The organism is Vibrio sp. SCSIO 43153 (assembly GCF_023716625.1).
GTDB classification, from domain to species: Bacteria; Pseudomonadota; Gammaproteobacteria; order Enterobacterales; family Vibrionaceae; genus Vibrio; species Vibrio rotiferianus.
Genome location: NZ_CP071855.1, coordinates 2,651,158 through 3,112,530, shown reverse-complemented (window position 1 = coordinate 3,112,530; position 461,373 = coordinate 2,651,158). Strand labels below are relative to the sequence as shown.

Below are 461,373 nucleotides of genomic sequence, written 5' to 3'. Positions count from 1 at the left end.
TGGGTATGACTCTCGATACAGGAATTATCGTCCAATGAACTACGACATTTTTAATGGCGATGCTGACGGCATCATCGCATTACTGCAACTGCGTTTAGCCGATCCAATCGACGCTGAGTTGGTGACGGGCGTTAAGCGCGACATCAAGCTGGTGGAAAAAGTGGAAGTGCAAGCGGGCGATGAGCTGACAGTGTTGGACATTTCAATGGAAAAGAACATGGCTGGTCTAGAGCAAGCTTTGGCTCAAGGCGCACACGTGTTTTATGCAGATCACCACAAAGCGGGAGAGATACCTCAGCATGGTAATTTGGATGCGCACATCGATCTTGATGCCAATATTTGTACTGCTTTGATTGTTGACCAATTATTAGATGGTCGCTTCCATTTATGGGCAATTACTGCCGCTTATGGCGATAACTTGATAGCTAGAGCCGATGCGCTGGCAGATAGAGTTGGACTCAGTGCAGAGCAAAAAGCGCAGTTAAAAGAGCTGGGTACATTGATTAACTACAACGGCTACGGCTCTAAAGTTGATGACCTCCACTTTCATCCTGCCGATTTGTACCAAGCGTTGAAGCAATACGTGTCACCATTCGATGTGATTGCAGATAAAGCCTCACCTTACTACCAATTGCAATCGGCTTATCAGCAAGATATGGACGCGGCATTAGCGATTCCGGCAACTCATGAAAGCGCTAAGCTCAAGCTGTTTGAATTGCCAAACAACGCGGCATCACGCCGAATCAGTGGCGTTTATGGCAACTGGCTTGCAAACCAAAACCCAGACTCTGCGCATGCGGTATTAACTGAAAATACTGATGGCACTTACACGGTTTCTCTTCGCGCACCGTTGAATAACAAGCAAGGTGCCGTGGCTGTGTGTGGGCAGTTCCCAACTGGTGGTGGCCGAGAAGCTGCAGCGGGTATCAATGCGTTAAGTAAATGTGATGTCAGTGCCTTTATCGACGCAGTAGAGACGTATTACGCCTAGCGTTTTTCTAAATGTGAATACAACAAAGGAGCCGATTGGCTCCTTTGTTTTTAATTATTGGTTCATAAACTGCAATGACAAACGGTAGTTATAAACGTTTTAACCAAGATTTTGGATTTTGCGCTTCGCTGTTCCTGCGGATTTCGAAGTAGAGTGAAGCTCTGTCTTGACCACCGGTATCCCCCGCGAGAGCTATCACTTCGCCAGCAGTAACCTTGTCGCCCTCTTTCTTAGTCAGAGCTTGGTTGTAGCCATATAGCGTCATGTCACCCTTGCCGTGGTCGAGAAGTACCACTAGACCGTAACCGCGTAGGTATTCGGCAAATACCACGGTACCTGAATAGACCGCTTTCACTTGCTGGCCGTAGCTGGCAGATAACACCATGCCTTTCCAGTTTACTTGACCTGTTTGCTTGGTACCGAAGCTATGTAAAACACGTCCTTTGAGAGGCCACGGTAGCTTGCCTCTTTGCTTAGCAATACCATCCATCGGGACGGCGTTGCGTTTGGCTGCCTTTGCTATTTCTGCTTTCAATCGGGTTTCGTTGCGTTGCAGTTCAGCCAAGTAACGCTTGTCGTCTTTGATGTTCTTTTGGATGTTCCCCAACGTTTTTTTTCGGTTGGATTGTGTTGAGGCTAATGACGCACGCTTTTGAGATTGTTGTTTCAACAAGTTCTCAATTTGCGTTTTTTCAAGCTCAAGCTGATTTCTATTGTGTGCCAACTCTTCTGTAATTTTGCTTATCGCATCAATGACTTCTGAACGAGCTTTAGCAAGGTGTTGGAAATACTGACTAATGCGGTCTTCTTCAATGCCTTCATTTAAAAGGTGACCATTAGCTTTAGCTCGTTCAGTGACGTAGTAGGTTTGAATCAGCTGTTTGAGTTGTTCTTCTTGGGCTTGGCGTTGCGCTTCTTGTAGAGAAATCTTCTCTTCCAATTTATTGATATTTTGATCTGCTTTTGCGAGTTCCGATTTCGTTTGTTTAATATCTCGCTCAAGCTTTGATATACCAAGCTCTTGATCTTTTAATGACTTTTGTAAGTCATTCAGCTTTTTTTCTTGGGAGGTAAGTGACTGTTGTTGACGATTAATTTCGCTTTTTACGCCCTTTAACTCTTGCTGGCTCGCTGCAAAAGTTGAGCTGGAGAATGTGGCGGATAATGCGCAAGCTAAAATAACCGCAGAGCGGGTGACAACAGAATTACGTTCTTTCACTTGATTACAACCTACCACACTAACATTAAGAAAAAGTCGAGAGGTGTTTAAATACCGTCTCCATGAATAAAGCTCTGCGATTTGCCATTAAAGCCCTGATCCATGTCTAATGAAGGTTTGTCCGTTTTTGGACGACCGACAATTTTTGCGGGAACGCCTGCTACTGTTGTATGCGGTGGTACGGGTTGCAGCACGACAGAGCAGGAGCCGATTTTTGCGCCTTCGCCCACTTCAATGTTGCCAAGAATTTTTGCTCCAGCGCCGATCATTACGCCTTCGCGAATTTTCGGGTGACGGTCACCGCATTCTTTACCGGTACCACCTAGGGTGACATCCTGCAGAATAGATACGTCGTTTTCGACAACGGCCGTTTCACCAATCACAATGCCGGTCGCATGGTCTAGCATGATACCACTACCAATGCGCGCTGCAGGGTGAATATCAACCTGACATGCTACAGAAATCTGGTTTTGTAGATAAGTCGCAAGAGCGTGACGACCTTGCTTCCACAGCCAATTTGCCACTCGGTAACCCTGTAGAGCGTGGTAGCCCTTTAGGTATAGTAATGGCATTGAGTACATTGAAACAGCTGGGTCGCGATTAACCGTGGCACAAATGTCACAAGCGGCACCATCGGTGATGGTAGGGTCTGCAGCAAATGCTTCTTCCACTACTTCCCGAACAGCCATGGCTGGCATAGACGCGGTGTTTAACTTGTTGGCTAAGATATAACTTAACGCCGCACACAAACTATCATGTTTGATGATGGTTGCGTGGTAGAAACTGGCCAGCATTGGCTCTTGTTCTGACATCTCACGGGCTTCAGATACGATCTTATTCCAAACTTTTTGTTTTTCGCAGTGCTTCATTCTCAATATCCTGAGTGGTTCTTCCTTGTCCCGACAGTGTTATTACGACTTTATTATCCTTCCTCTCCTGAGGAAAAAGGGGAGCTAGAGTGCTACTTTCCCTCTGATTTTTTGTCACGCGCAAGTAAATCTTGTGCTGCCAGGTGTGCATCTTTTCCTTGATACAATACTTGATAAATTTGGTCAACAATTGGCATCTCAACGCCCATACGTTGGGAAAGCATCCACACCTCTTTGGTGTTTCGGTAGCCTTCAACTACCTGACCGATTTCTTCCTGAGCGGTGTCGACATCCTTGCCTTGTCCCAATGCTAAACCAAAGCGACGGTTACGTGATTGGTTATCTGTACAAGTTAAGACTAGATCGCCCAGTCCTGCCATCCCCATAAAGGTTTCTGGTTGAGCGCCAAGCGCTGCGCCAAGGCGGCTCATTTCTGCTAAGCCACGGGTGATCAATGCAGTACGAGCGTTGGCACCAAAGCCAATACCGTCGGACATGCCTGCACCAATCGCGATAACGTTTTTCACCGCGCCACCAAGTTGCATGCCGATAAAGTCGTTGTTTGCGTACACGCGGAAAGTTTTACTACAGTGGATTTTCTCTTGTAGGTCGGCAACAAAGCCAGCGTCGGGAGAAGCCACTGAGATAGCGGTTGGCATACCCATTGCGAGTTCTTTTGCAAAGGTAGGTCCCGATAAAACGGCTAGAGAGTAGTTTTCACCAATCACATCAAATGCGACTTCTTTTAGAAGGCGGCCGGTTTCTGGTTCTAGGCCTTTCGTTGCCCAACAAATACGAGAGTCTTCACGTAGGAATGGTTTAAGGCTGTTTAGCACAATTCCAAATACATGGCTTGGAACAACAACGAGTAGATCACGGCTTGCTTGAACCGCTTTCTCTAGATCGGATTCAACAATCAAGCTTTCAGGAAAGTCGATACCTGGTAAGAATTCATGGTTAGCGCGATCTGCCTCAAGACGAGCCATATGCTCTTGCTCATGACCCCAAAGGATCACATTTGCACCGTTACGAGCGAGAGAAATCGCTAGAGATGTTCCGTAAGAGCCAGCGCCAATCACTGTCATCGCAATGTCTTTACCGTAGGCATTGTTCGTATTTGCTTGTGTCATGCTACCGCCTGATCGTTGTTTTTTCTGAATGATAATACCAAATCAAGTAATTACCACCTGTAAATGGCGCCGATTCGCACCTAATTACAAGGCAGAAACAAAAAATGCACAATGCATCTTTCTGATGGACGCTTTGTGCATTTTGATTTCGCTTTTTACATTGTCCCACACCACGTTGCCGTCGTGCGTCAAGAACGGTTTAAATTACGCTTGAGCTTCGCCTTCGCCTTGCTGAGCTTGCTGCTGTAGGTAGTTCATGAATAGCGCATCGAAGTTAACTGGCGCTAGGTTCAGTTGAGGGAACGTACCTTTTACAACTAGGCTTGAGATAGTTTCACGAGCGTATGGGAATAGGATGTTAGGGCAGAATGCGCCTAGGCAATGAGCTAGTTGACCTGCTTCCATCTTGTCCGCAGTGAAGATACCACCTTGTTGAACTTCACATAGGAATGCTGTTTCTTCTTCGTTCTTCACTGTTACTGTTAGACGTAGGATTACTTCGTAAACGCCTTCACCTAGCTCACGGCTTTGAGTGTCTAGATCCAGTTTAACGTCTGGGTTCCACTCTTTTTGGAAGATAACTGGAGAGTTAGGTGCTTCGAAAGATACATCTTTTAGGAAGATACGTTGAATTGCGAAGTTTTGTTGTGCTTCTTGTGGTGCTGCTTCAGCCATTTTTAAATCCTTAAATAATCGTTTGTTGGGCCTAGATACCTCTAAACCCTTAAATATGTCTTGAGACTAACTGAGCAAATCTAATATGACTAGATGAAGCGCGTATTACGTGCAAGGCATCACAACTTAGTGCTTCAACTGCTCTCTATTTACTCAGTTTATACCTGTCAGGGCTTGAAGGTTATTTCTTACCACGTACTAGAGGTAGGTTTGCTTCACTCCACGCAATCAGGCCATTTTTCAGTAGGCTTACATTTTCAAAGCCAGCTTTCGCTAGTAGGTTTGCGCTTTCTTGAGCGGTTTGACCCGTTTTGCATACCACAATGATTGGGTCTGATTTACGGTTTTCAAGGCTACCGAAGTTACCAGCTTTGATGTCTGATGGTAAAATGTGAAGTGCGTCGGTGATATGACCCTGTTTGAACTCATCTTTAGAGCGGATATCCACTACTACACCGTTTTCACGGTTCATTAGGTGAGTCAGTTGGTTTACGTTCACTTCTTTATATGCAGCCGTCGCTGATTTCACGATGTTCATGATAAATGCGACAAGAAGACCTACCCAAACCAAAGATAGAATCATGTTCTGTTGGAAAAAATCAATGTACTCTTGCATGTCTTGAGCTCTTGCACTGTTGGCGGAAAAATAAAGCAGGAGTATAGCGGGGATAGTCGTCTTAGGCGAGAGGGTTAAAATTTTCTAACGAATAATTGAGATCTAATCGCTTCCGGTGAGCTCTTCCAAACTTGTCATTCATGCAATCTTATTATCACTTCCTCCTATCAATTCAATCGGCGTAATTGACTTCACTTCTGGTCGAAAAGGCGCACAATGGGTCACAACAAAAAGTTTTTCACCAAAGTATTTCGGTGGTGGTACAAAGCGTCTTGAAAGTGACTATGCTTGTGGAACACGTTTGCTGACTAGGTTGGATTGCTTGCTAACTTGTAAGATAGCAACAATAAATCGCAAACATTATTTGATCTTAACCTACAGTTTTGGTTAAAAAGTGTAGTAAAATTACGCTAGTTTTGTTTCAAGGTTAGATGGAGCAACGAAGCTCTACACCGAAAGTTACTTAAATTTGATGAGGTCATCACTATGTCTGCTAAGAAGCCATTGGCTCTAGTTATCCTTGACGGTTACGGTTACCGTGAAGACACAGCAAGTAACGCAATTGCAAATGCTAAAACACCAGTAATGGATGCACTAATTGCGAACAACCCTAACACTCTAATCTCTGCTTCAGGCATGGACGTTGGTCTACCTGACGGTCAAATGGGTAACTCAGAAGTTGGTCACACCAACATCGGTGCAGGTCGCGTTGTATACCAAGATCTAACTCGTATCACTAAGTCTATCGCTGACGGTGAATTCGCTGAAACAGCAGCACTAGTTGAAGCTATCGACTCTGCAGTAAAAGCTGAGAAAGCAGTACACATCATGGGTCTTATGTCTCCTGGCGGTGTTCACTCTCATGAAGATCACATCTACGCAGCCGTTGAAATGGCAGCAGCTCGTGGCGCTGAGAAAATCTACTTACACTGCTTCCTAGACGGCCGTGATACGCCACCACGTAGTGCTGAAAACTCACTACAACGTTTCCAAGACCTATTTGCGAAACTAGGTAAAGGTCGCGTTGCTTCTCTAGTGGGTCGTTACTACGCAATGGACCGTGACAACAACTGGGATCGCGTTCAAGTTGCTTACGATCTTCTAACTCAAGCGAAAGCTGAGTTCACAGCAGAAACGGCAGTTGCAGGTCTAGAAGCGGCTTACGCTCGTGAAGAAAACGACGAATTCGTTAAAGCAACAGCTATCAAAGCGGAAGGTCAAGAAGACGCAATCATGCAAGATGGCGATGCAGTTATCTTCATGAACTACCGTGCTGACCGTGCACGTCAAATCACTCGTGCATTCGTTCCTGCATTTGACGGCTTCGAGCGCGCTGTATTCCCAGCAATCAACTTCGTGATGCTGACTCAATACGCAGCTGATATCCCTCTAGCTATCGCATTCCCACCTGCGTCTCTAGAAAACACTTATGGTGAGTGGCTATCTAAGCAAGGTCAAACTCAGCTACGTATCTCTGAAACAGAGAAATACGCACACGTAACCTTCTTCTTCAACGGTGGTATTGAGAACGAATTCGAAGGCGAAGAGCGTCAACTTGTTGCTTCTCCAAAAGTAGCAACTTACGACATGCAGCCAGAAATGAGCTCTCCAGAGCTAACAGAGAAGATGGTTGCGGCTATCAAGTCTGGTAAGTACGACACTATCATCTGTAACTACCCGAACGCAGATATGGTTGGTCACACTGGTGTTTACGAAGCGGCTGAGCAAGCTATCGAAGCACTAGACGAAAGCGTTGGTAAAGTGGTTGAAGCAATCAAAGAAGTGGGTGGTCAGCTACTGATCACTGCGGACCACGGTAACGCAGAGATGATGATCGACCCAGAAACTGGCGGCGTTCACACTGCTCACACTAACCTACCAGTACCTCTAATCTACGTAGGTGACAAAGCGGTTGAGTTCAAAGAAGGCGGTAAACTGTCTGATCTTGCACCAACAATGCTTTCTCTTGCAGGTCTAGAAATCCCTGCAGAAATGTCTGGTGAAGTGCTAGTTAAGTAATTAACTGACGATTCAGAATGATAAAAGCCCGAGTTCGACTCGGGCTTTTTTATGTCTGTAATTCTGTGCTCGATCAGTTTTGAGCTATTGAGCTCGACTACTGCACAAGGATTCCAGTACCTATAACCGCTAAGGCAGCCCCTAGCCAAGCAAAGCGATTGGGGCGTTTCTTGGTGTAAACCCACAGTAGTGGCAGCAACATGATCGGCGTTGTTGAAGAAAGCAGAGCCACCATACCCACATTACCTTCACGCAGCGCGTACAGAATCAACGTCATACCAATTGCCATCGCTAAAAAGCCGTTTAATGCGGTGATGCCAAATACTTTCCAGGTGATGGTTTGCGTTGCACGTGCAACTTTAACGCCAATCACCAAGAGTATGCAGTGTGCGACGAAAGCACTGATCATACGAATTGCAGAAGCGGCAATCGGGTCGACACTGGTTTGCATTACTGGTTTGGCAATAATGCCGCCAAGTGCCTGACAGATTGCAGCAGTTAAACCCAGTCCAACACCAATCCAAACGTTGCCCTTGATTGTTTCCAGTGCATTGCTGGCTTGCCCGCGTCGGCCATAGAAAATTGCCATCACTACGCCGCTGAACACTAAGGCAGCACCAATAAGCTCTATCCCCGTCATGCTTTCGCTAAATAGGAAGTACCCTAGGAGGGCGGAGAATACGGCGTGACAAGAAAACAGTAAACCTGCTTGGCGTGGTCCCATGCGGTTCAAGCAAGCGAACAGCGCTGTATCGCCAATAAAAATACCAATCAGACCGGATGCCATCATCGGTGTTACGTGTTCTGTTGAGACACTGAGCCAGCCACCCGTTATCCACGCCATCGTTGAGAGAATCACTGCGGTACAACCCATACGCCAACGGCTATAAGCAAACGCACCGAGATGCTGAGCGGGAACAACAGAAATTAGGCTAGAAACAGCCCATAGGAAAGCGGCGCATAACGCCAGCCATTCATAACCCATGATTGCGAGACATCCTTGTTGAGCAGGGGAGAGGCTTTAATATGCACGAATCTATAAAGATCTAAAAGCGTATCTTTGTGGCATAAAAAAAGCAGCTCATTGAGCTGCTTTTGAGGGGGGTTACACTTTGAAGCGACTGATGTTCTCACGCATGGTATTGGCGGTGTCGAACATCTGGCGTGCGCCTTCGCTGCTCTTAAGTGATTGCTCGGCAATCATATCTGCATCGTCTTTAATGCCTTGCGTGTTGCGACTGATGTCTTCACTCACCGCGCGCTGCTCTTCAGCGGCGCTTGCGATTTGCATTGCCATGTCGTTGATCTCAGTAATTGAGTTAGTAATGCTAGTCAAGCTGTCGTGTGCTTGTTGAGCATAGTCCACACTGGTGTCTGCCAAACTTGTGCTGGTTTGCATACTGTTTACTGCTAGCTTGGTATTACCTTGCAACGTCTCGATCATGGTGCGGATTTCTTCCGTTGAACCATGGGTGCGCTGGCTAAGTACGCGTACCTCATCAGCAACTACGGCAAAGCCACGCCCCTGTTCACCTGCTCGCGCAGCTTCAATGGCAGCGTTAAGTGCCAGTAAGTTTGTTTGTTCCGCAATACCTTGAATAGTAGATAGAATTTGGTTGATGCTTTGTGTGTTTGCCTCGAGTTCTGAAATCACGCTGGCGGCATCACTTACTTGTTCTGCTAGTTCTACAATGGCTTCACGGTTTTTCTGGATCACGTTCTGCCCATCTTGGCATGCAGATGCCGAGTTCTGAGAAGCACTTGCAGTGAGTTCTGCATGGCTTGCCACCTCTGCTGCGGTTGCTGACATCTCATGAATGGCGGTTGCAATCTGGTTGACGTCATTTTGCTGGTGTTCAACTCGACCAGCAGCCATTGCAGAGAGTTCATTTGCTTGGTTTGCTTGAGCTGAAAGCTGCTCACTATTTTCCACAATGCCTTTGAGCATGGTTTGCATCTGAGCAAGAAATTGGTTTACGTGTGTCGCCAGTTCTCCAATCTCATCCATACGTTCAATCTTGATGCGCTGAGTCAGGTCACCTTCCCCTTGAGAAAGTTCCTCTAAAGCCGTAGAGAGAGTTTGAAGTGGCTTGAGTAAGCGAGTGATGACGTAGGTGCTGATGGCTGCGATGATCAAGTAAAGAACGATAGAAGCGATAGCCGTAAACGTCACTTGCTCAGAAACAGAGGCATACGCCATTTGCTTATCTTCAACAATACCTAATGACCAATCCGTGTTAGGCACTTTGGCGACGTAAATGAGCTTTTCCCCTTGGTTTGGCCAAGAGATGGTCGCTAACTGAGCGTCTTGACTCAGTTTATTCATGCTAGCGGCACTCAGTTCAGGGTTGAGCGTCGTTAAAGGTTTCTGGCTTAGCTTGGCGTCTTGGTAAGCAACGATGTTATTTTTTCCATCGACTAAAAAGGCAAATCCATCATTATCTAATTGAATATTTAGGACTTCATCGATGATATCTGTCACCGCGAGATCGGCAGCTAACACACCTTGCTTGCCTTGGTTGAAGGCTTTGGCAAAGCTGACAACGATGCTGCCGTCAAAATCTTGATAAGGTTCTGTGATGATTAAGCCAGACTTTGCCATCGCATCTTTATACCAAGGGCGAGTTCGTGGGTCGTAATCAGCTGGCCACGATTCAGTTTTATCACCGTAAGCAATTGAACCATCAGAAAAACCGGCATAAACCGAGAGAAATTGCCCAGCTCGCTTTGTTAACAGCATCTCTCTATCTGCGTCTGTCGAATCGAGAATGACATCTTCATTTGCTAGCATCATTTCACTACGAATCGCCAACCAATCGCTGATGTATCGATTGGTTGATGCTGAGATGTTTTCCATCTCTCTGCTCAGTGTCGAGGTGGTTTCATCACGCAACTGATTTACGGAGACCCAAGCTTGAACGCCACTAACAATGGCAATAATGACTGCGATTGCAATCTGAATTTTAAGTTTTATGGAACTTCTCATTGTCTTACCTTCTCAATAGACAAAAAGATCGACATCACCGGTGGTGACAATAGGTTGCTTAAGACGATTCAGGTACAGATTAGTACTGAAAGGCTACGACTACTTTATCGACGCGATCTGGATAAACTTAAGATAAATAGGGGAATATTTATTCAACAGGTTGATTGTAAATGTATTTGATATTGACGGTTACTTCATTAATGATTGCTGTGATGTTGTATCCAAATTTAGTCATCCGCAATACTGACGGGCAACGCTACATCTCTAGTGTTGCCCCATTGATATTAAGTAAGAACAAGTACGGCGCCATAAACAAGAAGCAAACCGATCAAGCCAATGATGAGTCCAACTTTCGCCATGTCTTTGCTTTCGATTAAACCTGTCGAATAAGCCAATGAGTTAGGTGGTGTTGATACAGGAAGAATCATACCCAGAGATGCGGAGAAGGCGACGACAACCAGCAGTCCTTGTAACCCTCCAATAGAAGCTAAGCTTGGCATCGATACCCCAATTGCAGCCGCAATTGGCATGAGCAAGTTTGCTGTGGCTGTATTGGACATAAAGTTCGCCATTAACCAGCACACGATAGAAAGAGATACGACTACCGCAAATGGTGAAAGTGCTTCATAGTCAATGGCATGGGCAAGCGCTTCTGCCAAGCCTGTTTTGTCTAAAGCAATACCAATGGCGATACCACCGGCAACCAACCACAAGACATCCCAGTTAATAAGCTTAAGTTCTTCTTTGCCCATGATGCCCGTTAAGGTGAACACCGCGAGTGGGATAATGGCGACCACATATGTATTCATGCCGTGCACTTTGGTTGTCATCCATAACAGGATGGTCATTGCGAACGTGATATACACGACAATAGCGCGCCAACTCTTTTTAAACGTACCGTCCAGACGTAACTTCATTTCTGGTTCACTGGAAGGAAACAGCTTTTGCAGTAGCAGCCAAGCGATGGTGAGTTGCACCAATACAAAAGGTAACCCCATTGTCATCCAAGAAAGGAAATCAATGGCGTTTTCTCCAGTTAAATATTGCAAGGCTATTGCATTGGGTGGCGTACCAATCGGTGTTGCGATGCCGCCTGTATTGGCGGCGATAGGAATGCATAGGACCAGCGCTTTTATCCCCAAATCACCTTTTGGTGCAGAAGCTACAATAGGGCCAAGTAACGCCAGCATCATAACGGTAGTTGCAGTGTTCGACATAAACATAGAAAACACAGCAGTGATCAGCATTAACCCCAACATGATGAACTTGGGTTGAGAGCCAAATGGTTTAAGCAAAACACGAGCAAGGTTGTTATCAAGTTCGTATTTGGAAGCCGCTATGGCGAGTGCGAATCCGCCCATGAAAAGGATGATGATGGGAGAAGAAAAGGCAGAGAAGATGTCTGTATACGCGATCAGTTCACCTAAATCGTGTCCCGGAGGTGGGTTGCGAAATAGATGTAAGCCTTTGTCCGATATCATGATCAATTCAAGAGCGATGATAAGAATCGAAGTGGCAAATACGGGAACAGGCTCTAAAACCCAAAGCAGTGCCGCAAGAAGGAAAATTGCCAGTAGACGATGCTGAATTAAAGTGAGGTCATCAATAGGTATCGCATCTATAGGCATCATCAAAATGCCGAGTGGTACTAAAAAACACACCAGTAGCTTTACTAGTGTATTCATATTCATCTTTGGCATTAGTCGCCCCTTTCAACAATCATCCCTATCAGTAGGGTAATGGATTGTTCTTTAAGGGTCTTAGAGGCAGGTATGAGTTTGAAAAACAGAGATTAAGTTTTGAACAGAATTTTGCTTTTGGTCAATAAAAAGCCCCCGCGAGCGGAGGCTTTAAAATCAGTTTTCGCAATAAGCTTACTGCTGGTGAGCGTAAGGTGTGCCCATTACGGTTGGCTTGCCATTTTCCATGTTTTCATCGAATGCAATTGCATCTTTAGCAAACAGGTTGATAACGGTTGAGCCAAGCTTGAAGCGCCCCATTTCTTCGCCTTTCTTCAAGATAACCGCTTTGTCACCTTCTGCAGGGTAATCCCACTTGTAGACTGAACTACCACGTGGTGGTGTGACGGTACCAGCCCACACTTGCTCGATACTACCAACGATGGTTGCGCCAACCAGCACTTGTGCCATTGGGCCGAACTCTGTATCGAAGATGCACACTACGCGCTCGTTACGTGCGAATAGGTTAGGAACGTTCTCTGCCGTTAGCGGGTTCACCGAGAATAGATCACCAGGTACGTAAATCATCTGACGTAGCGTACCGTTACATGGCATGTGTACACGGTGGTAGTCACGAGGCGATAGGTACAAGGTAGCGAAAGAGCCGTCTTGGAACTCTTCTGCCAGTTTTGCATCGCCGCCTAGTAGCTCTTGTGCTGAGAAGTTGTGGCCTTTCGCTTGGATAAGCTGACCATCTTCAATCGGGCCAAATTGGCTTACGCATGCGTCCGCAGGGTGAGTGATTACTGCTTCGCCTTCTGCAATTGGACGAGCGCCTTCTTTTAGCTCTCGCACAAAGAATTCGTTGAAGGTTTTGAAGTGCTTAGGATCGGAGTGCTTCGCCTCATCCATGTTCACATTGTACTGTTTGATAAACCAGCGAATGATTGCTGTTGTTAGACCGCCAGCCTTAGCTGAAGCCAGTTTACCCACTAGGCGTGTTAACCCATGTTGTGGGATCCAGTACTGCAGTCCAACTTTAATCTTGTCCATCTTTAATTCCGATACTTCTGTTTGATTCTCGCTTTAGGGCGCGTGATGTTACTGAAATTTAATCTGCTTGTCAGTATTAGGTGATGATTTCTTACACAGTTGCAGTCTTAACTCAGCTACAGATCCGCTTTCTTGCTGCGTGAGTACTGACGGTTTGCTTTGTTTTCACTCATGCTTTCTAGGATGCGATGGTAGTTTTCAAAACGGACTTCACTCACTTCGCCTTTTTCCACGGCTTCTCGCAAGATACAGCCAGGATCGTCGTTGTGCTTACAGTCGCGGAACTTACACCCACCAAGATAAGGACGGAATTCAACGAACGCTTTGGTCACTTCTTCTGCTTCTAAGTGCCACAGGCCAAACTCACGTACCCCTGGAGAATCGATAAGATCGCCGCCAGTAGGGATGTGGTACAAGCGAGCAGCTGTAGTGGTGTGTTGACCTAAGCCTGAGTTCTCAGAGATCTCGCCTTCTTCAACTTCTTGCTCAAGTTCTGGCATTAACGCGTTCACTAGACTTGATTTACCTACACCAGATTGCCCAACGAAGATATTGATACGGTCGCGTAGCTGCTCTTCAAGTTCTGCAATGCCCTCGCCTGACTGCTTACTTACAAACAATACTTTGTAGCCAATACGTTTGTATTCTTCTAGCCACTCTTCGTACATTGCTCGATCTTCTTCAGCAAGCAAGTCGATTTTGTTGAGTACCAACAGCGGGGCAATGTTCAGTGTTTCGGACGCCACTAGGTAGCGGTCGATGATGTTGAGTGAAAGCTCTGGCAAAACCGAAGAAACGATCACCATTTGATCGATGTTCGCGGCGACGGGTTTCAAACCATCATAGTAATCAGGGCGAGTCAGCATGGATGTTCTAGGTTCAACGGCTTCAACAACACCAGAAATACCAGCCATTGATTCAAGACCTTCGCGCCATAGCACGCGATCGCCTGATACCAGTGATTCGATACCACGACGAAGGTTACAGCGCTGCACTTCACCAGTTTCTAAATCTTCGATGTCAGCGTGCTGACCGAAACGAGTGATAACGAGACCCTGTTTACTTGCGCCTAGCATGTTCTCATCCCACTGGATGGACTCTTCTTGCTTCTTTAGGCGTTTTTGTTGGTTGCTGCGTACGCGGCGCACCTGACCTTTGGTTAACTTTTTCTTTTTTGCCACAATCTTGTACTTAATGTGAGTTAACTCAGTTGATTAAACGGAATCTTCGTCAATCGAGTGAGTATCGTGTTTCAAGTATTTTCAGGTATAGTACCTCTTTTATCGATAAACAAATAGGCGGCGTAATCATGTCCTTTAGCGATCAAAACCTGATTTGGGTGGATTTAGAGATGACAGGGCTCGATCCTGAAACGCATAAAATCATCGAAATTGCTTCTATCGTCACGGATAGTGAATTGAATATTTTGGCTGAAGGTCCTGTTCTTGCTGTCCATCAGCCAGAAGAAGAATTGGCGAAGATGGACGACTGGTGTACTAATACACATACGGCAAGTGGTTTGGTTGAGCGTGTTCAAAACAGCCAGATTTCAGAGCAAGATGCTGTTGCGCAGACCATTGAGTTTCTCGAAAAATGGGTGCCAAAGGGTGTTTCTCCAATTTGTGGTAATAGCATTGGTCAGGATCGTCGTTTCTTGTACAAGCATATGCCAGAGCTGGAAGAATACTTCCATTACCGCTATTTGGACGTGAGTACACTAAAAGAACTGACTCGCCGCTGGAAACCAGAAGTGTTAGACGGTTTTTCGAAGCAGGGCACGCATCTGGCATTGGATGATATCCGTGAGTCGATTGCCGAGCTAAAGTACTACCGCGAAACGATCTTTAAGATCTAACTGTTAAGGCTGCGATCCAAATTGTTGTAATTAATGAGCGTTTTGCTGGCTTTTTCATCTGTTAGTAAAAAAATAAAGTTTTTTTGAACGAAGGACTTGCATCACAAAAAAATGCTCTTATAATTCGCAGCCCTGAACGACGGAAACGTTGTTGATGCGACACTAGCTCAGTTGGTAGAGCGCAACCTTGCCAAGGTTGAGGTCACGAGTTCGAACCTCGTGTGTCGCTCCACTTTTCTAAAGTGGAAAGAAAGGTTCTCATCATGCCTTAAATGGTGAACTACGGACGCGGGGTGGAGCAGCTTGGTAGCTCGTCGGGCTCATAACCCGAAGGTCGTCGGTTCAAATCCGGCCCCCGCAACCAATGCGACACTAGCTCAGTTGGTAGAGCGCAACCTTGCCAAGGTTGAGGTCACGAGTTCGAACCTCGTGTGTCGCTCCAAATTAAAAGGTTTTCATCATACCTTAAATGATGAACTATGGACGCGGGATGGAGCAGCTTGGTAGCTCGTCGGGCTCATAACCCGAAGGTCGTCGGTTCAAATCCGGCTCCCGCAACCAATGCGACACTAGCTCAGTTGGTAGAGCGCAACCTTGCCAAGGTTGAGGTCACGAGTTCGAACCTCGTGTGTCGCTCCAAATTAAAAGGTTCTCATCATACCTTAAATGGTGAACTACGGACGCGGGGTGGAGCAGCTTGGTAGCTCGTCGGGCTCATAACCCGAAGGTCGTCGGTTCAAATCCGGCCCCCGCAACCAATGCGACACTAGCTCAGTTGGTAGAGCGCAACCTTGCCAAGGTTGAGGTCACGAGTTCGAACCTCGTGTGTCGCTCCAAATTAAAAGGTTTTCATCATACCTTAAATGATGAACTATGGACGCGGGATGGAGCAGCTTGGTAGCTCGTCGGGCTCATAACCCGAAGGTCGTCGGTTCAAATCCGGCTCCCGCAACCAATGCGACACTAGCTCAGTTGGTAGAGCGCAACCTTGCCAAGGTTGAGGTCACGAGTTCGAACCTCGTGTGTCGCTCCACTTTCTTTTAGAAAAGTGGGGATAGCCTTCATTGTGCTTAACAATGACATTGCGACACTAGCTCAGTTGGTAGAGCGCAACCTTGCCAAGGTTGAGGTCACGAGTTCGAACCTCGTGTGTCGCTCCAGTTTGATAGCCCTCATTGTGCTTAACAGTGACATGCGACACTAGCTCAGTTGGTAGAGCGCAACCTTGCCAAGGTTGAGGTCACGAGTTCGAACCTCGTGTGTCGCTCCAATTTGATAGCCCTCATTGTGCTTAACAGTGACATTGCGACACTAGCTCAGTTGGTAGAGCGCAACCTTGCCAAGGTTGAGGTCACGAGTTCGAACCTCGTGTGTCGCTCCAGTTTCTATTATCGTATTAATCGATAATACATGGACGCGGGGTGGAGCAGCTTGGTAGCTCGTCGGGCTCATAACCCGAAGGTCGTCGGTTCAAATCCGGCCCCCGCAACCAATTTCCAAGCGATAGTTTTAGTAGTTTTTAAACCATCGATGGATGTAACTTTCATTATTTGAAGTGTTACAACCAGTCTCATCGCTCTTTTCATAATGCTGAGAAGCATCAATCCCTAAAAAACAAAACCTTAATCCGCATCAAATGATGTCGGACGATTTTGTTTGTGTTTTAAACATGATAAAAGTCGGCCGTCCAATGAATATCCTGATGCTCAGGCACTTTTATATCTTTAATTAACAGAGTTATCCACATATCTTGTTCTGTGGATAAGTTGGTTGATAAAGTGTTTTCTGTTTGGGGTTTAAAGGTTGTAAAGAAAGATCTTTTCTAAATTCGACGGTGATAAAACTTTCCCTAAAATATCTAAGTTACTGTTATTTATAGATAAAAGTGGTTTTATTGCGGATCGGATGCGTTAATTCTGGATCATTACTTTGTGTTTTTTTGATCCTAGTCATTTCTTTAAGCTGTGTTTAACTTTTTTTAATAGCTCAATTTCACAAGACTTAAATCTTTTTTTCCACATTTCAGAATTTGAGAACAAAATCATGATTTGCTGATGCAAAAAATGTTTTCAATCTCTTGCATATGAGCTACGCGTTAAGCGTCTCGTGGAAGACCTTTCTCTACAACTCTGATTAAACGCTTCTTCTTTGTATCGATAGAATCTGATTGATTGGCAGGAATTTGGTTAAATTGCTGCTCTAGAGCCCATTCGATATGCTCATCCAGTAATTTGTTTTCACCTTGGCGAGCTTCTAAAGCCTCTATTATTAGTTGGCTGTATTCTGCATTACCAAGTGCGACAGAAATATTACGCAACCATTGCAGATGCCCAATGCGACGAATCGCAGAACCCTCCATCTGTTTGAGGAATGTTGATTCATCCCAATTAAACATGGTCACAAGATCTGGCTCTTCAAAGCTCTCTCGGCGGTGGAAGTCTTCTTGTTCGGTAATTTCGGCATATCGGTTCCAAGGACAAACTAACTGGCAGTCATCACACCCATAGATACGATTTCCCATTGGCTTGCGGAACTCTTCAGGGATCACGCCATCAAACTCAATGGTGAGATAAGAGATGCAACGCCGAGCATCCACAATCTTCTCATCAACGATTGCCTGTGTTGGGCATGAGGTGATGCATGCCTTACATTTGTCGCATTGGTCAACGCTCGGTTCATCAACTGGCAATGGCAAGTCGATAAGTAGTTCACCAAGGAAAAACCATGACCCACAGTCTTTATCCAAAATGAGTGAGTGTTTACCAGTCCAGCCTAATCCTGCTTTCTGTGCCAATGGACGCTCAAGGATTGGGGCGGAATCGACGAAAGGTCGATAGCCAAATTGCCCAACTTCTTGTTCAATAAGTTTGCCAAGTTTATTAAGCTGCTTTCTCACCAATTTATGGTAATCACGCCCTAATGCGTAGCGGCTGATGTAAGCATGGTTTGTGTTTGCCAAATTAGAGGCAAACTTCGCCTCTGGTGGAAGGTAGTCCATACGGACACTGATGGCACGGACAGTCCCTGGCAACAGCTCATCTGGTCTAGCGCGCATCATGCCATGACGAGCCATCCAGTCCATTGAGCCGTGATAGCCAGCATCGAGCCATTTTTGCAGGGCAGCTTCATGTTCACTAAGATCAACATCGCAGATACCGACTTTCTGAAAGCCAAGCTCTTTACCCCAAATTTTTATTTGTTGTGCGAGTTGTTCGTAGTTCATGTTCACCACCAAGATAAAGGGGGGCGGATCTTACCGGATCTTATTCAATGGTGCTACCAGAAAGTCGAGTAGCCAGGAGTGAGAATGAATTTTGAAACAAAGTTATCAAAAGTTGATTTAGGCATGAGAAATTTTGCTTATGCATTCAATAGAATCAGTTAATTAGGTTTCGTCTTTTTGGCTGTTTTTTCGCATATATGACATTTGAGAGCTTGTCTCTCAAAACCAACACAGTTTACTATTCTTGTTCTTTTGATTTTTATATAGTCAACGATCATTAGTTAGAGAAGCATCAATGAGCACGAAACAATTTAATCTTAAAGATGAGCATGAAACGGTAGCACTTGGAACCGCATTGGCTCAGCTTTGTTCTCAACAAACCACCATTTATTTGCACGGTGATTTAGGTGCGGGTAAAACAACATTTAGCCGTGGTTTTGTCCGTGCTCTTGGCCACCAAGGTAATGTAAAAAGCCCGACATACACGTTGGTCGAGCCTTATCAGTTGGATAAGTGGCAAGTTTACCATTTTGATCTTTATCGTCTTGCTGATCCTGAAGAACTGGAATTCATGGGGATTCGAGACTATTTCACTGATGATGCAATTTGTTTAGTTGAATGGCCTGAAAAAGGACACGGGTTGCTACCTAAGCCAGATCTTGATATGAACATTCGTTATCAGGGTGAGCAACGTATCGCGGAGCTAACCGCAAACAATGAATATGGTGAGCAACTACTCAGTCAATTGGAGCTATGTTGAGTCTTTCAAAATTTAGAGCAGTGGCGATGTTAGTCGCCACTTTTCTCCTTATCATCCCTAATTTAGCCTTTGCTAACGTCGTTAAAAGTTTCCGAGTTTGGCCTTCTCCTGATGAGACTCGAGTCGTCATCGATTTAAGCGCGGAAGCTACCTATTCTTATTTTTCTCTCTCTGGGCCAGATCGTTTAGTGGTGGATCTCAAAAACACCTCAATGCAAGCTAAGTTGCCGGTTACTGTCACGGACAGTCCAGTATTAAAACGTGTCCGTAAAAGTAGCCCGCCAAATAAAGACACTTACCGTCTAGTTTTTGAGTTAAAGAAAAGTGTCAAAGCTGAGTTATTCAAACTCAAGCCTACACCTGGGGGGCAATACGGCCATCGCTTAGTTATTGATTTGTCACATGGCTCGAACAAGTCGACGACCACGAGTGCTTCAAAACCAAGTAAGCCAGCGTCACCGAGCAAAGATATGAGTACTGTGCATCGTGCACAAGAAATCCTTATTGCAATAGACCCAGGTCACGGTGGTGAAGATCCTGGCTCGATAGGTCCATCGCGTCGTAAGTATGAAAAAGACGCGGTATTGAGCATTGCTCGTAAGATTTCAGACCAATTGAATGCCGTTCCTGGTATCAAAACACGTATGACTCGTACCGGCGACTACTTCGTCAACTTAAACCGTCGTGTTGCAATTGCTCGTGAGAATGATGCTCATCTGTTGATCTCCATTCACGCTGACGCATTTACCTCACCTAAACCACGCGGTGGCTCGGTATTTGTGTTGAACACTCGCCGCGCGAACACAGAGATTTCTCGCTGGGTGGAAAATCATGAGAAACAATCAGAGTTGCTTGGTGGTTCAGGTACGGCTTTTGTTAGTAACTCCAGTGATCGCAATGTGAACCAAACCTTATTGGATCTTCAGTTCAGTCACTCTCAAAAGGAGGGCTATAAGTTAGCGACTGAGATTTTGGGCGAGATGGGCAAAGTTGCTCGTCTACATAACTCAAAACCAATTAATACCAGCCTTGCGGTATTACGTTCACCACAGATCCCATCAGTATTGGTTGAGACTGGTTTTATCTCTAACCCGACTGAAGAGAAGTTGCTATTCCAACGTTCTCATCAAGATAAGCTGGCGCGAGCGATTACTAAAGCCGTAGTGAAGTACTTGAAAGACAACCCACCAGAAGGGACGGTTTTCTCATCTTCAGCTAAGCCGACCGTTCATACTGTGAAACGTGGTGAGTCACTTTCTGTAATTGCGCAGAAATACGGCACGTCGACGAAAGCGATCATGAGTGAGAATAAGCTCAAGTCTAGTAGCTTGGCTGTTGGACAAAAACTAAAAATCCCGGGTATGGGAGCGGCTTCGATTGCTATTCCGAATAAGCCAAATACCGTTGAAACAAAGACGATCACCCACACTGTTAAATCAGGGGAGTTCCTCGGTAAGATCGCAAGTCACTACAAAGTGAAGATTGCAGATATTCGTAGGCAGAACAATCTCAAGTCAGATACCTTGTGGGTTGGTCAGAAACTGAAGATCACCGTTGCGGTAAAAGACAAACCAATCCGTAAGCACAAAGTTGCTCGTGGTGAATACCTAGGTAAGATTGCGTCGAAATACGGCGTGAGTGTATCCAGCATCCGCAAAGCGAATAACCTGCGTTCTGATGAACTTGCCGTGGGACAGGTGCTGATCATTCCAAACAAATAAGTGAGCTTATAACTCATCATGACCATTAAGATCTTGCCCGCTCGTCTGGCAAACCAAATCGCGGCAGGGGAAGTGGTGGAAAGACCCGCCTCTGTCGTGAAAGAACTGGTAGAAAACAGTCTCGACTCTGGCGCTACTCGAATTGATATTGATATTGAGAAAGGAGGCGCCAAGCTGATTCGCGTGCGCGATAACGGCAAGGGGATTGTGAAAGATGAGTTAGGTCTCGCGTTGAGTCGTCATGCCACCTCTAAGATCCACACATTGGACGATCTTGAAGCCATCATGAGTTTGGGTTTCCGTGGGGAGGCGCTAGCGAGTATCAGTTCGGTATCGCGCCTGACCATGACATCTCGTCCAGCGGCACAAGAACAAGCGTGGAGCGCCTACTCGGAAGGGCGAGACATGAAGGTTAAGCTGCAACCGACTGCACACCCAATTGGTACCTCGGTTGAAGTCTTAGATCTGTTCTTTAATACGCCTGCGCGCCGCAAATTCCTCCGCACCGAGAAAACCGAATTTGCTCACATTGATGAATTGCTTAAGCGTATCGCTTTAAGCCGCTTTGATGTCACTATCAATGTTCGCCATAACGGCAAAATGATCCGCCAATATCGTGCGGCAAAGAATCAGCTTCAAACAGAAAAACGCATTGCAGCGGTATGTGGCAATGCTTTTGTGCGTAATATGCTTCGCATCGAGCTTGAGCATCAAGGACTTAAGCTTCATGGCTGGATCACCACTCCGGAAGGGGCGAGGCAGCAGAGTGACTTACAATACTGCTACGTGAATGGTCGCATGATGCGTGACAAGTTGATCAATCACGCTATCCGTCAAAGCTATGAAACGAGTTTAAAGCCAGATCAATTCGCTGCGTATGTATTGTTTATTGAGCTTGATCCGCACCAAGTGGATGTCAACGTGCACCCTGCGAAGCATGAAGTGCGCTTCCATCAAGCACGTTTAGTGCACGATTTTATTTATCAGGCACTGGCGGATGCTCTTGCGCAAAGCTCAGTGATTGATAAACCGCACGTCAACGAGTCCGCGTTCCACCATGCAGATCTTGCCGAGCCGATAGAACCGTTTGAGACGATGACCTCTGCGCCTGAAGCAGCAAGTTCGCCGGAGCCAGTAAGTAAACCAGAGCAAACGGGTTCACTTGTACCTGAGCGAGTGTATCAAGCAATTGATAACACACCTGCCTATCCAGGGCGTTCAGACTATGAAGCGAAATCTCGCGATAGGGAATCAAGTAACGCTTCTATACGAGAAGCGCGAGCGGCGGATTCTTTCAAGCGAACAGATTGGATTGAGTCAAAACCAGCGCCTAAACCAACTTCAAGTAAAGAACAACGTCATGCCGAGCCTGCACCAAGTAAACAAGAAGTACGTGCTTATCATGAGTTGCTTCAGACGCCTGATTTTGAGCCTCAAACAGAGTCCCCAAAAGCGCCAGTCAGCACATCGGCAGAAGTTGCTTTACCGCCTGTTACGGCACTAAGTAAAGCGCTGGCTGTGGTGGACGAACAGTTTGTCTTGATGAGCAGCGACAGCGGTGTGGCTTTGGTTGCGCTGCCAAGAGCTGAATTTTATCGAACCAAAGGTCAGCTCACACCAAGCGATGGAGCGTTAAAAGCTCAGCCACTGTTAGTTCCATTATCCGTTAAGTTGGAGCCGGAATTAGTTGAGCTTGCGCGCGATTATCAGCAAGACTTTGCGCAGTTGGGCATTCAATTGAAAGCTCGAAATGACAAAGCTTTGATGGTCATGGGTGTGCCATCACCACTGCGTCAACAAAACTTACAAAATTTGATACCAGATCTGTTATCTTACGCGCAAACTCGCGTGAGAGGAGAGGTGGCAACGGTTCAGCTGCTATCAGAGCTGATAGATTGGCTTGCTTTGCAGGTCACGACTGTTAAGAGCCACTATACTCTATCCGAAGCCATTCAAATTATTGCGGAACTTGAACAGCTAAGACATGGTCAATTGCCATTAGAAGACACGAAATTTGTGTCTGCTGTTGATTTCTCTGCCACGATTGCCAAATTAAGACCATGACAGACAAACTACCTTTGGCCCTCTTTTTGATGGGGCCAACAGCATCAGGTAAAACAGAGCTAGCGATTCGCCTGCGCCAGAAATATCCGGTTGAGATCATCAGCGTGGACTCAGCGTTGATCTACAAAGACATGAACATCGGTACTGCAAAGCCAGATGATCGTGAGCTAAGCCTAGCGCCGCATCGTCTTATCGATATTCTTGATCCCAGTGAAGCATACTCTGCGGCAGACTTTCGTCGTGATGCATTGCAGGCAATGGATGACATTGTTGCAGAAGGAAAAATTCCGCTGTTAGTCGGCGGCACCATGCTGTATTACAAAGCCTTACTTGAAGGCTTATCACCTCTTCCTGCTGCAAATCCTGAAATTCGTCAGCAAATTGAGCAAGAGGCATTGACTAAAGGTTGGTCGGTGTTGCACGATGAGCTGAAAGAGATTGATCCTGTATCAGCTGCGAGAATTCATCCAAACGATCCTCAACGCTTATCGAGGGCGTTGGAAGTATTCCGCATTTCAGGTAAAACTCTTACTGAGTTGACTCAAACAAAAGGTGATAGCTTGCCTTACCGAGTCAAACAGTTTGCAATAGCTCCCAAGGACAGGGCAGAACTTCACCGTCGAATTGAACTACGCTTCGAGAAGATGATGGAGGCAGGTTTTGAAGATGAGATGAAAGCGCTGTATGCGCGTGACGATCTTCATCCTGATCTTCCATCAATACGTTGTGTTGGTTACAGACAGATGTGGGAGTATTTAGACGGGGAGTGCTCTCGTGACGAAGCGATATTTCGTGGCGTCTGTGCAACTCGTCAATTGGCCAAGCGTCAAATCACCTGGTTACGCAGCTGGAATGATTTAACTTGGTTGGATAGCGACAACATTGAACAAGCACTCGAAACCATGTCAGAAGCAATAGCATCTGATTGAGATAGCTGTGTATAATGTGATCGTTTTTGCGTGATCGCACTCTCAAAGGATCTGTTATTGGCAGTTTTTATACTATGCTGCTAATTACTTAGGGTGCATTTTGATTCGTTTAGCTCAGATGCAAAAAGCAGTACCTTTTGCATTGCACCGCTAGCTAAATAATTACAACTACAAATTAAATAAGGAAAATAAAATGGCTAAGGGGCAATCTCTACAAGACCCATTCCTAAATGCGCTACGTCGTGAGCGTATCCCGGTATCTATCTACCTTGTGAACGGTATCAAACTACAAGGTCAGATCGAATCATTCGATCAGTTCGTGATTCTATTGAAAAACACTGTAAATCAAATGGTGTACAAGCACGCAATCTCTACAGTTGTTCCGGCTCGTCCAGTGAGCCACCACAGTGGTGATCGTCCTCAGGGTGACCGTCCACAAGAGAAATCTGAAGATTAATTCTTCATTTAGTATTGTTAAAATAAGGAGTTGATTGCTTGTTTGACCGTTATGAATCCGGTGAGCGAGCCGTACTTGTTCATATCAACTTCACGCAAGAAGGTGAATGGGAAGATCTGGCTGAATTCGAAATGCTGGTTTCTTCCGCTGGGGTTGAGGCGCTACAAGTTGTAACTGGTAGTCGTCAATCCCCACACCCGAAATACTATGTCGGAGAGGGCAAGGCACAAGAAATTGCTACTACGGTGCAATTAACGGGTGCTGAAATTGTGATTTTTAATCACTCCCTCTCTCCTGCCCAAGAACGTAACCTCGAAGCACTGTGCAAATGTCGAGTCCTCGACCGCACTGGTCTCATCCTCGATATTTTTGCCCAACGAGCACGAACACACGAAGGTAAGCTGCAAGTAGAGCTAGCCCAGCTTCGTCATATTTCTACTCGTTTGATTCGTGGTTGGACGCACCTTGAAAGGCAGAAAGGCGGTATCGGTCTACGTGGGCCGGGTGAAACTCAGTTAGAAACTGACCGTCGATTATTGCGTGACAGAATCAAAGCCATCCTTCGCCGACTTGAAAAAGTAGCGAAGCAGCGTGAGCAAGGGCGCCGTGCCCGAAACCGAGCAGAAATCCCAACGATTTCTCTTGTGGGTTACACCAACGCGGGTAAGTCGACACTCTTCAACCGTATAACAGAAGCTGGCGTTTATGCCGCAGATCAACTGTTTGCTACTCTTGATCCTACCTTACGTAAGATAGAGTTAGCAGATGTAGGGCCTGCAATACTTGCAGATACCGTTGGTTTTATCCGACATCTACCTCACGATTTGGTTGCTGCCTTCAAAGCAACCTTGCAAGAAACGCAAGAAGCTGACATTTTGTTACATGTTGTTGATGCCAGTGATGAGCGTTTTCGTGAGAATATTCAAGCTGTTCATGAAGTTTTAGAAGAGATCGACGCACATGAAGTGCCGACGCTCGTAGTAATGAACAAGATTGATAATCTAGAAGAGCAGAAACCACGTATAGAACGTGATGAGGAAGGTATACCTCGTGCGGTCTGGGTCTCTGCGATGGACGGATTGGGCATTGATCTCCTGTTTGATGCGCTGACAGAACGTTTGGCGTCGCAAATGGTTGAGCATCAGTTGCGAATTCCTCCACAGTATCAAGGACGATTCCGTAGTACATTCTTCCAAATGAAGTGTATTCAACGTGAGGAATATGACCAGGAAGGTAACTTGTTGATCGATATTCGAATGCAACAGGTAGATTGGTCTAGACTTGAAAAAAGAGAAGGGGCAGTTTTAGTCGACTTTATAGTCACTTAAAGGACTGCTACAGTATAACGTCATATCAAATGATGGAGCTTTCTAATGGCGTGGAATGAGCCTGGAAATAACAACGGCAACAATGGCCGCGATAATGACCCTTGGGGTAATAATAATCGTGGTGGCCAGCGTCCTGGTGGCCGAGACCAAGGTCCGCCAGATTTAGATGAAGTGTTCAGCAAACTGAGTCAAAAGCTGGGTGGTAAGTTTGGTAAAAAAGGCGGCGGTGGTTCTTCTATCGGCGGTGGCGGTGGCGCAATTGGCTTCGGCGTGATTGCAGTTATTGCGATTGCGGTGTGGTTCTTCGCTGGTTTTTACACCATCGGTGAAGCAGAGCGTGGTGTTGTGCTGCGTTTAGGTAAATACGACCGTATCGTAGACCCAGGTCTGAACTGGCGTCCTCGTTTTATTGATGAATACGAAGCGGTTAACGTGCAAGCGATTCGTTCGTTACGTGCATCTGGTCTAATGCTGACTAAAGATGAAAACGTAGTAACGGTAGCGATGGACGTTCAATACCGTGTTGCTGACCCATACAAATACCTGTACCGCGTAACTAATGCAGACGATAGCTTGCGTCAAGCAACAGATTCTGCACTACGTGCAGTAATTGGTGACTCACTAATGGATAGCATCCTAACAAGTGGTCGTCAGCAAATTCGTCAAAGCACTCAAGAGACACTAAACCAAATTATCGATAGCTACGATATGGGTATCGTGATTGTTGATGTGAACTTCCAGTCTGCGCGTCCGCCAGAGCAAGTTAAAGATGCGTTTGATGATGCAATCGCAGCGCGTGAGGATGAAGAGCGTTTCATCCGTGAAGCAGAAGCGTACAAGAACGAAATCTTGCCGAAGGCAACAGGTCGTGCTGAGCGTTTGAAGAAAGAAGCACAAGGTTACAACGAACGTGTAACCAACGAAGCTCTTGGTCAAGTGGCTCAGTTTGAAAAACTACTGCCTGAATACCAAGCTGCACCAGGTGTAACTCGTGATCGTCTGTACCTAGATGCGATGGAAGAAGTGTACTCCAGCACATCGAAAGTGCTGATTGACTCTGAATCAAGCGGTAATCTTCTATACCTTCCAATTGATAAATTGGCTGGTCAAGAAGGTCAAACAGACACCAAACGTAAATCGAAGTCGACTTCAACGTACGATCACATTCAATTAGAGTCTGAACGTGCTCAGCAAGACACTTCGAACACACAGTCTCGTTCAACTGGTTCACGTCAAGGGAGATACTAGAAATGCGTAAGTTAATGATCCCTGTATTGGTAATCGCACTGGCATTAATGCTGATGTCACTGTTTGTGATTCCTGAAGGTGAGCGTGGTATTGTGGTACGATTCGGTCGTGTCTTGAAAGATAACAACGACATCACTCGTATTTACGAGCCGGGTCTGCATTTCAAAATGCCACTGTTTGATCGAGTTAAGCAGTTAGATGCGCGTATCCAAACAATGGATGGCCGTGCTGACCGTTTCGTAACGTCTGAGAAAAAAGACGTAATCATCGATACCTACGTGAAGTGGCGTATTGAAGATTTCGGTCGTTACTACCTAGCAACTGGCGGTGGTAACACACTGACAGCTGAAGCGCTTCTTGAGCGTAAGGTAACAGACGTGCTACGTGCAGAAATCGGTTCTCGTGAAATCAAGCAAATCGTATCTGGTCCACGCAATAATGACGTACTTCCAGAAGATGCAAACAGTGATGAAGTGAGTACTGAAGCTGCTCGTGAAGCATTGGAAATCGATGGTGAACGTGACCTAATCATGTCTGAAGTGTTGAAAGACACGCGCGATAGTGCAATGAAAGACTTGGGTGTTCGCATCGTTGATTTCCGTATGAAGAAGATCAACCTACCAGATGAGATCAGTGAATCTATCTACCGTCGTATGCGCGCAGAGCGTGAGTCGGTAGCGCGTAAGCACCGTTCTCAAGGTCGTGAAAAAGCAGAAGTAATCCGCGCGCAAGCTGAGCTTGAAGTGGCAACAATTCTTGCAGAAGCAGACAAAACAGCTCGTGTAACACGAGGTGAAGCGGATGCAGAAGCAGCGAAGATCTACGCGAATGCGTACAACAAAGATCCTGAGTTCTTCAGCTTCCTACGTTCTCTAAAAGCTTACGAAAAATCGTTCAGCTCTAAGAGTGACATCCTTGTTCTGGATCCGAAGAGTGAGTTCTTCCAATACATGAACAATGCGAAAGGCGCAGAAGCGAAATAAGCTAAGCGTTACAGCAAATTAAAAAGGCTCCGTGATGGAGCCTTTTTGGTATCTGTTGGATAAATATCGGATAGGCACCGCGAGTATGTTAACTCATCATGATGGCGATTACGGCGCCCGCTACTACTAAACAACCGCCAATGCGACGCAACTGGTTATCCGGTTGCTCACTTAACTGAGCGACCATGTTGCGCCAACCATTTGGGGCGATCAACGGTCCAATACCTTCAACGATCAATACTAGCCCTATCGCTAGCCAAATAGACTCTGACATCATGATCCCTAGTCGAATTCTGAAAAGTAAATATTATCAGTGATGTAGTGATTTCGAAATGAGTAAGATTGGCGAGTTTGCATTCTGGTATCCACTCTGTGAACAAAAAATGACTGCAAGAAGTGTGATTCGGTGCTAGAATCCATTTTTAACTAGCAATCAGACTTGGAAAGATGGGAAATAACGTAGTCGTTCTAGGCACCCAATGGGGTGACGAAGGTAAAGGTAAAATTGTAGACCTTTTAACTGAAGATGCAAAATACGTGGTACGCTACCAAGGCGGTCACAATGCAGGTCACACACTTGTAATTGACGGTGAAAAAACCGTTCTTCACTTAATTCCATCAGGTATCCTTCGCGATAACGTAAAATGCGTTATCGGTAACGGTGTTGTACTATCGCCTGAAGCTCTAATTAAAGAAATGAAACCTCTTGAAGAGCGCGGCATTCCAGTACGCGAACGTCTTTTCATTTCTGAAGCATGTCCTCTAATTCTTCCTTACCACGTTGCAATGGACCAAGCTCGCGAAATCGCTCGCGGTAAAAAAGCTATCGGTACTACTGGTCGTGGTATTGGTCCAGCATACGAAGATAAAGTTGCTCGTCGCGGTCTGCGCGTTGGCGATCTATTCGATATGGAATCTTTCGCTGAGAAACTAAAAGAAGTAATGGAATTCCATAACTTCCAACTAGTTAACTTCTACAAAGCTGAAGCAGTAAGCTACGAAGAAGTACTTGAGCAAGCGAAAGGTTACGCTGAACTACTAACTTCTATGGTTATCGACGTAACTGACGAACTAGACGCAGCACGTAAGCGCGGCGACAAGATCATGTTCGAAGGTGCACAAGGTACGCTACTTGATATCGACCACGGTACTTACCCATACGTAACTTCTTCTAACACAACTGCTGGTGGTGTTGCTGCAGGTTCTGGTTTCGGTCCTCGTCATATCGGTTACATCCTTGGTATCGCGAAAGCTTACTGTACTCGTGTTGGTGCAGGTCCATTCCCGACTGAGCTATACGACGGTCTAGACAAGCAAGATCCAGTAGGTAAACACCTAGGTGAAGTGGGTCACGAGTTCGGTGCGACAACAGGTCGTCTACGCCGTACTGGTTGGTTCGATGCTGTTGCTATGCGTCGTGCAATCCAAATCAACTCTGTATCTGGTTTCTGTCTAACTAAACTAGACGTACTAGATGGTCTAGAAGAGCTAAAAATCTGTACTGGTTACAAGATGGAAGATGGCTCTACGCTAGAAGTTTCTCCGATGGCTGCTGAAGCATTTGAAAAAGCGACGCCTATCTACGAAACAATGCCAGGTTGGTCTGAGAACACATTCGGTGCAAAATCAATCGATGAGCTACCACAAGCTGCTCTAGATTACATCAAGCGTATCGAAGAGCTAACTGGCGTGCCAGTAGACATCATCTCAACTGGTCCTGACCGTAACGAAACCATCATTAAGGTTCACCCATTCGAAGCTTAATCGATACTCGTTAGAGATTTTTAAAAACCGGCTATGATGGCCGGTTTTTTTATATTTGTGAATTAGAACCATTGGTGAAAAATCGTACTCGATATGGCAAGTTGTTGCCGTTAAGATTAGACAGGAGGCAAAATTTGCCTAAAGCTTAACTAACCTTTGCCGATAAGGTAATCAAGCAGAGGAGATCCTTGGCTGATCTTTGGTTTCTTAGATACCTTAAAGAGTACATATATGAAGTTACGAACAGTGGCTGCTTCACTGTTATTGATGCTGAGTGCAACATCGGCTAAGGCAAATGTTGCCGATGTAGGGGCGCCAGTTCCTATCTACACCGAAGCAGAATTGATTAAGCTTATTGAGCAGAATAAGCACCTAGAGCGCGTGCGCGCTGATAACTGCCAGCTAGTGGAAGATATCGTGGCACGTGCGACGCGCATTAACTTGCCGTCTTATGAATTCCTTTATGGCGATATGCTTGCGTGGGGCGTGTGTGTAGAGCAAGACGTAGAGCTTGGTCTTTACTACATGGAAAACGCAGCCCACCAAGGTTTACCTGCAGCGTTAGAGCAACTTGGCCGCTATTACTCTCGCGGTACTTTAGTCCAACAAGATAAAGAACGTGCAATCCCATACCTGCGAGAAGCGGCGGCAATGGGCAACTTAAATGCGCGTATTCATCTTGCTGAGCTATTGCTGCGTGATTACGGTAGCCCTTTGGATTACGAAGATGCCTACCGTTGGCTTTATAATTCGGTGACTGCCGATCAAAGAAAGCACAAACGTATTGCGATGCTGAGAAACGGTCTTGAGCAACGCATGCCACAAAACATTATTGCGCGCGCTAAGCGCCGCGACACCTTCTGGTAGGTGTACTTTTAAAACACCAGTAACTTCATAAAGCTCTGCGAATAGATACAACAAAGCCCACATCATGTGGGCTTTGTTGTTTTTCCCGACGGTAATCGTGAGCGATTAAACGACTTTGTGTGGACCGAAGCACTCGTAATGGAACTGCTCTTGCGCTACGCCAAGCTCAAGCAGTTGTTTCGCGACGTGCTGCATAAAGCCAACCGGGCCACAGAAGTAGACTTGTACGTTGTCTTGCTTAAGGGCTGCTTCAATTTCATTTAAGTTGACGAAACCCGTGAATTGGAAGTCTTCACCAATCTTATCTTCTGCTGTTGGTTGGTTGTACCAAACTAACGAGTTCATGTTTTCTTTTGCATTCACGATTTGGTTTACGTGCTGTTTGAATGCGTGCTGTTGGCCGTTTTCTGCTGCGTGCACCCATGTTACTGGCGCTTGGTGCTCAGAAAGGCTCTCAAGCATCGATAGAGTCGGAGTTAGACCAACGCCCGCTGACACCAAAACAACTGGTGTAGCCGCGTCCACATCCATAAAGAAATCACCCGCAGGTGCAGCAAGTTGTACCTTATCGCCGATGTTCAACTCATCGTGAAGGAAGTTCGATACTTTACCGCCTTGTTCGCGTTTTACCGAGATACGGTAAGTATTTTCTTGAACCGCAGAGGATAGGCTGTATTGGCGAATCTCTTGGTTTTCGAACTTATCGCTGTTGATGTAGATACCTAGGTATTGACCCGGTTTGTACTCAGAAACCACTTCACCATCGGTTGGTTTGAAAACAAAGCTACAGATGTTTTCACTTTCAAGCTGCTTGCCCACCAACTCAAATTCACGCAGCCCACGCCAACCACCTTGAAGTGCAGCATTCTCTTGGTAGATTTGCTCTTCACGTTGAATGAACACGTTTGCAAGTACGCCGTAAGCTTCTGCCCATGCATCAATCACTTCCTGACCCGGAGAGAACAACTCATCGATAGTCGCCAGTAGGTGTGTACCAACGATTTGGTACTGATCTTTAGTGATCATAAAGCTGGTGTGCTTGTGGGCGATCTTCTCTACTGCACCAAGCAGTGCTGGTAGGTTATCGATGTTGGCTGCGTAAGCACAGATAGCATTAAATAGAGCTTCACGTTGGTCACCGTTACGCTGATTGCTCATGTTGAAAATGTCTTTCAACTCAGGGTTATGGGTGAACATACGATCATAAAAGTGCGCGGTTAACTTTGGACCAGTTTCGGCAAGCAGTGGTGCGGTTGCTTTTACGATATCAATGGTTTGATTGCTGAGCATAATGACTTCCTATTTAAAGTTGTATTTATAATGCATGTTTAAAGTTGTATCTCAAATGTATCTTTCGATCAAGAAAAGATTTACACTTTTGCTACTAGAGAGGATAGCAATATGCAGTTAACCAGCTTTACCGATTACGCGCTAAGAACCCTGATTTACTTGGCTTCACTGCCTAAAGATGAGCTGACAAATATTACTGAAGTGACTGATTTATTTGGTGTATCACGGAACCATATGGTGAAGGTGATCAATCGCCTTGGGCAGCTTGGTTATGTGCACACCGTTCGCGGGAAAAATGGCGGTATTCGTTTATTGAAGGCTCCAGAAGAGATTACCGTGGGGGGAGTAGTGCGCGATTTAGAGCCGTTAGATTTGGTGAATTGTTCCGTGGAATTTTGTCACATCACGCCAGCATGCCGCCTAAAAGAAAAGCTCGCCAAAGCGAAAATGGCTTTTCTTGCGGAATTGGATGGCTGCACGATTGAAGAACTATTGAGTGATAATTCGGAACTGCTAATCTTACTCGCTCGTCCATAGTGTTGTTTACGCCTTTAAAATCCTCTTACTAAGACTCTTTTTTAAAGCAATTTCTGTAGCTTATCGAGAGACTCGGATATACTAGCTCTATACCTTCCTTGCTAGATAGGCGTGCCTATGTCAGACAACATTCCAAACGATCCTTTCGCAGATCGTGAATCCAAAAATTACGAAAATCCAATCCCAAGCCGAGAGTTTATTCTTGAGTTTCTAGAAGAAGCGGGCGTGCCGATGAATCGCAATGATTTGTTCGAAGCGCTGAAACTTGAAGGTGAAGAGCAGTACGAAGGTTTGCGCCGTCGATTGCGTGCAATGGAGCGTGATGGTCAGCTCGTGTTTACGCGCCGTCAGTGCTACGCGTTGCCAGAAAAACTCGAGATGGTGAAAGGTTACGTAATTGGCCACAAAGATGGCCATGGTTGGGTTCGTCCAGAAGGCAGTGTTGGCAAGGATAATGACATTGTGCTGCCACATCACCAGATGAAACACATCATCCATGGTGACTACGTATTGGTGCAACCAACTGACAACAGTAAACGTGGTCGTCGTGAAGGGCGTCTTGTGCGCGTTTTAGAAGAGCGCAACACGCAGATCGTGGGTCGTTTCTTCCTTGAATACGGTTACTCATACGTTGTCCCTGATGACTCGCGCATCAGCCAAGACATCCTGATCCCAAATGAGCACAAAGCGGGTGCCCGTATGGGTAATGTGGTTGTGATTGAGATCACCGACCGTGGCTCTCGCTCACGTGGCATGATGGGTAAAGTGGTTGAAGTCCTTGGCGAAAACATGGCGCCAGGTATGGAAACGCAAATTGCAATCCGCACCCACCAGATTCCACACGACTGGCCAGAAGCGGTGGATAAGCAAATCGAAAATCTGGGCGAAGAAGTTCCAGAAGAAGCGAAAGTGGGTCGGGTCGACCTGCGTGACTTACCGTTGGTAACCATTGATGGTGAAGACGCTCGTGACTTCGATGACGCTGTGTACTGTGAGAAGAAAAAGAGCGGCGGTTGGCGCTTATGGGTAGCGATTGCTGACGTAAGTTACTATGTACGTACAGACTCTGCGCTGGATAAAGAAGCCATCAACCGTGGTAACTCGGTGTACTTCCCATCGCAAGTGGTGCCAATGCTACCTGAAGTGCTATCAAACGGTTTGTGTTCACTTAACCCACAGGTAGATCGCTTGTGTATGGTGTGTGAGATGACCATCTCTGACACTGGTAAACTATCGGGCTACAAGCACTACGAAGCCGTGATGAACTCGCACGCTCGTCTGACTTACAACAAAGTGGGCGCGATTCTAGAAGGGGATGAAGAACTACGTATGCGTTATCACGCTGTCGTTCCTCATCTTGAAGAGTTGCACGCGATGTACAAAGTACTTAAAGAAGCGCGTGATAACCGTGGTGCGATCGAATTTGAAACCGTTGAAGCTAAGTTCATCTTCAACGCAGATCGTAAGATTGAAAGCATTGAGCCAGTGATTCGTAACGACGCACATAAGATCATCGAAGAATGTATGATCCTAGCCAACATCGCTTCAGCGTCTTACGTTGAGAAAGCGAAAGAGCCAGCGTTGTACCGTGTTCACGAATCTCCGGGTGAACTGCGCCTGCAAGGTTTCCGCGATTTCCTCGGTGAGCTAGGTCTGGATCTGAAAGGTGGTCTAGAGCCATCACCAACCGACTACGCAGACTTAGTAAAACAAATCGCAGAACGTCAGGACAAAGAACTGATTCAAACCATGCTGCTGCGCTCAATGAAGCAAGCGGTCTACAACGCAGACAATGCCGGTCACTTTGGTCTAGCGCTGAAACGTTACGCGCACTTCACGTCGCCAATTCGCCGCTACCCTGACTTGCTGCTTCACCGCGCAATCAAATATCTGATTGCTAAAGAAGAAGGTCGTAACCAAGATCGTTGGACGCCAACTGGTGGTTACCACTACTCGTTTGACGACATGGATTTCTATGGTGAGCAGTGTTCGATGACAGAGCGCCGTGCAGACGACGCAACTCGTGAAGTGGCTGATTGGTTGAAGTGTGAATACATGCAAGACCACGTTGGCGACGAGTTGGATGGTGTTATTGCCAACGTGACCAGCTTTGGTTTCTTTGTTCGTCTGACTGAGCTGCATATTGATGGTTTGGTGCACATTTCAACACTAGCGAACGACTACTACCAATTTGATCCGATTGGTCAAAGACTTATCGGTGAAAGCTTCGGTAACATCTATCGCCTAGGCGATGCGGTGAAAGTGAAAGTGCTTGCGGTTAACTTAAATGACAAGCAAATTGACTTTGAATTAATCGAAACAAGCCGTAAGCTACGCGGCAAAGGTAAGACTGCGAAGAAACGCGCAGCAGATGCCAAACGCAAAGCGAAAGAGAAAAAACGTGCAGCAACGAAAGGCGGCACGCGTGCGATACCTGCGATTGAGCCCACTAAGCGACCAGAACCTGCAGAAGCAGATAAGCCTCGTAAAGGTGGAGCGAAACGAGGCGACACTGAAGGCGTGAAAAAGCCAAAGAAAGCACGTAAGAAAAAGCCACACAGTAAGTCGAAGAAGAGCAAGCGTACCAACAGCGACGCTCAGTAGGCTGAATCGCCAATCTATTCTGGATACAGAGAGGTAGGTTGGCGTAGGCAATACGACCAGAACAACAGGTTAAATAATGAGTAACGAATTTATCTACGGCATTCACGCAGTGAAAGCGGTATTGGAACGTGAACCAGAACGTTTTATCGAAGCATACGTCCTAAAAGGCCGTCAAGACGATCGCCTAATGCCAATCTTGAATGATCTTCAGGTCTGTGGTGTTTCGATTCAACAAATGACACGTAAAACTTTAGATGACAAAGCGCATGGTGCTAATCACCAAGGCATCATTGCCCGTGTTAAAGCTGCGAAACAGCTTAATGAAAATGACATTGATGGCATCCTAGCGCAGCACGAATCACCGCTACTATTGGTGTTGGATGGCGTGACGGATCCGCATAACTTAGGTGCTTGTCTACGTAATGCCGACGCAGCTGGCGTAGCGGCGATCATCGTACCGAAAGATCGTTCTGCACCGATGAACGCAACCGTAAGCAAAGTGGCTTGTGGTGCAGCTGAAGTCGTGCCATTGATCCGAGTGACTAACTTGGCTCGTACTATGCGTACACTGCAAGAGCAAGGTATCTGGTTTGTTGGTACGGCGGGCGAAGCAACGCACGACATCTACCAAGCAAAACTGACTGGTCCTCTTGCTATCGTTATGGGGGCAGAAGGTGACGGCATGCGTCGTCTGACTCGCGAAACCTGTGATGATTTGATTAAGATCCCAATGGCAGGTAGCGTTTCAAGCTTGAACGTATCTGTGGCATCTGGCATCTGTTTGTTTGAAGCGGTTCGTCAGCGTATTGCTGCAAAGTAATTGCTAGACAAATTTCTAATAAACAAATAGTTACTGCAAAGTCAGACATAATGATAAAAACAAAGGATGGGGTGCCATCCTTTGTCGTTTTCACCGATTTATAAATAAAAATCTTCAGGGAAGTTATGACTCAACAAGACATTAAATTCATCGCCTTTGACCTTGATGGTACGTTGCTTGATAGCGTGCCAGATCTCGCAGTAGCCGCTGACCAAGCGGTACAAGCGCTTGGCTTTCCGCCTGTTTCAGAAGAGCAGGTTCGTGACTACGTCGGTAACGGTGCAGACGTGTTGATCGGTCGTTCATTAAGCCAAAGCCTGACCATCAATCCAGAGCTGAGCGAAGAGCTTCGTGCTAAAGCGCGTGTACTGTTTGATGATTACTATGAGCAAAGCGGTCATAAGCTAAGCCACCTTTACCCAACGGTAAAAGAGACACTAGCAGAACTACATAAAGCGGGCTTTGTTATGGCGTTGGTGACTAACAAACCTTCAAAGTTTGTGCCTGACGTTTTGGAAAAGCACGACATCGCAAAATACTTTGTTGATGTTCTTGGCGGTGATGCATTTCCAGAGAAAAAACCAAACCCAGTCGCACTGAACTGGTTGATGGAAAAACACCAAATTCAGCCAAGTGAAATGCTGATGGTCGGCGATTCGAAAAACGATATCTTGGCGGCGAAGAATGCAGGTTGTGCCTCATTTGGCTTAACTTACGGCTATAACCACGGCGAGCCAATTTCGGCGTCAAACCCAGATTTCGTCGCTGACAGTTTGGCAGAATTATTGGATGTCGTAGCGGTTTCTGCATAACGGCTACAAAAGAGCTTCCAAAATACTCGTTAATGAGTACACTGAGTAAACCGTGCACCTATTACTGCACGGTTTTTTTCATTTAATTAGATTAAGAAGTCAAAGGAATCATTCTAATGAGCAAACCCATTGTATTGAGTGGTGTTCAACCTTCAGGTGAACTAAGTATCGGTAACTACTTGGGTGCTCTACGTCAATGGCAGCAGATGCAAGACGATTATGATTGCCAATACTGTGTGGTAGACCTTCACGCGATTACGGTTCGTCAGGACCCTAAAGCGCTGCATGAAGCGACTCTAGATGCACTGGCGATCTGTCTGGCAGTTGGTGTTGACCCGAAGAAGAGCACGCTATTTGTTCAGTCACACGTACCAGAGCATGCTCAACTTGGTTGGCTTCTTAACTGTTACACCCAAATGGGTGAACTGGGTCGTATGACGCAGTTTAAAGACAAATCTGCACGTTACTCAAACGACAGCTCAAGCCAGTTTGGTGATGTAAACGTGGGTCTGTTTGACTACCCAGTACTGATGGCGGCAGACATCCTGCTTTACGGCGCGCACCAAGTGCCTGTAGGTAGCGACCAGAAGCAACACCTAGAACTAGCGCGTGATATTGCTAACCGCTTTAACAACATCTACTCACCAGAGCAGCCAATCTTCCAAGTGCCAGAGCCTTACATTCCGACGGTAAATGCGCGTGTAATGAGCCTTCAAGACGCAACCAAGAAGATGTCAAAATCTGATGACAACCGTAAGAACGTTATCACGCTGTTGGAAGAGCCTAAGTCGATCATTAAGAAGATCAACAAAGCGCAAACCGACACAGAAACGCCACCGCGTATCGCTCACGATTGGGACAACAAGGCAGGTATCTCTAACCTAATGGGTCTGTACTCTGCAGCAACAGGTATGAGCTTTGAAGAGATTGAAGCGAAATACCAAGGCGTTGAAATGTACGGTCCATTCAAGAAAGACGTTGGTGAAGCTCTAGTTACTATGCTTGAGCCTATTCAAGCTGAATACCACCGTATCCGTGCTGACCGCGCTTACATGAACGAAGTGATGAAGCAAGGCGCTGAGAAAGCATCGGCACGCGCGGCTGAAACGTTGAAGAAAGCGTACGAAGCAGTAGGTTTTGTTGCTCGCCCATAGGCAAAACTCGAATATAAGAAAGCTCCACCTTTGGTGGAGCTTTTTTTATGTCTGTTTACTAATGAGCAGAAATAAACCTGTCTTTAGTTTTAAAGTAATGAGCTTTTAATCTTAATTATCCATATAACATGCTAGAGAAACCAAAACTGAGCAATAACTCTAACTTTTGTTTTTAACCTCTTTAGTTATTGTATTTGTTACAAAAACTGTTTAAAGGATCTGCCCTGGCATAATTTCGACTATCCGCTTGTGACATATTTCACGGCTTTTGCTGGTATTTCTTATTTATTTCATAAATAAACCTGATAGTAGGCACAAATGGTGGGCTCTGCTCAGGGCTTAGTTTGCATTTAAATTAATATCAGGTACGACAATGGATACGTTAATCAAACCCTCTTTACTTGCACTGACGATTGCCAGCGCACTTAGTGCCAACGCTAATGCTGAAATTATTCTTTCCCAGTATGTTGAAGGCGGTTCATACAATAAAGCCGTTGAAATCGCGAACACGGGCGATGCGGCGGTAACGCTAACAGGCTATGAACTGGCAAAATCATCAAACGGTGGTGGTACTTGGGGCAGCACAATCGACCTAAGCCAAGTGACGCTACAAGCTAACCAAGTGTATGTACTGGCTCATGGTGATGCGAGCGATGCAATCAAAGCGGTAGCGGATATCACTGATAAAAGCGTGGCGAACTTTAACGGTGACGACCCGATCGCGCTGCTTAAAAATGGTGAAGTGCACGACATCATCGGTGTGATGGGTGACGTAGATTTTGGTAAAGACACCACATTGGTTCGTAACAGTGATGCGCTAACCCCTTCTGCTACTTATGATGCATCACAATGGACGGCGTTCGAGAAAGACAATATTGATGGCCTTGGTGAGCTAAACGCGACTGAGCCACCGGCACCATTCGCTTGTGAAGTAGACGGTCAACAACCGAGCTTTACTGCTATCCAAGATATTCAAGGTGAAGGTTCGACGTCTCCATTTATTGATGGCTACCCGTACATCACAGAAGAAGACCACTTTGTTACTGGTGTCGTCACGGCAGTAACATCAGGCTTGACCAAAGGCTTCTACCTACAAGCGTTAGAGAACGACAACAACGATAAGACCTCGGAAGGCTTATTTATCCATACTGATGCTGCTGATACCAACCTAAAAGCAGGCGATGTTGTTTGTGTGAAGGGTAAGGTTCAAGAGTACTACAGCAATACTCAGCTTGCTTCTGATGCCAATAGCTATGTGAAGACGGGTACTTCGGATATCGATCTTGTTACCGATCTCATCATCAAAGAAGGCGAGACTCTACGTGACGCACTAGAGCGTCATGAAGGCATGCAAGTTGAGTTGAAATCAGCGAGCGACTTGTTCGTGACTCGTAACTTCTCTTACGACTATGATTCACGTCGTAACAACATGATGCTTTCGCATGAAGCGCCTCTATTTAAACCGACTCAACTGCATGCTGCAGAAAGTGATGCAGCGGTTGAACTTGCAAAAGACAACGCTGCAAACCGCGTATACCTAGAATCTGATGGTAAAGCGCCAAGCGGTCAAATCCCTTACTACCCAGATTTTGCTAAAGATGCAGACCAAGATGGCTCTTCTGAGCAGCATATTCGCCTTGGTTCGCGAGTAGAAGGTCTACAGGGCGTGGTAGCTTATAGCTACAATGAATACCGCCTGATTGCGACTAATGAAGTCGATAACACTAACTTCGTCACTTCAGGTGAAGGTTTCGACGTGGCTCGTAAAGATGCCCCTGTGATTGCGGATTCAGACTTGCGTATTGCAAGCTTCAACGTACTGAACTACTTCACGTCGGTAGCTGATAGTGGTCATGAAAACCCAACTGGACAAAACCGTGGTGCGACTAACCTAGACGAGTTCCTGATCCAACAAGCGAAAATCGTTGCGGCGATGAACAAGATGGACGCTGACATCATTGGTTTGATGGAAGTCGAGAACAACGGCTTTGGTGATAGCAGTGCTGTGAAGAACTTGGTGGATGCATTGAATGCTGAAATCGAAGATACAGAAGATCATTACACTTACGTTGAAATCGCGGATCAAGATAAATACCAAGACGAGTACTTTGGTAGTGATGCGATCATGGTGGCGATCCTATACCGTGCTAACGCGGTGACGCCAAAAGAAGCGGCGAAAGTGATTGTGACACCAGAGCAACACATCGAAGAAAACACTATTACGCGTAATGACGGTGCAGAAGGTAACCCTGCTTACGATAAATACCAGCGTCATAGCTTGCTACAGACTTTCACGGTGAAAGAGACAGGTAAAGATCTATCTGTTGTTGTTAACCACTTCAAATCGAAAGGTTCTGAATGTATTGAAGAGTGGATCGCAGGCGTAGAAGACTCTGAGCCAGCGGATCTGCAAGGTAACTGTAACAACTTCCGTGTTTCAGCTGCTAACGTTGTGGGTGACGCTCTGAAAGGCATTGAAGGTGACGTGCTAGTGATGGGTGATCTGAACGCGTACGGCATGGAAGATCCTCTGCTTACACTGACTGATTACTCGAAAGAGAAATACGGCCGTGATATCTACACTGCAGCTTACACAACCATTGGTGGTGGTGAACTTCAAGTCGAGAAGACCAAAATTGAAAAAGGCTACGGTTACCACAACCTGAATACCGTGCTGCATGGTGCTGATACTTTCTCATACACTTACTCTGGTGAGCTAGGTAACTTAGACCACGCATTAGCAAGCAACAGCTTGGCGCAAAAAGTGGTGGCGATTGAAGACTGGCACATCAACTCACTAGAAAGTAACTTGTTTGAATACAGCAGCAAGTACACAGGTGATATGCCGAAGTACAAAGATGCATTCTCAGCGTCTGACCATGATCCAGTGATCATCGCGATTGATTTCCCAGATACGGACATCACACTACCAAGTTCAGGTGACAACCTGGCTGTAGAAGTACGTCTGCCGCCAAACGCAGTGGTGGGTGATATCGTGACGGTAAGTCTAACGAAAGCAGCTCAAGCAGCATCATCAACGTCAGATGAAGATGGCTACACAGCAAGTGCAACGTTGACGCAAACAGACATTGATGCTCGCAGTGCAAATGTGGAATTCGATCAAGCACCAGCAGAAGGTCAGTACGTTCTAGAAGAGAAAGTGACAGACTCTACCGGTAACACGGTCAAGTTCAGCGATTCTCGCGATGTTACGCTAGAGCCATCGAGCACGACCCCATCAGAAGATGATGATGGCGGTTCATTTGGCTTCGGTGCGCTACTTGCGCTGCTAGGTCTAGGTTTATTCCGTCGTCGCTAAGCGGATTTATTTCCTGACAAACAGTTCCTAAATAGCTGTAAAGACCAAAGGCCAGCCTATGCTGGCCTTTTTATTCAGCAAAAACTTGCCTTTCTTGCTTGGTATAGCAAAATACCGCCCTTGATTGTCATTAACGTGGCGATTCACTACGTAAGCATTGCCAAAATGGATTGGAGCAACCGACCTTTTATGTTGTTGATCATCGATAACTACGACTCTTTTACCTACAACCTTTACCAATACTTCTGCGAACTTGGTGCAGACGTAAAGGTGGTGCGTAACGATGAAATCGACATCCAAGGCATTGAAGCACTCAACCCAACCCATTTGGTGATCTCTCCAGGGCCATGTACCCCCAACGAAGCGGGTATCTCTCTACAAGCCATTGAACACTTTGCTGGTAAGTTGCCTATTTTAGGTGTTTGTCTTGGCCATCAGGCGATTGCTCAGGTGTTTGGTGGGGAAGTGGTACGTGCTCGACAAGTGATGCACGGCAAGACATCACCGATTCGTCACAATGGTCGTAGTGTGTTTAAAAACCTCAACAATCCATTGACGGTAACCCGCTACCACTCTCTTGTGGTGAAAAATGGCACTTTGCCAGATGTGTTTGAATTGACCGCGTGGACTGAACTACCTGATGGAACCATGGATGAAATCATGGGTTATCAGCATAAAACGCTGCCAATTGATGCGGTACAGTTTCACCCTGAGTCGATTAAGACAGAACAAGGTCATGAGCTACTTGCGAACTTTCTAGCGCGCTAAATGATCTGATCGCGATCACTTTTCTTAACAAATTCTTCATATTTTTCGCCTTGGAATGGGAATGCAAAACTATGCGTTCTGCTAATTAGGCGAGTCCTATTCATTTTTCTCATTTCTTTCTGAACCTTGCCATGCATGGTTTTTATAAAAAATTGCTTCTCTATTTGCGTTTCTTGGTGCATAAATAATCATAGATAGTGAGTATGAGGTGCTGCGCTGGTATGCGAAAAGAATAAATCACTATTGAAATGGTTAATCAAATGTAAATACAATGCCGTAATAGCTTAAATGCAAAACATTATTTGCTGGCAAAGAGTGCCGGTTAAATTCGCTTATCTGCTAGGCATGCGGTATCAAGAAGGAATGTGCAATGACAACGGAAAACAAAGTAGATCGCGGTTTATTCGATGAGGTAATGGTACCTTGCTATAACCCGATGGAAATGATCCCTGTAAAAGGTGAAGGTTCACGCATTTGGGATCAGGACGGAAATGAATACATCGACTTTGCTGGTGGTATTGCGGTGAGCTGTCTTGGTCATTGTCACCCAGTTATGGTGAACGCATTGACTGAGCAAGGTAACAAGCTTTGGCACCTAAGTAATGTTATGACTAACGAGCCTGCACTGCGACTGGCGAAGAAGCTAACAGAAGTCAGCTTTGCTGAGCGTGTGTTCTTTGCTAATTCTGGTGCAGAAGCGAATGAAGCAGCGCTGAAGCTGGCACGTCGTTACGCAGCAGACGTTCATGGCACTGAGAAGTCGGAAATCATTGCATTCAAACAAGGTTTCCATGGTCGTACTTTCTTCACTGTAACGGTGGGCGGTCAAGCGGCTTACTCAGATGGTTTCGGTCCTAAGCCAGGCGATGTAACACATCTTCCTTACAATGATATCGAAGCGTTACAAGCACACATGTCTGATCGCACTTGTGCGGTAATGATGGAGCCTCTGCAAGGTGAGGGCGGCATCATTCCCCCAACACCTGAGTTCGCTCAAGCGGTTCGTGAACTGTGTGACAAACACAACGCACTACTGATTTTCGATGAAGTGCAAACTGGTAACGGTCGTACTGGTCACTTCTACGCATACCAAGGTCTAGGCATCACGCCAGACATCCTAAGCACAGCGAAATCACTGGGTGGTGGTTTCCCTATCGGTGCCATGCTAACGACGGCAAAACTGGCTGAGCACATGAAAGTGGGCACGCACGGTTCAACTTACGGTGGTAACCCACTAGCGTGTGCGGTTGCAGAAGCTGTTGTTGAAGAAGTGACAAAACCAGAAGTATTGGCTGGCGTACTAGAGCGTGAAGCAATGTTCCGTGAAGGTCTAGATAAGATCAACGCGAAATACAACATCTTCTCTGAAGTGCGCGGTAAAGGTCTGCTGCTTGGTGCAGCACTTAATGAAGAGTGGCAAGGCCGTGCGCGTGACGTACTGGTTGCTGCAGGTAAACAAGGTCTCATGGTATTGGTTGCGGGTGCCAATGTCGTACGTTTCACACCATCACTCGTTATCACACAACAAGAAATCGAAGAAGGTTTGGCTAAGCTGGATAAAGCGATCGCAACGCTGGTTTAAGCGCGATCTCCGTTTATTGTCAACCTAGAACCCCCGTCAAGGATCTCTGATGGGGGTATTGTTCCTACAATATAGTTAGGATCTTCTTGCATCTGGAGGGAGTATTGATGCTAGTAGTTCGCCCTATCGCAATGTCGGATTATGACGCGCTGCACACGTGTGCGGTTGAGTCAGGTCATGGATTTACATCTCTACCGGTTAACGAAGAACTGTTAACCAATCGAATCAAACACTCAGAATACAGTTTTGGCAAACCTGACGTGAAGGAAGCCGGTGATGAAGGCTACCTAATGGTGGGCTTTGAATCTGAAACTGGAGAAGTCGCAGGCACCACAGGTATCGAAGCTTCAATCGGCTGGGATGTGCCTTTTTATTCTTACCACATCAGTAAAGTGGTGCACTCATCACCAAAGCTTGGCGTAAACAACGTGGTGAAGCTGCTGACATTTGGTAATAACTACACGGGTAACAGTGAAATCTGTACCTTGTTCCTACGTGAGAAATTCCGTGGTGGCTTGAACGGACGCCTGATGTCTAAGTGCCGTTTCTTAATGATGGCAGAGCACCCCGAACGTTTCTCGGAAACCATCTTTGCTGAAATGCGTGGTGTATCAGACGAGAACGGTAACTCGCCATTCTGGCAGTGGCTTCAAGAGCATTTCTTCTCAATCGATTTCACGCTTGCGGATTATCTAACGGGTATCGGCAAGAAAGGCTTTATCGCTGACTTGATGCCGAAGTTGCCAATCTACATCAACCTGCTAAGCCCAGAAGCGCAAGCCGTGATTGGTCAAGTGCATGACAACACGCGCCCTGCTTTGAAGCTACTAGAGAACGAAGGCTTCACCAACCGTGGTTACGTCGACATTTTCGATGGTGGTCCAACGGTGGAGTGTGACCTACGCAATATTGAATCGGTACGCCATTCATTCCGCGCGCAAGTCAAAATCTCTGAGCATATCAGCACACAAGACTTCTTGATGTGTAACTCGTCATTCGAGAACTTCCGCGCTGCGGCAGCGAAAGCGGCGTATGACGCAGAAACGCAAAGCGTAGTGCTAGCCCCAGAACTGGCGGATGCACTCTTGGTTGAGGAAGGGGACTTTGTTCGCCTTCTTCCGCAGTAACTGACGACAGAATTTAAGGATAGAAACAATGACACATTGGATTGCAGGTGAATGGGTACAAGGTCAGGGTGAAGCATTTACGTCTCTGTCACCGTACAACCAAGAAGTGATCTGGCAAGGCAACGGCGCAACAGCAGAGCAGGTTAACCAAGCGGTGTCTGCAGCGCGTGAAGCGTTTGTTGATTGGAAGAAGCGCCCATTTGCAGAGCGTGAGGCGATCGTGTTGGCTTTTGCTGAGAAAGTAAAAGAGAACAGCGAAAAAATCGCCGAAGTGATTGCCAAAGAAACGGGCAAACCAATCTGGGAAACACGCACCGAAGCGGCAGCGATGGCAGGTAAAATTGCGATTTCTATTCGTGCTTACCACGACCGTACTGGCGAAGCGACACGTGAAGCCGCAGGCAACCAAATTGTATTACGTCATCGCCCACTAGGTGTGATGGCGGTGTTTGGTCCTTATAACTTCCCAGGTCACCTGCCAAATGGTCACATCGTGCCAGCACTACTGGCTGGTAACACCGTAGTCTTCAAACCGTCTGAGCAAACGCCATGGACGGGTGAACTCGCTATGAAGCTGTGGGAAGAGGTCGGTCTACCAAAAGGTGTGATTAACCTAGTCCAAGGCGCGAAAGAAACTGGTATTGCGCTGGCGGATGCGAAAGGCATTGATGGCGTGCTGTTCACTGGTAGTGCAAACACAGGTCATGTTCTCCATCGTCAGTTTGCTGGTCAGCCGGGCAAAATGCTGGCGCTTGAAATGGGTGGCAACAACCCGATGGTTATCTCGGATAACTACGGCGACCTAGACGCAACGGTTTACACCATTATTCAATCTGCCTTCATCAGTGCAGGACAACGCTGTACTTGTGCTCGTCGTCTATACATTCCATTTGGCGACAAGGGTGATGCAGTCATTACTAAGCTGGTGGAAGCGACACTCAATATTCGCGTAGACCAACCATTTGCAGAGCCTGCGCCTTTCATGGGACCGCAAATTTCGCTAGCGGCGGCCAAGTTCATTCTCGATGCACAAGCGAACTTGCAATCACTGGGTGGTGAAAGCTTGATTGAAGCGAAAGCAGGCGAAGCGGCGTTTGTTTCTCCAGGCATCATCGATGTGACGAACATCTCCGACTTGCCAGATGAAGAGTACTTCGGTCCACTTCTGCAAGTGGTGCGCTACGAAGGGCTAGAGAAAGCTGTAGAGCTGGCAAACGATACGCGCTTTGGTCTATCTGCGGGCCTGGTTTCGACCGACGACCAAGAGTGGGAATACTTCGTGGACCACATTCGCGCAGGCATCGTGAACCGTAACCGCCAGCTAACAGGCGCAAGTGGTGATGCACCATTTGGTGGTCCGGGGGCGTCGGGTAACCTACGTCCAAGTGCTTACTACGCAGCAGACTACTGTGCGTACCCAATGGCATCAATGGAAGGACAAGAGACGGTCTTACCTGCCACATTGAGCCCGGGTGTAAGCCTGTAATAGAGAAACACGAAGTGGTGACAAAGTATCGCCGCTTCTCTCTGCCGGAGCTATTTACCAAGTTAGGATTCTGGTAAGCGCGCTGGCAAACGCCAAAGGCGAGCTTAAGACTCTCCAGAGCGTGTTGACTGACTGGCACTTATGCCATACATACCGTCACAGGTTGATGGCCGCTCGTTCGTGATTCTGGACAGCTTTAGGGCTGTGAACGAGCGGTCAACTTCCTCTTACCCCTAACTCTACATTTCATAACAAGGAGTCGTTATGACGCCCGATGTGTTATTTGAATCGCTATGGCAAGACTACATTCAACGTCTTTGCCCTTCCGCTGCTAAAGTCCATCAACTTCTTCAAGAAGATGAGCCTCTGATTAATGACCATATTGCGCTACGTACGTTTAATGTCGCTCCCCTAGGCATTGAAACGTTAGCAAAGCCATTCCTAGCGGTGGGTTATAAAGCCTGTGGTGACTACGTATTTGAAAGCAAAAAGCTGGTGGCAAAACATTTTGAGCACCCAGATCCGAAACAGCCAAAAGTCTTCATCAGTGAATTGAAAGTGGATGAGTGCTCACCAGAGCTACAAGCCATTGTTCATAAACTGGTAGAGCAGGTTGATGCTTCTAAACTGACAGGCAGTGACTTCTTGTACGGCGGACGTTTGTGGGACCTTAGTTATGCTGACTTCCAAACTTTGGCGAAAGAGAGTGAATACGCTTCTTGGCTTGCTGCGCACGGTTACGGAGCAAACCACTTCACAGTGAGTGTGAATCAACTCAATCAGCATGAAGAAGTAAAGCAAGTGAACGACCACCTGCGCACCGTAGGCTTTACCATCAACGAGAATGGCGGTGAAGTAAAAGGCACGCCAGAGGTACTACTAGAGCAATCGTCGACCATGGCAGACAAAGTGCCAGTGACCTTTACTGAAGGCGTTGAGGTGATTCCTGGAGGCTTCTACGAGTTTGCTAAGCGCTACCCAATGGATAACGGTGAGTTGTACCCAGGATTTGTGGCAGCATCGGCAGATAAGATCTTCGAGAGTACCAACGGTTAATAGATATGAGGCGAGAGGGCTTCATCTCAAAGGATGAAGTCCGTTGTGAAGTGCAATGCTCTCGACTCTCAATGTCTAACTCCCAAAAAAGAAAAAGCCACCAAACTTGCATTTGGTGGCTTTTAAATTTTTTAAACGTTAATCGAGATTAACGAGTCCCGTAAACAACGATAGTCTTACCGTGCGCAGAAATTAGGTTCTGCTCTTCTAGCATCTTCAAGATACGACCTACTGTCTCACGAGAACAGCCAACGATTTGACCGATTTCTTGACGAGTGATCTTGATTTGCATGCCGTCTGGGTGCGTCATCGCATCTGGCTGTTTAGCAAGGTTCAGAAGAGTCTGAGCGATACGACCAGTTACGTCTAGGAACGCTAGGTCACCCACTTTTTGGCTAGTAACTTGTAGACGACGAGCCATTTGCGCAGAAAGGCGCATTAGGATGTCTGGGTTAACTTGGATAAGTTGACGGAATTTCTTGAAAGAAATCTCTGCCACTTCACAAGGAGATTTAGCGCGAACCCAAGCTGTACGCTCTTGGTCTTCTTCGAATAGACCAAGCTCACCAATGAAGTCGCCTTGGTTTAGGTAAGAAAGGATCATTTCCTTACCTTCTTCGTCTTTGATAAGAACCGCAACAGAACCTTTAACGATGTAGTACAAAGTCTCTGCTTTTTCGCCCGCGTGAATTAGCGTGCTCTTTGATGGGTACTTATGAATATGACAGTGTGAAAGAAACCACTCTAATGTTGGGTCGGTTTGAGGTTTACCTAGAACCATAATATCTCACTTCCTCTGCAGGGTACGCTTGCGCTATCCATATTTTAGCTAAGCCTGAATTGGCTTACTAGAATAAGAGCACTTTTTATATGCTGCAAGCTCTCTTGTGTTTCGGTTAGAAATAGTATCCTTTTTCGGAAACGATTTCTTGATTTTAATCGTGCCATGATTGAGATTTTGTAAGCAAAACTGTGCACATGATCACGGTATGAAAAGTAAACACTCCAGTAGGGAGGTTTTTAGCCAATTTTCCCTGTTTCGATGAGTTGCTGCAGAATTGGCCTTACTATGAGCTCCATTGCAAAGCTCATCTTGCCGCCAGGAACCACAATGGTGTTATGGCGAGACATGAATGATCCATCAATCATCGCCAACAAATACGGGAAGTCGACATTCTTGATACCGCGTAGGCGGATCACCACAAAACTCTCATCCAAACTTGGGATGCCTTTGGCGTTAAGTGGGTTAGAAGTATCGACGGTCGGTACGCGCTGGAAGTTGATATGTGTACGAGAAAATTGTGGGGTAATGTAGTTTAGGTAATCGTCCATCGAGCGCACGATCGAATCCATCACCGCTTCTCTTGAATGACCACGATCGCGCGTGTCACGAACAAACTTTTGGATCCATTCCAAGTTCACAATCGGCACCATGCCAATCAGAAAATCAACGTGACGCGCCACATTGACATCACCATCTACCACGCCACCGTGTAAACCTTCATAGAACAGTACATCGCTGTTTTCTGGCAGATCTTGCCAAGGCGTAAAGGTGCCCGGCATTTGGTTGTATGGAACGGCTTCATCAAAAGTGTGCAGATAGCGGCGCACGCTGCCAGTGCCATCTTCACCAAACTTACGGAAGAACTCTTCTAGCCCCGGAAAGTCATTGGCTTGTGGACCAAAGTAGCTGATGTGTCGACCTTGTTCACGAGCCTTACGGATCTCGACATCCATCTCCGGACGAGTAAAACGGTGGAAGCTGTCTCCTTCAACCCATGCAGGTTTAACGTTCATCATATTGAACATCTTACGGAAGGCTTCTGAGGTCGTGGTTGTGCCAGCTCCAGAGGAGCCAGTAACCGCGATGATTGGGTGTTTAGCTGACATGACAAACCTTGTCGAAAATTACTTACCTGTAAAGTGCAACACGCGGATGTTGCACGGTCGATAACCCACTATAGCACGTAACAAGCCCGTGTCATCGAGTGGGATACGGTAAAATGTGAGGGCGTTATTATTTTGCTCTAAGTTGAATATCAACCGTTTCATGGAGCTCGGAGAAGACAATCGTTGCCTCCCCCTTCTCGAGCTGATTTTTAACTTGGTCAATTTTATCTTGTAATGATACTTCTACCGCACCGTAATCCGTCCCTTCACGCAGTACAAATTCGCGGATCAAGTTTTCTAATGTCTCTGGCGCAATGTCTTGCCATGGAATGATCATAAATACCTCAAACGTTTATGATGATGGTGTACTACCTGCCTCGGTTGATACTCGTGAATAGTTTACTGTGTTTGTTGTTTGGATACAGTAGAAAGGTATTCAGCAGCGATACTTTCATAATAAGCTGGCAGGGCTTCCTCTAACCAAAATTTTGGCTTAAGCGCTGTACCAGTAAGAAAGCCGACGTGGCCGCCATTTTCGTAAAGTCGGTAATCAATGTTGTCTGGCAGAACGAATTTTGGGATTACTGCTTCAGTCATAAAAGGGTCATCTTTAGCATGGATGATCAGTGTTGGTAGGGTGATCTGCTGCAGTTTGCTCAAGCCTGAACATTGGTCATAGTAGTCTTGTGCATCTTTGAATCCGTGCAGAGGTGCGGTGACGAGATCATCGAATTCATACAGACGAGTAACACGTTTGATCGAACTGTAAGACAGCGCAAGTTCCCCTTGTATCAAGTCGTGCTTTTGTAGCGCATTACGTTTAAGTGAAGAGAGCAAATAGCGTTTGTAGACCTTGGAAAAACCTTGCTCTATGCGGTTGGCGCATGCTGATAAATCCAGCGGGGCAGAAACGATTGTTGCTGCACTTAAAATCGGGTCGTCTCTGTATTGGGCTAAGTAGTTCGCCAACATGTTACCGCCAAGGGAAATGCCGACTGCAACTTTAGGGGTGTTGGGAAACTGCTGATTGAGCTGCTCGAGAAAGAAACGAGCGTCAGTCACTTCACCAGAGTGATAGGCGCGGGCTTTTTTGTTTGGCTTACCGCTGCAACCGCGGAAGTGCATCATCACCGATAACCAGCCCGATTTGGAAAAAGCATTCATTAAGCCGTTAGCGTAAGGGCTATAAAAGCATCCTTCCAGGCCATGGAACAGAACAAAAATGGGCTTGTTACGGGCAATTTCAGTGTCTTGTTGTTCTGACCATGCTAAGTCTAGAAAATCGTCATCAGGGGTATCAAGAGTTTGCCACACAGGGGTAAACAACGCTTTTTTACGAATAAAGCGCGGCAAAAGCGTTTGAAGGTGTGGGTTTTTAATTCCAGCTGCTGCGAAAAATTGGGTCATACTTAGTACCAATCAATTTAAGTATTATTGTTATTCACGTCACTTTGGTCTCTGTGCTTACGCGAATACGGTTTGATGGAGCTTTGCCATGAACTAAGCAGAGATTTTGTGCAATCCTTACCGCTAGTCTGAGAGATTGGTTCTGCTTAGAGCTTCAATGCCAACAAACGTATACTCTTATTTATATAAGTCTAAGTATAGATTTATTATAGATTTATGGATGATGAATATTCGGAACTGGAAGCGAAAATGCTTGTTGAAGGTGTTCTGCGCCCAGCTTTCGACAGTATCTTAATGTTAGTGGTTCACCGTCATTTGTCACTAGTATGAGTGAATTAATGCAGTCAACCAGATCAGACTGTTGTTGCTTTTCAAGCTGTAACTCAAACTGTAATGCCTCACGATAAAGTGCATCATTTACTTGAAGTTTGAGGTGTCGTCGTAGTTCGCGATAGGAGTGGAGTAATGTTTCGCTGCGGATTAGGCAGTCTTGAACAAGAGGCCAATCTTGCTCTTGAAAGATGAACTGCTGCTCATCGAGCCATCTGAGCAGCAGCAGTAGGTTCACATTGCCGTGATAGTTATTTTGCAACGACAAGCACGCTTCTTTCACTTCACGTACACCATAAAATTGCAGACTGAACTGCCAAAGGTGTTCAAGGGTTAAGGTGTATTCAGCGTGCTCTGTTGTCATTGATTAAACTCTAATTCCATCTGCTCGAGGGTTTCTTGAGCAGACATCCATTCCATCTCTACATCTTCAAGCTCTGCTTTGCTAGAAGCTTGAAGGGCCAATACTTCATTAAGTTTAGCTTTGTTTTCGGCTTCATACAGAGAGTTATCCGATAACTGTTCTTCTGTTTTCGCCAGTGCTTCGCCTAACTTATCCATTTTGTTTTCTAACTGTGTCAGCGTTTTGCGAATTGGAGCGGTCTGTTTACGAAACTCTGCTTCACGTCGCTTTTGCTCTTTTTTCGCTGCAGCACTATTCGCTGTGTCTTTCTCAGGCTGCGCCGCTTGTGCTTCTTTACGTTCAGCTCTTTGTTGTTCAGTCAGCCACTTATAGTAATCGTTGAGGTCACCATCGAATGGTGCCACTTGACGGTCGTGTACTAGGTACAAGTCATCCGTTGTTGCTCGCAGTAGGTAACGGTCGTGCGAAACAATCACCATTGCACCTTCAAAGGTCTGTAGTGCCATGGTTAATGCTTGGCGCATGTCCAAGTCTAGGTGGTTGGTTGGTTCGTCGAGTAGCAATAGGTTAGGTTTTTGCCAGACCACTAATGCCAATACCAAACGTGCTTTTTCACCACCAGAAAACGGAGCGACTTTCTCAAGTGCTTTATCACCTTGAAAACCAAAGCTACCTAAGTAATCACGTAGTTGTTGCTCCGTCTGGTCTGGAGCGATTTGCATCATGTGCTGTAGTGGTGTTTCTTCTGGATGCAGCGTTTCTAATTGGTGCTGAGCGAAGTAACCGATCTTCACACCTTGCGAGTAAGTCAGATCGCCACCTTGTGCTTTTAGCTCACCAGACAACAGTTTGATCAAGGTTGATTTACCTGCACCGTTACGGCCAAGTAGACCAATGCGACTGCCCGGGACAAGGTTAAGGCGGATCTTCTCTAGGATCAGGTTGTCACCGTAGCCTGCCGATACTTCATCCATCATCATGATTGGGTTTGGCAGTGCTGCTGGTTCGCGGAACTGGAAGCTAAATGGGTTATCGAACTGCGCTGGCAGCACTTTTTCCATACGCTCCAGAGCTTTAATTCGGCTTTGTGCTTGGCGAGCTTTCGATGCTTTGTAACGGAAGCGGTCGATGTAGCTTTGCATGTGCGACATCTGTTTCTGTTGCTTCTCGAACATCGCTTGTTGCAGCACCATTTTTTGTGCGCGTTGGTTTTCGAATGACGAGTAGTTACCCGTGTATTCATTCAGCTGTTGATTTTCGATGTGAATGATACGACCAACGATTGGGTCTAAGAAGTCACGGTCGTGCGAGATAAGAATCAGTGTGCCTGGGTAGTTTTGTAACCAGCGCTCTAGCCACATGACCGCGTCCAAATCCAAGTGGTTGGTTGGTTCGTCGAGTAGCAGTAGATCAGAACGACACAACAGCGCTTGAGCCAAGTTAAGGCGCATACGCCAACCACCCGAGAACTGAGTCAGGTTCCAGCTCATTTGCTCTTGGCTAAAGCCCAGGCCATCAAGCAGCTCGGCAGCACGTGCGCGAATGCTGTAACCGCCAATGGTTTCAATCTTGCCGTGGATCTCTGCAACCAGCGTACCGTTGTCTTTTTCTTCAGCAATGGCTAACTGCTGTTCCAAACCACGAAACTCGCGATCACCATCAATGACGTATTCAATGGCACTGCGGTCAAGAGCAGGGGTTTCTTGTGCTACCCACGCTAGTTCCCAGTGCTGAGGTTGACTGAATGAGCCCGCATCAATCGCCAGTTCGTCTTTCAGTAGCGCGAATAGGGTCGATTTACCACAGCCGTTTTTACCAACCAGACCCACTTTGTCGCCTGGGTGAATGGTTGCGGATGCTTGGTCTAAAAGAGGTTTACCGCCACGCAGTAACTGAATATCAGAGAAGGTAATCATAGAGTTTTAATTCACTTTGCGCCGCGCGCGTTTCTTGGTCGTTTATCTCGCGGTGAATAGTAGGGCTATTGGCAGGAAAAGTCGATCTCTGCGCTTTAATTGCATTATGCTATACAAAAAAGTATAACAAACTGATAACGATAATTTTCCCTGAGAAATCAATACAAGGATGACCATTTGGCTGTTGCTACGCCCATTCCTCCGAGGGTTCTGGTGATTTATGCTCATCCAGAGCCACAAAATTCCATTGCCAATCAAGTGATGATTAAAAAAATCGAATCACTGGGTCATGTCACCGTGCACGACCTTTATGGCGCGTACCCTGATTTCTTTATCGATGTGAACTACGAACACGATCTGCTGATGACGCATGATGTGATCGTTTTTCATCATCCTCTCTACATGTATTCCTGTCCCGCACTGTTGAAAGAGTGGATGGATCGTGTGTTGGGTAAAGGCTTTGCGTTCGGTGATGGTAGCGCATTAGCGGGTAAGTACTGGCGCAGCGTGATCACTACTGGCGGTAAAGAGGATGCGTTTAGCCCGATGGGGTACAACAAATACCCGTTGGAACAAATCCTCCAGCCGTTTGAACTGACCGCCGCTTTGTGTCAGATGCATTGGATTGAGCCTTTAGTGCTGTACTGGTCGCGCAATGTTTCGGACATCGAACGTTATCAGCATGCTGAACAATATCGTCAATGGCTGAACAATCCCCTGAGAGAGTGGGATGAGCAAGGAGGTCTACATGGCGATAACCAGTGAGTTTCTTCAAAGTAGTGTGGTATTTCTTTCTGCTGCTGTTATTGCGGTGCCGATTGCCCAGCGACTTGGTCTGGGCTCTGTGCTTGGTTACCTGATTGCCGGCGTTCTAATTGGTCCTTGGGGGCTGGGGTTGATCAGTGATGTGGACGCGATTCTCCACTTCGCCGAACTCGGGGTGGTGTTGCTGCTGTTCTTAATTGGTTTGGAACTGAACCCTAAAAAGTTATGGCAGATGCGCGGACCTATCCTCGGTCTGGGTGGCGCTCAAGTTATTGTCACCACGGCGGTGATCGGCAGCATCGTCAGCCTATTTGGTTTGAGTATGCAAGTGAGCTTAGTGATCGGCATGGGCTTGGCACTCTCGTCCACCGCGATTGCACTAAAAGTGATAGAAGAGCAGGGGCAAGCTGGCACGGAAACCGGACAATCTGGTTTTGCAGTGCTGCTGTTCCAAGATATTGCCGTCATCCCGATGCTTGCCATGTTGCCCTTACTCGCTGGTGGTCAAAGCGGTGGTGATTGGTTAGATGCTATTTGGGTGCTGGCGAGCGTTGCAGCACTGCTGGTTGGTGGTCACTTTTTGCTGCGTCCTCTGTTCCGTTTTGTGGTGATGAGTGGTGTGCGTGAACTCTTCACCGTTGCCGCCCTCCTAGTCGTACTTGGCATTTCTGTTGCGATGCAAAAGCTGGGGCTTTCGATGGCGCTCGGTACTTTCTTAGCGGGTGTGCTGCTGGCAGAAAGTGAATACCGTCATGAACTAGAAATTGCGATTGAACCGTTTAAAGGTCTGCTGCTTGGCTTGTTCTTTATTGCTGTGGGTATGGCAGTGAATCTTGGTTTATTAGCCTTGCAACCGTTCGCGATTCTTGGTGCCGTGATTGCTCTCGTGGTGGTCAAAGGTTTGGTGCTGTATGTCTTAGCTCGCACCGCTCGAGTCCGTGCTAAGTCGCGCAGTCGTATGGCGGCGATTTTGAGCCAAGGTGGTGAGTTTGCGTTTGTGATTTTCACCGCGGCAAGCCAAGAAGGTATCTTAACCAAAGAGCAAGTTGCCTTTTTGTTGGTGGTGGTGAGTTTGTCGATGGTGACTACGCCGCTGTTGCTCATGGGGCAGAAGAAGTGGTTTGCTCACACGCTTAACCAAGAAGAGGAGAGCGTGACGACCAATGTGGTGGATCGTCGACCACGAGTGATCATCGCTGGCTTTGGTCGTTTTGGTCAGATTGTCGGACGCTTGATGTACGCCAATAAGATCAAGGTAACGGTATTAGAAAGTGACGCGAGCCAAATTCACTTGCTGCGTAAATACGGCTATAAGGTGTTTTATGGTGATGCGACTCAGATTGATTTGTTACGTGCCGCGGGGGCTGATAAAGCGGAAGCATTGGTGATCTGTACGGATTCACCTGATGAGGTGATGGCGATTGTCGACATTTGCCGTGCACATTTCCCGAAATTGAAGATCCTTGCCCGTGCCCGCAGCCGTGTGGAAGCGTATCAGTTGATGAACCATGGCGTGCAAAATTACTCGCGAGAAACCTTTTTGGGCGCATTAGATCTAGGTCGCCAAGCGCTCGTAGAATTGGGTATGCACCCGTATCAAGCAAAGCGGGCAGAAGCACATTTTCGCAAGCTAGATAATGCTATGCTCAAAGACTTATTGCCTCAGCATAATGAGGATAAAGAGCTCGCTCAACGCTCGAAAGAAGCCCGTAAAGAACTAGAAGAAATCTTTGGTCGTGAAATGGAAAGTGACCAACAGTCGCCAAATCATTGGAAGTAGTACCCGTATAGCATCTAGCGGGAAAAGGAACAAAAGTGAAAGCCAAGAAACGTTTTATCGCGGGAGCTAGCTGCCCGCAATGCAGTCAGCAAGATACCCTACGCTGGTGGATTGAGAACAACATCGAGCTGGTCGAGTGTGTCGACTGCGATTATACCGAGCAGCGTAAACCGCAATCTGTAGAAAAAAATAAACACTCGGAACAAGAAATGATCGGGATTTTTAAGCCTGAATAATTGAACTTCGTTAATTGATCCCCATAATACTACCATCTCGGTACTTAACCCCATTCTGGTTAGGTCAATTAATCTCCCTGGAGTTAGTATGAAAATTGAAAAGAACGTTGTTGCAAGCCTTGCATACAAAGTAATGTTGGAAGACGGTGTTGTTGTTGATCAATCAACTTCTGAAGCACCTCTTGATTACCTACATGGTCACAACAACCTAATCACTGGTCTTGAGAAAGAACTAGAAGGTAAAGTGGCTGGCGACAAGTTCTCTGTAACTGTAGCTCCTGAAGATGCATACGGCGACCACAACGACGCACTAGTGCAACGTGTTCCTGCAGATGTGTTCCAAGGCGTTGACCAAATCGAAGTTGGCATGCGTTTCCTAGCAGATACTGACCAAGGTCCAATCCCTGTAGAAGTAACTGAAGTAGACGGCGACGAAGTTGTCGTAGACGGCAACCACATGCTAGCTGGTCAAACACTAACTTTCGAAGTAGAAGTTATGGCTACTCGTGAAGCGACAGCTGAAGAGATCGAACACGGTCACATCCACCAAGGTGGCGGCTGCTGTGGCGGTCACGACCACGATCACGAAGGCGGCTGCTGTGGTGGCGAAGAAAAAGCTGACGACCACGAATGTTGTGGCGGCGGCGGTTGCGGTTCTCACTAATCGCACGCTCTTCACTAGATAACGCTATCTAGTAAAGCTTTAAAAAGCGCAAGTTGAGGTTTCAACTTGCGCTTTTTGTTTATCTGGGGTGTAGTGCCAATCATACAAGGAATAACAGTTGGACAAAGCGATGACGAAACCTTTCTCGATTGCCATTCATGGCGGTGCAGGCACTATCTTGCGTGAACAGATGAGTGACGAACTGCAACAATCCATCTTGGCGGATTTAGAAGCTGCGGTAAAAGCGGGGCATCAAATCCTAGCAACAGGTGGTGAAGCCATAGATGCGGTCGTGGCGGCAGTGAAAGTGCTGGAAGACTCTCCTAATTTTAATGCGGGTAAAGGCTCAGTACTGACCCATAACGAGATGGTCGAAATGGATGCCTCTGTGATGGATGGTCGACACCAAGCCGCAGGGGCAGTCGCTGGGGTGCGTCATATCAGAAACCCCATTGAACTCGCTCGTGACGTGATGCGAAACAGCAACCATGTATTGTTGGTGGGCGAGGGCGCAGAGAAGTTTGCTTTTGAACAAGGTCATGAGTACACCGAGCAGGATTACTTCTTTACCGATCGCCGCTATGAGCAGTTGCTGTCTATGCGTGAAAAAGGATTATTTGCGCTTTCAGAATCTCGCTACCCAGATGATCGCAAGCACGGAACGGTTGGTGCAGTGGCATTGGATCAACAAGGTAACTTAGCCGCAGCGACCAGCACAGGTGGCGTGACCAACAAGAAATATGGTCGAGTGGGAGATTCTGCTCTGATTGGTTGCGGCACGGTGGCAGAGAATGGCGTTGTGGCGGTTTCAACCACTGGTGTCGGTGAGTTCTTTATTCGTAAACGTGTTGCGGAAGACGTTGCAGCACGCATGCGTTATTTGCAAGAAGACGTACATACGGCGTGCGAACACATTATTCAGGGTGATTTAAAAGCAATGGGCGGCGAAGGTGGTTTGATTGCGATTGATGCTAAAGGTGAGCTGCATTTTGCGATGAACAGTTCTGGTATGTACCGAGCTGGCATCAATACGCAAGGTGAGCTGAACGTTAAAATCTACGCAGACGAATAGTTTCTTCCCGATCATTCCTGAGCAATATTTTTAAGTAGCCAATACAACAAAGCCCAGAACACGTTCTGGGCTTTATGCAATTTGTACTTGCACTTTAATAATGCGGTGGTGGTGTTTCTTCTGATGGATCGGCTAAATTCGACGAGTCCATATTTTTCACTTTACCTACCACATATTTCATCTGATCGAGCATCTTGGTAATTTGCAGTTGCTGTTGCGACAAGGCGCCGTTCAGATCTTCAATAGTCTGTTCTTGGAACGCAAGCTGACATTCTAAGTCATTAATGCGTGCTTCCAATTGCTGAATGATTTTCTCTGTCATGATCCGTTCTCTAGCTGCCAAGCTTGGGCAATGCCCGCAGAAGTGGCAGTAATTACACGTTGCTTGGAATCAAAGGCTGCATCATACACGACCGCACGAGGAGGGCGAGTATCTTTTTTCGGCTCAACTTCAAATCCATCGACGCGTTTACCGGTTTTAGTGTTCCACACCATCACTCGACCGGAAGGGGTGCCTGTAACGAGCAGGTTACCGTCATCAGAGAAACGCGCCGTTGAGAAGATCAACTGGCGAGACCAACTGCTGAGTTGTGTCACTTCTTCACCTGTCTCTAAATCCCAGATGATGGCTTGATTGCCACCGTCTGAGGTCATGGCCAGTTTACCATCTCTCTGCAAGGCGACTCGAACAACGCGCTGGTCGTGTTCAAAGGTGCGTAGTACCAATCCGGTTTCGGTGTCCCAAAGGTAAGCTTTGTAGTCGTTGCCACCTGTGAGGGCGAAACGACCATTAGGGGAAATGGCGACAGAATTGACTTTTTCTTGATGCGCAAGGAACTCTAACCGACGACCACTGACTAAGTTGACGTGAATTGCTTTACCGTTGGACAGTCCAAGTAACACCTGTTCACCGTTACTGGTGATATCAACGTCTCGAATCAGCGCGTCATCGATAGACCATAATCCTTCGGCTTGGGTCCATCCGAGATCCCACACAGCGAAGTTCATTTGGCTTGCTGTGACGGCATAGCGGCCATTGTCCGAAATGCGAATATGAGAGACCACATTGGCGGCTTGATCGAGTTCACCCAGCTTTGCGAGTTGTTTATTTTGCGCTAAATCCCACAGTACCAGTTGGTGTTCTTTGGAGTACAGCAGCGCAAATCGACCATCTCGACTGAGCGCAAAGCTGGTGGAACCTTGTGGTTCGAGTGACCAACGTTGAACATCGCGATCGGAAAAAAAGCATCCACTTAACGTGGTGATGACAATTAAATATAGGAATAAATGAGAAATTCTTTGCATCACATCTAATAATCCAGTTTGTGTCTTGAGACATATAGCTAGTATATTGGTATAACGATTGTCTTCACTAGTCTCATAGAAGATTTGTGCACAACAACCAATGGCGCAGCCATTATTTGGAGAATTTAATGAAATCAGTTTTAAAAGTGTCGCTACTTGCTGCAACAGTAATGCTAGCGGTAGGTTGTCAAAAAGAAGAAACAAAACCAGAAGCAGCACCTCAAGCAGAACAAGTTCAGGCAGAAACTGGTAAAGCTGTTCACTTTAAAACAGACGACGATAAAGCGGCATACGCAATTGGTGTTTCATTTGCTAACTACCTAAGCGCTAGTATCGAAAAACCAAGCGAAATTGGTATCGACCTAAACAAGGACCTAGTTCTTAAAGGTATCGAAGACGTATTTAAAGGTAACGCAGCACTAAACGAAGAAGAAACTCGTGCAGCTCTAGAATCTCTAGACAAGCGTGTTGCTGAAACTATGCAAAAGCAAGCGGCTGAGAAAGCGGCTGAAGCGAAAAAAGCTGGCGATGACTTCCGCGCTGAGTTTGAGAAGCAAGAAGGCGTAGTGAAGACAGACTCAGGTCTTCTGTACCAAGTAATTACTCCGGCTGAAGGCGAGCAACCAAAAGATACTGATACGGTTCAAGTACATTACAAAGGTACTCTGATTGACGGTACACAGTTTGACAGCTCTTACGATCGTGGCGAACCTGCAACATTCCCACTAAACCGCGTAATCCCGGGCTGGACTGAAGGTGTTCAACTAATGCCTGTAGGTTCTAAGTTCAAGTTCGTTATCCCGCCAGAGCTAGCATACGGTGACCAAGACACACCAAGCATCCCTGCTAACTCAACGCTAGTATTCGAAGTTGAACTGCTAAAAATTGAGAACGACAACGCTGCTCAATAATTGGCATCAGTGATAACTCGATGAAAAAAGGCCCGTTTTACGGGTCTTTTTTGTTCTAGGTCACTAGTTGATGAGTTTGCTAGGTTGCCTTTCAAATTTTCTGATAAACTTACACCAATTTGTTGATTTTTCGCTCGAAGGCTTATGACAACTACAGAAACAATAAATGCGGAAATGTTGCTCGAAATGGAATCTGTCAACGTGATGCCATTTACCGAGCACGATAAAATCATCTTGAGATCTTACGAAGCGGTCGTAGACGGCATTGCCAGTCTGATCGGTCCATTTTGTGAGATCGTTCTTCACTCACTAGAAGACCTCAATACCTCTGCAATCAAAATCGCTAACGGTGAAAACACTGGTCGTCAGGTAGGTTCTCCTATCACTGACTTAGCACTTAAGATGCTGAAAGACATCGAAGGTTCTGAGCGTAACTTCTCACGTTCATACTTCACCCGCGCAAAAGGCGGCGTACTAATGAAGTCGATCACCGTTGCTATTCGTAACGGTGAAAACCGCGTGATTGGTCTGCTTTGTATCAACGTCAACCTCGATGCGCCTTTCTCTCAAGTGCTGCAATCTTTCATGCCAACACAAGAAGCGAAAGAAGCGGCGTCATCCGTTAACTTCGCAAGTGATGTTGAAGAGCTAGTAGACCAAACGGTTGAGCGCACGATTGAAGAGATCAACGCTGATAAATCGGTATCGAATAACACCAAAAACCGTCAGATCGTTATGGAGCTGTACGATAAGGGTATCTTCGATATCAAAGACGCGATCAACCGCGTCGCAGATCGCCTGAACATCTCTAAACACACCGTTTACCTATACATTCGTCAGCGTAAGACTGAGGACGAATAAGCGTGAGTGGATTAACTTACACGCTGGTAGTGAACGGTCCAGTTTACGGCAGTCAATCGGCGCGCAGCGCATATCAATTCGCACAAGCGGTAATTGAACAAGGACATACTCTGGTGAGTGTGTTCTTTTACCAAGATGGCGTCACCAATGGTACGGCTTTGAGCGTGCCTGCCAACGATGAGTTTGACCTAACCAAAGCATGGCAATCACTCGCACAGCAACACGATGTTCGTTTGGAAACCTGCGTAGCAGCCGCTTTGCGTCGCGGCATCATCAGCGAAGATGAGGCGAATCAGCATGGTCTTGAACAAAACAACCTTGCTGAAGGGTTCGAACAAGCTGGTTTGGGTAGCTTAGCCGAAGCCATGTTAACGCAAGATAGAGTGGTGCAGTTTTGAGTCAGCTAACTTACCTATTTCGTAGCGCACCTCATGGTAGCAATGCAGGTCGTGAGGGTGTAGATGCGCTGCTAGCGGCGTCAGCGTACTGTGAAGACATTACGGTACTGTTTTTTGGCGATGGTGTTTACCAACTGCTACTTGGTCAAGATCCTACTGGTATTTTGAGCAAGGACTACGCACCAATGTTGAAGTTGTTCGACTTGTACGATATTGAACAAGTGTTTGTCTGTGCCGACTCTCTAGCAGAACGTGGCTTGGCACAAGCCGATTTAGTCATTGATGCAGAAGTTCTGAGGACCGAGCAATTCAAAGACAAACTGCAGCAAGCAGGTAAACTGCTGTCATTCTGAGGACGTCATGTTACATATCATCAAATCCGTAGCTGCATTAGACGATGCAATGGCACTGTACAGTGAGCAAGATGATGTCTTGTTGATTGAAGATGCCGTGTACGCGGCTAACCCCCAGCATAAGGCGTTCAGTAAGGTAAAAGGTCCATCAGTGTTTGCACTACAAAGCGATATTGATGCCCGTGGCATGAGCAATCGTATCAGCCCATCTATTGAAGTGATTGGCTATGCTGGCTTTGTTAAACTCTCCGCAAAGCAGGCCAAATCTCTTACCTGGGATTAACCCCTTTCTACTGTGGATTGAACTTTACGGACGAATTACCTTAATTGAACAAAAAAGATCCGTATATTTCTTGACACACCTCTCACTGCTGCATAGAATTTTGCGTCCCTAACTGCCAAGCGCTGTTAGGGATAGATTTTTCACAAAGCTTACTTTCAAGTAAATCAGGAGCTAGTTAATGGCAACTATTAACCAGTTGGTACGTAAGCCACGTGCAAAGCAAGTTGTTAAAAGCAACGTGCCTGCACTAGAAGCGTGCCCACAAAAACGTGGTGTATGTACTCGTGTTTACACTACTACACCTAAAAAACCTAACTCAGCACTTCGTAAAGTTTGTCGTGTACGTCTGACAAACGGCTTCGAAGTTACATCGTACATCGGCGGTGAAGGCCACAACCTTCAAGAGCACAGTGTTGTACTAATCCGTGGCGGTCGTGTAAAAGACCTTCCGGGTGTACGTTACCACACTGTTCGCGGTGCACTTGACTGTGCTGGCGTTAACGACCGTAAACAAGGTCGTTCTAAGTACGGTGTGAAGCGTCCTAAGTCTTAATGGATTCCGTTAAGTAAGGCCAAACACTAAATTATTTTTAATTTTTTGAAAAAACTGAAAAGTTTTGGATAAAACCTGAAGAAGACAACGGAGAAAATCCATGCCACGTCGTCGCGTCATTGGTCAGCGTAAGATCCTTCCAGATCCAAAGTTCAAATCTGAACTGCTGGCAAAATTCGTTAACATCCTAATGGTTGACGGTAAAAAATCTACTGCAGAGAAAATCGTTTACACTGCACTAGATGCTATGGCTGAAAAGTCTGGTAAAGACCACTTAGCTATTTTTGAAGAAGCTCTTGAAAATGTTCGCCCAGCGGTAGAAGTTAAATCTCGCCGTGTAGGTGGTTCAACTTACCAAGTACCTGTAGAAGTACGTCCGGTTCGCCGTAACGCACTTGCTATGCGTTGGTTGGTTGAAGCTGCGCGTAAGCGTGGTGAAAAATCTATGGCTCAACGCCTAGCTGCTGAAATGCTAGACGCGTCTGAGAACAAAGGTACTGCGGTTAAGAAACGTGAAGACGTTCACCGCATGGCTGACGCAAACAAAGCGTTCGCTCATTACCGTTGGTAATACCTTTTCAGTGCTGCAAGGTTCCTTGCAGCACTTCTTTAGTTCCTATGCCTATGCTAGGAACTATTGCTATATCTAGGGGATAGCTTTTTTTAGACATAGCAATAGTCCCTAACTCTCTAAGTATAAGAGGATTCAATCGTGGCTCGCAAAACTCCTATTGAGCGCTACCGTAATATCGGTATCTGTGCTCACGTAGATGCAGGTAAAACAACCACTACTGAACGTATTTTGTTCTACACTGGTCTGTCTCATAAAATCGGTGAAGTTCACGATGGCGCAGCAACCATGGACTGGATGGAGCAGGAGCAGGAGCGTGGTATTACTATCACTTCAGCTGCAACTACTACTTTCTGGCGTGGTATGGAAGCACAATTCCAAGAGCACCGCGTAAACATCATTGATACTCCTGGACACGTTGACTTTACTATCGAAGTAGAACGTTCTTTACGTGTACTTGATGGTGCAGTAGTTGTGTTCTGTGGCTCATCTGGTGTTGAACCTCAATCTGAAACTGTATGGCGTCAAGCTGACAAGTACCACGTTCCACGTATGGTATTTGTAAACAAGATGGACCGTGCAGGCGCAGATTTCCTACGTGTTGTGGACCAAATTAAAAACCGTCTTGGTGCGAATCCTGTTCCAATCCAGCTAAACGTTGGCGCGGAAGATGATTTCCAAGGTGTTATTGACCTTATCAAGATGAAAATGATCAACTGGAATGAAGCCGATCAAGGCATGTCGTTTACATACGACGAAATTCCAGCAGACATGCAAGAGCTAGCTGAAGAGTGGCGCAACAACCTAGTTGAAGCGGCAGCTGAAGCAACTGAAGAGCTAATGGACAAGTACCTTGAAGAAGGTGAGCTGACTGAAGCTGAGATCAAGCAAGCTCTACGTACTCGTACACTAAACAATGAAATCGTACTAGCTACTTGTGGTAGTGCGTTCAAGAATAAAGGTGTTCAAGCAGTACTAGACGCAGTGATCGAATTCTTGCCATCGCCAATCGACGTACCTGCAATTAAAGGTATCGACGAAAAAGAGAATGAAGTTGAACGTCATGCAGACGACAACGAACCGTTCTCGGCTCTAGCATTCAAGATCGCGACTGACCCATTTGTGGGTACGCTAACTTTCATGCGCGTTTACTCTGGTGTTGTGAATTCAGGTGATGCTGTTTACAACTCAGTAAAAGACAAGAAAGAGCGTTTTGGTCGTATCGTTCAGATGCATGCGAACAAGCGCGAAGAAGTAAAAGAAGTTCGCGCTGGTGATATCGCAGCTGCTATCGGTCTGAAAGACGTAACAACAGGTGACACGCTATGTGACCAGAACCACAAAGTGATTCTAGAGCGCATGGAATTCCCTGAACCTGTAATTCAGATCGCTGTAGAACCTCGTTCTAAAGCAGACCAAGAGAAAATGGGTATCGCGCTAGGTAAACTGGCTGCGGAAGACCCATCATTCCGCGTGGAAACGGATGACGAAACAGGTCAGACTCTGATCTCTGGTATGGGTGAGCTTCACCTAGATATCATCGTTGACCGTATGAAGCGTGAATTCAGCGTTGACTGTAACGTTGGTAAACCTCAGGTTGCTTACCGTGAGACCATTCGTGGTTCTGCGGAAGTGGAAGGCAAGTTCGTTCGTCAATCTGGCGGTCGTGGTCAATACGGTCACGTATGGATCAAACTTGAGCCTTCAGAACCTGGTGCAGGTTTCGTATTCGTAGACGAGATCGTGGGTGGTGTGGTTCCTAAGGAATACATCAGTTCGGTAGCGAAAGGTATCGAAGAGCAAATGAATAGTGGTGTTCTAGCGGGTTACCCTGTTCTAGATATTAAAGCTACACTATTTGATGGCTCTTACCACGATGTTGACTCAAGCGAGATGGCGTTCAAGATCGCTGGCTCGATGGCATTCAAGAAAGGTTCATTAGAAGCACAACCTGTGATTCTAGAACCAATGATGAATGTCGAAGTAACTACTCCGGAAGACTGGATGGGTGACGTTGTTGGTGACCTAAACCGTCGTCGCGGTATGATCGAAGGTATGGATGAAGGTGTGGCTGGTCTTAAGATCATTCGTGCTCAAGTTCCACTATCTGAGATGTTTGGTTACGCAACCGACCTACGTTCTGCAACTCAAGGCCGTGCTTCTTACTCTATGGAGTTTAATGAGTACGCTGAAGTGCCGAAGACCTTTGCAGAAGCCATCATGGCTGAGCGTGGTTACTAATTGACGATTGAACCACAAAAAGTTTACGACTTTTTGCTAGATCAAGCCGTCGAAATATTGCGCTAACGGACGTTGGCGCATAAAATAACAATTTCTGGCGCGTCGAGATCAATAATGATCGCGGCGAATCATAACTAGGAAGGAACACGATTGTGTCTAAAGAAAAATTTGAACGTGTAAAACCGCACGTAAACGTTGGTACTATCGGCCACGTTGACCACGGTAAAACAACTCTAACTGCAGCTATCTGTACAACACTTGCTAAAGTATACGGCGGTGCTGCTCGTGACTTCGCATCTATCGATAACGCTCCAGAAGAGCGTGAGCGCGGTATCACAATCGCTACTTCTCACGTAGAGTACGATACTCCAACTCGCCACTACGCGCACGTTGACTGTCCAGGACACGCGGACTACGTTAAGAACATGATCACTGGTGCTGCACAGATGGACGGTGGTATTCTTGTAGTTGCTGCTACTGATGGTCCAATGCCACAAACTCGTGAGCACATCCTACTAGGCCGTCAGGTTGGTATCCCTTACATCATCGTATTCATGAACAAATGTGACATGGTTGACGATGAAGAGCTACTAGAACTAGTAGAAATGGAAGTTCGTGAACTTCTATCTGAGTACGACTTCCCAGGTGATGACCTACCAGTTATCCAAGGTTCTGCACTAGGCGCACTAAACGGCGAAGAGCAGTGGGAAGCTAAGATTGTTGAACTAGCAGAAGCGCTAGATTCATACATCCCAGAGCCAGAGCGTGCAATCGATCAGCCATTCCTAATGCCTATCGAAGACGTATTCTCAATCCAAGGTCGTGGTACAGTAGTTACTGTCGTATCGAGCGCGGTATCCTAAACTGTAGGTGACGAAGTAGAAATCGTAGGTATCAAAGAAACTACAACTACTACTTGTACTGGTGTTGAGATGTTCCGTAAGCTTCTAGACGAAGGTCGTGCGGGTGAGAACGTTGGTGCACTTCTACGTGGTACTAAACGTGACGAAGTAGAGCGTGGTCAAGTACTAGCAGCTCCTAAGTCAATCAACCCACACACTAAGTTCGAGTCAGAAGTATACGTACTTTCTAAAGATGAAGGTGGTCGTCACACTCCATTCTTCAAAGGCTACCGTCCACAGTTCTACTTCCGTACAACTGACGTAACTGGTGACATCTCTCTACCAGAAGGCGTAGAAATGGTAATGCCAGGCGACAACATCCAAATGCAAGTTGAGCTAATCGCTCCTATCGCTATGGACGAAGGTCTACGTTTCGCTATCCGTGAAGGTGGCCGTACAGTAGGTGCTGGTGTTGTTGCTAAGATCTTCGACTAATTCTTAACGAATTAATCGTAATCTTGCACTCTTCTTCTTTTTGAAGAAAGCGCTAGAAAAAGGGAAGCTAAGGCTTCCCTTTTTTATATCTGCTATTTCTCTTTCCAATATGGTTATAAGCCAATCCTTCTTTGTCATATTTTTTGTTTTTGAAAAACATACCTTTATCTCTACTCAATTTTCCCCTAGTTTCTATCTGTCTGCTAAGTCATTGAAAGCCTCTAAAACGGCTGAAATCGTTATAACAAAACGTTCTGTAATTTGCGTTATTACAACTAGTAACAAGAACGATTCTTGTTTATATTTCGTTCCAGAGTGAAATTTAAAGGTTGTGAGTATGTACGTTTGTCTTTGTCATGGTGTCTCTGACAAGAAAATTAGGAAGTTGGCGATAGATGAAGGCGTAACTGACATCAGAGGAATCAAGCGATGCACAGCTTTGGGTAGTCAATGTGGCAAGTGCATCAAACAAGCTAAAGAAATTTTAGCGGAAACGGAATACTTAACATTAAAGCAAGCTAGCTAATTATTCGCTAAGCCTTTTTGACACCTTCTCATTTGCTTCTACATTTAAATGAAGCCAAAGAGGAGGGCTTTGTCATGAAAGGCGATCCAATCATAATTCAACATCTCAATAAAGTGCTCGGTAATGAGCTCGTCGCTATTAATCAATATTTCCTACACGCTCGTATGTACAAAGACTGGGGGTTAAAGCACTTAGCCGATAAGGAGTACCACGAGTCAATCGATGAAATGAAGCACGCCGATCACTTGATCGAACGAATTCTGTTTTTAGAAGGTTTACCTAACTTACAAGATCTCGGTAAGTTGATGATTGGTGAAGATACCAAAGAGATGCTTGAGTGTGACCTTAAACTCGAGATGGCGGCCATTCCTGATCTTAAAGATGCCATCGCTTACGCCGAAGATATTCGTGATTATGTTTCACGCGATCTATTCCAAGATATCCTTGAAGACGAAGAAGAGCATGTCGATTGGCTTGAGACGCAACTGGGCTTGATTGAGATGTCCGGCATTGAGAATTACCTACAAGCGCAGTACGTGGATGAAGAGTGAGATTATATTTCGCTGTTTTCTTTTCCGAACTAAGTGATTAAGAGAGCACCTGACCTGTAAAAAGGGTGCTCATCACTAATATCTGGTCTAATCTCTTTTATTATCGGCCTTTTTAAGGATATAGCTCGCAATCTAGCCTATGAAGTTTGACTTCTATCCTTTAGAATTTATTCCCCCGTACCGAAAAATAACAAAAGAGAAACGATCCATGTCTGAAGACAATCGCCAAGAAGTCACCCCAGAAGAAGAACGCCGCCAGCAAGCATTAGACTACCATGCGTACCCAACTCCGGGAAAAATCGCCGTAGAGCTGACTAAGCCTGCTGAAACTGCCAACGATCTTGCATTGGCATACAGCCCAGGTGTTGCGGAACCTGTTCGTGAAATCGCACAGAATGCTGATAACGTGTACAAGTATACGGCGAAGGGCAACATGGTTGCGGTTATTTCTAACGGTACGGCGATTCTTGGTTTGGGTAACCTTGGCCCGCTAGCTTCTAAGCCAGTAATGGAAGGTAAAGCACTGCTATTCAAACGCTTTGCTGGGCTAGATTCTATTGATATCGAAGTAAAACATCGTACGATCGACGAATTTGTCGACACAGTAGCAAACATTGCTGACACTTTCGGTGGTATCAACTTAGAAGATATCAAAGCCCCAGATTGTTTTGAGATTGAAAAGCGTCTTATCGAACGTTGTGACGTGCCAGTATTTCATGATGACCAACACGGTACAGCAATCGTAACGGCAGCGGGTATGCTGAATGCAATCGAGCTGCAAGGTAAGAAGTTAGAAGAATCAACCATCGTTTGTCTTGGTGCTGGTGCTGCAGCTGTGGCATGTATGGAACTGTTGATCAAATGTGGCGCAATGCGCGAGAAGATCTACATGCTGGATCGTAAAGGGGTGATCCATACACGTCGTGACGACCTAAACGAATACAAACAGTTGTTCGCAAACAACACTGACAAGCGCACGCTTGAAGATGTTATTGAAGGTGCGGATCTGTTCTTGGGTGTATCGGGTCCAAACCTACTACCAGCAGAAGCGTTGAAGCTAATGGCAGACAAGCCAGTTGTGTTCGCATGTTCAAACCCAGATCCAGAAATCAAACCTGAACTGGCTCACGAAGTGCGTGATGACTTGATCATGGGTACTGGTCGTAGTGACTACCCGAACCAAGTAAACAACGTACTGTGTTTCCCATTCATCTTCCGTGGGGCGTTGGACGTTCGTGCAAGCGAAATCAACGATGAGATGAAGTTAGCGGCTGTTGATGCGATTCGTGAGTTGGCTAAAGAGCCTGTGCCTGAAGCGGTACTGAAGGCGGCGGGCGTAGATAAGCTAGAGTTTGGTTCTGATTACATCATTCCAAAACCAATGGATTCGCGTCTGTTACCACGTGTTGCGAAAGCCGTTGCTCAAGCAGCAGTTGATTCGGGTGTTGCTCGCATTGAAATGCCAGAAAATTACATGGCTGAGTAAGTGATAGAATAGAATTCTTCAGATAAAGGAAAGGGACGCAGTAGCGTCCCTTTTTAGTTTGCTCTGAAGCTACCCCCGGCGTAGCGTCATCATGCTAACGAATTTGTAAGCAATTATTCTTCGTCAAACGCTTCGAATTCGATGCCCATAGCCGTCATCAGCGCTTTCGCTTCTGTAGGAATATCATCTGGACGGTCTTTACGAAGGTCTTCGTCAGTTGGCAGTGGTTGACCTGTGTACGCATGTAGGAACGCTTCACATAGTAGTTCACTGTTAGTTGCATGGCGTAAGTTGTTGATCTGACGGCGAGTTCGCTCATCAGTCAGCACCTTTAAAACTTTTAGCGGGATAGAGACGGTAATCTTTTTTACTTGTTCGCTTTTTTTACCGTGCTCAGCATACGGGCTAATGTATTCGCCATTCCAGTCAGCCATTGCGCACCTTCATTAATGTAATAAGTTAGAAAAATAAATATAGGTGCTGATTTTAGCTGCATTTACCGCCATAAGCAAAGACATATAGACGTCTAGAAGTGTTGACGTCTCATTTTTAGACAAGTAAAGTGAGGTTAATAGTCAGGGAAGAGTATTAATCAAGTGAGCAGCATAAGCTAGATATAGCGCATTCCCATTTAGATGTCACCACCCGTGAAAGGATACACCCATGAGCACCCGTAAGCCTGCGACCATTGCTGTACGCACTGGTATCGAGTCAGACAGTCAATACCACGCTGTTGTACCACCAATCTACCTTTCTACTAACTATGGATTCCCTGCATTTGGTGAAGTTCCACAGTACGATTACACCCGTTCCGGTAACCCAAACCGAGGTCTGCTGGAGAAAGCGCTATACGAACTTGAATCAGGTAAAGGTGCGGTTGTCACTAACTGCGGTACGTCGGCATTAAACCTTTGGGTATCGGCATTTCTTGGTCCTGATGACTTAATTGTGGCGCCACACGATTGCTACGGGGGGACCTATCGTCTGTTCAATACTCGAGCAAGCAAAGGTGATTTTAAAGTTCTGTTTGTCGACCAATCGGATCAGCAAGCTCTTGATGCGGCGATTGCGAAAAAGCCAAAGCTTGTCTTGCTAGAAACACCGTCTAACCCGCTCGTACGCGTGGTCGATATTGCGGCAGTATGCGAGAAAGCGAAGCAGGTAGGCGCATTAGTCGCAGTGGATAATACCTTTTTGACACCTGTGTACCAAAAGCCTTTAGATCTCGGTGCAGACTTTGTTATCCACTCAACGACGAAGTACATTAATGGTCACTCTGACGTGATTGGTGGCGTGGTGATCACTAAAAGCGAAGAGCATGCTGAAGAGTTGGCATGGTGGGGTAACTGCATTGGTGCAACGGGTACACCATTTGATAGCTACATGACGCTTAGAGGAATTCGTACGTTGGGTGCACGAATGCGAGTTCACGAAGAAAGCTCTCAGCAAGTGTTGGCGTATTTGCAAACGCAATCTTTGGTGGCGAAGATTTACCACCCTAGTTTGCCAGAACATCCGGGTCACGACATCGCGAAAAAACAACAATCAGGTTTTGGTTCAATGCTGAGCTTTGAGTTTGCTGGCTCATTTGAGCAGCTAAAAGTGTTTGTTAAAGAACTTGAACTCTTCTCTCTTGCCGAGTCGCTGGGCGGGGTAGAAAGCTTGATCTGCCACCCAGCTTCAATGACGCATCGTGCGATGGGTGAAGAAGCACTGGCTGAAGCAGGTGTCTCTGAGCAGTTGCTACGGTTGTCTGTTGGCTTAGAAGATGCGCAGGATCTGATTGCCGATCTTGAGCAAGCATTCGCGAAAGCAGCACAGTAGTTGGGAGAGGAAATATCATGAGTGTACAACGTCAGCTGCATAAATTTGGCGGCAGCAGCTTAGCGAACCCAGAATGCTACCAGCGCGTGGTGACTATTCTTAAAGAGTATTCGGCAGAAAATGACTTGGTGGTGGTCTCTGCGGCAGGGAAAACCACCAATCGCTTGATCGAGTTTTTAGAAGGCTTAGATAAAGACGGTCGCATTGCCCATGAAGCGTTGCAGAGCTTGCGACAGTTCCAAACTGAATTGGTAGAAGCTTTACTAGAAGGTGAAGTACAAGCGCAACTGCTTGCATCTCTTCAAGATGAATTCAGTACCCTAGCAGAGTTAACTGCGCCACTTACAGAAGCGCAAAAAGCAGCAGTGCTTGGGCATGGTGAAGTATGGTCGTCACGCTTACTGGCTGCACTGTTATCACAACAGGATCTTCCTGCGGTAGCGCAAGATTCTCGCACCTTTTTACGCGCAGAAGCTGGAACACAGCCAGAAGTCGACCGAGCTCGCTCTTATGCATTGATCAAAGAAGCATTGACTCAACACAACCATAAACGCGTAATCATCACCGGATTTATGGCACAAAACGAAGCGGGTGAGACGGTACTGCTGGGGCGTAATGGCTCTGACTATTCAGCAACGGTGATTGGTGCATTGGCTGAGGTAAACACAGTGACCATCTGGAGCGATGTTGCTGGCGTTTACAGTGCTGACCCACGTTTAGTGTCGGATGCTTGCTTGTTGCCACTGTTGCGTTTAGATGAGGCGAGTGAACTTGCACGTTTGGCTGCGCCGGTGCTGCATAGCCGCACGCTTCAGCCTGTTGCTCAAAGTACGATGGATTTGAACCTCAAATGCAGCTATCAACCGGAATCAGGCTCAACGCGTATTGAGCGCGTATTGGCTTCAGGTCGCGGTGCTAAAATCATTACGTCTCTTGATGAAGTGTTGTTGGTTCAACTGTCTTTTATCCACGGTCACGACTTTGAGCGTGCGCAGAAAGAAGTATTGCAAGCCTTAAAGCGTGCCCAACTGGAGCCATTAGCGTTTGAAGCACAAGAGGATCAGCAAACCTTGCGCTTGGCTTACACCGCTGAGATTGCAGGCGGGGCATTAGCTTATCTGCAAGAGTTAGCCGTTGAAGCAGAGATCAAACTCAAAGAAGGCTACTCACTGCTGGCTGCCGTCGGTGCTGGCGTGACAAAAAACGCAAATCACTGCTTTGGTTTTTACCAACAGCTAAAGCATTCACCGGTGGAGTTTATTTCTGAGGCGGAATCTGGCTTGAGCTTGGTCGCGGTGTTACGCCGCGCAGAAGTGGAAGGGTTAGTGCAAAGTATTCATAGCCAACTGTTTCAAGCACAGAAGCGTGTTGCTGTCGCCTTGTGCGGTAAAGGCAACATTGGCTCAAGTTGGTTAGCGCTGTTTTCTGAGCAAAAAGAAGAGCTCGAAAAACGTCACGGTATGAGCTTTGAGCTAGTGGCAGTGGTCGATAGCCAGACTTATTGGTTCGATGAAAATGGTATCGATGCAGCAACAGTTGCTCAGCGCTTTGATGATGAAAGCATCGAGAATGATGGCAACTGGTTGACGAAGCTCGGCGCGATACAAAACTTCGATGAAGCAGTCGTACTTGATGTCACGGCGAGTAAAGAGTTGGCGACACGTTATGTGGAAATTGCGCAGCAAGGTATTCACTTGATTTCAGCGAACAAAGTGGCAGGCTCGGCGGACAGTCAATATTACCACCAAGTACAAGACGCTTTTGCTAAGATTGGTCGCCACTGGCTGTACAATGCCACCGTTGGTGCAGGGCTGCCGATAAACCATACCGTTCGAGATTTGCGTGAAAGTGGTGATGATATCGTCGCACTATCAGGCATCTTCTCTGGCACGCTATCGTGGTTATTCCAGCAGTTTGATGGCTCAGTGCCGTTCGCTGAACTGGTCGATTTAGCATGGCAACAAGGTTTGACTGAACCCGACCCTCGCTCTGATTTAGATGGATCTGACGTGATGCGTAAACTGGTTATCCTCGCTCGCGAATCAGGTTTAGATATTGAGCCGGAGAACGTGAGAGTGGAATCACTTGTACCGGAGGAATTGCGAGAATTGAGCTTGGATGCGTTCTTTGATCATGGCGATATACTAAGTGAGATTCTGCAAGAGCGTCTGACCAAAGCGCAGAAAAATGACCAAGTGTTGCGTTATGTCGCGCGTTTAGAGCGTAATGGCAAAGCAACGGTGGGTGTTGAAGCATTATCACGTGAACATGCACTGGCAAACTTACTACCGTGTGACAATATCTTTGCTATTGAGAGTAAGTGGTACAAAGACAATCCATTAGTGATTCGTGGTCCAGGTGCAGGGCGTGAAGTGACCGCTGGGGCGATTCAATCAGACCTGAATCGCTTGGCAGGTTTGTTCTAATCTGACCAAACCAATTTTTGCGAACGACAACAAAACCTCGGACTATCTCCGGGGTTTTTTATTATTTTGACAATGCCATACTGAATAGGAAATTTCGGCTAAGGATTAGCCGTACAGCAACTTGAACTATCCTCATTATGAACTTGAAAAAAATTCATAATTACAAGGTTGACATTAAATCGTATTCAATACATTCTGTAGACATATGGACGTCTAAACGTCGATTTGAGGAATTTTGATTTCGTGGTGGAGTTGCCACAGGGAGAGTAAGATGGGATATACGCATGCAGGGCACATTGATGCCTTAAACCAGAACATCGCTGAACTATCAGATAATATCAACGTCTCATTTGAGTTTTTTCCACCAAGCAGTGAGAAGATGGAAGAAACACTGTGGAACTCAGTACATCGTCTTAAAACTCTTCAACCAAAATTCGTTTCTGTAACGTACGGCGCAAACTCAGGCGAGCGTGACAGAACTCACTCAATCATTAAAGAAATCAAAGCGGCGACCGGCCTTGTGGCTGCACCCCACCTAACGTGTATCGATGCAACTCGTGATGAGTTGATCGATATTGCTGATGATTACTGGAATAACGGTATCAAAAACATCGTAGCTTTACGTGGTGACATTCCACCAGGTGGTGGTGCGCCAGATATGTACGCATCGGACTTGGTAGAGTTGCTTAAAGCGCGTCATGATTTTGATATCTCAGTGGCGGCATTTCCAGAAGTACATCCAGAAGCGAAAAGCGCCCAATCGGATCTTCTTAACCTAAAGCGTAAAGTGGATGCAGGTGCTAACCGCGCGATTACTCAGTTCTTCTTTGATGTGGAGTCTTACCTACGTTTCCGTGACCGCTGTGTTGCGGCAGGTATCGATGTAGAAATTGTTCCGGGCATCTTGCCAGTTTCAAACTTCAAGCAAGCCTCTCGCTTTGCGGCGCAGAACAATGTGAAAGTACCAGGTTGGATGAGCAAGCAGTTTGAAGGCTTGGATGATGACCCTGTGACACGCCAGCTCGTTGGTGCTAGCCAAGCGATTGATATGGTGCGTGTACTAAGCCGTGAAGGGGTGAAAGATTTCCACTTCTATACGCTTAACCGTGCAGAGATGACTTATGCGTTATGCCATACTCTAGGCGTACGCCCACAAGTGGCTGTTGGCGCTTAATACGCTTTCCCAGATAGACAAAAGGCTTGCCCATCGGCAAGCCTTTTTCGTTTCAATTTAAGTGACAGAATTAGCCGATCACTTCAAGTTCAGTCAGTACTTCTTCCGCCCAGTTAATCCACGCTTCACGTAGCATTAGATTACGACGAAGTGTTAGACGTTCTAGACGCGCTTGTTTGTCTAGCGTTGATGGTGTTGCGTAGTACGCTGCTTCGATTTCTTTGTAGTGAGAAACCAGCTTACGAGATTCTTCTACAAGCTCAGAAAGTTGATCACGGAACGGTGCCGCAGGTTGTACTGCACAAGCGATCAGTTTCGCAGAGAATTCGTCACGTACCGTTGGGTGTGCTGTTGGTTGATCAAACCACTCTCCCAGCGCGCTGCGGCCAGCGTCAGTGATTGAGTAAACCTTGCGGTCTGGTTTGCCTTCTTGAGGTTCTAATACGCAAGTAACCAGTTCTTTCTCAGCCATTTTGTTTAGTTCACGGTAAACTTGTTGGTGACTTGCTTTCCAGAAGTAACCGATGCTAGCTGAGAATTCTTTAGTGATGTCGTAACCGGTAGCGTCGCGAGTGCTAAGTACAGTTAAGATTACGTGTGGTAATGACATGTCTTCAATCCAAATGGTCAATAAACTTGTAAACAAGCTATCTACACTTTCAGTTGCGTTCTTAATGACGCTTGAGTTTTTTAATGTGTAAATAGCACCAACAATGTTGGTCCTGTCACCTTAAAGCCGTTTATCACCTAGAGTGATGGGGTGCCCATCGAGCTGGAGCTTATTTGATTGGACTTGTGAGCTTCCAGCAGGCAAGTAGTATATAAATAATAAGCATGAAGTGGAATACTAGGACAAAATTACCCCAAAAAACTAATAAAATACTCAATAGTGTTTTTTGGTAGTGTTTTGTTTTATGTTGTTGGGACTTTTTGTTTTTTCTTTGGAGTTATTTACTGGTTATTTCTTGTTCTGAGAGTGAAAGTGATTGGTGGGTAATAATAAAGGCTGAGCTTTCGCTCAGCCTTTTGGTTTTTCTGCGTAGTTTAACCAGTGTTACGCATACCTGCTGCGATACCAGCGATCGTCACCATTAGGGCTTCTTCCAAGTTTGCAGAAGGCTCCTCAGTTTGGCGAGTTCGGTACAGCAGCTCAGCTTGAAGCATGTTCAATGGCTCAACGTAGATGTTACGTAGACGGATGGATTCAAGACCCCAAGGGTCACTCTGCATTAAGTTCTCGTTGTTTTCTACATTCAGAACGGACTTGATGTCTTGCTGAAGTTGATCACGCAGGCGGTCACCTAATGGCAACAGCTGACTTTCAACTAAGCGTTGATCATAGTAGCGGGAGATATCCATGTTGCACTTGGTGTAAACCATCTCGAGCATACCTAAGCGAGTAGAGAAAAATGGCCATTCACGACACATCTCTTCCAGTAACGCCTGGTGGCCTTTGTCTACAGAGTACTGAATGGCTTCACCTGCACCTAACCACGCAGGCAGAACCAAACGGTTTTGACTCCAAGAGAAGATCCACGGAATCGCACGTAAGCTTTCTACACCTCCGTTTGGATTACGTTTCGCTGGACGAGAGCCCAGAGGTAGTTTGCCCAACTCTAGTTCAGGTGTTGTTTGACGGAAGTAAGGGACGAAATCAGGCTCACCGCGAACGACGTTACGGTACGCTTCACAGCTGACTTCAGACAGGACATCCATTAGGTCACGCCACTCTTGCTTAGGCTCTGGTGGTGGCAGTAGGTTCGCTTCTAGAATAGCACTTGCATACAGATTGAAGCTGTTTACCGCAACATCTGGTAGGCCAAGCTTAAAGCGAATCATCTCGCCTTGTTCTGTTACACGCAGACCACCTTTTAGACTCTTAGGTGGCTGAGATAGTAGTGCAGCATGTGCTGGCGCACCACCGCGACCAATCGTACCGCCACGGCCATGGAATAGCGTCAGTTCAACGCCTTCTTCTTCTGCAACCTTAACCAGTGAATCCATCGCGTGGTATTGAGCCCAGCCCGCCGACATTACACCTGCATCTTTTGCAGAGTCAGAGTAGCCGATCATCACCATTTGGTGATTCTGGATAAAGCCACGGTACAGGTCGATGCCCATCAGCTGTTTGATGACGGCTTCCGCGTTGTTCAAGTCGTCTAGCGTTTCGAACAATGGACACACGTCCATGCGGTAAGGACAGCCCGCTTCTTGCAGCAGTAGGTGTACGGCAAGTACATCAGAAGCGGTACGCGCCATTGAGATAACATAAGCACCAAATGCTTCACGAGGCTGCGCAGCAACAATCTTACAGGTATCTAAAACCTCTTTAACTGGTTCTGATGGTTCCCAGTCTCGAGGCAGAAGAGGGCGTTTAGAGGCCAGTTCGTTTGTTAGGAAAGCGACCTTGTCTTGCTCGCTCCACTGCTCGTAGTCACCAATGCCTAGGTAACGAGTCAGTTCAGATAGTACATCTGCGTGGCGAGTACTTTCTTGGCGAATATCGAGGCGAACCAGGTGAATACCAAATGCTTTAACGCGGCGCAGTGTATCCAGTAGTGAGCCATTAGCAATCACTCCCATGCCACATTCGTTTAGTGATTGATAACACGCGTAAAGTGGTTCCCAAAGCTGTTCTACTTTCTGTAGTGGAGCTTTGACTGCCAGTTTTTGGCCGTTGACTTTCGCGTCGAGAATGTCTTTGGTTTCGTTTAGTAGTGAACGTAGCTGTTTTAAAATCGCACGGTATGGTTCGTGCTGATCGTCACCCGCAAGCTCACGAACCTTGTCGTTGCAAACGGTCATCGACAGTTCGCTGATCAGCTCGTTGATGTCGTTGAGGTAAAGGTCAGCTGCCTTCCAACGAGACAGCAGTAATACTTCGCGAGTTATGCTGTGGGTTACAAATGGGTTACCGTCGCGGTCCCCACCCATCCAAGATGAGAAGTGCACTGGGCGAGCATCAATTGGTAGACCTTCGCCTAGGTAAGACTTCAAGCGGTCATTCATTTCACGTAGGAAGTCAGGTACCGCTTCCCATAGTGAGTTTTCTACTACCGCAAAGCCCCATTTTGCTTCATCAAGCGGTGTTGGGCGTTGTTGACGAATGACGTCAGAGTGCCAGCTTTGCACGATAAGTTGTTCAAGGCGACGCTCGGTTTTCTTACGTTCTTTGAAAGAGAGATCGCTTAGCTCTAGCTTAGATAAGCACTCGTTGATCTTAACCAGTTTATTGATCATGGTACGACGAGTGATCTCGGTAGGGTGCGCCGTTAGAACCAGTTCAATGTTCAGGTCGCGAACCGCTTGTGCCGTGTCTAACTTGCTTACATCATTTTGCACCAGCTTTGAGAACAGCGAGTTAATTGCGTCAGGTTCGCAGATATGCTCTTCACAGTGGCGTGAGATGGTATGGTATTGCTCAGCAATATTAGTCAGGTTTAGAAATTGGTTGAACGCGCGGGTAACAGGCGTCAATTGCTCATCGGGTAAGCTTTTAATTTCTTCAATTAAGCTTTCTCTGTCAGCATTATTTCCAGCTTGGGCTGATTTGGATAATTTACGAATGGTTTCCACTTTCTCGAAGATTTCTTCGCCATGGGCATCGCGAATTGTGTTGCCCAGAAGGTGGCCCAACATGCGCACATTGCTTTTAAGTGCGGCGTATTTCTCGTTCATTGTCATCCTGCCTCGTAAAAAAACTACATCCATTGTCCTTGTTAAGACTCCAATCTAGCGAAAATCACCAGTTCTAGTCAAATAAAGCAGAGTAAGTTTGCAATTATTCCGCTGCTGACCTGATTTAGAGCAAAATTAGGCCAGCTTATCTCAGTAGAAGTGAAAATTAATTACAAAATGGCCGTTAAAAGAAGGGTATAGCGTGCTAGAAGAATAGTGGTAAAGAGAACAAAATGCAGCTCAATCGAGCTGCATTGTGAAGCGAGTACAGAATGCGACTAGCAACAATATTTTACCATTGCGCGTGATAGCACATCGATGGTTGGGTCGATAAAGTCGAAAGATAGGAATTCATCTGGCTGGTGGGCTTGGTCAATAGAACCAGGGCCGAGAACTAAGGTTGGGCACAATTGCTGTAGGAATGGTGCTTCAGTACAGTAGTTAACGGTTTCTGAACTGGTTTGGCAGATCTCTTCAACACCACCAATAAATGGGTGGTCATGTTGGCATTCGTAACCCGGAATTGGCTCGTGCAGGGGAATAATCTCTAATCGGCCTGGCCATTTCGCTTCGACTTCTTTTAATGCGCCACGCAGCATGTTCTCCAAACCATCAAGACTGATCCCAGGAAGAGGGCGCACGTCGTAATGCAGTTCACAACAACCACAAATGCGGTTTGCGCTGTCACCACCATGAATATGACCAAGGTTTAGGGTAGGGCTTGGAATGGCAAAACCCGGATGGTGATATTCTTTTACTAGCTTGTCACGCAGTTGCATCATAGCAAACATGACTTCATGCATGATTTCAATGGCGTTGACGCCGAGCGCTGGATCGGATGAGTGACCGGATTTGCCGGTTACGCGAATGGCATTTGCCACATGCCCTTTGTGACCACGAATGGGCACTAGGCTGGTGGGCTCACCAATGATGCAGTAGTCCGGTTTAAAAGGCGCATTCTCAGTAAAATGACGCGCACCCAGCATGGTGGTTTCTTCATCACAGGTCGCTAATACATAAAGTGGCTTGTCCTGCTTACTCCAATCGACTTTCTTTACCGCTTCATAAATAAAGGCAAAGAAGCCTTTCATATCGGCCGTACCCAAACCGTAAAAGCGGTTGTCTTTCTCGGTCAGCTTATGTGGATCAAAACTCCAGCGTCCTTCATCAAATGGCACGGTATCGCTGTGACCAGCTAGAAGTAGACCACCTTCACCTTCGCCCATACGTGCGATCATATTGTGTTTGCCTGGTTCCACTTCGATCACTTCAACGCTGAAGCCAAGATCTTTAAACCAAGAAGCTAGCTTCTCGATCACTTTGGCATTGCCTTGATCCCAGCTTGGATCGGTTGAGCTGATCGAAGAGGTACTGATCAGTCCTTCATAGACCTCTAGAAAACTTGGTAATTGCATGGATTCTTCAATTCTCCTATTGACAGACAGAGCACAAAAATGTAAAACACATATTAAATCATATTTAATGAATAAAAAATCAAAATAAAGCAAAAATTAAATATGAATAGTCATTTTGAGCTTTAAGTATATGGATGTCATGTAATGCTAAAAACCACGATTATCGGAGCCAGCGGCTACACCGGCGCAGAGTTGGCTTTAATGGTCAACAAACACCCTGAACTCACGCTATCAGGTTTATACGTTTCCGCCAATAGCGTAGATGCAGGAAAGAATATTGCTCAATTGCACGGCAAGTTAGCGGGTGTGATTGATATGCCAGTTTCACCACTGACTGACCCTGAGCAAGTCGCTCAAGTGTCTGATGTGGTCTTTCTGGCCACAGCACATGAAGTAAGCCACGACTTGGCTCCTATCTTTTTAGAGGCGGGATGTCAGGTATTCGATTTATCGGGTGCATTCCGTGTGAAAAGCGAAGGCTTCTACAACACCTTTTATGGCTTCGAGCATCAACATAATAACTGGCTAGATAAAGCGGCGTATGGCTTAGCAGAGTGGAACCAAGAACCGATAAAAACCACTCCTTTGATTGCGGTAGCAGGTTGCTACCCAACCGCTTCTCAGCTTGCAATCAAACCTTTATTAGAACATGCGTTACTGGATACCAACCAATGGCCCGTGATCAACGCAACCAGCGGTGTATCAGGTGCTGGGCGCAAAGCCTCTATGGTTAACAGTTTCTGCGAAGTGAGCCTGCAACCTTATGGTGTCTTTAACCATCGTCACCAACCAGAGATTGCTCAGCACTTAGGTTGCGATGTGATTTTCACGCCACACCTAGGCAACTTTAAGCGCGGCATTCTTGCAACGATCACTATGAAGTTGACGCAAGGTGTGACGGAAGCACAAGTAGCACAAGCATTCGAACAAGCTTACCAAGGAAAGCCAGCGGTTCGCCTTAAAGGTGATGGTATTCCACGTATTCAGGATGTTGAAAATACGCCTTTCTGCGATATCGGCTGGAAGGTACAAGGCGAACACATCATTGTGATTTCGGCAATCGACAACCTACTTAAAGGTGCATCGAGTCAAGCGATGCAATGTCTCAATATTCATTACGGTTACCCAGAACTGACAGCGTTGCTGTAGTCGTTGAAAGAGGGAAATGCGATGACGCAAACCAATCAAGCTCCTTTAGTCATTAAGCTCGGTGGTGCAGCTCTATCTTGCACTAAAACCTTAAGCCAACTGTTTGCTGCCATTGCGGCTTACCAAAAGTCGGCGCAGCGACAAATCGCCATCGTTCATGGCGGTGGCTATCTAGTTGATGAGTTGATGGCAAAGCTTCAGCTTGAAACCGTAAAGAAAAACGGTCTACGCGTAACACCTTACGATCAAATTCCTGTGATTGTGGGCGCGCTTGCTGGTACCGCGAACAAGATACTGCAAGGCCAAGCAATTTCTGATGGCCTGAATGCGGTGGGCCTTAGCCTTGCTGATGGTGGTTTATGTCATGTTGAAGAGCTTGACCCAGAACTAGGAGCTGTCGGCAAAGCATCACCGGGTGATTCAACCCTATTACAAGCGGTGCTAAACGCAGGTGCACTGCCGATCATCAGCTCAATTGGTCTGACTGAAAAAGGTCAGATGATGAATGTGAATGCGGACCAAGCTGCGGTTGCCGTGGCCGGAGCGTTAGATGCGGAGTTAGTACTTCTGTCTGATGTGAGTGGTGTACTCGATGGCAAAGGGCATTTGATCAAAACGCTATCTGAGCAAGAAGCCGATGCGTTGATCAAAGGGCAAGTGATCACCGACGGCATGATCGTCAAAGTTAAAGCCGCTTTGGAGGCCGCCAATGATCTTGGTCGTCCTATCGAAGTCGCGACATGGCGTTACCCAGAGAAACTGACCCAGCTATTCGCGGGTGAAAGTATTGGAACGCAGTTTCTGCCTCAATAAAGCAGAAGCAAAACAGTTAAAGAATTCAACATTAGGAAGTGGTTGGCACTGACCGCCGAGAGCAGCGCCAGTTAAGTTTGGAGAAAAAACATGAGCAAAGTGAACGTAAATAAAGTGGTAGTCGCATACTCAGGCGGTCTAGATACTTCAGTAATCATCCCGTGGCTAAAAGAGAATTACGACTGTGAAGTGGTGGCTTTCGTTGCCGATGTTGGTCAAGGTGCAGAAGAGCTAGAAGGCATTGAAGCAAAAGCAAAAGCTTCTGGTGCCTCTGAGTGCTACATCGCTGACCTGAAAGAAGAAATGGTAGCGGATTACATTTACCCGACGCTAAAAACGGGTGCTTACTACGAAGGTAAATACCTACTAGGTACATCAATGGCGCGTCCAATTATTGCCAAAGCGCAGGTTGAAGTCGCACGTAAAGTGGGTGCTGACGCTCTGTGTCATGGCTGTACCGGTAAAGGTAACGACCAAGTACGTTTTGAAGGTGCATTTGCAGCGCTAGCACCAGATCTGCATGTTATTGCGCCTTGGCGTGAGTGGGATCTAGTGAGCCGTGAAGAATGTCTGGATTACCTAGCAGAGCGCAATATCCCTTGTACGGCTTCTCTTACTAAGATTTACTCGCGTGATGCGAACGCATGGCACATTTCTACAGAAGGTGGCGTTCTAGAAGATACATGGAATGCGCCAAATGAAGATTGCTGGGCTTGGACTGTAGACCCAGAGCAAGCACCGAATGAAGCTGAAACCGTGACGTTGAAAGTTGTCAAAGGTGAAGTTGTTGAGGTGGACGGCGAAGCGATGACACCATACAACGCGTTGGTTTACCTAAACGAGAAAGGTGCGAAGCACGGTGTTGGCCGTATCGATATCGTAGAAAACCGTTTAGTGGGTATGAAGTCTCGTGGTTGCTACGAAACTCCGGGTGGGACCATCATGATGGAAGCGCTACGTGCAGTAGAGCAACTTGTGCTAGACAAAGCGTCGTTTGAATTCCGCGAGGAGCTTGGTCTGAAAGCATCGCACCTTGTTTATGATGGTCGTTGGTTCACGCCGCTATGTAAGTCTATTCTTGCGGCTTCTGAAGAGCTCGCGCAAGACGTGAATGGCGAAGTGGTTGTGAAGCTTTACAAAGGTCACGCAACAGTAACGCAAAAACGTTCGGATAACAGTTTGTACTCTGAAGAGTTTGCTACTTTTGGTGAAGATGAAGTTTATGACCAAAGCCATGCTGAAGGCTTTATCCGTCTGTACTCGCTATCTAGCCGTATTCGTGCGTTGAACAGTCAGAAAAAATAGGCCAATTTAACGCCTTATGAAGTAAAAGACCTGCCCATTTTCGGCAGGTCTTTTTTGTTGTTGCTAACCTCAGAGGCATAAAGATAAAATAATCATGAATAAATATGTAAAAATATTGAATTTCTACTTTATTTTTATCTGCGATTATCGTAACGTTGGGGCATAAGAAAAAGTGAGCAAATGACCACCGATTTGGTCAACACTTAATGAGTAACACGTTAGCGTAAGCAATAGTCATCAGGAGAGACGCAATGGCATTATGGGGCGGAAGATTTACCCAAGCGGCAGACACCAGATTTAAAGACTTCAACGATTCGTTGCGTTTCGATTACCGATTGGCTGAGCAAGACATCGTAGGCTCAATTGCGTGGTCTAAAGCATTGCTGTCGGTTGACGTGTTATCTGCAGATGAACAACAAAAGCTTGAATTGGCACTGAATGAACTCAAGCTTGAAGTGATGGAAGACCCACATCAAATCCTGCGCTCAGATGCGGAAGATATCCACTCTTGGGTCGAGCAGCAGTTGATCAACAAAGTCGGAGACCTAGGTAAAAAACTCCATACTGGACGTTCTCGTAACGACCAAGTGGCAACCGATCTCAAGCTTTGGTGTCGTCAGCAAGGTCAACAACTGTTGATTGCACTTGATCGCCTACAAACTCAGATGGTCGATGTTGCCAAGCAGCATCAAGGCACTGTTCTTCCGGGGTACACTCACTTACAACGCGCTCAGCCTGTGACATTTGCTCACTGGTGTTTGGCTTATGTTGAAATGTTTGAACGCGATTACTCACGTTTGAGTGATGCCCTTAAGCGTTTGGATACGTGTCCGCTCGGCTCTGGCGCACTTGCGGGTACCGCTTATCCAATCGACCGTGAAGAGCTGGCTCACAACCTTGGTTTCCACCGTGCGACACGTAACTCTCTAGACTCGGTTTCTGACCGTGACCATGTGATGGAGCTGATGTCGGTCGCGTCTATCTCGATGTTACACCTATCTCGTTTGGCAGAAGACATGATCTTCTATAATTCGGGTGAATCTAACTTTATTGAATTAGCCGATACGGTAACGTCAGGTTCTTCGCTGATGCCACAGAAGAAAAACCCAGATGCACTCGAGCTTATTCGTGGCAAGACTGGCCGTGTATACGGCGCGCTTGCTGGCATGATGATGACAGTGAAAGCGCTGCCATTGGCTTACAACAAAGACATGCAGGAAGACAAAGAAGGTCTGTTCGATGCGCTCGATACATGGAATGACTGCATGGAAATGGCGGCTCTGTGTTTCGATGGTATCAAGGTTAATGGTGAGCGCACGTTAGAAGCTGCGAAGCAAGGTTACGCAAACTCAACTGAGCTGGCGGATTACCTAGTGGCGAAAGGTATCCCATTCCGTGAAGCGCACCATATCGTCGGTGTTGCTGTGGTTGGTGCAATTGCCAAAGGCTGTGCGCTAGAAGAGTTGTCGATTGAAGAATTGAAATCCTTCTCTGAAGTGATTGAGGCGGATGTATATGACATCTTGACCATCGATTCATGCCTTGAGAAACGTTGTGCGCTTGGTGGCGTGTCGCCGCAGCAAGTGGCTTATGCGGTCGACCAAGCAGACAAGCGCCTATCTCAACGTGATACTTCAGCAGTCAAAGTACGCCCTGCACGTCTGACAGATATCGAAACGCTGGAAGGCATGGTGGCGTATTGGGCAAATATGGGCGAGAACCTACCACGCTCACGCAATGAGTTGGTACGTGATATTGGCTCCTTTGCAGTGGCTGAACACCATGGTGAGGTAACGGGTTGTGCTTCTCTGTACGTGTACGATTCTGGTCTCGCTGAGGTTCGCTCATTAGGTATTGAAGCAGGGTGGCAAGGTCAGGGACAGGGCAGTGCGATAGTGAACTACCTAGTTGATAAGGCGCGTCAGATGGCGATTAAGAAAGTGTTTGTGCTGACACGTACGCCTGAGTTCTTTATGAAGCAAAGCTTCTTACCAACCTCGAAGTCGTTGCTTCCGGAGAAAGTACTGAAAGATTGCGATCAGTGTCCACGTCAGCATGCGTGTGACGAGGTGGCATTAGAGATCAACTTGTTTGAGCAATTGATCCAAAAAAGCAATGTGGCCTAGGTTAATGATTCTATGAGTATTTAAGAAAATACTAAAAAAACAGGAAAAAATTTGGAACCTTTAGGAGGAAGCCCGGTCTATTAAAGTACCACTGCTTTTTCTTAGAAGAATCTAAGAGAGCCCCAAAACCGGTATTGGTTTTGGGGCTTTTTTCTATCTGTCATCTGAGCGATGCTCATCCTTACTTTGTTTTCTACGACGGCGCTGCCACGGAAATATAACGAAGCGCATCCAAAGGTGTAAAAACAGCAAGCCATTAAACGCAAAGCCCGCAAAGATCAGCGCGATCGACTCAATACTCTGTGGATCATCTTTAAACGCAAACCACCATACGATCCAGCATAGGACCGATAATACCGTCAGTTGATCCATACATCGTTGGCAACGACCGATCTTTTTCCAAAACCAATGCTCTTGGCAACCGCGACAAGCCATTGTTCTATCCATACTACCTATTTGTCCCTGATTATAACCCTAACTCACGTTTTAGGTTTTCTTTGTCTGGTTTTAGTATCACGTCTATCAAACCAAAAATGGAAAATTAGCTTGGTGAAACGTGTGTAGCACGTAATTTGTGTATGGTGCGCCGTCAGCCAGACAATAGGAAAATAATAATGTCGACAGAACTTAAAGTAGCACTAGGCCTTGCTGGTGGTTTCTTCACAATTGGTTTTACCGCAATTGTGCTTGTTAGCCGTTACGCAATGATGACTGCATAACCACCACTCTATTGATTCTTGAATTGATAAGTTTGGATTAAGAAAGCCTCGTGTATAACGAGGCTTTTTGTTTACAGGGGGATGGCCTCCCGAGCGAGGGATGCACCGAGAGGCCGAGGGCTGAGTTATGGACAGCTAGATTGCCAACCCAAGCCCGTTAGGCAAATTATTAACCTAGGTAAGCTTCTAGTTCTTCGCTACCGCCGATGTGTTTACCACCGATGAAGACTTGAGGAACCGTTGTACGGCCAGAGATTGCACGTAGGCTTACGGTTGTTGCGTCTTTACCCAAAATCACTTCTTCATATTGAAGATCGTGGTCAATCAGATTTTGCTTCGCTTTCATGCAGAAAGGACAGCCTGGTTTAGTGAACACAGTGATCGATTCTTGAGTTTTGTACTCAGGTGCAACGTAGTTCATCATCGTGTCTGCATCAGATACTTTGAACGGGTCGCCTGGCTCGTTTGGTTCGATGAACATTTTCTCAACCACACCGTTTTTCACTAGCATGCTGTAACGCCATGAACGCTTGCCGAAGCCGATGTCGTTTTTGTCTACTAGCATACCCATGCCATCTGTGAACTCACCGTTACCATCTGGAATAAAGGTGATGTTTTCTGCTTCTTGGTCAGCTTTCCATGCGTTCATTACAAACGTATCGTTGACTGATACACATAGAATTTCATCCACGCCGTGTTCTTTGAATACTGAGAACAACTCGTTGTAACGAGGTAGGTGGCTCGACGAACACGTCGGAGTAAACGCACCTGGCAAGCTGAATACGATAACCGTTCTGTCTTTAAACAGTTCATCCGTGGTTACGTTCACCCATGCGTCACCTTTACGAGTCGGAAAAGTAACTTGTGGTACAGCTTGACCTTCTTTTGATGCAAACATGATGATTTCCTTTTTAAATCTATGAAATAATTCGTTTTCGAGCTTAGCGTTATTTGTCGCTCAGTTTCGTTTTGTTGAGCTCATTATTGAAAAAAAACTTTGATAGCTCTAATCGTTTAATGCTATGGTTTTGATAGATTATTTCTATCGCCAAACAAGAAGCGAATCGTACGTATGAATATCCGAGATTTTGAGTACTTGGTGGCGCTTGCGGAGCACAAGCATTTCCGAAAAGCTGCGGAAGCCTGCTTCGTTAGTCAGCCAACCTTAAGTGGCCAGATTCGTAAGTTGGAAGACGAATTAGGTACAGCGTTGCTAGAAAGAAGCAGCCGTCGCGTGCTGTTTACTGATTCTGGTTTGCAACTGGTGGAGCAAGCAAAACGCATCTTAAGTGAAGTGAAAACCTTTAAAGATATGGCGAGTGGTCAAAGTGGTGCCATGACTGGCCCAATGCACATTGGCTTTATCCCAACTGTCGGCCCTTATCTCTTACCTAAAATCGTTCCTCATCTTAAAGAAGAGTTTCCAGACTTAGAGCTGTTCTTACATGAAGCTCAAACTCATCAGTTGGTTCGCCAATTGGAAGAAGGTAAGCTTGATTGTCTTGTTTTAGCTTCAGTCGATGAAACAGCACCGTTCAAAGAGATTGAGGTCTATAACGAGCCGCTAAGTGTTGCAGTGCCTTGTGATCACGAATGGGCTGGTCTTGATCATATCGAAATGCTCGATCTGAACGGTAAAACGGTATTGGCGTTGGGCGATGGTCATTGCCTACGCGACCAAGCTCTTGGCTTCTGTTTTGCTGCAGGTGCAAAAGATGATGAACGCTTTAAAGCAACTAGCTTAGAAACGTTGCGTAACATGGTGGCTGCAGGTGCAGGCATTACGTTACTGCCACAGCTATCTGTGCCGCATGAGAAGAAGAAAGATGGCGTATGTTACGTTCCTGCTGTCAATCCAACACCTTCGCGCAGTATCGTATTGGTTTATCGTCCTGGTTCGCCGTTGCGAGCGCGTTTCGAAGCATTAGCTGCGACAATTAAGAATATTCTTGAAGCAAAGCAAAGCTCTATTGCAGCCTAAGTTTTTGCTTTAATCAGATAATCCAGATAAACAAAAGGGAGCTCAATGGCTCCCTTTTTTCATATCACTAATTCGGTATTAGAACAGCTCTTCTGAACTTCCACCACCAGAGTAGATGCTATCTTCTAGGCTGTTACCGACGTATTCAGTAGGCTCAGTGCCTTTCTCGAAGTACTCGAACATGGATGAACCGTCGACTTTATGCGTCAATAGGCCGCTATCGCGGTCGATACGCACACGAACGATATCATCTGGAATAGACTTACCTTGCTGTGGTACACCATCGAGCGCTACGTGCATGAAGTCAATCCAAGCTGGTTCTGCGGTTTTCGCTCCGGATTCAGCGCCAGATATTTGTCCTTTTCCAAGGTTGCTGTTTACTGTCGTTCGACCTAGTGTACGAGAGTGGTCATCGAAACCAACCCACGCAATTGCCACAATCCCAGGGCCGTAGCCGTTGTACCAAGTGTCTTTCGAATCGTTGGTGGTTCCTGTCTTACCCCCAATATCGCGACGATCCAGTTTCTGTGCACGCCAACCAGTACCATTCCAGCCTGTGCCGTCACGCCAGCTACCTCCACCCCATATATTGCTGTACATCATCTCACGCATTAGAAATGCGTTTTGCGCTGAGATCACTTGCTTCGCGTATTGTGGAGTGTCGTTTTCTAGTGCGTTGTCTGGTGCAATGCTATCTGCTGTGACATCTTGCTCGCCAAATTCAGCGACAAACTTATCTTCTGCAGGAGCCTGCTCATCCATTTGAGGACAGTTGTGCTGGCAGATCACTTTCGGATTTGCTTTAAATACCACTTCACCGAATGAATCTTCTACGTGATCAACATAAAACGGTTCTACGTAGTAACCACCGTTGGCAAACACGGAGTAGCCTTGTGCAACTTTCATTGGTGTTAAGCTACCAGCACCCAGAGCGATGGTCTCAGAGCGTGGTACTTCATCAATATCAAAACCAAAGCGCGTTAGGTATTCACGAGTTTCGTCTAAGCCAACTTCACGCAGAGTACGTACTGCCATGACGTTCTTTGATTGAGCTAGGCCGATACGTAGGCGAGTAGGGCCGATGTAAGTCGGTGGTGAGTTCTTTGGACGCCATGCTGAACCAGAACCTGCATCCCATTTATTGATCGGTGCGTCGTTGACCAAAGAGGCAAGGGTTAGACCTTTGTTGATTGCGGCTGAGTAGATGAAAGGTTTGATACTTGAACCAACCTGACGTACAGACATAGTCGCACGGTTAAATTTACTATGGACAAAGTTGAAACCACCCACCAAAGACAAGACGGCACCGTTTTCTGGGTTCATGGCCACAAATGCTGTGTTTGCACTAGGCACTTGGCTTAGTTTCCAGCTATGGGTAGTGTTACCTTCTTTATCTGTAGTACTGATTTCACGAACCCAGACTTGTTGGCCTGATTCTAAAATCTGTTTCGCTGATTTTGGTACAGCGCCTTGGCGTTCATCGGTCAGATATTTACGTGCCCAGTTCATACCTGTCCAAGCGATGGTTTGCTCATCGTTGTTCTTCACCCAAACCTGTGCAGTTTTGTCGTCAACTTCGGTGACAACCGCTGGGTACAGTTGGCCGTATGTTGGCTGTTTCTTTAGATGTTTTTCAATCTGCTCAGTATCCCAAGAGCTTTCGCCTTCTTTCCATAGCACCTTCTCAGCACCGCGGTAGCCGTGACGTTCATCGTAAGCAAGGATGTTGTTGATTGAGGCTTTGTTGGCAGCGTCTTGCAGTTTTGAATCTACCGTCATGTAGATGTTTAGTCCTGAAGTATAAGCCTTTTCTTCACCGTACTCTTTTACCGCCCATGAGCGTGCTAGCTCTGCAACATATGGGGCAGAAAGCTCAATCTCGGCACTGTGGTAACGGGCCACAATTGGCTCTGAGCGCGCTTCGTCATATTGCTCTTGAGTAATGTATTTTTCATCCAGCATACGCATCAAAACGACATTTCGACGCTTAGTAGCACGGTCTAGAGAATATAGAGGGTTCATTGTCGAAGGTGCTTTAGGCATGCCTGCTAGCGTGGCGATTTCACTTAGGCTTAACTCATTTAAGCTCTTACCAAAGTAAACCTGTGCCGCAGCGCCAAAGCCATAAGAGCGATAACCTAGGAAGATCTTGTTGACATATAGCTCCATGATTTCTTGTTTAGAAAGAAGTTGCTCAATGTGAATTGCTATAAAGATCTCTTTGATTTTACGCATGATTTTCTTCTCATTAGATAAGAAGAAGTTACGTGCTAGCTGCTGGGTAATGGTACTTGCACCTTGCTTAGCTGAGCCTGATAGAGCAACAACAACAGCGGCACGAGTAATACCGATCGGATCAATACCAGGGTGCTCATAGAAACGGCTATCTTCAGTTGCAATCAGCGCATGAATCAGATCCTGAGGAATCTCATCGTAAGTTACAGGAATGCGACGCTTTTCGCCAAACTGTGCGATCAGCTTCCCGTCCTGACTATAAACTTGCATAGGTGTTTGTAATTCAACATTTTTTAATGTCGCAACATCTGGCAATTCAGGCTTCACATATTGATAGAAGCCAAAAATTGTGGTCACTCCAAGAATTATGCAAATCAATGTTAAAAATAATAAACGCTTTATGAACTTCACCGGAGAATCCCTGATTGGTTGAGGCTGTATAACGGTAAACCCTAGTACTCTAGGTAAAAAAATTAGCAATCAAGATATTAACTCTTATTTAGATGCTAATAACAACCTTTGCACGAAGAAATTTCGGAGCGAGAGTCTATATGGATAAGTTAACAGTTGCGGGCATTGATATTAGTCACAATAGCCTAAAAGCCGTAATACTAAAGCCAGCAAAGGAGGGGTACTCCTTGCTAGGTTATAAAGAAATAGTGCTAAACGACGCTATTGTCGCTGAAAACCATACAATAAATCATCAAGAAATTGTAAAGACCCTAAAAGAGATAAAAAAAGAACTACCACTATTACACCGAAAAGCGGCTACATCTATTCCAGATAGCGCTGTAATTAGCAAAAGCTTACAGCTTGACTCTCAATTGGAAGAAAGTGAGGTTGAGTTTGCAATCATGCAGGCATTTTCTCTTCAGTCTCCGTTTCCAATTGAGGAATTAAGTTTAGATTTTGTGCCGAACTGTGACAGCAAAGGAAATGAGGTTGCTGGTTTTCGAGTCTTTGCTACTAGAAAAGAGGTGGTAGAAAGTCGAAAACAGGCAATTGAAAAGGCTGGCCTGACACCTATTTTGCTTGACGTTCACTCTCACTCTCAGGGAGCAATATGGCAATTGGCGACAGAGCGGCATCCTGAAAAAGCGCAATACTGTTTGCTTTATGTGGGAGAAAGAAACTGTTCTATTTCCATGTTTACCGCTCAAGGTGAGTTCTTTTATAAGGAGTTTTCATCAGGCTTAGAGCAAGTTATCAATAACCTTCAAACATCTCTTGAGGAGAATGCGAGCGAACAAGAGAAAGTGGAAAGGTTTAACCATGAAACGGCAGATAGGGTAAAGAGACAGCTTCAACTTTACAGCTCAATGAATGGTGAACGAGATATTCGTGGTATTTGGCTTGTCGGTGAAGGCGCATCCACTTTAATGCTCGCAGAAACGTTGGAGCGTCAGTTACAACTGGATTGTGAATTGTTGAATCCATTTAGTCTTTTTGAAATGAAGGTTCCGAAGCGTAAAAGAAGAAATGTTGACTGGCAGCGTTTTGTAACTGCGGCTGGTATAGCAATAAGAGCTATTGACTGGCAAAGGGGGAGCCATGTTGCATCCCGTTAACTTATTACCGTGGAGAGAGGCGAAGAGAGAAGAGCATCGTCGAAGGTTTTTTGGACTACTCATCCTTGGAGTTTTTGTCGCTGTTGGCTTGCAATGGGCCATCTCATTTTATTTTGAGCACCAACAACGCATGCAACAAGAACGCCTAGATTACCTCACACTTTATATTCATGAACTCGATCAGCGTATTGCCGATATGAAAATTGCAGAGCAAGAGCATAGCAAAATCTTAACAAGGTTAAAGGTTGTGGAGGGTTTGCAAAAAGGACGTAATAAAACGACTGAGTTTATGAATCTTATGCCTTCTGCTATTCCGTCAGGTGTCTATGTCGACAAAATCAAAATGGATGATAGAGAAGTGGAGATTAGTGGGATAAGTGATAGCACCTCTCGACTTGCAACCATGTTAGATAATCTTGAACGGTCTTCTGCTCTCATGGATGTTGAGATGCACTCTATTGTTCATGGAAAAGCACGTTTTGGTAAGGAGTTTCAAACTTTCAAGGTTTCATTCTTGTTCCAGAAACCTGCGAGTCTAGTTGTGGCTAGGCAGGAGGAGCCACAATGAGCAACTGGCAAGAACTAGAATTAGATGAAATAACAGATTGGCCTCTATTACCCCAGTCTTTGGTCGTTTTTTTATTGGTAATAGTTCTACTAGCAGGGGGCTATTGGGCTTTTGTTAAGCCGGATAAACAGCGTTTGAACTCGTTAATCGCCGAAGAGCAGAAACTCAAAGTAATGTTGAAAATCAAAGCCAATAAGGTCGCAGCATTACCCAAACTGCAAGCTCAATTGGATGAACTGACTCATCGATATGAATATCTATTGCAGCAATTACCAGCACAGAAAGAGCTGGCCACAATGCTTGCTTCTGTCAACGAACTTGGCATCGATAATAATCTGACTTTCACACGGATCGATTGGGGGAAGAAACAATCTGAACAATTTTTGTATAGGCTCCCATTGAATATCGAACTTACTGGCGCATTTCATGATATTGGGAGCTTCGCACAAGCGATAGCAACGCTTCCTCGCATCATTACATTTAAGGATGTGACTTGGCAGAGAGTCAGTCAAGAGAGTGAAACCTTACATTTTCGAGTTAGAGCCAATACTTATCAGTTTAAGCCAGAGGAAAAACAAGATGAAAGCTAATGTCTTGTTGTTGGCAGTGATCAGTGCTGCCCTCCTTGGATGTCAAGCCAACGACGACTCTCTTGATGATTATATTCGTCAAGTCGAAACTGATGCTAGGCGAGATGTCGCCCAACTTGAGCCTATTGAAGAGTTCGCGGTTGCTGCATACCAAGCAAAAGCTCAACGAGCACCTTTTGAGCTACCTAAGGAAGCGACAATTGCATCTCAGCCAGTTGCTCGAAAAGATTGTTGGCAACCTTCAAACCGCAAACGAAGTGGCAAGCTGGAGCATTTTCCTCTAAGCCAGTTGAGACTAAAAGGTGTTATGGGGATGGGAAATAGTGTCTCTGGGTTAGTACAGGCTCCCAATGGAACCGTATACAAGGTTCATGCTGGTCAGTACATCGGAAAAAATAATGGCAAAGTAACTCACGTTACGCATTCGTATTTACTAATTAACGAGACTTTACCCGATGGCTTAGGGTGTTGGCAAAAACGCAAAGTAAAGCTAGCTCTGAGATAAGTAATTCCGTTTTGATTTTTAGAATTGAGTAAGAGAAATGAGACAAGGATATACATTGAGATACAGGAAGTTATTTGAACTCTTGTGGTTATGGAGTTTGTTGTTAATGGCTCCTTTTGTTTGGGCGGAAGAGTCGTCATCCAATGCATTGAAAAGTATTGATTTCAGGACTAACAAAGATAAAGAAGCGGTCATTATTGTTGAACTCGCTTCACCTGCAGCGATTGTAGATGTCAAAAGAGTTCAAGAAGGGCTTAGTATTGATTTGTTGAATACTTCTGTTGAAGACAACCAGCTTTACTTGCTCGATGTTAAGGATTTCTCTACCGCAGTGGATAGCGTAGAAGTTTTTAGAGATGCAGCAACAACTAGATTGTTGGCGCACATTGAAGGTGACTATACACATGATTACAGGCTTACGGGGAGATATCTCGAAGTAAAAGTTGCACGCTTAAAACCTAATGAAAAGGTGCCAGATAAAAGTATCCTTGAGAAGGAAGGCAAGCTCATCTCTATTAACTTTCAAGATATACCGGTAAGAAATGTCTTGCAGTTGATCGCTGACTACAACGATTTCAACTTGGTGGTCTCGGATTCTGTTGAGGGGAACTTAACGTTACGCTTGGATGGTGTGCCATGGCAGCAGGTACTAGATATTATTCTGCAGGTTAAGGGGCTAGATAAACGCGTTGATGGCAACGTTATTTTAGTCGCACCAAAAGAAGAACTGGACTTACGTGAAAAGCAGCAATTGGAGAAGTTGAAATTAGAAGAAGAAATAGGAGAGCTTTCTTCAGAAATAATCAAAGTTAATTTTGCTAAAGCTTCAGATATTGCTCAAATGATCAATGGTGAAGGGAATATTAGCATGCTGTCTGTCCGTGGCAGTATGACCATTGATGAACGTACAAACTCTCTACTTATCCGTGAACTACCAGAAAATATCGCAGTAATACGTGAGATTGTTGAGTCTCTTGATATTCCTGTTAAGCAAGTTCAGATAGAGGCCAGAATTGTGACCGTGAAAGAGGGGAACCTAGATGAATTAGGTGTTCGCTGGGGCTTTACTTCTATTAATGGTAATAACATGGTTGGTGGTTCAATTGAGAATAACTTGGCTGCGATTGGCTTATACGACGAAGGTGGTAATGCTGAGGATGGAAGCACAGTTGGAATTGATGACTTTCTGAATGTCAATTTGGCAGCTGCATCGACAAATGCAAGCAGCATCGCTTTTCAAGTCGCTAAATTGGGCTCTGACACTCTATTGGATTTGGAGCTTTCAGCTCTACAGCAAGAATCTAAGGCTGAAATCATCTCAAGTCCGCGTTTGGTAACGACAAACAAAAAGCCTGCCTATATCGAGCAAGGTACAGAAATTCCTTACTTAGAGGCTTCCTCCAGTGGTGCAACGACCATTACTTTTAAAAAAGCAGTATTGAGTCTAAAAGTCACCCCCCAGATAACGCCCGATAACCGCTTAGTTCTTGATCTCAGCGTGACCCAGGATAGACCTGGTAAAGTTGTTAAAACTGGGACTGGAGAAGCGGTCGCGATTGATACACAGCGAATCGGCACGCAAGTGTTAGTAAATAATGGTGAAACCGTTGTTTTAGGCGGCATTTTCCAACATAGTGTCAGTAATACAATTGACAAAGTTCCGCTGCTTGGAGATTTACCTTTGTTGGGCGCTCTATTTCGCCGTACTTATGAAGATGTAGGTAAGAGTGAGCTGTTGATCTTTGTTACGCCTAAGGTAGTAATTCAGTGATAGATTCACAGATAAAAAGGCGATCAGATCAAAAATAAAGTTGCATTAGAGGCACCATGCTTGGATAATTTCGGGTCTTATCACGAATTATCTGTGAGGAATTGGTGCCACAAGCCTTGTATAACAGCGGTTTAGCTGTGTTTTCTTGTGGCGATCTTATTGAATTAACGTTGTAAATTACCGCTAAATATGGCTGAGAAACGTAATATTTTCCTTGTTGGCCCAATGGGCGCCGGCAAAAGTACAATTGGTAGACACCTAGCACAGCAACTGCATATGGAGTTTGTGGACTCTGATACAGTGATCGAAGAACGCACGGGTGCAGATATCGCTTGGGTTTTTGATGTTGAAGGTGAAGAAGGCTTCCGCAAACGCGAAGAAGCTGTACTTGAAGACCTAACTCAAGAGCAAGGCATCGTGCTAGCAACGGGCGGTGGCTCTGTAAAGAGCAAAGAAAACCGCAACCGTCTTTCAGCACGTGGTGTTGTTGTTTACCTAGAAACAACTATTGAAAAGCAACTTGCTCGCACAAACCGCGACAAGAAGCGTCCTCTACTTCAAACTGACAACCCTCGTGAAGTATTGGAAAGTTTGGCAGGCGAACGTAACCCTCTATACGAAGAAGTAGCGGATTACACAGTTCGTACTGACGATCAGAGTGCAAAAGTGGTAGCCAACCAGATCGTAAAAATGCTAGAAGAGAGATAAGCATTTATCTTTTTCAAATTGGAGCACACCGATGGAACGGATTACGGTCAATCTAGCAGAGCGTAGCTACCCAATCTCAATTGGCGCCGGGTTATTTGAAGACCCGGCGTACCTTTCTCAAATTCTTTCAAACAAAAATGCCAATCAGAAAGTCGTCGTGATCAGTAATGTCACGGTTGCTCCTCTGTACGCGGACAAAATTCTTCGCCAGCTAAAACAGCTTGGTTGTGATGCCTCATTGCTTGAATTACCTGATGGTGAGCAATACAAAAGCTTAGACACATTTAATCAAGTCATGAACTTCCTGCTAGAAGGAAGCTATGCTCGTGACGTAGTGATTATTGCGTTAGGTGGTGGTGTGATTGGCGACCTTGTTGGCTTTGCCTCGGCATGCTACCAACGCGGTGTTGATTTCATCCAGATTCCAACCACACTATTGTCTCAAGTGGACTCGTCGGTTGGCGGTAAAACGGCAGTGAACCATCCGCTTGGTAAAAACATGATTGGTGCTTTTTACCAACCTAAAGCGGTTATCATCGATACCAACTGCCTATCGACGCTCCCAGAGCGCGAGTTTGCTGCGGGTATTGCTGAGGTGATCAAGTACGGCATTATTTATGATGGTGCTTTCTTCGACTGGTTAGAAGAGAACCTTGACCGTCTATATGCATTGGATGAAGAAGCACTGACTTATGCCATCGCACGTTGTTGTGAAATCAAAGCAGAAGTTGTAGCTCAAGATGAGAAAGAATCGGGCATCCGAGCGTTGTTGAACTTAGGCCATACCTTTGGTCATGCGATTGAAGCTGAATTGGGTTACGGTAACTGGTTGCATGGTGAAGCGGTATCTTCTGGTACGGTTATGGCAGCGAAGGCGTCGCATCTACGTGGCTTAATTACGCAGCAACAGCTGGATCGCATTATTACCATTATGCGTCGAGCAAAACTACCAGTGCATACGCCAGATACCATGAGCTTTGATGACTTCATGACACACATGATGCGAGATAAGAAAGTCTTATCCGGTCAGCTACGTTTAGTTCTGCCAACTGGCATTGGCAGTGCAGAAGTCATTGCGGACACATCGCAAGACATAATCAAACAAGCTATCGACTTCGGTCGCGATATTTAACCTAAACAGTGACGCCTTCAGGCGTCATTGATGCATTATTAGGGTTAACGAATGAGTGCAGCTCATATTTTAGAATTAGACTCTCAAACAGATTTATTGCATCGCCTCGCTATGTTGAGCAACTTTAGCTCTAACCTTATTGTGGTTAATGGCGATATTGGATTCGGAAAGTCATGGCTAGCCCAACGATATCTTGAAGTTGGTGCCACGAATAAGAATCAGTGCTTATTGCTGTGTCATCCCAACCAGGATGATACCCAGCGTCGTATGCAGATTTTAAGTCAAATTGTGAGTGATGCGCTTTTCAATCAGCAAGATAGTTTGCTAGACAGTATGGAGCGAATTCTAGATAGCGAGTCGTGTGACATTGCGATAGTGGTCGATGACGCCCACCTGTTAAGTGAAGCACTTATTTCTGAGCTGTGGATGCTTGTATTAGCGGCTCAGGCAAATTCAAATTGGAAAATCAATGTCATACTATTTTCTCAGCTTGGTCGTTTAGAAAACGTTTTGCAACGGGTGAGTTACGGGCAAGAACTTAAACCCGTTGAGCTCGAAGTTGATATGCTGTCTGAAATGGAAGCAAGGCAGTTTTTTGAGTCATTAGTAATGCGCTATGTTGATGATGACAATGAAAAGCGCACGCGGGCTGCTTTTAAAACAGTCAGTCCAATCCCTGGTGACATTATGGCGTTAGGAGATTTAAAAGTGGAAAAAAGGATCATTATCCGCTCTATAGTTGGCTCGCCAATTAAAATTGCTGTTGTCGTATTAGCGTTATTGCTTCTTGCTGCTGGTGGATACTGGTGGATGCTCAATCAGCCGACTCCCGATGATAAAGCTCAGCAAATTGCAGGCTCTTTGGAACAGACGGCAATACCGACGTTATCGGAGCCAAGTGATAAAGAGGCTAAAAAAACGGAAAACTTAACACCGTTAGATCACAGTGTAGATCCCTCTTTGGATATTTCAGGTGCTCAAGATGATTCGGATGCGCTGCCGCCAGCCATTGTCGAAGAGGTGGCTAGCGTTGGTAATGAAGATACTCAGCAGCGAGTTGTTATTGAGTCAGATGTCGTTGATGCATTGCTTGAAGGTAAGGCTGATACGGTAGATACAACAGAAATAAAACAAGTTGTAGAGCCGACCTCGATTCAAAGCGAAACGCCTAGTGTTGCAAGCTCAGCATTGATTGAGGTGATTCGACCTGAAGCTACAGAGGAAGTGGCGAACCCTGAATCAGATGCTTCTTCACCGCCGATTGTTCAGTTCTCTTTTGCTAAAGAGGAGTTGAAGACTCTCTCTCCGAGAGCGTATACCTTGCAGTTAGCAGCGATGACATCTTTAGAAGATGTGCAATCTTTTTTAGATGATTACCAACTTAACGGCAAAGTAAGAATCTACCCAACAGTGAGAAATAATACTGATTGGTACATCATTACTTATCAAGATTACCCAACCATTCAGCAGGCTAGAGATGCGGTAGATAGTTTACCATCTTCACTCAAAGCGCTGAGTCCTTGGGCAAAATCGTTAAGACAAGTTCAGCGTGAGATAGAGCGTGTGAAATAATCCTGAGCTTCGCTGAAAAATATGTTACATTCCGCAGCCTTAATTTTTGGTCGATAGATAGAGCAGTAGATGAAAAAGCAACGAGCCTTTCTGAAATGGGCAGGAGGAAAATACGGTCTGGTTGAAGACATCCAACGCCATTTGCCACCGGCTCGAAAGCTAGTTGAACCTTTTGTTGGGGCTGGTTCGGTGTTTCTTAATACCGATTACGACCAATATCTACTGGCGGACATCAATCCAGATTTGATTAATCTCTACAACTTGCTGAAAGAGCGTCCTGAAGAGTACATCTCAGAAGCGAAGCGTTGGTTTGTTGCAGAGAACAACCGCAAAGAAGCCTACCTGAGCATTCGCGCTGAGTTTAATAAAACGGACGACGTCATGTACCGCTCTCTGGCGTTCCTATACATGAACCGTTTTGGTTTTAATGGGCTGTGCCGTTACAACAAGAAAGGTGGCTTCAACGTGCCATTTGGTTCTTACAAGAAGCCGTACTTCCCAGAAGTAGAGATGGAATTCTTTGCTGAAAAAGCGAAGAAAGCGACTTTTGTTTGTGAAGGTTACCCAGAAACATTCAGCCGAGCACGTAAGGGCAGTGTGGTTTACTGCGACCCGCCTTACGCACCGCTATCTAACACTGCAAACTTTACCTCTTATGCAGGAAATGGCTTTACGCTTGATGATCAAGCAGCGTTGGCAGACATTGCGGAGAAAGCGGCAACTGAACGAGGCATTCCAGTTCTGATCTCTAACCACGACACGAAGTTAACGCGTCGCCTATACCATGGTGCAGAACTGAACGTGGTAAAAGTGAAGCGTACTATCAGCCGTAACGGCAGCGGTCGCAATAAAGTTGACGAGCTGCTTGCTCTATTCCGTGCGTCAGACGCAGATAAATCTGACTCTTAATTCTCACACTATTGCATCTAAATAGTGGATCTCCCCACTGGCTTCGGTAGAATTGCGCGCAAATTATTTGCTGTTTGCTCGCCACTACTGAGGTCAGGTATGAAAGATTTTCTAATTGCTCCATCCATTTTATCGGCTGATTTTGCTCGTCTAGGTGAAGACGTAGAGAAAGTACTCGCAGCTGGTGCGGATGTGGTGCACTTCGACGTTATGGATAACCACTATGTACCAAACCTGACTTTTGGTGCGCCAGTGTGTAAAGCATTACGTGATTACGGTATTACTGCCCCAATCGATGTTCACCTAATGGTGAAGCCTGTTGATCGTATCATCCCTGATTTCGCAAAAGCTGGCGCGTCGATGATCACTTTCCACATTGAAGCATCTGAGCATGTAGATCGTACTCTCCAGCTTATCAAAGAGCATGGCTGTAAAGCGGGTGTAGTACTTAATCCAGCAACACCGCTTGCACATCTTGAGTTCATCATGGACAAAGTTGACTTGATTCTACTGATGTCAGTAAACCCTGGTTTTGGTGGGCAATCATTTATCCCTCACACGCTAGATAAACTACGAGCAGTGCGCAAGATGATTGACGAGTCTGGTCGTGATATTCGTCTAGAAATCGATGGTGGTGTGAAAGTTGATAACATTCGTGAAATTGCAGAAGCGGGCGCAGATATGTTTGTTGCTGGTTCGGCTATTTTCAGCGAGCCGGATTACAAACAGGTGATCGACAAAATGCGCGCAGAGCTTGCAGAAGTCAAATAAGCGCTGACAGATTAGCTTTAAAGAAAGCGTTGTAACGTGATGATTTAAAAGGCTGCCACTTGGTTGGTAGCCTTTATTATTTCTGGCGTGAGCTAAGCAAAAATATCCAGCGTGGTGTGCAAATAATCACTTGCCTATTTTGCTTCCTTTCTGTACTATTCGTGCTCCTTAAAACTCGGTCAATTTTCTTTAGTTCCTTGCTTCCTCTGGACGACCGAGCCAATCGTGGAAGCTAATAATCCGTAAGGAGCAACCAATGCGTCATTACGAAATCGTATTCATGGTGCACCCTGATCAAAGCGAGCAAGTTGCTGGCATGATCGAGCGTTACACTGGTTCAATCACTGAAGCTGGCGGTAAAATCCACCGTCTAGAAGACTGGGGCCGTCGTCAACTGGCTTACCCAATCAACAAGCTTCACAAAGCTCACTACGTTCTAATGAACGTTGAAGCTGACCAAGCTGTAATCGATGAGCTAGAAACTGCTTTCCGTTTCAACGATGCAGTTCTACGTAACATGATCATGCGTACTAAAGCGGCTATCACTGAGCAATCTATCATGCTTAAGCAGAAAGAAGAGCGTGCAGAGCGTGCTCCTCGTCGCGAAGAGCGTGCTGAAGCTAAGCCAGAAGCAGCTGCTGAGTAATATTTCTTATGACCAATCGAATGGAGCTGAGTGGCACCATTGCCAAGCCGCCCATTCGTAGTAAAAGCCCTAGTGGCATTGAACACTGTCGGTTTTGGGTAGAGCATCGTTCTACTATCATCGAAGCTGACCTACCACGACAAGTTTATTGTCGAATGCCGGTAGTTGTCAGTGGGCTTAGGTCGCAAGCATTAACTCAGAATTTAGTACAAGGCAGTAACATTAAGGTAAGTGGTTTTGTTGCTTACCAAACCGGCCGAAATGGCGTTGGGAAATTAGTGTTACACGCCGACAACATTACTCAAATTTAAGATCAGGAGATAGCCCATGGCTCGTTTCTTCCGTCGTCGTAAATTCTGCCGTTTCACTGCAGAAGGCGTACAAGAGATTGATTACAAAGACGTAGCAACTCTTAAAAACTACATCACTGAAGCTGGTAAAATCGTTCCTAGCCGTATCACTGGTACAAGCGCTAAATACCAACGTCAACTAGCTCGCGCTATCAAGCGTTCGCGCTACCTAGCTCTACTACCGTACACTGACAAGCATCAGTAATCGGTCGTTTTATTAAGAAAGAGGATTAAGCAATGCAAGTTATTCTACTTGATAAAATCGGTAACCTAGGTGGTCTTGGCGATACTGTAAACGTTAAATCTGGCTACGCTCGTAACTTCCTTATCCCTCAAGGTAAAGCAGTTATGGCTACTAAAGGTAACGTTGAAATGTTCGAAGCTCGTCGCGCTGAACTAGAAGCTAAAGTTGCTGAGCAACTAGCTGCTGCAGAAGCACGTGCTGAGAAAGTTAACGCTCTAGAAGCTGTTGTTATCGCATCTAAAGCTGGTGACGAAGGCAAACTATTCGGTTCTATCGGTACTCGTGACATCGCTGACGCTATCACAGCTGCAGGCGTTGAAGTTGCTAAGAGCGAAGTTCGCCTTCCTGAAGGTGCTCTACGTAACACTGGTGAGTTCGAGATCAGCGTTCAACTTCACTCAGAAGTTTTCGCTACTGCGAACGTACAAGTTGTTGCTGCTGAGTAATTCAGTACCAAGACGAAATGCTAAAAAGCACCTCTTATGAGGTGCTTTTTTTATGTCTGAAATTTGCGAAGAAGGAAGTCCGTTTCTAGAACAGAAACAGCAGATTTACTGAAAAGACACTGTCAGCCTTTTCCAATCCATCTGGCACTTTATCGTGATATTGACGGGAGTGAGTAAGCTTTAATGCAATATCTTCAGTGATGTCATTGGTGATACTTAAGTCACTATCAACTCGGGTGTTGCTTTTACCTGCTACTAACGTGACATCAGCTGAAAAACTCAGGTTGTCGAGTACTTGCCATGAGGTGTTAATGTTGCCTCGGAAGATGCCTTCTTGAACTATGTCAGGAAAGATAATGTCATCGTCATCAATTTCATCTAAGTTAGGTTCTTGATAACGGAAGCCTGGCCCCACCTCAACCTCTAATACAAATTGTTCAGTATAAGAGAACTGATAACCTAAACCGCCAGAAAGTGTGTAATCTTTGAAATAAGCACTGTAGCGAGAATCAACGCCTTTAAAGCTGCCGTAGAAATATGTCTTAGGGCCTAACTTATAGTCGGTTTGAGCGCTGTAAGTCGAGGAGCGCTTATCTTCTTCGCCATCTTTATACAGATTATAGAACTTCCATTCTCCATTCGAACGGTGCCGTCCGGCGGTGTACTCTGCGCTCAGGCGAGCATTCAAGGAGCGTGAATCCGTGTTACCTGTGTGAGCTTGATAGCCGAACTCGACCTCCGTTTTCAGTGGAGCAGGAGCTTTGACGGTTTGCTCTGTTTGTACTGATTCTTCGGCATACGCTGTACCTGCACAAAGCAAGCCAAAGCTAAGTAACCAGTATCGTGACACAAATACCTCGGATGTTGAGAAAAGGAGGGGCATGATACTGATACATATAGTGTGCTTGGTCAATGGTCGGTTAATTTTTATTAGACCCAAACGAAATTCAATACCTATTGGTGAGTTGAATTCCTGACAACTAATTGTCTCATCAGGGAAGCATCTTGGTTAGGTTTAAGGTTATAATCTCGGGTCATTAGTAGTTATCGAGCAAAGTCATGGCGGAAAATAGAAATCGCAAACCTTCGGATAGTCAGGTAGATGCAATCAAAGTCCCACCTCACTCACTAGAAGCCGAGCAATCAGTAATTGGTGGTCTGTTACTAGACAACGAACGCTGGGACACCGTTGCTGAACGTGTTGTTAGTAGTGATTTCTACAGTCGCCCTCATCGTCTGATCTTTGAAGGTGTTAAGACCATTCTCGAAGCAGGGAAACCACTTGATCTGATTACTTTATCAGAGCATCTGGAACGTCATGAGCAGCTCGATGATGTTGGTGGTTTTGCATACCTAGCAGACCTGGCCAAAAACACGCCAAGTGCCGCAAACATTAATGCCTATGCGGATATTGTCGCTGAACGTGCCATTGTTCGTGGTTTAATTGGTGTGGCAAATGAAATCGCAGACGCTGGTTATGATCCACAAGGCAGAAGCTCTGAAGATTTGATCGATATGGCGGAGAGTAAAGTTTTCGCTATCGCAGAGTCTCGAACCAGTGAAAATGAAGGTCCGCAAAACGTTGATAACATTCTTGAAAAAACGCTTGAGCGTATCGAGTTGCTTTATAAAACACCTCAAGATGGCGTGACCGGTGTGAACACTGGTTTTAATGATCTCAATAAGAAAACCGCAGGTCTGCAAGGTTCTGACTTGGTCATTGTAGCGGCACGTCCATCGATGGGTAAAACCACTTTTGCGATGAACCTGTGTGAAAACGCGGCGATGGACCAAGACAAACCGGTACTTATCTTCTCGCTAGAGATGCCTGCCGAACAGTTGATGATGCGTATGCTTGCGTCCCTATCTCGCGTTGACCAAACCAAGATCCGTACTGGTCAGCTTGATGATGAAGATTGGGCTCGTATTTCTTCTACCATGGGTATCCTGATGCAGAAGAAAAACATGTACATCGATGACAGCTCTGGTCTAACACCAACAGAAGTACGTTCCCGTGCTCGTCGTGTAGCTCGTGAGCATGGTGGCCTATCGATGATCATGGTCGACTACCTTCAGCTAATGCGTGTTCCTGCTCTCTCTGATAACCGTACTTTGGAGATCGCGGAAATTTCGCGCTCTTTGAAAGCATTGGCGAAAGAATTGAACGTACCAGTTGTTGCACTATCGCAGCTAAACCGTTCCCTAGAGCAGCGTGCCGATAAACGCCCAGTTAACTCAGATTTGCGTGAATCGGGCTCTATCGAGCAGGATGCCGACTTGATCATGTTCATTTACCGTGACGAGGTTTATAACCCAGATAGCCCGTACAAAGGTACGGCAGAAATTATTCTTGGTAAGCAACGTAACGGCCCCATCGGCTCGGTTCGCTTAACCTTCCAAGGTCAACACTCGCGCTTCGATAACTACGCGGGCCCAGCATTTGATATTGATGATGAGTAATACCATGAGCTATATGAAAGCCGCGATGGCATGTATTGACTTGTCAGCACTGCAACACAACTTACAACGCGTAAAAGAACAAGCGCCAGAAAGCAAAGTGATGGCGGTGGTGAAGGCGAATGGCTATGGTCATGGGCTTCGTCATGTAGCTAAGCATGCCACCCACGCTGATGCATTTGGTGTAGCTCGAATCGAGGAAGCGCTTCAACTTCGCGCATGCGGAGTAGTGAAACCCATTCTTCTTCTCGAAGGTTTCTACTCCTCGGGTGATCTGCCCGTTTTGGTGACCAACAACATTCAAACGGTTGTTCATTGTGAGGAACAACTTGCGGCTCTTGAGCAAGCTGAGCTTGAGACACCTGTCGTCGTGTGGTTAAAAATCGACAGTGGTATGCACCGACTGGGTGTACGCCCAGAGCAATATGATGAGTTTCTTAGTCGACTAAATGCTTGTCCCAATGTAGCAAAGCCGCTGCGTTACATGAGTCACTTTGGTTGTGCAGATGAACTAGAGAGTAACATCACCACAGAACAAATTGAGTTATTTATGTCGCTGACCGCTGGCTGTCAGGGCGAGCGCTCTTTAGCGGCATCGGCAGGTTTGCTTGCATGGCCACAGAGCCAACTTGATTGGGTTCGTCCTGGGATCATTATGTATGGTGTTTCACCATTTAATCACCGAACAGCGCAAGACATGGGCTACCGACCAGTCATGACGCTCAAGTCGCACCTGATCGCAGTACGCGAAGTGAAGAAAGGTGAAAGCGTCGGTTATGGTGGTATGTGGACTAGTGAACGAGACACCAAAGTAGGTGTTATTGCGGTTGGTTACGGCGATGGTTATCCGCGAACGGCACCAAATGGTACGCCAGTTCTAGTTAACGGACGTAAAGTGCCAATCGCTGGGCGTGTATCTATGGATATGTTGACGGTCGATTTAGGGGCCGATGCGACGGATAAAGTGAGCGATGAAGCGATTCTATGGGGTAAGGACTTACCGGTGGAAGAGGTAGCAAGCCACATAGGCACCATTGCTTATGAGCTTGTGACTAAGCTGACTTCTCGCGTTGAAATGGAATACACGAAGTAGCCCATGAAGAACCAAATATGTTTAGTGCTGGCATTTTCTGCCAGCCTTTTTTTATCCCACCAAAGTGTCGCGAAAGAAAAAGACTCTGCATTCGTTCCTTTTTATTTCAGTACCGAAACCTTAGGTAGCACCATCGGTCTTGCTGGTGTAGCAAAAGGCGTTGGTCAGCCACAAGCCGCGCTGTTTGGTATGGGGCTGTATTCTGAGAAAGACAGCTACGTCGGTTTTCTTTCGGCTTTCAATTACGCTTTGTCATCAAACCTTTTGTTTAGCACGCAGATGTATCAAGCGCGCTTTAACGACAATCCATATTACTTAGGCGATCAAGGCTCAAACGGCTCCTCAACGGAAGACAAAACCATAACCAATGGGGATGAAGAGAACTACAAGCTGGAGTTCAAGTTCCTGCTTCCTTGGGGCAACGTTCGTGAACACGGGTTACTTGGTGCATTCCAACCGATTCGCGATGTAAGTTTTGCTTCTCCAGTTGAGTCCGGTGTCAGTTCAATTATCTTCACGCCGTTTTATTCTTCTCGTGAGTTAGACATCTACAACGATAAGAAAGAAGAAGCGACAGGTTTTAGCCTGACATTTGACTGGGATAACCGCGACAGTGTGCGTAATACCACGCGAGGCTCCCATACCTCGTTTGACTTAACTACGGGAGCGGAGAGCTTACAGTCAGAAGATCTATGGTTGAAGTGGGAGTTTCAAAACAGTCAGTATTACTCGTTGGGTCCGTTGGGCGATTGGTTTGATCAGCAAGTTCTGGCATTCGATTTCTATACAGCAGATACACCGACATGGAATCAGTGTGATGGTACAGTATGTAGTCGACCACCTGAGCAAGAACAAGTGCGCTTAGGTGGTTTGTATCGTCTGCGTGGTTATACGGCAGGTCGTTATCATGGGCGCAGTGCGATTCATTATTCTGCGGAATACCGCGTATTGCCAGACTGGCAGCCACTCGATGATATTCCTCTTATCAACTACTACGACTTACCTTGGTGGCAATGGGTGGCATTTGTTGAAGTAGGGCGAGTCGCGGACAATTATGACCTCAAGACATTGCATGAAGACATGAAGTGGAACGTCGGTGGCGCTGTGCGCTTCCAAGTTGAAGGGATTGTAGTTCGTGCCGAGATGGCAAAAGGTGCTGACGAGGGCACCTTCCGAGTCATGATAAATCAACCGTTCTAAATCGATATAAAACAAAGGCTAACCCTGTGGTTAGTCTTTGTTTTATCAGAGTTATTCGCCGTTGATGGTGGCAATAATGCGTCGGCTGCCACCGTAATCACGGTGCTCGCCTAAGTAAATTCCCTGCCATGTTCCCAGCGCTAATTGCCCATTTTGAATAGGAATTGTCACACTGCTGCCAAGTAAAGACGCTTTAATATGAGCTGGCATATCGTCATCACCTTCATAGGTGTGTTGATAATAAGGCGCACGCTCAGGCACAAACTTATTGAAGTGAGCTTCCATATCCATACGCACAGTCGGGTCGGCATTTTCATTTAAGGTCAAACTGGCTGACGTATGCTGAATGAATAAATGTAACAAACCTACTGAAAGCGATTGGATTTGTGGTAATTGTTGTTCAATTTCATCAGTGATCAGATGAAAGCCTCGACTACGTGCTTTTAATTGCAGAGTTTTTTGTGCCCACATATGCGTTCCTTTGGAAAAATTTGGGTTGGCGTCTATCCTAATCCAATTAGAGCCTGTCATTAGTAAATGATATGATTCCCAACGTCATAAATGAATTGTTTAAATTCGAAACAGGGAACGTGACCTAACTCAATGTGAGTGTAAGGGCACTCAGTCATAATTGGCGACTGAAAAAAAATTACAAAGACTTGTTTTGTGGCAATTTGCCCAAACATCTCATTTATATTCTATTTGCTAAATCGGGGATTCCGCAGTTTTCGCTAGACTGTAAGGAATGGAACCTACTGTAACATCGGGATAAAGACCATGTTGAAAAATATCAATCCAACGCAAACACAAGCTTGGAAAGCGCTAACTGCGCATTTCGAATCTGCACAAGATATGGATCTGAAAGAGCTATTTGCTCAAGACGCTGCGCGTTTCGACAAATACTCTGCACGCTTCGGCTCAGACATCCTAGTCGATTACTCAAAGAACCTAATCAACGAGGAAACTCTGAAGCACCTTTTCGCTCTTGCTAACGAGACTGAGCTTAAGTCAGCAATTGAAGCGATGTTCAGTGGTGAAGCGATCAACAAAACAGAAGATCGCGCTGTTCTTCATACTGCACTGCGTAACCGTTCGAACAAACCTGTAATGGTTGGCGGCGAAGACGTAATGCCAGCGGTAAACGCGGTTCTAGAAAAAATCAAATCATTCACTGAGCGTGTAATCGGCGGTGAGTGGAAAGGTTACACAGGTAAAGCAATCACAGATATCGTAAACATCGGTATCGGCGGCTCAGACCTTGGTCCTTACATGGTGACTGAAGCACTAGCACCATACAAAAACCACCTAAACCTGCACTTCGTTTCTAACGTTGATGGTACTCACATCGTTGAGACGCTGAAGAAAGTAGATCCAGAGACAACGCTATTCTTGATCGCGTCTAAGACGTTCACGACTCAAGAAACCATGACTAACGCGCACTCTGCTCGTGATTGGTTCCTTGAGACAGCTGGTGATCAAGCACACGTTGCTAAGCACTTCGCAGCGCTTTCTACTAACGCTCCTGCAGTATCTGAGTTTGGTATCGACACTGACAACATGTTTGAGTTCTGGGACTGGGTTGGTGGTCGTTACTCACTATGGTCAGCAATCGGTCTTTCAATTGCATTGTCCGTAGGTTACGACAACTTTATCGAGCTTCTAGACGGTGCTCATGAGATGGATAACCACTTCGTGTCGACAGATCTAGAAAGCAACATCCCAGTGATTCTTGCTCTGATCGGTATTTGGTACAACAATTTCCACGGCGCTGAGTCTGAAGCAATCCTACCTTACGACCAGTACATGCACCGTTTCGCGGCGTACTTCCAGCAAGGTAACATGGAATCTAACGGTAAGTACGTTGACCGTGAAGGTAACGCAGTGACTTACCAAACTGGTCCTATCATCTGGGGTGAACCGGGCACTAACGGTCAGCACGCGTTCTACCAGCTGATTCACCAAGGCACTAAGCTGATCCCATGTGACTTCATTGCACCTGCAATCAGCCACAACCCAGCAAGCGACCACCACCAAAAACTGATGTCTAACTTCTTTGCACAAACAGAAGCATTGGCATTTGGTAAGTCAGCAGAAACTGTGAAGGCAGAATTTGCGAAAGCAGGTAAGAGCGAAGAAGAAATGGCGTCTCTAGTACCGTTCAAAGTATTTGAAGGTAACCGCCCAACGAACTCTATCCTAGTTAAGCAAATCACACCTCGCACGCTAGGTAACCTGATCGCAATGTACGAGCACAAAATCTTCGTTCAAGGCGTTATCTGGAACATCTTCAGCTTCGACCAATGGGGTGTGGAGCTAGGCAAACAACTAGCAAACCAAATCCTACCTGAGCTAGCTGACGGTTCTGAGATTAGTTCACACGACAGCTCGACAAACGGTCTAATCAATGCATTTAAAGCGTTCAAGGCTTAATGTTTGAATAGAAAAACAAAAGGTCAGCAAATGCTGACCTTTTTTATTGCCTGAGGCAGAAACAAAATAGGTTGGCACGGACCAACCTATTTCTTCTCAATTATTCAAAGCAAATCTCAATGAAGGCATTTCCCCACTGTGAAGAGAAAGGCATGATAATGATTGAGCCTTCACACTTGTGACGAATAGTGTGACCCTTACCTGATACTACAACTGGAGTTGCCATATCAAAATCAAAACCACTTTCAGCCAGAATACGTTTTGCGCCGCCAGTCACCATATTAGTGATTTCACCGACCATATCCGTAACTTCTTCGTTCAATCCATTTGGGCGTTCGCCCAACATGTTTTGCATGATTTCTAGCGCTAGAGCTTCGTCAAAAGTAATCGACATTGAACCTCTAGTTTGAGCTCCAACCATACCGATCAAGCCAGAAACATCGCCACGTGCAATTTCATCCTTCTTGATACGGGGTTTTTGAGGCTTCAGCTCCAAGGAAGCCATCGTTTTTAGTACATTCATTAATGAAGCTAAAAACGGGTTTACAAATTCAGCGCGCATAACGTTCTTCTATATACTTATTCTTTCATTTCGGAGGAACATGTCTGGCATGTACCATGCGTTTCGATTACCTGATTAGTAACTCGAAAGCCATGCTTCTCTGCGTTATTGGCTAACAAGGATATCAGTGTCTCATCTTCAAGTTCAACGACGTCGCCACATTTATCGCAAATTAGCAATTGGAAATAGTGCTGATCGGTGTTGCAAGAGCAACAAGTGATGAAACTATTGGTAGACTCGACTCTATGAATGAAACCTTGTTCCAACAGAAAATCTAAAGCCCGATATACTGTAGGAGGCTTTGCTTGAGGTTCGCTCTCCTTTAGTTGCTCCAATAGCTCATACGCACTAGAGGCGCGGCGATTAGAACAAATAAGCTCAAAAACGCGTCGACGCTGTGGAGTTAATCTCACTCCTCTGGCCGCACATATTCCTTCAATTTGTTCAATGATTGTTGGGTCCAAATCCTTCACCATAACTATTGGACTAGCCTAATGATAAACCATTTCTATTGGAACTTGGTTTAGAAATTCTTAATTTTACCTGCTATCAAAACGAAAATCATGACATAAAGCAAATTGCGTAGGGCTCAAATGATGAATTAGTGCAGGAACACACACTTTATGCGTGTTTCCTATTGACTGAAATTGTCAACGAGACTCGCATCCCAAAGCCCAATAGGTATACAATAGCCGACTTGAATTTTGAGCGCTAATCACGCTCCCTTAATTAATACGTATATGGGTGTCTTTATCATGACTCATTCTTGCAGGCTTTCGGTAGCACCAATGCTTGATTGGACGGATCGTCATTGCCGTTATTTCCATCGCTTGATGACCAAAGAAACCTTGTTGTATACCGAAATGGTAACGACAGGTGCAATCATTCATGGAAAAGGGGATTTCCTAGCTTATAACGAAGAAGAGCATCCGTTAGCCCTTCAGCTTGGTGGTTCTAACCCGGCAGATTTGGCGACGTGTGCCAAGTTAGCCCAAGAGCGTGGTTATGATGAAATCAACCTTAACGTAGGTTGTCCATCTGATCGTGTGCAAAACGGTCGCTTTGGTGCATGCCTAATGGCTGAGCCTCAGTTGGTAGCAGACTGCGTAGCAGCGATGAAATCTGTTGTGGATATTCCCGTAACAGTAAAAACACGTATCGGCATCGACGATCAAGACTCTTATGAGTTCCTAACAGACTTCGTTTCAATTGTGTCTGAAAAAGGCGGCTGTGAGCAATTTACTATTCATGCGCGTAAAGCGTGGCTGAGTGGTTTGAGCCCGAAAGAAAACCGTGAAATCCCACCATTGGATTACCCACGGGCATATCAATTGAAGCAAGACTTTTCGCATCTGACTATTGCTATCAATGGTGGCGTGAAGTCACTAGAAGAAGCAAAAGAGCATCTACAACACCTAGATGGTGTAATGATCGGTCGTGAAGCCTACCAAAGCCCTTACTTGCTAGCGTCTGTTGATCAAGAGCTATTTGGTTCAACGGCTCCAGTTAAAAAGCGTAGTGAAATTGTCGAAGAGATGTACCCGTACATCGAAGCACAATTGGCAAAAGGTGCTTACCTAGGTCATATCTCGCGTCATATGTTGGGTCTATTCCAAAACATGCCAGGTGCTCGTCAATGGCGTCGCCACATCAGTGAAAATGCGCATAAACCTGGTTCAGGTCTAGAGGTGCTACAAGACGCACTTGCTAAGATTCCTAAAGAGTTGAACGTGTAAATTTCACCAGTGGTTGGTGAAAATTACCAACTAACAAATAGTAAAGCCAGAGTGTAGAAATGCCTCTGGCTTTATTTTTGTCTATAGATCATTGGCTTAGTTCGTTTTTCATAAGTTGGTACAGAACCTGCTCTAGTTAAACTAAAACAAAGGAGAAGTGATTATGTTGGAACTCATCTTTATTTTAGTTTTCACGGCAACTTTGCTGGTAACAGGGATTACCATGGTCACAGTATTTGCCGCGACGGGAATTGCTCTAGTGGTGATGTTCTTGCTGGGTATGGTCGGCGTAGTACTGAAGTTATTGCCGTGGTTAATTGTTATTGCGCTAGGTATTTGGTTTTTTAAAAATTGCGTTGCCCAACCTCGTTATAAGTAAGTTGTTATGGATATTTAGTTGATGGGGGGCTGCGAGAATATGATATTATCCCGGCACGCCCCTTAATGTTGAAATCAGCTATCTCGGAGTAAAAATCACATGACATATAAAGCGACCATCGCTTTAGCGACAGTATCCCTATCGCTGGCAGCGTCTTACCCTTGTTTTGCAGAAGAGTCTTCTTTTACTGCTAAGGTAGGAGCAGAAGTCTGGGCGGCAGATACTAAAGTTAATGAGGTTAGAAGAGATAGCAGTACAACCGGTACTTTTTATGCAGCGATTGAGCATGATGTAAAATATGTACCAAACGCGCGCCTTCGTTACTCAAGCGTTGATGCGGATTATATGGGCTTCGATAAGCTAGACCTTACGCTTTACTACCAAGTTCTTGAACATGATTTGCTTCATTTTGATGCAGGTCTTACCTTTAGTAATTTGAGTGACACGAAATACGTGGATGCCGGCACTAATGCTCGTACTGAAGATTTTGATGAGCTGATTTGGGCTTGGTATGGTTATGCGGAAATAACGGTACCAAATACTAATTTTGATGTAATTGGTGAAATGAACTTTGGTGATAACAAAGGCATTAAAAGCACTGATCTGATGGCTGGTATGCAATACCGAATTCCTTTCCAAGAGTCTCAACTGGCTTTTCGTGGGGGGTACCGTGTGATTGATTTAGAGTCGGAACAGTTCTTATCGAGCTTAGGCAAAGAGTTCATCTTTGCAAACGGGTTCTTTATATCTGCAGAATACTCCTTCTAACTCGATACTACTCAATTCTTTAAAACGTCGTTTTATAAGCGGCGTTTTTTTATATCACTTCATTATATTAAATCGAATTTCTCGCCCAAGTTTCAGACTTCGACCATGCTTATCTAAGAGCAATGTATAAAAGTTGGAGCAGGGATTGCGATGACAATAAATGAATTACGACATCTATTTCGTGACAACCAGCTGGTAGAAGCTATTATCGAACCTTCAATTCAAGAAGGCGGATGGGTTGTTGAGTTTCGCCATGCGCGTGGAGGTTTCGTTTGTCTCACGGACAGTCATGGAGAAGAATGCCTATACGATGATCTCGATACGGCTTCAAAGTCAGCCATGGCTGTCGGCTTTCAGCAAGTTCGAATTGAAGATCGTTGAATCTTGGTTTCGCTTTTATACTTCCAAAAAGTTATAAAACATTCACTTCTATTCTTTCTTGTTATTAGGGAGGTTGGTTAATCTATCGTCACGCAATGAATAGGGATGTCGTGACAATGTCTTTTCAAAAGAATGTATCGGAAGAAAATAAAGGGCAGAGTGGTAACCCACCAATCGCAAGCCCGATCAATGACCAGCAATTTAACGCACTCCAGCAAACTGTCTCTGAGTTGTCTTCACAACAACTCGCATGGGTCAGTGGGTACTTCTGGGGGCTAGCTCAAAACCAACCAAGCGCAGCGGCTGCAAACCCAATTGCGCAAGCGGCAGCAGCGGTGGCGGCAAAACCAGCAGGAAAGCTAAGCATCATTTTTGCTTCTCAAACCGGCAATGCAAAAGGCGTTGCTGAGGCTCTAGAGCAAGAAGCTAAAGCTGAAGGCATTGCTGTTGAGCTATTTGACGCCAGCGATTACAAAGGCAAGAACCTTGCGAAAGAAACCCATGTGATCATCGTAGCGTCGACCAATGGTGAGGGTGAAGCGCCGGACAATGCCATTGAACTGCATGAGTTCCTTCAATCTAAGAAAGCCCCGAAGTTACCAAATCTGCAATACGCCGTAATTGCTCTGGGTGATTCTAGTTACGAGTTCTTCTGCCAAACGGGTAAAGACTTTGATACTTACTTATCTAAGCTCGGCGCAACTGCCTTCATCGACCGTATTGATTGTGATGTGGATTATGAAGCACCGGCTGCAGAATGGCGTAAGCAAGCGCTTGAACAAGTAAAAGAAGCCCTTTCTTCAGGTAATGAAGCAGAAGTGGTTCAACTACCTGTCGGTCAAGCCGCTCCAGGGCATTCTGCTTACAACAAGCAAAATCCATATACAGCCACACTACTGACCAGCCAGAAAATCACGGGGCGTGATTCAGGTAAAGACGTTCGTCACGTAGAGATTGATTTAGAAGAGTCGGGCCTGACTTACCAACCGGGTGATGCCCTAGGCGTGTGGTTCGATAATAGCTCTGAACTTGCTAATGCCATTTTAGGGAAAGTCGGTCTTTCTGGTGTCGAGAGTATTGAAGTGGATGGTGAAAGCCTTTCTATTCATAGTGCATTGGTTAGCAAGTACGAAATCACCGCATCAAACCCTCAACTTGTCACTAAATTCGCAGAGCTATCTGGTAGCAAGAAACTACAAAAGCTAGTGGAAGATAAAGACAAGCTTCGTGAGTACGCTGCAAATACCCAAGTTGTGGATGTGCTTGCAGAGAAGAAGACCAAGCTAAGTGCCGAAGAATTGGTTGGTTTGCTTCGTCGGTTGACACCTCGTCTATATTCTATCGCTTCGAGTCAAACGGAAGTCGATGAAGAAGTTCATCTAACCGTAGGTTTGGTTGAATACGACAAAGGTGAGGAAAAACGCTATGGTGGAGCATCGAGTTTCCTCGCTCAACGTCTAGAAGAAGGCGGTGAAGTGAAAGTGTTTGTTGAGCACAACAATAACTTCAAACTGCCACAAGATGACAACACACCAATCATCATGGTTGGTCCTGGTACTGGTATTGCGCCTTTCCGTAGCTTTATTCAAGAGCGTGATAACCGTGACGCGGAAGGTAAGAACTGGTTGTTCTTTGGTGACCGTACCTTTACTCAAGATTTCCTTTACCAAGTTGAATGGCAGAAGTACCTCAAGTCAGGTTTGCTGACTCGCCTTGATGTTGCGTTTAGTCGTGACCAAGCAGAGAAGGTTTATGTTCAACATCGCATCCTAGAAAACGCTGAACAAGTGTGGCAATGGATTCAAGATGGTGCCTACATCTATGTATGTGGTGATGCCACTCGTATGGCAAAAGATGTTCACGATGCGCTGGTATTTGTAGCCGAGCAACAAGGCAAGCTATCTCGTGAAGAAGCCGAAGCATTTATCAACGATCTACGTAAAGCGAAACGTTACCAAAGGGATGTGTACTAATGAGCGCGAATCAACAATCAAACAGCCAAGAAGTATTAGGTGAGGTGCTTGGTCCACTCTCGGATAACGAGCGCCTTAAAAGAGAAAGTAATTTACTGCGTGGAACGATTGAACAAGATCTGCAAGACCGCATTACTGGTGGCTTTACTGCGGACAACTTCCAATTGATTCGTTTTCACGGAATGTACCAGCAAGATGACCGCGATATCCGTAACGAGCGTGCTAAACAAAAGTTGGAGCCGCTACATAACGTCATGCTTCGTGCACGTATGCCGGGTGGCATCATTACACCAAAGCAATGGCTAGCGATCGACAAGTTTGCAACCGAGCACTCTTTATATGGAAGTATTCGTCTTACTACTCGTCAAACGTTCCAGTTCCATGGCGTGCTAAAACCAAATATCAAGTTGATGCACCAAACGTTAAACAGCATTGGTATTGACTCGATTGCAACTGCGGGTGACGTTAACCGTAACGTGTTGTGTACCACTAATCCAGTGGAGTCAGAGCTACACCAAGAAGCTTACGAATGGGCGAAGAAGATCAGCGAGCATCTACTACCTAAGACACGTGCTTATGCAGAGATTTGGTTGGACGGTGAAAAAGTAGAAAGCACGGAAGAAGACGAACCGATTCTGGGTAAGAACTATCTACCACGTAAGTTTAAAACCACAGTGGTTATTCCACCGCAAAATGACGTAGACGTACACGCTAACGATCTTAACTTCGTAGCGATTGCAGATAACGGCAAGCTGGTTGGTTTTAACGTGCTTGTTGGTGGTGGTCTAGCGATGACGCATGGCGATACGTCAACTTATCCACGTAGAGCGGATGACTTTGGTTTTATCCCACTAGAGAAAACACTTGATGTTGCCGCTGCTGTAGTAACAACTCAACGTGATTGGGGTAACCGTTCTAACCGTAAGAATGCAAAAACCAAATACACATTAGATCGTGTCGGTAGTGATGTGTTTAAAGCGGAAGTAGAAAAACGTGCCGGTGTTAAATTTGAGCAAAGCCGCCCTTACGAATTAACGGAACGTGGTGACCGTATCGGTTGGGTTGAAGGTATCGATGGTAAGCATCACCTAGCACTCTTCATCGAAAACGGTCGTTTGTTGGATTTCCCGGGTAAGCCACTTAAGACAGGGGTCGCTGAAATTGCCAAAATTCACAAAGGCGACTTCCGCATGACGGCAAACCAAAACCTGATTGTTGCTGGTGTACCAAAAAGCCAAAAAGCGAAGATCGAGAAGATTGCTCGTGAGCATGGCTTAATGGATGACGGCGTAAGTGAACAACGTAAGAACTCGATGGCGTGTGTGGCATTCCCAACGTGTCCATTAGCAATGGCAGAAGCCGAGCGCTTCCTTCCTCAGTTTGTTAACGATGTTGAAGACATTTTAGAAAAGCATGGTCTACCTGAAGAAGACAACATCATTCTTCGTGTCACAGGGTGTCCAAATGGTTGTGGACGAGCAATGCTGGCAGAAATCGGCTTAGTCGGTAAAGCGCCGGGTCGTTACAACTTACACCTAGGTGGTAATCGCGGCGGTACAAGAGTACCGAAGATGTATAAAGAGAACATTACGGACAAGCAAATCTTAGAAGAGATTGATCAGCTGGTGGCTCGTTGGGCTGTTGAGCGTGAAGAAGGCGAAGCATTTGGCGATTTCACTATTCGAGCTGGAATTATTCAAGAAGTGTTCGTATCAAAGAGGGACTTCCATGCTTGATTCTGTAGCCTCCAAGCCGGAGCTAGCAGAGTTACTGACATTAACAAAGACGGAGCAAATCCTCCGTCTTGCTCAAATCAATGTCGAGCTCGAACAGCTTTCGGCGCAAGAGAGAGTAAAGTGGGCATTGGAGAATTTGGAAGGGGAGTTCGCAGTCTCATCCAGTTTCGGTATCCAAGCTGCAGTGATGCTTCATCTTGTGACACAACAAAAGCCGGATATTCCGATCATCCTAACGGATACCGGATATCTATTCGCAGAGACCTATCATTTTATTGATCAGTTAAAGGCGCAACTAAACCTCAACCTTAAAGTATACCGAGCGATAGAAAGTGCCCATTGGCAGGAAGCGCGTTATGGGAAACTTTGGGAACAAGGTATCGAGGGGATCGAGAAGTACAACAAGATAAACAAGGTCGAACCGATGCGACGTGCTCTGCGTGAGCAAAACGTTGGTACTTGGTTTTCTGGATTACGCCGAGAGCAAAGTAAATCTCGAGCAGGTCTGCCTATCTTATCGATTCAAAATGGAGTGTTTAAGTTCTTGCCCGTGATCGACTGGACAAATAAAGATGTGCACTATTATCTAGAAGAACACGGTTTAAGTTATCACCCTCTTTGGGAGCAAGGTTACCTCTCGGTAGGTGATACACATACGACTAAAAAGTGGGAGCCGGGCATGTCTGAAGAGGAAACCCGTTTCTTTGGCTTAAAACGTGAGTGTGGATTGCATGAGGATGATGGAACTGAGCAAGACGGCTCCGGTATCTAGTGGTCAATTGGTTAAAGTCGAGTTTGAGTTAATTAAAAGAAGCTGCCGTAAAGCAGCTTTTCTTTATTTATAAGAGTAAATATTAGGTTCAAAAGGATAACTCTGTGGATAAGTTGTTTGCCTTCTTTGGGTAAAGTTGGATAAATAAGGCTTTGAGCGAAAACTCAGCGTTTAACCATTATTTTTGCAATTTTTGCAAAATAACGCTTGCCAATGTGAGCGCGATCTCTATAATGCCTCCTTGTCGACAGGGCAGAGCTCACAAGGGTTCAAAGCAAAGTCGGCAAGGTCAAAAAGAAAAACGAAATAATTTGAGAAAGTGTTTGACACAAAAAATTATCTCGCTAGAATGGCCGCCTCTTCCGAAGTGATGTGAGTCACAAAGAAGAGTAGCTCTTTAAAAATAAGAACCTATCAATCTGTGTGGGCACTCGTTGATGATAATCCAATTAGAAGCTTCGGTTTCAAATTAGGTTTCAATGAAACGAAGTGACCATTGAATCGAAAGATTCAGCACAGTCAATTCAAACATTACTTATGTAATGTTCAGTATTCATTGAGCCGACAAAATCTTAAATTGAAGAGTTTGATCATGGCTCAGATTGAACGCTGGCGGCAGGCCTAACACATGCAAGTCGAGCGGAAACGAGTTATCTGAACCTTCGGGGAACGATAACGGCGTCGAGCGGCGGACGGGTGAGTAATGCCTAGGAAATTGCCCTGATGTGGGGGATAACCATTGGAAACGATGGCTAATACCGCATAATGCCTACGGGCCAAAGAGGGGGACCTTCGGGCCTCTCGCGTCAGGATATGCCTAGGTGGGATTAGCTAGTTGGTGAGGTAATGGCTCACCAAGGCGACGATCCCTAGCTGGTCTGAGAGGATGATCAGCCACACTGGAACTGAGACACGGTCCAGACTCCTACGGGAGGCAGCAGTGGGGAATATTGCACAATGGGCGCAAGCCTGATGCAGCCATGCCGCGTGTGTGAAGAAGGCCTTCGGGTTGTAAAGCACTTTCAGTCGTGAGGAAGGTAGTGTAGTTAATAGCTGCATTATTTGACGTTAGCGACAGAAGAAGCACCGGCTAACTCCGTGCCAGCAGCCGCGGTAATACGGAGGGTGCGAGCGTTAATCGGAATTACTGGGCGTAAAGCGCATGCAGGTGGTTTGTTAAGTCAGATGTGAAAGCCCGGGGCTCAACCTCGGAATTGCATTTGAAACTGGCAGACTAGAGTACTGTAGAGGGGGGTAGAATTTCAGGTGTAGCGGTGAAATGCGTAGAGATCTGAAGGAATACCGGTGGCGAAGGCGGCCCCCTGGACAGATACTGACACTCAGATGCGAAAGCGTGGGGAGCAAACAGGATTAGATACCCTGGTAGTCCACGCCGTAAACGATGTCTACTTGGAGGTTGTGGCCTTGAGCCGTGGCTTTCGGAGCTAACGCGTTAAGTAGACCGCCTGGGGAGTACGGTCGCAAGATTAAAACTCAAATGAATTGACGGGGGCCCGCACAAGCGGTGGAGCATGTGGTTTAATTCGATGCAACGCGAAGAACCTTACCTACTCTTGACATCCAGAGAACTTTCCAGAGATGGATTGGTGCCTTCGGGAACTCTGAGACAGGTGCTGCATGGCTGTCGTCAGCTCGTGTTGTGAAATGTTGGGTTAAGTCCCGCAACGAGCGCAACCCTTATCCTTGTTTGCCAGCGAGTAATGTCGGGAACTCCAGGGAGACTGCCGGTGATAAACCGGAGGAAGGTGGGGACGACGTCAAGTCATCATGGCCCTTACGAGTAGGGCTACACACGTGCTACAATGGCGCATACAGAGGGCAGCCAACTTGCGAGAGTGAGCGAATCCCAAAAAGTGCGTCGTAGTCCGGATCGGAGTCTGCAACTCGACTCCGTGAAGTCGGAATCGCTAGTAATCGTGGATCAGAATGCCACGGTGAATACGTTCCCGGGCCTTGTACACACCGCCCGTCACACCATGGGAGTGGGCTGCAAAAGAAGTAGGTAGTTTAACCTTCGGGAGGACGCTTACCACTTTGTGGTTCATGACTGGGGTGAAGTCGTAACAAGGTAGCGCTAGGGGAACCTGGCGCTGGATCACCTCCTTATACGATGATTATTCACGATGAGTGTCCACACAGATTGATAGTTCACAAGCGAAAGCTTGTAGCTAACATAGCTCTTTAACAATTTGGAAAGCTGACAAATCAACAATTTATTGTTGATTGTAAAGTTCTCAATGTTTGTCTTTAAGACAAACACCAATACAACACATTCAAGTGTTCTTGGAATTTGAGTCCGGCAAAATCGAGTCTGCATCATGTATAAAAATTGCAGACAACTTTGGTGACTTGTTCATCAACTCGAAACTCCTTCGGGTTGTATGGTTAAGTGACTAAGCGTACACGGTGGATGCCTTGGCAGTCAGAGGCGATGAAGGACGTATTAACTTGCGATAAGCCCAGATTAGGTAGTAAAAACCATTTGAGTCTGGGATTTCCGAATGGGGAAACCCACTTGCATAAGCAAGTATCCTGTTGTGAATACATAGCAACAGGAGGCGAACCGGGGGAACTGAAACATCTAAGTACCCCGAGGAAAAGAAATCAACCGAGATTCCGAAAGTAGCGGCGAGCGAAATTGGACTAGCCCTTAAGCTTTATATGCGTTAGACGAACGGTCTGGAAAGTCCGGCGATACAGGGTGATAGCCCCGTAGTTGACAACGCACATTCAGTGAAATCGAGTAGGGCGGGACACGTGATATCCTGTCTGAATATGGGGGGACCATCCTCCAAGGCTAAATACTACTGACTGACCGATAGTGAACCAGTACCGTGAGGGAAAGGCGAAAAGAACCCCTGTGAGGGGAGTGAAATAGAACCTGAAACCGTGTACGTACAAGCAGTAGGAGCACCTTCGTGGTGTGACTGCGTACCTTTTGTATAATGGGTCAGCGACTTATATTCAGTGGCAAGGTTAACCATCTAGGGGAGCCGTAGGGAAACCGAGTCTTAACTGGGCGTTCAGTCTCTGGATATAGACCCGAAACCAGGTGATCTAGCCATGGGCAGGTTGAAGGTTGAGTAACATCAACTGGAGGACCGAACCGACTAATGTTGAAAAATTAGCGGATGACTTGTGGCTAGGGGTGAAAGGCCAATCAAACCTGGAGATAGCTGGTTCTCCCCGAAAGCTATTTAGGTAGCGCCTCGGACGAATACTACTGGGGGTAGAGCACTGTTAAGGCTAGGGGGTCATCCCGACTTACCAACCCTTTGCAAACTCCGAATACCAGTAAGTACTATCCGGGAGACACACGGCGGGTGCTAACGTCCGTCGTGGAGAGGGAAACAACCCAGACCGCCAGCTAAGGTCCCAAATTATAGCTAAGTGGGAAACGATGTGGGAAGGCTTAGACAGCTAGGATGTTGGCTTAGAAGCAGCCATCATTTAAAGAAAGCGTAATAGCTCACTAGTCGAGTCGGCCTGCGCGGAAGATGTAACGGGGCTAAGCTATAAACCGAAGCTGCGGCAATGAAGTTTACTTCATTGGGTAGGGGAGCGTTCTGTAAGCCGTTGAAGGTGTGTTGTAAAGCATGCTGGAGGTATCAGAAGTGCGAATGCTGACATGAGTAACGATAAAGGGGGTGAAAAACCTCCTCGCCGGAAGACCAAGGGTTCCTGTCCAACGTTAATCGGGGCAGGGTAAGTCGACCCCTAAGGCGAGGCCGAAAGGCGTAGTCGATGGGAAACGGGTTAATATTCCCGTACTTCTTACAATTGCGATGGGGGGACGGAGAAGGCTAGGTGGGCCTGGCGACGGTTGTCCAGGTTCAAGTGCGTAGGCTGAAGAGTTAGGTAAATCCGGCTCTTCTTAAGGCTGAGACACGACGTCGAGCTACTACGGTAGTGAAGTCATTGATGCCATGCTTCCAGGAAAAGCCTCTAAGCTTCAGATTGTAAGGAATCGTACCCCAAACCGACACAGGTGGTCGGGTAGAGAATACCAAGGCGCTTGAGAGAACTCGGGTGAAGGAACTAGGCAAAATGGTACCGTAACTTCGGGAGAAGGTACGCTCTCGACGGTGAAGTCCCTTGCGGATGGAGCTATTGAGAGTCGCAGATACCAGGTGGCTGCAACTGTTTATTAAAAACACAGCACTGTGCAAAATCGTAAGATGACGTATACGGTGTGACGCCTGCCCGGTGCCGGAAGGTTAATTGATGGGGTTAGACTTCGGTCGAAGCTCTTGATCGAAGCCCCGGTAAACGGCGGCCGTAACTATAACGGTCCTAAGGTAGCGAAATTCCTTGTCGGGTAAGTTCCGACCTGCACGAATGGCGTAATGATGGCCACGCTGTCTCCACCCGAGACTCAGTGAAATTGAAATCGCTGTGAAGATGCAGTGTACCCGCGGCTAGACGGAAAGACCCCGTGAACCTTTACTACAGCTTGGCACTGAACATTGACCCTACATGTGTAGGATAGGTGGGAGGCTTTGAAACCAGCACGCCAGTGTTGGTGGAGCCGTCCTTGAAATACCACCCTTGTAGTGTTGATGTTCTAACGTCGACCCCTTATCGGGGTTACGGACAGTGCCTGGTGGGTAGTTTGACTGGGGCGGTCTCCTCCCAAAGCGTAACGGAGGAGCACGAAGGTGGGCTAATCACGGTTGGACATCGTGAGGTTAGTGCAATGGCATAAGCCCGCTTGACTGCGAGAATGACAATTCGAGCAGGTGCGAAAGCAGGTCATAGTGATCCGGTGGTTCTGAATGGAAGGGCCATCGCTCAACGGATAAAAGGTACTCCGGGGATAACAGGCTGATACCGCCCAAGAGTTCATATCGACGGCGGTGTTTGGCACCTCGATGTCGGCTCATCACATCCTGGGGCTGAAGTCGGTCCCAAGGGTATGGCTGTTCGCCATTTAAAGTGGTACGCGAGCTGGGTTTAGAACGTCGTGAGACAGTTCGGTCCCTATCTGCCGTGGGCGTTGGAAGATTGAAGGGGGCTGCTCCTAGTACGAGAGGACCGGAGTGGACGAACCTCTGGTGTTCGGGTTGTGTCGCCAGACGCATTGCCCGGTAGCTAAGTTCGGAATCGATAACCGCTGAAAGCATCTAAGCGGGAAGCGAGCCCTGAGATGAGTCTTCCCTGATACTTTAAGTATCCTAAAGGGTTGTTCGAGACTAGAACGTTGATAGGCAGGGTGTGTAAGCGTTGTGAGGCGTTGAGCTAACCTGTACTAATTGCCCGTGAGGCTTAACCATACAACACCCAAGGGGTTTTGATGGACTCAATGTAAGAACATTGAATGTGTTAAGAACTGAAAACAGCTTTCCGAATTAAAGAATTTGCTTGGCGACCATAGCGATTTGGACCCACCTGATTTCCATTCCGAACTCAGAAGTGAAACGAATTAGCGCCGATGGTAGTGTGGGGCTTCCCCATGTGAGAGTAGGACATCGCCAGGCTTTATTTCGCACTTGCTTATTTAATAAGCAAGTCACCATAAAGTTCTAAATTATTTTAGAGTTTTATGTTGACTTTCAAAGTGGGAAGCGTATTATACGCACCTCGCTGAGACACTAACGTGTTGAAAGCCAAGCTCTTTAACAATATAGACCTATCAATCTGTGTGGGCACTCGTTGATGATAATCCAATTAGAAACTTCGGTTTCAAATTAGGTTTCAATGATACGAAGTGACCATTGAATCGAAAGATTCAGCACAGTCAATTCAAACATTACTTATGTAATGTTCAGTATTCATTGAGCCGACAAAATCTTAAATTGAAGAGTTTGATCATGGCTCAGATTGAACGCTGGCGGCAGGCCTAACACATGCAAGTCGAGCGGAAACGAGTTATCTGAACCTTCGGGGGACGATAACGGCGTCGAGCGGCGGACGGGTGAGTAATGCCTAGGAAATTGCCCTGATGTGGGGGATAACCATTGGAAACGATGGCTAATACCGCATAATGCCTACGGGCCAAAGAGGGGGACCTTCGGGCCTCTCGCGTCAGGATATGCCTAGGTGGGATTAGCTAGTTGGTGAGGTAATGGCTCACCAAGGCGACGATCCCTAGCTGGTCTGAGAGGATGATCAGCCACACTGGAACTGAGACACGGTCCAGACTCCTACGGGAGGCAGCAGTGGGGAATATTGCACAATGGGCGCAAGCCTGATGCAGCCATGCCGCGTGTGTGAAGAAGGCCTTCGGGTTGTAAAGCACTTTCAGTCGTGAGGAAGGTAGTGTAGTTAATAGCTGCATTATTTGACGTTAGCGACAGAAGAAGCACCGGCTAACTCCGTGCCAGCAGCCGCGGTAATACGGAGGGTGCGAGCGTTAATCGGAATTACTGGGCGTAAAGCGCATGCAGGTGGTTTGTTAAGTCAGATGTGAAAGCCCGGGGCTCAACCTCGGAATTGCATTTGAAACTGGCAGACTAGAGTACTGTAGAGGGGGGTAGAATTTCAGGTGTAGCGGTGAAATGCGTAGAGATCTGAAGGATACCGGTGGCGAAGGCGGCCCCCTGGACAGATACTGACACTCAGATGCGAAAGCGTGGGGAGCAAACAGGATTAGATACCCTGGTAGTCCACGCCGTAAACGATGTCTACTTGGAGGTTGTGGCCTTGAGCCGTGGCTTTCGGAGCTAACGCGTTAAGTAGACCGCCTGGGGAGTACGGTCGCAAGATTAAAACTCAAATGAATTGACGGGGGCCCGCACAAGCGGTGGAGCATGTGGTTTAATTCGATGCAACGCGAAGAACCTTACCTACTCTTGACATCCAGAGAACTTTCCAGAGATGGATTGGTGCCTTCGGGAACTCTGAGACAGGTGCTGCATGGCTGTCGTCAGCTCGTGTTGTGAAATGTTGGGTTAAGTCCCGCAACGAGCGCAACCCTTATCCTTGTTTGCCAGCGAGTAATGTCGGGAACTCCAGGGAGACTGCCGGTGATAAACCGGAGGAAGGTGGGGACGACGTCAAGTCATCATGGCCCTTACGAGTAGGGCTACACACGTGCTACAATGGCGCATACAGAGGGCAGCCAACTTGCGAGAGTGAGCGAATCCCAAAAAGTGCGTCGTAGTCCGGATCGGAGTCTGCAACTCGACTCCGTGAAGTCGGAATCGCTAGTAATCGTGGATCAGAATGCCACGGTGAATACGTTCCCGGGCCTTGTACACACCGCCCGTCACACCATGGGAGTGGGCTGCAAAAGAAGTAGGTAGTTTAACCTTCGGGAGGACGCTTACCACTTTGTGGTTCATGACTGGGGTGAAGTCGTAACAAGGTAGCGCTAGGGGAACCTGGCGCTGGATCACCTCCTTATACGATGATTACTCACGATGAGTGTCCACACAGATTGATACGGTTTATAAGTAAAAGAGACGAAGATATCCCAATATCTTCAATCCAGTGTCCCGTTCGTCTAGAGGCCTAGGACACCGCCCTTTCACGGCGGTAACAGGGGTTCGACTCCCCTACGGGATACCATTTTTAAACATTCTCTCTTGAGAGTTTTTAAAAATGGTTACTTCATTAGAAGTGATTAGCTCTTTAACAATTTGGAAAGCTGACAAATCAACAATTTATTGTTGATTGTAAAGTTCTCAATGTTTGTCTTTAAGACAAACACCAATACAACACATTCAAGTGTTCTTGGAATTTGAGTCCGGCAAAATCGAGTCTGCATCATGTATAAAAATTGCAGACAACTTTGGTGACTTGTTCATCAACTCGAAACTCCTTCGGGTTGTATGGTTAAGTGACTAAGCGTACACGGTGGATGCCTTGGCAGTCAGAGGCGATGAAGGACGTATTAACTTGCGATAAGCCCAGATTAGGTAGTAAAAACCATTTGAGTCTGGGATTTCCGAATGGGGAAACCCACTTGCATAAGCAAGTATCCTGTTGTGAATACATAGCAACAGGAGGCGAACCGGGGGAACTGAAACATCTAAGTACCCCGAGGAAAAGAAATCAACCGAGATTCCGAAAGTAGCGGCGAGCGAAATTGGACTAGCCCTTAAGCTTTATATGCGTTAGACGAACGGTCTGGAAAGTCCGGCGATACAGGGTGATAGCCCCGTAGTTGACAACGCACATTCAGTGAAATCGAGTAGGGCGGGACACGTGATATCCTGTCTGAATATGGGGGGACCATCCTCCAAGGCTAAATACTACTGACTGACCGATAGTGAACCAGTACCGTGAGGGAAAGGCGAAAAGAACCCCTGTGAGGGGAGTGAAATAGAACCTGAAACCGTGTACGTACAAGCAGTAGGAGCACCTTCGTGGTGTGACTGCGTACCTTTTGTATAATGGGTCAGCGACTTATATTCAGTGGCAAGGTTAACCATCTAGGGGAGCCGTAGGGAAACCGAGTCTTAACTGGGCGTTCAGTCTCTGGATATAGACCCGAAACCAGGTGATCTAGCCATGGGCAGGTTGAAGGTTGAGTAACATCAACTGGAGGACCGAACCGACTAATGTTGAAAAATTAGCGGATGACTTGTGGCTAGGGGTGAAAGGCCAATCAAACCTGGAGATAGCTGGTTCTCCCCGAAAGCTATTTAGGTAGCGCCTCGGACGAATACTACTGGGGGTAGAGCACTGTTAAGGCTAGGGGGTCATCCCGACTTACCAACCCTTTGCAAACTCCGAATACCAGTAAGTACTATCCGGGAGACACACGGCGGGTGCTAACGTCCGTCGTGGAGAGGGAAACAACCCAGACCGCCAGCTAAGGTCCCAAATTATAGCTAAGTGGGAAACGATGTGGGAAGGCTTAGACAGCTAGGATGTTGGCTTAGAAGCAGCCATCATTTAAAGAAAGCGTAATAGCTCACTAGTCGAGTCGGCCTGCGCGGAAGATGTAACGGGGCTAAGCTATAAACCGAAGCTGCGGCAATGAAGTTTACTTCATTGGGTAGGGGAGCGTTCTGTAAGCCGTTGAAGGTGAGTTGTAAAGCTTGCTGGAGGTATCAGAAGTGCGAATGCTGACATGAGTAACGATAAAGGGGGTGAAAAACCTCCTCGCCGGAAGACCAAGGGTTCCTGTCCAACGTTAATCGGGGCAGGGTAAGTCGACCCCTAAGGCGAGGCCGAAAGGCGTAGTCGATGGGAAACGGGTTAATATTCCCGTACTTCTTACAATTGCGATGGGGGGACGGAGAAGGCTAGGTGGGCCTGGCGACGGTTGTCCAGGTTCAAGTGCGTAGGCTGAGAGTTAGGTAAATCCGGCTCTTCTTAAGGCTGAGACACGACGTCGAGCTACTACGGTAGTGAAGTCATTGATGCCATGCTTCCAGGAAAAGCCTCTAAGCTTCAGATTGTAAGGAATCGTACCCCAAACCGACACAGGTGGTCGGGTAGAGAATACCAAGGCGCTTGAGAGAACTCGGGTGAAGGAACTAGGCAAAATGGTACCGTAACTTCGGGAGAAGGTACGCTCTCGACGGTGAAGTCCCTTGCGGATGGAGCTATTGAGAGTCGCAGATACCAGGTGGCTGCAACTGTTTATTAAAAACACAGCACTGTGCAAAATCGTAAGATGACGTATACGGTGTGACGCCTGCCCGGTGCCGGAAGGTTAATTGATGGGGTTAGACTTCGGTCGAAGCTCTTGATCGAAGCCCCGGTAAACGGCGGCCGTAACTATAACGGTCCTAAGGTAGCGAAATTCCTTGTCGGGTAAGTTCCGACCTGCACGAATGGCGTAATGATGGCCACGCTGTCTCCACCCGAGACTCAGTGAAATTGAAATCGCTGTGAAGATGCAGTGTACCCGCGGCTAGACGGAAAGACCCCGTGAACCTTTACTACAGCTTGGCACTGAACATTGACCCTACATGTGTAGGATAGGTGGGAGGCTTTGAAACCAGCACGCCAGTGTTGGTGGAGCCGTCCTTGAAATACCACCCTTGTAGTGTTGATGTTCTAACGTCGACCCCTTATCGGGGTTACGGACAGTGCCTGGTGGGTAGTTTGACTGGGGCGGTCTCCTCCCAAAGCGTAACGGAGGAGCACGAAGGTGGGCTAATCACGGTTGGACATCGTGAGGTTAGTGCAATGGCATAAGCCCGCTTGACTGCGAGAATGACAATTCGAGCAGGTGCGAAAGCAGGTCATAGTGATCCGGTGGTTCTGAATGGAAGGGCCATCGCTCAACGGATAAAAGGTACTCCGGGGATAACAGGCTGATACCGCCCAAGAGTTCATATCGACGGCGGTGTTTGGCACCTCGATGTCGGCTCATCACATCCTGGGGCTGAAGTCGGTCCCAAGGGTATGGCTGTTCGCCATTTAAAGTGGTACGCGAGCTGGGTTTAGAACGTCGTGAGACAGTTCGGTCCCTATCTGCCGTGGGCGTTGGAAGATTGAAGGGGGCTGCTCCTAGTACGAGAGGACCGGAGTGGACGAACCTCTGGTGTTCGGGTTGTGTCGCCAGACGCATTGCCCGGTAGCTAAGTTCGGAATCGATAACCGCTGAAAGCATCTAAGCGGGAAGCGAGCCCTGAGATGAGTCTTCCCTGATACTTTAAGTATCCTAAAGGGTTGTTCGAGACTAGAACGTTGATAGGCAGGGTGTGTAAGCGTTGTGAGGCGTTGAGCTAACCTGTACTAATTGCCCGTGAGGCTTAACCATACAACACCCAAGGGGTTTTGATGGACTCAATGTAAGAACATTGAATGTGTTAAGAACTGAAAACAGCTTTCCGAATTAAAGAATTTGCTTGGCGACCATAGCGATTTGGACCCACCTGATTTCCATTCCGAACTCAGAAGTGAAACGAATTAGCGCCGATGGTAGTGTGGGGCTTCCCCATGTGAGAGTAGGACATCGCCAGGCTTTAAATTTAGTTTTTACCTTTTTAAAGGTGAAGACACTAGTTAAGAGAGCCCGTTTGTAAAAACGGGCTTTTTTAGTCCTAAAGGGACATCTTGATGCTGATATAGCTCAGGTGGTAGAGCGCATCCTTGGTAAGGATGAGGTCCCCAGTTCGAGTCTGGGTATCAGCACCATTTATAATCAGAATTTTGCTTGGCGACCATAGCGCTTTGGACCCACCTGATTTCCATTCCGAACTCAGAAGTGAAACGAAGTAGCGTCGATGGTAGTGTGGGGCTTCCCCATGTGAGAGTAGAACATCGCCAGGTTCTTATTTAGACTTCAAAGTCTGACCAATGCGGAGCGGTAGTTCAGTTGGTTAGAATACCGGCCTGTCACGCCGGGGGTCGCGGGTTCGAGTCCCGTCCGCTCCGCCATTTATTCAGATGAAGCCCTAGCAGAAATGCTGGGGCTTTTTCGTATATGCACAAACTTGGTCTTCGACCAACGAGCCCCTTTTGTGTGCGGTCTAATTGAGTGGAAGCCAAGTTCTCCACCATTTATCTAAAAAGTCAGTCTTCGAACTGGCTTTCTTCGTTTTAAAGCAAAGCGAGGAGATGAGTCCTGCAAAAGTTTTGCCCGTTAACCGCAATCTCGGTCGTCTGCCACTTATTTAGGCAAAGCCTTAAGTTGTCTCTCGAAGTTATCCCTGTACACGTAAAGCTTCTCATCAACTGGGCAGACTTAGTTAGTGAGGCTATTTGTGTAAATCTAGCCGCTTCCTTCACTTCATCAGCTTAGCTTTGAATCGCTACCTTCGATAGGTAATGTACGATGTCTTTGATAACTTGTAATAAAAGTAGATACTCTTGTATTAATCTTATTGATTCTAATTAACCGCTACTGCACGTTTTTGGCTCAACTTGATATTTTCAAGTGGTGTTTAAAGCTCATATGTAATAAATCGAATTAAGCATAGGTTTTTCTTATGTAGACATAAAAAAGGCAGCCTATTGGCTGCCATAAAATCTGATGGGACAAGTGGTCACTCTTTAGATATTTCAGAATCTTTTGTTTTATTCGATTCTTCTTCAAGTAGTCGCTCTGCCGCCTTTGCTTTCTCTATCATAGGCGTGATTGTCGAACCTTGGACGAGAATAGAGAATACAACAACCGAGTAGGTCATAACTAATATGATCTCTTTTACATCAATTAGCTTGTCCGGAATCACCCAAAAACCAGATGGTATAGACAATGCCATTGCGAGTGCCAATCCACCCCTTAAGCCTCCCCAAGTAAGAATCTTGATAGACCAAGGATTATATTTTCGGTATCGCTTAAATCCGATATAGGAGATAAATACACTTAGGTATCGAGCTGCAAGTACTAATGGTACGGATATCGCCATCATGATCCAGTCTTCTTTATGGAACTCAAATAGCAGCATTGACATACCTATTAGTAGGAATAACACTCCATTTAAGAATTCATCGACAAGTTCCCAGAAGTGGTCTAGGTGATCTTCACTCTCTTTAGAAAAACCAATAAAGCGAGTCCAGTTACCAATCATGATGCCCGATACAACCATCGCAAGTGGACCTGATACATGTAGGTACTCTGCAAAAGCGTATCCAGCAGTTGGGATGCCAATGGTCAACAATAGCTCCATTGAATGATCATCAGTTGCACTGATCAAGTAGTGGAATAGTAGTCCTAGCGCAAAGCCGTAGACGATTCCTCCAATGGCTTCTTGGATAAATAGAAGAGTTACACTTCCTACGGTAGGAGCTTCCGTTCCAAAAGCAATAGTAAATAGAGTTACAAATATGACGAGGCCAAAGCCATCGTTGAATAGTGATTCCCCTTCAATTTGAGTTGAAATTCGTCTTGGAGCATCAAGTTTCTTAACAATCGCGAGCACGGCGATTGGGTCAGTAGGTGAAATAAGTGCGCCAAACAATAAACAATAAATCAGATCAAATTGGATACCGATCAGGCTGCAAAAGCCATAGAGAACAAAACCTATGAAAAAGGTCGAGAAGAGCGTTGCACCCAAGGCAAGAACCGTAATCTCCCATTTTTGATCTTTGAGATTTGGTAGCTTAATCCCCAAGCCTCCTGCAAAGAGGAGGAACCCCAATATCCCCTTGAGTAAAAAGTCTTCGAAGTTGATTTTCGTAACAGTCTCAGTAGCTATCTCTGTGAGATGAAACCAGTCATTTTGACCTGCTATCAAAATAAGGAGAGAAAGTACCATTGAACCGGCGGTAATAGCGATGGTAGTTTGCATTTTTCCTATCTTGCTGTTTACAAAGGCAATAATCATTGCTGCAGCAGATAAGAAGCATAAGGTATGGTAAACCGACATAGAGCTCTCTATTTGTAACAATTTATGAATGGAATTTTCGGACGATGTTGAGCAAATAGCAAACATTTTTTCGTGATATTACGGTAAGCAAGAATGGAGACAAAATAATCAGCAATTCGTATTTTAGACGTCTAGACTCCTTTAATTTGTGTGATAGGATGGAGAGATAACTAAAGGAATGAGGCTGTACTGTGGGAAGTAATGTAAGACAACAGATTGAAGCTCAATTAAAGCAACGTATCTTGCTGATCGATGGTGGTATGGGCACCATGATTCAGGGATATAAACTTGAAGAGCAAGACTATCGAGGAGAGCGCTTTGCGGATTGGCATTGTGATCTAAAAGGCAACAACGATGTGTTGGTGCTCACTCAGCCTCAATTGATTAAGGAAATTCACAGCGCTTACTTAGAAGCTGGCGCTGACATTCTTGAGACCAACACCTTTAACGCGACGACGATTGCGATGGCTGACTATGAGATGGAAAGCCTGAGTGAGGAAATCAACTTTGCCGCTGCAAAGCTTGCGCGTGAAGCCGCTGATGAGTGGACGGCAAAAACGCCAGAGCGCCCACGTTATGTTGCGGGTGTGCTTGGTCCAACAAACCGTACTTGTTCTATCTCCCCTGATGTAAACGATCCGGGCTATCGTAACGTCAGCTTCGATGAGCTTGTTGAAGCTTATTCAGAATCAACTCGAGCGCTGATAAAAGGTGGCTCTGATCTTGTTCTGATCGAGACTATCTTCGATACACTTAATGCTAAAGCTTGTGCCTTCGCGGTTGATAGCGTCTTCGAAGAACTAGGTATCGAGTTGCCAGTTATGATCTCTGGTACCATTACCGATGCTTCTGGACGCACCCTCTCAGGTCAAACTACGGAAGCCTTCTATAACTCTCTTCGTCATGTTAACCCGATTTCATTTGGTTTGAACTGTGCGCTTGGTCCTGACGAACTGCGCCCGTACGTAGAAGAGCTTTCTCGTATTTCTGAATCTTTTGTTTCTACTCACCCAAACGCGGGTCTACCGAACGCTTTTGGCGAGTATGACCTTTCGCCAGAAGATATGGCGGAACACGTTAAAGAGTGGGCAGAGAGCGGTTTCCTCAACCTAATTGGTGGTTGTTGTGGTACCACGCCAGAGCATATTCGCCATATGGCAATGGCAGTTGAAGGTGTGAAACCTCGTGATTTGCCTGAGCTTACGGTTGCATGTCGTTTATCCGGTCTTGAGCCTCTTACGATTGAAAAAGAGACGTTGTTTATCAACGTGGGTGAGCGTACTAACGTAACTGGTTCTGCTCGATTTAAACGTCTGATCAAAGAAGAACTCTATGATGAAGCGTTAGAGGTCGCCCGACAACAAGTTGAGAACGGCGCTCAGATCATCGACATCAACATGGATGAAGGCATGTTGGATGCAGAAGCCTGTATGGTTCGCTTCCTAAACCTATGCGCATCTGAGCCTGAGATCTCCAAAGTGCCTATCATGGTCGACTCTTCTAAATGGGAGGTTATCGAGGCGGGTCTGAAGTGTATTCAGGGCAAGGGCATCGTAAACTCCATCTCTTTGAAAGAAGGTAAAGAGAAGTTTGTTGAGCAAGCAAAACTGATTCGTCGATACGGTGCCGCAGTTATCGTTATGGCGTTTGACGAAGTTGGTCAGGCAGAAACACGTGAACGTAAGCTAGAAATCTGTACTAACGCTTACCGTATCTTGGTTGATGAAGTCGGCTTCCCACCAGAAGACATCATCTTTGACCCGAACATCTTTGCAGTTGCGACGGGTATCGAAGAGCACAACAACTACGCCGTGGATTTCATCGAAGCGGTTGCAGACATCAAGCGCGACTTACCTCACGCGATGATCTCTGGTGGTGTGTCTAACGTTTCCTTCTCATTCCGCGGTAATAACTACGTTCGTGAAGCGATTCATGCGGTGTTCCTATACCACTGTTTTAAAAACGGTATGGACATGGGCATCGTGAACGCGGGTCAGTTAGAAATTTACGATAACGTTCCTGATAAGTTACGTGAAGCAGTAGAAGATGTGGTTCTTAACCGCCGTGATGATTCGACCGAGCGACTACTTGATATCGCGGCAGAATACGCCGGCAAGGGGGTCGGCAAAGAAGAAGATGCTTCTGCACTAGAGTGGCGTACTTGGGCGGTAGAAAAACGTCTAGAGCATGCGCTGGTTAAAGGCATTACTGAGTTCATCGTTGAAGATACCGAAGAAGCTCGCCTTAATGCCTCTAAGCCACTTGAAGTCATTGAAGGCCCATTGATGGACGGCATGAACGTGGTTGGTGACTTATTTGGTGAAGGTAAGATGTTCCTTCCGCAGGTAGTGAAATCAGCGCGTGTTATGAAGCAGGCGGTAGCGCACTTAGAGCCTTTCATTAATAAAGAGAAGGAAGCCGGTTCTTCCAACGGTAAGATTTTGTTGGCTACGGTAAAAGGTGACGTTCACGATATCGGTAAAAACATTGTTGGCGTGGTTCTACAATGTAACAACTATGAGATCATCGACCTTGGCGTAATGGTGCCATGTGAGAAGATCCTCAAGGTAGCCAAAGAAGAAAACGTCGACATCATTGGTCTTTCTGGTTTGATTACTCCGTCCCTCGATGAAATGGTTCATGTCGCCAAAGAAATGGAGCGTCTTGACTTCGATCTTCCACTTCTGATTGGTGGTGCAACAACATCCAAAGCGCATACGGCGGTCAAGATTGAGCAGAACTACAAACATCCTGTGGTTTATGTCAATAACGCTTCTCGTGCGGTTGGTGTATGTACTTCATTACTTTCAGACGAACTTCATCCTGGCTTTGTTGAGAAACTGGACGTGGACTATGAACGCGTACGTGATCAGCATAACCGCAAGAAGCCGCGCACCAAGCCTGTTACTCTAGAAGAAGCACGAGCGAACAAAGTCGCGATTGATTGGGATAAGTACACGCCTCCTGCTCCTGTGAAGCCGGGCATTCATATCTTTGATGACTTTGAAGTGTCTACTTTGCGTAAGTACATCGACTGGACACCTTTCTTTATGACTTGGTCATTAGTCGGTAAATACCCAACAATCTTTGACCATGAAGAAGTGGGCGAAGAGGCGCAGCGCCTGTACAAAGACGCTAATGAGTTATTGGATCGTGTTGAGCGTGAAGGCTTACTCAAAGCGCGAGGTATGTGTGGTCTGTTCCCTGCTGCAAGCGTGGGTGATGATATCGAAGTCTACACCGACGAGTCGCGTACCGAAGTGGCGAAAGTGCTGCATAACTTGCGTCAGCAAACGGAGAAACCAAAAGGCTTCAACTACTGTCTGTCTGATTATGTTGCACCGAAAGAGTCTGGTAAGCGCGATTGGGTTGGTGCTTTTGCAGTAACTGGTGGTATCGGTGAGCGTGAACTTGCCGACGAATACAAAGCGCAAGGTGATGATTACAATGCCATCATGATTCAAGCGGTAGCGGACCGTCTGGCGGAAGCATTTGCTGAGTATCTACATGAGCGTGTGCGTAAAGAGATTTGGGGTTACGCTGCGGATGAAGCTCTGTCGAATGAAGACCTGATTCGTGAGAAATACCAAGGTATTCGTCCTGCTCCTGGCTACCCAGCATGTCCAGAGCATACTGAGAAAGGACCGCTTTGGGAGCTGATGAATGTTGAAGAAAACATTGGTATGTCATTGACATCGAGCTATGCGATGTACCCAGGTGCATCTGTATCGGGTTGGTACTTCTCGCATCCTGACTCTCGTTACTTTGCGATCGCTCAGATCCAAGAGGATCAGTTGCAAAGCTATGCTGATCGCAAAGGCTGGGATAGGATCGAAGCGGAAAAATGGTTAGGTCCCAACATTAACGGTTAACCAAACCAGATCGAAACGAAAAGGGCTGCCATGTGCAGCCCTTGCTTATTAGTGGATGAAAGAGTTTTTATTGCTCGAACAATTCAGTATGCAGTTTTTGAATCGCTTGGCGAGATACCGACTCGTGAACAAGGAAGCACAGGTTATGTGGACTTGCTCCGTAACAGATCATACGTAGGTTGAAGTCTTCTAGCGTGCCAAATACTTGCTTCGCGTAGCCTTTGCTTTCACTCATGTTGTTACCAATCAGAGCGACGAGACATAGGTCGTGTTCTACTTCTACTTTACATAGCACTTCAAGCTCTTCACGCGCGGCTTGTGGTAACTGAGGAGCACCGCCAGACGTGTCTGTTTGGTCAAGAGTGAGTGACACACTGATTTCAGATGTGGTGATCAGATCTACAGAGATTTTGTGCTTCGCTAGGATCTCAAATACTTTGGCTAAGAAGCCGTATGCGTGGAACATGTTAGCACTGCGTAATGTCACCATGGTTTGGTTGCAGCGCAGAGCAAGTGCTCGGAATAAAGGTGAGCTCTCTACTTGGTGGCGGATCCATGTACCACCTTTTTCCGGTTCTTTAGACGAGCCTACGAATACAGGGATGTCGTGACGAAGTGCCGGAACTAGCGTTGAAGGGTGTAGAATTTTTGCGCCGAAGTTTGCCATCTCTGATGCTTCGCTAAAGCTGATCTCTGGGATTGGCGCTGCTTTTGAGGCGATACGTGGGTCTGTGGTATAGATGCCCGGAACGTCAGTCCAAATCTCTAGACCTGCTGCTTTCACACCTTCTGCAATGAGTGCTGCACTGTAGTCACTGCCGCCACGACCAAGCGTGGTGGTATTACCTTCTTCATCTGAGCCAATAAAACCTTGGGTGATAACCACGTATTCTTGGCAAAGTGGGACTAACTTTTCTTGTGCTAGCTGCGAAATTGTCTCGACATTAGGTTCAGCTCGACCAAAATTACCATCGGTTTTTAGCACGTCGCGAATATCAAAACGAACTGCATTCACACCGCGCTCACGCATTAGTTGCGTAAGAATATGAGTCGACATTAATTCGCCACAAGCAACCAAATGGTCTGTCAGTTTAGTGCTTGCTTGGATTGAAGCAGCCTCAGCTAAGCTAGTGACAGTATCAAGAATTGAATAAACCTCAGCTGCTGCTTCGGTTGCGTTTTCTAGCTGCGACAGAATCGACTCGTGAATACCTGCTAGTTTCTGTAATACTTCTGCACGATGTTCTTGGTCTTGAACACCATTTGCCAGTTCGACCAATAAGTTAGTGACTCCTGAGCAAGCGCTGCTGACGACAAGACGAGTATTTGGGTTGTTTTCTATGATAGTGGAGCAACGGCTCATTGCCTCAAAGTTGGCAACACTGGTTCCACCGAATTTTGCTACGTTAAATGCGCTCACTGCGTTCTCCCACGACTTCCTGAAAAAATAACAACAATTAATTGGTTGCCCAATACATCCAATGTTTGGTGAGGAAAGGAACAGAGCAAATAGAGAGGTAGTTAGAATGTAATTTGAAAATTTACCCTCAGAAGCTCTTCATCATACGGCGCTGATGACAGTTGATGGGACTCAACCCAAGTCAACCGACAAGTCAAATCCTGCAACTTTGACTTACCTCGGCACTACTCCCCCTGAGTGATTGGTATTGGAATTGCGGCTCCACAAATCACCTGCCTGGGCAGTGCTCCTCTTCTGCATAAAGCTTAAACATTGAACGGTTTTGCTGTCACATTGTCAACCAATATCTCAACCATTATGAAAGTTTTTATTAACGAATTTGTGACAGTGGTTTGACCTCTATACTTAGGGCTAATTGCCGATAGAGGAAAAATCTATTAGGGTGAAAACTCCGATGCCTGAGCCAGCATTTTACATAGAACTTTTATAACGCTCAGGATGAATGACTGCAATCAAGGAGCTGACATGCCGATCCAAAGCTTTATTCCCCCACATCGTATTTTAATGGGACCTGGTCCATCTGATATTTCACCTCAAGTTTTACAAGCGCTTAGCCGTCCAACGGTTGGTCACCTAGACCCACTTTTCATTGCCATGATGGACGAGCTAAAACAACTGCTTAAATACGCTTTCCAAACGGAAAATGAATTTACCATTGCAGTCTCTGCGCCGGGCAGTGCAGGCATGGAAACGTGCTTTGTCAACTTGATTGAAAAGGGCGACAAAGTCATCGTCTGCCGCAATGGTGTTTTCGGTGAGCGTATGCGTGAAAACGTGGTTCGTGCTGGTGGGGAAGCGGTTGTCGTCGATGATGAGTGGGGAACGCCCGTATCGGTCGATAAAGTTGAAGAAGCGTTAAAGCAGCACCCTGATGCTAAGATTCTTGCTTTTGTTCATGCAGAAACATCGACGGGCGCGGTAAGTGACGCCCAAGCTCTGGGTCTACTCGCGAAGCAATACGGTTTGCTATCGATTGTCGATGCTGTAACCTCACTTGGTGGTGTGCCCCTTAAAGTTGATGAGTGGCAGTTAGATGCTGTGTATTCGGGCAGCCAAAAATGTTTGTCGTGTGTTCCAGGCTTATCACCAGTCACCCTTTCTCCAGCTGCTATTGAGAAGATTCAATCCAGGACGACACCGGTTCAAAGCTGGTTCTTGGATCAAAGCTTAGTGCTGGGTTACTGGAGCGGAGAAGGCAAGCGCAGTTATCACCACACAGCGCCGGTGAACAGTTTGTATGCTCTGCATGAAGCTCTACTTATCCTTAAAAATGAAGGCTTAGAAAATGCATGGGCGCGTCACCAGTTAATGCATGAGAAGCTTAAAGCGGGTCTGCAAAAACTAGGTTTTGAATTCGTGGTAGAAGAAGAACATCGTCTACCACAGCTTAATGCGATTTATGTCCCGGAAGGAATTGATGAAGCAAAAGTGCGGAATCACTTACTTGAAACCTACAACCTAGAGATTGGTGCAGGTCTTGGTGCATTGGCGGGTAAAGCATGGCGAATTGGACTTATGGGCTATGGTGCTCGACCTGAAAATATTGCTTTGTGTTTGCGAGCGTTAGAAGAGTCTCTGACTGAATAAACCGCCTCAGTCATGAGCTAAAGAAAAGCGAAGGTCATTCCTTCGCTTTTTTTGCATTTATTGCTCAGCACCGGAAGCCGGTGTTGGTGAAGCAGAGATGGCTTGAGAAGGTGGCTGATAGTTGACGCCACTGAAATCAATTTTAGGGAACAGGAACTGTGCCTCTGCACGAATTTGTTCTGCCTTGCTTGTGTCATCCAACCCTTGATATGCCAGTATCAAGTTGTTGTAAAACGCTGGGCGTGGCTTGTCTTTAATGATTTCCAAAGACCAATCAATGTAAGGCTGAATCAAGGTTGGATCTTGCTTGTATAAACCGATGTTTAAGAAAGTGCTGTATACATCCCAATCGAAACGATCTTTCCAAACCACGGGGTTCGTCACCTGATTTAAGATATCCGGATTGGTCGGGCGAGTGGTTTCAAACTTGGTTAATACATAGTTGGTATGCAGCGCACTTAACATATAAAAGCTGATAGCAGCGGGTATAACTATACTACAGACTCTCAGCAGGCTTTTTGTAACTTTACTAAAATGAACTTTTCTATATCGAGAGACTCTCTGATCAACCCAATAAAGTAAAATAACAAAGATTATCCAATGGATGAAGGAATGATAAAACGGATACTCTAGCTGTGAGTGCATCAAAATAGGGATAAACAAAGCAAGAATAGCCAGGCGAGTTCCCCTTTTTGCATGGTAAATACGAAAAAGCACCAAGCCAGCAGCCAGTGTAATGCCAATAATTGGCAGCAATCCCCCTTCTACCCCCCAATATAGCAACTCATTATGTGGGTGATCCAAAGCTGGTAAACCGCTAGGGTAGTTTTCATTTAATGCATGCTGTCTAGCTGTATACAGAATGTATGAGGATTCAAAGTTACCGTAACCATAGCCAGTAAACGGCTTCTCGATCAGCATATCCAGCCCTTGTTTATAGAGCGTACTTCTTATGTCATCGGAAGCTGTTGCTTTTTGACTGAGGCTGTTACTACTCTCATTTTTAACGATGGCTAATGTGGTGCCAATCATAAGGCCAATCAGGATTGAAAATAGCCAGCAAACTAGTCGTTTTTTAGTGGTAAAACGGAATAGATATGGAATTAGCAAGAGCAAAACAAAAATGCAACTCAGCCACCCTGTTCTAGATGCGAGTACGATAACTAACGGTATAGTCAAAATAGGGACTAAGTACAAAATAATAATATCACTGAGCTTACGTTCATACTTATAAGGTTGTCTTGCTAAAAGGTAACCTGCAATCGCTAACCCTGTTACTAGGAAGCTAGCCATTACATTTGGTTGTTGGAAAATACCATATGGTCTATTGGCAACTGTGTCATATCCAAAGATATTACCGGGTTGCAATACTACAAACTGGATGAAACCAAACAGTGACTCAATGATCACCGCGAGTACGACGAACCACAAGAGTCTCTGCTTGTGCTTGTTGCTGAATTTAAATTGTTGTAGCAAAACGAACAATATCAACCCAGTCCATAGACCGATAAGCTGATTGGCAGAGTGTTCAATATTCGCATTGGGGAAAAGCACAGGTATGGAAATGATCACACCGCTAAATAGCAGGCCAATGGTTAATTTTGAGTATCTTACTTCTCTATTTGTTGCTAAATGATATAAGCCTATTCCAAGGCTGATACTCAAACCAATCCAAGTTGTGGCGTTAAAAGAGAGGGCAAGCCCTGATCCGCCAGGGTTTGGCATAAATATATGCATCGCAAGTAGAAAAACAACAGTGAGAGAAATAAGAAACTTGCGATTTAGAGGCGCTTTCACTCTATTTGGAGAAAGTTTTGTGCCACTTACATGTATTGTTGCCATGAAATTACGCCATTACTATTAAAAAAGACCAGCGAAGGCTGGTCTTTTACTTTACCTGTTTTTTTTACTTCAACATAGGCTTAAGGAAGCGAGCGGTGTGTGAACCTTCGATCTGAGACACATCTTCAGGCGTTCCTTGTGCGATGATCTCACCACCACCCTGTCCGCCTTCGGGACCTAAGTCGATAATCCAGTCTGCCGTCTTAATAACATCGAGGTTATGTTCGATGACGACAACAGTATTTCCGTGGTCTCGCAGACGGTGCAGTACAGTTAGTAGCTGCTGGATATCGTGGAAGTGCAGACCGGTTGTCGGTTCATCCAAAATGTATAAGGTTTTGCCTGTGTCACGCTTAGACAGCTCTCGAGCCAGTTTCACACGCTGAGCTTCACCGCCTGACAGCGTAGTTGCTGCTTGACCTAAGCGAATGTAAGACAGTCCAACATCCATCAGAGTTTGCAGCTTACGAGCAATCGCTGGTACTGGGTCGAAGAAAGTACGCGCATCTTCTACCGTCATTTCCAGTACTTCATCAATGGTCTTGCCTTTGTAACGTACTTCAAGTGTTTCGCGGTTGTAGCGTTTACCTTTACATACATCACAAGAAACGTAGACGTCAGGTAGGAAGTGCATTTCTACTTTGATTACGCCATCACCCTGACAGGCTTCACAGCGACCACCGCGTACGTTAAAGCTAAAGCGCCCCGGTTTGTAACCACGAGATCGCGACTCTTGCGTGCCCGCAAACAGTTCACGGATCGGAGTAAAGATTCCAGTGTAAGTGGCTGGGTTTGAACGTGGTGTACGACCGATAGGGCTTTGGTCAATGTCGATAACTTTATCGAAGTGCTCTAACCCTTTGATTGCTTTATATGGTGAAGGGTGCGCTGTTGTTGCACCATTCAACTGGGTATGAGCAATCTTAAAGAAGGTATCGTTAATCAGCGTTGATTTACCTGAGCCGGATACACCGGTAATACAACTGAACAAGCCAACAGGAACGGAAAGGTCAACATTCTTTAAGTTGTTACCTGTCGCGCCAAGTAGTTCAACGGTTTTCTTCGGATCGCGTGGCGTACGTTCTTTTGGTACTGCAATCTCTTTCGCGCCACTGAGGTACTGACCAGTCAGTGAGTTTGGATTGGCGATGATCTCGTCCATCGTACCTTCAGCGACCACGTTACCACCGTGTACACCTGCACCTGGACCGATATCGATCACGTGATCAGCACAACGAATCGCATCTTCATCGTGCTCAACCACTAACACTGTGTTACCCAAATCTCTTAGGTGGGTCAGGGTTTTCAATAGGCGTTCGTTATCACGCTGGTGGAGACCAATCGATGGTTCATCTAGAACGTACATGACACCCACTAAACCAGCACCAATTTGGCTCGCTAAACGAATACGTTGAGCTTCACCACCCGATAGGGTTTCTGCGCTGCGTGATAAGTTGAGGTAGTTTAATCCTACGTTAACCAAGAATTGCAGGCGATCGTTGATCTCTTTCATCACTTTTTCAGCGATTTGGGCACGTTGACCTTCTAGCTTCAAAGAATGGAAGAATTCCAATGCGTCGGCGATGCTGAGTTCTACAATCTCCGGTAGTGTCGTATCGGCAATAAAGACGTTACGAGCTTCTAGGCGCAGACGAGTACCGCCACAGCTAGAGCAAGACTTCGTAGAGATGTATTTCGCAAGCTCTTCACGTACCGAATTAGATTCGGTATCGCGGTAACGGCGTTCAAGTGTATTCAGGATCCCTTCAAAAGGATGGCGCTTAACGCGAATGTCACCACGATCGTTAATGTACTTGAACTCAACTTCAGTACGCCCCGATCCTTTAAGAATGATGTCTTGGGTTTTCTTTGGTAGAGAATTAAACGGTGCGTGAAGATCGAAGCCGTAATGATCCGCCAGCGCTGTCAGCATTTGAAAGTAGTAATAGTTCTTTTGATCCCAGCCACGAATTGCCCCTTGCGCCAAGCTAAGCGTTTCATCTTGAATGACTCGGCTTGGATCAAAATACTGCTGCACACCCAAACCATCACAAGTACCACACGCGCCAGCAGGGTTGTTGAACGAGAACAAACGAGGTTCAAGTTCTTGCATGCTGTAGCCACAAATAGGGCAAGCAAAGTTAGCTGAGAAGATCACCTCTTCGCCGTCGCCGTCCATTGGAGCAACAACTGCAATACCACCAGACAGCTCTAGTGTGGTTTCGAATGATTCAGCCAAACGTTGCTGCAAATCTGGGCGAACTTTAAAGCGGTCCACAACGACTTCAATAGTGTGTTTCTTATGCAGTTCTAGCGGTGGTGGATCAGAAAGATCACAAGTTTCACCATCGATACGTGCGCGGATGAAACCTTGAGCTGCTAGGTTCTCTAGCGTTTTAACATGCTCACCTTTACGCTCTTTCACGATAGGAGCAAGTAGCATCATTTTGCTGCCTTCTGGCAACTCTAAAACTTTATCGACCATTTGGCTGACGGTTTGTGCTGCTAGAGGTGTGTGGTGTGTTGGACAACGAGGTTCACCAACGCGTGCGTAAAGCAGACGTAGGTAGTCGTACACCTCAGTAATGGTACCAACGGTAGAGCGTGGGTTGTGTGATGTTGATTTCTGCTCAATCGAGATCGCAGGAGACAAACCCTCGATGTGGTCAACATCCGGTTTTTCCATGAGAGACAAAAATTGGCGTGCGTAAGCTGATAGCGACTCTACGTAACGTCTCTGACCTTCAGCGTATAAAGTATCGAATGCGAGAGAGGATTTACCAGAACCGCTCAAACCAGTAATGACAATCAGTTTATCACGGGGGATAGTGAGGTTGATGTCTTTGAGGTTATGGGTGCGGGCACCACGAACTTCTATTTTATCCATCGTTTTTGCTCTATGTATAACCAAGTGACGCAAGTATTACATAGTGTGAGAAATGTGCAAAGAAAATACTGGACAAAAAAACAGTAAAAGAAACCCCAGCATTTTTGCTGGGCTTTAGAATCAGTAAGTTTGAGCTGTTTATACTTCTTTCTTCGTTGCGTGTTTACCTAGCTCAGACTTCTTTTCGTCTTTTAGGTACAGGTTTTCGAAGCAGTAGTTTGTGGCTTCGATGTAACCTTCTACGCTACCACAGTCGAAACGTTGACCTTTAAATTTGTACGCCAATACACAACCTGCTTTCGCTTGCTTAAGCAATGCATCAGTGATTTGGATCTCGCCACCTTTACCAGGTTCAGTATTTTCAATCAGTTCGAAAATATCTGGAGTCAGGATATAGCGACCGATGATTGCTAGGTTGCTTGGCGCTGTACCTTGCTCTGGCTTTTCTACCATGTCGTTTACGCGATAGATATCGTCTTTAATCATCTCACCAGAGATAACACCGTATTTGTGAGTTTCTTCTTCGGGAACCTCTTGAACAGCAACGATTGAGCAACGGAATTGCTTAAACAGTGCGACCATTTGAGCTAAAACGCCTTCTTTTTCGTTTACACAAAGATCATCAGCTAGAACTACTGCAAATGGGTTGTCTCCAACTAGTTCGCGGCCTGTTAGGATTGCATGGCCTAAACCTTTCATTTCACGTTGGCGGATGTAGGTAAAGTTAGCTGAATCAATGATTTCACGGATATCAACCAATAGCTCTTCTTTGTTGGTTCCACTGATCTGATGTTCCAGTTCGTAGTTTTTATCAAAGTGGTCCATGATAGAGTGCTTGCCACGACCTGTTACAATACACATGCCGTTCATACCCGCTTGGATCGCCTCTTCTACACCGTATTCAATCAGTGGCTTGTTCACGACAGGCATCATTTCTTTTGGCATAGACTTAGTTGCGGGAAGAAAGCGGGTCCCATAACCCGCTGCTGGGAACAAGCATTTTTTTATCATATATGATCCTTTGTTATTCGATTATCTAGCCTGTAGATATTGGAGTACTTTACCATGCTCGATGTGTAATTATTATGAATAAAGTACGAAAACAGGGATTTATGACAGCAAATTCTGATCTGCCCATGCTATCGCTTGAACCCGATTTTTGACGGATAACTTTTTAAAAATTTGGTATAGGTGCGACTTTATTGTGAATTCACTGACAAATAACTCTTCTGCCATCTGGCAATTGGAGGCTCCTGCTTGCAAACAGCGTAAAACTTGTAACTCGCGAATGGTGAGGTCAACGGTTGCTGGAGTGGTATGGGAGCTGACGACATTGCGATAGTAGTGCAAAAGTTGGCTCGTGACATTCCTAGGCAACCAGTTTTGGCCGTTTATGATTTCTTTGAATCCCTCTGCGATATTTTCAGCACTATCTTCTTTATAGAACAGTCCTTTTAGCTGGCCGAACGAGAGTAACTCGTCCGTTGTTAGGCGTTTTGGGACGTTAAATATGATTGTTTCAAAGTTCTTCCATACTAATGGAAGATTCTTAATCGAAAGAATCAAGTCTTTGTGTTCTTCAAAATCAATGAGTAAGATCTTATTGCGGTGCTTAGGGTTGGCTTCCATAAGGTCATCAATACCAATGAGAGGAATATCCATATCAGCATATTTCTTCAGCTGTGTTAGCTGAGAACTTTCATCTTGTTTTAAGCTGATAAGAAAGAGTTTTCTCGCATAAGCAGATTTTCTCATGAGCAGGTTACTCCAGTTAATGTGATTGGAATAACGGTGACATCAAATCTGCAAATGAACTAGTGGCTTTGAAGAGAATTGCGTTTAGTTTCAAAGCCTAAAGAAACGAATGATGTAATGTGATTCACATTTGCTACTCCTTAATCAAGAAAAGAGATTTTAGTTCCAGATATTTGGTGAATGACTGACAATCTAATTGGGCTTTAATCAAGTCAGCAAAGCGTGTTATTCTAATGCGCTTAATTTTTAATACATCCAGAGTGAAACGGAGCACATCATGGCCAGCCGTGGAATTAACAAAGTTATTTTGGTGGGGAATCTTGGTAACGACCCTGAAATTCGTTACATGCCTAACGGTGGTGCGGTAGCAAACATCACGATTGCAACTTCAGAGTCATGGCGTGACAAAGCGACTGGTGAACAGCGTGAAAAAACAGAGTGGCATCGTGTGGCTTTGTTTGGGAAATTGGCTGAAGTAGCTGGTGAGTACCTGCGCAAAGGCTCTCAGGTTTACGTTGAAGGTCAACTTCAAACACGTAAATGGCAAGACCAAAATGGTCAAGACCGCTACACGACAGAAGTTGTTGTTCAAGGATTCAACGGCGTTATGCAAATGCTTGGCGGCCGTGCTCAAGGTGGCGCACCGATGGGTGGTGGTCAGCAACAGCAGCAACAACAAGGTGGTTGGGGTCAACCTCAGCAACCTGCTCAGCAGCAGTACAATGCTCCACAGCAGCAACCTCAACAACAGGCTCCGCAGCAACCACAGCAGCAGTACAATGAGCCGCCTATGGATTTTGATGACGATATTCCGTTCTAAGCAATACGTCTAGTAAAGAGCCGCGAATATCGCGGCTTTTTTATTGCTTGGAAGAGCGTCTGCATCAGATCGCATTTTTAGCTCTTCAATGCGTAGTAAAATGGTGATTTTGCTATAGCGTCTCACAATCAGATTAATCCGATTGTTTAGTGTTTTGTTATCAAGTATAAGTAATTCAATAAGGTATATGGTGAATAGAAAAGGAATTTGGTATTCATGAGGTATACCCCTACTCTAAAGCTAAGCACACGACTGGTGGCTTTTGTCACTATGATCGTAATATGCGCAATGTTTATCTTGTTTGTTGGAGGCACCCTCTCTTTCAAACGACTCGGACAAGAGTATCTCAATCACTATTTAGAAGGGATTGTCGAGGTCGTTGACAAAGAGATGGAAGATCCTGATGCGGCTTATTCTATGCAGCGCTGGATGCCGAAGATGCTGCAGGCAAGTAACATCGTTGAAATGACTCTATTCGCGAATGATGCAGTCGTGTATCGTTTCAAAGACACATCACATCATGTCGACCCTTCGATCTTGTTTGAACAAGATTATCGATTAGCTCATAACCAAAACTACGTCATTCATTTTAAAGTGGTTCCTCCTTATTTAGGTTATGGCTACTCCATGCAAGCGCTATGGTCTATCACTTTAGCTGTCGTATTGATCATCTTTTGCTTGCTGCGTGGTGTAGCATGGCTGAAAGAGCAGCTAGCTGGTTCAGAGATGCTGGAAGAGCGTGGTCGTATGATCCTAGCAGGACGAGTGGAGCAATATGCTAAAGGTGATGAACGAGAGTGGCCGTATACTGCTAGCGAAGCCTTAGATGTCTTGATTGAGGAACTACAAGATGCTCGCCAAGAAAGAAGTCGATTCGATACCTTCATTCGTACGCAGACGTTTCTTGATAAGTTAACAGGTACTGCAAACCGTGTCCTTTTTGACAGCAAACTTGAATCGGCATTGCTTGAAAGTGGTTCAAGAGGGGCCGTCCTATTGCTGCGTATTCAAGATTGGAAATCGGTTCAAGAAGAGCTAGATAAGCAGTCTAGCGATGACTTCATTGTTGAAGTAGGGAGTTTAATCTCTAATCTGGTTCAGCGTTTTCCTGATGTGGTTTTTTCTCGTTATTATGAGGCTGACTTTGCTTTGTTTTTGCCGCATCAGTCTGCCAAAGATGTCGCCAATCTTGCATCTCAATGTATTCGTCAACTCGAAAAGTTAGTACCTCCAGCGCCTTTAGACATTGATAACTGGTGCCATATTGGCATCACGATGTACAAGGAAGGTGAGCGTCATAGCCAAATTATCGATGAAGCGGAGACAGCTTTACGTAGCGCTCAATTACAAAATAACAATAACTGGAGTCGGTTCAAGAAATTGAGTCATTATGAGGACGTTCGAGGTAGTGTCAGGTGGCGTACTCTTTTTGATGCAGCATTAACGCCTGAAAATGTGATACTCTACGCACAATCTGCTTTTTCAATAAGTGATTCGTCGCATAAAAAAGTGCTTCACGAAGAGGTAACATGCCGTATTCAGGATCCAGAGAATGGGATTGTGAAGGCCTCTCGATTTATCTCTGCTGTCCGGCAGGTTGGTTACGAGGCACAAATGGACCGTGCTGTCGTGACTCAGTTTTTGCAGCATTATAAGCAACAAAGCCACGGTGATACCCATTTTACCATCAATTTAAATGTTCCCCCTTTTGGGCAGCGAGAACACTTTAAGTGGTTACGGGATGAACTACTACAGTTGTCAACAGAGAGCCGAAAGTGTCTCATTTTTGAGTTTGTTGAGGCGCAATTTGTAAGACACTTAGATTTTATGCGGCCAGTCGCTAAAATGCTGTCTGGTTTGGGGTGTCGCCTAATCGTTGGGCAAGCGGGGCGTACGATTGTGAGCACGCATTACCTAAAAGAGGTGGACATCCATTATCTCAAGCTGCACCGCAGTTTGGTGACAAAAATAGACCAAAGACATGAAAACCAACTGTTTATTCGTAGCATGCTAGGAGCCGCTGAAAATAGTCGTACGAGGATTATTGCAGTTGGAGTTGAAAGCAAACAAGAGCTAGATGCTCTAGTTGAACTAGGTATATATGGAGTTCAAGGACGTTATTTCGCATCTGAAGTTCGTTTATTTCCAATAATTGATGCCAAGAAAGAAGTTCAATCTGATGCTCAGATTAAGCCTGGGCGCAGAAATCGCTGGCGAAAAAATAATAGATAAGAATGAAAAGACTACACGGATTACTCAATAGAATTACTGGTTCTTCTGCTGGTGGAAGAGCCTGCTTTATGGTGATACAGCCTGATGCTGTTTATTTATCCGCGTCAGCAAAAAGTGCTAGCCCAGCCAGATTTGATATCTCTGATGGAAATTGGGAGAAATCGTGCGAACAGGCTTTAAGTGTTGCTGCTAGCTCTTATGACTCACTGACAGTTGTCTTGTCACACAATTTCTATCAGATCTATCAGATTGATAAGCCATCTATGCCTCGCCAAGAGTGGCCGTCAGCCTTGCCATTCTTATTAAAGGAGTTGATATCAGAACGAGCGATTGACATCGTTGCCGACGCTGTGGAGTTACCCAACTCGACGAAAGTTCAAACTTATGTGTTGCCAAGAAAGATATTAGATAAATTGATGTTGCTTTCTGAACGTTATCAGTTGTCACTTAACACCATCGTTCCTGAAGATGAAGTGTGGGGAAGAGCGTCAGGGGAATTGGGTAATTTTCTACTGCTGCAACGTTCATGTAAGGGGCACTTTAGAATCAGCGCCTTTGTTGAACATACAATGATGTTTAACCGTACCATAAGAAGTGTAACATCACCGTTGACAGGGGTGCCATCGACTGATTTACAGATGGATAGTTTGTCACTAGAGCTTCAACGCTCCATTGACTATTTATCTTCACAGGTTCGCAATGTGCAGCTACATCAGCTCAAAGTATGTTGTGATGAAGAGGATGAAAACGAACTATCGCAGTCTCTAAATTACCGAATTAGCACCAAAGTATCAGCCTTAATTGGAGAAGCGCATGAGCTATCAGGCCATGTATTAGCGGATACGGCATCACTTGTCTCTGAGTGGCGAGTTAACTTATTTCCTAGCTACCTGAAGCCTAAAAAGAGGCTGCTTACTCTTAAAAATGTTGCGATATCTTGGGCAGCAGCGGCGTTAGTTATTGTGCTGTCATATGGCTATGTCAGTTGGCAATATCAAGGAGTTGATGACCAAATAAATATCGCCAAAAGTAAGGGTGACATTCTTAAATCAGAACTAGACCGTTATAACGCTCAATTGAGAAAGCTTAAGCCTGATGCTAACAAGTTAGCTGCGCAAGCTCGTCTCGAAAAAGAGGTTCAAGCTAAGCGAGATTCACTAACTGCTGTAGGCAAGTATGATGATTCACAGCGCATTGGCTATTCAGGTGTTATGACTTCTCTTGCGAAGTTAAGTAATAACAACATCTCTATTTCAGGTATTCATATTGCCCAAGAGCAACTTGATATAAAAGGTCTCGCAAGGACACCTCGAGCTGTACCTGATTGGGTGGGGCAATTCAAGAATGAGATTAGCTTGGTAGGGCGTACCTTTGATGATGTTGCGATTGGTCGTACCGAGAAAGGGGTAGTGACATTTGAGTTGAGTACTCGCAAGGAGACACAAGAATGAATGATGTTTGGTCTTCATTAGAAGAGCGCTTTGACGAATTAAGCGCACGAGAGAAAGGGCTAATTGCTGCTTGTGGATTCGTGACGATAGTTATGTTGCTGTTTACTATGGTATTAGAGCCGAAGTTAGATAGTGTAAATAGCAGCAATAGGCAACTAAATACCCAAAAGCAGAGTAATCAACAGATTGAAATTGAAACGTTACGTGTTCAAGCTCAATTGAAGAAAGATCCCAATGCTGAAGTTGATCAAGCTATTGCACAATTACTATCAGAGAGTCAGCACTTATCAATGCAACTGTCGCAAATCATTGAGCACTTGATTACACCTTCTCAAATGGCAGAGCTGCTACAAAGTGTTTTAGAGCAGCAATCAGGGGTGCATTTGATCAGCTTGAGTACATTGAAAGCAGAGCCAATTACGCCTGATAAAGAGGCGTCGCAGTACTCGGGGTATTACGTGCACCCTGTACGCCTAGAGTTGAGCGGTGACTACTTTTCTATTGCCAGTTATCTAAAGAAACTTGAACAACTTCCGGTGAGTTATTATTGGCGCAACTTCACTTACCAAGTGGAGGATTACCCAAAGGCTAATTTGGTGTTGGAAGTATACACTTTGGGCTCTCAAGAGGAGTTTATCGGTGGATAAAAAAATAGTTCTAGCGATGATTATCGGTTCTATTAGTGCGCCGAGCATTTGTGCCGTTGAACAAGATCCTACGGCTCCTCTAGGTTGGGAGAAGCCAACTCAAGCTAATTCAACAGTAAAACGGAAGTATCGATTACCAACACTAAACAGTATTGTGTGTAAGCCAGATATGCCATGTATTGCCATTATTAATAATAAGATAGTAGAGCAAGGGCATTCTTTAAATGGTTATCGTGTTGCCAGTATTAATAGTGAATATGTGACTTTAAAGCGTGGTGACCGAGATTGGAAACTCGAGCTTTTTCGTTTAAATGTAAAACAATAAAAATCAGAGCCTAAACAGATATGCGTAAATTAGTGATAGCAGTTGTGGTTGCTTCGTTGGCAGGATGCTCTATGGGCCATAGAGACCCGGTAGAAGTAAAGCAAGCTCTTAACGAGTCAATCAACGAGTCAAATAGCAGACAGCTTGATGAAATCCCTTCTTCCGTTGAAGCTGATTTGATGCCAGATCTTGAATCGAGTGCTTCTGGTTCTGAAGGCATGGTAAAACGCTTTCGAATTCAAGCTAATGCAGTGGAAGCCAGAAGCTTCTTTGCTTCTCTCGTAAAGGGGACGGAGTATAGCGTAGCTATTCACCCGGCAGTAAGAGGAAAAATTACTGTAAACTTAACGGATGTGACGCTTGATGAAGTGCTGAATGTCGTGCAAAACATGTATGGCTATGATGTGGTCAAATCTGGCAAGGTTTTACAGGTGTATCCCGCGGGTATGCGAACGGTGACGATTCCTGTCGACTATTTGCAGTTTAAGCGCTCAGGCCGCTCATTGACGAGTATAGTTACTGGTTCTGTAGCATCTGCAGGGACATCTAGCTCTGGTAGCAATTCCGACGAATCTAGTTCCAATTCTGATTCAAGCAGTGATAGCTCGACTGTTGCGAATGGCGGTACGCGCATTGAAACGTTGACGGAAAGTGATTTCTGGCCGGCATTACAGCAAGCTGTTGCAAGTCTCATAGGTTCCGGAAATGGTCAAAGTGTCGTTGTTACGCCTCAAGCGAGTGTCATTACAGTACGAGCTTTTCCTGATGATATCCGAGAAGTGAGAGAGTTCCTCGGTGTTTCTCAACAACGCATGCAGCGCCAAGTTATTCTAGAAGCAAAGATTCTAGAAGTGACTTTGAGTGACGGTTATCAACAAGGTATCAACTGGTCAAATATATCAGCTTCGATTGGAGGATCTGGCAGCATTTCTGTTGGACGCCCATATCCTGATGGAACCCTTCCTGGAACTGGTGTTCCAATCCCAACTTTACCTGGGTTAGATGCTATTGGCACGCTTCTCGGTGGTCAAACAAATATCACCATCTCAGATGGTAACTTCGATGCAGTTCTGAGCTTTATGTCTACACAAGGGGATTTGAATGTACTTTCTAGTCCGAGAATTACAGCCGCTAACAACCAGAAGTCGGTGATAAAAGTAGGTTCAGATGAGTACTTTGTGACTCAATTATCAAGCAATGCAGGAAACGGTGAGAACTCTAATGCGGTTCCTGAAGTGGAGTTAACGCCTTTTTTCTCTGGTATTTCTTTAGACGTAACGCCTCAAATTGATGATAAAGGAAGTGTATTCCTGCATGTTCACCCAGCGGTTATCGAAGTTCAGGAAGAATTGAAAACGCTCAATTTAGGTGGTGAGTTCCAAAATGTGCAACTGCCGTTGGCGAAAAGTTCAGTCCGTGAGTCTGATTCCGTCATCAGAGCGAAAAGTGGTGATGTCGTGGTAATTGGCGGTTTGATGAAGCAACAAAACGTGAATCAAACATCAAAGGTCCCATTCTTGGGTGATATACCAGCACTGGGACACTTATTTAGAAATACGTCAGACGTTACCCAAAAAACGGAGCTCGTTATTCTGCTAAAACCAACGGTTGTTGGCGTTAACTCATGGCAGAAAGAACTAGAGCGCTCGCGTGACTTGCTGCAAGAGTGGTTCCCTGATTCGCAGTAATGCAGTCAACACTTAAACTAGTGGGTTGATAAGTGTATGTATCTATCGCATTTTGGTTTTCGCTTACAACCATTTTCACTAACCCCTAATACAGAACTGTTTTTGGGGTTAGCTCCTCATTATGAATCCATTCAAACCATCATCGCAGCGATTGATATGGGAGAAGGGGTCATAAAAGTGGTTGGGGAAGTGGGAACAGGCAAAACCATGGTTTGTCGAAAGCTGATTGAGCAAATTGAAGATGATGCCGAGCTGATTTACTTGCCAAACCCTGCGCTTACAGGGGCTCAATTGCAACTAGCGGTGGCTAGAGAGCTTGGAATTAAAAATGCTGATCCGCTAAATGTTGTGGAGCTTATTCAAGAACGATTGATCTGTATTCGCTCAGTAGGAAAAAGAACCGTTTTAATTGTTGATGAAGCTCAAGCACTGTCTTTTGAAGCATTAGAAACTCTGCGCCTATTTGGGAATCTAGAGACCGAGAAAGACAAACTACTCCAGTTGGTTTTGTTTGGTCAGCCTGAGCTTGAGGAGCGCCTGTTAAGTCACAATTTGCGGCAGTTCCGACAACGCATCACATTCAATTGTGAATTACGTACTCTCAACTTAGATGAAGGCGTGGCCTATATGGACAACCGACTTAATAAAGCGGGAAATGGGGCGCACATTTTTAGTATTGAGCAGAAAAAAGCAATATGGCGTTCTGCTTCTGGGGTTCCTAGGCTAATTAATCAGATTTGCCATAAATCATTACTCACGGCGTTTAATGACCGCTGTACATTAATTAAGAATCAACACGTTTACGCGGCAATGCATGACACCCTTGATGCCTGTAAACCAAAGTTTAAGACCCCGATATTCTGGGGATGGAGCCGATCTTGAGTGCAATTAACAAAGCTTTATCTGAACTCGCAGAGAAGGAGCATAAACCTGAGCTATCAAGAGCGGAAGTTCCGGTCGTTGCTAAAAGAAAGCCCTGGCTATGGTTAATCGCGGGCTTTTCTATGAGTTTGGCTATCGGAGGGTGGGCCGTCTCTCAAGCGCCTACGCCGGACAACGTTAATGAAGTGGCATTAGCAGGGGCTGATAATGTAGCTAAAAAGGTGGCAAATGTAGATGCCAGCTCTCCAACAGCCAAAATAACGCCTCAATTAGAGCAAGTTGTTGCAACAAAAAACATTGAAGTGGCTCATGTTCGTGCTAATCAATCAGAGCGGGTAGCGACCCAAGAAATTTATTCTCCTCAATCTCTTGCTTCTACGCCTAAAAAAGTGGTGGCAGAAGATAGTCAATCAATAGCAGAACCAGCGACGCTGCACAGTGAGCCGCTAGAAGTCGTTGATGAAGCGAGCTCTATGCATATTGAGCAGGTGGAGCTAAGCCATCAACAACTTGCTGATAAAGCTATGAACCGAGCCGGTAAAGCAATGGACTCAAATGATATGCAGGAAGCAATGGCCGCATATGCAGAGGCGCTGCGTTATGAGCCATCGAATATTGAAGCGAGACAGAAACTAGCGGCATTATATTTTGGTAAAAGTGATACCAGAAAAGCGTACGAGATACTTCAGGCTGGTATTAAGTTGGACAATGATAACCAGCCACTAAGACTTGCATTGTCCAAGTTGTTAGTGAAAGCAAACCAGCCTGAAGCGGCATTGAGCCCATTAGTTTTTATGCCAGATAACCCAACTCGAGATTATTTAGCAATGCGAGCTGCTTTGGCTCAAAAGCAGAAACAGACGGAATTCGCGTTAGAAAGTTATCAGCTTTTAACGCAAAGAGAGCCAGAGAATGCACGTTGGTGGCTTGGGTTAGCCATTCAGCAAGAGCGTAATGTTCAAATCAAAGCAGCGGTCTACTCCTACCAGCAAGCATTAGGAAAAGTGGGTGTGTCTAATCAATCACAAGCATTTATTAGAGATAGACTGAATATCTTGAAGCAGCTGGAGGGCGCAGAATGAAAATCCAATTAAGGAAGCGTCTTGGTGACCTGCTTGTTGAAGAGGGCATTGTCACAGAAGAACAAGTGCAGCAAGCCCTTGCTAGCCAACATGAGACAGGGCAAAAGTTAGGTGATGCCCTGATTGCTTTGGGGTTTATTTCTGAAAAGCAAATGCTGAACTTCCTTTCCCAGCAGCTGGGTTTACCGCTCATTGATTTAAGTCGTGCACCTATTGATGCCGATGCGGTGCAACTTTTACCGGAGGTTCATGCTCGTCGTCTACGTGCCATGGTGGTTGCACAAAACGGTGATACGTTAAGAGTTGCTATGAGCGATCCTGCGGACTTGTTCACCCAAGAATCGCTAATGAACTTATTAGGTGAGTACGCTTTAGAGTTTATTATTGCTTCTGAGCGACAATTGGTGGAAAGCTTTGACCGCTATTATCGCCGAACTAAGGAGATCGCCTCTTTCGCCGAACAGCTTCAAGCCGAGCATCAGGATGTTGATGTATTTGATTATGGTATTGAAGAGACGGAAAGTGAAGAAGTTACGGTTGTTAAGTTGGTTAACTCAATGTTTGAAGATGCCGTGCAGGTGGGTGCATCTGATATTCATATTGAGCCAGATGATAAAGTGCTTCGTCTCCGTCAACGTGTTGATGGTGTTTTGCATGAAACCATCCTAAATGAAGTCAATGTCGCATCAGCCTTAGTTTTACGCCTTAAATTGATGGCACACCTAGATATTTCTGAAAAGCGTTTGCCGCAAGATGGTCGCTTTAACATTAAGGTTCGAGGTCAATCCATCGATATTCGTATGTCGACGCTGCCAACGCAATATGGCGAATCTGTGGTAATGCGTTTGCTTAACCAGTCTTCAGGTCTACGAAAACTAGAAGATTCGGGCTTACCTGCTGATTTACTTGCTCGTTTGCGCCGTCAGTTGTCTCGCCCGCATGGCATGATCTTAGTGACTGGCCCAACGGGTTCGGGTAAAACGACAACGCTATACGGTGCATTAAGTGAGTTAAACGAACCGGGTAAGAAGATCATTACTGCAGAAGACCCTGTGGAATACCGCTTACCACGTATTACACAAGTACAGATCAATAGTAAAATTGATCTTACTTTCTCACGAGTACTACGTACTTTCCTTCGTCAAGATCCAGACATCATCTTAGTTGGTGAGATGCGAGACCAAGAAACGGTAGAGATTGGTTTGCGTGCAGCGTTAACAGGCCACTTAGTTTTGAGTACGCTGCATACCAATGATGCAATAGACAGTGCTTTACGAATGATAGATATGGGGGCACCTGGCTATCTTGTTGCAAGTGCAGTTCGTGCGGTTGTTGCTCAACGATTGGTTCGCCGAGTCTGCCCTGATTGTAAGACTGAAGATGTTGTCGACGAGTCTCGGCAACAGTGGTTGTCAGGACGTTTCCCTAATCAGTTAAATGCTGTTTTTCATAAAGGAAAAGGCTGTCAGAACTGTAACTTAACCGGCTATCGAGGTCGAATCGGCGTGTTTGAAATGTTGGAATTAGAACACGAGATGATGGATAAGTTACGTGCGAATGATGCGGTAGGTTTTGCGCAAGCGGCGCGTCAATCCGCATCCTATAAGCCCCTATTAGCTTCCGCTATGGAGCTGGCTTTGAAAGGTATTGTTAGCCTTGATGAAGTGATGGCGCTTGGTGAAGGCGATTCATCTGGTAAAGCAGATGCAATCTTAATGTAGGTGATTAGATGCCAACATTCAGTTATCAAGGTCGAACACTGACCGGATCCGCGACCAAAGGTAAGATTGATGCCGTTAATGAAGAGGCAGCTGCGGAAGCATTAATGAATAAAGGGGTTATTCCTCTAAATATTCAGTTAAGAAAGGCATCTAATGCTAGTAGCTTTAGTTTATCTAAATTGCTTGTACCTGCGATCCCTCTTGAAGTCATTATTCTGTTCTGTCGCCAGTTATTCAGTTTAACTAAAGCTGGGGTTCCACTGCTTCGCTCTATGCGTGGTCTATTACAAAACTGTGAAAATCAACAATTAAAAGATGCGCTTGAAGATGTTGTCTCTGAGCTTAGTAATGGTCGCGGATTATCAGCCGCAATGCAGCCGCACAGCAAAGTGTTCAGCCCTTTGTTTGTCTCCATGATTAATGTGGGTGAAAACACCGGTCGTTTAGATCAAGCTTTATTGCAGTTGGCTAGTTACTATGAGCAAGAGTTAGAAACTCGTAAACGTATCAAAGCCGCAATGCGGTACCCGACGTTTGTCATCGTGTTTATCACGATCGCAATGTTCATTTTGAATATTTTCGTGATTCCGCAATTTGCTACCATGTTTACTCGTTTTGGAGTCGAACTTCCCGTACCAACACGTGTGCTAATTGCAACATCAAGCTTTTTCGTTAATTACTGGGGCTTGCTCATTGCTCTGATTATTGGAGCATTCCTCGTTTTTCGAGCTTGGATAGCTACTGCAAATGGAAGAGAAAGGTTTGATAAGTTTCGACTAAGAGTTCCTATTGTCGGTGATATCGTCAATCGTGCTCAGCTTTCTCGTTTTTCTCGAACTTTTTCACTGATGCTTAAGTCAGGTGTGCCGCTGAACCAATCATTGGCTTTGGCCGGTGAGGCGCTGGGCAATAAGTTCCTAGAGAATCGAATCGTTGAGATGAAATCCTCCATCGAAGCGGGGAGCACCATTTCTGTGACGGCAGTGAATAGTAAAATCTTTACACCGCTGGTTATTCAGATGATTGCTGTCGGTGAAGAAACGGGTCGAATTGATGAATTATTGCTCGAGGTCGCAGACTTTTATGATCGAGAAGTAGATTATGATCTCAAGACCTTAACTGCACGAATAGAACCGCTACTTTTGGTGATTGTGGCGGGTATGGTTATGGTTTTAGCCTTGGGTATCTTCCTGCCTATGTGGGGTATGCTCGATATAATCAAAGGCTAAAGTGTGATTGAAAACCGAGCAAGTGCAAGGCTTATATTGTGGGGGACATTTGTCGCTGCGGTGCTAGTCGCACTGCTAGAGAGTTTGGCTCCTCTGCAAAAAGAGTTAGATGATACAGGAGCAAGTCTAGCCAAAAATTGGATGCTAGATAGTGTTAATCGTTATCGAAGTATTTGGTTGATGAAGGGCGAACCAGATTCGATCGAGGTCGATGGCTCGATATTGTTAATGACTGACGCTGGGCTAGTATTACCGCTTGATGACAGTGAACAATTTGATTGCGATAGTTGGTTAACGATTCATTACCCTCAGCGTAAGATTATGAGGGCTAATTTGTCAGAAATAAAACTGATTACCAAAGGTGATGAGTACCTTTGCATGTACAGGTATTCAAGTCAACAGCTGGTATTAGTGACATTTAATGCTAACCACTTGCAAATTGATGTCGAAAACTCGGCAAGGTAAGTTTTTTGACACTTTAGTGCTATAAATGAGACGCTAGTTCGGTATAATAGCTTCGTATTAAAAATTTGAAATTTGTAAACTAATTATCCAGTTACACAGTGCAAATTTATCAATCCAGATTTCGCTTAACTAGTGAGTGATTCGTAACCATCGACACTAACTTAAGCAATAACACAAATGGTCGCGTGACCTTAACGTTGCAGTCACTCTGCATGTTTACAAAAGAGAGAGAAACAATGAAAAGACAAGGTGGTTTTACCCTTATCGAACTTGTGGTGGTAATTGTGATCCTAGGTATCCTAGCGGTAACGGCTGCACCACGCTTCCTTAACTTACAAAATGATGCACGAAAAGCTTCTATCCAAGGCTTAAAAGGCGCTATCGATGGTGCGGCAGGCATTACTTATGGTAAAGCTGCGGTCGAAGGTGTAGAAACAGCAACAACATCAAATGTTGATGGAAGTATTTCTGCTGCATTTGGTTACCCAACAGCGACAGCGACTGGTATTGGTAATGCGGTAGTTGGTCTAAATGAAGACTGGTCTTCATTTGTGGATACAAGTGCTACACCAAATGAGATCGTAATTGGTTTCAAGCAAGAGGGTACAATCACCAAAGCTAAGATTACTGATACTGAATGCTATGTTAAGTACACTCAAGCTTCGAGCAAAGATTCTGCTGGTGCAGCAAAAACTGTAGTTGTTGATGATAAGTGTTAAGCTTTTTATTCGAGGCCAGCTAGTCTGGCCTTTATCTCTATACTTTGGTTAATCTTGGAATGGTACATATGCGTCAATCATCAGGTCTTAGTGCGCTGGAGTTTGTGGCTGTACTAATCATCTTAGGTGTGATTGGTTATGTGGTATTACCAAGGTTTATCAGCTTTGAGCCAGAAACATATGAAGCTAAGTGGGAGCAGACCAAGCAAACAGCAGAACATGTATCTGAAACGCTGAGTAATAAACAGACTTATGATCGTATTGAAGAAGAAATGGGCAGAAGTAAAAACTAATTCTCACAATTAACAATGTGCTCACAAATTAATATAAAAGTGTGATCTTTACCCAATATCCCTCCCTTTTTTTGCTTATAATTTAATCGCTTGTCGTGAAGTAAGGTTGCCCCTATGAAAGCTCGCCATATTTCATCGGGATTCACTCTTATTGAGTTGGTCATGGTGATCGTTATTCTATCTGTAGTATCGTTGTATGCGGCCAGTCGCTATCTAAGCGCGGGTATTCCTGCTGCAGCGGTACAGGATCAGGCAATTGCGGTTATTCGTCAGGTACAAGTCAATCGCATGCAATCCAACCTTAGCGATACTACTATCGTTGACAAAAATGACTTTATCTTAAACGTAACGAATAACTGCATTGGTTCAAAAGCATCATGTTCGTCTCAAACTGCATCAAGAAGTGACTGGTTTATGCCAGATGGGGTTTCATTCTCTCCTAATCTAGAGCTTGAATTTAATTTATTGGGAAATCCAAGTGGTGCGACACCTACGATTCAAATTACAGAGAATGGTAGTGGTAAAACATGTTCGATACATATTAATTCGCAAGGTTATGTAGAAAAGAGAACTTGCTCATGAAAAGATTTCCAAAAGAGCAATTGGGTATGACTCTGATTGAGATGATCATCGCGATTGTTTTGTTGGGGATCGCTATGACCATTTTTTCTTCTGCCCTCATCCCTCCAATAAAAGAGGCTTCTAGTTCACATTATCAATCTCGCGCGGTCGCTCTGGGGCAAAGTATGATGTCTCAAATACTATCGCGTAATTTTGACCACAATAGTGATATCAATGGCGGTTGGCTACGCTGTGGTGAAGAAGGTGCGCCGGATTGCTCAGAACTCAAAGCTGACACAGATGATGGTGAATCAACCCCTGCCACATTTAATGATGTCGATGATTATATCGGTTGTTGGTTTACTAGCGAAACAAAAGTAGATTGCCCAGCCGGCATGCCTCAATACGCTTTGCAAGATGTAATCGGTTTGAGTGCCAATGACACATACAAAAACTTTCGTGTACAGGTTTCTGTGACTGAAAAAACAAAGGATGTGAACGGCGAAGCTATCCCGAAAATGAGGCGTGTTGAATTACAAATCTTTGCGAGTAACGCACAAGTTATGTCTCTATTTGGGTACAGAGGTAATTACTAATGCGAGCTGGGAGTAAAGGTTTTACACTTATTGAAATGGTGGTCACTATCGTTATCGGTAGTATTATCATGCTTGGGATTGCAGGGTATGTGCAAGTCGGTGTCAAAGGTTTTGTCGATGCAAACTCACGGCAACGCATTCAAACCCAAGCTCAATTTGTATTGGAAAAACTCTCGCGTGAAATTCGACATGCAGTTCCAAATAGTTTCCGTATCACTAATTCTGGTGGTTCAGAGTGTTTGGAGTTTGTTCCGACTTATAACTCGGGGTATTACTTTGAGAAGCCTGGAACTTCCAATTTGCTATTTGTTACTGGCGAGCAAGTTCCGGGTGGAACGATAAAAAGCGCTGAAAATTTAAGGCTCGTTATTAATCCAACGCGCTATGAAGACTTGTTTAATCCCCCCATTGGTACAGTATCATGGAATAGTTTTTCTATTGATAGTGATCTATCAATACACAGCGACGATGGTGACGGTAACGCGCAGTTTTATAGTTTCGCTCTGCCTTTGCCATTAGCGAGTCAATCCATTGCTGCTCGTATTTATTTGTATAAACCAGGTTCTGCGATTCGGTACTGTATTGTACAGCCTGTCTTACCTAATGACAGTGGCCTGCTAACAAGAAATGGAGTGCCAGTTGAAGATATTGATGCTTCGAAGAGTGCCTTTAATTATACCAACACTAGCCTACAGATTGGCGGCATTGTTTATCTAAAATTTGCCTTTGAACAAAATGGAGAGGAGAGTGTTTATCAACAAGATGTGCAGGTACTCAATGTCCCATAAAAATAAACACCAAAAGGGCAACGTCTTTATTGTGAGCTTATTCGTTATTGTTGTTATGGGTTATATGGCGACGTCGATCACCAAGATAAATTGGTCAAATCAAACCCTCGTTACGAAAGAGTTCCTTGGTACACAGGCATGGTTTCTTGCTCAATCGGCAACAGAGTGGGCTTTAACAGAAATATATCCTTTGGGGGAAGCAGATCCCTCAGTAGGGAGTCACTGTCACGATGACGTTGATGGCCAGTTCACTGAAATAGCGAAAGAAGTCAATTTTGGAAAATGTACTTTGGTTCGTCTTGAATGCAACGGGGGCGATAAAAAACTTGATAATCAAGTGTTCTATCGAGTTGAGGCGGCAGTGCGATGTGGTAATGGAATTAACTTAGTTGAACGCAGACAAGAGATATGGATTAAGGATTAACGCAATGAAAAAAAGAATAATACTTGGTGCTGTAGCCTACTCTTTGTTATGTGCTCAAGGGCTTGCTGCTGTAACGTATGATCTAACCCCTACCGTTGATTGGGTCAGGGAAAAAGGGAGGTGGCAACGTCAATGGGTACCTGTTTATAGTCCATGCCCAACAAATGGTTATTATTCCAATGGCCTCTCTGTTTACGTGTGTCCTAGCAATGTAAATCTCTATTACGGTGATAATATTGTTACTGGGGGAAGCACTTCGCAATTAGTGTTAAGTCGATACGCTTCTTTAGGTGGTAGAAACACTATCGGTAGCCCTAGCCACAGCTTATCGTTAAATCTGAATCGTAATTCTTTTAGTGCTCACAACCTGTATGTGTATGGCCATGTTGATAATGGTGGTTATATCCAACTAACAGATTCAACAATATTTGGTTCACTGAGAAGTGTTAACAATGGTCTCCAGTTAAGCAATGTTGATATTCGACAAAATGCTTTAGCTTACAGCCAGCTTACAATTAATCACGGTAACGTTGATGGTTACGTCGATAGTGATAATGGTGGAATCTCGCTTTACAACGTAAATGTGGGCGCACATATCGAAGCCAAGAACCAAATTCAAATAACGAACACTTCCGTTGGAGGTCACATATCTTCGTCTCACGGTGGGGCGGAACTTTCAGCATCAGGTTCAATTAAACTTGTCGATGGCTACATCAACGCTAAGAATGCAGTGAAAGTCACAAACTATAAGGTTAACCAGTCTGTTTCCGCAGATGGCTACATTGAGCTCAATAGAACTGATGTGACAGGAAATGTGACTTCCCAAAGTAATGGAAATCCAGCCATTGCTATTTCCAATAGTTCATCGATTTCAGGTGATGTGTTTACTAAAGGCTACGTCAGCGTTTCTCATTCTAGTGTAGATGGAAATATTGATAATACGCAGGGTAGCAACCAAAGTATGGCCATTGTCAGCAGTCAAGTTGGAGGCAACGTTACCGCGAAAGGCTATGTAGATATTCAGTATTCTCAAGTTTCTGGCGTTGTATCGAGCTCCAACGAAGGTGGTCAGGTCAAGAACTCAAAAATCAAAGGTAATGTTGATGTTAAGAAATATCTTCATGTGATTGAAAGTTCTTATGTGTGTGGTGTCGCTTCCAGTAGGAACGAAGGTGCAAACATTAGTAATTCATATGTTGGCGATGACGTCTCTACTAAGAAATACTTACACGTGACTAACTCTTCTGTCTTTGGTACCGCGAGTGTAAAGAATGAGGGAATGGCGTTATCGTCGGCTAAAATTCTTGCGGACGCCAAAGCGATTGGTTTCCCTACTAACAAATACGTAAGTATTGCTAGTAACTCAACGCTTTGCGGAACCGCAAACTCTTCATACTCTTATAACGGTAAATTGGTTGGTTATTGCGGTCTAAATGATACGAGTTGTGATGCATCTCAAACTCGAGGTACATGTCCGGTTGACGTAGGTGAGAGCTCTCAATACAAAGATTTCTACGACTATTGTGGAATTACGCCTCCAGGCCCTGACCCAGAGCCTGTTCAATGTGAATTGTTGCCACCTGAAAACTTTGACTCAGGCTCTCTTACAAACTGGTCTGTGATGGGCTTTAAGAATAGTACTAAACCGAGCATTACTGGTGGTAAGTTTAGATTATCAAGTAACCAATACAATCAAGCAACAGCATCAGCCTACAACTACATTTTTCCATCTGATGACAACATCATGCAGGTGGAGTTTAATCATTATGCTCACTCAAATACCACACGACCTGGTGCAGATGGGGTTGGTATCGTTTTTTCTGACGCAAATGTCCCTCCAGCGACAGGTGCATTTGGTGGACCTTTAGGTTTTGGTGTTAAACCCGGTATAGAAGGTTTTGCCGGCGGTTGGTTAGCATTTGGTATCGATGAGTACGGTAACTTCTCGAATGAAGGCAGTTATTATGAAAATGACTATGGCCGTCCAGGTCGTCGCCAACAATCTATTGCTATTCGCGGTGCTGGTTATAAGAAGACAATTCAGTACAACAGTCAGTCCCTAGAAGGCTGGTTTGGTGGCTATAAATTTATTAAAAACAATACAGATGTCGGTGCACTTGATGTCTTCGGAACAAATTACAATGGTCGAGATAGAGATGAGATCCACCGTTATAGAATGACTGTAGACTCTCGCAACACCGTTAAAAACCGAGCGAGCGGAGTTTGGGTTTCTATTGAGCGTCAAATTGATGGTGGTCGCTGGGAAACGTTAATCAAATCATTCAATGTTATGAATGGTTATGGGCAGTCTATTGCTCCAGAAAACTTCCGTATTTCTGTGACTGCATCGACGGGATCATATACCAATATCCATGAAATTGATGACTTCCAGGTTTGTGCAGATAAATACAAGAAGTTAACGGATGGTATCCATCACTTTGAATTTGACTATTCAGGATCCGGTAGTACGTGCCAGCCTTCGAAAGTCACGCTAAAAGCATGTATGAATGAAAGGTGTACTCAAACCTATCCAGAAGATGCTGCCGCAAGTGAAGGCGAGTTAGAGCCATTGACAGTTACTTTACTGCCATCATCCACCAATAGCGTCGCTAATTGGGTAAATGGAGAGCAAGAAAAGCTCACGAACATCACTTTCAACAATTCAGTTGATCTTCTATTACAGGGATATAAAGCCGGTACGGTTACGATGGGAGTTGCGAATAGTTCGGTACCTCAGTTTGGTTTTGAAGGAGCGCGCTGTCGTATCAATAACGGTGATGAACTGTCCGTCGAGAACTGTAATGTGTTGTTTTCTCAAAACGTACTCGGAGTAAACATAGGGGATGTGGTTTCAGCTAGACAATCTGCCGGTACGGATCATCTTTCATTCTGCTCATCACATGTAAAAACTGGGGGTGAAAGCCGAGATGTTACTATGAAAGTGACTCACGAGATTGCACCAGTCGATAAAACGAAATCTGTTGAGGTATGGTACAAAAAGGCGGGTGACAGCAATGCTAAATGGAGTGGTCATGTCACATTGCAACCTCAAGTTCCTAAGCCTTTGTCCGATGTCTACTTTGATTCAAATGGTAAAGCTTACCTCAAAGTTAACTATAAAGAGGTTGGTAAAGTCCGTATCGATGCGAAAGTTAACGATGTGAAGGATTCTGCAGGGTTTGCATCATTTGTAAGTTTCCCTGCTAAGTTAGGTTTGAGCGTAAGCGATAATGGCGCATGTTCCCCAAATTGCACAAGCTACATTCCAGCAGGTCAAGAGTTCACAATGCAGGTAACAGCATATCAATCAAACGGAGACGTTGCCCGAAATTACCAAGAGTCGAATATTAGTATTGACCACGTAGTGACTTATCCAGACCCGACAACGAGTGTGAACAAGGGGAATGTTGTGAATGGTACGCTGCTAACAGAAAAGCTACCCGAAGACGCTAAATGGGTTAGTGGCTCAGTGTCTTTCAAGCAGGCTGTTGATGAAGTAGGTTCATTTGACTTTACCGCTACCGCGCCTGTTGGCGGGGAAGGCGAAGCATTCTCTACCTATCTGGGAAGTAGCACGTATAAGATTGCTGATGCAACGCTCAATGTTGGACGTTTCTATCCTGGTAAATTCAATGTTTACAGTAATGATCAAACGCCTTCGTACAATAACGTATGGGATTATCCAAATGGCCAAGCATTTGCTTATATGGGACAGCCTTTTGGGTTAAAACAGTTCTACGTTGAGGCATTGTCGAAAGGAGGCGGCGCTTTACGTAACTATGCGTATTTTGGTGAAGGTTACCACGCGAAATTCAACTTGTACGAAAATAACTCGGCAAATGTTAGTAGGTTTAGTGCGCCGGCCGCGTACACTGGTAGCTGGTTGAATGGCAGTAAAGGTCCCTATATTTCAGGGCAAAGTGTCGGGAAATATAGCGCGAGTGGGCTTGTGTGGAGCAAGGTGGTATCTAAACCGGATGGCCCTTTTAACTACTTAGAGAACTCGTCAGATACCTCTACCTCTACCTCTATTTCTATTGACCTTTCCTCATCATCAGTAGACAAGGCTGGTGTGACTATTGGTACTAAGGAGCTATTTGTCCAGCCGGATTTACGCTTTGGCCGAGTTAATTTGGCTGATGTTGGCGGTAAGCAGGGTGACAACAGCAAACCAGATTCACTTAAATTGCAGGTACCTCTAACCGTAGAATATTGGAAAGGTGGTCGATTTGTGACGAACAGTTCTGATAGTCAAACCACTATTTATGGTGCGAGAGAGAAATTCGAGCATAAATGGAAGGGTAATGAGCCTGACTCTAAGTATGTAGATGTGAACTTGGCCGATGGCGGTGTAGTTACCAATGGTACTTCTAGAAGTATTACTGCAGTTGAAAGTGAGTCGAATCGTCAACAGACGGAACTGTGGTTAGATCTTACTGCTGGTTCGAATAATTTCCCTTGGCTCAAATATGACTGGGATAATGATGGTTCTGAAGAAAATCCATCTACCATTGTTACTTTTGGTATCAACCGAGGTAACGACAGGGTGATTTATCGAGGAGAACCGGGTCTGACCGGAGGGAATTAAGGCTCGTTTATTTGCTCTAGGTAAGGAATCTGCAAGAAATTGAGGGTTTCAGCCCATGTTTGTACTCCAATGCCTTGCTGTGTCAGCGAGGCATTGGTACATTTAGGACAATTTTTGTCTTCTAAATTTTTGCAGGATGAGCGAAGAGTATGTTTAAAAAACTTCGTGGCATGTTTTCTAACGACCTATCTATCGATTTAGGTACTGCCAACACTCTAATTTACGTAAAAGGACAGGGTATTGTCCTAGATGAACCTTCTGTAGTTGCTATTCGTCAAGATCGTGTAGGTTCTGCAAAAAGCGTTGCTGCTGTCGGTCATGCAGCAAAACAAATGCTTGGTCGTACGCCGGGTAATATCTCAGCTATCCGTCCAATGAAAGACGGCGTAATCGCTGATTTCTACGTAACAGAAAAAATGCTTCAGCACTTCATCAAGCAAGTGCATGATAACAGCATCCTTAAACCAAGCCCACGCGTACTGGTTTGTGTTCCTTGTGGTTCTACGCAAGTTGAGCGTCGTGCTATCCGTGAGTCAGCGCTAGGTGCAGGCGCGCGTGAAGTTTACCTAATTGACGAGCCAATGGCAGCGGCAATTGGTGCTGGCCTGCGCGTATCTGAGCCAACAGGCTCAATGGTGGTCGATATCGGTGGTGGTACAACTGAAGTTGCAGTTATTTCGTTAAACGGTGTGGTTTACTCTTCTTCTGTGCGTATCGGTGGTGACCGCTTTGATGAGGCTGTGATCAACTACGTGCGTCGTAACTACGGTAGCTTGATCGGTGAAGCAACGGCCGAAAAGATCAAACACGAAATCGGTTCTGCATACCCTGGTGATGAAGTTCAAGAGATTGAAGTGCGCGGTCGTAACCTTGCAGAAGGTGTGCCACGCAGCTTTAGCCTGAACTCAAACGAAATCCTAGAAGCGCTACAAGAACCACTATCTGGCATCGTATCAGCAGTGATGGTTGCACTAGAACAGTGTCCACCAGAACTAGCATCGGACATCTCAGAGAACGGTATGGTTCTTACGGGTGGTGGTGCATTACTGAAAGATCTTGATCGTCTCCTAATGGAAGAAACGGGTATCCCAGTGGTTATCGCCGAAGATCCACTAACGTGTGTTGCTCGTGGTGGCGGTAAAGCACTAGAAATGATCGACATGCACGGTGGCGATCTTTTCTCTGAAGAATAAGTAAGAGTGTGAAGCCCTTCTATACAGGGCTTCATTTTCTTGTTCACGGCTCTTATTAATCCACTCATACTACAAGCTTATTTTCTGACTGGAATCAAACGATTATTCACCTACTCTGCTCAGCAATAAGGTTGCCAAACAAAGGCCAATGATGATAGTAGCGATCAGGTCAAAGACAAGATGAAACCGATTTTTGGCAGAGGCCCCTCTCTGCAGTCCCGTCTTTTTTTTGCTGTCATAGTTTCTGCTAGTTTAATGCTTGCTGACAGTCGTCTAGACACATTCTCAAATGTCCGTTACTTACTTAATAGTATGGTGGCGCCTATTCAATATGCTGCTAACTTGCCTCGTACCATGTTTGATGGGGCGTTTGAGCGCATGAATACCCGCCAAACGTTGCTTGAAAACAGCCGCAGTCTTAAGCGCGAGGTGCTACGTCTTAAGAGTGAGCTTATCTTGCTTGACCAATACAAAGAAGAAAACCAACGTTTGCGTAAGTTGCTAGGGTCTTCATTTGTCCGTGACGAGAAGAAAATGGTTACCGAAGTTATGGCGGTAGATACTTCACCATATCGTCATCAAGTGGTGATTGATAAAGGCAAGATCGACGGCGTATATGTTGGCCAACCAGTGATCAATGAAAAAGGTATTGTCGGTCAAGTGACGTTTGTTGCTGCGCACAATGCTCGCGTGCTATTACTCACTGATGCAAAGAACGCCATCCCAGTACAGGTGATTCGTAACGATATACGAGTCATTGCGTCAGGAAATGGTGAGATTGATGAAATTCAACTAGAGCATATTCCTACTAGTACCGATATCCAAGTGGGCGACTTATTGGTTACTTCTGGCCTAGGCGGTATTTACCCTGAAGGTTACCCCGTTGCGAATGTGACAGTCGTCGATCACGATACTCGACAAGAGTTCGCTTCTATTAAAGCGGAGCCTGTGGTTGAGTTTGACCGCTTAAGATACTTGCTGCTGATTTGGCCGAATGAAGACAGACAACACAAAGTTTTGCAGTCTAATGCAGAAGAAGACACAGAACATGAGGTAAGCAATGGCCAATAGTGCATTTCGAAGCCGTCTCGTCATTGGTGTTAGCTTTTTTGTCGCTTTAACATTGCAGACGATCCCTTGGCCGGGGGTATTAGACTTACTAAGACCTTCTTGGCTGTTTCTCGTGACCTGTTATTGGGTACTGGCACTACCTAACCGTGTCAATGTCGGCTCAGCTTTGGTGTTGGGTTTATTGTGGGATATTTTGATAGGCTCTACGCTTGGTATTCGCGGCATGATGATGTCGATAGTGATATACCTAGTTGCGCTGAACTTTCTCGTTATTCGCAATATGGCACTGTGGCAGCAGTCAATATTAATTGCTGCTTTGACTGTGCTTTTAGAAGTATTGATATTCTGCGGGGAATATTTGAATCAAGACGTAGTATTTAATCCATTATCTCTGTGGACGGCTGCAATTAACTGTATACTCTGGCCATGGATGTTTTTATTGATGCGACGGATTCGTCGTTTATGGCACGTAAGGTAGCGTTTTGATTAAAGGCTTGTCTCTGGTTCTCGCTTCGGGATCCCCGAGGAGAAAAGAACTGCTTGCTCAGTTAGGTTATGAATTTGATATTGTACTTCCTGATATAGAGGAAGCAAAACAAGACCATGAGCAGGCAAAAGACTACGTGTTGCGTCTCTCTACGGAAAAGGCCCAAGCAGGCTTAGCATTAGCTAAGCCTGATTCGATTGTATTGGGTTCAGATACTGTGGTGGTGTGCGATAACCAAGTGTTAGAGAAGCCCAAGAGTTATGCTGATTCTAAGCGAATGCTAGATCTCCTATCTGGACGCCAACATCAAGTCATGACAGCAGTCAGTGTCGTGTCTTCCGAACAACAACGTTCAGTGGTTGTCATCACTGATGTATGGTTTAAGAACCTGACCGAAGAAGAAATACAACAATATTGGCAGTCAGGGGAACCATGCGATAAAGCTGGCAGTTACGGTATTCAAGGCCTCGGGGGACGATTTGTCACTCGTATAGAAGGAAGTTATCACGCCGTAGTGGGCTTACCTCTTTTTGAAACTGACCAGCTACTCCAAGAATTTTTATAATTGTTTTTGAGGTGTGCACATGAGTGCAGAGTTGCTGCTTAACGTGACCCCGAGTGAAACTCGCGTGGCCATGATTGAAGGTGGAGTGCTACAAGAAGTTCATATAGAACGAGAATCCCGTCGTGGTATCGTTGGCAATATCTATAAAGGCAAAGTAAGCCGAGTATTACCTGGTATGCAAGCGGCGTTTGTTGATATTGGCTTAGATAAGGCGGCATTCCTACACGCGTCAGATATCGTTCCTCATACTGAATGTGTGGCTGAGAACGAAAAACAACAATTTCAGGTTCGAGATATTTCTGAATTGGTTCGCCAGGGACAGGATATTGTTGTTCAGGTAGTGAAAGATCCACTTGGTACCAAAGGTGCCCGCCTGACAACGGATATTACCCTTCCTTCTCGTTACTTAGTCTTTATGCCTGGTGCCAGCCATGTTGGCGTTTCTCAACGCATTGAAAGCGAAAGTGAGCGTGAGCGTTTAAAGAAAGTCGTGAATCATTACTGTGATGAGCACGGCGGCTTTATCATTCGTACTGCAGCAGAAGGTGCTGATGAGAAGGAGCTGTCGCAAGACGCTGCATTCTTGAAGCGCTTGTGGCAAAAAGTGATGGAGCGTCGTTCAAAATACAAAACTCGTTCTACCTTGTACGGTGAGCTAGGTTTAGCGCAACGTATCCTGCGTGATTTTGTCGGCACTGAGCTTGATAAAGTCATGGTCGATTCTCGCCTTGAGTACGAGAATCTAAAAGAGTTTACCTCGGAGTATGTGCCGGAGTTAACGGATAAGCTTGAGCTTTACGAAGGTGATAAGCCTATCTTCGATATGTATGATACCGAGAACGAAATCCAACGTTCTTTGGAGCGCAAAGTTGAACTCAAGTCTGGTGGTTACCTGATTATTGACCAAACGGAAGCCATGACCACGGTCGACATCAATACCGGTGCATTTGTTGGCCGTCGTAACCTTGAAGAAACAATCTTTAATACTAACGTTGAAGCGACTCAAGCTATCGCCCGTCAACTGCGTCTGCGTAACCTAGGCGGTATTATCATTATCGATTTTATCGATATGGCATCAGAAGAGCACCGTAAGCGAGTACTAACCTCGCTTGAAACTGCGTTATCGAAAGACCGAGTGAAAACCAACATTAATGGCTTTACTCAGCTTGGTTTGGTTGAGATGACGCGTAAGCGCACGCGTGAAAGTATTGAACATATCCTTTGTTCAGGTTGTCCTACTTGTGAAGGGCGTGGCAGCGTTAAAACTGTCGAAACAGTTTGCTACGAGATCCTACGTGAAATCACACGAGTTAATCGTGCTTACGACGCCGATAACTTTGTTGTGTATGCTTCACCATCAGTTGCAGAAACGCTACTTGGTGATGAGTCTCATGCCTTAGCTGAGTTAGAAGTCTTTATTGGTAAGCAAGTGCGCATTCAAGCTGAGCCTCTTTATATTCAAGAGCAGTTTGATGTTGTGATGATGTAATTGGAATATTTGTGAATTCTGGTTTTAACCGTTTCGGACGCGTTATTGCGTGGGGTGTAGTGACAATTTTGGTATCGTTGGCCATTCTTGTCACCACGTTACGTATAGCGCTGCCACAACTTAATCACTTTCAAGATGAAATCAAAACCTGGGTCAAGCAAGGCACAGGTTTTGACTTTTCTATCGCTAGCGTGAGTGGCGCATGGCGAAACAGCCACCCTTCAATCGCCCTGCAAGGTCTTCAGGCGAATCTACCAAACAACCAAGATGCAAGCTTCGCTGTTGATGAGATTCAAATTGAGTTTGACCTTATCCAGTCACTCTTGTCACTTAAGCCAGTTGTCGCTGACTTAACTATTCGAGATTTAGCGTTAGATATCCGAAATATTGACTTTCTATCAATAGAAGAGCGTCCAACGGCACCCGCAAAACCTGAGTTAAGAAGTAATGAGTCGACTCTTATTGATAAGTTAGATTCGTTACTATTACGCCAATTTGAAGATTTTACTATTACCAAATCTCAAGTTTGGTATAAGTCCATTTCAGGTGAAACCCGTCGTTTAGATATCGAACAACTCCGCTGGAGTAACCAAGGTAAGCATCACCTAGCCGAAGGTACAGTGAGCATTGCCGATGCGAGTCTCAATTCATTGTTAGTGCGCGCTAACTTCACAGATCACGGGTCGTTGCGTGATGTCTCCGGCGAGTTTTATGTGAGTGCTCAAGAGGTTTCTGTGACACCTTGGCTAACGACCTACATGCAAAATGAATCTGGCGTGGAGTCGGGTAAAGTCAGCCTCAACACTTGGCTCACACTAAGACATAGCCAACCGAGTTACGCTTATGTCGATCTGCAGCCGTCTGAGCTGGTGTGGAATGAGAAAGGTCGCCACGAATTGCTCCTAGAGTCGGGTATTTTCAAGCTTTCACCAGATAAAAAAGGTTGGAAAGTAAATGGTCACTCACTAAAAGTCCGCACGGATGACAGGCCATGGCCTGAATTGGATGTGGCTTTTGATTGGCAGCCAGATGGTTGGTTACTCAACCTTTCTCAATTGGATATTGAAGCGCTAACACCTTTGGTGAAATTGGCGCCAAAGTCTGAATCTACTACCGATTTTCTCGATAAGCTCGCGCCAAAGGGGCGAGTGGAAGACATTCGTCTAGCAATGAATGGTGGTTTAGATACGCTGCGTTACTCTGCTGAAGTGGATGAGCTAGGTTTAACCCAATGGGAACTGCTTCCGGGTTTCAATCATGTGCAAGGTAAGGTGGCGGGTAACCTAGATCAAGCAAAAGCAAAAGTCACGGTGATAGATGATGTTTTCCCGTACGGTGATGTGTTTCAAGCGCCGTTGAATATTAAGCAAGGTGAAGTGGACATCATTTGGCAGCAAGATGAAGAGGGCTGGCGTCTTTGGTCGGACAAAGTTACCGCAGCGACACCGGATCTACAAGTGCTGGGCGCATTCCGTCTCGACTTCCCGAAAGAGCAAAGTCCATTCCTATCGTTTTATGCCGAAGCTGACCTCTACAACGCAGGTGAAACTTGGCGTTACCTGCCGACGTTAGCGCTTGGACAAGATCTGACAGACTATCTCTCTACTGCGATTCAAGGTGGTAAGGTCAATACCGCAAAACTACTTTGGTATGGCGAACTGGGTGATTTTCCATACAAAGAGCACAATGGCATGTTCCAAGCTTGGGTTGGGCTAAAGGATGCAAATTTCAGTTTTGATACTGCGTGGCCAACCATTACCAACTTACAACTGGATCTGCTATTTGAAAATGATGCGATGTATTTGGATTCCAAATCGGCGACATTGAATGGTGTTAAAGCCAAACGTATCACAGGGCGCATTCCCGAATTGGCCGAAGGTGGTCACATCGAAATTGAAGCCAAAGCAAGCGCGTCAGGGAATGAAGTTCGCGATTACATGATGGCAACCCCATTGGTTGACTCTGTTGGGGCTGCATTGACGGCATTGCAAGTGAGTGGTCCGGTTTATTCAGAGTTTCAGTTAAATATTCCATTTGATATGGAAAAAGATGCGCGAGCTTGGGGGTACGCGGATCTTAAAAATAATCGTGTTGATATTGATGCGCCACCAATGCGACTAGAAAGTGCGACAGGGCGAATCAAGTTTGATAACGATGTTGTGACGACATCGGGCTTATCTGCCAAGTTGTTAAACCAACCCATCTCTCTCGATTTTCGTGGGAAGAATGCTGAGCAAGGCTATAACGTGACCATTAACACCTTGGGGGATTGGGAAGTCGACCCGCTAAAACCCTACTTAGGTGAACGTTGGCTAAATTTAGTTTCTGGTCATGCGCCTTGGCAGATGGATGTTGAGCTTCAACTCAATGATGTTGGTTTTACTTACCAAGTGGATGTCATTGCGAAACTGAACCAATTAGCAAGCGAATACCCATATCCATTAGCTAAGGCGACTGGAGAAGCAGGCACAGCAAAGTTACAAGCTTCAGGTAATCAAGAAGTGATTTCTGCTCGCTTGCAATTACCAAGTGCGAAATATCAAACTGAAATCGATATTACTGGTAACGTTCCTGAGCTTACTGCGACCAATCTTGTGATCGGGAATGGCGGTTTTAGAATGAATCCAATTGTTGGTCACCATGCTTCAATTCGCTTGGATGAGCTGAGTATCGATCGCTGGGCTGAACTGATGCATGTTCCTGTAAGCGACCAGCCATCTGTGCTCTCTGAGATGGCGACGCCAGCTATTCCTAAACCAACTAATATTGATTTAGACGTGCAAACCCTTCAACTGGCCGGCATAGAGTTTCACGATGTCGATCTAACTGCACGTAAGAAGAACTTAAGCTGGCTATTAGATGTTAATAGCCAAGAGGTAAAAGGCAAAGCTAACTACCTCAAGCCTTACGATTTATCGGTTTCACTGGAACACTTGCACCTTTATATTCCTGGTTTTGATGAGATGACAAAAGAGCGCAATTCATTGTTTGCCAGTGAAGACCAAGCGGCTCCGCTTATCTCAAACTTTGATCGTAAGTTTCATGCGGAGATGCCAAACTTAACGCTGAATATCGACGATTTTTGGTTGCAAGGTTACAAAGTGGGTAAGGTCAACGTAGAACTTGAGCGTCGTGATAACCGCCTTGAATGGAAAAATGTCACCTTCAGCAGTGGCCAGAATAGAGTCGATATGAATGGTTGGTGGGAGCTAAGCAAAGAGCGCAGCCATTCGAATCTCACCATGAAGGTTCAAGGTGAAAACAACAGTGACTTAATGGAGCGTTTTGGTATTACTTCTGGCATACAACAGGCTCCATTCGGAATTGATGCACAATTAGATTGGGATGGTGCTCCGTGGGCAATGAAAACGCAGAGCTTGCAAGGAGAGGTTTCTAGTGAGTTTGGCAAAGGCGTGATCACTGAAGTCAGCGGTGCTGCGCGATTGTTAGGTCTGTTTAGTCTCGATTCTATCATTCGTAAGATGCAGCTCGACTTTACCGATGTATTCGACAAAGGCATGGCTTTTAACTCAATTACGGGCACCGGTAAAATCCAAGACGGTGTGTTTATCACCAACGATATTGTGATGGATGCCTTGGCTGGTGAAATGCAGATCCGCGGTATTGCTGATATGAACACTCGTTTGGTTGATGCGGAAGTGAAGTTCACTCCAGACATTACATCAGGTATTCCAATGCTGACAGCATTTGCAGTCGCCCCTCAAACAGCGCTGTATGTACTGGCAATTTCGACGGTGATTTCTCCTGTAGTAGAGGTCTTCACGCAAGTAAACTATGAAGTGAAAGGTCCACTGGATTCACCTACTGTAAAAGAGATTTCACGAAGCAAAGGCGAATACAAGTTGCCAGAAAAGCTGCGCGAACAAGCGAAATAATCGCGCAGTTACTCTTCTTACGTACAAGGAATAGAGAACATGGAACGTGTTGGCATCATTCAAATGACATCCGGCCCAGATATCGAGGAGAATCTGGACTTCATTGCCAAGCAGTGTGCATTGGCTGCCGAGCAAGGTGTTAAGCTGGTTGTGACGCCAGAGAACGCCACACAGTTTGCCAACCGAGAGGCGTATCACCAGAATGCAGAAGCCTTGGGTGACGGTCCGATTCAACAGTGTTTATCTGATATCGCACAGCACAACCAACTGACTTTAATCGTGGGTAGCATGCCGATTCGTACTGAGCAAGGTGTTACCACTACAACGTTGGTTTTCTCACCGCAAAGCGGGTGCATTGCTCACTACGATAAGCTGCATATGTTTGATGTGGATGTCGCCGATGGACATGGCAGCTATCGTGAGTCGGATACCTTTAGTGCTGGTAATCGTATCGTGACGGTAGAGACCAATATTGGTACGGTAGGCTTAAGTATTTGCTACGACGTACGCTTTCCTGAATTGTTTAAAGCGTTACGCTTCGCAGGGGCTCAAATTATAGCTGTGCCCGCTGCCTTTACCGCTGTTACGGGAGAAGCGCATTGGGAAATACTGCTAAGAGCACGAGCGATAGAAACCCAATGCTGGATTCTTGCCTGTGGGCAAACAGGAACGCACCCTTGTGGTCGCCAAACTTGGGGGCACTCCATGGTGATAGACCCTTGGGGAAGCGTTCACCAACAATTGAATGACCAAGTAGGATTGCTGGTGGCGGAGATAGATTTGTCACACAACCAGCAAGTAAGGCAGAATATGCCGCTGACTCAACACAGTCGCTTTCAAAATGAATTGAAACGGAAATAAAAGAGCTAACTATGAGCATAAACCAAATAGAACAGGCACTCCTTGCCCCAAACGGTCTGACAGAGCAAGACATCGCTGACACACTAGCGAGCATTGCGACGCGCCAGATCGATTATGCGGACATTTACTTTCAGTCCAGCTGGCACGAGTCTCTGGTTCTAGAAGACAGCATCATTAAAGATGGCTCTTTCAATATTGACTGTGGTGTCGGTGTACGAGCAGTCACAGGCGAGAAAACCGGTTTCGCCTATTCAGACCAAATTCAACTAGAAGGTTTGAAGCAAAGTGCGATTGCCGCGCGTGGTATTGCGCAGCAAGGTCAAAACGGCAAAGTACACGCGTTCAAGCGTTCTGATAACCAAGCTTACTACGATGCGGTAAACCCACTAGCAAGCTGGGAAAAGCAACAAAAAACCGAACTGTTGTTGTCTCTGGACGCGTACATCCGTACCAAAGAGCCAATGATCAAAGAAGTATCTATCAGCATCAGTGGTGTGCATGAGCAAATGCTAGTGGCAGCAACCGACGGTACTTATGCTGGCGATATTCGTCCGCTTGTCCGTCTATCAATCAGCGTTCTTGCTGAAAAAGGTGATCGCCGTGAACGCGGCAGTGCTGGTGGCGGTGGTCGTTTCGGTTACGACTTCTTCTTGTCTGAAACAGACGGCGTGAAACAGGCCTTCCAATTTGCTGATGAAGCGATTCGTATGGCGCTGGTGAACCTAGAAGCGGAAGCCGCTCCTGCAGGCATGATGCCTGTAGTACTTGGCTCTGGCTGGCCGGGCGTATTGCTGCACGAAGCGGTAGGCCACGGTTTAGAAGGTGACTTCAACCGTAAAGAGTCGTCAGTGTTCTCTGGCAAAATGGGTGAGCAAGTGACGTCTCCACTCTGTACGATCGTGGATGATGGCACACTGAAAGATCTGCGTGGTTCATTGAATGTGGATGATGAGGGCGTGAACGGTCAATACAACACGCTTATCGAAAATGGTGTGCTAAAAGGCTACATGCAAGATAAGTTGAACGCACGCCTAATGGGTGTAAATCCAACAGGTAACGGTCGCCGCGAATCATATGCGCACCTACCAATGCCACGTATGACTAATACTTACATGCTACCGGGTGAGCACACGCCAGAAGAGATCATCTCTACGGTGAAGAGAGGTCTATACGCACCAAACTTTGGTGGCGGTCAGGTGGACATCACTTCTGGTAAGTTCGTGTTCTCTGCATCGGAAGCGTACTTGATTGAAGATGGTAAAATCACTCGCCCAGTGAAAGGCGCAACGCTGATTGGCTCTGGTATTGAAGCGATGCAGCAAGTCTCTATGGTGGGTAACGACCTGAGCATCGACAGAGGTGTTGGCGTGTGTGGTAAGGCGGGTCAAAGCGTGCCGGTTGGCGTTGGTCAGCCAACATTGAAGCTAGATTCCATTACCGTTGGTGGTACTGAGTAAGCATTAGCTACCAATTAGCTATGACGTTAAAGATCGTCATTCCCTACCGCGACGAAGGAGCGATGATAGGGAATCTCGACTTTTAGCCCAGAGCATCAAACGTTAAGCTATTAAAGAATAAAAGAGCGCTCACTGAGCGCTCTTTTTGTTTTTAAGGGAAGGAAAATAGTTATTATAAGTTTTCTTCGGCAAACTCTGCCAAGCGACTGCGCACCACACCGTTGAGGTGAATGTTGGCGCTGCCTTCAAAGTTCTTGAAGCGTTCAACCATATACGTCAAACCAGATGTGACTGGTGTGAGGTAATGGGAGTCAATTTGTGCCAAGTTACCCGAACACACAATCTTCGTCCCTTCACCACAACGGGTGATGATGGTTTTGATTTGTGAAGCGGTTAAGTTCTGACACTCATCGAGCAGGACAAATGCATTCTGGATCGAGCGACCACGCATAAAGTTAATCGACTTAAACTGAATGTTGGCTTTATCACAGATGTACTTCATCGAACCTTCGGTGCAGTGGTCGTTCTTATGCAGAGCTTCCAAAGTATCGGTCACCGCTGCCAACCACGGCATCATTTTCTCTTCTTCCGAGCCTGGCAAGAAACCAATCGACTCACCAATGTCTGGCGTGTTGCGCGTTACGATGATCTTATCGAACATGCCTTTTTCAATGGTTTGTTCCAGTGCAGCTGCCATGGCAAGGAGCGTTTTACCACTACCAGCGGCACCAGTCAGAATCACCAAATCAATGTCTGGATCGAGTAGGGCATCCATTGCCATGCCTTGATAGATATTTTTCGGTGTAATGTCCCAAGCACGTCGATGCATCATGCGCTCACGACTGAGATCGAGTAGCGTGACTTTATCTTCATTGATGGTTTCTACTCGTCCTACAAAATCACTCTCCTCATCAATCACGTATTGATTAATAAAGGTCGGCTCGAACGGCTCGCGACTGAGTTTGTGGAATGTTTTTCCGCCCAGCGCATAGCTATCAACTTCATCAACACCACTCCAAAAATCGCCTTCACGTTGTTGGAAGCCTTTGGTGAGGTATTGGATATCATCAATCAGTTGATCCGTGCGATAGTCTTCAACGAAACGTACGCCAGCACCTTTGGCTCGCAAACGCATGTTGATGTCTTTGGTTACGAGCACAACTTCTCGTGGTGCACGTTTATTTTGCAGATAAAGCACCGCATTGAGGATGCGGTTGTCACCGGCTTTGTCGGCGAAGGCTTTGACGGTTTCCTGCAATTCGAAGTCCGCCAAAATAGAGATGGTGCCTTGGGAAGAGGTGTCTTTAGCAACCGGAATACCTTCAGAGATTTCATCCGGTGTTGCGTCTTTAAACAGATCTTCCAAGGCGCGAATAGCAACGCGTGCATCCCTTGCTACATCGCGTTTACTGTCTTTGATTCGGTCGAGTTCTTCCAACACGGTCATTGGAATGACGACATCGTGTTCTTGGAAAGAGAAGATGGCGAAGGGTTCATGAAGAAGAATGTTAGTATCGAGTACAAACAGTTTCCGATCGGTATCGCCCATAGCGTCTCCTTGCCGCAGTGCGGCTTTGCTGGCTAAAAGTTAAGAAGGAAAGTTCTTCCTAACTCTAATTGCTTGCAATAGAGGTTGTCGGGCAATGTCGGTTAGTGCGCAACCGAGTAGCAAGACAACTTACTAGCAAACCCGTGTTGATCCTAATCGTGTACTTAATGCGCTCAAATCATGTTCAATGATTCTTAGCGCCCCTTAATAGAAGTATACGTAATATTTACTTCTTACAACTCAATAATTGTCATGAGTTTTTTACAATTTGATTGCATTCCTAATTCAGGAAAAAAAGTTTGCCCTTACAGCCGTTTCGACGTGACCTAAATCACAGCTTCAAGTAAGATTAGCGACCTTTTTCTGGGCATAGGCTATGAGAGAATTATTATGCTTAGCTGGCTTAAAAATGTTCAGCAATAGTGGCATGACAAGCTCGATTGGCATAGCAGAAGCCAGAATCAGATCTAAACTATTACCCATGCCTTCGGGTGTGAGTAGACCAACAAGAAATACGAATCAAGAACTAATAACGAGGTAGTCAATTCATGACATTTGCTTTGGGGCAGCGCTGGATTAGCGATACGGAAAGCGATTTAGGTTTAGGTACCGTAGTAGCAATGGATGCTCGTACTGTGACATTGATGTTTGCAGCATCAGAGGAAAACCGAGTTTACGCACGTAACGATGCACCAGTTACCCGAGTAACGTTCAACGTCGGTGATGTCATCGATTGCCAAGAAGGTTGGTCATTAAAAGTTGAAGAAGTACTGGAAGATGAAGGTCTATACACCTATTTCGGTACTCGTGAAGACACGCAAGAGACGGCGATCGTGTTGCGTGAAATCTTCCTAAGCAACCACATTCGTTTTAACAAGCCGCAAGACAAGTTGTACGCAGGTCAAATCGACCGCATGGACAACTTTGTACTTCGCTACCGTGCGCTACAAAACCAATTTGAACAACACAAGAGCCCAATGCGTGGTCTGTGTGGCATGCGCGCAGGTTTGATCCCTCATCAGCTTTACATCGCGCACGAAGTCGGTCGTCGTCATGCGCCTCGCGTATTGCTAGCGGATGAAGTGGGCCTTGGTAAAACCATCGAAGCAGGCATGATCATCCACCAGCAAGTGCTGGCTGGTCGTGCCGAGCGTATTCTTATCGTGGTACCAGAGACACTGCAACACCAGTGGCTCGTTGAGATGATGCGTCGTTTCAACCTGCACTTCTCTATCTTTGATGAAGAGCGTTGTATTGAAGCGTTCGCAGAAGCAGAAAACCCATTCGATACGCAGCAATACGTATTGTGTTCTCTGGATTTCCTACGTAAGAGCCGCAAGCGTTTTGAGCAAGCGCTAGAAGGCGAGTGGGATCTATTGGTTGTCGATGAAGCGCACCACCTAGAGTGGAGCCAAGACAAACCAAGCCGCGAATACCAAGTGGTAGAAGGCTTGGCAGAACGTACTGCGGGTGTACTACTACTGACAGCGACACCAGAACAACTTGGTCGTGAAAGCCACTTCGCTCGTCTACGTCTGCTAGATCCAGATCGTTTCTACGATTACGACGCATTTGTTGAAGAAGAAGAGCAATACGCACCTGTTGCGGATGCTATCACGTCGTTATTCTCTGGTGAGAAGCTGCCTGACGAAGCGAAAAACCAAATTACTGAACTGCTTTCTGAGCAAGACGTTGAGCCACTATTCCGCATTATTGAAAGCGACAGTGATGAAGAAGCGAAAGCGTCAGCGCGCCAAGAGCTGATCGACAACCTAATGGATCGTCACGGTACTGGTCGCGTTCTGTTCCGTAACACGCGTGCAGCGATCAAAGGCTTCCCGAAGCGTAACGTACATCTAATGCCAATGGACATTCCGCAGCAGTACACCACGTCAATGCGTGTATCAGGCATGATCGGTGGCAAGATGACACCAGAAGCACGCGCGGTGAAGAACCTTTACCCAGAAGAAATCTTCCAAGAGTTTGAAGGTGAAGATTCAAGCTGGTGGCAGTTTGACTCACGTGTGAACTGGCTACTTGAGAAAGTAAAAGAGAAGCGCAGCGACAAAGTGCTGGTTATTGCTTCTCGTGCAAGTACGGCACTACAACTTGAGCAAGCATTGCGTGAGCGTGAAGGTATTCGTGCAACTGTATTCCACGAAGGTATGTCGATCCTTGAGCGTGACAAAGCAGCGGCTTACTTCGCGCAAGAAGAGGGTGGCGCGCAGGTTCTTATCTGTAGTGAAATCGGCTCAGAAGGTCGTAACTTCCAGTTTGCTAACCAACTTGTGATGTTCGATTTGCCGTTCAACCCAGACTTGCTAGAGCAACGTATTGGTCGTTTGGACCGTATCGGTCAGAAGCGTGATATCGACATTCATGTACCTTACCTGAAAGGCACATCGCAAGCGATTCTGGCGCGTTGGTTCGATGAAGGTCTGAACGCGTTTGCTGAAACCTGTCCAACAGGTCGTGCGGTTTACGATAAGTACTCTGATGCGCTGATTGAAATGCTGGCATCTGGTGATGTTTCAAACCTTGATGAAGTGATTGAAGAATCAGCGAAGATGAACAAAGAGCTGAAATCACAACTTGAGCAAGGTCGTGACCGCCTACTAGAGATGCACTCAAATGGCGGTGATAAAGCACAGCAAATCGTTGAGAAAATCGCATCGACAGATGGCGATACAAACCTAGTGACATTCGCGTTGTCTCTGTTCGACACCATTGGCTTGAACCAAGACGACAAAGGCGAGAACGCACTTGTGGTAACGCCATCTGAACACATGATGGTGCCAAGTTACCCAGGCTTGCCATATGAAGGCGCGACAATCACGTTTGACCGTGATACTGCGCTGTCTCGTGAAGACATGCACTTCATCAGTTGGGAACACCCAATGATTCAAGGTGGTATCGATTTGCTGATGAGCGAAGGCGTGGGTACCTCTGCGGTTTCTCTACTGAAGAATAAAGCGCTACCAGTGGGCACTATCCTACTTGAACTGGTATACGCGGTGGATGCACAAGCACCAAAACGCAGCGGCATTGCTCGTTTCCTACCGAAGACGCCAATTCGCATGATGATGGATGCTCGTGGTAACGATCTGTCTTCTCAGGTTGAGTTTGAAGGTTTCAACCGTCAGCTTAGCCCGGTAAACCGTCACCTAGGCAGCAAGCTAGTGACATCAGTACAGAAAGACATTCACAGCCTAATCGAAGCGGGTGACGCATTGGTTGAGCAAAAAGTGGAAGAAGTTCGTAAGCAAGCGCATCAAGATATGCAGCAAAGCTTGAATGCCGAGCTTGAGCGTCTACAAGCACTGAAAGCGGTAAACCCGAACATCCGTGATGAAGAAATTGAAGCGATTGAAGAGCAAATCAAAGAGCTAACAGGTTACATCAACCAAGCTCAGGTTCAGCTAGATTCGCTACGTCTGATTGTGGTCAGCCACAACTAATCAGCGTTCATACAAACGAAAAAAGGTCTTCAATTGAAGACCTTTTTCTTTATCTGAGCTTTGTTTATCCCACGAGCTAAGTTAGTCGCTCGCAGCTAATTACATCAACCACTTCCACCAAATAAACAGTGCTAAGAAGCCGAATAAGTAAATCAAACCAGCAATCGACAACCACTTCAATTTACGACCCAATGCCAATGGCTTAGGTAAGTCCGTTTTACTCACTAGAATGTAGTTCAATAGCGCGAAAAACGGTGTCGTCATAAATGCCAGCACCATGGCAAAGTCCAACATTGGCAGCAGTGCCGAAGCCCAGAACACAACAATACCTAAAGCTAGTAGCGATACGATCAGCATGATCGCAGACGTCGCTTTTGGATCGGTTTCTGGCTGTGAACGCAGTAGGCGCTGAGAGTCTGAAATGACACGTGAATAACCATCAATCACCGTAATCGTACTACCGAAGATACAGAAGAACGCAATCACTGCAATTAAGTAACGTGACCACTCACCAATGGTCGAAGCGTACAATCCAACAAGCTGGTGGGAGAAGCCTACGCCGGAGCTCTTAAGCTCGATGCCTGAGCCGTGCAACATCAACGCGCCTAGCGATACAAACACCAAAGCCAGTACCGCTGTGCCAATGTAGCCGACATTGAAATCAAACAGGGCAGATTTTGCCGTAACTTCTTGTTGGCTAGTTTGGCGTTTTAACCACGCAGACGTCAAACAAGAGATCTCGATTGGAGCAGGCATCCAGCCCATGGTCACAACGATAAAGCCGATTGCTGCAATTGACCACGGAGAAGGGGATTCAAAGTTCGCAACAGGCTCTACAGGGTTACCAAATGCAATCGCCACCGCCAGCAAAGTCGCAATGGTCAATACGGTCATGATGGCTTTAGAGAGTGTATCTAGCGCTTTGTAATGACCAGCAAATAGGATCACCAAGCACGTGACCAATACGATGATGCTGAGCGATGCCATCGACAATGAAAATGGAATGAAGTAGCCCAACAAGCTAGCACTGAACATCAACAGGGCTGCTGTATTGATTACCGCTGAAACAGCACTAAGAAACAAGAACAACCACAAGTATGGGCGACCAAGCTTTGCATAGCCTTCAACCAGAGTTTTACCTGTGCCCATGGTGTATTGCACGCCTGCTCGGAAGAATGGGTATTTAAAAAGGTTTACCAGCAGGATGAGCGCCGCGAGTTGCCAGCCGTAGATCGCCCCAGCTTTGGTGGATGCAACAAGGTGAGAGCCACCGACGGCGGCAGAGGCCATAAGAATACCAGGGCCAAGGGAGCGGAAGAATTGCGAGACTTTGGATTGGGGTTGATCGGATACTGCGGATTCCATTTATTATTGTCCTTTTTGTGTCAACTATGCTTATAAATAACATTACCGCTCAGCTTGTCAATTTATATTTACGAAGTGATTTTTTTAATTTTTCTCTTCGTTATTGACTTGGCTATTTTTGTTATTTCTAAAAGTTATATCGATGGTAAAAAGAGGCAGGATTTAAGCGATTTTTCTGCATGCATCTTTGCATCTCTTGGGTATAATCAGCGCGTTTTTTTTTGTAGAGATCCTGCCCATGGCAATGCTTGAGTACAATCCACCAACCGACCCTTGGATTGATGTCGTTTTTGAAGATGAGCAAATTTTGGCGGTAAACAAGCCATCTGGTTTGCTTTCTGTGCCGGGGCGTCTTGCTGAGCATCATGACAGCATGTGGGGTCGCTTAACCGAGCAATACCCTGACATTCAAGTTGTGCATCGTTTAGATATGTGCACTTCTGGCTTGATGGTGCTCGCTAAAAACAAACGTGCAGAAAGTGCGTTAAAAAAGCAGTTTCAATACCGATTGACGCATAAGATTTACTACGCGCGCGTTTGGGGTCATATAGAGCAAGAAGAGGGTGAGATTGACCTGCCGCTGATTTGTGATTGGCCTAATCGTCCGTTGCAGAAAGTGTGTTTTGAAGATGGCAAACCTTCTAAGACGCTGTTCCAAGTAGCGAAGCGAGAAGAACATCCTGATGGTTCAAAGACGACGATTGTACGTTTGTTGCCGATCACTGGTCGATCACACCAATTGCGAGTTCATATGCAGGCATTAGGTCACCCGATTGTGGGCGATGAGTTTTACGCAACCGAAGAAGCGAAAGCCTTCTCTGAACGCCTAGAACTGCATGCCGCTGAGTTGAGCTTTTACCATCCGAAATGCCATTGGCTGCGCAGCATTTTTGTTCCTTGTGATTTCTACCCGGAAGCGGAAGCGATGATCTTTGACTATTTCGACCCAGCGCGTAAATTACCAGATTACAAAACACTGCCTCGCCCATAAATTCATCTTTAGGCAGTGAACAAGGAGTTGTTATGTCACTGCCTAAAGTGGTCTTCCTCGACCGCGCGACCATCCCCACTCAAATTCAAATACCTCGTCCAAGCTTTGCCCATGATTGGGTGGAATACGATCTGACTTCTCCAGAGCAAGTGATTGAGCGTCTCACTGATGCGGATATCGTTATCAGTAACAAAGTGGTGCTCGACCAAACCGTTCTATCTCAGCTTCCTAATCTCAAGATGATTGCTGTGGCGGCCACGGGGTTCAACAACGTCGATATCAACTATTGCGCTGAGCGCAATGTTGCGGTCGCGAACGTGCGTGGCTATGCGACTCGGTCTGTACCAGAGCACGTTATCGCAATGCTGTTTGCCTTGCGTCGTAACTTGTTTGGTTATCATCAAGATATTGCGGCAGGCGAGTGGCAACGCAACAAGCAGTTCTGTTTCTTTACGCATCCGATTGGAGACGTTGCAGGTAGCACCTTAGGTGTGGTTGGCAGCGGCGCATTAGGTCAGGCAACGGCACGATTGGCAAAAGCATTGGGTATGAATGTGTTGTTTGCCGAGCGTAAAGGCGCAACAGAGTGCCGAGAAGGCTATGTTTCTTTTGCTGATGTTCTTGAGCAAGCGGACGCCATCACATTGCATTGCCCTTTGAATGATGAGACGCAAAACTTGATTGGCGCGGCGGAGCTTAAGCAGATGAAGCCTACGTCAATTTTGATTAATACTGGACGTGGTGGCTTGGTGGATGAGCAAGCTTTGGTGGACGGCTTAAAGCAAGGTGAGATTGCTGGTGCTGGGGTTGATGTCTTTACCCAAGAGCCCGCCAATGAGAATAATCCGCTGATTGCCAATATGCACTTGCCGAACCTATTGCTGACGCCACACATTGCCTGGGGTAGTGACTCATCGATTCAGCGTTTGGCTGAGATTCTGATTGAAAATATTAACGCCTTTGAGCGCGGTGAAAGTCTCAATCGCTTGGCGTAATAGCAGAAAATCGGCATGAAAAAAGCAGACACAAAGGTCTGCTTTTTACGTTCTTAAGCGTTGAATTACATTTCTTCTTCAAACGCTTTAAGAATTTGGAAGATTTCACGGTAAGATTTTGCTGGTTTACCGGCTTTCTTCTCTTTCGCTGCTTGGCGAGCAAGTTGACGTAGACGTTGACGATCCGCTTCTGGGTACAGTTCCATTACGTCATCAATCGCTTTATCGCCTTCTTCCACAACGCGATCACGCAGTGCTTCTAGCTTGTGCAGAGCGGCTGTCGCTTGTGAGTGCTTGTTGCGGATTTTATCCAGCGCCGCTTGGATTGGTTCTGGATCTTCGTAACGCATTAGCTTACCAATACGTTGTAGCTGACGACGACGCGCTTCGTTTTTAAAGCGTTGTGCATCAGCGACCGCTTCTCGTAGGTCTTCGCTCAATGGAAACTTATCTAGAACAGCTGGCTTTAGGCCTACAAGCTCTTCACCTAGCTTTTGCAGCTCTTCCATGTCTCGCTTCATCTCGGATTTACTTACCCAGATGATCTCTTCTTCTGGTTCCCATGGCGCTTTTTGATTCTTACGTGCCATTTCAGTTGCCTGTGTTTTGATTAATATTATGACTATTTTAACAAGAATCGTGGGGAGAAAGCGAAATTCTTGTTATTCTATTGTACATCGAATACATGATGTGAAAGACAATGGATATTAAACAGCAGGTTGCTGAGCAACGTACCGAGCTAGAACAAGCCGTTTCACGTGCACTAGAAATCGCTGCGGCGAAGTCTGATGCCGCTGAAGTCGCAATCACCAAGAGCACAGGTTTGAGTGTTTCCACTCGCATGGGTGACGTGGAAAACGTTGAATTCAATAGCGATGGCGCACTGGGTATCACCGTCTACCGTGGTCAACGCAAAGGCAGTGCTTCCACATCTGACTTGAGTGAAGCTGCTATCGAACAAACGGTCTTAGCAGCACTAGACATTGCTCAATACACATCAGAAGACCCATTCGCAGGTCCTGCTCCAAAAGAATACATGGTGAAAGAGGTACCAGACTTAGACCTTTTCCACCCAGATGCGCCCGATCCAGACTACGCAGCGCAAGTCGCGATTGCCGCTGAAAAAGAAGCGTTGAACTACAGCGATGCGATTAAGCAAAGCGATGGTGCAAGCTACGATAGCCACTATGGCGTAAAAGTGTATGGTAATAGCCACGGCTTGTTAGCCAGCTATGCATCCAGCCGTCATAGCACCAGCTGTTGTGTAATTGGTGTGGGTCAAAACGGTGAGATGGAACGTGATTACAGCTACACCGTTGCGCGTCATCGTGATGATCTTTGGACACCAGAAACTGTTGGTCGCAACGCTGCAGAGAAAACCATCAGCCGCCTTGATGCGCAAAAGCTTAAGACAGGCAAATACCCGGTGATGTTTGCTGCAGATGTAGCGACAGGCTTGATTGGTCACCTAGTGATGGCAATCAGTGGTGGTAACCTATACCGTAAGTCTTCTTTCCTATTGGATCATCTTGGTAAGCAAGTATTACCTGAGTGGTTCAACATTTCTGAGCGTCCACACGTACTACGTGGATTGGCTTCCAGCCCATTTGATAGTGAAGGTGTATACACGCAAGATCGTGAAATCATCACCGATGGTGTTTTAGCAACTTACTTGCTAACCAGCTATGCCGCTCGCAAGATGAAGATGGACCCAACGGGTCACGCTGGCGGAATCCACAACTGGTACGTGAAGTCGACAGGTCAAAACTTCGAGCAAATGTTGAAAGAGTTGGGCACCGGTCTACTGGTAACAGAGACCATGGGTCAAGGCGTGAACGTTGTGACTGGCGATTACTCTCGTGGTGCTGCAGGTTTCTGGGTAGAAAACGGTGAAATCCAATACCCAGTGTCTGAAATTACTATCGCGGGTAACTTGAAAGACATGTTCAATCAGATTGTGGCTGTGGGTAGTGATGTAGAAACACGCTCACAAATCCAAACAGGTTCTATCTTGTTGGATACCATGAAGGTTGCCGGTGAGTAAGCTCACTAACCGCTAGATACGAAAAAGCCTGATGTGTTCATCAGGCTTTTTTATTGTTTGTTACCTACTGGTCATTACTGAGGCTAAATCATCAAGGTCGCGAGACCGAGGAAAACTGAAAGACCAATCACGTCGGTCACTGTCGTCAGCGCCATACCACCAGCCAGTGCTGGGTCGATATTCATCTTCTTCAGTAGTATTGGGATAGTTACACCCGCAACACCTGCCACAAGCAGGTTGGTCAGCATGGCTGCCGAGATAATCCCGCCAAGCATCCAGTTACCTTTCCAAGCTACTACAATACCACCGATGATCAGCGCCCACATGATGCCGTTCAGCAAGCCGATAGCCGCTTCTTTCATCAACAGTTCGCGTTTGTTCGAGTCACCGATATGACCGAGTGCTAAGCCACGGATCACAAGCGCAACGGTTTGGTTGCCTGCTACACCACCCATTGAAGGTACGATCGTCATCAGGACGGCAATCGCAGCCATTTGGTCTAGAGTCGCTTCAAACATGTTGGAGACAGAAGCAGCGGCCAGTGCAGCAAGTACGTTGGCACCAAGCCAAATACTACGTTTACGAGCAGACTTTACCACAGGCGCGAAGGTATCTTCGTCGTCATCCATACCCGCCATACTCATCATTGAGTGTTCGGCATCTTCACGGATAACGTCAACCACGTCATCGATGGTGATACGACCAACGAGGTGCTGATTTTCATCCACAACCGGAGCAGATACCCAGTTACGACGCTCAAACAGGCTTGCTACGTCAGAGTCACTAGTATCAACAGTAATCGCATCATCCGCATCTTCCATCACCTCACTGACTTTGACATCAGGTTGTGTGGTGATCAGCGTCGTGATCGGTAGTTCACCAATCAGTTTGCTCTCATCATCAATAACGTACAGCGCGTCAGTTGCTTCAGGCAGTTCGCCTTTCATACGCAGATAACGCAGGACAACATCCACATCAACGTCACCACGAATGGTGATTACGTCGGTGTTCATCAGTCCACCCGCGGTATCCTCAGGGTAGGATAGGGCGGTTTCCACGCGCAGACGATCGGCAGAGTCCATTTGAGAGAGAACTTCACGTGAGACGTCGTCAGGCAAGCTACGCAGTACGTAAGCCACGTCATCGGTGTCCATGCCTTCTGTCGCTTCTGCAAGCGCTTCAGGAGCCATTTTGGACACAAGACTGTCTTTAACATCTTCGTTCAGCTCGTCAAGAATCTCACCGTAATCTTCTGGATCGGTGAGCTGCCAAAGAACCTCACGACTCTTACGCGGCGAGGCTTCTAAAAGGTGTGCGATATCCTCAGGTTCCATGTCCTGCAGTTGGCGACGAACATGGACAAAGCGACCGTTTTCCAGTGCTTCTGTGACTTCTTGGAGGGCTTGGTGAGCTTGGTCGAATTCTATTTGCTCTGCCATTCATTCCTCCCAATTCCTGATATTTACAATGCTTTGAATAATAACTTAATTCTAGGCACCTTTTAATAACAACTTATGAAAGTCGACAAAATTATTTATCGGAATTTAAGCAGGAGGTGAAAGTTATGTGGGATATCTGGCTAGAGATAATAAAAAAGCGAGTGAATCACTCGCCTTCGTCAAACTTATCTTCAATCAAATGGCAAACCGCATCAAGAGCTTGCTCGGATTGATCGCCAGTGGCGTGGATGGTCACGTATTGTCCTTGGGCGGATTCCAACATCAGCAAGCCCATGACGCTGTCTGCAGTTGCAGTTTTGTCTTCTTCGTTATCGATGGTGATCACCGCATCGAAGCTCTGTGCCAGTTCGACCAATTTTACTGCCGCACGAGCGTGCAAGCCTAAGCGGTTTTGGATCAATACTTTACGACTTAGTTCCACCGTTATTCCTTAACATTCTTTTCCAGTGAAGTGTGGCGAATTTGTACTTGGTGTCCTTTATCCGCAAAGTACTCACCGATTTTTTGAGTGAGATAAACCGAGCGATGTTTGCCACCAGTACAACCAATCGCAACGGTCAGGTAGCTGCGGTTGTTTTTCTCTAATAGAGGCAGCCAAGTCTCAATGAAGCTTTCAATCTGGTATTTTAGGTCAAGTACCGACTGATGCTGCTCTAGGAACGCACCGATCGGAGCATCCAAACCAGTAAGAGGGCGCAACGCAGGCTCCCAATGTGGGTTTGGTAAGAAGCGCACATCAAACACGTAATCTGCATCTGATGGTAAACCGTATTTGAAACCAAATGACTCAAACACCATCACCAAGTCTTTACGCTCGCGCCCTTCAACACGCATACGTACCGTTTCGCTGAGATCATGCAGAGATTGACCGCTACTGTTCAGGACTAAGTCAGCATGCGCTTTTAGTGGCATCAGTATTTCATGCTCAAGCTCAATGGCTTGATCCAGTGATAAAGACTGGCTTCCCAATGATAAGGGATGAATTCGGCGGGTTTCGCTGTAGCGTTTAAGTAGCGTTTCTTTGTTCGCATCTAAGAACAGTACCGTAACGTCCAGCTCAGCCTTTAGCTTTTCTAGCGTGGTGTTTAGTTCTTTGAGTTTCTTAGGGATATTTCGAATATCGATGCTTACTGCAACGTTTTGTTTGCTCTCAGAGACTGATTGAACAAACGCGTCGAGTAAGTTGACTGGTAGGTTGTCTACACAGTAATAACCTAAATCCTCAAGTACGCGTAAGGCAACACTCTTCCCGGCACCAGAGTGCCCGCTAACAACGATTAATCGCATGGTGATTGCCTCGATTACTGATGAATCATAATGTCGTAGAGTTCTTCGTCACTCTGAGCTTTACGCAGCATTTTGAGTACTTGCTTATCACTCAAGCGCTCTGCCATAGAGGAAAGTGTTTTGAGGTGCTCTTTGCACTGTTCTTCGGGAACAAGAAGAGCAAAAAGAAGGTCGACAGGTCGGTTGTCGATAGCGTCAAACTCAATTGCTTCGTCGCATTGTAGTAAAACGGCGATAGCTTTGTCGCTGGATTGCATTCTTGCGTGAGGAATAGCAATACCATTACCGATACCAGTACTCCCCATTTTTTCTCTGCTGAGCATACACTCAAACAGTTGTGTAGAATCTTGGCCCGTGTTTTCAGCGACAATCTGACTGATCATCTCTAGGGCACGTTTCTTACTTGTACAATGGACTGCACTTTTGGTGCAGTCCAGTGACAGTATCTCGCTCAATTGCATGATTAATGACTGTTTAGTTTTTCTTTGTGCTTGTTAAGTTGACGAACTAATTTATCCACCAGCGAATCAATTGCTGCATACATATTTTCGTCATTCGATGACGCATGGATTTCGCCCTGATTTATGTGGAGCGTAGCTTCCGCTATTTGGTTGAGTTTTTCAACTTTTAGTACGACTTGTACTTGATTGATGTGGTCGAAGAACCTTTCGAGCTTCTGAAACTTAGATTGAACATAGTCTTGCATTGAATCGGTAAGATCAACGTGATGGCCTTGAATATTGATTTGCATAGACTTTCCTTTTCAGTTGGTGCCTTAAAGTAGGCGTTTACGCTGACTTGAAGGGGCGATACCCAAGGATTCACGATACTTCGCGATCGTTCGTCTTGCGACTTGAATCCCTTGGTCAGCCAGAAGAGCAGCAATTTTGCTGTCACTCAATGGTTTAGCGGTATTTTCCGCTGCGACCAGTTTTTTTATGAGAGCGCGAATTGCTGTGGACGAACATTCTCCACCATTGTCTGTACTAACATGACTAGAGAAGAAGTACTTCAATTCAAAAATGCCACGTGGGGTATGCATAAACTTCTGTGTAGTCACACGAGAGATCGTTGACTCATGCATGTCCACATCCAATGCTACATCGTTAAGTACCATTGGTTTCATGGCTTCTTCACCATACTCGAAGAAATCTTGTTGATGTTCAACAATACATCTTGCAACTTTGAGAAGCGTCTCGTTTCTGCTTTCTAGGCTCTTGATTAGCCATTTTGCCTCTTGCAAATTGCTGCGAATGTACTGGCTATCCGCACTGTTGCCTTTGCCTAGTTGCGCATATTGTTGATTTACTTTTAGTTTCGGAATGCTGTCAGGGTTTATGGAGACGGTCCATTTACCATGATCTTTAAATACGGACACATCCGGAATGACGTATTCAGTGTCATCGGGTGTGATACGACTACCTGGGCGCGGATCAAGTTGTTGAATCAACTTCAATACTTCACGCAAGTCCGCCTCTTTAAGCTTAGTTTCTTTGATTACCAGCTTGTAGTCGCGATTACCAAGGTGGTCGATATGATCGCTTAACACCATTTTTGCTTCAGCGAGCCACGGCGTGTCTTCAGGGAAGGTCGCCAGTTGCAGTAGCAAGCATTCTTGCAGGTTGCGAGAGGCTACACCAAGTGGGTCAAATTGTTGGATACGCTTACGTACCGCTTCTACTTCATCTAATTCCACTTCTTCGTTATCGAAGCTTTCGTGGATTTCTTCAGGAGAAAGGGTTAGGTAGCCGTAGTCGTCGATGGCATCGATTATCGCGAGGGCGATGGTGCGGTCGGTTTCACTGAAAGGTGTTAAGTCTAACTGCCACATGAGGTAATCGTGCAGCGACTCCGTGGTCTCACCTTGGTAGACTGGCATGTCGTCATCCAGCGCTAGGCCAGTGCTGCCCGTGTTTGCGCTGTATACGTCATCCCAAGTGGTATCAATTTCTAGCTCAGAGCTGATTTCCGATTTTTCAATCACGTCTGAGCTGTCTGGAAGGTCGGGCTCTGAGGCATCGTTGGCTTCGTTCGCACTGTTATCAGCAGATTCAGACGCTGATTTGTCTTCACCGTTTGCTTGAGGTTCTTCGTGGCCTTCTTCAACTTCCAGTAGCGGGTTGGAGTCCAGTGCTTCTTGGATTTCTTGTTGAAGATCGAGCGTCGACAATTGCAACAAACGAATCGCTTGCTGCAGCTGCGGCGTCATGGCTAACTGTTGACCTAGCTTGAGTTGTAATGAAGGTTTCATTCAGTGTTACTTACCTTGTAATGCTCAGAATCTTACCGTTCCTAATGTAATCATAGACGGAATTGTTCGCCGAGATAAACTTGTTTCACTTGTTCGTTGTTGAGAACTTCGTCCGGAGTCCCAGAAGCGATGAGGTGACCTTGGCTTACGATATAGGCTTTTTCACACACGTCCAAGGTTTCACGTACGTTGTGGTCAGTGATTAATACACCAAGACCGCGATCGCGCAAGTGTTCGATGATTTTCTTGATGTCGTTAACCGAAATTGGGTCAACACCCGCGAACGGTTCATCCAACAAAATGAACTGAGGGTTTGCTGCCAATGCACGAGCAATTTCTACACGGCGGCGTTCACCACCTGATAGTGCCATACCTGCACTGTTTCGTATGTGCTGTATGTGGAATTCTTCCAATAAATCTTCCAGTTTATCTTGGCGCTCTTCTCGTGTTAACTCTTGGCGAGTCTCAAGAACGGCCATGATATTGTCTTCAACAGATAGCTTACGGAAGATTGATGCTTCTTGTGGTAAGTAGCCGATCCCCATACGAGAACGGCTATGCATAGGTAGAATACTAATATCTTGGTCGTCGATAGTGATGATACCTTCATCACGAGGCACCAAGCCTACAATCATGTAAAATGATGTGGTTTTACCTGCACCGTTTGGCCCGAGCAGACCAACAATTTGGCCAGATTCGACTTCTAGACTCACATCAGTCACAACCTTGCGCTTTTTGTAACTTTTCGCAAGGTTCTTTGCGCGTAAAATTGACATTTTATTTTACCTGATTAGGTTGTAAGACCGTTGTTACTCGTTCTGTCTTTGAGCTATCGGCAACTAACTTCTGTTGTTGGATGTGATAGCGAATCGTTGAACCTCGAATAGTATTTCCTTCTTGCTCGAGTTCAGCATTTTTACGCATAACAAGCTGATCTGTTTTGATTATGTAATCAAGTTCGTTTGCTTGGCCATTAAGCGTCTTTCCATCATCCATTAGTTGAGAAAAAGTAGCGGGTTTTCCGTATGCCTCAATTTGGGATATTTCTTGAGTATTCGCATCTCTCGTAACAATTACTTTGTCAGCATTTATGTTAATACTCCCTTGCTTCAGGGATACATCCCCCTGAAAAACAACCTTGTTACTTTTCATATCAACTTGTTGTGTATCAGAGTTAATGTAAACAGGTTGCTCGGTATCTGATTTTAGAGCTAGTGCTGTTGGGGCTGCTAAAATCAATGTTAGTAAGCTAAGGTGTAACAGTTTCATATCGACCTTGAACATCATTTGTTAGAGTTGCAATGTGACTATTTAAGTTTCCGTGCATTGCGCCTCCAGTATTTTCAAACTGTGGTCCAACTAGAATAACTTTCTGATTGGCGTAAAAATCTCGATTATTTAGATTGATTGTCATTTTATCTGTCGCCATGGTGTCGAAGCTAGCGCCAGGTAATAGATTGTGCATTAGAACATCATCGTACAGAGTTAATACTTGGTCATCATCCAAGACTGCTGTTCTAGATGTTACTTTCCACTCTACAATTTCACCACCTTTGTATACGAACAAAATAGGCTGCTCAAAAAGAGTGCTTCCACTTTTAGCAAAGTAGTCTAAATGGTTTGCGACAATGACATAACTTCTAATGCCATCATCTCCGTATGTTGTATTTTCTAACTTGTTACCACTAAACATTGGCAACTCGGTGTTAGGTGCTATCTGGACATCTGAATTTCTTTCAGATGAAAAGATATAATAGCTACACCACGTGATGGAGACTATCAGCATCAAATATATGAAACGAGTAAAACTCATATAATAAAGGCCTTTATTTTAGCTCAGTACTTCCCTGACTATTGCCTTATTTAAATTGGGTGCAGTGCGCAGTACAGTGAGTACTGATCACATTACACCTGCTTTTAACAAATCATGCATATTCAGTGCACCAACAATTTTGTTGTCTTCGCATAAAACTAAAGCGTTGATGTTCTTATCTTGCATTAAATTTAAACCTTCCACTGCAAGCATTTCTGGGTGCGCTGTGGTTGGATTTCTAGTCATTACGTCACCAATCGCAGTCGTGTGGATATCAATACGTTTATCTAGCGTGCGACGCAAATCACCATCGGTGAATATTCCAAGCATAGCATCGTGTTCATCGACGATAGCCGTCATCCCCAAGCCTTTTTCTGAAATCTCGAGTAAGGCATCACGAATCAGTGCATCCGGTGAAACTTTTGGTAGTGAGTTTCCAAAGTGCATAATATCAGACAGCTTCAACAACAGTTTTCTTCCCAGCGCACCGCCGGGATGAGATAAAGCGAAGTCTTCTGCGGAAAATCCACGTGCCTGAAGTAAAGCTACCGCCAATGCGTCACCCATAACCAAAGTTGCAGTGGTACTACTGGTTGGCGCGAGACCAAGAGGGCAAGCTTCTTTTGGCACGGTGATTTGCAGATGCAGATCAGACAGCTTCGCCATGTTCGACTCTGGCTTGCCAGTCATGCTGATGATTTTGATGTTCAGGCGTTTCAACACAGGGAATAGAGATAGAATCTCATGAGATTCACCCGAGTTTGAAATCGCGATAACGATGTCACCCGCGCTGATCATACCAAGGTCACCATGCGCTGCCTCACCTGGGTGGACAAAAAATGCAGAGGTTCCAGTACTTGCTAGTGTCGCAGCAATCTTATTGCCAATATGACCTGATTTGCCCATCCCCATCACGACAACTTTACCGCTATTGGAAAGAATCAACTTACAAGCTTGTTCAAACTGCTCATTAAAGTATTGGTCTAGCTGTTGTAGAGCTGAAACTTCAATATCAAGAACTTGTTTAGCAGCTGCGCGAAAATCAAATTGAGTGGGCATATCAGAGCTCCAATTCGTGTTTACTTATTTTGTTATTAAGCGGCCATGTTTGCGAATAGGTATACTTGGTAAGCCAAGAAACACACAAACAGAATGGAACCTTCTAGTCGGTTGATGCTTCGAGATTTACCAAGACACATCGCTACGAGTAGCAGAGACACGCCTAGCATTACCCAGAAATCACGCCCCATTGCATATTCGCTCAGCATCGATGGGTTGATAATGCCTGGTAGGCCCATTACCGCAAGAATATTGAATACGTTTGAACCGATGATGTTACCTACAGCCATGTCGTCTTCGCCTTTAAGAACACCTGCAAGAGAAGCGGCTAGCTCTGGAAGGCTAGTACCAATGGCAATGATAGTTAGACCGATCACAAGGTCGCTCATACCAAAGTATTTAGCGATGATAACAGCATTGTCTACCAGCATGCTCGCTGCTAAGGGAAGTAGTATCAAGCCAATCACGACCCACATAATTGCTTTAGGGTTAGTTACGCCTTCTGGAACTTCAGATTCTTGTTCATCAACAAACGCGTCACCGGCTTTCTGCTCTTTACGGCTGATTTGCAGCATGGCAAATAAGAAACCAGCGAACAGAATGAATAACAAGATGCCTTCATAGAAACCTAAGTGGCTATCCCATAGCAAAATACCGGCAAGCACAGTAACTGCTATCATCAAAGGCAGTTCACGGCGAATCACGGCAGAGCTTATAGAAAGTGGTTTGATAATCGCAGTAATACCTAGGATCAAAGCAATGTTAGCGATGTTTGAACCCAGTACGTTACCAACCGCTGTATCGGTTTTGCCATCCCATGCTGCGGTTGCTGAAACCATCATTTCTGGTGCAGATGAGCCCATTGCTAGAATGGTCATGCCGATCACTAGTGGTGAAATACCGACGTTGCGGGCTAGAGCAGCGGAGCCAAAAACTAACTTATCTGCACTCCAAACAAGTAAAACAAGACCGACGATAAGCAACGCAACGGCTTCGAGCATGATGATTCCTAGGTAATAAATAAGCAAAATGAGTAACCGCTAATTTTGACCTTTTGCGACCAAAAATGGAAGATAAACAATGCATAAATTAAAAGTTAGTAACGAATTTGTGTTTAATTGTTGCTCAATCGCGAATGAAGATAATGCAACCGAGTGTAGGTCAACTCTAAACCGCTCTACACCTTAAAATGTGTGCTCTTTTGAGAATTCTTTGAAATTTTATGGTTTTCTTTAATTGAACAGTGCTTTTAATTCACTTTTAATCCACCGCCGATCTGCTTATGATGACAAGCTTGAGTCGTACTCAAATGATTTTTATTGCCAAGTCAGTTGGCTGAAATGAGTAGCTATTGGAGCAATGGGTATACTTTACTGATTGTCTTTACCTATGAGTAAGAGAAAAATGCTATGCCAAACGATGATTTAGTTACAGTGAACAATCTTACTTTCTCGCGAGGAGAACGTAAGATTTTCGATGGCATTGAGTTACATATCCCGAGAGGGAAAATTACCGCAATTATGGGGCCATCTGGAATAGGTAAAACGACTCTATTGCGCTTAATTGGTGGCCAATTATATCCAGAGCAGGGAGAGATTTGGTTTGACGGTGACAACATCCCTAGATTATCTCGAAAGCACTTATACCATGCTCGTAAAAAGATGAGTATGTTGTTCCAATCAGGCGCTCTGTTTACTGATTTGAACGTTTTCGATAATGTCGCGTTTCCTTTGCGTGAACATACAGATCTCCCCGAAGAATTAATCCGAACCATGGTGCTGCTAAAGCTTGAAGCTGTAGGGTTACGAGGGGCTGCGGAGTTAAAACCAAGCGAGCTCTCTGGTGGTATGGCTCGCCGTGCTGCATTAGCCCGCGCGATAGCGCTCGACCCTGACCTTATCATGTACGACGAACCTTTTGTTGGTCAGGATCCAATAACCATGGGTGTGCTTGTTGAGCTGATCAGTAATTTGAATCGAGCGTTAGGTGTGACCTCCATTATCGTTTCTCATGATGTGCCCGAAGTGATGAGCATTGCCGATTGGGTTTACTTGATGGCCGATGGCAAAGTGATTGCGTTTGGCACACCACAAGAGTTGAGAGACAATCCTGACCCTCGCGTGCAGCAGTTTTTACAAGGCGAAGCGGATGGGCCAGTACCATTCCGCTTCCCAGCTCAAAGTATCGAAAAGGATTTATTTGATGGTCGATAGCTTTATTCAATTTGTCGCTTCTTTAGGAAGACGCACATTAGCCATCTGCGAAGCATTCGGTCGTGCAACCTTGATGCTTGTTGGTGCATTATTGACTCGACCTCAGCCAATTAAAAATTTGCCTTTGCTGGTCAAGCAGCTTTATTCCGTAGGCGTTCAATCGTTGGCTATCATCGTGGTATCTGGTTTGTTCATCGGCATGGTGCTTAGCTTGCAAGGCTACGTGGTGTTGGTGGATTACGGTGCAGAGGGCAGCCTTGGTCAAATGGTGGCCTTGTCATTGCTACGTGAACTTGGGCCCGTAGTAACTGCGCTGTTGTTTGCAGGTCGTGCTGGTTCAGCATTAACGGCAGAAATCGGTCTGATGAAAGCTACTGAGCAGTTGTCTAGCTTGGAAATGATGGCGGTTGACCCGCTGAAACGAGTGATAGCGCCACGCTTTTGGGCGGGGGCGATCTCAATGCCTCTACTTGCTATGATCTTTATGGCTGTGGGGATTTGGGGCGCTCAGCTTGTTGGCGTCGATTGGAAAGGCGTAGATCATGGTAGTTTCTGGGCTGCAATGCAGTCTTCGGTCGAATTAGGTCAAGACATCGGTAACAGCATGATCAAGTGTATCGTGTTTGCTATTACCGTTACTTGGATTGCTTTGTTTAATGGCTATGACGCTATTCCGACGTCTGAAGGGATCAGCCGAGCAACGACGCGCACTGTAGTGCATTCTTCTTTAGCAGTACTGGGCTTAGACTTCGTACTGACCGCATTGATGTTTGGGAATTAATCATGCAACAAACACGTAAAACAGAATTATGGGTTGGCAGCTTTGTATTAGCGGGAATTTGCGCGATTCTTGTGATGATTTTTCAGGTTGCTGACGTAAAAAGCATTGGCTCTGGCAATACTTACACCTTGAAAGCCGAGTTCGATAATATTGGTAGTTTAAAAGTTCGCTCACCTGTGAAGGTTGGTGGTGTGGTTATCGGTCGAGTGAGTGATATTACGCTAAATGCGGATAATCTACTGCCAGTAGTGAGCTTGTCGATTAACAGTCAATACAACCAGTTCCCAGAAACCTCGAGTGTGCAAATATTGACATCGGGATTGATTGGTGAACAGTACATAGGCTTAGTGCCTGGTTTTGTTTTTGACGATGAAGAAATGCTTGTAGATGGCGATACCATCGAAGACACCAAGTCAGCATTGGTCTTGGAAGACCTAATCGGGCAGGTTCTATATAGCATTGGTGGCTCAGGCGATACGAGTAAGGAATAACCCATGTTTTCTAGATTATTACTTTCTTTTTTAGCAACGTTCGCAGCATTTGGTGTTGTTGCTGATGAAGTCGATAAAACACAGCCATACCAAATGATGAAGCAAGTTGCGGAAGTGACGTTTGACCGCCTCAAGGCTGAACAGCCGAAGATCAAACAAGACCCTAATTTGTTAAAAACCATCGTTGAAGAAGAGCTGATGCCTTACGTTAACGATCGCTACGCTGCATTGAAATTGCTTGGACCTAACTTAAAAGGGGCAAAGCGTGAAGATGTAGGGGAGTTTATCAAAGCATTTCGGGCTTACTTAGTGACATCTTATGCGCAAGTATTAACGCAATATTCTGATCAACAAATCGCTTTTGGCCCAGAACCAAAATTGGATTCATCTAAACGTATTACGAGCATTAAGGTAGATATTATTGATGCTCCGCGTCCTAACATTAGGCTTGAATTCAAATTGCGCAAAGACAAGAAAACAGGCGAGTGGTTGGCATTTGATATGGTTGCTGAAGGTATTAGCTTACTGTCGAGCAAACAATCTGAATGGAACACGAAAATCCGTCAAGATGGTATTCTTGCGGTAGCAAAAGATCTAGAAAAGCTGGCGGAACAACCGATTCGCTTTGAGGCGGAAAAGTAATGGAACAGTGGCATTTACAGGCTGGTATTCTTAAACTTACAGGAGCGCTGGATCGTGAAACCGTTCCGGCTCTTTGGGTTGAGGCACAGAAGTGGCAACCATCACAAACCGAATTAGAGTGCTCTTTATTGGATATTGAGCGTGTTGACTCTGCAGGAATGGTGATGTTAATCCACTTATTAGAGCATGCAAAAAAGCAAAACTGTCATATAATGCTGAGTTTCGTGCCAGCGCAACTGCGCACTTTGTTTCAACTTAGTAATGTTGAATCCTTAGTGGCAAAACACATACAGAATTATCAGGGGTAAATTGTGGATAGCGCAAAAGTACAACAGCTATTAGAAGAAGCACTAAACCTTCAAGAAGTGCATGTAAAAGGTGAAGGTAGCCATTATGAGGTGGTTGCTGTTGATGCTTGTTTCGATGGAATGAGCCGCGTTAAGAAGCAGCAGTTAATTTACGGTCCTCTGATGGATTACATCCAGCGTAACGACATTCACGCACTATCGATTAAAGCGTTCACTCCAGATGAGTGGGCTCGTGATAAAAAGCTAATGTCGCTATAAGGTTTATAATGGAAAAGTTTCGAGTTATTGGGTCAGATCAGCCGTTGGTTGGTGAAGTGACCATTTCAGGTGCAAAAAACGCAGCACTGCCGATTTTATTTGCGTCAATTTTGGCTGAAGAGCCAGTAGAAGTAGCAAACGTACCACACCTTCGTGATATCGACACAACCATGGAACTGCTAAAGCGCTTGGGCGCTAAAGTCAGCCGCAATGGTTCTGTTCATGTCGATCCAAGCAGTATTAATGAGTACTGTGCGCCTTACGACTTGGTGAAAACCATGCGAGCATCAATTTGGGCACTTGGCCCATTAGTGGCTCGTTTTGGTAAAGGTCAAGTTTCTCTACCTGGCGGTTGTGCGATTGGTGCTCGTCCTGTTGATCTACATATCACAGGTCTAGAGCAGCTTGGTGCAACCATCACACTAGAAGATGGTTACGTTAAAGCGGAAGTAGATGGTCGCCTAAAAGGTGCACACATCGTGATGGACAAAGTAAGTGTTGGTGCAACCATCACTATCATGTGTGCAGCAGCACTTGCTGAGGGCACAACAACGCTAGACAATGCAGCGCGTGAACCTGAAATCGTTGATACAGCGGACTTCCTAAACACGCTAGGTGCGAAAATCTCTGGTGCAGGTACTGATACCATCACTATCGAGGGTGTTGAGCGTCTAGGTGGTGGTAAGCACAACGTCGTTGCTGACCGTATCGAAACCGGTACTTTCCTAGTAGCGGCAGCGGTTTCTGGCGGCAAAGTGGTATGTCGTAATACCAATGCACACCTTCTAGAAGCGGTACTGGCTAAGCTAGAAGAAGCAGGCGCATTGGTAGAAACTGGCGATGACTGGATTTCTGTTGATATGACTGACCGTGAGCTGAAAGCGGTAAGCATCCGCACGGCTCCGCACCCAGGTTTCCCTACTGACATGCAGGCGCAATTCACACTATTGAACATGATGGCGAAAGGCGGCGGCGTAATCACAGAAACGATCTTTGAAAACCGTTTCATGCACGTACCTGAACTGATGCGTATGGGCGCGAAAGCGGAAATTGAAGGCAACACGGTTATCTGTGGCGATGTAGATTCACTAAGTGGTGCACAAGTAATGGCAACTGACCTACGAGCTTCGGCAAGTTTGGTCATTGCGGGTTGTATTGCGAAAGGTGAAACCATCGTTGATCGTATTTACCACATTGACCGCGGTTACGACAAAATCGAAAATAAACTGGCTGCACTTGGCGCAAATATTGAGCGAGTGAGCGAGGCAAGTTAAACTGCGGTGCAGGTGACTTGGATATGAAGAGAGCCGAAACGTTGGTTTCGGCTTTTTTGTATCGCGCTTTCTTGCATAGTTCATGACTATGTCAAAAGAGACAATAATAGCTGTAGCTGGCGTAAAGCTGGTTCTTGGAGAACAACAATGATTGCACTGTTACGTGTATTTGCTGTCGCAATTTTCGCAATTGTGATGTTTATTGGTGGTTGTGGTTACTGCCTACTAAGCCCTAGAAATCCTAAGCATGTTTTCACCTTCGGCCGTCTATTCGGCAAGATGTCGCGTGTATTTGGTATCAAGCTTGAGCTACGAATTCCAGAAGATGCGTATTCGCGTGGTCAGCATGTTTATATTGCAAACCACCAAAACAACTGGGACCTGTTCACCGTGTCTTCGGCGGTTACACCAAAAGTGGTTACCGTAGGTAAAAAGAGTTTGGCGTGGATGCCTCTATTTGGTCAGCTTTACTGGCTAACTGGCAATATTCTGATCGACCGTGCGAATCGTTCTAAAGCGAAAGGTACCATTGACCAAGTTGTGGATAGCATCAAGAACAGTGATGTTTCAATATGGATGTTCCCAGAAGGTACTCGCTCTCGTGGCCGTGGTTTGCTGCCATTTAAGACTGGTGCGTTTCATGCGGCTATTGGTGCAGAGGTGCCAATCATTCCAATCGTATGCAGTTCGACTGATCATATTAAATTAAATCGTTGGAACAACGGACATGTAATCATTGAGATGCTGCCGCCAGTAAGCTCTGAGGGCTACGGTAAAGAGAGTGTCCGTGAGCTGGCGAACAGCTGTCGTGAGCAAATGAAAGAGAAACTAGAAGCGTTGGATGAAGAAGTGAAACAGCGCAACGCAGCTTAAGCCTGACTGCGATACAGCAGCAAAAAGACAATAGAAAACGGGTAGCCTGAGCTACCCGTTTTTTTATGCTTGTTAGCAAGTGCAATTATTTGCGAACTGCGATTGCTTCAATCTCGATGCCAACATCTTTAGGCAGACGAGCGACTTCTACACAAGAACGTGCAGGGTAGTTTGCTACTTCGTGTTCATCGAAGAATTTACCGTAAACTTCATTTACTGTACCGAAGTCGTTTAGGTCTTTCACGAATACTGTCATTTTAACGATGTCTGTTACTTTAAGGCCTGATGCTTCAACTACAGCTTTTACGTTTTCTAGAGATTGACGAGCTTGCTCTGCGATGTCGGCAGACACTTCACCTGTCGCTGGGTTTACCGGGATTTGGCCAGAAGTAAGAACCATGTTGCCTAGATCTACGCCTTGAACGTAAGGACCGATTGCTGCTGGTGCAGACTCAGTGTGAAGTACTTTCGTCATTTGAATTGTTCCATCTGTTTAGGGGAATAAAGAGTTTACTCAAGCATTTTGAGTGTTCTTAAGAATAAGCAGTGTGCCTTTAAACATGAAGCACGTAAAGAGCAAAATACCCCGCATGAGCGGGGTATTGGTCAATTTATCGTTAGCAAGAATCGAAGCGAGAAATTAACGCTCAGTGACGATCTCACGTGCGAATACTTTCTCACAGTATTTACACTTTAGACGGATTTCTTCCTTCTTCTCGAACACTTGGAAGCTGCTCGCTACAGGCTCGTTGTGTGTAATACAGTTGCTGTTCGGACACTCAAACACGTTGTTAATTCGCTCAGGCAGTTCTAGTGCAAGCTTCTTAACTACTTCGTAGTTTTCGATTTGGTTTACGGTTGCATGTGGTGCGTAAAGTGCAAGCTTGCTTGCCTGCTCTTCATTGATAAACACGTTTTCAATCTTCAGTAGGTCTTTGTGACCCAGAGCCGAAGAAGGCAAGTTCAGACCGATAGTTACGCGCTGAGAAGAATTATGCATGTCGAACAGTTTCAGCACTTTGATACCAATTTGCGCAGGAATATGGTCGATTACCGTGCCGTTTTTGATTGCCTCTACCTGCAATTGAGTTTCTTTAGTCATGTCTTTTCTCCCCCGATTACAGTGTTTCGTTAAGAACCAATGCCAACAACGCTTGACGAGCGTATACACCGTTCTGTGCTTGTTGGAAGTAGTAGGCGTGTGGAGTTGCATCCACATCCGTGGTGATTTCATCCACGCGAGGTAGTGGGTGGAGTACTTTTAGGTTGTCACGCGCACCCTCTAATAGTGCTGCTGTTAGGATATAAGCGGACTTGATATGTGCGTATTCAGACTCGTCAAAACGCTCTTTTTGTACGCGCGTCATGTAAAGGATATCTAGCTCAGGGACGACACTTTCCATATCAGTGTGCAGGCTGTATTGAATGCCTGCTTCGTCAAGCTCCTCACAGATGTAATCTGGCATTGCCAGTGCGTCTGGTGCGACGAAGAAGAAACGAATGTTGTTGAACTTTGCCAGTGCTTGCGTCAAAGAGTGCACAGTGCGACCGTACTTTAGGTCACCAACAAACGCGACGTTAAGGTTATCCAGACGGCCTTGCGTTTCGGCGATTGTGTATAGATCGAGTAGGGTTTGCGTAGGGTGTTGGTTTGCACCGTCACCTGCGTTGATGACTGGTACACCGTTAGAAAACTCAGATGCAAGGCGAGCCGCGCCTTCCTGAGGGTGGCGCATCACGAATGCATCAACGTAAGAGGAGATAACTTGTACCGAGTCAGACAGTGTCTCGCCTTTTTTTGCCAGGGAGGTGTTTCCATCATTGTCAAAACCAATCACATCGCCACCGATACGTTGAATCGCAGTCTCGAATGACAAGCGAGTACGTGTGGATGGTTCAAAGAAACAGCTAGCTACGACCTTGTTTTTAATCAGTTCTGGACGAGGTTCTTTTTTTAGTTGACCTGCAGTTTCAACAATCAGTTCCAGTTCTTCACGTGAAAGCTCTGGAATAGAGATGATGTGCTTCTGGTAAAGCGAATTCGCCATGATCTTCTTCCCTATAACAGTAGTGACTATCTCCAAAATTCACCACGATTGAATTTTGGACATAAAAAAACCTCCCCAAATGGGGAGGTTTTAAAATTCAATAGAATTAACAAAAATAACCGCACGTAAGCGTAGTCGCTTAGCTAGAGCAAATCGCGTTTTTACGTCAGCAATCAGCTTGGTCATTTCGTAATCCTCAGACAAATTGCCGAGGATTATACGCTTAACTTTCGTGAGCGCAAGCGATTACATCATGGTTTTTGTTACCATTTCTAATGCTTTGGTTTAGCTACCTAGTGTCGCTACCATCACGGCTTTAATGGTATGCATTCGGTTCTCAGCTTCATCAAACACGATTGAGTATTCTGATTCAAACACTTCTTCTGTTACCTCTAAACCATTCATGCCGTATTTTTCTGCCACCTCTTTGCCCACTGTGGTTTCGTCGTTGTGGAAAGCAGGCAGGCAGTGCATGAATTTCACGTGAGGATTGCCTGTTTGCTTAATCACGTCCATATTAATTTGGTATGGCGTCATAAGTGCAACACGCTCGTCCCAAGCATTGGCGGACTCGCCCATGGAAACCCAAACATCGGTGTAGAGGAAGTCGCAACCTTTTACGCCTTCTTCGACACTTTCAGTTAAAGTGATTTTCGCACCGGTTTGTTGAGCAATCGCTTGGCAAGTCGCGACTAATTCTTCTTCTGGCCAGAATGCTTTTGGCGCCACGAGACGAATGTCCATGCCGACTTTGGCGGCTCCGACCATGAGAGAGTTGCCCATGTTGTTACGTGCATCACCCAGATAGGCAAAGGTCATCTCATGCAGTTGTTTACCACGTCCGTGTTCTTGCATGGTGAGGAAATCCGCCAGTATTTGTGTAGGATGAAACTCATCAGTCAAGCCATTCCATACTGGAACACCTGCGTAAGCCCCTAGCTCTTCCACAATAGACTGACCAAATCCGCGGTATTCGATGCCATCATACATGCGACCAAGAACTCGAGCCGTGTCTTTCATTGATTCCTTATGACCGATCTGCGAGCCAGAAGGGCCGATGTAAGAGACTTGAGCGCCTTGATCAAAAGCAGCGACTTCAAACGCACATCGGGTACGAGTAGAAGATTTCTCAAAGATTAGTGCAATGTTTTTGCCTTGAAGTTTCTTCTGCTCTGTCCCTGCATATTTAGCTTTTTTTAGCTCAGCAGACAGTTCGAGCAAAAAGAGAATTTCTTTTGTGGAGAAATCCAATAGCTTCAAAAAGTTGCGATGATGTAGATTGAAAGCCATAGCTCGTCCTTTAGGTCGTTTGGTTGATAAGTAATAAAACCATTAAAGCATGAAAATGCTATATATGTGAATAATTATTTTAAAGTAAAGCAAAAAAAGGTTGATGCATTCACATCAACCTTAGTCTTTATTGGTTTTATTTGGTGAGAGAGATTTCTCAAATATCGTCACGTTCGATTGGGCAACTCATACAACGTGCACCACCACGACCGCGACCAAGCTCGTTACCCGGAATGGTCAGGACTTCAATGCCAGCTTTGTCATACTTTTCGTTAGTGTAGACGTTACGTTCGTAACCAATCACAACACCAGGTTTCACTGTTAGTACGTTGTTGGCATCGTTCCATTGCTCACGCTCAGCTTCATAGCTGTCACCACCAGTGGTAATGATCTTCAGTTGGTCTAACCCCAGTGCCGATTCAATTGCGTGCAGATAGTTGTGTGATGCTTCGACATGCATTTCCCCATTGCCTTTTGGTGTTAGGCGCCATGTGTCTAAATCTTTACGCATGATCTCTGGGTATACCGAGAAAGTATCGACATCCATATGCGTCATTACCGTATCAAGGTGCATGCATGAACGGTGTTTCGGTAGGTCGATGGCAATGACTTCTTTCGCCTGACCGGATTTGAATAGGCTCGCCGCTAGGTTTTCTACACCCTGTGGAGTTGTACGCTCAGACATGCCAATCAGAACCGCACCCTTACCGATAACCAGAACATCACCGCCTTCAACGTTGGCATTGTCGTAGTGTTGGTCTTCATCGCCAAAGTAGTTTATGAAGTTTTGCCCAGCAAAGGTTGGGTGCCAACGGTAAATCGCGCGCAGGTGGTTGGTTTCGCGCTGACGTGCAGGCATCATCATTGGGTTGAGTGATACACCACCGTAAACCCAGCATGAAGTATCGCGAGTGAATAGGTGGTTAGGTAAAGGTTCGATAACGAAGTCTAGAGAACGCTTCATTTTCGGTAGCATCGATGAAGATTTGATTGGCAGTTCCGAGTAAGCCAATCCGCCAAGAAGAATACTGGCCAGGTGTTCATCGTCCATCTCTGCTAAGTACTGGCGCAGGTCGCGAGCGAAGGTCGGACCGTAACGGAAGTCAGAAATCTGAGTGTTTAACAACCATTGTTTTGCTTCTGGAACCGCAAGGGTTTCGACTAGTAGATCATGAAGCAGTAACACCTCAACACCTTGCTCACTTAGAGTCCGAGCGAATGCATCGTGTTCTTCACCTGCAGCTTCGACTGCCAATACGTCATCAAATAGTAATTCATGGCAGTTTGATGGTGTTAAGTGGGTGAGGGCACGCTCTGGGCGATTTAATAGAACTCGTCTAAGTTGACCTACTTCTGATCCAACGTACAGCTTGCTCATTTTGTATCCTTACAAATATTCCAGCCGTTAGTTATGACAAGCTTGGTGCTAAGATGCAAGTTCCTTTGGTTGGCTTATATTTTGTAAAAATGTTGTTTTTTAGCTTTATATTTTGTAAATTTTAATTGGGCGCATTTTAATTCTATATTTTGCAGTTCATTCATAGCTTTTAGAAAGTGCGTTTTTATTCTTTTTAGTTTGGGGAAGAGAGGGTACATCAATAGTGCATAAAACGTGCATAACCATTCTGAAATATGCAGTTTTTAGCTTTTCTTTATTCGTTAGGCCAGAGTAACCGAGCTGTCACTGTATTCACTCCAAGATCATAAACACGCAAACAAGTCTAAAATTACTCGTTTAAGGCTCAATTAGGATCTTCTGAATATTAAAGATTACCCGTTTTTGTTAATTTTTTGTTTCTGTGAGCGGAGTTTCGATTTGCGAGTCAAAATTATCATCAAGAATCACCGTAGTTTGGTGTTTGTTTGTGGCTTTTCATCGCAATCCGTGCCATATTTCACCGCATTAACGTACTCAGTTTAGAGTATAGTGTTTCCATCAAGTAACTAATCTGGAGCCAAAACATGTCTCACGAAGATGAATATCTATCAGTAGAAGAATTAATTGAGATTCAAAAGGAAGAGACTCGCGATATCATTGCAGCATTGCTAGAAGATGGCAGCGATCCAGATTCACTATACGAAATCGAGCACCACCTATTTGCTGAAGACTTTGACACACTAGAGAAAGCGGTTGTTGAAGCGTTTAAGATGGGCTTTGAAGTTCTTGAAGCTGAAGAAACAGAAGATGAAGATGGCAACAAACTACTTTGCTGTGATGCAACAATGGAATCTGCACTAAACGCAGAAGCAATTGATGCACAGGTTGAGAAATTGGTTCATCTTGCAGAAAAATACGACATCATCTACGACGGTTGGGGTACTTACTACGAAGGCGAAGATGCGCTTTACCCTGAAGAAGATGATGAAGACGAAGAGTAATCAGCTCATTTATATTAAGAAGCCAGCGTTGATCGCTGGTTTTTTTGTGCCTTGAAAATGATAACCGCTGGTGAGGATAAATAATTCTCATTGAGTTTGTGTGCTTATTATCTCTATAATGCGTGAAAATTGATCTAGCTCAAGGTAACTATGCAACTCTCACTCGCCGGTTTATGGCAAGTCTCTCCACTGACGGACCTTTCTATCCCACAGGATGACATTACTTTCCCTGCTCCTTTGAGTCATGTATTGCCTGCTGAACTGACTGAAGACGTGATTCGTCAGCAAGAGTGGCATCTGATGCACGACATTGAAGTAGATGAATCCATGATGGCATTCCCAGCGGTAGAAATGGTGTTGGGTGGTGTGGATTACCATGCTGAAGTGCGTTTAAACGGGGTAGCATTGTTCGACTGTGACGGTTCACAAAGCATGTACAAAAAAGACATTCGTCCGTTCATGCAGATGGGGCGTAACCGTTTTGAGATCCTGTTCCTTGAGGAAGAAGAAGATCTTCTGCTGGATGAGGATAAACCAGAGTTGTGCTCACTTGCGGATCATGAATACCAAAAGAGTGATGAGCGCTTGGGGGTATGGCAAGAGCCGTATCTGCAGTTTATTCGCAATGTGCGTTTAGACCGTGTAGCAACCGAGCAGATTTGGCACCACGGTGGTGGTTGTGAGTTTAAGGTGGATTTGTACTACCAAACTTTTGCGCCGGGTCTAGTATCGGCATCGGTTAAGTTTAATGGCATGACTTACCATATTCCTATTGATGTCCGAGCGGATCATGCGAGTGCTTTATTCCAGATCGAAGCGCCAAAGTATGCCGATCTTAATGATCCCGATCCAAAAGATCTCTACGAACTCGTGGTGGAGTTGGATGGGCAACGCCAAGCATTTACAGTGGCGCTTAGCCAAGAGCTCTGTGTTACCCATCTTGTACTTTAAGTTTGGGGATAAAATTCTATAACGTTTTAAGCATCACGACTTCACATGCATCATGCCCTGTTTGTCCAAGCGGGGCATCGAGATGCTCAAAGCCTAGCTTTTCATACAAGCCTACCGCTTCTCTTAGACATTCTGTCGTTTCTAAATAGCACTGCTGATACCCAAACTGTTTCGCTAGCTGTAAGCTCAATGCGACGATGCGTTTAGCTAAGCCGTGCCCTCGTGTTTGAGGCAAGAAGTACATCTTTTGTAGCTCACACACATTTGGCTCACCAGCTAAAGGTGCAAAGCCGCCGCCACCCACAATCTCGCCTTGGTATTCGACTACCCAGTAGGCTGCGCCTTGCTGGTCGTAAACCGAGTACATGTCATCAAGCGTTGGATCTGCCACACCATAACCTTTGTCTGCGGTTAAACCATATTCTGCAGAGACTTTACGAATCACGTCTGCAACTCGTGAGTTATCTGCTTTGGTAAGAGGTCGAAGAACGTATTCCTCAGCCTGACACACTTTCGTTAGCCCTTTTAGGTAAGTCTCTAAACCAAGTTTGAGTTGCTCTTGCTCGCTGTCATCGAGTTGGGTAAGCAGTTGTTCAAAGAATCTGTTTTGCTGTTGGTCTAGTTGCGATAACGCCTGCTGACCTTGCTTTGTAAGCGCTACGAGTTGGCTACGTTTGTCTTTTGGGTTTTCGATGCTCTCAACCAAACCTAGTTTAATCAAACCGGTAACGGTGCGGCTTGCATTGGATTTGTCGACATTGAGTTGTTGTGCCAGTTGATTGATGGTCAACGGCTGCAATTGGATTTCACCTAATGCGTGCGCTTGCACAGGAGTGAGAGCGACATCGCCGCATTGTTTATCGAGCATACCAAGCAATCGGACGGCTTGACGGGAGTAGTGTCGGAGTTGACGAGCATTCATTATCACTTACCTCTAAAAATAAAGTTGCGCACCGCAATTAAATTAATTGCGGTACGCAACTTTGTCAATGGTAAATGTCATTTTGTTCGTTAGGAGGCGTATTGAGCCTCCATGTTTAAGCGTGTTGGTGTAGGCAGAACTGTGGGGCTTGGCTATCTGATTTACGCATCCATACTTTCTCGTGGAAGTAGTAAGCCACTGTGTTCAAGCTTGGCTCTAGCATCGCCATGATACCGCCGACAAACGCATCACCTGTTAGCAAGTAAACCACACTAAAGGCAACACTGAAGTGGATGGTGGCAAAGCTTGCGGTTTTTAATTTGGTCATCCACTGACGAGCTTTAAGCGCTGGGACTTTTGCCCATGCCTTTTCATGAAAGTAGAAAGCGACGGTGTTCACTGAAGGCTCAATCATGGCAATTAAACTACCAATTAGAATGTCGCCAGTAAGCACGTAAGCGACACTAAACGCGATAGTAAAATGGAGTGCTGCAAAGGTTAGTGTCTTTTTCATGATAATTACTCAATCGTTGTGTTGTTTCGATAGGTCTATTATTGAGAATTATTATCATTAAATCTAATGGGCAGTTAAGATTAGTTTGATAGGTAAAAACTATTAAATAGGAGGGAAAGTAGGAGAGAAGAGCGAATATCTTTGAAAGCTTTCCGAGCGATAAAATGCAAAAAGGGTTGATGCTTTCACACCAACCCTTTGATTCTTTTACTCTAGTCTTTAGAGATTAAAGTGCAGCGATCGTTGTCTTCTGCTCTTCTAGCTTAGCTAGCGTCTCTTTGTAGCCTTCAAGTTTCTCACGCTCTTTAGCAACAACTGCTTCAGGAGCTTTCGCTACGAAGCCTTCGTTACCTAATTTGCCTTCGATACGCTTGATTTCGCCGTGAGTTTTCTTGATTTCGCCATCCAGACGAGCAAGTTCAGCGTCTTTGTCGATCAGACCCGCCATTGGGATCATCAGCTCAGACTTCGCAACCAATGCTGTCGCACACGCTGGCGTTTCTTCGTCAGCAGCAAGTACGCGTACAGATTCTAGTTTCGCTAGAGACATCAGTACTTGTTTGTTTGCTTCTAGACGCGCAGCGTCTTCTGCGTTTGCAGCTTTCAGCATAACGTCAAGCGGCTTACCTGGGTTGATGTCGTATTCAGCACGTAGGTTACGGATGCTGGTAATGAACGCTTTCACCCATTCAATATCGTCTAGCGCTTCTTGGTTGAAGTTTGCTTCGTCGAATTGAGGCAGTGCTTGAAGCATGATTGTCTCACCTTCTACACCTTCAACTAGTGGCTTGATGCTTTGCCAGATAGTTTCAGTGATGTAAGGAATCACTGGGTGAGCCAGACGTAGAGTCTTCTCAAGAACCGTGATTAGTGTACGGCGAGTACCACGTTGTTGCGCTTCAGTACCTTTCCATAGAACTGGTTTAGTTAGCTCTAGGTACCAGTCACAGAATTGGTTCCAGATGAATTCGTAAAGCGTGTTAGACGCCATATCTAGACGGAAGTTGTCGATATGGTTGTTGAACGCTTTCGCTGCAAGTTCAAACTGAGACTCGATCCACTTATCCGCTAGTGAGTATTCAATTTCACCACCGTTGAAGCCACAATCTTGCTCTTCTGTGTTCATCATTACGTAACGGCTCGCGTTCCATAGCTTGTTACAGAAGTTGCGGTAACCCTCAAGACGCTTCATATCCCAGTTGATATCGCGACCTGTTGATGCCATTGCTGCAAGAGTGAAACGTAGCGCGTCTGTACCGTATGCTTCGATACCATTTTCAAACGTCTTACGAGTGTTCTTCTCGATTTTCTTCGCTAGCTGAGGCTGCATCATGTTGCCACAACGCTTCTCTACTAGAGACTCTAGGTCGATACCATCGATCATGTCGATTGGGTCAAGTACGTTACCTTTCGACTTAGACATCTTGTCGCCGTTTTCGTCACGGATTAGACCAGTAACGTAAACCGTCTTAAATGGTACTTGTGGTTTGCCGTTTTCGTCTTTCACGAAGTGCATGGTCATCATGATCATGCGTGCAACCCAGAAGAAGATGATGTCGAAACCAGTCACTAGTACGTCTGAAGGGTGGAATACTTTCAGATCGTCAGTTTGCTCAGGCCAACCTTGAGTACCGAACGTCCATAGTGCAGAAGAGAACCATGTATCCAGTACGTCTTCGTCTTGGTGAAGCTCAATGACTGACTCTAGGTTGTTGTTCTTACGAACTTCTTCTTCGTCACGACCTACGTAAACATTACCTTGGTTGTCGTACCAAGCTGGGATGCGGTGACCCCACCATAGCTGACGAGAGATACACCAGTCTTGAACGTCACGCATCCAAGAGAAGTACATGTTTTCGTATTGCTTAGGAACGAATTGGATGTCGCCGTTTTCTACTGCTTCAACCGCTGTTTTCGCTAGAGGTGCAGTACGTACGTACCATTGGTCAGTTAGCATTGGTTCGATAACCACGCCACCACGGTCGCCGTAAGGAACTTGTAGATCGTGATCTTTCACTTCTTCAAGTAGACCTAGCTCGTCGAATTCAGCAACGATAGCTTTACGAGCGGCAAAACGCTCCATACCGTGGTACTTAGCTGGTAGCTCAGTGCTGTATGCGTCGCTTGCTTCGCCGTTAGTGTTGAATACTTCAGAAGCGTCACGGATGTTCGCGTCGAAAGTCAGAATGTTGATCATTGGTAGCTGGTGGCGCTTACCAACTTCGTAGTCGTTGAAGTCGTGCGCAGGTGTGATTTTCACACAGCCAGTACCTTTTTCCATATCTGCGTGCTCATCGCCCACGATTGGGATGCGACGATCAACAATAGGAAGGATGATTTCTTTACCGATAAGATCTTTGTAACGTGGATCTTCTGGGTTAACCGCAACACCAGTATCGCCTAGCATAGTCTCTGGACGAGTGGTTGCAACAACGATGTAGTCTTTGCTATCCGCTGTTTTAACGCCATCCGCTAGTGGGTAGCGGAAGTGCCACATGTTGCCTTTGGTGTCTTTGTTCTCTACTTCTAGATCTGAAATCGCTGTGTGTAGCTTTGGATCCCAGTTAACTAGACGCTTACCGCGGTAGATTAGGTCGTCTTCGTATAGACGTACGAACACTTCTTGAACCGCGTTAGATAGACCATCGTCCATCGTAAAGCGCTCACGATCCCAGTCTACAGATGCGCCAAGACGACGAAGCTGCTTAGTGATAGTACCGCCAGATTCGCCTTTCCATTCCCAGATTTTGTCGATGAAAGCTTCACGACCGTAATCGTGTTTTGTTTTGCCTTCTTCTGCAGCGATCTTACGCTCAACAACCATCTGAGTTGCGATACCTGCGTGGTCAGTACCTACTTGCCAAAGAGTGTTCTTGCCCTTCATGCGCTCACAACGGATAAGAGTATCCATGATCGTGTCTTGGAACGCGTGGCCCATATGTAGGCTACCAGTGACGTTCGGTGGCGGGATCATGATGCTGTAAGCTTCTTTAGTAGTGTCACCGTGTGGCTTGAAGTAGCCTTTTTCTTCCCAAGTCTGATACAGAGCTTGTTCGATTGAAGTTGGGTTGTATGTCTTTTCCATAGCGCTCTTTTAATGGATACGTTGATGGTTGAATCTAAGTCAATCTTTATAAGTGAACTCTCTGAGTGGAGAGCTTAACTATAAGGATTGACCGTTAAGGATATTGAATTTCGATCGTTTGCAGTTGATAACCTGCCTGACGGTAAATTTTATACCTTTCTCTTGCGAGCTGTTTAGCTTTTTCTTCGCAAGGCACGAAGTCTACCACTTGAGCAAACTTGTTCGCAAAGGTTGTCTCATTTTCCGCCAAATTAATTACTAACTGACGATTCCAATTCGGCTTTACGCCGTTATGGCCGATCTCAATATTGGTGGCGTATTTCGGTCCTTCGCCTACGAGATTATGTGCCATGAACTTATCTGCATCAATTTGCCAAAAGGTTTCGGCGAGTTGTTCAGCGTGCGGTTTATCTTCGCAATTCAAGTACACTTTTGCGCCTTGGCGAGCAAAGTGCTGAGCCAAAAACACGATGTATTCTTCAAAGCCAGCCGCGGTTGCTTGCGGGCTATCTTCTTTAATGATGTAGAAAGTTGCAGTTTGCATCATTCTCTCGCTTGCCGTTGGTCTCATCCTAAGACCATCATAAGTCCCATTTTCAATTAAGAAAATCGAGGTAATAAAAAAGGGCCTTGCGGCCCTTTTAGATTTTGTTCAGAAATTACTCTTCTGTCTCTTGGCCGCTGCGGTTCAAAAGGAATTGGACAAGCATTGAGACAGGACGGCCCGTTGAGCCTTTCGCTGCGCCTGATTTCCACGCAGTACCTGCGATATCGACGTGTGCCCAGTTGTACTTCTTAGCAAACTTAGACAGGAAGCAACCCGCAGTGATAGTGCCAGCAGGACGACCACCGATATTTGCCATGTCAGCAAATGGGCTCTTCAACTGCTCGTGGTATTCGTCTGCCATTGGTAGACGCCAAGCACGGTCACTCGCTTGCTCAGAAGCGTTTACTAGCTCATGAGAAAGTGGGTTGTGGTTAGAGATTACGCCGCTGATATGGTGGCCTAGTGCGATAACACAAGCACCAGTTAGCGTTGCAACGTCAACTACGCAGTCTGGTTCGAAACGCTCTACGTAAGTCAGTGCGTCACAAAGAACAAGACGACCTTCCGCATCCGTGTTCAGTACTTCTACGGTTTGACCAGACATGGTTGTTAGGATGTCACCAGGACGGTAAGCGTTGCTGCCAGGCATGTTTTCACAGCCTGCTAGGACACCAATAACGTTGATTGGTAGGTTTAGCTTCGCTAGCGCTTTCATTGTACCGAATACAGATGCCGCACCACACATGTCGTACTTCATCTCATCCATACCTTCACCAGGTTTGAGAGAGATACCGCCTGAATCGAACGTCAGACCTTTACCAACTAGTACGATAGGTTTTGCTTCTGACTCTGGGTTACCTTTGTATTCGATAATCGACATCATTGATTCGTTTTTCGAACCACGACCTACTGCTAGGTAAGATGTCATGCCCAGTTTTTCCATCTCTTGTTCACCAATGATCTTGGTGGTTACTGTTTCGTAGTCGTCAGCAAGGCGACGAGCTTGAGATGCAAGGTAAGCTGGGTTTGCAACGTTTGGTGGCATGTTGCCAAGATCTTTTGATGCTTTTACACCAGAAGAAATGGCTAGACCGTGAGTGATTGCTTTTTCACCTAGGTTCAGTTCACGACGTGTCGGTACGTTGAACACTAACTTACGTAGTGGGCGACGGGTTTCCGGCTTAACGCTCTTGAACTGGTTAAATGTGTAAAGACCATCTTTAGTCGCTTCAACAGCTTGACGTACTTTCCAGTACGTATCGCGACCTTTAACGTGCAGTTCAGTTAGGAAACATACTGCTTCCATAGAACCTGTTTCGTTAAGTGTGCTGATCGTCTTTTGAATGATTTCCTTGTACTGGCGCTCGCCTAGCTCACGTTCTTTACCACAACCTACGAGTAGAACGCGCTCTGACAAAACACCTGGTACTTGATGCAGTAGCAGCATCTGACCAGGTTTACCCTCTAGATCACCACGGCGAAGTAGTGAACTGATGTAACCGTCACTGATTTTATCAAGTTGCTCGGCTACTGGAGAAAGGCGACGTGGTTCAAACACACCAACAACGATACATGCGCTACGTTGTTTCTCTGGACTGCCACTTTTAACACTGAACTCCATGCGTACTCCTACATCCTGAAGACAAATTGCTCTAAATGTTAGATAATGATCGCTTACTTGTTGAATTTAAGCTCAGGTCTTACCAATAGAGCTGATTTAAGCGCTAACATCTAGTTTATAATTTTTAAAAAAATAAATGGTTCAACGGGAAACTATAGTGATTCGACCAAAAAAACAAGTTTTGTATAGGTAATTTGAGCGTGATTATTGTTAGATATTTGATCCGCGAAACACTCAAGAGTCAATTTGCGATCTTTTTCGTACTTTTTTTGGTGTTTGTGAGCCAGAAGTTTATCAGTGTTCTTGCCGATGCTTCAGACGGAGACATCCCAGCAGGATTAATTTTTTCTATTGTTGGCTTAAACATGCCAGCGATGGGGTTATTAATGCTGCCTTTGAGTTTGTATATCGGCATATTGATCACTTTTGGCCGCTTATACGCAGAGAGTGAAATTGTGGTAATGAATGCGACGGGGATTGGGAATAAATTTTTGATCCAGGCCGCCTTGTCTTTAGCTGTCATTACGTCAAGCGTTGCTGCTTTTAACTCGTTGTGGTTGTCCCCTTGGTCTCAAGACAAAGTAGAGTCTCTCCTAGAACAAGTTGCTTCTGAAAATAGCGTTGATTTGCTCAAGAAAGGACAATTCCAAGGTACGCCTGATGGGTCTTCAGTTGTTTTTATTGATGATATAAGAGACAACGAGCTTAAGCATGTGTTCGTGGCTCAAATGCGTCCAAGAGACTCGATCTTACCAAGCGTGATTTTTTCGACCTCAGGGGTTGTGAAAGAGCTATCAGATGGCCGTCAGGTTATTACCATGCAAGATGGGACGCGTTATGAAGGCGTGCCAACTCGTGTTGAGTATATGGTAACAAAGTTTGATGAGTACGAAGGCCTAATCGGTCAGAGGGAAGTAAAACACAAAGGTCGAGATTGGGAGGCCTTTGCTACAGTAGATTTGATTGGTCATCCTAGTCGCCATGCCCAAGCCGAATTGCAATGGCGTATTTCGCTATTTGTATGTATTCCACTTTTGACCATGTTAGTCATTCCCTTGTCTGCGGTGAACCCACGTCAAGGGCGATTTGCCAAAATGGGTCCAGCTATATTGATTTACCTAGCTTACTTCTTAGCTATGAGTGCAACAAAGTCGGCAATTGAGGATGGCTCTTTACCTACATATGTTGGTATGTGGCCCATTAATATAATGCTACTTATAGTCGCTGTTATGGCAAACATGATGGACAGTGTGTCTGTCAGAAAAGTTAAAGATAAATTCCGCAAGAAGAGGCTCGTGTAAGCTGTGTTTAAAATTCTAGACCTTTACATAGGTAGAACAATTATTTCTACAACAGCCTTGGTTTTAGCGACCTTCGTTGGCCTCTCAGGGATAATCAAATACGTAGAACAATTGCGAAAAGTAGGAAAGGGTGCTTATGACTTACTTCATGCATTGTATTTTGTCCTACTAAGTGTGCCTAGAGACATTGAAATGTTTTTCCCTATGGCAGCTTTATTGGGGGCATTGATTGGTTTAGGTATGCTGGCATCAAGTTCTGAACTGGTTGTTATGCAAGCATCGGGTTTCTCTAAGTTGGATATCGGTCTATCGGTGCTTAAAACTGCGGTGCCATTGATGCTTATCGTGATGACGCTCGGTCAGTGGGGAGCCCCTGAAGCTCAGAAAATGGCACGAGACTTACGCTCATTTGCGCTGTCTGGAGGGAGTATTGTCTCTGTACGAGCCGGCGTATGGGCAAAAGATGCGAATGACTTCATCTTTATTGGTAAAGTCGAAGATGAAAAGCTGTACGGCTTGAATATGTGGCGTTTTGATGACGATAAGAATCTTGAAAAAGTGATCTTTTCTGAAGAAGTTGATTATCAAAATAACAATAATTGGCTAATGCACAATGTTCAAATTACTGATATGCAGAATGAAAATGTCATTTCTAAGCGTCAAGTGGAACAGATGGAGTGGCATACCTCATTGGCGCCAGACAAACTGGCAGTCGTAACGGTGAAGCCAGAAGAGCTTTCTCTAAGTGGTTTGTATGATTACGTAACGTATTTGAAAGCCTCAGAGCAGGACGCCTCGCGGTATGAGTTGGCATTTTGGCGTAAGTTATCTCAGCCGCTGTCTATTGCAGTTATGATGCTGATGGCGTTGTCGTTTGTCTTTGGGCCGTTACGTAGTGTTACCATGGGCGCAAGGGTACTCTCAGGCGTGGTAGCGGGTTTTACTTTCTATATATCCAGTGAGTTCTTTGGACCACTTACCTTGGTATATGGCATACCGCCTGTATTCGGCGCACTAGCGCCAAGCTTGGTGTTCCTAGCCATTGCAGTATCTTTGCTAAGAAGAAAACTGTAGGTTTTCAAAAGCGATAAATATGAAAAAGGAAGGCACCGTGCCTTCCTTTTTTTATTCTACTTTTGCCACTAAGCTATTTTGCTTTAGGCAAGACCACGACTTCAGTTTTTGCCCAAATATCGTGGAAACCACGTTTTTGAGGGTCAATTGGCACCGTTAGGTTAGCCAGACCAAAACCAGATGTCGCTATACGAATAAGAGCCTGTGTCACTGTAATTGGTGCACCATCTTTGCTATTACGTACTTGTATCTTCCAAGCTCGCATACCTAAGGTTTGCCCCGCACGAGTCCAGAAGAACACAAAAAAGTAGATCCATACCACAGCAAGATACAGCGTGAACAATGGGCTTAATACCGGATGCTTTCCTAGCATATCTGCTGCATCCACATATTCTCCATAGCTCAGCAATCCTGCCGCGTTCAGCGCAAAGACAATCGCCATTACTACACCTGCCGCCATCATCTCAATCGCAAGGATAATCAGTGTGTCGTAAAACAACGCTGCGAGTCGACGGAAAAAACCCGCTGGTGGAAGAGTTGTAGAAGTAGTCATAATTCCATTACTTACCTTTAAAATCGTGCGTCAGAATATAGATTCCGTCCGCCGGTGAAAAGAGAGCTAACGCACAGAGTCTCTAATTGTAAACAAATCACGTGTTCAAAGTGACTTTATCGTGACTCACAAAGTAATCCAGTTCAAAGTTCGTATCATGCAAACTGTGAAACCGTCAAACATGCGTTACCTTGCTTAGTAAAGAAGATTACGAATGACATAGTTAGAGGTACAAGATGATCGTAATTACTGGCGCAAGCAGTGGCTTAGGAGCTCAACTGGCCAAATTGTATGATGCTCAAGGTAAAGAAACCCTGCTAATAGGGCGTAGTGAAAAGAAGTTAGATACGCTGGCTCAACATCTCTCAAACAAAGCTCAGACGAGAAGCTGCGATCTTATCGACGCATATCAAGTTGAGCGTTTGTTTGATGAGTTGCCTCAAACGCCCTCGACTCTGATTCATTGTGCTGGAAGTGGTTATTTTGGTTTGTTAGCAGAGCAAGACCCGCAAGAGATTAAAAAGCTAATTGAAAATAATCTCACTTCGGCGATTCATGTCCTGAGAGAGTTAGTAAAGCGCTATCAAGATCAACCAATCAGCGTCGTGATGGTGATGTCTACAGCTGCACAGTTACCAAAGGCACAAGAATCGACTTATTGTGCAGTAAAGTGGGCAGTAAAAGGTTTGATTGAGTCCGTTCGTATGGAGCTAAAAGGCAAACCGATGAAGATTATCGCTGTTTATCCTGGCGGTATGGCAACGGAGTTTTGGGAGACTAGTGGTAAATCACTAGATACTAGCGGTTTTATGAGTGCAGGTGATGCTGCGAAGATGATTCATGATGCACTCTCTAGCGTTGGCAATGGTTATGTTTCGGATATTACCGTTAACCGCTTATAAGGGCTGAGCAGTTTGTAGGGTTAGCTAAGCTAAGATCTTCTTTGTCACAGTTTGTGGCGAAATTATCAGCAAACGATAGTTATTAAAGGTTTTTCTGCTTGCGTAGGTCAAAAGCTTCCGTATAATGCCAACCATCAAAGGGCGATAGCCTAGAGATGCCGGTGTGGTGAAATTGGTATACACGACGGATTCAAAATCCGTTGCCTTCGGGCGTGGCGGTTCAAGTCCGCCCACCGGTACCATATTCTAAGACAGAGCCTCGACGAAAGTCGGGGCTTTGTTGTATCTGGGTTTTGTGAATTCAAATCCAGCGTGGCGGCAGGAGTGCGTGTCCAATCAAGTCACCCACCGGTACCATATTCCAAGACAGAGACTCAACGAAAGTCGGGGCTTTGTTGTATCTGGGTTTTGTGAATTCAAATCCAGCGTGGCGGCAGGAGTGCCTGTCCAATCAAGTCGCCCACCGGTACCATATTCCAAGACAAAGCCTCGACGAAAGTCGGGGCTTTGTTGTATCTGGAGTTTGTGAATTCAAACCCAGCGTGGCAGCAGGCGCCTTGTCCGGTTGAATGTCCCCTAATTGTTCGTCCATCAGAACCATATTGCAAAGGTGACTTTTGTGTTAGTACTGGTATTTGTTGATTCGAATCATATTACTTTATAAATCATACAATTATCATTAAAGAATAAATAAAAAGTATAGTTAACTAATAAATGTGGTTGTTTTATGAATGGTAAGTATTTAGCAGTGTTTGCGTCTGGCGTTGTTGTATTGGCTGGTTGTGGAGGAGGAGATGGTGGTTCAGCACCAACGACTGTTGGTGGAGATGAGTTTGCTAGCCTGGTTAAAGAAACAAACTTTGTGCAAGGTTTCCCTAGTCTATACAGTGATTATCTAGATGGCCAAAAATTGGTTCAGAATGGAACGGTGAGGTTTGATACGACTAACCAGATACCGCTTTACTATGTTTCTTTAGAAGGAACACAACCACCAACTGCCGTCGTTGAAGCCGTAAACCAAATCGAAAGCCGCTTGGGGAATATTTTTACTGATTTTCACCTTCTGACAGATGATCTCAGTGGCTACAGAGATCTCTCTTTTCCCACTGAGAACCGCGGGAACTATACGTATAGTGAAGCAAGCTTTAAAAACGCTCATGGGATTATTGGGGGCTTAGTTTTTTCCCAAGGAACCGCATACTATAGTACTGAGTGGGCGAACGATCCGCAGGAAATGTGTGGGAATGCATCGATAGGGCCATATACTGGTAATTTGAGTTTGGTGGTTAATCCTGCAGCACATACTTATAGTGCTAGTTCTTTATTGTGGGTGAATATGGGAAATGGGCAGTGCAGCTGGGATTACCAAATGGCCAAGCATGAGATGGCGCATGCAATGGGGATGTTCTCCCACCTTGATGGTTACTTTGGGCTTTGGAGTGAAACCGCAATGGACATTCTAGCAACGCTATACAGCAACTCTGCTGGTACGCCTTTTAATGAATTACAGAAAGCGAACTAAAGTTTACTCATACTAAAACCTGCCAGAACTATCATAGTCAGTAAAGTAGAGCCAAAGGTCATAGAGTTAACTCTGCCACCTTTGGCTTTTTTTAGCACATAACTAAATCATTCTTTAGCTTAATGTTTATTGGTAGTTTAAATAAAAATCTAATGATGATTTATTCCTTTTTATACTCCGATATAAATTTATTTTTAATAGATAATCTTCACCAAAATTCTTATTGAGCTCAGTTTTTCTTACTCGATAAAGATGAGGTTGAATTTCGTTAAATAACGAAATGACACACTTTTTATATTGAAAATGGGATCTTGTTCATACTCAACGCAACCGGTTGCGCTTTTTTGTGTTGGTTATTTTTGCTACAGTTTTTGTAGGTTGAAATTTACACAACGGGAGTAAGGCCATGAAAAAAATTCTTTTATGCTGCAGCGCAGGGATGTCGACCAGTATGCTTGTGAAGAAAATGGAGCAAGCTGCTGAAAAGCAAGGGCTTGAGTGCAAGATTGATGCGTTATCGGTAAACGCATTTGATGAAGCGATCAAAGAGTACGATGTGTGTTTGCTTGGTCCTCAGGTGCGATTCCAACTAGAAGAATTGCGTAAAACCGCACAAGAGCACGGTAAAAATATTGATGCTATTTCTCCACAAGCTTATGGAATGATGAAAGGCGAAGAAGTATTACAACAAGCATTAGAACTGATTAACTAATTCAATAACTTTAAATAGAAAGAAGAATATTCACTAAATATAAATATTTGGTGCGGGATTCTTTTGTCTAAAAATAAGGATAGACTCTATGAAGCTTTATGATGCGATTATAGGAATAGTCGAAAAGCATATAGCCCCTATTGCGGCAAAAGTGGGAAATCAACCCCATGTTAGAGCAATGAGAGACGGATTTATTGTGGCAATGCCGTTTATTATTGTTGGTAGTTTTATCTTAATTTTTGCTTTCCCACCATTTGCTGAAGACACCACATTTACACTCGGGCGAGTTTGGTTAGACTTCGCCACCACACATTTCGACACCATTATGATGCCCTTTAATATGTCGATGGGGATCATGACTATATTTGTCTCGCTTGGGGTCGCCTATAGCTTGGCCAAAGCATACAAAATGGATGGGATCACCAGCGCGGTATTATCACTGATGAGCTTCCTTTTGGTTGCTGCTCCAGCTAAAGATGGAGCACTAGCTATGAAGCACATGGGCGGTACCGGAATCTTTACCGCGGTAATGTGTGCTTTCTTTGCGGTTGAGCTTTACCGCTTTATGAAAAAGCACAACATTACGATCCGCATGCCAGAGCAAGTACCACCTGCAATCGCTCGTTCTTTCGAGGTCCTTTTGCCAGTACTCGCTATATTCCTAACCTTGTATCCGCTAAGTATTTTTGTTCAAACTCAATATGACATGCTGATCCCTGATGCGGTTATGGCGATGTTCAAACCACTGATCAGTGCATCGAATACCTTACCTGCAATCATTGGTGCATTGCTGGTGTGTCAGCTACTTTGGTTTGCTGGTATTCACGGTGCGGCGATTGTAGTTGGTCTTCTATCGCCAATCTTCCTTACCAACATCAGCGCTAACATTGATGCGTTTGTTGCGGGCCAACCAATTCCAAACGTATTCACCCAACCATTCTGGGATTTCTATATCTTTATTGGTGGTTCGGGCGCAACACTTGCACTAGTGATGCTGATGTCATTTAGCCGTTCCGCGCACCTTAAGAGTATCGGCCGAATGAGTGCTGTGCCGGGTTTCTTCCAAATCAATGAACCTGTGATTTTTGGTAGCCCAGTAGTAATGAACCCAATCCTGTTTATTCCCTTTGTATTTGCGCCAATCGTTAACGCAACTATTGCTTACTTTGCAGTACAGCTTGGCTTTGTGGGCATGGGGGTTGCGACTACACCTTGGACAACGCCTGCATTGATTGGTGCTTCATGGGGTAGTGGTTGGACGTTCTCACCAGTGCTGTTGGTGATTGGCCTACTGATTCTTGACCTCTTTATTTATCTGCCGTTCTTCAAGATGTTTGAGAAGCAGGTGATGGAACAAGAGTTACCTACGAGCAAAGAAAGTAAGGATGCTGAACAGCCATCTGGCGAAGGCGTGACTGCTTAATAGTAATTGGGCTGTCACATGGCAGCCCATGTTTCTGGAGAGAAGAGATGGAACAAGAATTAGTCGTAATGGAAATTATCTGTAATGCAGGTGAAGCCAGAAGTTTGAGCTATGAGGCATTGCGTTTATCGAGAGAGAAGGATTTTTCAGCCGCAGAGGAAAAGCTTTCTCAAGCAAGAGAGTGCATCAACAAAGCCCACCTGATTCAAACCCAACTAATTGAAGAAGATCAGGGTGAAGGAAAAGTGCCAATGACCTTGGTGATGGTACACGCTCAAGATCATTTGATGACGACAATCTTAGCGCAAGAAATAGCAGTGGAAATTGTCGCGTTGAATAAGCAGTTAGCAGAAAAATAAGGACGTCGCTATGCCAAGAAATGCAATCAAACTCGCCATTATCGGTGGTGGTAGTAGTTATACCCCAGAGCTTGTTGAAGGCGTAATAAAACGTTTAGAGTTCCTGCCTGTAAAGCAGATGCACTTTGTTGATATTGAATCGGGGGCGGAGAAGTTAGAGATCATTAAAGGCTTGGCGCAACGCATGGTTGACAAGGCGGGAGCAGATATTGAAATCAAAGCGAGCTTCGATCGCCGAGATGCGATTAAAGACGCCGATTTTGTCATGACCCAATTCCGTGTTGGTGGCTTGGCTGCACGAGCGAATGATGAGCGCATTCCGATTAAATATGACGTTATAGGCCAAGAAACAACAGGGCCTGGTGGTTTTGCCAAAGCGCTGCGTACCATTCCGGTTATTCTTGATATTTGTAAAGACATTGAAGAGTTAGCGCCTAATGCGTGGATGCTCAACTTTACTAACCCTGCGGGTTTGGTATCAGAAGCTGTCAGTAAATACACCAACGTAAAGAGCATTGGATTGTGTAACGTTCCGGTGTCTATGGAAATGATGATTGCTGAAATGATGGATTGCGAACCGAAAGAGCTTCAACTTGAGTTTGCAGGTTTGAACCATCTTGTTTGGGTATTGAAGGCGTGGCTTAAAGGCGAAGATATTACTCAAATCGTTCTGGAAAAAGTTGGGGATGGCGCAAACTTCAGTATGAAGAATATCTGGGAAGAACCGTGGGATCCGGCATTTCTTAAAGCGCTTGGAGCCATTCCTTGTCCTTATCATCGCTATTTCTATCAAACCGATGCGATGCTAGCAGAAGAAAAGCAGAGTGCGGGGGAGCAAGGCACGCGAGCAGAGCAAGTAATGGAGACGGAGAGTGCGTTATTTAAGCTGTATCAAGACCCGAACCTAGACCACAAACCAAAAGAGTTGGAAGAGCGAGGCGGTGCCTATTACTCAGATGCGTCATTAAACCTCGTCGACTCAATTTATAACAACCGTAACAGCATTCATGTAGTGAACGTGTTAAACAATGGGGCTATCAATGGTTTACCAGATGACGCTGTGATTGAGTGTAGTGCTGTGATCGGCAGTTGGGGAGCGAAGCCGCTTGCGGTTGGTGAACTATCAAGCAATGTCAAAGGCCTACTTCATCAAGTTAAAGCTTATGAGCAACTCGCTATCGAAGCTGCAGTTGAAGGAAGCTACGACAAAGCATTAATGGCGTTAACCAATAACCCACTTGTTCCAGATATTGGTCGAGCCAAATCCATATTGGATGAGATCTTAGCAGTGAACGCTCCTTATCTGCCTCAATTCAAATTAACAACGTTGTAGAGCGAGGAGACACGCCAATGAAAGTAATTTTTAATGCCGATGATTTTGGTTTAACACCCGGTGTGAATAAAGGCATTGTCGAAGCCCACCAACAAGGAGTGGTTCGTTCAACCACTATGATGGTGGGAATGGATGCTGAAGAACATGCTGTGGAATTGGCAAAGCAAAATCCGAACTTAAAGATTGGCGTGCACCTTCGTTTTACCACAGGCTCTCCGTTAACAGGGCATCCAAACCTGACCAATGGCCAGGCGCGATTTGTTAGTTATGATGAATTGTGGAAGAAACAGGACTTCGAAGAAGAGGTGGTCTACCAAGAGGCAATCGCTCAAGTCGAGGCATTTCTAAAATTGGGATTGTCTCTGAGTCATTTAGATAGCCATCATCATGCGCATACACACCCACAATTGCTTCCGGTGATTCGAAAGGTTGCTCAGAAATACAAAGTCCCTTTGCGTGGTAGCGGTTTGTGCCATATAGAGAACAGAGTGAATTATTACTTTACTGATGAATTCTATGATCAAGGGGTTAGTTTAGAAGGCATCATGAAGCATTTGTTGAGTTTGAAAGCCCAATATGATGTGGTTGAAGTTATGTGCCATCCAGCTGAAGCTGATCAGCCTCTTCTGCTGAAAAGCAGTTACGCCTTGCAGCGTGAGTTGGAACTTCAAGTGCTGACGTCTTCGGTTCTTCAACAAGAGCTCACTAAGCATGGTATGACTGTCACGGATTACTCGGCTCTTATTTCTCCAAGCAAAGTAGCCAGTGTATGATTAAGGCTGTCAGCATCGCCCCCTAAGCACCTTACGATTTGCTGGCAGCCACTTTTCGTATTGTCACCATTATCAAAACAAGCTGTTGGGATATATAAGCATTATGGCAAGGATTAAAGACGTCGCCGAACTCGCAGGAGTAAACCGCTCAACCGTTTCTCGCATTATTAATGGGGAGGGGAAGTTTCGTGAGGAAACAAGGAAGAAAGTTGAAGCTGCTATGGCGGAGCTAAACTATCGTCCTAGTGCAATCGCTCGCTCACTTGCCACCTCTTCTAGCAATATGGTCGGTCTTCTTGTGACCTACTACACCGGGGGATTCTTTGGTGAGATGATGGAACAAGTTCAGACTGAACTGGACACTCACAAGAAGTTCCTCATTACAGCGCAAGGACATCATTTAGCCGAAGGTGAGCGAGAGGCTATTCAACGATTTAGTGACCTTCGCTGCGATGGGTATGTGCTCCATAGCCGTTATCTTTCTGATGATGACTTACGTGAACTGGCTAAATTACCGACCCCCTTTGTGCTTTTAGATCGTCAAGTTGATGGTTTGGAAGATAGGTGTGTTACGTTCGATCATTTGAATGCAAGTCAAGTAGCGACTGAGCATCTGATAAAGCAAGGGCACAAGAATATTGGTTGCATATCTGGTCCTTCAAGTCGTCACAATAGTCTATTGCGTAGATTCGGTTACATAAACGCAATGAAAACGGCGGGTATAAGCGTGGATGACAGCTGGTGGGTCGAGGGTAATTATGGCCGTCAAAGTGGCTTTGCTGCAATGGAACAACTTATCCATCGTCATCCTGATATTACCGCAGTGTTTTCTTGCAGTGAGGAAATGACCTTTGGCGCAATGCAATACTTAAATAAAGAAGGGATAAAAGTACCAGATCAAATTTCATTGGTTAGTTTTGATAGCGTAGATCTTTGTTCAGGTTTGTATCCACCAGTATCAGCAGTTCACTTTCCTATCAGTGAAATGGCCCGCTCGGCAGTGCAGGCTCTTATGACTCAAATCACCCAACAAGCGAAAACGCGTTGTTGCCACTTTTCCGGTGAACTTAAATTAAGACAAGCAGATAGAGCATTCTTATAGATATTTTCTTACACAAAGCGCTCCAATCAGTGGCAGCTATGGATGATTTAATTTACAAAATCCACTACTATTAAAAATCCTAGTTAGGTTAATTCGTTGTTTTAAAAGTGGCTAGTATCAAAATTACAGTGGATCGTATTCAACCTGGGCTTCATATTCGCCTTCCTTTAAAGTGGAATGAGCATCCATTTCTTCTTAATAGCTTTAAGATCAAAGACCAAGAACAAGTCGAAATGATTCGTCATTTGGGCGTAAAGTTTGTATATCTCAATCTCTCACAAAGTGATGCAGAGCCCCTTCCTGTAAACAGTGAAATAAAACAAGAAGTGGTCAATGAGAGCTCTATTGATGAGGAAACAAAAAAGCTATGGCAAGAAAAGCAAAAGCGAATTGAAAAGCTGAGTGCTTACCGTCGTAGAGTTATCCAATGTGAAAAAGAGTTTGAGCGCTCGCTGGCAAGAATGCGATCAGTGATGACGAAAATACGTAACCGACCAATAGACGCTGTCGATGAAGCTGTGTTGTTGGTGGATGATATCGTCGAGAAACTGATGTGCGACGATAACGTAACTTTGCATCTTATGAATGGCAAAAATGAGTTTGAGGATATTTACTTTCATTCTCTTAACGTAGCTGTTATCTCAATGATGATCGGTAAAGCAAAAGGTTTTAATGCTCAACAGCTGAAGGAGTTATCTTTTGCTGCACTGTTTCATGACATGGGGAAAATCAAAATCCCCACTGCTATTTTGAGAAAACAAACACCGTTGACAGAACCAGAGTGTAACTATTTAAAGCTGCATACTAAATATGGAGTTGACTTAGCTAAGAACATTGCAGCATTTCCAGAAAGCGCAAAGCGTGTAATCGCACAGCACCATGAGGTAGCAGATGGTTCAGGTTACCCTGAAGGGCTAAAGGGCAGCGAAATAGATCCTTATACCCAAGTAGTATCAGTCGCAAATGCGTTTGACAATTTGTGTCATAACCCGATTGCGTCAGAGCAAAAGATTCCTTACACCGCACTCTCTCATCTATATAAGAATTGCAAGCACCTTTATGATAACGATAACTTGAATATCTTAATCAAGTTCATGGGTGTTTTCCCTCCAGGAACAGTTGTGCAGCTATCTAACAACATGGTCGGGTTAGTTATCTCGGTTAATAGTTCGAACTTACTTTGCCCAAATGTCCTCATTTATGATCCCGAAGTGCCAAGAACGCAAGCACCCATAATTGACTTGGCGGCTAAAGACTTAAAAATTGTTAATGCAATTCATCCATCGAAGTTACCTGATAAAATCAAAGAGTACCTTAACCCAAGGTCTCGTATTTCATATTTCTTCGATAGTGATGATTAACCAATTATCCACAGAAAATTGTGGATAAGATGTGCAAAATATGAGTCATTCCTTGGGGTAATGTTAGCTCTGGGTGAAAAGCATCCAGTTGGCATGTTTTTTAGAAAAAAATGCACTTTTACTATTGCCAAAAATGTCCGCTTCTCTATAATGCGCATCCATCGACACGGCAGACGCGATAAGGCTTCAGCAGAGTCGAAGAGGTAAATAGCTTCTGAGAAAATAAATTGAAAAAGTGTTTGACACTCTCAATTATCTCTTTAGAATTCACCTCCGCTTTGAGAGAAAAACTTCTCGATAAGCAAGCTCTTTAACAATATAAACCTATCAATCTGTGTGGGCACTCGTTGATGATAATCCAATTAGAAACTTCGGTTTCAAATTAGGTTTCAATGATACGAAGTGACCATTGAGTCGAAAGACTCAGCACAGTCAATTCAAACATTACTTATGTAATGTTCAGTATCCATTGAGCCGAACAAAATCTTAAATTGAAGAGTTTGATCATGGCTCAGATTGAACGCTGGCGGCAGGCCTAACACATGCAAGTCGAGCGGAAACGAGTTATCTGAACCTTCGGGGAACGATAACGGCGTCGAGCGGCGGACGGGTGAGTAATGCCTAGGAAATTGCCCTGATGTGGGGGATAACCATTGGAAACGATGGCTAATACCGCATAATGCCTACGGGCCAAAGAGGGGGACCTTCGGGCCTCTCGCGTCAGGATATGCCTAGGTGGGATTAGCTAGTTGGTGAGGTAATGGCTCACCAAGGCGACGATCCCTAGCTGGTCTGAGAGGATGATCAGCCACACTGGAACTGAGACACGGTCCAGACTCCTACGGGAGGCAGCAGTGGGGAATATTGCACAATGGGCGCAAGCCTGATGCAGCCATGCCGCGTGTGTGAAGAAGGCCTTCGGGTTGTAAAGCACTTTCAGTCGTGAGGAAGGTAGTGTAGTTAATAGCTGCATTATTTGACGTTAGCGACAGAAGAAGCACCGGCTAACTCCGTGCCAGCAGCCGCGGTAATACGGAGGGTGCGAGCGTTAATCGGAATTACTGGGCGTAAAGCGCATGCAGGTGGTTTGTTAAGTCAGATGTGAAAGCCCGGGGCTCAACCTCGGAATTGCATTTGAAACTGGCAGACTAGAGTACTGTAGAGGGGGGTAGAATTTCAGGTGTAGCGGTGAAATGCGTAGAGATCTGAAGGAATACCGGTGGCGAAGGCGGCCCCCTGGACAGATACTGACACTCAGATGCGAAAGCGTGGGGAGCAAACAGGATTAGATACCCTGGTAGTCCACGCCGTAAACGATGTCTACTTGGAGGTTGTGGCCTTGAGCCGTGGCTTTCGGAGCTAACGCGTTAAGTAGACCGCCTGGGGAGTACGGTCGCAAGATTAAAACTCAAATGAATTGACGGGGGCCCGCACAAGCGGTGGAGCATGTGGTTTAATTCGATGCAACGCGAAGAACCTTACCTACTCTTGACATCCAGAGAACTTTCCAGAGATGGATTGGTGCCTTCGGGAACTCTGAGACAGGTGCTGCATGGCTGTCGTCAGCTCGTGTTGTGAAATGTTGGGTTAAGTCCCGCAACGAGCGCAACCCTTATCCTTGTTTGCCAGCGAGTAATGTCGGGAACTCCAGGGAGACTGCCGGTGATAAACCGGAGGAAGGTGGGGACGACGTCAAGTCATCATGGCCCTTACGAGTAGGGCTACACACGTGCTACAATGGCGCATACAGAGGGCAGCCAACTTGCGAGAGTGAGCGAATCCCAAAAAGTGCGTCGTAGTCCGGATCGGAGTCTGCAACTCGACTCCGTGAAGTCGGAATCGCTAGTAATCGTGGATCAGAATGCCACGGTGAATACGTTCCCGGGCCTTGTACACACCGCCCGTCACACCATGGGAGTGGGCTGCAAAAGAAGTAGGTAGTTTAACCTTCGGGAGGACGCTTACCACTTTGTGGTTCATGACTGGGGTGAAGTCGTAACAAGGTAGCGCTAGGGGAACCTGGCGCTGGATCACCTCCTTATACGATGATTACTCACGATGAGTGTCCACACAGATTGATACGGTTTATAAAGTAAAAGAGACGATACTGGGTCTGTAGCTCAGGTGGTTAGAGCGTTCGCCTGATAAGCGAGAGGTCGGTGGTTCGAGTCCACTCAGACCCACCAATTTCCTTTGAAGTTGGTATGCAGTATCGACACCTTGATGGGGCTATAGCTCAGCTGGGAGAGCGCCTGCCTTGCACGCAGGAGGTCTGCGGTTCGATCCCGCATAGCTCCACCATCTTTAAGCGCATTCAATGAGTGCTTTTAAAAATGGTTTCATTAAGAAATCTGCTCTTTAACAATTTGGAAAGCTGACAAATCAACAATTTATTGTTGATTGTAAAGTTCTCAATGTTTGTCTTTATGACAAACACCAATACAACACATTCAAGTGTTCTTGGAATTTGAGTCCGGCAAAATCGAGTCTGCATCATGTATAAAAATTGCAGACAACTTTGGTGACTTGTTCATCAACTCGAAACTCCTTCGGGTTGTATGGTTAAGTGACTAAGCGTACACGGTGGATGCCTTGGCAGTCAGAGGCGATGAAGGACGTATTAACTTGCGATAAGCCCAGATTAGGTAGTAAAAACCATTTGAGTCTGGGATTTCCGAATGGGGAAACCCACTTGCATAAGCAAGTATCCTGTTGTGAATACATAGCAGCAGGAGGCGAACCGGGGGAACTGAAACATCTAAGTACCCCGAGGAAAAGAAATCAACCGAGATTCCGAAAGTAGCGGCGAGCGAAATTGGACTAGCCCTTAAGCTTTATATGCGTTAGACGAACGGTCTGGAAAGTCCGGCGATACAGGGTGATAGCCCCGTAGTTGACAACGCACATTCAGTGAAATCGAGTAGGGCGGGACACGTGATATCCTGTCTGAATATGGGGGGACCATCCTCCAAGGCTAAATACTACTGACTGACCGATAGTGAACCAGTACCGTGAGGGAAAGGCGAAAAGAACCCCTGTGAGGGGAGTGAAATAGAACCTGAAACCGTGTACGTACAAGCAGTAGGAGCACCTTCGTGGTGTGACTGCGTACCTTTTGTATAATGGGTCAGCGACTTATATTCAGTGGCAAGGTTAACCATCTAGGGGAGCCGTAGGGAAACCGAGTCTTAACTGGGCGTTCAGTCTCTGGATATAGACCCGAAACCAGGTGATCTAGCCATGGGCAGGTTGAAGGTTGAGTAACATCAACTGGAGGACCGAACCGACTAATGTTGAAAAATTAGCGGATGACTTGTGGCTAGGGGTGAAAGGCCAATCAAACCTGGAGATAGCTGGTTCTCCCCGAAAGCTATTTAGGTAGCGCCTCGGACGAATACTACTGGGGGTAGAGCACTGTTAAGGCTAGGGGGTCATCCCGACTTACCAACCCTTTGCAAACTCCGAATACCAGTAAGTACTATCCGGGAGACACACGGCGGGTGCTAACGTCCGTCGTGGAGAGGGAAACAACCCAGACCGCCAGCTAAGGTCCCAAATTATAGCTAAGTGGGAAACGATGTGGGAAGGCTTAGACAGCTAGGATGTTGGCTTAGAAGCAGCCATCATTTAAAGAAAGCGTAATAGCTCACTAGTCGAGTCGGCCTGCGCGGAAGATGTAACGGGGCTAAGCTATAAACCGAAGCTGCGGCAATGAAGTTTACTTCATTGGGTAGGGGAGCGTTCTGTAAGCCGTTGAAGGTGGTTGTAAAGCTGCTGGAGGTATCAGAAGTGCGAATGCTGACATGAGTAACGATAAAGGGGGTGAAAAACCTCCTCGCCGGAAGACCAAGGGTTCCTGTCCAACGTTAATCGGGGCAGGGTAAGTCGACCCCTAAGGCGAGGCCGAAAGGCGTAGTCGATGGGAAACGGGTTAATATTCCCGTACTTCTTACAATTGCGATGGGGGGACGGAGAAGGCTAGGTGGGCCTGGCGACGGTTGTCCAGGTTCAAGTGCGTAGGCTGAAGAGTTAGGTAAATCCGGCTCTTCTTAAGGCTGAGACACGACGTCGAGCTACTACGGTAGTGAAGTCATTGATGCCATGCTTCCAGGAAAAGCCTCTAAGCTTCAGATTGTAAGGAATCGTACCCCAAACCGACACAGGTGGTCGGGTAGAGAATACCAAGGCGCTTGAGAGAACTCGGGTGAAGGAACTAGGCAAAATGGTACCGTAACTTCGGGAGAAGGTACGCTCTCGACGGTGAAGTCCCTTGCGGATGGAGCTATTGAGAGTCGCAGATACCAGGTGGCTGCAACTGTTTATTAAAAACACAGCACTGTGCAAAATCGTAAGATGACGTATACGGTGTGACGCCTGCCCGGTGCCGGAAGGTTAATTGATGGGGTTAGACTTCGGTCGAAGCTCTTGATCGAAGCCCCGGTAAACGGCGGCCGTAACTATAACGGTCCTAAGGTAGCGAAATTCCTTGTCGGGTAAGTTCCGACCTGCACGAATGGCGTAATGATGGCCACGCTGTCTCCACCCGAGACTCAGTGAAATTGAAATCGCTGTGAAGATGCAGTGTACCCGCGGCTAGACGGAAAGACCCCGTGAACCTTTACACAGCTTGGCACTGAACATTGACCCTACATGTGTAGGATAGGTGGGAGGCTTTGAAACCAGCACGCCAGTGTTGGTGGAGCCGTCCTTGAAATACCACCCTTGTAGTGTTGATGTTCTAACGTCGACCCCTTATCGGGGTTACGGACAGTGCCTGGTGGGTAGTTTGACTGGGGCGGTCTCCTCCCAAAGCGTAACGGAGGAGCACGAAGGTGGGCTAATCACGGTTGGACATCGTGAGGTTAGTGCAATGGCATAAGCCCGCTTGACTGCGAGAATGACAATTCGAGCAGGTGCGAAAGCAGGTCATAGTGATCCGGTGGTTCTGAATGGAAGGGCCATCGCTCAACGGATAAAAGGTACTCCGGGGATAACAGGCTGATACCGCCCAAGAGTTCATATCGACGGCGGTGTTTGGCACCTCGATGTCGGCTCATCACATCCTGGGGCTGAAGTCGGTCCCAAGGGTATGGCTGTTCGCCATTTAAAGTGGTACGCGAGCTGGGTTTAGAACGTCGTGAGACAGTTCGGTCCCTATCTGCCGTGGGCGTTGGAAGATTGAAGGGGGCTGCTCCTAGTACGAGAGGACCGGAGTGGACGAACCTCTGGTGTTCGGGTTGTGTCGCCAGACGCATTGCCCGGTAGCTAAGTTCGGAATCGATAACCGCTGAAAGCATCTAAGCGGGAAGCGAGCCCTGAGATGAGTCTTCCCTGATACTTTAAGTATCCTAAAGGGTTGTTCGAGACTAGAACGTTGATAGGCAGGGTGTGTAAGCGTTGTGAGGCGTTGAGCTAACCTGTACTAATTGCCCGTGAGGCTTAACCATACAACACCCAAGGGGTTTTGATGGACTCAATGTAAGAACATTGAATGTGTTAAGAACGAAAACAGCTTTCCGAATTAAAGAATTTGCTTGGCGACCATAGCGATTTGGACCCACCTGATTTCCATTCCGAACTCAGAAGTGAAACGAATTAGCGCCGATGGTAGTGTGGGGCTTCCCCATGTGAGAGTAGGACATCGCCAGGCTTGTATTTTATTTTCACTTTTTATGAAAAAGTGAAGACAAAAACTTAGACTTAAATGTCTAACCAGTGCGGAGCGGTAGTTCAGTTGGTTAGAATACCGGCCTGTCACGCCGGGGGTCGCGGGTTCGAGTCCCGTCCGCTCCGCCACTTATTCAGACAAAGCCCTAGCAGAAATGCTAGGGCTTTTTCGTTTGCGCTATTATTTTGGTCTACGACCAACGAGTCCCGCTCGTGTGCGAGTCCAATTGAGTGCAAGCCCAGTCACTTCGCCACTTATTTAGAAACCCAGTCTTCGGACTGGGTTTTGTCGTTTTAGAGCATAATAATTTCCCTTTCAGGGAACGAGTTCCGGTTGCCTGCAACCCCGGACTAGGCATCTCCGCCAGCTCGCCACTTATTCAGGCAAAGCCCTAAATAACACGTCCCGGAAGAAGTGATAGCGCCTTTTAGTATCTAATCGCTCTGTTTGTCTACCAGCGAATGAGTCGCGATTGTGTAAGAGGCCAATTACCTGCAATCCTAGCTGTTTGCTCACTTCTTTAGAAAGTAAAATTGTGCCTTATTTCTAGGTAAAGAACCTTGTAAGGGCTTGCCTGTAGTCAGTAACCCCCCATTTGTTCATCTAAAAGGTTAAACTATTCTCGGTGTATGTTTCCTGCCGTTTATTTACGAATCTAGCCTTTGAGTGGGTGTATATCTTTTTAGTGCAAAATGATGTCACTTTGAGATGAGTGAATATCATTGGTACGTTAGTCCGCCTATTCATGGCAGTTCAAAGTGTAAAAGCAGGTTGCTGTTCGCATGAGTAAAGACCGAAGAAAACTATGTTTGCTTTACTCTTGTTCATTGGAAGGATTAACCTAATACAGGTTCTTTTGGGAGTACAATCTAATGATGCAGCAGATACAAAGTGAAACGCTAAGAGTCTTATTCGAAAACCTTTCTTCTCAAGATGGGATTGCAGTTATTAATCCTGCCACTGAAAAAGAGTTGATTCACTTAAAGCCTAGTTCTTTGGACGAGCTCGATGCGCAAATAGAGGCATGTAAGTTAGCTCAAATCGAATGGGCAAAACTCAGCGCTAAAGCACGTTCCACTTCCCTGAAAAAGTGGTTCCAATTGCTTGTAGAGCATACGGAAGACATCGCGAACATCATTACCTTAGAACAAGGTAAACCCCTTACTGAAAGTCGTGGAGAGGTCGCATACGGAGCTTCTTTTGTAGAATGGTTCGCAGAGGAGGCTAAACGTGCCTATGGTGAGGTTATTCCTGCTCCTGCTGTAGATAGACGCCTCTCTACCATCAAACAGCCCGTAGGCGTGTGTGCAGCGATTACACCATGGAATTTCCCTATTGCAATGATCACCCGAAAAGCGGCGCCTGCTTTGGCTGCGGGATGTGGGATGATCATTAAACCTTCTGAATTAACTCCTTTGACTGCTCTGGCTGTGGTGGAGCTTGCTCATCAGGCTGGTATCCCTAAAGCCCTATTGTCTACTGTTCTTTCTGAACAAGCCGCGGAGTTTGGCGTAGTTTTGAGTACCGATCCTCGCATTAAGAAGATCTCTTTCACTGGTTCTACGCGTGTAGGCAAGATCTTAATGAAGCAGGCGAGTGATACGGTTAAAGCAGCTTCTATGGAATTAGGTGGAAACGCGCCTTTTATTGTTTTTGACGATGCAGATTTAGAAGCTGCAGCTAATGGTTTGATTGCTTCTAAGTTTCGTAATGCCGGACAAACCTGTGTGTGTACCAACCGCTTATATGTGCATCAGAGCGTAAAGGAGATGTTCTTAACTAAGCTGTTAGATAAAGCTGCAAGCCTTACAGTCGGTAATGGTCTTGAGGAAAATACAACTCTTGGTCCTGTTATTACTATGGCCTCTAAGCATCGTCTAGAGGCGGTGATCGATCTGGCAGTACAAGAAGGAGCAACGATACTTAATCAGCCTCAAAAACGTCCTGGGCGCTTTATGGAGCCAGTTATCTTAGGTAATGTCGAACAAGGTATGGCGATCGTGCAACAAGAGTTGTTTGGTCCGGTTCTGCCAGTCATTAGTTTTGATGACGATGAACAAGTGCTCTCGATGGCGAATGACACTGAATATGGTTTAGCTTGCTACTTCTACACCGATAGTTTGAAGCGCATCATCAAATTTAGTGAAGGTTTGGAATATGGCATGGTAGGGGTAAATGAAGGAATTATTTCTACGGAAGTTGCGCCGTTTGGCGGGATTAAAGAATCTGGCATTGGTCGTGAAGGTGCTAAGCAAGGCATGGATGAGTATCAAGAGACTAAGTACATCTGTCTTGGAGGTTTGAGCTAGTCTTCTGTTTAGCTGCTCACTGATACGAAACAAAAAAGAGAAAGCTGGGTACATCACCTGGCTTTTTGTTTATTCAGAGAAAGGTGGATGGGGGGCAGTGGATTTTCTTCAGATGCAAAAAAGCCGCATCAAGTGATGCGGCTTTTTCTAATATGGCTCCTCCTACTGGACTTGAACCAGTGACCTGCGGATTAACAGTCCGTCGCTCTACCAACTGAGCTAAGGAGGAACAAATTTTAATAAGTGGTGCCGACTACCGGAATCGAACTGGTGACCTACTGATTACAAGTCAGTTGCTCTACCTACTGAGCTAAGTCGGCACATTTTCGTTAATAAGTAATCGACTTACTAACTGAAAGATGGCTCCTCCTACTGGACTTGAACCAGTGACCTGCGGATTAACAGTCCGTCGCTCTACCAACTGAGCTAAGGAGGAATTATCTTGTGTAAGAATAAATGGTGCCGACTACCGGAATCGAACTGGTGACCTACTGATTACAAGTCAGTTGCTCTACCTACTGAGCTAAGTCGGCGTACCGTTATTCTTTATATTGTTCGTGCTAGACACCAACAATTTTAAATTGTGGTGCCCGGAGGCGGAATCGAACCACCGACACGAGGATTTTCAATCCTCTGCTCTACCGACTGAGCTATCCGGGCGACGAGGTGTATTAAAAGGCTTTTCGGCTTTTAGGTCAACAATAAAATACAAAAAAAATATCGTTTGCTGTTTTTGTGTGCGTAATGGGGTGTTTTTATGCATTTTTGACATAATATCACCACCTGATAGGCAATGTCGGCCATCGGTTTTAGAAGGCGGTAGCTATTATTTATCAGTAAAAACAAAAAAAGCACGTCCTAAAACGTGCTTTTTATTGAACAATTGACTTTAAACTAGTGCTTTACAGAGAACTTGTTGACCCAGCCTTCGAGCTCATCAGCCAAAGATGCCAATGTTTGTGTGCTTGATTGGCTCTCTGTCACGACGACATTTAGCTGGCTACCACTTTCTTCAATGAGATTAATACGGTGTGCAATATCATCACTCACTTGAGTTTGTTCTGCCGCTGCCGTAGCAATTTGTTGACTCATACCAGTGATTGACTCTAATGCTGTGACGATCTGCTGTAGTGCTTCTGACGCGTTCATTGATTCTGTCACAGTACTTTCACTAGTTTCAGCACAAATTTCCATCGTGTGAATTGCGTTACGTGAGCCTTCTTGTAGGTTAGAGATCATTTGCTGTATCTCTTTTGTGCTATCTTGCGTACGACCTGCTAAGTTACGAACCTCATCTGCAACAACTGCGAAGCCTCGACCTTGTTCACCTGCACGTGCAGCTTCAATTGCGGCATTCAACGCCAGTAGGTTTGTTTGTTCTGCAATATCACCAATGACATCTAGCACTTTAACAATGCTGTTTACGTCCTGATCTAGGTCTGCCACGGCTTTGCTTGCTGTGTTTAGTTGCGTTGCTAGGCCCTGAATGTTGTCTACCGTGCTGTGGATCAGTGATTGTGTGTGCTGGCTCTGTTTGTCGGCTTCATCAGTGTTGTGTGCTGTATCACTTGCTGAACTTGCTACATGGTTTGCTGACGATGCCATTTCTGTCATAGCGGTTGCGATCATGGCTGTTGATTGTTGTTGAGACATGGTCAAATCAGCAATGGAATTAGAGCGAGACTCTACAGCAGACAGCTCTGAACGTAATGCATGCATTGATTCGTCCAAGTTAGTAACCATCTTAGCTAACGATTGGCTCATGTCCTGTACGGCGCCATAGATACTGTCTTTAGGTGCCGCGTACTCAAAGCTGGTTTGGATATTACCCTGAGCAACCGCTTGAACTGCTTCACGTACGTCATTTGGCTCACCACCGAGCAGGTTAAGCATTTTACGGATAGAGATAATTAAACCACCCAGGATAGCCCCTGCGATCGCTAGACACAGTGCAAGCTGCCACTGCGCTGTAGACCAGAAGCGCGCATTTACTTCGTTAAAGCCAATGCCTGTACCGACAACCCAGTTCCAGTGCGGGGTTTTCTCTGCGATAGAGTGCTTTTCTTCAATCGTGCCGTCAGGCAGTTTCTGTGTCCAAGTATATTCAACGATTTGACCTGTCTTTCGACCCAGAACATCTAAGATCAGTTGGCCAACACTGTTGCCATCGCCATCGCGGAAGTCATGGAAACTTGTGCCGTGTAATTGAGGGTCAAGCGGTGCTGCTACGAACATCATATTTTCATCTGCAACATACACATATTCGTTATCTTTGTAGATATTGTTGCGAAGTAGGCGAGTCGCTAGTGATTTTGCTTCGTCTTCCGGCATTTTGCCTTCCACTGCCATTTTCTCGACTTCAGTCAGAATGCTATAGGCACTCTTAAATAGCTCTGTAACTCGAGCTTTGTTATCTAGATTACTTGCTACGCGCAGTGTCCAAAGACCCGTTGCGGTCAAAGCAAGCAGGGCAATCAAAATGATTGCAGATAATAAATAGGCTTGAGTTTTTAATTTCATAGTTAGCTCACAAGGCGTGTTATTTACTATGCAATGCATAGCTTATTAGGGGGCGTAATAATAAATTCATCATATTGAACTTGTACACAAGCGCCTATGCATCAATGTTGAAACTATGATTTGGATTAAATTTTTAGCGTGAAATAAGTGCTTTTTATCAAATGAAGTATGAGTTTATAACGAGGTTTCGAGGGGAGATTGATGAGAAAAGGAAAAGAAGGAAATGAAAGTAGAGAGGGGGGAGAGTGTTGCAGATAAGAAAAAAGCCAAGTCCGAAGACTTGGCTTTCAAAGTTGGCTCCTCCTACTGGACTTGAACCAGTGACCTGCGGATTAACAGTCCGTCGCTCTACCAACTGAGCTAAGGAGGAACTATTCTGTTTGTGTCTTGCTTTAAGCAAGTGCACCAAATATGGTGCCTCGAGGCGGAATCGAACCACCGACACGAGGATTTTCAATCCTCTGCTCTACCGACTGAGCTATCGAGGCAAAAGAATGGTGCCGACTACCGGAATCGAACTGGTGACCTACTGATTACAAGTCAGTTGCTCTACCTACTGAGCTAAGTCGGCACACTTTATTCTTTTTAGAAGAGTTAACTCTTCATTTTTAAGAATCTCATTTACATGAAACTCTAGAAGTTGGCTCCTCCTACTGGACTTGAACCAGTGACCTGCGGATTAACAGTCCGTCGCTCTACCAACTGAGCTAAGGAGGAACTATTCTGTTTTGTGTCTTGCTTTAAGCAAGCGCACCAAATATGGTGCCTCGAGGCGGAATCGAACCACCGACACGAGGATTTTCAATCCTCTGCTCTACCGACTGAGCTATCGAGGCAAAAGAATGGTGCCGACTACCGGAATCGAACTGGTGACCTACTGATTACAAGTCAGTTGCTCTACCTACTGAGCTAAGTCGGCACACTATATTCTTTGTGCTTCGTTCGTGCAATAACATTTAGTTAAGACACCAACAAATCAAATTGTGGTGCCCGGAGGCGGAATCGAACCACCGACACGAGGATTTTCAATCCTCTGCTCTACCGACTGAGCTATCCGGGCAACGGAGCGCTATTAAACGGATTTTCCTGCTTTGCGTCAACCACTTTTTTTAAATAATTTCAAAAAAGTGGTTGTTCGAACGCTTTTTATTCAACTATCGCGCTAAAGTTTATCCAGCGTTAAATTCCTTTTTGAAATTTGTAACTTTTTCTAGGTAACGACGTGCTTCTGCGTTTGGATGTTTTTTTGTTAATGCCCAATAAACTTGATTTGGCTGTAAAGAATTTAAATCTTTCATTGCGCGTTTGCGATCAGTTCGATGGAAAGTGTTTAAAACACCACCAGTTCCGCCGTTGTAAGCAGAAATCATGCTGTACTCCAACGAGGTTGGGTGCTGTACATCTTTCAAATAACGGTTTTTAAGGATGTAAAAGTAAGCCGTTCCGGTATCAATGTTGTTCTCTGGGTTAAATAAATATTCTGGACTTGGCTGCCCAGAACGATTCTTCACCAGCTTGAATACGTCACGACCAGCTGTTTTTGGAACAACCTGCATCAAGCCATACGCATTTGCCCAACTTACCGCATACGGGTTAAAGCTACTTTCGGTTTTGATGATGGCGTAAATCAAATCTTCAGGGATGTCGTATTTCTTCGAGGCGCGACGCACGATATCAGCGTATTGGTAACTACGCTGTGAGAAGTGATCTTCCACCATTGGGATTTCGACGTAATACGCTTTCTTAAAGTCGACATCCTTGGTTTTGACTTGGTTTGCGATTAGGTAATCGGCAAAGCGATTTGCTCGCCATGACCACTGAATGGGCTTTTTGTCTTGGTCGACAACCTGTTTATAGAGAAAGGGCTGACCTTCCAATTTGATTTCTTTGGAAGAGAACAGGTCAACGTTAGCCGGATCATCTGGCGTTAAAAGCGTGGTGATAATGGCGTTCTTAAGGTGTTTTTGTGGCTCTGTTGGAGAAACCGTTTCTATGGTAATCACACCTTTTTGGAAGTCGACTTCAGCGCGGCTCAAGTAGTTATCGATGTATTTTACGTAATTGCTTTTACCTGCAAACTTCACTTCGCGTTGGCCCCAACGCTTTTTAATGTTGCCAGAGAAGCTGCTGATCAGTGCATCGAGTGCATCGGTGTCTTTTTCAAACTGTCCCGGCAGTTCTGCTAAGTTGTTGGCAAAACGGTTGGTTGGCTCGTAATTGACGTCGTAAATTTGCTCGACGAATTCGCGGCTACAACCTGCCATTAAGAGTGCGGTAGCAATAAAGGCAATTTTTTTCATAACTATTGAGATGGCTTTGTGGGCTCTAATATAAAAATGACACCACAAGGTTGGTTGTGATGTCATTGTTTTAAAACAAGTTTGCTTTATTCGCTTGGTGGCGTGTAGCCTTCGATGTGAACATCTTTACCTTCGAACAAGAAATTCACCATTTCAGTCTCAAGTTGTTTGCGATGTTCAGGATCCATCATGTTGAGCTTCTTCTCGTTGATCAACATAGTTTGTTTGTGCTGCCACTGAGCCCAAGCTTCTTTCGAGATATTATCGAAAATACGTTTACCTAGTTCACCTGGGTAAAGTTGAAAGTCTAGACCTTCGCCCTCTTTCTTTAGTCGAGCACAAAAAACAGTGCGGCTCATAATGACTCCTTGCAATTAATTAACGAAGCTCGTGGGGTAGCGCTTCCAGTAAGAGTTTTACTGGGGCTGCCAAACCGACTTCTTCAGGTTTAGATAAGTTATACCAAAGACCTTTGTTACCTTCCATCACCACATTAGGTTGCTTTGACAGGTCAATCAAAATCGGCGTGATATCAAGGTGGTAATGACTGAATGTGTGGCGGAATGTAATCAGCGTCTCTTGATGTTTAATGTCGCTAGCTTGAATACCACGCTGTTCAAGTAGTAAATCGATATCGCTCTCCACATCAATATGCTCAGTTTGCGGAAAGCAAAATAGCCCGCCCCAAATACCCGTCTGCGGTCTTTGTTCTAGCCACACTTCGTGACTATCGCCATTTTTGTGATGCAGCATAACGAAACGTGTTTGCTTGACCGGCTTGTCTTTTTTCGGCTTCTTACCCGGGTAATCAAGCACGTTACCTTGTTTCTTTGCTACACAAAGCTCGTTGACCGGACACAAGGTGCACTTAGGCTTACTGCGGGTACACATCATGGCACCCATATCCATCATGGCTTGGTTGTACTTGTCGACATCCGTTCGTGGTGTGTGCGTCTCTGCGATTTCCCACAATTGATTTTCGACTTTCTTTTGTCCCGGCCATCCATCTACGGCAAAGCAGCGTGAGAGTGTTCGCTTTACATTGCCATCTAATATCGCATGTGGCTGTTTATAGACAGACGAAAGAACCGCAGCGGCGGTGGAGCGACCAATCCCCGGTAGGGCATTCATCTGCTCTAGGTCTAGAGGAAACTCACCATTGTACTTATGGGCGACCTCTTTTGCGGCTTTATGAAGGTTACGAGCACGTGCGTAATAACCTAAGCCGGTCCAAAGGTGCAGCACTTCATCTTGCTCAGCATTGGCAAGATCGACCACGGTCGGGAAGCGCTCCAAAAAGCGTTGGTAATAAGGGATAACCGTAGTGACCTGAGTTTGCTGAAGCATGATTTCAGACAACCAGACACTGTAAGCGGTCTTGTTTTGTTGCCACGGAAGATCTTTTCTTCCATATGCGTCATACCATTCTAAGATGGCACTGGCGAAAGGTGTCACGACTTGCTCTGTATTCTATTATTGGTTAGGAGCAAAATTGCACCACAGATTGTGGTGTAAGTACAACAGATAAACTGTGGGGATATTGTGTCTGGTTTGTTTGCTTTTGGGCTGCCATAGTCTGATAGCTCAACAAATACTTGCACCTAAGTGAATTCTTTGGATAATCCCCGCTTTGATTAATCAATGTGCAGGCAAAATCAATGAGTGAAGTAACCACTAACGAATACAACGAAGACGGTAAAATGATCCGTAAAATCCGCAGTTTCGTGCGTCGCGAAGGTCGTCTAACTAAGGGCCAAGAGAATGCGATGAACGAGTGCTGGCCAACAATGGGTATCGACTACAAAGCAGAACTTCTTGATTGGAAAGAAGTATTTGGCAACGATAACCCAGTAGTGCTTGAGATCGGTTTTGGTATGGGTGCTTCATTGGTTGAAATGGCAAAGAACGCGCCAGAGAAAAACTTCATCGGTATCGAAGTGCATAGTCCAGGTGTTGGTGCTTGTCTTGCAGATGCTCGCGAAGCAGGTATCACGAACCTACGTGTAATGTGTCACGATGCGGTAGAAGTATTCGAACACATGATCCCAAATGGCAGCCTAGCAACGCTACAACTGTTCTTCCCAGACCCATGGCACAAAAAGCGTCACCACAAGCGTCGTATCGTACAGCTTGAGTTCGCTGAAATGGTTCGTCAGAAGCTTATCCTTAATGAAGGTATCTTCCACATGGCGACAGACTGGGAAAACTACGCTGAGCATATGATTGAAATCATGAACCAAGCGCCTGGTTTCGAAAATATCGCTGAAGAAGGTGATTTCATCCCTCGTCCAGAAGAGCGTCCACTGACTAAATTTGAAGCTCGCGGTCACCGTCTAGGTCACGGTGTGTGGGATATCAAATTCAAGCGTACTGCTTAAGGAGCCAGTAGATGTACCACTACGCGATATTAGCGAATCCGGGTCATAACCGTATTTACTTTGATAGCGCTATGACGATTGCATGTTCTGAGCTAAAAGCGATTTTGGCGTCGGAAGGTGTTGAAGTAACTGAAATTGGCAATAAAGACGTGGGTCTTCCAGCTGCACTTGTGTTCTCTTGCGAAACAGCACTAAGTGAAGCACAGGCAGGCAAGATTGCTGCGTCATCTATCTACTACGCGCTATTTGAAGTGCGTGAAGATGGCTTATTACGTCCAATTCAGGCGCCTGCATTCAATACTTTTCCTGAGAGCATGAGTCAGATCCTGCGTTACACAGGTAAAACAAACGAGCAGTTTACGCGTTTGATGGTGAACCTAGGTGTAAGTGCTGCCAACACGGGCAGTGCGCAATTGACGCTGATGGATCCTATGTGTGGTAAAGGTACAACACTGTTTGAAGGTTTGATCCACGGCTTGAATGTTGTGGGTGTTGAGATCAACCAGAAATGGGTTCAAGAGATCCAAACCTTCATCGTTAAGTTCATGAAGAACGGTCGCTTTAAGCACAAAGTGAGCAAAGAAAAGCGCACTTCTGGTGGTAAAAAAGTGGCAGATGGCTTCGTGGTTGAGGCTGCAGCGGACAAAGACGATTACAACAAAGGTAATCTTCAAACGATGAAGCTGTACTCAGCAGATACGCGTATTGCTGACCAAGTTGTGAAGAAGAACTCGGTAGATGTGATGGTGTCAGACTTGCCTTACGGCGTGCAACACGGCAGCAAAAATGCCAAAGACAGCAAACTGAACCGCAGCCCACTGGAGCTTCTGAAAGAGGCTCTGCCTGCATGGAAAGTGGTGTTGAAAAAACAAGGTTCTGTGGTGCTGTCTTTCAACGAATTCACTTTGAAGTGGAAAGACGTGGCGTCATTATTTGAAGAGCAAGGGTGGAAGGTGCTTTCAGAAGACCCTTACATCGGTTATCTTCACCGTGTTGATCAATCCATCAACCGCAACATCATTGTGGCAATAAAACCATAATCGACTTGAGTCGAATAAATTCCATGGAAAAGCCAACGTCCGCGTTGGCTTTTTTTACCTCTGAACTCAGCTATTTGGGTTCTTGTGACAAGAAGGTAGAAGATGAAACCTACAGCGCAAATTTTGACAGACATTCTGGCGGAAGTTCGCCCTTTAATTGGCCAAGGCAAAGTGGCCGACTACATTCCCGCATTGGCAAAAGTACCCAATACTAAGCTGGGTATAGCGGTATACACCAATGAAGGTGAAGTGATTAAAGCGGGCGATGCAGAAGAGTCATTTTCGATTCAGTCGATCTCAAAAGCGTTGAGCCTGACTCTGGCAATGTGCTTGTACAAGCAAGAAGAGATCTGGTGTCGTGTAGGTAAAGAACCTTCTGGTCAGGCGTTTAACTCGATGATCCAGTTAGAGATGGAGCAGGGCATTCCACGTAACCCGTTCATTAACGCTGGTGCTATTGTAGTTGCTGATTTGCTGCAAAGCCGTCTCTCTGCGCCGCGTCAGCGTCTATTGGAATTTGCTCGTCAGCTATCTGGTGATACTCATATCGTGTACGACAAAGTGGTTGCTGCGTCTGAAATGATGCATGGCGACCGCAACGCTGCGATTGCATACTTGATGCGTTCATTTGGTAACTTCGAGAACGAGGTCATCCCCGTTCTGCAAAACTACTTCCATGCGTGTGCATTGAAGATGAGCTGTGTCGATCTTGCGAAGACCTTTAGCTACTTAGCTAATAAAGGCACGTCGGTACAAACGGGTAAGCCTGTCGTATCACCAACGCAAACCAAGCAGTTGAATGCATTGCTAGCAACATGTGGTTTGTATGATGGTGCTGGTGAATTTGCTTACCGCGTTGGTATGCCGGGTAAGTCAGGTGTTGGTGGTGGCATCATCGCTGTCGTACCGGGTGAAATGACGATTGCGGTCTGGTCACCAGAGCTTGATGCATCTGGTAACTCACTCGCTGGTACTAAAGCACTTGAACTACTTGCAGAGCGTATTGGTCGTTCGATTTTCTAAGGAAAAGAGACGAGAAGCGAGAACGGATTGCGTCCTTTGGGAACGCTTCGGTTTAGGAAAAAGAGATCCCCAACTCGCTCGTGCCTCGCTCTTGAGGATGACCAAAATAAGTGATCTAAGCATCTTGTAGAGTTAATAGATTGCTTTGAAGGGGGGAGGGAACTTGTATTGCTTCGTTATAGAGTGACAGACAAAAGCATCGGATTCTATTAAGGTCATTCCCGAGAGCGACGAAGGAGCGTGGTCGGGAATCTCTTTCTATATGATGCGGCTATGAATAAAAGAAAGGGTTGGCGTTTGAGCGCCAACCCTTTGTTATTTGTAGCAGAGAAAAAGGCTATATTGGCTTGGTCGAATATATCCATAGCCGTTTCAGCGAATCTCTCGGAGCGAAGCGTTCTGTAGGACGCAGTCCGTTCCCGAATCTTCTTATTCCTCTTCCGCCATAAAGGCTTCGAGCAAATCATTGAGGAACAGCTTACCTTTCTCGGTAATTTGCCAGTGAGTCTCGGTTTCACTCAGGTAACCCATCTCAAGCGCCCAATCGATAGTCTCTTGAATTGAGCTCAACGGCAGACCTGTCGTATCGATGTAGTCTTGTTTCGGGCACGCTTCCATTAAGCGGAAACGGTTCATAAAGAACTCAAACGGGCGATCTTCATCAGCTACAAGCTGTTCACTATCCAAGTACGGCTTCACCATGTTTTGGTATGCCATCAGATAGCCACGCGGGTGTTTGACCTTAGTGGTACGAATGATGCGACCATCAGCAAAGCTCAGCTTACCGTGTGAGCCACAACCAATGCCAAGGTAGTCACCAAAGCGCCAGTAGTTCAGGTTGTGCTGGCACTGATAGCCCGGCTTGCTGTAACCAGAAATCTCGTATTGAACGTAGCCTGCCGCAGCAAGTTTCTCATGTCCTTGCTCGAAGATATCCCACAAGTCATCGTCATCTGGCAAAGTCGGTGGCTTGTAATAGAACATGGTGTTTGGTTCGATGGTCAACTGATACCAAGACAAGTGCGGTGGCGCCAACTCAATCGCTTTGTCCAAATCTGCTAAGGCTTGTTCGATGCTTTGATCTGGTAAGCCGTGCATGAGATCGAGGTTAAAGCTGTTCAAACCGATTTGGTGTGCCAGCTTAGCAGCATTGACGGCTTCGTCTTGGCCGTGAATGCGCCCCAAACGCTCAAGCTTCTGTTGCTCAAAGCTCTGCACGCCGATAGAGATGCGCGTTACACCAGCCTTGCGGTAGCCAACAAAACGCTCAGCTTCAATGGTGCCAGGGTTAGCTTCCATGGTGATTTCGATTTCAGGCTTGAACGGAATCCGCGCTTCAATGCCCTTAAGTAGACGCTCGATGCCTTCTGCCGAAATCAAACTCGGCGTACCACCACCAATGAAGATTGAATGCAGTGGACGTGGCGCTTCGTTAAGACGGTATTTCTCAATGTCGGTATCCAAATCTTCAAGAAGGGCATTGATGTACTCTTCTTCTGGGATCTCGGCTTTAAGTGCGTGAGAGTTAAAGTCGCAATATGGGCACTTTTGTACACACCACGGGATGTGTACATACAAGCTCAGTGCTGGGGGCGTTAACATGGTCTAATTCGCTCGTGATTACTGAGACACTTGCTCAGAAAGTTGAGCAAACAACGACTTGAGCGCTTTACCACGGTGAGACAGTTGCTTCTTACGTGCTGGCTCAAGTTCGGCAGACGCGCAGTTGTCTTCAGGTACGAAGAAGATTGGGTCGTAGCCAAAGCCATTTTCACCGTGTGCTTCAGTGAGAATGCGACCTTCCCATTTACCGTGACAAACGATAGGGGTTGGATCGTTCTCGTGACGCATCAAAACCAATACGCAGTGGAAACGAGCGGTGCGCTCTGCTTCTGGTACGCCTTCCATTGCTTTAAGCAGCTTCTCTAGGTTCTCTTGGTCAGAGGCTTTTTCACCTGCATAACGCGCAGAGTAAATGCCCGGAGCGCCTTTCAAGAAATCGACTTCTAAGCCAGAGTCGTCCGCAATCGCAGGAAGACCCGTTTCTTGTGCTGCATGGCGAGCTTTGATGATCGCGTTTTCGATGAAAGTCGTGCCAGTTTCTGCTACTTCAGATACGTTGAACTCACTTTGCGCCAATACTTCAAAACCGAAGTCAGACAGCAGATCTGCCATCTCACGAACTTTGCCTTGGTTGCCTGTTGCTAGCACTATCTTTTTCATGGTCGTCTCTTTCTGTAGCGATAAAGGGAGAACGCAGTGTTCTCCCTGATTAAATTGGTTCTAGGGTTATGATGGTCTAAAAGCTTTTAGAACATCACAACCCAATTACTCTTCGACATAAAATTTCTGGGTGAATTTAAGCTTACCTGAGCCTTTGTTTCCAGCTTTAACGTCAATATCGAAGGTAAAAGTTTCTTCGTTAGTAATACCGAGCTCTGCTAGGTAGTAAATCGCATCACCTTCTTTCACTTCGCGGAAAGTGAGCTTTTGTGTTTGACCGATAAGGTTCTTTGCCTGACCACTGATTTTAGCTTCAACGGCAGGTTTACCCAGAGAGGCACTATCGAGCACGCTGATATTCAGTACTGCATTGTAGCCATTGCGTTTTATGTCGTAGCTACGGGCGATCTTGGGGGTTAAAAAGGTCGAGTTAAACGCGATGTAGTGTACCTCGATGTCTTTCATGGTTTTGAACTGACCTGCCATGCTTGGTAAAGACAATAGGCTGATCAGTAGGGCGGTAATCCATTTGCTCATTATCACTTCCTCGAATCGGGCGTTTAATTATTGGTACGAATTTCGTAAATAAAAAGCCATCAAATGATGGCTTTAATTTCTGTCGGTATTTGTACTGGGGATTCTATCCGAATTTGTTTATGACGTCCCAGTTCACCTTTTTCTATGTGAACCAAACCTTTAGCAACTTTAAATTGTTTGGCTAAAAACTTGGTTAAGTGCGCATTCGCTTTACCATCGACAGGCGGCGCGGTGATGGCAATTTTGAGTTCTTCACCATGTAAGCCGACGATCTTGTCACGACTTGCTTTTGGTTGGATGTAGAGCCGAAGCACTACATCCTCGCCATCATGCCAAACTGCTTCTGACATTATAGTTGATACCAGATAGGACCAATCATGTCGCCCATTAGGAAGTTAGCGAATTGCAGGCCGATGAACAGTACTAGTACGCTTAAGTCGAAGCCACCCATTGCAGGGATGATGCGGCGGATTGGCGCTAGCATTGGTTCTGTTAATTGGTGGAACACGTACTCGATAGGGCTGCGACCTTGACTAACCCAGCTTAGGATTGCGCGGATTAGTAGTACCCAGAACAACAAGCCACCTGCGGCTTTAACCAGCGATAGTAAACCTAGGAATAGGAAATCAGCACTGAAAGAAACTGAACCACTTGAAGCAATTAGGATCAGTGCAACAAACTTAAGTACACACAGCACGTAAGCGAACAGTACCGTCGCTAAGTCGATGCTACCGATGGATGGGATCACGCGGCGCATCGGTCCTACAATCGGTTGGGTTGCTTTGACAATAAACTGCGAGAATGGGTTGTAGAAATCTGCACGTGCAGCCTGCAACCAAATACGCAAAATCACGACCATGATGTACAGGTCAAATAGGGTTGAGATTAGAAAACTCATTGAATTCATAAGGTACCCTTAACAAGTAAGTGAGTGACACAGAGTGGGTATCACTCAAGTCATTAAAACAGTTTTTCCATTTCTTCAGCGCGAGCAACTGCAGCTTGCATTGCTTTCGCCACAATATCAGACAGTTGGTGCTCGTTGAACGTACGTAGTGCTTCTGCTGTCGTGCCGCCTTTTGATGTCACGTTCTCACGCAGTGTAGAAAGCTCAGTTTCTGGGTTTTCTACCACCATACTTGCTGCACCAAGTGCGGATTGTTGAACTAACGTGCGAGCAGTGTCTTTATCGAAGCCTTGAGCAATCGCTTCTGCTTGCATCGCTTCCATAAACAGGAAGAAGTAAGCTGGTGCACTGCCTGCCGCTGCTATCACGTTGTTGATGCCAGACTCTTTTTCAACCCAACATACCTTACCGCAGGCTTGCATTAGCTCTGCCGCGAAGACTCTATCTTGTTCTTGCACATGTTCAGGAGCATAAAGCCCACTCATGCCTAGACCAAGTTGCGATGGCGTGTTTGGCATCACGCGAACCAAGTTCAGCTTAGCTGCTAGCATGTCATCCAAACGTGAACAGTTTATGCCTGCCGCGATGGAGATGACCAGTTTGTCACTGAAGTCGATAGATTGCAGTGGTTTACAAACGTCTTCCATCATTTGTGGTTTTACAGACAATACCACAACATCCGCTTCTGACGCGGCTGCGATGTTATCGCTGGTGGTGCGGATACCAAAGTCTTGCTCAAGAGGTTGGCGACGCGTGTCAGATGGTGCGGTCGCAACGATGTTCTGTGCAGGGTAGCCATTTGCTACAAGGCCAGAAACAATCGCTCGCACCATGTTTCCTGCGCCGATAAAGGCAATCTTTTTATGTTCCATATGTCTGATTTCCAAATATAAATTCTTACAATTTGTTGTACGCTCAGGTGTATAATTGCACCACATTGCTCTGACTGCCTAAAGAAAGGCGGTCAGACTCAAATTCGCAGTGTCTGACAACGAGTCGCTTTTATTGCTGTTTGCTGTAGTCGCGCGCGCCAAAGATCGCCGTGCCGATGCGCACCATGGTGCTACCTGCTTCGATTGCTGCATCCATGTCACCGCTCATCCCCATGGACAGTGTGTCGACATCTGGGTACTGCTGAGCTAGCTTTTGTTTTAGCTCTTCAAGTTGCTTAAATGCACGAAGTTGTGATTCGTAATCTGGCACGTTGGCAGGAATCGACATCAACCCTCTTAACGTGAGGTTTGGCAGGCGAGAAATCAACTCAGCTAGCTCGAATATTTCTGCATCGGCGACACCAGATTTTGATTCTTCACCACTGGTGTTAACTTGAATCAGAACTTGTAGCGGTTTTAGCTCACTAGGGCGCTGATCATTGAGACGTTGAGCGATCTTAGCGCGATCAATGGTGTGAACCCAATCGAAATGTTCAGCGACAGGGCGTGATTTATTGGATTGAATTGGACCAATGAAGTGCCATTCGATTCGATTATCTGGATAATGTTCGGCAAAGTGCTGAACTTTACTGACGCCCTCTTGGACGTAGTTTTCACCAAATGCTATTTGACCAGCTTGGTAAGCTTCGAGAATTGCCTCGACAGGTTTAGTTTTGCTTACTGCTAGAAGTTGCACTGACTCTGGAGAACGACCGCACTTTTGTTCGTCGTGTCGAATTTGAGAGGTGATATGTTCAATGTTTTGTTGAATACTACTCATAGCTGTACTTTAGACTTAAGGATTTTAAATGGATATCACTGAGTTACTGGATTTTAGTGTAAAACATAATGCTTCGGATCTACATCTTTCTGCAGGTGTACCACCAATGGTTCGTATTGATGGTGATGTGAGAAAACTGGGCATTCCAGCGTTTACACACCAAGAAGTGCATCGTTTGGTTTTTGAAATCATGAACGATGCGCAGCGCAGTGAGTTCGAAGAAAAACTCGAAGTCGACTTCTCATTTGAATTGCATAACGTTGGCCGTTTTCGTGTCAACGCCTTCAACCAATCTCGCGGTTGTGCGGCTGTGTTCCGTACCATCCCAAGTAGTATCCCAACACTGGAAGAGCTAGAAGCTCCAGAGATCTTCAGAAAGATCGCCAATGCCGAAAAAGGTTTGGTACTGGTTACCGGTCCTACGGGTTCTGGTAAATCGACTACCTTGGCTGCCATTGTTGACTACATTAACCGTAATCACAATAAGCATGTCCTAACAATTGAAGATCCGATTGAATTTGTTCACACCAACAATAAGTGTCTGATCAACCAACGTGAAGTACACCGTGATACACACAGCTTCCAAAACGCACTGCGCAGCGCATTGCGTGAAGACCCGGATGTAATTCTAGTTGGTGAGATGCGTGATAAAGAGACCATCAGTTTGGCGCTGACAGCCGCTGAAACGGGCCACCTTGTTTTCGGTACGCTGCACACTAGCTCAGCAGCGAAAACCATCGACCGTATTATTGACGTCTTCCCTGGTAGTGACAAAGACATGGTGCGTTCGATGCTGTCTGAATCATTGCGTTCGGTTATCGCGCAAAAACTATTAAAACGTAACGGCGGCGGTCGTATTGCTTGTCATGAAATCATGATGGCGACACCTGCTATCCGTAACCTTATTCGAGAAGATAAAGTCGCACAGATGTACTCAATCATTCAAACTGGTGCGGCGCACGGCATGCAAACCATGGAGCAAAACGCTCGCCAATTGATGGCGCAAGGTATGGTTACTCGTGAAGAAGTGGATAAGAAAATCGAAATTGAAGCGCAGCAATTCTCGTAATAGACATCTTGATAAAATGAAGACGGATAATGGACCTGAATAAATTTCTCGAAGGCATGCTGGCGTTAAAAGCGTCGGATCTCTATATCACTGTTGGTGCACCGATCTTGTTTCGTGTCGATGGCGAACTGCGCCCGCAAGGCGATAAGTTGACTGAAAATGACGTCGCCTTGTTGCTTGACAGCGCGATGGACCCAGAGCGACGTCAGGAGTTTCGCAAAAGCCGTGAGTCTAACTTTGCCATTGTCCGTGATTGTGGTCGCTTCCGTGTCAGTGCCTTTTTCCAACGTGAATTGCCGGGAGCAGTCATTCGTCGTATTGAAACCAATATTCCGACGTTTGAGCAACTCAAGTTACCTTTGGTGCTGCAAGATCTTGCCATTGCCAAGCGTGGTTTAGTGCTGGTGGTTGGTGCAACTGGTTCTGGTAAGTCAACGACTATGGCGGCGATGACGGGCTATCGAAACAACAACAAAACTGGCCATATCCTGACGGTAGAAGACCCGATTGAATTTGTGCACGAGCATAAGCGTTGTATCGTGACACAGCGTGAAGTGGGCCTAGACACCGACAGCTATGAGGTGGCGTTGAAAAACTCGTTACGTCAGGCTCCAGACATGATTTTGATTGGTGAGATCCGTAGCCGAGAAACGATGGAATACGCAATGACCTTTGCTGAGACAGGTCACTTGTGTATGGCGACACTGCACGCCAACAATGCAAACCAAGCGCTTGAGCGTATTTTGCACCTAGTGCCAAAAGATCAGAAAGATCAGTTCCTGTTTGATCTGTCGATGAACTTAAAAGGTGTTGTCGGTCAGCAGTTGATCCGCGATAAAAACGGTCAAGGACGTCATGGCGTGTTTGAAATCTTATTAAACAGCCCGCGTGTTTCTGATCTGATCCGTCGAGGTGATCTGCATGAGTTGAAATCAACCATGGCTCGCTCTAACGAATTTGGGATGTTGACCTTCGACCAATCGCTCTACAAATTGGTGATGCAAGGTAAGATCAGCGAAGAAGATGCATTGCACAGTGCGGATTCAGCCAACGATCTGCGTTTGATGTTGAAGACGCAACGTGGTGAAGCCTTCTCTACAGGCACGCTGGCGAACGTTAAGATCGATATGGATTAATACCAATCGTAGTAAATAACTGGTCATTCTAGCTTGTTAAAATACTCGATAACTGCGTTGCAATTTTTGATTGTAGAATAACTACTTATCGAAAAATTGCGCCTTGTTCTGAAGCATTTTCCCTACGCTATTTCTGATCACTTATTTACTGTGATTGGTATAATCTACTCCAGAAATAAAAAAGGTTGGCAGAAGCCAACCTTTTTTATTTACGCTTGAAATGTCTACTCACCCCAAAGGTTTTCAAACCAGCTCTCAAGAATCACCACCGCGGATTGGCAGTCGATATTGCCTTTCGATAGCGCTTTGTAGCCACCCATACTGAACAGCTCAGCGCGTGCTTCTGCCGTTGATAGGCGTTCATCATGCAATTCAACGGGCAAACCGTAACGACCTTGGAGACGATTGGCGAACTTCTTTGCTCGTGGTGTAATGGTTTCTAGATCTTTACCGTGTAAGTCTGTCGGCAAACCCACCACTAATAGGTCTGGTTGCCACTCTTTAATTTGCTTTTCGATGTCATCCCAGTTTGGAATGCCGTCATTCGCTTTGAATGCTTTTAGCGGTGAGGCTGTGCCTGTGACTTCTTGCCCGATGGCACTACCAATGCTCTTGGTACCGAAATCGAAGGCCATGATTGTACGTGACATAAGGAGTCTCGAATCTAAATAAATGAAAGTAGTGGTTGTTTACGCCTTTAAGCGTGGCCAGCATCCGCAGACAGTTGACTCGGATCGATGCCAAGCTTCTCGACTGCTTTTTTCCAGCGATCGATAATCGGTGTATCGAAAATGATCTCAGGCGTCGCTTCGATGGTCAGCCAAGAATTCTCAGCCAACTCGGTTTCTAACTGACCAGCGCTCCAGCCTGAGTATCCCAGTGCTACCAAATAGTCGCTAGGTTCGGCTTCTGTTCCCAGTACTGACAAGATGTCTTTAGAGGTAGTCACCGCCAGTTCATCGGTCATCTGAATGCTTGATTCGTAGTAGTCTTTTGGCTTGTGCAGGATAAAACCGCGATCTTCAGAAACAGGGCCGCCATTGTAAACTGGCCTATCCAAGCTTGCTTCAAACAGTCGAGGGTGCACAGGTTGCACTTCGACTTGATTAAGCATACTACCAACCGTGATATCGACAGGTGCGTTGATCATCAACCCCATAGCGCCTTCTTCGTTGTGTTCACAGACGTAGATAACGCTATTCTGGAAGTAGGGATCTTTCATTCCCGGCATGGCAACTAAGAAGTGGTTTGTGAGGTTCATTCTCATCTCGACCTTATAAGGCTATTAAAATACTTAAGCAAACACCATGTTTTCACCCGTGTAGGTATGTGCATGAGTTTGCTTAATTTAATCCGCAACACTCTTTATTAACTGTAATACAGTTTGAGTTATTCGCCTTTTACGCGGCGCTCAATTGCGTCCATTAGCTTGCCAGTGATTGAAATATCAAAAGCCGCTTCGATTTCACGAATACAAGTAGGGCTAGTTACGTTGATTTCCGTAAGCTTGTCGCCAATCACGTCAAGACCAACAAAGATAAGGCCTTTTTCTTTTAGGGTCGGTGCCACTGCTTGAGCGATCTTCATATCAGTTTCACTTAGTGGGCGAGCTTCACCCGTGCCGCCTGCCGCTAGGTTACCACGCGTTTCACCTTTTGCAGGGATACGAGCAAGGCAGTAAGGCATTGGTTCACCATCAACCACTAGGATACGTTTGTCACCATTGCTGATGTCTGGCACGAAGGTTTGTGCCATCGCGTAGTTTTGACCATGGTTCGTTAGCGTCTCAATGATCACAGATACGTTTGGATCGTTCTCTTTAACGCGGAAGATAGATGCGCCGCCCATACCATCAAGTGGTTTTAGGATCACATCACCGTGCTCTTCACGGAAGGCTTTAATCTTTTCTGCTTTACGCGTCACGATAGTGGTTGGCGTTAGCTCTGGGAACCAAGCTGTGAACAGTTTCTCGTTACAGTCGCGTAGGCTTTGTGGCTTGTTCACGATCAGTGCGCCTTGCTCTTCTGCACGTTCAAGGATGTAAGTTGCGTAGATGTATTCAGTGTCGAACGGAGGATCTTTACGCATCAGTACAGCATCAAGCTCGGACAGTTCGATAGTCTGCTCTGACTTGAATTCGTACCAGCCGTTTGGATCTTCTTTGAGCTCAACCACTTTGGTGTCTGCGATCGCTTTACCTTGGTCTAGGTGCAGATCGTTCATTTCCATGTAGTGGATTTCGTAGCCGCGGCGTTGCGCTTCAAGCATCATGGCAAAGCTAGAGTCTTTCTTGATGTTAATGGACGCGATAGGGTCCATTACAATACCGAGTTTGATCATTATTTTTCTCCGTTTTAACCAAGATCGCCGAAACGAACTTGTAAGGCTGTAATTGCTGTCAGAGCCGCAGTTTCGGTGCGCAGAACGCGAGGACCGAGTAGCGTCTCTTCAAATTGGTATTCGCGAGTCATATCGATTTCGTCGGAAGATAGACCGCCTTCAGGACCAATCAATAGACGAACTTTTTCAACAGGCGTTGGCAGAGTGTTTATCGAGTACTTCGCACGAGGGTGAAGGTTCAGCTTCAAGCCGTCGTACTCTTCTTGGCACCACTCTTCTAAACTCATGATCGGGCGAATTTCAGGTACTACGTTGCGACCACACTGTTCACACGCACTGATCGCAATCTTTTGCCACTGAGCCAGTTTCTTCTCAAAACGTTTTTGATCCAGTTTTACGCCGCAACGTTCAGAGATAAGTGGTGTAATGGTATTTACGCCAAGCTCTACCGATTTTTGGATGGTGAATTCCATCTTGTCGCCACGCGAAATAACCTGACCAAGATGAAGATCAAGTGGTGACTCAATGTCGCTCTCTACGCGTTCAGTGATCTCAACCATTACATTCTTTTTGCTGACTTCGCTGATGACTGCTGGGAATTCTGCGCCGCTACCGTCAAACAGTAGGACTTCTTGCCCTTCTTTCATGCGCAGCACGCGACCAATATGGCCGGCAGCATCGTCGCTCAGAGCAATGATGCCAAGTTGTTGAATGGTTTCTGGATGATAAATTCGAGGGATACGCATAGTGTTTCGATTTCCTGCATACGCGAGTGTTTAGACACTAACATGGATGCTTTCCACCGAAAAAACAAGGGGCAAGAGGCGTTTCCATTGCAGTAAATGACAACGCCTCAAACTACGGAGGTGTATCGCGATAATTGCAGGAAGAATTACAGTGCGCGACAAGCCTCTTGAACGAATGGGTTGTGGTTGCCTTGAATCTTAGCAATGCGCTCATCACGCTCACATTCCCACTTGTCTACAGGGTAGGTTTTGTTCCAAGCACTCATTAACTGAGTTTGTTGTTTCGAAAGTTTGAAGCCGTACTCTTTACTCATGTAGAGGTAAGTACGTGCAATTGAACCACGCGCGCGATCGGGCGGCATGACTTTACGCTGCTTAAAGTTAACTTGCATTTCACAACGACCGTAGCTTACGCCGTCCATACCGTTCCACTGACTGAAGTTGTAGTTTGAACGGTCGCCGTTTACCTCACCGATAGCCGGAGTCAGGTTGTGGAGATCAGCTTCCATTGATTTGAAAACTTTGTCGTTTCTTGTGCAGTTTTTGCGTCCACCATTTTGCCAACACTGACGCTGGTGGCCGAATTGCCATGCTGGGACAACGTGCTCCCATTCGATGCGTGATGCGCGCTTTTCTTGCTTACGAACTTGGTAGCCGCATGAAGCAAGATCCGGTACGCCTTTCTTACCTTGCCATTTGATGTCACAACCACAGTAGAAGCTGGTTGGGTGATCGGCGTAAATTTTTACCGCTTCACGCTTAGCCGCAGAGAAAGAGCTTGGAGGTGCAGCCATTGCCGCACTAGAAAGCACAAGTAGGAATAAAGAGAACAGGTATTTCATGATTAAAGTCTTTATAAAGTATGACTTTATTCATTCTAACACGCATAAATGGGCTTTAGTGATGAGTAAGTTAACAGTAGAACTAGAAAAGCAGTGCTTTGAGTTCGAATGTCTCTCTTTCTGGAACAGAAAAGTGGATGCTCGTGGCTTTAGGAGAGCTGCGTGCCAGTAAAGCTAAGTGGTTGGCGGCATTTTTGGCATGAATACACCGCTTCTTTGCGAAGAACTTTGTTATGGCGACGAATCGATAACGGGTAGGTCATACAGCTACATTGGTATTCAAAGGTTTTACCTTGCACAGAGGCCACATCGAAGCTGTGAGTGGTTTTGGCTGGGACTTTGAACACGGCTTCCATTACGCCTTGCCACTCCTTTCCGTGCGGGCGAACTCGACCGTAGACTTGATAAGTAATGAGATGCGCGACTTCATGTGGGAGCACTTCTTCAAGAAAGGCTTGAGGGTTTTCTTTAAAGAGTTTTGGATTCAATCGAACCTCATTCAGCTGTAAGTAGGCTTTTCCTGCGGCTTTGCCACGTACATTGAAAGTCAGGGATGGAATGGGGAAAGAACGTTGGAAAGCTTGTTCTGCCATGGCGATGCAATCGGCCATCACTTGCTTGGCTTTGTAGCTCAGTTCTATATCCACGATTCACCCCATTTACTCAATAAAAAAGCCCCCGCATTGGCGAGGGCTGGATCATAGCATCAGTTTTCTAAGGCGTGTGTTTTTTCTTAACAGTCGCGTGGTACGCATGCCATGTACCGTAACCTAGGATTGGCATAGTGAAGAGCATACCAATACCGTATGTCGCAAAGCCAATTAAGATGCCGCCACAAATAATGGCTGCCCATACGATCATCGCAGGAATGTTGGATTTTACAGCGTTGAAGCTGGTGAAAACGGCTGTCATCATATCAACGCGACGTTCCATCATAAGTGGAATTGAGAAAGCAGAAATGCTGAACACCACACATGCCAAGACAAAACCGACTAGAGAACCTATAACCAAAAATGGTAGGAATTCAGTAAGTGGAGCACCTTGCACAGAAGGGTATAGAGCGTGAAGTAGTGCGGCGATTCGCATCCAGAAAATCATACACACTGCGAGCATAACGGCGAATGCCCATTGGGAGGTGGAGTTGCGCCCAATGGCTTTCATTGAATGGAACAAGCTTGGTTTGTGTCCGCGCTCTCTCTCCCAACTTGCGTCATATAAGCCGAGTGCTAGGAATGGGCCGATTAGCATGTAGACAATTAGACTTGGCATCACTACCAAGTGTGTGCCTTGCCATTGCACCAGCAACACAATGCCGATCGCGGCCGCCATAAAACAGATGCCGTAAAAGGCACTGATGATCGGCATGCGGACAAAGTCGTGCAGGCCTAGAGCGAGCCAATGGAATGGTGCAGAAAGATTCACGGTATTGCATGGAATGGTTCTGGCGTATTCGTTATCTGGAACTTCCTTTCGCTTATTTTGGAAGTCAGATGGATTTACGGTACGAGGCATAACTCCTCCTTGATTTATTCCCACGGTGGCACCTAGGCCATAAAAGATGGTTGGCTGACGTTTTTCATGACTCTGTTTAGCCACGTGAGCCTGCATCACAGCTGTTTACGTTATATACATCGAAAGTGCATTTAACATTATGTTAACTATTGGCGGAGATGGAGCAATTTACAAATAATTGCCGAATTTTTGTTCAAGGAGAAAGAGAGAAAAGAATGGACAGGTCTAAAATAAAAAGCCCTCGCCAGAGGCGAGGGCTTTATCGATTCTTGCGTGGCTTGATTACTTGATGCCAGCGAAATCGCGTAGGATAGCTGCTTTATCTGTCGCTTCCCATGGGAACTCTTCGCGACCGAAGTGACCGTATGCTGCTGTCTGCTTGTAGATAGGTTGAAGCAGGTTAAGCATTTCCTGTAGGCCGTATGGACGTAGGTCGAAGTTTTGACGAACCGCTTCAATGATGATTTCGTGTGATACTTTCTCAGTACCGAACGTTTCAACCATGATAGACGTTGGATCAGCAACACCGATTGCGTAAGAAAGTTGGATTTCACAACGGTCAGCCATGCCAGCTGCTACGATGTTTTTCGCTACGTAACGTGCTGCGTAAGCTGCTGAGCGGTCTACTTTCGATGGATCTTTACCAGAGAATGCACCGCCACCGTGACGAGCTGCACCGCCGTAAGTATCTACGATGATTTTACGACCAGTTAGACCACAGTCACCCATTGGGCCACCGATAACAAAACGACCGGTTGGGTTGATGAAGAAGTTCGTGTCTTTAGTGATCCACTCTGAAGGCAATACTGGCTTGATGATCTCTTCCATTACTGCTTCACGTAGGTCAGGTGTTGTTACTGAATCGCAGTGCTGGGTTGAAAGAACAACAGCATCGATACCAACAATCTTACCTTGGTCGTATTGGAACGTTACTTGAGATTTCGCATCTGGGCGAAGGAAATCTAGTTTACCGCTCTTACGAACTTCAGCTTGTTTTTGAACAAGACGGTGAGAGTAAGTAATTGGAGCTGGCATTAGGATTTCAGTTTCGTTCGTTGCGTAACCAAACATGATGCCTTGGTCGCCCGCACCTTGCTCTTTAGGGTCTGCTTTATCAACACCTTGGTTGATGTCTGGAGACTGCTTACCGATGGTGTTTAGAACCGCACACGAGTTCGCATCAAAGCCCATGTCAGAGTGAACGTAGCCGATTTCACGAACTGTTTCACGAGTGATTTCTTCGATATCAACCCATGCAGAAGTCGTTACTTCACCACCAACCATAACCATGCCGGTTTTAACGTAAGTTTCACAAGCCACGCGTGCTTTTGGGTCTTGCTCAAGAATTGCATCAAGAACTGCGTCAGAGATTTGGTCTGCGATTTTATCTGGATGACCTTCTGATACCGACTCAGAAGTGAACAGGTGCTTAGCCATGATAGCTCCAATCTTAAGGTTTACTCATGGCTAACTAACGCAAGCTTGCCACGAAAAATACAATACAGTTTGTAGGTGTTTCTACATCTAGACGTCTATTTTAATTTCCCACGGTCGAATTACAAGCTCTTTTTCGATTTGAATTCGTCTAGCTTATTACCCAATCGTTTGCTTTTGATGGGGTGAATTTTTAATAAATTCACCAGTAACTGCAAAAAGATTGAGTTAAAACCGCAAAAATGGTGAGTAAAACGTTTGCAGTCAGATTTTGGCTTTGAGAGAATATTGCCCGCACTTTTATACTCAGCTCGCTAGATGAAAGTGCCCACATTCCTTTATCAATTCGCTTAATGCACTCAGGAGCAGACATGTCTTCTCGTAAACATCTGGCAAATGCAATCCGCGCTCTTAGCATGGATGGTGTTCAACAAGCTAACTCTGGCCACCCAGGCGCACCTATGGGTATGGCTGATATCGCTGAAGTTCTTTGGCGTTCTCACCTAAACCACAACCCAGCTAACCCAGAGTGGGCAGACCGCGACCGTTTCGTACTGTCTAACGGTCACGGCTCTATGCTGATTTACTCTCTACTGCACCTGAGCGGTTACGAGCTGTCTATCGACGATCTTAAGAACTTCCGCCAGCTTCACTCTAAGACTCCTGGTCACCCAGAGTACGGCTACGCACCTGGTATCGAGACAACAACAGGCCCTCTAGGTCAAGGCATCACTAACGCTGTTGGTATGGCGATGGCTGAGAAAGCGCTAGCAGCTCAGTTCAACAAAGAAGGTCATGACATCGTTGACCACTTCACTTACGTGTTTATGGGCGACGGCTGTCTGATGGAAGGCATCTCGCACGAGGCATGTTCTCTTGCTGGTACGCTAGGCCTTGGTAAACTGATCGCATTCTGGGATGACAACGGCATCTCTATCGATGGTCACGTTGAAGGTTGGTTCTCTGACGATACACCTAAGCGTTTTGAATCTTACGGCTGGCACGTAATCTCTGCTGTAGATGGTCACGACTCTGAAGCGATCAACGCAGCAATCACCGCTGCGAAAGCAGACCCTCGTCCAACACTTATCTGTACTAAAACTATCATCGGTTTTGGTTCTCCAAACAAATCAGGTTCTCACGACTGTCACGGTGCACCACTAGGTGCGGAAGAAATTGCAGCAGCACGTGAATTCCTAGGTTGGGAACACCCAGCATTTGAAATCCCAGCAGACGTATACGCAGAGTGGGATGCGAAAGCTGCAGGCACTGAGAAGGAAGCAGCTTGGAACGCGAAGTTCGAAGCGTATGCAGCAGCTTACCCAGCAGAAGCAGCAGAGCTTAAGCGTCGTCTAAACGGTGAACTTCCTGCACAGTGGGAAGAGAAGACAAGCCAAATCATTACTGACCTTCAAGCTAACCCAGCAAACATCGCATCACGTAAAGCATCTCAAAACGCACTAGAAGCGTTTGGTCAAATGCTTCCAGAATTCATGGGCGGCTCTGCTGACCTAGCGCCTTCTAACCTAACTATGTGGTCTGGTTCTAAGTCTCTAGAAGCGAACGACTTCTCTGGTAACTACATCCACTACGGTGTACGTGAGTTTGGTATGACTGCGATTATGAACGGTATCGCACTACACGGTGGTTTCGTTCCTTATGGCGCAACATTCCTAATGTTTATGGAATACGCACGTAACGCTATGCGTATGGCTGCTCTGATGAAAGTTCAGAACATCCAAGTTTACACGCACGACTCTATCGGTCTTGGCGAAGATGGCCCAACTCACCAACCAGTTGAGCAAATGGCATCTCTACGCCTGACTCCAAACATGAGCACATGGCGTCCATGTGACCAAGTTGAGTCTGCAGTGGCATGGAAACTAGCGATTGAACGTAAAGATGGCCCATCGGCGCTTATCTTCTCTCGTCAAAACCTAGCGCAACAGGAACGTACGGCTGAGCAAGTAGCGGACATCGCGAAAGGTGCTTACATCCTGAAAGACAGCGATGGCAAGCCTGAGCTAATCCTAATCGCGACAGGTTCTGAAGTTGAACTAACAGTGAAAGCAGCTGAGCAACTAACGGCTGAAGGTAAGAAAGTACGCGTTGTTTCAATGCCATCAACAGATGCATTCGATAAGCAAGACGCAGCTTACCGTGAATCAGTACTGCCATCAGACGTAACAGCTCGTATCGCTGTAGAAGCGGGCATTGCGGACTTCTGGTACAAGTACGTTGGCTTCGACGGTCGTATCATCGGTATGACAACGTTTGGTGAATCTGCGCCAGCTGACCAACTGTTCGAAATGTTTGGTTTCACTGTAGAAAACGTAGTGAATACAGCAAAAGAACTATTAGCGTAATTTAGCGCTAGAAATGAAAAACCGAGCGTTAGTGCTCGGTTTTTTTGTGCCTATTCAAATTCGTTTCCCCAGTTATCCTTCTCTTTGTGTCCACATTCCTTACAAGTGACATAACGATCCATATCGTAATAGTGACCGCCGTTTATCAGGGTATGAGCCCAAAGTTTTAAGGTTCCAAGAATCGATTTATCCGTATCGTAACTGCTTGGTTTACGGACCAGCACCTCTGAGTGTGGTGTTTCTCTATTGCATCGCTTGCAAAAGTGAGCAGCGGGAAAACCTGACATACGCATTTCCTTTTGGTGGTCAAACAAGGAGTTAAAGTGCCAAGCGAAACATGCGGTGTCAGAAATTAATATATTAGTGCAGTGAATATTTCGTGAAGTGAAAAGATAGTTTACCGCGAGTGAGATCACTTACTTAATGCGTTCAGTCTGCGTATCAGGTACTATCTGTGCCACGAATTTTTAGTGAGGCGAAGGATAAATGCTAAAGGTTGCGATCAATGGATTTGGGCGTATCGGTCGTAATGTACTGCGAGCAGTATATGAGAGTGGTAAGCACCAACAGATTAAGGTTGTGGCGGTAAATGAGCTGGCACAGCCAGAAGCGATGGCTCATCTTCTTCAATATGACACCAGCCATGGCCGTTTTGGAAAGAAAATCTCTCATGATCAACAGCACCTTTTTGTTCACCATGACAGTGGCGAGTTTGACCCCATCCGTATTCTTCACCTTGCTGAGATTGAATTATTACCATGGCGTGACCTCGAAGTTGATATTGTTCTCGACTGTACTGGTGTCTTCGGCTCACAAGCAGATGGCCAAGCCCACATTGAAGCTGGCGCTCAAAAAGTACTGTTTTCACACCCTGGTGCGAGCGATCTCGATAACACCATTATCTACGGTGTGAACCACGAAACTCTGAAAGACGAACACCGCGTGGTGTCCAATGGTTCATGTACCACCAACTGCATCGTTCCAATTATCAAAGTCTTGGATGAAGCCTTCGGCATTGAGTCTGGCACCATCACAACCATTCATTCTTCAATGAACGATCAGCAAGTTATCGATGCTTACCATAATGATTTGCGTCGCACCCGCGCGGCCAGCCAATCCATCATTCCAGTTGATACCAAGTTGCATAAGGGGATTGAAAGAATCTTCCCGAAATTTTCCAACAAATTTGAAGCAATTTCGGTTCGAGTACCAACTGTAAACGTCACTGCGATGGATTTAAGTGTCACAATTAGTACAAATGTGAAAGTTAATGACGTAAATCAAACCATTGTTAACGCATCTCAGTGTACATTACGTAACATTGTTGACTATACTGAATCGCCACTCGTTTCTATCGACTTTAACCACGATCCCCATAGTGCAATTGTGGATGGAACTCAGACCAGAGTGAGTAATGGGCAACTCGTAAAAATGCTCGTTTGGTGCGATAACGAATGGGGCTTTGCTAACCGGATGCTGGATACCGCCTTAGCAATGCAAGCTTCTTCACAAGTGGAGCAATAAGAGTGAAGTAGCGATGGAGAAAATTTTTATTTTAGACCTTGAAATAAATTTGACGTATCTCCATATCAATAACCAGTTTGAAGAATTAACGGGCTTGGCAGGATTGCCGGGTTTTTAAAAACTTTAATTATTTAATATTTGAGAGGACACATCATGTCTGTAATCAAGATGACTGACCTGGATCTTGCAGGTAAACGTGTATTTATCCGTGCTGACCTAAACGTGCCAGTAAAAGACGGTAAAGTAACTTCTGATGCACGTATCATCGCATCTCTTCCAACTATCAAGCACTGTCTAGAAGCAGGCGCTAAAGTAATGGTTACTTCTCACCTAGGTCGCCCAACTGAAGGTGAATACGCTGAAGAGTTCTCTCTACAACCTGTAGTTAACTACCTAAACGACGCACTAGATTGCGAAGTTAAACTTGCGAAAGACTACCTAAACGGTCTAGAGCTAAACGCTGGTGAACTAGTTGTTCTTGAAAACGTTCGCTTCAACAAAGGCGAGAAGAAAAACGAAGAAGAACTATCTAAGCAATACGCTTCTCTATGTGACATCTTCGTAATGGACGCGTTCGGTACGGCTCACCGTGCACAAGCATCTACTCACGGTGTTGGTATGCACGCAGACGTAGCATGTGCTGGTCCTCTACTAGCGAACGAACTAGAAGCACTAGGCAAAGCAATGGACAAGCCAGCTCGTCCAATGGTTGCTATCGTAGGTGGTTCAAAAGTTTCTACTAAGCTAACTGTTCTTGAGTCTCTATCTAAAATCGCTGACCAACTAGTTGTTGGTGGTGGTATTGCTAACACATTCATCGCAGCTGCTGGTCACAACGTTGGTAAGTCTCTATACGAAGCAGACCTAGTTGAAACAGCTAAGAAGCTAATGGATGAGTGTGCAATTCCAGTAGCAACTGACGTTGCATGTGCGAAAGCATTCGACGAGAACGCAGAAGCTGAAATCAAGCACGTTTCTGAAGTACAAGACGACGATATGATCTTCGACCTTGGTCCAGATTCAACTGCTGAACTAGCAGAAATCCTTAAGAACGCTAAGACTATCCTTTGGAACGGTCCAGTAGGCGTATTCGAATTCAAGAACTTCGAAGCAGGTACTAAAGGTATCTCTGAAGCTATCGCAGCTTCTGAAGGCTTCTCTGTTGCAGGTGGTGGTGACACGCTAGCAGCTATCGACAAGTTCGGTATCAAAGCTGACGTATCTTACATCTCTACTGGCGGCGGTGCTTTCCTTGAGTTCGTAGAAGGTAAAGTACTTCCAGCAGTTGAAATGCTAGAAGCACGCGCTAAGTAATAATCGCAAAGCGGGGGAGTTATCTCCCGCTTTCTTGTTTGCTGCAACGAGAGTGGAACTCTGCTAGAATAGCCTCAGTTGTGAGCAAACGTTTGCAAGATTTTTCAATTTAACAAGTTTTGTTTAAAAAACGACAGATAAATAGGATTACATCCATGTCTAAGATCTTCGACTTCGTAAAACCAGGTGTTATCTCTGGCGATGACGTTCAGAAAGTATTTGAAGTAGCAAAAGAGAACAACTTTGCACTTCCAGCAGTAAACGTTGTTGGTACTGATTCTGTGAACGCTGTACTAGAAGCGGCTGCAAAAGTTAAAGCTCCTGTAGTTGTTCAGTTCTCTAACGGCGGTGCTGCTTTCTTCGCTGGTAAAGGCGTTAAACTTGAAGGTCAAGGTGCTCAAATCCTTGGTGCTGTAGCTGGTGCTAAATACGTTCACGCTGTAGCAGAAGCTTACGGTGTGCCAGTAATCCTACACACTGACCACGCTGCTAAGAAACTTCTACCATGGATCGACGGTCTACTAGACGCTGGTGAAGAATTCTTCGCTCAAACTGGTAAGCCTCTATTCTCTTCTCACATGCTAGACCTTTCTGAAGAGTCTCTAGAAGAGAACATCGAAACATGTGCTAAGTACCTAGAGCGCATGGCTAAAATGAACATGACAATCGAGATCGAACTTGGTTGTACTGGTGGTGAAGAAGACGGCGTTGATAACTCTGATATGGACGCTTCTGAGCTTTACACTTCTCCAGAAGACGTTGCATACGCATACGAGAAACTAAGCGCTGTTTCACACCGCTTCACTATCGCTGCGTCTTTCGGTAACGTACACGGTGTTTACAAGCCAGGTAACGTTGTTCTAACTCCAACTATCCTACGTGACTCTCAAGCATACTGTGCAGAGAAGTTTGGTATTGCACCTAACGCTCTAAACTTCGTATTCCACGGTGGTTCTGGTTCTACTGAAGCAGAAATCCAAGAGTCTATCGGCTACGGTGTTATCAAAATGAACATCGATACTGATACACAGTGGGCTACATGGGATGGTATCCGTGCATACGAAGCGGAAAACCGCGATTACCTACAAGGTCAAATCGGTAACCCAACTGGCGAAGACGCACCAAACAAGAAGTACTACGATCCACGCGTATGGCTACGTGCTGGTCAAGCTTCAATGGTAGCTCGTCTAGAGAAAGCATTTGCTGACCTAAACGCAGTAGACGTACTATAATTCGTCTTAACTGAGTTTCTAAAAACCCGCTCTTAGAGCGGGTTTTTTTATGTCTAAACTATGAGACTTCCGACATTCTCCATGTCTGAGCAATTGATAACTAAATCAACTGCTATATGATCACCTCACTTCATATCCCTTCGTTTTTACGTAAATTTCGAAACCCGGTCTATTTCGACGCCAAGTAGCATAGAACTGAGCAAAAAGTGTGGCGAAATGTAAAACCTTTGCGTACTCTGTAACAAGCCAATATCAGAAATTCCTGATAAATCTTTGTTTTGCATATCTTTGCGAAACTCTGACTTTGAAAAAATTCAGTTTTGAGATATTGTGCCAAAAATCTGACACTGTTCAGTAAAACAATAGGGATGTTGTTGTAGATAAGAACCTATAAAAAACAAGGTTCATAAGTTAACGGCAATTAGATTTTTATATCTTTATTTTGAGGATACGAATTATGGCAGGTGAATCGATGGGTATCGATACCTCTTTAACAGATGGTTTGAGCAAAGCTGAAACGTGGCTAACCAATAACTCAGATCTTCTTATTCAGTACGGTGTGAACATCATTTCTGCACTACTGATTCTATTTATCGGTAACATTATCGTTAAAGCAGTAGCGAATAGTGTTTCAAAAGTACTTGAAAAGAAAAAGATGGACAAAGCGGTTGTTGAATTTGTCCACGGTCTAGTTCGTTACCTTCTATTTGTTATTGTACTTATCGCGGCACTTGGTCGTGTAGGTGTTCAAACAGCATCTGTAGTTGCAGTAATTGGTGCGGCAGGTCTTGCAGTTGGTCTTGCTCTACAAGGTTCACTTTCTAACTTTGCAGCGGGCGTATTGATTGTTGCATTCCGTCCATTCAAGTCTGGTGACTATGTGGAAATTGGTGGTGTGGCTGGTAGTGTTGAAGCAATTCAAATCTTCCAAACTGTACTAAAAACACCTGACAACAAGATGGTTGTTGTGCCTAACTCATCGGTTATCGGTGGCGCAATCACAAACTACTCACGTCATGAGACTCGCCGCGTTGACTTGGTGATTGGTGTATCTTACAAAGCGGATCTTAAGCAAACTAAGCAAGTGATTCGTGAAACGCTAGAAAAAGACCCTCGTATCCTGAAAGATCCAGACATGACGATTGGTGTGCTAGCACTAGCAGATTCTTCAGTGAACTTCGTGGTTCGTCCATGGTGTAAAACCGCTGACTACTGGGACGTTTACTTCGATTCTACTTTAGCAATCAAAGAAGCGTTGGATGCAGCTGGCATCGAAATTCCATTCCCACAAATGGATGTTCACTTGAACAAAGTTGAAGCTTAATCACTTCGATTGAGAACATAAAAAAGCGAGGCAATGGCCTCGCTTTTTTTTATCCCAATGTTCTAAAGTTCTAGCAGAGTGTTACTGCCAGCAAGGAGCAGACGTTTAAGTTCGCTACCTGCAAAGCCAAAGGTTAACTCGGGTAAACCTGGTGTATAGAGTAGCTCTTCATGTTGATAGAGTGCCGTATCGACAATGATGATGACGTGCTCCGGCAACCCTATCGGACACACCGCACCGGGCACACAACCTAGCTGCTCAATCATTTCATCGTCGCTGCAAATTGAAGGTCGTTTACCAGTGAGGGCTTTGATTTGTTTGGAGTCTAATCGAGAGTCTTTGTCGGTCAGGAAGACTGCATAACCTTGCCTTTTTAGCTTGAGAAAAAGACTCTTTGTATGAGTGCCGGTCCAACCGAGTTGCGCGGCGACTTTGACGTCGGTATCGAAGTCGAGAATGGCTTCGTGTTGCCATTCTCGAAAGGGGATGGAGAGCGCGTTGAATCGCTCTCGGTTGAGTTGATAGATTTTTTGCAGTGACTCCATGTCGTGTTTCTTTCTTATTTGTCTTTACCAGTATTTGGTGACTAACTCATTCGCAAGTACAAAAGCGATAGTAAACATCATAGTAGCAACTGCTATATCGATGCCTTTCTTAACTTTTGGTTTTGAGAGTGTTGGACCTAGTTTCGCTGCACCTAATGATAAGGTGTAGAACCATACAAACGATGCCATGATAGTGCCTATTGCAAAGGCGATGCGATCGTTGCCTTCGAACTGACCACCGATCGAACCTAAGATCACTACAGTATCCAAGTAGAGGTGTGGGTTTAAAACGGTAACTGCCAGTGCGCCAAGAATCACGGTACGGCGACCGCGTGCAACCACTTCACCTTTCGACTCGGAAGCGTCAGTAGGTTTGAATGCACTCTTTAATGACAATAAGCCGTAAACGCTCAAGAAAGCAATGCCACCTAATGTCACCGATGTCAGCAGGATTTCATTTTGTGACAGAATCGCGCCGCCACCGAAAATGCCGAGCGAAATGAAGAGCATATCTAGGATGCTACAGATGGTGGCGGTCGTCAGGTGATGTTGGCGCTTAATACCTTGGTTAAGGACATATGCATTCTGCGCACCGATTGGAATGATCATCGTCGCACCTAAACCGAATCCTTGTAATAACACCCAAAAGCTCACAACACACCTCAAAAATTAGTTATAAAACAACAGAGAAAGGGAAGATAAAGCTTTTATTGAAATAAGTATAATTAATGATTTTAATATATTATTAGCTTTGCTTATCATATGTACTTGGCGTTTATTAGGGAGGAAAACACGTGCGAGGATTGGACTATAAGTGGATAGAAGCATTAGATGCGGTGGTACATCAGGGGAGTTTTGACCGAGCAGCGGAGCACCTTTTCGTTTCACAATCAGCCATTTCCCAGCGTATCAAGCAACTCGAAAAATATCTTGCTCAGCCGGTTCTTGTTCGCGAGCAACCCCCAAAGCCGACGCCTATTGGTAAGAAGCTGCTTGGACTTTATCGTCGTGTTAGGCTTCTTGAGCATGAAATTCTTCCTGAGCTGAAAAACGACACGTCGACACGTCCTGTCCAATTATCTCTTGCTACCAATGCAGATAGTCTTGCTACTTGGTTATTACCAGCATTACAGGATGTGATGAAACATCGCCAAGTGGAGTTGAAGCTAACTATCTATGGTGAATCGCGATCAATTGAAAAACTTAGAAGTGGTGAGGTAGCTGGGGCGATCAGTCTAGAATCTCAAGCAATACCAGGTTGCCGAGCAGATTATCTTGGACGTATCGATTATGTCTGTGTCGCCAACCCTGAGTTTTATCAACGCTATTTCTCTGAAGGTGTAAACAATCAAACCTTAGCAAAAGCACCAGCGGTGTCTTACGACCAATATGATGATTTACACAAGAAGTTCTTAACCGAACATTTCAATGTCAGGCCAGACAGCGTGATCCACCATAATATCAGTAGCTCAGAAGCTTTCTTGAAAATGGCGTTAGCGGGAGTCGCTTACTGTTTGATTCCGCGCTTACAGATCACTGATGAGCTGGAGAAGGGGGAGTTAATTGACATTACCCCAGGCTTTTTAATGTCATATCGAATTTATTGGCACCATTGGCAATTAGAGACAGGGGTTTTACAGGAGATCTCTAATGCGATTGTGTCATATGCGCAGCAAAATTTGCCCCAGTAACATCTTATTTACTGAGTCAGGATTGTGTTAGAAGTGATTGATGATGCTTGGATATTCGCCAGAATTACCTATGATGAAGTCATATTAATATGGATGGATTTGTATAATGAAACTTTCGTCTTACCTGCTCGCTTCAGCATTGAGCCTAACTAGTTTATCTGTCTTTGCGAACGTACCAGAGTTTGCTCATGTAACTACCACTGGATATGGTGAAGTGGTCGCTACCCCTGATATGGCGACTTTTTCGGTAAAAGTCGTTGATACGACAATGACGGCTGAGCAAGCAAAGCAGTCAGTAGACAAGTCGGTTGATGAGTTCTTGAAAAAGTTATCTGACGCAGGCCTTTCCAAAGACAATGTGACGAGTTCGAATCTATATTTGGCGCCGCAATATCATTACCCTAAATCAGGTAAAGCTGAGCTTGTTGGTTACCGTGCATCACGCAGTATCAATGTAAATGTCAATGATCTAGCAAACCTGAATAAGTATTTGGACATGGCGTTAGAGTCCGGTATCAACCAAGTTGATAATATTCAGTTGAAAGTGAGCAACCAGGCTGAGTATCAGCAAAAAGCACGCATGGCAGCAATTAAAGATGCGAAAGAAAAAGCGGCATCATTGGCTGTTGGATTTGAAAAGAAACTTGGCGATGTTTGGCAGATTTCATATAACCAAATGAATGGACAGCCAATTTTAATGCGATCAATGGCGATGGATGCGAAGCAAAGTTCGAATAGCTATCAAGACTCGACTTTGGTTATTCGTGATCAGGTGGATGTGGTTTACAGACTGAAATAATACTGACATCAGTAGCTATGGCTAGAAAACAAAAGGCAGGGTAACCCTGCCTTTTGTGTATTTACTGGTCAGCAATTAGTGAAGAATACGAGCTCGAATGGTGCCTTCAATGCCCTTTAGTTTCACCAGCGCTTCTTCTGAGCGGTGAGTTTCAACATCAATAACTACATAACCGATATCTGCCGCCGTTTGTAGATACTGGCCTGCGATGTTAATGCCTTCTTCTGCGAAGATGGTGTTAATTTGCGTCAAGATACCAGGGCGGTTTTTGTGGATGTGCAATAGACGTGAACATTCACGGTGCTCAGGCAATGATACTTCTGGGAAGTTCACGCTTGATAGCGTTGAGCCGTTGTCAGAGTATTTCGCCAGTTTACCCGCAACTTCTACACCGATATTCTCTTGTGCTTCTTGCGTTGAGCCACCTACGTGCGGTGTTAAGATAACGTTGTCGAACTTTTGTAGTGGCGATTCAAATGCATCTTTATTCGTCTTCGGCTCTACCGGGAACACATCAATTGCAGCACCTGAAACATGGCCTGACTCTAGGCTATGGCATAGCGCTGGAATATCAACCACTGTACCGCGAGCTGCGTTGATAAAGATCGCTCCTGGCTTCATGCGAGCAAACTCTTCTTCACCCATCATATTCTTGGTTTCTGGTGTCTCAGGAACATGAAGAGAAATAACGTCACACTTGTTGAGCAATTCGCTCATTGTGTGAACCTGTGTGGCATTACCTAATGACAGCTTATTCTCGATGTCATAGTAGTAGACACGCATCCCCAAGTTTTCTGCAATGATACCTAGCTGAGTACCAATGTGACCATAACCGATGATGCCTAGACGTTTACCGCGCGCTTCGTATGAGCTGTCCGCACTCTTCTTCCAAATGCCACGGTGAGCTAAAGCATTTTTCTCTGGGATACCACGCAGAAGTAATAAAATTTGCCCAAGTACTAGTTCAGCTACGCTTCGAGTATTTGAGAACGGTGCATTAAATACGGGGATACCACGTTTTGATGCCGCACCTAGATCAACTTGGTTAGTACCGATACAAAAACAGCCAATCGCAACCAGTTTATTTGCCGCATTGATCACTTCTTCCGATAGGTTGGTTCGGGAGCGGATACCGATAAAATGCACGTCTTTAACTGCTTCGATCAGTTCTTCTTCCGAAAGGGAGCCTTTGTGATATTCAATGTTGCTATAACCAGCTGATTGAAGAACTTCAACTGAAGAAGGGTGGAGTCCCTCTAATAAGAGGATCTTAATCTTTTCTTTTTCCAGTGAAACTTTGGCCATTTTTCTCGTCCTTAAATGGAAAGGTGGGCTAATGTGGCGCACATAAAGCAAAACTACTAAAAAGGGGATAATTAACAGTTTTGTCGGAAGACAAACGTTTCCTTGTGCGTCTTCTGTTCAATAAAGTAACAAAAAAAATTTGCTTTGGGTAAGAAAATTACGGAATAAGGCATGCTTTTCTTAGAAAAAGGAAGAAAAAACGGCGCCCTAGGGCGCCGTCTGTAATGAAATAACAGAAAATTTAGATCATCTAATGATTTATTCTTCTATTTTCGCACCTTCTGGTGTTCCTGTGATAACCACATCTGCACCACGGTGAGCGAATATACCAACCGTTACTACACCAGCAATGCCGTTGATCTTGTCTTCCATCTCTTTCGGGTTCGTGATTTGCATGTTGTGCACGTCTAGAATCACGTTGCCGTTATCAGTGATAACACCTTCACGGTATGCAGGATCACCACCTAGCTTCACCAACTCGCGAGCAACGTAAGAGCGTGCCATTGGGATAACTTCTACTGGAAGTGGGAATTGGCCAAGTACGTCAACTGCTTTTGTGCCGTCAACAATACATACGAATTTATCTGAGATAGCCGCCACGATTTTTTCACGCGTTAGTGCTGCGCCACCGCCTTTGATCATGTCACGAGCGGCATTGATTTCATCAGCACCATCAACGTAGACATCGAGTTTAGCTACATCGTTACACTCGTAAACTTCAATACCAAGTTCTTTTAGACGCTCAGTTGAAGCAACAGAGCTAGACACTGCGCCTTTAATATCGTCTTTGATGCTACCTAGGGCATCGATGAAGTGATTCACGGTAGAGCCAGTACCAACACCGACAATGCTGCCTTTTTCAACATATTTAAGTGCTGCCCAACCAGCCGCTTTTTTCATTTCATCTTGAGTCATGCCTATCTCCTGCATAGATGTTCTTTAACGTTTGCGGCGTGATTATAGCGGTAACGTGCTAGATTTCCCATTGCCAGATTTGGCTTGGTGTCACGATCTTTGGTAAAGGAATGTCCCAACTTTCAACTGGCAAGCGCTCAACATGCTGGCAATCGTGGGCGATACCGATAGGTTTTGCACCTTCGCCTGTGCTAAACCAGTGCGAAAGTGTTCGGTCGTAATAGCCGCCGCCCATTCCTAGGCGGTGCCCAACACTGTCAAAGCCTACCAAAGGCGTGCAGATTAAATCGAGTTCGCGAACTGGTTTGATATGGCGAATATCCAGCGCAGGTTCTAATATTCCGTATTTGTTGTACACCAACTGGTCATTATTTAAATACTGCAGGAAGAGTAACTGACCTTTGGAAAAAGGATGAATCACTGGCAGGTAAATCGACTTACCTTGCTGCCATAGCCATTCAATGAGAGGTTTGGTATCTAATTCACCATCAGCAGAAAGATAAATTGCGATGTGCTGTGCGCTTTGTATTTCAGGCAATTGTGAGAATTGTTTAAGGAGATCAAGTCCAGCTTGGAACTGAGTATCACTGCACAGTGCGTTGCGTTTTTCGCGGATGAGTTTTCGAAAGTCTTGTCGAGATAGATCTGACATAGAGAGGATACCCCAGGGTGCCGTTGAGGATTGTGGCCCTTGAACCAGCTGGTTCAAGGCGGATCAGCAATGATAACCGTAGGCTTCTCGGTGCATGCCAAGCTTGCTCAATAGCTATCAAGTACTAACCCTTTGGTATTGCTTATCGGCTCAGGGACTTAAATCCTGCTGACGAACACCCCAGGGTAAATTTGGTAATTACTGCTGTCCTTGCTTTACTTTGCTAAGTGCATCGTCTAACGATGCAGTGAGCTCTTCCATTCGCTCAGTGATTTCTTGCTGCTGGCCATTAGCTTCATAGGATTTAGTTTGAAGTTCGTGGCTAATATTCAATGCAGCAAAAGTCAGTAGCTGAATTTCATTGCTTACCTTAGTACGTTCTTTCATCTCGTTCAATCGACGATCGAGATCTTTTGCCGCAGCAATGAGCGATTCTTCTTGTCCAGCAGGACAATTCACTCGTGTCATTTTGCCAAGAATTTCAACGTCGACCGCTTGGTTGCTCATGATGAATAAACTCTGTTATCACGCTATCTAAGGTATTGTTGTCTACAACTACCGAGGGGGAAACTATAGGAAAACCTCTATTAAGATTCAAGCATTTCCCTCGTTAGATTGTTAAATGATGAAGTGATGACACAGGAAATGGGCAAATTGGATAAATGGTGGTCAAATTTGAAATTGATTGCCGTTTCAGCGAACTATGCTTGATGGTAGGATATATCAAAACACGATTATGAAGAATGAGCCAAGATTATGAGTGAAATCACCCTCCCTGAATACCAATCCATCGCTGCTGAGCTAAGTTCCGCAAGTCTTGCAGTAACGCCGGCAGAATTACACGGTTTACTTGTTGGTATGCTAAGCGGTGGATTGGCGATCAACGACCAGACCTGGCAACCAATTTTGTTTGATTACACTAATGATGGCATGGGGTGGCCGACAACCGCACTTGCGTTAGCACAAAGTATATTCAAAGTGACTGTAGATGAACTCACTGGTACGTCAATGGAATTATCTTTGCTGCTTCCTGATGAAGTCGGTGAAGAGGGCTTATTCGCTTTAGCGGATAGCGTATCAGATTTCGTTAATCACTTTATCTCTGGACTTGGCCTGGCTGGAATTGCCTTGAACAAAGCGTCCGATGATGTAAAAGAGGCATTGGCTGATCTAGAAGAAATCGCGAAGTTAGGCATTGATGAAGATGATGACCTAGGTGAGCAAGCTCAATTGCTAGAACAAGTGATTGAACACATAAAAGCGTGCGTACTTACTATTCATGCTGAATTCGGAGCTCGTCCAGAAAGTAATGAAAACAAACCAACGATTCATTAAACACATCGTTTCCAATCATCGAACAGCTTCTAGAGGTTAGCATGAGGCAATATGACGTTGTAATTGCTGGTGGTGCTATGGCAGGTGCTACGCTTGCATTAGCAATCGATCGTTTATCCAAAGGTGCGCTGCAAATAGCAGTAGTCGAGCCTTTTAAAGCCCAGTCGGATGAACATCCGGGGTTTGATTCTCGCTCGATTGCCCTGTCTTACGGCACGGTCAACATTCTGCGTCACTTACAGTTGTGGTCTGCCATCGAGCCTTGTGCTACCCCAATTGAACATATTCATGTTTCTGACCGCTCTCATGCGGGCATGACCGAGATTACCAAGCAAGAAGTTGGCGTTGAAGCGCTTGGCTACGTAGTGGAACTCGCCGATGTTGGCCGTGTCTACCAAGAGCTTTTGGATAAGAGTGAGGCGATCACTCTGTTTTGCCCTGATTCGGTTGCGAACATCGAGCGTGAGCAAGACAAAGCACACATTGAACTGAGCAGCGGTGAGAAGCTGGAAGCGAAGTTGCTGGTTGCTGCCGATGGCGCAGTATCAAAATGTTGTCAGCAAATCGGTTTAGAGCTATCTGAGCATGATTTCGACCAAGTGGCAGTGATAGCCAACATCGTGACGCAAGAGCCTCATCAAGGTCGCGCTTTTGAACGTTTTACTGAGAATGGCCCCGTCGCACTGTTGCCGATGAGTGACAACCGTATGTCGTTAGTGTGGTGTTTGCGTCCTGAAGAAGCGCAAACCGTGGTGAACTTGTCGGATACTGAATTTCTTGAGCGCCTGCAGAAAGATTTTGGTTGGCGGTTAGGGGCGATGCAAAAAGTTGGACAACGCGCGAGCTACCCACTTCTTCTGCGTCATCGTAAGCAAAACATTTCGCACCGCTTTGCTATTGTCGGCAATGCTGCACAAACGCTTCACCCTATTGCAGGGCAAGGCTTCAACCTTGGTATTCGCGATGTGGCATCGCTAGCGGAAGAGCTTGTTAAGCAACGCCAAGATGTAGGCCGTTATCAAGGCTTAATGCGATTTAGCCAACGCCGTGAAGACGATCGCAGCGAAACGATTTGGCTAACCAGCTCTCTCGTGCATATTTTCTCAAATGATTTACCTGCGATGCGAATCGGGCGTAACCTTGCCCTCGCAACTATGGATAACCTTTCTACTTTTAAGCAGCCGCTGCTACGCCATACACTTGGCTTAGTGAAACGATAAACGGCAACGAATTAGGTAACAAAAAGCAATGATGCAAAGTGTAGATATCGCCATCATCGGCGGTGGAATGGTAGGTTTAGCATTGGCTGCCGCTTTTAAGGATAGTGACCTGCGTGTAGCCGTTATCGAAGGCGCAGTACCAAACGACACCTTAAATGAACTGCCAGATGTTCGCGTATCGGCGTTAAGTCGTTCAAGTGAAACCATCCTTCGCAACCTTGGTGCATGGCAAGGCATTGAGCAGCGTCGAGCGTCACCGTACTACGCGATGGAAGTATGGGAGCAAGACAGCTTCGCCAATATCGCATTTGATGCGCAAAGCATGGCTCAGCCGGATCTCGGTCATATCGTTGAAAACCGTGTGATTCAGTTGGCGTTGCTAGAGCAAGTACAAAAGCTGGATAACGTAACGCTGTTTATGCCTGCTCGTTGTGCAACACTTGCGGTAGGTGAGCAAGAAAGCTGGCTAACGCTCGACAATGGTCAAGCTATGACAGCGAAGTTGGTCGTTGGTGCAGATGGTGCAAACTCTTGGTTACGTAACCAAATGGATATCCCTCTGACACATTGGGATTACGGTCATAGCGCACTTGTTGCGAACGTAAAAACTGCTGATCCGCACAACAGCGTTGCGCGCCAGATCTTTACACCGCATGGTCCATTGGCGTTCCTTCCGATGTCTGACCCACACATGTGTTCGATTGTTTGGTCAACCGAACCAAATCGTGCAGAGCAACTGTTGGCGATGAACGAACAAGAGTTCAATAAAGCATTAACTAGTGAGTTTGATGTGCGTTTAGGTTTGTGTGAAGTGGTTGGCGAACGTGCGGCATTCCCACTTAAGATGCGTTACGCACGTGACTTTGTGGTTGAACGCGTGGCGTTGGTTGGCGATGCAGCGCATACCATTCACCCACTTGCAGGGCAGGGGGTAAACCTTGGTTTATTGGATGCAGCTAGCTTAGCACAAGAAGTGTTGGCGTTGTGGAAACAAGGACAAGACATTGGCTCCAAACGTAACCTACGTGGTTACGAGCGTTGGCGTAAAGCTGAAGCGGCGAAGATGATAGCGGCAATGCAAGGCTTCCGTGACCTGTTCTCCGGTGAGAATCCTGCCAAGAAGCTGGTTCGTGGTATTGGTTTGAGCCTAGCAGGGCAACTGCCCGGTGCAAAAGATGAAATAATGAAACGTGCATTGGGTTTGAAAGGCAATTTGCCGGAACTAGCGCGTCAATAAAAACGCCTATTGCGTGACGAACGGAAGACACAAAAAAGGCTGGTTTATCCAGCCTTTCTTATTACATCGATGTTTAAGCTAAGCGTAGGCGCATCTGAGTTTCATAATCTCTTGATTAATCTCTTTTACTGCCTGAAAGTGACGCCTCTCAGCTTTCTCTGGCAACATCAATTTTCCGTTATCAAACTCGAACTTACCGACTCCGTAAATATAGATTCTTCCCTTAAAAAGACGACTTATGTGTTTAGCAATCATACCTGGTGTATAGCGCTTAAACAGTCTCATATTTACTCTTCCTTATCTCTTACCTAGCGTTAGTATTCTACTTTTCTGACGCAAAAATTATTGTGACAGCAATGGTATTAAGTACAGGTTAGAACGATGGCTTTAGATATTTGTGCTGTCATCGACAATTTGACAGTGTCATATCTTATTTAACGTGAGGATTACCCCAAAAAAATATGTACGCCGGAACCAACTTGTTCTCTTTTCTCCTTCAAGTGTGAGCATTAAGCAATAGCTTTGTTACAGAATTAAGAATAGAAGGAAAATGATTGTTTGCTGAAGGTTTTAAATTGGCCATTAGCGTGCACAAACTAAAGGGCTACTCACATGGCAAACGTTTCTTATTTATAGAGTTAGAGATAGAAAGCTGAGGTAAGTTCAAAAAAAAGCCCGCAATGGCGGGCGAATAGTCACAGATGCATTACACAAAAGTGGATATCTGACGTTATGAACATTGTCACTTGGTCAGCAGATTCACTTTACGTTGGCTGAGTTGTTGTTGAAAACTTAACCAACGAATTCAGCATATACGAGTTTTTTACTTGTGACTATTTATGTTTTAAAAATGACTAAAGATTCTTTGGTGTGATCGGAGAGATATGAGTGAGATCACGCAGGAGTGAGAATCCTGCGTTTGATTACATGTTAGCGGCAGATATCAGCCATGGTTGGTTGGCACAATTGGATTAGATCATCGATGGACATCGCTAAGCCTGCCATGCGATCACCACTACTGATGGTGATCTCTGTTTCTTCGAGCAAGCTTGGGTCGAATACGATCGGCATATAGCGCTTCAATAGCAGCGGAGTGACAGTACCAATCTTGTACCCTGTTATGGCTTCTACGTCCGCTTGATCAACACACGTCATACGACGACATTGCAGTAGGGCGCGTACTTTCTTTGGATCAACACTGCGGTCACCTGGCGCGCAGGCAAGTGCGTATTGGTTCCCCATATCGCGCAAAAGGATTGCTTTGACCATTTGAGAAGGGCGAATGCCGCGCTGTTGCGCGGCATCTTCAATGGTCATTGCTGGTCTTTGATGAGGAAGAAGGCGGAATTTGATGTTCTGGTCCGCTAAAAACTGCATCAAAGGGGTATGAATGGTATTACTCATCGTCAAGGCTGTACGGTAGCGCTGCGATTTCCCATTCACACTCTGGTTGAGCAACCAAGCGCAGACGAGTGTCATCGTCTAGGTTGTTTGGTAATACAATGAGACCCATCGCTTGGTTGTCGCTGAATTGGTAATGTGTGAGCAATGCGCCTACTGAACGCCAGTTTTCACCCACACTACGCTCCAATTCAATCGCACCTTCACCTAAGGCTTCAGCGGTTGCACCTTTAACAATGTACATTGCACGTTTGTTGGTGCCGCGGTATTTCGCACGCGCTACGGTTTCTTGACCTGTGTAGCAGCCTTTCGTAAAGCTGATACCACCGAGCACTTGTACGTTTAGTGCTTGCGGAATGTGCTCGTTTTGAGCGTCTGCTGCCACGTATGGTAGTGCAGCTTCAATATCGAAACGAGTCCAAAGCTCATTTGTGGTCAGTGTTGCTTGGCTGTTTTCAACTATAGATTGTGCTGCGTCTGCTGTAAGCGCAAGCAACCAACGGTTTGAAGCTACTTTGACAGCTGTGCCGCCTTCAATTGCAAGTACGTCGCCGGAATCAGCATTTAGTGTTGAGATGAACGCATCTGCATTCTCACCAGCAACACCCAGTACCACTTCGCTTGATTCTTCGATGGTCACCTTCGAGAATACCGCGTATTTTTTGATTTCTTTCAGTTCCACTTCAATCGCTGATTTCGGCTGAACCATTGCGTAGCCATCGTTATGGTGGAATAGGCGGAAAACACTCCACACTTTACCTTTCGCATCACAATGTGCACCCAATGTTGTTTGGTCTTTCTCGAGAGAAACCACATCGCAAGTGACTTGACCGTGTAGGTAGGACTTCTTGTCGTCACCGACCATGGTGATCATGCCCAGGTTATCCAATAGCGAGATAGACAGCTTAGGTAGTGCGTCTTGTGTCGATAAGTTCAGCGGTGAAAAGCGAGTTTGCCATTCCATGATTACAATGCCTTTTGAAGATATTTTTCAGCTATGTTAATTGCAGAATCGGCATTTGTCAGCACTCAATATACCCACTCAATTTTGAGGTGTTTGACTCAGTTGAACGTTTGTTTACTAAATGCGATCAGGATTTGCAGTGACTTGGCAATATATTGTGACCCGCACACTAGTGACGTCGCACATCCCTTGTTACACTCCGCACTAAGAACTACACATCTATGAAGGAATACTGAATGTACACTGCGGAAGAAAAGGCGCGTATTAAATGGGCTTGTCGTCGTGGCATGCTTGAGCTTGACGTGGTGATTATGCCGTTTTTTGAAGAGTGCTTTGATGCTCTGAGTGAACAAGAGCAGCGTGATTTTGTCTCACTACTAGAATGTGATGATCCAGATCTATTTACGTGGGTAATGGGGCATGGTCGTAGTGAAAACCTAGGTCATGCGTCGATGGTTGATAAAATTGTCGCTCACAACCTCAGCAAAGTTCGTTAATTGCACCGTTACCTCCTCATTAAGTGCCCAAATCTTAAATCTGATGGTTTTATCTGGTTTGGTTTGGGCGACTGTCCTTTCTAATATTCCACTCTCATTATCTATTTATTTGTTATTACTGGTTCTTCAGTATCACTATTGTACTGGCTTTGTGGCAAAGCCTAGCTTAGGCCAGTGGTTTGTCCATCGAAATGGCATTGTGAAATGTGAAAGGTTGACCTCTTCATTGATGAAAGTGGATCTATCGGCCAAAGCTCTTAAGGTTACGTTTGTCACTGAGTGTGGTAGGCGGGTAAATGTGTGGCGAGATGGGTGTGACGACCGGCAATATCGGCAACTCTGCCTGATTCTCAGACAGTGGCAAAGGGGAGCCGAAGCTCCCGCTTAGTACTATTTGTTAGGAGTTAGGATCGTCGGGCCACTATTTTCTAACTGATTTGGATAATCCAAAGTGTAGTGCAGGCCTCGGCTCTCTTTTCGTTGCATTGCACAGCGCACCATTAACTCAGCCACTTGCAATAGGTTACGCAGTTCTAGCAAGTTGTTTGATACACGGAAATGGCTGTAGTACTCATGCGTCTCTTGTTGCAACATTTGAATTCTACGAAGTGCGCGTTCCAAGCGTTTATCAGTACGCACGATACCCATGTAATCCCACATGAAAAGTCGCAACTCATGCCAGTTGTGTTGGATAATGACTTCTTCGTCGCTGTTGGTTACTTGGCTCTCATCCCAGCATGGGAGCTTAGTGGTGATCTGAACCTCGGTATGGTGTTTAAGAATATCTTTGGCTGCTGACCATGCGTACACCACACACTCTAATAGTGAATTTGAAGCCATACGGTTTGCACCATGCAAGCCCGTGTAGCTTACTTCACCAATAGCGTATAGGTTTTTTAGGTCGGTATGGCCGTTTTGATCAACCATTACGCCACCACACGTGTAGTGTGCGGCCGGAACAATTGGGATTGGTTCTTTGGTCATGTCGATGCCCAAATCCATCAATCGAGAGTAGATGGTTGGGAAGTACTTGGTAATGAAATCAGCAGGCTTATGACTGATGTCGAGGTACATGCAATCGGCACCCAAACGCTTCATCTCAAAGTCTATAGCGCGAGCGACGACATCTCGTGGGGCAAGTTCTTTACGTTCATCGAAGTCCGGCATAAAGCGAGATCCATCTGGTCGACGTAAATATGCACCTTCTCCACGTAGAGCCTCGGTTAGCAGGAAGTTACGCGCTTCTGGGTGGTAAAGACAGGTTGGGTGGAATTGGTTGAATTCCATATTAGCTACACGACAACCTGCTCGCCATGCGATGGCAATGCCGTCCCCGGAAGATACATCTGGATTAGAGGTGTATTGGTAAACTTTTGAAGCACCGCCAGTGGCAAGTACCACAAACTTTGCTTTAACAGTTTCTACCTGTTCTTCGTTACGGTTCCAAATGTAAGCACCGATAACTTTGCTCTTGTCTCCCCCGACTTTATCTTCAGTGATCAAGTCGAGCGCGTTATGACGCTCAAAGACATGAATGTTTGGGTGATTGTGTGCGTTGTCTTGCAATGATGTTTGCATTGCCATACCAGTTGCATCGGCAGCGTGCAAAATACGGCGACGGCTGTGACCGCCTTCGCGAGTTAAGTGATAACGTGGTTCGTCGTCGGAGTCATCATCTTCACGATCGAACGGCACGCCACCATCGATTAACCACTGAACGCACTCTTTGGAATTTTCGGCGATAAATTTTACGGTATCTTCATCACAGATACCGTCACCCGCGATTTGGGTGTCTTCTACATGAGATTCGATAGTATCGGATTCATCAAATACTGCTGCGATACCACCTTGAGCATAATACGTTGCGCCTTCACTTCGTGGGCCTTTGCTCAATACGATAACCTTACAGTGGTTGGCAACTCGCAATGCTAACGACAAGCCTGCGGCACCACTCCCTACCACTAACACATCACATTCGTGTTCACGGTTCATGTTCATAAAACTTTTCTGATCCCAAGCTAAGGTAAAAGGGTTACCTTGTGTATTGTTTGCACTTCATGTGCATTCCATGTTTACGACATCCGTCGCCAAAAGGCTAAAATCATTGCAAATGTTATTGGTGGCTTGAGCCACTCTTCTTTCTTTGTGTAATTACGTACGCTTTGTTTGTAATCACTGGGCGCAGACGCTCTCTAATTGGAGGTCTTGCCTTGTTTGCTTTAGCTATGCAAATGAAAAGTAATAGTTTGTCAACTCCATTGCTTTTCTGAACTTGACCCAGCACAATCTAGGGTAAAGTTCGTCCATTATACCCAAGTCACACTCAGATGCATGCCTGTTAGCGCATCGTGTAAGCAGGGCTTTGGGAGCGTAATAGGATATCGACATCACGTTGTGAAATTGCCATGACGAAAAAATTGAAAAAACATGGAACTTCTCATTCACACCAGAGTCACAATAGTGCTCAAGTAAGCAGTGGTGTCAATACTACGTTTTGCATAATTAGTACCCATATCTGAGAAGAGTAGGGGCATAACAAATAGGAGTATCCGCTCGAATGAACGAGCAGCTGACCGATCAAGTATTGATTGAGCGAGTTCAGAATGGCGATAAGCAAGCATTCAACCTGCTGGTAACTAAGTACCAGAACAAGGTATGTAACCTTATTTCCAGATACGTAAGTAATCCTGGTGATGTTCCAGATGTAGCACAAGAAGCATTTATTAAAGCTTACCGAGCTATCCCGAGTTTTCGTGGAGAAAGTGCGTTCTACACATGGTTGTACCGCATTGCTGTGAATACTGCGAAAAATCACATCGTAGCTCAGGGGCGCAGACCTCCAGCAACGGATGTTGATGCTGAAGAAGCTGAATTTTATGAGACAGGTAACGCTTTAAAAGAAATTTCGAACCCTGAGAACTTAACGTTGTCCAAAGAATTGCAACGGGTAGTGTTCAGTGCAATTGAAGCTTTACCTGAAGATTTAAAGACAGCAATGACTCTACGTGAGCTAGACGGCTTAAGTTATGAGGAAATTGCTGAAGTAATGGATTGCCCGGTGGGAACGGTACGCTCTCGTATCTTCCGTGCTCGTGAAGCGGTGGAAAAGAAAATCAAACCTCTTTTACAGCGCTAGTACAAGTTAACTATGGTGAAAATAATGGCTGACAAAGAAAAACTTTCAGCTCTCATGGATGGTGAACTGGTCGATAAGGCTCTTATCAAAGAGATAGAGCAAGACCATGATAGTCTAGAGGCTTGGCAACATTATCATCTGATTGGTGATGTCATGCGAGGTGAAGCACCAGCAAAGCCTGAGTGGAATATTGCTGAAAGCGTAGCGTTAGCATTAGAAGATGAGCCAGCACATCGTGCCATCGATACGCACAGTGCCAACGTAATCTCAATTGGTGATGCACCTAGAGAGTCACAACCTGAACCACAACAAGCTAAGCGTCAGCTTCCTGCTTGGTTAACGCAGTTTGGTCAAGTTGCCGTGGCTGCCTGTGTGTCTTTAGCGGTGATACTCGGTGTTCAGCAATATGGAGGGAGCGATCCGTCACTTCCGCAAGCTGAACAATTACCAGTCTTGCAGACTATTCCATTTGCCGGTAGTGCAGAACCAGTGAGTTTAACTCGTGAATCCGTAGAGCGTTCTGTTGGTGAAGCGAATATGCAAGAGCAACGTAAACGCGTTCATGCTATGCTGCGTGACTACGAATTGCAGTTAAGAATTAACAGTGAAGCTTCTGAGCAAGGTGCTTCCCTGACTCCGGATATTGAATGAAGAAACTTCTGATCAGCGCTTGCGCTCTGTTCAGTATGATGACTCCACAAGCCTTTGCTGGTGACAAGCCAGCGGAGGCTTTATTGCATCAAATGAGCGAAGCGAGCCAAACCCTAAGCTACGAGCTCTCATACATCCTTATCAAAAAGAACAGCATCGAGCCTTTGTTGTATCGTCATGCGCCACATGGTGAAGAGCAATATGCTCACTTAGTCTATCTAAGTGGTCCTGTACGTGAAGTGATTAGACGTGGGCGAGAAGTCAGTTATGTCGAGACTGGTGCAGAACCTTTTACCATTGAATCAGGTAAAATGGTGGCTCCGATCATGCCTATGCTGAACACTGACATCGATGAGCTCAATTTGTATTATGACTATGTACAAATCGGCCGAGCGCGAGAAGCGGGTGTACCTACACAAGTACTGAGAATTGTACCGAAAGATGGCTTACGTTATTCATATGTGCTTTGGATAGATGAAAAAAGTAAATTGCCTTTGCGTGCTGATTTAGTCGATCGTGATGGTGAGATGCTTGAGCAGTACAGGGCGATTTCTTACACGGTAAATCCCAAAATTGCCGAGTTAATGAGTGGCCTACAAGATGTTCAATTGCCAGCCGTATTAACAATGCCAAAAGGCGATATAGGTACGAGTAATTGGCATGTTGGTTGGACACCAGAAGGTTTTGAGCCAAATGAGCTTAATCGCTACCGCATGGCTGTGACAGACCAAATGGTGGAGAGCCAACTATATTCTGATGGCTTATTCAACTTCTCTGTTTATGTTGCTAAAAAAGACCAGCACTCCTTAAAGGGACAATTGGTTCGTCAAGGTCGTCGTACATTACATAGCTTCATTAAAGGTGAACATGAGATTTCTGTTGTTGGTGATATTCCCCCTGCAACAGCGCAAAGAATTGCGCAGTCGGTTACTTTTGATGTAACAAAGAGTGAACAACCATGATGACTGCACTTGCTACCGTGACGGGTGTTCATCGTCACGGTCAGCAATATGATATCGATCTTAGCTGCGAGCAACAAACCAGTTGCAGCAGCTGTTCGTCGCAAAAAAGTTGTGGCACAGGCGTGGTGACCAAAGCAATGGGAAATAAAACATTGTCATGGCATTTGCGCACTCGAAAGTCCGTTAAAGTTGGTCAGGTTGTGGAAATAGGTTTTCCTGAATCAAGCCTTATCAAATCAGCCATGGCAGTCTACCTCCTCCCTCTTTTTGGTTTGATTATTGGCGCTATTATCGGCCACTTCCTGTTAGCGCCTCTTACCTCTGGTGGTGAGGGAATCGTCATTCTATCTTCAGTGCTATTTGCTGCTGGTGGTATGTGGCTTGCTAAACGCGTGTCACGTCCACTGGAAGACGAGTCAAAACGGCAAGTTACTTTGATTCGAGTTCTTGGTGAGCCCATTCAATGAGTCCTACACTCTAAATAAGGTGCGCCCGTTAACGAAATTGGGTAGAATCTGCCAACTTGATTGAAATGCCGTCAAACGACAGCTTTCTTATGTCCCTATTTGTAAAGAGTTAGTCACCCATAAATCTATGAAGCACATTCGTAACTTTTCGATTATCGCCCACATCGACCATGGTAAGTCGACCCTATCTGACCGTCTAATCCAAGTTTGTGGTGGATTAAGCGATCGTGAAATGGCCGCACAGGTTCTTGATTCTATGGATCTTGAACGTGAGCGTGGTATCACCATTAAATCTCAGAGTGTGACGCTAAACTACACCGCTAAAGACGGTGAAACGTACCAGCTGAACTTCATCGATACTCCGGGACACGTTGACTTTGCGTACGAAGTATCACGTTCTCTAGCCGCTTGTGAAGGTGCGCTACTGGTGGTTGACGCAGGTCAGGGTGTAGAAGCTCAAACGCTAGCTAACTGTTACACCGCGATCGAAATGGATCTTGAGGTTGTACCAATCCTAAACAAGATTGACCTACCAGCAGCCGATCCTGAGCGTGTAGCGGAAGAAATTGAAGAAATCGTTGGTATCGATGCAATGGAAGCAACCCGCTGTTCTGCGAAGACAGGTCTAGGTGTTGAAGACGTTCTAGAAAACATCGTATCAGCAATTCCAGCACCAGAAGGTGATCCTGAAGCGCCACTTCAAGCACTGATCATCGACTCATGGTTCGATAACTACCTTGGCGTTGTCTCTTTGGTTCGTATTAAAAACGGTTCACTGAAGAAAAACGACAAGATCAAAGTAATGAGCACAGGTCAAACTTGGGGCGTAGACCGCCTAGGTATCTTCACGCCTAAGCAAGTGGACACTGATGTTCTAAATACGGGCGAAGTAGGCTGGGTTGTTTGTGGTATCAAAGATATCTTAGGTGCTCCAGTAGGCGATACACTGACACTGGCGAAGAACGGCAGCGAGAAGCCACTACCTGGCTTTAAGAAAGTAAAACCTCAGGTATACGCAGGTCTGTTCCCTGTATCCTCTGACGATTACGAAAACTTCCGTGACGCACTAGGCAAACTAAGCCTAAACGATGCATCGCTATTCTATGAGCCAGAGAACTCAGCAGCACTTGGCTTTGGTTTCCGTTGTGGTTTCCTTGGTATGCTGCACATGGAAATCATCCAAGAGCGTCTAGAGCGTGAATACGATCTTGACCTAATTACAACGGCACCAACCGTAGTTTACGAAGTAGAGCAAACTAACGGTGAGACAATGTACGTTGATAGCCCGGCAAAACTGCCAGCGGTTAATGACATTGAAGAGATCCGTGAGCCTATCGCGCGCTGTAACATCCTAGTTCCTTCTGACTACCTAGGTAACGTAATCACACTTTGTGTTGAGAAGCGTGGTGTGCAAGTGGATATGGTTTATCACGGTAACCAAGTTGCGATTACTTACGATATCCCAATGGCGGAAGTAGTACTGGACTTCTTCGACCGTCTGAAATCGACATCACGTGGTTACGCGTCTCTGGATTACAACTTCCAACGTTTTGAAGCATCGAACATGGTACGCGTAGACGTACTACTGAACGGCGACAAAGTGGATGCACTAGCGTTGATTACGCACAAAGATCAGTCTCAGACTCGTGGTCGTCAGCTTGTAGAGAAGATGAAAGAGTTCATCCCTCGTCAGATGTTCGACATCGCGATCCAAGCGGCTATCGGTAACCACATCATCGCGCGTTCTACTGTGAAACAGCTACGTAAGAACGTAATCGCGAAATGTTACGGTGGTGACGTGAGCCGTAAGAAGAAACTTCTGAAGAAACAGAAAGAAGGTAAGAAACGTATGAAGCAGATCGGTAACGTAGAACTGCCTCAAGAAGCGTTCCTAGCAATTCTTCACGTTGGTAAAGACTAGAGTTGAACTATCTCGTACTCTTGTCTGTCATAAGACGTTAGATAGTAAAATAAGTGAAAGGGTTTCGGCTCTTTCACTTTCGTATTTTTAGATAAGGGAATTTAATGGCGAATACATTCTCACTGATTCTAGTTATCGTGACTTTGGTAACTGGCGTAGTTTGGCTACTGGAAAAGTTGGTGTTTGCGAAAAAACGTCAAGCAAAAGTAGCGGAGATTCAAGCGCAAACGGCAAACGGTCTGGATGCAGTGACACTGCAAAAAGTAGAAAGCCAACCTTGGTGGGTAGAGAATAGTGTCTCTATTTTCCCAGTAATTGCATTTGTTCTGGTATTACGTTCTTTTATCTATGAACCGTTCCAAATCCCGTCAGGTTCAATGATGCCAACTCTACTTGTAGGTGATTTTATCTTGGTGGAGAAATACGCGTACGGATTGAAAGATCCAGTGTGGCGTCATCAGCTAGTAGAAACAGGCAAACCTGAGCGTGGTGATATCGTTGTATTTAAGTATCCACCACAGCCAAACATTGACTACATTAAACGCGTTGTTGGCTTACCTGGTGATACGGTTCGTTATTCTTCAGACAAGCAAATTTGTATTCAATCGAAAGGTGAGTCAGCTTGTAAGCCAGTTAAACTGAGCAATGTTGAAGAGAGCCAATTTATCCAAAATGGCATTCCTCTGATTCAGATGAATGAAAAGTTGGGTGACGTTGAACATCAAATCTTGGTTAACCCTATCGTCCGCAACCGAGTGGAAAACTACTACCCTCGTAGCGGCACAAGTGAATGGGTTGTACCTCAAGGTCAGTACTTTGTTATGGGTGATAACCGTGATAATAGTGCGGACAGTCGTTTCTGGGGCTTTGTTCCAGAGGCTAACTTAGTCGGTAAAGCTGTCGCAATTTGGATCAGCTTCGAGTTTGAACGTGGCGCAGATAGCGTTCTACCTTCTTGGATTCCAACTGGTGTGCGTTTCAACCGCATCGGTGGTATTCACTAACCATTTAAATATCGAGAGAGTATGAATTCTCCAATTGAGAAACTAGAGAGAAAGCTCGGCTACCAATTTAAGGATGCTGGGCTTATCAACTTGGCGCTGACTCACCGCAGCGCCAATAGCAAGCACAATGAACGTCTTGAGTTTCTGGGCGATTCAATTTTAAGTTTTGTCATCGCTGATGATCTGTACCATCGTTTCCCGAAAGTTAACGAAGGTGACATGAGTCGCATGCGCGCTACTTTGGTTCGTGGGCACACATTGGCGGAGCTAGGTCGTGAATTCGATCTAGGAGATTATTTAAAATTAGGTCCAGGTGAATTGAAGAGTGGCGGTTTCCGCCGAGACTCTATTCTAGCCGATGCGGTAGAAGCCATTATTGGTGCGATTTACCTTGATAGTGATATTGAAGCCGTGCGCGGTATTGTACTGAGCTGGTACAACTCGCGTCTTGAAGCCATCAAGCCTGGCGTATCACAAAAAGATCCAAAAACTCGCCTACAAGAGTTCCTGCAAGGCAGAAGAAAACCACTACCTGTCTACACAGTGACTAATATTAAAGGTGAAGCGCACAACCAAGAGTTCACGGTTGAGTGTGACGTAGCAGGTGTGGATAAGCCTGTAATCGGTAAAGGCACCAGCCGCCGCAAGGCAGAACAAGCGGCTGCAGAAACGGCACTTGAGCAATTAACGAATGGCTGATAACGAATTCGATATCGATGCGTTCTTCGCATCAAACGGTGAAGTAAGTTCACCAGAGAACCAACACTGTGGCTTCATTGCGATTGTTGGTCGTCCAAACGTAGGTAAATCGACGCTTCTGAACAAAATCTTGGGTCAGAAGATTTCGATTACGTCTCGTAAACCGCAAACAACTCGTCACCGCATCATGGGTGTCGACACTGATGGTGATTACCAGGCGATTTACGTGGATACACCAGGACTTCACATTGAAGAGAAGCGTGCGATTAACCGTTTGATGAACCGAGCGGCTAACTCATCTCTGAGTGATGTGAATCTAGTCTTCTTCTTGGTTGATGGTACACATTGGACCAAAGACGACGAGATGGTGCTGACTAAGCTTCAAAAGTCGAACTTCCCAGTTGTGCTTTGTGTGAACAAAGTAGACAACGTGCAAGATCGTAACGAAGTGATGATGCACATGGCCGACATGTCTAAGAAAATGGACTTCGTTGACGTTGTGCCAATCTCTGCAAAACAAGGTAAGAACATCGACGTTCTGCGCAAGCACGTTCGTGACCACTTACCTGAAGCAACGCACCACTTCCCAGAAGAATACGTAACCGACCGTTCTCAGCGTTTCATGGCGTCTGAAATCGTGCGTGAAAAGCTGATGCGCTTTACTGGTGAAGAGCTGCCATATTCAGTAACGGTTGAGATTGAGCGTTTCGATTACAACCCAGAAACCGACGGTTTTCACATTAACGCCCTGATTCTTGTTGAACGTAACGGTCAGAAGAAAATGGTGATTGGTAAAGGCGGCGAGAAGATCAAAACGATTGGTCGTGAAGCGCGTCTAGATATGGAAGAACTATTCGGTCGTAAGGTTTACCTAGAGACTTGGGTAAAAGTGAAATCTGGTTGGGCAGACGATGAACGTGCACTACGCTCACTGGGTTACATCGACGATCTATAAGTTTGGTTGCTTGTAAGTTTGGTAACGAAGACACTTCGTTCCAACATCGACTAAAATATAATATCGATTAGAATAAGGAGCCGCTTGGCTCCTTATTTTTTATTACCGACTTAGGCACACAGATTGAAATGAGCAACCAGTCTTCAGAAGGCTTTCAACGCTGCTTTGTATTGCACCGACGCCCTTATAGTGAATCGAGCTTAATTCTTGATGTATTCAGCGAGGAATATGGCCGTATCACATTGATGGCGAAAGGCGCACGCAGCAAACGCTCCAATCTTAAAGGGGCATTACAGCCCTTCACGCCATTATTGCTGAAATGGTCCGGCAAGGGGTCGATGAAAACCTTACGTCAGGCTGAGCCAATCAGTTTGGGCTTGCCGTTGTTCGGGATAAACCTTTATTCCGCGATGTACGTAAATGAATTAGTTGGGCGCGTGTTAATGGCAGAAGTACCGATGCCTGCCTTATTTCATGATTACCTGCATGCACTAACGGAATTGGCTCAGAGTGACAACCCTGAGCCGGGGCTTCGTCGTTTTGAATTGGCCCTTTTGTCTTCAATGGGGTATGGCGTTGACTTCTTGCATTGTGCCGGGACAGGCGAGCCAGTCGATCCTGAGATGACTTACCGTTATCGCGAACAAAAAGGATTCATCGCTTCGGTAAGGCGCGACAACCTAACATTTCTAGGGAATGAATTGATTGCAATCAGTGAGCGGCGATTCGTCACTAAAGAGCAATTAAAAGCGGCGAAACGCTTTACACGTATGGCCTTAAAGCCGTATCTTGGCGGCAAACCTTTAAAAAGTCGTGAATTATTCATTCAGACATACAGAGCACGGAGTAACGGAAAATGAGCTCAATCTACTTAGGCGTTAATATCGACCATATTGCCACTCTACGTAATGCGCGTGGTACTAAATACCCAGATCCGGTACACGCAGCAGAAATCGCAGAGCGTGCTGGCGCAGACGGTATTACGATTCACCTACGTGAAGACCGTCGCCATATCTTGGATCGTGACGTTCGTATTCTGCGTGAAACCATTCAAACTCGTATGAACCTTGAAATGGCTGTTACTGACGAGATGGTTGAGATTGCATTGCAAACTAAGCCTGAGTTCGTTTGCCTAGTACCAGAAAAGCGTGAAGAGCTGACGACAGAAGGTGGTCTAGACGTTGTTGGCCAGCTTGAAAAAGTGAAAGCGGCAACGCAAAAACTAACCGAAGCGGGCATCAAAGTATCTCTGTTTATCGATGCAGACCGTCAACAGATCGATGCGGCAAAAGCTTGTGGCGCACCTTACATTGAGCTTCACACTGGTCACTATGCAGACGCGACAACAGAAGAAGATCAGCAAGATGAGCTGAAGAAGATCGCAGCAGGCGCGAGCTATGCTGACGACCTAGGTATCATCGTAAACGCGGGTCATGGTTTGACTTACCACAACGTTGCTCCTATCGCTGCTCTACCAGAAATCTATGAGCTAAACATTGGTCACTCGATCATTGGTCGTGCGGTGTTCGATGGCCTAGAAAAATCTGTGGCTGAAATGAAAGCCATTATGGTTGAAGCTCGTAAATAGTCAGATTGAAGTATGGCTATTCTAGGCTTAGGTACCGACATCGCAGAGATTGAGCGCATTGAAAAAGCGCTTGGTAGGACGGGTGAGCCGTTTGCACAACGTATTCTGTCGCAAGGCGAAATGACAAAGTTTGCCGAGCTGAAACAAAAGGGACGCTACCTTGCTAAGCGTTTTGCAGTAAAAGAAGCGGCCTCAAAAGCGTTAGGAACAGGTATTGCGAAAGGCGTAACTTTCCATGACTTTACGGTTTCTAATGATGAGTTTGGAAAGCCAGTGTTAACCCTATCTGGTGTAGCAAAGCAAATGGCAGAGTCGATGGGCGTGAAGCATGTCCATCTGTCGATATCTGATGAGCGTCATTACGCGGTTGCGACCGTGATCCTAGAATCCTAACTCACCTGACGGCTGTTAATTAAAAAGCGAATATGAAAAAGCCAGAGTCGATGCTCTGGCTTTTTTATTGATGCGATTTCGAATTAGGTGCACTTATGTCTACTGCTCGATATAAAGCTTTGCTGTCGTGGTGACTTTAATCATCTCATCTTGCAGTTCGAACATTTCCGGCTCGATGTCTTCGATACTCGCACCCGAGCGCAGGGCTTGTTCTAAGGTTGCACACAGTGACTTCAACCTCGGTACGCCACAGTAAGAGCTGCTACCATGAAGTTTATGCACCACATGGATAAGATCATCACGCGAAAAGTCTTCTTGTTCTAAGGATTGATCAACCACTTCTTCCACCTCTGGAATAAAATCAATCAGCATCCGTAGCATATCTTTAGCGAGGTCTTCTTTATTGGCACTTTGCTTTAATGCTGCTTGCCAATCGATAATGACATCTTGTTGTGGCTTTTCTGGCACTGATGGCGGAGCTTCCACAACTGGTTCGACATAAGAAGGCGCGATTTTGTCGACACTCTCAGTACAGGTATTTGGGTTCCAGTGGACTAAAACCTGTTGCAGCACGTGCTCTTCAATTGGTTTAGTCAGGTAATCATCCATACCCGCAGCCAGTAGTCGGTCACGCTCGCCCGCCATGGCATGCGCAGTGACTGCAATCACAGGGGTGTCTTTGTTCAGCTCAAGCTCTTTAATGTGCTGACAAGCGGTCACACCGTCCATCAATGGCATTTGAATGTCCATGAAGATCAGATCGTATTTCTTCTCAGTTGCGAGATTCACCGCTTGCTGACCATTGCTGCACGCCGTTACTGTTTCTACACGCTCTTTCAGTAGCGCAGAGATCAGCTTCAAGTTAGCTGGGTTGTCGTCGACCGCAAGTACAGTCAGTGGTAGACGTTCATTCTCGACGGGTTCAATTGGTGCAATCACCGCTTGAGGCGTTTCGACATGGTCGGTGATCAGGCTTTGCAGAAGCTTACGACGTGATAATGGCTTGGTCAGACATTGGATCTGATGATCGTTCATCACTTGATCTGCCAGTGCCAACTCAGTACTTGGCGTACCCATGATCACACTCGGAGCCATGCGTTTTGCTTGCTCAATCCATGTCGCAACGGATTGTTCGTCATAGGTTTGGTTAGCAGCTAGGTTCAACAAGACGTAATCGTAGTTTTCGTCGTTCTCTGGCAATGAAGAGCGGTAGGTCACCAGAATGTCTTCTTGGCTTAGGATCTGCTGAGTCACTGATGCCGCTTGCATGTTTGGCTCAACCAACAGCAGCTGCTTACCTGTTAGCAGTTCGACTTCAATTAGATCGCTCATTGGCATTTCTGTTGAGCTCAGACGCAGCGTAAACCAGAAAGTTGAACCTTGGTGTAGGCGACTGGTTAAGCTGATTTCACCGCCCATTTGGCTCACCAGTTTCTGAGTGATAACCAGACCAAGACCAGTACCGCCGTAGCGACGTGAAATGCTCGCATCTGCTTGGCTAAACGCTTGGAACAACTGCGCTTGCTGGCGCTCGGAGATACCAATACCAGTATCGCGCACCATGAATTGCAGCTCGACCGAATCACCAGATTGTGAGCGCATCTCCACACTGATGTCGATGTTACCGCGCTCAGTAAACTTGATGGAGTTACCGACCAAGTTAGTGAGGATTTGTTGGATACGAAGTGGGTCACCTACCAAGCCTTGTGGGATCTTCGGATCCACTTTCAAGGTGATTTCCAGTCCTTTCTCGTGCGCGCTGGTGGCTTGTAGATTGATTACTTCTTCTAAGCTCTCACGGAACTCAAACGGAATGTTTTCCAGCGCTAGCTTACCGGCTTCCAGTTTCGAGAAGTCGAGGATGTCGTTAATGATGTTAAGTAGGTTGTTCGCCGACTTCTCAATCGTCTGCAAGTAATCCGTTTGGCTGTTTGATAGCTGTGTCTTCAGCATCTGGCGGGTAAAGCCAATCACACCATTAAGTGGAGTACGAAGCTCGTGAGACATGTTCGCTAAGAATTCGGATTTCACGCGTGCCGCTTCTTGCGCACGTTTCTTCGCGATATCCAACTCCACGTTCTGGATCTCTAACTGCTCAAGAGTTTCACGCAAGTCTGATGTCGCTTGGTCTATACTGTGCTGCATCTCAACGTGATATTCCGACAGCGAGACCGCCATGGCGTTGATACCGTTTTTAAGTTGGTCTAACTCACCGTGCATTTTTCCTTCGATACGAACATCAAGGTGACCACGGCGAATGCGATCCACAACGTTTTTCATGTGGGTGATCGGCTGGGTTACATCATGCATGAGGCGAGAGGCAAACACACTCGCGAGACCAAGGCCGAGAATCAATACCAAGAACGCAGAGAACACCTCTTGGTATTGCTGCAAGCGAAGGGACGAAAGATCCATTTCCACCGCGATGTAGCCAATGGCTTTGGTGCCTTGGTTCTCATTGGAGAATTCTGATAGGTAATGACCTTCAGATAGAATAGGAACACGTAAGATGAGAGAGTTCTCAAACAGTTCCGAGTCGCCTAACTGAGGGATCGGCTTGTCTTTTGGAAACATCAGAGCTTCAAAATTGGGGTGGAAGTTAGAAGTAACAAAAAGCTCATGATTTTCATCGAACACCGCGATACTGCGAACGAGTTTAGAATTTTTGCGGTGAGCGTAACTGATAAGGCGACGAACTGCTTCGCGACTTTCGGAAAGTAGGTGAGTTTCACTGGCAATGGCAAGCGGTTCGATAATGCTATTACCTGTGGTGATAACTTGTTTCTCGAGGTCTTGGTAGCGATTAAATGAGAAAAAACCGCTCAGTAATAAACCAATAATGAGAGTGGGAGCGAGAGTTAGTGTAATTACACGTGCTCGTAAGCCATATCTGGTCATGTTATCTAATTACATCGGAGTCTGGATATGGGAAAATAACGCATTATTTCTCAAGCGCACGATAAAGCCTTGAGCAAAGAAGTGACGTCACCGGATAAACGGTAAGCATAATCAAGTCACTCGAATCACACAATGGCTGCAATCTAGAATAGTGAAGCAGTAGAGCAATTAGACACAAATCAGGCACAGAGCATGGCACGTATCTTTCAACCTAAAAAGAAAACGCAACTGAATACCCGTCACCAAGCGGTGCAAGTAGAGCGTTTGGATCACCACGGCGCGGGCATTGCTTACCTTAAGAAGAAACCATTATTTATCGATGGCGCGCTACCGGGTGAGGAAGTGGTCACTCAATTGGTGGAAGAGAAGAGCAAGTTCGCTCGTGGTAAGTTGATTAAAATCCTTAAACCGAGTGACGATCGTGTAGAGCCATTTTGTCCGCATTACCATGAATGTGGTGGTTGTGACCTTCAGCATTTGAACTATGACCAACAATTGACGCATAAGCAGCATACGCTTCGTCAGTTGATGAGAAAATTTGCCGGCAGTGATATCGAGTTAGATGCGCCTGTATTGGGTGACTCTCTTGGCTACCGTCGCCGTGCTCGTGTGAGTCTATTTGTAGATAAAAAGACTCGTCAGCTGCACTTTGGTTTCCGCAAGAAGCACAGCAAGCAAATCGCGCAAGTAACGGACTGTCCGGTTCTAGCGCCTGAGTTGAATGTGCTGTTGCCAGAAATCTACTCGACGCTAAAAGCGTTTAAGAAGCCAGAACAACTTGGCCATGTAGAACTGGTGCTAGGTGACAATGGTCCATGCATTACATTGCGTCACTTAAGTAAATTAACAGATGAAGAAACCAACTCGTTGGTGGAATTGGCGAAGCGTCATCATGCATCGCTTTACCTGATGCCTGAAACGGACCAGCTGGATTTAATTGAAGGTGAGGTACCTTTTTACCAAGAAGCCGGTGTCACTGTGCCATTTACGCCCAATAACTTTATTCAAGTGAACCAAGCGGTAAACCAGAAAATGGTCGCTCAGGCAGTGGAGTGGTTAGACCCGCAAAGTGACGAGCGAGTGTTAGATTTGTTCTGTGGCCTAGGTAACTTCAGTTTACCAATCGCAAAACGTGCAAAACACGTGGTTGGTGTAGAAGGCGTGGCAGAAATGGTGGAAAAGGCAGCAAGTAATGCATCCTTGAACCAAATCAATAACGCACAATTTTATCACGCTAACCTTGAGCAAGATTTTGAAGGTCAAGTTTGGGCTGCCGAACAATTCGACAAAGTGCTGCTCGATCCAGCACGTGCGGGCGCGAGTGGGATCATCGATCAAGTTTCAGCGCTTGGCGCACAGCGTGTAGTTTATGTTTCTTGTAATCCTGCTACCCTTGCAAGGGATAGCCAGAGCTTGCTTGAGCAAGGCTATCAACTAACCAAATTAGGTATGCTGGATATGTTCCCTCATACCAGTCATCTAGAATCGATGGCATTGTTTGAAAAGTCTTAGTTTTTAAGACTTTGGCTACTTACTTGTGGTGGGTGGTCAATAAGCCAGCATTTAAAGCTTGGCACTAGAACTAACCTGGATAGTGTTAGTCAAACCACACAAATATAATAATTAGGATGATGAAATGGTTGCGGTAAGAAGCGCGCATTTAAACCAAGATGAACAGTTTGAACTCGAAAACTGGGTGGCTAGTCTAGGGCAAGAGAAGAACACAGCAAAACGCTTAATTGAAGTGTATCGTGATTGCCAATCCATTTTGGCGAATCACGAGCAGGCTGAGCTTTTGTTGTGGCGTGGTCGAGAAATGATAGAAATCTTGATCACCTTATCGATGGATAAAGCGACACTCGTCGCTGCGCAACTGTTTCCTCTGGTCTCAAGTGGTGCTTTTGATAGAGAAGCGCTAGAGGAAAAATACAGCAAAGAGATAATTAAGCTGATTGATGGCGTAGAAGAAATGGCAGCCATCGGACAGCTAAATGTCACAATGGAAGGCGGAGCAGCGTCATCTCAAGTGGATAACGTTCGTCGCATGTTGCTAGCGATGGTGGATGACTTCCGCTGTGTGATCATCAAATTGGCAGAACGCATCTGCAACCTGATTGAAGTAAAAAAAGCGCCAGACGAAATTCGTCGAGCAGCGGCAAAAGAGTGTGCAAACATTTATGCACCTCTGGCGAACCGCCTCGGTATTGGTCAGTTGAAGTGGGAAATTGAAGACTACGCCTTCCGCTACCAACAACCTGAAACCTACAAGCAAATTGCTAAACAGTTAGCTGAGCGTCGTATTGTTCGTGAGCAATACATCAAAGACTTTGTCGATGACTTAACTCAAGAAATGACGGTATGCGGGATCAATGCTGAAGTCAGTGGCCGTCCAAAGCATATCTACAGCATCTGGCGCAAAATGCAGAAGAAGAGCCTGGCGTTTGATGAATTGTTTGACGTACGTGCGGTACGTATCATCGCTGACAAACTTCAAGACTGTTATGCCGCTCTAGGTGTGGTTCACACCAAATACAAACACTTACCAAGCGAGTTCGACGATTACGTAGCAAACCCGAAACCAAACGGCTACCAGTCTATTCACACCGTGATTCTTGGTCCTGAAGGCAAGACGATCGAGATCCAGATTCGTACTAAAGAGATGCACGAAGACTCCGAGCTAGGTGTCGCAGCACACTGGAAGTACAAAGAGGGTGCAAGTAGCCGCAGCGGTTATGATGAGAAGATCACATGGTTGCGTAAGCTACTTGATTGGCAAGAAGAGATGTCTGACTCTGGTGAAATGTTGGACGAGCTACGTAGTCAGGTATTTGATGACCGCGTGTATGCCTTTACCCCACGTGGTGACGTTGTCGACCTACCAATGGGCGCAACACCGCTCGATTTCGCTTACCACATTCACTCCGAAGTGGGGCACCGTTGTATCGGCGCTAAAGTAGCGGGTCGTATCGTACCGTTCACCCACAAGTTGCAGATGGGCGACCAAGTCGAAATCATCACTCAAAAAGAGCCAAACCCATCACGTGACTGGTTAAACCCATCTCTGGGCTTTGTAACATCCGGTCGAGCGCGTGCGAAGATTAACGCATGGTTCCGCAAGCAAAGTCGTGAGAAGAACCTAGAAGCAGGTCGTGAAATATTAGAGCATGAGCTGACTAAAATTGGCGCGACACTGAAAGACGCTGACAGTTACGCTCTGAAGCGTTTTAACGTAAATAGTGCCGATGAGTTATACGTTGGTATCGGTAGTGGTGATTTGCGTATTAACCAGATCATCAACCACATCAACGCGTTGGTGAATAAGCCAACCGCAGAAGAGGAAGACCAGCAAGCGCTAGAAAAACTGCAAGAAGCAGAAAGCAGAGCTCCAGCGCAAAGTCGTCCGAAGAAAGATGCGGTAGTGGTAGAAGGTGTCGATAACCTAATGACGCACCTAGCGCGCTGTTGTCAGCCAATACCAGGCGATGAGATCTCAGGCTACATCACCCAAGGCCGCGGTATCTCGGTTCACCGCAGTGACTGTGAACAGCTAGAAGAGCTTCGTCATCACGCACCAGAACGTATCATCGATACGGTTTGGGGTAGCGGCTTTGTCGGTTCTTACATCTTAACCGTTCGCGTCGAAGCAATGGAACGAGGTGGCCTGCTCAAAGACATCACCACCTTATTTGCGAACGAGAAAATAAAAGTTACCAGCATGAAGAGCCGTGTCGATTACCGCACGCAAATGTCGATCATGGACTTTGACCTTGAAGTGACCAACCTTGAAGTGTTCTCACGCGTTTCGAAGCGTGTTGAGCAGATTAAGGATGTAATGTCGGTGAAACGCTTAGGCTAAATTTCACGTCGTACTTGTCACTTTTACTGCGTTAACTGCGTTTTCTTGCTCCATCACATAGGCGAGCTATGCTCAGGAGTCGCGAAAACTTGTTGCCTTGTCAAAGTAACAATTACTTAGTGAAATCCGCTGAGAAAATAAAATAATCTAGAAGGTGAGTGGTTTTGGCCGCTCACCTTTTTCTTTAGATAGAAAGTTTTAAAGGAACAGAAAATGAGTCATCCAATTGAACAGTTAGAACAAATCATGGCGAAGCTGCGTGACCCAGAAAGCGGTTGCCCTTGGGACTTAAAGCAGACTTTCGACACCATTGTTCCGCACACCATTGAAGAAACCTATGAAGTGGTGGATGCGATTCAAAACCGCGATTGGCCGAACTTGCAAGAAGAGTTGGGTGACTTATTGTTTCAAGTGATTTTCTACAGCCAAATGGCGAAAGAGCAGGGACTGTTTGATTTTTCTGACGTGGTCGAAACGGTTAACGAAAAGCTGACTCGTCGTCATCCGCATGTTTTTTCTGATGTAGAGTTCGAATCGGATGATGAAATTAACGCAAACTGGGAAGCGGAAAAAGCCAAAGAGAAAGCTCAAGTAGGCAAAGCTGAAGAAAGTATTCTAGACTCAATACCAAACTCTCTACCTGCACTTTCGCGTGCCACAAAGATCCAGAAAAAGTGCGCCAAATATGGTTTTGATTGGGACTCGCTTGGTCCGGTTGTTGGAAAAGTGCAGGAAGAAATTGAAGAGGTGATGGAAGAAGCGCTTCAAATTAATCCGGATGAGGAAAAGGTTGAGCTTGAATTAGGCGATCTTTTATTTGCAACTGTGAACCTGTCGCGTCACTTAGGGAAAGACCCAGAAGTGGCACTGGCAAAGGCTAACTTAAAGTTCTCGAAACGCTTTAAAGGCGTGGAAACTAAAGTTGCAGCGCATGGTAAGCAGCTCACAGACTTTACGCTAGATGAGCTTGATTCTATGTGGGATGAAGTGAAGCTAGATGAACAAAGATGAAAATACATGAATACGCGACTTTGATTTGAAGCAAAAAATAAAAAATTGCAGTGTGATAGATTTCACGTTGTGGCGTTAAGGAGCTTCTGGTATATTTACGTCCCGTCCAGAAGCACTCCATTTCCCTCATTCAACCAATTTCAGGTTAAACATGACGACAAATTACATTTTTGTTACTGGCGGGGTTGTATCCTCTCTAGGTAAAGGTATTGCAGCAGCATCTCTTGCAGCTATTCTAGAAGCTCGTGGTCTTAAAGTGACTATGATGAAGCTTGACCCTTACATCAACGTTGATCCAGGCACAATGAGCCCAACTCAACACGGTGAAGTGTTCGTTACGGAAGATGGCGCAGAGACTGACCTTGACCTTGGTCACTACGAGCGTTTCATTCGTACCAAGATGACGAAGCGCAACAACTTCACTGCTGGTCGTGTTTACGCTGACGTTCTACGTAAAGAGCGTCGTGGCGATTACCTAGGTGCAACTATTCAGGTTATCCCTCACATCACTAACGCTATTAAAGACCGCGTAATCGCAGGTTCTGAAGGCCATGATGTTGCTATCGTTGAAGTCGGTGGCACAGTAGGTGATATCGAATCACTGCCATTTATGGAAGCGATTCGTCAGCTTGCAGTAGAACTAGGCCGTGAACGTGCAATGTTCATGCACCTAACTCTAGTTCCTTACCTAGCAGCTGCGGGCGAAGTGAAAACTAAGCCAACTCAGCACTCTGTTAAAGAGCTGCTATCTATCGGTATCCAACCAGATATTCTTGTTTGCCGCTCTGATCGTATGATCCCAGCGAACGAGCGTAAGAAGATTGCGCTATTCTGTAACGTTCCTGAGAAAGCGGTAATCTCAATGAAGGACGTAGATTCAATCTACAAGATCCCTCAACTTGTTAAGTCTCAAGGTCTAGATGACCTAGTTTGTGCTCGCTTTGGTATCAACGCACCAGAAGCTGATCTGTCTGAATGGGAACAGGTTATCTACGAAGAAGCGAACCCAACTGGTGAAGTAACTATCGGTATGGTCGGTAAATACATCGAACTACCAGACGCTTACAAGTCAGTAAACGAAGCACTTAAACACGCAGGCTTGAAAAACCGTCTAAACGTCACAATTAAATACGTAGACTCTCAAGATGTTGAGACGAAAGGCGTAGAAGTACTTGAAGGTCTAGATGCAATCCTAGTACCTGGCGGCTTCGGTGACCGTGGTATCGAAGGTAAGATTCGCGCAGCACAATACGCTCGTGAAAACAAAGTACCTTACCTAGGTATCTGTCTAGGCATGCAAGTAGCACTGATCGAATACGCGCGTAACGTAGCGGGTATGGAAGGTGCACATTCAACAGAATTTAACAAAGACACTAAGTACCCTGTGGTAGGTTTGATCACTGAATGGGTAGACGGCGAAGGTAAAGTTGAAGAACGTACTGAAACGTCTGACCTAGGTGGTACGATGCGTCTTGGTTCACAGCTATGTCACCTAGAGAAAGGGACTAAAGCTCGTGAACTATACGGTAGCGCGACTGTTCATGAACGTCACCGTCACCGTTACGAAGTAAACAACGTTCTTCGTCCGCAAATCGAAAAAGCAGGTCTGAAAGTATCTGGCCTATCAGCGGACAAGAAACTAGTGGAAATGATTGAGAACCCAGCTCACCCATGGTTTGTAGCGGCTCAATTCCACCCAGAATTCACCTCGACTCCTCGCGATGGTCACCCACTATTCGCAGGTTTCGTGAAAGCTGCAGGTCAAAACGCTCGCGGCGAATTCGAGAAGTAAAAGGATACGGGCAGCGGCGAAGGTTGTGCTGCTGCCCTTTAAAATTGACATTTATATTTGAAACGAGAGGAAACATTAATGTCTAAGATCGTTAAAGTTCTAGGTCGTGAAATCATCGACTCACGTGGTAACCCAACTGTAGAAGCTGAAGTACACCTAGAAGGCGGTTTCGTAGGTATGGCAGCAGCTCCATCTGGCGCATCTACTGGTTCTCGCGAAGCTCTTGAGCTACGTGACGGTGACAAAGCACGTTTCCTAGGTAAAGGTGTTCTTAAAGCTGTTGAAGCTGTAAACGGCGCAATCGCTGAAGCTCTAGTTGGCAAAGACGCTAAAGACCAAGCTGCAATCGACGCAGTAATGATCGAACTAGACGGCACTGAAAACAAATCTAAGTTCGGTGCGAACGCTATCCTAGCTGTTTCTCTAGCAAACGCTAAAGCTGCAGCAGCAGCTAAAGGCATGCCTCTATACGAGCACATCGCTGAGCTAAACGGTACAGCTGGTCAGTTCTCTATGCCTCTACCAATGATGAACATCATCAACGGTGGTGAGCACGCAGACAACAACGTTGACATCCAAGAGTTCATGATCCAACCAGTTGGTGCTAAGACTCTTAAAGAAGGTCTACGTATCGGTGCTGAAGTATTCCACAACCTAGCTAAAGTTCTTAAGTCTAAAGGCTACAGCACTGCAGTTGGTGACGAAGGTGGTTTCGCTCCTAACCTTAAGTCTAACGCTGAAGCTCTAGAAGTTATCGCAGAAGCTGTTGCAGCTGCTGGTTACGAACTAGGTAAAGACGTTACTCTAGCTATGGACTGTGCTGCATCTGAGTTCTTCGACAAAGAAGCTGGCATCTACAACATGAAAGGCGAAGGTAAAACTTTCACTTCTGAAGAGTTTAACCACTACCTAGCTGAGCTAGCTAACCAATTCCCAATCGTTTCTATCGAAGACGGTCTAGACGAGTCTGATTGGGCTGGCTTCAAGCACCAAACTGAACTACTAGGTGACAAGCTTCAACTAGTAGGTGACGACCTATTCGTTACTAACACTAAGATCCTTGCTGAAGGTATCGAGAAAGGCGTAGCTAACTCTATCCTTATCAAGTTCAACCAAATCGGTTCTCTAACTGAGACTCTAGCTGCAATCAAGATGGCTAAAGACGCAGGTTACACAGCAGTAATCTCTCACCGTTCTGGCGAAACTGAAGATGCAACTATCGCTGACCTAGCGGTAGGTACAGCTGCAGGTCAAATCAAGACTGGTTCTATGAGCCGTTCTGACCGTGTTGCTAAGTACAACCAACTTATCCGTATCGAGGAAGCTCTAGGTGAGCGCGCTCCTTTCAACGGTCTTAAAGAAGTTAAAGGTCAAGCTTAATTCTTAACTGAATTAACCGCTTAACTTAAAGCTTTTAAAAACACCCTGCCTCGGCGGGGTGTTTTTGTATCTGACACATGGGAACGCTTTGCTTCGAGAGGCGGGAACGGGCTTCGCCCTTTGGGAACGCTTCGCTTCCCTTGGAGATATGAGAACAGACTTTGCCTTTTGATGTTTTTCGCTCATGTTCATTTGTCATTCCCTAGAACGACGAAGGAGAGAGTAGGGAATCTCTTTGTTTCATTTTGCTGCTTTTTTCCTGTAAGGAGCGTGTGAGTCTCTTTTTCTGCCCTAGAGCCAATCACGCATTTATGCTATATATGTCACCTTATCTAATCCCTTCCGGTACAGAATGTTAGCAACGATATGCGAATCTTTGTCATAGCCCTTACGTTACTGTTTGGCTGGCTTCAATATACCCTTTGGTTTGGCAAAAATGGGGTGTCTGACTACTACACAGTAGAAGATGAAATTGAAGTACAGCAGCAAGTAAACAGCAAGCTGCAAGCTCGTAATAACGAGATGTTCGCTGAGATTGATGACTTACGACAAGGTCTTGATGCAATCGAAGAACGTGCACGTCATGAACTTGGTTTGGTTAAAGATGGCGAAACCTTCTACCGAATTGTCGATGAGGAAGAGCATTAATATGTTGGATACTAACACTCCAACCCATATTGCTATTGTGCCTGCCGCAGGTGTTGGCAGCCGCATGAAAGCAGATCGTCCAAAACAATATTTGTTGATTGACGGTAAAGCGGTACTGGAACATACCGTAGAGAAACTGCTTTCTCATCCAAAAATTTCTAAGGTTGTCGTGGCTATTACCGACGGCGATCCATACTACCCTGAACTGTCCATTGCTCAGCACCCTGATGTGATTCGTGTGGCTGGTGGCAAAGAAAGGGCAGACTCTGTGTTATCAGGGCTAAACTATGTAAGTACACATCTGGAGAGCGAGTGGGTCTTGGTCCACGATGCTGCAAGACCGTGTGTATTAACATCCGACATTGACCGTTTGATTGATGTTTGTAGCGCTCACCCAACGGGTGGCATCCTCGCATCTCCAGTGAGAGACACAATGAAGCGAGCAAACACCGCACAAGACATTGATCATACGGTAGATAGAGAAGCATTGTGGCATGCACTAACCCCACAAATGTTTAAAACTCAGCAGCTTACCCAAGCGCTGGCTGACGCATTAGAACAAGGTGTTACCATTACTGATGAAGCTTCGGCTTTAGAGTGGTTAGGCGAAAAGCCGGCACTGGTTCAAGGGAATGCGAATAACATAAAAATTACTCAGCCAGAAGATCTTGCGCTAGCCGAGTTTTATCTCAGCCGTGAGCGCGGCGAATAAAGAAAGGATAGAAAATGATTCGAATTGGTCATGGTTTCGACGTACATAAATTCGGTGGTGAAGGTCCAGTAATCATTGGTGGTGTAGCGATCCCTTACGAACAAGGTTTGATTGCGCACTCTGATGGTGATGTGGCGCTGCATGCGTTAACGGATGCGCTGCTTGGCGCGATTGCTGCTGGCGACATTGGCCGTCACTTCCCAGACACGGATGACAAATGGAAAGGCGCAGATAGCCGTGAATTATTGAAAGACGTTTACCGTCGAGTCAAAGAACAAGGCTACCGTCTTGGTAATGCAGATGTCACTATCATGGCACAAGCGCCGAAGATGGCACCGCACATTGACGCAATGTGTGCAGCTATTGCCGAAGACCTCGAAACCGACATTAGCAACATTAACGTAAAAGCGACGACGACAGAACGTCTTGGTTTTACTGGACGCAAAGAAGGCATTGCAACGGAAGCAGTTGTACTTCTGTTTAAGCAATAATTAGCAATTTGCTCCTCTAAGCTGTGATATCAGCGGAAATACATCATGTCAGACATTTTATCTTCATTGGCTTACCTAACAGGTAAGCCAGTTGCATCTGCAAAAATCAAAGCGCAACCAGAGCACTTTCAGGTTCGCGAAGATTTAGGTTTTGCCTTTACGGGTGAAGGCGAGCACTTAATGGTTCGTATCCGTAAAACAGGTGAGAACACCAGTTTTGTTGCTAACGAACTAGCAAAAGCCTGTGGTGTTAAGTCGAAAGACGTTAGCTGGGCGGGCCTTAAAGACCGTCATGCTGTGACCGAACAATGGTTAAGTGTGCATTTACCAAAAGGTGAAACGCCAGACTTTTCAGCATTTTTGGCGCAATACCCAAGCATCGAAATCCTTGCAACGGATCGTCACAATAAAAAACTTCGTCCGGGTGACCTGGTAGGGAACGAGTTCGTGGTTACTTTGTCTGAAGTGACAGATGTGACGGATGTTGAGCTACGCCTTGAAAAAGTGAAGCAAGTGGGTGTGCCAAACTACTTTGGTAGTCAGCGTTTTGGTAACGATGGCAATAACCTAGAAGAAGCACGTCGATGGGGACGCGAGAACGTTCGTACCCGCAATCAAAACAAGCGCAGCATGTACTTGTCTGCGGCTCGTTCTTGGATCTTCAACCGTATCGTTTCAGCTCGATTAGAGAAAGGTGTGTTTGATAAGTTCATCGACGGTGATATTGCGCAGACAAGTTCTGGCACTCAGTTGATTGATGCAAGCAACATCGCAGATCTACAAGCGCAATTTGCTGAAGGTCAAGTGGCAATTACCGCAGCCCTAGCGGGTGATAATGCGCTGCCAACTCAAGCGGATGCCCTTACTTTAGAACAACCATTCTTAGATGAAGAGCCAGACTTGATGGCTTTGATTCGTGGTAACCGTATGCGCCATGACCGTCGTGATATTGCACTTAAACCACAAGACTTAGCTTGGACGGTCGATGGTAACAACATCACATTAACGTTCTCGCTAGATGCGGGTTCTTTTGCGACTTCAATCGTGCGTGAGTTGGTCATCGAAGAAAAGGTAGAAAGAGAATACTAATGGAAATGGATTCACACAACGCGAAGCCATTAAGAATACTGCTCAGCAACGATGACGGTGTTTATGCTCAGGGAATTCATGCTCTTGCTGATGAACTAAGAAGCATTGCTGAAGTGACGATTGTAGCACCAGACCGAAACCGTTCTGGGGCGTCTAACTCGCTGACGCTAGAGCAACCACTACGAGTGACCGAGATTTCGCCGAAGACTTTCTCTGTGCAAGGTACTCCAACAGACTGTGTGCACTTCGCGCTGAATGAGTTGATGAAAGATGACTTGCCAGATCTTGTGTTGTCAGGCATCAATCACGGAGCAAACTTAGGCGATGATGTGCTGTACTCCGGTACGGTGGCTGCGGCGATGGAAGGACATTTTCTTGGCGTGCAGGCGATTGCTTTTTCTCTAGTCGGTAAACAACATTTTGAATCGGCAGCTAAAATTGCTCGCCAGTTGGTTGAGCTGCATCTGATTCGCCCAATCCCAACCAATCGTCTATTGAATGTAAATGTCCCTGATCTTCCGTTTGAAGAGCTTGGTGAGATAGAAGTGACTCGCTTGGGTGCGCGTCATCACGCTGAGAATATGATTAAGCAGAAAGATCCGCGCGGACATGATATTTATTGGCTCGGTCCTCCGGGCAAAGAGCAAGATGCTGGCATCGGTACGGACTTTTTCGCGATTGAACATGGCTTTGTTTCAATCACACCACTGCAGGTCGATCTCACTGCTCACGAGTCGCTGCGCGCAATGGACAGTTGGTTAAAGGAAGAGAATTAATGACTAACCCACATGCTGACAGGTTGATAGCATTTCTTATCTCCAGTGGCATCAGTGATCAACGTGTGTTGGATGCGATTTATCGACTGCCGCGTGAGAGTTTTGTCTCACAAGCAATGATGCACCAAGCATACGACAACAATGCACTGCCGATTGGTCAGGGGCAAACCATTTCTCAGCCTTACATCGTGGCGAAAATGACAGAGTTGTTAGATTTAAAATCGGACAGTAATGTTTTAGAAATCGGCACGGGCTCGGGTTATCAAACGGCAGTTCTCGCTCAAATTGTGGATCATGTCTATTCCGTTGAGCGAATCAAATCTCTGCAATGGGACGCTAAGCGTCGCCTGAAGCAATTGGATATTTATAACGTCTCGACCAAACATGGCGATGGTTGGCTCGGATGGGAAACGAAAGGCCCGTTCGATGCGATTATCGTGACTGCAGCTGCGGAAAGTGTTCCCCAAGCGCTTTTATCCCAGTTGAAAGACGGCGGTAAGATGATCATTCCCGTTGGTGAAGAAGAGCAGCAGCTATTAAAAATTGAACGTCAGGGTGAACAATATCTGTCAACCGTGGTAGAAATGGTAAGGTTTGTGCCATTAGTTGCAGGTGATTTGGCTTAAAGGTTAAAGACTAGGTGAAGAAGTTATTACATCGTTTTGGTATTAGCTGTTTGTTAGCTGCGGGACTGGTTGGTTGCGCAGCTCACTCGCCTGCACCCGTCTCAAGCATAAGTAAAGATTACTCAACGGTAGAGCGCGGTAGTTATCGAGGTAGCTACTATGAAGTAAAGAAAGGCGATACCCTTTATTTTATAGCTTACGTCACAGACAAGGATGTAAAAGATCTGGTTCGTTACAATGAACTTGCTGCTCCTTACACGATCTTCCCGGGCCAGAAGTTAAAACTTTGGGCTCCGAAATATAATTCACCTAAATTTGGTCATAAAGTGGAACCCGTTGTTCCACCTGTGGTTGTAGCGACCCCAAGCCCAACCGTGACAAAAACAACACCAGCTAAGACATCAAATTCAAGTAAAAGCTCTAGTCAGAAGCCAACGAAAGTTACACAAAAACAACCTCCAAAGAAGGTTGAACAATCGAAATCAAAAGAGTATGTTGGTTCAAAAGGTAACCAAAATGTTAAGAAGCCAGCGCCTACAACTACAGCAAAAAATGACAAAGTGTCTAAGTGGTTGTGGCCTACAAAAGGGAGAGTAGTTAAGAATTTTTCAGCGGGCGAACAAGGAAATAAAGGCATCGACATCGCAGGACAGCGTGGTCAGCCTATCGTTTCAACCGCAACCGGCACAGTTGTGTATTCTGGTAATGCGCTAAGAGGTTATGGCAACTTAATAATAGTTAAACATAACGAAAATTATTTAAGTGCATACGCTCACAACGATAGATTGCTGGTTTCAGAAGGACAAAGTGTTAAAGCTGGACAAAAAATCGCGACGATGGGTAGTTCGGGTTCGAAATCGGTCAGACTTCACTTTGAAATTCGTTATCAAGGTAAGTCCGTTAATCCAAAACGGTATTTGCCTTAAAACTTTGAATAACAACTTGCGACATCATTTAGCGACATATTGAGTTGTCATGTCTTGCTAACTCGCCAGGGGGAGGCGTTATGAGTATCAGCAACACAGTAACCAAAGTTGAAGAGTTTGATTATGACGATGCAGCAGTAGGCCGCATTAATAACGAACTTGTAAAATCACCATCCAAAAAAGAGAAGAGCTCGCAAAGAGAGGAATTCGATGCGAGTAATAAGAGCTTAGATGCAACACAGCTTTATCTAGGTGAAATTGGCTTCTCACCTCTACTCACAGCAGAAGAAGAAGTACTTTATGCTCGACGTGCATTGCGTGGCGATGAAGCTGCTCGTAAACGTATGATCGAAAGTAACTTGCGTCTGGTAGTGAAGATCTCTCGCCGCTACAGCAATCGTGGTCTTGCACTTCTTGATCTCATCGAAGAAGGCAACCTAGGTTTGATCCGTGCGGTAGAGAAATTTGATCCAGAAAGAGGCTTCCGTTTCTCAACTTACGCAACGTGGTGGATCCGCCAAACGATCGAGCGTGCGTTGATGAACCAAACTCGTACCATCCGTCTGCCAATTCATGTGGTTAAAGAGCTGAACATTTATCTGCGTACCGCGCGTGAACTTTCTCAGAAGCTCGATCATGAACCAACAGCAGAAGAGATTGCTGCACAGCTAGATATCCCGGTAGAAGACGTAAGCAAAATGCTTCGCCTTAACGAGCGTATTAGTTCTGTTGATACACCAATTGGTGGTGACGGCGAGAAAGCGCTGCTGGATATTATTCCTGATGCCAACAATTCAGATCCTGAAGTTTCCACTCAGGACGACGACATTAAATCTTCATTGATCCATTGGTTAGAAGAGCTGAATCCAAAACAGAAAGAAGTGCTTGCACGTCGGTTTGGTCTGCTTGGCTATGAGCCATCAACACTTGAAGAAGTGGGACGTGAGATTGGTCTAACACGCGAACGTGTTCGTCAGATCCAAGTGGAAGGCTTACGTCGACTACGTGAGATCTTGATTAAACAAGGTCTGAACATGGAAAACTTGTTCAACGTAGAAGATGATTAGGTAGAAGCGCTGTAGAGGCGAGTTCAGAACAAACAAAAGGCTATGGGTGACCATAGCCTTTTTGCGTTTTACTGGATAAGTTTAGGAACTAGAGCATCTTCTTCAAGCGGTAAAGCTCTTCCAGTGCCTGGCGAGGCGTTAGATCGTCAGGATCAATATTCGACAATGCTTGTTCAACATCACTTGGTTCTGGGATCAAGCTGAGTTGGTTTGCCACATCGACCGTACTAGGGCGAGGCGAATCATTGCCTTGACCTAATTGTTCAAGTTGCGACAGCTTGTTACGCGCATTCTTAATCACTGGCTTTGGAACACCAGCTAAACCAGCAACTGCTAGACCATAAGACTTGCTTGCCGCGCCTTCTTGAACTGCGTGCATAAAGGCGATGCTGTCACCGTGTTCTACCGCATCAAGGTGAACGTTGGCTAGGTTTGGCAGTAGGTTTGGTAGCTCAGTCAATTCGAAGTAGTGAGTCGCGAAAAGTGTCATTGCCCCAATCTGAGTTGCAAGCCATTCAGCACTTGCCCATGCCAAAGAAAGACCATCGTAAGTACTGGTACCGCGACCGATCTCATCCATTAGTACCAAGCTGTTCTTAGTTGCGTTGTGAAGAATGTTGGCTGTTTCGGTCATTTCAACCATGAAAGTTGAACGGCCAGAGGCCAAATCATCAGACGCACCGATACGAGTAAAGATACGATCCAAAGAGCCAATATGAGCCGATTCTGCAGGTACGTATGAACCAATGTGAGCCATCAAAGCAATCAATGCAGTTTGGCGCATATAGGTCGATTTACCACCCATGTTTGGACCAGTAATGATCAGCATTTTACGGTTTGAACTTAGCTCAATAGGGTTGGCAATAAACGGCTCGCTGGTTACTTGCTCTACGACAGGGTGACGACCGGCTTGAATGCTGATGCCCGCTTCTTTATCCAAAGTTGGGCGACAGTAATCAAGTGAATCTGCACGCTCGGCTAGGTTTTGTAGTACGTCTAACTGAGAAATTGCCGAAGCAAGGTTTTGCATCTTCTCAAGGTTTGGCATTAACAAATCAAACAGCTCTTCCCACAGCTTTTTCTCTACTGCTAGCGCTTTTGACTTAGAGTTCAGAACCTTGTCTTCGTGCTCTTTCAACTCAGGAATGATGTAGCGTTCTGCATTTTTCAGCGTTTGGCGACGCACATAGTGTGGTGGAACCAAGTGGCTTTGACCACGACTTACCTGAATGAAGAAACCGTGTACAGCGTTGTAGCCAACTTTTAGGGTGTCGATACCATGACGTTCGCGTTCGTCAGCTTCGAGTTTTTCTAGATACTCGGTTGCGCCATCTGCGAGTTTACGCCATTCATCAAGCTCAGCGTTGTAGCCCTCTGCAATCACGCCACCTTCGCGAATAACCACTGGTGGATTTTCTTTGATTGCGCGCTCGAGTAAATCACATACCTCATCCATTGGTGCAGCAAACTGAGCCAGCTTTTTAAGGTATGGGTGAGCCAGAGAAGAAGTGACGGTTTCCAACTCTGGCAGTTGCTGCATTGCATGACGTAGACGAGCCATATCGCGCGGACGTGCCGAGCGAAGCGCCAAGCGAGCGAGGATACGTTCAATATCACCAATCTGTTTGAAGATTGGTTGAATGTCGGTGAACAAGCTCTGATCTTTGATCTCACCAATCGCATCAAGACGGTTGTTAAGAGTATCGACACAGCGCATTGGTTGATGCAACCAACGTTTTAGCATACGGCTGCCCATTGGAGTCGCACAGTGATCGAGTATTTCGGCTAACGTATTATCAGTTCCACCAGATAGGTTTTGCGTCAGCTCTAAGTTACGACGTGTTGCCGCATCAAGAATGACGGAGTGATCTTGGCGATCAAAGGTCAGTGAGCGAATGTGCGGTAGGGCAGTACGCTGAGTATCTTTTACGTATTGGATCAAACAACCCGCAGCACACAGACCGAGTGATGCGTGCTCAACACCAAAGCCTACCAAGTCGCGCGTACCAAATTGTTGGTTCAACTGTTGTTTAGCGGTATCTAGCTCGAACTCCCAGACCGGGCGACGACGGTTACCGTTACGGTTCGACATCAAATGTACGGGTTCAAAATCTTCTGGGAAGAGTAACTCACGAGGTGCGGTACGTTGCAGCTCAGCGGCCATCGCTTCTTCGGTTTCCGGCTCGACTAGTTGGAAGCGACCCGAAGTTACATCCATTGTCGCGTAACCGAATTTACCGTTGTGATGGTAAATCGATGCAATCAGGTTATCGATACGCTCAGACAGCAGCGCTTCATCAGTCACAGTTCCTGGCGTAACAATGCGTACTACTTTACGCTCAACCGGGCCTTTACTTGTCGCTGGATCGCCAATCTGCTCACAGATCGCGACAGACTCACCAAGCTGAACAAGTTTAGCTAGATAACCTTCTACCGCATGGAATGGAACACCAGCCATCGGGATAGGTTCACCTGCCGATGCACCACGTTTGGTCAACGAAATATCAAGCAATTGAGATGCGCGTTTAGCATCGTCGTAGAAGAGTTCGTAGAAGTCGCCCATGCGGTAAAACAGCAAGATTTCTGGGTTCTCAGCCTTTAGCTTGAGATATTGCTGCATCATCGGAGTGTGTTTTTGTTCAGCTTTCACAGGTAAGTACTTTTGTTTATTTCCGTAGCGGCTTAGGATACGTGAATCCCTATCAAGTAAAAAGAGACAAAGGGCATTTTTGGCTATGGAAAGAGCAACAAAATTGAGTGCCGATCTCGGCGCATTATTGGCTAAGCATGGACATGTTTTAACCACCGCAGAATCATGCACGGGTGGCGGTTTTGCAACCGCTATTACCGACATTGCTGGTAGTTCAGCTTGGCTTGATCGCGCGTTCGTTACTTACAGTAATGAAGCTAAAATGGAGATGCTTGGCGTACAGGCTTCAACGTTAGAAGCGCACGGTGCAGTGAGTGAGCCTGTTGTGATTGAAATGGTGCAGGGCGCAATTAAAAACTCCAACGCAACCATCGGCGTATCCATCAGTGGTATCGCTGGTCCGGGAGGTGGGAGTGAAGAGAAACCTGTCGGAACGGTCTGCTTTGCTTTTGCTGATAATCAAAATTGGCAGCAAGTCGAAACCATGCATTTCACTGGTGACCGTGCAGAAGTTCGCAAAAAAGCGGTCGAGCATGCACTGACTCAATTGCATCAACATCTGATTTAGAATTTGTGAAATTGTCTTAGCCCAGCGTTGATAAGGGCTAGAGCAAATCACAGCTTTAGGTCAGCCAAATTTTTTTCATACAGGTATAGACACTGTATGAATCAACAGTATAATAACTTTCATTGCTGAGCAGTTCTTCTGCTTAAGAAAAATGAATTACTATTCGTCGCCCAAAGAAGATGAATAAATCGGAGAAAGTAATGGACGAGAACAAACAGAAAGCGCTCGCCGCTGCGCTAGGTCAAATTGAAAAGCAATTCGGTAAAGGCTCTATCATGCGCCTTGGTGATAACCGCGCAATGGACGTAGAAACCATCTCAACGGGTTCTCTTTCTCTTGATATCGCTTTGGGTGCTGGTGGTCTACCAATGGGTCGTATCGTAGAAATCTACGGTCCAGAATCTTCAGGTAAAACAACACTAACTCTTGAGCTTATCGCAGCTGCACAACGTGAAGGTAAAACTTGTGCGTTTATCGATGCAGAGCACGCTCTAGATCCTGTATACGCGAAGAAACTTGGCGTTGATATCGATGCACTGTTGGTTTCTCAGCCAGACACAGGTGAGCAAGCGCTAGAGATCTGTGACGCACTTGCACGTTCTGGTGCTATCGACGTTATGGTTGTCGACTCAGTTGCGGCTCTAACACCAAAAGCAGAAATCGAAGGCGAGATGGGCGACAGCCATATGGGTCTTCAAGCACGTATGCTTTCTCAAGCGATGCGTAAGCTAACGGGTAACCTAAAGCAATCTAACTGTATGTGTATCTTCATCAACCAAATCCGTATGAAGATTGGTGTAATGTTTGGTAACCCAGAAACAACAACGGGTGGTAACGCACTTAAGTTCTACGCTTCTGTTCGCCTAGATATTCGTCGTACTGGCGCAATCAAAGAAGGTGACGAAGTAGTAGGTAACGAAACGCGCATCAAAGTTGTTAAGAACAAGATTGCTGCACCGTTTAAAGAAGCAAACACGCAAATCATGTACGGCCAAGGTTTCAACCGTGAAGGTGAACTGATTGACCTAGGCGTGAAGCACAAGCTAGTTGAAAAAGCGGGTGCATGGTACAGCTACCAAGGCGACAAGATTGGCCAAGGTAAAGCAAACGCTTGTAACTACCTACGCGAAAACCCAGAAATCGGTAAGACTATCGATACTAAACTGCGTGAAATGCTACTTTCACCAGCATTACCTGAAGCACCAGAAGCCGGTGAAAAATCAGAGCAAGAAGAAGAGTTTTAATCTTCTGATTGAATCATGTTGAACAAAGCCCTGCTATGCGGGGCTTTGTTGTATCTGCTGAAATCAAAACCGAAAACACAAGGGCAGGCTCATATCAATTAGGGTAGGTCAGCGTTCAGAACTAGCGCCTATGTAAGCTAGAGTGAGTGGTTATTTACTACGATTGTTATAGAGCCTGTACAGCAAAAATAGTTTTAGGAACACTATGTACCAAAAGCGTCAAGCGCCGACCCTATCCAGCAAAGAAGCGGCTATTCAATTATTGAGCCGTCGAGACCATGGGCAATACGAGCTATACCAAAAGCTGGCTCTAAAAGGTTATGAAGAGGCAGAGATAGAAGCGGCAATCAATTTTTGTCTCGACCATAACTATTTGGATGACCTGCGTTATGCCAAAAGCCAAGTGCGCCAGCATGTTTACAAAGGTCACGGTGAGCGCCGCATTCGTCAAGAATTGAACCAAAAGCGTGTCGCAGAATCCATCATTGATATGGCGATGGCAGAAGAGCCACAAGACTGGTTTGAACTGGCAAGAATGGCTGCTGAGAAGAAATTCAAAGGAATTAAAGCCAAAGACCAGAAAGAGTACGCTAAACAGGTGCGATTTCTGCAATATCGTGGCTACAGTTTTGACCAAATCAGCTACGCGCTGAGCTTCGAGGACGAAGATTCATAGTGAATGGCTCACGTTGATTTTTGTTTTACCTTAAATTTTTTCTTCTACCCCCTCTTTTCCGCAAGAAAACTAGTCGTAGCTGATTGCATGATCTACAATACGGCAAAATTCTAACTCGACTATTTTCAGGAAGAGCTGCATGTACATGAGCACTGATGAGGTTCGTAACGCGTTCCTCAAGTTCTTTGAGAGCAAAGGACACCAAATCGTAGAAAGTTCATCGTTAGTTCCACATAACGACCCAACCCTGCTGTTCACAAACGCGGGTATGAACCAATTTAAAGATTGTTTCTTAGGCTTAGAAAAACGAGCCTACACTCGAGCGACTACGGCTCAACGTTGTGTACGTGCTGGTGGTAAACACAACGACCTGGAAAACGTTGGCTTTACAGCTCGTCACCACACTTTCTTTGAAATGCTAGGCAACTTCAGCTTTGGCGATTACTTCAAAGAAGACGCGATTGCTTTCGCATGGGAATTTCTAACTGAAACTCTTAAGCTGCCAGCAGACCGTCTACTAGTAACGGTTTACGAGACAGATGACGAAGCATTCGATATCTGGAACAAAAAAGTAGGCGTTCCAGCAGACCGCATTATCCGCATCGGCGACAAGAAAGGTGGTAAACCATACGAGTCAGATAACTTCTGGCAAATGGGTGACACTGGCCCTTGTGGTCCATGTACTGAAATTTTCTACGATCACGGTGAGCACATCTGGGGTGGCCGTCCTGGCACGCCTGAAGAAGATGGTGACCGTTTCATCGAGATCTGGAACAACGTATTCATGCAGTTCAACCGTCACGCAGACGGCACTATGGAACCGCTACCAAAACCATCGGTAGATACAGGTATGGGTATCGAGCGTATCTCTGCAATCATGCAAGGCGTTCACTCAAACTACGAAATCGATGTATTCCAAGCTCTAATCAAAGCAGCCGCTGAAGTTATCGGTTACGAAGACCTATCGAACCAATCGCTACGCGTTATCGCCGACCACATCCGTTCATGTTCATTCCTGATCGTTGATGGCGTAATGCCTTCAAACGAAGGTCGTGGTTACGTGCTACGTCGTATTATCCGTCGTGCAGTTCGTCACGGTAACAAGCTAGGCGCACAAGGTGCATTCTTCCACAAGTTGGTTGGTGTACTAGCAGACATCATGGGTACGGCTGGTGAAGAGCTAAAGCGTCAACAAGCTGTGGTTGAAAAAGTATTGCGTATCGAAGAAGAAAACTTCGGTCGTACACTTGAGCGTGGTATGGCGATCCTAAACGAAGCGCTAGATAACCTAGACGGTAAAGTGCTAGACGGCGAAACCGTATTCAAACTTTACGACACTTACGGCTTCCCAGCTGACTTAACTAACGACGTTGCACGTGAGCGTGAGTTCGCTATCGACGAAGAAGGTTTCGAGAAAGCGATGGAAGAGCAGCGTCAACGTGCACGTGAAGCAGGTAACTTCGGTACTGATTACAACGCAGCAATCAAAGTGGATACTCAAACAGAATTCTGTGGTTACACAGGCACTAAAGGCTCTAGCTCAGTTGCTGCGATGTTTGTTGAGGGTAACGAAGTAGATTCATTATCTGCAGGCGACAAAGCAATCATCGTACTTGGTGAGACACCATTCTACGCTGAGTCAGGCGGTCAATGTGGTGACGCTGGTGAAATCCACACTGAGTCTGGTGTATTCCGTGTTGAAGACACTCAGAAACTAGGCAACGCAATCGCACACCACGGTGTAATGGCCGAAGGCGTTCTAGCGAAAGGTGACGAAGTAGCAACTATCGTTGACGCCGAGCGTCGTGCAGCTATCTCTCTAAACCACTCAGCGACGCACTTGCTGCATGCTGCGCTACGCCAACTTCTTGGTGAGCACGTAACGCAGAAAGGTTCACTAGTGAAACCAGATAGCCTACGTTTCGACTTTTCTCACCTAGAAGCGGTAACGGCTGCAGAGCTGAAAGAAGTTGAGCGTCTAGTGAACGCGCAAATTCGCCGTAACCACAAGGTTGAAACCAACGTGATGGACATTGAGTCTGCGAAGAAGAAAGGCGCAATGGCATTGTTTGGTGAGAAGTACGATGACGAAGTACGCGTGCTGTCTATGGGCGATTTCTCGACAGAGCTTTGTGGTGGTATCCACGCTTCAAGCACTGGTGACATCGGTCTATTCAAGATCACATCTGAAGGTGGTATCGCAGCAGGTATCCGCCGTATCGAAGCGGTAACGGGTGAAGGTGCGCTAGACGCAATCGAAGCTCAAGCGGCTAAGTATGAAGAGAAACTGGCAGAATCAGCACAGAAAGCGAAATCTCTAGAGAAAGAAATCCAAAAACTGAAAGACAAGATGGCAGCAGCAGAAAGCGCGAACATCATGGGTAAAGTACAGGATATCAACGGTACTAAAGTACTGATTGCAGCTCTAGAAGGCGCAGATAACAAGAACCTACGTACTATGGTTGATGACATCAAAAACCAAGTAGGTAGCGGCGTTATCCTTCTTGCAAACGTGAACGATGACAAGATCGGTCTGATTGCAGGTGTAACCAAAGACCTTATCGGCAAAGTGAAAGCTGGTGACCTAGTGAAGATGGTTGCTGAGCAAGTTGGCGGTAAAGGCGGTGGTCGCCCAGATATGGCTCAAGCTGGTGGTACCGATGTTGCGGCACTACCTGCGGCGATTCAGTCTGTACAGCCTTGGCTAGAAGAACGCCTATAATTATTTAAAATACAATTTACGCTCAATCAATGTTCTTTGATTGGGCGTAATTTTTTTATGGTAACCAAGTGGTTTAATTGACCGTATTTTAACCAGGTCATTTACGCTGCTTGGTTTTTGTTGTAACTACCGCTTATATAATTTTCAACTAGTAGAATATGAGTGGTCCGAATGAGACTTTGGTCTTGGGAAGGTGAAGACTGGTGAAAAAGCCCCTTATCGTGCAAAAGTTTGGCGGAACCTCAGTGGGTTCAATTGAAAGAATCCACCAGGTAGCTGAACACATCATTAAGGCGAAAAATGATGGTAATCAAGTTGTCGTTGTTGTGTCTGCGATGTCAGGCGAAACAAACCGACTAATGGATCTCGCTAAGCAAGTAGATAGCGTTCCAACGGCTCGAGAACTTGATGTTTTGCTCTCTGCTGGTGAGCAAGTGTCGATGGCACTATTGGCAATGACTCTCAATAAATTGGGTTATGCTGCTCGCTCACTTACCGGAGCACAAGCGAACATTGTGACGGATAATCAACACAATGACGCGACGATTAAACACATTGATACTTCTACGATTATGGATTTGCTTCAACAAGACCAAATCGTTATCGTGGCAGGCTTCCAAGGTGTGAATGAAAATGGGGATATCACCACATTAGGTCGAGGTGGCTCAGATACGAGCGCAGTGACATTAGCTGGCGCATTAAGCGCTGATGAGTGTCAAATCTTTACCGACGTTGATGGTATTTATACTTGTGATCCACGTGTAGTAAAAAACGCTCAAAAAATGGCGGTGATTGATTTCCCTTCGATGGAAGCAATGGCCAGCCGTGGAGCGAAAGTGTTGCATCTCCCTTCTGTGCAGTTTGCATGGAAGAATAATGTGCCACTGCGTGTGCTTTCGACATTTGATGTGAACGAAGGCAGTTTGGTAAAAGGAGAGTCAGGCTTAAAAGCCGTCTCTGGTATAGCCATTCAACGTGACCTTGCCATGATTGAAGTCGATAACGAACATTTGTCTAGCATTACAAAGCAATGTCAGATGTTAGGTATAGACATTTGGAATGTGATCGAGGAAGCAGAACGAACAGGTATCATGATAAAACAAGATGCATGTGCCAAGTTGGATCTGGTGTTCCGCGATAAAATCCGTAATAGTGAACTTGTAAGCCTGTTGACCGCTGTGGGGCTAGAAGCCAATGGAATGGTTGACCATGCCTGTGAATTGTTGGCACAGCAAGATATTACGACCAACTTCTGCTCAACGAATGCACTCACTATGATGCTAGTCTTACCACCTGAATGTGTGGATGCAGCAGCAAATATTCTTCATGATGCTTACGTTACATCTAGTGAAGCATTGAACATTCAGCAAAAACATGCCTTTTTGGGCTAATTTTCGGTAACAAGGTAGTTTACGAAAATATAACTTTTGTTGGATAATAGCTTTGTAGCAAGAAAATTTAGAGATTACTCAAGGAGCAAAGAATGCTAATTTTGACTCGCCGCGTAGGCGAAACACTGATGATTGGTGATGAAGTAACTGTAACTGTACTAGGTGTTAAAGGTAACCAAGTACGTATCGGCGTTAACGCTCCGAAAGAGGTTTCTGTTCACCGTGAAGAAATCTACATGCGCATTCAAGCTGAAAAAGGCAATGGCAACGTTGCTTCAGGTAACTACTAAGCCGCTCCTGTTTACAGAGCTTAGTTTGAATGAAAAAGGCTAGCCGATAGGCTAGCCTTTTTAGTTTCTAATAAATGTCATTTTTTAAGAGAAGACTCTCTTTTTTTCATCATAATAGGGTGGTAAAGTTTGTTTAATAATCACTTTGATTAAATCCGCATCGGTTAAGCGATTTTTGCGTTTTTTTTCAAAGAAAGTGTTTGACATATTTTCGGTAAAACGTAATATGTGCCTCCGCAAGACGGTGAGGTGGCCGAGAGGCTGAAGGCGCTCCCCTGCTAAGGGAGTATACGGTTTATCCCGTATCGAGGGTTCGAATCCCTCCTTCACCGCCATTCTTGCAACGTTGATTTATCAACAAAAAGTGCGTCCTTAGCTCAGCTGGATAGAGTACCTGGCTACGAACCAGGCGGTCGGAGGTTCGAATCCTCCAGGACGCGCCATATCTCTTTTGAGATATAACAATGAAAACGGTGAGGTGGCCGAGAGGCTGAAGGCGCTCCCCTGCTAAGGGAGTATACGGTTTATCCCGTATCGAGGGTTCGAATCCCTCCTTCACCGCCATTCATTGACTGGCCCGATGGCCTTTTTTTTGTTTCGTAAGAAACTAGTGTGATTTGCTTCACAACTTCTTAGCAAGAAGAACTGCGCGTCCTTAGCTCAGCTGGATAGAGTACCTGGCTACGAACCAGGCGGTCGGAGGTTCGAATCCTCCAGGACGCGCCACTATTTAATAATTCGTTTGATAAACGGGTTATACAAAGTAAAATAAAGATTATTGCGCGTCCTTAGCTCAGCTGGATAGAGTACCTGGCTACGAACCAGGCGGTCGGAGGTTCGAATCCTCCAGGACGCGCCACTCTTTAGGGTTTCCTTAGTGAACTCCTGATATTGGTAATACCGATATCGAAAACTGCGCGTCCTTAGCTCAGCTGGATAGAGTACCTGGCTACGAACCAGGCGGTCGGAGGTTCGAATCCTCCAGGACGCGCCACTCTTTAGGGTTTCCTTAGTGAACTCCTGATATTGGTAATACCGATATCGAAAACTGCGCGTCCTTAGCTCAGCTGGATAGAGTACCTGGCTACGAACCAGGCGGTCGGAGGTTCGAATCCTCCAGGACGCGCCACTCTTTAGGGTTTCTTTGTGAACTCCTGATATTGGTAATACCGATATCGAAAACTGCGCGTCCTTAGCTCAGCTGGATAGAGTACCTGGCTACGAACCAGGCGGTCGGAGGTTCGAATCCTCCAGGACGCGCCACTCTTTAGGGTTTCTTTGTGAACTCCTGATATTGGTAATACCGATATCGAAAACTGCGCGTCCTTAGCTCAGCTGGATAGAGTACCTGGCTACGAACCAGGCGGTCGGAGGTTCGAATCCTCCAGGACGCGCCACTCTTTAGGGTTTCTTGGTGAACTCCTGATATTGATAATACCGATATCGAAAACCGTGCGTCCTTAGCTCAGCTGGATAGAGTACCTGGCTACGAACCAGGCGGTCGGAGGTTCGAATCCTCCAGGACGCGCCAATCTTTAAAAAAGCCTCGCTTAATGCGAGGCTTAATTATATGGTCCGCCCCACTCTCAAGCCCTTAAGCTTAGAGTAGGCTCTCAGAATGAGGTGAACCATATGTCTTCTATTCATATTTTAGGTATCGACCTAGGCAAGCACTGTTTCCACGCTATCGCTCATAACCGTTCAGGTGCAGAAGTATTACGTCGTAAGTTTAGTCGAAACCAACTCCAACGTTTCCTTTGTAAAATCGAACCAACAACCATTGCTTTCGAAGCTTGTGGCGGTGCTCATTGGCTTGCTCGCAAGAGTGGTGAATACGGTCATTAAGTTCGACTTATTCCTCCCCAGTACGTTAAGCCTTATGTCAAAGGCAACAAAAATGATTTCATAGATGCATCAGCAATCGCAGAAGCCGCTGGTCGACCAACAATGAGGTTTATCGCGGTAAAAAGTGAAGAAGCCCAAGTTATCGCAGCGATTCATCGTGTCAGAGATGGTTATATCAAGGAGAGAACGGCCGCCATGTCTCGAATTGGGGCTATCTTGCTTGAGTTCGGCCTAAGTTTTCCAAAGGGGCATGCAAAGATGAAGGCTCTCTTCCAATGGCTAGCAGAGCAAAAAGCGTCTTTACCAGAAAGCTTACTCGTTGAATTAGTGTCTATCCACGAGCATTACAAATACCTTAATGAACGAGTCAAAGTTCAAGACAGTAAGCTTCAAGCCGTTGTTAACAATAACGAAAGTGCACAATTGCTGAAAACTATCCCTGGCGTTGGCGACCTCACATCGACGTTGTGTGTTGCCGATGTAAGTTCCCCAAGTAACTTCACCAATGGTCGGGAAATGGCTGCATGGTTAGGGCTTGTGCCGAGACAGTTCTCTACGGGAGGAAAGACCAAGCTACTTGGCATGAGTAAACGAGGCAATAAACATCTCAGAACTCTGTTTATCCATGGAGCAAGAGCAGTTCTCTCAAGGCTAGAAACGACAGGGAAAGTGTTTGGAGAGTGGCTCATCAAGCTCCGGGCGACGAAGCCATTTAATGTTGTGGTCGTAGCACTTGCCAACAAGCTAGCAAGAATAGCTTGGGCGGTGTTATACCACCGCCAAGCTTTTAAGGCTGTATAGCTATAACCAAGTTTGCAACGCCAATGAACGTGATGACAAAAACGGTCAATCGACCAGATTAAGAACCTGACACAAAAAATAGCGTTAAACGCTTTGGGCTTTTTAAGGATAATCTGGCGCAGATATCATCGTGGAGCTGGGAAGCTAGTGCTCCCAACAAGGACTCCGAATACATTAGCGCAAACCAACTCCGTTATGACTTAATTGTAGTTGCAATAACGGGGCGGACCATACATTTTTGTATCTGGTGTTTGGTTATGAAATGGCGCGTCCTTCGCTTATTCACAGCCATCTCTCGCGCCAAATCCTATCTTCAGTTTATGATTCTTGTTTCATTGAGCTTCTATATTGTTTCGCTTAAATAGTCACCTTGGAGCTTCTACTTAAGCGATCTTCAGCTTGGCGAGCATGCAAAGGCAGATAAACCTAACCAAACATTGATGAAATACTTGTGTTTCGTTATTGTTAACGTGGTGTTTTTGTTGTGTTAATTTGAGCTATCTTTCTGTTTTTATTTTACTTTCTTCCTTAAGGCTCTTTTCATTTTTAAATCCTAATCGCAGTTTTTACAAACACTTTAATTTAGTGTGGTTATATGTTGAGCGATCCCACAAGCGAAGTGAATTTTCGTGCAATTTGTGATCTGAGTAGTGAATAAATAATCAATATTAGAGATTATTTAAAAGCTTTCTTAAACAAAATTGACAAAATTTAACCAATCGAGATAATCCATTGGTCGGGATTTGACGCTATTACAGTCCTGCGCATTGTCAGGATGACAAAGAAAGGAAGCAACATGACGAATATAGGAAGCCTGCTAGTAGATGCGGCCACCCTGATGTTAACAGGGATGGCGGTCGTATTTATTTTCCTCACCATTCTAGTTTATCTCGTTCGGCTGATGTCCAAATTGGTACCAGAAGAAGTACCAGCGCCGATCGCAGCACCGAAAACAAATACTAACGTTCAATCAACCTCTTCAGCTGTTAGTCCACACGTAGTGGCAGCGATTTCGGCTGCGATTCATAAACATCGCGCCTCTGTCGCGAAGTAGCCGAAAATAGGATTAAAAAGGAGTTTAAGAGCATGTCTAAACCACTAGCTATCACTGATGTGGTCCTTCGTGACGCCCATCAATCCCTGTTTGCTACGCGTATGCGTATCGAAGATATGCTGCCTATTGCAGCTGAGTTAGATAAGGTTGGTTACTGGTCATTAGAGACCTGGGGTGGCGCAACGTTTGACTCGTGTATCCGCTTTTTGGGAGAAGACCCATGGGAGCGCTTACGCGAACTAAAAAAAGCGATGCCAAATACACCAATGCAAATGTTACTACGTGGTCAAAACCTTTTAGGATACCGCCATTACGCTGACGATGTAGTAGAGAAGTTTGTTGAACGTGCTCACGCCAATGGTATGGATGTGTTCCGTATTTTTGATGCAATGAACGATGTTCGAAATTTCCAAAAAGCAGTAAAAGCTACGGTGGATGTTGGTGCTCATGCGCAAGGAACCTTGTCTTACACCACCAGTCCGGTACATAACGCGGATACTTGGGTCGATCTTGCTAAACGTCTTGAAGACTTAGGTTGTCACTCTCTATGTATCAAAGATATGTCTGGCTTACTTAAGCCGTACGAAGCAGAAGAGCTGATCACGCGCATCAAAGCGTCTTGTGACGTGCCTTTAGCGCTTCACTGCCATGCAACTACGGGTCTTTCTACGGCGACTGCTGTGAAAGCTGTAGAAGCGGGTATCGATATCCTTGATACTGCGATCTCTTCAATGAGCTGCACATACGGCCACACGCCAACTGAGACTGTGGTTGCGATGCTGCAAGGTACAGAGCGTGATACTAATCTTAAACTGGACCAAATTGAGCCTATTGCTGCTTACTTCCGTGAAGTACGTAAGAAATACGCTAAGTGGGAAGGTCAGCTAAAAGGCGTGGATTCGCGCATCCTGATCGCTCAGGTTCCTGGAGGCATGCTGACGAATATGGAAGGTCAGCTAAAAGAGCAAGGCGCTGCGGATCGTATTGATGAAGTACTGGAAGAGATCCCTCGTGTACGTGAAGACCTTGGCTTCATTCCGTTGGTGACACCGACGTCTCAGATTGTTGGTACTCAAGCGGTGATCAACGTGCTGACAGGTGAGCGCTATAAGAGCATCACCAAAGAAACCGCTGGTGTTCTAAAAGGTGAATACGGCTCTGCGCCTGCGCCAGTGAATGCTGAGCTTCAAGCAAAAGTGCTTGATGGCAAAGAAGCGATCACCTGTCGTCCTGCAGACTTGCTTGAGTCAGAAATGGAAACCCTAACGGTTGATTTGATGGAGAAAGCGCAGTCTGAAGGTATTAAGCTAGCGAGTGAGCGTGTTGATGACGTACTGACTTACGCGCTATTCCCTCAAGTCGGTCTGAAATTCCTGAAAAACCGCGGTAACCCAGACGCGTTTGAGCCGGCACCAACGTTAGAAGCGGCGAAACCTGTCGCTGCACCTGTAGTACAAGCATCAGCTGGTGGTGTTGAAACCTACAGCGTGCGAGTTGATGGGCAAGTTTATGAGGTCGAAGTTGGTCCTCAGGGGCAATTAACATCGGTAACGCCGAGTGGGGCAGCTGCACCTGTTCAACCTGCAGCGCCAAGCGCTCCTGTTAACAGTGCCGCTGAAGCGGTTCCTGCACCTCTTGCAGGTAACATCTTTAAAGTTAACGTTCAACCAGGCGCTGAAGTCGCTGAAGGTGATGTTCTTTTGATCCTAGAAGCGATGAAGATGGAAACCGAAGTTCGTGCAGCGCGTGGCGGTATTGTGCAAGAGCTTAACGTGAAAGAAGGTGATGCCGTTACCGTTGGTTCACCATTGCTGAGTTTGACGTAAGGGAGCATCATGGACGGATTGATGACCCTATGGTCAGAAACAGGGATCGCTAACTTTGAGTTCGGCCAAATCTGTATGATGTTGGTTGGTTGTACCTTGCTGTTTTTGGCGATCAAAAAAGGCTTTGAGCCCTTACTGTTATTACCAATTGGTTTTGGTGCCATCTTGGCAAACATTCCAAATGCTGGTTTTACTGAGCCAGGCGGTTTGCTGTACTACGTTTACTACATTGGGATCGAATCGGGCGTGTTCCCGCTGCTGATCTTCATGGGCGTAGGTGCGATGACCGATTTTGGTGCTTTGATTGCGAACCCGAAAACCTTGTGGTTAGGCGCTGCTGCGCAGTTTGGTATTTTCGCGACGTTATTTGGTGCGATATTGCTTAACTATGTTCCGGGTATGGAGTTCTCCATGGCGGATGCATCGTCTATCGCGATCATCGGTGGTGCGGATGGGCCAACTGCTATCTTCTTGGCGAGTAAGCTCTCTCCGGATTTACTTGGTGCGATTGCAGTTGCCGCATACAGTTACATGGCATTGGTTCCAATTATCCAGCCACCAATCATGAAAGCTCTAACCACCAAAGAAGAACGTCAAATCAAGATGGCTCAACTTCGTCATGTTGGTAAGTGGGAGAAAGTACTCTTCCCACTTGCGGTATTACTGATGACGATTCTGTTCCTACCTTCGGCGACACCTCTGGTTGGTATGTTCTGTTTGGGTAACTTGATGCGTGAAGCTGGTGTGGTGGATCGCTTGTCGAAAACTGCTCAAAACGAACTGATCAACATTGTGACCATCTTCTTAGGTCTTGGTGTTGGTTCCAAGCTACAAGCTGAGCAGTTCTTGAATCTAGAAACGCTAGGTATTTTAGGGCTCGGTGCAGTAGCATTCAGCATCGGTACTGGTGCAGGTGTTCTAATGGCGAAGCTCCTAAACAAATTCTCGAAAGAGGACATCAACCCACTTATTGGCGCAGCAGGTGTTTCTGCTGTACCAATGGCGGCGCGTGTTGTGAATAAGGTTGGTTTAGAAGCGAATCCACAAAACTTCCTATTGATGCACGCAATGGGACCAAATGTAGCCGGTGTCCTTGGTTCAGCAGTGGCGGCGGGTATCTTGCTCGCGCTCGTGGGCTAGGTAGGTCTTTAAATAACGTGGTTGATAATCTGTGACAGAGAATTATCAACCAATTTACAAATTGGCGATTAACTTCGGCAAACAAAATGGTTTATAGTCAAAGGGATGCTTTTTGCATCCCTTTTTGTTTTCTCTCAGGGAATGGGTTATGGAACACGAACAGATAGTTATTACCGAATTCGGCGACGCAGAAGTCCTTGCGACTCAAACCACATCCACACCAACTCCTCAGGCGGGTGAAGTCCTCGTTAAAGTGGCCTATTCTGGTGTCAATCCTATTGATGTCAAAACACGCGCAGGGCTTGGCTGGGCGGCCGATCAGAACAAAGATAACTTACCTTGGGTGCCTGGCTATGATATCTCTGGCAAAGTGGTGTCATGCGGAGAAGGGGCGTCACGCTTTACTGAAGGGGATGAGGTCGCTGGGTTTATTGGTTTTCCAGTCCGCGGTGGCGCTTATAGCCAATACGTTTGTGTTCCTGAGTCTGAACTTAGCCATGTGCCAAATACGGTTACGTTGGAAGCAGCAGCCGTGCTCCCGTTGGCTGGACAAACTGCCGCTCAAGCGCTGAGTAAGGCAAATGTCACTGAAGGTGATCGCGTGCTGATTTTAGCGGGGGCAGGTGGCGTTGGGCATCTAGCGGTACAAATAGCAGTGGCGACGAAGGCGGAAGTGTTTACTACATGTAGTGGACGAAATTTAGACTACCTCGCTACACTCGGCGCACATGCAGTGAACTATCAATTTGCCCCAGTGTCAGAACGTGTTGAAGATGTCGATGTTTTGATTGATCTCGTCGGTGGCGATGCAGCCTTGGATGCCCTCAAATGCCTGACGGATAATGCTCGAGTGATCACCGTTCCTACTATTACTGCAGAGTTGATTTGTGAAAAAGCCAAGCTACTAGGTTTCGAAGCGAGTGGTATGTTGGTGAAACCCGATCGCGAGCAACTTGATACCTTGCTCTACATGGTTGGGGTTGGGTTGTTGAAAACCGAAGTACAACACGTCTATCCGATGAATGAGGTTGTTGAAGCTCACAAACAAGTTGAGTCGGGAAGGACTCGAGGCAAGATCTTGCTTGATATGACATGTTAGAGGCATTTAATGCTGCCTTTGAAAACTTAGCATTATGGTTTTCTGACTCCGCATTATGGGTGCTATTCATGACGGGGTTTCTCAGTGCTACCTTATTACCGGGTGGCTCTGAAGCTGGATTGATTGCGACCTTATCGTTAAACCAGTACTCAGTTTCTTCCATCATTATTGTTGCTACCATTGGTAATACCCTTGGCGGTCTCACCAACTATTGGTTGGGGTTGTGGATTCCAAATAAAACCCAAGATGAGAAACACGGTCATACCGCATTGAAGTGGTTATCCAAATATGGGTATTGGGGATTGTTTTTCAGCTGGTTGCCAGTGATTGGTGATCCGCTATGTTTAGCGGCAGGATGGTTAAGGATGAAATTTCTGCCTTGCTTAGTTCTTATATTTTTAGGCAAAGCCGCAAGGTACAGCTTGTTGGCCGCCATCTATCTCGGTTTATTTTAAGGAAAGCGCATGAGAATGTTTTGGGTAAGTGCGTGTTCACTGCTAGTGATCACGGGCTGTGCATCAAATCCCCCTGTTTCATCATTGCCTGATGGGGTGACGTTTGTTGAGTCATCGAAAGCGGAAGAAGGCAAAGTTAAAATACCATACCAGAAGTATCAACTTGATAATGGCCTGACGGTGATTCTGGCACCTGAAGATTCCGATCCATTGGTGCACATAGATGTGACTTACCATGTTGGTTCGGCACGTGAAGAAATTGGTAAATCAGGTTTTGCACACTTCTTTGAGCACATGATGTTCCAAGGCTCTGAGAACGTGGGTGACCAACAGCACTTCAAGATCATCACAGAAGCGGGGGGCACACTTAATGGCACCACGAACCGTGATCGTACTAATTATTTCGAAACCGTTCCGGCTAATCAGCTAGAAAAAATGCTGTGGTTAGAGTCGGATCGTATGGGCTTTTTGTTGGATGCGGTATCACAGCAGAAATTTGAGATTCAGCGTTCTACAGTGAAAAACGAACGCGCCCAGAATTACGATAATCGTCCTTATGGCTTGATTTGGGAGCGCATGGCAGAAGCGCTGTACCCAGAAGGTCACCCTTATTCATGGCAAACTATCGGCTATGTTGAAGATCTCGATCGTGTTGATGTGAATGATCTGAAAGCGTTCTTCCTTCGTTGGTATGGTCCAAACAATGCAGTATTGACCATTGGTGGTGATATCAATGTAGAACAAACACTGGAGTGGGTGAACAAATACTTCGGTTCGATCCCTAGAGGTCTAGAAGTTGAAAACGCACCGAAGCAGCCGGCTAAGCTAGCAGAAAGTAAGTTCATTACCTTAGAAGATCGTATTCAACAACCAATGGTAATGGTTGCATGGCCGACCACTTACAGCGGCGAAGCCAACCAAGCATCACTTGATACACTATCAAGCGTAATTGGTAGTGGTACTAACAGTGTGCTTTATCAAGACTTAGTTAAAACCCAGAAAGCAGTCGATGCAGGCTCGTTCCATGACTGTGCTGAGCTGTCGTGTAACTTCTATGTCTACGCGATGGGAGATTCTGGTGATAAAGGCGACCTCACCAAGCTTTACGATGAGCTTATGGCGTCGCTGGATAAATTTGCCAAAGATGGGGTAACCAAAGACCGTCTTGAGCAACTTAAAGGAAAAACTGAAGCAGACGCGATTTTTGCTCTAGAAAGTGTCAAAGGTAAAGTAACGCAACTGGCGTCGAATCAAACATTCTTTGGTAAACCGGATCTGATTGAACAGCAGCTGAAACAGTTACGTGCGGTGACGCCTGAATCCGTAGAGAAAGCATACAGTGATTTCATTCAAGGTAAGAACAAGGTAACGCTGAGCGTTGTGCCACGTGGTAAGACCGAACTTGCGGTAAAACCTGCGACGTTTGTGACACCAAAGCGCACTTTGCCAGAATATGAAAAGATCACAGAAGACCAATTGGCTTACCGACGAGCAACGGATAACTTCGATCGTTCAGTTCAGCCACCAGTTGGTAACCCTGTAGAAGCGACAATGCCGAAGCTATACGACATTCACTTCAAGAACGGTTCTGAGTTGCTTGGTACCGTAAGCAGTGAAACGCCGACGGTCACTATGCAGTTTAGCTTGCCTGCAGGTACGCGCTTTGTTCAGGAAGGTAAAGAAGGCTTGGCTCAGCTAACTGCGGCAATGTTACAAGAAGGCACGACTCAGCATTCAGCCGAAGAAATTCAAGCGGAATTAGACAAGCTTGGCAGTGTAATTTCTGTTGGGGCAACGGGTTATACCACGAACATCCGTGTTTCTGCTCTAGAAAGAAACCTTGCACCGACGTTGAAGATTGTCGAGGAGATGTTGTTATCGCCGGCATTCAAGCAAGTAGACTTTGAACGCGTTAAAGCTCAAGCGCTGGAAGGGTTAGTGTACGAGCATCAGAAGCCAAGCTGGATGGCTTCGCAAGCGAGCCGTCAAGTGTTGTATGGAGACTCTGTTTTTGCTCGTCCAAAAGATGGGACTAAAGCAGGGCTTCAAGCGTTGACCCTAGATGATGTACGTGACTTCTATACGAAACACTACACGCCACAAAGTGCGCAGATTGTAGCCGTTGGTGATATCAGCAAAGATGATGTCGAGAAACAACTTGCTTTCTGGTCTAACTGGGAGGACGAAGCTGCTCCCTTGTATGCACCACAAGCTATCGCACCATTAGGTTTACAAAAAGTACATTTAGTGGATAAGCCAGGCGCACCGCAAAGTGTCATCATGATGGTTCGTCAAGGAATGCCTTATGATGCAACAGGTGATTTCTACTTGGGTCAGCTAGCAAACTTTAACTTGTCTGGAAACTTTAATAGCCGTATCAACCAAAACCTTCGTGAAGACAAAGGTTACACCTATGGTGCCTATGGTTATTTCTCCGGTAATGTAGAAACAGGTTCTGTTGTATTTACTGCTCAAGTGCGTGCGGATTCGACTGTTGCGTCTATCATCGAGATGGAGAATGAGTTGAACGAGTTCTCACAATCGGGCATGACTGACGATGAATTGAAATTTATGCGCCAAGCAGTCGGTCAAAAAGATGCACTGAAATACGAGACGCCAACACAGAAAGGCAAACTCATCAGTGATATTTTGAAATACAACCTAGATAAAGATTACTTACAGCAACGCAACGCTATTGTTGAGACTGTCGATAAACAGACGCTCAACGCTCTAGCTGAAAAATGGTTCGACCCGAATGACTATCAGATAGTGGTTGTCGGGGATGCGAAATCCCTTCGCCCTCAACTAGAAAAGTTAGGGAAAGACGTGGAAGAGCTTGAAATCATTCGATAGAGTACACATTTAATAGCGGAGAGGAGACTCTCCGCTATTCGTTTCTAACTAGATAAATGACTTTTTGATGGGTTATTTATCTAGATGGATTATATATCAATAACTTAGCTTTCACTTGCCACGCTTGGCGAGTGTCCTGCTCCCAATATAAGCGAACCTCATTTTGACTGATTTTGCTGCGCGACTAAAACAAGTTGCATCAAACCCAGAAGTATTTAAGCAGTTTGGACGCGGTGTTGAGCGAGAAACTTTGCGCTATCGTCAGGATGGCCATTTAGCTACAACACCTCACCCAGAGGGTTTGGGCTCAGCGTTCACAAACAAATGGATCACGACCGACTTTTCAGAATCTCTACTGGAATTTATTACTCCAGTATCGCATGACATTCCTGAACTGATGGGACAATTGAAAGACATCCATCACTTCACTCAAACCAAAATGGGTGAAGAGAAAATGTGGCCGCTTTCGATGCCATGTTATGTAGGCACTGAAGATGATATTCAGCTAGCTCAATATGGTTCATCAAACTCAGCAAAAATGAAAACGCTTTACCGTGAAGGTCTAAAACGCCGCTACGGTAGCTTGATGCAAATTATCTCCGGTGTGCATTTTAACTTCTCTTTCCCTGAATCATTCTGGGATGCTTTGTATGGCAAACAAGATGAAGAAGCACGCCAAGAGACAAAATCAGACGCGTACTTTGCGCTGATTCGTAACTACTACCGCTTTGGTTGGATGATCCCGTATTTCTTTGGTGCATCTCCAGCGCTGTGTGGCTCATTTATTCAAGGGCGTGAAACCGAACTGCCATTTGAGCAGATTGGCGGCACGCTTTATCTACCAAAAGCGACCTCTCTGCGTCTAAGTGATCTCGGTTACACCAACAGTGCTCAAAGTGTGCTTAAGATTGGCTTTAACACCATCGAACAGTATCTTGATGGTTTAGATGATGCGATTCGTCATCCATCGGAACAGTTCGCCGAGATTGGTGTAAAAGTCGATGGAGAATATCGTCAACTTAACTCGAACATCTTGCAAATTGAAAACGAACTGTACGCCCCAATTCGTCCTAAACGTGTAACTAAGAGCGGTGAAAAACCTTCTGAAGCGCTTAAACGTGGCGGTGTAGAGTACATTGAAGTTCGTTCGCTAGACGTGAACCCGTTCAGCGCCGTTGGTGTGAGTGAAGAGCAGGTTCGCTTCCTTGATCTATTCCTTACTTGGGCGGCACTTTCAGATTCTGACCCAATGGACAACTGTGAGCTTGAATGCTGGCGTGACAACTGGAACAAGGTCATTGTGTCTGGTCGTGAGAAAGGTTTGATGCTACAAATCGGTTGCCAAGGTGAGCGCCTGTCTCTACAAGACTGGGCACATCGTGTGTTTGCTGACCTTCGTCAGATTGCGGTTGAAATGGACACGGTTGCTGGTGGAAATGCGTACCAAGCAGTTTGTGACAAACTTGAGTCTTGGATTGATGAGCCAGAGCTAACCATTTCTGGTCAGTTGCTTGAGCTGACAAAAGAGCATGGTGGTTTAGGTAAAGTGGGTTGTGCGCTTGGCATGAAATTCCGCGAAGAAAACCTAGCACACAACTATGAACAATATTCAGCCGATGCAATGGAAACGGAAGTTGCAACATCGGTAGAGAAACAAAAACAAGCAGAGCAAAGCGATACTCTATCGTTCGATGATTTCCTAGAAGATTACTTTGCTTACTTAAAACAATAACCAGCAGTAAGGGCAGGGATTGGACATTAAGCCGTTAGTGGTGTCTGTGCTTGGGAGCGTGATGTTAGCCGGTTGTGCAACTGCGCCCCCAAAGCAACAAGATAACCTATGTGAAATATTCCGAGAAAAATCCGGTTGGTACGAAGATGCCAAAGACATGGAAGAAGAGTGGGGCACACCGATAAATGTTGCCATGGCGATCATTAAGCAAGAAAGTAGCTTTCGTCATGATGCTCGACCGCCAAAAGATTACATTCTCGGTTTTATTCCATGGGGACGTGTCAGCAGTGCTTACGGTTATGCTCAAGCTCAAGACCCTGCTTGGGAAGATTTTCAAAAAGCGACAGGACAAGGTGGTTCACGCACCAATTTTGACGATTCAATGATGTTTGTCGGTTGGTATACCCATGAGACTCGTCGTCAATTAGGCATTTCGTTATGGGACCCTTACAACCAGTATCTTGCGTACCATGAAGGACGTGGTGGCTATAAGCGTGGGACCTATAAAAGCAAACCTAGCTTAGTTAAAGTTGCAAGACGCGTGGAGCAAACCGCCAAGACTTATGGCTGGCAGCTGAAGCAATGTCGTCAGGAATTAGAAGACAACAGCAGCTGGTTCTTTTAGTCTCCCCCCTAATAGTCAGAGGGGAAATGAACAGAAATAATGACCAATACGTGTAAGTATTGGAGGTTACAATCAGGAGAGATGTAATGCCTTTATTAGACAGTTTTACCGTAGACCACACACGTATGCATGCGCCAGCAGTTCGTGTGGCTAAAACGATGCAAACTCCAAAGGGAGACACCATCACAGTATTTGACTTACGTTTTACTGCACCGAACAAAGACATCCTTTCTGAGAAGGGAATTCACACTTTAGAGCATTTGTACGCTGGCTTTATGCGCAACCACTTAAACGGTGATAGCGTTGAGATCATCGATATCTCACCAATGGGTTGCCGTACCGGTTTCTACATGAGCTTGATTGGTACGCCTTCAGAGCAGCAAGTGGCGGATGCTTGGGTTGCAGCAATGGAAGACGTATTGAAAGTAGAAAGTCAAAACAAGATCCCTGAGCTGAATGAATACCAATGTGGTACAGCTGCAATGCACTCTTTAGATGAGGCAAAGCAAATCGCGAAAAACATTCTAGAAGCGGGCGTTGCAGTCAATAAGAATGATGATTTGGCACTGCCAGAATCTATGCTGAAAGAGTTACGTATCGACTAACTTAGCGTTGAGTTTAGATCTCTGAAAACAAAAAAATAGCCTGACAGTGTCAGGCTATTTTTTGTTGATTAGAATATTTAAAGTGGTGAGGTTAACTGCTCTTCTTGAGCTTTGGGTACACCTTCACCAGCTTGATGCGGTTCTCTTCAATATCGACAATTTCCATTGGATGTCCGGCAACTTGCACACTCAAGTGGCTTTCAGGAATGTCTTCTAAATGCTCTAGAATCAGACCGTTCAAAGTGCGTGGACCATCGGTTGGTAGTTTCCATTTCAAGCCTTTGTTGATGTCACGAATGTTGGCGCTACCTTCAATTAGGAAGCTGCCGTCACCTTGAGGAGTAATCTCTTCTGACAAGCTTGGTGCAATGGAAGTCGTAAATTCACCAACAATCTCTTCTAAGATATCTTCCAAAGTGACGAGACCATTAATGTCACCATACTCATCGACAATCAAACCGATACGCTGCTTGTTACGCTGGAATTTCAACATCTGCACATTCAGTGGCGTACCTTCTGGGATGTAGTACACCTCATCAGCAGCGCGCAGTAGTGTTTCTTTGTTGAATTCATTCTTCTCTAGCATTAATCGGTATGCTTCACGTAGGCGCAGCATACCAACGACTTCATCAATCTGATCACGGTACAACACAATGCGACCATGAGGAGAGTGAGTCAGCTGACGGACGATAGATTTCCAATCATCATTGATGTCGATCCCTGTGATCTCATTGCGTGGCACCATGATGTCGTTAACGGTGACGTGTTCTAGATCCAGAATCGATACCAGCATGTCTTGGTGACGACGAGGGATAAGACCGCCTGCTTCATTAACGACAGTGCGCAGTTCTTCTGAGCTTAGATGATCTTCTGTGGTGTGATCGGCTTTCACACCAATCAAACGGATAAAACCGTTAGTAATGAAGTTAACTAACCTCACCAGAGGTGACAGAATTTTCATTAGAATAGTGAGGAGAATGCTGCTCGCGTAAGAGACGCGCTCTGGGTAAAGCGAGGCGATGGTCTTCGGTGTGACTTCTGCAAACACAAGGACAACCATGGTGAGTGCGCCAGTGGCAATCGCAACCCCTAAGTCTCCGTATAACCGCATACCTAAAATGGTCGCGATGGCAGACGCGAGAATATTGACGAGGTTGTTACCGATAAGAATAAGACCAATCAGTCGATCTGGGCGGTCTAGTAGTTTTTCGACTCGCTTCGCCCCTTTATGCCCATTATTGGCTAAGTGCTTTAAGCGGTATCGGTTCAAAGACATCATCCCTGTTTCTGAACCGGAGAAGTAACCTGATATGACGATAAGACACGCGAGTAGCGCAAATAAGATACCCGTAGATATGTCGTCCAAAACGCTGCTGTTCCTTGTATGTGTTTGGTTAATTTATGACCGAGCTTGACCATTAAGTCAATGCAATAAGGGTTACTCTATTTTATTTGCCCTTTAATATAAAGGATAAGGAGCCCTAGGCTCCTTATTAATTACATTTTATAGATGGAGAACATCAACTTAAGATGATTTCTTTCACAAAGCGACTACCGAAGTACGCTAAGGTTAACAAGGTCGCCCCTGCTACCGCGAACCATGTCACTTTCTTGCCTCGCCAGCCTTTCTGGTAATGCCCCCAAAGTAGGATTGAGTACACAACCCAAGCGATGAAAGAAAGGATACCTTTATGAGCTTTTCCTTGAGCAAACATGTCTTGTACAAAAACAAAACCAGTAATCAAGGTTCCCGTTAGGAGCAAGTTACCAATCAAAATAATCTTGAACAGTTGACGCTCTACCATCATCAAAGGTGGCAAATTCGGATTAATTGCTAACGACTTCTTGGCTTTTAGTTTGTGGTCGAGCCACGCAAGTTGCAGTGCGTATAGGGCACCGATAGTTAAAGTTGCGTAGGAAAAGAGCGCAAAGGAAATGTGTATAAGTAGCTTAGGGTCGTTCTCTAAATGCTTAATAAAAGTGCTTGGTAAGAAAGTAGCAGCAGTTAAATTGATGGCAGCAAAGCTATAAACCACAGGAAGAAGGAACCACAAGCGGTTCTTCAGCATCGCAACGCTCATCACCAGTGAGATAATAAAGCTGATAAGAGAGGCGACATTAAGAATGCTGAGGTTTTGCCCTGAACCGTCGAAAATCAGATCACTCAGAATCCAAGCGTGAAAAACCAACGCACATGCCGCGCTGGCAAATACGGTTTTCGCTTTAATTCCTGACTGTTGAGAGAGTCCGGGAATGATGGTCGCAATTGCCAGAACGTAAAGAATGGCGGCTGCGATGGCAATTAAGCTATCCATGAATCTTAAGAGTTATTGTGCACAATGGTGAAAATTATACCTTGCATTACTCTTTGGGGCTATGGGCTATGCCTCATCAATCACGAGAGATGAGATATTGAAATTAACGAGTTAGCCCTCAAGTTAAGGATAAGAGCTGTGTTCGGGTATGACTGTGACGTTGGCTAAGGTATACTCACACTAATTAATCGCCATTTTAGCGAAGAGACAAAGATGTTTGAGAATTTAACGGATCGATTATCCAAAACGCTGAAGAATATCAGTGGCAAAGGTCGTCTGACCGAAGACAACATTAAAGAAACCCTACGTGAAGTACGCATGGCACTATTGGAAGCGGACGTTGCGCTTCCTGTTGTACGTGAATTTGTAAACCGCGTTAAAGAAAAAGCGGTGGGCGTAGAAGTTTCTAAATCCCTAACGCCGGGTCAAGAGTTCATCAAGATCGTTCAAGCTGAGCTTGAAGCGGTAATGGGTGAATCTAATGAAGCACTGAACCTAGCAGCGCAGCCGCCAGCAGTGCTTTTGATGGCGGGTCTACAAGGTGCGGGTAAAACTACATCGGTAGGTAAGCTATCTAAGCTTCTAAAAGAGCGTGATAAGAAGAAAGTTTTGGTTGTGTCTGCCGACGTTTACCGTCCTGCAGCGATTAAGCAGCTAGAAACCCTAGCATCAGACATCGGTGTCGATTTCTTCCCATCTTCACCAGATCAAAAGCCACTTGATATTGCTAATGCAGCAATTGACCACGCAAAGAAGAAATTCTACGACGTATTGATTGTCGATACCGCTGGTCGTTTGGCTATCGATGAAGAAATGATGGGTGAGATTAAAGATCTTCACTCAGCGATTAACCCGGTTGAAACACTGTTCGTTGTTGATGCAATGACAGGTCAAGATGCGGCGAACACAGCAAAAGCATTCGGTGATGCGCTACCACTAACTGGTGTGATTCTGACTAAAGTGGATGGTGATGCACGTGGTGGTGCGGCGCTATCAGTTCGTCACATTACGGGTAAGCCAATCAAATTCCTCGGTGTGGGTGAGAAAACCGACGCACTAGAACCATTCCACCCTGATCGTGTTGCATCGCGTATTCTAGGCATGGGTGATGTACTGTCACTGATTGAAGACCTACAACGCAATGTTGACCAAGACAAAGCAGAGAAGCTAGCGAAGAAGTTCAAAGAGAAGAAAGGCTTCGACCTTGAAGACTTCCGTGAACAGCTAGGTCAGATGCAAAACATGGGTGGCATGATGGGCATGCTAGACAAGCTACCAGGTATGTCTCAGCTACCATCTGACGTGAAAGACAAAGTTGATGACAAGATGTTCAAGCAAATGGAAGCGATCATCAGCTCAATGACGATGAAAGAGCGTCAACGCCCTGAAATCATCAAAGGTTCGCGCAAGAAGCGTATCGCTGCGGGTTCTGGTGTTCAGGTTCAAGATGTTAACCGTCTACTGAAACAGTTCACCCAGATGCAGAAGATGATGAAGAAGATGCAAAAGGGCGGCATGAAAGGCATGATGCGTAACATGCAAGGCATGATGGGCGGTATGGGTGGAGGCGGTGGCTTCAATCCATTCGGTCGTTAAACGATTGCCTAGACTTTAGTTTCAGGGTGTTAGCTACATCACAAACTTGAATTTCAATTTATGTTGGTGAAAAAGTAACTAAATCCCTTGCATTGCTCCGGGAGAAGAGTAAAATTCCGGAGCTTTATTTTGGCACGAGACCCCAGATTGTTCAGTTTTATGGATGATTATTGGGGTTAATTTTATTTTTGAGAAAGCAAAGAGGACGACATGGTAACCATTCGTTTGGCACGTCACGGCGCTAAGAAGCGTCCATTTTATCAAATCGTAGTAGCGGACAGCCGCAACGCTGCAACTGGCCGTTTCATCGAGAAAGTTGGTTTCTTTAACCCAACTGCAAAAGGTCAAGAAGAAGGTCTACGTCTAGACCTAGACCGCGTTAACCACTGGGTTGGCCAAGGCGCGTCTCTATCTGACCGCGTTGCTAAGCTAGTTAAAGACGCTCAAAAAGCGGCTTAATTTTACTTTAGAAGTAGAAACTAGTTTATGTCGATGAAAGGTAAAGAAACAATGAGCAACGAAAAGATTGTTGTAGGCAAGTTTGGTGCTACTTACGGCATTCGTGGTTGGCTTAAGGTTTTTTCCTACACAGACAATGCTGAAAGCATTTTCGATTACAGCCCTTGGTTTATTAATCAAAAGGGTACGTGGGTTGAGTACAAAGTAGAAAGCTGGAAGCGCCATAACAAAGGTATGGTGGCTAAGCTGGAAGGTCTGGATATTCGCGAAGACGCGCATTTACTGACCAACTTTGAAATTGCTATTGACCCTGCGGTACTGCCTGAATTGTCAGAAGATGAGTTCTACTGGCGTGAATTGTTTGGGATGCAAGTAGTAACCACTAAAGGTTACGATCTAGGTGTCGTATCTGACATTCTAGAAACTGGCTCAAACGATGTTCTGGTTGTTAAAGCAAATCTAAAAGATGCTTTCGGGCAGAAGGAACGATTAATTCCGTTCCTTGAAGAGCAAGTGATCATCAAAGTTGATCGCGAAGCTCAACGGATCGAAGTTGACTGGGATCCTGGATTCTAATCTCCAAAATTACAGAGCGAGATAAACATGTGGGTTGGCGTTATTAGCCTTTTTCCTGAAATGTTCCGTTCTGTTACTGATTTTGGGGTAACAGGTCAAGCGGTTAAAAAAGGTCTTTTGTCGATTGAGACTTGGAATCCTCGCGATTTCACTCACGACAAACATCGCACTGTCGATGACCGACCTTACGGTGGTGGTCCTGGTATGTTAATGATGGTTCAGCCTTTGCGCGATGCCATTCATACCGCGAAAGCAGCCTCACCGGGTAAGACGAAAGTCATTTACCTTTCTCCTCAAGGTCGCAAGCTCGACCAGAAAGGAGTCGAAGAACTGGCAACGAATGAGAATTTACTTCTGATTTGTGGTCGTTACGAAGGGGTAGATGAGCGCATCATTCAATCTGAAGTCGACGAAGAATGGTCGATTGGTGATTTTGTGATGACGGGTGGTGAGATACCAGCCATGACGTTGATCGATTCTGTCTCTCGGTTTGTTCCGGGGGTGCTAGGGGATTTCGCGTCAGCAGAAGAAGATTCTTTTGCAAATGGCTTGTTAGATTGCCCTCACTATACGCGTCCAGAAGTATTGGATGACAAAGAGGTACCAGCGGTACTGATGTCAGGCAATCACAAGGACATTCGTCAATGGCGACTAAAACAGTCGCTGGGCCGAACTTGGCTTAGAAGACCAGAGCTCCTGGAAAACCTAGCTCTGACTGACGAACAGGAACAATTACTTGCTGAGTTCATTAGTGAACACAATGCAAAGTAACCTAATTTATTTAGTATCAGTTTATTCTAGGAATTTAAAAAATGAGTAACATCATCAAGGCTCTTGAAGAAGAGCAAATGAAATCAGACCTACCTAAATTTGCACCAGGTGACACTGTTGTAGTTCAGGTTAAAGTTAAAGAAGGTGACCGTGAGCGTCTACAGGCTTTCGAAGGCGTTGTAATCGCAATCCGTAACCGTGGTCTTCACTCTGCTTTCACTGTACGTAAGATCTCTAACGGTGAAGGTGTTGAGCGTACGTTCCAAACACACTCTCCAATCGTTGATAGCATCGAAGTTAAACGCCGTGGTGCAGTACGTCGTGCCAAGTTGTACTACCTACGTGAGCGTTCTGGTAAGTCTGCTCGTATCAAAGAGAAACTTGCTAAGAAGTAATGCTATAACTAGCGTTCTCATCGTAAACGGAGCCCAAATGGGCTCCGTTTTTTTATGCGCGAAAAAGGGCGTAGTGCTTCGAGAGTCAGGAATACTTGCTCTGATATAGTGGAGCGCTTCGGTTAGTGAGCGGCATTTTTCCTCCGAGAGAGAGTAAAAAAGGGATCCCCAACTCGCTCGTCCCTCGCTCTTGAGGATGACGAATAAAAACAAATGAACCCAAACTGTGTCATTCCCGAAAGCGACGAAGGAGCGTTGTCGAGAATCTCTTTTTCGATATGCTAAAAAACAAAAAGGGTCGATGCTCTCACATCAACCCCTCTCTATTATTCTCGAAGCGTAGCGCTCTCGTATCTAGCCTCTCAATTTTTTAGTACTGGTCTTCAGACCAACCATCGCTGTCCGACATATCTGGTGCGCCAGGAATGGTATTTTCTTCGTCAGCCCATTCACCAAAATCAATCATTTGGCACTGTTTGCTACAGAAAGGGCGGTGAGGACTTTTCTTTCCCCACTCTACGTCGGCACCACATTGTGGGCATGGAACGACTGTAATTTTAGACATCGTCATTCGTCCTATTTATTCGGTGTTCAAAGGTGTTATGGCAATAGTAGTGTGAGTTGCGCTTAGCTACAAACGGCGAGTTCAAACTCAACGTCTTGAGTACAAGCTTGACCACTTTCAAATGATATAAATTTAATCGCGAAGCGGTTCTTGTGTCCTGAAATCATCGGATAGACACCGTATTCCATAGGAATATGCAGACGTAGAATATTCGCATCTTCAGCGTCACTTTGGAAAAAGCCTGCACGAGCTATCTGTGCTTTGAAGTGGCCAGTTTCACGAGTGAGCTTCAACCATAGAGATAGAGCATCAGATAAAGGCTTTAAACTTGATTGCCATTGATTCGCATCATGCTTTTTTCGTTCTATTGGGAGGTGTAACCAATAATGCAGAGCTGGAAGATCAAAGCAGCATGAGCCACCAGGTAAATTAAACCTCTGGCGGATTGAGCTTAAAAAACGATCTTCTTTTAAGGATTGACCAAAACGTTCAGCACGCATGAGATGTTCATGAATAGTGTCTATCTCTTTTAGAAGAGCACTAAGCGCCTCTTGATCGACGCCATCTACATTTAACCAATTTCGATAAGCGAGACGTTGTTTCTCAAGATCTTTTGCCAGCTCACTTTTCAATTGAATTTGCTCAAAGATCTCGAGCATATCGAATATCGAACGAAAGAAAAGTTGATATTGATGGTTGTCGGTAAAACCAGAGGCTAAGTGAGCCTGACGCAGCAAAGACTCAACTCTTAAATAGATGCGAGTTTTCTCATTTAAAGGATGTTCAAATTTGTGCGTGGTCATCAACTTAAGCCCTATCGAATTTCATTTCCTATTTTCGCAGATTTTTCTTACACATGGCTAGGTACTTTTCGTGCAAATCTGTGATTTGAAGCAAAAGTTCAGGGTCATTTGGGTTATTCTTAACCACATCATCAGCTAGAGCGAGTCGTTGCTCTCGAGATGCTTGCGAAGCCAAGATCGCTTTTGCTTGCTCTTCGCTAACGTTATCTCGTTTCACTGTTCTGGATATTTGAGTTTGAGGTTCTACATCAACAACAAGGACGCGATCACATAAGCTATCCAACTTATTCTCTACTAGTAAAGGAACAACCAAAAGCGCATAGTCCGATGTAACTTGCTCTAGGTCTTCGATCATCTTTTCACTGATCATTGGATGTAATAAGCCATTGAGCCAAGCTTTTTCCTCGGGATGAGAGAAAATTCTTTCTCTTAGCTTTGCTCTATCAAGAGTTTGATCATCGTGAACAATATCAGTACCAAAGTGCTCGATAATGGCGTTGAGGCCAGGAGTATTTGGTTCCACAACTTCACGAGCTACGATATCGGCGTCGACAATGTCAATCTTGAATTGTTGCTTGAATAGGTTTGCCACGGTGGTTTTGCCACTTGCAATACCGCCCGTTAGGCCAATAACAAAAGCCATCTACACTCCTAGAATTGACGTAAAGTACCAGTTAAGGATTTGATTGCCCCAAATTAGGCTTACCCAACCCGCGATTGCAAGGTAAGGACCAAAAGGAAAGGCTTTTTCGATGCCTTGCTTCTGCAAACGCAATTGAATAAGACCAAAGATGACGCCTACCACTGATGAAAGCAAAATGATCATCGGCAAAGATTGCCAACCTAACCAAGCTCCTAATGCTGCAAGTAGTTTAAAATCACCGTAGCCCATACCTTCTTTGCCAGTTAGCAGTTTGAATGCCCAGTAGACACTCCAGAGGCAGAGGTAACCCGCCATAGCTCCAATAACGGCGTCTTGCAGGCTAACAGGGCTTATACCCACGAGAGCAAGGGCAATACCTGCCCACATTAATGGCAGCGTGAGTTGATCCGGCAACAACATAGTATCTAGGTCGATGAATGTGGCGGCTATCAGTACAAAGGTAAAGAAAATAAGGGCCGTAGTGAAGTAGCTAAAACCGAAATGAAAGGCGATAAAACCCGAACAAAACGCAGTAAGCAGTTCGACAAGAGGGTAGCGAGCACTAATAGAAGACTGGCAGTTGTGGCATTTACCTCTGAGTAATAGCCAACTAATCACAGGGATGTTGTCTCTGATGCGAATGTGTGTACCACATTGCTGACAAGATGAACGCGGCACACTGAGCGTTAACGTCTCTTTTGGTGGCTCGATCTTGTATTCAGGAAATGACTCAGCGCACTCGCGTCGCCATTCTAGATCCATGATTTTGGGTAGTCGATAAATAACAACGTTGAGGAAGCTGCCTACGATCAAACCAAAAATCGTGGCAAATACAACGAATAGCCATGGGTAGTACTGGAATACTTCCATATCTTTCTCTTGCGCGATGAATCAAATAGCAAAGTGCTGTTTTGATGGGATTAATTGCTAAAGGATCATTCTATCCCAATACGCTCATCAAGTTAAAGATTGGTAAGTACATTGCAGCAACCATACTGCCGACAACCACCCCTAAAAATAAGATGATTAAAGGCTCTAAGATTTTGCTTAAGTTATCTACGGTGTTGTCGACTTCGAACTCATAAATATTGGCTATTTTATTGAGCATATCGTCAAGCCTTCCGGATTCTTCGCCAATCATAACCATTTGCAATACTAACTCTGGAAATACATTGCAGTTTCTCATCGCAATGTACATTGGCATCCCTGCAGCAGTATCACGATAGACCTCTTCAATTGCGAGTTGATAGTGTAGGTTGCCAGAGGTTTTTGAGGTGGTTTTTAAACTCGTGAGTATCGGAATGCCGGAACTAAAACTAGTGGCTAGTGTTCTACTAAATTTAGCTATTGCCGCTTTTGAAAAAACTGGTCCTAGGACTGGGATTTTCAAGCTCGTTCGCGCTAAAAATAGATGGAAAGAAGGAGAACGATTGCTGATTAGCTTGCATGAAATAATAACGCCCACAATTCCTAAAACCATAATCCCTCCCCAATTTTGAACCCAATCTGATAGGGCTAGGATCTGTTGGGTAAACCAAGGTAAATTGGCGCCAAAGCCAGCAAACATTTTTTGGAACTCAGGTATTACTTTGGTAAGCATGACAAAAGATACAATTAGCGCTACTAAGATCACCATGGCGGGATAAATCAGAGCCTTGATAACTTTAGCTCGAAGCTGCTCGCTTTTTTCCCGGTAGGTAGCGAGGCGTTCAAAAACTTTATCTAAATTACCGGATTGTTCTCCAGTGGCAATGAGATCTGTATACAGCGGGTCGAAGTGCTGGCTTGAAGTTCTCATTGCTTTTGACATGGGGGTTCCTGCCTCTACTGCTTTACTAATGTTCAACAGTATGGATTTCATTTCCGCTTTGCGGTGATTTTCTGACACCAACTTGAGCGCTTGGACAATAGGAACACCGGTTGTCAGCATAGTTGTAATCTGGCGAGTGAAAATCGTGATGTCTCTGGCTTTAACTCTGTTACTTAATTTTGATAAGACAGAAGCATTGCTTCTTTTCAGTTTTTTAACTTTGATGTGTTGAGCATCGAGTCTTTCGCGAACCTCGACCTCATTCAGAGCGAGTATATGGCCTGATGTTTGTTTTCCTGAGCTATTGATGCCTTTCCAGCGGAAGTTCTTAAGTTGGGGTGTTGATACTTTCATGTTGATAGAACCTGACTATAAGTAAAGTACGCGTTGAAGCTCGCTAAAACTGGTGATCCCTTGTTTTAGTTTTTCTAACCCTGAAGCCTTTAGTGTTTTCATTCCTCGCTCTACAGCTAATCGTTCAAGCTCCAGAGATGTATACCCTTTGATGATCGCCTCTGACATTGCATCATCGAATGGCATTACTTCATAAATCCCTGTGCGCCCACTGTAACCATTTGTACAATCACTACACCCTACAGGGTTGGCGTCAAAAACATGGTCTTTGTCAGATATACCCAGTGAGGATAGCGCAGGAGTCATTGACGCTGGCTGCTTGCAGTTTTGGCATAAACGTCTCGCGAGACGTTGAGCAATAATAAGGCTTAGAGAGGAAGCTAGGTTAAAGCTTGCAATGCCCATATTATTTAAGCGAACAACCGTTTCGGCAGCGGAATTTGTATGCAGTGTCGATAGAACGAGGTGGCCAGTTTGGGAGGCTTTTATTGCTATTTCGGCAGTTTCTAAATCTCGTATTTCACCAACCATGACAATATCAGGGTCTTGCCTTAAAAATGAACGCAGTGCTTCTGCAAATGTAAAACCAATTTTTGGTTGAACTTGAACTTGATTGATGCCAGATAAGTTAATTTCAACAGGATCTTCCGCTGTAGAAATATTAACTTCTGGTTGGTTTAGAATGTTTAACCCGGTATACAGTGACACCGTTTTTCCACTACCGGTAGGGCCGGTCATAAGAATCATACCTTGAGGGCGTTTTAAGGCATTCAAATATAAAGCTTTCTGCTCTGTACTGTATCCGAGCTTATCAATATCTAAAGATGCGGAGCTGCTATCCAATAGGCGTAATACTATTTTTTCGCCAAATAACGTAGGGAGCGTGGATACGCGCATATCAATGGCGACATCACTATTTAACTTGAGCTTAATTCGGCCATCTTGTGGTAACCGTCGTTCTGCAATATCAAGTTTAGAGAGAATTTTTACGCGTGCAGAGAGTCTACGGCTAAGATGGCTAGGGGGCTGTTGAGTTTCAACTAAGATGCCATCACAACGTAGCCGAACACGAAAGATGTTTTCATATGGCTCAAAATGAATGTCGGAAGCTCCTTTCCGGACTGCGTCGAGCAAAATTTGGTTGATGTAACGGCTGACTGGGGATTGATCCTCACTTAAATCTTCGATGTTTTCTATTTCGTCTTCACCAATATCTACAAGGTTAGCCAGTTCGTCTTGATTGATATCTTTTAAGTTTGAGTGAGAGTTTTCAATTGACCTGCCATATAAGCGACGTATAGAAGCTTGAAGCTCTTTGAAGTCTGCAAGGACTAGCTCCACTTGCAATCCTGTAGCGAACCTAAAATCATCTTCCGCATGCCACATTGTGGGGTCGGGAATTGCTAGCGTAAGAGCATTGGAGTCTTTTTTTAGAGGGAGAGCATTATATTTTGTAATGAGCTCTCTTAACCCCAACTCTTTACAAAGTGGTTCAAAGTCAAACTCGCATAATGAGCAATAGTTTAAGCCAAACAAAGAGCTCAAATGAACCGCTAGTTCATCTGAGGTAAAATACATGTTATGGATCAAAGCCTCCGGTACCGAAATACCAGAGGCTTTTACTAGCTCAATGACGGCATCTTCTTGCTGAGTATCAATTAAACCAGCCTGACGAAGAACAGAGCAGAGGTTGGTGAGCATTAGTTACCTGAACAGTCGATGCTACGGCCTGCTGTTGTACAGCCTGTTCCAGTAATGCCCCATTGAACTACGCCATTACCAATATTAGGCGTGAAGGTTAAAGCTAGGTTAGTACCACCGCCATCAACACCTGTTGTTGTCATAGTAATGACACCATTTGCAACCGTTACAGCATCAACGTAAGAAATCGTACCACCGTCATCACCAGCAGCAATTGTAGCTGGGATATCATTCGCGCCAGCGTTACAACCTACTAGCTGACCCAAGTCTTGTGCACACATTGCTACCGCAGTTTTAAATCCAGTAATACCAGCAGCTGCGCCAGCCACGCGTGTGCGCTGTGTGTAGTCTGAGTATGCCGGGATGGCAAAGGCAGAAAGCACGCCGATGATTGCTACTACGATCATTAATTCAATCAGCGTAAAGCCTTTTTGCTTATTGCGTTTGTTTGTTTTCATTTATGTTTCCTTTAATTCCAGATGCATCTTGCACGGGGCGGAAGCATAAAATAGATTAAGCCTAAGAAAACTAAGCAAATAAAAGGTTTCGAGTCAGGTAGGTATCTTTAACATGCTGTTGCATATGCGTTTCATGCTTTTGCGATGAATTTTGAGCTTCGAAATAAAAAGAGGAGCCTAAGCTCCTCTCCATATTAGTCATTTTTTAGTGACGAATTTTACGTTCGTTATTTGAAGCGCATCGAAAGATCCATCGCTTTTAGGTGCTTAGTTAAAGCGCCCACCGAGATGTAATCTACGCCTGTTTCTGCGTATTCAGCGATGGTTTCTAGAGTCACATTGCCAGAGTTTTCTAACGCAGCGCGTCCTGCATTGATAGCGACGGCTTCACGCATCATATCTGTAGTGAAGTTATCGAGCATGATGATATCTGCACCTGCTTCAATCGCTTCTTTTAGCTCGTCCAAGCTTTCCGTTTCCACTTCAACTGGTTTACCTGGGTTCAGCGATTTTGCTGTGGTAATCGCTTGAGTGATCCCGCCACATGCAATGATGTGGTTTTCTTTAATAAGGTAGGCATCGAATACACCGATACGGTGGTTGAAACCACCGCCACAGGCTACTGCGTATTTTAGCGCACTACGTAAGCCCGGAATGGTTTTACGAGTATCTAATAGACGGCACTCAGTGTGAGCAATTTTCTCTGCGTACTCAGCGGTAATAGTCGCGCAACCTGAAAGGGTTTGAATAAAGTTCATTGCGTTGCGCTCGCCAGTGAGCAAATCACGAGCAGGACCAGTCAGTGTGCAAAGTGTTTGGTTTGGTTCAACCTTGTCGCCATCTTTTACATGCCATTCGATCGCGACTTTGCCACCCAGTTGTTTAAATACTTCATCTGCCCATGCTTGACCACAAAATACACCGTGTTCACGAGTAATGATGGTTGCTGCGTTAATAGCGTCTGCTGGGATAAGCGATGCGGTGATGTCTTTGTCTGCATCCAATGTGCCACCTAGGTCTTCTTTTAGGGTGTCGGCTACGGCACGAGTGATTTCTAATGGAAGCTGCTGCTTAAGGTATTCTAGGCGTTCTTGGCTGTTGTGTGTGTTCTTCATCGCAAATCTTGTCTTGAAAGGGAGATGGCAACGAATGATACTCTCCGGTGTCAATAATTTCAGCAGTTAATTTGCAAAGTAGAGAGGTTGATATGTGCCTAAAAATCGAGAATGGTTGGTTGACGCAAGCAAAGCATGTTCCATCGCCATTCTTTGATGCTCGTTCAGATAAAGATGATATCTCTCTGCTGGTGGTTCACAACATCAGTTTGCCGCCAGGGCAGTTTGGTGATTCATATATAGAGGACTTTTTTACTGGCAATCTCGATCCTAAAGCACATCCATTTTTTGAAGTAATTCACAAAATGGGTGTTTCGGCACATTGCTTAATAAAGCGTAATGGCGAAATTGTTCAGTTTGTTTCGTTTTTAGATAGAGCTTGGCATGCCGGGCAATCTAGCTTTGCTGGTCGTGAACGTTGCAATGACTATTCGATTGGTATTGAGTTAGAAGGCACTGAGTTTGTGGCTTATACAGAAGAGCAATATCAATCACTTACGGATTTGGCTCATGCGGTCATGCATTCTTACCCCAAAATCACCTTACCCCGAATCACGGGGCATCAGTATATCGCTCCCTTGAGAAAAGCCGATCCTGGTCTAAGCTTTGACTGGGTCAAGTTCAGGCAACAAATACAACGCTAACTTGTAGCGAAAGTGTAAATTCAAAAAACAGAAATAAATAAGGCATACACTCAAGTATGCCTTTTTTTGATACGAGAAATATGAATGCTTGTTAAAAGTTAACTACATTTTGAACGCTCAAAACAGCGGTTGGTGAAAAAATGTACGGATAATTTTGTCATTTTTTGTTTTTGTTGATCAAAATTACTAGCACGCAGAGCTCCCATCTGTTTTGTTTATGTAATTGGTAAGACCAATTTTATTGCTGTTTTAATAGTCGATTGTTATCAGAGTGTTGGTTGTAAGTCCATTCTATGATTTAGGTCAATTTTTGGCTGGACAGTGGCGTTTTAATTATGTTAATTTCTGCACCATCTTAAAATTGGTATTACCAATTACCTGCAAGAGTAGAAGAACAATAAATTATGGCTTATCAAAGGATTCGTCAGCCAAAGCTCTCTGATGTTATTGAACAAGAGCTAGAAAGGTTGATTGTGGAAGGAACATTGTCTCCGGGGCAGCAGTTGCCACCAGAGCGCGAACTCGCTAAGCAGTTCGATGTGTCTCGTCCATCTGTCCGTGAAGCCATTCAACGCTTAGAAGCAAAGCGTTTGCTTACTCGTCGTCAAGGCGGTGGCACATTCGTTAGTGAAAACATCTGGAAAAGCTTTTCAGATCCGTTGTTGAACTTGTTGTCGACTCACTCAGAAACGCAGTTAGACCTACTTGAATCGCGCCATGCGATGGAGGGGATTTCAGCGTACTTTGCAGCTTTGCGTGGTACCGATGAAGATTTTGCACGCATTCAAGCTTGTTTGAATCAAATTAGCGAAGAGCAAAAAGGCGATAACGTTGAGGCAGAAGCCGCTGCAGTGATGCAGTTTCTGATTGCTTTGACTGAAGCGGCACACAATGTCGTCCTGCTTCATATTGTTCGCAGCCTTGCGCCTTTGCTTGAGCAAAATGTTCTACAGAATCTAAAGCTCTTACATCGCCGCGATGAAGTGGTCGATAAAGTAAGTAAACACAGAGCTAATATCGTGGATGCGATTGTTTCTGGTCAGCCTGAAAAGGCACGTGAAATGTCTCACTCACATTTAGCTTATATTGAAGAAACATTGTTGGATTTGACTCGAGAAGAGTCTCGACGAGAGCGTTCTCTGCGTCGAATTCAGCAAGGTAACGATTCTTAATACAAGAACCGCTTACTTAAATAAGTAGATCCAACCAACAGAAGGATAGATCGCCATGTCTGACATGAAGCATGACGTAGATGCACTGGAAACTCAAGATTGGCTACAAGCCCTTGAATCAGTTGTTCGTGAAGAAGGTGTAGAACGTGCACAGTTTCTATTAGAAACCGTTCTAGAAAAAGCACGTCTAGACGGCGTTGATATGCCAACTGGCATCAACACAAACTACATCAACACTATTCCAGCAGCACAAGAACCAGCTTACCCTGGTGACGTAACTCTTGAGCGTCGTATTCGTTCGATTATTCGCTGGAACGCAATCATGATCGTATTGCGTGCTTCTAAGAAAGACCTAGACCTAGGTGGTCACATGGCTTCTTACCAGTCAGCAGCGGCGTTCTACGAAGTTTGTTTCAACCACTTCTTCCGCGCTCCAAACGAGACGGACGGTGGCGATCTAGTTTACTACCAAGGTCACATCTCTCCGGGCATCTACGCTCGTGCATTCGTTGAAGGTCGTCTAACTGAAGAGCAGCTAGACAACTTCCGTCAAGAAGTAGACGGTAAAGGTATCCCATCATACCCGCACCCTAAATTGATGCCTGAGTTCTGGCAGTTCCCAACAGTATCTATGGGTCTTGGCCCAATTTCTGCGATCTACCAAGCGCGTTTCCTTAAGTACCTAGACGGTCGTGGTCTGAAAGACACGTCTGCACAGCGTGTATACGCGTTCCTAGGTGACGGTGAAATGGATGAGCCAGAATCACGTGGTTCACTTTCTTTCGCTGCGCGTGAGAAACTAGACAACCTAACATTCCTAATCAACTGTAACCTACAGCGTCTAGACGGTCCTGTAATGGGTAACGGTAGCATCATCCAAGAGCTAGAAGGTCTATTCAAAGGCGCTGGCTGGAACGTTGTTAAAGTTATCTGGGGTAGCAACTGGGATGCTCTACTTGCTAAAGATACAACAGGCAAGCTTCTACAGTTGATGAACGAAACTGTAGATGGTGACTACCAAACATTTAAATCTAAGGACGGTGCTTACGTACGTGAACACTTCTTTGGTAAATACCCAGAGACTGCAGCGCTAGTTGCAGACATGACTGATGACGAAATCTTCGCACTTAAGCGCGGTGGTCACGAGTCTTCTAAACTGTACGCAGCTTACAAAAACGCAGCAGAAACTAAAGGTCGTCCAACAGTAATCCTAGCGAAGACTGTTAAAGGTTACGGCATGGGTGAAGCCGCTGAAGGTAAGAACATCGCGCACCAAGTTAAGAAGATGGATATGACTCACGTACTACACCTACGTGATCGTCTAGGTCTTCAAGACATCCTAACTGACGAAGCAGTGAAAGAACTTCCATACCTGAAACTTGAAGAAGGTACAGCGGAGTACGAATACCTACACGCTCGTCGTAAAGAACTAAAAGGTTACACGCCACAGCGTCTACCTAAGTTCACTCAAGAATTCAAAACACCTGAGCTAGAAGAGTTCGCTCCGCTACTAAGTGAGCAGAAGCGTGATATCTCTACAACAATGGCTTACGTTCGTACTCTTAATATCCTGCTTAAGAACAAGAACATTGGTAAGAACATCGTTCCTATCATCTGTGACGAAGCTCGTACGTTCGGTATGGAAGGTTTATTCCGTCAGATCGGTATTTACAACCCGCACGGTCAGAACTACACACCTCAAGATCGCGACATCGTTTCTTACTACAAAGAAGCAACTTCAGGTCAGGTTCTACAAGAAGGTATCAACGAACTAGGTTCAATGGCTTCATGGGTTGCAGCAGCAACGTCATACAGCACGAACGATCTACCAATGATCCCGTTCTACATCTACTACTCAATGTTTGGTTTCCAACGTGTAGGTGATATGGCGTGGATGGCTGGTGACCAACAAGCTCGTGGTTTCCTACTAGGTGCTACTGCTGGTCGTACAACGCTAAACGGTGAAGGTCTACAGCACGAAGATGGTCACTCGCACATCATGGCGAATACAGTTCCTAACTGTATCTCTTACGACCCAACATTCGCTTACGAAGTTGCAGTAATCATGCAAGACGGTATCCGTCGCATGTACGGTGAGAACCAAGAGAACGTGTTCTACTACCTAACGGTAATGAACGAAAACTACGCAATGCCAGCAATGCCAGAAGGCGCTGAAGAAGGTATCCGTAAGGGTATCTACAAGCTTGAGTCTTACGCAGGTGACAAGTCTAAAGTTCAGCTAATGGGCTCTGGTACTATCATGAACGAAGTACGTAAAGCAGCGACTATCCTAAGCGAAGAATACGGCATCGCATCTGACGTGTTCTCTGTAACATCGTTCAACGAGCTAACTCGTGACGGTCAAGACGCAGAGCGTTACAACATGCTTCACCCAGAAGCAGAAGCAAAAGTACCTTACATTGCACAAGTAATGGGTACTGAGCCAGCAATCGCAGCGACTGACTACATGAAGAACTACTCTGAGCAAGTTCGTGCGTTCATGCCTTCTGAGTCTTACAAAGTACTTGGTACTGATGGTTACGGTCGTTCTGACAGCCGTGAGAACCTACGTCGTCACTTCGAAGTTAACGCGGGCTACGTAGTTGTTGCAGCTCTTACTGAACTAGCGAAACGTGGTGATGTTGAGAAGTCAGTCGTCGTTGAAGCGATTGCTAAGTTCAACATCGACACTGAAAAAACAAACCCACTTTACGCTTAATACAGCGCTTAACTAGAAGGTAAATAAGCAATGGCAATCGAAATTAATGTACCTGACATCGGTGCGGATGAGGTTGAAGTTACTGAGATTCTTGTAAGCGTTGGCGACAAGGTTGAAGAAGAGCAGTCTCTTATCACTGTTGAAGGCGACAAAGCTTCTATGGAAGTTCCAGCGTCTCAAGCAGGTATCGTTAAAGAAATCAAAGTAGCGGAAGGTGATTCTGTTACGACTGGTTCTCTAATCATGATTTTCGAAGCCGAGGGTGCAGCAGCTGCTGCACCTGCTCCTGCAGCAGAAGCGGCTTCAGCAGCGGCTCCAGCTCCAGCAGCAGCGGCAGAACTAAAAGAAGTTCACGTTCCAGATATCGGTGGCGACGAAGTAGAAGTTACGGAAATCATGGTTGCAGTTGGCGACAGCATCGAAGAAGAGCAATCTCTTCTAACGGTTGAAGGCGACAAAGCATCAATGGAAGTTCCAGCACCATTCGCTGGTACTCTAAAAGAGATCAAAGTTGCTGCTGGTGATAAAGTAACAACTGGTTCTCTAATCATGGTATTCGAAACTGCCGGTTCAGGCGCAGCAGCGGCTCCAGCAGCCGAGGCGTCGGACCGAGTAGAAGCTCCAGCAGCTCCAGCGGCAGCAGCTGACAAAGAAGTGAATGTTCCAGATATCGGCGGTGACGAAGTTGAAGTTACTGAGATCATGGTTAAAGTTGGCGACACAGTAGAAGAAGAGCAATCTCTAATCACTGTTGAAGGTGACAAAGCTTCAATGGAAGTTCCAGCTCCATTCGCTGGTACGGTAAAAGAAATCAAGATTGCAGCTGGCGATAAAGTAACGACTGGCTCTCTAATCATGGTATTCGAAGTAGCTGGCGCAGCTCCAGCTCCTGTTGCAGCACCTGCACAAGCAGCAGCTCCAGCTCCTGTTGCAGCACCTGCACAAGCAGCAGCTCCAGCACCTGCAGCGGCTCCTGCTCCAGCAGCAAAAGTTGAAGCGGCACCTGCAGCGAACGATTTCCAAGAGAACAACGACTACGCACACGCGTCTCCAGTTGTCCGTCGTCTTGCTCGCGAATTCGGTGTTAACCTATCTAAGGTTAAAGGTACTGGTCGTAAGAGCCGTATCCTAAAAGAAGACGTTCAAGCTTACGTTAAAGATGCGCTTAAGCGTCTTGAGTCTGGCGCTGGTGCGGCAGCATCTGGTAAGGGCGACGGCGCAGCGCTTGGTCTACTACCTTGGCCAAAAGTTGACTTCAGCAAATTCGGTGAGACGGAAGTTCAGAAGCTTTCTAAGATCAAGAAGATTTCTGGTGCAAACCTACACCGTAACTGGGTAATGATCCCTCACGTTACACAGTGGGACAACGCTGACATCACTGAGCTAGAAGCGTTCCGTAAAGAGCAGAATGCAATCGAAGCGAAGAAAGACACTGGCATGAAGATCACTCCTCTTGTGTTCATCATGAAAGCAGTAGCGAAAGCACTAGAAGCGTTCCCAGCGTTTAACTCTTCACTTTCTGAAGATGGCGAAAGCATCATTCTTAAGAAGTACGTGAACGTAGGTATCGCAGTAGATACGCCAAACGGTCTTGTTGTTCCTGTATTTAAAGACGTGAACAAGAAAGGCATTTACGAGCTATCTGAAGAGCTAATGGCAGTTTCTAAGAAAGCACGTGCTGGTAAGCTAACGGCAGCTGACATGCAAGGCGGATGTTTCACAATCTCTAGCCTTGGCGGTATCGGCGGTACAGCGTTTACGCCGATCGTAAATGCGCCAGAAGTAGGTATCCTAGGTGTATCTAAATCTGAAATGAAGCCAGTGTGGAACGGCAAAGAGTTCGAACCACGTCTACAGCTTCCACTGTCTCTATCATACGACCACCGTGTGATTGATGGTGCAGAAGGTGCACGCTTCATTACTTTCCTAAACGGTGCACTATCAGACATTCGTCGCCTAGTACTGTAATATAGAAAGTAATAGTTAAGGTGGCTTTCGGGTCACCTTACTTCTTTATATAAAAGACTATTTTTAGACGACAATTTCTCACATCGTTCAGAATCTGAAAGATGAATTGTTGTCTAGCTCACAGGCTAACTTAAAGCTGCTTTCACACTGTTAACATCTCTGTAAAATATTGATCGTTTGAAAGCCTAATAATTTAAGAACATCTACTCAGCCTGTTAGGGATAATGACTACAAGAGGTCACAATGAGCAAAGAAATTAAAGCCCAAGTTGTTGTACTTGGTTCTGGTCCTGCTGGTTACTCAGCTGCATTCCGTTGTGCGGACTTAGGTCTAGAAACAGTACTAGTTGAACGTTACAGCACTCTTGGTGGTGTATGTCTAAACGTTGGTTGTATTCCATCTAAAGCACTTCTTCACGTTTCAAAAGTTATCGAAGAAGCGAAAGCGATGGCTGAGCACGGTGTTGTGTTTGGCGAACCGCAAACAGACATCAGCAAAATCCGTATCTGGAAAGAGAAAGTTGTAAATCAACTGACTGGCGGTCTTAGCGGTATGGCTAAGATGCGTAATGTTACTGTAGTAAACGGCTACGGTAAGTTCACAAGTCCTAACTCTATCCTTGTAGAAGGCGAAGGCGAGTCAACAACGGTTAACTTCGACAACGCTATCATTGCTGCGGGTTCTCGCCCAATCAAACTGCCATTCATCCCGCATGAAGACCCACGTATTTGGGATTCAACGGATGCACTAGAGCTGAAAGAAGTACCAGAAAAACTGCTTATCATGGGCGGTGGTATCATCGGTCTAGAAATGGGTACGGTATACCACTCTCTAGGCTCTAAAGTAGACGTAGTAGAGATGTTTGACCAAGTTATCCCTGCTGCAGATAAAGACATCGTTAAAGTCTTCACTAAGCGCATTAAAGACAAGTTCAAGCTAATGCTTGAGACTAAAGTAACAGCAGTTGAAGCGAAAGAAGACGGTATCTACGTTTCAATGGAAGGTAAAAAAGCACCAGCAGAAGCTGAGCGCTACGATGCCGTTCTTGTTGCTATCGGTCGTGTACCAAACGGTGCACTTATCGATGCTGAAAAAGCGGGTATTGAAGTGGACGAGCGTGGCTTTATCAACGTTGATAAGCAAATGCGTACTAATGTTCCTCACATCCACGCGATCGGCGACGTAGTTGGCCAACCAATGCTTGCTCACAAAGGTGTGCATGAAGGCCACGTAGCGGCAGAAGTTATCTCTGGTAAGAAGCACTACTTCGATCCTAAAGTTATTCCTTCAATTGCTTACACTGAGCCAGAAGTAGCATGGGTTGGTAAGACAGAGAAAGAAGCGAAAGCGGAAGGCATCAACTACGAAGTGGCAACATTCCCATGGGCAGCATCAGGTCGTGCAATCGCATCTGACTGTGCAGACGGTATGACTAAGCTAATCTTCGATAAAGAAACTCACCGCGTTATCGGTGGTGCTATCGTTGGTACTAACGGTGGCGAACTGCTTGGTGAAATCGGCCTGGCTATCGAGATGGGTTGTGATGCAGAAGATATTGCACTAACTATCCACGCTCACCCAACTCTACATGAGTCAGTAGGTCTAGCTGCTGAAGTATTTGAAGGTTCAATCACTGACCTTCCAAACAAAAAAGCAGTTAAAAAGAAAAAGTAACTTTTTCTTAGCTACTCGCTAATGTTTTTAGAAACCGCTGATTCGTCAGCGGTTTTTTTATTGGAAGAAAAGAACGCTACGTTTGGAGGTTCGGGAGTGCTCCGCTTTAGGAATCTAGAGCTGGTTGTGGGAAGGCTAATGAAAGAGGGTCGGCTCTAAAGGAGTTGACTTGTTTCAAGAAAGACAAATTATTATCGCTTATCAAAAACAAAAATGTATGGTCCGCCCCGTTATTGCAACTACAATTAAGTCATAACGGAGTTGGTTTGCGCTAATGTATTCGGAGTCCTTGTTGGGAGTACTAGCTTCCCAGCTCCACGATGATATCTGCGCCAGATTATCCTTAAAAAGCCCAAAGCGTTTAACGCTATTTTTTGTGTCAGGTTCTTAACCTGGTCGATTGACCGTTTTTGTCATCACGTTCATTGGCGTTGCAAACTTGGTTATAGCTATACAGCCTTAAAAGCTTGGCGGTGGTATAACACCGCCCAAGCTATTCTTGCTAGCTTGTTGGCAAGTGCTACGACCACAACATTAAATGGCTTCGTCGCCCGGAGCTTGATGAGCCACTCTCCAAACACTTTCCCTGTCGTTTCTAGCCTTGAGAGAACTGCTCTTGCTCCATGGATAAACAGAGTTCTGAGATGTTTATTGCCTCGTTTACTCATGCCAAGTAGCTTGGTCTTTCCTCCCGTAGAGAACTGTCTCGGCACAAGCCCTAACCATGCAGCCATTTCCCGACCATTGGTGAAGTTACTTGGGGAACTTACATCGGCAACACACAACGTCGATGTGAGGTCGCCAACGCCAGGGATAGTTTTCAGCAATTGTGCACTTTCGTTATTGTTAACAACGGCTTGAAGCTTACTGTCTTGAACTTTGACTCGTTCATTAAGGTATTTGTAATGCTCGTGGATAGACACTAATTCAACGAGTAAGCTTTCTGGTAAAGACGCTTTTTGCTCTGCTAGCCATTGGAAGAGAGCCTTCATCTTTGCATGCCCCTTTGGAAAACTTAGGCCGAACTCAAGCAAGATAGCCCCAATTCGAGACATGGCGGCCGTTCTCTCCTTGATATAACCATCTCTGACACGATGAATCGCTGCGATGACTTGGGCTTCTTCACTTTTTACCGCGATAAACCTTATTGTTGGTCGACCAGCGGCTTCTGCGATTGCTGATGCATCTATGAAATCATTTTTGTTGCCTTTGACATAAGGCTTAACGTACTGGGGAGGAATAAGTCGAACTTGATGACCGTATTCACCACTCTTGCGAGCAAGCCAATGAGCACCGCCACAAGCTTCGAAAGCAATGGTTGTTGGTTCGATTTTACAAAGGAAACGTTGGAGTTGGTTTCGACTAAACTTACGACGTAATACTTCTGCACCTGAACGGTTATGAGCGATAGCGTGGAAACAGTGCTTGCCTAGGTCGATACCTAAAATATGAATAGAAGACATATGGTTCACCTCATTCTGAGAGCCTACTCTAAGCTTAAGGGCTTGAGAGTGGGGCGGACCATATAATTAAGGCCAATACCTAAGTATCAGCCTTTGATTTAATCAAATTCGCGTTTCAGCTTAATGGTCGCGGTTGTAGATGCAAAGCATATCTAGGTAAGAATTAACTAAGCTAGCTAGTTCAGATTCACTCTTAGAACGATTTGCTTGCACAAATAAAGAGTAACAGATGCCATGGAAGAGGTTTGCCAAGTGCTCTGGTTCATGCTCAGAACATACTTCACCACGTTCGATGGCCTTAATGAACATGTTTTGCACTAGCAGTTGGTTGGTACGGTTTGTAGTTACAAAAAGTGGCCATACTTCATCACGTGTTGACGCACTCCACTCAAACCATACTTTCAGCCAGTGGCAATCTTGGCTTACTAGCTCAATCATTGCATTAGTGATGTTGGCGATGTTCTCACGAGCATGAATGTCTAAGTCAATATTATCAGATAAAAAGTTAGAGAACTGACGAACAACGTGGTTCAGAACTTCATCCACCAAATCTTCGCGAGTCGGGAAGTAGTTAAATACAGTCGCAACAGAAACTTGAGCGATCTCGGCAATATCCGCATGACCACCACGGCCAATGCCGCGACGAGCAAATACTTCTAGAGCGATTTCCATCAGTTGTTGTTTACGTTTAAGAGGTGAAAGCCTAGTACGAGGCCTCTTTGCAATTGAGTCCATATTAAATATCCTTGCCATTTGAGTTGATTATTTCGCGTTTAATACGCTTATATTTAATTATTCTAATGATTGCTTAAAGCTTGATGAGTGTAATGGTGCATATGATTAAGGTCAATATGCAATCAGAAAATTATCGATAGGAATGTCATTACTGTGGCGTTTTTCATCAACTACTTGTGAAAACTTAGATGTAGGTCTAAAAATTTCTTGGTGGTGAAGAGCGCTTTTATCGCTCTACTCGTGGTGTTACACTACGCTGCGTAAAAAGGTGATCGTTTGCGTACGACCAACCTCAACTCACAAGAATATTGAGCACAGTATGAAACATACAGTAGAAGTTATGATTTCTGAGCAAGAAGTTCAGGAACGTATTCGCGAATTAGGCAAGCAAATTACAGAACGTTACCAAGGCAGTGAAGATCTAGTTTTGGTTGGTTTGCTTCGTGGTTCATTTGTATTTATGGCGGATCTGGCGCGTGCAATTGATCTGACTCATCAAGTGGACTTTATGACTGCCTCTAGCTACGGTAACACGATGGAAAGCTCTCGTGATGTGCGTATCCTTAAAGATCTAGATGATGACATCAAAGGTAAAGATGTCCTGATCGTTGAAGACATCATTGATACGGGTAATACGCTGAACAAGATCCGTGAGATTCTTTCTCTACGTGAACCAAAGTCGATTGCTATCTGTACGCTGCTAGACAAGCCATCACGTCGTGAAGTTGAAGTGCCAGTTGATTACGTTGGCTTTGCGATTCCAGACGAGTTTGTGGTTGGAGTGGGTATCGACTACGCTCAAAAATACCGCCACCTACCGTTCATTGGTAAAGTGGTACCACAAGAGTAATCATTACTCTTACTAGAAGAATACAAAAACGCCCGTTAAGAAATTAACGGGCGTTTTCTTTTATTTGGTTCGGCTGATACTTTTTAACTCAGCGACAAAGCAATTTGTTGTCTGAGTTAAGAATGGTTGAGAGCGCTTTTTGGTAAGAGGCTTCAACGGTCTCTTTTGAGTTTGAACGAATACCTAAATATTCAAGGCGACCATCTTCAATCCCGTACACAACGCCATGAATTTCTACATCCTGACCACGTTCCCAAGCATTTTGCATAATGGTCGAGTTACCTAGGTTGTAGACTTGTTCTGCTACGTTGATTTCACCAAGTTTATCCGCGCGGTCTTCGACAGGCATTTGGTCTAGATAAGTTCGGTGTTTAAAATAGAGATCTCGGATGTGAAGGAGCCAGTTATTGATAAGACCAAGTTGAGGGTTGTCGATAGCTGCGTTAACGCCACCACAGCCATAGTGGCCGCAGACAATAATATGTTTTACTTTTAATACATCGACCGCATATTGCACAACCGAAAGGCAGTTTAGGTCGGTATGGATCACTTGATTCGCTACATTTCGGTGAACAAATAACTCGCCCGAGAACAGCCCTGTTAGTCGCTCTGCAGGAACACGACTGTCTGAACAACCAATCCATAGAAAGTCGGGCTTTTGACCTTCCGCTAGTTTTGCGAAATATTCTGGGCGATCAGATTTGATTTCTTCTGACCACTTAGAGTTATTTTCGAATAATTGTTTAATTTCCGGCATCTGACATCTACTTCCCTAAAAATTAAAAAAACCAACCACTCACCAGTGCTTATAAAGCGATCAGCGCTGTAACTATACACAATGTTACAATTTCGATCCCGTTAAATATTCATTCAAGATGACTCATCTGACTAGTTCTCGCTGTGAAAATCATAAAATATGCAGACATCATTCAGTATGCGAATAAGCCTAGCGAATTCGTGGTTTTATTGTGTTTTTTTCTTTGACGAAATATTTGTTAGATTGATGGCATTTTGTCTTTTTAATGCAGGGAGCAAATTCAATGTTCGGTAGTCGCTTTAAGGATATCAACTTGAAAGGGGATCTGTTTGGTGGCGTCACCACGGCCATTATTTCACTTCCTCTTGCGTTAGCCTTTGGTGTCGCATCTGGTGCTGGCGCAGAAGCAGGCTTATGGGGTGCGATCATGGTGGGGCTTTTTGCTTCTCTGTTTGGTGGCTCAAATACCCTGATATCGGAACCAACCGGTCCTATGACAGTGATCATGACCGCTGTACTGACCAGCATGATGGCCAAGTACCCTGAAACGGGGATGGCAATGACCTTTACCGTTGTAATGATGGCGGGGGCATTCCAGATTGTGCTCGGCACATTAAAGTTAGGTAAGTACGTTACACTGATGCCTTACAGTGTAATCTCCGGCTTTATGTCGGGTATCGGTGTCATTCTGATTATATTACAGCTCTCGCCTCTATTAGGTCATGCCGCGCCTTCTGGTGGGGTCATCGGGACGTTATCGGCATTACCAGACACCATTTCTAACCTCAAGTTTAGCGAGTTGTTTTTGGGCTTGCTGACGTTAGGTATCTTGTTTTTCTTCCCTAAGCAGTACCGTAAATACGTCCCAGCTCAGTTAGTGGCATTGGTTGCAGTCACCTTGCTTTCGGTCATCTTATTTGATGCTGAAGATATTCGCCGAATTGGTGAAATCCCAGCAGGTTTGCCGTCTTTAGTTGTGCCGCATATTGATCCTGCGATGTTTACCGAAATGGTCATTGATGCCTTAGTGCTGGGCACATTAGGTTGTATTGATACCTTGCTCACGGCTGTTATTGGTGACTCTTTGACGCGTAAAGAGCATGACTCAGATAAGGAATTGCGCGGCCAAGGTTTGGCGAACATGATCTCTGGTCTGTTTGGTGCACTGCCTGGTGCTGGCGCGACAATGGGAACCGTAACCAATATCCAAGTTGGCGCACGCTCGCCATTATCTGGGGTGATTCGTGCGTTGATCCTTGCACTGGTGGTTTTGGTTGCAAGCGGGTTGACTGAGCCAATCCCAATGGCAGTGCTCGCGGGTATCGCGGTGTACGTTGGTTTCAACATTCTTGATTGGAGCTTCATTCAACGTGCCCATAAAGTCAGCTTTCCTGGTATGGCAGTCATGTATGGCGTGATGTTCCTAACGGTGTTCGTAGATTTGATTGTTGCGGTCGGTCTTGGTGTGTTTATTTCTAACATCATCATTATTGAGCGTTTAAGCCGCGAGCAAGCACGCCAAGTGAAGGCAATCAGTGATGCGGATGAAGACGATGTGCCGCTAACAGATAGTGAGCGAGGCCTACTAGATAGAGCGAATGGCAAAGTGTTGTTCTTCTATCTTTCGGGGCCAATGATCTTCAGCGTATCGAAAGCCATTTCTCGTCAGCATTCGAGTATCTCTGACTATGAAGTGATGATCCTCGATCTTACTGATGTACCTATGATTGATGTGACGGTAGGTCTGGCGCTAGAAAACGCGATTAAAGATGCTCTAGATGCAAACTGTGCAGTTTACCTACTGTGTCCAAATCAACGTACTCGTGAACAGTTAGAGAAGTTCCACGTGATAGATTTAGTTCCTGATGAAAACACCTACAAGTTCCGTTACGAAGCATTGAATGCGGCGATAAAGCATGTAGAAACAGATGAGCATCAAATGCTAACCATGTAGTCTAAGTGGTTTACTTAAAAGCGCTACCAGAGAGATTTGGTGGCGCTTTTTCGTATATAGAGTTAAGGAAACTTATAGTTATTTCTAATTTTATGGAAAGGTTTATTTGTGTTCATCGTTATTCAACGATAAACTAATTCAACTTCAGTGCAATACCGCTTTCGACTTTTTAGTCGCTATCAATGAGCCCCTAAAGGTATTGGCATTCACGATTCATCAACAGATGGCAATGATTACGCAATGTACGCATTAGAAATAGAACAGCTTCGCAAGACTTATGCGGGCGGATTTGAAGCGTTGAAGGGCATTAGCCTAACAGTAGAAAAAGGTGATTTCTACGCGCTTTTAGGGCCGAATGGTGCTGGTAAATCCACTACGATTGGCATTATCTCTTCTTTGGTAAACAAAACTTCCGGTACGGTTAAGGTTTTCGGTTACGACATCGATACACACCTAGAACTAGCGAAGCAAAATCTAGGTTTGGTACCGCAAGAGTTTAACTTCAACCAGTTTGAAACGGTCGAACAGATTGTGATGCAGCAAGCAGGTTACTATGGTGTATCCAAAACGCTTGCACGAGAGCGAGCAGAAAAGTACCTGACTAAGCTCGACTTATGGGAAAAACGCAAAGAGCGAGCACGTAACCTATCGGGTGGTATGAAACGTCGTTTGATGATTGCTCGCGCTTTGATGCATGAGCCGCAGCTGTTGATCCTTGATGAACCAACAGCAGGTGTGGATATCGAATTACGTCGCTCAATGTGGGATTTCTTGAAGGAGATTAACCAAGAGCAGGGCATTACTATCATCCTAACGACTCACTACCTTGAAGAAGCAGAAATGCTATGTCGTAACATCGGTATCATCAATAAAGGTCAGCTGATCGAGAACACAACGATGAAAGCGCTACTCGGAAAACTTCGTGTTGAAACTTTCATCTTCGATGTTGAGTTTGATAGTGAGATGCCAGAGCTTGCGGGTGTGAATAGCCAAACGATGATCAATGGTTCACTAGAGATTGAGTTGGACAAGAGCCAAGGTCTGAACTCAGTATTCAGTCAACTTTCAGACAGTGGGGTGAAAGTACTCTCTATGCGTAACAAAGCAAACCGTTTGGAAGAGCTGTTTGTCAGCATCGTACGTGGAGGTAACCAATAATGTACAAGTTATATTGGACCGCTTTTTGTAGCCTGCTAACGAAAGAAATCAATCGCTTTACACGAATTTGGGTGCAAACTCTTGTGCCGCCAGCGATTACGATGACGCTGTACTTCATCATCTTCGGTAGCCTAATTGGTTCTCGTATTGGTGAAATGAACGGCTTTAGTTACATGGAATACATTGTGCCGGGCTTGATCATGATGTCGGTGATCACCAACTCGTATTCTAATGTCGCGTCGTCATTCTTTAGTTCTAAGTTCCAGCGTAACATTGAAGAGCTACTAGTAGCGCCAGTACCAAACTACGTCATCATTCTTGGTTTTGTTATGGGGGGCGTCGTTCGTGGTTTGCTGGTGGGGACTATCGTAACTTTCGTGTCGCTGTTCTTTGTTGATTTGCAAGTGGAACACTGGGGCATCATTATCGCGACGGTATTTATGACTTCGGTTGTATTCTCACTCGGTGGCTTGATTAACGCGGTTTACGCAAGAACGTTCGATGATATCTCCATCATCCCGACGTTTGTATTGACGCCACTGACTTACCTCGGCGGTGTTTTTTACTCAATCAGTCTATTGCCTGAGTTTTGGCAAGGGGTGTCTAAACTGAACCCTATCGTCTACATGGTGAATGCATTCCGTTATGGCTTCCTTGGTGTGTCCGACGTGGGTATTGTCACTTCGTTTAGCGTACTGACGGTATTTGTGGTCGCGCTTTATGGTGTGGCTCATTATTTGGTGACCAAAGGAATTGGTTTAAGAAGCTAATACACAAAGAATTGAAAGAGCAGCTATTGGGGCTGCTCTTTTTCTATGCACACCAATACATTCCCATACAATTTTTCGACTTTTTACATGCTAGGTTTCACTCATCTGTCGTAAATACATCTGTTGTAAATGAGTGAAGCCATGAATACCGTCCCATCTCCTTCTTTTTCCTTTAAATTGCTTCTTCCTAAATACTGGTCTGTTTGGTTTGCATTCGGCTTGTTAGCGTTTATCGTCAATGTTCTGCCGTATCCGTTGTTGCGAGTATTGGGAAGAGGTATCGGCTCTCTCGCTATGCTGCCAATGAAGCGTCGCCGAGAAATTGCTAAGCGCAATCTCAAGCTCTGTTTTCCTGAATACACCGAACAACAATGTGAGGAGCTGGTAAAAGCAAACTTTAAGTACACTGGTATGGCACTGATTGAAACGGGTATGGCTTGGTTTTGGCCTGAGTGGCGAGTGAAGCATCTAACTAAAGTTGTGGGCAAAGAGCGTTTACTTGAGCAAGAAAAGAATGGGCGAGGTGTGCTAGTAGTATGCAGTCATCACCTCAATTTGGAAATGACGGCGAGAATCTTTAGTCAATTTGCTGAAGGCTACGGTGTATATCGCCCTAACTCAAACCCAGCTTACGAGTTCATTCAGCACCGTGGTCGAACTCGATGTGGACATCAAATGATAGACAGGAAAGACGTAAAATCGATGCTCAAAGTCCTGAAAAATGGCAAGCGATTATGGTACTTACCGGATCATGATTATGGGGTGAACAATTCGGTATTCGTACCTTTCTTCGCCGTCGAACAGGCGGCAAGCACGGCTGGCTCGAGTGTATTGGTTGATGCAACCAAGTGTGCGGTGATATCTGGAGTGACCGTCATGAGTGACAACCAATATACGCTTTATATTGGTGAGGACCTGAGCGAGCAATTTGAACGACGCAATCCGGCTAAAGCGGCGAGTATCTTGAATCAAGAAATCGAGGGGATGATAAAGCGAGATATTCCAGCATGGATGTGGTTACACAAGCGATTTAAGACTCGTCCAGAAGGGCTTCAATCTGTTTACTCATAAATCAAATTAGCAGATGTAAAAAAGGTCGGCTTAGCGCCGACCTTTTCATTTAAGACTTCGATTTACTCAGCATTTGCAGAGTCATCTTCACTTGATTCTTCTTCTTTGGTTTCGACTACCATATCAACCGTTTGGTTATCGATTAGGCGTGTTTTTCCTAAGAATGCAGACATCAAGATCACCGCTTGTGTGGTCTCTGCTGTGATGGCCTGAAGTGTACGTGCATCACGGATGAAGATTTCATCAGGTTGTAGACCTGCTGCGCGTAGCTGATCGTTCGCATCTTCAATGATAGAAGCGTAATCGTCACGACCACCACGCATAGCGCTGCTGATCCAACGCATAGTGCGTGCTAAAACCGGTGCACGTTGGCGTTCATCAATGGTAAGCAGGCCATTGCGAGAGCTCATTGCAAGGCCGTCCATTTCACGTACGGTTGGTACGCCAATGATCTCAATGTCCATTGCTAGGTCATCAACCATCTTGCGAATCACAGCAAGCTGTTGAAAGTCTTTCTCACCAAAGCAAACCACATCTGGCTGAACAATGTTGAACAGTTTGTTTACGATGGTGGTAACACCACGGAAGTGACCTGGGCGAGATGCACCTTCGAGGATGGTTGATAGACCAGGGACGTCAACAAATGTTTGTTTGTCTAAGCCTTCAGGGTAGATCATTTCTGGTGTTGGAGTGAACACCAGTTCTACACCTTCGCCACCTAGTTTACTTAGGTCTTCTTCTAGAGTGCGAGGGTAGTTATTCAAATCGTCTGCACGGTCAAACTGCATCGGGTTTACAAAGATGCTTACGACAACGACATCCGCGTATTCGCGAGCTTTACGAACAAGCGTTAAGTGGCCTTCGTGTAGGTTACCCATGGTTGGGACAAACGCTACCTTACGACCTTCACGCTTAAAGGTTTTTACCTGTTCACGAATCGCTGAGATTTCCGCAAAAGTTTGCATGCATTTATCCTCTAGGCAATAGTATGTGCTTCGTCTGGGAATGCACCGCTTTCAACATCAGCCATGTATTGAGCCACGGCTTTGCGCATATCGCCTGTTTCAGCAAGGAAGTTTTTCGAGAATTTTGGCATGTAGTTCGCCGAAATTCCAAACATATCGTGCATTACAAGAATTTGACCGTCTGTCACATTACCAGCACCGATGCCAATCACTGGCACATCAAGTACTTGTGTAATGCGCGCTGCCAAGTCAGCAGGAACACACTCGAGTAAAACAATTTGAGCACCGGCTTCTTGCAATGCCAGAGCGTCTTTAACCATACGATCCGCTTTTTCTTGATCGCGACCTTGTACCTTGTAACCACCAAAGATGTTTACAGATTGAGGTGTTAGACCAAGGTGAGCACAAACTGGAACAGCACGTTCAGTTAGCATCTTAACGGTATCAACTAACCAATCACCGCCTTCGATTTTTACCATGTTTGCACCAGCACGCATTAGCGTTGCTGCGTTCTCACACGCTTGCTCAGGCGTTGCATAGCTCATGAATGGCATATCAGCCATCAATAGACAATTAGGGCTACCAGCGCGCACACAGCGTGTGTGATAAGCGATATCTTCAACGGTCACAGGTAATGTGTCTGTCTTACCTTGCAGAACCATGCCTAGAGAGTCACCTACCAATAAAACCGGCATTTCTTGGCTTTCAAAAAGTTGGGCAAAGCTTGCATCGTATGCAGTTGAAGTAGCAAATTTACGACCTTCTTGCTTCCACTTAATCAGGTCGTTAATGGTCATTTTTTTCATTGTTTTTTCCTCACTAGGAGTTGGCTATGACTGCCAAATGCTGAGGCCGTTTCGATCTACTTGTTTAAGTAGTGACGACACCTCGGTCCCGTCTGGGAGTTGTAAACTTGGTGCAATTTCCGCAAGAGGGTAGAGTACGAACTCGCGCTCTCTCATTCCATAGTGTGGAACTGTCAGTCTTTCGGAATCGATCACCTCATTGCCATAAAGAATCATGTCGAGGTCCAAAGTTCGTGGACCCCAGCGTTCATCTTTACGGACACGCCCTTGCTCTTGCTCAATCGCTTGGGTGCAATCGAGCAGCTCAAGAGGCGTCAAATTGGTTTTTATCGCCACAACCGCATTGATGTAATCCGGTTGGTTTTGTGGTCCCATCGGTGTACTGCTGTAAAGTGATGAAGCCTGAACAAACTCAGAGTTTGGTAATGTTTTAAGGGCTTCGATCGCTTTCTTCGCTTGGCTGACAGGATCAGCCAAGTTACTGCCTACCGCAATGTACGCTGTGATCATGACTTAGGCTTACTCTTTTTCTTGCGGTAAGTTTTACGGCGGCGTTGACCGGTTTTAGGCGCTTGGCCGTCTAGGTCCGCAGCCATAGCTTGGCGCATTTCTCGGCCAGCATTTTGGAAAGTTTCCCACCACTTGGCAAGCTTCTGAGTATCACCACCTTCAATTTCACCGCGCATTTCAAGAAAATCAAAGCCAGCTCTAAATTTGTTGAGCTCCATTAGGCGGAATGCGCGTTTACCGTTGCGTCGTGGAAGGCGTAATTGCAGTTGCCAAATTTCACGAATCGTCGCTGTGTGGCGGCGTGGAATGGCAATGGTACGAACTTGGTCATCAAGAATGATGTTGCTCGCTTCCATGATGGCATCGTAATGGCACAGGTTACGCTGTTCCATTAGTTTATCTGCCATGGCACATAGCGGGTACCACAGCATCGCTGCAAACATGAACGCAGGATTGATGCGCTTGCCTTCTTCGATTCGCATATCGGTCGAATCAAGCACTAAATCTAGCATTTGTTCGGTATGAGATTCGTAATCTTCAGTGAAGTGCTCAGCAATTACAGGGAACAACTGTTGGAACAGGTTGTATTCGCGCAGTAGGTGATAAGTCTCTAGACCGTGACCAGATTGAAGCATCTTCAACGATTCTTCGAAAAGACGTGCTGATGGGATATCACGCAGTAGCGGTGCCATCTCTTCAATCGGTGCAGCGGTGTCTTCTTCGATATCGAAGTCAAGTTTCACTGCGAAGCGAACGGCGCGCAGCATGCGAACAGGGTCTTCACGGTAACGGGTTTCTGGGTCACCGATTAGGCGAACAAGACGGTCCTCTAGATCTTCAATACCACGAGCGTAGTCGTGAATAGAGTAATCTGCGATGTTGTAGTACATCGAGTTAATCGTGAAGTCACGGCGCTCTGCATCTTCATCAATAGTGCCGTAAACATTGTCACGAAGCAGCATGCCTTCTTTTGACTGCTGGGAAACGTTCTTGTTCTTTTGCTCTTGGTGGTGACCACGGAAGGTCGCAACTTCGATGATGTCTCGGCCAAACATAATGTGGGCAAGACGGAAGCGACGGCCAATCAAACGGCAGTTTCTAAACAGCTGTTTGATTTGTTCTGGTGTCGCGTTAGTTGCGATATCAAAGTCTTTTGGTTTTTGTCCAAGCAGTAAGTCTCGAACCCCGCCACCCACAAGAAAAGCATCGAAACCGGCACCGTTTAGTCGGTATAGCACCTTCAGTGCATTATCACTGATCTGCTTACGCGAAATGTTGTGCTCTTCACGAGTAAGTACATTGAGAGCGAGTTCTGGGATCATGGCAGATTCGCTTGTTGTATTGTCGTTTGTATTCATGTGCATCTGGCAATAACTGGGTTTAATCCAATCTTGCTTTGGTTAGTTTTTATGCCTCTAGGGCCAATTTTGCGGCTAATGATAGCCTACACAGTGCCGTTTGAGAATCACGGTGTGATCTCGATCTCCGCTGGAAGCTGTTGCAAACGCCAATTTTCGCAGCCCCAACGTAGTATTTCGTCTACGTTAGCGGCTCGAATATCGTCAGGAATATCGAATCCTAAAAACGTCATTGCATGCAGCAGAGCTGGCTTCGGATTAGCGACATCAATGGCTGTCGCATGGTTTTGTTTCGACAGTTTGTTGCCATTAGTGTCCATCGCCAATGGTAAATGCAAGTAGCTAACTTCCGGTTGTCCAAGAATTTGGTACAAGCTGATTTGACGACCAGTGGGCTCAATTAAGTCGGCACCACGGACGACTTCAGTCACCCCTTGGTCGATATCGTCTAATACTACCGCAAGATTATAGGCAAATAATCCATCTCGACGTTTAATAATGAAATCTTCATTTACTAACGCCTCAGGAATGGTCATCAAACCATGCTTCTGATCGAGGAAATTGGCGATGGGCTTGGTCATTTTTAGGCGAATCGCACCTTCTTTCAAGCCTTTGTCGCGGCAAGTGCCGAGATAATAACCACCATGCTCTTTTATTTGCTTACGTGTACATTGGCAATAATAAGCATCGCCATTCTCCAACCACGCATCAATTTGTGCTTGGTATAAATGGTGTCGTTCACTTTGATACACCACTTCACCATCCCAGTGGAGTTGATAAGCTTGGAGCGCATTAAGAATATCTTCTGCTGCACCAGGCATTTCTCTCGGTGGGTCAAGATCTTCGATTCGAACGAGCCAAGTCCCTTGATTGGCTTTTGCTTGAAAGTAGCTGCCAAGAGCGGCAACTAAGGAACCAAAATGTAATGGTCCTGAAGGGGATGGGGCAAATCGACCTACATAGCGTGTCATGCGTGTATCTCGAAAGTATTCGGGTAAAACTAGAAGTTTAGCGTTAAAAAGCTAGTCAAAACAAAAAGGGAGCCTGAGCTCCCTTTCAATAATCATAATGCGTGGTTGATTAACCTTGCATCTGTTTCTCTTTGATTTCTGCAAGTGTTTTACAGTCAATACAAAGGTCAGCAGTTGGACGCGCTTCTAGGCGACGAACGCCAATCTCGACGCCACAAGATTCACAGAAGCCGAAATCGTCTTCAGTAATTTTGTCTAGAGTCTTTTCGATCTTCTTGATCAGGCGACGCTCACGGTCACGGTTACGCAGTTCTAAGCTGAACTCTTCCTCTTGAGAGGCACGGTCAACTGGATCTGGGAAGTTCGCTGCTTCGTCCTGCATGTGGTGTACAGTGCGATCGACTTCTTCCCTGAGCTGATTACGCCAAGCTGTTAAGATCTTTGTAAAGTGTTCAACCTGCTCTGGTGACATGTATTCTTCACCAGGCTTTTCCTGATATGGCTCCACACCGGCAATGGCTAGGATGCCTATCGTTTTCTTCTTTGATTCTGGCATACAGCATCTCCTACTTACACCTAGTCAACTGCATCGCAGTCAATTTAAGGCGGGTATCTATAGCAAAAAGAGGCGGTGCAGGCAATTACTGAATCGCAAACTTATCGTCAATGTGAAGACGACATCATTTTTTCTCTTAATTGATAAATTCAATAGCAGAGATTAGTTTGATTTCAGTATTACTCAGTTCAGCTTTATAGCAGAGAACTTCTACTCCCGCTTCTTGTGCTTGTTTTAGTAACGTTGAATATTTCGCGTCTATATGGTGTGCCGCAGATACTTTTTCAATACCTGAATGTAAAACAGTGAATAAAAGTATGGCTCTACTTCCAGTTTGTGCCATTTCTGTGAGCTCTCTTAGGTGCTTTTGTCCTCGAGTGGTCACGGCATCTGGGAAATATCCTTGTCCTGATGAATTCTTCTCATCAAGCAGGGTGACGCTCTTCACCTCTATATAGCACTTTGGTTTGTTGCTTGCGCTGAGCAAGATATCAATTCGGCTATTTTCATTGCCATATTTCACTTCAGTTTGAAGTTGGTCATACCCAACCAGTTCCGAAATCACATTATTTTCAATAGCTTCTACCGCTAATTGGTTAGCGCGAGCGGTATTGATACAGATTCTGTGTCCTAGTGCGGTCTCACTAAGCTCCCAACTGTTTGGGTATTTGCGCTTAGGATTGTCAGAAGTGGAATACCAAACTTTATTGCCCGGTGTTGCGCAGCCTGTCATTGCTCCAGTATTGGCACAATGGATGGTGCGAACTTCACCACTATCTAGTTCGATATCGGCAAGGAAGCGTTTGTAGCGTTTGAGCAGAGTTGCTGACTCTAGAGTGGGGTTGAATTGCATTTGCTTATTTAGCCAAGAAGGTTTTTATGTACAATGTGGCCAACATTACAACATAGGGTATTTCCTTTGTCACAATTGCCGATTGAAGCCGTGATGCCACAATTACTTACGGCGGTCAAAAATCAACATCAAGTGATCCTCAAAGCAGCCCCTGGTGCCGGTAAATCCACTTATTTCCCGCTGCAACTTCTCAATAATCAGACCGTGACAGGCAAAATCGTGATGTTAGAGCCTCGACGCCTTGCTGCTCGTAACATTGCCTGTTTTTTAGCGCAGCAGTTGGGAGAGCAAGTCGGGGAGCGCGTTGGTTATCGTGTTCGTGGTGAAACAAAGGTGAGTAAGAGCACGCAACTTGAAATTGTGACCGAGGGGATCATGACGCGCATGATCCAAAATGACCCGGAGTTAGATGGCATTGATCTGCTGATTTTTGATGAGTTTCATGAGCGGAGTATTCACGCTGATACGGCACTAGCATTCAGTTTAGAGGTGCAAGAAGCGCTGCGAGACGACTTAAAGCTGGTGGTTATGTCGGCAACGCTCGATCAAGATGCTTTGCAATCCTTGCTACCAGAAGCGTCTTACATTGAATCGGAAGGTCGTAGCTTTGAGGTGGAAACGCGCTATTTACCGCTTGGTCCGAACGATCATCTGCCTACATCTATGGCAAAAACGATAGAGAGCTTACTACACAAAGAGTCGGGCTCTCTGCTGGCTTTTCTTCCAGGAGTCGCAGCCATCAAACAGGTGGAAGAGCGTTTATCGCACCTACCTGATAACGTTGAAGTGTGTCCACTGTATGGTCAACTTAGCTTTGCCGAGCAGCAAAAAGCTATCTCACCGGCTTCTTCTGGTAAACGGAAAGTCGTGTTGGCGACCAATATTGCCGAAACCTCATTGACCATTGAAGGTATTCGATTAGTCGTCGATTCTGGGTTAGAGCGTGTGGCACGTTTTGATTTGAAGAATGGACTTACGCGCTTGGAGCAAGTCCGCGTAGCGCAGTCTTCTGCGATTCAACGTGCCGGTCGTGCAGGTCGTATCGAAGAGGGTATTTGTGTTCGTTTATATTCTGAAAGCCAATTCAAACAGCAACCACAAGTACCGCAACCGGAAATTCTGCATTCTGACTTAGCAAGCTTGGTGATGGAGCTGGCATTTTGGGGCGCTGGGGATATCTCTGACCTTAAATGGCTAAACATTCCCTCTTCGGCATCGCTTGCTCAAGCTAAACAGTTGCTGATTTCTCTAGGATTGCTTACCGAGCAAGGTCAACTGACTCCTGAAGGTAAGACGGCACATGAGCTGGGCGTTGAACCCCGTTCGGCCGGAATGCTGATTCAGGCTCAGCAACACAGCGAAAAGATGCTAAATACTGCGCTAGCGGCAGTCGCCCTTATTGAAGAACCAGAGCGTAATGTCACTAATATTTCTCATAGCCTACATCGGTGGATGAGTAGCACGCATTCTAAGAGAACCGTATTGAGTAAGCGTGCTCAGAACTTAGCTTACAAATTGGATGCAGCATTTCGTCTATCAAATGTCGATGAGCGATTGCTGCCATTGGTGTTAAGCCTGGCTTTTCCTGATCGAATCGCTCAGCAGCGCGTTAATCAACATGGTCGTTTTACTCTGTCGAATGGACATGGTGCTGAATGTCGACCAGAAGAGACGCTGGGCGATTGTGAGTATTTGGTGGCGATTGATTTGATGCGTTCGCACTCTAGTTACAGCCAAATTAACTTGGCGTGTGATTTAGATATCAATAGCTTACAAGAAAAATTCGCGCACCTTTTTAATACGAAAGAAATGGTCGATTGGGATGAAAAAAAAGGCCGTTTGATCGCAGAGCGCCAAGTCAAACTTGGTCAATTGGTGGTAAAACGGGAAGCGCTGCCGAGTCCGGGTAAAGAAAAAATGACACAAGCTTTACTCACGTATGTCCGCCGTCAGGGCTTACAGAGTCTAAACTGGTCACCTGCAGCGGAGAGTTTACTGGAACGCATTCGTTGTGCAGTGGAATGGTTACCCGAGCAACCTTGGCCGAGCGTTGATGACGCCAGTTTGCTTGATAGCTTAGAAGGGTGGCTAGAGCCGTACATGAACACGGTCTCGTCGGTGAAAGATTTAGCTAAGGTGAACTTAGTTGAAGCCTTAAATGCTCGACTAGGTTGGCCTTTGAATCAACAGATTGATGAGTGGTTACCTGAAGACTATCGCTTACCTACTGGCTCGAAAAAGCGCATTCGCTACCAGTTTGGCCATGAGCCTGTGCTGTCGGTGCGTATGCAAGAAGTGTTTGGAGAAAGCACTTCTCCAACCGTGGCGCAAGGTCGTAAGCGATTGGTGTTAGAGTTGTTGTCTCCAGCTCAGCGCCCACTACAGGTGACAACGGATTTAGCAGCCTTTTGGGCGGGAAGCTACAAAGAAGTGCAAAAAGAGATGAAGGGCCGTTACCCTAAACATGTTTGGCCTGACGATCCTGCGACTCATGTAGCGACAACGAAAACAAAAAGACAAATGAATAATGACTGATACTAAAAAGCCAGGAGCGAAAAGAGCACCTGCCAAGAAAACAACGTCAAGCAAAACGGCACCCGCGAAAAAAAGTGGTGCAAAACGTCCGAGAAAATCACCATCCAAAAAACCAGAGCGTAGCAACCGTTCTTGGCTAAAAGCTATGTGGTCATTCAGTTGGAAAGCGGGCATTGCACTAGCGGCGGTATTGTTGTTTGTCGGTATTTATCTCGATAGCGTGGTGAAAGACCGTTTTGATGGTCAGTTGTTTGACCTTCCGACAGTGGTTTATGCGCGAATTCTTCACTTAAGCCCGGGCGAAAATATTACCATCAAAGAGATGCGTAATGAGCTTGATGTATTGAACTACCGTAAGGTAAGTCAGCCTCGTTACCCTGGTGAATACTCTTCTTCTTCAACGCGTATTGAGTTGATCCGTCGTCCATTTGAATTTGCCGATGGCCCAGAGCCTGATCGTCACGTCATGCTGTACTTTTCTGATAGTGGTCTCAAACGCATTCAATCCTTAGAATCTAAAGGCGATCTGGGTTACTTACGCATTGAGCCTAAGATGTTGGGCATGCTAGAAAAAGATCAAAATGAGCAACGTCTTTTCTTACGCAGAGATCAGTTTCCTGAGATCCTTGTCGATGCACTTCTTGCAACGGAAGACCGTGATTTCTATCAACATGACGGTGTATCACCACTGGCGATTGGTCGTGCTTTAGTTGCTAACATCAAAGCCGGACGCACCGTGCAAGGTGGCAGTACACTGACGCAGCAGTTAGCGAAAAACCTTTTCCTGACGCGTGATAAAACCCTTTGGCGTAAAGTCCGTGAAGCTTACATCGCTCTGATTCTAGATTACCGCTATAGCAAAGATCGTATTTTAGAAGCTTATCTAAACGAAGTGTATTTGGGGCAAAGTGGCGGGGATGCGATTCATGGTTTTGCTCTGGCATCACGTTACTACTTCGGCCAGCCGATCCAAGAGTTGCGTATTGACCAACTCGCTATGCTAGTGGGGATGGTAAAAGGACCGTCTTACTACAACCCTATTCGCTACCCAGAGCGCACGAAAACTCGTCGCGATTTGGTACTGCGTCTTTTGATGCAACAAGAGATGCTTACTGCGCAGCAGTATGAGCAAGCCGTGAATCGTCCTCTGGATACGCAGAGTCATCCACGTATTGCCAGTCGCCAGCCTGCTTACTTTCAGCAGTTGAATATCGAGTTGAAAGAGAAGGTAGGAGATAACTTCAAAGCTGAAACCGGCCTGCGTTTATTTACTTCTCTAGATCCAGTCTCTCAAAGTAAGTTAGAGCAAGCCATTGCGAAGAAAGTGCCTGAGCTTGCTAAACGTGCTGGCAAAGATCTTGAAGCCGCCGCTGTCGCAGTGGATCGTCATAGTGGTGAAATCCGTGCCATGGTCGGTGGTAAGCGTGTTGGTTATGAAGGTTTTAACCGCGCATTGAATGCTAGTCGTCCAATTGGTTCTTTAGTTAAACCCGCAATTTACTTGACGGCATTGGAGCAACCAGAAAAATACAATTTGGCGACGACGTTACATGATACGCCGTTAAGCTTGAAAGGAAGTAAAGGGACGGTTTGGTCACCGCGCAACTTCGACCGTAAGTTCCGTGGCGATGTGCCGTTATATCTAGCCTTAGCAAAATCACTCAATGTGCCTACCGTGCGCTTGGGTATGCAGTTAGGAATTCCAGAAGTTTCAGACACACTAGAGCGCCTTGGTGTAGATAAGAGCGAGATCCGCCCTGTTCCTTCGATGTTCTTAGGATCATTTTCGTTAACGCCCTTTGAAGTAGCACAAATGTACCAAACAGTAACGAACTCTGGTAAACGTGCGAAACTCTCTGCATTACGCTCGGTGATTGATATGGATGGCAATGTGATTTATCAATCGCTGCCCCGCTCAACTCAGGCCGTTGATCAGCAAGCTGCTTGGCTGACGACTTATGCGATGAAGCGAGGTGTTGCACAAGGTACGGGCCGATTCCTACAAAGCCAATTCGCATGGGCGGCATTAGCAGGTAAAACGGGGACGAGTAACGATAGCCGTGACAGTTGGTTTGTGGGTATTGATGGGCGAGAAGTCACCACCGTTTGGCTTGGTCGCGATGATAATAAATCGACTAAACTAACTGGGTCTAGTGGCGCATTGCGTGTGTATGCTGAATACTTGAAACAGCGTATTCCAGAGCGACTAGAGCTGCCATGGCCGAATGAAGTGACCACATTAGGTTTTCAGAAAGCGACGAATGGTGCGCTGGAAATGAATTGTCGTAGTGAGTACAAACTGCCAGTGTGGGATAAAACCGGGCAAATTAAGCAACAGTGTGAAAAAAAGTCGAACTGGTTGAACAGCTTATTTGATTGGTAGGACCACCAAAAACACCATCACTGACTTGTGCAGTTGTTTAATTCTTAGTAAAAGTAGGTGTTCAATATTCAGTAAAGGAAGAAATGAATGTTAAAAAGGTCAAATACGAACCCATGGATACGTTGCTTTGCGTTGTGGGTCTGCTCCTTTTTGATTGCAACGCCTTCCTTTGCTAAACATCTCGAAGAAGACTCCTCTCGGCCTAAAATTGCTGTCGTCCTCGCTGGTGGTGGAGCAAAAGGAGCCGCTCACATTGGGGTTTTGAAGGCTCTGGAAGAGATGAATATTCCCGTTGATATCATCACTGGGACTAGCATGGGTGCTTATGTTGGTGGTCTATATGCCACGGGGATGAGCGCCGATGAAATCGAAAGTTTTATCTACAGTGTCGATTGGAACAGCGGTTATCGAGACCGTGTCGACCGCAGCCAACGTCGCGTCCGCGATAAAGAATACGAAGACCGTTATCAAATCACTACTGACCTAGGTTTGAGGTTTGGTGAAGTGCGTTCGCCAACAGGCGTGGTGCAAGGCCAAAACATGTTGCGCATTCTGCGCGAAACCACGGGCAACCTTGGCCGTTTTAACTCCTTTGATGATCTTGCCATTCCATACCGCTCCGTCGCGACTGATATCGTCGAGCTGGAAGAGGTCGTTCTAGATAACGGTTATCTAGTTGATGCCATGATGGCGAGTATGTCAGTGCCTGGCGCGCTTCCACCTTACGAACTCAATGGTCATATGCTGGTGGATGGTGGCGTGGTTAATAACATGCCGGTTGATGTTGCACGCGCGATGGGCGCCGATATCGTTATTGCGGTGGATATCAGTACAGATTACAAAACCAAAGAGGACTTCACTGGTTTATTCATCGTAGCAGATCAGCTTTCTAACTATCTTGTTCGTCGTAGTACCCAAGAGCAAGCCGAAACACTCAGCGGAGATGATGTTTACATTCGTCCTAATGTAGGGCAAATGGAGACGGTTGAGTTCAATAAAATGCCTGACGCTTTTAAAGCGGGTTATGAGATCACTCGAGGACTAAAGTCAAAACTTGAAGGGCTGAGTGTGTCGAATGCGGAGTACCAGAAATACATCGAACATAAACAAGATATGCGCAAGAACCTTGAGTATGGGGATGAACGCGTCGTCGACCAAATCGTTCTTGTGAACAATACCCACTACAGTGATGTGCTGTTGACTAACCGACTTGAGTTAGACACAGGACGCCCTCTAGAAACGGCAGAGATCGAAAAAGCGGTAGAGAATCTCTATGCACTGGATCGTTTTGAACTGATCACTTATTACTTTGAAGAGATCGATGGGGTGAACTTACTCGTCTTTGAAGTGAACGAAAAATCTTGGGGTCCAAATTACCTAAACTTCCGTTTTTTCTTAGAAGACGATTTCAATACTGACAGTCAATATGGCATCGGTATATCGGCAAATTTCACTAACTTGAACTCTCACGGCGCGGAGCTGACGTTTAATGTGGATATGGGCACGGATAAATTGATTGAGGCGGAGCTTTACTCTCCGGTGCTTTCGAGTCAGCAGTTGTTCGTTTCTAGCAAAGTGAATTACAACACGGAGAACAGAAACTTACCTCTCGATGACGAGTTTGAAAACCCCGATATCGGTTCAGTGTATGATTTTCTACCAGTTTCTTACACCGAGTTTATTACCGAGCTAGCTGCAGGTGTGCAGCCAACCTTGTGGCAAGAGTTTCGTGTTGGTGGTCGCTATACCAAAGGGACGATAGAAGCATCTACTATTCAGTCTGCGGGGGAGCTAGATTATGAGCGACTGGGTGTTTTTGCCAACTACCGCTTAGACACTTTGGACGATTTTGCACTTCCAACTCGTGGTATGCTGATCGACTTGGACTACCTTGTTTCTCATGACAAAACTCCTGAGGATCTTCGAGGTGAAAACGCAAAAAATAGCATTGAAGATACTGTTTATGAAATTACCGCCCGTTTTAAAGGTGCAATGACATACAGCCGTCATACTTTAGTCGGACAGGCGGAATATAGCTTTGTTGAGAGTAAAAACTCTTTTGTGCCTTTAGATCCTAGAGAGTTAGGCGGCTTCTTAAATTTGTCCGGTATTCCTCGTAATAGTCTGATTGGACAGAACTTATTTTATACCAGCTTGGTGTATCGTTATAAATGGATGGATAACGACTTCGGGCTGTTTGAAGCACCAGTTTATCTAGGTGCGTCCCTTGAACACGGTGGTGTTTGGTCAGACAACGATCTTAAGTTGCATGAGGCGCCACTGTATAATGCTGCGTCGGTTTTCTTTGGAGTAGATTCTCCAGTTGGGCCGATCATGTTGGCATACGGTCGTACAGAGCAGAATTTAGATGCAGTGTACCTGATCGTTGGAACATCATTTAAATAACCGGGAGTAGGATAGCAAGATCTCCGCATATTTAGCCAAAATTTACCGGACTTTAGTCGTAAGTTGCTATGTTGGTCAAAATGATGAGATTTTAATTTAACGTTAAATTTGCTATCCTTTCGCCCACAGTTTGGCCTCTACGGCGCTGTTTCTCAATCAGAATTGAATGAAAACAAGGGCAATGGAGAGCCAAGTTTCCAAGGATGTTCACTCCTTTACTTTGAAAAATAGTAATTAAAAAGGAGGAACCGCAATGAGAGGAAAAAAGTCGTGCTTGAAGCCTACCGTAAACACGTCGAAGAGCGTGCTGCCGAAGGAGTTGTTCCTAAACCGCTAGACGCTGAACAAGTTGCTGGACTTGTTGAACTTCTGAAAAATCCCCCACAAGGTGAAGAAGCATTTATTCTTGACCTACTAGAGAACCGTATCCCACCGGGTGTGGATGAAGCTGCATATGTAAAAGCAGGTTTCCTAACGGCGGTAGCAAAAGGTGAAGTGGAATCACCATTAGTAAGCCGTGAAAAAGCTGCTGAGCTACTAGGTACGATGCAAGGCGGTTACAACATCGCTCCTCTAGTTGAATTCCTAGACGATGACCTACTAGCGCCAATCTCAGTTAAAGCGTTGTCTCATACCCTACTGATGTTCGATGCTTTCTATGATGTAGAAGAGAAAGCCAAAGCTGGTAATGCATTCGCACAGCAAGTCCTGCAATCATGGGCGGACGCAGAATGGTTCACATCGAAGAAGAAAGTCGCGGAACAGATTACTGTTAAAGTATTTAAAGTTACTGGTGAAACCAACACCGATGACTTGTCTCCAGCACCAGATGCTTGGTCTCGTCCTGATATCCCAGTACACGCGAAAGCGATGCTGAAGATGGAACGTGATGGCATCGTGCCAGATCAACCAGGCAGCGTTGGTCCTATCAATCAAATTGAAGAACTGCAAAAAGACGGTATCCCACTGGCCTACGTGGGCGATGTTGTTGGTACCGGCTCTTCTCGTAAGTCAGCGACTAACTCAGTGCTTTGGTTTATGGGTGAAGATATCCCATACGTACCAAACAAGCGCACCGGTGGTATTTGTCTAGGTGGTAAGATCGCTCCAATTTTCTACAACACAATGGAAGACTCTGGCGCACTCCCAATCGAACTAGACGTACAGAACATGAACATGGGTGATGTAATTGATATCTTCCCATACGAAGGCGTTGTGCGTAAAAACGGTGAAGAGATCTCTAGCTTTGAACTGAGCAAAGTACTGCTTGATGAAGTTCGTGCTGGTGGTCGTATTCCACTGATTATCGGTCGTGGCTTAACAAGCCGTGCTCGTGCATCACTGGGCCTAGAAGAAACAGACCTGTTTGCTAAGCCAGTTGACCCTTCTGAATCTGACAAAGGCTACACACTAGCTCAGAAGATGGTAGGTAAGGCATGTGGCGTTGAAGGTGTACGTGCAGGTCAATACTGTGAGCCTAAAATGACAACTGTTGGCTCTCAGGATACAACCGGTCCTATGACTCGTGATGAGCTAAAAGACCTTGCGTGTCTGGGCTTCTCCGCTGATCTTGTGATGCAGTCATTCTGTCACACGTCTGCGTATCCAAAACCAGTCGATGTAAACACGCACCACACACTACCTGACTTCATCATGAACCGTGGCGGTGTATCACTTCGTCCGGGTGATGGTGTAATCCACTCATGGCTAAACCGTATGCTTCTGCCTGATACTGTAGGTACAGGTGGTGACTCGCATACTCGTTTCCCTCTAGGTATTTCATTCCCAGCAGGTTCCGGTCTGGTTGCATTCGCTGCGGCGACAGGTGTTATGCCACTGGATATGCCAGAGTCAATCTTGGTGCGCTTTAAAGGTGAAATGCAGCCGGGTATTACGCTACGTGACCTTGTACATGCAATTCCTTACTACGCAATTCAACAAGGTCTATTGACGGTTGAGAAGGCAGGTAAGATCAACGAATTCTCTGGTCGCGTACTAGAAATCGAAGGCGTTGAGCACCTAACAGTTGAGCAGGCCTTCGAACTATCGGATGCGTCAGCAGAGCGTTCAGCGGCAGGTTGTACAGTTAAGCTGTCTCAAGAGTCTATTGAAGAATACCTAAACTCAAACATCACCATGCTTAAGTGGATGATCTCGGAAGGTTACGGCGACCGTCGTACTATCGAGCGTCGTATCACAGCGATGGAAGAGTGGTTGGCTAACCCAGAGTTGATGGAAGCGGATGCAGACGCAGAATACGCGCACATCATCGAAATCGACCTAGCAGATATTCACGAGCCAATCCTATGTGCACCGAACGATCCAGATGACGCTCGTCTTCTGTCTGAAGTTCAAGGCACACAGATTGATGAAGTGTTCATCGGTTCTTGTATGACTAACATTGGTCACTTCCGTGCAGCAGGTAAACTGCTAGAGCAATTCGGTGGTCAACTAGATACACGTCTATGGGTAGCGCCACCAACGAAGATGGACCGCGACCAACTGACGGAAGAAGGTTACTACGGTATTTACGGCCGCGCTGGCGTTCGTATTGAAACTCCTGGGTGTTCGCTATGTATGGGTAACCAAGCGCGTGTAGCAGACAAAGCAACAGTAATGTCGACTTCAACGCGTAACTTCCCGAACCGTCTAGGTACAGGTGCAAATGTATACCTTGCTTCTGCTGAGCTAGCAGCGGTTGGTGCAATTCTAGGTAAGATTCCAACGAAGGAAGAGTACTTAGAATACGCGAAGCAAATCGATGCGACAGCAGCAGATACTTACCGTTACTTGAACTTCCACAAGATGGATGAGTACACCAAGAAAGCGGCAGAGGTTATCTTCCAAGAGCCTGCATAATTTTAGCGAGCTTTGCTAATACTTAATTAAGCGCCCACCATTTGGTGGGCGCTTTTTTGTGGGATGCTTCGCTACGAGATACTAGAACTATGTCGTTTCCTAGACTGAGGGAGGAGAAATCTCTTTTAGGCTACGTATTGCGAGATCCCCAACTCGCTCGAGCCTCGCTCTTGAGGATGACGATTAAATAGCTAAGAGTAAAAACGATGCCATTCCCGAAAGCAACGAAGGAGTGCAGTCGGGAATCTATTGAGAGATCCCCAACTCGCTCGTGCCTCGCTATTGAGGATGACGATTTAAATAGCTAAGAGTAACAACGATGTCATTCCCGAAAGCGACGAAGGAGTGCAGTCGGGAATCTCTTTTAAACAAGCCATTGAGAGAGCTCTCGTCTCCCGCTTCTCCCATCTCAAATCTCCCTGTATACTCCGCACCAAATTGATACGAAAAGGCGATCACGATGGAATTTGAATTCATCCGCAACACATTGATGGGCGAATACTATGTCAAATGCAGCATGGGGCATGAGATTGTAGGTCGTTGGTTGCAAGAAGAAATTGGTAAAGACCCAGCGAAAATCGCGCAAGTTGAAGCCTTAATTGATCAGGCATTTTCTTCGCCATCTCAAGAGCATAGATTAACCGGTGCAGAGATCAGTTTGATGATCCATGGTGACGAGGTGCTAGTGCAAGAAAACGCATTGGGCAATGAGTATGAAGTGGAAATGGAAAGCGAGTTTGACTTCTACGATGCAGAGAGTACAGCCAGTTGTGGTATTGAAGACTTTTGTACCCTGATAGAGCAATGGAAAGACTTTTTGAACATTTAACGCACAGTTTTGGGGAGTCTAATTAGGGTTGCCTTATATTTGTGAGAAGGGCGCACCGATATGGTGCGCCCTTTTTGTTTATAAGTTTGTTAATTTTGCTAACTCTATATAAATCAACAAGATAAAAAGTTGGCACGCCGCTTGGATTAATACAAATGTTTCAGGATGAAAGCTGCGGAGAAGATTCAATGAAAATCATTAATGCCATTATAAAACCTTTTAAATTAGACGATGTGCGCGAAGCATTGGCTGATGTCGGTATTGAAGGGATGACAGTATCAGAGGTTAAAGGTTTTGGTCGTCAGAAAGGCCACACGGAGCTATACCGTGGCGCCGAGTATCAAGTCGACTTCCTACCAAAAGTAAAACTAGAAATCGCAACCCATGCAGACAATGTGGATCGTGTGGTAGAGGCCATCACTAAAGCGGCTCAAACAGGAAAGATTGGTGACGGTAAGATTTTTGTCTACGACCTAAATCAAGCAGTACGTATTCGTACTGGTGAAATGGACGCAGAAGCACTTTAAGAATTCAAGGGATTGGAGAACTATCATGGAATTAACAACAACGGTAACTGAATTACGTTACGCACTCGACACCTTTTTCTTCCTCATTTCTGGTGCGTTGGTTATGTGGATGGCAGCTGGCTTTGCCATGCTGGAAGCGGGCTTAGTTCGCTCGAAAAACACAACAGAAATTCTAACCAAAAACATCTGTCTGTACGCGATTGCTTGTACCATGTTCCTATTGGTCGGCTACAACATTATGTACGTTGATAATGGCGAAGGTGGTTGGTTACCATCATTTGGTGCACTAATTGGCACACAAGGTGAAGGCGCAGATCACTCGTTAGAGTCGGATTTCTTCTTCCAAGTGGTATTCGTCGCAACAGCAATGTCAGTGGTATCTGGTGCGGTAGCAGAGCGTATGAAGCTTTGGTCTTTCCTCATCTTCTCAGCAGTGCTGACGGCATTTATCTACCCAATGGAAGGTTACTGGACATGGGGCGGTGGTTTCCTATCAGAAGCAGGTTTTAGTGACTTTGCTGGCTCAGGCATCGTACACATGGCAGGTGCAGCAGCAGCATTAGCAGGCGTACTATTACTGGGTGCACGTAAAGGTAAATACGGTAAAAACGGCGAAATCTACCCAATTCCTGGTTCAAACATGCCTCTAGCTACATTGGGTACGTTCATTCTTTGGTTTGGTTGGTTCGGCTTCAATGGCGGTTCTCAGTTGATGGTATCTGATTTTGAAAACGCGACAGCGGTAGGTCAAATCTTCCTTAATACAAACGCAGCAGCGGCAGCAGGTGCTATCGCAGCATTACTCGTATGTAAAACTACTTGGGGTAAAGCTGATCTAACCATGATTCTTAACGGTGCATTGGCTGGTCTTGTTGCCATCACGGCAGATCCTCTATCACCATCACCACTTTACGCAGTTGCAATCGGTGCAGTATCGGGTGTGCTAGTGGTATTCAGTATCATCGGTCTAGACAAAGTGAAGATTGATGACCCTGTAGGTGCTATCTCTGTACACGGTGTGTGTGGTTTCTTTGGTTTAATGGTTGTACCGCTAAGTAATGGTGATGCAACGTTCGGCGCACAGCTTCTAGGTGCGGCTGTTATCTTTGCTTGGGTATTCGGTGCGAGCCTTGTGGTATGGGCAATCTTAAAAGCAACCATCGGCATTCGCGTATCGGGAGAAGAAGAGCTTGAAGGTATGGATATGCACGACTGTGGTGTTGGTGCCTACCCTGAATTTGTTACTGTGAAATAGTCGACATAAAGAAACAATTAGTTACAAAGTAAACTATCAAAAACCTGCTCTGATGAGCAGGTTTTTTAGTGTCACATCATTGTTTTCCTACTGAACATGCATATAATAACGCAACTGATAAACGTTATCATTAGCATGGTAAAGGATTAAACAATGAAAAAACTGCTAACTCTTTCAGCGATTACTTGCGCTACTCTAGCTCCAACAGCAATGGCTGCTGAAGAAGTGAACGTCTACTCTTACCGTCAACCTTTCCTAGTTGAACCAATGTTCAACGAGTTCACTAAAGAAACTGGCATTAAAGTAAACGTGAAGTTTGCCAAAAAAGGCCTAGCAGAGAAGTTGGCTCAAGAAGGCGAATACAGCCCAGCTGACGTAATCCTTACTACAGATATCAGCCGTCTAGCGGAGCTGACTAACAAAGGTCTAGTTCAAAAGGTAGATAGCAAAATCATCGAAGAAAACGTACCAGCACAGTACCAAGACAAAGAAAACGAGTGGTTTGCTCTGACTCTACGTACTCGTAACGTTTACTCTTCACGTGACCGTGTTGGCAAACTAGGTAACGACTTCAACTACGCAGATCTAGCGAAGCCAGAATTCAAAGGCAAAATCTGTACGCGTAGCGGTAAGCACCCTTACAACGTATCTCTAGTGTCTTCTATGATCGCGCACCACGGTGAAGCTGAGACAAAAGAATGGCTAGAAGGCGTAAAAGCGAACCTAGCTCGTAAGCCTCAAGGTAACGACCGTGCTCAAGTTAAAGCAATCAAAGAAGGTCTATGTGACGTTTCTCTAGGTAACAGCTACTACCTAGGTAAGATGGTTAACGACAAAGAGCAAAAAGCTTGGGCTGATGCGGTATACATCAACTTCCCTAACCAAGAGACAACAGGTACACACGTAAACATCTCTGGTATGGCGATGGCTAAGTTCTCTCCAAACAAAGACAACGCTGTGAAGCTAATGGAATTCCTAACGGGTGACAAAGCGCAACAAATGTACGCAGAAGTAAACTACGAGTACCCAGTAAAAGAAGGTGTTAAGCGTTCTGAGCTTGTGGAATCTTGGGGTGACTTCAAAGCAGATACGATTTCTCTAGATGACATTGCTTCTCACCACGAAGCGGCAATTAAGCTACTAGATGAAGTGAAATTTGACCTTTAATTCCATGTGGGGGTATAACTATACCCCCATTTGATTAAAGGATATGAGATGTATTTGCAGCCGCATTTGTATTTCATACAGCCTTGCAGTATTTAGGCAATGAAGAATAAACATTCTCTATGGAAAACCAGTAGTGGGGTGATTACCCTGTTACTGGTTTTGCCGATCTTAGCGATCTTCTATACCGCCATTGGCGAGACAGATGACCTGTTCACACACTTGATGTCGACGGTCATGCCTACCTACATCTATAACACCGTAGTTCTGACTGCTGGTGTGATGCTCCTTTCTTTGATTCTCGGTATTCCAAGTGCTTGGTTTATGGCGATGTGTAAATTGCCAACTGAGAAGTGGCTGCAGTGGGCATTAGTTCTGCCTCTCGCGATGCCAGGTTATATCATTGGTTACATTTTCACGGATTGGTTTGATTTTGCTGGGCCGATTCAGATCTTTTTGCGTGATATAACCGGATGGGGACCGGGCGAATATTGGTTCCCAGATATCCGTACTTTGAGCGGTGCCACTTTCGTTCTTTCTCTTGTTCTTTACCCATACGTTTACTTGCTTTGCCGAGCGGCATTTATGGAACAGAACGTCTCTTTGTTACAAAGTGCACGCTTACTGAAATGTTCTCCTTGGGAGAGCTTTTGGCGCATTTCTTTGCCGCTTGTCAGGCCTTCTATCGCTGTTGGCCTGTCTCTGGTTGCAATGGAAACCATTGGCGATTTCGGCACCGTCAGCTATTTTGCGGTGAACACGCTGACTACTGCGGTTTACGATACTTGGCTAGGCTACTCGAACTTAAATGCAGCCGCGAAGATCTCAGCCATGATGTTGATGATTGTGGTGTTGTTACTGAGTGCCGAGCGCTACAGCCGCCGCAAACAGAAGTTATTCCAAAGCCAGTTTAATAGCCATGAAGATTTCCGTTATGAGCTAAAAGGTTGGCGAAAGTGGGGCGCACTGATTTGGTGTTGGGGTTTGGTAGCAATTGCGTTCATCTTCCCATTGCTACAGTTAATTGATTACGCGATTACTTACTTTGCACAAAGTTGGACACCGGAGTTTCGTGAATATGCATGGAACAGTTTGGTGGTGTCAGTCGTGGCTGCCATCATCGGTGTTGCGATTGCTTTGACGGTGAATTTCAGCCAACGCGTAAACGGCGGCCGCTCTAGCTTAGCTTTCATGCGTCTGTCTTCTATGGGCTACGCGGTTCCGGGCACTGTACTTGCGATTGGTGTCATGGTGGCAGTGCTGTTTATGGATCACCGTGTTAACGATATTGCTAAAGCGATGGAATGGGGCAGACCTGGACTGATTTTTTCTGGCTCCATGTTTGCACTGATTTTTGCGATGGTGGTGCGTTTCTCCGCTGTGGCGATTGGTAGTGTCGAAAGTAACTTAAATAAGATCTCTCCGTCGCTGGATATGGCTTCCCGTACCATGGGCTGTACGCCTAATACCATGCTTTGGCGAGTGCACTTCCCTCTGGTTAAACGTGGTGCACTGATTGCTGGTTTGTTGGTGTTTATTGAGTCGATGAAAGAGCTCAATGCTGCACTATTATTGCGTCCATTTAACTTTGAAACCTTGGCGACGTATGTATACAACTTCGCCTCGGACGAGCATTTGGAACTTGCTGCTCTACCAGCAGTATTACTGGTCCTAGTTGGGTTGATCCCGCTTGTTGTTGTTAACCGTTCACTGGAGCAAAATCACTGATGAGCTGCGCACTATCGATTAAAAACCTAACTTGTCAGTATGACGATCAGACCGTCCTTGAATCACTTTCTTTAGAAGTTGAACAAGGACAGATCGTGTGCCTGCTCGGCGCGAGTGGTTGCGGTAAGACAACGCTATTGAAAGCCATTGCTGGTTTGTTGCCGCTAAGCTCTGGTCAAATGAGCTTGAATTGTCTCACTATTGATGACGGTGAAAACTGGTTACCACCAGAGCAGCGTAATATCGGTATGATCTTCCAAGATTACGCCTTATTCCCGCATCTGACAGTGGCAGAGAACATCGCTTTTGGCTTGAAAAATGAAACGGCGCAGCAAAAGCTTCTCAAAGTAGAAGAAATGCTCGGCTTAGTTCACCTTAAAGGCTACGGTGATCGTTATCCTCACCAGCTTTCTGGTGGTCAGCAGCAGCGCGTGGCGATTGCCCGCTCACTGGCTTACAAACCGGATCTTCTGTTGTTGGATGAGCCGTTTTCCAATATCGACACCCAAGTTCGCCATGAACTTATCCGAGAGATCCGTAAAATCTTTAAAGAGCAAGGCGTTACCGCAATTTTCGTTACTCACAGTCGTGAAGAGGCGTTTGCCTTTGCCGATAAGATGGCAGTAATGAACCATGGTGTAATCGAGCAATACGGAACAGCCTCTGAGCTTTACTACCAGCCTTCGAGCAAATTTGTTGCAGACTTCTTAGGTGGTGGTAGCTACCTTGCAGCGAAGCGCATTTCTGACAGTGAATTTGAAACTCATCTTGGTGTGGTGGAAGCCAATGCTCAGCAAGAAATCCAAGTTGATGCAGAATGTGCATTACTGCTTCGCCCTCAACATGTGCAAATTGCTGCTGATGAAGAGAGTGCGGTCAAAGTACTTGAGCAGCACTTTATGGGTGACCACTGCCGCTACGTGATTGATGTCAATGGTGACCGACTGTTGGCAACCTCAGCGGAAGCATTGAATGTTGGGGATAGCGTTACGGTGAAAGTAGAAACTCAAGGCGTGTTAGCTTTCGCCTAAGTAGTATCATCGAAAAGAAAAAGGCCCGGCGGGTATGTCGCCGGGCAAGTGTTCTTCACCTATAGGTCGTGTGCACGAAGCGGGCACACAATTTAGCTATAAGGACAGAAAGTCCTTAAACTGTTGAAGAACACGTTCTGCAGTGTCTTTATCTTGCATCTCTGCAAAAATTCGTAGTAATGGTTCGGTACCTGAGAAGCGAGCGATGATCCAACCGCCGTTCTTGAAGTACACTTTCGCACCATCTTCGTAGCTGACTTTTTCGATTTCAAACTCAAACTCAGGCAACTGCTTTTCAACATAAATCTTGCTGAACAGTACTTCTTTTTGCGCCGGTTTGAATTTGCAATCGCCTTCCGCCATGTAGGCATAGCCATACTTGCCGTAGATTTCATCCAGCAACTCAGACAGTTTTTTGCCGGTTACTGAAATCATTTCTACCAATAGGCTGGATGCGAATACGCCGTCTTTGCCTTTGATATGACCGCGAATAGTTAGGCCGCCAGAGCTCTCACCACCAATCAATGAATCGTCAGCTTCCATTTGAGAGCTGATGTGCTTAAAGCCCACTGGAACCTCAAAGCATTTCTCGCCGTGATCTTCTGCAACTTTATCTAAAAGGTGCGTGGTTGCGATGTTACGTACCACTGAGCCTGTCCAGCCTTTGTATTCAAGTAGGTAGTAGTAAAGCAGCAGTAGCACTTCATTTGGATGAATGAAGTGACCTTTCTCGTCGATAATACCAAGACGGTCTGCGTCGCCATCGGTACCGATACCGATGTCATAGCCTTCTTGTTCCACTAGGTGCATCAAGCGGTAAAGGGTTGCAGCACTTGGTGATGGCATTAAGCCACCGAAATCTGGGTTTTTGCCGTCGTTAATCACGTCGACTTCACAACGGCCGTTGATCAGCACGGTTTGTAGCGCGTTTTTCGCAACACCAAACATAGGGTCGATCAACACGCGTAGATTCGCTTTCTTGATCGCTTCGATGTCGATAAAGTCGATGATCGAGTCAACAAACTCGTTCATTGGGTTAATGATTTCAATTAGCTTGTCTTCAACCGCTTGCTCAAAATCGACGCTTCTCACGTCATTCACTGTTAGGGTTGAGATTTGTGATTCGATCTTTTGGGTGATGATTTCATCTGCGTCACGACCACCTTCAATGAAGACTTTAATGCCGTTGTAATCGGCTGGGTTGTGCGATGCGGTAATACATGCAGAGTAAGCACAGCCCATTTCCTTCGCTTTGAACATCACGATAGGTGTAGGGACAAACTTGTCGATAAAGCTAACCGCAATACCGTTTGCTGCCAATACTTCAGCAAACCAACGACCTGCTTTATCAGAAAGAAAACGACGGTCATAGCCAATCACAAAGCCGCGATCAGCTGCGGATTCGTTGTTGGTAATGTTTGCTACTGCTTGAGCCACCAAACGTACATTATCTTTGGTGAACTCCTCACCAATAAATGCACGCCAGCCGCCTGTACCAAATTTGATCATGATTCGATCCTCGATAAGAGCGGCATCCCACCGCTTCTTAAATCTTTGCTAGCGAACCGATGTACTCATCAAACTCAAGTGCATCGGATAAATCAAAAGGGGAGAAGCTCTCCCCTAAAAGACGATTAACCTAGAGTAACGATAACTTCGTTTACTGAACCTTCCGCTTGAACTGGTACAGATGCACCATTTACTGCTTCACCGTTCACGGTAATCGACTTAACGCCTTTGCTTACTGAGTCTGGGTTAACCACTTTGATGTTGTACGTTGCACCTAGCCATTGACGAGTCACTTCGAAACCAGGCCAGTTAGTTGGGATACATGGATCGATAGTCAGACCATCAAAGCCTGTACGCACACCAAGGATAAAGTTGGTAACAGCGAAGTAAGCCCAGCCAGATGTACCTGTTAACCACGGGTGGTTTGCACGACCGTGGTCTTGGTGGTCACGACCCATGATGAACTGCACGTATGAGTATGGTTCTGCAATACGTTTTTCGATGATATCGTTTTGGTTGTATGGGTTTAGTGCATCGTAGAATTTCATTGCACGGTCACCACGACCCAATTTTGCTTCTGCTACCCAAGCCCATGGGTTTGGATGTGAGAAGATAGCGCCGTTCTCTTTTACGCCTTGGTAAACGCGAGTTACGAAACCGATGTCATCGTTTGGTGTTGCGAATGATGGTGAGTTTAGGTGCAGGCCGTATTCAGAGAACAGGTTCTCATCGACTGCGTCCATCGCTTTCTCACCACGCTCTTGAGATACCGCACCAGAAAGTACCGCTAGCGTGTTTGACTCTAGGTGCACTCGGCCTTCTGCTTGTTGCGCTGTACCGATCTTGTCGCCATTCTTCGTCAGACCACGGATGTACCAGCCGCCTTCGTCGTCCCAAAGATGTGTTTCACATGCTTCACGAACGTTTGCTGCCATTTCCGTGTATTTCTCTACGTCGGCTTCTTTCCCTAGGTATTTCGCTAGGTCGATGAACTCTTGCAGTGCCCAGAAGTGTAGGAACGACACCATTGAAGATTCGCCACCACCTAGATTTAGACAGTCGTTCCAGTCTGCGCGTAGACCTTTACAGATACCGGTTTGACCTACGTACTCCGCAGAGAAGTCTAGCGCTGCTTTCATGTGGTCATAAACGCTTGCATCGCCGCCATCTGCGTAAGGGATCACTTCGTCAAAGAAACTGTGCTCACCCGTTTCCATCACGTACTTACAGATGGTTGGAACTAGCCATAGGTGATCATCAGAACATGTGTCTTCGATGCCGTGGATCTTGTCTTCATCAGAAGGTGTTGGAACTACTGTTGGAGATTTCGATGGTTTAACGTCAGCTTTCTCTGGATCGAACCAATCTGGATCGAATAGGTGTAGACCGTAACCCGCTTTCACTTGGCCGCGCAGTAGGTCAACGATACGTTTGCGCGTCATTGTTGGGTTAGCGTGAGGAACTGAGATTGCATCTTGCGCTGTATCGCGGTAACCAAGACCAGTACGACCTCCCACCTCGATGAACGAAGCAAAACGAGACCACACCACACAAGTTTCTGCTTGGTATAGTGTCCAAGCGTTGATCATGGTGTCTAGACCTTCGTTTGGCGATTTCACTTGGAACTTGCCACAACGCTCATCCCAGTGTGCTTTGATACCCGCAAACGCATTATCTACTTCTGCAAGGTCTTGGTACTTAGCACGTAGACGGTCACCATTGCCTTTACCGATACCTAGAATGTAAGCAAAACGCACTTCTTCACCTGGTTGAATAGTGAATTGCTTATGCAGAGAACCACAGTGGTTGTAACAAGTCTGTGCAGTGTTGAAACACTTACCTTGTTCTACCGCTAACGGGTGTGCTTCGTCACGGTATAGACCTAGAAAGCTGTCACGTTGGCCGTCGTATGAATCTGGGTCAAACGTTGAAGCTAGGTAGTAGAAACCTTCGAAATCGTTCGTGTTGTAGTACAGGTCGTACTCAATCACGCCTTCATTGTATGACGTACCCGCAGAATACAGAGACATCTGATGGTTCTGGTTATCAGACTGAATATGGCTGAATGAGAACTCAACAAATGAGAATGCGCTGATCGTACGTGGTTTATCTGAAGTGTTTTTAATTACTACATCCCAGATTTCAGCGTCTTCGCCTTTTGGCACGAACAGTGTTTTCGTTGCGGTAATACCGCTGTATTCACATTTGAACTTAGAGTAAGACAAGCCATGGCGGACTTCGTAGCTTGCTTCGTCTAGACTTTTTGCAACTGGTTGCCAAGAGATTGACCAGTAATCCCCTGTCTCATCATCACGCAGGTAAACGTAGTGTCCAGGGCGATCGAAGGTCGCGTTAGGACGGAATTTAGTAACACGGTTGTATTCTGGAGAGTTGTAGAACGAGTAGCCACCCGCGTTGTGCGAGATAACCGTACAGAACTTCTCAGTACCTAGGTAGTTTGTCCATGGTGCTGGTACGTCAGGGCGAGTGATGACGTATTCGCGATTCTCGTTATCGAAATAGCCGTATTTCATTTGTGTATTTCCTTTTTACTAAGCTGCGTCTGCAGCCAAAAATTTAAAAACTCTTTAAGCGTGATGCGGTTGCATCTGGCTTGTTATTACTTCCACGGTTTACGGTAATTCACTCCCTGCAAATCAAGCAGAGGAAGGTGTCCTTTCAAACGTGATAAATAGTCGGTCCAATTGCGGTGTTGTTTTTCAGTCCAACATGCTTCAGCCATGGCCGTTAGGCGAGGGAAAATCATGTAGTCCATGCGCGATTGGTTGTTGATGATTTCGCACCATAGAGCGGTTTGAATGCCCCAAATGCGTTTTCTGATTGGGTCGTCTTCAGGTACTTCTGCTAACGGCTCGTAGTTGTAGGCTTTCTCTAGTGGCAACGGGTTCGCCCAGTCCACACCTGGCTCTTCTGGTGCGTAATCTTGAGTCATGTCTAAGTAAGTGGTTTGTGCTGGTTGTAGCACCACATCAAAGCCCTGGCGAGCGCAGTTCAGTGCTGCTTCTTCGCTTAACCATGAGTAGATCACGGTGTCTTTGCTGACCTTATTGCCGTGCTGGGCTTCTTCCCAGCCCACCATACGTTTGCCCAACTTGCGCAGCTTGTCTTCGGCGTGGCGTAGGAAGTGGCCTTGCAGCTCTTTGTAATCGGTGTAACCCAATTGCTCCATTAACGCTTGGCATGCCGGGCTCTTTGACCACACGCCATTAGGCACTTCGTCTGCGCCGATATGTACATAAGGAGCTGGGAATAAAGCGGCTACTTCCTCAAGAACTTTGTCGATAAACTCGTAGCTTCCCGGTAGAGCAGGGTTGATGACATTGTCGTTGTAGTGCTGGATACTACGATATTCTGTTGAGTCCTCTTTCTCTACCAAAAGGTGCGGCAGAGATTTGATCGCTGCGCGGCAATGTCCGGGTACATCAATTTCAGGAATAATCGTGATGCTACGTTGCGCTGCAAACTCTATAACGTCTTTGATTTCTTCTTGGGTATAGAAGCCACCATAACGCTCAGATAAATGAGTATATTGAGGTTCAATCGCTTCATTTACACCTCGCCAAGCGCCAATACTGGTTAGTTCTGGTAAGGATTTAATCTCAACTCGCCAACCTTCGTCGTCAGTGAGGTGCCAGTGAAAAGTATTAAACTTGTAGTGTGCCAATAAGTTAATGAGGCGTTTCACTTCCTCTACAGAATGGAAGTGACGAGCACAATCTAGCATCATGCCGCGGTAACGAAAGCGAGGGCTGTCTTTGATTGTGACGCAGACAAAATCGAGAGTGGATGCTTCTCTCCCCGCCTTAACTAGCTGCAACAATGTCGCTGTCGCGTGTATAAAACCGGAAGTGGAACCTGCTTCGATCTTAATCGATTCTTCCGATATCTTTAGCTTGTAGACGCCTTCGTCTAAAGTCGGGTTTCCTTTAAATATTACATTGCCACTGTTTGATTCTTTTACTGAGAACTGATGAATGCGCTGAAGTTCGTCTATGAACCAATTTTGAGCTGGCTGAGCCAAATCGGTATATGTTGCAACACCAGATTGCTCAGTCAGCGTAAAGTAGCCTTCATTGACTTCAATATGATTTGGTTTCGGTAGCAGCGGCTGAGCGTGGGTTAAGCTTGCTGGAATGTCACTGCGCTCACGATAAGGTGAAGCTAAAACGATAGGGGTGACATCGACTTGAGCACGTTGAGGTTGACCATCTACCATAAAGTCGATTATCGCTTCATTAAAACCATCCGAGTAGTAACGGAATGGGTTAGAGCCAATGCTAAATTCACAGTAGTAGTGATGGTTGGCAGCCAGTACCATGCCCTCAGGTTTGAGTGTGCAAAAGCTACCAATCTGAGTCAGTTGACCATTTGAAACGCTATCTGGAAGTATGTAGCGATCAAATGCGAAGGTCAGACTCCAGTTGTTTAGGTCCTGATCGCTCAAGTTATGAAAGGTGAGTCCGAAACGGCAGTTTTGTTTTTGCTCAGAAAGGACCACTAAATCAACACGATATTCCATGCTCACTCCTATTCAACACTTACCGAGTAAAGGTTATGTTCTGGCTTGCCAGCAAACATAATTGCCCCTTCAATCGCATCAAACTGAGGCTCTACCACCCATTGTTGTACTGGTGGAGATAGCCAGTGCAGAATTCGCTCGGCAATGCTACCCATCAAGCAAATACGAGTTGCGCCGCGCTTATTCAAAGCAACTAAGAACATTTCTATGTCCGCTGCGGTTTGCTTTAGCATTTCAATCGCCAGTGCATCACCTTGTTCTGCATGTTGGAAAATTGCTGGAGAGAACTGACCGTAATCGCGAGGCAGAGCTTGCTTAGACCATGCCACCACGTTGTCGACGTCATTTTCAAAATGAGCCATAACGTGCGCGGCCAGAGGTGTTTTTTCACGGATGCCATCTTCTGCCAGCAAGACTTGCTGAATTAGGCGTAGACCCATTACAGCACCGCCGCCTTGATCGGATATTGGGAACTCTCGGCCACCAACAACGTGTTGCTCAAGGCCTTTTAGGAAAATGCCGCAAGAACCTGTTCCTGCAATCATGATCGCGCCATCTTCACCGTTATGCGCACCAATACATGCTCCGTAAGCATCGGTATTGAGTGTCATACTGGCAAATGGGTGTTCCAAAACCATGAATGCTTGCCAAGAGGTTTTATGCTCAGCTCCTGCAAGCGCTAAACCTACGTGCATAGAGGCAAAGTCTTGTTGGGTTAGGCCGCCTTGCTGTGCTGCTGAAGCAATAGATTCAAGAATCGATGCCATTGCGACTTCTGCTCCCAACATAATGTTGGCACTACCACTTTTTGCTTCGCCAATGAAGTTGCCTTGCGCGTCTTTGATACGGGCGCGACATGAAGTGCCACCGCCATCAATACCTACAAAATACATCCCCATGTTTATTGTTCCTTGAATGCTTGAGAGTTCGCTAAAGTTGAGATGTGCTGAGCCTGACTCATTACGGCGAGTAGATACCAAGCACCATGTGGGATCCATTGTTCTCCCCAGCGCCAGTTTTGAAGCATGTCGTCTTTCTGTGCTGGTGGATTAAATGCAATGTCTTCCTCATCTTCAAAGCCGCCAGTAATGCCGTTACATACGCCACCTTTTGCGTTGAAGAAACCGTATTGCGGAAGGTAATCAGGGTTATTGCGGCCGTGACCGTCTAACATGCACATGTCGTACGGGTTTAAGCCAACAACCCAGTTCATAGAGTCTTGTGCCAGTTTTGAAAGCTGCTGCTGTAGAGTTTCTGACTCGATGAAAGGTTGCGCCACATAAGCCATAGCTGCCAGTGAACCCAGGCGAGCATTTTCACCTTGCCACCAGTAACCGGATTCGTTGTTGTGTGCCACAAAGAACGCATCACGTTTGGCCTCATCCACACCTTTTACGTATTGTCGAGGGTAGCCAAATGGGTTGGTTACTTTGTTGGTGATAGAGACTTCAAATTCACACGCTCTGTTGATGGTTTGTTTTACTGGTGATGCGAGCTCAGAGTCGTCTTCAATTGATAAGTACTCACATAGTGCGATAACAGGAAGCCCGGCTTCTGCCGCATGGAAATAAGGGCGGCTACCATCTTGATTGGCTGACCAGAAGTGTTGAATGTGCTCATCACTCATTTGACGAGCTGAAAGACGGTTGGCCCACAAGCGGCTTTCTTCTATGTAGCGCGTTTCTTTCGTCGTTTTGAATAGCTCCACTGCGGCGAGCAGCGCGCAGTATTCATCGATGATGTTCTCTTGACCATCGTTTAGATATTGGGTGTTGTGTTCTTTTAGGTGCCAATAACCATTTTCTGCCGCATTGCGATATTTTTGTTGGTCGAACTCACCGTGAAAGTCTAGGCGTGCTGCTGAGGCTAATGCCGCAATGCTAACGCCGGCTCCTTGTCGGTAACCAGCTTGGTAGTCATCAAGCTTATGACCAAGTTGAGTTTCGTACGCGCAAATCTCGCGTTGCGCTGTATCTTTACTCCACTTGTCGAACACGGTCATGTAGAAGAAGCCTTTTTCATTTTGCATACGAACAAGGAAGTCTGCGCCGAATAGTGCTTCTTCAATGAGGCGAGTTTCTGTGAATTTAGCCAGTTTCTCGTCGCCTTGGAGCAGAGACAAACCTTTCAACATATTCCAAACCACCATAGGGGTTTGTTGAGGGTTGAGGTAATTGGCATAGGACAAGTGGCTTAGGTATTTGCTGACGTCACCTGATGCGTCATACCAACCGCCATGAACATCCGCCGTCTCGTTAGAGTTAAGTAGTGGTGCTTGACGATCTTGTTGATCGAAAATACCGCCACAGCGTTGCGACTTAAAATAGTGGATCACATCGGATAGAGTGTGATCGAGAAGAATGTGTTCGCCGATCTCAAAGTGAGATGAGCGTAAATGATCGAAACGAAGATAGTAGTGACCTGGAGTATTAAATGAAGAAAAGTCGATCAGGTAGAAATGACCTTGATGCCAGTTCGCTACTTTGCCTTGCTTCTCTAGGGTTAGGGTGGCAACCGTCTGATGACTATTGGCGCAAACCAATAAAGCCGTATAAGAAGACAGGCGTGATCGGCTCGTCTGGATGATAGCTTTTTTAGGGCCCAGACGCTCATAACCAATATGGTTAGTCAGTAGCAGCATTCAATTTCTCCGGGAAACAATAAAATATAAAGGGAAAAAGGGGTCAGGTTGATGCCTGACCCTCGTTATGATTAATCTTCGAATAAGTAACAACGAACAAAGTGGTTATCGGACAGTTGCGTCACACCAGGCAGTCGCTCGCGACATTTTTCTGTGGCATGAACACAGCGCCCAGCGAATGGACAGCCCACGGATTCTGGTGTCCACAGTGGGATCTCACCTTTGTTGCCTTTTAGTTTCTCGTGAATTGACTTCGATGGATCTGGCACTGCTGAAACCAGTAGCTGCGTGTACGGGTGTTGAGGATCATGAATGATTTCCTCTGTATCACCCCATTCAACCATGTGGCCCACGTACATAACTGCGAGATCTTCAGCGATGTAGCGCGCTGTTGCGATGTCGTGAGTGATATAAAGCAGAGACATTTGCTTCTCAAACTTCATCTCTTCCATCAGGTTAAGAACACCGGCACGAATTGAAACGTCGAGCATTGACGTTGGTTCGTCAGCCAGCACCACTTCTGCGCCGACCGCAATGTTACGAGCCAAGTTCACACGTTGGCGCTGACCACCAGAAAGTTGGTGTGGGAACTTTTGCGCGGTCTCTTTTGGCGGAATCAGACCAACTTGTTCTAGTAGGTCGTACACTCGCTCTTCCAGTTCCTTCTTGTTGCCCGGTGAAACCTTCTTGTGGATCAACAGTGGGCGAGCAATATGGTGGAAGATGTTGTGTGTTGGGTTTAGCGAGCCAAACGGGTCTTGCCATACCATTTGCACGCCTTCGCGGTAAGTCATCAAATCGTGCTTAGACGTGATATCTTGAATATCACGACCTTTGTACTCGATGATGCCATCGGTCGGGGCGTACATTTTCGCAATCATTTTTGCGGTAGTAGATTTACCTGAACCAGATTCACCTACTACTGACAAACCGCGGCTTTTGTACATTTTGAATGATACGTCGTTGATAGCACGCATCTTAGACTGCTTGATTGAGTTACTGTTTAAAGGGAAGTCCTTAACGACATTTTTACCTTCAATCAGCAGTTCGCCGAGTTGTTTGCTCATAATTCTCTCCAGTGTAATTTTGTTCTTAGCTAGCGTTATTTTTTGTTGTTAAACCTTGGCTTGAGCAATCGGATCGCCGTATAAGTGGCAGTTTGAGAAACGACCAGGTTCAATTTGACGCAGCTGAGTTGGTACTCGAGTACAAGCTTCGTGGACGCGTTCGCAACGAGCTTGGAAGCGGCAGCCTTGAGGAACTTCTAGTAAGTTCAAAGGGTTGCCTGGAATACCAGTCAATTTGGTTTTAGGACCAGTTAATGGAGGGAAAGAGCTACCCAAACCTTTAGTGTAAGGGTGGTAAGGACTTTCCAGAATTTGCTTAGAAGGCGCGACTTCAATCAGTTCACCCGAGTACATGATGCCGATGCGGTCAGAGAACTCGACCATCAATGACAAGTCATGGGTGATGAACAAAATGGAGAAGCCAAACTCTTCTTTAAGTGCATAGATCTTCTGCAGAATCTCACGCTGAACAACCACGTCTAGTGCCGTCGTTGGTTCATCCATGATGATCATTTTTGGATTCAGAGCCAAAGCAATAGCAATAACCAGACGCTGACGCATACCACCAGAGAACTGGTGCGGGTAATCGTTTAGACGGCTAGGGTGGATATCTACGATTTCCAATAAACCTTCAGCGCGAACTTTCGCTTGAGCACGAGTCATATTGGTATGACGCATGATTACGTCACAGAACTGCTCTTCCATAGTAAGAACCGGGTTCAAAGCGTTCATTGCGCTTTGAAATACCATCGACATCTCGCTCCAGCGGAAGGCTTGCATGCGGTCATCGCTGTATTTGAGGATATCTTCACCGTTGAAGATAACCTCACCACCTGTGATAAACGCTGGCGGCTTATGAAGGCGCATTAGCGAGAATGCAACGGTTGATTTACCACAGCCTGATTCACCGGCTAGGCCGAATACTTCGCCTGGTGCAATATCAAAGCTGACGTTGTTACAGGCGCGGACATCGCCCGCGTCTGTAATGTAGTCTACGCATAGGTTACGGATAGAAATTAGTGGTGCAGTCATGATTATTTATCTCCGCTCCATAGTGCATTTTGTGGTGCCAATTCTGGCTCACGTTCTTTCTTGTCTTGTGCTGCCAATTTCTTCCAACGCTTCATGCCTTTGTGAGAACGAAGCTGAGGGTTAGCAATTTCATCTACTGCGAAGTTCAGTAGAGCAAGACCTGTAACCAGTAGAGTCAGTGCAATACAAGGAGCTAGTACTTCCCACCATGCGCCGATAAGCATTGCAGACGAAGTCTGTACGTTGTACAGCATGATGCCCCAGCTGATAGTATTTGCATCGCCTAGACCTAGGAACGAGATTACCGCTTCTGTGTTGATTGCTAGCATTACCGAACCGATGAAGCTTGCGCCCACGATAGGGATAAGGTTTGGCAAAATCTCAACGAAGATAATACGGAACGACGATTCACCCAGTACTTCAGCGGCTTTCACAAACTCTTTCTCGCGCAGTGCCATCGTCTGAGAGCGAACGACACGGGCGCCCCAAGCCCAGGAGGTACCAGCGATGATCAAGGCAATGGTGAGCGGGCCTGCCTCCCCAATGAAAGCAGCAAGTACGAACAATAGTGGGTACTGAGGAATTACCAGCATGATGTTCATTGCTGCACTCAAAATGTCATCGACACGACCACCAAAGTAGCCAGCTGAGATACCGATTACCGTTGCTAAGAAACACACAATAATGCCAGCGCCAAAGCCAACACCTAGCGATACTCGAGCACCGTAAGCCACTTGAGACCAAACATCACGACCCATACGGGTTGTACCCATAACATGGTCAGCCTTCTTAGACATGATCAGTGTGCGACGGTCATCAGCAAGGTTTTTCGCGACCCAACCATCAGGGTTATTCTGCGCCTGCTTCACAACAAAGCCCGGGTACTCATGTGGATTACCTGTACGTTTGTCAGGAGCATGCTTGGTAATTAATGGTGCGGCAATTGCCACGAACAGGAACACAGTTACGATACCTAGGCCAATACGTGCGAACGGGTTGCCCAGAATTAGTTTGAATAGATCTTTCATGATTATTTGCCTCCCTTACGTAGGCGAGGATCTAGAATCATGTACAGCATGTCTGCCATTAAGTTGAAGCACAGCATGAACATGGTCATGATGATTAGCTGACCTTGAAGTACTTGGTAGTCACGTGCGTGAATTGCGTTTAGAAGAACGGTACCTAGACCTGGGTAGTTGAAGATCATCTCGATAATTAGCTGACCACCAATCGCCATACCTAGTGACATGGAAAGTGCTGTCACACTTGGTAGAAGAGCGTTACGTGCAGCGTAATTGAATACTACGCGGTTTTCGCTCAGACCCTTACCTTTTGCCATTGTGATGTAATCTTCAGCAAGAAGGTTGATCATGTTGTTACGCATGTTTACCAGGAAGCCACCAATCTGAACAATCGTTGCACAGAATAATGGCAGGATTGCGTGGTAACCAACGTCTTTTAGGAACTCCCAGCTAGTCCAATCTGGAATAGTACCTGGAGTGTAAGCGTAACCTGATGGGAACCATTTCAGACCGATTGAGAATGTAAATAGCGCTAGCATTGCGATAACCATTTGTGGAATCGCTTGAACAATCAGTGTGCCTGGCGTAACGAAAGCATCATATTTGCTGCCACGCTTCCATGCCGCGAAGATACCTAGTACAGAAGCAATCGAGAACGAAAGTACTACTGCAGTACCAGCAAGAAATAGTGACCAGCCGAATGCACTACCTAGTAGGCTGTTAACTGAAAGCGGGTAAAACTGAATAGAAGTACCTAGCTCCCAGCTTAGAATGTTTTTGATGTATGACAGGTATTGAATGTAAATAGGACCATCAACGAAACCTAGCAACTCTTTCATTGCTGCGATTCTTTCTGGCGTAACCTGTACTGAAGCGTTAGCGAACATCATGGTAACTGGGTCACCAGGCATTGCTCGCGGAATAATGAAATTTAACGTCGCTGCAACCAAGAGCGCGACAAGATAGAACGACAAACGTCTTAAAAAATAACCCATAACTCACACCTTACTCACCCAGATTTTTTCCCTGTTTCTGGTTTCAGGTCGCTCCTAGCGAAATTTAGAGCGAAAAATCCCCTGACGACGAGCGCCATATGTTGCTTTGGTCACGAGGGGATTTTTTATAGGCGGCACACGGAAGGTGTGCCGCGAGGAATGAACTTCTACTTATTTAACCGGTTTTAGGTCCAGTACGTGAAGTAGACGCTCTGGGATACCAGCCCAAATGTTTGGACGGCCCTTAGGATTTTCTTCGTTCCACCAACCAGTGAAGCGAGTTGTGTTGTATTGGTACATGTAAGCACCAGACATCACAGGGATAGTTACTTGGTCTTGAGCGATGATTTGCTGAATACCGTGAGCAATCTCTAGCTGCTTCTGCTTATCAGCTGTTTTGTAGAAGCTGTTAAGTAGACCATCTAGTTTCTCGTTCTTGTAGAAGTGCATCGCGAAGCGAGGCATACCGTCACCAGATTGCAGTTTAGAGTTGTAGCCGCTATCCCAGTACAAGTGTGGATCTGCGCCGTGGAAGTAGTTGGTGTACGCCACGTCGTAAGTACCTTCTAGCATCGCTTGGTTGTACACAGAGAAATCTGGTGTACGAGCACGAGCTTTGATGCCTACTTCAGCTAGTTGTTCAACTGCTAGCTGTACTGTGTTGTTGAAGTCTGTCCAACCGTTTGGAGATTGAATTAGAAGTTCAAAAGACTTGCCTGATGGAGTATCAACGAAACCGTCTTTGTTTACGTCTTTAAAGCCAGCTTTTGATAGAAGCTTCTTAGCACCTTCAACATTGTACGTGTTGTAGCCTTTGTACTTGTTGTGTGTTGCTTCGTCAGACCATGCTTCGAATGCGTAGCCTAGACCAGATGCGAAGTCATTCACTGTACCGCCGCCATAGAATGCGATATCGATAATAGTTTGACGGTCAAGTGCCATAGAGAATGCACGACGGAAATCAACGTTTGTTAGTGCTTCATTTTTAGCTGCGTCTGGGTTCTTGAAGTTCACAACAAACGCTTGAGTGCCTGAAGGCGGGTACCAGTAGTGGTGGCTAGGGCTTGCTGCAGCGTAAGTACGGTCGATATCAGGAACGAATGAAGACGTCCAGTCCATTTCGCCGTTAACAATCTTACCTAGGAACTGGTCGTTGTTCGCAATTTGAGGAACACGTAGACAGTCTACATCTAGGTTAGCTGCATCCCAGTAGTTCGGGTTTTCACACTGGATGTATAGCTGAGGAGTGAAAGTATCGATCTCTGTGAATGGACCAGTACCTACAGGGTTTTCGTTAGTGAATGTTGATGGATCTTTCACTTTGCTCCATACGTGCTTCGGTACAACTGGTACTTTCGCGATTTCGTAAGGAACGTTTGAGTTCGCCTCACTTAGACGGAACTTCACTTGGTAATCGTTAACTTTTTCAACGCCAGTAACCCAAGAGTTGATACCAGATTGGTCTAGTTCAGGTTTTTCTTTTACTAGGTTGAATGAGTAAACAACATCGTCAGCAGTAAATGCTTTACCGTCAGACCACTTCACGCCTTTACGAATATCGAAAGTTACGCTCATTAGGTCATCGGCCATTTTGAAGTTTTCTGCTAGACGGAATACAGGCGTGTTACCATGCATTTCGTTGAAAACTACTAATGGCTCGTAGATGAAGTCTGTTGTTGTGTGCAGGTTAGTTGCACCCAAGAACGGGTTAAAGTTACGAACAAAAGTTGTAAACTCTTTAGGGTGGATAGTCAGCTCACTACGTTCAGCTGCTGTTGCTACTGATGCGAAACCTGTAGTAGCAGTGGCAATAATTGCTGTTGCTAGTGCTGTTTTTTTAATATTGGCAAGCATAGCTGTTCCTTACTATTTGCTTTCATTTCACTAATGGAATTGAATGTCATCAATTGATAAACACTCTCTAAGGCCTACCTCTGTCATTACAACTGAGTTCTAGAGTGGCCTGTAGGCCTTAGGCAGGACTAAGAAAACACCTTATCTACTAAATAATCAAACTCGATTCCCGTTAAAAACGTTAAAACACATCAAATCTCCGTTATAAACGTCATTTCTGATTTAATTTTGCTCTCTGAGCGTATTTTTTGAACATTGATATGCCTCGCAGTTTATATGGGGTTAAACTTGTTATGTTAGTGATTGCTAACCTGTGGTTATTTTTAAATGCAGGGGTTTTTGCCTTTTGATTACATTGGAGATCTGGCTCACAGCGTAAAATGACGTTAATTTATTAGGTGAAATTTAATCTGCCGTTCTGTTGTGATTGACGTCTCAATCTACATCAATTGTTGGTCTTATTAGCCTGATTGGAGTGAAAATGGCTGTTTTTGTAAGCGAAAGAAAGCAGCTGAACATGCTTTTTTTATACGAGAAATGAAGTGTGATTGAGGTGTATTTTGCAAGATAAAAAATGGTAAATCAGTAGAAAATGAAGGTGATAAAAATAGCGTAAGATAGCTCATTGAAAATGAGTTCTGTTGTATTGCTTCCAATGTTTTGGCTGCTCCTGTTGGCACCTAAGTTTGGTGTCGACTTGAATAATCTCAAGGTTGTGGTTGGCCAAGGTGCTTTGATTACCTGAGTTGGGGAGTGATAGGAGCCAGAGCTATGGAGTGCCTAGTTAACTTGCACTGGGTGAAAAAAAGCCCCACCGGGCTGGTGGGGCTATTTAATAAATTGGCTAGCTAGTGAGTAACCTCTGCAGTTTATCGCGCTGTGCTTCAATGTGGCTACGATCGGGGCTTTGTTCTTTACAATGCTCAAGAATAAACTCTATAGAGCTTAGTACCGTTCGCCAACGAGGTGTCTTAGGTAGCGTCTCGATACGTAGGTATTTATCTAAGGTTCGTGTTTGGAGGGTGCTTCTGTCTAAGTACACTCGCCAAAGGCCGCTTTGTTCTGCAAAAGCAAATTTACTCTCTCCGGTAGCAGACTCCCAGTAATCTAGGGCATGAATCATGGTATCAACCAGTATTTCCCGCATTAGATCCTGCTTATCCTTCTTGTTACCCAGAGCTTTATCAGCTAGGCGTGTAAACTCGCCACCCAGTTCCTTCAGCTTTTGTAGTTGGTCTTTATCGCCGTCAAATGCATAGCTAGACAATACTTCTACAGCTGTTTCCAGATTGTAAATTCGAGTCGCGCTTGCCCCCCCTCCAACGTTAAAGATATACATGACGTCGAGGCCTGAACCTTCAGGAAGCTTGAGGATATCCGCTTCAATATTTTGGCGAACATCTTCAACATAAATATCAATTTTTCCGCAGTAATGAGGCTGTTTAACGGTCAAATATTTAGGGGCGATAAGCTCGTCTGCAGATGAGCGTCGCAACTGTTCTAGGCTGCGCTTGAACAGTTTGCAGGCAGCCTCATTCGCAAATCGAATTCGTTGGTCTTCCCGTAAACATATGATCGCTTCAGGAGCAGACTCTAGCTGCTCTAAAAGTCGCCCTTGAGTTTCTAGCAAGCTAGCTTCTACTTGAGCGCGTTGCTTTAGTTCACTCTCAAGCTGCTTGTTCTCGATTCGACGTTGCTCTGCCTTACTTGCGGTTAAATGTGCTTGAATCCTTGCTGCTAGTTCATGCTTATTGAATGGCTTGGATAAATAGTCATTCGCGCCAGCTTCAAATCCTCGAACACGATCTTCAGTTTGATTGAGTGCAGTGAGCATAATGACGGGAAGCTCGGCATGATCGTAGTGTTTACGTAGTTCGCTACAAACTTGGTAGCCACTCATTCCAGGCATCATGATATCAAGCAATAACAGCTCAGGTTTTTCTTTCTCAACAAGTTCTAGTGTTTCTGGACCATCGGTTACCGTTCTTACTCGGTAGCCTTCAAGCCGTAAGAAGCTTTCTAGCACACGTAGGTTTACAGGCTCATCATCAGCAACATACAGTAGTGGACCGTCCGGGTTCTCTGGAAGTGAAGGCTCCTCATTTACTTCGACTCCGTTTTCTGGCACCTGGAAATGGCCACGAACTGAAAGGTTTTGAGTCAGAGAGATCTCATCTTCACTTGCTACAGGTAGCGTGAAACTAAATGTAGTACCAACCATCGGCTGGCTACTCACGTAGAGAGAGCCGCCCATCAGTTCAATCAATTGACGGCTGATCGATAGGCCGAGCCCAGCACCTTGGCGGTATCGGGTGGAGTCTTGGCCTGCTTGAATCAGAGGTTCAAAGATGTGCTCTAATTGCTCCGCTGGTATCCCTTGTCCTGTATCTACAACTTGCACTCGGATGTGATCGTCTATCACACCTGCTGAAATAACAATTTTACCTTCAGATGTGTACTTAATCGCATTGCCAATAAGGTTATAGAGAACTTGTTCTAAGCGCTGAGGGTCGGCCGATACTGGAACAAGATCACTAGGAACTTGATTGATAATCCGAATCGTTTTGTTGCCTAACAAGTGGCTAGACAGCTCAAGAACCAGTTGCGTAGCACTTGGTAAGTTAACGGCAGATTTTTGAATATCCATACTGCCGTAGCGCATCTTATGGTAATCAAGTAGGTCGTCAACTAGGCTGGCGAGTCGTTGGCCACTTTTAATAATGATATCGAGCTGGTATTTCTGGCTCGCGGGAATGACTCCATTCGCTCCAGAAACTAATGTCTCGGCAATGCCAACCATCCCATGTAATGGTGTTCTTAACTCGTGAGAAGTGGTGGCAAGGAATTCATCTTTGAGCTTATCAGCGAGCTGCAAATCCTCATTTTGCTTTTGAATGAGTTTAATGTTGCTCTCTAGTTCTGCATTTTGTTGTTTAATCGTCTGGATTTTTTCGCGGATAGAGCGCTGCATTCGTTCGAAGCTGATTGCCAGGCGACCGATTTCGTCTTTTCGTTCAGTATTAAAAGTCGTTTCATCTAGATCACCAGCGGATACTTTCTCTGCTGCCCAAGTCAGCTTAAGTAAAGGGGAAGTGATGAAGTTAGATAGGTAGTGCGACGCAATAATCACTAGAATAATGGCGATAAACATCGCGATAACAAACAACTTTTCTAATTGATGCACGCGAGCAAAGGCGAGTTTTTCTGGCAATTGAACTACTAGCGCCCAAGTAATCCCTCGATTGCTGATTGGCGCAAATGCAGCCATGATATCTTCACCCACTCCATTGGTGTAAGTTTCTACGCTAGTTTCACCTTGTAGCGCCTTATCAACCACGATTAAGCTATTGTTAATTTCGTTACTTTTGGTGTTGATTGTCCTTGGTTTATGGTCAGACCCAACTAAAAGAGTTTCGATAGGAGTGTCACGGTTGATCTCCGCTATTAATTTGGTGATCCCGTTACTCGGTAGGCGGAACATTGCATAGCTGTGTAGGTAGCCTTGTTGGATAATTGGAGCGCCAAGCCAAGCAACTTGTTTACCGTTTTCTACATCAAAGTCAGAAATAACAACTGGCGTATAGTCTTCATTGACTTTACGGCGAGCACTTACATCTTCAGATAGGCGCTTGAATGTTCTGCCTAAAGCGGCATCTTTATAGCGTCCTGTTAGTAGGTTGGTACCGTAGTTGTCATCTTTGTTGATTGAATACGTCACGTTGCCGTCAATATCGACCAATAGAATGTCGTTGAAGTCAGAACGTTTAAGCAGCTCTAGGTATGCCCAGTGATAACGTTTATGTAGTAGTCGATAACGCTCACTACCTACGTAATTGGAAGATTCGGGTAAAATCGACGTTTTTATCTGATCACCACTACCTTTTATGTAGCGTTGCTGTGCATTTTCACGAGATTCTTCTTCACTTTGACCCAAGCGATTAAATGCATTCACGAGACCATAGAAGCGTCCGCCGCTCGCGTATGCGAGCTCAGAACGAACAAAGCCCATGACTTCGGTTTCTTGGGCTGCAAAATAATCTAAGATTTGCTGCTGCTTAGTATCACGGACAGAGAGAAGATGAGATGTACTCTGTTCTTGTAAATCTTTACTGTGTGATTGTAGGAAGAAAATCGCAGTGATCGTCAAAGGCGTAATACTTAAGACCAGAAATGCGGTCATGAGAGTATTCTGCAGTCGCTTAAATTTCTGCTTTTTGTAAAACTTAAACATGGGATGGTTACAACTCATAAATCGGTAAGTTGTTGAAGATAAGACTTACCTTGGTTCTCGTTAAAAACGGATAAGAAGTTAATTCGTTAGAATTAACAAAATTAACGAGTTTTTTTTCTTTGACAAGAAAGTTGGTTGTAAACCGTGCTGAACAACGCAAATTTTCGCGGGAGAGGCAACTAATGTGTGAATAACGCACAGTAATTCTACCGTGCGTTACTAAAAACGTTATTTTTTTGCGTAGTAAATAGAGAACTTGTTGGTCTTATTTAGCGTCTCGCAATTATTGAATGCTTGCTCAATAATTGGTGGGTATTTCAAGAAACTATTAGCCACGATTACCATCTCACCATCGGCTGTCATGTACTGTGGTGCTTGACCTAACAGCGTTTCTGCTGCGTTGTAGTTGGTATCTAAACCGCTGTGGAATGGTGGGTTACTGATGATAAAGCGATAGTCATTGGCGGTATCAGAGTAAATATCTGACGCAAATACACGGCCAGTTATCCCATTCGCCTCTAATGTTGCTTGGCTAGAGGTGATCGCGTATGCGTTGATATCACACATTTCGATTGCGATTTCTGGGTTGGCTTTGGCCATAAACGCACCAAGCACACCTGCACCACAGCCAAAATCGAGCACTTTGCCAGACAGTTTAGGCAGGGTTTCAAGCAGTAAGCGGCTACCTAAGTCAAATTCACCATGACTGAATACACCAGGAAGGCTCTTAACCGTAAGTGATTGCTCACCCAGAGTGATGGAGTAAGACTTAAACCAGTCGGCTTGATTGAACGGTTTCGATTCGTTAAGGCAAGTGCCCCAATAGAACGAACAGCGACGTGCAGAGTCGTATTTGTTCACAGGGCCATATTCTTTGAACATCTTCTCAATGCTCTTGATGCCTGAGCGGTTCTCACCAACGACGACGATTTCTGTATTGATGCCTAACTTAGCCATCAACATCGCTAGCAGATATTCCGCCTCAGCTTTAGCTTTTGGCCAGTATAAAAGGACCATGTCTGCTTGTGTTTCAACGTCAAACTCAGATCCAAAATGACTTTTCACTTTGTCAGAGGTTTGAATTTGGCGGTAGTAGCTGTAGTTGGAAGTAAACACTTCTACAGATTCGCAATGCTCCACTAACTCTAGCGGGAATAAGTCTTCAACTTCTCCTGCGACTAAAACGTGTTTTCCGTTGAAATACTCAAGTTGGCGCTGAGCAATTTGGCTAGGTGCGATGTAAGCAGACATAAATTAGGTTCATTAGAAATAATTAGGGGCAGATTTTCGCACAATCTGCCCCAAGCTTGAAGTGCTTAAGCGATGACTAGCTGTTGTCTTGTTGGTTGAGGAAGTCTTTGAACTCTTCTTCGTAGATATTAAACAACACCATGGTCACGGCAAAGATCAATGGACCGTAGATAAGACCAATCAAACCAAACAGATGCAGACCACCTAGTAATGAGAAGAAGATCATAAGGGTGTTCATGCCGGCGCTACCTTGCATTAGCAGCGGACGCAACAGGTTATCAATAGAGCCAACCACGACCACGCTCCACACCGTTAGGAAAATGGCCCAAGTCGTATCACCAGTTAGGAATAAGTAAGCGGCTGCCGGAATCCAAATTAACGCGGTACCAACGACTGGAATGAAAGATGCGAAGCCCATCATAGTGCCCCAGAACAGGCCAGGGAAGCCTGCCAACCACATGCCAATACCACCTGCAAAACCTTGAGCTATCGCGGTCAAGAATGACCCCATAACTGCGGATTTCGATACTTGTTCAATCTCGGTCAGAATCTTGTCTTCTTGGCTACGAGAAAGCGGCAAGATGTGGCGCATTGCTGAGATGATCTTATCGTGATCACGCAACAGGAAGAACAACACAAACAGCATCAGGAAGAAGTCCATCAGGAAGTTCGTCGCATCACCAAGGATTTTTGCACTGATAGCAACAAGGTTTGAACCAAATGATGTGGCGAATTGACCAATCTTCTCTGCGATAGCTTGAGGTTCTATTTTATCGAAAGGTAAGTACTCATTAACTAGCGCTAAACCTTTGACTACCCATGGGTGTTGGAAGATATCTTGGATACCACCATTGGTCACCCATTTATAGGTATTTTGAGAAAAGACGGAACCTTGCTGAACGATGGCAGCAAAGACAAACAACAATGGAATCACAATAATAAAGGTTAGAACCACACAAGAGAGTAGTGAGACCAAGTTTTTATGGTTAGGCATTTTGCTCTCAAACCACTCATGTATTGGGAACATAAGTAGCGAGATGATAAAGGCCATTACGATTGAGTTTACGTAGGGTTCAACCAATAAATAGCAGGCAAAAGCAGCGGCGAGTAGTGCAACAACTAACACTCGGTGACTCGACGTGATTTTTACATTGTTCGGCATGGGATTAATCCAACTTACGGATGATGTTACGGCTAGCGCTTTATACCACAGCGTCAAACCTTTATTACTTTGCACCGACGATTCTTTCAAGCTTATGACATAGCCGAATTGGGAAGGTGCAACGGACCTTGTTATAATGACCACAAATCAGGCAGTTATCAATCAAGAGATAGAAAAATGGGTTGTTGTAACGGTGACAAGAAGTGTCAGAGTGAGAAGAAAAACAAACGCATACCGTGGTTTGGTATTGTTATCGGCGTACTCGCTATTCTCGTGATTTTTAATTGGCAAGCATAGCTCAGACAATAAAAAAGGACCCTGAAGGTCCTTTTTTGCTTTTGGTGTGCGAGTAAAAAGCTTACTTAGCTTCTTCTGCTAGAATCGCGAAACAGCGATCTGCTGCTTCTAGTGTTGCGTCGATTTCTTTTGAACCATGAGCAAGAGAAGTAAAGCTTGCTTCGAATGCTGATGGTGCAAGGTATACACCGTGTTTTAGCATTAGGTGGAAGAAACGTTTGAAGCGCTCAACGTCGCACTTAGTCACGTCTTCGTAGCATGTTACGGTTTCTTGGTCTGTGAAGAAGAAGCCAAACATACCGCCCACTTGGTTTACTACCATTGGGATACCGTGTTTCTCAGCAAGTGCTTTGAAGCCTTCAGCAAGCTGTTTTGTTTTCGCCGCAAGACGTTTCTCGTTGCCTTCTTCTTTTAGAAGGTTCAAACATGCAAAGCCCGCAGCCATCGCCACAGGGTTACCTGAAAGCGTACCCGCTTGGTAAACAGGACCTGTCGGCGCTACGTATTGCATCACTTCTTTACGACCACCGAAAGCACCCACTGGCATACCGCCACCGATCACTTTACCTAGGGTCGTTAGATCTGGTTTGATGTTGTAGTGTGCTTGTGCGCCGCCTAGTGCTACGCGGAAGCCTGTCATTACTTCATCAAAAATCAGTAGCGCGCCTTCTTGGTCACAGATTTCACGAAGACCTTCGTGGAAGCCTTCTACTGGTGGGATACAGTTCATGTTGCCCGCTACTGGCTCAACGATGATACATGCGATTTCGCCTTTGTTTGCTGCGAATAGTTCACGTACTGAATCTAGGTCGTTGAATGTTGCCGTTAGCGTATGCTTAGCAAAATCTGCAGGAACGCCAGGAGAGCTTGGTTGACCTAGAGTTAGTGCGCCAGAACCCGCTTTTACTAGCAAGCTGTCAGCGTGGCCGTGGTAACAACCTTCAAATTTCATGATCTTGTCACGACCAGTGAAGCCACGAGCTAGACGGATAGCACTCATGGTCGCTTCTGTACCAGAGCTCACCATGCGGATTTGTTCCATTGATGGCACTAGCTCAGATACAAGCTCAGCCATCGCAATTTCCATCTCAGTTGGTGCACCGAAACTTAGACCGCGTTGTGCTGCATCGATAACCGCTTCACGGATTACTGCGTGGTTATGACCTAGAATCATAGGACCCCAAGAGCCAACGTAATCAATGTACGCTTTACCATCGGCATCAAAAATCAGGGCACCGTCTGCTCGTTCGATAAATAGCGGAGAACCGCCAACGCCGTTGAATGCACGAACTGGTGAGTTCACACCGCCAGGAATGGTTTGCTGAGCCTTTTGATATAGCTCTGATGATTTGGTCATGGGGTTATCCTCTTTTGATTGCTCGGACCAAGTGGAGCGCATTGTACCTAGCTAAACTCAAGTTAGAAACGTTTTGGGTAATTTATGTGTAGTCTGGCGTTGTAATCTTACATATCAGCATCGGATATAAAGAATCGGCGGTGAATACTTGAACGAGTTGGTCAGGTATTGGATAATCGCTCTAATTAGCACAAATTTGACGTCTTGCTTCAGGCTTGACGCATTACACGAGTGAGAGAGGTCTTCGTGAGCGAAGTAAACGTACCATTATCTTTTTCTGATGCAGCGGCATCTCGCGTTCAAACGTTGATTGCGGAAGAAGAAAACCCAGCGCTGAAATTACGCGTATACATTACTGGTGGCGGCTGTAGTGGTTTCCAATACGGCTTCACATTTGATGAGAACGTAAATGAAGGCGACACAACAATCGTAAACAGTGGTGTAACACTGGTTGTAGACCCAATGAGCCTGCAATACCTAATCGGTGGCGTGGTTGATTACACGGAAGGTTTAGAAGGAGCTCGCTTCTTCGTCAATAACCCAAATGCGACGACAACTTGTGGTTGTGGTGCATCATTCAGTGTTTAATTAACACGACAACAGGCAGCCAATTGGCTGCCTGAGTTTTACGTAGCAGGAAGTCACGTAAACGCACTCCCAGTTCCAAAGAGAGCTGAGAGCTAAAAATAAAAAGGACTTTGTATGTCTGGATCTTCTTTTGGACGTCGTATTGTAGAGCGTCCATGGCTAGTCTCTCTAACGCTTGTGATCGCTTTAGCTGCTTGGCTCGCAATGGGTCAACTTAAAGCACAAGACGAAACGGTTTCTCCTTCAAACACTCAAGCTGAAGACACACCTGTTGCTAAGGTGATGTTCAACTCTTTTACAGCCCAACCAACCAGCAAAACCATTGAACTGTACGGTCGCACCGCGCCAAATCGACAAGCTCGTCTAGGGGCAGAAGTCGCAGGTAAGATCATCAGTTTGAATGTGCAAAAAGGGCAAAGCGTGAAACAAGGGCAGGTGATTGCCAATATTGATGAGCGTGACCTCGATATTCAGCTTAAACGCGCCAAAGCGATGCTGCGTGTTAAAGAAAAAGAGTTTAAAGCTGCAGAGTCTCTGAAAAATCGAGGCTTACAGGGGGAGGTTGCGTTTGCCACAGCACAAGCTGCATTGGTTGATGCACGAGCAAATCTAAGTAACGTTGAAACTGCACTCAAAAATACCAAAGTAAGAGCGCCTTTCGATGGCATTCTTGACCATAGATTCGTTGAAGTTGGTGACTTTGTTGGTGTTGGCGATCCGATTGCCACCGTTATTGACCTTGAAAAGTTAGTCATCGAAGCGGATGTTAGCGAGCGTCATATTCAGTATTTAAAAGAAGGCCAAGTCGCTGACGTTCGCACTATCAACAACCTTCACCACCAAGGCTCAATTCGTTATATCGGGCGCGTATCTTCTACTTCGACCAATACCTTCCCAATTGAGATTGAAATTAGCAACGATGAAAGTGCAATGCCTGCGGGTGTTAGCGCTGAAGTGGTATTGTCGCTTAGTGAAGTGATGGCAGTGAAAGTAACCGCAGCCATGCTCGCGTTAGATGAAGCAGGTAATCTTGGTATCAAAACGCTTCGAGACCAACATGTCCATTTTGTGCCGATTCAACTTGTGAAAGCCGAGAAAGATGGCGTTTGGCTATCAGGGTTGGGAGACCAAGTGGACATCATTGTACTTGGGCAAGGTTTTGCGCGTGATGGTGATTTAGTGATGGCGACCAAAGTGGATGACGCCATTGAAGCCGTGAACCAGCAATAAGGAGGCAATATGTTTGCTTTGATTGATGCTGCGTTATCGCGTGCACGTACGATGTTAACTTTGCTAGTGATGATTCTTATTGCTGGCGTGATTACCTACATTACGATTCCTAAAGAATCGAGCCCAGACATTACAATCCCAATCATTTATGTGTCAGTAGGGCACCAAGGTATTTCTCCAACAGATGCGGAGCGCTTATTGGTTCGTCCAATAGAGCAAGAGCTGCGTTCTATCGAAGGGGTAAAAGAGATGACCTCGGTGGCCTCTGAAGGGCATGCCTCAGTGACGCTGGAATTTAGTGTTGGTGTTGACCTAGCTGAGGCCATGGCTGATGTGCGTGATGCGGTTGATCTCGCTAAGCCCAAACTGCCAGCAGATAGCGATGAGCCGACAGTAAACGAGGTAACATTTGCTTCCGAGGAGCCGGTTCTCACACTGGTTTTGTATGGCACGGTTCCTGAGCGCACCACAGTGCAGATTGCTCGAGCACTGCGTGACAAGCTAGAAAGCTATCGTCAGGTATTGGAAGTTGATATTGCCGGTGATCGTGAAGACATCGTTGAGATCGTGGTCGATCCGCTATTGATGGAAAGTTACGGTTTGGATCAAGCCGATATCTACAATTTGATTGCTTTAAACAACCGAGTGGTTGCTGCCGGCTTTGTCGATACGGGTTATGGTCGCTTCTCGGTTAAAGTCCCTTCCGTATTTGATTCTCTAAAAGACGTATTAGAGTTGCCGATCAAGGTTAATGGCAAAGAGGTGATCACTTTTGATGATGTTGCGACAGTGCGCCGAGCCTTCCGTGACCCTGAAAGCTTTGCTCGCTTGGATGGTGATCCGGCTGTCGTATTGAATGTTAAAAAACGTGCGGGCGAAAACATTATCGAAACGGTTGAACTCGTTAAGCAAGTCCTAGTTGAAGCTCAAAAGCGAGCGGATTGGCCAAATAACCTGCAAGTTAAGTATACGTGGGATCAGTCTGACGATGTCAAGCTGATGCTTAGTGATCTACAAAACAATATCCTTTCCGCGATTATCTTAGTGGTTATCGTCATTATCGCGATACTTGGTGTGCGAACCGCTCTCTTGGTAGGCATTTCCATTCCTGGCTCATTCCTTACGGGCTTATTGGTGCTTTCGGTATTTGGCTTAACGGTCAACATTGTCGTGCTCTTCGCGCTGATCATGGCAGTCGGTATGCTGGTGGATGGTGCTATCGTGGTGACCGAATTTGCTGATAGGCGTATGCAAGAAGGTACGCCACGTAAAGAAGCATATCGAGACGCGGCAAAACGGATGGCTTGGCCTATTACGGCATCTACTGCGACTACTCTTGCTGCGTTTGCTCCGCTATTGTTCTGGCCGGACATTACGGGCGAGTTTATGAAGTACTTGCCATTAACCTTGATTGCGACGTTAACAGCTTCGTTAATGATGGCGCTGCTGTTCGTGCCGGTCATTGGTGGAATTATTGGTAAGCCACAAGTGGTTAACCCTAAAAGCCAGCAAGAGATGATTGATCTTCATAATGGCGAGTTTGATAAGGCCACCGGTATTACCAAGCTTTACTATCAAACGCTCTCGGTCGCTATCAAGCATCCACTGAAAGTTCTATTCAGCGCCATACTACTCGCTGGTGGTGTCGGCTTTACTTATAACAAAGCGGGACTAGGGGCGGAGTTCTTCCCTGAAGTGGATCCCGCTTTCTTTACTGTCAAAGTGCGTTCTTATGGTGATTTGTCGATCAATGAGAAAGACATCGTAATGAAAGAGATTGAGAAAGTAATGTTAGGGCATGATGAGTTTGAAAGTGTCTACACGCGCACAGGCTCCGATTCAAATGATGGTGATGAGATTGGTCAAATTCAGATTACCCCTGTTGACTGGCAATATCGCCGTAAAGTGAAAGACATCATTGAAGAACTCAAACAAACCACTAACCAATTCTCAGGCGTGGAATTGGAGTACAAATTCCCCGATGCCGGACCACCAGTTGAGCATGATCTCGTGATTGAAATGTCGGCGCAAAATTCAAGCATTGACCAATTAGACAGTGCAGCCAAAGTGGTTCGTCACTGGGCTGATCGTAACCCTGCGCTAACTAACTTGAGTGATACCACTAATAAAGAAGGGATTGATTGGCAGATTGATATCCGCAGGGACGATGCTTCTCGCTTTGCCGCTGATGCGACTCTAGTTGGTAACACCGTCCAGTTTGTCACTAACGGTTTGAAGATTGGTGATTATCTTCCGGATGATGCCGATGAAGAAGTCGATATCTTAGTACGTTATCCGCAAGATAAGCGTGATATTGGGCGTTTTGATCAGCTGAGAGTGAAAACGGCTGCGGGCTTAGTACCGATTACTAACTTTGCTCAAATTAAACCGGATCATAAGCAGGATACGATTCGCCGAGTTGATGGGCGCCGAGTGGTAAATATCAAAGCGGATATGGTTGAGGGGTATAACCTCGCACTAGAGCTGCCAAAGATAGTGGCGGAAGTGGCGCAATTGGGTTTACCGGCTGGGATTGAGTTTAAAATTCGAGGGCAAAACGAAGAGCAAGAGAACTCTTCCGCTTTCTTGCAAAATGCTTTTATGGTTGCTCTTGGTGTGATGGCGCTTATTTTGATTACTCAGTTTAATAGCTTCTATCAAGCCTTTTTGATCCTAAGTGCAGTGCTTTTCTCTACGGTCGGTGTGTTTGCTGGATTGCTGATTTTCCAAAAGCCATTCGGCATTATTATGTCGGGCATTGGAGTGATCGCACTGGCCGGGATTGTTGTGAACAACAATATTGTATTGATAGATACTTACAATCAGATGCGTAAACGTGGGTTAGAAAAATCAGACGCGATTTTGCGTACCGGCGTACAACGTCTGCGCCCAGTGCTATTGACCACGGTAACAACGATACTTGGCTTGTTGCCGATGGTATTAGAGATGAACATCGATTTGGTGAACCAGAAAATAGAATTTGGTGCACCGAGCACACAGTGGTGGTCGCAGTTAGCCACTGCAGTCGCTGGTGGTTTGGCTTTTGCGACTGTGTTGACCTTGGTGCTGACACCGTGTCTGTTGATGCTTGGCCGTGAACACAATATTGATGAACCTGACCCTAAAACAAAAGAGGCAGCTTAGGCTGCCTCTTAGTTATTGTTCAATTTAAATCGTTTTAATTACTTCATTGCGAGCAATTTACTGTAGCGATCTAGTTTGGCCATGCTGATTTTTGCATTCGCCATAAAGGTTTGCTTTGCTTTGCCGGTTAGCGATTTGGACTGTGGTAATTTAACCGTTCTCGCATTCTTATGAACGCCATTGACTAAAAACTCATAGTGTAAGTGCGGACCAGTTACTCGACCTGTTCCACCCAAGGTGCCGATAGTTTGTCCTTGTTTAACACGTTGGCCTGTTTTTACCATTCTCTTAGTTAAGTGTAAGTACTTGGTAATGTAAGTATTACTGTGCTTAATAAAGACATAGTTACCGTTGAACTTATTATAAGCAGACTTCTGTACGACACCGTCACCAGCTGCCCAAATTGGCGTACCCACCGGAGCAGCATAGTCTGTCCCTCGGTGAGGGCGGACTTTGCCAGTCACAGGGTGTAAACGGCGAGGGTTGAAGTTTGATGTTACACGACGAAAATCCAAAGGTGCACGCAAGAAAGCTTTCTTCATGGCGCGGCCGTTCTCATCGTAGTATTTCCCCGTTTTCTCATCCAAAATAGCGGTAAACTTATCGCCTTGGTTGTGGAATATTGCTGCGATGATTTTGCCGCGTCCAATTACTTCACCTTCAACCACCTCTTCTTGATAAAGTACGCGAAAAGTGTCGTTTTTACGAATGTCCAAAGCAAAGTCGATGTCCCAACCAAAGATCCCAGCCAGCTCCATAATCTGGTTAGCATTTAAACCCGAAGAAATTCCGGCATTCCAGAAGTTAGATTTGATGGTCGCTTCAGCGTAGTTGTATTGGTAATCGACTTCTTTTTTATCAACTTGAGAGATGTATTTGCCACCCTCAGACTTAATTCTAAATGTCTCGAATGCGTTGAGTGTGCGTTTTAGCTGAACAAAATTATTGTTCTCATCAAAACCAAACTTAAGCTCGTCTCCCGGACGAAGGCGGGTAAGCTGATTTTTGATCTCTTTATTAGTCGTAATCAGGTCGTGGAGAAGACGAGGTGATAAGCCGATACGATTGAATAGCACCGCAGCACTCTCACCATTTTTCACCGTATGTGTTTCCCATCTTAGCACTGAAGGAAGTGAGCTAAGGGATGGGTTAGATAAGTTTGTTGGCAGAGAAAGGGGGACAGGGTAATGCTGGCCGATTTCTAATCGGCTTTGCTCTGGTGCTAGGTCTTGAGGATCGGGTAAAAAAAACAGTGCAACAACAATGAGAGCACTAAAAACACCGATCAATACTTTGTGCAAGAGTGGAAGTCGGACGAAAAATGAATGCATGAGTATTGGATAACTGATTTAAACGTAAAAAATGACAACTACCTAGTCTAACGTGTTTCAAAATGCATCGCTATTCAAGTAAGATGTCCAGCTATTAACTTTTTGCCAAATCTGTGGGAGTGAACAAGAATGGCGAGCATTGAAGCTGCACTAGCCGAGATTAAGCGCGGTGTTGAAGAGCTGATTCCAGAAGAAGAGCTTATCGCAAAACTAAAAGAAGGTCGTCCTCTACGTATTAAATTAGGCGCCGATCCAACAGCACCTGATATTCACCTAGGCCATACGGTTATTTTCAATAAGCTTCGCTTGTTCCAAGAACTAGGTCATGAAGTGACGTTCCTAATCGGTGACTTCACTGCAATGGTTGGTGACCCAACAGGTAAGAACACAACTCGTCCACCGCTAAGTCGTGAAGACGTTCTACGTAACGCTGAAACGTACAAAGAGCAGGTGTTCAAGATCCTAGATCCAGCTAAGACTAAAATTCAGTTCAACTCTGAGTGGCTATCTGAGCTAGGCGCAGAAGGTATGATTCGTCTTGCTGCGAACCAAACTGTTGCTCGTATGCTTGAGCGTGACGACTTCAAAAAGCGTTATGCAGGCGGTCAGCCAATCGCTATCCACGAGTTCATGTACCCACTGCTTCAAGGCTGGGATTCAGTAGCAATGGAAACTGACGTTGAACTGGGTGGTACTGACCAGAAGTTCAACCTACTAATGGGGCGTGAACTGCAAAAATCTCACGGTCAAAAACCTCAAGTTGTACTGATGATGCCGCTTCTAGTTGGTTTAGACGGCGAGAAGAAGATGTCTAAATCGTCAGGCAACTACATTGGCATCAGCGAAGCGCCAAGCGAAATGTTTGGTAAGATCATGTCTATCTCTGACGATCTAATGTGGAGCTACTACGAGCTATTGTCTTTCCGTCCTCTAGAAGAAATTGCACAGTTCAAAGCTGACGTGGAAGCAGGTAAGAACCCACGTGATATCAAAGTACTGCTAGCGAAAGAGATCATTGCACGTTTCCACAGTGAAGCGGATGCAGATGCTGCTGAGCAAGAGTTCGTGAACCGTTTTGCTAAGAACCAAATCCCTGACGAAATGCCAGAGTTTGATTTTGAAGCAGGCACTCCAGTAGCAAACCTACTGAAGGAAGCGGGTCTATGTGCTTCAACTTCTGAAGCAATGCGTATGGTTAAACAAGGCGCTGCTAAGATCGAAGGCGAGAAAGTTGCTGATGCGAAGTTTGCTCCTGAAGCAGGCACTTACGTATTCCAAGTCGGTAAACGTAAATTCGCACGTATTACTATTAAGTAATCAATAACTGTTCAAAATGAAAGCGCCTATATGGCGCTTTTTTTGTATAAAAATTTGGTGAATTAGCCTGAGATGAACTGTAAAAGTTGTCTAACTTTGCTACTATACGCGCGCTGCTAGATGAGCAGCTTTATCGGAGATTTACATGAACAATACCGACCATCCTCCCAGTTGCTGGGTGAGTAAGATTAAGGGAGCGAAATAACCCGCTTCGGTATTGGCGATCTCCGCCTTACCTGAGTGGTGAGGCATCTTTTCTAATTTTTCCTTCTTGTTATTTCCTTTCATAAATTCTGAATAGACAGTGCTTTGGCATTGATGTTTTCGTGCGCCCCAAGTTTCAAATCTATGAAGCGGGTGTATTGAACGTTGTTTGCGTGCGTTGTCGATGGTCGTTACCAATGCCAATCGGGAGATTCGCCATGACGGTAATGAACAACACTTTTATTGAAACAACACCAAGCTTTTCTGAAGTAGAAATTGGTGCCGCTCGTAATGCGTTTTTGCAATACGAGCAAGAGCAGCAACTGCACTTATTAACAATCATGCCTATTGATGAGGCAGTTGGTATCTTGCAACACTGCTCGGTTGGCTATGTAAATAGCCTTATTGCTCAACTTGAACAAGCTGGGCATGACAAACGTGCTCGTCACTATGCTCACCAGTTAGGCCTCCATATATCTGAAGTTGATACACCTGACGGTTATCTTTCCACGAGTGTACTAGGGCATGTGAAGCAGCGTATTGGCTGGATCATTGCACTTGCGTTGCTCGGAATTGTGTCTGGTTTAATCATCGCGCAGTATGAAGACACCTTGAGCCAGCTCGTTTTACTTGCGGTGTACATGCCAGTGATTGCTGCTGCGGGTGGTAATACGGGGACACAAGCTGCAACCTTGGTCATTCGTGCTCTTGCAACTGGAGAACTTAAGAAGCGCCAATGGTTAGAAGTTCTATGGAAAGAAAGCCGCGTAGCGCTATTTATTGCATTAGCGATCGCCGTTGTGATGGTGGGACGTATTATGCTTTTTAGCAACGGGCAGTCAACGGGCGGCTTTGCGCTTGAGGATATCGCATTGGCTATTGCGGTTGCACTATTTATTCAGGTGACTATTTCTACCACGCTTGGCGGTTTGCTACCTATTATTGCTCGAGCTTTTAAACTAGACCCTGCCGTATTGGTGAGTCCAGTATTAGCATCGATTGTCGATATATCAGGGATGTGGATCTACTTTACCGTGGTGAACTACTTCTTGGGTATTGTCTGACTGAAGCTCACAATGTCTTGATAGAACAGTTTTTCAAAACGGGTGATAGGGGCGATGACAGGTTTGTTATCGTCCCTTTTTTCTGGAAAGTAGTCCGACACAAACTGAACAAACAAGGTGTTTGGTTTGCCGTTTTTATCAAGTCCATAACCCGCCATATTATACGTCCCGTAAAGCGAACCACTTTTTGCGATTAATTGCCCTTTTATTGGTGCCTTACGCATACTCTGCCTGTATTTCAAAGTGCCCGATTCACCGGATTTAGGCATGATTGCAATCAGGTTTAGCTCTTTATCATGCTTCCATATATAACGAAGGATGTCAGCCATTGATGCGGCTGATATGCGGTTATTACGCGATAAACCAGAGCCATCTTCGAGCTGTGCATTTTTTATATCAATAGAAGTATTGGCAAATATGATTTGCTTTATCGCTTCGGTGCCATTTCTAAAACTGCCAGGCTGAATATAAAAATGGTGGCCTAGAGTTTTAGTTAAAGTATCCGCAATTAGGTTGTCTGAGCGCTTTAACATTTCTTCAAGCAAGGCTGGCAAAGCTTTAGAGTGGTGGCTGGCAATAAACTTCGTGTTGATGTCATTTTGGGGAGCTCCAATCAATACTTGCCCGTGGAGCTTAATTCCTTTTTGGCGCAGTAATGTATAGACGACTCGACTGGTATACGCTCTAGGGTCTTGCACCGCAAATTTAAGTGGCAGCGGTTTATCACGTTTAACTAGGCACCCTTTGAGCTCGTATTGGTTTGAGGAGTGTGCAATAAGGTCTAAGTCACAATGTTTTGCTTTCTGACCCGACTTGCTAACGGTAATTGCTGAGGTTGAAACATGGATTGGTTGATGCTCTGGGACAAATACCCGCGTTTTACCATTGTCTTGAGTATAAATAGACGCCTGAACACAATTCTCATTTAATGTAATCGCACTGGCTGGGGCACTGTAACACACGCCTAGAATATCCCATGGCCAGCCTACGGCGCGGTCATAACCAACAAACATAGCGTCATCTAACCAGACATTTCCTTTAATTTCGGTAATACCGCTTTTTTTTAGTTGATCCAGCAGGTTACTTAAGTCTTTGCTTGTTAACGTGGGATCGCCACTAAATGACATGACAAGATCGTCATTAGCTTTGGAAAGGCTGGTGGTAAAGCTGAAGCTATCTCCGAGCTCTAACTTTGCCGCTAGTGCGGTGACGACTTTTAGGGTACTTGCTGGCGGAAACAGCTGAGAACTTGGTGCTGAGCCTAGCAGCTCAGTTTGATCACTCAATTTTTCAGCGACTAGGCTAAGGCGTACCCCATCAGGAAGTACCTCTTGATATGGGTATGCATGGACAATCATGCTGAAGCAATAAAAGAAAAAGCAAATTGGCCAATGTATACGCATGGTGATGATACTTTCTTGTGGTCGATGAGGAGAGTATATACTGAATTTGTGTGAATATCTGAATACAAAAATGCCCGCAATGTGCGGGCATTTCTTCAAGTCTAAAGACTCAATTAGAAGTCGTAGCGTAGACCTAGAGCTAGCTCGTCTTCAGAATCCATCTTAGATGCAACCGTGTTACCGCCAACTTTACCTAGTTTATCGCCAGAGTCGATTAGGTTGAAGTTGTATGATACGTAACCACGGAAGTTAGGCTTAAAGTAGTAAGATGCGTCGACAGCAACGTTGTTAGCAGAAGTTTCATCGTTAGTCTCTGCGTTGTTGTATGTCGTTGTAAATACAGTTTGACCAAGAGTGTAAGCACCCGCTAGTTCGTAACCTGTGTAGTCACCATCTTTCTTAGCTTTTTCGCCGTCAGTGAATACACCAGCGAAGTATAGGTCGCCCATTGTGTAAGACGCAGCAAGCATGTACTCGTTAGCTTCGTCTTGATCTGCGTAACCAGCACCTAGCTCAAGACCAGTTTCGCCTAGTGCGTAAATTGCAGATAGAGAGTAACCATCTTCACCGTTGTCTGTGTACTCAGTACCAGCAGTGTTTTCGATACGGTCCGCAAAACGGTAGCTTGCTTTAACAGCTAGGTTTTCGAATTGGCCTTTGTAAGAAACCATGTTGTCTGAACGATCAGCAACAGCTAGTTTATCTGCCGCAGAGTTACCGTGGTAAGCCATGATATCTGTGAAATCAGTGATAACGCCCAGTGCACCGTCGTTTTTACCGTAAGTGATCTCACCGAATGCGCCACCTAGACCAGCATACGCGTAACGAGTGTCTAGATTGCTGTTGCCATCTACGTCACCATTTTCAGCTGTAGTGAATTCGCCTTCCCAGAAACCAACACCGTATAGGTTGTCGTTGATCGCTTGAGTGCCAAGGAAGTTTAGACGGATGCGAGATTTATCTTCAGCTTTGCCATCTTTTAGAGATAGACGTGCTTCAGCGCGGCCACCCATCTCTAGAGAAGTGCCGTCTTGGTTGTAAAGTTCAGCTGCGTTAACGCCAGTTGCCATAGCTGCTGCAGATACAGAAAGAGCAATTAGAGTCTTTTTCATCTTATTTGTCCTAGTTAGCTGTCCATAATCATTGTTTTATGGGGGAGAGGTAATCTCTCACAAGTTATTGTTATGCGTATAGTTTCATTTATGAGAAAACTTCACTTTCGAAAACACTATGACGTAATAACTTGCCGGACATGTTTTACTGCTAAAGTTTCATTATGAGTTAGTAAAATGATATAAATTGAACTGATGAACACTGTTCGATTGCTGGTTTTTATAATTTAAGTTGTTGTATTTTATTGGATATGTCGTGGTTTGCTTGGTTCTGACATTGATTTGTTTTTATCTTTTTTGATGTTTTTGTGTGTGGCTAGCTAGCTGTTTTTCAATAATTTGAGATGTATCTCGAAACTAAGTTTGCTGCATTTAAGTGCATTACATCACGTTATTTCGACGGTTTTTAAATTAGGGTGATTTCACCCTAGAGTTTGTTTAAACTAGAAGAAATGCATCAATTAACTCACTACCTAATCTTTTAGATTGGGTAGGTTTTTTTTGTCCAAAGAACCCTTTGGCCTTGAGGTTATATAATGGAAAAAGTTCCAATGACACTGCGTGGTGAACAACTCCTACGCACAGAACTAGATCGTCTACTTAAGCTTCGCCCTCAAATTTCTGAAGCGATCGCAGAGGCTCGTGAACTAGGTGATTTAAAGGAAAATGCGGAGTATCACGCAGCACGCGAAGAGCAAGGCATCTGTGAAGCTCAGATTCGTGATATTGAGTACAAGCTGTCTGTTGCTCAAGTGATTGATGTAACGAAAATGGATAACACTGGTAAGGTTATCTTTGGTTCGACAGTTACCCTGATCGATTGTGATACAGAAGATGAGAAAACTTACCAAATCGTTGGTGATGACGAAGCGGATATCAAAGCGGGTCGTATTTCTATTAGTTCACCGATTGCCCGCGGCTTGATTGGTAAGATGGAAGGTGATGAAGTCGTGATTCAGACCCCTGGCGGTGCTAAAGACTTTGAAATCGACAGCGTAGAGTACGTCTAATACTGTTGTTTAAATACAAAAAAGGTCGCATTAAGCGACCTTTTTTTCTGAAGCTAAGAACTGAAATTACTTGCGTGGAATTTCGATCTTACGTTCTTCAGATTGACGGTATAGGACAAGTGTTTTACCAATAACTTGTACTTTTTCTGCGCCAGTTTCACGCACAATAGCATCAATGATTAGCTGCTTTGTTTCACGGTCTTCTGATGCAACTTTAATCTTGATCAGTTCGTGGTGGTTTAGAGCGATTTCAATTTCTGCTAGCACGGCTTCTGTAAGTCCATTTGCGCCCATTAGCACAACAGGTTTTAAACTGTGAGCCAGGCCTTTTAGGTGCTGCTTTTGTTTGGTGCTTAGGTTCATTACGCGGCCAATTTTCTTTAAAATAAGGGTTGAAAAAAGCTATTTTAACGCCATCTATTGCTGAAGACTATAATTTATTGAGTAATAGGTTGAGCCTATTAGAACAATAGCTCCTAATTACGCCTTGTTGGGATTAAAATGAGTAAACAAAAACATTCGGCTAGTTCTGGTCGTTGGTTGAAAGAACACTTTGATGATAAGTATGCAAATGAAGCTCGTAAGAAAGGCTACCGTTCACGTGCTTACTTCAAGATAGACGAGATCCAAACAAAAGATAAATTGTTGAAATCTGGGATGACTGTTGTCGATTTAGGCGCGGCTCCAGGCGGATGGTCTCAATATGCTGCTAAGATAATAGGTGAAGAAGGTCAAATCATCGCGTGTGACTTGCTACCTATGGATCCAATCGCTGGTGTAAGCTTCCTGCAGGGAGACTTTAGAGATGAGGCGGTCTTAGATGCTTTATTAGAACGAATCCAACCTTCGATGGTTGACGTAGTAATGTCTGATATGGCGCCTAATATTGCTGGTAACAACTCTGTAGATCAGCCGAGAGCTATGTATTTAGTTGAATTGGCTTTAGATATGTGTCGACAAGTTCTAGCACCTAATGGTAGCTTTGTCGTAAAGGTTTTCCAGGGTGAAGGCTTCGATCAATTTGTGAAAGAAGTCCGAGACATGTTTAAAGTCGTAAAAATCAGAAAACCAGACTCATCGCGAGCTCGCTCCCGAGAAGTCTTCGTTGTAGCCACTGGTTACAAAGGTTAACTATTTCGCTCGTTTAGAGCATGGTTAACACTATAGCTACAGGAAATGAACTGTAGTACCCTACCTTTAATTACAATTAGTTATCGAGAGGCTGACACCTTGAGTGACATGGCAAAAAATTTAATTCTGTGGCTTGTTATCGCTGTCGTATTGATGTCGGTATTCCAGAGCTTTGGCCCTGGAGAGAGCAATGGCAGAACCGTGGATTACACCACGTTTGTACAGGAAGTTGGCCAAGGCCAGATTCAAGAAGCAACTTTTAAAGACGGTGAGATTAGCTTTGTTCGTCGCGGCGGCGGTGCCAAAATGGTTACTTACATGCCTGTGTATGACCAAAAGCTTCTAGATGACCTAATTAATCAAAACGTGAAAGTGCAAGGTACGCCTCCTGAAGAGCAAAGCCTGCTAGGCACTATTTTCATTTCTTGGTTCCCAATGATCTTACTGATTGGTGTATGGATTTTCTTCATGCGTCAAATGCAAGGTGGCGGCGGTAAAGGCGCTATGTCTTTCGGTAAGAGCAAAGCTCGTATGATGAGCGAAGAGCAGATCAAGACAACTTTTGCGGACGTTGCAGGCTGTGACGAAGCAAAAGAAGACGTAAAAGAATTGGTGGACTACCTGCGTGATCCAAGCCGCTTCCAAAAACTGGGCGGTAAGATTCCAACAGGTGTATTAATGGTTGGTCCTCCTGGTACTGGTAAAACGCTACTAGCGAAAGCCATTGCTGGTGAAGCAAAAGTACCATTCTTTACTATCTCTGGTTCTGACTTCGTAGAAATGTTCGTAGGTGTTGGTGCATCTCGTGTACGTGACATGTTTGAACAAGCGAAGAAAGCGGCACCTTGTATCATCTTTATCGATGAGATCGATGCGGTTGGTCGTCAACGTGGTGCAGGTGTTGGTGGTGGTCACGATGAACGTGAACAAACACTAAACCAAATGCTTGTAGAGATGGATGGTTTTGAAGGTAACGAAGGTATCATTGTTATCGCTGCGACTAACCGTCCTGACGTACTTGACCCTGCGCTATTGCGTCCTGGCCGTTTTGACCGCCAAGTCGTTGTTGGTCTTCCAGACGTACGTGGTCGTGAGCAAATTCTTAAAGTACACATGCGTAAAGTGCCTCTAGCGGGTGACGTAGAGCCATCTCTAATTGCACGTGGTACTCCGGGTTTCTCTGGTGCAGACCTAGCAAACTTAGTTAACGAAGCGGCTCTATTTGCTGCACGCGGCAACAAGCGCAACGTTTCTATGGTTGAGTTTGAACTGGCGAAAGACAAAATCATGATGGGTGCAGAGCGCCGTTCAATGGTGATGTCTGAAGAGGTGAAAGAATCAACTGCATACCACGAAGCGGGTCACGCGATTGTTGGTCGCTTGGTTCCTGAACACGATCCAGTGTACAAAGTATCTATCATTCCACGTGGTCGTGCGTTGGGTGTGACTATGTACCTACCTGAGCAAGACCGTGTGAGTATGTCTCGCCAACACCTAGAATCAATGGTTTCTAGCTTGTACGGTGGCCGTCTAGCGGAAGAGCTGATCTACGGCGCTGACAAAGTATCGACAGGTGCATCGAACGATATCGAACGTGCAACAGACATCGCTCGTAAGATGGTTACGCAGTGGGGCTTCTCTGAGAAACTTGGTCCGCTACTGTACGCGGAAGAAGAAGGTGAAGTGTTCCTAGGTCGTAGTGTGACTCAGACTAAACACATGTCTGATGACACGGCAAAACTTATTGATGATGAAGTTCGTAAGATCATCGACCGTAACTATGACCGTGCGAAGAAAATCTTGGAAGACAACATGGACATCATGCATGCGATGAAAGATGCGCTAATGAAGTATGAGACCATTGATGCTGGCCAGATTGAAGACTTGATGGAGCGTAAGACTGAAATTCGTGAACCTGCTGGTTGGGGTGATAAGCCTGCAAGCAAACCAGAAGACAACGATAAGCCTCAGGCTAAACCTGAAGCAAAAGCTGAAGAGAAGTCGGAAGAGTCTACAAAACCAGTAGAGCAACCGGCATCTCAAGAAGCGACTTCAAGCGAAGCGCCAGAAAAGAAAGACTCTGAATAAAGAGTAGCCTTTGATAATAAACCCCGAGTTAAGCTCGGGGTTTTTGTATATGTTGTGATTATTAAAGCTATGATTATTAAAGCAAACAACAAATCTCTCGACCTTTCTCGTCCGCATGTTATGGCGATTCTCAATGTCACTCCTGACTCATTCTCTGATGGTGGTAAGTTCAACTCACTTGAACTTGCACTTGCTCAAGCTGAGAGAATGATTGCTGCTGGTGTCAGCATCATCGATATCGGTGGAGAGTCGACTCGCCCTGGAGCCCCGGATGTTTCACTAGAAGAAGAATTACAGCGTGTTGTCCCCGTGATCAAAGCGATCCGTGAAAAACATGATGTTTGGATTTCTATTGACACAAGTAAAGCCGAGGTAATGCATCAAGCCATTGAGGCGGGGGCAGACTTAATTAACGACGTGCGCGCACTTCAAGAGCCAGGGGCGTTAGAAGTGGCAGCGAAAGCAAACTTGCCAATTTGCTTGATGCACATGAAAGGCCAACCACGTACGATGCAGGCCAATCCTCAATACGATGATCTGATGGAAGATGTCGCGGCATTTCTCCAAGAGCGTATTGCAGCTTGCGAAGCGGTCGGTATTGATAAGTCTCAACTTATTCTCGACCCAGGTTTTGGCTTTGGCAAAACAATTGAACACAATTATCATATGCTTGCTCATCTCGAGAAGTTTCACGAATTTGGTCTGCCAATTTTGGCTGGCATTTCACGTAAATCGATGATCTTTAAGCTGTTGGATAAACCCGCAGCTGAATGCACCAACGCTAGCGTGGTTTGTGCGACCATTGCGGCGATGAAAGGTGCTCAGATTATCCGAGTTCATGACTTCGAAGAAACCATTGAAGCAATGAAAGTTGTTGAGATGACGAAAAACAATATCTAAAAGAATTAAGGAACGTTATATGTCTGATAAAAGACGTTACTTTGGTACCGATGGTGTGCGTGGAAAAGTGGGTCAATACCCAATTACACCTGACTTTGTACTCAAGCTTGGCTGGGCGGCTGGTCGTGTATTAGCGAAACAAGGCACTAAAAAAGTTATTATTGGTAAAGATACGCGTATTTCTGGCTACATGCTTGAGTCTGCGTTAGAAGCGGGCCTTGCTGCGGCCGGTCTGAAAGCGACCTTTACCGGTCCAATGCCAACACCGGCAGTCGCTTATCTGACGCAAACCTTCCGAGCGGAAGCGGGTATCGTTATTTCAGCGTCACACAACCCATACTACGATAACGGCATCAAGTTTTTCTCATCTGAAGGTACTAAGCTTCCGGATGATATTGAATTGGCTATCGAAGCAGAGCTAGACAAAGACATTGAATGTGTGGAATCTGCCGAGCTTGGTAAAGCAACTCGCCTAAATGATGCAGCAGGTCGTTATATTGAATTTTGTAAGAGCACTTTCCCATCAGAGCTTAGTCTTGCCAATGTGAAGATCGTAGTTGACTGTGCACACGGCGCAACTTACCACATTGCTCCTAACGTATTCAAAGAGCTAGGTGCAGATGTTGTTGCAATGGGTGTGGAACCAAATGGTACTAACATCAATGATGAAGTCGGTGCGACAGACGTCCGTGCATTACAAAAACGTGTTGTAGAAGAGCAAGCTCATCTTGGCCTTGCGTTCGATGGTGATGGCGACCGAATCATCATGGTTGACCATTTAGGTAACAAGGTTGACGGTGACCAGATTGCTTATATCATCGCACGTGATGCGTTACGCCGAGGCGAACTAAAAGGCGGTGTGGTTGGTACACTAATGACCAACCTAGGCATGGAAAATGGTCTGAAGCAATTAGGTATTCCATTCGTGCGTGCAGCAGTCGGTGACCGTTATGTTATGGAGCGCTTGCTAGAAAAAGGGTGGAAGATCGGTGCAGAAAACTCAGGTCACGTGATTTTGCTGGACAAGGTTACGACCGGAGATGCTATCGTAGCTGCACTACAGGTGCTTGCTTCTATTGTTGGCAGTGAGATGTCACTACATGATTTGTCTCAAGGTATGACCTTGTACCCTCAAGTGCTAGAAAATGTACGTTTTGAAGGTGATAGCAATCCCCTCGAGGCTAGTGCCGTGCTTGATGCGGTGGCTGAAGTAGAATCTGAACTAGGTGAAAAAGGCCGTGTTCTTCTGCGTAAGTCAGGCACAGAGCCTTTACTAAGGGTGATGGTTGAAGGTGAAGATGCTGACTTAGTTCAGAGTTCTGCGTTAAAGATTGCTCAAGCAATCAAAGATAACTGTTAAGTTTTCTTAGGTTAATATGGTGAATTAAGAGTAAGTTTTGCCCTTTTTTTGACCGCTTGGGCTTTTGCCATTGTTTTTTTGGCAATTTCCCCTTGTCAGCGTTGCTGGCTTTCGCTAGTATTGCTCGGCCTCCAGTCAGGAGGTCGCTAGCCTTGTTCGTAATGCTCATTGTTTGAACTTATGAACGGCGCTGGCTCAACAATTTGGAACATAGGTGGAAAAAATGTTTTCAGTTCTACTTGTGATTTACCTGTTGGCAGCGCTTGGTGTGATTGGCCTTGTGTTGATTCAACAAGGTAAAGGCGCAGATATGGGAGCCTCGTTCGGTGCTGGTGCTTCAAACACAGTGTTTGGTGCAAGCGGCTCAGGTAATTTCCTAACCCGAACAACTGCTATTTTAGCAACAGTATTCTTTATCGTTAGCTTGCTACTTGGTCGTATGTCTACACATAAGACAGAATCTCAATGGGTTGATCCAACACTAGGTCAACAACAAGTTGTAGAGCAAGTTAATGATGCAGCGAGTGAAGTTCCAGCACCAACTGGTGATGAAATTCCTCAATAAGCTGTAAGGTTTGTGTAGCCGAGATGGTGAAATTGGTAGACACGCTAGCATGAGGTGCTAGTGCCTTTGGTGTGAGGGTTCGAGTCCCTCTCTCGGCACCATAAATTTACAAACTTGTAAATCACTTGTTTGGCGGTATAATGCTCAGCAAGTCGGACGCGGGGTGGAGCAGCTTGGTAGCTCGTCGGGCTCATAACCCGAAGGTCGTCGGTTCAAATCCGGCCCCCGCAACCAATCTCTTCTTTCGTTGGAAAGAATGACTCGATTGGCAAGTTTGCACAGTGCTAACCACACTGTGAGTTAAGAAAAGCACTTTTTGCTATTCTTAACGTATCAGGGTCCAGCAGCATAAAACCCCGACTTTTCGGGGTTTTTTGTTATCTGAGTTTTTATAATTACTCAGATACTGCTTGGTTTTTTGATTGGGCTCTGAGCCCTTTTTTTGTTTCTGGAGTGGTTAAAATGACTGGTTTAGAAAGACAACTTACTGAAATGCTTGAAGCTCCAGTAGAGGCAACAGGCTACGAGTTAGTTGGATTAGAATTTATTCGTGCGGGTGCGCACTCAACGTTACGTATCTACATCGACCATGAAAATGGTATTAACGTAGATGCCTGTGCAGAAGTTAGCCATCAGGTAAGTGCGGTATTAGACGTTGAAGATCCAATTTCTGTTGCTTACAGCCTAGAAGTTTCTTCTCCAGGCTTAGAAAGACCACTTTTCAAAGCAGCACATTACGAGCAATTTATTGGTCACGAGGTCAGCATCGTATTGAAAATGGCTGTTGCAAACCGTCGTAAGTGGAAAGGCATTATCCACAGCGTAGATGGTGAGACAATTGCAGTTACTTGTGAGGGGCAACAAGAAGAGTTTGCTCTAAGTAACATTTCAAAAGCTAACCTGATCCCTAAATTTTAGTTCCCTAAAAAATTTGAAGCTTAGAGGCTAAATACAATGAGTAAAGAAATTTTAGCGGTAGCAGAAGCGGTATCGAATGAAAAAGCGGTACCTCGTGAGCGTATCTTTGAAGCTCTTGAGATTGCTCTAGCAACTTCTACAAAGAAAAAATACGAAATCGAAATCGATGTGCGTGTTGCCATTGACCGTAAAACGGGTGAGTTTGAAACATTCCGCCGTTGGTTGGTTGTTGATGAAGTTGAAAACCCAACAAAAGAAATCTCACTAGAAGCTGCACAATATGAAGATGCAGATCTTCAACTAGGTGATTTCGTAGAAGACGATATCCCTTCTGTTACATTCGACCGAATTACAACGCAAACAGCGAAGCAAGTTATTGTACAAAAAGTACGTGAAGCAGAGCGCGCACAGATCGTAGAACAGTTCATTGACAACGAAGGTGATCTTATCACTGGTGCTGTTAAGAAAGTAAACCGTGAGACGATCGTTCTTGACCTAGGTAATAACGCAGAGGCGGTTATTCTTCGTGATGACCAACTTCCTCGTGAAAACTTCCGTCCAGGTGACCGTGTTCGTGGTCTTCTTTACAAAGTTGCTCCAGAAGCTCGTGGTTTCCAACTTTTCATTACACGTTCTAAGCCAGAAATGTTGGCTGAACTGTTCCGTGTAGAAGTGCCAGAAATCGCTGAGGAAATCATCGAACTGAAAGGTGCTGCACGTGATCCAGGTTCTCGCGCTAAGATTGCTGTTAAAACAAACGACAAACGTATCGACCCTGTAGGTGCGTGTGTTGGTATGCGTGGTGCACGTGTACAAGCAGTATCTGGTGAGCTTGGTGGTGAGCGTATTGATATCGTTCTTTGGGACGATAACCCAGCTCAATTCGTAATCAACGCAATGGCACCAGCTGATGTTGCTTCTATCATTGTTGATGAAGATGCACACTCAATGGACATCGCTGTTGAGGCAGACAACCTAGCACAAGCTATCGGTCGTAACGGTCAAAACGTACGTCTAGCATCTCAACTGACTGGTTGGGAACTAAATGTAATGACAGTGGCGGATCTTCAGAAGAAGCATGCTGAAGAGTCTCAAGCATCTATCGAAAACTTCATGAAGTACCTAGACATTGAAGAAGACTTCGCTCAACTGCTTGTTGAAGAAGGTTTCTCAACGCTAGAAGAAGTTGCGTACGTTCCAGTTAACGAACTACTAGAAGTTGATGGTCTGAACGAAGAACTTGTAGAAGAACTTCGTAGCCGTGCTAAAGACGCACTAACGACAATCGCTCTAGCGCAAGAAGAGTCATTTGAAGGTCTAGAGCCTGCTGAAGACCTACTAGGTCTTGAAGGCCTAGAGCGCGAAATGGCGTTTAAATTGGCAGCGAAAGGCGTGGCAACACTAGAAGACTTGGCTGACCAAGGTATCGATGATTTAGAAGGTATTGATGGCCTGACAGAAGAGCGTGCAGGTGAGCTTATTATGGCTGCGCGTAACATCTGTTGGTTCGGCGAAGAAGCATAATATCAGCAAGGAGGAAGCGGCATGACACAATTAACAGTTAAAGCACTGAGTGAAGAGATTGGTACTCCAGTCGACCGCTTAATGGAACAACTTGCTGACGCAGGCATGAACAAAGCGAGTTCTGACCATGTCTCGGATGAGGAGAAGCAGAAGCTTCTCTCTCACCTGAAGAAAGAGCACGGCGATACGTCGGGCGAATCTGAACCTACTAGACTGACGCTTCAACGTAAGACTCGTAGCACATTAAGTGTTGCAGCAGGTGGCGGCAAAAGTAAGGATGTTCAAGTAGAAGTGCGTAAGAAGCGCACATATGTGAAGCGCAGCACTATCGAAGACGACGCAAAACGTGAGGCTGAGGAAGCAGCAAAACGTGAAGCTGAAGAGCTTGCGAAGCGTGAGGCAGAAGAACAAGCCAAACGTGAAGCTGCAGAGAAAGCACAGCGCGAAGCCGAAGAAAAAGCAAAACGTGAAGCGGATGCAAAACGTGAAGCTGAAGAAAAGGCAAAACGCGCACAAGCTGAAAAGGCTAAGAAAGAAATGAATGCAAAAAATGCGGATGTTAATACGCAAGCGAAGAAAGAAGCTGACGAGCTAAAGCGTCGTCAGGAAGAAGAAGCCCAACGTAAAGCTGAGCAAGAAGCAGCTAAGCTTGTTGAAGAAGCTCGTAAACTTGCAGAAGAGAACGAAGCTCGTTGGTCTGAAGAAGAGTCTAAGAAGAAAGAACTTGAGAACTCTGATTACCATGTAACCACTTCTCGTTACGCTCGTGAAGCTGAAGATGCAGCTGACCGTAAAGAAGAAGGTGGTGCTCGTCGTAAGAAGAAGAAACCAGCGAAAGAAGAGCAATCTCGCGGTGGTCGTAACCAACGTGGTGGCAAAGGCCGTAACAAAGGCAAACTTGCTAAGCCGACTTCAATGCAACACGGTTTCGATAAGTCTGCGACTGTAGCGAAACAAGACGTAGTGATTGGTGAGACAATCGTTCTTTCTGAACTTGCTAACAAGATGTCGGTTAAAGCGACAGAAGTTATCAAAGTAATGATGAAGATGGGCGCTATGGCGACTATCAACCAAGTGATCGACCAAGAAACAGCACAACTTGTTGCTGAAGAAATGGGTCACAAGGTAGTTCTTCGTAAAGAGAACGAACTGGAAGAAGCAGTACTATCTGACCGCGATACAAACGCAGAAGCAGTACCACGTGCTCCAGTTGTAACTATCATGGGTCACGTTGACCACGGTAAAACGTCAACACTTGACTACATTCGTCGTACACACGTTGCTTCAGGTGAAGCGGGTGGTATTACACAGCACATCGGTGCTTACCACGTTGAAACTGACAACGGTATGATCACGTTCCTTGATACTCCTGGACACGCAGCGTTTACTGCAATGCGTGCTCGCGGTGCTCAAGCGACAGATATCGTAGTTCTAGTAGTAGCTGCAGACGATGGCGTAATGCCACAAACAGTTGAAGCGATCCAGCACGCGAAAGCGGCAGGCGTTCCACTAATCGTTGCTGTGAACAAGATCGATAAAGAAGACGCGAACCCAGACAACGTTAAGAATGAGCTAGCTCAATACGACGTAATCCCTGAGGAATGGGGCGGTGAGAACATGTTCGTTCACATCTCTGCTAAACAGGGTACAAACATCGACGGTCTTCTAGAAGCAATCCTTCTTCAGTCTGAAGTTCTAGAACTTACAGCTGTAGCAGAAGGTATGGCGTCTGGTGTTGTTGTTGAATCTCGCCTAGATAAAGGTCGTGGTCCAGTAGCAACAGTACTAGTTCAATCTGGTACGCTAAACAAAGGCGACATCGTTCTTTGTGGTCAAGAATACGGCCGCGTTCGTGCGATGCGTGACGAACTAGGTAAAGAAATCACAGTAGCTGGTCCATCTATCCCTGTAGAGATCCTAGGTCTTTCAGGCGTACCTTCTTCAGGTGATGAAGCAACAGTAGTACGTGACGAGCGTAAAGCACGTGAAGTAGCGAACTACCGTGCTGGTAAGTTCCGTGAAGTGAAACTTGCTCGTCAGCAGAAATCTAAATTAGAGAACATGTTCTCTAACATGACGGCTGGTGAAGTTGCTGAGCTAAACGTAGTTCTTAAAGCAGACGTACAAGGTTCTGTGGAAGCGATTGCTGACTCACTACTGAAACTGTCTACTGACGAAGTGAAAGTAAACATCGTTGGTTCTGGTGTTGGTGGTATTACAGAAACTGATGCAGTTCTTGCAGAAGCTTCTAACGCAATCATCCTTGGCTTTAACGTACGTGCTGATGCATCTGCTCGTCGTGCGATTGAAGCTGCAAGCGTTGATCTACGTTACTACTCAATCATTTACCAATTGATTGACGAAGTTAAACAAGCAATGGGCGGTATGCTTGCTCCAGAATTCAAGCAAGAAATCATTGGTCTTGCTGAAGTACGTGACGTATTTAAGTCACCGAAACTGGGCGCAATCGCTGGTTGTATGGTTACTGAAGGTCTGATTAAGCGTAGCAACCCAATCCGCGTACTACGCGATAACGTTGTTATCTACGAAGGTGAACTAGAGTCACTACGTCGCTTTAAAGATGACGTTCAAGAAGTTAAGAATGGTTACGAGTGTGGTATCGGCGTTAAGAACTACAACGACGTTCGCGTAGGCGACCAGATCGAAGTATTCGAAATCGTTGAAATCAAACGTACTCTAGACTAATTGACTAAAATTACTAACCGTCTGAAAGACAAATAGTAATTGGTTGTTGAATACACCATGGGGGGCTGGCTTGACCATCCCCCCATTCTTTCTATTTAAGAGAATGAATATGTCAAAAGAATTTAGCCGCACGCAGCGCGTATCACAGCAGCTGCAAAAAGAACTTGCGATGATCCTTCAACGTGAAGTTCGTGACTCTCGCCTAGGCATGGTTACGATTTCTGATGTAGAAGTATCACGCGATCTTGCTTACGCAAAAGTGTTCGTTACTTTCCTATGCGTGGGTGAGCAAACGCCAGAATCATGCTTAGCAGCGCTACGTGAGCACGAAGTGCACATCCGTATGATGCTTGGTAAGCGTATTCGTCTACGTTTGACTCCTGAAATCCGTTTCTACTACGACAACACGCTAGTAGAAGGTATGCGTATGTCTAACCTAGTTTCTGAAGTGGTTAGCGAAGACAAGCGTAAACAGCAAGATTCAGGTCGCGAAGAAGATCAGGCAGGGGAAGAGTAATGGCTCGTCGTCGTAAAGGTCGTCCAATTAATGGCGTTATCTTGTTGGACAAACCAACAGGTATTTCTTCCAATGATGCACTGCAAAAAGTAAAACGTATCTACTTTGCTGAGAAAGCGGGTCATACCGGTGCATTGGACCCACTAGCGACGGGCATGTTGCCAATCTGCTTAGGCGAAGCAACCAAGTTCTCTCAGTTCTTGTTGGATTCAGACAAGCGCTACCGCGTAATCGCAAAGCTTGGTGAGCGTACTGATACGTCTGACTCTGATGGCGAAGTGGTAGAGACGCGTCCTATTGACGTGAATCTAGAGAAGCTAGAAGCGTGCATTGATACGTTCCGTGGTGAATCAGACCAAGTACCTTCAATGTTCTCAGCATTGAAATACCAAGGTAAGCCGCTCTACGAGTACGCTCGTAAAGGCATTGAAGTACCGCGTGAATCTCGTAAGATCACGGTATATGAGATCGTCCTTCACCGCTTTGAAGGTGATGAAGTAGAGATGGAAGTGCATTGCTCCAAAGGCACTTACATCCGTACTATCGTTGATGACCTAGGTGAAATGCTTGGTTGTGGCGCACACGTGACTATGCTTCGTCGTACTGGTGTTGCTAAATACCCGTACGAAAAAATGGTGACGCTAGAGCAACTTAATGAGCTGCTAGAGCAAGCGCATCGTGACGAAGTAGCACCTAAAGAGTTGCTTGATCCACTGTTGCTACCAATGGATACCGCAGTAGAAGACTTGCCAGAGGTAAATCTCAACGCTGAGCTGACTAACTTAGTACAGCACGGCATGCCAGTCCAAGTGTTTGGTGCTCCGGAAGGTACACCAATTCGCATGACCTCCGGTGAAGACAAGCTCTTTATTGGTGTTGCAGAAGTGAACGACGATGGAAAAGTAGCACCAAAACGTTTGGTGGTGTTCCGCGACGAAGCATAAGCTTGTCTGTGAATTGAAAATACCGGCGAAATCGCCGGTATTTTTATATTGCGCGTATAAGGAAACTTCCCTATAATTCGCGCTTCGCGTAGCGGCTGAATCAGAGATTGGCTGCTACAACTTTAAACCTACTCTTATTAGGAGAGAATTATGTCTCTGAATGCAGAAACTAAAGCAGCAATCGTTGCAGAATACGCACAAGGCGAAGGCGACACTGGTTCACCAGAAGTTCAAGTAGCTCTACTTACAGCTTCTATCAACCACCTACAAGGTCACTTCAAAGCGCACAAAGGCGATCACCACAGCCGTCGTGGTCTTCTACGTATGGTTTCTCGCCGTCGTAAGCTTCTTGACTACCTGAAAGGTAAAAACCTTTCTCGTTACCAAGATCTAATCAAGCGTCTAGGCCTACGTCGCTAATCAGCGGCTGCATAGAACAGTTTGTCGAAAAAGGGGCTTTTAGCCCCTTTTTTGTTGCCCGTTACTTAATTTAATTGCTATAGCTTAGCCAAATCCTATTTAAGTCGTTATACTACGCACGGTAAAATTCCACGATCGGAGTTTTATATCCAAAGTAGCTCATTGCATTACAGTCACAACGTCGACCAAAAGGTCGCGACTATTAAAAGTGAACTGAATACCTAATCAGTTTGTTTTTACTAGTCGCGATTCGTAATGCCTTGAGTATCAATCAATACTCTCTGAGCAAATCATTCGATGCGCTTAGAAACAAGGAATAACAATGTTCGAAAAACCAGTTGTTAAAACGTTCCAGTACGGTAACCACACAGTTACTCTAGAGACTGGCGTTATCGCACGTCAAGCTACGGCTGCAGTAATGGTTACTATGGACGATACGGCAGTATTCGTTTCTGTAGTTGGTAAAAAAGAAGCGGTTGAAGGTCAAGACTTCTTCCCTCTAACAGTTAACTACCAAGAGCGTACTTACGCTGCAGGTAAAATCCCTGGTGGTTTCTTCAAGCGTGAAGGTCGCCCATCTGAAGGTGAAACGCTAACGGCTCGTCTAATCGACCGTCCAATCCGTCCACTTTTCCCAGATGCATTCAAAAACGAAGTACAAGTTATCGCAACGGTAGTATCTGTTAACCCAGATGTTCAACCTGATATCGTAACTATGATCGGTACTTCTGCGGCGCTAGCTATCTCTGGTATTCCGTTCAACGGTCCTATCGGTGCTGCACGTGTTGGTCACATCGACGGTCAACTAGTACTTAACCCAAGCAACACAGAGCTAGAAGCTTCTAAGCTAGACCTAGTTGTTGCGGGTACTGAATCTGCAGTACTAATGGTTGAGTCAGAAGCTGACAACCTAACTGAAGAAGAAATGCTTTCTGCAGTTGTATTCGGCCACGACCAACAACAAACAGTGATCAACGCAATCAACGAGTTTGCTGCTGAAGTTGCGACTCCTGCTTGGGATTGGGTTGCTCCAGAAGAGAACACAGCACTTGTAAACAAGATCGCTGAACTGGCTGAAGCTAAGCTTGTTGAAGCTTACCAAATCACTGAGAAGATGGCTCGTTACGACCGCATCCACGAGATCGCTGGTGAAGTAAACGACGTGCTACTTGCTGAAGATCCAGAAGCGAACACAAAAGAAATCCACACTATCTTCCACGATCTAGAGAAGACAGTTGTACGTCGCAGCATCATCGCTGGTAACCCACGTATCGACGGCCGTGAAAAAGACATGGTTCGTGCGCTAGACGTACGTACTGGTGTTCTTCCTCGTACACACGGTTCATCACTATTTACACGTGGTGAAACTCAGGCTCTAGTAACTGCGACTCTAGGTACGCAGCGTGATGCTCAAATCATCGACGAGCTAACTGGTGAGCGTAAAGATCACTTCCTACTACACTACAACTTCCCTCCATACTGTGTTGGTGAAACTGGTTTTGTAGGTTCTCCTAAGCGTCGTGAAATCGGCCACGGTAAACTAGCTAAGCGTGGTATTGCTGCAGTAATGCCATCTGTAGATGAGTTCCCATACACAGTACGTGTAGTATCAGAAATCACAGAATCTAACGGTTCTTCTTCAATGGCTTCTGTATGTGGTACTTCTCTAGCACTTATGGATGCTGGTGTTCCAATTAAAGCTTCTGTTGCGGGTATCGCAATGGGTCTAGTTAAAGAAGGCGACGACTTCGTTGTTCTTTCTGACATCCTTGGTGACGAAGACCACCTAGGTGACATGGACTTTAAAGTAGCAGGTACTAACGACGGTATCACTGCACTTCAGATGGATATCAAGATCGAAGGTATCACTAAAGAGATCATGCAAATTGCTCTTAACCAAGCGCAAGGTGCACGTAAGCACATCCTATCTGTAATGGATGAAGCTATCTCTGGTGCTCGTGAAGATATCTCTGAGTTCGCTCCGCGTATTCACACAATGAAGATCAGTGCAGAGAAGATCAAAGACGTTATCGGTAAAGGTGGTGCAGTTATCCGTGCTCTAACTGAAGAGACAGGTACAACTATCGAAATCGAAGACGACGGTACAATTAAGATTGCTGCAACTGAAGGTACAGCTGCGAAAGAAGCAATCCGTCGTATCGAAGAGATCACTGCAGAAGTTGAAGTGGGCCGTATCTACACAGGTAAAGTTGCTCGCCTAGCTGACTTCGGTGCATTCGTTACTATTCTTCCTGGTAAAGATGGTCTAGTACACATCTCTCAAATTGCTGAAAAGCGTGTTGAGAAAGTGTCTGATTACCTAACTGAAGGTCAAGAAGTTCAAGTTAAAGTTCTTGAAATCGACCGCCAAGGTCGTGTACGTCTAAGCATGAAAGAAGCGGTAGAAAAGCCAGCTGAAGAAGCTGCTGAAGCACCTGCTGCTAAAGACGAGTAATACTGATTTGGGCTTTGGTCTTTTATTAGATTAACGGCCTGAAAACGTGCTATAAAAGGGGAGCATTTTCGCTCCCCTTTTTTTAACTTGCTATTTTTTATTGTATTTGATGGACAGAAATATCCTATAGTGCATTAATACATCGTGAGTTAAAGGCGGTCCAAACAGGAGTATCAATTAGTGAAATGGTTTCAAACCGCAAGTTTATGTATCGCAATTGCATTGACGGGGTGCGCTAGCACTTCTCAACAAACCTCTCAGCAGTGGGTATATCCACCGATGGCTGTGCCATTGCAGCCTAGCGTGCAGCAAGAGGTTCAGATCGCACGGCTATCTCAGTTATTACAACGACCAGATCTTAGTGATGAAGTGCGAGCTAAAATGCATTATGAGCGCGGGAGTTACTACGATAGCGTTGGTTTGAGAGATCTCGCTCGCCTTGATTTTAATCAGTCACTACAGCTAAATCCTGCTCAGCCAGATATATTCAATCTGCTTGGCGTTTACTTTACTCAACTAGGTGAGTTCGACGCGGCTTATGAAGCATTTGATTCAACATTAGAGCTTGCGCCAGAGAACTCTTATGCGGAACGTAACCGTGCGATTGCTTTGTACTATGGTGGTCGAATTGATCTTGCTATGGAAGATATGACAAAGCACTACGAAGAGAACCCTAAAGATCCTTTTCGAGCATTGTGGTTATACATTATTGAAGCAGAGCAAAATCCAGAGTTAGCGAAGGCAAACCTACAGCAAAGATATCAACGCGATATTAGCGAAGAGTGGGGGTGGGTTTTAGTCGCCATTATGCTGAGAGATGTGCCTGATGACGCAGCACTGAAAGCTATCATGGAAGGGACGCGGGAGAATCACCGCCTAGCAGAGCGTTTAACGGAAACTTATTTCTATCTCGGCAAACGTTATCAACTAGAGGGTGATGTAGCAGATGCTATATCGCTATATAAATTAGCGATTTCGTTCAATGTCTATGAGTATGTGGAACACCGCTATTCATTTGTTGAGCTGACTCAGATTTACGAAAAGCTACAGCAAGAACGTTTAGCAAAAATTAAAGCAGAAAGTACTCAGCAACAATAGTTTTTTAGCCGCTCAACTAGAGCGGCTTTTTTGTACTTGAACAAATTAGACTGCTTCACTAAAATAGTTAGCCTTGCTAACTAAATGGGCAAATTACAGTGGCATTAGAAAAAAGCCTGATTGATTTAGAGCGTTTTTGTGCTAAAGCGTGGCGCGTTTATGCCAAGGAAGATCCGCTTTCACATTTGAGCTTTAATGAGTTCGATTACTTACGAGTGATTCAGCTTCATCCAGAAGGTGTGCGTATTACTGACTTGGCTGAAGAGCTGCAAGTCACCAAACCTTCAGCTTCAAATATGGTAGTTCGTTTGGAGAAAAAGGGCTTGGTAAGGCGTATTGCGTGTAATGAAGATGCGCGTTCAAAGCGCGTTTTGCTAACGGAAGAAGTGATAGCAGAAATGTCCCTTGAACAGGTGGTATACAAGGATATTTCTGAACAACTGATGCGTAAACTTGATAAGCAAGAAGCACAGCAACTGAAAGCGCTACTGGATAAAGCGCTCGGAAACTAAACATACATTTTACTCTTTTATCTATTTAGTTAGCCTTGCTAACTATTGGTGGTAGTCATGCAAAACTCTATCTATAAACAGTTTTGGAAATACACAATTCCGACCGTCGCAGCCATGTTGGTTAACGGCTTATACCAAGTTGTTGATGGCATTTTTATCGGTCGTTATGTTGGTGCTGATGGATTAGCGGGGATCAACGTTGCTTGGCCGATCATTGGCTCGATACTTGGTATTGGTATGATGGTCGGGGTAGGTACGGGGGCGCTGGCCTCTATCAAGCAAGGTGAAAAAGACAGTGAAGGTGCTAAACGCATTCTCTCAACCGGCCTTTTGCTTTTAGTTGCTTTGATGCCTGTCGTAGCGACAATCTTGTTCTTCTTCGCCGATGACTTTATTCGCTGGCAGGGCGCAGAAGGGCGAGTGTACGAGCTAGGCTTGCAATACCTACACATTCTTAGCGTGGCGTGTGTGTTCTCGCTAGGCTCGATTGCGGTGCCATTTTTGCTTCGTAATGATGATAGCCCTAACTTAGCCACCATCCTGATGGTGATCGGTGCGGTGATCAATATCGTACTCGACTACCTTTTTATCGCTTGGCTTGGCTGGGAGCTTACCGGTGCTGCTATTGCTACCGCTCTGGCGCAGATGGTTGTGACGATTTTGGGTGTGGGGTACTTCTTTACTTCCAGAGCCAACATGCGCTTGTCTTTCAGCGATTTGAAGATGCAGTTTGATGTCATTCCTAAGATTGTCATGATTGGCACGTCGAGCTTCTTTATGTACGCTTATGGCTCAATGATGGTCGCGCTGCATAACGCGTTGTTTGCCCAGTACGGTAGTGCGTTGTTGATTGGTGCTTACGCCATCTTGGGTTATATCGTGACGGTCTACTACTTGATCGCGGAAGGCATCGCCAATGGTATGCAACCTTTGGTGAGCTACAACCATGGCGCGCGCAACCAAGATAACATTCGTAAGCTGTTAAAGGTCGCAATGGGCACTTCTGTACTTGGTGGAGTTGCGTTTGTTATTTTGATGAACATCTTCCCATACGAGTTTGTATCGGTGTTCAACAATGCTGACCAGAATCTGATTGATGCGACGGTGGTCGGTATTCGTCTCCATATGTTTGCATTGTTCTTAGATGGGTTCTTAGTGGTTGCCGCGGCGTACTACCAATCAGTCAACAAAGGCAGTAAAGCCATGTTCGTGACCATCGGTAATATGGTGATTCAATTACCGTTCTTGTTCATTATGCCGAAGCTGTTGGGTGTGACGGGTATTTGGATTGCATTCCCACTGTCCAACATCGCCTTAAGTTTAGTGGTGATGACAATGTTGTGGCGTGATATTAAGAAGCTAATGAACGAGAGTTCAGCAGAGCCAAGTATTCAAGCGTCTTAACGACGAAAAGATGTAAAAAAAGCGAGGTCAGTACCTCGCTTTTTTATTGCTTTGAAACCGTAAGCAGGGATTAGATGTTCTTCACTTCTAGACCTGCAAGTTGATGCCAGTAACCGTTACATTGGCGGTCTTGGATCTTGCCTGGGTTGGTGCCTTTTTCGTTTGAACGGAATTGGTCCAATTCAGAGAAGGTACTGAGACCTAGCGGGCTTAAACGAACCACGTCAACCAGACCTTCCATACTTGGTAGATCGTTGATCAGGTTGTAGCAATAACCAGACTGAGTTTGGATGCCGTTCAAGTTAAAGACTTCTTGACCTTCTTGGCTGCTTACTTGGATACCTGTTGGGTATTTAATACAGCAAGTTTCGCAATCATCTTTAGCTTTGTTTTCTGCGCGAGCGGTAAAGCAGCGTGCCGAGTAAGCCAAAGGTAGATAACCGTGGCTGAATACTTCTACTTCAAACTTATTGCGAATACCAAGCTCATCACATTGAACCAGCGTATTACTGAGCCATTCACGAGATAGCTCTACAGGCATACACCAGCGGATCATGCCTTGTTTTAGGAACAAGTTAAGCGTGTGCGCATTGTAAGTGTTAACCGCAGGGCCAACGACGAAAGGCACCTTGTGCTCAGAAGCCAGTTGAACCGCAGACACGTCATTGGCTTCAATCGCGAAGTCACCGTTGTCGATGTACTTCTTCATGATGTTCACTTCACTTGGTGCTTCTAATAGTGCCATCGTTGAAAGAACGACTTGTTTGCCAGATGCAGACAAGTCTTTCGCAATATCGAACCAATGTGCGGGCTTCATTTCACGACGTTTTGAACATACGGTTTCACCAAGGTAGATGATGTCCGCAGAGCTTGATTTCGCTTGTTCGTAAAACGCTTCAACATCTTGCTTTGGCCAGAAGTACAACAGTGGACCAAGCGCGTATTTCATTGAGTTATCCATCTTAACCTCTACTGCCATTTACGGTGGTAAGCACCAAGTGTGGTTTGCGTACCTTCAGACACGTTTGCCAACGCTGCATCCCAAGCCGCTTCTACTTGGTAAGCTTCTGGGTTTGCTTGGTAGCGATCAATCGCAGCACGCCATGTGCGCGTTACTTGTTCTACGTACGCAGGGCTACGCTGGCGACCTTCAATTTTTACTGAAGCGACATTCGCAGCAAACAGTTCTGGCAGCATAGAGAGAGTGTTCAAACTGGTTGGCTCTTCCAGTGCGTGGTAGCGTTTTTTCTCGCCTTCGATTTCAGCTTCAAAACGACCTTTACATAAGGTTGGGTAGCCCGCGTTTTCACCTGCGCTGTAGCGATCGATCAGGATATCGTTAAGACGAGATTCCAGACCATTTGCTGTTTCTTGCCAGCGAACGTATTTCGCCGGAGAACACGCGCCAACGGTGTTTGGTGATTCGCCAGTCATGTAAGACGATAGGTAGCAACGACCTTCCGACATGATGCATAGGCTACCGAAAGCAAAGACTTCGAGCTCAACATCGCTGGTGATATTGCGTGAAAGCTGTTTAACCTGATGAATAGATAGTACACGAGGCAGTACAACACGTTTGACGTTGAAGTTTTGCTTGTAGAAGTCTACTGCTGCAACGTTGGTTGCTGAAGCCTGTACTGACAGGTGCAGTTCTAGCTCTGGGTATTTGCGAGCAGCGTACTCAAGTACCGCAATGTCAGCCACAATCAGCGCATCGACACCCAGTGCCGCTGCATTGTCGACCGCATTTGTCCAACGGTCGAAACCATTTGGATGGGCAAAGGTGTTTAGCGCAACGTGGATCTTTTTGTTGCGGTCATGAACGTACTGCACCGCTTTTTCAAGCTTCTTGCCGTTGAAGTTCAGGCCAGCAAAGTGACGAGCGTTGGTATCGTCTTTAAAGCCGATGTATACGGCGTCTGCACCGCAATCAATCGCGGTTTTTAGCGCAGGCAAGTTACCCGCAGGACACAAGAGTTCCATATGCTCACAATCATAGAGAATAAAAAGGTGCCCGCATTTTATGAAGAATTATGAATAGCGAAATTGACCTAAGTTAGGTTTAGCTCAATAAAGTTGAGATTTACCCCTTGAGAGTAAGGGGTAAATCTCAGATTTTGCTGTAGTTGAGATCAGTTCTTATGACGGCGGTTTTGCGCAAACAACTCTTCAACTTCGTGTTTTGGTTGAGGGCGGTAGAAATGGAAGCCTTGAATCGAGTTACACTGCAGGTTCGATAGCAGTGTTGCTTGCTGATGGGTTTCCACACCTTCGGCAACAACCGTCAAATCTAATGATTTACCAAGGTTGATGATGTTCTCAATCACCGTCACCTGTTTCGGTAGGGTATCGATATCGTTGATAAACGCACGGTCGATTTTTAATTCATCGATCGGAAAGCGGGCTAGATAGGAAAGGGAAGAGTAACCAGTACCGAAGTCATCGATAGACAATGCAAAGCCAAGTTTCTTGATCGCATTAAGCATTTGCAAAGTGTGTTCGCTGTCGCTCATTACCGCACTTTCTGTTAGCTCGAAGGTAATGCAGCTTGGGTCAAGTTCGGTAGTGCGCAGTAACTTCTCCATGTAATCGATCAGTTGCGGGTTACCAAATTGCTCTGGAGAGAGGTTGATGGCCACACGGCCCGGTAAGATACCTTGCAGTTTCCAGCGTTTTACCGTGTTAAATACATCACGCATTACCACACGACCAAGGTGCTCAATCAAGCCTGCGCGCTCTGCTACAGGGATAAATGCTCCTGGACTAATGTAGCCTTCGACTGGGTGCTTCCAACGTACGAGTGCTTCTGCGCCGTTAATACTGAAATCACGCGCGTTAACTTTTGGCTGGTACCATACTTCCAAACCGTTTTGCTGCAACGCTTTTTGTAGTTCGATCTCTAACCACAAACGCATGCGTGCTTCTTTGTTCATCTGGTCGTTGAATTTAATCAGACGGTTACGGCCGCGATCTTTTGCTTCGTACATAGCGGTGTCTGCGTTTTGCAGCAGAATACGCGCGTCTTGACCATCTTCTGGGTAACGAACACTACCGATAGAACACGCGAGGCGTTTACTAAAGTGATGCAGATCGAAAGGTTGGTTGATCAGGGAAATAATACGATCAGAGATAATCTCCGCCATTCTTGAGTTTTCAGGCTCAGGAAGGATGATGCCAAACTCGTCACCACCTAAGTGGCCAATGATAGCTTGGTTAGGTAATAAACGTTTTAGTCGGGCTGAAACTTCTTGGATGACTTTATCGCCAATATGATGACCAAGTGAGTCATTGATGTTTTTGAAGTTGTCGATATCAAGATAGAAGACCAAGAGTGGTGTTTGGCTTCTGATTAACTGTTCTAAACGCTTGGTAAAGCCAAATCGGTTATAAAGCTTAGTCAGTGAGTCGATATGTGCGTCTTCAGTACTATTCGATAAATTTTTTGGTGTGTCATCCGCATCTTGAATCAAGATGATTTGAGATTCACTACCAAGAATAGCGGTGACATCAGCATTAAGTTGAACTTTACGTTCAAAGCCACAGCGAGCACTGGTCAGGCAAATAAACGGCTTTTCCGATAACAATGAACTGAGTTTATGACTGAATACTTTCTTACTGTTCTCATCGATAAACAGCCTAGAGAGCTCTTCGCCAAGTAATTCATGTGGTGAGTTCAAGCCAAGCAATCGTGCTGAGGCAGGGTTTGCAGAGATGATGATGTCATCTTCAACCAGCAATAAGCCGTCGGGTAATAACTGAGTCAGCTTACTAAACTTTGTTTCGGACTCTTCAAGAGAGCGAACAAGGATTTGTTTTTCAGAGGTATCGATGGCATGAAAAACAACAAATCGAGTTTGCTTGTCTTCAATAATTGGAGAAATACTGAAATGAAGGCTAGTTTCTAAGTCAGTTTCATCGAGCGTAATTTCTGCCTCAATGTGCTCTCCGCTAAAAGCACGCTGATAGTATGGCTGAAGTTTATGATAAAACTGTTCACCCAATACTTGTTCGTCGGTAAGACCGACAACATCATCGTGTTCTAAACCTGTAATATCGCAATAGCGCTCACTTACCATTCGATAACGATACTCGTTATCTAAGATGGCAAAGAAAAAAGGACTATTTGAGGTGAGCTTTACAAACCAATGTTTTAGGTGCTGCGAAGGCATTATGGGGTTACCGATCTCCAAAGAGCCTGATTATTCTTCCGTGTAATAAAAACGCTGTTTTGATAACTATAACTTTGAATATCCCGTTATTAAAGGGTTTATCAATGTGAGTGCTTCAAATCTCTACGTAAGTTCAAAAAAAGATGGCTTCGCCATGAAAACTGCTTATGAAGCAAACAAACAATTTTTATTGATGCATAACAGGTATAGGTATTACTCTATCGCTTAATATAAGCATTCTCATGACAAAGTAACGGATAATTAGCGTGTTAAACAAGATTCGCAGTCAACTAGTAAAGAACGCAGCATCAATTTTGCGATCTCCAGTCCAGTTATTGCCACAAACTGTTCAGAAAAAAGCCTTATTAGAAGGTTTGAAAATGGTATTCAAAGAAGCTCTAGAAGATGGCGATTTTGAGTTCCTTGAAGATAAGTGGCTGAAAGTTGCGATTAAAGACTTGAACTTAGCATGGTACATCAGCTATCAAGATGAAAAATTGCTGGTGGCAGAGAAACCAGTTCAGGAAGATGTGAGTTTTAGCGGCAACCTTAACGACCTAGTCCTGATTGCTGGCCGCAAAGAAGACCCTGATACACTGTTCTTCCAACGTCGTCTGTCTATTGAGGGCGACACTGAACTTGGCTTAGAAGTTAAGAACCTGATGGATAGTGTTGACTTAGAGCAGCTGCCAAAAGCGATGCAAGTGGCACTGAACCAATTGGCTGACTTTGTTCAGAAAGGGGTTCAAGAACCAGAACAAGAAACTGGAGTAGCGAATGCTTATTCGAACTGAAGCCCCAGCGGACATTCTCACTATTGACCGTTTATTGAAACACGCCTTCCCAACGGATGCAGAGGCTAATTTAGTGATGCGTTTGCGTGAAAACGGCAAGCTCACGTTATCTTTGGTGGCATGCACCGATGAAGGTGAAGTGGTTGGTCACGCTCTGTTTAGCCCTGTGACGTTGAATGGTGAAGATTTGTCGTGGCAAGGTCTTGCGCCTTTGGCTGTGCATGAAGGTTACCGTCGCCAAGGCATTGCAGCCGAGTTGATCAAAGAAGGCTTTGATTCACTACGTGATTTTGGTTACCCAGTGTGTGTGGTGTTGGGCGATCCAGCTTACTACGGGCGTCAAGGCTTTACAGCCAGCGAAGAGATGGGCTTCGATTGTGCATGGGAAGTACCACAAGGTGCATTTCGCGTAGCAGAGCTGGTAGAAGGTCAATGTGATGGACGTTCTGGTCGCATCGATTATTCTCCAGAGTTCTCTGAGCTATAATCGCTAATATTCAACGACAAAGCCCGCTATAAAAAGCGGGCTTTGTTTTAATAAGTAGGTAGGAAGAGTAGATTAATCCTGTTCTTGAACGCGCTTTTTACCCCAAACCTCTATTTTGGCTTTTTTGCTCATGCCCGCAGCATTGAGAGTCATGTTGCCCCAGCTCTTGTATTCCATATCTAGACGTTTGAATTTAGCGTCTTCTGAACCAGGCAGTGTCCAAGCTCGAGTCGACATACCTTTCGTTAGTGTACCGACCATGGTTTTCAACTTTTTCTCGCTGCTATCGGTCATGGTGACTTTCATGTTTTTAATACTCATGGTGCCTTGAGTACATTTGATTTTAATTTTGCTGAACTGACGGTTTTTAAACAGACCATTTGGTTCAACGGTGTCGGTTTCGGTTTGGAAGTTTACGGTCTTTTCGGCGATAAGCTCCCAACCATCATTGTTATCCTTAGCAAAAGTAGTGAAGCTGGTGGTAGCGATAAGTAATGTGATTGCGAGTGATTGGAAAAGCTTCATAACACCTCTGACTTTAAATGCGAAATTTTGATAGGATTGCCTCGTTCAAATAGGTGACAAAAGATGTCAATAAACGAGAAACAGTATTTACACGAGATGGGGATCAGCACATGGGAGCTGAGTCATCCAGAAAGGCTAGAAGGCTATCAAGCGCCATTATTAGATTTGCAAAGTTCATGTAAACTCTTATTGGTATCGCCAATGTGTCCAAAAAATGAGACCGCTTTGATGTTTGAGCGTGTATTGAAGAGCATTAAGCTCACACTCAATGACGCAATGCACATTGAGCCAGAAGGCTTATCTTCTTTAGGTGAACATCAGCTAGAGTGGGTATGGTTTGCGGGTTGTGAGGCTGATGTGAGCATCAATGCCAAGCAACTGGCTTCACCGCTATTACAAGATATTGATGGCAACAACGAACAACGCCGCGCATTGTGGCAACAAATCTGTTCGTACTCTTAACGGAGCTAACGCGTGACAATTGAAATTACGCCGATGGGTGCTGAGCACCTTGACCAAGTCTGGCAAATTGAACAACAAGCCCATTCTCATCCTTGGGCTGAGTCATTGGTTCGAGATTTAACGAGCCGTGGTGCTTGTCACCATGTCATGCTTGAAGGTTCTCAAGTGGTTGGCTACTTCTATGGGCAGAATATTGTTGGAGAGGTGACGCTACTGAACATTGCCGTCTCGCCATCTCACCAAGGCAAAGGGTTAGGGCAAAAATTACTGGATGCGTTTATCGAACACTGCGAGCAAGCCAAAGCAGAAAGTGCTTGGCTGGAGGTACGTGAAAGTAACCACCCGGCAATCCATATTTATGATCAAGCGGGTTTTAATGAAGTGGATCGTCGCTATAACTATTACCCAGCGAAAACTGGTAATGGTAAGGAAGACGCAATAATCATGAGCTATATCTTCTTCAACTAAAAGCTGGCATTTGTCCCACCTGATTCTAAAGCCTTGGTTCATCCAAGGCTTTTATAAACCGTCCTCACACATATTTACTCTCTATCACTACTTTTGTTCGCATTATCCTCAACATAGTTATAGATTTATAAATTATATGAAACACGATCTATAAAGTGTAGGGAGGGAGCGTTGACTAAGTCGTATCCTAGAAAACTCGATACTCCTGTGGCTCAGTTGTTTGATGAGACTAGTCGTGAAGTGGTGCTCAAGGTTTTGATGCTCGTGACATTAGCGACATTTATTCCCCTAGGCGTAAAAAACCTTATCATTGGTGAAACCTTACTCGGGGTTGTTCTATTAAGCTTTCAGCTTAGCTTTGTGGTTGAGTTGGCGTGCCTATTTATGCTGGGTGTGGGAGTAATTGGTCACCGCATCCCTTTATTTTTGCTCTGGTTATCTATTGTCTTAAGTGTGTCTACTTTTGGTGTCATTGCCACTTATTGGGTTTTCCCTGTGATCGTAGCGCTGGTGTTTATTATCCCGACGAAAGATGCACTCGTGACCAATATTTTTATGATTGTAGGTTGCATGGTCGCCACTTGGCAGCAGCTCGAATTGAGCATCATACTACGATTCATCATTGCGTTGATTTGCTGCACGGTTGTTGCTCATGTTGCGGTACACAAAATAGTAGAGCTACAAAACAGCCTAAAATACCTCTCGACACGAGATTCGATGACTGGAGCGCTGAATCGGAGTCAGTTAGAGGCATTTCTATATCGTGCGCTTGATGAGAAAAAGAAGCAGAAAGCGTCAACAATCGCGGTTATCGATATTGATCACTTTAAGCAAGTCAATGACCTTTATGGGCATGACGTTGGAGATGAAGTGATTACAGAGGTTGTCAAAATCCTAAATCAAAACTCCCGCGAGTATGATCTGTTATTCCGATTGGGGGGAGATGAGTTTTTACTGTTGTTTGAAGGGCTTTCTATGCAAAGTGCTCACATCATGATGAACAGCATCTGCGAGAAAGTAAGAACGAAACACTATCCACGTCATGCTCAGGTCTCTCTTAGTGTGGGTATGTCAGAGTGTTTGATTGCTGAAGATACTCCGGATATGTGGGTAAAGCGTGCAGACATTGCATTGTATGATGCGAAACAAAATGGAAGAGATCAGGTAGTCATATCTGCCAATAGAGTCGCGCCGCTAGGTGAGTTAGCATGGAAGGATAAGGTCAATCAGCCTACATCTCTCTGAACTCGTCAGAGGAAAGTTGCCCCTAAAGCAATAATAAGCGAGAATACCGCGCAATATTGAATCGAATAAGGCTTGTTTAAATTTCAAACAAGCTACCAGACATCAAAGAAGATCAGTTTCATGTCAAATACACCTTTTCTAGGCGAAGTTTCTAAGCGCAGAACGTTCGCTATTATTTCTCACCCGGATGCGGGTAAAACCACCATCACTGAAAAAGTACTGTTATTCGGAAACGCGATCCAAAAAGCAGGTACGGTTAAAGGTCGTGGTAACGCGCAGCACGCAAAATCAGACTGGATGGAAATGGAAAAGGAACGTGGTATCTCGGTTACTACTTCTGTAATGCAGTTCCCTTACAATGATTGTTTGGTAAATCTACTTGATACTCCTGGACACGAAGACTTCTCGGAAGATACCTACCGTACTCTAACGGCGGTTGACTCGTGTCTGATGGTTATCGATGCGGCGAAAGGTGTCGAGGATCGTACTCGCAAGCTGATGGAAGTAACGCGCCTGCGTGATACGCCAATCGTAACCTTCATGAACAAACTTGACCGTGATGTTCGTGACCCAATGGAAGTATTGGATGAAGTAGAAAACGAACTTGGCATGATGTGTGCGCCAATTACCTGGCCAATTGGCTGTGGTAAAGAGTTTAAAGGTGTTTACCACATTCACCGTGATGAGACTATTCTGTACGAGTCTGGTCATGGTCACGAAATCCAAGAAGTGCGCATCATCAAAGGTCTGGACAACCCTGAGCTTGATGAGAAAGTCGGTGAGAGCCTAGCAGCAAGTGTGCGTGAAGAGCTTGAACTAGTCATGGGCGCATGTCCTGAGTTTGATCTAGAGCTATTCCTGACCGGCGAACTAACGCCAGTTTACTTTGGTACGGCACTGGGTAACTTTGGTGTTGACCACATGCTAGACGGTCTAACGGAGTGGGCACCTGCACCGAAAACACGTCAAGCGGTTGAGCGTGATGTTGAAGCGACAGAAGACAAATTCTCTGGTTTTGTATTTAAGATCCAAGCAAACATGGATCCAAAGCACCGTGACCGTATCGCCTTCATGCGTATCGTATCGGGTACTTACACGCAAGGCATGAAGATGAACCACGTTCGTCTTGGCAAGCAAGTAAGTATCTCTGATGCGGTAACGTTCATGGCGGGTGACCGTTCTCGTGCAGAACATGCTTACGCCGGTGACATCATTGGTCTACACAACCATGGTACGATCCAAATCGGTGATACTTTTACCCAAGGTGAAGCGCTGAAATTCTCTGGTATTCCAAACTTCGCACCAGAACTGTTCCGTCGTATTCGTCTAAAAGATCCATTGAAGCAGAAGCAGCTTCTAAAAGGTCTGGTTCAGCTGTCTGAAGAAGGTGCGGTACAGGTATTCCGTCCACTGCAAAACAACGACCTGATCGTTGGTGCCGTTGGTGTGCTTCAGTTTGACGTGGTTGTGGCTCGTTTGAAGTCAGAATACAACGTTGAAGCTATCTACGAAGGTGTTAACGTAGCAACAGCACGTTGGGTTGAGTGTGGTGATGCGAAGAAACTGGATGAGTTCCAGCGTAAGAACCAAACGAACCTTGCATTGGACGGTGGCGATAACCTAACGTACATCGCACCAACCATGGTTAACCTAAACCTAGCGCAAGAGCGTTTCCCTGATATCGATTTCCGTGCGACTCGTGAGCACTAATCGAATCTAACGCGCTTTACATCGCGTACTAGATTATAAGCCGCCGTTAGCTATACACTTAGCTAACGGCGGTTTTTTATTTGGCGCAGAAAGAATTCTAAGGGCTAAAAAAGGGTGTGCAATGAACTGGTTTAAAAAAGGACTCAAACGCTACGATGATTGGTGTAAAGAGATGGGGCTGACGCCTGATCAAAAACGCAGTTGTGTGCCGTATAAACAGGACCCTGTTCACGAAAACTCTTCTTCCAATAAAGAAGAGCAAAAGAAGCCAAATAATGAAACTGTTTGATACCCATTGCCACTTTGACTTCGATGTCTTTCAAGAGGATTTTGCTCACCAAGTCGATCTCGCTCGCGAGCAAGGCGTTGAGCGCATCTTGATTCCTTCTGTTGGGCCGAGTAATTGGACTCATATTCAAGCGCTGGCCAATCAATACCCCCATCTTTATTACGCGCTTGGCTTCCATCCTTATTTTCTACAACCAGAGTTTGAGCAGTTTGTTCCGGAACTGGAATCATTACTTTCTTCGTCTAGTCGACAATGTGTTGCGATAGGGGAGTGCGGTCTCGACTTCGCCATCGAAGTGCCGGTTGAATTGCAAGAACGTGCACTTGAGTTGCAATTTGAACTCGCCAGGCGATTTGATTTGCCGGTGATTCTGCACAGCCGTAAAGCGCACAATCGACTTATCCAAATGGTTAAAGCGGCTAAGCTTCCTAAAGGTGGTGTATTGCACGCGTTTTCTGGCAGTTATCAGCAAGCAATGGAATGGGTTCGATTAGGTTTTTTTATCGGTGTTGGCGGCTCCATTACCTACCCAAGAGCGAATAAAACACGCGACGCGATTCAAAGATTATCACTTGAATATCTTGTTTTAGAAACGGACGCTCCGGATATGCCTATACTTGGCTATCAGGGCGAGCCGAATCACCCTACCAAACTCATTCATATATTGAATCAACTCTCAGAGTTGCATAACAGAGAAAAGCAATCGATTGCTGAAAGTCTATGGAAAAATAGCAATTCAGCCTTCTCCATATGTGAATAAAATCTAAAGATGCTGTTCAGAATAGAAAACGTTTTCCTTCTTATTGTGAGATAACTCACAAACACAGGTGAATCAATGATGAATCTTATAAGAAAGTGTGAGGATGGCATTACTTTAATTGATTCTGGATGAGTATAATTGCCCCCGCTTTATAGCTCCATTTTGTAACACGCCAACAAATAACTTATAAGGAAGTCATAAACTATGAGCCTGTTTATGAGCCTAGTCGGTATGGTAGTGCTTCTTGCTATTGCATTTGCATTTTCTAATAACCGTAAAGCTATCAATCTAAGAACTGTGGGTGGCGCATTTGCTATCCAATTCGCATTAGGTGCATTTGTTCTTTATGTACCTTGGGGCCGTGATCTACTGAACGGTTTCTCTACTGGTGTTTCTAACGTTATCAACTACGGTAACAATGGTTCATCATTCCTATTCGGTGGTCTTGTTTCTGACAAGATGTTCGAAGTATTCGGCGGCGGCGGCTTCATCTTCGCATTCCGCGTTCTTCCTACACTGATCTTCTTCTCAGCACTGATTTCAGTTCTTTACTACATTGGCGCAATGCAGTGGGTTATCAAGATTCTTGGTGGTGCACTACAAAAAGCGCTTGGCACTTCTCGCGCGGAATCAATGTCTGCTGCAGCTAACATTTTCGTAGGTCAAACTGAAGCACCTCTAGTTGTTCGTCCATTCGTACCTAAGATGACTCAATCTGAGCTATTCGCGGTAATGTGTGGTGGTCTAGCATCTGTAGCTGGTGGTGTACTAGCAGGTTACGCTTCAATGGGTGTTCCTCTAGAGTACCTAGTAGCAGCATCATTCATGGCAGCACCAGGTGGTCTACTATTCGCTAAGATTCTTCACCCTGAGACTGATAAGCCTCACGAAGACATCGAAGAAGCAATGGACGGTGGCGACGACAAACCAGCTAACGTAATCGACGCAGCAGCGGGCGGTGCGGCTTCTGGTCTACAACTTGCGCTAAACGTTGGTGCAATGCTAATCGCGTTCGTAGGTCTTATTGCTCTTGTTAACGGTATGCTAGGTGGCATCGGTGGTTGGTTCGGTATGCCTGAACTAACACTAGAGCTAATCCTAGGTTACGCATTCTCTCCACTAGCATTCCTAATCGGTGTTCCTTGGAACGAAGCAGTTGTTGCTGGTTCATTCATCGGTCAGAAACTAGTTATCAACGAATTCGTTGCTTACTTGAACTTCACACCTTACCTAGGTGAAAGCGCTCAAGTAGTTGCAGCAACTGGTGAAGTAATGTCTGAGAAGACAACAGCTATCATCTCATTCGCACTATGTGGCTTCGCGAACCTTTCTTCTATCGCGATCCTACTTGGTGGTCTAGGTAGCCTTGCACCAAACCGTCGTTCAGATATCGCTCGCATGGGTATTAAAGCAGTTCTTGCTGGTACGTTGTCTAACCTAATGGCAGCTACTATCGCAGGTTTCTGCCTTAGCCTTGCAGCACTTTAATTAGAATCGGTTCTTAATATATAGACGCCGTTTTAAACCATGCCCTGTAGCAAGAAATTGCTGCGGGGCATTTTTCGTTTTTTGGACCTAAAAAATTCTACCGCACGCAGGTCTACGTGAGTGGCTTACGAAGTTGGTGGAATAGAGGCCGGAAAATTTTGAGATACAAACCGTTTGCGCTCTATTTGGTGCTACAGTTTTGCGGTGAATATCTATAATGTAGTAATCACAGGATAGCGGTTAAGGTTATTACTTAATCACTCCATGAATACTACATACTCGATGGGCAAATGATTTGCCCTCAATATCAAATCTAGCAAGAGTTTTATTGTTTGATGTGATATTAAAGACACCGCAATCATAGATTGTTGTGCCATAGGCCAAACTGGTACTGTGCGGTGACAAGGATAGCAATTGGCATATGAATTATTCGCTGTATATGCCGAGTCTTCAGGGAACCAAGTCCGTTCATTAATAGACTGTTTAGCCAATTTCTCACACTGTCTCGACTTGTTGATTATAGTTAGAGAAGTGATGTGAGGCTGAGTAGTGAATTTTTTGAATATTGATCGGAGATAGAAATGAGCGATTTAAAAGCAGCAGCGCTACGTGCACTAAAACTTATGGACCTAACTACGCTGAATGATGACGACACTGATGCAAAAGTGATCTCACTATGTCATGACGCGAAAACAGCAGTAGGCAACACAGCTGCAATTTGTATTTACCCTCGCTTTATTCCTATTGCTAAGAAGACACTTCGTGAGCAAGGTACGCCAGAAGTTCGTATTGCAACAGTAACGAACTTCCCACACGGTAACGACGATATTGAAATCGCTGTTGCTGAAACTAAAGCGGCTGTCGCTTACGGTGCAGACGAAGTTGACGTTGTTTTCCCATACCGCGCTCTAATGGCGGGTGATGAGAAAGTTGGCTTCGAACTAGTTAAGCAATGTAAAGAAGCTTGTGGTGATATCCTTCTTAAAGTGATCATCGAAACAGGTGAACTAAAAGAAGAAGCGCTAATTAAGAAAGCATCACAAATCTGTATCGAAGCAGGTGCTGACTTCATTAAAACTTCAACTGGTAAAGTGCCAGTAAACGCGACTCCAGAATACGCTCGCATGATGCTTGAAGTTATTCGTGATATGGGTGTTGCAGAAACTGTTGGTTTCAAACCAGCAGGTGGTGTGCGCACTGCTGAAGATGCAGCAGCATACCTAGCAATGGCTGACGAAATCCTAGGTGACAACTGGGTAGATGCTCGTCATTACCGTTTTGGTGCGTCTAGCCTGCTAACAAACCTACTAAATACATTAGAAGTATCGGACGAAGTTGCTGATCCAACAGCTTACTAATTCCAACAATACGTCTGAACGGTAGCACCAGTTTTTGGTGCTACCAAACCTCTTTATCCTACTTTAACCATGGCTCATAACGAGCGTGGGAGGCACTAATGTATTTACCACAAGAAATTATTCGTAAAAAACGTGATGGCGAAGTTTTAACTGCCGACGAAATCAACTTCTTTATTCAAGGCGTAGCAAACAACACAGTATCTGAAGGTCAGATCGCTGCGTTTGCTATGACTATTTTCTTCAATGAGATGACAATGCCTGAGCGTATCGCACTAACGTGTGCAATGCGTGACTCTGGTATGGTTATCGACTGGAGCCACATGAACTTTGGTGGCCCGATTGTTGATAAACACTCTACAGGTGGTGTGGGTGACGTTACTTCACTAATGCTTGGTCCAATGGTGGCAGCATGTGGTGGTTTCGTTCCTATGATCTCTGGCCGTGGTCTGGGCCACACAGGCGGTACGCTGGATAAACTTGAGTCTATCCCTGGCTACAACATCACACCAACTAACGAAGTTTTTGGTGATGTTACTAAAGACGCAGGTGTCGCAATCATCGGCCAAACTGGCGATCTTGCACCAGCTGACAAACGCGTTTACGCAACTCGTGATATCACAGCAACAGTGGATAACATTTCACTGATCACTGCTTCTATTCTATCTAAGAAGCTAGCAGCAGGTCTTGAGTCGCTAGTAATGGACGTAAAAGTAGGTTCTGGCGCATTCATGCCAACTTACGAAGCGTCTGAAGAGCTAGCAAAATCTATCGTTGCAGTAGCAAACGGTGCTGGCACTAAGACTACCGCAATCCTTACGGACATGAACCAAGTATTGGCTTCTTCTGCGGGTAACGCAGTGGAAGTACGCGAAGCGGTTCGCTTCCTAACAGGTGAATACCGTAACCCACGTTTACTTGAAGTAACAATGGCATCATGTGCAGAAATGTTGGTACTTGGCAAACTTGCTGAGAACACAGAAGACGCACGCGCGAAACTGATGGAAGCGCTAGACAACGGTAAAGCGGCTGAGTGCTTCGGTAAGATGGTAGCTGGCCTAGGTGGCCCTGCTGACTTCGTAGAAAACTACGATAATTACCTAGAGAAAGCTGAAATCATCAAGCCTGTATACGCAACAGAAACTGGCGTAGTGTCTGCGATGGATACACGTGCTATCGGTATGGCTGTTGTTTCTATGGGTGGCGGTCGCCGTGTTGCGACAGACGAAATCGACTACGCAGTTGGTTTTGACAACTTCATCCGTTTAGGTGAAGTGGCAGATAGCGATAAGCCTCTTGCTGTTATCCACGCTCGCACAGAAGAGCAGTGGGAAGAAGCAGCAAAAGCACTTCGCAGTGCAATTAAAGTTGGTGGCGAATACACACCAACACCAGAGGTTTACCGCCAAATCCGAGCAGAAGATCTTTAATAAGTAATATTACACAAGGCCTACTCACCATAATAAGAAGCCGAGTGGGCCTAAGGAACGAGCAATGAAAAGAGCATTTATTTTAGTACTAGACTCATTCGGCATCGGCGCAGCAGCAGATGCTGAGCAATTTGGTGATGTAGGTTCAGATACACTTGGTCATATTGCTGACCAATGTGAGCAAGGCTTAGCAAACAACGATCAGCGCCAAGGCGCACTTCGTCTTCCAAACCTATCTAAGTTAGGTCTGGCAATGGCGCATAAAGAGTCTACAGGTCGCTTTGCACCTGGCCTAGACGCAGATGCAGAAATCATCGGTGCTTACGGTCACGCAGCGGAGCTTTCTTCTGGTAAAGACACGCCGTCTGGTCACTGGGAAATCGCTGGTGTACCTGTTCTTTTTGATTGGGGCTACTTCACTGACAAAGCGAACAGCTTCCCGAAAGAGCTGACTGACCGTATTCTTGAACGTGCTGGTCTAGACGGCTTCCTTGGCAACTGCCACGCATCAGGCACACAAGTTCTTGATGATCTTGGTGAAGAGCACATGAAGACTGGCCAGCCAATTTTCTACACGTCTGCTGACTCAGTATTCCAAATCGCATGTCACGAAGAGACATTCGGTCTAGACCGCCTACTAGAGCTTTGCCAAATCGCACGTGAAGAGCTAGAAGATTACAACATCGGTCGTGTTATCGCGCGTCCATTCATCGGTGCTGGTAAAGGTCAATTCGAGCGTACGGGCAACCGTCGTGATCTTTCTGTTGAGCCACCATCAGCAACCGTTCTACAGAAGCTTGTTGAAGAGAAGCAAGGTGATGTGGTTTCTATCGGTAAGATTGCTGATATCTACGCAAACTGCGGCATCACTAAGAAAGTGAAAGCGACTGGTATCCCTGCATTGTTCGAAGCTACGCTAGAGCAAATCAAAGAAGCGGGTGACAACACAATCGTATTCACTAACTTCGTGGACTTCGACTCTGCTTACGGTCACCGCCGTGATGTAGCGGGCTACGCAGCTGCACTTGAGTACTTCGATGGTCGCATTAACGAAGTACTTGAGCTAATGGAAGAAGACGATGTGCTTATCCTAACGGCCGACCACGGTTGTGATCCAACATGGCCAGGTACTGACCATACACGTGAACACATCCCTGTGATTGTTTACGGTAAGAAGGTACCAGCAGGTTCACTAGGCCGTCGTGATAGCTTTGCAGATATCGGTCAAACATTGGCAAGTTACTTCGGTACTTCTCCAATGGATTACGGTAAGAACTTCCTATAATTAGTTAGGTTTGAAAACTAGGAGCATCATGCTCCTAGTTTTATGTTGGCAGCATAAAAATGTTGCTTGTCGGAAATGAGAATATTCTAGCCAAAGCCGCCAGTAGCAGTGCGGATCGCTAGAGACAGGTTAAGGAAAAGAAACATGGCAACTCCACATATCAACGCAGAAAAGGGTGCTTTCGCAGACGTCGTTCTAATGCCGGGTGATCCGCTACGTGCTAAATACATCGCAGAGACTTTCCTTGAAGATGTAGTTCAAGTGTGTGACGTTCGTAATATGTTCGGCTACACCGGTACTTACAAAGGTCGTAAGATCTCGGTAATGGGCCACGGTATGGGTATCCCATCATGTTCAATCTACGTTACTGAGCTGATCAAAGACTTCGGTGTAAAGAAAGTGATTCGTGTAGGTAGTTGTGGTGCGGTAAACGAAGACATCAAAGTGCGTGATGTTGTGATTGGCATGGGTGCTTGTACGGACTCTAAAGTTAACCGTATCCGCTTTAAAGGTCATGACTTCGCTGCTATCGCTGACTACAAAATGGTTCGCGCAGCAGAAGAAGCAGCAAAAGCACGCGGTGTAGACGTAAAAGTAGGTAACCTATTCTCTGCAGAGCTATTCTACACACCTGATCCAGAAATGTTCGAAGTAATGGACAAGTACGGCATTGTGGGTGTTGAAATGGAAGCGGCTGGTATCTACGGTGTTGCAGCTGAGTACGGTGCAAAAGCGCTGACTATTTGTACTGTTTCTGACCATATCAAAACTGGCGAGCAAACCACATCTGAAGAGCGTCAAACTACGTTCAATGACATGATGATCATTGCACTTGATTCCGTTCTATTAGGTGATGAAGAGTAATCTTCTTGCTGTAAATTATAAAAGCAAACAGTCCGCATCATGCGGGCTGTTTTATTTTCTGAATTCGCTTTTCGAATTACTTGGTCAGCAGCAGGTTTTCCCCTTTCTTACGGCGGATTGTCTGTCGACGTAAAATCATAATAAATAGCATTCCACCCACAAAACTCATGAGTATCATCATGTACATGTAGCGATCACTTTTACGATAGTGGTGGTCAGATATTGCGGTAACACGTCCTGTTTCAAAGGTGACGCGCACAAATCCAATAAGTGCATTGTCAGCGTATACAGGTTCCACCAACTGCTGACGACCAATAGAGGCTGTGGCCAGTGGTGTGTCCAGTCCTAACACCTCACGTACAGATAGCGCCTTTTCGCTGGAAGCTAAGCGAATACCTTCAGCGTCATAAATAGTGGCATCAAAAACTAAACGATCTTGTGCTAATTGATTGGTGAGCTTTAGTAAGCGTTCTTGATCTTTGTTAATGATCATTTCACTCGCCGACAGGGAAGCTTGTGAGATCAATACCTTCGTGAGTGTCTCTAGTTGCTGGGCCTGAATTTTCTCATTACCTTTACTGATTACGACACTGTTTTTGATGGTGATAAAAAACATCACACATAACAAAATCAGTGCGAGTATTCGCAAGGCATTTCTTACCGAGAATAAGGATTCACTCATAGCTATTACTCATCCGTTCAACATAAAACAAAGACTTGCCTTTTTAGATTGTTAGGGTAACGTTTTAGCAAAGTCATAAGGGATTATATACATGGACGCGTCAAAAAGCTTGCCTATCAGAAGGCATACGACTCTTTTAAAACGACTACCTGAAACTCGCTTTGCTACACAGCTCGATAAAGCTAAGGCGAATTGGATTGTGTTTGGTGAACATCTTGAGCCCCGCAATTTTGAAGATATCGATTTCTATACAGGCTTCTACAACCCAATTTTAGATACGTGGAAAGTCGGTCAGTATGAAGTGGCATTAATGGCGGGCAACCTTACACCAGAGCATGAAACCATACTACAAAGCTTAAAGCTGGATTACGCTTCATTAAATGAAGTGCCGGATCTATCTGCACCAGGGTTGGTCGTGTTTGATATGGACTCAACGGCAATTCAAATAGAGTGTATTGATGAAATTGCTAAACTTGCTGGTGTGGGCGAAGAAGTCGCAGAAGTGACTGAGCGTGCTATGCAAGGTGAATTGGATTTTGAACAAAGTTTGCGTCAGCGTGTGGGTAAGTTAAAAGGTGCTGATGAATCGATTTTAGAGCAGGTGCGTAGCCAACTGCCATTTATGCCAGATTTCGAGGCCTTGATTACTACCTTTAATGCATTGGGCTGGAAGACTGCCATTGCCTCAGGTGGCTTTACCTATTTCTCCGACTTTATCAAAGACAAGGTTCGCTTAGATTTTGCTCAGTCTAATCAGTTGGAAATTATTGATGGTAAGCTGACTGGCGAAGTTTTGGGTGATGTCGTTTCTGCACAAACCAAAGCCGACATTTTGGTCGAGCTTGCAGAAGAGTACGAGATTGAGCAACACAATACCGTCGCAGTCGGTGACGGTGCAAATGATTTGGTGATGATGGCTGCGGCAGGCCTTGGGGTTGCTTATCACGCCAAACCTAAGGTTGAAGAACAAGCGCAAACCGCAGTGCGATTCGCAGGTCTTGGCGGTGTACTGTGTATTCTTTCTGGGGTGTTGGTTAAACAACAGAAAATCAGCTGGAAAGCGAAACCTTAATTGGATCTTCTTCCAAATAAAGAAACACCGCCAGATGGCGGTGTTTCTTTATTGTGTTAACTCCAATCGAATGAGAACTTCTTCAGTGATGTCTTCTAATTCGATATAACCAACGAGTGCAGTGAGTTCTTTCTCTAGCTTGCTTGCTTGATGAACGCCAAATTGAGTTAAGTCACTCAAATCTTTTTCCAGTAATGAAGTCATTGCATCAAAAATCGGTGCGCTGGAGATTCTAACCGCAAGAAACTCTCCCGCCATACGTGCTTTCTTGATGAACATTATTCGTTCTTTTATGCTGGAAAATTCACCGTGAAGCTTTGACTGAATGCCAGTAATTTTTTTACCGGTGTACTCAACCCTAATATAAGCGTCATGATGTTTGGCCTGAGCGCCATCGATACGCTTGATAGGCTCTGCGATTAATGTGCTGGAACGACCTTTAAACAGCGGCTCAAGAGAGTAATGCTGTTTGTGTCCTAGACGAGCGAACAGTTCGACGTGTTTCGGTAATGGGAAGTTCACTCCCATTACGGGTGTTTTTATTGTCGATGAGCTTTGCTTGCTGACAAATATTGGTGTACTCACAATTCGCGAAAGCAAAACACAATGCAGCCGCTCTAATAACGCATTGCTTGGTAATAGTTCTTTTTGTGGTATCAGCTTATCTTGATTGTGTTCGATAATACTGTTGAGGAATGCGATAACTTTGATCGTCTTACTATTCTCATCGATAACTAATTGAACGCCTTTGCCATCAGGGCTAACACGAATGACGCGATAGGGAACCTCACTGAGTGGAAGCTTTTTATCGTAGAGTTGCAGCTCTCTAAAATTGACTCTTACCTCTTGGCCAGAACGTAATGGCGTTGGTGTATCAAGGATTAGCCCAAGTCCTCTCTTCGATAGGTCTAATGTATAGCCTGATGACTGTATTTTGTCTGAGGCTGTTAACACTAATGGTGTCTTAAAGCGATACCTTGGTTCTTTGCGTCGAGAGCGTGCGTCGAAGTAGATGCCTTTCGGATTGCCAACCACTTTTCTTGGGTGGCGGAAATTATTCAAGGTATTTGCTGGCAAGCGAGGTTTTTCAGTAAGTAAGTAATCTGCTCCGGCATTGAAATCGGATATCTCTTGTAAGATGCCGACGTGGGAGAGCGACTCCGAGCTGTTGGCTAGCTCTGTTGAAAAAGCAGCTAGATCTTCTTTTTCTTTTTTCGATAGTTCAAAGATTGAAATGCGAAATGCTTTCCAACTTTTCCTACGCGCGCCTAGATGCCAGAAAAGCTGCCTTTGCTCTCGAGTTGCCTCTGGCATGAGCATTGAGTAGAAGTAAACCTTGCCTTCGTGTTCATGAGTGAAAGAATAGAGTACGTTACTTGCACCTTTCACTCCGGCTTTTATAAGGCTTGCCACCCTTTGAGGGTTAAATAGCGCACCAAGGCTTTGTTGGTTTCGTTCATCATGCCAGTATTGCCACAACTTCTGATTATTTGGTGTTAGCATCGCAAGCTTTAACTTACTGCCTTCAAAAAACAGCGGCAAATTACCAGTGTGCTTTAAGGCGATGTGCTCGTATCCCCTTGTCCTTGCTCGAATAATCTTGTCTTGATTATCGTGCCTTGCTCTTTTTGACGCGCTGTTTAGTGCTTCATCAATCACACGTGCGATGATGTTGGTATCAGTAAGACGTAACGTTCTTAGATATTTTACAGAGTCATTCTCATAGCAATCATCCACTGCTAAGACTCGATACTCAAGAGGCTTTTCTATACCTGTAACTTGAGATTTCCCTGCAATTTCACTGAAGGTAACTTGGATGATTTCACCAAGTGCGTACTTAAAAGCACTTGGTACTTTAAATTTTGCCCCTGAGCTTGAGAGATCAATGCTTAGCCCGTGTAGAACTTGACCTTTTGCTAACTTTATCTCTACTTGTGATTGTACTCTCAATCGCTTTTCTTGGCGCTTTAGATCATAACCAAGATGCACTGGTTCAGAAAGGAACGGACTCTTAGGATCAGTGAGTAGGGTTGCTTGATTAGCAGCATTTGAGTTCCCCATAACTCGAAAATTGTTCCGAGTGTTGACTAAGGTTTCCCAAACACCTTCTGTATAGCCACCAAACCTTTTGATGTTTTTGTGGTAAGCATTAAAGGCAACGTCGTCTAACCAGTGTGCAATGCCATCTAAAACATACTCTCGGCATTCTCCTTTTACTCGCCCACGTAAATCAATACTTTTTGTGCAAGGAGTCATGATGCGCTTTAGTTCCATCTTAACCAAGATTTTGGCTGAAGGCGCTTCTCCCTCAGTTAATTGACCTAAAACGAAGTCAAAGTCGTTCGAGCCATAAACAGGGATGAGTCTTTCTGCTAAAGAGAGTATTTCAGATTGCTGCATTATTTCTGTTAAAGTATGTCGTTATTTAGATTATATCGGCTAAGCAAAGCGAAACTTAAGTATATCAATACTTCGTGTCATATAAGGTATGACATGGCGGTGCTTGGTCACATTTGTTGAAGAAACCGAGTGTTGAAAAAATCGAGGCATCATGGCGAAAGCAAAACGAGCGTATGTTTGTAATGATTGTGGCGCAGACTTCCCGCGTTGGCAGGGACAGTGTAATGCGTGTGGTGCGTGGAATACGATTACCGAAGTTCGTATCGCGGCATCTCCGACAGTTGCGCGCAATGAACGCTTGAGTGGTTATGCTGGTTCAGCAACAGAATCGAAAGTTCAAACCTTATCGGAAATCGACTTACAAGAAGTACCAAGGTTTACTAGTGGTTTTAAAGAGCTCGATCGTGTGCTTGGTGGTGGCGTTGTTCCTGGTGCTGCAATTCTGATTGGTGGTAACCCTGGTGCGGGTAAATCGACATTGCTGCTGCAAACTATGTGTTTGTTGTCTGCGCAAATGCCAACACTCTACGTCACTGGTGAGGAATCACTTCAGCAAGTCGCGATGCGCGCTTCTCGTCTTGGTTTACCAAAAGAGCATCTTAAGATGCTGTCTGAAACCAACGTTGATAAAATTTGCCAGATCGCTGAGAAAGAACAGCCGCGCATTATGGTTATTGACTCGATTCAAGTCATGCATGTGTCTGACGTTCAGTCTTCACCGGGCAGTGTGGCGCAGGTGCGTGAATCGGCAACGGCATTAACGAGGTATGCGAAGCAAAACAACGTTGCAGTATTTATTGTTGGTCATGTAACAAAAGATGGTACTCTTGCCGGCCCGAAAGTGCTTGAGCATATTATTGACTGTTCAGTACTACTCGATGGTGGTACTGATAGCCGCTTCCGTACTTTACGCAGCCACAAAAACCGTTTTGGTGCTGTGAACGAACTTGGCGTCTTTGCTATGACGGGACAGGGGCTGAAAGAGGTTAATAATCCTTCGGCAATCTTCCTATCCCGTGGTGAAGAAGAGACATCTGGTTCTTCTGTGATGGTGGTTTGGGAAGGTACACGCCCTCTATTAGTAGAGATTCAAGCGTTGGTCGACTACTCACAATTGGCAAACCCACGTCGTGTAGCGGTAGGTTTAGAACAGAACCGCCTTTCTCTATTATTAGCAGTGCTGCATAAGCACGGTGGTCTACAAATGGCAGACCAAGATGTGTTTGTGAATGTAGTTGGTGGTGTGAAAGTCACAGAGACCAGTGCAGACCTTGCTTTAGTTATGGCGCTTTTATCAAGCTTTCGTGACCGACCATTGCCGAAAGATGTCGTCGTGTTTGGAGAAGTTGGCTTGGCGGGTGAGATTCGACCTGTACCAAGTGGCCAAGAGCGTCTGAATGAAGCATTCAAGCACGGCTTTAAGAAAGCGATCGTACCAGCTGCGAATATGCCAAAGGGCGGTATTCCTGGTATGCAAATCCATGGTGTAAAAAAACTATCGGAGGCTATTGAAGCATTTGATGAGTTGTAAACACTATCTTGTGCCCCAATTTTAGGGGTAATAATAATGTTGAATCTATCCTTAATATAATCGAATTAAGCACACAAATTGCGAAGTTTGACTATTATTTGATGGTGGAAAATCGACGTTAAAATTTTTTTTGTTCCAATGGCACGCAAAGGTATCCGTCTTGACAGATTGTGATATACTCTGCGCGCACTTTATACCTTATTAACAGAGTAAGACAATGACTGATTTATCAAAATACAGAAACATTGGTATTTTCGCGCACGTTGATGCGGGTAAAACTACCACAACTGAGCGTATCCTGAAGCTTACTGGTAAAATCCATAAGACTGGTGAAGTACACGACGGCGAGTCTACAACTGACTTCATGGAGCAAGAAGCTGAGCGTGGTATTACAATCCAGTCTGCAGCAGTAACTTGTGAGTGGAACGGTCACCGCCTGAACGTAATCGACACTCCTGGACACGTAGACTTTACAGTTGAAGTATACCGTTCACTTAAAGTTCTTGACGGTGGTATCGGTGTATTCTGTGGTTCTGGTGGTGTTGAGCCTCAGTCAGAAACAAACTGGCGTTACGCGAACGACTCAGAAGTTGCTCGTCTGATCT

At 45.5% G+C, this 461,373-nt stretch carries 386 protein-coding genes, 44 tRNA genes, 10 rRNA genes, 1 other RNA gene, 2 pseudogenes and 1 riboswitch (1 of these 444 only partly in view); of the genes and pseudogenes, 288 read left to right on the top strand and 155 right to left on the bottom strand.

Going from position 1 to position 461,373, the window contains the following annotated elements:
• The first annotated feature begins 34 nt into the window (after window positions 1-34).
• Window positions 35-991 (top strand): acetyltransferase, encoded by a 957-nt coding sequence (locus J4N37_RS14860; protein ID WP_045391432.1) that lies wholly within the window; start codon window positions 35-37, stop codon window positions 989-991.
• An 88-nt stretch (window positions 992-1,079) separates the two neighbouring features.
• Here J4N37_RS14860 and J4N37_RS14855 read toward each other — a convergent pair whose 3' ends face one another.
• From J4N37_RS14855 to J4N37_RS14835, 5 genes are all read right to left on the bottom strand, one after another.
• Window positions 1,080-2,210 carry a murein hydrolase activator EnvC family protein gene (locus J4N37_RS14855; protein ID WP_088880274.1) on the bottom strand — a complete coding sequence of 377 codons (1,131 nt, stop codon included), beginning with the start codon at window positions 2,208-2,210 and terminating at the stop codon, window positions 1,080-1,082.
• A gap of 47 nt (window positions 2,211-2,257) precedes the next feature.
• Entirely contained in the window at window positions 2,258-3,079 is an 822-nt protein-coding gene (cysE, locus tag J4N37_RS14850) for a serine O-acetyltransferase (protein WP_038884095.1), read from the bottom strand.
• 92 nt (window positions 3,080-3,171) lie between these two features.
• Entirely contained in the window at window positions 3,172-4,209 is a 1,038-nt protein-coding gene (gene gpsA, locus J4N37_RS14845) for an NAD(P)H-dependent glycerol-3-phosphate dehydrogenase (RefSeq protein ID WP_010444049.1), read from the bottom strand.
• Window positions 4,210-4,413: 204 nt separating this feature from the next.
• Window positions 4,414-4,884 (bottom strand): protein-export chaperone SecB, encoded by a 471-nt coding sequence (gene secB, locus J4N37_RS14840; protein ID WP_010444047.1) that lies wholly within the window; start codon window positions 4,882-4,884, stop codon window positions 4,414-4,416.
• 181 nt (window positions 4,885-5,065) lie between these two features.
• A complete protein-coding gene (locus J4N37_RS14835) occupies window positions 5,066-5,500 on the bottom strand; it encodes a rhodanese-like domain-containing protein (protein ID WP_010444044.1) in 435 nt (144 codons plus the stop codon).
• 486 nt (window positions 5,501-5,986) lie between these two features.
• Here J4N37_RS14835 and gpmM point away from each other — a divergent pair, with 486 nt between their 5' ends.
• Window positions 5,987-7,519: a 2,3-bisphosphoglycerate-independent phosphoglycerate mutase gene (gene gpmM, locus J4N37_RS14830; RefSeq protein ID WP_010444042.1), complete on the top strand. Its 1,533-nt coding sequence runs from the start codon at window positions 5,987-5,989 to the stop codon at window positions 7,517-7,519.
• Between the two features lie 97 nt (window positions 7,520-7,616).
• Here the strand turns inward: gpmM and J4N37_RS14825 are convergent, their stop codons facing one another.
• From J4N37_RS14825 to rsgA, 5 genes are all read right to left on the bottom strand, one after another.
• Complete coding sequence (locus J4N37_RS14825) at window positions 7,617-8,504, bottom strand: DMT family transporter (protein WP_045391422.1); 888 nt, start codon at window positions 8,502-8,504, stop codon at window positions 7,617-7,619.
• A gap of 120 nt (window positions 8,505-8,624) precedes the next feature.
• The gene (locus J4N37_RS14820) at window positions 8,625-10,505 is read right to left on the bottom strand and encodes a methyl-accepting chemotaxis protein (RefSeq protein ID WP_038884091.1); all 1,881 of its coding nucleotides are present in this window, start codon (window positions 10,503-10,505) and stop codon (window positions 8,625-8,627) included.
• 284 nt (window positions 10,506-10,789) lie between these two features.
• The gene (locus J4N37_RS14815) at window positions 10,790-12,205 is read right to left on the bottom strand and encodes an SLC13 family permease (protein ID WP_071236411.1); all 1,416 of its coding nucleotides are present in this window, start codon (window positions 12,203-12,205) and stop codon (window positions 10,790-10,792) included.
• A gap of 174 nt (window positions 12,206-12,379) precedes the next feature.
• Window positions 12,380-13,237 (bottom strand): archaetidylserine decarboxylase, encoded by an 858-nt coding sequence (gene asd / locus J4N37_RS14810; RefSeq protein ID WP_252041276.1) that lies wholly within the window; start codon window positions 13,235-13,237, stop codon window positions 12,380-12,382.
• Between the two features lie 116 nt (window positions 13,238-13,353).
• Window positions 13,354-14,418: a small ribosomal subunit biogenesis GTPase RsgA gene (gene rsgA / locus J4N37_RS14805; protein ID WP_078608083.1), complete on the bottom strand. Its 1,065-nt coding sequence runs from the start codon at window positions 14,416-14,418 to the stop codon at window positions 13,354-13,356.
• A 128-nt stretch (window positions 14,419-14,546) separates the two neighbouring features.
• Between rsgA and orn the strand changes: the two genes are divergently transcribed.
• The 14 genes from orn (at window position 14,547) to J4N37_RS14735 (ending at window position 16,584) form a co-directional block, all read left to right on the top strand.
• Entirely contained in the window at window positions 14,547-15,092 is a 546-nt protein-coding gene (gene orn, locus J4N37_RS14800) for an oligoribonuclease (protein ID WP_005443758.1), read from the top strand.
• Between the two features lie 156 nt (window positions 15,093-15,248).
• Window positions 15,249-15,324: transfer RNA gene (locus J4N37_RS14795), tRNA-Gly, on the top strand.
• Window positions 15,325-15,379: 55 nt separating this feature from the next.
• Window positions 15,380-15,456: transfer RNA gene (locus tag J4N37_RS14790), tRNA-Met, on the top strand.
• Between the two features lie 2 nt (window positions 15,457-15,458).
• Window positions 15,459-15,534, top strand: a tRNA-Gly gene (locus J4N37_RS14785).
• 42 nt (window positions 15,535-15,576) lie between these two features.
• Window positions 15,577-15,653 (top strand) — tRNA-Met (locus tag J4N37_RS14780).
• Window positions 15,654-15,655: 2 nt separating this feature from the next.
• Window positions 15,656-15,731: transfer RNA gene (locus J4N37_RS14775), tRNA-Gly, on the top strand.
• Between the two features lie 42 nt (window positions 15,732-15,773).
• A tRNA-Met gene (locus J4N37_RS14770) sits at window positions 15,774-15,850 on the top strand.
• A 2-nt stretch (window positions 15,851-15,852) separates the two neighbouring features.
• A tRNA-Gly gene (locus J4N37_RS14765) sits at window positions 15,853-15,928 on the top strand.
• Between the two features lie 42 nt (window positions 15,929-15,970).
• Window positions 15,971-16,047: transfer RNA gene (locus tag J4N37_RS14760), tRNA-Met, on the top strand.
• A gap of 2 nt (window positions 16,048-16,049) precedes the next feature.
• Window positions 16,050-16,125, top strand: a tRNA-Gly gene (locus tag J4N37_RS14755).
• Window positions 16,126-16,176: 51 nt separating this feature from the next.
• Window positions 16,177-16,252, top strand: a tRNA-Gly gene (locus J4N37_RS14750).
• A 34-nt stretch (window positions 16,253-16,286) separates the two neighbouring features.
• Window positions 16,287-16,362, top strand: a tRNA-Gly gene (locus J4N37_RS14745).
• Window positions 16,363-16,397: 35 nt separating this feature from the next.
• A tRNA-Gly gene (locus J4N37_RS14740) sits at window positions 16,398-16,473 on the top strand.
• Window positions 16,474-16,507: 34 nt separating this feature from the next.
• Window positions 16,508-16,584: transfer RNA gene (locus tag J4N37_RS14735), tRNA-Met, on the top strand.
• A gap of 603 nt (window positions 16,585-17,187) precedes the next feature.
• On the opposite strand, the gene queG is transcribed toward J4N37_RS14735, so the two are convergent.
• Window positions 17,188-18,315 carry a tRNA epoxyqueuosine(34) reductase QueG gene (gene queG, locus J4N37_RS14730; RefSeq protein WP_045389460.1) on the bottom strand — a complete coding sequence of 376 codons (1,128 nt, stop codon included), beginning with the start codon at window positions 18,313-18,315 and terminating at the stop codon, window positions 17,188-17,190.
• 295 nt (window positions 18,316-18,610) lie between these two features.
• On the opposite strand from queG, the gene tsaE reads away from it, so the two are divergent.
• From tsaE to hflC, 8 genes are all read left to right on the top strand, one after another.
• Window positions 18,611-19,075 (top strand): tRNA (adenosine(37)-N6)-threonylcarbamoyltransferase complex ATPase subunit type 1 TsaE, encoded by a 465-nt coding sequence (gene tsaE / locus J4N37_RS14725; RefSeq protein ID WP_010444015.1) that lies wholly within the window; start codon window positions 18,611-18,613, stop codon window positions 19,073-19,075.
• Complete coding sequence (locus J4N37_RS14720; RefSeq protein WP_045389457.1) at window positions 19,069-20,796, top strand: LysM peptidoglycan-binding domain-containing protein; 1,728 nt, start codon at window positions 19,069-19,071, stop codon at window positions 20,794-20,796. The genes tsaE and J4N37_RS14720 overlap by 7 nt, the downstream gene beginning before the upstream one ends.
• An 18-nt stretch (window positions 20,797-20,814) precedes the next feature.
• The gene (gene mutL, locus J4N37_RS14715) at window positions 20,815-22,860 is read left to right on the top strand and encodes a DNA mismatch repair endonuclease MutL (protein ID WP_252041274.1); all 2,046 of its coding nucleotides are present in this window, start codon (window positions 20,815-20,817) and stop codon (window positions 22,858-22,860) included.
• Entirely contained in the window at window positions 22,857-23,789 is a 933-nt protein-coding gene (gene miaA / locus J4N37_RS14710; protein WP_010444012.1) for a tRNA (adenosine(37)-N6)-dimethylallyltransferase MiaA, read from the top strand. Before mutL ends, miaA begins: the two co-directional genes overlap by 4 nt.
• A 193-nt stretch (window positions 23,790-23,982) precedes the next feature.
• Window positions 23,983-24,246 (top strand): RNA chaperone Hfq, encoded by a 264-nt coding sequence (gene hfq, locus J4N37_RS14705; RefSeq protein WP_005438329.1) that lies wholly within the window; start codon window positions 23,983-23,985, stop codon window positions 24,244-24,246.
• 38 nt (window positions 24,247-24,284) lie between these two features.
• Window positions 24,285-25,574, top strand: coding sequence for a ribosome rescue GTPase HflX (hflX, locus tag J4N37_RS14700; protein ID WP_010444006.1), 1,290 nt, complete (start codon window positions 24,285-24,287; stop codon window positions 25,572-25,574).
• Between the two features lie 45 nt (window positions 25,575-25,619).
• A complete protein-coding gene (gene hflK, locus J4N37_RS14695) occupies window positions 25,620-26,822 on the top strand; it encodes an FtsH protease activity modulator HflK (protein ID WP_010444004.1) in 1,203 nt (400 codons plus the stop codon).
• A gap of 2 nt (window positions 26,823-26,824) precedes the next feature.
• A complete protein-coding gene (hflC, locus tag J4N37_RS14690) occupies window positions 26,825-27,805 on the top strand; it encodes a protease modulator HflC (RefSeq protein ID WP_071236479.1) in 981 nt (326 codons plus the stop codon).
• Window positions 27,806-27,893: 88 nt separating this feature from the next.
• On the opposite strand, the gene J4N37_RS14685 is transcribed toward hflC, so the two are convergent.
• Window positions 27,894-28,079 (bottom strand): DUF2065 domain-containing protein, encoded by a 186-nt coding sequence (locus tag J4N37_RS14685; RefSeq protein ID WP_010444000.1) that lies wholly within the window; start codon window positions 28,077-28,079, stop codon window positions 27,894-27,896.
• A gap of 173 nt (window positions 28,080-28,252) precedes the next feature.
• Between J4N37_RS14685 and J4N37_RS14680 the strand changes: the two genes are divergently transcribed.
• Together J4N37_RS14680 and motX are read left to right on the top strand one after the other, a co-directional pair.
• The gene (locus tag J4N37_RS14680; RefSeq protein ID WP_010443999.1) at window positions 28,253-29,569 is read left to right on the top strand and encodes an adenylosuccinate synthase; all 1,317 of its coding nucleotides are present in this window, start codon (window positions 28,253-28,255) and stop codon (window positions 29,567-29,569) included.
• A gap of 231 nt (window positions 29,570-29,800) precedes the next feature.
• Window positions 29,801-30,436 (top strand): flagellar protein MotX, encoded by a 636-nt coding sequence (gene motX / locus J4N37_RS14675; protein WP_012126472.1) that lies wholly within the window; start codon window positions 29,801-29,803, stop codon window positions 30,434-30,436.
• Window positions 30,437-30,541: 105 nt separating this feature from the next.
• Here motX and hmpA read toward each other — a convergent pair whose 3' ends face one another.
• Window positions 30,542-31,726 (bottom strand): NO-inducible flavohemoprotein, encoded by a 1,185-nt coding sequence (gene hmpA / locus J4N37_RS14670; RefSeq protein ID WP_038884078.1) that lies wholly within the window; start codon window positions 31,724-31,726, stop codon window positions 30,542-30,544.
• A 111-nt stretch (window positions 31,727-31,837) separates the two neighbouring features.
• On the opposite strand from hmpA, the gene nsrR reads away from it, so the two are divergent.
• The 7 genes from nsrR to J4N37_RS14635 all read left to right on the top strand — a co-directional run bounded on the left by nsrR (window position 31,838) and on the right by J4N37_RS14635 (window position 41,740).
• Window positions 31,838-32,263: a nitric oxide-sensing transcriptional repressor NsrR gene (gene nsrR, locus J4N37_RS14665; protein ID WP_010443993.1), complete on the top strand. Its 426-nt coding sequence runs from the start codon at window positions 31,838-31,840 to the stop codon at window positions 32,261-32,263.
• A 117-nt stretch (window positions 32,264-32,380) separates the two neighbouring features.
• Complete coding sequence (gene rnr, locus J4N37_RS14660; RefSeq protein ID WP_252041272.1) at window positions 32,381-34,867, top strand: ribonuclease R; 2,487 nt, start codon at window positions 32,381-32,383, stop codon at window positions 34,865-34,867.
• Window positions 34,868-34,943: 76 nt separating this feature from the next.
• Entirely contained in the window at window positions 34,944-35,687 is a 744-nt protein-coding gene (rlmB, locus tag J4N37_RS14655; protein WP_005438340.1) for a 23S rRNA (guanosine(2251)-2'-O)-methyltransferase RlmB, read from the top strand.
• A gap of 125 nt (window positions 35,688-35,812) precedes the next feature.
• Window positions 35,813-36,499: a phosphoglycolate phosphatase gene (locus tag J4N37_RS14650; RefSeq protein WP_252041270.1), complete on the top strand. Its 687-nt coding sequence runs from the start codon at window positions 35,813-35,815 to the stop codon at window positions 36,497-36,499.
• A 116-nt stretch (window positions 36,500-36,615) separates the two neighbouring features.
• Window positions 36,616-37,653 carry a tryptophan--tRNA ligase gene (trpS, locus tag J4N37_RS14645; protein ID WP_005432761.1) on the top strand — a complete coding sequence of 346 codons (1,038 nt, stop codon included), beginning with the start codon at window positions 36,616-36,618 and terminating at the stop codon, window positions 37,651-37,653.
• A 373-nt stretch (window positions 37,654-38,026) separates the two neighbouring features.
• The gene (locus J4N37_RS14640) at window positions 38,027-40,972 is read left to right on the top strand and encodes an ExeM/NucH family extracellular endonuclease (RefSeq protein ID WP_252041268.1); all 2,946 of its coding nucleotides are present in this window, start codon (window positions 38,027-38,029) and stop codon (window positions 40,970-40,972) included.
• 189 nt (window positions 40,973-41,161) lie between these two features.
• A complete protein-coding gene (locus J4N37_RS14635) occupies window positions 41,162-41,740 on the top strand; it encodes an aminodeoxychorismate/anthranilate synthase component II (RefSeq protein ID WP_038884071.1) in 579 nt (192 codons plus the stop codon).
• On the opposite strand, the gene J4N37_RS14630 is transcribed toward J4N37_RS14635, so the two are convergent.
• On the bottom strand, window positions 41,737-41,922 hold the full coding sequence (locus J4N37_RS14630) for a hypothetical protein (RefSeq protein ID WP_182027077.1): 186 nt from the start codon (window positions 41,920-41,922) through the stop codon (window positions 41,737-41,739). The genes J4N37_RS14635 and J4N37_RS14630 overlap by 4 nt on opposite strands.
• A gap of 188 nt (window positions 41,923-42,110) precedes the next feature.
• Between J4N37_RS14630 and J4N37_RS14625 the strand changes: the two genes are divergently transcribed.
• The 4 genes from J4N37_RS14625 (at window position 42,111) to J4N37_RS14610 (ending at window position 46,991) form a co-directional block, all read left to right on the top strand.
• Window positions 42,111-43,322: an aspartate aminotransferase family protein gene (locus J4N37_RS14625; protein WP_252041266.1), complete on the top strand. Its 1,212-nt coding sequence runs from the start codon at window positions 42,111-42,113 to the stop codon at window positions 43,320-43,322.
• 107 nt (window positions 43,323-43,429) lie between these two features.
• Complete coding sequence (gene astA, locus J4N37_RS14620; RefSeq protein ID WP_252041264.1) at window positions 43,430-44,449, top strand: arginine N-succinyltransferase; 1,020 nt, start codon at window positions 43,430-43,432, stop codon at window positions 44,447-44,449.
• Window positions 44,450-44,477: 28 nt separating this feature from the next.
• Window positions 44,478-45,935: a succinylglutamate-semialdehyde dehydrogenase gene (gene astD, locus J4N37_RS14615; RefSeq protein ID WP_199455535.1), complete on the top strand. Its 1,458-nt coding sequence runs from the start codon at window positions 44,478-44,480 to the stop codon at window positions 45,933-45,935.
• Window positions 45,936-46,199: 264 nt separating this feature from the next.
• Window positions 46,200-46,991, top strand: a complete 792-nt coding sequence (locus J4N37_RS14610) for a DUF1338 domain-containing protein (protein WP_038892627.1) — start codon at window positions 46,200-46,202, stop codon at window positions 46,989-46,991.
• A gap of 148 nt (window positions 46,992-47,139) precedes the next feature.
• On the opposite strand, the gene crp is transcribed toward J4N37_RS14610, so the two are convergent.
• The 6 genes from crp to J4N37_RS14580 form a co-directional block, all read right to left on the bottom strand.
• Window positions 47,140-47,772 (bottom strand): cAMP-activated global transcriptional regulator CRP, encoded by a 633-nt coding sequence (gene crp, locus J4N37_RS14605; RefSeq protein WP_005381432.1) that lies wholly within the window; start codon window positions 47,770-47,772, stop codon window positions 47,140-47,142.
• Between the two features lie 239 nt (window positions 47,773-48,011).
• A complete protein-coding gene (locus tag J4N37_RS14600) occupies window positions 48,012-48,881 on the bottom strand; it encodes a phosphoribulokinase (RefSeq protein ID WP_252041254.1) in 870 nt (289 codons plus the stop codon).
• Between the two features lie 127 nt (window positions 48,882-49,008).
• Entirely contained in the window at window positions 49,009-49,218 is a 210-nt protein-coding gene (locus J4N37_RS14595) for a YheU family protein (RefSeq protein WP_171307040.1), read from the bottom strand.
• Between the two features lie 62 nt (window positions 49,219-49,280).
• A complete protein-coding gene (locus tag J4N37_RS14590) occupies window positions 49,281-50,288 on the bottom strand; it encodes a hydrolase (protein ID WP_045389421.1) in 1,008 nt (335 codons plus the stop codon).
• A 214-nt stretch (window positions 50,289-50,502) separates the two neighbouring features.
• On the bottom strand, window positions 50,503-50,982 hold the full coding sequence (locus J4N37_RS14585; protein ID WP_010443967.1) for a TIGR02444 family protein: 480 nt from the start codon (window positions 50,980-50,982) through the stop codon (window positions 50,503-50,505).
• Complete coding sequence (locus tag J4N37_RS14580; RefSeq protein ID WP_045389418.1) at window positions 50,979-52,898, bottom strand: ABC transporter ATP-binding protein; 1,920 nt, start codon at window positions 52,896-52,898, stop codon at window positions 50,979-50,981. Before J4N37_RS14580 ends, J4N37_RS14585 begins: the two co-directional genes overlap by 4 nt.
• A 177-nt stretch (window positions 52,899-53,075) precedes the next feature.
• Between J4N37_RS14580 and kefG the strand changes: the two genes are divergently transcribed.
• The 5 genes from kefG to J4N37_RS14555 all read left to right on the top strand — a co-directional run bounded on the left by kefG (window position 53,076) and on the right by J4N37_RS14555 (window position 57,415).
• A complete protein-coding gene (gene kefG / locus J4N37_RS14575; RefSeq protein ID WP_010443963.1) occupies window positions 53,076-53,663 on the top strand; it encodes a glutathione-regulated potassium-efflux system ancillary protein KefG in 588 nt (195 codons plus the stop codon).
• Window positions 53,647-55,443 carry a glutathione-regulated potassium-efflux system protein KefB gene (gene kefB, locus J4N37_RS14570; RefSeq protein WP_143693026.1) on the top strand — a complete coding sequence of 599 codons (1,797 nt, stop codon included), beginning with the start codon at window positions 53,647-53,649 and terminating at the stop codon, window positions 55,441-55,443. Before kefG ends, kefB begins: the two co-directional genes overlap by 17 nt.
• A gap of 35 nt (window positions 55,444-55,478) precedes the next feature.
• Window positions 55,479-55,679: a YheV family putative zinc ribbon protein gene (locus J4N37_RS14565; RefSeq protein WP_010443959.1), complete on the top strand. Its 201-nt coding sequence runs from the start codon at window positions 55,479-55,481 to the stop codon at window positions 55,677-55,679.
• Between the two features lie 88 nt (window positions 55,680-55,767).
• The gene (gene slyD / locus J4N37_RS14560; protein WP_005432768.1) at window positions 55,768-56,343 is read left to right on the top strand and encodes a peptidylprolyl isomerase; all 576 of its coding nucleotides are present in this window, start codon (window positions 55,768-55,770) and stop codon (window positions 56,341-56,343) included.
• Between the two features lie 130 nt (window positions 56,344-56,473).
• Window positions 56,474-57,415 (top strand): isoaspartyl peptidase/L-asparaginase family protein, encoded by a 942-nt coding sequence (locus J4N37_RS14555; RefSeq protein WP_252041252.1) that lies wholly within the window; start codon window positions 56,474-56,476, stop codon window positions 57,413-57,415.
• A gap of 94 nt (window positions 57,416-57,509) precedes the next feature.
• Here the strand turns inward: J4N37_RS14555 and J4N37_RS14550 are convergent, their stop codons facing one another.
• Together J4N37_RS14550 and J4N37_RS14545 are read right to left on the bottom strand one after the other, a co-directional pair.
• Window positions 57,510-57,737 (bottom strand): SlyX family protein, encoded by a 228-nt coding sequence (locus J4N37_RS14550; RefSeq protein ID WP_005381455.1) that lies wholly within the window; start codon window positions 57,735-57,737, stop codon window positions 57,510-57,512.
• Entirely contained in the window at window positions 57,734-58,720 is a 987-nt protein-coding gene (locus J4N37_RS14545; RefSeq protein ID WP_252042145.1) for a WD40 repeat domain-containing protein, read from the bottom strand. The genes J4N37_RS14550 and J4N37_RS14545 overlap by 4 nt, the downstream gene beginning before the upstream one ends.
• Before the next feature lie 128 nt (window positions 58,721-58,848).
• Here J4N37_RS14545 and fkpA point away from each other — a divergent pair, with 128 nt between their 5' ends.
• From fkpA to J4N37_RS14485, 12 genes and pseudogenes are all read left to right on the top strand, one after another.
• Complete coding sequence (fkpA, locus tag J4N37_RS14540) at window positions 58,849-59,631, top strand: FKBP-type peptidyl-prolyl cis-trans isomerase (RefSeq protein ID WP_010443954.1); 783 nt, start codon at window positions 58,849-58,851, stop codon at window positions 59,629-59,631.
• A 144-nt stretch (window positions 59,632-59,775) separates the two neighbouring features.
• The gene (locus J4N37_RS14535; protein ID WP_005438378.1) at window positions 59,776-60,492 is read left to right on the top strand and encodes a helix-turn-helix transcriptional regulator; all 717 of its coding nucleotides are present in this window, start codon (window positions 59,776-59,778) and stop codon (window positions 60,490-60,492) included.
• A gap of 2 nt (window positions 60,493-60,494) precedes the next feature.
• Window positions 60,495-60,890 (top strand): sulfurtransferase complex subunit TusD, encoded by a 396-nt coding sequence (gene tusD, locus J4N37_RS14530; RefSeq protein WP_010443953.1) that lies wholly within the window; start codon window positions 60,495-60,497, stop codon window positions 60,888-60,890.
• Window positions 60,887-61,243 carry a sulfurtransferase complex subunit TusC gene (gene tusC / locus J4N37_RS14525; RefSeq protein WP_010443952.1) on the top strand — a complete coding sequence of 119 codons (357 nt, stop codon included), beginning with the start codon at window positions 60,887-60,889 and terminating at the stop codon, window positions 61,241-61,243. The genes tusD and tusC overlap by 4 nt, the downstream gene beginning before the upstream one ends.
• A 7-nt stretch (window positions 61,244-61,250) precedes the next feature.
• Window positions 61,251-61,526 (top strand): sulfurtransferase complex subunit TusB, encoded by a 276-nt coding sequence (gene tusB / locus J4N37_RS14520; protein WP_010443951.1) that lies wholly within the window; start codon window positions 61,251-61,253, stop codon window positions 61,524-61,526.
• A gap of 178 nt (window positions 61,527-61,704) precedes the next feature.
• The gene (gene rpsL, locus J4N37_RS14515) at window positions 61,705-62,079 is read left to right on the top strand and encodes a 30S ribosomal protein S12 (protein WP_004399892.1); all 375 of its coding nucleotides are present in this window, start codon (window positions 61,705-61,707) and stop codon (window positions 62,077-62,079) included.
• Window positions 62,080-62,179: 100 nt separating this feature from the next.
• Window positions 62,180-62,650, top strand: coding sequence for a 30S ribosomal protein S7 (gene rpsG, locus J4N37_RS14510; protein ID WP_005382796.1), 471 nt, complete (start codon window positions 62,180-62,182; stop codon window positions 62,648-62,650).
• 141 nt (window positions 62,651-62,791) lie between these two features.
• Window positions 62,792-64,891, top strand: coding sequence for an elongation factor G (fusA, locus tag J4N37_RS14505; protein ID WP_138942296.1), 2,100 nt, complete (start codon window positions 62,792-62,794; stop codon window positions 64,889-64,891).
• A gap of 152 nt (window positions 64,892-65,043) precedes the next feature.
• Window positions 65,044-66,228 (top strand): annotated as a pseudogene (gene tuf, locus J4N37_RS14500) (elongation factor Tu).
• Between the two features lie 337 nt (window positions 66,229-66,565).
• Window positions 66,566-66,754, top strand: a complete 189-nt coding sequence (locus J4N37_RS14495) for a (2Fe-2S)-binding protein (protein ID WP_045394878.1) — start codon at window positions 66,566-66,568, stop codon at window positions 66,752-66,754.
• 74 nt (window positions 66,755-66,828) lie between these two features.
• Window positions 66,829-67,305 (top strand): bacterioferritin, encoded by a 477-nt coding sequence (bfr, locus tag J4N37_RS14490; RefSeq protein WP_005381359.1) that lies wholly within the window; start codon window positions 66,829-66,831, stop codon window positions 67,303-67,305.
• A 208-nt stretch (window positions 67,306-67,513) separates the two neighbouring features.
• Complete coding sequence (locus J4N37_RS14485) at window positions 67,514-68,791, top strand: malic enzyme-like NAD(P)-binding protein (protein WP_009705505.1); 1,278 nt, start codon at window positions 67,514-67,516, stop codon at window positions 68,789-68,791.
• Between the two features lie 113 nt (window positions 68,792-68,904).
• On the opposite strand, the gene metJ is transcribed toward J4N37_RS14485, so the two are convergent.
• Window positions 68,905-69,225 carry a met regulon transcriptional regulator MetJ gene (gene metJ, locus J4N37_RS14480; RefSeq protein ID WP_005432736.1) on the bottom strand — a complete coding sequence of 107 codons (321 nt, stop codon included), beginning with the start codon at window positions 69,223-69,225 and terminating at the stop codon, window positions 68,905-68,907.
• Between the two features lie 229 nt (window positions 69,226-69,454).
• Here metJ and J4N37_RS14475 point away from each other — a divergent pair, with 229 nt between their 5' ends.
• The 3 genes from J4N37_RS14475 (at window position 69,455) to metF (ending at window position 74,215) form a co-directional block, all read left to right on the top strand.
• Window positions 69,455-70,615: an O-succinylhomoserine (thiol)-lyase gene (locus J4N37_RS14475; RefSeq protein ID WP_045394874.1), complete on the top strand. Its 1,161-nt coding sequence runs from the start codon at window positions 69,455-69,457 to the stop codon at window positions 70,613-70,615.
• A gap of 17 nt (window positions 70,616-70,632) precedes the next feature.
• Window positions 70,633-73,041, top strand: coding sequence for a bifunctional aspartate kinase/homoserine dehydrogenase II (locus J4N37_RS14470; protein WP_252041250.1), 2,409 nt, complete (start codon window positions 70,633-70,635; stop codon window positions 73,039-73,041).
• A gap of 271 nt (window positions 73,042-73,312) precedes the next feature.
• Window positions 73,313-74,215, top strand: coding sequence for a methylenetetrahydrofolate reductase (gene metF, locus J4N37_RS14465; RefSeq protein ID WP_005432740.1), 903 nt, complete (start codon window positions 73,313-73,315; stop codon window positions 74,213-74,215).
• A 70-nt stretch (window positions 74,216-74,285) separates the two neighbouring features.
• On the opposite strand, the gene J4N37_RS14460 is transcribed toward metF, so the two are convergent.
• From J4N37_RS14460 to argE, 3 genes are all read right to left on the bottom strand, one after another.
• Entirely contained in the window at window positions 74,286-74,825 is a 540-nt protein-coding gene (locus J4N37_RS14460) for a PadR family transcriptional regulator (protein WP_010443942.1), read from the bottom strand.
• A gap of 434 nt (window positions 74,826-75,259) precedes the next feature.
• Entirely contained in the window at window positions 75,260-77,893 is a 2,634-nt protein-coding gene (gene ppc, locus J4N37_RS14455) for a phosphoenolpyruvate carboxylase (RefSeq protein ID WP_071236463.1), read from the bottom strand.
• Between the two features lie 278 nt (window positions 77,894-78,171).
• Complete coding sequence (argE, locus tag J4N37_RS14450; RefSeq protein WP_010443939.1) at window positions 78,172-79,308, bottom strand: acetylornithine deacetylase; 1,137 nt, start codon at window positions 79,306-79,308, stop codon at window positions 78,172-78,174.
• Window positions 79,309-79,452: 144 nt separating this feature from the next.
• Here argE and argC point away from each other — a divergent pair, with 144 nt between their 5' ends.
• The 4 genes from argC (at window position 79,453) to argH (ending at window position 84,701) form a co-directional block, all read left to right on the top strand.
• Window positions 79,453-80,457 carry an N-acetyl-gamma-glutamyl-phosphate reductase gene (gene argC, locus J4N37_RS14445; protein ID WP_010443938.1) on the top strand — a complete coding sequence of 335 codons (1,005 nt, stop codon included), beginning with the start codon at window positions 79,453-79,455 and terminating at the stop codon, window positions 80,455-80,457.
• Window positions 80,458-80,478: 21 nt separating this feature from the next.
• Window positions 80,479-81,270, top strand: coding sequence for an acetylglutamate kinase (argB, locus tag J4N37_RS14440; protein WP_252041248.1), 792 nt, complete (start codon window positions 80,479-80,481; stop codon window positions 81,268-81,270).
• Between the two features lie 90 nt (window positions 81,271-81,360).
• Entirely contained in the window at window positions 81,361-82,575 is a 1,215-nt protein-coding gene (locus tag J4N37_RS14435; RefSeq protein ID WP_010443936.1) for an argininosuccinate synthase, read from the top strand.
• A gap of 251 nt (window positions 82,576-82,826) precedes the next feature.
• The gene (gene argH / locus J4N37_RS14430; RefSeq protein ID WP_252041246.1) at window positions 82,827-84,701 is read left to right on the top strand and encodes an argininosuccinate lyase; all 1,875 of its coding nucleotides are present in this window, start codon (window positions 82,827-82,829) and stop codon (window positions 84,699-84,701) included.
• A 153-nt stretch (window positions 84,702-84,854) separates the two neighbouring features.
• On the opposite strand, the gene J4N37_RS14425 is transcribed toward argH, so the two are convergent.
• The gene (locus tag J4N37_RS14425) at window positions 84,855-85,136 is read right to left on the bottom strand and encodes a DUF3624 domain-containing protein (protein ID WP_038885605.1); all 282 of its coding nucleotides are present in this window, start codon (window positions 85,134-85,136) and stop codon (window positions 84,855-84,857) included.
• A 453-nt stretch (window positions 85,137-85,589) separates the two neighbouring features.
• Window positions 85,590-86,318 (bottom strand): redoxin family protein, encoded by a 729-nt coding sequence (locus tag J4N37_RS14420; protein ID WP_010443933.1) that lies wholly within the window; start codon window positions 86,316-86,318, stop codon window positions 85,590-85,592.
• 174 nt (window positions 86,319-86,492) lie between these two features.
• Here J4N37_RS14420 and oxyR point away from each other — a divergent pair, with 174 nt between their 5' ends.
• Window positions 86,493-87,401, top strand: coding sequence for a DNA-binding transcriptional regulator OxyR (gene oxyR, locus J4N37_RS14415; RefSeq protein WP_010443932.1), 909 nt, complete (start codon window positions 86,493-86,495; stop codon window positions 87,399-87,401).
• Between the two features lie 78 nt (window positions 87,402-87,479).
• Here the strand turns inward: oxyR and J4N37_RS14410 are convergent, their stop codons facing one another.
• Window positions 87,480-90,047, bottom strand: coding sequence for a penicillin-binding protein 1A (locus J4N37_RS14410; protein WP_010443931.1), 2,568 nt, complete (start codon window positions 90,045-90,047; stop codon window positions 87,480-87,482).
• 140 nt (window positions 90,048-90,187) lie between these two features.
• Between J4N37_RS14410 and pilM the strand changes: the two genes are divergently transcribed.
• The 14 genes from pilM (at window position 90,188) to rplI (ending at window position 101,416) form a co-directional block, all read left to right on the top strand.
• A complete protein-coding gene (gene pilM, locus J4N37_RS14405) occupies window positions 90,188-91,204 on the top strand; it encodes a type IV pilus assembly protein PilM (protein ID WP_252041244.1) in 1,017 nt (338 codons plus the stop codon).
• A complete protein-coding gene (locus tag J4N37_RS14400) occupies window positions 91,188-91,772 on the top strand; it encodes a PilN domain-containing protein (protein WP_252041242.1) in 585 nt (194 codons plus the stop codon). Before pilM ends, J4N37_RS14400 begins: the two co-directional genes overlap by 17 nt.
• Window positions 91,769-92,362: a type IV pilus inner membrane component PilO gene (locus tag J4N37_RS14395; RefSeq protein ID WP_071236468.1), complete on the top strand. Its 594-nt coding sequence runs from the start codon at window positions 91,769-91,771 to the stop codon at window positions 92,360-92,362. Before J4N37_RS14400 ends, J4N37_RS14395 begins: the two co-directional genes overlap by 4 nt.
• A complete protein-coding gene (locus J4N37_RS14390) occupies window positions 92,352-92,867 on the top strand; it encodes a pilus assembly protein PilP (RefSeq protein ID WP_010443909.1) in 516 nt (171 codons plus the stop codon). Before J4N37_RS14395 ends, J4N37_RS14390 begins: the two co-directional genes overlap by 11 nt.
• A gap of 37 nt (window positions 92,868-92,904) precedes the next feature.
• Window positions 92,905-94,638 (top strand): type IV pilus secretin PilQ, encoded by a 1,734-nt coding sequence (locus tag J4N37_RS14385; protein WP_033008928.1) that lies wholly within the window; start codon window positions 92,905-92,907, stop codon window positions 94,636-94,638.
• 189 nt (window positions 94,639-94,827) lie between these two features.
• A complete protein-coding gene (gene aroK, locus J4N37_RS14380) occupies window positions 94,828-95,346 on the top strand; it encodes a shikimate kinase AroK (protein ID WP_010443904.1) in 519 nt (172 codons plus the stop codon).
• A 31-nt stretch (window positions 95,347-95,377) separates the two neighbouring features.
• Window positions 95,378-96,478: a 3-dehydroquinate synthase gene (gene aroB / locus J4N37_RS14375; RefSeq protein ID WP_252041240.1), complete on the top strand. Its 1,101-nt coding sequence runs from the start codon at window positions 95,378-95,380 to the stop codon at window positions 96,476-96,478.
• Between the two features lie 51 nt (window positions 96,479-96,529).
• A complete protein-coding gene (locus tag J4N37_RS14370; RefSeq protein WP_171306862.1) occupies window positions 96,530-98,050 on the top strand; it encodes an SPOR domain-containing protein in 1,521 nt (506 codons plus the stop codon).
• Window positions 98,051-98,119: 69 nt separating this feature from the next.
• Window positions 98,120-98,959, top strand: a complete 840-nt coding sequence (locus tag J4N37_RS14365; RefSeq protein WP_252041238.1) for a Dam family site-specific DNA-(adenine-N6)-methyltransferase — start codon at window positions 98,120-98,122, stop codon at window positions 98,957-98,959.
• A 99-nt stretch (window positions 98,960-99,058) separates the two neighbouring features.
• Entirely contained in the window at window positions 99,059-99,730 is a 672-nt protein-coding gene (gene rpe / locus J4N37_RS14360) for a ribulose-phosphate 3-epimerase (protein ID WP_005532698.1), read from the top strand.
• A 256-nt stretch (window positions 99,731-99,986) separates the two neighbouring features.
• Window positions 99,987-100,376, top strand: a complete 390-nt coding sequence (rpsF, locus tag J4N37_RS14355; RefSeq protein WP_010443890.1) for a 30S ribosomal protein S6 — start codon at window positions 99,987-99,989, stop codon at window positions 100,374-100,376.
• An 8-nt stretch (window positions 100,377-100,384) separates the two neighbouring features.
• Window positions 100,385-100,687, top strand: a complete 303-nt coding sequence (priB, locus tag J4N37_RS14350; protein ID WP_010443889.1) for a primosomal replication protein N — start codon at window positions 100,385-100,387, stop codon at window positions 100,685-100,687.
• Between the two features lie 16 nt (window positions 100,688-100,703).
• Complete coding sequence (rpsR, locus tag J4N37_RS14345) at window positions 100,704-100,931, top strand: 30S ribosomal protein S18 (RefSeq protein WP_000090472.1); 228 nt, start codon at window positions 100,704-100,706, stop codon at window positions 100,929-100,931.
• Between the two features lie 32 nt (window positions 100,932-100,963).
• The gene (gene rplI, locus J4N37_RS14340; RefSeq protein WP_010443888.1) at window positions 100,964-101,416 is read left to right on the top strand and encodes a 50S ribosomal protein L9; all 453 of its coding nucleotides are present in this window, start codon (window positions 100,964-100,966) and stop codon (window positions 101,414-101,416) included.
• Window positions 101,417-101,501: 85 nt separating this feature from the next.
• Here the strand turns inward: rplI and J4N37_RS14335 are convergent, their stop codons facing one another.
• A complete protein-coding gene (locus tag J4N37_RS14335; RefSeq protein WP_010443887.1) occupies window positions 101,502-102,266 on the bottom strand; it encodes a DUF481 domain-containing protein in 765 nt (254 codons plus the stop codon).
• Between the two features lie 209 nt (window positions 102,267-102,475).
• Here J4N37_RS14335 and J4N37_RS14330 point away from each other — a divergent pair, with 209 nt between their 5' ends.
• The 3 genes from J4N37_RS14330 to J4N37_RS14320 are packed head-to-tail and all read left to right on the top strand — an operon-like array spanning window position 102,476 to window position 106,166.
• Window positions 102,476-103,876: a replicative DNA helicase gene (locus J4N37_RS14330; protein ID WP_010443886.1), complete on the top strand. Its 1,401-nt coding sequence runs from the start codon at window positions 102,476-102,478 to the stop codon at window positions 103,874-103,876.
• A 13-nt stretch (window positions 103,877-103,889) separates the two neighbouring features.
• Window positions 103,890-104,966: an alanine racemase gene (gene alr / locus J4N37_RS14325; RefSeq protein ID WP_045394880.1), complete on the top strand. Its 1,077-nt coding sequence runs from the start codon at window positions 103,890-103,892 to the stop codon at window positions 104,964-104,966.
• Window positions 104,967-104,969: 3 nt separating this feature from the next.
• Entirely contained in the window at window positions 104,970-106,166 is a 1,197-nt protein-coding gene (locus J4N37_RS14320) for a BamA/TamA family outer membrane protein (RefSeq protein WP_071236473.1), read from the top strand.
• 51 nt (window positions 106,167-106,217) lie between these two features.
• Here J4N37_RS14320 and J4N37_RS14315 read toward each other — a convergent pair whose 3' ends face one another.
• On the bottom strand, window positions 106,218-106,637 hold the full coding sequence (locus J4N37_RS14315) for a secondary thiamine-phosphate synthase enzyme YjbQ (protein WP_021017969.1): 420 nt from the start codon (window positions 106,635-106,637) through the stop codon (window positions 106,218-106,220).
• Between the two features lie 306 nt (window positions 106,638-106,943).
• Between J4N37_RS14315 and pgi the strand changes: the two genes are divergently transcribed.
• Entirely contained in the window at window positions 106,944-108,596 is a 1,653-nt protein-coding gene (pgi, locus tag J4N37_RS14310; protein ID WP_029560881.1) for a glucose-6-phosphate isomerase, read from the top strand.
• A 100-nt stretch (window positions 108,597-108,696) separates the two neighbouring features.
• Here pgi and J4N37_RS14305 read toward each other — a convergent pair whose 3' ends face one another.
• Window positions 108,697-109,158 carry a chemotaxis protein CheX gene (locus J4N37_RS14305; protein WP_010443881.1) on the bottom strand — a complete coding sequence of 154 codons (462 nt, stop codon included), beginning with the start codon at window positions 109,156-109,158 and terminating at the stop codon, window positions 108,697-108,699.
• A gap of 17 nt (window positions 109,159-109,175) precedes the next feature.
• Window positions 109,176-109,634, bottom strand: a complete 459-nt coding sequence (gene zur, locus J4N37_RS14300; RefSeq protein WP_010443880.1) for a zinc uptake transcriptional repressor Zur — start codon at window positions 109,632-109,634, stop codon at window positions 109,176-109,178.
• 279 nt (window positions 109,635-109,913) lie between these two features.
• On the opposite strand from zur, the gene dusA reads away from it, so the two are divergent.
• From dusA to J4N37_RS14215, 17 genes are all read left to right on the top strand, one after another.
• A complete protein-coding gene (gene dusA, locus J4N37_RS14295; protein ID WP_010443879.1) occupies window positions 109,914-110,894 on the top strand; it encodes a tRNA dihydrouridine(20/20a) synthase DusA in 981 nt (326 codons plus the stop codon).
• Between the two features lie 163 nt (window positions 110,895-111,057).
• Window positions 111,058-111,273, top strand: coding sequence for an envelope stress response protein PspG (gene pspG, locus J4N37_RS14290; protein WP_010443877.1), 216 nt, complete (start codon window positions 111,058-111,060; stop codon window positions 111,271-111,273).
• A gap of 99 nt (window positions 111,274-111,372) precedes the next feature.
• On the top strand, window positions 111,373-112,041 hold the full coding sequence (locus tag J4N37_RS14285; RefSeq protein WP_252041236.1) for a TIGR04219 family outer membrane beta-barrel protein: 669 nt from the start codon (window positions 111,373-111,375) through the stop codon (window positions 112,039-112,041).
• A 150-nt stretch (window positions 112,042-112,191) separates the two neighbouring features.
• On the top strand, window positions 112,192-112,422 hold the full coding sequence (locus J4N37_RS14280) for a hypothetical protein (RefSeq protein ID WP_010443872.1): 231 nt from the start codon (window positions 112,192-112,194) through the stop codon (window positions 112,420-112,422).
• A 116-nt stretch (window positions 112,423-112,538) separates the two neighbouring features.
• Complete coding sequence (locus J4N37_RS14275; RefSeq protein ID WP_252041234.1) at window positions 112,539-114,395, top strand: assimilatory sulfite reductase (NADPH) flavoprotein subunit; 1,857 nt, start codon at window positions 112,539-112,541, stop codon at window positions 114,393-114,395.
• A complete protein-coding gene (cysI, locus tag J4N37_RS14270) occupies window positions 114,395-116,131 on the top strand; it encodes an assimilatory sulfite reductase (NADPH) hemoprotein subunit (RefSeq protein ID WP_252041232.1) in 1,737 nt (578 codons plus the stop codon). The genes J4N37_RS14275 and cysI overlap by 1 nt, the downstream gene beginning before the upstream one ends.
• Window positions 116,124-116,903 carry a phosphoadenylyl-sulfate reductase gene (locus J4N37_RS14265; protein WP_010443866.1) on the top strand — a complete coding sequence of 260 codons (780 nt, stop codon included), beginning with the start codon at window positions 116,124-116,126 and terminating at the stop codon, window positions 116,901-116,903. The genes cysI and J4N37_RS14265 overlap by 8 nt, the downstream gene beginning before the upstream one ends.
• Before the next feature lie 574 nt (window positions 116,904-117,477).
• A 16S ribosomal RNA gene (locus J4N37_RS14260) occupies window positions 117,478-119,030 on the top strand.
• 277 nt (window positions 119,031-119,307) lie between these two features.
• Window positions 119,308-122,197 (top strand): 23S ribosomal RNA (locus tag J4N37_RS14255).
• Window positions 122,198-122,284: 87 nt separating this feature from the next.
• Window positions 122,285-122,401 (top strand): 5S ribosomal RNA (gene rrf / locus J4N37_RS14250).
• Window positions 122,402-122,716: 315 nt separating this feature from the next.
• Window positions 122,717-124,268, top strand: a 16S ribosomal RNA gene (locus J4N37_RS14245).
• Window positions 124,269-124,357: 89 nt separating this feature from the next.
• Window positions 124,358-124,433, top strand: a tRNA-Glu gene (locus J4N37_RS14240).
• Window positions 124,434-124,698: 265 nt separating this feature from the next.
• Window positions 124,699-127,587, top strand: a 23S ribosomal RNA gene (locus J4N37_RS14235).
• An 87-nt stretch (window positions 127,588-127,674) separates the two neighbouring features.
• Window positions 127,675-127,791: ribosomal RNA gene (gene rrf, locus J4N37_RS14230) — 5S ribosomal RNA — on the top strand.
• 97 nt (window positions 127,792-127,888) lie between these two features.
• Window positions 127,889-127,964: transfer RNA gene (locus J4N37_RS14225), tRNA-Thr, on the top strand.
• An 18-nt stretch (window positions 127,965-127,982) separates the two neighbouring features.
• Window positions 127,983-128,099 (top strand): 5S ribosomal RNA (gene rrf / locus J4N37_RS14220).
• Together the 16S, 23S and 5S rRNA genes with 3 tRNA genes alongside form the textbook arrangement of a ribosomal RNA operon.
• 31 nt (window positions 128,100-128,130) lie before the next feature.
• Window positions 128,131-128,207 (top strand) — tRNA-Asp (locus tag J4N37_RS14215).
• 608 nt (window positions 128,208-128,815) lie between these two features.
• Here J4N37_RS14215 and J4N37_RS14210 read toward each other — a convergent pair.
• Complete coding sequence (locus J4N37_RS14210; RefSeq protein WP_252041230.1) at window positions 128,816-130,138, bottom strand: cation:proton antiporter; 1,323 nt, start codon at window positions 130,136-130,138, stop codon at window positions 128,816-128,818.
• A 191-nt stretch (window positions 130,139-130,329) separates the two neighbouring features.
• Here J4N37_RS14210 and metH point away from each other — a divergent pair, with 191 nt between their 5' ends.
• A complete protein-coding gene (gene metH, locus J4N37_RS14205; RefSeq protein ID WP_252041228.1) occupies window positions 130,330-134,010 on the top strand; it encodes a methionine synthase in 3,681 nt (1,226 codons plus the stop codon).
• Window positions 134,011-134,077: 67 nt separating this feature from the next.
• On the opposite strand, the gene lysC is transcribed toward metH, so the two are convergent.
• Window positions 134,078-135,430, bottom strand: coding sequence for a lysine-sensitive aspartokinase 3 (lysC, locus tag J4N37_RS14200; protein ID WP_252041227.1), 1,353 nt, complete (start codon window positions 135,428-135,430; stop codon window positions 134,078-134,080).
• A gap of 123 nt (window positions 135,431-135,553) precedes the next feature.
• Window positions 135,554-135,732: riboswitch (Lysine riboswitch) on the bottom strand.
• Between the two features lie 223 nt (window positions 135,733-135,955).
• Between lysC and J4N37_RS14195 the strand changes: the two genes are divergently transcribed.
• Entirely contained in the window at window positions 135,956-137,077 is a 1,122-nt protein-coding gene (locus J4N37_RS14195) for a pyridoxal-phosphate-dependent aminotransferase family protein (RefSeq protein WP_045394756.1), read from the top strand.
• A gap of 57 nt (window positions 137,078-137,134) precedes the next feature.
• On the opposite strand, the gene J4N37_RS14190 is transcribed toward J4N37_RS14195, so the two are convergent.
• The 4 genes from J4N37_RS14190 to J4N37_RS14175 form a co-directional block, all read right to left on the bottom strand.
• Window positions 137,135-138,919: a PglL family O-oligosaccharyltransferase gene (locus tag J4N37_RS14190; RefSeq protein WP_252041226.1), complete on the bottom strand. Its 1,785-nt coding sequence runs from the start codon at window positions 138,917-138,919 to the stop codon at window positions 137,135-137,137.
• A 64-nt stretch (window positions 138,920-138,983) separates the two neighbouring features.
• Complete coding sequence (uvrA, locus tag J4N37_RS14185) at window positions 138,984-141,806, bottom strand: excinuclease ABC subunit UvrA (RefSeq protein WP_252041225.1); 2,823 nt, start codon at window positions 141,804-141,806, stop codon at window positions 138,984-138,986.
• A 138-nt stretch (window positions 141,807-141,944) separates the two neighbouring features.
• On the bottom strand, window positions 141,945-142,817 hold the full coding sequence (gene galU / locus J4N37_RS14180) for a UTP--glucose-1-phosphate uridylyltransferase GalU (RefSeq protein WP_045391526.1): 873 nt from the start codon (window positions 142,815-142,817) through the stop codon (window positions 141,945-141,947).
• A gap of 99 nt (window positions 142,818-142,916) precedes the next feature.
• Window positions 142,917-143,561 carry a LuxR C-terminal-related transcriptional regulator gene (locus J4N37_RS14175; RefSeq protein ID WP_010450508.1) on the bottom strand — a complete coding sequence of 215 codons (645 nt, stop codon included), beginning with the start codon at window positions 143,559-143,561 and terminating at the stop codon, window positions 142,917-142,919.
• A 277-nt stretch (window positions 143,562-143,838) separates the two neighbouring features.
• On the opposite strand from J4N37_RS14175, the gene J4N37_RS14170 reads away from it, so the two are divergent.
• The 26 genes from J4N37_RS14170 to tldD all read left to right on the top strand — a co-directional run bounded on the left by J4N37_RS14170 (window position 143,839) and on the right by tldD (window position 175,091).
• Entirely contained in the window at window positions 143,839-144,381 is a 543-nt protein-coding gene (locus J4N37_RS14170; protein WP_010450507.1) for a single-stranded DNA-binding protein, read from the top strand.
• Window positions 144,382-144,597: 216 nt separating this feature from the next.
• Window positions 144,598-146,613: an RNase E specificity factor CsrD gene (gene csrD / locus J4N37_RS14165; RefSeq protein WP_252041224.1), complete on the top strand. Its 2,016-nt coding sequence runs from the start codon at window positions 144,598-144,600 to the stop codon at window positions 146,611-146,613.
• A 2-nt stretch (window positions 146,614-146,615) separates the two neighbouring features.
• Entirely contained in the window at window positions 146,616-148,064 is a 1,449-nt protein-coding gene (locus J4N37_RS14160) for a PilN domain-containing protein (protein ID WP_252041223.1), read from the top strand.
• Window positions 148,061-148,711 carry a type II secretion system protein M gene (locus tag J4N37_RS14155; protein ID WP_252041222.1) on the top strand — a complete coding sequence of 217 codons (651 nt, stop codon included), beginning with the start codon at window positions 148,061-148,063 and terminating at the stop codon, window positions 148,709-148,711. Before J4N37_RS14160 ends, J4N37_RS14155 begins: the two co-directional genes overlap by 4 nt.
• Complete coding sequence (locus J4N37_RS14150; RefSeq protein WP_045391541.1) at window positions 148,704-149,036, top strand: hypothetical protein; 333 nt, start codon at window positions 148,704-148,706, stop codon at window positions 149,034-149,036. Before J4N37_RS14155 ends, J4N37_RS14150 begins: the two co-directional genes overlap by 8 nt.
• Before the next feature lie 20 nt (window positions 149,037-149,056).
• Window positions 149,057-150,724, top strand: a complete 1,668-nt coding sequence (gene mshL, locus J4N37_RS14145; protein ID WP_082038786.1) for a pilus (MSHA type) biogenesis protein MshL — start codon at window positions 149,057-149,059, stop codon at window positions 150,722-150,724.
• A gap of 36 nt (window positions 150,725-150,760) precedes the next feature.
• Window positions 150,761-151,606, top strand: a complete 846-nt coding sequence (locus J4N37_RS14140; protein WP_045391547.1) for an ExeA family protein — start codon at window positions 150,761-150,763, stop codon at window positions 151,604-151,606.
• A complete protein-coding gene (locus J4N37_RS14135) occupies window positions 151,591-152,688 on the top strand; it encodes a tetratricopeptide repeat protein (protein ID WP_252041221.1) in 1,098 nt (365 codons plus the stop codon). The genes J4N37_RS14140 and J4N37_RS14135 overlap by 16 nt, the downstream gene beginning before the upstream one ends.
• Entirely contained in the window at window positions 152,685-154,409 is a 1,725-nt protein-coding gene (gene mshE, locus J4N37_RS14130; RefSeq protein ID WP_252041220.1) for an MSHA fimbrial ATPase MshE, read from the top strand. The genes J4N37_RS14135 and mshE overlap by 4 nt, the downstream gene beginning before the upstream one ends.
• 8 nt (window positions 154,410-154,417) lie before the next feature.
• The gene (locus J4N37_RS14125; protein WP_252041218.1) at window positions 154,418-155,638 is read left to right on the top strand and encodes a type II secretion system F family protein; all 1,221 of its coding nucleotides are present in this window, start codon (window positions 154,418-154,420) and stop codon (window positions 155,636-155,638) included.
• A gap of 3 nt (window positions 155,639-155,641) precedes the next feature.
• The gene (locus J4N37_RS14120; protein ID WP_171358562.1) at window positions 155,642-156,103 is read left to right on the top strand and encodes an MSHA biogenesis protein MshF; all 462 of its coding nucleotides are present in this window, start codon (window positions 155,642-155,644) and stop codon (window positions 156,101-156,103) included.
• Between the two features lie 236 nt (window positions 156,104-156,339).
• Entirely contained in the window at window positions 156,340-156,822 is a 483-nt protein-coding gene (locus tag J4N37_RS14115; RefSeq protein ID WP_171358563.1) for a prepilin-type N-terminal cleavage/methylation domain-containing protein, read from the top strand.
• A gap of 68 nt (window positions 156,823-156,890) precedes the next feature.
• Window positions 156,891-157,115 (top strand): hypothetical protein, encoded by a 225-nt coding sequence (locus J4N37_RS14110; RefSeq protein WP_010450494.1) that lies wholly within the window; start codon window positions 156,891-156,893, stop codon window positions 157,113-157,115.
• Between the two features lie 114 nt (window positions 157,116-157,229).
• On the top strand, window positions 157,230-157,697 hold the full coding sequence (locus J4N37_RS14105; protein WP_038884602.1) for a type II secretion system protein: 468 nt from the start codon (window positions 157,230-157,232) through the stop codon (window positions 157,695-157,697).
• Window positions 157,694-158,272, top strand: coding sequence for a type IV pilus modification PilV family protein (locus J4N37_RS14100; RefSeq protein ID WP_252041216.1), 579 nt, complete (start codon window positions 157,694-157,696; stop codon window positions 158,270-158,272). The genes J4N37_RS14105 and J4N37_RS14100 overlap by 4 nt, the downstream gene beginning before the upstream one ends.
• Window positions 158,272-159,060: a PilW family protein gene (locus tag J4N37_RS14095; RefSeq protein ID WP_252041214.1), complete on the top strand. Its 789-nt coding sequence runs from the start codon at window positions 158,272-158,274 to the stop codon at window positions 159,058-159,060. The genes J4N37_RS14100 and J4N37_RS14095 overlap by 1 nt, the downstream gene beginning before the upstream one ends.
• Window positions 159,050-159,484 carry a hypothetical protein gene (locus tag J4N37_RS14090; RefSeq protein ID WP_010450490.1) on the top strand — a complete coding sequence of 145 codons (435 nt, stop codon included), beginning with the start codon at window positions 159,050-159,052 and terminating at the stop codon, window positions 159,482-159,484. Before J4N37_RS14095 ends, J4N37_RS14090 begins: the two co-directional genes overlap by 11 nt.
• 4 nt (window positions 159,485-159,488) lie before the next feature.
• Window positions 159,489-164,072, top strand: a complete 4,584-nt coding sequence (locus tag J4N37_RS14085; protein ID WP_252041212.1) for a DUF8613 domain-containing protein — start codon at window positions 159,489-159,491, stop codon at window positions 164,070-164,072.
• Between the two features lie 149 nt (window positions 164,073-164,221).
• Complete coding sequence (locus tag J4N37_RS14080; RefSeq protein ID WP_005381144.1) at window positions 164,222-165,265, top strand: rod shape-determining protein; 1,044 nt, start codon at window positions 164,222-164,224, stop codon at window positions 165,263-165,265.
• A gap of 180 nt (window positions 165,266-165,445) precedes the next feature.
• Window positions 165,446-166,336, top strand: a complete 891-nt coding sequence (gene mreC, locus J4N37_RS14075; protein ID WP_010450476.1) for a rod shape-determining protein MreC — start codon at window positions 165,446-165,448, stop codon at window positions 166,334-166,336.
• The gene (gene mreD, locus J4N37_RS14070; RefSeq protein ID WP_038884595.1) at window positions 166,326-166,814 is read left to right on the top strand and encodes a rod shape-determining protein MreD; all 489 of its coding nucleotides are present in this window, start codon (window positions 166,326-166,328) and stop codon (window positions 166,812-166,814) included. The genes mreC and mreD overlap by 11 nt, the downstream gene beginning before the upstream one ends.
• Before the next feature lie 4 nt (window positions 166,815-166,818).
• Window positions 166,819-167,388 (top strand): Maf family protein, encoded by a 570-nt coding sequence (locus J4N37_RS14065; protein WP_010450474.1) that lies wholly within the window; start codon window positions 166,819-166,821, stop codon window positions 167,386-167,388.
• Between the two features lie 19 nt (window positions 167,389-167,407).
• Window positions 167,408-168,877, top strand: a complete 1,470-nt coding sequence (rng, locus tag J4N37_RS14060; RefSeq protein ID WP_071236282.1) for a ribonuclease G — start codon at window positions 167,408-167,410, stop codon at window positions 168,875-168,877.
• Window positions 168,878-168,888: 11 nt separating this feature from the next.
• A complete protein-coding gene (locus tag J4N37_RS14055; RefSeq protein WP_045391580.1) occupies window positions 168,889-172,773 on the top strand; it encodes a YhdP family protein in 3,885 nt (1,294 codons plus the stop codon).
• A gap of 39 nt (window positions 172,774-172,812) precedes the next feature.
• Window positions 172,813-173,634, top strand: coding sequence for a carbon-nitrogen hydrolase family protein (locus J4N37_RS14050; protein WP_045391583.1), 822 nt, complete (start codon window positions 172,813-172,815; stop codon window positions 173,632-173,634).
• Between the two features lie 11 nt (window positions 173,635-173,645).
• Window positions 173,646-175,091, top strand: coding sequence for a metalloprotease TldD (gene tldD, locus J4N37_RS14045; RefSeq protein ID WP_252041210.1), 1,446 nt, complete (start codon window positions 173,646-173,648; stop codon window positions 175,089-175,091).
• 172 nt (window positions 175,092-175,263) lie between these two features.
• Here the strand turns inward: tldD and J4N37_RS14040 are convergent, their stop codons facing one another.
• Window positions 175,264-176,640, bottom strand: a complete 1,377-nt coding sequence (locus tag J4N37_RS14040) for a PhoH family protein (RefSeq protein WP_045391589.1) — start codon at window positions 176,638-176,640, stop codon at window positions 175,264-175,266.
• A gap of 548 nt (window positions 176,641-177,188) precedes the next feature.
• Between J4N37_RS14040 and rapA the strand changes: the two genes are divergently transcribed.
• Window positions 177,189-180,098, top strand: a complete 2,910-nt coding sequence (gene rapA / locus J4N37_RS14035) for an RNA polymerase-associated protein RapA (protein ID WP_039842652.1) — start codon at window positions 177,189-177,191, stop codon at window positions 180,096-180,098.
• A 99-nt stretch (window positions 180,099-180,197) separates the two neighbouring features.
• Here rapA and J4N37_RS14030 read toward each other — a convergent pair whose 3' ends face one another.
• A complete protein-coding gene (locus J4N37_RS14030; RefSeq protein WP_009707642.1) occupies window positions 180,198-181,463 on the bottom strand; it encodes an NRAMP family divalent metal transporter in 1,266 nt (421 codons plus the stop codon).
• Between the two features lie 238 nt (window positions 181,464-181,701).
• On the opposite strand from J4N37_RS14030, the gene rluA reads away from it, so the two are divergent.
• Window positions 181,702-182,454, top strand: a complete 753-nt coding sequence (rluA, locus tag J4N37_RS14025) for a bifunctional tRNA pseudouridine(32) synthase/23S rRNA pseudouridine(746) synthase RluA (RefSeq protein WP_252041208.1) — start codon at window positions 181,702-181,704, stop codon at window positions 182,452-182,454.
• 32 nt (window positions 182,455-182,486) lie between these two features.
• Window positions 182,487-183,449, top strand: a complete 963-nt coding sequence (locus tag J4N37_RS14020; protein WP_252041207.1) for a D-2-hydroxyacid dehydrogenase — start codon at window positions 182,487-182,489, stop codon at window positions 183,447-183,449.
• Between the two features lie 65 nt (window positions 183,450-183,514).
• Here the strand turns inward: J4N37_RS14020 and yjgA are convergent, their stop codons facing one another.
• Complete coding sequence (gene yjgA, locus J4N37_RS14015) at window positions 183,515-184,039, bottom strand: ribosome biogenesis factor YjgA (RefSeq protein ID WP_010450448.1); 525 nt, start codon at window positions 184,037-184,039, stop codon at window positions 183,515-183,517.
• A 110-nt stretch (window positions 184,040-184,149) separates the two neighbouring features.
• On the opposite strand from yjgA, the gene pmbA reads away from it, so the two are divergent.
• The gene (gene pmbA / locus J4N37_RS14010) at window positions 184,150-185,493 is read left to right on the top strand and encodes a metalloprotease PmbA (RefSeq protein WP_010450446.1); all 1,344 of its coding nucleotides are present in this window, start codon (window positions 184,150-184,152) and stop codon (window positions 185,491-185,493) included.
• A gap of 83 nt (window positions 185,494-185,576) precedes the next feature.
• Here pmbA and mgtE read toward each other — a convergent pair whose 3' ends face one another.
• The 11 genes from mgtE to J4N37_RS13955 all read right to left on the bottom strand — a co-directional run bounded on the left by mgtE (window position 185,577) and on the right by J4N37_RS13955 (window position 194,364).
• Window positions 185,577-186,932 carry a magnesium transporter gene (gene mgtE / locus J4N37_RS14005; protein ID WP_010450444.1) on the bottom strand — a complete coding sequence of 452 codons (1,356 nt, stop codon included), beginning with the start codon at window positions 186,930-186,932 and terminating at the stop codon, window positions 185,577-185,579.
• Window positions 186,933-187,098: 166 nt separating this feature from the next.
• Window positions 187,099-187,374, bottom strand: coding sequence for an HPr family phosphocarrier protein (locus tag J4N37_RS14000; protein ID WP_005432843.1), 276 nt, complete (start codon window positions 187,372-187,374; stop codon window positions 187,099-187,101).
• A gap of 2 nt (window positions 187,375-187,376) precedes the next feature.
• A complete protein-coding gene (rapZ, locus tag J4N37_RS13995; protein WP_010450441.1) occupies window positions 187,377-188,240 on the bottom strand; it encodes an RNase adapter RapZ in 864 nt (287 codons plus the stop codon).
• A 14-nt stretch (window positions 188,241-188,254) separates the two neighbouring features.
• Window positions 188,255-188,701 carry a PTS IIA-like nitrogen regulatory protein PtsN gene (gene ptsN, locus J4N37_RS13990; RefSeq protein WP_010450439.1) on the bottom strand — a complete coding sequence of 149 codons (447 nt, stop codon included), beginning with the start codon at window positions 188,699-188,701 and terminating at the stop codon, window positions 188,255-188,257.
• A gap of 2 nt (window positions 188,702-188,703) precedes the next feature.
• A complete protein-coding gene (hpf, locus tag J4N37_RS13985) occupies window positions 188,704-188,991 on the bottom strand; it encodes a ribosome hibernation promoting factor (RefSeq protein WP_010450437.1) in 288 nt (95 codons plus the stop codon).
• A gap of 24 nt (window positions 188,992-189,015) precedes the next feature.
• The gene (locus J4N37_RS13980) at window positions 189,016-190,491 is read right to left on the bottom strand and encodes an RNA polymerase factor sigma-54 (RefSeq protein ID WP_038884578.1); all 1,476 of its coding nucleotides are present in this window, start codon (window positions 190,489-190,491) and stop codon (window positions 189,016-189,018) included.
• 50 nt (window positions 190,492-190,541) lie between these two features.
• The gene (gene lptB, locus J4N37_RS13975) at window positions 190,542-191,267 is read right to left on the bottom strand and encodes an LPS export ABC transporter ATP-binding protein (RefSeq protein WP_010450433.1); all 726 of its coding nucleotides are present in this window, start codon (window positions 191,265-191,267) and stop codon (window positions 190,542-190,544) included.
• Window position 191,268: 1 nt separating this feature from the next.
• Complete coding sequence (gene lptA / locus J4N37_RS13970; protein ID WP_010450431.1) at window positions 191,269-191,760, bottom strand: lipopolysaccharide transport periplasmic protein LptA; 492 nt, start codon at window positions 191,758-191,760, stop codon at window positions 191,269-191,271.
• Window positions 191,741-192,304 (bottom strand): LPS export ABC transporter periplasmic protein LptC, encoded by a 564-nt coding sequence (lptC, locus tag J4N37_RS13965; RefSeq protein WP_252041205.1) that lies wholly within the window; start codon window positions 192,302-192,304, stop codon window positions 191,741-191,743. The genes lptA and lptC overlap by 20 nt, the downstream gene beginning before the upstream one ends.
• An 87-nt stretch (window positions 192,305-192,391) precedes the next feature.
• Window positions 192,392-193,363 (bottom strand): arabinose-5-phosphate isomerase KdsD, encoded by a 972-nt coding sequence (gene kdsD, locus J4N37_RS13960; RefSeq protein ID WP_071236291.1) that lies wholly within the window; start codon window positions 193,361-193,363, stop codon window positions 192,392-192,394.
• A 35-nt stretch (window positions 193,364-193,398) separates the two neighbouring features.
• Window positions 193,399-194,364, bottom strand: coding sequence for a calcium/sodium antiporter (locus J4N37_RS13955; RefSeq protein WP_010450425.1), 966 nt, complete (start codon window positions 194,362-194,364; stop codon window positions 193,399-193,401).
• Between the two features lie 408 nt (window positions 194,365-194,772).
• Between J4N37_RS13955 and mlaF the strand changes: the two genes are divergently transcribed.
• The 8 genes from mlaF (at window position 194,773) to J4N37_RS13915 (ending at window position 200,203) form a co-directional block, all read left to right on the top strand.
• A complete protein-coding gene (mlaF, locus tag J4N37_RS13950; RefSeq protein WP_252041203.1) occupies window positions 194,773-195,576 on the top strand; it encodes a phospholipid ABC transporter ATP-binding protein MlaF in 804 nt (267 codons plus the stop codon).
• Entirely contained in the window at window positions 195,566-196,357 is a 792-nt protein-coding gene (gene mlaE / locus J4N37_RS13945) for a lipid asymmetry maintenance ABC transporter permease subunit MlaE (protein WP_010450422.1), read from the top strand. Before mlaF ends, mlaE begins: the two co-directional genes overlap by 11 nt.
• A gap of 2 nt (window positions 196,358-196,359) precedes the next feature.
• The gene (gene mlaD, locus J4N37_RS13940; RefSeq protein ID WP_010450419.1) at window positions 196,360-196,848 is read left to right on the top strand and encodes an outer membrane lipid asymmetry maintenance protein MlaD; all 489 of its coding nucleotides are present in this window, start codon (window positions 196,360-196,362) and stop codon (window positions 196,846-196,848) included.
• A gap of 3 nt (window positions 196,849-196,851) precedes the next feature.
• Complete coding sequence (gene mlaC / locus J4N37_RS13935) at window positions 196,852-197,490, top strand: phospholipid-binding protein MlaC (protein WP_010450418.1); 639 nt, start codon at window positions 196,852-196,854, stop codon at window positions 197,488-197,490.
• Complete coding sequence (locus J4N37_RS13930) at window positions 197,490-197,798, top strand: STAS domain-containing protein (RefSeq protein WP_010450415.1); 309 nt, start codon at window positions 197,490-197,492, stop codon at window positions 197,796-197,798. The genes mlaC and J4N37_RS13930 overlap by 1 nt, the downstream gene beginning before the upstream one ends.
• A gap of 3 nt (window positions 197,799-197,801) precedes the next feature.
• Complete coding sequence (ibaG, locus tag J4N37_RS13925; protein ID WP_010450413.1) at window positions 197,802-198,056, top strand: BolA family iron metabolism protein IbaG; 255 nt, start codon at window positions 197,802-197,804, stop codon at window positions 198,054-198,056.
• Between the two features lie 8 nt (window positions 198,057-198,064).
• On the top strand, window positions 198,065-199,330 hold the full coding sequence (gene murA / locus J4N37_RS13920; protein WP_010450411.1) for a UDP-N-acetylglucosamine 1-carboxyvinyltransferase: 1,266 nt from the start codon (window positions 198,065-198,067) through the stop codon (window positions 199,328-199,330).
• A 147-nt stretch (window positions 199,331-199,477) separates the two neighbouring features.
• Window positions 199,478-200,203 (top strand): 1-acylglycerol-3-phosphate O-acyltransferase, encoded by a 726-nt coding sequence (locus tag J4N37_RS13915; RefSeq protein WP_038884575.1) that lies wholly within the window; start codon window positions 199,478-199,480, stop codon window positions 200,201-200,203.
• Between the two features lie 85 nt (window positions 200,204-200,288).
• Here the strand turns inward: J4N37_RS13915 and J4N37_RS13910 are convergent, their stop codons facing one another.
• From J4N37_RS13910 to arcA, 6 genes are all read right to left on the bottom strand, one after another.
• A complete protein-coding gene (locus J4N37_RS13910) occupies window positions 200,289-200,678 on the bottom strand; it encodes a RidA family protein (RefSeq protein WP_005432832.1) in 390 nt (129 codons plus the stop codon).
• Window positions 200,679-200,843: 165 nt separating this feature from the next.
• The gene (gene pyrI / locus J4N37_RS13905; protein WP_010450405.1) at window positions 200,844-201,305 is read right to left on the bottom strand and encodes an aspartate carbamoyltransferase regulatory subunit; all 462 of its coding nucleotides are present in this window, start codon (window positions 201,303-201,305) and stop codon (window positions 200,844-200,846) included.
• Window positions 201,306-201,321: 16 nt separating this feature from the next.
• The gene (pyrB, locus tag J4N37_RS13900) at window positions 201,322-202,251 is read right to left on the bottom strand and encodes an aspartate carbamoyltransferase (RefSeq protein ID WP_010450403.1); all 930 of its coding nucleotides are present in this window, start codon (window positions 202,249-202,251) and stop codon (window positions 201,322-201,324) included.
• A gap of 90 nt (window positions 202,252-202,341) precedes the next feature.
• Window positions 202,342-202,437 (bottom strand): hypothetical protein, encoded by a 96-nt coding sequence (locus tag J4N37_RS13895; protein WP_010450401.1) that lies wholly within the window; start codon window positions 202,435-202,437, stop codon window positions 202,342-202,344.
• Window positions 202,438-202,536: 99 nt separating this feature from the next.
• Window positions 202,537-203,541 (bottom strand): ornithine carbamoyltransferase, encoded by a 1,005-nt coding sequence (gene argF, locus J4N37_RS13890; protein ID WP_010450399.1) that lies wholly within the window; start codon window positions 203,539-203,541, stop codon window positions 202,537-202,539.
• Between the two features lie 157 nt (window positions 203,542-203,698).
• Window positions 203,699-204,919: an arginine deiminase gene (arcA, locus tag J4N37_RS13885; protein WP_252041201.1), complete on the bottom strand. Its 1,221-nt coding sequence runs from the start codon at window positions 204,917-204,919 to the stop codon at window positions 203,699-203,701.
• A 584-nt stretch (window positions 204,920-205,503) separates the two neighbouring features.
• On the opposite strand from arcA, the gene rraB reads away from it, so the two are divergent.
• Window positions 205,504-205,920 carry a ribonuclease E inhibitor RraB gene (gene rraB, locus J4N37_RS13880; RefSeq protein WP_005432867.1) on the top strand — a complete coding sequence of 139 codons (417 nt, stop codon included), beginning with the start codon at window positions 205,504-205,506 and terminating at the stop codon, window positions 205,918-205,920.
• Between the two features lie 150 nt (window positions 205,921-206,070).
• Complete coding sequence (locus J4N37_RS13875) at window positions 206,071-206,871, top strand: glycosyl hydrolase 2 galactose-binding domain-containing protein (RefSeq protein ID WP_252041199.1); 801 nt, start codon at window positions 206,071-206,073, stop codon at window positions 206,869-206,871.
• A gap of 16 nt (window positions 206,872-206,887) precedes the next feature.
• On the opposite strand, the gene J4N37_RS13870 is transcribed toward J4N37_RS13875, so the two are convergent.
• The 5 genes from J4N37_RS13870 to pepA all read right to left on the bottom strand — a co-directional run bounded on the left by J4N37_RS13870 (window position 206,888) and on the right by pepA (window position 213,560).
• Window positions 206,888-207,793, bottom strand: a complete 906-nt coding sequence (locus tag J4N37_RS13870) for a bifunctional helix-turn-helix transcriptional regulator/GNAT family N-acetyltransferase (RefSeq protein WP_252041197.1) — start codon at window positions 207,791-207,793, stop codon at window positions 206,888-206,890.
• A gap of 115 nt (window positions 207,794-207,908) precedes the next feature.
• On the bottom strand, window positions 207,909-208,307 hold the full coding sequence (locus J4N37_RS13865; protein WP_005441986.1) for a DUF2061 domain-containing protein: 399 nt from the start codon (window positions 208,305-208,307) through the stop codon (window positions 207,909-207,911).
• A gap of 226 nt (window positions 208,308-208,533) precedes the next feature.
• Window positions 208,534-211,392, bottom strand: coding sequence for a valine--tRNA ligase (locus J4N37_RS13860; RefSeq protein WP_252041195.1), 2,859 nt, complete (start codon window positions 211,390-211,392; stop codon window positions 208,534-208,536).
• Window positions 211,393-211,486: 94 nt separating this feature from the next.
• Window positions 211,487-211,936 (bottom strand): DNA polymerase III subunit chi, encoded by a 450-nt coding sequence (locus tag J4N37_RS13855; protein ID WP_071236297.1) that lies wholly within the window; start codon window positions 211,934-211,936, stop codon window positions 211,487-211,489.
• A 115-nt stretch (window positions 211,937-212,051) separates the two neighbouring features.
• Window positions 212,052-213,560: a leucyl aminopeptidase gene (pepA, locus tag J4N37_RS13850; protein ID WP_010450385.1), complete on the bottom strand. Its 1,509-nt coding sequence runs from the start codon at window positions 213,558-213,560 to the stop codon at window positions 212,052-212,054.
• A 200-nt stretch (window positions 213,561-213,760) separates the two neighbouring features.
• Between pepA and lptF the strand changes: the two genes are divergently transcribed.
• The gene (gene lptF, locus J4N37_RS13845) at window positions 213,761-214,861 is read left to right on the top strand and encodes an LPS export ABC transporter permease LptF (RefSeq protein ID WP_252041193.1); all 1,101 of its coding nucleotides are present in this window, start codon (window positions 213,761-213,763) and stop codon (window positions 214,859-214,861) included.
• Between the two features lie 3 nt (window positions 214,862-214,864).
• Window positions 214,865-215,935 carry an LPS export ABC transporter permease LptG gene (lptG, locus tag J4N37_RS13840; protein ID WP_045391621.1) on the top strand — a complete coding sequence of 357 codons (1,071 nt, stop codon included), beginning with the start codon at window positions 214,865-214,867 and terminating at the stop codon, window positions 215,933-215,935.
• A 73-nt stretch (window positions 215,936-216,008) separates the two neighbouring features.
• Here the strand turns inward: lptG and J4N37_RS13835 are convergent, their stop codons facing one another.
• Window positions 216,009-216,488, bottom strand: a complete 480-nt coding sequence (locus J4N37_RS13835) for an RDD family protein (protein WP_010450380.1) — start codon at window positions 216,486-216,488, stop codon at window positions 216,009-216,011.
• 236 nt (window positions 216,489-216,724) lie between these two features.
• On the opposite strand from J4N37_RS13835, the gene J4N37_RS13830 reads away from it, so the two are divergent.
• The 17 genes from J4N37_RS13830 to J4N37_RS13750 all read left to right on the top strand — a co-directional run bounded on the left by J4N37_RS13830 (window position 216,725) and on the right by J4N37_RS13750 (window position 233,952).
• Window positions 216,725-217,390 (top strand): SDR family NAD(P)-dependent oxidoreductase, encoded by a 666-nt coding sequence (locus J4N37_RS13830; RefSeq protein ID WP_252041191.1) that lies wholly within the window; start codon window positions 216,725-216,727, stop codon window positions 217,388-217,390.
• A gap of 157 nt (window positions 217,391-217,547) precedes the next feature.
• Window positions 217,548-217,632 (top strand) — tRNA-Leu (locus tag J4N37_RS13825).
• A gap of 485 nt (window positions 217,633-218,117) precedes the next feature.
• The gene (locus J4N37_RS13820) at window positions 218,118-218,912 is read left to right on the top strand and encodes a hypothetical protein (protein ID WP_252041189.1); all 795 of its coding nucleotides are present in this window, start codon (window positions 218,118-218,120) and stop codon (window positions 218,910-218,912) included.
• A gap of 406 nt (window positions 218,913-219,318) precedes the next feature.
• Entirely contained in the window at window positions 219,319-219,624 is a 306-nt protein-coding gene (locus tag J4N37_RS13815; protein WP_005448803.1) for a PTS sugar transporter subunit IIB, read from the top strand.
• Window positions 219,625-219,712: 88 nt separating this feature from the next.
• Window positions 219,713-221,047 (top strand): PTS sugar transporter subunit IIC, encoded by a 1,335-nt coding sequence (locus J4N37_RS13810; protein ID WP_010450374.1) that lies wholly within the window; start codon window positions 219,713-219,715, stop codon window positions 221,045-221,047.
• 47 nt (window positions 221,048-221,094) lie between these two features.
• Window positions 221,095-221,406 (top strand): PTS lactose/cellobiose transporter subunit IIA, encoded by a 312-nt coding sequence (locus J4N37_RS13805; protein WP_252041187.1) that lies wholly within the window; start codon window positions 221,095-221,097, stop codon window positions 221,404-221,406.
• Window positions 221,407-221,416: 10 nt separating this feature from the next.
• Window positions 221,417-222,739 (top strand): 6-phospho-beta-glucosidase, encoded by a 1,323-nt coding sequence (locus tag J4N37_RS13800; RefSeq protein WP_252041184.1) that lies wholly within the window; start codon window positions 221,417-221,419, stop codon window positions 222,737-222,739.
• A 17-nt stretch (window positions 222,740-222,756) separates the two neighbouring features.
• Complete coding sequence (chbG, locus tag J4N37_RS13795; RefSeq protein WP_252041182.1) at window positions 222,757-223,512, top strand: chitin disaccharide deacetylase; 756 nt, start codon at window positions 222,757-222,759, stop codon at window positions 223,510-223,512.
• A 103-nt stretch (window positions 223,513-223,615) separates the two neighbouring features.
• The gene (locus J4N37_RS13790; RefSeq protein ID WP_252041181.1) at window positions 223,616-224,614 is read left to right on the top strand and encodes a LacI family DNA-binding transcriptional regulator; all 999 of its coding nucleotides are present in this window, start codon (window positions 223,616-223,618) and stop codon (window positions 224,612-224,614) included.
• A 107-nt stretch (window positions 224,615-224,721) separates the two neighbouring features.
• A complete protein-coding gene (locus J4N37_RS13785) occupies window positions 224,722-225,975 on the top strand; it encodes a cyclic di-GMP phosphodiesterase (protein WP_010450368.1) in 1,254 nt (417 codons plus the stop codon).
• 488 nt (window positions 225,976-226,463) lie between these two features.
• A 16S ribosomal RNA gene (locus J4N37_RS13780) occupies window positions 226,464-228,016 on the top strand.
• Window positions 228,017-228,084: 68 nt separating this feature from the next.
• Window positions 228,085-228,161 (top strand) — tRNA-Ile (locus J4N37_RS13775).
• Window positions 228,162-228,200: 39 nt separating this feature from the next.
• Window positions 228,201-228,276 (top strand) — tRNA-Ala (locus J4N37_RS13770).
• Window positions 228,277-228,535: 259 nt separating this feature from the next.
• Window positions 228,536-231,422: ribosomal RNA gene (locus tag J4N37_RS13765) — 23S ribosomal RNA — on the top strand.
• A gap of 86 nt (window positions 231,423-231,508) precedes the next feature.
• Window positions 231,509-231,625: ribosomal RNA gene (rrf, locus tag J4N37_RS13760) — 5S ribosomal RNA — on the top strand.
• 69 nt (window positions 231,626-231,694) lie between these two features.
• Window positions 231,695-231,771, top strand: a tRNA-Asp gene (locus J4N37_RS13755).
• Window positions 231,772-232,515: 744 nt separating this feature from the next.
• The gene (locus J4N37_RS13750) at window positions 232,516-233,952 is read left to right on the top strand and encodes an NAD-dependent succinate-semialdehyde dehydrogenase (protein WP_182027300.1); all 1,437 of its coding nucleotides are present in this window, start codon (window positions 232,516-232,518) and stop codon (window positions 233,950-233,952) included.
• A 153-nt stretch (window positions 233,953-234,105) separates the two neighbouring features.
• Here the strand turns inward: J4N37_RS13750 and J4N37_RS13745 are convergent.
• The 16 genes from J4N37_RS13745 to mutY all read right to left on the bottom strand — a co-directional run bounded on the left by J4N37_RS13745 (window position 234,106) and on the right by mutY (window position 240,227).
• A tRNA-Asn gene (locus J4N37_RS13745) sits at window positions 234,106-234,181 on the bottom strand.
• Window positions 234,182-234,196: 15 nt separating this feature from the next.
• A tRNA-Thr gene (locus J4N37_RS13740) sits at window positions 234,197-234,272 on the bottom strand.
• 40 nt (window positions 234,273-234,312) lie between these two features.
• Window positions 234,313-234,388 (bottom strand) — tRNA-Asn (locus tag J4N37_RS13735).
• Between the two features lie 21 nt (window positions 234,389-234,409).
• Window positions 234,410-234,485: transfer RNA gene (locus J4N37_RS13730), tRNA-Thr, on the bottom strand.
• Between the two features lie 51 nt (window positions 234,486-234,536).
• A tRNA-Phe gene (locus tag J4N37_RS13725) sits at window positions 234,537-234,612 on the bottom strand.
• Window positions 234,613-234,846: 234 nt separating this feature from the next.
• A complete protein-coding gene (locus J4N37_RS13720; protein WP_182027299.1) occupies window positions 234,847-236,472 on the bottom strand; it encodes a methyl-accepting chemotaxis protein in 1,626 nt (541 codons plus the stop codon).
• Between the two features lie 294 nt (window positions 236,473-236,766).
• A tRNA-Asn gene (locus J4N37_RS13715) sits at window positions 236,767-236,842 on the bottom strand.
• Between the two features lie 42 nt (window positions 236,843-236,884).
• Window positions 236,885-236,960 (bottom strand) — tRNA-Phe (locus J4N37_RS13710).
• A gap of 7 nt (window positions 236,961-236,967) precedes the next feature.
• Window positions 236,968-237,043 (bottom strand) — tRNA-Thr (locus J4N37_RS13705).
• Window positions 237,044-237,113: 70 nt separating this feature from the next.
• Window positions 237,114-237,189: transfer RNA gene (locus tag J4N37_RS13700), tRNA-Asn, on the bottom strand.
• A gap of 43 nt (window positions 237,190-237,232) precedes the next feature.
• Window positions 237,233-237,308, bottom strand: a tRNA-Phe gene (locus J4N37_RS13695).
• Window positions 237,309-237,315: 7 nt separating this feature from the next.
• Window positions 237,316-237,391, bottom strand: a tRNA-Thr gene (locus J4N37_RS13690).
• A gap of 65 nt (window positions 237,392-237,456) precedes the next feature.
• A tRNA-Phe gene (locus J4N37_RS13685) sits at window positions 237,457-237,532 on the bottom strand.
• A 109-nt stretch (window positions 237,533-237,641) separates the two neighbouring features.
• Window positions 237,642-238,772 carry a membrane-bound lytic murein transglycosylase MltC gene (gene mltC, locus J4N37_RS13680; RefSeq protein ID WP_038886310.1) on the bottom strand — a complete coding sequence of 377 codons (1,131 nt, stop codon included), beginning with the start codon at window positions 238,770-238,772 and terminating at the stop codon, window positions 237,642-237,644.
• 86 nt (window positions 238,773-238,858) lie between these two features.
• Window positions 238,859-239,131, bottom strand: coding sequence for an oxidative damage protection protein (locus J4N37_RS13675; RefSeq protein WP_005425792.1), 273 nt, complete (start codon window positions 239,129-239,131; stop codon window positions 238,859-238,861).
• A 19-nt stretch (window positions 239,132-239,150) separates the two neighbouring features.
• Window positions 239,151-240,227: an A/G-specific adenine glycosylase gene (mutY, locus tag J4N37_RS13670; protein ID WP_088880359.1), complete on the bottom strand. Its 1,077-nt coding sequence runs from the start codon at window positions 240,225-240,227 to the stop codon at window positions 239,151-239,153.
• Between the two features lie 203 nt (window positions 240,228-240,430).
• On the opposite strand from mutY, the gene trmB reads away from it, so the two are divergent.
• From trmB to glsB, 3 genes are all read left to right on the top strand, one after another.
• Window positions 240,431-241,150 (top strand): tRNA (guanosine(46)-N7)-methyltransferase TrmB, encoded by a 720-nt coding sequence (gene trmB / locus J4N37_RS13665; protein WP_005449665.1) that lies wholly within the window; start codon window positions 240,431-240,433, stop codon window positions 241,148-241,150.
• Window positions 241,151-241,161: 11 nt separating this feature from the next.
• A complete protein-coding gene (locus tag J4N37_RS13660; RefSeq protein ID WP_010450354.1) occupies window positions 241,162-242,190 on the top strand; it encodes a TRM11 family SAM-dependent methyltransferase in 1,029 nt (342 codons plus the stop codon).
• A gap of 102 nt (window positions 242,191-242,292) precedes the next feature.
• Complete coding sequence (glsB, locus tag J4N37_RS13655) at window positions 242,293-243,213, top strand: glutaminase B (protein WP_005425799.1); 921 nt, start codon at window positions 242,293-242,295, stop codon at window positions 243,211-243,213.
• 429 nt (window positions 243,214-243,642) lie between these two features.
• On the opposite strand, the gene hemW is transcribed toward glsB, so the two are convergent.
• The 7 genes from hemW to J4N37_RS13620 form a co-directional block, all read right to left on the bottom strand.
• Window positions 243,643-244,815, bottom strand: coding sequence for a radical SAM family heme chaperone HemW (gene hemW, locus J4N37_RS13650; protein ID WP_045480178.1), 1,173 nt, complete (start codon window positions 244,813-244,815; stop codon window positions 243,643-243,645).
• A gap of 18 nt (window positions 244,816-244,833) precedes the next feature.
• A complete protein-coding gene (locus tag J4N37_RS13645; RefSeq protein WP_005436525.1) occupies window positions 244,834-245,436 on the bottom strand; it encodes an XTP/dITP diphosphatase in 603 nt (200 codons plus the stop codon).
• Between the two features lie 105 nt (window positions 245,437-245,541).
• Window positions 245,542-245,973, bottom strand: coding sequence for a DUF4426 domain-containing protein (locus J4N37_RS13640; RefSeq protein ID WP_005425804.1), 432 nt, complete (start codon window positions 245,971-245,973; stop codon window positions 245,542-245,544).
• Window positions 245,974-246,032: 59 nt separating this feature from the next.
• Complete coding sequence (gene yggU, locus J4N37_RS13635) at window positions 246,033-246,323, bottom strand: DUF167 family protein YggU (protein ID WP_005425805.1); 291 nt, start codon at window positions 246,321-246,323, stop codon at window positions 246,033-246,035.
• Complete coding sequence (locus J4N37_RS13630; protein ID WP_182027296.1) at window positions 246,323-246,880, bottom strand: YggT family protein; 558 nt, start codon at window positions 246,878-246,880, stop codon at window positions 246,323-246,325. The genes yggU and J4N37_RS13630 overlap by 1 nt, the downstream gene beginning before the upstream one ends.
• Window positions 246,881-246,933: 53 nt before the next feature.
• Window positions 246,934-247,752, bottom strand: coding sequence for a pyrroline-5-carboxylate reductase (gene proC / locus J4N37_RS13625; protein WP_071235275.1), 819 nt, complete (start codon window positions 247,750-247,752; stop codon window positions 246,934-246,936).
• Window positions 247,753-247,882: 130 nt separating this feature from the next.
• Window positions 247,883-248,593: a YggS family pyridoxal phosphate-dependent enzyme gene (locus J4N37_RS13620; protein ID WP_010450348.1), complete on the bottom strand. Its 711-nt coding sequence runs from the start codon at window positions 248,591-248,593 to the stop codon at window positions 247,883-247,885.
• A 28-nt stretch (window positions 248,594-248,621) separates the two neighbouring features.
• Here J4N37_RS13620 and J4N37_RS13615 point away from each other — a divergent pair, with 28 nt between their 5' ends.
• Window positions 248,622-249,662, top strand: a complete 1,041-nt coding sequence (locus J4N37_RS13615; protein WP_010450347.1) for a type IV pilus twitching motility protein PilT — start codon at window positions 248,622-248,624, stop codon at window positions 249,660-249,662.
• A gap of 29 nt (window positions 249,663-249,691) precedes the next feature.
• A complete protein-coding gene (locus J4N37_RS13610; RefSeq protein WP_010450346.1) occupies window positions 249,692-250,798 on the top strand; it encodes a PilT/PilU family type 4a pilus ATPase in 1,107 nt (368 codons plus the stop codon).
• Between the two features lie 224 nt (window positions 250,799-251,022).
• On the opposite strand, the gene ruvX is transcribed toward J4N37_RS13610, so the two are convergent.
• From ruvX to metK, 8 genes are all read right to left on the bottom strand, one after another.
• Window positions 251,023-251,448: a Holliday junction resolvase RuvX gene (gene ruvX / locus J4N37_RS13605; RefSeq protein ID WP_010450345.1), complete on the bottom strand. Its 426-nt coding sequence runs from the start codon at window positions 251,446-251,448 to the stop codon at window positions 251,023-251,025.
• 47 nt (window positions 251,449-251,495) lie between these two features.
• Complete coding sequence (locus J4N37_RS13600) at window positions 251,496-252,059, bottom strand: YqgE/AlgH family protein (protein WP_010450344.1); 564 nt, start codon at window positions 252,057-252,059, stop codon at window positions 251,496-251,498.
• A 128-nt stretch (window positions 252,060-252,187) separates the two neighbouring features.
• Complete coding sequence (gene gshB / locus J4N37_RS13595) at window positions 252,188-253,138, bottom strand: glutathione synthase (protein WP_045389733.1); 951 nt, start codon at window positions 253,136-253,138, stop codon at window positions 252,188-252,190.
• A 14-nt stretch (window positions 253,139-253,152) separates the two neighbouring features.
• Entirely contained in the window at window positions 253,153-253,884 is a 732-nt protein-coding gene (gene rsmE, locus J4N37_RS13590) for a 16S rRNA (uracil(1498)-N(3))-methyltransferase (RefSeq protein ID WP_038886322.1), read from the bottom strand.
• Between the two features lie 146 nt (window positions 253,885-254,030).
• Window positions 254,031-254,726 (bottom strand): deoxyribonuclease I, encoded by a 696-nt coding sequence (gene endA, locus J4N37_RS13585; RefSeq protein ID WP_010450340.1) that lies wholly within the window; start codon window positions 254,724-254,726, stop codon window positions 254,031-254,033.
• Window positions 254,727-254,875: 149 nt separating this feature from the next.
• Window positions 254,876-255,373: a SprT family zinc-dependent metalloprotease gene (locus tag J4N37_RS13580; RefSeq protein WP_045389730.1), complete on the bottom strand. Its 498-nt coding sequence runs from the start codon at window positions 255,371-255,373 to the stop codon at window positions 254,876-254,878.
• Window positions 255,374-255,440: 67 nt separating this feature from the next.
• Window positions 255,441-256,238, bottom strand: coding sequence for a DUF2189 domain-containing protein (locus J4N37_RS13575; RefSeq protein WP_010450336.1), 798 nt, complete (start codon window positions 256,236-256,238; stop codon window positions 255,441-255,443).
• Between the two features lie 282 nt (window positions 256,239-256,520).
• Entirely contained in the window at window positions 256,521-257,675 is a 1,155-nt protein-coding gene (gene metK / locus J4N37_RS13570; RefSeq protein WP_045384532.1) for a methionine adenosyltransferase, read from the bottom strand.
• Between the two features lie 368 nt (window positions 257,676-258,043).
• On the opposite strand from metK, the gene tkt reads away from it, so the two are divergent.
• Window positions 258,044-260,038 (top strand): transketolase, encoded by a 1,995-nt coding sequence (gene tkt / locus J4N37_RS13565; protein WP_252041178.1) that lies wholly within the window; start codon window positions 258,044-258,046, stop codon window positions 260,036-260,038.
• Between the two features lie 50 nt (window positions 260,039-260,088).
• Here tkt and J4N37_RS13560 read toward each other — a convergent pair whose 3' ends face one another.
• Complete coding sequence (locus J4N37_RS13560) at window positions 260,089-260,325, bottom strand: hypothetical protein (RefSeq protein WP_010450330.1); 237 nt, start codon at window positions 260,323-260,325, stop codon at window positions 260,089-260,091.
• Window positions 260,326-260,524: 199 nt separating this feature from the next.
• Between J4N37_RS13560 and epd the strand changes: the two genes are divergently transcribed.
• The 4 genes from epd (at window position 260,525) to mscS (ending at window position 265,432) form a co-directional block, all read left to right on the top strand.
• Window positions 260,525-261,562: an erythrose-4-phosphate dehydrogenase gene (gene epd, locus J4N37_RS13555; protein ID WP_038886328.1), complete on the top strand. Its 1,038-nt coding sequence runs from the start codon at window positions 260,525-260,527 to the stop codon at window positions 261,560-261,562.
• A 153-nt stretch (window positions 261,563-261,715) separates the two neighbouring features.
• Window positions 261,716-262,876, top strand: a complete 1,161-nt coding sequence (locus J4N37_RS13550) for a phosphoglycerate kinase (protein WP_005436484.1) — start codon at window positions 261,716-261,718, stop codon at window positions 262,874-262,876.
• A 155-nt stretch (window positions 262,877-263,031) separates the two neighbouring features.
• On the top strand, window positions 263,032-264,108 hold the full coding sequence (fbaA, locus tag J4N37_RS13545; protein ID WP_010450326.1) for a class II fructose-bisphosphate aldolase: 1,077 nt from the start codon (window positions 263,032-263,034) through the stop codon (window positions 264,106-264,108).
• 457 nt (window positions 264,109-264,565) lie between these two features.
• Complete coding sequence (mscS, locus tag J4N37_RS13540) at window positions 264,566-265,432, top strand: small-conductance mechanosensitive channel MscS (RefSeq protein ID WP_010450324.1); 867 nt, start codon at window positions 264,566-264,568, stop codon at window positions 265,430-265,432.
• 62 nt (window positions 265,433-265,494) lie between these two features.
• Here the strand turns inward: mscS and J4N37_RS13535 are convergent, their stop codons facing one another.
• Together J4N37_RS13535 and J4N37_RS13530 are read right to left on the bottom strand one after the other, a co-directional pair.
• Window positions 265,495-265,977: a YbaK/EbsC family protein gene (locus tag J4N37_RS13535; RefSeq protein ID WP_182027290.1), complete on the bottom strand. Its 483-nt coding sequence runs from the start codon at window positions 265,975-265,977 to the stop codon at window positions 265,495-265,497.
• 24 nt (window positions 265,978-266,001) lie between these two features.
• Window positions 266,002-266,631 (bottom strand): LysE/ArgO family amino acid transporter, encoded by a 630-nt coding sequence (locus tag J4N37_RS13530; protein WP_045392018.1) that lies wholly within the window; start codon window positions 266,629-266,631, stop codon window positions 266,002-266,004.
• Between the two features lie 140 nt (window positions 266,632-266,771).
• On the opposite strand from J4N37_RS13530, the gene J4N37_RS13525 reads away from it, so the two are divergent.
• Complete coding sequence (locus J4N37_RS13525; protein WP_038885699.1) at window positions 266,772-267,668, top strand: LysR family transcriptional regulator ArgP; 897 nt, start codon at window positions 266,772-266,774, stop codon at window positions 267,666-267,668.
• A 106-nt stretch (window positions 267,669-267,774) separates the two neighbouring features.
• Window positions 267,775-268,467 (top strand): oxidative stress defense protein, encoded by a 693-nt coding sequence (locus J4N37_RS13520; RefSeq protein ID WP_143692978.1) that lies wholly within the window; start codon window positions 267,775-267,777, stop codon window positions 268,465-268,467.
• 75 nt (window positions 268,468-268,542) lie between these two features.
• Here the strand turns inward: J4N37_RS13520 and serA are convergent, their stop codons facing one another.
• The 5 genes from serA to J4N37_RS13495 form a co-directional block, all read right to left on the bottom strand.
• The gene (gene serA, locus J4N37_RS13515; RefSeq protein WP_010450314.1) at window positions 268,543-269,772 is read right to left on the bottom strand and encodes a phosphoglycerate dehydrogenase; all 1,230 of its coding nucleotides are present in this window, start codon (window positions 269,770-269,772) and stop codon (window positions 268,543-268,545) included.
• Window positions 269,773-270,030: 258 nt separating this feature from the next.
• A complete protein-coding gene (gene rpiA / locus J4N37_RS13510; protein ID WP_182027289.1) occupies window positions 270,031-270,687 on the bottom strand; it encodes a ribose-5-phosphate isomerase RpiA in 657 nt (218 codons plus the stop codon).
• Window positions 270,688-270,745: 58 nt separating this feature from the next.
• Window positions 270,746-271,339 carry a 5-formyltetrahydrofolate cyclo-ligase gene (locus J4N37_RS13505; protein WP_182027288.1) on the bottom strand — a complete coding sequence of 198 codons (594 nt, stop codon included), beginning with the start codon at window positions 271,337-271,339 and terminating at the stop codon, window positions 270,746-270,748.
• Between the two features lie 5 nt (window positions 271,340-271,344).
• Window positions 271,345-271,529: non-coding RNA, 6S RNA (ssrS, locus tag J4N37_RS13500), on the bottom strand.
• An 8-nt stretch (window positions 271,530-271,537) separates the two neighbouring features.
• Window positions 271,538-271,846, bottom strand: coding sequence for a cell division protein ZapA (locus J4N37_RS13495; RefSeq protein ID WP_010450307.1), 309 nt, complete (start codon window positions 271,844-271,846; stop codon window positions 271,538-271,540).
• A gap of 249 nt (window positions 271,847-272,095) precedes the next feature.
• Between J4N37_RS13495 and J4N37_RS13490 the strand changes: the two genes are divergently transcribed.
• Genes J4N37_RS13490 through J4N37_RS13480 form a run of 3 tightly spaced genes read left to right on the top strand, consistent with a single transcriptional unit; the run spans window position 272,096 to window position 275,131 of the window.
• Window positions 272,096-272,674 (top strand): YecA/YgfB family protein, encoded by a 579-nt coding sequence (locus J4N37_RS13490; protein ID WP_010450305.1) that lies wholly within the window; start codon window positions 272,096-272,098, stop codon window positions 272,672-272,674.
• A gap of 41 nt (window positions 272,675-272,715) precedes the next feature.
• The gene (gene ubiH, locus J4N37_RS13485; RefSeq protein ID WP_252041176.1) at window positions 272,716-273,894 is read left to right on the top strand and encodes a 2-octaprenyl-6-methoxyphenyl hydroxylase; all 1,179 of its coding nucleotides are present in this window, start codon (window positions 272,716-272,718) and stop codon (window positions 273,892-273,894) included.
• Window positions 273,895-273,922: 28 nt separating this feature from the next.
• A complete protein-coding gene (locus J4N37_RS13480) occupies window positions 273,923-275,131 on the top strand; it encodes an FAD-dependent 2-octaprenylphenol hydroxylase (RefSeq protein WP_010450300.1) in 1,209 nt (402 codons plus the stop codon).
• A gap of 78 nt (window positions 275,132-275,209) precedes the next feature.
• On the opposite strand, the gene J4N37_RS13475 is transcribed toward J4N37_RS13480, so the two are convergent.
• The 3 genes from J4N37_RS13475 to ygfZ all read right to left on the bottom strand — a co-directional run bounded on the left by J4N37_RS13475 (window position 275,210) and on the right by ygfZ (window position 277,496).
• On the bottom strand, window positions 275,210-275,416 hold the full coding sequence (locus J4N37_RS13475) for a DUF1107 domain-containing protein (RefSeq protein WP_038881174.1): 207 nt from the start codon (window positions 275,414-275,416) through the stop codon (window positions 275,210-275,212).
• A 645-nt stretch (window positions 275,417-276,061) separates the two neighbouring features.
• Window positions 276,062-276,535, bottom strand: coding sequence for an aminoacyl-tRNA deacylase (locus J4N37_RS13470; RefSeq protein WP_182027286.1), 474 nt, complete (start codon window positions 276,533-276,535; stop codon window positions 276,062-276,064).
• Entirely contained in the window at window positions 276,528-277,496 is a 969-nt protein-coding gene (gene ygfZ / locus J4N37_RS13465; RefSeq protein ID WP_252041174.1) for a tRNA-modifying protein YgfZ, read from the bottom strand. The genes J4N37_RS13470 and ygfZ overlap by 8 nt, the downstream gene beginning before the upstream one ends.
• A 236-nt stretch (window positions 277,497-277,732) precedes the next feature.
• Between ygfZ and J4N37_RS13460 the strand changes: the two genes are divergently transcribed.
• Window positions 277,733-277,993 (top strand): FAD assembly factor SdhE, encoded by a 261-nt coding sequence (locus J4N37_RS13460; RefSeq protein ID WP_010450292.1) that lies wholly within the window; start codon window positions 277,733-277,735, stop codon window positions 277,991-277,993.
• A gap of 390 nt (window positions 277,994-278,383) precedes the next feature.
• On the opposite strand, the gene nadB is transcribed toward J4N37_RS13460, so the two are convergent.
• Window positions 278,384-279,991: an L-aspartate oxidase gene (gene nadB / locus J4N37_RS13455; RefSeq protein WP_252041172.1), complete on the bottom strand. Its 1,608-nt coding sequence runs from the start codon at window positions 279,989-279,991 to the stop codon at window positions 278,384-278,386.
• A 559-nt stretch (window positions 279,992-280,550) separates the two neighbouring features.
• On the opposite strand from nadB, the gene rpoE reads away from it, so the two are divergent.
• The 11 genes from rpoE to acpS all read left to right on the top strand — a co-directional run bounded on the left by rpoE (window position 280,551) and on the right by acpS (window position 289,769).
• Complete coding sequence (gene rpoE / locus J4N37_RS13450; RefSeq protein WP_005449784.1) at window positions 280,551-281,129, top strand: RNA polymerase sigma factor RpoE; 579 nt, start codon at window positions 280,551-280,553, stop codon at window positions 281,127-281,129.
• 24 nt (window positions 281,130-281,153) lie between these two features.
• Entirely contained in the window at window positions 281,154-281,780 is a 627-nt protein-coding gene (locus J4N37_RS13445; RefSeq protein WP_010450288.1) for a sigma-E factor negative regulatory protein, read from the top strand.
• Window positions 281,777-282,742 carry a sigma-E factor regulatory protein RseB gene (gene rseB, locus J4N37_RS13440; RefSeq protein ID WP_252041170.1) on the top strand — a complete coding sequence of 322 codons (966 nt, stop codon included), beginning with the start codon at window positions 281,777-281,779 and terminating at the stop codon, window positions 282,740-282,742. The genes J4N37_RS13445 and rseB overlap by 4 nt, the downstream gene beginning before the upstream one ends.
• The gene (locus J4N37_RS13435) at window positions 282,739-283,209 is read left to right on the top strand and encodes a SoxR reducing system RseC family protein (protein WP_010450284.1); all 471 of its coding nucleotides are present in this window, start codon (window positions 282,739-282,741) and stop codon (window positions 283,207-283,209) included. The genes rseB and J4N37_RS13435 overlap by 4 nt, the downstream gene beginning before the upstream one ends.
• 127 nt (window positions 283,210-283,336) lie before the next feature.
• Window positions 283,337-285,130, top strand: a complete 1,794-nt coding sequence (gene lepA / locus J4N37_RS13430; RefSeq protein ID WP_252041168.1) for a translation elongation factor 4 — start codon at window positions 283,337-283,339, stop codon at window positions 285,128-285,130.
• A 104-nt stretch (window positions 285,131-285,234) separates the two neighbouring features.
• The gene (gene lepB / locus J4N37_RS13425) at window positions 285,235-286,134 is read left to right on the top strand and encodes a signal peptidase I (RefSeq protein WP_010450279.1); all 900 of its coding nucleotides are present in this window, start codon (window positions 285,235-285,237) and stop codon (window positions 286,132-286,134) included.
• A 21-nt stretch (window positions 286,135-286,155) separates the two neighbouring features.
• Complete coding sequence (gene rnc, locus J4N37_RS13420) at window positions 286,156-286,833, top strand: ribonuclease III (RefSeq protein ID WP_005531649.1); 678 nt, start codon at window positions 286,156-286,158, stop codon at window positions 286,831-286,833.
• Complete coding sequence (gene era, locus J4N37_RS13415; protein WP_005436447.1) at window positions 286,826-287,788, top strand: GTPase Era; 963 nt, start codon at window positions 286,826-286,828, stop codon at window positions 287,786-287,788. The genes rnc and era overlap by 8 nt, the downstream gene beginning before the upstream one ends.
• Window positions 287,789-287,916: 128 nt before the next feature.
• Window positions 287,917-288,648, top strand: coding sequence for a DNA repair protein RecO (gene recO, locus J4N37_RS13410; RefSeq protein ID WP_005426504.1), 732 nt, complete (start codon window positions 287,917-287,919; stop codon window positions 288,646-288,648).
• On the top strand, window positions 288,645-289,376 hold the full coding sequence (gene pdxJ / locus J4N37_RS13405) for a pyridoxine 5'-phosphate synthase (protein WP_010450273.1): 732 nt from the start codon (window positions 288,645-288,647) through the stop codon (window positions 289,374-289,376). The genes recO and pdxJ overlap by 4 nt, the downstream gene beginning before the upstream one ends.
• Window positions 289,377-289,388: 12 nt before the next feature.
• A complete protein-coding gene (acpS, locus tag J4N37_RS13400) occupies window positions 289,389-289,769 on the top strand; it encodes a holo-ACP synthase (RefSeq protein WP_038885709.1) in 381 nt (126 codons plus the stop codon).
• Window positions 289,770-289,868: 99 nt separating this feature from the next.
• Here the strand turns inward: acpS and barA are convergent, their stop codons facing one another.
• A complete protein-coding gene (gene barA / locus J4N37_RS13395; protein ID WP_252041166.1) occupies window positions 289,869-292,667 on the bottom strand; it encodes a two-component sensor histidine kinase BarA in 2,799 nt (932 codons plus the stop codon).
• Window positions 292,668-292,859: 192 nt separating this feature from the next.
• Between barA and rlmD the strand changes: the two genes are divergently transcribed.
• The 13 genes from rlmD to rpoS all read left to right on the top strand — a co-directional run bounded on the left by rlmD (window position 292,860) and on the right by rpoS (window position 307,041).
• Window positions 292,860-294,179, top strand: coding sequence for a 23S rRNA (uracil(1939)-C(5))-methyltransferase RlmD (gene rlmD, locus J4N37_RS13390; protein ID WP_252041164.1), 1,320 nt, complete (start codon window positions 292,860-292,862; stop codon window positions 294,177-294,179).
• A gap of 124 nt (window positions 294,180-294,303) precedes the next feature.
• Entirely contained in the window at window positions 294,304-296,523 is a 2,220-nt protein-coding gene (relA, locus tag J4N37_RS13385) for a GTP diphosphokinase (RefSeq protein ID WP_045392046.1), read from the top strand.
• 213 nt (window positions 296,524-296,736) lie between these two features.
• Window positions 296,737-297,534, top strand: a complete 798-nt coding sequence (gene mazG, locus J4N37_RS13380) for a nucleoside triphosphate pyrophosphohydrolase (RefSeq protein WP_010450263.1) — start codon at window positions 296,737-296,739, stop codon at window positions 297,532-297,534.
• Between the two features lie 151 nt (window positions 297,535-297,685).
• Complete coding sequence (gene pyrG, locus J4N37_RS13375; RefSeq protein WP_005449808.1) at window positions 297,686-299,326, top strand: CTP synthase; 1,641 nt, start codon at window positions 297,686-297,688, stop codon at window positions 299,324-299,326.
• Window positions 299,327-299,404: 78 nt separating this feature from the next.
• On the top strand, window positions 299,405-300,706 hold the full coding sequence (gene eno / locus J4N37_RS13370) for a phosphopyruvate hydratase (RefSeq protein ID WP_005425372.1): 1,302 nt from the start codon (window positions 299,405-299,407) through the stop codon (window positions 300,704-300,706).
• Between the two features lie 366 nt (window positions 300,707-301,072).
• Window positions 301,073-301,354 carry a cell division protein FtsB gene (gene ftsB, locus J4N37_RS13365; RefSeq protein ID WP_005452106.1) on the top strand — a complete coding sequence of 94 codons (282 nt, stop codon included), beginning with the start codon at window positions 301,073-301,075 and terminating at the stop codon, window positions 301,352-301,354.
• Window position 301,355: 1 nt separating this feature from the next.
• Complete coding sequence (ispD, locus tag J4N37_RS13360) at window positions 301,356-302,066, top strand: 2-C-methyl-D-erythritol 4-phosphate cytidylyltransferase (RefSeq protein WP_071235293.1); 711 nt, start codon at window positions 301,356-301,358, stop codon at window positions 302,064-302,066.
• A gap of 14 nt (window positions 302,067-302,080) precedes the next feature.
• A complete protein-coding gene (ispF, locus tag J4N37_RS13355; RefSeq protein WP_005425365.1) occupies window positions 302,081-302,557 on the top strand; it encodes a 2-C-methyl-D-erythritol 2,4-cyclodiphosphate synthase in 477 nt (158 codons plus the stop codon).
• A 45-nt stretch (window positions 302,558-302,602) separates the two neighbouring features.
• Window positions 302,603-303,646, top strand: a complete 1,044-nt coding sequence (gene truD / locus J4N37_RS13350) for a tRNA pseudouridine(13) synthase TruD (protein WP_252041162.1) — start codon at window positions 302,603-302,605, stop codon at window positions 303,644-303,646.
• Window positions 303,646-304,422, top strand: coding sequence for a 5'/3'-nucleotidase SurE (surE, locus tag J4N37_RS13345; protein WP_252041160.1), 777 nt, complete (start codon window positions 303,646-303,648; stop codon window positions 304,420-304,422). The genes truD and surE overlap by 1 nt, the downstream gene beginning before the upstream one ends.
• Window positions 304,422-305,048, top strand: a complete 627-nt coding sequence (locus tag J4N37_RS13340; protein ID WP_010450248.1) for a protein-L-isoaspartate(D-aspartate) O-methyltransferase — start codon at window positions 304,422-304,424, stop codon at window positions 305,046-305,048. The genes surE and J4N37_RS13340 overlap by 1 nt, the downstream gene beginning before the upstream one ends.
• A 14-nt stretch (window positions 305,049-305,062) precedes the next feature.
• Window positions 305,063-305,974: a murein hydrolase activator NlpD gene (gene nlpD, locus J4N37_RS13335; RefSeq protein WP_252041158.1), complete on the top strand. Its 912-nt coding sequence runs from the start codon at window positions 305,063-305,065 to the stop codon at window positions 305,972-305,974.
• Window positions 305,975-306,054: 80 nt separating this feature from the next.
• Window positions 306,055-307,041: an RNA polymerase sigma factor RpoS gene (rpoS, locus tag J4N37_RS13330; RefSeq protein WP_010450244.1), complete on the top strand. Its 987-nt coding sequence runs from the start codon at window positions 306,055-306,057 to the stop codon at window positions 307,039-307,041.
• An 88-nt stretch (window positions 307,042-307,129) separates the two neighbouring features.
• Here the strand turns inward: rpoS and mutS are convergent, their stop codons facing one another.
• The gene (gene mutS / locus J4N37_RS13325) at window positions 307,130-309,691 is read right to left on the bottom strand and encodes a DNA mismatch repair protein MutS (RefSeq protein WP_252041157.1); all 2,562 of its coding nucleotides are present in this window, start codon (window positions 309,689-309,691) and stop codon (window positions 307,130-307,132) included.
• 85 nt (window positions 309,692-309,776) lie between these two features.
• Between mutS and pncC the strand changes: the two genes are divergently transcribed.
• The 26 genes and pseudogenes from pncC to luxS all read left to right on the top strand — a co-directional run bounded on the left by pncC (window position 309,777) and on the right by luxS (window position 330,617).
• The gene (gene pncC, locus J4N37_RS13320) at window positions 309,777-310,259 is read left to right on the top strand and encodes a nicotinamide-nucleotide amidase (RefSeq protein ID WP_252041155.1); all 483 of its coding nucleotides are present in this window, start codon (window positions 309,777-309,779) and stop codon (window positions 310,257-310,259) included.
• A gap of 200 nt (window positions 310,260-310,459) precedes the next feature.
• Window positions 310,460-311,503 carry a recombinase RecA gene (gene recA, locus J4N37_RS13315; RefSeq protein ID WP_010450238.1) on the top strand — a complete coding sequence of 348 codons (1,044 nt, stop codon included), beginning with the start codon at window positions 310,460-310,462 and terminating at the stop codon, window positions 311,501-311,503.
• Window positions 311,504-311,708: 205 nt separating this feature from the next.
• Entirely contained in the window at window positions 311,709-312,179 is a 471-nt protein-coding gene (recX, locus tag J4N37_RS13310) for a recombination regulator RecX (protein ID WP_010450236.1), read from the top strand.
• A 139-nt stretch (window positions 312,180-312,318) separates the two neighbouring features.
• Window positions 312,319-314,901 carry an alanine--tRNA ligase gene (gene alaS / locus J4N37_RS13305; RefSeq protein ID WP_252041153.1) on the top strand — a complete coding sequence of 861 codons (2,583 nt, stop codon included), beginning with the start codon at window positions 312,319-312,321 and terminating at the stop codon, window positions 314,899-314,901.
• 203 nt (window positions 314,902-315,104) lie between these two features.
• Window positions 315,105-316,292, top strand: coding sequence for an aspartate kinase (locus J4N37_RS13300; protein WP_010450234.1), 1,188 nt, complete (start codon window positions 315,105-315,107; stop codon window positions 316,290-316,292).
• 92 nt (window positions 316,293-316,384) lie between these two features.
• Window positions 316,385-316,582: a carbon storage regulator CsrA gene (csrA, locus tag J4N37_RS13295; RefSeq protein ID WP_004415691.1), complete on the top strand. Its 198-nt coding sequence runs from the start codon at window positions 316,385-316,387 to the stop codon at window positions 316,580-316,582.
• A 243-nt stretch (window positions 316,583-316,825) separates the two neighbouring features.
• A tRNA-Ser gene (locus tag J4N37_RS13290) sits at window positions 316,826-316,917 on the top strand.
• A 31-nt stretch (window positions 316,918-316,948) separates the two neighbouring features.
• Window positions 316,949-317,025: transfer RNA gene (locus J4N37_RS13285), tRNA-Arg, on the top strand.
• 29 nt (window positions 317,026-317,054) lie between these two features.
• Window positions 317,055-317,146, top strand: a tRNA-Ser gene (locus J4N37_RS13280).
• An 85-nt stretch (window positions 317,147-317,231) separates the two neighbouring features.
• A tRNA-Arg gene (locus tag J4N37_RS13275) sits at window positions 317,232-317,308 on the top strand.
• Window positions 317,309-317,364: 56 nt separating this feature from the next.
• A tRNA-Arg gene (locus J4N37_RS13270) sits at window positions 317,365-317,441 on the top strand.
• 58 nt (window positions 317,442-317,499) lie between these two features.
• Window positions 317,500-317,576, top strand: a tRNA-Arg gene (locus J4N37_RS13265).
• A 58-nt stretch (window positions 317,577-317,634) separates the two neighbouring features.
• Window positions 317,635-317,711 (top strand) — tRNA-Arg (locus J4N37_RS13260).
• Between the two features lie 57 nt (window positions 317,712-317,768).
• Window positions 317,769-317,845: transfer RNA gene (locus J4N37_RS13255), tRNA-Arg, on the top strand.
• A 57-nt stretch (window positions 317,846-317,902) separates the two neighbouring features.
• A tRNA-Arg gene (locus J4N37_RS13250) sits at window positions 317,903-317,979 on the top strand.
• A 57-nt stretch (window positions 317,980-318,036) separates the two neighbouring features.
• Window positions 318,037-318,113 (top strand) — tRNA-Arg (locus tag J4N37_RS13245).
• A gap of 101 nt (window positions 318,114-318,214) precedes the next feature.
• A pseudogene (locus J4N37_RS13240) lies at window positions 318,215-319,228 on the top strand (IS110 family RNA-guided transposase).
• 796 nt (window positions 319,229-320,024) lie between these two features.
• Complete coding sequence (locus J4N37_RS13235) at window positions 320,025-320,282, top strand: oxaloacetate decarboxylase subunit gamma (RefSeq protein WP_010450226.1); 258 nt, start codon at window positions 320,025-320,027, stop codon at window positions 320,280-320,282.
• Between the two features lie 32 nt (window positions 320,283-320,314).
• Entirely contained in the window at window positions 320,315-322,108 is a 1,794-nt protein-coding gene (gene oadA / locus J4N37_RS13230) for a sodium-extruding oxaloacetate decarboxylase subunit alpha (protein ID WP_088880384.1), read from the top strand.
• A gap of 9 nt (window positions 322,109-322,117) precedes the next feature.
• Window positions 322,118-323,248, top strand: coding sequence for a sodium ion-translocating decarboxylase subunit beta (locus tag J4N37_RS13225; protein WP_010450222.1), 1,131 nt, complete (start codon window positions 322,118-322,120; stop codon window positions 323,246-323,248).
• A gap of 148 nt (window positions 323,249-323,396) precedes the next feature.
• Window positions 323,397-324,347: an NADP-dependent oxidoreductase gene (locus J4N37_RS13220; RefSeq protein WP_252041151.1), complete on the top strand. Its 951-nt coding sequence runs from the start codon at window positions 323,397-323,399 to the stop codon at window positions 324,345-324,347.
• Window positions 324,341-324,802, top strand: coding sequence for a YqaA family protein (locus J4N37_RS13215; protein ID WP_010450219.1), 462 nt, complete (start codon window positions 324,341-324,343; stop codon window positions 324,800-324,802). The genes J4N37_RS13220 and J4N37_RS13215 overlap by 7 nt, the downstream gene beginning before the upstream one ends.
• Window positions 324,803-324,811: 9 nt before the next feature.
• Window positions 324,812-327,655 (top strand): M16 family metallopeptidase, encoded by a 2,844-nt coding sequence (locus J4N37_RS13210; protein ID WP_252041149.1) that lies wholly within the window; start codon window positions 324,812-324,814, stop codon window positions 327,653-327,655.
• A gap of 163 nt (window positions 327,656-327,818) precedes the next feature.
• Window positions 327,819-329,387, top strand: a complete 1,569-nt coding sequence (gene gshA, locus J4N37_RS13205) for a glutamate--cysteine ligase (RefSeq protein ID WP_252041147.1) — start codon at window positions 327,819-327,821, stop codon at window positions 329,385-329,387.
• A gap of 61 nt (window positions 329,388-329,448) precedes the next feature.
• A complete protein-coding gene (locus tag J4N37_RS13200) occupies window positions 329,449-330,012 on the top strand; it encodes a transglycosylase SLT domain-containing protein (RefSeq protein ID WP_005448430.1) in 564 nt (187 codons plus the stop codon).
• Between the two features lie 86 nt (window positions 330,013-330,098).
• Window positions 330,099-330,617, top strand: coding sequence for an S-ribosylhomocysteine lyase (luxS, locus tag J4N37_RS13195; RefSeq protein WP_005448429.1), 519 nt, complete (start codon window positions 330,099-330,101; stop codon window positions 330,615-330,617).
• Window positions 330,618-330,708: 91 nt separating this feature from the next.
• Here luxS and J4N37_RS13190 read toward each other — a convergent pair whose 3' ends face one another.
• Together J4N37_RS13190 and J4N37_RS13185 are read right to left on the bottom strand one after the other, a co-directional pair.
• Window positions 330,709-331,983 (bottom strand): HlyC/CorC family transporter, encoded by a 1,275-nt coding sequence (locus J4N37_RS13190; protein WP_005446238.1) that lies wholly within the window; start codon window positions 331,981-331,983, stop codon window positions 330,709-330,711.
• Window positions 331,984-332,137: 154 nt separating this feature from the next.
• Window positions 332,138-332,932: a cytochrome C assembly family protein gene (locus J4N37_RS13185; protein WP_005446240.1), complete on the bottom strand. Its 795-nt coding sequence runs from the start codon at window positions 332,930-332,932 to the stop codon at window positions 332,138-332,140.
• 213 nt (window positions 332,933-333,145) lie between these two features.
• Here J4N37_RS13185 and ffh point away from each other — a divergent pair, with 213 nt between their 5' ends.
• The 5 genes from ffh to rplS all read left to right on the top strand — a co-directional run bounded on the left by ffh (window position 333,146) and on the right by rplS (window position 336,729).
• Window positions 333,146-334,528, top strand: coding sequence for a signal recognition particle protein (gene ffh, locus J4N37_RS13180; protein WP_005446242.1), 1,383 nt, complete (start codon window positions 333,146-333,148; stop codon window positions 334,526-334,528).
• A 210-nt stretch (window positions 334,529-334,738) separates the two neighbouring features.
• Window positions 334,739-334,987 (top strand): 30S ribosomal protein S16, encoded by a 249-nt coding sequence (rpsP, locus tag J4N37_RS13175; RefSeq protein ID WP_005438039.1) that lies wholly within the window; start codon window positions 334,739-334,741, stop codon window positions 334,985-334,987.
• A gap of 27 nt (window positions 334,988-335,014) precedes the next feature.
• Window positions 335,015-335,563, top strand: coding sequence for a ribosome maturation factor RimM (gene rimM / locus J4N37_RS13170; protein ID WP_005534055.1), 549 nt, complete (start codon window positions 335,015-335,017; stop codon window positions 335,561-335,563).
• Between the two features lie 27 nt (window positions 335,564-335,590).
• Window positions 335,591-336,334, top strand: coding sequence for a tRNA (guanosine(37)-N1)-methyltransferase TrmD (gene trmD / locus J4N37_RS13165; RefSeq protein ID WP_005425529.1), 744 nt, complete (start codon window positions 335,591-335,593; stop codon window positions 336,332-336,334).
• 41 nt (window positions 336,335-336,375) lie between these two features.
• Window positions 336,376-336,729: a 50S ribosomal protein L19 gene (gene rplS / locus J4N37_RS13160; protein WP_005379971.1), complete on the top strand. Its 354-nt coding sequence runs from the start codon at window positions 336,376-336,378 to the stop codon at window positions 336,727-336,729.
• Window positions 336,730-337,099: 370 nt separating this feature from the next.
• Here the strand turns inward: rplS and yacG are convergent, their stop codons facing one another.
• The 8 genes from yacG to nadC all read right to left on the bottom strand — a co-directional run bounded on the left by yacG (window position 337,100) and on the right by nadC (window position 344,178).
• Complete coding sequence (yacG, locus tag J4N37_RS13155) at window positions 337,100-337,294, bottom strand: DNA gyrase inhibitor YacG (protein WP_503048089.1); 195 nt, start codon at window positions 337,292-337,294, stop codon at window positions 337,100-337,102.
• A gap of 62 nt (window positions 337,295-337,356) precedes the next feature.
• Window positions 337,357-338,097, bottom strand: a complete 741-nt coding sequence (gene zapD, locus J4N37_RS13150; RefSeq protein WP_045393845.1) for a cell division protein ZapD — start codon at window positions 338,095-338,097, stop codon at window positions 337,357-337,359.
• Window positions 338,098-338,125: 28 nt separating this feature from the next.
• On the bottom strand, window positions 338,126-338,740 hold the full coding sequence (gene coaE / locus J4N37_RS13145) for a dephospho-CoA kinase (RefSeq protein ID WP_038885728.1): 615 nt from the start codon (window positions 338,738-338,740) through the stop codon (window positions 338,126-338,128).
• On the bottom strand, window positions 338,741-339,610 hold the full coding sequence (locus tag J4N37_RS13140) for a prepilin peptidase (RefSeq protein ID WP_045393848.1): 870 nt from the start codon (window positions 339,608-339,610) through the stop codon (window positions 338,741-338,743).
• Between the two features lie 70 nt (window positions 339,611-339,680).
• Complete coding sequence (locus J4N37_RS13135) at window positions 339,681-340,904, bottom strand: type II secretion system F family protein (protein ID WP_045393852.1); 1,224 nt, start codon at window positions 340,902-340,904, stop codon at window positions 339,681-339,683.
• Window positions 340,905-340,919: 15 nt separating this feature from the next.
• Entirely contained in the window at window positions 340,920-342,605 is a 1,686-nt protein-coding gene (pilB, locus tag J4N37_RS13130) for a type IV-A pilus assembly ATPase PilB (RefSeq protein ID WP_010450185.1), read from the bottom strand.
• Window positions 342,605-343,063 (bottom strand): pilin, encoded by a 459-nt coding sequence (locus tag J4N37_RS13125; protein ID WP_045393855.1) that lies wholly within the window; start codon window positions 343,061-343,063, stop codon window positions 342,605-342,607. The genes pilB and J4N37_RS13125 overlap by 1 nt, the downstream gene beginning before the upstream one ends.
• Before the next feature lie 227 nt (window positions 343,064-343,290).
• Entirely contained in the window at window positions 343,291-344,178 is an 888-nt protein-coding gene (nadC, locus tag J4N37_RS13120) for a carboxylating nicotinate-nucleotide diphosphorylase (RefSeq protein WP_045393857.1), read from the bottom strand.
• Between the two features lie 92 nt (window positions 344,179-344,270).
• Here nadC and ampD point away from each other — a divergent pair, with 92 nt between their 5' ends.
• From ampD to lpdA, 5 genes are all read left to right on the top strand, one after another.
• Window positions 344,271-344,822, top strand: coding sequence for a 1,6-anhydro-N-acetylmuramyl-L-alanine amidase AmpD (ampD, locus tag J4N37_RS13115; protein ID WP_045393860.1), 552 nt, complete (start codon window positions 344,271-344,273; stop codon window positions 344,820-344,822).
• A 404-nt stretch (window positions 344,823-345,226) separates the two neighbouring features.
• Window positions 345,227-345,994, top strand: coding sequence for a pyruvate dehydrogenase complex transcriptional repressor PdhR (gene pdhR, locus J4N37_RS13110; RefSeq protein WP_005446261.1), 768 nt, complete (start codon window positions 345,227-345,229; stop codon window positions 345,992-345,994).
• 55 nt (window positions 345,995-346,049) lie between these two features.
• Window positions 346,050-348,713 carry a pyruvate dehydrogenase (acetyl-transferring), homodimeric type gene (gene aceE, locus J4N37_RS13105; protein ID WP_005446262.1) on the top strand — a complete coding sequence of 888 codons (2,664 nt, stop codon included), beginning with the start codon at window positions 346,050-346,052 and terminating at the stop codon, window positions 348,711-348,713.
• Between the two features lie 30 nt (window positions 348,714-348,743).
• On the top strand, window positions 348,744-350,681 hold the full coding sequence (gene aceF / locus J4N37_RS13100) for a pyruvate dehydrogenase complex dihydrolipoyllysine-residue acetyltransferase (protein WP_252041143.1): 1,938 nt from the start codon (window positions 348,744-348,746) through the stop codon (window positions 350,679-350,681).
• Window positions 350,682-350,924: 243 nt separating this feature from the next.
• Window positions 350,925-352,355: a dihydrolipoyl dehydrogenase gene (gene lpdA / locus J4N37_RS13095; RefSeq protein ID WP_005446266.1), complete on the top strand. Its 1,431-nt coding sequence runs from the start codon at window positions 350,925-350,927 to the stop codon at window positions 352,353-352,355.
• A 449-nt stretch (window positions 352,356-352,804) separates the two neighbouring features.
• Here lpdA and J4N37_RS13090 read toward each other — a convergent pair whose 3' ends face one another.
• Both J4N37_RS13090 and J4N37_RS13085 read right to left on the bottom strand, forming a co-directional pair.
• Window positions 352,805-353,818 (bottom strand): IS110 family RNA-guided transposase, encoded by a 1,014-nt coding sequence (locus J4N37_RS13090; RefSeq protein ID WP_252041141.1) that lies wholly within the window; start codon window positions 353,816-353,818, stop codon window positions 352,805-352,807.
• A 120-nt stretch (window positions 353,819-353,938) separates the two neighbouring features.
• On the bottom strand, window positions 353,939-354,553 hold the full coding sequence (locus tag J4N37_RS13085; protein ID WP_010450170.1) for a LuxR/HapR/OpaR family quorum-sensing transcriptional regulator: 615 nt from the start codon (window positions 354,551-354,553) through the stop codon (window positions 353,939-353,941).
• Window positions 354,554-354,872: 319 nt separating this feature from the next.
• On the opposite strand from J4N37_RS13085, the gene hpt reads away from it, so the two are divergent.
• Complete coding sequence (gene hpt / locus J4N37_RS13080) at window positions 354,873-355,403, top strand: hypoxanthine phosphoribosyltransferase (RefSeq protein WP_010450168.1); 531 nt, start codon at window positions 354,873-354,875, stop codon at window positions 355,401-355,403.
• A gap of 88 nt (window positions 355,404-355,491) precedes the next feature.
• On the opposite strand, the gene can is transcribed toward hpt, so the two are convergent.
• Window positions 355,492-356,160, bottom strand: coding sequence for a carbonate dehydratase (can, locus tag J4N37_RS13075; protein ID WP_010450166.1), 669 nt, complete (start codon window positions 356,158-356,160; stop codon window positions 355,492-355,494).
• Window positions 356,161-356,443: 283 nt separating this feature from the next.
• Between can and J4N37_RS13070 the strand changes: the two genes are divergently transcribed.
• The 4 genes from J4N37_RS13070 (at window position 356,444) to J4N37_RS13055 (ending at window position 361,113) form a co-directional block, all read left to right on the top strand.
• Window positions 356,444-358,114, top strand: a complete 1,671-nt coding sequence (locus J4N37_RS13070) for a SulP family inorganic anion transporter (protein ID WP_252041140.1) — start codon at window positions 356,444-356,446, stop codon at window positions 358,112-358,114.
• A gap of 240 nt (window positions 358,115-358,354) precedes the next feature.
• The gene (locus J4N37_RS13065; protein ID WP_252041138.1) at window positions 358,355-359,272 is read left to right on the top strand and encodes an ABC transporter ATP-binding protein; all 918 of its coding nucleotides are present in this window, start codon (window positions 358,355-358,357) and stop codon (window positions 359,270-359,272) included.
• Window positions 359,272-360,042, top strand: coding sequence for an ABC transporter permease (locus J4N37_RS13060; RefSeq protein ID WP_252041137.1), 771 nt, complete (start codon window positions 359,272-359,274; stop codon window positions 360,040-360,042). Before J4N37_RS13065 ends, J4N37_RS13060 begins: the two co-directional genes overlap by 1 nt.
• Before the next feature lie 141 nt (window positions 360,043-360,183).
• The gene (locus J4N37_RS13055) at window positions 360,184-361,113 is read left to right on the top strand and encodes a Kdo(2)-lipid IV(A) acyltransferase (protein ID WP_252041135.1); all 930 of its coding nucleotides are present in this window, start codon (window positions 360,184-360,186) and stop codon (window positions 361,111-361,113) included.
• Between the two features lie 62 nt (window positions 361,114-361,175).
• Here the strand turns inward: J4N37_RS13055 and panC are convergent, their stop codons facing one another.
• The 7 genes from panC to sfsA form a co-directional block, all read right to left on the bottom strand.
• Window positions 361,176-362,078 carry a pantoate--beta-alanine ligase gene (panC, locus tag J4N37_RS13050; RefSeq protein WP_045393871.1) on the bottom strand — a complete coding sequence of 301 codons (903 nt, stop codon included), beginning with the start codon at window positions 362,076-362,078 and terminating at the stop codon, window positions 361,176-361,178.
• 11 nt (window positions 362,079-362,089) lie between these two features.
• Window positions 362,090-362,884 carry a 3-methyl-2-oxobutanoate hydroxymethyltransferase gene (gene panB, locus J4N37_RS13045; protein ID WP_010450156.1) on the bottom strand — a complete coding sequence of 265 codons (795 nt, stop codon included), beginning with the start codon at window positions 362,882-362,884 and terminating at the stop codon, window positions 362,090-362,092.
• Between the two features lie 24 nt (window positions 362,885-362,908).
• Window positions 362,909-363,394, bottom strand: a complete 486-nt coding sequence (folK, locus tag J4N37_RS13040; RefSeq protein ID WP_045393874.1) for a 2-amino-4-hydroxy-6-hydroxymethyldihydropteridine diphosphokinase — start codon at window positions 363,392-363,394, stop codon at window positions 362,909-362,911.
• Entirely contained in the window at window positions 363,391-364,758 is a 1,368-nt protein-coding gene (gene pcnB, locus J4N37_RS13035) for a polynucleotide adenylyltransferase PcnB (RefSeq protein WP_005439387.1), read from the bottom strand. Before pcnB ends, folK begins: the two co-directional genes overlap by 4 nt.
• 101 nt (window positions 364,759-364,859) lie before the next feature.
• Window positions 364,860-365,723, bottom strand: coding sequence for a tRNA glutamyl-Q(34) synthetase GluQRS (gene gluQRS, locus J4N37_RS13030; RefSeq protein ID WP_039984547.1), 864 nt, complete (start codon window positions 365,721-365,723; stop codon window positions 364,860-364,862).
• Window positions 365,724-365,832: 109 nt separating this feature from the next.
• Entirely contained in the window at window positions 365,833-366,279 is a 447-nt protein-coding gene (dksA, locus tag J4N37_RS13025; protein WP_005439389.1) for an RNA polymerase-binding protein DksA, read from the bottom strand.
• Window positions 366,280-366,415: 136 nt separating this feature from the next.
• On the bottom strand, window positions 366,416-367,132 hold the full coding sequence (sfsA, locus tag J4N37_RS13020) for a DNA/RNA nuclease SfsA (RefSeq protein ID WP_045393881.1): 717 nt from the start codon (window positions 367,130-367,132) through the stop codon (window positions 366,416-366,418).
• A gap of 66 nt (window positions 367,133-367,198) precedes the next feature.
• On the opposite strand from sfsA, the gene hrpB reads away from it, so the two are divergent.
• The 10 genes from hrpB (at window position 367,199) to J4N37_RS12970 (ending at window position 383,849) form a co-directional block, all read left to right on the top strand.
• Window positions 367,199-369,667, top strand: coding sequence for an ATP-dependent helicase HrpB (hrpB, locus tag J4N37_RS13015; RefSeq protein WP_045393884.1), 2,469 nt, complete (start codon window positions 367,199-367,201; stop codon window positions 369,665-369,667).
• Window positions 369,660-372,050, top strand: a complete 2,391-nt coding sequence (gene mrcB, locus J4N37_RS13010; protein WP_252041133.1) for a penicillin-binding protein 1B — start codon at window positions 369,660-369,662, stop codon at window positions 372,048-372,050. Before hrpB ends, mrcB begins: the two co-directional genes overlap by 8 nt.
• An 87-nt stretch (window positions 372,051-372,137) precedes the next feature.
• Window positions 372,138-374,456 carry a patatin-like phospholipase family protein gene (locus tag J4N37_RS13005; RefSeq protein ID WP_252041131.1) on the top strand — a complete coding sequence of 773 codons (2,319 nt, stop codon included), beginning with the start codon at window positions 372,138-372,140 and terminating at the stop codon, window positions 374,454-374,456.
• A 270-nt stretch (window positions 374,457-374,726) separates the two neighbouring features.
• Window positions 374,727-377,315: a bifunctional aconitate hydratase 2/2-methylisocitrate dehydratase gene (gene acnB / locus J4N37_RS13000; protein WP_038885755.1), complete on the top strand. Its 2,589-nt coding sequence runs from the start codon at window positions 374,727-374,729 to the stop codon at window positions 377,313-377,315.
• 460 nt (window positions 377,316-377,775) lie between these two features.
• Window positions 377,776-378,144 (top strand): YacL family protein, encoded by a 369-nt coding sequence (locus tag J4N37_RS12995; protein ID WP_045393892.1) that lies wholly within the window; start codon window positions 377,776-377,778, stop codon window positions 378,142-378,144.
• Between the two features lie 188 nt (window positions 378,145-378,332).
• Window positions 378,333-378,671 carry a P-II family nitrogen regulator gene (locus tag J4N37_RS12990; protein WP_010450136.1) on the top strand — a complete coding sequence of 113 codons (339 nt, stop codon included), beginning with the start codon at window positions 378,333-378,335 and terminating at the stop codon, window positions 378,669-378,671.
• Between the two features lie 25 nt (window positions 378,672-378,696).
• Entirely contained in the window at window positions 378,697-379,926 is a 1,230-nt protein-coding gene (locus J4N37_RS12985) for an ammonium transporter AmtB (RefSeq protein WP_252041129.1), read from the top strand.
• A gap of 153 nt (window positions 379,927-380,079) precedes the next feature.
• On the top strand, window positions 380,080-381,093 hold the full coding sequence (locus J4N37_RS12980) for a Fe(3+) ABC transporter substrate-binding protein (RefSeq protein ID WP_005446300.1): 1,014 nt from the start codon (window positions 380,080-380,082) through the stop codon (window positions 381,091-381,093).
• A gap of 99 nt (window positions 381,094-381,192) precedes the next feature.
• Window positions 381,193-382,818 (top strand): ABC transporter permease, encoded by a 1,626-nt coding sequence (locus J4N37_RS12975; protein ID WP_038884268.1) that lies wholly within the window; start codon window positions 381,193-381,195, stop codon window positions 382,816-382,818.
• Complete coding sequence (locus J4N37_RS12970) at window positions 382,818-383,849, top strand: ABC transporter ATP-binding protein (RefSeq protein WP_045393895.1); 1,032 nt, start codon at window positions 382,818-382,820, stop codon at window positions 383,847-383,849. The genes J4N37_RS12975 and J4N37_RS12970 overlap by 1 nt, the downstream gene beginning before the upstream one ends.
• Window positions 383,850-383,945: 96 nt before the next feature.
• Here J4N37_RS12970 and J4N37_RS12965 read toward each other — a convergent pair whose 3' ends face one another.
• The 14 genes from J4N37_RS12965 to hemL all read right to left on the bottom strand — a co-directional run bounded on the left by J4N37_RS12965 (window position 383,946) and on the right by hemL (window position 406,807).
• A complete protein-coding gene (locus J4N37_RS12965; RefSeq protein ID WP_045393898.1) occupies window positions 383,946-385,358 on the bottom strand; it encodes a phosphoglucomutase/phosphomannomutase family protein in 1,413 nt (470 codons plus the stop codon).
• 125 nt (window positions 385,359-385,483) lie between these two features.
• Entirely contained in the window at window positions 385,484-387,892 is a 2,409-nt protein-coding gene (locus tag J4N37_RS12960) for a glycoside hydrolase family 94 protein (protein WP_045393900.1), read from the bottom strand.
• Window positions 387,893-387,978: 86 nt separating this feature from the next.
• Window positions 387,979-389,898: a beta-N-acetylhexosaminidase gene (locus J4N37_RS12955; protein ID WP_045393903.1), complete on the bottom strand. Its 1,920-nt coding sequence runs from the start codon at window positions 389,896-389,898 to the stop codon at window positions 387,979-387,981.
• A gap of 8 nt (window positions 389,899-389,906) precedes the next feature.
• Entirely contained in the window at window positions 389,907-390,797 is an 891-nt protein-coding gene (locus J4N37_RS12950; protein ID WP_045393906.1) for a glucosamine kinase nucleotide-binding domain-containing protein, read from the bottom strand.
• A 2-nt stretch (window positions 390,798-390,799) separates the two neighbouring features.
• Window positions 390,800-392,539, bottom strand: coding sequence for a glycoside hydrolase family 9 protein (locus J4N37_RS12945; protein WP_252041127.1), 1,740 nt, complete (start codon window positions 392,537-392,539; stop codon window positions 390,800-390,802).
• A gap of 71 nt (window positions 392,540-392,610) precedes the next feature.
• Window positions 392,611-393,606: an ABC transporter ATP-binding protein gene (locus tag J4N37_RS12940; protein ID WP_045393911.1), complete on the bottom strand. Its 996-nt coding sequence runs from the start codon at window positions 393,604-393,606 to the stop codon at window positions 392,611-392,613.
• Between the two features lie 48 nt (window positions 393,607-393,654).
• Window positions 393,655-394,638: an ABC transporter ATP-binding protein gene (locus J4N37_RS12935; RefSeq protein ID WP_010450116.1), complete on the bottom strand. Its 984-nt coding sequence runs from the start codon at window positions 394,636-394,638 to the stop codon at window positions 393,655-393,657.
• A 2-nt stretch (window positions 394,639-394,640) separates the two neighbouring features.
• Window positions 394,641-395,666 carry an ABC transporter permease gene (locus J4N37_RS12930; protein WP_010450114.1) on the bottom strand — a complete coding sequence of 342 codons (1,026 nt, stop codon included), beginning with the start codon at window positions 395,664-395,666 and terminating at the stop codon, window positions 394,641-394,643.
• A 2-nt stretch (window positions 395,667-395,668) separates the two neighbouring features.
• Window positions 395,669-396,655, bottom strand: coding sequence for an ABC transporter permease (locus J4N37_RS12925; protein ID WP_038884262.1), 987 nt, complete (start codon window positions 396,653-396,655; stop codon window positions 395,669-395,671).
• A 171-nt stretch (window positions 396,656-396,826) separates the two neighbouring features.
• Window positions 396,827-398,509: an ABC transporter substrate-binding protein gene (locus J4N37_RS12920; protein ID WP_010450110.1), complete on the bottom strand. Its 1,683-nt coding sequence runs from the start codon at window positions 398,507-398,509 to the stop codon at window positions 396,827-396,829.
• 844 nt (window positions 398,510-399,353) lie between these two features.
• The gene (locus J4N37_RS12915; protein WP_010450108.1) at window positions 399,354-402,740 is read right to left on the bottom strand and encodes a response regulator; all 3,387 of its coding nucleotides are present in this window, start codon (window positions 402,738-402,740) and stop codon (window positions 399,354-399,356) included.
• Window positions 402,741-402,968: 228 nt separating this feature from the next.
• On the bottom strand, window positions 402,969-403,991 hold the full coding sequence (gene rsmC, locus J4N37_RS12910) for a 16S rRNA (guanine(1207)-N(2))-methyltransferase RsmC (protein WP_252041125.1): 1,023 nt from the start codon (window positions 403,989-403,991) through the stop codon (window positions 402,969-402,971).
• Window positions 403,992-404,067: 76 nt separating this feature from the next.
• Window positions 404,068-405,153 (bottom strand): AI-2E family transporter, encoded by a 1,086-nt coding sequence (locus J4N37_RS12905; RefSeq protein WP_009707537.1) that lies wholly within the window; start codon window positions 405,151-405,153, stop codon window positions 404,068-404,070.
• A 358-nt stretch (window positions 405,154-405,511) separates the two neighbouring features.
• On the bottom strand, window positions 405,512-406,807 hold the full coding sequence (gene hemL / locus J4N37_RS12900) for a glutamate-1-semialdehyde 2,1-aminomutase (protein ID WP_009707535.1): 1,296 nt from the start codon (window positions 406,805-406,807) through the stop codon (window positions 405,512-405,514).
• A gap of 246 nt (window positions 406,808-407,053) precedes the next feature.
• On the opposite strand from hemL, the gene erpA reads away from it, so the two are divergent.
• The 3 genes from erpA to J4N37_RS12885 all read left to right on the top strand — a co-directional run bounded on the left by erpA (window position 407,054) and on the right by J4N37_RS12885 (window position 411,769).
• On the top strand, window positions 407,054-407,395 hold the full coding sequence (erpA, locus tag J4N37_RS12895; protein WP_005439421.1) for an iron-sulfur cluster insertion protein ErpA: 342 nt from the start codon (window positions 407,054-407,056) through the stop codon (window positions 407,393-407,395).
• A 114-nt stretch (window positions 407,396-407,509) separates the two neighbouring features.
• A complete protein-coding gene (locus J4N37_RS12890; RefSeq protein ID WP_252041123.1) occupies window positions 407,510-408,625 on the top strand; it encodes an efflux RND transporter periplasmic adaptor subunit in 1,116 nt (371 codons plus the stop codon).
• Window positions 408,626-408,634: 9 nt separating this feature from the next.
• Window positions 408,635-411,769 carry an efflux RND transporter permease subunit gene (locus J4N37_RS12885; RefSeq protein WP_252041121.1) on the top strand — a complete coding sequence of 1,045 codons (3,135 nt, stop codon included), beginning with the start codon at window positions 408,635-408,637 and terminating at the stop codon, window positions 411,767-411,769.
• 38 nt (window positions 411,770-411,807) lie between these two features.
• On the opposite strand, the gene shyC is transcribed toward J4N37_RS12885, so the two are convergent.
• Window positions 411,808-413,100 carry a peptidoglycan DD-endopeptidase ShyC gene (gene shyC / locus J4N37_RS12880; protein ID WP_071235320.1) on the bottom strand — a complete coding sequence of 431 codons (1,293 nt, stop codon included), beginning with the start codon at window positions 413,098-413,100 and terminating at the stop codon, window positions 411,808-411,810.
• A 129-nt stretch (window positions 413,101-413,229) separates the two neighbouring features.
• Here shyC and tyrS point away from each other — a divergent pair, with 129 nt between their 5' ends.
• Window positions 413,230-414,417 (top strand): tyrosine--tRNA ligase, encoded by a 1,188-nt coding sequence (tyrS, locus tag J4N37_RS12875; RefSeq protein WP_005439437.1) that lies wholly within the window; start codon window positions 413,230-413,232, stop codon window positions 414,415-414,417.
• A 141-nt stretch (window positions 414,418-414,558) separates the two neighbouring features.
• Here the strand turns inward: tyrS and J4N37_RS12870 are convergent, their stop codons facing one another.
• Window positions 414,559-414,819 carry an ABC transporter substrate-binding protein gene (locus J4N37_RS12870; protein ID WP_252041119.1) on the bottom strand — a complete coding sequence of 87 codons (261 nt, stop codon included), beginning with the start codon at window positions 414,817-414,819 and terminating at the stop codon, window positions 414,559-414,561.
• A gap of 20 nt (window positions 414,820-414,839) precedes the next feature.
• On the opposite strand from J4N37_RS12870, the gene J4N37_RS12865 reads away from it, so the two are divergent.
• On the top strand, window positions 414,840-415,685 hold the full coding sequence (locus J4N37_RS12865; protein ID WP_252041117.1) for a magnesium transporter: 846 nt from the start codon (window positions 414,840-414,842) through the stop codon (window positions 415,683-415,685).
• On the opposite strand, the gene dacB is transcribed toward J4N37_RS12865, so the two are convergent.
• Window positions 415,664-417,088 carry a serine-type D-Ala-D-Ala carboxypeptidase gene (dacB, locus tag J4N37_RS12860; RefSeq protein WP_252042144.1) on the bottom strand — a complete coding sequence of 475 codons (1,425 nt, stop codon included), beginning with the start codon at window positions 417,086-417,088 and terminating at the stop codon, window positions 415,664-415,666. The two genes, J4N37_RS12865 and dacB, sit on opposite strands and share 22 nt — an antisense overlap.
• A gap of 113 nt (window positions 417,089-417,201) precedes the next feature.
• On the bottom strand, window positions 417,202-418,200 hold the full coding sequence (locus J4N37_RS12855) for a porin (RefSeq protein WP_045393930.1): 999 nt from the start codon (window positions 418,198-418,200) through the stop codon (window positions 417,202-417,204).
• Window positions 418,201-418,736: 536 nt separating this feature from the next.
• Here J4N37_RS12855 and greA point away from each other — a divergent pair.
• Window positions 418,737-419,210: a transcription elongation factor GreA gene (greA, locus tag J4N37_RS12850; RefSeq protein WP_010450086.1), complete on the top strand. Its 474-nt coding sequence runs from the start codon at window positions 418,737-418,739 to the stop codon at window positions 419,208-419,210.
• Window positions 419,211-419,276: 66 nt separating this feature from the next.
• Here greA and yhbY read toward each other — a convergent pair whose 3' ends face one another.
• A complete protein-coding gene (yhbY, locus tag J4N37_RS12845; protein WP_010450084.1) occupies window positions 419,277-419,573 on the bottom strand; it encodes a ribosome assembly RNA-binding protein YhbY in 297 nt (98 codons plus the stop codon).
• A 138-nt stretch (window positions 419,574-419,711) separates the two neighbouring features.
• On the opposite strand from yhbY, the gene rlmE reads away from it, so the two are divergent.
• From rlmE to vmrA, 17 genes are all read left to right on the top strand, one after another.
• On the top strand, window positions 419,712-420,341 hold the full coding sequence (gene rlmE / locus J4N37_RS12840) for a 23S rRNA (uridine(2552)-2'-O)-methyltransferase RlmE (RefSeq protein WP_171357067.1): 630 nt from the start codon (window positions 419,712-419,714) through the stop codon (window positions 420,339-420,341).
• Window positions 420,342-420,449: 108 nt separating this feature from the next.
• The gene (gene ftsH / locus J4N37_RS12835) at window positions 420,450-422,429 is read left to right on the top strand and encodes an ATP-dependent zinc metalloprotease FtsH (protein ID WP_162531057.1); all 1,980 of its coding nucleotides are present in this window, start codon (window positions 420,450-420,452) and stop codon (window positions 422,427-422,429) included.
• Between the two features lie 69 nt (window positions 422,430-422,498).
• Window positions 422,499-423,329 carry a dihydropteroate synthase gene (gene folP / locus J4N37_RS12830; protein WP_038883898.1) on the top strand — a complete coding sequence of 277 codons (831 nt, stop codon included), beginning with the start codon at window positions 422,499-422,501 and terminating at the stop codon, window positions 423,327-423,329.
• A gap of 19 nt (window positions 423,330-423,348) precedes the next feature.
• Complete coding sequence (gene glmM, locus J4N37_RS12825; protein WP_010450075.1) at window positions 423,349-424,689, top strand: phosphoglucosamine mutase; 1,341 nt, start codon at window positions 423,349-423,351, stop codon at window positions 424,687-424,689.
• Between the two features lie 223 nt (window positions 424,690-424,912).
• Window positions 424,913-425,254, top strand: coding sequence for a preprotein translocase subunit SecG (gene secG / locus J4N37_RS12820; protein ID WP_010450072.1), 342 nt, complete (start codon window positions 424,913-424,915; stop codon window positions 425,252-425,254).
• Between the two features lie 17 nt (window positions 425,255-425,271).
• Window positions 425,272-425,355: transfer RNA gene (locus J4N37_RS12815), tRNA-Leu, on the top strand.
• Window positions 425,356-425,411: 56 nt separating this feature from the next.
• Window positions 425,412-425,488: transfer RNA gene (locus tag J4N37_RS12810), tRNA-Met, on the top strand.
• A gap of 228 nt (window positions 425,489-425,716) precedes the next feature.
• Window positions 425,717-426,172, top strand: a complete 456-nt coding sequence (rimP, locus tag J4N37_RS12805; RefSeq protein ID WP_005530330.1) for a ribosome maturation factor RimP — start codon at window positions 425,717-425,719, stop codon at window positions 426,170-426,172.
• 36 nt (window positions 426,173-426,208) lie between these two features.
• Complete coding sequence (gene nusA / locus J4N37_RS12800) at window positions 426,209-427,696, top strand: transcription termination factor NusA (protein WP_045393938.1); 1,488 nt, start codon at window positions 426,209-426,211, stop codon at window positions 427,694-427,696.
• A 21-nt stretch (window positions 427,697-427,717) separates the two neighbouring features.
• Window positions 427,718-430,402: a translation initiation factor IF-2 gene (gene infB, locus J4N37_RS12795; RefSeq protein ID WP_045393940.1), complete on the top strand. Its 2,685-nt coding sequence runs from the start codon at window positions 427,718-427,720 to the stop codon at window positions 430,400-430,402.
• A 109-nt stretch (window positions 430,403-430,511) separates the two neighbouring features.
• Entirely contained in the window at window positions 430,512-430,919 is a 408-nt protein-coding gene (gene rbfA, locus J4N37_RS12790) for a 30S ribosome-binding factor RbfA (protein WP_005449148.1), read from the top strand.
• On the top strand, window positions 430,919-431,863 hold the full coding sequence (gene truB, locus J4N37_RS12785; RefSeq protein WP_010450060.1) for a tRNA pseudouridine(55) synthase TruB: 945 nt from the start codon (window positions 430,919-430,921) through the stop codon (window positions 431,861-431,863). The genes rbfA and truB overlap by 1 nt, the downstream gene beginning before the upstream one ends.
• Before the next feature lie 150 nt (window positions 431,864-432,013).
• Complete coding sequence (gene rpsO, locus J4N37_RS12780) at window positions 432,014-432,283, top strand: 30S ribosomal protein S15 (RefSeq protein WP_010450057.1); 270 nt, start codon at window positions 432,014-432,016, stop codon at window positions 432,281-432,283.
• Between the two features lie 322 nt (window positions 432,284-432,605).
• Complete coding sequence (pnp, locus tag J4N37_RS12775; protein WP_252041115.1) at window positions 432,606-434,738, top strand: polyribonucleotide nucleotidyltransferase; 2,133 nt, start codon at window positions 432,606-432,608, stop codon at window positions 434,736-434,738.
• A gap of 180 nt (window positions 434,739-434,918) precedes the next feature.
• Window positions 434,919-435,836, top strand: a complete 918-nt coding sequence (gene nlpI, locus J4N37_RS12770; protein ID WP_038883862.1) for a lipoprotein NlpI — start codon at window positions 434,919-434,921, stop codon at window positions 435,834-435,836.
• 98 nt (window positions 435,837-435,934) lie between these two features.
• Window positions 435,935-436,348 carry a MarR family winged helix-turn-helix transcriptional regulator gene (locus J4N37_RS12765; RefSeq protein ID WP_010450050.1) on the top strand — a complete coding sequence of 138 codons (414 nt, stop codon included), beginning with the start codon at window positions 435,935-435,937 and terminating at the stop codon, window positions 436,346-436,348.
• A 57-nt stretch (window positions 436,349-436,405) separates the two neighbouring features.
• Window positions 436,406-437,752 (top strand): sodium-coupled multidrug efflux MATE transporter VmrA, encoded by a 1,347-nt coding sequence (gene vmrA, locus J4N37_RS12760; RefSeq protein ID WP_252041113.1) that lies wholly within the window; start codon window positions 436,406-436,408, stop codon window positions 437,750-437,752.
• Window positions 437,753-437,822: 70 nt separating this feature from the next.
• Here the strand turns inward: vmrA and J4N37_RS12755 are convergent, their stop codons facing one another.
• From J4N37_RS12755 to J4N37_RS12745, 3 genes are all read right to left on the bottom strand, one after another.
• A complete protein-coding gene (locus J4N37_RS12755) occupies window positions 437,823-438,701 on the bottom strand; it encodes a U32 family peptidase (RefSeq protein ID WP_010450046.1) in 879 nt (292 codons plus the stop codon).
• A 20-nt stretch (window positions 438,702-438,721) separates the two neighbouring features.
• A complete protein-coding gene (gene ubiU, locus J4N37_RS12750) occupies window positions 438,722-439,735 on the bottom strand; it encodes a ubiquinone anaerobic biosynthesis protein UbiU (RefSeq protein ID WP_182026940.1) in 1,014 nt (337 codons plus the stop codon).
• Window positions 439,736-439,884: 149 nt separating this feature from the next.
• On the bottom strand, window positions 439,885-441,921 hold the full coding sequence (locus tag J4N37_RS12745; protein ID WP_010450043.1) for a sensor domain-containing protein: 2,037 nt from the start codon (window positions 441,919-441,921) through the stop codon (window positions 439,885-439,887).
• 266 nt (window positions 441,922-442,187) lie between these two features.
• On the opposite strand from J4N37_RS12745, the gene ubiT reads away from it, so the two are divergent.
• Together ubiT and J4N37_RS12735 are read left to right on the top strand one after the other, a co-directional pair.
• Window positions 442,188-442,715 carry a ubiquinone anaerobic biosynthesis accessory factor UbiT gene (gene ubiT / locus J4N37_RS12740; RefSeq protein WP_010450041.1) on the top strand — a complete coding sequence of 176 codons (528 nt, stop codon included), beginning with the start codon at window positions 442,188-442,190 and terminating at the stop codon, window positions 442,713-442,715.
• A complete protein-coding gene (locus tag J4N37_RS12735) occupies window positions 442,699-443,202 on the top strand; it encodes a GNAT family N-acetyltransferase (RefSeq protein WP_252041112.1) in 504 nt (167 codons plus the stop codon). Before ubiT ends, J4N37_RS12735 begins: the two co-directional genes overlap by 17 nt.
• A 72-nt stretch (window positions 443,203-443,274) precedes the next feature.
• Here the strand turns inward: J4N37_RS12735 and J4N37_RS12730 are convergent, their stop codons facing one another.
• Window positions 443,275-443,727, bottom strand: a complete 453-nt coding sequence (locus tag J4N37_RS12730; protein ID WP_252041110.1) for a DUF2541 family protein — start codon at window positions 443,725-443,727, stop codon at window positions 443,275-443,277.
• A 63-nt stretch (window positions 443,728-443,790) separates the two neighbouring features.
• Between J4N37_RS12730 and J4N37_RS12725 the strand changes: the two genes are divergently transcribed.
• From J4N37_RS12725 to deoD, 11 genes are all read left to right on the top strand, one after another.
• A complete protein-coding gene (locus J4N37_RS12725; protein ID WP_182026939.1) occupies window positions 443,791-444,189 on the top strand; it encodes a DNA polymerase III subunit psi in 399 nt (132 codons plus the stop codon).
• 12 nt (window positions 444,190-444,201) lie between these two features.
• The gene (rimI, locus tag J4N37_RS12720; protein ID WP_252041108.1) at window positions 444,202-444,657 is read left to right on the top strand and encodes a ribosomal protein S18-alanine N-acetyltransferase; all 456 of its coding nucleotides are present in this window, start codon (window positions 444,202-444,204) and stop codon (window positions 444,655-444,657) included.
• Window positions 444,658-444,828: 171 nt separating this feature from the next.
• Window positions 444,829-445,902, top strand: a complete 1,074-nt coding sequence (locus J4N37_RS12715; RefSeq protein ID WP_071235328.1) for a GGDEF domain-containing protein — start codon at window positions 444,829-444,831, stop codon at window positions 445,900-445,902.
• 120 nt (window positions 445,903-446,022) lie between these two features.
• On the top strand, window positions 446,023-447,612 hold the full coding sequence (gene prfC / locus J4N37_RS12710) for a peptide chain release factor 3 (RefSeq protein ID WP_010450029.1): 1,590 nt from the start codon (window positions 446,023-446,025) through the stop codon (window positions 447,610-447,612).
• Window positions 447,613-447,733: 121 nt separating this feature from the next.
• On the top strand, window positions 447,734-447,901 hold the full coding sequence (locus J4N37_RS12705) for a DUF5363 family protein (protein WP_010450027.1): 168 nt from the start codon (window positions 447,734-447,736) through the stop codon (window positions 447,899-447,901).
• Complete coding sequence (locus J4N37_RS12700; protein ID WP_252041106.1) at window positions 447,888-448,661, top strand: TatD family hydrolase; 774 nt, start codon at window positions 447,888-447,890, stop codon at window positions 448,659-448,661. The genes J4N37_RS12705 and J4N37_RS12700 overlap by 14 nt, the downstream gene beginning before the upstream one ends.
• Before the next feature lie 204 nt (window positions 448,662-448,865).
• Complete coding sequence (locus tag J4N37_RS12695; RefSeq protein ID WP_010450023.1) at window positions 448,866-450,149, top strand: NupC/NupG family nucleoside CNT transporter; 1,284 nt, start codon at window positions 448,866-448,868, stop codon at window positions 450,147-450,149.
• Between the two features lie 581 nt (window positions 450,150-450,730).
• Window positions 450,731-451,507: a deoxyribose-phosphate aldolase gene (gene deoC / locus J4N37_RS12690; protein ID WP_045393953.1), complete on the top strand. Its 777-nt coding sequence runs from the start codon at window positions 450,731-450,733 to the stop codon at window positions 451,505-451,507.
• A 98-nt stretch (window positions 451,508-451,605) separates the two neighbouring features.
• Entirely contained in the window at window positions 451,606-452,934 is a 1,329-nt protein-coding gene (gene deoA, locus J4N37_RS12685; protein ID WP_010450019.1) for a thymidine phosphorylase, read from the top strand.
• 64 nt (window positions 452,935-452,998) lie between these two features.
• A complete protein-coding gene (locus J4N37_RS12680; RefSeq protein ID WP_010450017.1) occupies window positions 452,999-454,219 on the top strand; it encodes a phosphopentomutase in 1,221 nt (406 codons plus the stop codon).
• Between the two features lie 144 nt (window positions 454,220-454,363).
• Window positions 454,364-455,083 carry a purine-nucleoside phosphorylase gene (gene deoD / locus J4N37_RS12675; RefSeq protein ID WP_038883842.1) on the top strand — a complete coding sequence of 240 codons (720 nt, stop codon included), beginning with the start codon at window positions 454,364-454,366 and terminating at the stop codon, window positions 455,081-455,083.
• Window positions 455,084-455,159: 76 nt separating this feature from the next.
• Here deoD and J4N37_RS12670 read toward each other — a convergent pair whose 3' ends face one another.
• Window positions 455,160-455,765 carry a YtjB family periplasmic protein gene (locus J4N37_RS12670; protein WP_029561031.1) on the bottom strand — a complete coding sequence of 202 codons (606 nt, stop codon included), beginning with the start codon at window positions 455,763-455,765 and terminating at the stop codon, window positions 455,160-455,162.
• A 91-nt stretch (window positions 455,766-455,856) separates the two neighbouring features.
• On the opposite strand from J4N37_RS12670, the gene serB reads away from it, so the two are divergent.
• Entirely contained in the window at window positions 455,857-456,837 is a 981-nt protein-coding gene (serB, locus tag J4N37_RS12665) for a phosphoserine phosphatase (RefSeq protein ID WP_252041104.1), read from the top strand.
• 48 nt (window positions 456,838-456,885) lie between these two features.
• Here serB and J4N37_RS12660 read toward each other — a convergent pair whose 3' ends face one another.
• Complete coding sequence (locus J4N37_RS12660; protein ID WP_171357076.1) at window positions 456,886-459,237, bottom strand: PilZ domain-containing protein; 2,352 nt, start codon at window positions 459,235-459,237, stop codon at window positions 456,886-456,888.
• Between the two features lie 151 nt (window positions 459,238-459,388).
• On the opposite strand from J4N37_RS12660, the gene radA reads away from it, so the two are divergent.
• Both radA and fusA (J4N37_RS12650) read left to right on the top strand, forming a co-directional pair.
• On the top strand, window positions 459,389-460,768 hold the full coding sequence (gene radA / locus J4N37_RS12655) for a DNA repair protein RadA (protein WP_005439523.1): 1,380 nt from the start codon (window positions 459,389-459,391) through the stop codon (window positions 460,766-460,768).
• A gap of 217 nt (window positions 460,769-460,985) precedes the next feature.
• On the top strand, window positions 460,986-461,373 hold the start of the coding sequence (gene fusA / locus J4N37_RS12650; RefSeq protein WP_010450004.1) for an elongation factor G. It continues 1,700 nt past the right edge of the window; 388 of the gene's 2,088 nt are visible here — the first part of the coding sequence; it begins with the start codon at window positions 460,986-460,988; the stop codon falls past the right edge of the window.

Excerpts from the sequence above, each read along its gene's own strand:
- rplS (WP_005379971.1), top strand. The coding sequence starts at position 336,376 with ATGAGTAACATCATCAAGGCTCTTGAAGAAGAGCAAATGAAATCAGAC.
- J4N37_RS14320 (WP_071236473.1), top strand. The coding sequence starts at position 104,970 with ATGAAGAACCAAATATGTTTAGTGCTGGCATTTTCTGCCAGCCTTTTT.
- J4N37_RS13560 (WP_010450330.1), bottom strand. The coding sequence starts at position 260,325 with ATGTCAGGTTTTCCCGCTGCTCACTTTTGCAAGCGATGCAATAGAGAA.
- aroB (WP_252041240.1), top strand. The coding sequence starts at position 95,378 with ATGGAACGGATTACGGTCAATCTAGCAGAGCGTAGCTACCCAATCTCA.
- J4N37_RS14555 (WP_252041252.1), top strand. The coding sequence starts at position 56,474 with ATGACGAAACCTTTCTCGATTGCCATTCATGGCGGTGCAGGCACTATC.
- hemL (WP_009707535.1), bottom strand. The coding sequence starts at position 406,807 with ATGACCAAATCATCAGAGCTATATCAAAAGGCTCAGCAAACCATTCCT.
- J4N37_RS13435 (WP_010450284.1), top strand. The coding sequence starts at position 282,739 with ATGATGACTGCACTTGCTACCGTGACGGGTGTTCATCGTCACGGTCAG.
- glmM (WP_010450075.1), top strand. The coding sequence starts at position 423,349 with ATGTCTGATAAAAGACGTTACTTTGGTACCGATGGTGTGCGTGGAAAA.
- J4N37_RS14435 (WP_010443936.1), top strand. The coding sequence starts at position 81,361 with ATGAGCAAAGTGAACGTAAATAAAGTGGTAGTCGCATACTCAGGCGGT.
- gpsA (WP_010444049.1), bottom strand. The coding sequence starts at position 4,209 with ATGACACAAGCAAATACGAACAATGCCTACGGTAAAGACATTGCGATG.
- panC (WP_045393871.1), bottom strand. The coding sequence starts at position 362,078 with ATGCAAACTTTTGCGGAAATCTCAGCGATTCGTGAACAGGTAAAAACC.
- ftsB (WP_005452106.1), top strand. The coding sequence starts at position 301,073 with ATGCGAATCTTTGTCATAGCCCTTACGTTACTGTTTGGCTGGCTTCAA.
- J4N37_RS13480 (WP_010450300.1), top strand. The coding sequence starts at position 273,923 with ATGATGCAAAGTGTAGATATCGCCATCATCGGCGGTGGAATGGTAGGT.
- J4N37_RS13675 (WP_005425792.1), bottom strand. The coding sequence starts at position 239,131 with ATGAGCCGCACTGTTTTTTGTGCTCGACTAAAGAAAGAGGGCGAAGGT.
- J4N37_RS12980 (WP_005446300.1), top strand. The coding sequence starts at position 380,080 with ATGAAAAAACTGCTAACTCTTTCAGCGATTACTTGCGCTACTCTAGCT.
- rpsR (WP_000090472.1), top strand. The coding sequence starts at position 100,704 with ATGGCTCGTTTCTTCCGTCGTCGTAAATTCTGCCGTTTCACTGCAGAA.
- J4N37_RS12725 (WP_182026939.1), top strand. The coding sequence starts at position 443,791 with ATGTCAATAAACGAGAAACAGTATTTACACGAGATGGGGATCAGCACA.
- pilB (WP_010450185.1), bottom strand. The coding sequence starts at position 342,605 with ATGCTCACCAACCTCTGCTCTGTTCTTCGTCAGGCTGGTTTAATTGAT.
- J4N37_RS12695 (WP_010450023.1), top strand. The coding sequence starts at position 448,866 with ATGAGCCTGTTTATGAGCCTAGTCGGTATGGTAGTGCTTCTTGCTATT.
- J4N37_RS14085 (WP_252041212.1), top strand. The coding sequence starts at position 159,489 with ATGAAAAAAAGAATAATACTTGGTGCTGTAGCCTACTCTTTGTTATGT.
- J4N37_RS13210 (WP_252041149.1), top strand. The coding sequence starts at position 324,812 with ATGAGAATGTTTTGGGTAAGTGCGTGTTCACTGCTAGTGATCACGGGC.
- ispF (WP_005425365.1), top strand. The coding sequence starts at position 302,081 with ATGATTCGAATTGGTCATGGTTTCGACGTACATAAATTCGGTGGTGAA.
- J4N37_RS14195 (WP_045394756.1), top strand. The coding sequence starts at position 135,956 with ATGCCGATCCAAAGCTTTATTCCCCCACATCGTATTTTAATGGGACCT.
- J4N37_RS14475 (WP_045394874.1), top strand. The coding sequence starts at position 69,455 with ATGAGCACCCGTAAGCCTGCGACCATTGCTGTACGCACTGGTATCGAG.
- pmbA (WP_010450446.1), top strand. The coding sequence starts at position 184,150 with ATGGATATTAAACAGCAGGTTGCTGAGCAACGTACCGAGCTAGAACAA.
- greA (WP_010450086.1), top strand. The coding sequence starts at position 418,737 with ATGGAAAAAGTTCCAATGACACTGCGTGGTGAACAACTCCTACGCACA.
- rpoE (WP_005449784.1), top strand. The coding sequence starts at position 280,551 with ATGAACGAGCAGCTGACCGATCAAGTATTGATTGAGCGAGTTCAGAAT.
- rraB (WP_005432867.1), top strand. The coding sequence starts at position 205,504 with ATGTCTCACGAAGATGAATATCTATCAGTAGAAGAATTAATTGAGATT.
- J4N37_RS14365 (WP_252041238.1), top strand. The coding sequence starts at position 98,120 with ATGAAAAAGCAACGAGCCTTTCTGAAATGGGCAGGAGGAAAATACGGT.
- pepA (WP_010450385.1), bottom strand. The coding sequence starts at position 213,560 with ATGGAGTTCAGTGTTAAAAGTGGCAGTCCAGAGAAACAACGTAGCGCA.
- ffh (WP_005446242.1), top strand. The coding sequence starts at position 333,146 with ATGTTTGAGAATTTAACGGATCGATTATCCAAAACGCTGAAGAATATC.
- arcA (WP_252041201.1), bottom strand. The coding sequence starts at position 204,919 with ATGAGCAAGCTGTACGTTGGATCAGAAGTAGGTCAACTTAGACGAGTT.
- dksA (WP_005439389.1), bottom strand. The coding sequence starts at position 366,279 with ATGCCAGAATCAAAGAAGAAAACGATAGGCATCCTAGCCATTGCCGGT.
- J4N37_RS12985 (WP_252041129.1), top strand. The coding sequence starts at position 378,697 with ATGGAATTAACAACAACGGTAACTGAATTACGTTACGCACTCGACACC.
- J4N37_RS12970 (WP_045393895.1), top strand. The coding sequence starts at position 382,818 with ATGAGCTGCGCACTATCGATTAAAAACCTAACTTGTCAGTATGACGAT.
- ygfZ (WP_252041174.1), bottom strand. The coding sequence starts at position 277,496 with ATGGAATGGCAAACTCGCTTTTCACCGCTGAACTTATCGACACAAGAC.
- oxyR (WP_010443932.1), top strand. The coding sequence starts at position 86,493 with ATGAATATCCGAGATTTTGAGTACTTGGTGGCGCTTGCGGAGCACAAG.
- J4N37_RS13910 (WP_005432832.1), bottom strand. The coding sequence starts at position 200,678 with ATGACGAAAGTACTTCACACTGAGTCTGCACCAGCAGCAATCGGTCCT.
- trmB (WP_005449665.1), top strand. The coding sequence starts at position 240,431 with ATGAGTGAAGTAACCACTAACGAATACAACGAAGACGGTAAAATGATC.
- coaE (WP_038885728.1), bottom strand. The coding sequence starts at position 338,740 with ATGGCTTTTGTTATTGGCCTAACGGGCGGTATTGCAAGTGGCAAAACC.
- motX (WP_012126472.1), top strand. The coding sequence starts at position 29,801 with ATGAAGTTACGAACAGTGGCTGCTTCACTGTTATTGATGCTGAGTGCA.
- gshB (WP_045389733.1), bottom strand. The coding sequence starts at position 253,138 with ATGATCAAACTCGGTATTGTAATGGACCCTATCGCGTCCATTAACATC.
- truD (WP_252041162.1), top strand. The coding sequence starts at position 302,603 with ATGTCAGACATTTTATCTTCATTGGCTTACCTAACAGGTAAGCCAGTT.
- J4N37_RS14100 (WP_252041216.1), top strand. The coding sequence starts at position 157,694 with ATGAAAAGATTTCCAAAAGAGCAATTGGGTATGACTCTGATTGAGATG.
- J4N37_RS14595 (WP_171307040.1), bottom strand. The coding sequence starts at position 49,218 with ATGATCATTCCATGGCAAGACATTGCGCCAGAGACATTAGAAAACTTG.
- J4N37_RS14330 (WP_010443886.1), top strand. The coding sequence starts at position 102,476 with ATGGCGGAAAATAGAAATCGCAAACCTTCGGATAGTCAGGTAGATGCA.
- argF (WP_010450399.1), bottom strand. The coding sequence starts at position 203,541 with ATGGCTTTCAATCTACATCATCGCAACTTTTTGAAGCTATTGGATTTC.
- mgtE (WP_010450444.1), bottom strand. The coding sequence starts at position 186,932 with ATGGCAGAGCAAATAGAATTCGACCAAGCTCACCAAGCCCTCCAAGAA.
- J4N37_RS13065 (WP_252041138.1), top strand. The coding sequence starts at position 358,355 with ATGTACGCATTAGAAATAGAACAGCTTCGCAAGACTTATGCGGGCGGA.
- J4N37_RS14835 (WP_010444044.1), bottom strand. The coding sequence starts at position 5,500 with ATGCAAGAGTACATTGATTTTTTCCAACAGAACATGATTCTATCTTTG.
- J4N37_RS14020 (WP_252041207.1), top strand. The coding sequence starts at position 182,487 with ATGTCACTGCCTAAAGTGGTCTTCCTCGACCGCGCGACCATCCCCACT.
- J4N37_RS14315 (WP_021017969.1), bottom strand. The coding sequence starts at position 106,637 with ATGTGGGCACAAAAAACTCTGCAATTAAAAGCACGTAGTCGAGGCTTT.
- uvrA (WP_252041225.1), bottom strand. The coding sequence starts at position 141,806 with ATGGATAAAATAGAAGTTCGTGGTGCCCGCACCCATAACCTCAAAGAC.
- rnc (WP_005531649.1), top strand. The coding sequence starts at position 286,156 with ATGAATTCTCCAATTGAGAAACTAGAGAGAAAGCTCGGCTACCAATTT.
- J4N37_RS13615 (WP_010450347.1), top strand. The coding sequence starts at position 248,622 with ATGGATATCACTGAGTTACTGGATTTTAGTGTAAAACATAATGCTTCG.
- J4N37_RS14825 (WP_045391422.1), bottom strand. The coding sequence starts at position 8,504 with ATGGGTTATGAATGGCTGGCGTTATGCGCCGCTTTCCTATGGGCTGTT.
- kdsD (WP_071236291.1), bottom strand. The coding sequence starts at position 193,363 with ATGCCCACTCAATTTGATTTTCGCGCAGCTGCTAAACAAGTTCTTGAT.
- ruvX (WP_010450345.1), bottom strand. The coding sequence starts at position 251,448 with ATGTCACGTACAATCATGGCCTTCGATTTCGGTACCAAGAGCATTGGT.
- J4N37_RS13835 (WP_010450380.1), bottom strand. The coding sequence starts at position 216,488 with ATGACTACTTCTACAACTCTTCCACCAGCGGGTTTTTTCCGTCGACTC.
- astD (WP_199455535.1), top strand. The coding sequence starts at position 44,478 with ATGACACATTGGATTGCAGGTGAATGGGTACAAGGTCAGGGTGAAGCA.
- bfr (WP_005381359.1), top strand. The coding sequence starts at position 66,829 with ATGAAAGGCGATCCAATCATAATTCAACATCTCAATAAAGTGCTCGGT.
- alaS (WP_252041153.1), top strand. The coding sequence starts at position 312,319 with ATGTACATGAGCACTGATGAGGTTCGTAACGCGTTCCTCAAGTTCTTT.
- J4N37_RS14815 (WP_071236411.1), bottom strand. The coding sequence starts at position 12,205 with ATGCCAAAGATGAATATGAATACACTAGTAAAGCTACTGGTGTGTTTT.
- J4N37_RS12975 (WP_038884268.1), top strand. The coding sequence starts at position 381,193 with ATGAAGAATAAACATTCTCTATGGAAAACCAGTAGTGGGGTGATTACC.
- J4N37_RS13125 (WP_045393855.1), bottom strand. The coding sequence starts at position 343,063 with ATGAAAACAAACAAACGCAATAAGCAAAAAGGCTTTACGCTGATTGAA.
- J4N37_RS14280 (WP_010443872.1), top strand. The coding sequence starts at position 112,192 with ATGACAATAAATGAATTACGACATCTATTTCGTGACAACCAGCTGGTA.
- J4N37_RS13460 (WP_010450292.1), top strand. The coding sequence starts at position 277,733 with ATGTACACTGCGGAAGAAAAGGCGCGTATTAAATGGGCTTGTCGTCGT.
- serB (WP_252041104.1), top strand. The coding sequence starts at position 455,857 with ATGGACGCGTCAAAAAGCTTGCCTATCAGAAGGCATACGACTCTTTTA.
- hflK (WP_010444004.1), top strand. The coding sequence starts at position 25,620 with ATGGCGTGGAATGAGCCTGGAAATAACAACGGCAACAATGGCCGCGAT.
- ftsH (WP_162531057.1), top strand. The coding sequence starts at position 420,450 with ATGGCAAAAAATTTAATTCTGTGGCTTGTTATCGCTGTCGTATTGATG.
- J4N37_RS13490 (WP_010450305.1), top strand. The coding sequence starts at position 272,096 with ATGAGTGAAATCACCCTCCCTGAATACCAATCCATCGCTGCTGAGCTA.
- J4N37_RS13895 (WP_010450401.1), bottom strand. The coding sequence starts at position 202,437 with ATGACCAAGCTGATTGCTGACGTAAAAACGCGATTTGCTCTAGCTAAG.
- ppc (WP_071236463.1), bottom strand. The coding sequence starts at position 77,893 with ATGAACGAGAAATACGCCGCACTTAAAAGCAATGTGCGCATGTTGGGC.
- J4N37_RS14275 (WP_252041234.1), top strand. The coding sequence starts at position 112,539 with ATGTCTTTTCAAAAGAATGTATCGGAAGAAAATAAAGGGCAGAGTGGT.
- J4N37_RS12935 (WP_010450116.1), bottom strand. The coding sequence starts at position 394,638 with ATGACTGCACCACTAATTTCTATCCGTAACCTATGCGTAGACTACATT.
- csrD (WP_252041224.1), top strand. The coding sequence starts at position 144,598 with ATGAGGTATACCCCTACTCTAAAGCTAAGCACACGACTGGTGGCTTTT.
- J4N37_RS12905 (WP_009707537.1), bottom strand. The coding sequence starts at position 405,153 with ATGCCGAACAATGTAAAAATCACGTCGAGTCACCGAGTGTTAGTTGTT.
- nsrR (WP_010443993.1), top strand. The coding sequence starts at position 31,838 with ATGCAGTTAACCAGCTTTACCGATTACGCGCTAAGAACCCTGATTTAC.
- J4N37_RS14400 (WP_252041242.1), top strand. The coding sequence starts at position 91,188 with ATGTTGCATCCCGTTAACTTATTACCGTGGAGAGAGGCGAAGAGAGAA.
- hmpA (WP_038884078.1), bottom strand. The coding sequence starts at position 31,726 with ATGCTCAGCAATCAAACCATTGATATCGTAAAAGCAACCGCACCACTG.
- J4N37_RS12885 (WP_252041121.1), top strand. The coding sequence starts at position 408,635 with ATGTTTGCTTTGATTGATGCTGCGTTATCGCGTGCACGTACGATGTTA.
- rlmD (WP_252041164.1), top strand. The coding sequence starts at position 292,860 with ATGGCACGTATCTTTCAACCTAAAAAGAAAACGCAACTGAATACCCGT.
- eno (WP_005425372.1), top strand. The coding sequence starts at position 299,405 with ATGTCTAAGATCGTTAAAGTTCTAGGTCGTGAAATCATCGACTCACGT.
- J4N37_RS12730 (WP_252041110.1), bottom strand. The coding sequence starts at position 443,727 with ATGAAGCTTTTCCAATCACTCGCAATCACATTACTTATCGCTACCACC.
- crp (WP_005381432.1), bottom strand. The coding sequence starts at position 47,772 with ATGGTTCTAGGTAAACCTCAAACCGACCCAACATTAGAGTGGTTTCTT.
- J4N37_RS13750 (WP_182027300.1), top strand. The coding sequence starts at position 232,516 with ATGATGCAGCAGATACAAAGTGAAACGCTAAGAGTCTTATTCGAAAAC.
- J4N37_RS14125 (WP_252041218.1), top strand. The coding sequence starts at position 154,418 with ATGCCAACATTCAGTTATCAAGGTCGAACACTGACCGGATCCGCGACC.
- alr (WP_045394880.1), top strand. The coding sequence starts at position 103,890 with ATGAAAGCCGCGATGGCATGTATTGACTTGTCAGCACTGCAACACAAC.
- J4N37_RS13805 (WP_252041187.1), top strand. The coding sequence starts at position 221,095 with ATGGAACAAGAATTAGTCGTAATGGAAATTATCTGTAATGCAGGTGAA.
- mlaD (WP_010450419.1), top strand. The coding sequence starts at position 196,360 with ATGCAACAAACACGTAAAACAGAATTATGGGTTGGCAGCTTTGTATTA.
- J4N37_RS13090 (WP_252041141.1), bottom strand. The coding sequence starts at position 353,818 with ATGTCTTCTATTCATATTTTAGGTATCGACCTAGGCAAGCACTGTTTC.
- pyrG (WP_005449808.1), top strand. The coding sequence starts at position 297,686 with ATGACGACAAATTACATTTTTGTTACTGGCGGGGTTGTATCCTCTCTA.
- J4N37_RS13790 (WP_252041181.1), top strand. The coding sequence starts at position 223,616 with ATGGCAAGGATTAAAGACGTCGCCGAACTCGCAGGAGTAAACCGCTCA.
- J4N37_RS13930 (WP_010450415.1), top strand. The coding sequence starts at position 197,490 with ATGGAACAGTGGCATTTACAGGCTGGTATTCTTAAACTTACAGGAGCG.
- J4N37_RS12960 (WP_045393900.1), bottom strand. The coding sequence starts at position 387,892 with ATGAAATACGGCTATTTCGATAACGAGAATCGCGAATACGTCATCACT.
- queG (WP_045389460.1), bottom strand. The coding sequence starts at position 18,315 with ATGAACTACGAACAACTCGCACAACAAATAAAAATTTGGGGTAAAGAG.
- J4N37_RS14535 (WP_005438378.1), top strand. The coding sequence starts at position 59,776 with ATGACAACTACAGAAACAATAAATGCGGAAATGTTGCTCGAAATGGAA.
- argC (WP_010443938.1), top strand. The coding sequence starts at position 79,453 with ATGCTAAAAACCACGATTATCGGAGCCAGCGGCTACACCGGCGCAGAG.
- J4N37_RS12915 (WP_010450108.1), bottom strand. The coding sequence starts at position 402,740 with ATGTTTAAGTTTTACAAAAAGCAGAAATTTAAGCGACTGCAGAATACT.
- J4N37_RS14390 (WP_010443909.1), top strand. The coding sequence starts at position 92,352 with ATGAAAGCTAATGTCTTGTTGTTGGCAGTGATCAGTGCTGCCCTCCTT.
- J4N37_RS14585 (WP_010443967.1), bottom strand. The coding sequence starts at position 50,982 with ATGACAACAGAGCACGCTGAATACACCTTAACCCTTGAACACCTTTGG.
- J4N37_RS12925 (WP_038884262.1), bottom strand. The coding sequence starts at position 396,655 with ATGGGTTATTTTTTAAGACGTTTGTCGTTCTATCTTGTCGCGCTCTTG.
- pgi (WP_029560881.1), top strand. The coding sequence starts at position 106,944 with ATGTTGAAAAATATCAATCCAACGCAAACACAAGCTTGGAAAGCGCTA.
- J4N37_RS14095 (WP_252041214.1), top strand. The coding sequence starts at position 158,272 with ATGCGAGCTGGGAGTAAAGGTTTTACACTTATTGAAATGGTGGTCACT.
- mscS (WP_010450324.1), top strand. The coding sequence starts at position 264,566 with ATGGCAGGTGAATCGATGGGTATCGATACCTCTTTAACAGATGGTTTG.
- rng (WP_071236282.1), top strand. The coding sequence starts at position 167,408 with ATGAGTGCAGAGTTGCTGCTTAACGTGACCCCGAGTGAAACTCGCGTG.
- argH (WP_252041246.1), top strand. The coding sequence starts at position 82,827 with ATGGCATTATGGGGCGGAAGATTTACCCAAGCGGCAGACACCAGATTT.
- J4N37_RS14175 (WP_010450508.1), bottom strand. The coding sequence starts at position 143,561 with ATGAGAAAATCTGCTTATGCGAGAAAACTCTTTCTTATCAGCTTAAAA.
- J4N37_RS13005 (WP_252041131.1), top strand. The coding sequence starts at position 372,138 with ATGTTAAAAAGGTCAAATACGAACCCATGGATACGTTGCTTTGCGTTG.
- J4N37_RS13820 (WP_252041189.1), top strand. The coding sequence starts at position 218,118 with ATGAATGGTAAGTATTTAGCAGTGTTTGCGTCTGGCGTTGTTGTATTG.
- rseB (WP_252041170.1), top strand. The coding sequence starts at position 281,777 with ATGAAGAAACTTCTGATCAGCGCTTGCGCTCTGTTCAGTATGATGACT.
- J4N37_RS12955 (WP_045393903.1), bottom strand. The coding sequence starts at position 389,898 with ATGGAATATCGTGTTGATTTAGTGGTCCTTTCTGAGCAAAAACAAAAC.
- tusB (WP_010443951.1), top strand. The coding sequence starts at position 61,251 with ATGTTACATATCATCAAATCCGTAGCTGCATTAGACGATGCAATGGCA.
- J4N37_RS13470 (WP_182027286.1), bottom strand. The coding sequence starts at position 276,535 with ATGAGTAATACCATTCATACCCCTTTGATGCAGTTTTTAGCGGACCAG.
- luxS (WP_005448429.1), top strand. The coding sequence starts at position 330,099 with ATGCCTTTATTAGACAGTTTTACCGTAGACCACACACGTATGCATGCG.
- tyrS (WP_005439437.1), top strand. The coding sequence starts at position 413,230 with ATGGCGAGCATTGAAGCTGCACTAGCCGAGATTAAGCGCGGTGTTGAA.
- deoC (WP_045393953.1), top strand. The coding sequence starts at position 450,731 with ATGAGCGATTTAAAAGCAGCAGCGCTACGTGCACTAAAACTTATGGAC.
- metK (WP_045384532.1), bottom strand. The coding sequence starts at position 257,675 with ATGGCTAAGCACCTGTTCACTTCTGAGTCGGTATCAGAAGGTCATCCA.
- aceE (WP_005446262.1), top strand. The coding sequence starts at position 346,050 with ATGTCTGACATGAAGCATGACGTAGATGCACTGGAAACTCAAGATTGG.
- J4N37_RS13865 (WP_005441986.1), bottom strand. The coding sequence starts at position 208,307 with ATGAAAAAGACACTAACCTTTGCAGCACTCCATTTTACTATCGCGTTT.
- J4N37_RS13660 (WP_010450354.1), top strand. The coding sequence starts at position 241,162 with ATGTACCACTACGCGATATTAGCGAATCCGGGTCATAACCGTATTTAC.
- J4N37_RS13600 (WP_010450344.1), bottom strand. The coding sequence starts at position 252,059 with ATGAACCTCACAAACCACTTCTTAGTTGCCATGCCGGGAATGAAAGAT.
- J4N37_RS13475 (WP_038881174.1), bottom strand. The coding sequence starts at position 275,416 with ATGAGACTGTTTAAGCGCTATACACCAGGTATGATTGCTAAACACATA.
- J4N37_RS14135 (WP_252041221.1), top strand. The coding sequence starts at position 151,591 with ATGGAGCCGATCTTGAGTGCAATTAACAAAGCTTTATCTGAACTCGCA.
- J4N37_RS14385 (WP_033008928.1), top strand. The coding sequence starts at position 92,905 with ATGAGACAAGGATATACATTGAGATACAGGAAGTTATTTGAACTCTTG.
- pyrI (WP_010450405.1), bottom strand. The coding sequence starts at position 201,305 with ATGACTAAAGAAACTCAATTGCAGGTAGAGGCAATCAAAAACGGCACG.
- csrA (WP_004415691.1), top strand. The coding sequence starts at position 316,385 with ATGCTAATTTTGACTCGCCGCGTAGGCGAAACACTGATGATTGGTGAT.
- J4N37_RS13830 (WP_252041191.1), top strand. The coding sequence starts at position 216,725 with ATGATCGTAATTACTGGCGCAAGCAGTGGCTTAGGAGCTCAACTGGCC.
- rsmE (WP_038886322.1), bottom strand. The coding sequence starts at position 253,884 with ATGCGTATCCCTCGAATTTATCATCCAGAAACCATTCAACAACTTGGC.
- J4N37_RS14630 (WP_182027077.1), bottom strand. The coding sequence starts at position 41,922 with ATGCACCAAGAAACGCAAATAGAGAAGCAATTTTTTATAAAAACCATG.
- J4N37_RS14625 (WP_252041266.1), top strand. The coding sequence starts at position 42,111 with ATGACAACGGAAAACAAAGTAGATCGCGGTTTATTCGATGAGGTAATG.
- pyrB (WP_010450403.1), bottom strand. The coding sequence starts at position 202,251 with ATGGCGAATTCGCTTTACCAGAAGCACATCATCTCTATTCCAGAGCTT.
- J4N37_RS14170 (WP_010450507.1), top strand. The coding sequence starts at position 143,839 with ATGGCCAGCCGTGGAATTAACAAAGTTATTTTGGTGGGGAATCTTGGT.
- ampD (WP_045393860.1), top strand. The coding sequence starts at position 344,271 with ATGTGCCTAAAAATCGAGAATGGTTGGTTGACGCAAGCAAAGCATGTT.
- lpdA (WP_005446266.1), top strand. The coding sequence starts at position 350,925 with ATGAGCAAAGAAATTAAAGCCCAAGTTGTTGTACTTGGTTCTGGTCCT.
- J4N37_RS12920 (WP_010450110.1), bottom strand. The coding sequence starts at position 398,509 with ATGCTTGCCAATATTAAAAAAACAGCACTAGCAACAGCAATTATTGCC.
- metJ (WP_005432736.1), bottom strand. The coding sequence starts at position 69,225 with ATGGCTGACTGGAATGGCGAATACATTAGCCCGTATGCTGAGCACGGT.
- J4N37_RS14820 (WP_038884091.1), bottom strand. The coding sequence starts at position 10,505 with ATGAGAAGTTCCATAAAACTTAAAATTCAGATTGCAATCGCAGTCATT.
- J4N37_RS13575 (WP_010450336.1), bottom strand. The coding sequence starts at position 256,238 with ATGCCTCGTACCGTAAATCCATCTGACTTCCAAAATAAGCGAAAGGAA.
- J4N37_RS13070 (WP_252041140.1), top strand. The coding sequence starts at position 356,444 with ATGTTCGGTAGTCGCTTTAAGGATATCAACTTGAAAGGGGATCTGTTT.
- tsaE (WP_010444015.1), top strand. The coding sequence starts at position 18,611 with ATGAGCACGAAACAATTTAATCTTAAAGATGAGCATGAAACGGTAGCA.
- lptB (WP_010450433.1), bottom strand. The coding sequence starts at position 191,267 with ATGTCAATTTTACGCGCAAAGAACCTTGCGAAAAGTTACAAAAAGCGC.
- J4N37_RS14115 (WP_171358563.1), top strand. The coding sequence starts at position 156,340 with ATGAAAAGACAAGGTGGTTTTACCCTTATCGAACTTGTGGTGGTAATT.
- rlmE (WP_171357067.1), top strand. The coding sequence starts at position 419,712 with ATGAGTAAACAAAAACATTCGGCTAGTTCTGGTCGTTGGTTGAAAGAA.
- J4N37_RS14110 (WP_010450494.1), top strand. The coding sequence starts at position 156,891 with ATGCGTCAATCATCAGGTCTTAGTGCGCTGGAGTTTGTGGCTGTACTA.
- truB (WP_010450060.1), top strand. The coding sequence starts at position 430,919 with ATGGCTCGTCGTCGTAAAGGTCGTCCAATTAATGGCGTTATCTTGTTG.
- gluQRS (WP_039984547.1), bottom strand. The coding sequence starts at position 365,723 with ATGACACGCTATGTAGGTCGATTTGCCCCATCCCCTTCAGGACCATTA.
- J4N37_RS13610 (WP_010450346.1), top strand. The coding sequence starts at position 249,692 with ATGGACCTGAATAAATTTCTCGAAGGCATGCTGGCGTTAAAAGCGTCG.
- J4N37_RS13060 (WP_252041137.1), top strand. The coding sequence starts at position 359,272 with ATGTACAAGTTATATTGGACCGCTTTTTGTAGCCTGCTAACGAAAGAA.
- prfC (WP_010450029.1), top strand. The coding sequence starts at position 446,023 with ATGTCAAATACACCTTTTCTAGGCGAAGTTTCTAAGCGCAGAACGTTC.
- argE (WP_010443939.1), bottom strand. The coding sequence starts at position 79,308 with ATGCAATTACCAAGTTTTCTAGAGGTCTATGAAGGACTGATCAGTACC.
- J4N37_RS12735 (WP_252041112.1), top strand. The coding sequence starts at position 442,699 with ATGCTTATTCGAACTGAAGCCCCAGCGGACATTCTCACTATTGACCGT.
- J4N37_RS14685 (WP_010444000.1), bottom strand. The coding sequence starts at position 28,079 with ATGTCAGAGTCTATTTGGCTAGCGATAGGGCTAGTATTGATCGTTGAA.
- gpmM (WP_010444042.1), top strand. The coding sequence starts at position 5,987 with ATGTCTGCTAAGAAGCCATTGGCTCTAGTTATCCTTGACGGTTACGGT.
- J4N37_RS14580 (WP_045389418.1), bottom strand. The coding sequence starts at position 52,898 with ATGATTACCTTCTCTGATATTCAGTTACTGCGTGGCGGTAAACCTCTT.
- J4N37_RS13220 (WP_252041151.1), top strand. The coding sequence starts at position 323,397 with ATGGAACACGAACAGATAGTTATTACCGAATTCGGCGACGCAGAAGTC.
- trpS (WP_005432761.1), top strand. The coding sequence starts at position 36,616 with ATGAGCAAACCCATTGTATTGAGTGGTGTTCAACCTTCAGGTGAACTA.
- J4N37_RS13620 (WP_010450348.1), bottom strand. The coding sequence starts at position 248,593 with ATGAGTAGTATTCAACAAAACATTGAACATATCACCTCTCAAATTCGA.
- pilM (WP_252041244.1), top strand. The coding sequence starts at position 90,188 with ATGGATAAGTTAACAGTTGCGGGCATTGATATTAGTCACAATAGCCTA.
- J4N37_RS12890 (WP_252041123.1), top strand. The coding sequence starts at position 407,510 with ATGTCTGGATCTTCTTTTGGACGTCGTATTGTAGAGCGTCCATGGCTA.
- J4N37_RS14105 (WP_038884602.1), top strand. The coding sequence starts at position 157,230 with ATGAAAGCTCGCCATATTTCATCGGGATTCACTCTTATTGAGTTGGTC.
- rlmB (WP_005438340.1), top strand. The coding sequence starts at position 34,944 with ATGAGTAACGAATTTATCTACGGCATTCACGCAGTGAAAGCGGTATTG.
- ubiH (WP_252041176.1), top strand. The coding sequence starts at position 272,716 with ATGAGGCAATATGACGTTGTAATTGCTGGTGGTGCTATGGCAGGTGCT.
- J4N37_RS13495 (WP_010450307.1), bottom strand. The coding sequence starts at position 271,846 with ATGAGCAACCAAGCGGTCGACGTTGAAATTCTTGGCAAAATGACACGA.
- J4N37_RS13870 (WP_252041197.1), bottom strand. The coding sequence starts at position 207,793 with ATGAATGCTCGTCAACTCCGACACTACTCCCGTCAAGCCGTCCGATTG.
- J4N37_RS14550 (WP_005381455.1), bottom strand. The coding sequence starts at position 57,737 with ATGACAGAGAAAATCATTCAGCAATTGGAAGCACGCATTAATGACTTA.
- pnp (WP_252041115.1), top strand. The coding sequence starts at position 432,606 with ATGTTCGAAAAACCAGTTGTTAAAACGTTCCAGTACGGTAACCACACA.
- miaA (WP_010444012.1), top strand. The coding sequence starts at position 22,857 with ATGACAGACAAACTACCTTTGGCCCTCTTTTTGATGGGGCCAACAGCA.
- pspG (WP_010443877.1), top strand. The coding sequence starts at position 111,058 with ATGTTGGAACTCATCTTTATTTTAGTTTTCACGGCAACTTTGCTGGTA.
- J4N37_RS13860 (WP_252041195.1), bottom strand. The coding sequence starts at position 211,392 with ATGGAAAAGACATACAACCCAACTTCAATCGAACAAGCTCTGTATCAG.
- J4N37_RS13055 (WP_252041135.1), top strand. The coding sequence starts at position 360,184 with ATGAATACCGTCCCATCTCCTTCTTTTTCCTTTAAATTGCTTCTTCCT.
- J4N37_RS13520 (WP_143692978.1), top strand. The coding sequence starts at position 267,775 with ATGAAACTTTCGTCTTACCTGCTCGCTTCAGCATTGAGCCTAACTAGT.
- J4N37_RS13140 (WP_045393848.1), bottom strand. The coding sequence starts at position 339,610 with ATGGAAGTATTCCAGTACTACCCATGGCTATTCGTTGTATTTGCCACG.
- rpiA (WP_182027289.1), bottom strand. The coding sequence starts at position 270,687 with ATGACTCAAGATGAAATGAAAAAAGCGGCTGGTTGGGCAGCACTTAAA.
- folP (WP_038883898.1), top strand. The coding sequence starts at position 422,499 with ATGATTATTAAAGCAAACAACAAATCTCTCGACCTTTCTCGTCCGCAT.
- J4N37_RS14470 (WP_252041250.1), top strand. The coding sequence starts at position 70,633 with ATGAGTGTACAACGTCAGCTGCATAAATTTGGCGGCAGCAGCTTAGCG.
- J4N37_RS14155 (WP_252041222.1), top strand. The coding sequence starts at position 148,061 with ATGAATGATGTTTGGTCTTCATTAGAAGAGCGCTTTGACGAATTAAGC.
- lepA (WP_252041168.1), top strand. The coding sequence starts at position 283,337 with ATGAAGCACATTCGTAACTTTTCGATTATCGCCCACATCGACCATGGT.
- yhbY (WP_010450084.1), bottom strand. The coding sequence starts at position 419,573 with ATGAACCTAAGCACCAAACAAAAGCAGCACCTAAAAGGCCTGGCTCAC.
- pdhR (WP_005446261.1), top strand. The coding sequence starts at position 345,227 with ATGGCTTATCAAAGGATTCGTCAGCCAAAGCTCTCTGATGTTATTGAA.
- J4N37_RS12930 (WP_010450114.1), bottom strand. The coding sequence starts at position 395,666 with ATGAAAGATCTATTCAAACTAATTCTGGGCAACCCGTTCGCACGTATT.
- J4N37_RS12940 (WP_045393911.1), bottom strand. The coding sequence starts at position 393,606 with ATGAGCAAACAACTCGGCGAACTGCTGATTGAAGGTAAAAATGTCGTT.
- J4N37_RS14610 (WP_038892627.1), top strand. The coding sequence starts at position 46,200 with ATGACGCCCGATGTGTTATTTGAATCGCTATGGCAAGACTACATTCAA.
- J4N37_RS12990 (WP_010450136.1), top strand. The coding sequence starts at position 378,333 with ATGAAAATCATTAATGCCATTATAAAACCTTTTAAATTAGACGATGTG.
- J4N37_RS13875 (WP_252041199.1), top strand. The coding sequence starts at position 206,071 with ATGCAACTCTCACTCGCCGGTTTATGGCAAGTCTCTCCACTGACGGAC.
- mshL (WP_082038786.1), top strand. The coding sequence starts at position 149,057 with ATGCGTAAATTAGTGATAGCAGTTGTGGTTGCTTCGTTGGCAGGATGC.
- trmD (WP_005425529.1), top strand. The coding sequence starts at position 335,591 with ATGTGGGTTGGCGTTATTAGCCTTTTTCCTGAAATGTTCCGTTCTGTT.
- mreD (WP_038884595.1), top strand. The coding sequence starts at position 166,326 with ATGGCCAATAGTGCATTTCGAAGCCGTCTCGTCATTGGTGTTAGCTTT.
- relA (WP_045392046.1), top strand. The coding sequence starts at position 294,304 with ATGGTTGCGGTAAGAAGCGCGCATTTAAACCAAGATGAACAGTTTGAA.
- J4N37_RS13645 (WP_005436525.1), bottom strand. The coding sequence starts at position 245,436 with ATGAAAAAGATAGTGCTAGCAACAGGCAACCAAGGCAAAGTTCGTGAG.
- endA (WP_010450340.1), bottom strand. The coding sequence starts at position 254,726 with ATGAAATACCTGTTCTCTTTATTCCTACTTGTGCTTTCTAGTGCGGCA.
- pncC (WP_252041155.1), top strand. The coding sequence starts at position 309,777 with ATGGAAAGAGCAACAAAATTGAGTGCCGATCTCGGCGCATTATTGGCT.
- J4N37_RS12700 (WP_252041106.1), top strand. The coding sequence starts at position 447,888 with ATGAAACTGTTTGATACCCATTGCCACTTTGACTTCGATGTCTTTCAA.
- rsmC (WP_252041125.1), bottom strand. The coding sequence starts at position 403,991 with ATGTCTGCTTACATCGCACCTAGCCAAATTGCTCAGCGCCAACTTGAG.
- mrcB (WP_252041133.1), top strand. The coding sequence starts at position 369,660 with ATGACTGATACTAAAAAGCCAGGAGCGAAAAGAGCACCTGCCAAGAAA.
- J4N37_RS14140 (WP_045391547.1), top strand. The coding sequence starts at position 150,761 with ATGTATCTATCGCATTTTGGTTTTCGCTTACAACCATTTTCACTAACC.
- vmrA (WP_252041113.1), top strand. The coding sequence starts at position 436,406 with ATGCAAAACTCTATCTATAAACAGTTTTGGAAATACACAATTCCGACC.
- J4N37_RS14460 (WP_010443942.1), bottom strand. The coding sequence starts at position 74,825 with ATGTCATTACCACACGTAATCTTAACTGTACTTAGCACTCGCGACGCT.
- J4N37_RS13550 (WP_005436484.1), top strand. The coding sequence starts at position 261,716 with ATGTCTGTAATCAAGATGACTGACCTGGATCTTGCAGGTAAACGTGTA.
- J4N37_RS14160 (WP_252041223.1), top strand. The coding sequence starts at position 146,616 with ATGAAAAGACTACACGGATTACTCAATAGAATTACTGGTTCTTCTGCT.
- J4N37_RS12670 (WP_029561031.1), bottom strand. The coding sequence starts at position 455,765 with ATGAGTGAATCCTTATTCTCGGTAAGAAATGCCTTGCGAATACTCGCA.
- infB (WP_045393940.1), top strand. The coding sequence starts at position 427,718 with ATGACACAATTAACAGTTAAAGCACTGAGTGAAGAGATTGGTACTCCA.
- J4N37_RS12950 (WP_045393906.1), bottom strand. The coding sequence starts at position 390,797 with ATGGGGATGTATTTTGTAGGTATTGATGGCGGTGGCACTTCATGTCGC.
- J4N37_RS13810 (WP_010450374.1), top strand. The coding sequence starts at position 219,713 with ATGAAGCTTTATGATGCGATTATAGGAATAGTCGAAAAGCATATAGCC.
- yjgA (WP_010450448.1), bottom strand. The coding sequence starts at position 184,039 with ATGGCACGTAAGAATCAAAAAGCGCCATGGGAACCAGAAGAAGAGATC.
- J4N37_RS14030 (WP_009707642.1), bottom strand. The coding sequence starts at position 181,463 with ATGGAATCCGCAGTATCCGATCAACCCCAATCCAAAGTCTCGCAATTC.
- secG (WP_010450072.1), top strand. The coding sequence starts at position 424,913 with ATGTTTTCAGTTCTACTTGTGATTTACCTGTTGGCAGCGCTTGGTGTG.
- J4N37_RS14265 (WP_010443866.1), top strand. The coding sequence starts at position 116,124 with ATGCTTGATTCTGTAGCCTCCAAGCCGGAGCTAGCAGAGTTACTGACA.
- J4N37_RS14600 (WP_252041254.1), bottom strand. The coding sequence starts at position 48,881 with ATGTCAGCTAAACACCCAATCATCGCGGTTACTGGCTCCTCTGGAGCT.
- metF (WP_005432740.1), top strand. The coding sequence starts at position 73,313 with ATGGGATATACGCATGCAGGGCACATTGATGCCTTAAACCAGAACATC.
- J4N37_RS13340 (WP_010450248.1), top strand. The coding sequence starts at position 304,422 with ATGACTAACCCACATGCTGACAGGTTGATAGCATTTCTTATCTCCAGT.
- rbfA (WP_005449148.1), top strand. The coding sequence starts at position 430,512 with ATGTCAAAAGAATTTAGCCGCACGCAGCGCGTATCACAGCAGCTGCAA.
- J4N37_RS13135 (WP_045393852.1), bottom strand. The coding sequence starts at position 340,904 with ATGAAAGTATCAACACCCCAACTTAAGAACTTCCGCTGGAAAGGCATC.
- J4N37_RS13505 (WP_182027288.1), bottom strand. The coding sequence starts at position 271,339 with ATGTCAGATCTATCTCGACAAGACTTTCGAAAACTCATCCGCGAAAAA.
- argB (WP_252041248.1), top strand. The coding sequence starts at position 80,479 with ATGACGCAAACCAATCAAGCTCCTTTAGTCATTAAGCTCGGTGGTGCA.
- rpsL (WP_004399892.1), top strand. The coding sequence starts at position 61,705 with ATGGCAACTATTAACCAGTTGGTACGTAAGCCACGTGCAAAGCAAGTT.
- aceF (WP_252041143.1), top strand. The coding sequence starts at position 348,744 with ATGGCAATCGAAATTAATGTACCTGACATCGGTGCGGATGAGGTTGAA.
- J4N37_RS12755 (WP_010450046.1), bottom strand. The coding sequence starts at position 438,701 with ATGAAATACGCGCTTGGTCCACTGTTGTACTTCTGGCCAAAGCAAGAT.
- mlaE (WP_010450422.1), top strand. The coding sequence starts at position 195,566 with ATGGTCGATAGCTTTATTCAATTTGTCGCTTCTTTAGGAAGACGCACA.
- surE (WP_252041160.1), top strand. The coding sequence starts at position 303,646 with ATGGAAATGGATTCACACAACGCGAAGCCATTAAGAATACTGCTCAGC.
- J4N37_RS14210 (WP_252041230.1), bottom strand. The coding sequence starts at position 130,138 with ATGTCGGTTTACCATACCTTATGCTTCTTATCTGCTGCAGCAATGATT.
- rapZ (WP_010450441.1), bottom strand. The coding sequence starts at position 188,240 with ATGCGATTAATCGTTGTTAGCGGGCACTCTGGTGCCGGGAAGAGTGTT.
- mlaF (WP_252041203.1), top strand. The coding sequence starts at position 194,773 with ATGCCAAACGATGATTTAGTTACAGTGAACAATCTTACTTTCTCGCGA.
- J4N37_RS12855 (WP_045393930.1), bottom strand. The coding sequence starts at position 418,200 with ATGAAAAAGACTCTAATTGCTCTTTCTGTATCTGCAGCAGCTATGGCA.
- J4N37_RS12865 (WP_252041117.1), top strand. The coding sequence starts at position 414,840 with ATGACGGTAATGAACAACACTTTTATTGAAACAACACCAAGCTTTTCT.
- slyD (WP_005432768.1), top strand. The coding sequence starts at position 55,768 with ATGAAAATTGAAAAGAACGTTGTTGCAAGCCTTGCATACAAAGTAATG.
- J4N37_RS14485 (WP_009705505.1), top strand. The coding sequence starts at position 67,514 with ATGTCTGAAGACAATCGCCAAGAAGTCACCCCAGAAGAAGAACGCCGC.
- J4N37_RS14545 (WP_252042145.1), bottom strand. The coding sequence starts at position 58,720 with ATGCAAAGAATTTCTCATTTATTCCTATATTTAATTGTCATCACCACG.
- J4N37_RS14040 (WP_045391589.1), bottom strand. The coding sequence starts at position 176,640 with ATGGGCGATACCGATCGGAAACTGTTTGTACTCGATACTAACATTCTT.
- J4N37_RS13185 (WP_005446240.1), bottom strand. The coding sequence starts at position 332,932 with ATGGATAGCTTAATTGCCATCGCAGCCGCCATTCTTTACGTTCTGGCA.
- J4N37_RS13630 (WP_182027296.1), bottom strand. The coding sequence starts at position 246,880 with ATGAATTCAATGAGTTTTCTAATCTCAACCCTATTTGACCTGTACATC.
- J4N37_RS14635 (WP_038884071.1), top strand. The coding sequence starts at position 41,162 with ATGTTGTTGATCATCGATAACTACGACTCTTTTACCTACAACCTTTAC.
- lepB (WP_010450279.1), top strand. The coding sequence starts at position 285,235 with ATGGCGAATACATTCTCACTGATTCTAGTTATCGTGACTTTGGTAACT.
- J4N37_RS14680 (WP_010443999.1), top strand. The coding sequence starts at position 28,253 with ATGGGAAATAACGTAGTCGTTCTAGGCACCCAATGGGGTGACGAAGGT.
- J4N37_RS14190 (WP_252041226.1), bottom strand. The coding sequence starts at position 138,919 with ATGGCAACAATACATGTAAGTGGCACAAAACTTTCTCCAAATAGAGTG.
- era (WP_005436447.1), top strand. The coding sequence starts at position 286,826 with ATGGCTGATAACGAATTCGATATCGATGCGTTCTTCGCATCAAACGGT.
- J4N37_RS12745 (WP_010450043.1), bottom strand. The coding sequence starts at position 441,921 with ATGCCTTCGCAGCACCTAAAACATTGGTTTGTAAAGCTCACCTCAAAT.
- pdxJ (WP_010450273.1), top strand. The coding sequence starts at position 288,645 with ATGAGCTCAATCTACTTAGGCGTTAATATCGACCATATTGCCACTCTA.
- J4N37_RS13720 (WP_182027299.1), bottom strand. The coding sequence starts at position 236,472 with ATGAAATTAAAAACTCAAGCCTATTTATTATCTGCAATCATTTTGATT.
- murA (WP_010450411.1), top strand. The coding sequence starts at position 198,065 with ATGGAAAAGTTTCGAGTTATTGGGTCAGATCAGCCGTTGGTTGGTGAA.
- J4N37_RS14305 (WP_010443881.1), bottom strand. The coding sequence starts at position 109,158 with ATGCGCGCTGAATTTGTAAACCCGTTTTTAGCTTCATTAATGAATGTA.
- J4N37_RS14495 (WP_045394878.1), top strand. The coding sequence starts at position 66,566 with ATGTACGTTTGTCTTTGTCATGGTGTCTCTGACAAGAAAATTAGGAAG.
- J4N37_RS13640 (WP_005425804.1), bottom strand. The coding sequence starts at position 245,973 with ATGAGCAAATGGATTACCGCCCTACTGATCAGCCTATTGTCTTTACCA.
- chbG (WP_252041182.1), top strand. The coding sequence starts at position 222,757 with ATGAAAGTAATTTTTAATGCCGATGATTTTGGTTTAACACCCGGTGTG.
- cysI (WP_252041232.1), top strand. The coding sequence starts at position 114,395 with ATGAGCGCGAATCAACAATCAAACAGCCAAGAAGTATTAGGTGAGGTG.
- J4N37_RS13235 (WP_010450226.1), top strand. The coding sequence starts at position 320,025 with ATGACGAATATAGGAAGCCTGCTAGTAGATGCGGCCACCCTGATGTTA.
- fkpA (WP_010443954.1), top strand. The coding sequence starts at position 58,849 with ATGAAATCAGTTTTAAAAGTGTCGCTACTTGCTGCAACAGTAATGCTA.
- J4N37_RS13855 (WP_071236297.1), bottom strand. The coding sequence starts at position 211,936 with ATGCAAACTGCAACTTTCTACATCATTAAAGAAGATAGCCCGCAAGCA.
- nusA (WP_045393938.1), top strand. The coding sequence starts at position 426,209 with ATGAGTAAAGAAATTTTAGCGGTAGCAGAAGCGGTATCGAATGAAAAA.
- nadC (WP_045393857.1), bottom strand. The coding sequence starts at position 344,178 with ATGAAGAACACACACAACAGCCAAGAACGCCTAGAATACCTTAAGCAG.
- J4N37_RS13955 (WP_010450425.1), bottom strand. The coding sequence starts at position 194,364 with ATGCTCGAAGCCGTTGCGTTGCTTATCGTCGGTCTTGTTTTACTTGTT.
- J4N37_RS13980 (WP_038884578.1), bottom strand. The coding sequence starts at position 190,491 with ATGAAACCTTCATTACAACTCAAGCTAGGTCAACAGTTAGCCATGACG.
- glsB (WP_005425799.1), top strand. The coding sequence starts at position 242,293 with ATGAAACCTACAGCGCAAATTTTGACAGACATTCTGGCGGAAGTTCGC.
- rplI (WP_010443888.1), top strand. The coding sequence starts at position 100,964 with ATGCAAGTTATTCTACTTGATAAAATCGGTAACCTAGGTGGTCTTGGC.
- J4N37_RS14425 (WP_038885605.1), bottom strand. The coding sequence starts at position 85,136 with ATGGCTTGTCGCGGTTGCCAAGAGCATTGGTTTTGGAAAAAGATCGGT.
- zapD (WP_045393845.1), bottom strand. The coding sequence starts at position 338,097 with ATGACCACGCACAAATTTGAACATCCTTTAAATGAGAAAACTCGCATC.
- recX (WP_010450236.1), top strand. The coding sequence starts at position 311,709 with ATGTACCAAAAGCGTCAAGCGCCGACCCTATCCAGCAAAGAAGCGGCT.
- tkt (WP_252041178.1), top strand. The coding sequence starts at position 258,044 with ATGTCTTCTCGTAAACATCTGGCAAATGCAATCCGCGCTCTTAGCATG.
- barA (WP_252041166.1), bottom strand. The coding sequence starts at position 292,667 with ATGACCAGATATGGCTTACGAGCACGTGTAATTACACTAACTCTCGCT.
- J4N37_RS13915 (WP_038884575.1), top strand. The coding sequence starts at position 199,478 with ATGATTGCACTGTTACGTGTATTTGCTGTCGCAATTTTCGCAATTGTG.
- ispD (WP_071235293.1), top strand. The coding sequence starts at position 301,356 with ATGTTGGATACTAACACTCCAACCCATATTGCTATTGTGCCTGCCGCA.
- mlaC (WP_010450418.1), top strand. The coding sequence starts at position 196,852 with ATGTTTTCTAGATTATTACTTTCTTTTTTAGCAACGTTCGCAGCATTT.
- J4N37_RS14395 (WP_071236468.1), top strand. The coding sequence starts at position 91,769 with ATGAGCAACTGGCAAGAACTAGAATTAGATGAAATAACAGATTGGCCT.
- J4N37_RS14860 (WP_045391432.1), top strand. The coding sequence starts at position 35 with ATGAACTACGACATTTTTAATGGCGATGCTGACGGCATCATCGCATTA.
- cysE (WP_038884095.1), bottom strand. The coding sequence starts at position 3,079 with ATGAAGCACTGCGAAAAACAAAAAGTTTGGAATAAGATCGTATCTGAA.
- recA (WP_010450238.1), top strand. The coding sequence starts at position 310,460 with ATGGACGAGAACAAACAGAAAGCGCTCGCCGCTGCGCTAGGTCAAATT.
- ptsN (WP_010450439.1), bottom strand. The coding sequence starts at position 188,701 with ATGCAATTGAGCGAGATACTGTCACTGGACTGCACCAAAAGTGCAGTC.
- can (WP_010450166.1), bottom strand. The coding sequence starts at position 356,160 with ATGCCGGAAATTAAACAATTATTCGAAAATAACTCTAAGTGGTCAGAA.
- yacG (WP_503048089.1), bottom strand. The coding sequence starts at position 337,294 with ATGTCTAAAATTACAGTCGTTCCATGCCCACAATGTGGTGCCGACGTA.
- folK (WP_045393874.1), bottom strand. The coding sequence starts at position 363,394 with ATGATCACAGCGTACATTGCGGTAGGCAGTAACTTGGCTGATCCTGTC.
- hpt (WP_010450168.1), top strand. The coding sequence starts at position 354,873 with ATGAAACATACAGTAGAAGTTATGATTTCTGAGCAAGAAGTTCAGGAA.
- panB (WP_010450156.1), bottom strand. The coding sequence starts at position 362,884 with ATGAAAAAAATGACCATTAACGACCTGATTAAGTGGAAGCAAGAAGGT.
- mltC (WP_038886310.1), bottom strand. The coding sequence starts at position 238,772 with ATGAAAAAAATTGCCTTTATTGCTACCGCACTCTTAATGGCAGGTTGT.
- J4N37_RS14640 (WP_252041268.1), top strand. The coding sequence starts at position 38,027 with ATGGATACGTTAATCAAACCCTCTTTACTTGCACTGACGATTGCCAGC.
- J4N37_RS12705 (WP_010450027.1), top strand. The coding sequence starts at position 447,734 with ATGAACTGGTTTAAAAAAGGACTCAAACGCTACGATGATTGGTGTAAA.
- rnr (WP_252041272.1), top strand. The coding sequence starts at position 32,381 with ATGTCAGACAACATTCCAAACGATCCTTTCGCAGATCGTGAATCCAAA.
- deoD (WP_038883842.1), top strand. The coding sequence starts at position 454,364 with ATGGCAACTCCACATATCAACGCAGAAAAGGGTGCTTTCGCAGACGTC.
- yggU (WP_005425805.1), bottom strand. The coding sequence starts at position 246,323 with ATGTCAGAAGCAGTTTGGCATGATGGCGAGGATGTAGTGCTTCGGCTC.
- J4N37_RS13535 (WP_182027290.1), bottom strand. The coding sequence starts at position 265,977 with ATGGAGTCACTGCAAAAAATCTATCAACTCAACCGAGAGCGATTCAAC.
- hemW (WP_045480178.1), bottom strand. The coding sequence starts at position 244,815 with ATGTTAACGCCCCCAGCACTGAGCTTGTATGTACACATCCCGTGGTGT.
- mutL (WP_252041274.1), top strand. The coding sequence starts at position 20,815 with ATGACCATTAAGATCTTGCCCGCTCGTCTGGCAAACCAAATCGCGGCA.
- mazG (WP_010450263.1), top strand. The coding sequence starts at position 296,737 with ATGAGTCATCCAATTGAACAGTTAGAACAAATCATGGCGAAGCTGCGT.
- kefB (WP_143693026.1), top strand. The coding sequence starts at position 53,647 with ATGGCGATAACCAGTGAGTTTCTTCAAAGTAGTGTGGTATTTCTTTCT.
- zur (WP_010443880.1), bottom strand. The coding sequence starts at position 109,634 with ATGGTGAAGGATTTGGACCCAACAATCATTGAACAAATTGAAGGAATA.
- J4N37_RS12965 (WP_045393898.1), bottom strand. The coding sequence starts at position 385,358 with ATGATCAAATTTGGTACAGGCGGCTGGCGTGCATTTATTGGTGAGGAG.
- lptC (WP_252041205.1), bottom strand. The coding sequence starts at position 192,304 with ATGAGTTTTACTCGTTTCATATATTTGATGCTGATAGTCTCCATCACG.
- galU (WP_045391526.1), bottom strand. The coding sequence starts at position 142,817 with ATGATAAAAAAATGCTTGTTCCCAGCAGCGGGTTATGGGACCCGCTTT.
- dusA (WP_010443879.1), top strand. The coding sequence starts at position 109,914 with ATGACTCATTCTTGCAGGCTTTCGGTAGCACCAATGCTTGATTGGACG.
- ubiU (WP_182026940.1), bottom strand. The coding sequence starts at position 439,735 with ATGGAACTCTTGTGTCCTGCGGGTAACTTGCCTGCGCTAAAAACCGCG.
- tldD (WP_252041210.1), top strand. The coding sequence starts at position 173,646 with ATGAGCATAAACCAAATAGAACAGGCACTCCTTGCCCCAAACGGTCTG.
- J4N37_RS14650 (WP_252041270.1), top strand. The coding sequence starts at position 35,813 with ATGACTCAACAAGACATTAAATTCATCGCCTTTGACCTTGATGGTACG.
- mreC (WP_010450476.1), top strand. The coding sequence starts at position 165,446 with ATGAAACCGATTTTTGGCAGAGGCCCCTCTCTGCAGTCCCGTCTTTTT.
- rpsO (WP_010450057.1), top strand. The coding sequence starts at position 432,014 with ATGTCTCTGAATGCAGAAACTAAAGCAGCAATCGTTGCAGAATACGCA.
- radA (WP_005439523.1), top strand. The coding sequence starts at position 459,389 with ATGGCGAAAGCAAAACGAGCGTATGTTTGTAATGATTGTGGCGCAGAC.
- J4N37_RS14050 (WP_045391583.1), top strand. The coding sequence starts at position 172,813 with ATGGAACGTGTTGGCATCATTCAAATGACATCCGGCCCAGATATCGAG.
- J4N37_RS13215 (WP_010450219.1), top strand. The coding sequence starts at position 324,341 with ATGTTAGAGGCATTTAATGCTGCCTTTGAAAACTTAGCATTATGGTTT.
- J4N37_RS14090 (WP_010450490.1), top strand. The coding sequence starts at position 159,050 with ATGTCCCATAAAAATAAACACCAAAAGGGCAACGTCTTTATTGTGAGC.
- orn (WP_005443758.1), top strand. The coding sequence starts at position 14,547 with ATGTCCTTTAGCGATCAAAACCTGATTTGGGTGGATTTAGAGATGACA.
- J4N37_RS13445 (WP_010450288.1), top strand. The coding sequence starts at position 281,154 with ATGGCTGACAAAGAAAAACTTTCAGCTCTCATGGATGGTGAACTGGTC.
- J4N37_RS14370 (WP_171306862.1), top strand. The coding sequence starts at position 96,530 with ATGAGTGCAGCTCATATTTTAGAATTAGACTCTCAAACAGATTTATTG.
- J4N37_RS14590 (WP_045389421.1), bottom strand. The coding sequence starts at position 50,288 with ATGACCCAATTTTTCGCAGCAGCTGGAATTAAAAACCCACACCTTCAA.
- sfsA (WP_045393881.1), bottom strand. The coding sequence starts at position 367,132 with ATGCAATTCAACCCCACTCTAGAGTCAGCAACTCTGCTCAAACGCTAC.
- J4N37_RS13815 (WP_005448803.1), top strand. The coding sequence starts at position 219,319 with ATGAAAAAAATTCTTTTATGCTGCAGCGCAGGGATGTCGACCAGTATG.
- shyC (WP_071235320.1), bottom strand. The coding sequence starts at position 413,100 with ATGCATTCATTTTTCGTCCGACTTCCACTCTTGCACAAAGTATTGATC.
- asd (WP_252041276.1), bottom strand. The coding sequence starts at position 13,237 with ATGGACAAGATTAAAGTTGGACTGCAGTACTGGATCCCACAACATGGG.
- rpsP (WP_005438039.1), top strand. The coding sequence starts at position 334,739 with ATGGTAACCATTCGTTTGGCACGTCACGGCGCTAAGAAGCGTCCATTT.
- lptA (WP_010450431.1), bottom strand. The coding sequence starts at position 191,760 with ATGAAACTGTTACACCTTAGCTTACTAACATTGATTTTAGCAGCCCCA.
- J4N37_RS13200 (WP_005448430.1), top strand. The coding sequence starts at position 329,449 with ATGTTAGCCGGTTGTGCAACTGCGCCCCCAAAGCAACAAGATAACCTA.
- hflC (WP_071236479.1), top strand. The coding sequence starts at position 26,825 with ATGCGTAAGTTAATGATCCCTGTATTGGTAATCGCACTGGCATTAATG.
- J4N37_RS14420 (WP_010443933.1), bottom strand. The coding sequence starts at position 86,318 with ATGTTTGCATCAAAAGAAGGTCAAGCTGTACCACAAGTTACTTTTCCG.
- secB (WP_010444047.1), bottom strand. The coding sequence starts at position 4,884 with ATGGCTGAAGCAGCACCACAAGAAGCACAACAAAACTTCGCAATTCAA.
- rimP (WP_005530330.1), top strand. The coding sequence starts at position 425,717 with ATGACTGGTTTAGAAAGACAACTTACTGAAATGCTTGAAGCTCCAGTA.
- deoA (WP_010450019.1), top strand. The coding sequence starts at position 451,606 with ATGTATTTACCACAAGAAATTATTCGTAAAAAACGTGATGGCGAAGTT.
- pcnB (WP_005439387.1), bottom strand. The coding sequence starts at position 364,758 with ATGCACATGAATACAAACGACAATACAACAAGCGAATCTGCCATGATC.
- hpf (WP_010450437.1), bottom strand. The coding sequence starts at position 188,991 with ATGCAAATCAATATTCAAGGCCATCACGTTGATCTTACCGATTCAATG.
- mshE (WP_252041220.1), top strand. The coding sequence starts at position 152,685 with ATGAAAATCCAATTAAGGAAGCGTCTTGGTGACCTGCTTGTTGAAGAG.
- rimM (WP_005534055.1), top strand. The coding sequence starts at position 335,015 with ATGTCGATGAAAGGTAAAGAAACAATGAGCAACGAAAAGATTGTTGTA.
- J4N37_RS12660 (WP_171357076.1), bottom strand. The coding sequence starts at position 459,237 with ATGCAGCAATCTGAAATACTCTCTTTAGCAGAAAGACTCATCCCTGTT.
- nadB (WP_252041172.1), bottom strand. The coding sequence starts at position 279,991 with ATGAACATGAACCGTGAACACGAATGTGATGTGTTAGTGGTAGGGAGT.
- rpsG (WP_005382796.1), top strand. The coding sequence starts at position 62,180 with ATGCCACGTCGTCGCGTCATTGGTCAGCGTAAGATCCTTCCAGATCCA.
- J4N37_RS13085 (WP_010450170.1), bottom strand. The coding sequence starts at position 354,553 with ATGGACTCAATTGCAAAGAGGCCTCGTACTAGGCTTTCACCTCTTAAA.
- priB (WP_010443889.1), top strand. The coding sequence starts at position 100,385 with ATGACCAATCGAATGGAGCTGAGTGGCACCATTGCCAAGCCGCCCATT.
- J4N37_RS13800 (WP_252041184.1), top strand. The coding sequence starts at position 221,417 with ATGCCAAGAAATGCAATCAAACTCGCCATTATCGGTGGTGGTAGTAGT.
- oadA (WP_088880384.1), top strand. The coding sequence starts at position 320,315 with ATGTCTAAACCACTAGCTATCACTGATGTGGTCCTTCGTGACGCCCAT.
- recO (WP_005426504.1), top strand. The coding sequence starts at position 287,917 with ATGAGCAACCAGTCTTCAGAAGGCTTTCAACGCTGCTTTGTATTGCAC.
- epd (WP_038886328.1), top strand. The coding sequence starts at position 260,525 with ATGCTAAAGGTTGCGATCAATGGATTTGGGCGTATCGGTCGTAATGTA.
- acpS (WP_038885709.1), top strand. The coding sequence starts at position 289,389 with ATGGCTATTCTAGGCTTAGGTACCGACATCGCAGAGATTGAGCGCATT.
- proC (WP_071235275.1), bottom strand. The coding sequence starts at position 247,752 with ATGGAACATAAAAAGATTGCCTTTATCGGCGCAGGAAACATGGTGCGA.
- J4N37_RS12680 (WP_010450017.1), top strand. The coding sequence starts at position 452,999 with ATGAAAAGAGCATTTATTTTAGTACTAGACTCATTCGGCATCGGCGCA.
- J4N37_RS14720 (WP_045389457.1), top strand. The coding sequence starts at position 19,069 with ATGTTGAGTCTTTCAAAATTTAGAGCAGTGGCGATGTTAGTCGCCACT.
- dacB (WP_252042144.1), bottom strand. The coding sequence starts at position 417,088 with ATGCGTATACATTGGCCAATTTGCTTTTTCTTTTATTGCTTCAGCATG.
- J4N37_RS14285 (WP_252041236.1), top strand. The coding sequence starts at position 111,373 with ATGACATATAAAGCGACCATCGCTTTAGCGACAGTATCCCTATCGCTG.
- astA (WP_252041264.1), top strand. The coding sequence starts at position 43,430 with ATGCTAGTAGTTCGCCCTATCGCAATGTCGGATTATGACGCGCTGCAC.
- rpe (WP_005532698.1), top strand. The coding sequence starts at position 99,059 with ATGAAAGATTTTCTAATTGCTCCATCCATTTTATCGGCTGATTTTGCT.
- hfq (WP_005438329.1), top strand. The coding sequence starts at position 23,983 with ATGGCTAAGGGGCAATCTCTACAAGACCCATTCCTAAATGCGCTACGT.
- J4N37_RS12945 (WP_252041127.1), bottom strand. The coding sequence starts at position 392,539 with ATGCTGCTACTGACTAACCATATTGGTTATGAGCGTCTGGGCCCTAAA.
- J4N37_RS14080 (WP_005381144.1), top strand. The coding sequence starts at position 164,222 with ATGTTTAAAAAACTTCGTGGCATGTTTTCTAACGACCTATCTATCGAT.
- J4N37_RS13225 (WP_010450222.1), top strand. The coding sequence starts at position 322,118 with ATGGACGGATTGATGACCCTATGGTCAGAAACAGGGATCGCTAACTTT.
- rpoS (WP_010450244.1), top strand. The coding sequence starts at position 306,055 with ATGAGTATCAGCAACACAGTAACCAAAGTTGAAGAGTTTGATTATGAC.
- aroK (WP_010443904.1), top strand. The coding sequence starts at position 94,828 with ATGGCTGAGAAACGTAATATTTTCCTTGTTGGCCCAATGGGCGCCGGC.
- rpsF (WP_010443890.1), top strand. The coding sequence starts at position 99,987 with ATGCGTCATTACGAAATCGTATTCATGGTGCACCCTGATCAAAGCGAG.
- J4N37_RS12995 (WP_045393892.1), top strand. The coding sequence starts at position 377,776 with ATGGAATTTGAATTCATCCGCAACACATTGATGGGCGAATACTATGTC.
- fbaA (WP_010450326.1), top strand. The coding sequence starts at position 263,032 with ATGTCTAAGATCTTCGACTTCGTAAAACCAGGTGTTATCTCTGGCGAT.
- rapA (WP_039842652.1), top strand. The coding sequence starts at position 177,189 with ATGACATTTGCTTTGGGGCAGCGCTGGATTAGCGATACGGAAAGCGAT.
- serA (WP_010450314.1), bottom strand. The coding sequence starts at position 269,772 with ATGGCCAAAGTTTCACTGGAAAAAGAAAAGATTAAGATCCTCTTATTA.
- rluA (WP_252041208.1), top strand. The coding sequence starts at position 181,702 with ATGGCAATGCTTGAGTACAATCCACCAACCGACCCTTGGATTGATGTC.